407 protein-coding genes, 16 tRNA genes, 3 rRNA genes and 9 pseudogenes (2 of these 435 cut by a window edge) are annotated in these 459,693 nt (G+C 60.4%); 151 read left to right on the top strand and 284 right to left on the bottom strand.

Features of this window, described 5'->3' with window-relative positions; all coding sequences use genetic code 11:
• The 7 genes from ihfA to thrS all read right to left on the bottom strand — a co-directional run.
• Positions 1–154, bottom strand: partial view of an integration host factor subunit alpha gene (gene ihfA / locus J3P92_RS15910; protein WP_002553164.1) — the 5' portion only. 149 nt of this gene lie to the left of the window's left edge; 154 of the gene's 303 nt are visible here — the first part of the coding sequence; the start codon lies at positions 152–154; its stop codon lies beyond the left edge, outside the window.
• A gap of 3 nt (positions 155–157) precedes the next feature.
• Positions 158–2,536 (bottom strand): phenylalanine--tRNA ligase subunit beta, encoded by a 2,379-nt coding sequence (pheT, locus tag J3P92_RS15915; RefSeq protein WP_434648196.1) that lies wholly within the window; start codon positions 2,534–2,536, stop codon positions 158–160.
• A gap of 26 nt (positions 2,537–2,562) precedes the next feature.
• On the bottom strand, positions 2,563–3,579 hold the full coding sequence (gene pheS, locus J3P92_RS15920) for a phenylalanine--tRNA ligase subunit alpha (RefSeq protein ID WP_207964006.1): 1,017 nt from the start codon (positions 3,577–3,579) through the stop codon (positions 2,563–2,565).
• A gap of 109 nt (positions 3,580–3,688) precedes the next feature.
• A complete protein-coding gene (gene rplT, locus J3P92_RS15925) occupies positions 3,689–4,045 on the bottom strand; it encodes a 50S ribosomal protein L20 (protein WP_039592831.1) in 357 nt (118 codons plus the stop codon).
• 30 nt (positions 4,046–4,075) lie between these two features.
• Positions 4,076–4,270 carry a 50S ribosomal protein L35 gene (gene rpmI / locus J3P92_RS15930; RefSeq protein ID WP_002553160.1) on the bottom strand — a complete coding sequence of 65 codons (195 nt, stop codon included), beginning with the start codon at positions 4,268–4,270 and terminating at the stop codon, positions 4,076–4,078.
• 60 nt (positions 4,271–4,330) lie between these two features.
• A complete protein-coding gene (gene infC / locus J3P92_RS15935; protein WP_169432615.1) occupies positions 4,331–4,882 on the bottom strand; it encodes a translation initiation factor IF-3 in 552 nt (183 codons plus the stop codon).
• Positions 4,882–6,804, bottom strand: coding sequence for a threonine--tRNA ligase (gene thrS, locus J3P92_RS15940; protein ID WP_420765837.1), 1,923 nt, complete (start codon positions 6,802–6,804; stop codon positions 4,882–4,884). The genes infC and thrS overlap by 1 nt, the downstream gene beginning before the upstream one ends.
• Positions 6,805–7,177: 373 nt before the next feature.
• Here thrS and J3P92_RS15945 point away from each other — a divergent pair, with 373 nt between their 5' ends.
• Entirely contained in the window at positions 7,178–7,480 is a 303-nt protein-coding gene (locus J3P92_RS15945; protein WP_420765836.1) for a hypothetical protein, read from the top strand.
• Between the two features lie 289 nt (positions 7,481–7,769).
• Positions 7,770–7,982, top strand: coding sequence for a cold-shock protein (locus J3P92_RS15950; RefSeq protein ID WP_003179963.1), 213 nt, complete (start codon positions 7,770–7,772; stop codon positions 7,980–7,982).
• Positions 7,983–8,047: 65 nt separating this feature from the next.
• On the opposite strand, the gene J3P92_RS15955 is transcribed toward J3P92_RS15950, so the two are convergent.
• Positions 8,048–8,362: an I78 family peptidase inhibitor gene (locus tag J3P92_RS15955; protein ID WP_420765835.1), complete on the bottom strand. Its 315-nt coding sequence runs from the start codon at positions 8,360–8,362 to the stop codon at positions 8,048–8,050.
• A gap of 163 nt (positions 8,363–8,525) precedes the next feature.
• Positions 8,526–8,831: a hypothetical protein gene (locus J3P92_RS15960; RefSeq protein WP_420765834.1), complete on the bottom strand. Its 306-nt coding sequence runs from the start codon at positions 8,829–8,831 to the stop codon at positions 8,526–8,528.
• Positions 8,832–8,962: 131 nt separating this feature from the next.
• Here J3P92_RS15960 and J3P92_RS15965 point away from each other — a divergent pair, with 131 nt between their 5' ends.
• A complete protein-coding gene (locus J3P92_RS15965) occupies positions 8,963–9,160 on the top strand; it encodes a hypothetical protein (RefSeq protein WP_434648199.1) in 198 nt (65 codons plus the stop codon).
• A gap of 42 nt (positions 9,161–9,202) precedes the next feature.
• Here J3P92_RS15965 and J3P92_RS15970 read toward each other — a convergent pair whose 3' ends face one another.
• From J3P92_RS15970 to J3P92_RS16005, 8 genes are all read right to left on the bottom strand, one after another.
• On the bottom strand, positions 9,203–10,231 hold the full coding sequence (locus tag J3P92_RS15970; RefSeq protein ID WP_434559667.1) for a nucleoside hydrolase: 1,029 nt from the start codon (positions 10,229–10,231) through the stop codon (positions 9,203–9,205).
• Between the two features lie 29 nt (positions 10,232–10,260).
• Positions 10,261–10,665 carry a D-ribose pyranase gene (rbsD, locus tag J3P92_RS15975; protein WP_434606628.1) on the bottom strand — a complete coding sequence of 135 codons (405 nt, stop codon included), beginning with the start codon at positions 10,663–10,665 and terminating at the stop codon, positions 10,261–10,263.
• Positions 10,662–11,576, bottom strand: coding sequence for a ribokinase (gene rbsK, locus J3P92_RS15980; protein WP_434648202.1), 915 nt, complete (start codon positions 11,574–11,576; stop codon positions 10,662–10,664). The genes rbsD and rbsK overlap by 4 nt, the downstream gene beginning before the upstream one ends.
• Positions 11,577–11,599: 23 nt before the next feature.
• Positions 11,600–12,619: a LacI family DNA-binding transcriptional regulator gene (locus tag J3P92_RS15985; protein WP_434648205.1), complete on the bottom strand. Its 1,020-nt coding sequence runs from the start codon at positions 12,617–12,619 to the stop codon at positions 11,600–11,602.
• A 3-nt stretch (positions 12,620–12,622) separates the two neighbouring features.
• A complete protein-coding gene (locus J3P92_RS15990) occupies positions 12,623–13,600 on the bottom strand; it encodes an ABC transporter permease (protein ID WP_039592822.1) in 978 nt (325 codons plus the stop codon).
• Positions 13,597–15,150, bottom strand: a complete 1,554-nt coding sequence (locus J3P92_RS15995; RefSeq protein WP_434648207.1) for a sugar ABC transporter ATP-binding protein — start codon at positions 15,148–15,150, stop codon at positions 13,597–13,599. Before J3P92_RS15995 ends, J3P92_RS15990 begins: the two co-directional genes overlap by 4 nt.
• Before the next feature lie 55 nt (positions 15,151–15,205).
• The gene (locus J3P92_RS16000; RefSeq protein ID WP_420765827.1) at positions 15,206–16,165 is read right to left on the bottom strand and encodes a sugar ABC transporter substrate-binding protein; all 960 of its coding nucleotides are present in this window, start codon (positions 16,163–16,165) and stop codon (positions 15,206–15,208) included.
• Between the two features lie 134 nt (positions 16,166–16,299).
• Entirely contained in the window at positions 16,300–16,746 is a 447-nt protein-coding gene (locus J3P92_RS16005) for a hypothetical protein (RefSeq protein WP_434648209.1), read from the bottom strand.
• Between the two features lie 314 nt (positions 16,747–17,060).
• On the opposite strand from J3P92_RS16005, the gene J3P92_RS16010 reads away from it, so the two are divergent.
• The 3 genes from J3P92_RS16010 (at position 17,061) to J3P92_RS16020 (ending at position 19,299) form a co-directional block, all read left to right on the top strand.
• Complete coding sequence (locus J3P92_RS16010) at positions 17,061–18,149, top strand: asparaginase (RefSeq protein WP_434648212.1); 1,089 nt, start codon at positions 17,061–17,063, stop codon at positions 18,147–18,149.
• 155 nt (positions 18,150–18,304) lie between these two features.
• On the top strand, positions 18,305–18,604 hold the full coding sequence (locus tag J3P92_RS16015) for a DUF1654 domain-containing protein (protein ID WP_434606637.1): 300 nt from the start codon (positions 18,305–18,307) through the stop codon (positions 18,602–18,604).
• Positions 18,605–18,609: 5 nt separating this feature from the next.
• The gene (locus J3P92_RS16020; RefSeq protein ID WP_434606640.1) at positions 18,610–19,299 is read left to right on the top strand and encodes an endonuclease; all 690 of its coding nucleotides are present in this window, start codon (positions 18,610–18,612) and stop codon (positions 19,297–19,299) included.
• Between the two features lie 132 nt (positions 19,300–19,431).
• Here J3P92_RS16020 and J3P92_RS16025 read toward each other — a convergent pair whose 3' ends face one another.
• On the bottom strand, positions 19,432–19,794 hold the full coding sequence (locus J3P92_RS16025) for an SPOR domain-containing protein (protein WP_420765822.1): 363 nt from the start codon (positions 19,792–19,794) through the stop codon (positions 19,432–19,434).
• A gap of 247 nt (positions 19,795–20,041) precedes the next feature.
• On the opposite strand from J3P92_RS16025, the gene csrA reads away from it, so the two are divergent.
• Positions 20,042–20,236 (top strand): carbon storage regulator CsrA, encoded by a 195-nt coding sequence (gene csrA, locus J3P92_RS16030; RefSeq protein ID WP_003179932.1) that lies wholly within the window; start codon positions 20,042–20,044, stop codon positions 20,234–20,236.
• Positions 20,237–20,709: 473 nt separating this feature from the next.
• On the opposite strand, the gene cysS is transcribed toward csrA, so the two are convergent.
• Both cysS and J3P92_RS16040 read right to left on the bottom strand, forming a co-directional pair.
• On the bottom strand, positions 20,710–22,092 hold the full coding sequence (gene cysS / locus J3P92_RS16035; RefSeq protein WP_434648215.1) for a cysteine--tRNA ligase: 1,383 nt from the start codon (positions 22,090–22,092) through the stop codon (positions 20,710–20,712).
• A gap of 21 nt (positions 22,093–22,113) precedes the next feature.
• The gene (locus J3P92_RS16040; RefSeq protein ID WP_434648217.1) at positions 22,114–23,811 is read right to left on the bottom strand and encodes a glutamine--tRNA ligase/YqeY domain fusion protein; all 1,698 of its coding nucleotides are present in this window, start codon (positions 23,809–23,811) and stop codon (positions 22,114–22,116) included.
• Between the two features lie 248 nt (positions 23,812–24,059).
• Here J3P92_RS16040 and J3P92_RS16045 point away from each other — a divergent pair, with 248 nt between their 5' ends.
• Together J3P92_RS16045 and J3P92_RS16050 are read left to right on the top strand one after the other, a co-directional pair.
• Positions 24,060–24,563, top strand: coding sequence for a peptidylprolyl isomerase (locus J3P92_RS16045; RefSeq protein WP_420765819.1), 504 nt, complete (start codon positions 24,060–24,062; stop codon positions 24,561–24,563).
• Positions 24,560–25,327 (top strand): UDP-2,3-diacylglucosamine diphosphatase, encoded by a 768-nt coding sequence (locus J3P92_RS16050; protein ID WP_434648220.1) that lies wholly within the window; start codon positions 24,560–24,562, stop codon positions 25,325–25,327. Before J3P92_RS16045 ends, J3P92_RS16050 begins: the two co-directional genes overlap by 4 nt.
• 56 nt (positions 25,328–25,383) lie before the next feature.
• Here the strand turns inward: J3P92_RS16050 and J3P92_RS16055 are convergent, their stop codons facing one another.
• The 9 genes from J3P92_RS16055 to J3P92_RS16095 all read right to left on the bottom strand — a co-directional run bounded on the left by J3P92_RS16055 (position 25,384) and on the right by J3P92_RS16095 (position 37,974).
• Positions 25,384–26,220, bottom strand: a complete 837-nt coding sequence (locus J3P92_RS16055) for an IS3 family transposase (RefSeq protein ID WP_434611567.1) — start codon at positions 26,218–26,220, stop codon at positions 25,384–25,386.
• Positions 26,217–26,519, bottom strand: a complete 303-nt coding sequence (locus J3P92_RS16060; RefSeq protein ID WP_014717988.1) for a transposase — start codon at positions 26,517–26,519, stop codon at positions 26,217–26,219. Before J3P92_RS16060 ends, J3P92_RS16055 begins: the two co-directional genes overlap by 4 nt.
• Before the next feature lie 169 nt (positions 26,520–26,688).
• Positions 26,689–28,218, bottom strand: coding sequence for a DHA2 family efflux MFS transporter permease subunit (locus J3P92_RS16065; protein WP_420765817.1), 1,530 nt, complete (start codon positions 28,216–28,218; stop codon positions 26,689–26,691).
• 244 nt (positions 28,219–28,462) lie between these two features.
• A complete protein-coding gene (locus J3P92_RS16070; protein WP_434606653.1) occupies positions 28,463–29,659 on the bottom strand; it encodes an efflux RND transporter periplasmic adaptor subunit in 1,197 nt (398 codons plus the stop codon).
• A 15-nt stretch (positions 29,660–29,674) separates the two neighbouring features.
• On the bottom strand, positions 29,675–31,144 hold the full coding sequence (locus tag J3P92_RS16075) for an efflux transporter outer membrane subunit (protein WP_434559685.1): 1,470 nt from the start codon (positions 31,142–31,144) through the stop codon (positions 29,675–29,677).
• The gene (locus tag J3P92_RS16080; protein ID WP_434648223.1) at positions 31,141–31,614 is read right to left on the bottom strand and encodes a MarR family winged helix-turn-helix transcriptional regulator; all 474 of its coding nucleotides are present in this window, start codon (positions 31,612–31,614) and stop codon (positions 31,141–31,143) included. Before J3P92_RS16080 ends, J3P92_RS16075 begins: the two co-directional genes overlap by 4 nt.
• 239 nt (positions 31,615–31,853) lie before the next feature.
• A complete protein-coding gene (locus tag J3P92_RS16085; protein ID WP_434648226.1) occupies positions 31,854–35,540 on the bottom strand; it encodes a translocation/assembly module TamB domain-containing protein in 3,687 nt (1,228 codons plus the stop codon).
• Entirely contained in the window at positions 35,537–37,264 is a 1,728-nt protein-coding gene (locus J3P92_RS16090; protein ID WP_434648229.1) for an autotransporter assembly complex protein TamA, read from the bottom strand. The genes J3P92_RS16085 and J3P92_RS16090 overlap by 4 nt, the downstream gene beginning before the upstream one ends.
• Before the next feature lie 65 nt (positions 37,265–37,329).
• Positions 37,330–37,974, bottom strand: a complete 645-nt coding sequence (locus J3P92_RS16095; protein WP_420765811.1) for a GNAT family N-acetyltransferase — start codon at positions 37,972–37,974, stop codon at positions 37,330–37,332.
• Positions 37,975–38,149: 175 nt separating this feature from the next.
• Here J3P92_RS16095 and xthA point away from each other — a divergent pair, with 175 nt between their 5' ends.
• The 6 genes from xthA to J3P92_RS16125 all read left to right on the top strand — a co-directional run bounded on the left by xthA (position 38,150) and on the right by J3P92_RS16125 (position 44,160).
• Positions 38,150–38,962: an exodeoxyribonuclease III gene (gene xthA, locus J3P92_RS16100; RefSeq protein WP_434559689.1), complete on the top strand. Its 813-nt coding sequence runs from the start codon at positions 38,150–38,152 to the stop codon at positions 38,960–38,962.
• Between the two features lie 224 nt (positions 38,963–39,186).
• Positions 39,187–40,521 (top strand): substrate-binding domain-containing protein, encoded by a 1,335-nt coding sequence (locus tag J3P92_RS16105; RefSeq protein WP_420765809.1) that lies wholly within the window; start codon positions 39,187–39,189, stop codon positions 40,519–40,521.
• Between the two features lie 383 nt (positions 40,522–40,904).
• Positions 40,905–41,834 carry an alpha/beta fold hydrolase gene (locus tag J3P92_RS16110; protein ID WP_420765808.1) on the top strand — a complete coding sequence of 310 codons (930 nt, stop codon included), beginning with the start codon at positions 40,905–40,907 and terminating at the stop codon, positions 41,832–41,834.
• A gap of 137 nt (positions 41,835–41,971) precedes the next feature.
• The gene (gene hglS, locus J3P92_RS16115; protein WP_434648232.1) at positions 41,972–43,366 is read left to right on the top strand and encodes a 2-oxoadipate dioxygenase/decarboxylase HglS; all 1,395 of its coding nucleotides are present in this window, start codon (positions 41,972–41,974) and stop codon (positions 43,364–43,366) included.
• A gap of 10 nt (positions 43,367–43,376) precedes the next feature.
• Positions 43,377–43,547, top strand: a complete 171-nt coding sequence (locus J3P92_RS16120) for a hypothetical protein (RefSeq protein WP_434648235.1) — start codon at positions 43,377–43,379, stop codon at positions 43,545–43,547.
• 94 nt (positions 43,548–43,641) lie between these two features.
• Complete coding sequence (locus J3P92_RS16125; RefSeq protein WP_434648237.1) at positions 43,642–44,160, top strand: Hcp family type VI secretion system effector; 519 nt, start codon at positions 43,642–43,644, stop codon at positions 44,158–44,160.
• A 168-nt stretch (positions 44,161–44,328) separates the two neighbouring features.
• On the opposite strand, the gene J3P92_RS16130 is transcribed toward J3P92_RS16125, so the two are convergent.
• The 5 genes from J3P92_RS16130 to J3P92_RS16150 form a co-directional block, all read right to left on the bottom strand.
• Positions 44,329–44,502, bottom strand: a complete 174-nt coding sequence (locus J3P92_RS16130) for a hypothetical protein (protein ID WP_420765804.1) — start codon at positions 44,500–44,502, stop codon at positions 44,329–44,331.
• Between the two features lie 30 nt (positions 44,503–44,532).
• Positions 44,533–44,775: a hypothetical protein gene (locus tag J3P92_RS16135; RefSeq protein ID WP_420765803.1), complete on the bottom strand. Its 243-nt coding sequence runs from the start codon at positions 44,773–44,775 to the stop codon at positions 44,533–44,535.
• A 62-nt stretch (positions 44,776–44,837) separates the two neighbouring features.
• Positions 44,838–45,908: a lipocalin-like domain-containing protein gene (locus tag J3P92_RS16140; protein WP_434648239.1), complete on the bottom strand. Its 1,071-nt coding sequence runs from the start codon at positions 45,906–45,908 to the stop codon at positions 44,838–44,840.
• Positions 45,898–48,366, bottom strand: coding sequence for an FtsX-like permease family protein (locus J3P92_RS16145; RefSeq protein WP_434651143.1), 2,469 nt, complete (start codon positions 48,364–48,366; stop codon positions 45,898–45,900). Before J3P92_RS16145 ends, J3P92_RS16140 begins: the two co-directional genes overlap by 11 nt.
• Entirely contained in the window at positions 48,366–49,034 is a 669-nt protein-coding gene (locus J3P92_RS16150; protein WP_434648241.1) for an ABC transporter ATP-binding protein, read from the bottom strand. Before J3P92_RS16150 ends, J3P92_RS16145 begins: the two co-directional genes overlap by 1 nt.
• A 248-nt stretch (positions 49,035–49,282) precedes the next feature.
• On the opposite strand from J3P92_RS16150, the gene J3P92_RS16155 reads away from it, so the two are divergent.
• Positions 49,283–51,202, top strand: a complete 1,920-nt coding sequence (locus J3P92_RS16155; protein ID WP_434648243.1) for an acyltransferase family protein — start codon at positions 49,283–49,285, stop codon at positions 51,200–51,202.
• 8 nt (positions 51,203–51,210) lie between these two features.
• On the opposite strand, the gene J3P92_RS16160 is transcribed toward J3P92_RS16155, so the two are convergent.
• On the bottom strand, positions 51,211–52,908 hold the full coding sequence (locus tag J3P92_RS16160) for a sulfatase-like hydrolase/transferase (protein ID WP_434648246.1): 1,698 nt from the start codon (positions 52,906–52,908) through the stop codon (positions 51,211–51,213).
• 376 nt (positions 52,909–53,284) lie between these two features.
• Between J3P92_RS16160 and J3P92_RS16165 the strand changes: the two genes are divergently transcribed.
• The 16 genes from J3P92_RS16165 to J3P92_RS16240 all read left to right on the top strand — a co-directional run bounded on the left by J3P92_RS16165 (position 53,285) and on the right by J3P92_RS16240 (position 71,364).
• Positions 53,285–54,643 (top strand): UDP-glucose dehydrogenase family protein, encoded by a 1,359-nt coding sequence (locus tag J3P92_RS16165; protein ID WP_434559699.1) that lies wholly within the window; start codon positions 53,285–53,287, stop codon positions 54,641–54,643.
• Positions 54,640–55,698: an NAD-dependent epimerase gene (locus tag J3P92_RS16170; protein ID WP_434648248.1), complete on the top strand. Its 1,059-nt coding sequence runs from the start codon at positions 54,640–54,642 to the stop codon at positions 55,696–55,698. Before J3P92_RS16165 ends, J3P92_RS16170 begins: the two co-directional genes overlap by 4 nt.
• The gene (locus J3P92_RS16175) at positions 55,695–56,441 is read left to right on the top strand and encodes a sugar transferase (RefSeq protein WP_434559703.1); all 747 of its coding nucleotides are present in this window, start codon (positions 55,695–55,697) and stop codon (positions 56,439–56,441) included. The genes J3P92_RS16170 and J3P92_RS16175 overlap by 4 nt, the downstream gene beginning before the upstream one ends.
• A complete protein-coding gene (locus tag J3P92_RS16180) occupies positions 56,442–57,086 on the top strand; it encodes a CpsD/CapB family tyrosine-protein kinase (protein ID WP_420765795.1) in 645 nt (214 codons plus the stop codon).
• Between the two features lie 20 nt (positions 57,087–57,106).
• Entirely contained in the window at positions 57,107–58,129 is a 1,023-nt protein-coding gene (locus tag J3P92_RS16185) for a polysaccharide biosynthesis/export family protein (RefSeq protein ID WP_420765794.1), read from the top strand.
• 16 nt (positions 58,130–58,145) lie between these two features.
• The gene (locus tag J3P92_RS16190) at positions 58,146–59,738 is read left to right on the top strand and encodes a GumC family protein (RefSeq protein WP_420765793.1); all 1,593 of its coding nucleotides are present in this window, start codon (positions 58,146–58,148) and stop codon (positions 59,736–59,738) included.
• Positions 59,735–60,838, top strand: coding sequence for a glycosyltransferase family 4 protein (locus tag J3P92_RS16195; RefSeq protein ID WP_420765792.1), 1,104 nt, complete (start codon positions 59,735–59,737; stop codon positions 60,836–60,838). Before J3P92_RS16190 ends, J3P92_RS16195 begins: the two co-directional genes overlap by 4 nt.
• Positions 60,835–62,205 (top strand): O-antigen ligase family protein, encoded by a 1,371-nt coding sequence (locus J3P92_RS16200; protein WP_434606692.1) that lies wholly within the window; start codon positions 60,835–60,837, stop codon positions 62,203–62,205. The genes J3P92_RS16195 and J3P92_RS16200 overlap by 4 nt, the downstream gene beginning before the upstream one ends.
• Positions 62,202–63,161, top strand: a complete 960-nt coding sequence (locus J3P92_RS16205) for a glycosyltransferase (RefSeq protein ID WP_420765790.1) — start codon at positions 62,202–62,204, stop codon at positions 63,159–63,161. Before J3P92_RS16200 ends, J3P92_RS16205 begins: the two co-directional genes overlap by 4 nt.
• Positions 63,154–64,290: a glycosyltransferase family 2 protein gene (locus J3P92_RS16210; protein WP_434648251.1), complete on the top strand. Its 1,137-nt coding sequence runs from the start codon at positions 63,154–63,156 to the stop codon at positions 64,288–64,290. Before J3P92_RS16205 ends, J3P92_RS16210 begins: the two co-directional genes overlap by 8 nt.
• A gap of 12 nt (positions 64,291–64,302) precedes the next feature.
• Positions 64,303–65,307: a polysaccharide deacetylase family protein gene (locus J3P92_RS16215; RefSeq protein WP_420765788.1), complete on the top strand. Its 1,005-nt coding sequence runs from the start codon at positions 64,303–64,305 to the stop codon at positions 65,305–65,307.
• Positions 65,304–66,608, top strand: coding sequence for a lipopolysaccharide biosynthesis protein (locus J3P92_RS16220; RefSeq protein WP_434648253.1), 1,305 nt, complete (start codon positions 65,304–65,306; stop codon positions 66,606–66,608). Before J3P92_RS16215 ends, J3P92_RS16220 begins: the two co-directional genes overlap by 4 nt.
• Before the next feature lie 227 nt (positions 66,609–66,835).
• Positions 66,836–68,731, top strand: a complete 1,896-nt coding sequence (locus J3P92_RS16225; RefSeq protein WP_434648256.1) for a hypothetical protein — start codon at positions 66,836–66,838, stop codon at positions 68,729–68,731.
• A complete protein-coding gene (locus tag J3P92_RS16230) occupies positions 68,728–69,417 on the top strand; it encodes an N-acetyltransferase (RefSeq protein ID WP_434648259.1) in 690 nt (229 codons plus the stop codon). The genes J3P92_RS16225 and J3P92_RS16230 overlap by 4 nt, the downstream gene beginning before the upstream one ends.
• Before the next feature lie 5 nt (positions 69,418–69,422).
• Positions 69,423–70,598, top strand: a complete 1,176-nt coding sequence (locus tag J3P92_RS16235; protein WP_434606705.1) for a GNAT family N-acetyltransferase — start codon at positions 69,423–69,425, stop codon at positions 70,596–70,598.
• On the top strand, positions 70,570–71,364 hold the full coding sequence (locus tag J3P92_RS16240) for a ChbG/HpnK family deacetylase (protein WP_434606708.1): 795 nt from the start codon (positions 70,570–70,572) through the stop codon (positions 71,362–71,364). The genes J3P92_RS16235 and J3P92_RS16240 overlap by 29 nt, the downstream gene beginning before the upstream one ends.
• A 49-nt stretch (positions 71,365–71,413) precedes the next feature.
• On the opposite strand, the gene J3P92_RS16245 is transcribed toward J3P92_RS16240, so the two are convergent.
• Together J3P92_RS16245 and J3P92_RS16250 are read right to left on the bottom strand one after the other, a co-directional pair.
• A complete protein-coding gene (locus J3P92_RS16245) occupies positions 71,414–71,956 on the bottom strand; it encodes a hypothetical protein (RefSeq protein WP_434648262.1) in 543 nt (180 codons plus the stop codon).
• A gap of 94 nt (positions 71,957–72,050) precedes the next feature.
• Positions 72,051–72,278 carry a hypothetical protein gene (locus J3P92_RS16250; RefSeq protein ID WP_434648265.1) on the bottom strand — a complete coding sequence of 76 codons (228 nt, stop codon included), beginning with the start codon at positions 72,276–72,278 and terminating at the stop codon, positions 72,051–72,053.
• A 186-nt stretch (positions 72,279–72,464) separates the two neighbouring features.
• Here J3P92_RS16250 and J3P92_RS16255 point away from each other — a divergent pair, with 186 nt between their 5' ends.
• Positions 72,465–73,403, top strand: a complete 939-nt coding sequence (locus J3P92_RS16255; protein WP_434648268.1) for an alpha/beta hydrolase — start codon at positions 72,465–72,467, stop codon at positions 73,401–73,403.
• 90 nt (positions 73,404–73,493) lie between these two features.
• Here J3P92_RS16255 and J3P92_RS16260 read toward each other — a convergent pair whose 3' ends face one another.
• The 6 genes from J3P92_RS16260 to J3P92_RS16285 are packed head-to-tail and all read right to left on the bottom strand — an operon-like array spanning position 73,494 to position 79,439.
• Positions 73,494–75,236: an ABC transporter substrate-binding protein gene (locus J3P92_RS16260; RefSeq protein ID WP_420765776.1), complete on the bottom strand. Its 1,743-nt coding sequence runs from the start codon at positions 75,234–75,236 to the stop codon at positions 73,494–73,496.
• A gap of 42 nt (positions 75,237–75,278) precedes the next feature.
• The gene (locus J3P92_RS16265) at positions 75,279–75,551 is read right to left on the bottom strand and encodes a DUF2160 domain-containing protein (RefSeq protein WP_434648269.1); all 273 of its coding nucleotides are present in this window, start codon (positions 75,549–75,551) and stop codon (positions 75,279–75,281) included.
• A 10-nt stretch (positions 75,552–75,561) separates the two neighbouring features.
• Positions 75,562–76,362, bottom strand: coding sequence for a carbohydrate ABC transporter permease (locus tag J3P92_RS16270; RefSeq protein WP_420765775.1), 801 nt, complete (start codon positions 76,360–76,362; stop codon positions 75,562–75,564).
• Positions 76,363–76,372: 10 nt separating this feature from the next.
• Positions 76,373–77,239: a carbohydrate ABC transporter permease gene (locus J3P92_RS16275; protein WP_420765774.1), complete on the bottom strand. Its 867-nt coding sequence runs from the start codon at positions 77,237–77,239 to the stop codon at positions 76,373–76,375.
• On the bottom strand, positions 77,236–78,345 hold the full coding sequence (locus J3P92_RS16280) for an ABC transporter ATP-binding protein (RefSeq protein WP_434648271.1): 1,110 nt from the start codon (positions 78,343–78,345) through the stop codon (positions 77,236–77,238). Before J3P92_RS16280 ends, J3P92_RS16275 begins: the two co-directional genes overlap by 4 nt.
• Positions 78,345–79,439, bottom strand: coding sequence for an ABC transporter ATP-binding protein (locus J3P92_RS16285; protein ID WP_420765772.1), 1,095 nt, complete (start codon positions 79,437–79,439; stop codon positions 78,345–78,347). Before J3P92_RS16285 ends, J3P92_RS16280 begins: the two co-directional genes overlap by 1 nt.
• Positions 79,440–79,799: 360 nt before the next feature.
• Between J3P92_RS16285 and J3P92_RS16290 the strand changes: the two genes are divergently transcribed.
• Both J3P92_RS16290 and J3P92_RS16295 read left to right on the top strand, forming a co-directional pair.
• Positions 79,800–81,650 (top strand): sigma-54-dependent Fis family transcriptional regulator, encoded by a 1,851-nt coding sequence (locus J3P92_RS16290; protein WP_434648274.1) that lies wholly within the window; start codon positions 79,800–79,802, stop codon positions 81,648–81,650.
• A 40-nt stretch (positions 81,651–81,690) separates the two neighbouring features.
• Positions 81,691–81,822: pseudogene (locus J3P92_RS16295) on the top strand (metal ABC transporter ATP-binding protein); the annotation flags it as partial.
• Between the two features lie 16 nt (positions 81,823–81,838).
• Here the strand turns inward: J3P92_RS16295 and J3P92_RS16300 are convergent.
• Positions 81,839–82,327 (bottom strand): anti-virulence regulator CigR family protein, encoded by a 489-nt coding sequence (locus tag J3P92_RS16300; protein WP_434606717.1) that lies wholly within the window; start codon positions 82,325–82,327, stop codon positions 81,839–81,841.
• 129 nt (positions 82,328–82,456) lie between these two features.
• On the opposite strand from J3P92_RS16300, the gene J3P92_RS16305 reads away from it, so the two are divergent.
• On the top strand, positions 82,457–83,668 hold the full coding sequence (locus J3P92_RS16305) for an MFS transporter (RefSeq protein WP_434648277.1): 1,212 nt from the start codon (positions 82,457–82,459) through the stop codon (positions 83,666–83,668).
• Between the two features lie 232 nt (positions 83,669–83,900).
• Positions 83,901–84,107 (top strand): hypothetical protein, encoded by a 207-nt coding sequence (locus J3P92_RS16310; RefSeq protein ID WP_420765768.1) that lies wholly within the window; start codon positions 83,901–83,903, stop codon positions 84,105–84,107.
• Between the two features lie 48 nt (positions 84,108–84,155).
• On the opposite strand, the gene J3P92_RS16315 is transcribed toward J3P92_RS16310, so the two are convergent.
• Positions 84,156–84,464, bottom strand: coding sequence for an AzlD family protein (locus J3P92_RS16315; RefSeq protein ID WP_186707518.1), 309 nt, complete (start codon positions 84,462–84,464; stop codon positions 84,156–84,158).
• A complete protein-coding gene (locus J3P92_RS16320; protein ID WP_420765767.1) occupies positions 84,461–85,171 on the bottom strand; it encodes an AzlC family ABC transporter permease in 711 nt (236 codons plus the stop codon). The genes J3P92_RS16315 and J3P92_RS16320 overlap by 4 nt, the downstream gene beginning before the upstream one ends.
• A 305-nt stretch (positions 85,172–85,476) precedes the next feature.
• Here J3P92_RS16320 and J3P92_RS16325 point away from each other — a divergent pair, with 305 nt between their 5' ends.
• The gene (locus tag J3P92_RS16325; protein WP_420765766.1) at positions 85,477–85,905 is read left to right on the top strand and encodes a DUF2628 domain-containing protein; all 429 of its coding nucleotides are present in this window, start codon (positions 85,477–85,479) and stop codon (positions 85,903–85,905) included.
• Between the two features lie 83 nt (positions 85,906–85,988).
• Here the strand turns inward: J3P92_RS16325 and J3P92_RS16330 are convergent, their stop codons facing one another.
• The 4 genes and pseudogenes from J3P92_RS16330 to J3P92_RS16345 form a co-directional block, all read right to left on the bottom strand.
• Positions 85,989–86,567 carry a PACE efflux transporter gene (locus tag J3P92_RS16330; protein WP_434648279.1) on the bottom strand — a complete coding sequence of 193 codons (579 nt, stop codon included), beginning with the start codon at positions 86,565–86,567 and terminating at the stop codon, positions 85,989–85,991.
• 224 nt (positions 86,568–86,791) lie between these two features.
• Positions 86,792–86,981 (bottom strand): annotated as a pseudogene (locus tag J3P92_RS16335) (AAA family ATPase); the annotation flags it as partial.
• 103 nt (positions 86,982–87,084) lie between these two features.
• Positions 87,085–87,696 (bottom strand): hypothetical protein, encoded by a 612-nt coding sequence (locus J3P92_RS16340; RefSeq protein ID WP_434648282.1) that lies wholly within the window; start codon positions 87,694–87,696, stop codon positions 87,085–87,087.
• 391 nt (positions 87,697–88,087) lie between these two features.
• Positions 88,088–88,648 carry a TetR/AcrR family transcriptional regulator gene (locus J3P92_RS16345; protein WP_434559731.1) on the bottom strand — a complete coding sequence of 187 codons (561 nt, stop codon included), beginning with the start codon at positions 88,646–88,648 and terminating at the stop codon, positions 88,088–88,090.
• A 126-nt stretch (positions 88,649–88,774) separates the two neighbouring features.
• Between J3P92_RS16345 and J3P92_RS16350 the strand changes: the two genes are divergently transcribed.
• Positions 88,775–89,419, top strand: a complete 645-nt coding sequence (locus J3P92_RS16350; RefSeq protein ID WP_434648285.1) for a DJ-1/PfpI family protein — start codon at positions 88,775–88,777, stop codon at positions 89,417–89,419.
• Positions 89,420–89,443: 24 nt separating this feature from the next.
• Positions 89,444–89,968, top strand: a complete 525-nt coding sequence (locus tag J3P92_RS16355) for a DUF2867 domain-containing protein (protein ID WP_434648288.1) — start codon at positions 89,444–89,446, stop codon at positions 89,966–89,968.
• 1,013 nt (positions 89,969–90,981) lie between these two features.
• On the opposite strand, the pseudogene J3P92_RS16360 reads toward J3P92_RS16355, so the two are convergent.
• Positions 90,982–91,398: pseudogene (locus J3P92_RS16360) on the bottom strand (PACE efflux transporter); the annotation flags it as partial.
• Between the two features lie 107 nt (positions 91,399–91,505).
• Between J3P92_RS16360 and J3P92_RS16365 the strand changes: the two are divergent.
• The gene (locus J3P92_RS16365) at positions 91,506–92,390 is read left to right on the top strand and encodes a LysR substrate-binding domain-containing protein (protein ID WP_434648291.1); all 885 of its coding nucleotides are present in this window, start codon (positions 91,506–91,508) and stop codon (positions 92,388–92,390) included.
• Positions 92,391–92,514: 124 nt separating this feature from the next.
• On the opposite strand, the gene J3P92_RS16370 is transcribed toward J3P92_RS16365, so the two are convergent.
• Positions 92,515–92,718, bottom strand: coding sequence for a hypothetical protein (locus tag J3P92_RS16370; RefSeq protein WP_420765924.1), 204 nt, complete (start codon positions 92,716–92,718; stop codon positions 92,515–92,517).
• A gap of 100 nt (positions 92,719–92,818) precedes the next feature.
• Positions 92,819–93,049 (bottom strand): hypothetical protein, encoded by a 231-nt coding sequence (locus tag J3P92_RS16375; protein ID WP_420765760.1) that lies wholly within the window; start codon positions 93,047–93,049, stop codon positions 92,819–92,821.
• Positions 93,050–93,534: 485 nt separating this feature from the next.
• On the opposite strand from J3P92_RS16375, the pseudogene J3P92_RS16380 reads away from it, so the two are divergent.
• Positions 93,535–93,660, top strand: a pseudogene (locus J3P92_RS16380) (IS3 family transposase); the annotation flags it as partial.
• Between the two features lie 321 nt (positions 93,661–93,981).
• Here the strand turns inward: J3P92_RS16380 and J3P92_RS16385 are convergent.
• A complete protein-coding gene (locus tag J3P92_RS16385; protein ID WP_434648294.1) occupies positions 93,982–94,785 on the bottom strand; it encodes a hypothetical protein in 804 nt (267 codons plus the stop codon).
• Between the two features lie 342 nt (positions 94,786–95,127).
• Positions 95,128–96,039, bottom strand: a complete 912-nt coding sequence (locus tag J3P92_RS16390) for a LysR family transcriptional regulator (RefSeq protein ID WP_434648296.1) — start codon at positions 96,037–96,039, stop codon at positions 95,128–95,130.
• Between the two features lie 256 nt (positions 96,040–96,295).
• Between J3P92_RS16390 and J3P92_RS16395 the strand changes: the two genes are divergently transcribed.
• From J3P92_RS16395 to J3P92_RS16405, 3 genes are all read left to right on the top strand, one after another.
• Positions 96,296–96,706: a hypothetical protein gene (locus J3P92_RS16395; protein WP_434648299.1), complete on the top strand. Its 411-nt coding sequence runs from the start codon at positions 96,296–96,298 to the stop codon at positions 96,704–96,706.
• A 180-nt stretch (positions 96,707–96,886) separates the two neighbouring features.
• Positions 96,887–97,528, top strand: a complete 642-nt coding sequence (locus J3P92_RS16400) for a hydrolase (protein ID WP_434559751.1) — start codon at positions 96,887–96,889, stop codon at positions 97,526–97,528.
• 141 nt (positions 97,529–97,669) lie between these two features.
• Positions 97,670–98,227, top strand: coding sequence for a nuclear transport factor 2 family protein (locus J3P92_RS16405; protein ID WP_434648302.1), 558 nt, complete (start codon positions 97,670–97,672; stop codon positions 98,225–98,227).
• Between the two features lie 182 nt (positions 98,228–98,409).
• On the opposite strand, the gene J3P92_RS16410 is transcribed toward J3P92_RS16405, so the two are convergent.
• The gene (locus J3P92_RS16410; protein ID WP_434648305.1) at positions 98,410–99,054 is read right to left on the bottom strand and encodes a hypothetical protein; all 645 of its coding nucleotides are present in this window, start codon (positions 99,052–99,054) and stop codon (positions 98,410–98,412) included.
• Between the two features lie 365 nt (positions 99,055–99,419).
• Between J3P92_RS16410 and J3P92_RS16415 the strand changes: the two genes are divergently transcribed.
• Positions 99,420–99,629 (top strand): hypothetical protein, encoded by a 210-nt coding sequence (locus J3P92_RS16415; protein ID WP_434606744.1) that lies wholly within the window; start codon positions 99,420–99,422, stop codon positions 99,627–99,629.
• A gap of 437 nt (positions 99,630–100,066) precedes the next feature.
• On the opposite strand, the gene J3P92_RS16420 is transcribed toward J3P92_RS16415, so the two are convergent.
• Positions 100,067–100,471: a response regulator gene (locus tag J3P92_RS16420; protein ID WP_434606746.1), complete on the bottom strand. Its 405-nt coding sequence runs from the start codon at positions 100,469–100,471 to the stop codon at positions 100,067–100,069.
• A complete protein-coding gene (locus tag J3P92_RS16425; RefSeq protein WP_420765752.1) occupies positions 100,468–100,797 on the bottom strand; it encodes a hypothetical protein in 330 nt (109 codons plus the stop codon). Before J3P92_RS16425 ends, J3P92_RS16420 begins: the two co-directional genes overlap by 4 nt.
• Positions 100,798–101,689: 892 nt before the next feature.
• Here J3P92_RS16425 and J3P92_RS16430 point away from each other — a divergent pair.
• The 4 genes and pseudogenes from J3P92_RS16430 (at position 101,690) to J3P92_RS16445 (ending at position 105,772) form a co-directional block, all read left to right on the top strand.
• Complete coding sequence (locus J3P92_RS16430) at positions 101,690–102,505, top strand: alpha/beta fold hydrolase (RefSeq protein ID WP_420765751.1); 816 nt, start codon at positions 101,690–101,692, stop codon at positions 102,503–102,505.
• A complete protein-coding gene (locus tag J3P92_RS16435) occupies positions 102,495–103,661 on the top strand; it encodes an ATP-binding protein (protein ID WP_434606748.1) in 1,167 nt (388 codons plus the stop codon). The genes J3P92_RS16430 and J3P92_RS16435 overlap by 11 nt, the downstream gene beginning before the upstream one ends.
• Before the next feature lie 1,067 nt (positions 103,662–104,728).
• Positions 104,729–104,839 (top strand): annotated as a pseudogene (locus J3P92_RS16440) (hypothetical protein); the annotation flags it as partial.
• A gap of 228 nt (positions 104,840–105,067) precedes the next feature.
• On the top strand, positions 105,068–105,772 hold the full coding sequence (locus J3P92_RS16445) for a methyl-accepting chemotaxis protein (RefSeq protein ID WP_434628579.1): 705 nt from the start codon (positions 105,068–105,070) through the stop codon (positions 105,770–105,772).
• Positions 105,773–106,096: 324 nt separating this feature from the next.
• Here the strand turns inward: J3P92_RS16445 and J3P92_RS16450 are convergent, their stop codons facing one another.
• A complete protein-coding gene (locus tag J3P92_RS16450) occupies positions 106,097–106,531 on the bottom strand; it encodes a CHAD domain-containing protein (protein WP_434606750.1) in 435 nt (144 codons plus the stop codon).
• A 13-nt stretch (positions 106,532–106,544) separates the two neighbouring features.
• Positions 106,545–106,820 (bottom strand): CHAD domain-containing protein, encoded by a 276-nt coding sequence (locus tag J3P92_RS16455; protein WP_434606752.1) that lies wholly within the window; start codon positions 106,818–106,820, stop codon positions 106,545–106,547.
• Positions 106,821–107,162: 342 nt separating this feature from the next.
• On the opposite strand from J3P92_RS16455, the gene J3P92_RS16460 reads away from it, so the two are divergent.
• The 6 genes from J3P92_RS16460 (at position 107,163) to J3P92_RS16485 (ending at position 113,648) form a co-directional block, all read left to right on the top strand.
• Positions 107,163–108,383, top strand: coding sequence for a multidrug effflux MFS transporter (locus tag J3P92_RS16460; RefSeq protein ID WP_434606754.1), 1,221 nt, complete (start codon positions 107,163–107,165; stop codon positions 108,381–108,383).
• A 12-nt stretch (positions 108,384–108,395) separates the two neighbouring features.
• Positions 108,396–109,004, top strand: coding sequence for a TetR/AcrR family transcriptional regulator (locus J3P92_RS16465; RefSeq protein WP_434606757.1), 609 nt, complete (start codon positions 108,396–108,398; stop codon positions 109,002–109,004).
• 94 nt (positions 109,005–109,098) lie between these two features.
• Positions 109,099–110,343 carry a tyrosine--tRNA ligase gene (gene tyrS, locus J3P92_RS16470; protein WP_434611631.1) on the top strand — a complete coding sequence of 415 codons (1,245 nt, stop codon included), beginning with the start codon at positions 109,099–109,101 and terminating at the stop codon, positions 110,341–110,343.
• A gap of 361 nt (positions 110,344–110,704) precedes the next feature.
• The gene (locus J3P92_RS16475; protein WP_434606760.1) at positions 110,705–111,328 is read left to right on the top strand and encodes a hypothetical protein; all 624 of its coding nucleotides are present in this window, start codon (positions 110,705–110,707) and stop codon (positions 111,326–111,328) included.
• A gap of 1,256 nt (positions 111,329–112,584) precedes the next feature.
• Positions 112,585–112,800, top strand: coding sequence for a hypothetical protein (locus J3P92_RS16480; RefSeq protein WP_434606762.1), 216 nt, complete (start codon positions 112,585–112,587; stop codon positions 112,798–112,800).
• A gap of 470 nt (positions 112,801–113,270) precedes the next feature.
• A complete protein-coding gene (locus tag J3P92_RS16485) occupies positions 113,271–113,648 on the top strand; it encodes a hypothetical protein (protein WP_434606764.1) in 378 nt (125 codons plus the stop codon).
• A 31-nt stretch (positions 113,649–113,679) separates the two neighbouring features.
• On the opposite strand, the gene J3P92_RS16490 is transcribed toward J3P92_RS16485, so the two are convergent.
• From J3P92_RS16490 to J3P92_RS16680, 39 genes are all read right to left on the bottom strand, one after another.
• Positions 113,680–113,937: a hypothetical protein gene (locus J3P92_RS16490; RefSeq protein ID WP_434606767.1), complete on the bottom strand. Its 258-nt coding sequence runs from the start codon at positions 113,935–113,937 to the stop codon at positions 113,680–113,682.
• Positions 113,934–114,308, bottom strand: a complete 375-nt coding sequence (locus tag J3P92_RS16495) for a hypothetical protein (protein WP_434606769.1) — start codon at positions 114,306–114,308, stop codon at positions 113,934–113,936. Before J3P92_RS16495 ends, J3P92_RS16490 begins: the two co-directional genes overlap by 4 nt.
• Complete coding sequence (locus J3P92_RS16500) at positions 114,305–114,730, bottom strand: cell wall hydrolase (RefSeq protein WP_420765740.1); 426 nt, start codon at positions 114,728–114,730, stop codon at positions 114,305–114,307. The genes J3P92_RS16495 and J3P92_RS16500 overlap by 4 nt, the downstream gene beginning before the upstream one ends.
• A gap of 70 nt (positions 114,731–114,800) precedes the next feature.
• Positions 114,801–115,463 carry a hypothetical protein gene (locus J3P92_RS16505; RefSeq protein ID WP_434606771.1) on the bottom strand — a complete coding sequence of 221 codons (663 nt, stop codon included), beginning with the start codon at positions 115,461–115,463 and terminating at the stop codon, positions 114,801–114,803.
• Between the two features lie 314 nt (positions 115,464–115,777).
• Positions 115,778–118,861, bottom strand: a complete 3,084-nt coding sequence (locus J3P92_RS16510; RefSeq protein ID WP_434648307.1) for a host specificity protein J — start codon at positions 118,859–118,861, stop codon at positions 115,778–115,780.
• A 60-nt stretch (positions 118,862–118,921) separates the two neighbouring features.
• Complete coding sequence (locus tag J3P92_RS16515) at positions 118,922–119,497, bottom strand: tail assembly protein (protein ID WP_420765737.1); 576 nt, start codon at positions 119,495–119,497, stop codon at positions 118,922–118,924.
• 461 nt (positions 119,498–119,958) lie between these two features.
• Complete coding sequence (locus J3P92_RS16520; RefSeq protein WP_434606775.1) at positions 119,959–120,852, bottom strand: hypothetical protein; 894 nt, start codon at positions 120,850–120,852, stop codon at positions 119,959–119,961.
• Positions 120,853–121,094: 242 nt separating this feature from the next.
• Positions 121,095–121,880, bottom strand: coding sequence for a C40 family peptidase (locus J3P92_RS16525; RefSeq protein ID WP_434648309.1), 786 nt, complete (start codon positions 121,878–121,880; stop codon positions 121,095–121,097).
• Positions 121,881–121,883: 3 nt separating this feature from the next.
• Positions 121,884–122,567 carry a phage minor tail protein L gene (locus J3P92_RS16530; RefSeq protein WP_420765734.1) on the bottom strand — a complete coding sequence of 228 codons (684 nt, stop codon included), beginning with the start codon at positions 122,565–122,567 and terminating at the stop codon, positions 121,884–121,886.
• A gap of 40 nt (positions 122,568–122,607) precedes the next feature.
• Positions 122,608–122,982 carry a hypothetical protein gene (locus J3P92_RS16535; protein WP_434648311.1) on the bottom strand — a complete coding sequence of 125 codons (375 nt, stop codon included), beginning with the start codon at positions 122,980–122,982 and terminating at the stop codon, positions 122,608–122,610.
• A complete protein-coding gene (locus tag J3P92_RS16540; RefSeq protein ID WP_434648314.1) occupies positions 122,979–124,334 on the bottom strand; it encodes a hypothetical protein in 1,356 nt (451 codons plus the stop codon). The genes J3P92_RS16535 and J3P92_RS16540 overlap by 4 nt, the downstream gene beginning before the upstream one ends.
• Positions 124,331–124,663 carry a phage tail protein gene (locus J3P92_RS16545; RefSeq protein ID WP_420765731.1) on the bottom strand — a complete coding sequence of 111 codons (333 nt, stop codon included), beginning with the start codon at positions 124,661–124,663 and terminating at the stop codon, positions 124,331–124,333. The genes J3P92_RS16540 and J3P92_RS16545 overlap by 4 nt, the downstream gene beginning before the upstream one ends.
• A gap of 39 nt (positions 124,664–124,702) precedes the next feature.
• Complete coding sequence (locus J3P92_RS16550; RefSeq protein WP_434648316.1) at positions 124,703–127,669, bottom strand: phage tail tape measure protein; 2,967 nt, start codon at positions 127,667–127,669, stop codon at positions 124,703–124,705.
• 10 nt (positions 127,670–127,679) lie between these two features.
• Positions 127,680–127,928, bottom strand: coding sequence for a DUF1799 domain-containing protein (locus J3P92_RS16555; protein WP_434606783.1), 249 nt, complete (start codon positions 127,926–127,928; stop codon positions 127,680–127,682).
• Between the two features lie 62 nt (positions 127,929–127,990).
• A complete protein-coding gene (locus J3P92_RS16560) occupies positions 127,991–128,374 on the bottom strand; it encodes a phage tail assembly chaperone (protein ID WP_165887409.1) in 384 nt (127 codons plus the stop codon).
• A 3-nt stretch (positions 128,375–128,377) separates the two neighbouring features.
• The gene (locus J3P92_RS16565; RefSeq protein ID WP_434627692.1) at positions 128,378–129,031 is read right to left on the bottom strand and encodes a phage tail protein; all 654 of its coding nucleotides are present in this window, start codon (positions 129,029–129,031) and stop codon (positions 128,378–128,380) included.
• 394 nt (positions 129,032–129,425) lie between these two features.
• Positions 129,426–129,842 (bottom strand): phage tail terminator-like protein, encoded by a 417-nt coding sequence (locus tag J3P92_RS16570; RefSeq protein ID WP_434648321.1) that lies wholly within the window; start codon positions 129,840–129,842, stop codon positions 129,426–129,428.
• Positions 129,839–130,261, bottom strand: coding sequence for an HK97 gp10 family phage protein (locus J3P92_RS16575; RefSeq protein ID WP_434606792.1), 423 nt, complete (start codon positions 130,259–130,261; stop codon positions 129,839–129,841). The genes J3P92_RS16570 and J3P92_RS16575 overlap by 4 nt, the downstream gene beginning before the upstream one ends.
• Positions 130,258–130,623: a hypothetical protein gene (locus J3P92_RS16580; protein WP_434606794.1), complete on the bottom strand. Its 366-nt coding sequence runs from the start codon at positions 130,621–130,623 to the stop codon at positions 130,258–130,260. Before J3P92_RS16580 ends, J3P92_RS16575 begins: the two co-directional genes overlap by 4 nt.
• A 3-nt stretch (positions 130,624–130,626) precedes the next feature.
• Positions 130,627–131,130, bottom strand: a complete 504-nt coding sequence (locus J3P92_RS16585) for a DnaT-like ssDNA-binding protein (protein ID WP_030141970.1) — start codon at positions 131,128–131,130, stop codon at positions 130,627–130,629.
• Positions 131,131–131,134: 4 nt separating this feature from the next.
• Positions 131,135–131,443 carry a hypothetical protein gene (locus J3P92_RS16590; RefSeq protein ID WP_434648323.1) on the bottom strand — a complete coding sequence of 103 codons (309 nt, stop codon included), beginning with the start codon at positions 131,441–131,443 and terminating at the stop codon, positions 131,135–131,137.
• A 52-nt stretch (positions 131,444–131,495) separates the two neighbouring features.
• Complete coding sequence (locus tag J3P92_RS16595; protein ID WP_030141972.1) at positions 131,496–132,443, bottom strand: major capsid protein; 948 nt, start codon at positions 132,441–132,443, stop codon at positions 131,496–131,498.
• An 11-nt stretch (positions 132,444–132,454) separates the two neighbouring features.
• Positions 132,455–133,183 (bottom strand): hypothetical protein, encoded by a 729-nt coding sequence (locus J3P92_RS16600; RefSeq protein WP_434648326.1) that lies wholly within the window; start codon positions 133,181–133,183, stop codon positions 132,455–132,457.
• Between the two features lie 151 nt (positions 133,184–133,334).
• Positions 133,335–134,420 carry a minor capsid protein gene (locus tag J3P92_RS16605; RefSeq protein ID WP_434648329.1) on the bottom strand — a complete coding sequence of 362 codons (1,086 nt, stop codon included), beginning with the start codon at positions 134,418–134,420 and terminating at the stop codon, positions 133,335–133,337.
• Positions 134,395–135,813, bottom strand: coding sequence for a DUF4055 domain-containing protein (locus J3P92_RS16610; protein ID WP_420765720.1), 1,419 nt, complete (start codon positions 135,811–135,813; stop codon positions 134,395–134,397). Before J3P92_RS16610 ends, J3P92_RS16605 begins: the two co-directional genes overlap by 26 nt.
• Entirely contained in the window at positions 135,810–137,111 is a 1,302-nt protein-coding gene (locus tag J3P92_RS16615; protein WP_434606804.1) for a terminase large subunit domain-containing protein, read from the bottom strand. Before J3P92_RS16615 ends, J3P92_RS16610 begins: the two co-directional genes overlap by 4 nt.
• Positions 137,098–137,559, bottom strand: a complete 462-nt coding sequence (locus J3P92_RS16620; protein WP_434648332.1) for a DUF2280 domain-containing protein — start codon at positions 137,557–137,559, stop codon at positions 137,098–137,100. The genes J3P92_RS16615 and J3P92_RS16620 overlap by 14 nt, the downstream gene beginning before the upstream one ends.
• 32 nt (positions 137,560–137,591) lie before the next feature.
• Positions 137,592–138,215, bottom strand: a complete 624-nt coding sequence (locus J3P92_RS16625) for a putative metallopeptidase (RefSeq protein ID WP_434648334.1) — start codon at positions 138,213–138,215, stop codon at positions 137,592–137,594.
• A 301-nt stretch (positions 138,216–138,516) separates the two neighbouring features.
• Positions 138,517–138,849 (bottom strand): phage holin, lambda family, encoded by a 333-nt coding sequence (locus J3P92_RS16630; RefSeq protein WP_434651146.1) that lies wholly within the window; start codon positions 138,847–138,849, stop codon positions 138,517–138,519.
• Between the two features lie 1,958 nt (positions 138,850–140,807).
• Positions 140,808–141,353 carry a hypothetical protein gene (locus J3P92_RS16635; protein WP_434606810.1) on the bottom strand — a complete coding sequence of 182 codons (546 nt, stop codon included), beginning with the start codon at positions 141,351–141,353 and terminating at the stop codon, positions 140,808–140,810.
• Positions 141,350–141,925 (bottom strand): recombination protein NinG, encoded by a 576-nt coding sequence (locus tag J3P92_RS16640; RefSeq protein WP_434606813.1) that lies wholly within the window; start codon positions 141,923–141,925, stop codon positions 141,350–141,352. Before J3P92_RS16640 ends, J3P92_RS16635 begins: the two co-directional genes overlap by 4 nt.
• Positions 141,922–142,143, bottom strand: a complete 222-nt coding sequence (locus J3P92_RS16645; protein ID WP_434606815.1) for a hypothetical protein — start codon at positions 142,141–142,143, stop codon at positions 141,922–141,924. Before J3P92_RS16645 ends, J3P92_RS16640 begins: the two co-directional genes overlap by 4 nt.
• Positions 142,140–142,610, bottom strand: coding sequence for a hypothetical protein (locus J3P92_RS16650; RefSeq protein ID WP_434648336.1), 471 nt, complete (start codon positions 142,608–142,610; stop codon positions 142,140–142,142). Before J3P92_RS16650 ends, J3P92_RS16645 begins: the two co-directional genes overlap by 4 nt.
• Positions 142,607–143,407 carry a hypothetical protein gene (locus J3P92_RS16655; protein ID WP_434606819.1) on the bottom strand — a complete coding sequence of 267 codons (801 nt, stop codon included), beginning with the start codon at positions 143,405–143,407 and terminating at the stop codon, positions 142,607–142,609. The genes J3P92_RS16650 and J3P92_RS16655 overlap by 4 nt, the downstream gene beginning before the upstream one ends.
• Positions 143,394–144,299: a helix-turn-helix domain-containing protein gene (locus J3P92_RS16660; protein ID WP_434648339.1), complete on the bottom strand. Its 906-nt coding sequence runs from the start codon at positions 144,297–144,299 to the stop codon at positions 143,394–143,396. The genes J3P92_RS16655 and J3P92_RS16660 overlap by 14 nt, the downstream gene beginning before the upstream one ends.
• Positions 144,296–144,439: a hypothetical protein gene (locus J3P92_RS16665; RefSeq protein ID WP_434606823.1), complete on the bottom strand. Its 144-nt coding sequence runs from the start codon at positions 144,437–144,439 to the stop codon at positions 144,296–144,298. Before J3P92_RS16665 ends, J3P92_RS16660 begins: the two co-directional genes overlap by 4 nt.
• 107 nt (positions 144,440–144,546) lie before the next feature.
• Positions 144,547–144,747 (bottom strand): hypothetical protein, encoded by a 201-nt coding sequence (locus J3P92_RS16670; RefSeq protein WP_434606826.1) that lies wholly within the window; start codon positions 144,745–144,747, stop codon positions 144,547–144,549.
• Between the two features lie 19 nt (positions 144,748–144,766).
• Positions 144,767–144,973 (bottom strand): hypothetical protein, encoded by a 207-nt coding sequence (locus tag J3P92_RS16675; protein ID WP_030141993.1) that lies wholly within the window; start codon positions 144,971–144,973, stop codon positions 144,767–144,769.
• Positions 144,974–145,003: 30 nt separating this feature from the next.
• Positions 145,004–145,198, bottom strand: coding sequence for a Cro/CI family transcriptional regulator (locus tag J3P92_RS16680; RefSeq protein WP_434606829.1), 195 nt, complete (start codon positions 145,196–145,198; stop codon positions 145,004–145,006).
• Positions 145,199–145,307: 109 nt separating this feature from the next.
• Between J3P92_RS16680 and J3P92_RS16685 the strand changes: the two genes are divergently transcribed.
• From J3P92_RS16685 to J3P92_RS16720, 8 genes are all read left to right on the top strand, one after another.
• Positions 145,308–146,123, top strand: a complete 816-nt coding sequence (locus tag J3P92_RS16685; protein ID WP_434606832.1) for a LexA family transcriptional regulator — start codon at positions 145,308–145,310, stop codon at positions 146,121–146,123.
• A 750-nt stretch (positions 146,124–146,873) separates the two neighbouring features.
• A complete protein-coding gene (locus J3P92_RS16690; protein ID WP_434606835.1) occupies positions 146,874–147,299 on the top strand; it encodes a hypothetical protein in 426 nt (141 codons plus the stop codon).
• Positions 147,296–147,487 (top strand): hypothetical protein, encoded by a 192-nt coding sequence (locus tag J3P92_RS16695; protein WP_165887379.1) that lies wholly within the window; start codon positions 147,296–147,298, stop codon positions 147,485–147,487. The genes J3P92_RS16690 and J3P92_RS16695 overlap by 4 nt, the downstream gene beginning before the upstream one ends.
• Positions 147,484–147,681 (top strand): hypothetical protein, encoded by a 198-nt coding sequence (locus tag J3P92_RS16700; RefSeq protein WP_434606838.1) that lies wholly within the window; start codon positions 147,484–147,486, stop codon positions 147,679–147,681. The genes J3P92_RS16695 and J3P92_RS16700 overlap by 4 nt, the downstream gene beginning before the upstream one ends.
• A gap of 161 nt (positions 147,682–147,842) precedes the next feature.
• On the top strand, positions 147,843–148,577 hold the full coding sequence (locus J3P92_RS16705) for a hypothetical protein (protein WP_434648342.1): 735 nt from the start codon (positions 147,843–147,845) through the stop codon (positions 148,575–148,577).
• Entirely contained in the window at positions 148,574–149,137 is a 564-nt protein-coding gene (locus tag J3P92_RS16710) for a siphovirus Gp157 family protein (RefSeq protein WP_434606841.1), read from the top strand. The genes J3P92_RS16705 and J3P92_RS16710 overlap by 4 nt, the downstream gene beginning before the upstream one ends.
• A gap of 246 nt (positions 149,138–149,383) precedes the next feature.
• On the top strand, positions 149,384–149,845 hold the full coding sequence (locus tag J3P92_RS16715) for a hypothetical protein (protein ID WP_434606844.1): 462 nt from the start codon (positions 149,384–149,386) through the stop codon (positions 149,843–149,845).
• Between the two features lie 599 nt (positions 149,846–150,444).
• Positions 150,445–150,687, top strand: coding sequence for a hypothetical protein (locus tag J3P92_RS16720; RefSeq protein ID WP_434606847.1), 243 nt, complete (start codon positions 150,445–150,447; stop codon positions 150,685–150,687).
• 33 nt (positions 150,688–150,720) lie between these two features.
• On the opposite strand, the gene J3P92_RS16725 is transcribed toward J3P92_RS16720, so the two are convergent.
• The 5 genes from J3P92_RS16725 to J3P92_RS16745 form a co-directional block, all read right to left on the bottom strand.
• Positions 150,721–150,975 (bottom strand): DUF7660 family protein, encoded by a 255-nt coding sequence (locus tag J3P92_RS16725; RefSeq protein WP_434606850.1) that lies wholly within the window; start codon positions 150,973–150,975, stop codon positions 150,721–150,723.
• Positions 150,976–150,988: 13 nt separating this feature from the next.
• Positions 150,989–151,393 (bottom strand): hypothetical protein, encoded by a 405-nt coding sequence (locus tag J3P92_RS16730; protein ID WP_434606852.1) that lies wholly within the window; start codon positions 151,391–151,393, stop codon positions 150,989–150,991.
• A 92-nt stretch (positions 151,394–151,485) separates the two neighbouring features.
• The gene (locus J3P92_RS16735; protein WP_434648345.1) at positions 151,486–151,674 is read right to left on the bottom strand and encodes a hypothetical protein; all 189 of its coding nucleotides are present in this window, start codon (positions 151,672–151,674) and stop codon (positions 151,486–151,488) included.
• Positions 151,675–151,715: 41 nt separating this feature from the next.
• A complete protein-coding gene (locus J3P92_RS16740) occupies positions 151,716–151,937 on the bottom strand; it encodes a hypothetical protein (protein ID WP_434648347.1) in 222 nt (73 codons plus the stop codon).
• Positions 151,938–152,067: 130 nt separating this feature from the next.
• On the bottom strand, positions 152,068–152,802 hold the full coding sequence (locus tag J3P92_RS16745) for a DUF5677 domain-containing protein (RefSeq protein WP_434648349.1): 735 nt from the start codon (positions 152,800–152,802) through the stop codon (positions 152,068–152,070).
• Positions 152,803–153,502: 700 nt separating this feature from the next.
• Between J3P92_RS16745 and J3P92_RS16750 the strand changes: the two genes are divergently transcribed.
• The 3 genes from J3P92_RS16750 (at position 153,503) to J3P92_RS16760 (ending at position 156,196) form a co-directional block, all read left to right on the top strand.
• Positions 153,503–154,222 (top strand): lipase family protein, encoded by a 720-nt coding sequence (locus tag J3P92_RS16750; RefSeq protein WP_434648351.1) that lies wholly within the window; start codon positions 153,503–153,505, stop codon positions 154,220–154,222.
• 604 nt (positions 154,223–154,826) lie between these two features.
• Entirely contained in the window at positions 154,827–155,060 is a 234-nt protein-coding gene (locus tag J3P92_RS16755; protein ID WP_434606865.1) for a hypothetical protein, read from the top strand.
• Complete coding sequence (locus J3P92_RS16760) at positions 155,060–156,196, top strand: tyrosine-type recombinase/integrase (RefSeq protein ID WP_434606866.1); 1,137 nt, start codon at positions 155,060–155,062, stop codon at positions 156,194–156,196. Before J3P92_RS16755 ends, J3P92_RS16760 begins: the two co-directional genes overlap by 1 nt.
• A gap of 108 nt (positions 156,197–156,304) precedes the next feature.
• Here J3P92_RS16760 and J3P92_RS16765 read toward each other — a convergent pair.
• A tRNA-Val gene (locus tag J3P92_RS16765) sits at positions 156,305–156,381 on the bottom strand.
• Positions 156,382–156,564: 183 nt separating this feature from the next.
• Between J3P92_RS16765 and J3P92_RS16770 the strand changes: the two genes are divergently transcribed.
• A complete protein-coding gene (locus J3P92_RS16770) occupies positions 156,565–157,848 on the top strand; it encodes an NAD(P)/FAD-dependent oxidoreductase (protein ID WP_434648354.1) in 1,284 nt (427 codons plus the stop codon).
• 188 nt (positions 157,849–158,036) lie between these two features.
• Here the strand turns inward: J3P92_RS16770 and J3P92_RS16775 are convergent.
• The 19 genes from J3P92_RS16775 to leuC form a co-directional block, all read right to left on the bottom strand.
• Positions 158,037–158,113, bottom strand: a tRNA-Asp gene (locus J3P92_RS16775).
• 89 nt (positions 158,114–158,202) lie between these two features.
• Positions 158,203–158,279, bottom strand: a tRNA-Asp gene (locus J3P92_RS16780).
• Between the two features lie 58 nt (positions 158,280–158,337).
• Positions 158,338–158,413: transfer RNA gene (locus J3P92_RS16785), tRNA-Val, on the bottom strand.
• A gap of 169 nt (positions 158,414–158,582) precedes the next feature.
• The gene (locus J3P92_RS16790; RefSeq protein ID WP_434648356.1) at positions 158,583–159,356 is read right to left on the bottom strand and encodes an SDR family oxidoreductase; all 774 of its coding nucleotides are present in this window, start codon (positions 159,354–159,356) and stop codon (positions 158,583–158,585) included.
• Complete coding sequence (locus J3P92_RS16795) at positions 159,353–160,564, bottom strand: O-succinylhomoserine sulfhydrylase (protein WP_434648359.1); 1,212 nt, start codon at positions 160,562–160,564, stop codon at positions 159,353–159,355. Before J3P92_RS16795 ends, J3P92_RS16790 begins: the two co-directional genes overlap by 4 nt.
• A 57-nt stretch (positions 160,565–160,621) precedes the next feature.
• On the bottom strand, positions 160,622–162,127 hold the full coding sequence (gene purF, locus J3P92_RS16800; protein ID WP_305495814.1) for an amidophosphoribosyltransferase: 1,506 nt from the start codon (positions 162,125–162,127) through the stop codon (positions 160,622–160,624).
• Between the two features lie 41 nt (positions 162,128–162,168).
• The gene (locus J3P92_RS16805) at positions 162,169–162,729 is read right to left on the bottom strand and encodes a CvpA family protein (RefSeq protein WP_039593931.1); all 561 of its coding nucleotides are present in this window, start codon (positions 162,727–162,729) and stop codon (positions 162,169–162,171) included.
• Between the two features lie 89 nt (positions 162,730–162,818).
• Positions 162,819–163,508 (bottom strand): SPOR domain-containing protein, encoded by a 690-nt coding sequence (locus tag J3P92_RS16810; RefSeq protein WP_434648362.1) that lies wholly within the window; start codon positions 163,506–163,508, stop codon positions 162,819–162,821.
• Positions 163,492–164,799 (bottom strand): bifunctional tetrahydrofolate synthase/dihydrofolate synthase, encoded by a 1,308-nt coding sequence (gene folC / locus J3P92_RS16815; protein WP_434648365.1) that lies wholly within the window; start codon positions 164,797–164,799, stop codon positions 163,492–163,494. The genes J3P92_RS16810 and folC overlap by 17 nt, the downstream gene beginning before the upstream one ends.
• Positions 164,796–165,716: an acetyl-CoA carboxylase, carboxyltransferase subunit beta gene (gene accD, locus J3P92_RS16820; RefSeq protein WP_420765690.1), complete on the bottom strand. Its 921-nt coding sequence runs from the start codon at positions 165,714–165,716 to the stop codon at positions 164,796–164,798. The genes folC and accD overlap by 4 nt, the downstream gene beginning before the upstream one ends.
• 256 nt (positions 165,717–165,972) lie before the next feature.
• A complete protein-coding gene (locus J3P92_RS16825; protein ID WP_434648368.1) occupies positions 165,973–166,605 on the bottom strand; it encodes a phosphoribosylanthranilate isomerase in 633 nt (210 codons plus the stop codon).
• 63 nt (positions 166,606–166,668) lie between these two features.
• A complete protein-coding gene (gene truA / locus J3P92_RS16830) occupies positions 166,669–167,493 on the bottom strand; it encodes a tRNA pseudouridine(38-40) synthase TruA (RefSeq protein ID WP_434651148.1) in 825 nt (274 codons plus the stop codon).
• A gap of 280 nt (positions 167,494–167,773) precedes the next feature.
• Positions 167,774–170,347: a FimV/HubP family polar landmark protein gene (locus J3P92_RS16835; protein WP_434648369.1), complete on the bottom strand. Its 2,574-nt coding sequence runs from the start codon at positions 170,345–170,347 to the stop codon at positions 167,774–167,776.
• Positions 170,348–170,555: 208 nt separating this feature from the next.
• Complete coding sequence (locus J3P92_RS16840; RefSeq protein WP_434648372.1) at positions 170,556–171,566, bottom strand: aspartate-semialdehyde dehydrogenase; 1,011 nt, start codon at positions 171,564–171,566, stop codon at positions 170,556–170,558.
• A gap of 253 nt (positions 171,567–171,819) precedes the next feature.
• Complete coding sequence (gene asd, locus J3P92_RS16845) at positions 171,820–172,932, bottom strand: aspartate-semialdehyde dehydrogenase (protein ID WP_420765686.1); 1,113 nt, start codon at positions 172,930–172,932, stop codon at positions 171,820–171,822.
• Positions 172,933–172,986: 54 nt separating this feature from the next.
• Positions 172,987–174,069: a 3-isopropylmalate dehydrogenase gene (gene leuB / locus J3P92_RS16850; protein ID WP_434648373.1), complete on the bottom strand. Its 1,083-nt coding sequence runs from the start codon at positions 174,067–174,069 to the stop codon at positions 172,987–172,989.
• Between the two features lie 56 nt (positions 174,070–174,125).
• Positions 174,126–174,890: a class I SAM-dependent methyltransferase gene (locus J3P92_RS16855; protein ID WP_434648376.1), complete on the bottom strand. Its 765-nt coding sequence runs from the start codon at positions 174,888–174,890 to the stop codon at positions 174,126–174,128.
• Between the two features lie 147 nt (positions 174,891–175,037).
• Positions 175,038–175,682 carry a 3-isopropylmalate dehydratase small subunit gene (leuD, locus tag J3P92_RS16860; protein WP_030142033.1) on the bottom strand — a complete coding sequence of 215 codons (645 nt, stop codon included), beginning with the start codon at positions 175,680–175,682 and terminating at the stop codon, positions 175,038–175,040.
• A gap of 11 nt (positions 175,683–175,693) precedes the next feature.
• Positions 175,694–177,112, bottom strand: a complete 1,419-nt coding sequence (leuC, locus tag J3P92_RS16865) for a 3-isopropylmalate dehydratase large subunit (RefSeq protein WP_420765684.1) — start codon at positions 177,110–177,112, stop codon at positions 175,694–175,696.
• 157 nt (positions 177,113–177,269) lie between these two features.
• Between leuC and J3P92_RS16870 the strand changes: the two genes are divergently transcribed.
• Both J3P92_RS16870 and J3P92_RS16875 read left to right on the top strand, forming a co-directional pair.
• Complete coding sequence (locus tag J3P92_RS16870) at positions 177,270–178,160, top strand: LysR family transcriptional regulator (RefSeq protein WP_420765683.1); 891 nt, start codon at positions 177,270–177,272, stop codon at positions 178,158–178,160.
• A gap of 67 nt (positions 178,161–178,227) precedes the next feature.
• Positions 178,228–181,506, top strand: a complete 3,279-nt coding sequence (locus tag J3P92_RS16875; protein ID WP_434648378.1) for a PAS domain S-box protein — start codon at positions 178,228–178,230, stop codon at positions 181,504–181,506.
• 234 nt (positions 181,507–181,740) lie between these two features.
• Here J3P92_RS16875 and J3P92_RS16880 read toward each other — a convergent pair whose 3' ends face one another.
• From J3P92_RS16880 to uvrB, 11 genes are all read right to left on the bottom strand, one after another.
• Complete coding sequence (locus tag J3P92_RS16880; RefSeq protein WP_420765681.1) at positions 181,741–182,193, bottom strand: Hsp20 family protein; 453 nt, start codon at positions 182,191–182,193, stop codon at positions 181,741–181,743.
• A gap of 119 nt (positions 182,194–182,312) precedes the next feature.
• On the bottom strand, positions 182,313–183,272 hold the full coding sequence (locus J3P92_RS16885) for a tRNA dihydrouridine synthase (RefSeq protein ID WP_420765680.1): 960 nt from the start codon (positions 183,270–183,272) through the stop codon (positions 182,313–182,315).
• 244 nt (positions 183,273–183,516) lie between these two features.
• Complete coding sequence (locus J3P92_RS16890) at positions 183,517–183,966, bottom strand: acyl-CoA thioesterase (RefSeq protein ID WP_434606889.1); 450 nt, start codon at positions 183,964–183,966, stop codon at positions 183,517–183,519.
• A 45-nt stretch (positions 183,967–184,011) separates the two neighbouring features.
• Entirely contained in the window at positions 184,012–184,845 is an 834-nt protein-coding gene (locus tag J3P92_RS16895) for an alpha/beta fold hydrolase (RefSeq protein WP_434648381.1), read from the bottom strand.
• 27 nt (positions 184,846–184,872) lie between these two features.
• A complete protein-coding gene (locus J3P92_RS16900; RefSeq protein WP_039593946.1) occupies positions 184,873–185,412 on the bottom strand; it encodes a TetR/AcrR family transcriptional regulator in 540 nt (179 codons plus the stop codon).
• 179 nt (positions 185,413–185,591) lie between these two features.
• Positions 185,592–185,667: transfer RNA gene (locus J3P92_RS16905), tRNA-Glu, on the bottom strand.
• 75 nt (positions 185,668–185,742) lie between these two features.
• Positions 185,743–185,818: transfer RNA gene (locus J3P92_RS16910), tRNA-Ala, on the bottom strand.
• A gap of 53 nt (positions 185,819–185,871) precedes the next feature.
• Positions 185,872–185,947, bottom strand: a tRNA-Glu gene (locus J3P92_RS16915).
• A 79-nt stretch (positions 185,948–186,026) separates the two neighbouring features.
• Positions 186,027–186,102, bottom strand: a tRNA-Ala gene (locus tag J3P92_RS16920).
• Positions 186,103–186,248: 146 nt separating this feature from the next.
• Positions 186,249–187,730: a glutamate--tRNA ligase gene (gene gltX / locus J3P92_RS16925; RefSeq protein ID WP_039593947.1), complete on the bottom strand. Its 1,482-nt coding sequence runs from the start codon at positions 187,728–187,730 to the stop codon at positions 186,249–186,251.
• A 243-nt stretch (positions 187,731–187,973) separates the two neighbouring features.
• The gene (gene uvrB, locus J3P92_RS16930) at positions 187,974–189,989 is read right to left on the bottom strand and encodes an excinuclease ABC subunit UvrB (RefSeq protein ID WP_434648384.1); all 2,016 of its coding nucleotides are present in this window, start codon (positions 189,987–189,989) and stop codon (positions 187,974–187,976) included.
• A 332-nt stretch (positions 189,990–190,321) separates the two neighbouring features.
• Here uvrB and J3P92_RS16935 point away from each other — a divergent pair, with 332 nt between their 5' ends.
• From J3P92_RS16935 to J3P92_RS16950, 4 genes are all read left to right on the top strand, one after another.
• Positions 190,322–191,518: an amino acid aminotransferase gene (locus J3P92_RS16935; RefSeq protein ID WP_434648386.1), complete on the top strand. Its 1,197-nt coding sequence runs from the start codon at positions 190,322–190,324 to the stop codon at positions 191,516–191,518.
• Positions 191,519–191,739: 221 nt separating this feature from the next.
• Positions 191,740–191,815, top strand: a tRNA-Asn gene (locus J3P92_RS16940).
• A gap of 257 nt (positions 191,816–192,072) precedes the next feature.
• Complete coding sequence (locus J3P92_RS16945) at positions 192,073–192,267, top strand: hypothetical protein (protein WP_420765674.1); 195 nt, start codon at positions 192,073–192,075, stop codon at positions 192,265–192,267.
• An 89-nt stretch (positions 192,268–192,356) separates the two neighbouring features.
• Positions 192,357–192,539, top strand: a complete 183-nt coding sequence (locus tag J3P92_RS16950) for a hypothetical protein (protein WP_434606899.1) — start codon at positions 192,357–192,359, stop codon at positions 192,537–192,539.
• Here the strand turns inward: J3P92_RS16950 and J3P92_RS16955 are convergent.
• The 8 genes and pseudogenes from J3P92_RS16955 to J3P92_RS16990 form a co-directional block, all read right to left on the bottom strand.
• A complete protein-coding gene (locus J3P92_RS16955) occupies positions 192,536–193,597 on the bottom strand; it encodes an AI-2E family transporter (protein WP_420765672.1) in 1,062 nt (353 codons plus the stop codon). The genes J3P92_RS16950 and J3P92_RS16955 overlap by 4 nt on opposite strands.
• Positions 193,598–193,977: 380 nt before the next feature.
• Complete coding sequence (locus J3P92_RS16960; protein WP_371914218.1) at positions 193,978–194,799, bottom strand: methyl-accepting chemotaxis protein; 822 nt, start codon at positions 194,797–194,799, stop codon at positions 193,978–193,980.
• A gap of 84 nt (positions 194,800–194,883) precedes the next feature.
• Positions 194,884–195,774: pseudogene (locus J3P92_RS16965) on the bottom strand (cache domain-containing protein); the annotation flags it as partial.
• A gap of 82 nt (positions 195,775–195,856) precedes the next feature.
• Positions 195,857–197,173, bottom strand: coding sequence for a Na+/H+ antiporter family protein (locus tag J3P92_RS16970; RefSeq protein ID WP_420765919.1), 1,317 nt, complete (start codon positions 197,171–197,173; stop codon positions 195,857–195,859).
• A gap of 234 nt (positions 197,174–197,407) precedes the next feature.
• Positions 197,408–198,721: an ATP-binding protein gene (locus J3P92_RS16975; protein ID WP_420765671.1), complete on the bottom strand. Its 1,314-nt coding sequence runs from the start codon at positions 198,719–198,721 to the stop codon at positions 197,408–197,410.
• The gene (locus tag J3P92_RS16980; RefSeq protein WP_434559831.1) at positions 198,718–199,386 is read right to left on the bottom strand and encodes a response regulator transcription factor; all 669 of its coding nucleotides are present in this window, start codon (positions 199,384–199,386) and stop codon (positions 198,718–198,720) included. The genes J3P92_RS16975 and J3P92_RS16980 overlap by 4 nt, the downstream gene beginning before the upstream one ends.
• Entirely contained in the window at positions 199,386–199,697 is a 312-nt protein-coding gene (locus J3P92_RS16985) for a PepSY domain-containing protein (protein ID WP_420765669.1), read from the bottom strand. Before J3P92_RS16985 ends, J3P92_RS16980 begins: the two co-directional genes overlap by 1 nt.
• Positions 199,697–200,005, bottom strand: a complete 309-nt coding sequence (locus tag J3P92_RS16990; protein WP_434559833.1) for a PepSY domain-containing protein — start codon at positions 200,003–200,005, stop codon at positions 199,697–199,699. The genes J3P92_RS16985 and J3P92_RS16990 overlap by 1 nt, the downstream gene beginning before the upstream one ends.
• 225 nt (positions 200,006–200,230) lie before the next feature.
• Between J3P92_RS16990 and J3P92_RS16995 the strand changes: the two genes are divergently transcribed.
• From J3P92_RS16995 to codA, 5 genes are all read left to right on the top strand, one after another.
• A complete protein-coding gene (locus tag J3P92_RS16995) occupies positions 200,231–201,310 on the top strand; it encodes a patatin-like phospholipase family protein (protein WP_434648388.1) in 1,080 nt (359 codons plus the stop codon).
• A gap of 83 nt (positions 201,311–201,393) precedes the next feature.
• Positions 201,394–201,750 (top strand): 6-carboxytetrahydropterin synthase QueD, encoded by a 357-nt coding sequence (gene queD, locus J3P92_RS17000; RefSeq protein WP_025212792.1) that lies wholly within the window; start codon positions 201,394–201,396, stop codon positions 201,748–201,750.
• A 77-nt stretch (positions 201,751–201,827) separates the two neighbouring features.
• Positions 201,828–202,658, top strand: a complete 831-nt coding sequence (locus tag J3P92_RS17005) for an alpha/beta fold hydrolase (RefSeq protein ID WP_434648391.1) — start codon at positions 201,828–201,830, stop codon at positions 202,656–202,658.
• A 257-nt stretch (positions 202,659–202,915) separates the two neighbouring features.
• Positions 202,916–204,187: a cytosine permease gene (gene codB, locus J3P92_RS17010; RefSeq protein WP_420765665.1), complete on the top strand. Its 1,272-nt coding sequence runs from the start codon at positions 202,916–202,918 to the stop codon at positions 204,185–204,187.
• A gap of 12 nt (positions 204,188–204,199) precedes the next feature.
• Positions 204,200–205,447, top strand: coding sequence for a cytosine deaminase (gene codA, locus J3P92_RS17015; protein WP_434559839.1), 1,248 nt, complete (start codon positions 204,200–204,202; stop codon positions 205,445–205,447).
• Positions 205,448–205,590: 143 nt separating this feature from the next.
• Here codA and J3P92_RS17020 read toward each other — a convergent pair whose 3' ends face one another.
• Positions 205,591–206,610, bottom strand: a complete 1,020-nt coding sequence (locus J3P92_RS17020; protein WP_434648394.1) for a diaminopimelate epimerase — start codon at positions 206,608–206,610, stop codon at positions 205,591–205,593.
• 255 nt (positions 206,611–206,865) lie between these two features.
• Here J3P92_RS17020 and J3P92_RS17025 point away from each other — a divergent pair, with 255 nt between their 5' ends.
• Positions 206,866–207,522, top strand: coding sequence for a carboxymuconolactone decarboxylase family protein (locus J3P92_RS17025; RefSeq protein WP_434648397.1), 657 nt, complete (start codon positions 206,866–206,868; stop codon positions 207,520–207,522).
• Positions 207,523–207,651: 129 nt separating this feature from the next.
• Positions 207,652–208,803 (top strand): MFS transporter, encoded by a 1,152-nt coding sequence (locus J3P92_RS17030; protein WP_434648400.1) that lies wholly within the window; start codon positions 207,652–207,654, stop codon positions 208,801–208,803.
• 203 nt (positions 208,804–209,006) lie between these two features.
• Here J3P92_RS17030 and J3P92_RS17035 read toward each other — a convergent pair whose 3' ends face one another.
• From J3P92_RS17035 to J3P92_RS17080, 10 genes are all read right to left on the bottom strand, one after another.
• The gene (locus J3P92_RS17035; protein ID WP_434648402.1) at positions 209,007–210,182 is read right to left on the bottom strand and encodes a hypothetical protein; all 1,176 of its coding nucleotides are present in this window, start codon (positions 210,180–210,182) and stop codon (positions 209,007–209,009) included.
• A gap of 11 nt (positions 210,183–210,193) precedes the next feature.
• Positions 210,194–210,616, bottom strand: coding sequence for an HPF/RaiA family ribosome-associated protein (locus tag J3P92_RS17040; RefSeq protein WP_420767829.1), 423 nt, complete (start codon positions 210,614–210,616; stop codon positions 210,194–210,196).
• Positions 210,617–210,753: 137 nt separating this feature from the next.
• Positions 210,754–211,194, bottom strand: coding sequence for a carboxymuconolactone decarboxylase family protein (locus tag J3P92_RS17045; protein ID WP_434648405.1), 441 nt, complete (start codon positions 211,192–211,194; stop codon positions 210,754–210,756).
• A 123-nt stretch (positions 211,195–211,317) separates the two neighbouring features.
• On the bottom strand, positions 211,318–212,760 hold the full coding sequence (locus tag J3P92_RS17050) for a mechanosensitive ion channel domain-containing protein (protein WP_420767831.1): 1,443 nt from the start codon (positions 212,758–212,760) through the stop codon (positions 211,318–211,320).
• A gap of 93 nt (positions 212,761–212,853) precedes the next feature.
• On the bottom strand, positions 212,854–213,720 hold the full coding sequence (locus J3P92_RS17055) for a pirin family protein (protein WP_434648408.1): 867 nt from the start codon (positions 213,718–213,720) through the stop codon (positions 212,854–212,856).
• Between the two features lie 144 nt (positions 213,721–213,864).
• Positions 213,865–214,479: a response regulator gene (locus tag J3P92_RS17060; protein WP_420767833.1), complete on the bottom strand. Its 615-nt coding sequence runs from the start codon at positions 214,477–214,479 to the stop codon at positions 213,865–213,867.
• Positions 214,480–214,592: 113 nt separating this feature from the next.
• Positions 214,593–215,015, bottom strand: a complete 423-nt coding sequence (locus J3P92_RS17065) for a response regulator (RefSeq protein WP_420767834.1) — start codon at positions 215,013–215,015, stop codon at positions 214,593–214,595.
• A 154-nt stretch (positions 215,016–215,169) separates the two neighbouring features.
• Positions 215,170–218,442, bottom strand: coding sequence for a transporter substrate-binding domain-containing protein (locus J3P92_RS17070; RefSeq protein ID WP_434648410.1), 3,273 nt, complete (start codon positions 218,440–218,442; stop codon positions 215,170–215,172).
• 187 nt (positions 218,443–218,629) lie between these two features.
• Positions 218,630–219,964: a lysine N(6)-hydroxylase/L-ornithine N(5)-oxygenase family protein gene (locus J3P92_RS17075; protein WP_434648413.1), complete on the bottom strand. Its 1,335-nt coding sequence runs from the start codon at positions 219,962–219,964 to the stop codon at positions 218,630–218,632.
• A gap of 145 nt (positions 219,965–220,109) precedes the next feature.
• Entirely contained in the window at positions 220,110–220,592 is a 483-nt protein-coding gene (locus J3P92_RS17080) for a sigma-70 family RNA polymerase sigma factor (RefSeq protein ID WP_434648416.1), read from the bottom strand.
• A 435-nt stretch (positions 220,593–221,027) separates the two neighbouring features.
• Here J3P92_RS17080 and J3P92_RS17085 point away from each other — a divergent pair, with 435 nt between their 5' ends.
• The 3 genes from J3P92_RS17085 to J3P92_RS17095 are packed head-to-tail and all read left to right on the top strand — an operon-like array spanning position 221,028 to position 225,549.
• Positions 221,028–222,176 carry an efflux RND transporter periplasmic adaptor subunit gene (locus tag J3P92_RS17085; protein WP_434648419.1) on the top strand — a complete coding sequence of 383 codons (1,149 nt, stop codon included), beginning with the start codon at positions 221,028–221,030 and terminating at the stop codon, positions 222,174–222,176.
• A complete protein-coding gene (locus J3P92_RS17090) occupies positions 222,177–224,138 on the top strand; it encodes a MacB family efflux pump subunit (RefSeq protein WP_434648422.1) in 1,962 nt (653 codons plus the stop codon).
• Positions 224,139–224,148: 10 nt separating this feature from the next.
• Positions 224,149–225,549, top strand: a complete 1,401-nt coding sequence (locus tag J3P92_RS17095; RefSeq protein ID WP_434648425.1) for an efflux transporter outer membrane subunit — start codon at positions 224,149–224,151, stop codon at positions 225,547–225,549.
• Between the two features lie 194 nt (positions 225,550–225,743).
• Here the strand turns inward: J3P92_RS17095 and pvdP are convergent, their stop codons facing one another.
• Positions 225,744–227,360, bottom strand: coding sequence for a pyoverdine maturation tyrosinase PvdP (gene pvdP, locus J3P92_RS17100; RefSeq protein ID WP_434648427.1), 1,617 nt, complete (start codon positions 227,358–227,360; stop codon positions 225,744–225,746).
• 256 nt (positions 227,361–227,616) lie between these two features.
• On the opposite strand from pvdP, the gene pvdM reads away from it, so the two are divergent.
• The 5 genes from pvdM (at position 227,617) to J3P92_RS17125 (ending at position 237,265) form a co-directional block, all read left to right on the top strand.
• The gene (pvdM, locus tag J3P92_RS17105; protein ID WP_434648430.1) at positions 227,617–228,987 is read left to right on the top strand and encodes a pyoverdine-tailoring dipeptidase-like protein PvdM; all 1,371 of its coding nucleotides are present in this window, start codon (positions 227,617–227,619) and stop codon (positions 228,985–228,987) included.
• Positions 228,984–230,264, top strand: a complete 1,281-nt coding sequence (gene pvdN / locus J3P92_RS17110; RefSeq protein WP_434648433.1) for a pyoverdine-tailoring periplasmic protein PvdN — start codon at positions 228,984–228,986, stop codon at positions 230,262–230,264. Before pvdM ends, pvdN begins: the two co-directional genes overlap by 4 nt.
• A 20-nt stretch (positions 230,265–230,284) precedes the next feature.
• Positions 230,285–231,160, top strand: a complete 876-nt coding sequence (pvdO, locus tag J3P92_RS17115) for a dihydropyoverdine dehydrogenase (protein ID WP_434648435.1) — start codon at positions 230,285–230,287, stop codon at positions 231,158–231,160.
• A 276-nt stretch (positions 231,161–231,436) separates the two neighbouring features.
• Complete coding sequence (locus J3P92_RS17120; protein WP_434648438.1) at positions 231,437–233,095, top strand: cyclic peptide export ABC transporter; 1,659 nt, start codon at positions 231,437–231,439, stop codon at positions 233,093–233,095.
• A 39-nt stretch (positions 233,096–233,134) separates the two neighbouring features.
• Complete coding sequence (locus J3P92_RS17125; protein ID WP_434648440.1) at positions 233,135–237,265, top strand: amino acid adenylation domain-containing protein; 4,131 nt, start codon at positions 233,135–233,137, stop codon at positions 237,263–237,265.
• A 140-nt stretch (positions 237,266–237,405) separates the two neighbouring features.
• Here J3P92_RS17125 and J3P92_RS17130 read toward each other — a convergent pair whose 3' ends face one another.
• The 6 genes from J3P92_RS17130 to J3P92_RS17155 all read right to left on the bottom strand — a co-directional run bounded on the left by J3P92_RS17130 (position 237,406) and on the right by J3P92_RS17155 (position 271,105).
• Positions 237,406–237,777, bottom strand: coding sequence for a DUF6124 family protein (locus J3P92_RS17130; RefSeq protein WP_420767849.1), 372 nt, complete (start codon positions 237,775–237,777; stop codon positions 237,406–237,408).
• Between the two features lie 497 nt (positions 237,778–238,274).
• Positions 238,275–240,734 (bottom strand): TonB-dependent siderophore receptor, encoded by a 2,460-nt coding sequence (locus tag J3P92_RS17135; protein ID WP_434648443.1) that lies wholly within the window; start codon positions 240,732–240,734, stop codon positions 238,275–238,277.
• 355 nt (positions 240,735–241,089) lie between these two features.
• A complete protein-coding gene (locus J3P92_RS17140; protein ID WP_434648445.1) occupies positions 241,090–244,302 on the bottom strand; it encodes a non-ribosomal peptide synthetase in 3,213 nt (1,070 codons plus the stop codon).
• The gene (locus J3P92_RS17145; protein WP_434711740.1) at positions 244,299–257,780 is read right to left on the bottom strand and encodes a non-ribosomal peptide synthase/polyketide synthase; all 13,482 of its coding nucleotides are present in this window, start codon (positions 257,778–257,780) and stop codon (positions 244,299–244,301) included. The genes J3P92_RS17140 and J3P92_RS17145 overlap by 4 nt, the downstream gene beginning before the upstream one ends.
• Positions 257,780–270,106, bottom strand: coding sequence for a non-ribosomal peptide synthase/polyketide synthase (locus J3P92_RS17150; protein ID WP_434648448.1), 12,327 nt, complete (start codon positions 270,104–270,106; stop codon positions 257,780–257,782). Before J3P92_RS17150 ends, J3P92_RS17145 begins: the two co-directional genes overlap by 1 nt.
• 264 nt (positions 270,107–270,370) lie before the next feature.
• The gene (locus J3P92_RS17155) at positions 270,371–271,105 is read right to left on the bottom strand and encodes a thioesterase II family protein (protein ID WP_434648451.1); all 735 of its coding nucleotides are present in this window, start codon (positions 271,103–271,105) and stop codon (positions 270,371–270,373) included.
• A gap of 131 nt (positions 271,106–271,236) precedes the next feature.
• Here J3P92_RS17155 and tam point away from each other — a divergent pair, with 131 nt between their 5' ends.
• Together tam and J3P92_RS17165 are read left to right on the top strand one after the other, a co-directional pair.
• A complete protein-coding gene (tam, locus tag J3P92_RS17160; RefSeq protein WP_434648452.1) occupies positions 271,237–272,007 on the top strand; it encodes a trans-aconitate 2-methyltransferase in 771 nt (256 codons plus the stop codon).
• Between the two features lie 82 nt (positions 272,008–272,089).
• The gene (locus J3P92_RS17165) at positions 272,090–273,223 is read left to right on the top strand and encodes a cupin-like domain-containing protein (protein WP_434648455.1); all 1,134 of its coding nucleotides are present in this window, start codon (positions 272,090–272,092) and stop codon (positions 273,221–273,223) included.
• Between the two features lie 50 nt (positions 273,224–273,273).
• Here J3P92_RS17165 and J3P92_RS17170 read toward each other — a convergent pair whose 3' ends face one another.
• On the bottom strand, positions 273,274–274,446 hold the full coding sequence (locus tag J3P92_RS17170) for an MFS transporter (protein ID WP_434648458.1): 1,173 nt from the start codon (positions 274,444–274,446) through the stop codon (positions 273,274–273,276).
• Between the two features lie 157 nt (positions 274,447–274,603).
• On the opposite strand from J3P92_RS17170, the gene J3P92_RS17175 reads away from it, so the two are divergent.
• From J3P92_RS17175 to J3P92_RS17190, 4 genes are all read left to right on the top strand, one after another.
• Positions 274,604–275,404: an SDR family oxidoreductase gene (locus J3P92_RS17175; protein ID WP_434606968.1), complete on the top strand. Its 801-nt coding sequence runs from the start codon at positions 274,604–274,606 to the stop codon at positions 275,402–275,404.
• On the top strand, positions 275,397–277,220 hold the full coding sequence (locus J3P92_RS17180) for a glycoside hydrolase family 15 protein (RefSeq protein ID WP_434559894.1): 1,824 nt from the start codon (positions 275,397–275,399) through the stop codon (positions 277,218–277,220). Before J3P92_RS17175 ends, J3P92_RS17180 begins: the two co-directional genes overlap by 8 nt.
• A gap of 275 nt (positions 277,221–277,495) precedes the next feature.
• Positions 277,496–277,873: a hypothetical protein gene (locus J3P92_RS17185; RefSeq protein ID WP_434559896.1), complete on the top strand. Its 378-nt coding sequence runs from the start codon at positions 277,496–277,498 to the stop codon at positions 277,871–277,873.
• Positions 277,874–277,901: 28 nt separating this feature from the next.
• On the top strand, positions 277,902–278,804 hold the full coding sequence (locus J3P92_RS17190; RefSeq protein WP_434648460.1) for an alpha/beta fold hydrolase: 903 nt from the start codon (positions 277,902–277,904) through the stop codon (positions 278,802–278,804).
• Here J3P92_RS17190 and J3P92_RS17195 read toward each other — a convergent pair.
• Positions 278,773–279,759: a GlxA family transcriptional regulator gene (locus tag J3P92_RS17195; protein WP_434648463.1), complete on the bottom strand. Its 987-nt coding sequence runs from the start codon at positions 279,757–279,759 to the stop codon at positions 278,773–278,775. The two genes, J3P92_RS17190 and J3P92_RS17195, sit on opposite strands and share 32 nt — an antisense overlap.
• A 99-nt stretch (positions 279,760–279,858) precedes the next feature.
• Between J3P92_RS17195 and inhA the strand changes: the two genes are divergently transcribed.
• Positions 279,859–280,545 carry an isonitrile hydratase gene (gene inhA, locus J3P92_RS17200; protein ID WP_434606975.1) on the top strand — a complete coding sequence of 229 codons (687 nt, stop codon included), beginning with the start codon at positions 279,859–279,861 and terminating at the stop codon, positions 280,543–280,545.
• A 62-nt stretch (positions 280,546–280,607) separates the two neighbouring features.
• Here the strand turns inward: inhA and J3P92_RS17205 are convergent, their stop codons facing one another.
• Entirely contained in the window at positions 280,608–281,345 is a 738-nt protein-coding gene (locus J3P92_RS17205; RefSeq protein ID WP_420767864.1) for an SDR family oxidoreductase, read from the bottom strand.
• Between the two features lie 198 nt (positions 281,346–281,543).
• Between J3P92_RS17205 and J3P92_RS17210 the strand changes: the two genes are divergently transcribed.
• Complete coding sequence (locus tag J3P92_RS17210) at positions 281,544–282,491, top strand: AraC family transcriptional regulator N-terminal domain-containing protein (protein WP_434606980.1); 948 nt, start codon at positions 281,544–281,546, stop codon at positions 282,489–282,491.
• 302 nt (positions 282,492–282,793) lie between these two features.
• On the opposite strand, the gene J3P92_RS17215 is transcribed toward J3P92_RS17210, so the two are convergent.
• Positions 282,794–283,252: an SRPBCC family protein gene (locus J3P92_RS17215; protein ID WP_434559904.1), complete on the bottom strand. Its 459-nt coding sequence runs from the start codon at positions 283,250–283,252 to the stop codon at positions 282,794–282,796.
• 120 nt (positions 283,253–283,372) lie between these two features.
• Here J3P92_RS17215 and J3P92_RS17220 point away from each other — a divergent pair, with 120 nt between their 5' ends.
• Entirely contained in the window at positions 283,373–283,774 is a 402-nt protein-coding gene (locus J3P92_RS17220; RefSeq protein ID WP_434648466.1) for a lysozyme inhibitor LprI family protein, read from the top strand.
• A 96-nt stretch (positions 283,775–283,870) separates the two neighbouring features.
• On the opposite strand, the gene rrf is transcribed toward J3P92_RS17220, so the two are convergent.
• The 5 genes from rrf to J3P92_RS17245 form a co-directional block, all read right to left on the bottom strand.
• Positions 283,871–283,986: ribosomal RNA gene (gene rrf, locus J3P92_RS17225) — 5S ribosomal RNA — on the bottom strand.
• Positions 283,987–284,140: 154 nt separating this feature from the next.
• Positions 284,141–287,032, bottom strand: a 23S ribosomal RNA gene (locus J3P92_RS17230).
• A gap of 241 nt (positions 287,033–287,273) precedes the next feature.
• Positions 287,274–287,349, bottom strand: a tRNA-Ala gene (locus J3P92_RS17235).
• Positions 287,350–287,359: 10 nt separating this feature from the next.
• Positions 287,360–287,436 (bottom strand) — tRNA-Ile (locus J3P92_RS17240).
• Positions 287,437–287,559: 123 nt separating this feature from the next.
• Positions 287,560–289,098, bottom strand: a 16S ribosomal RNA gene (locus J3P92_RS17245).
• The 16S, 23S and 5S rRNA genes sit together here with 2 tRNA genes alongside, the layout of an rRNA operon.
• A 681-nt stretch (positions 289,099–289,779) precedes the next feature.
• On the opposite strand from J3P92_RS17245, the gene rhtA reads away from it, so the two are divergent.
• Complete coding sequence (gene rhtA / locus J3P92_RS17250) at positions 289,780–290,667, top strand: threonine/homoserine exporter RhtA (protein WP_420767268.1); 888 nt, start codon at positions 289,780–289,782, stop codon at positions 290,665–290,667.
• Between the two features lie 165 nt (positions 290,668–290,832).
• A complete protein-coding gene (locus tag J3P92_RS17255; RefSeq protein WP_420767267.1) occupies positions 290,833–291,114 on the top strand; it encodes a hypothetical protein in 282 nt (93 codons plus the stop codon).
• Positions 291,115–291,122: 8 nt separating this feature from the next.
• On the opposite strand, the gene J3P92_RS17260 is transcribed toward J3P92_RS17255, so the two are convergent.
• Complete coding sequence (locus tag J3P92_RS17260) at positions 291,123–291,692, bottom strand: TetR/AcrR family transcriptional regulator (RefSeq protein WP_420767266.1); 570 nt, start codon at positions 291,690–291,692, stop codon at positions 291,123–291,125.
• An 89-nt stretch (positions 291,693–291,781) separates the two neighbouring features.
• On the opposite strand from J3P92_RS17260, the gene J3P92_RS17265 reads away from it, so the two are divergent.
• Both J3P92_RS17265 and J3P92_RS17270 read left to right on the top strand, forming a co-directional pair.
• Positions 291,782–292,510, top strand: a complete 729-nt coding sequence (locus J3P92_RS17265; protein ID WP_420767265.1) for an SDR family oxidoreductase — start codon at positions 291,782–291,784, stop codon at positions 292,508–292,510.
• Positions 292,511–292,541: 31 nt separating this feature from the next.
• Positions 292,542–293,132 (top strand): 2-hydroxychromene-2-carboxylate isomerase, encoded by a 591-nt coding sequence (locus J3P92_RS17270; RefSeq protein WP_420767264.1) that lies wholly within the window; start codon positions 292,542–292,544, stop codon positions 293,130–293,132.
• Positions 293,133–293,142: 10 nt separating this feature from the next.
• Here J3P92_RS17270 and J3P92_RS17275 read toward each other — a convergent pair whose 3' ends face one another.
• The 4 genes from J3P92_RS17275 to J3P92_RS17290 form a co-directional block, all read right to left on the bottom strand.
• A complete protein-coding gene (locus J3P92_RS17275) occupies positions 293,143–294,951 on the bottom strand; it encodes an aminopeptidase P family protein (protein ID WP_420767263.1) in 1,809 nt (602 codons plus the stop codon).
• A gap of 50 nt (positions 294,952–295,001) precedes the next feature.
• Positions 295,002–296,168 (bottom strand): cysteine desulfurase family protein, encoded by a 1,167-nt coding sequence (locus J3P92_RS17280; protein WP_434648469.1) that lies wholly within the window; start codon positions 296,166–296,168, stop codon positions 295,002–295,004.
• A 155-nt stretch (positions 296,169–296,323) separates the two neighbouring features.
• Positions 296,324–296,944 (bottom strand): LysE family translocator, encoded by a 621-nt coding sequence (locus J3P92_RS17285; RefSeq protein WP_420767261.1) that lies wholly within the window; start codon positions 296,942–296,944, stop codon positions 296,324–296,326.
• A gap of 98 nt (positions 296,945–297,042) precedes the next feature.
• Positions 297,043–297,309, bottom strand: coding sequence for a hypothetical protein (locus J3P92_RS17290; protein WP_420767260.1), 267 nt, complete (start codon positions 297,307–297,309; stop codon positions 297,043–297,045).
• A 252-nt stretch (positions 297,310–297,561) separates the two neighbouring features.
• On the opposite strand from J3P92_RS17290, the pseudogene soxR reads away from it, so the two are divergent.
• From soxR to J3P92_RS17335, 9 genes and pseudogenes are all read left to right on the top strand, one after another.
• Positions 297,562–297,925: pseudogene (soxR, locus tag J3P92_RS17295) on the top strand (redox-sensitive transcriptional activator SoxR); the annotation flags it as partial.
• Between the two features lie 226 nt (positions 297,926–298,151).
• Complete coding sequence (locus J3P92_RS17300) at positions 298,152–299,366, top strand: PepSY-associated TM helix domain-containing protein (RefSeq protein WP_420767259.1); 1,215 nt, start codon at positions 298,152–298,154, stop codon at positions 299,364–299,366.
• A complete protein-coding gene (locus tag J3P92_RS17305; RefSeq protein WP_434606995.1) occupies positions 299,363–299,905 on the top strand; it encodes a thiamine pyrophosphate-binding protein in 543 nt (180 codons plus the stop codon). The genes J3P92_RS17300 and J3P92_RS17305 overlap by 4 nt, the downstream gene beginning before the upstream one ends.
• Positions 299,902–300,228 (top strand): hypothetical protein, encoded by a 327-nt coding sequence (locus tag J3P92_RS17310; protein ID WP_420767257.1) that lies wholly within the window; start codon positions 299,902–299,904, stop codon positions 300,226–300,228. Before J3P92_RS17305 ends, J3P92_RS17310 begins: the two co-directional genes overlap by 4 nt.
• On the top strand, positions 300,225–300,800 hold the full coding sequence (locus tag J3P92_RS17315; protein ID WP_434648471.1) for a DUF6162 family protein: 576 nt from the start codon (positions 300,225–300,227) through the stop codon (positions 300,798–300,800). Before J3P92_RS17310 ends, J3P92_RS17315 begins: the two co-directional genes overlap by 4 nt.
• A gap of 35 nt (positions 300,801–300,835) precedes the next feature.
• The gene (locus J3P92_RS17320) at positions 300,836–301,765 is read left to right on the top strand and encodes a metal ABC transporter substrate-binding protein (RefSeq protein WP_434648474.1); all 930 of its coding nucleotides are present in this window, start codon (positions 300,836–300,838) and stop codon (positions 301,763–301,765) included.
• Entirely contained in the window at positions 301,762–302,514 is a 753-nt protein-coding gene (locus J3P92_RS17325) for a metal ABC transporter ATP-binding protein (RefSeq protein WP_434648477.1), read from the top strand. Before J3P92_RS17320 ends, J3P92_RS17325 begins: the two co-directional genes overlap by 4 nt.
• Positions 302,514–303,413 carry a metal ABC transporter permease gene (locus J3P92_RS17330; RefSeq protein WP_420767253.1) on the top strand — a complete coding sequence of 300 codons (900 nt, stop codon included), beginning with the start codon at positions 302,514–302,516 and terminating at the stop codon, positions 303,411–303,413. Before J3P92_RS17325 ends, J3P92_RS17330 begins: the two co-directional genes overlap by 1 nt.
• Positions 303,414–304,307 carry a metal ABC transporter solute-binding protein, Zn/Mn family gene (locus J3P92_RS17335; RefSeq protein ID WP_434648480.1) on the top strand — a complete coding sequence of 298 codons (894 nt, stop codon included), beginning with the start codon at positions 303,414–303,416 and terminating at the stop codon, positions 304,305–304,307.
• 129 nt (positions 304,308–304,436) lie between these two features.
• Here J3P92_RS17335 and prpF read toward each other — a convergent pair whose 3' ends face one another.
• The 5 genes from prpF to J3P92_RS17360 all read right to left on the bottom strand — a co-directional run bounded on the left by prpF (position 304,437) and on the right by J3P92_RS17360 (position 311,239).
• Positions 304,437–305,627: a 2-methylaconitate cis-trans isomerase PrpF gene (prpF, locus tag J3P92_RS17340; RefSeq protein ID WP_434648483.1), complete on the bottom strand. Its 1,191-nt coding sequence runs from the start codon at positions 305,625–305,627 to the stop codon at positions 304,437–304,439.
• 53 nt (positions 305,628–305,680) lie between these two features.
• On the bottom strand, positions 305,681–308,272 hold the full coding sequence (acnD, locus tag J3P92_RS17345) for a Fe/S-dependent 2-methylisocitrate dehydratase AcnD (RefSeq protein ID WP_434559922.1): 2,592 nt from the start codon (positions 308,270–308,272) through the stop codon (positions 305,681–305,683).
• A 204-nt stretch (positions 308,273–308,476) separates the two neighbouring features.
• Positions 308,477–309,604, bottom strand: a complete 1,128-nt coding sequence (gene prpC / locus J3P92_RS17350) for a bifunctional 2-methylcitrate synthase/citrate synthase (RefSeq protein WP_434648485.1) — start codon at positions 309,602–309,604, stop codon at positions 308,477–308,479.
• Between the two features lie 40 nt (positions 309,605–309,644).
• Positions 309,645–310,529 (bottom strand): methylisocitrate lyase, encoded by an 885-nt coding sequence (gene prpB / locus J3P92_RS17355; protein ID WP_030137801.1) that lies wholly within the window; start codon positions 310,527–310,529, stop codon positions 309,645–309,647.
• Positions 310,526–311,239, bottom strand: a complete 714-nt coding sequence (locus tag J3P92_RS17360) for a GntR family transcriptional regulator (RefSeq protein WP_420767249.1) — start codon at positions 311,237–311,239, stop codon at positions 310,526–310,528. Before J3P92_RS17360 ends, prpB begins: the two co-directional genes overlap by 4 nt.
• A 277-nt stretch (positions 311,240–311,516) precedes the next feature.
• Between J3P92_RS17360 and J3P92_RS17365 the strand changes: the two genes are divergently transcribed.
• The 4 genes from J3P92_RS17365 (at position 311,517) to pabB (ending at position 316,198) form a co-directional block, all read left to right on the top strand.
• The gene (locus tag J3P92_RS17365) at positions 311,517–312,053 is read left to right on the top strand and encodes an ATP-dependent zinc protease family protein (RefSeq protein WP_420767248.1); all 537 of its coding nucleotides are present in this window, start codon (positions 311,517–311,519) and stop codon (positions 312,051–312,053) included.
• Between the two features lie 5 nt (positions 312,054–312,058).
• Positions 312,059–313,591 (top strand): inactive transglutaminase family protein, encoded by a 1,533-nt coding sequence (locus tag J3P92_RS17370; RefSeq protein ID WP_420767247.1) that lies wholly within the window; start codon positions 312,059–312,061, stop codon positions 313,589–313,591.
• A complete protein-coding gene (locus J3P92_RS17375) occupies positions 313,591–314,577 on the top strand; it encodes an alpha-L-glutamate ligase-like protein (protein ID WP_039593716.1) in 987 nt (328 codons plus the stop codon). The genes J3P92_RS17370 and J3P92_RS17375 overlap by 1 nt, the downstream gene beginning before the upstream one ends.
• Before the next feature lie 277 nt (positions 314,578–314,854).
• On the top strand, positions 314,855–316,198 hold the full coding sequence (gene pabB, locus J3P92_RS17380) for an aminodeoxychorismate synthase component I (RefSeq protein ID WP_434648489.1): 1,344 nt from the start codon (positions 314,855–314,857) through the stop codon (positions 316,196–316,198).
• Between the two features lie 103 nt (positions 316,199–316,301).
• Here pabB and thrH read toward each other — a convergent pair whose 3' ends face one another.
• Complete coding sequence (thrH, locus tag J3P92_RS17385; protein WP_434559930.1) at positions 316,302–316,919, bottom strand: bifunctional phosphoserine phosphatase/homoserine phosphotransferase ThrH; 618 nt, start codon at positions 316,917–316,919, stop codon at positions 316,302–316,304.
• A gap of 172 nt (positions 316,920–317,091) precedes the next feature.
• Here thrH and J3P92_RS17390 point away from each other — a divergent pair, with 172 nt between their 5' ends.
• The 3 genes from J3P92_RS17390 (at position 317,092) to J3P92_RS17400 (ending at position 320,604) form a co-directional block, all read left to right on the top strand.
• Positions 317,092–317,835 (top strand): phosphoadenylyl-sulfate reductase, encoded by a 744-nt coding sequence (locus J3P92_RS17390; protein WP_420767244.1) that lies wholly within the window; start codon positions 317,092–317,094, stop codon positions 317,833–317,835.
• A gap of 452 nt (positions 317,836–318,287) precedes the next feature.
• Positions 318,288–319,817, top strand: a complete 1,530-nt coding sequence (locus J3P92_RS17395; RefSeq protein ID WP_434648492.1) for an NCS1 family nucleobase:cation symporter-1 — start codon at positions 318,288–318,290, stop codon at positions 319,815–319,817.
• Positions 319,818–319,875: 58 nt separating this feature from the next.
• Positions 319,876–320,604: an aspartate/glutamate racemase family protein gene (locus tag J3P92_RS17400; protein WP_420767243.1), complete on the top strand. Its 729-nt coding sequence runs from the start codon at positions 319,876–319,878 to the stop codon at positions 320,602–320,604.
• A 124-nt stretch (positions 320,605–320,728) separates the two neighbouring features.
• Here the strand turns inward: J3P92_RS17400 and J3P92_RS17405 are convergent, their stop codons facing one another.
• Positions 320,729–321,652 (bottom strand): LysR family transcriptional regulator, encoded by a 924-nt coding sequence (locus J3P92_RS17405; RefSeq protein ID WP_434559934.1) that lies wholly within the window; start codon positions 321,650–321,652, stop codon positions 320,729–320,731.
• Positions 321,653–321,777: 125 nt separating this feature from the next.
• On the opposite strand from J3P92_RS17405, the gene J3P92_RS17410 reads away from it, so the two are divergent.
• Positions 321,778–322,524 carry a 3-oxoacyl-ACP reductase family protein gene (locus J3P92_RS17410; protein WP_434648494.1) on the top strand — a complete coding sequence of 249 codons (747 nt, stop codon included), beginning with the start codon at positions 321,778–321,780 and terminating at the stop codon, positions 322,522–322,524.
• A gap of 40 nt (positions 322,525–322,564) precedes the next feature.
• Here J3P92_RS17410 and J3P92_RS17415 read toward each other — a convergent pair whose 3' ends face one another.
• The 6 genes from J3P92_RS17415 to J3P92_RS17440 form a co-directional block, all read right to left on the bottom strand.
• Positions 322,565–323,260, bottom strand: a complete 696-nt coding sequence (locus J3P92_RS17415; RefSeq protein ID WP_420767240.1) for an HAD-IA family hydrolase — start codon at positions 323,258–323,260, stop codon at positions 322,565–322,567.
• 199 nt (positions 323,261–323,459) lie between these two features.
• Entirely contained in the window at positions 323,460–323,831 is a 372-nt protein-coding gene (locus J3P92_RS17420; RefSeq protein ID WP_434559936.1) for a hypothetical protein, read from the bottom strand.
• 85 nt (positions 323,832–323,916) lie between these two features.
• Positions 323,917–324,120, bottom strand: coding sequence for a hypothetical protein (locus tag J3P92_RS17425; protein WP_420767238.1), 204 nt, complete (start codon positions 324,118–324,120; stop codon positions 323,917–323,919).
• A gap of 42 nt (positions 324,121–324,162) precedes the next feature.
• Positions 324,163–324,336: a hypothetical protein gene (locus J3P92_RS17430; RefSeq protein ID WP_420767237.1), complete on the bottom strand. Its 174-nt coding sequence runs from the start codon at positions 324,334–324,336 to the stop codon at positions 324,163–324,165.
• Positions 324,337–324,455: 119 nt separating this feature from the next.
• Complete coding sequence (locus J3P92_RS17435) at positions 324,456–324,872, bottom strand: glycine zipper domain-containing protein (RefSeq protein ID WP_420767236.1); 417 nt, start codon at positions 324,870–324,872, stop codon at positions 324,456–324,458.
• Between the two features lie 655 nt (positions 324,873–325,527).
• Entirely contained in the window at positions 325,528–327,717 is a 2,190-nt protein-coding gene (locus J3P92_RS17440) for a response regulator (protein WP_434648497.1), read from the bottom strand.
• A 239-nt stretch (positions 327,718–327,956) separates the two neighbouring features.
• Here J3P92_RS17440 and J3P92_RS17445 point away from each other — a divergent pair, with 239 nt between their 5' ends.
• The 6 genes from J3P92_RS17445 to J3P92_RS17470 are packed head-to-tail and all read left to right on the top strand — an operon-like array spanning position 327,957 to position 342,069.
• Positions 327,957–328,181, top strand: a complete 225-nt coding sequence (locus J3P92_RS17445; RefSeq protein ID WP_434559942.1) for a hypothetical protein — start codon at positions 327,957–327,959, stop codon at positions 328,179–328,181.
• Positions 328,182–328,227: 46 nt separating this feature from the next.
• On the top strand, positions 328,228–335,826 hold the full coding sequence (locus J3P92_RS17450; RefSeq protein ID WP_434648500.1) for an Ig-like domain-containing protein: 7,599 nt from the start codon (positions 328,228–328,230) through the stop codon (positions 335,824–335,826).
• Between the two features lie 39 nt (positions 335,827–335,865).
• Positions 335,866–337,764, top strand: coding sequence for a TolC family protein (locus J3P92_RS17455; RefSeq protein WP_434648502.1), 1,899 nt, complete (start codon positions 335,866–335,868; stop codon positions 337,762–337,764).
• Complete coding sequence (locus J3P92_RS17460) at positions 337,761–338,522, top strand: efflux RND transporter periplasmic adaptor subunit (protein ID WP_434559948.1); 762 nt, start codon at positions 337,761–337,763, stop codon at positions 338,520–338,522. Before J3P92_RS17455 ends, J3P92_RS17460 begins: the two co-directional genes overlap by 4 nt.
• A complete protein-coding gene (locus tag J3P92_RS17465; protein WP_434648504.1) occupies positions 338,519–339,898 on the top strand; it encodes an efflux RND transporter periplasmic adaptor subunit in 1,380 nt (459 codons plus the stop codon). The genes J3P92_RS17460 and J3P92_RS17465 overlap by 4 nt, the downstream gene beginning before the upstream one ends.
• Entirely contained in the window at positions 339,895–342,069 is a 2,175-nt protein-coding gene (locus J3P92_RS17470) for an HlyD family efflux transporter periplasmic adaptor subunit (RefSeq protein WP_434648507.1), read from the top strand. Before J3P92_RS17465 ends, J3P92_RS17470 begins: the two co-directional genes overlap by 4 nt.
• Before the next feature lie 143 nt (positions 342,070–342,212).
• Here J3P92_RS17470 and J3P92_RS17475 read toward each other — a convergent pair whose 3' ends face one another.
• From J3P92_RS17475 to J3P92_RS17485, 3 genes and pseudogenes are all read right to left on the bottom strand, one after another.
• Positions 342,213–343,385, bottom strand: coding sequence for a zinc-dependent alcohol dehydrogenase (locus J3P92_RS17475; protein WP_434559954.1), 1,173 nt, complete (start codon positions 343,383–343,385; stop codon positions 342,213–342,215).
• Between the two features lie 254 nt (positions 343,386–343,639).
• Positions 343,640–344,215: pseudogene (locus J3P92_RS17480) on the bottom strand (GNAT family N-acetyltransferase).
• A gap of 44 nt (positions 344,216–344,259) precedes the next feature.
• A complete protein-coding gene (locus J3P92_RS17485) occupies positions 344,260–344,841 on the bottom strand; it encodes a hypothetical protein (RefSeq protein WP_434648510.1) in 582 nt (193 codons plus the stop codon).
• Positions 344,842–344,969: 128 nt separating this feature from the next.
• On the opposite strand from J3P92_RS17485, the gene J3P92_RS17490 reads away from it, so the two are divergent.
• The gene (locus tag J3P92_RS17490) at positions 344,970–345,947 is read left to right on the top strand and encodes a DMT family transporter (protein ID WP_434607056.1); all 978 of its coding nucleotides are present in this window, start codon (positions 344,970–344,972) and stop codon (positions 345,945–345,947) included.
• Here J3P92_RS17490 and J3P92_RS17495 read toward each other — a convergent pair.
• The 3 genes from J3P92_RS17495 to J3P92_RS17505 all read right to left on the bottom strand — a co-directional run bounded on the left by J3P92_RS17495 (position 345,922) and on the right by J3P92_RS17505 (position 347,886).
• The gene (locus J3P92_RS17495; protein WP_434648512.1) at positions 345,922–346,413 is read right to left on the bottom strand and encodes a nuclear transport factor 2 family protein; all 492 of its coding nucleotides are present in this window, start codon (positions 346,411–346,413) and stop codon (positions 345,922–345,924) included. The genes J3P92_RS17490 and J3P92_RS17495 overlap by 26 nt on opposite strands.
• A gap of 126 nt (positions 346,414–346,539) precedes the next feature.
• Positions 346,540–347,562 carry a UV damage endonuclease UvsE gene (locus J3P92_RS17500; RefSeq protein ID WP_434648515.1) on the bottom strand — a complete coding sequence of 341 codons (1,023 nt, stop codon included), beginning with the start codon at positions 347,560–347,562 and terminating at the stop codon, positions 346,540–346,542.
• A 234-nt stretch (positions 347,563–347,796) separates the two neighbouring features.
• Positions 347,797–347,886, bottom strand: a tRNA-Ser gene (locus J3P92_RS17505).
• Between the two features lie 306 nt (positions 347,887–348,192).
• Between J3P92_RS17505 and J3P92_RS17510 the strand changes: the two genes are divergently transcribed.
• From J3P92_RS17510 to J3P92_RS17520, 3 genes are all read left to right on the top strand, one after another.
• Entirely contained in the window at positions 348,193–348,882 is a 690-nt protein-coding gene (locus J3P92_RS17510) for a crotonase/enoyl-CoA hydratase family protein (protein ID WP_434648517.1), read from the top strand.
• A 186-nt stretch (positions 348,883–349,068) separates the two neighbouring features.
• Positions 349,069–349,791 carry a 1-acylglycerol-3-phosphate O-acyltransferase gene (locus J3P92_RS17515; protein WP_420767225.1) on the top strand — a complete coding sequence of 241 codons (723 nt, stop codon included), beginning with the start codon at positions 349,069–349,071 and terminating at the stop codon, positions 349,789–349,791.
• A 132-nt stretch (positions 349,792–349,923) separates the two neighbouring features.
• Positions 349,924–350,895, top strand: a complete 972-nt coding sequence (locus J3P92_RS17520; RefSeq protein ID WP_420767224.1) for a magnesium and cobalt transport protein CorA — start codon at positions 349,924–349,926, stop codon at positions 350,893–350,895.
• Between the two features lie 95 nt (positions 350,896–350,990).
• Here the strand turns inward: J3P92_RS17520 and J3P92_RS17525 are convergent, their stop codons facing one another.
• The 3 genes from J3P92_RS17525 to J3P92_RS17535 all read right to left on the bottom strand — a co-directional run bounded on the left by J3P92_RS17525 (position 350,991) and on the right by J3P92_RS17535 (position 355,188).
• A complete protein-coding gene (locus tag J3P92_RS17525; RefSeq protein WP_434648520.1) occupies positions 350,991–351,725 on the bottom strand; it encodes an amidotransferase in 735 nt (244 codons plus the stop codon).
• A gap of 86 nt (positions 351,726–351,811) precedes the next feature.
• Complete coding sequence (locus J3P92_RS17530; RefSeq protein ID WP_434648522.1) at positions 351,812–353,956, bottom strand: 3-hydroxyacyl-CoA dehydrogenase NAD-binding domain-containing protein; 2,145 nt, start codon at positions 353,954–353,956, stop codon at positions 351,812–351,814.
• 26 nt (positions 353,957–353,982) lie between these two features.
• Positions 353,983–355,188: an acetyl-CoA C-acetyltransferase gene (locus J3P92_RS17535; protein ID WP_434648525.1), complete on the bottom strand. Its 1,206-nt coding sequence runs from the start codon at positions 355,186–355,188 to the stop codon at positions 353,983–353,985.
• Positions 355,189–355,798: 610 nt separating this feature from the next.
• Between J3P92_RS17535 and J3P92_RS17540 the strand changes: the two genes are divergently transcribed.
• Positions 355,799–356,611, top strand: coding sequence for a c-type cytochrome (locus J3P92_RS17540; RefSeq protein ID WP_434607069.1), 813 nt, complete (start codon positions 355,799–355,801; stop codon positions 356,609–356,611).
• A 161-nt stretch (positions 356,612–356,772) separates the two neighbouring features.
• Here J3P92_RS17540 and J3P92_RS17545 read toward each other — a convergent pair whose 3' ends face one another.
• The 11 genes from J3P92_RS17545 to J3P92_RS17595 form a co-directional block, all read right to left on the bottom strand.
• Positions 356,773–357,114: a ribonuclease E inhibitor RraB gene (locus J3P92_RS17545; protein WP_420767219.1), complete on the bottom strand. Its 342-nt coding sequence runs from the start codon at positions 357,112–357,114 to the stop codon at positions 356,773–356,775.
• A gap of 202 nt (positions 357,115–357,316) precedes the next feature.
• A complete protein-coding gene (locus J3P92_RS17550; RefSeq protein ID WP_420767218.1) occupies positions 357,317–357,553 on the bottom strand; it encodes a hypothetical protein in 237 nt (78 codons plus the stop codon).
• A gap of 138 nt (positions 357,554–357,691) precedes the next feature.
• Positions 357,692–358,300, bottom strand: a complete 609-nt coding sequence (locus J3P92_RS17555) for an START domain-containing protein (protein WP_420767217.1) — start codon at positions 358,298–358,300, stop codon at positions 357,692–357,694.
• A gap of 54 nt (positions 358,301–358,354) precedes the next feature.
• Positions 358,355–358,609 carry a YkgJ family cysteine cluster protein gene (locus tag J3P92_RS17560; RefSeq protein ID WP_420767216.1) on the bottom strand — a complete coding sequence of 85 codons (255 nt, stop codon included), beginning with the start codon at positions 358,607–358,609 and terminating at the stop codon, positions 358,355–358,357.
• A 148-nt stretch (positions 358,610–358,757) separates the two neighbouring features.
• The gene (locus tag J3P92_RS17565; protein ID WP_434648528.1) at positions 358,758–359,240 is read right to left on the bottom strand and encodes a translation initiation factor 2; all 483 of its coding nucleotides are present in this window, start codon (positions 359,238–359,240) and stop codon (positions 358,758–358,760) included.
• Between the two features lie 85 nt (positions 359,241–359,325).
• A complete protein-coding gene (locus tag J3P92_RS17570) occupies positions 359,326–360,768 on the bottom strand; it encodes a PLP-dependent aminotransferase family protein (protein ID WP_420767214.1) in 1,443 nt (480 codons plus the stop codon).
• 194 nt (positions 360,769–360,962) lie between these two features.
• Positions 360,963–361,772: an OmpA family protein gene (locus tag J3P92_RS17575; RefSeq protein WP_434607074.1), complete on the bottom strand. Its 810-nt coding sequence runs from the start codon at positions 361,770–361,772 to the stop codon at positions 360,963–360,965.
• On the bottom strand, positions 361,769–362,128 hold the full coding sequence (locus J3P92_RS17580) for a DUF4398 domain-containing protein (protein WP_420767212.1): 360 nt from the start codon (positions 362,126–362,128) through the stop codon (positions 361,769–361,771). The genes J3P92_RS17575 and J3P92_RS17580 overlap by 4 nt, the downstream gene beginning before the upstream one ends.
• A gap of 9 nt (positions 362,129–362,137) precedes the next feature.
• Positions 362,138–362,962, bottom strand: coding sequence for a substrate-binding periplasmic protein (locus tag J3P92_RS17585; RefSeq protein ID WP_434648531.1), 825 nt, complete (start codon positions 362,960–362,962; stop codon positions 362,138–362,140).
• Between the two features lie 75 nt (positions 362,963–363,037).
• Positions 363,038–363,967 (bottom strand): electron transfer flavoprotein subunit alpha/FixB family protein, encoded by a 930-nt coding sequence (locus tag J3P92_RS17590; protein WP_420767210.1) that lies wholly within the window; start codon positions 363,965–363,967, stop codon positions 363,038–363,040.
• A gap of 1 nt (position 363,968) precedes the next feature.
• Positions 363,969–364,718, bottom strand: coding sequence for an electron transfer flavoprotein subunit beta/FixA family protein (locus J3P92_RS17595; RefSeq protein ID WP_007908338.1), 750 nt, complete (start codon positions 364,716–364,718; stop codon positions 363,969–363,971).
• 546 nt (positions 364,719–365,264) lie between these two features.
• Here J3P92_RS17595 and J3P92_RS17600 point away from each other — a divergent pair.
• On the top strand, positions 365,265–366,929 hold the full coding sequence (locus tag J3P92_RS17600) for an electron transfer flavoprotein-ubiquinone oxidoreductase (RefSeq protein WP_434648533.1): 1,665 nt from the start codon (positions 365,265–365,267) through the stop codon (positions 366,927–366,929).
• 183 nt (positions 366,930–367,112) lie between these two features.
• Here the strand turns inward: J3P92_RS17600 and J3P92_RS17605 are convergent, their stop codons facing one another.
• Positions 367,113–368,003 (bottom strand): AraC family transcriptional regulator, encoded by an 891-nt coding sequence (locus J3P92_RS17605; RefSeq protein WP_420767269.1) that lies wholly within the window; start codon positions 368,001–368,003, stop codon positions 367,113–367,115.
• A gap of 178 nt (positions 368,004–368,181) precedes the next feature.
• Here J3P92_RS17605 and J3P92_RS17610 point away from each other — a divergent pair, with 178 nt between their 5' ends.
• A complete protein-coding gene (locus tag J3P92_RS17610) occupies positions 368,182–369,234 on the top strand; it encodes an NAD(P)-dependent alcohol dehydrogenase (RefSeq protein ID WP_434559984.1) in 1,053 nt (350 codons plus the stop codon).
• Positions 369,235–369,240: 6 nt separating this feature from the next.
• Here the strand turns inward: J3P92_RS17610 and J3P92_RS17615 are convergent, their stop codons facing one another.
• The 5 genes from J3P92_RS17615 to J3P92_RS17635 form a co-directional block, all read right to left on the bottom strand.
• Positions 369,241–370,044, bottom strand: a complete 804-nt coding sequence (locus J3P92_RS17615; RefSeq protein ID WP_420767207.1) for an IclR family transcriptional regulator — start codon at positions 370,042–370,044, stop codon at positions 369,241–369,243.
• A gap of 57 nt (positions 370,045–370,101) precedes the next feature.
• The gene (locus tag J3P92_RS17620; protein WP_420767206.1) at positions 370,102–371,412 is read right to left on the bottom strand and encodes an MFS transporter; all 1,311 of its coding nucleotides are present in this window, start codon (positions 371,410–371,412) and stop codon (positions 370,102–370,104) included.
• Positions 371,413–371,525: 113 nt separating this feature from the next.
• Positions 371,526–372,674 (bottom strand): galactonate dehydratase, encoded by a 1,149-nt coding sequence (gene dgoD, locus J3P92_RS17625; RefSeq protein WP_420767205.1) that lies wholly within the window; start codon positions 372,672–372,674, stop codon positions 371,526–371,528.
• 49 nt (positions 372,675–372,723) lie between these two features.
• Positions 372,724–373,344 (bottom strand): 2-dehydro-3-deoxy-6-phosphogalactonate aldolase, encoded by a 621-nt coding sequence (locus tag J3P92_RS17630; RefSeq protein WP_434607083.1) that lies wholly within the window; start codon positions 373,342–373,344, stop codon positions 372,724–372,726.
• Between the two features lie 19 nt (positions 373,345–373,363).
• A complete protein-coding gene (locus J3P92_RS17635) occupies positions 373,364–374,347 on the bottom strand; it encodes a 2-dehydro-3-deoxygalactonokinase (protein ID WP_420767203.1) in 984 nt (327 codons plus the stop codon).
• A gap of 186 nt (positions 374,348–374,533) precedes the next feature.
• Between J3P92_RS17635 and J3P92_RS17640 the strand changes: the two genes are divergently transcribed.
• Positions 374,534–375,166 (top strand): glutathione S-transferase family protein, encoded by a 633-nt coding sequence (locus J3P92_RS17640; protein ID WP_434648536.1) that lies wholly within the window; start codon positions 374,534–374,536, stop codon positions 375,164–375,166.
• Between the two features lie 3 nt (positions 375,167–375,169).
• Here the strand turns inward: J3P92_RS17640 and J3P92_RS17645 are convergent, their stop codons facing one another.
• On the bottom strand, positions 375,170–375,652 hold the full coding sequence (locus J3P92_RS17645) for a GNAT family N-acetyltransferase (protein ID WP_030137727.1): 483 nt from the start codon (positions 375,650–375,652) through the stop codon (positions 375,170–375,172).
• A gap of 167 nt (positions 375,653–375,819) precedes the next feature.
• Between J3P92_RS17645 and J3P92_RS17650 the strand changes: the two genes are divergently transcribed.
• Both J3P92_RS17650 and J3P92_RS17655 read left to right on the top strand, forming a co-directional pair.
• The gene (locus J3P92_RS17650; RefSeq protein ID WP_434559994.1) at positions 375,820–376,167 is read left to right on the top strand and encodes a hypothetical protein; all 348 of its coding nucleotides are present in this window, start codon (positions 375,820–375,822) and stop codon (positions 376,165–376,167) included.
• A gap of 32 nt (positions 376,168–376,199) precedes the next feature.
• Positions 376,200–376,580, top strand: coding sequence for a Rho termination factor N-terminal domain-containing protein (locus tag J3P92_RS17655; protein WP_434559996.1), 381 nt, complete (start codon positions 376,200–376,202; stop codon positions 376,578–376,580).
• A 205-nt stretch (positions 376,581–376,785) separates the two neighbouring features.
• On the opposite strand, the gene araH is transcribed toward J3P92_RS17655, so the two are convergent.
• From araH to J3P92_RS17770, 23 genes are all read right to left on the bottom strand, one after another.
• On the bottom strand, positions 376,786–377,754 hold the full coding sequence (gene araH, locus J3P92_RS17660; RefSeq protein WP_420767199.1) for an L-arabinose ABC transporter permease AraH: 969 nt from the start codon (positions 377,752–377,754) through the stop codon (positions 376,786–376,788).
• 10 nt (positions 377,755–377,764) lie between these two features.
• Positions 377,765–379,309 carry an L-arabinose ABC transporter ATP-binding protein AraG gene (araG, locus tag J3P92_RS17665; protein ID WP_434648538.1) on the bottom strand — a complete coding sequence of 515 codons (1,545 nt, stop codon included), beginning with the start codon at positions 379,307–379,309 and terminating at the stop codon, positions 377,765–377,767.
• 75 nt (positions 379,310–379,384) lie between these two features.
• On the bottom strand, positions 379,385–380,389 hold the full coding sequence (locus J3P92_RS17670) for a substrate-binding domain-containing protein (protein ID WP_420767197.1): 1,005 nt from the start codon (positions 380,387–380,389) through the stop codon (positions 379,385–379,387).
• A 175-nt stretch (positions 380,390–380,564) separates the two neighbouring features.
• Entirely contained in the window at positions 380,565–381,383 is an 819-nt protein-coding gene (locus J3P92_RS17675; protein ID WP_434648541.1) for an SDR family oxidoreductase, read from the bottom strand.
• Positions 381,384–381,620: 237 nt separating this feature from the next.
• Positions 381,621–382,496 (bottom strand): SMP-30/gluconolactonase/LRE family protein, encoded by an 876-nt coding sequence (locus J3P92_RS17680; RefSeq protein ID WP_434648543.1) that lies wholly within the window; start codon positions 382,494–382,496, stop codon positions 381,621–381,623.
• Entirely contained in the window at positions 382,497–383,240 is a 744-nt protein-coding gene (locus tag J3P92_RS17685; RefSeq protein WP_434560002.1) for a FadR/GntR family transcriptional regulator, read from the bottom strand.
• A gap of 114 nt (positions 383,241–383,354) precedes the next feature.
• Positions 383,355–383,915 (bottom strand): DUF1285 domain-containing protein, encoded by a 561-nt coding sequence (locus tag J3P92_RS17690; protein ID WP_420767193.1) that lies wholly within the window; start codon positions 383,913–383,915, stop codon positions 383,355–383,357.
• Between the two features lie 15 nt (positions 383,916–383,930).
• Complete coding sequence (locus J3P92_RS17695) at positions 383,931–384,536, bottom strand: DUF4823 domain-containing protein (protein ID WP_039593661.1); 606 nt, start codon at positions 384,534–384,536, stop codon at positions 383,931–383,933.
• 211 nt (positions 384,537–384,747) lie between these two features.
• A complete protein-coding gene (locus J3P92_RS17700; protein ID WP_420767192.1) occupies positions 384,748–385,716 on the bottom strand; it encodes a GTP 3',8-cyclase MoaA in 969 nt (322 codons plus the stop codon).
• A 138-nt stretch (positions 385,717–385,854) separates the two neighbouring features.
• A complete protein-coding gene (locus J3P92_RS17705) occupies positions 385,855–386,493 on the bottom strand; it encodes a TetR/AcrR family transcriptional regulator (protein WP_039593659.1) in 639 nt (212 codons plus the stop codon).
• Between the two features lie 383 nt (positions 386,494–386,876).
• Positions 386,877–387,671, bottom strand: coding sequence for a TatD family hydrolase (locus J3P92_RS17710; RefSeq protein WP_434607096.1), 795 nt, complete (start codon positions 387,669–387,671; stop codon positions 386,877–386,879).
• A gap of 10 nt (positions 387,672–387,681) precedes the next feature.
• The gene (locus tag J3P92_RS17715) at positions 387,682–388,038 is read right to left on the bottom strand and encodes a PilZ domain-containing protein (RefSeq protein WP_186611513.1); all 357 of its coding nucleotides are present in this window, start codon (positions 388,036–388,038) and stop codon (positions 387,682–387,684) included.
• Between the two features lie 40 nt (positions 388,039–388,078).
• The gene (locus J3P92_RS17720) at positions 388,079–389,065 is read right to left on the bottom strand and encodes a DNA polymerase III subunit delta' (RefSeq protein ID WP_434560006.1); all 987 of its coding nucleotides are present in this window, start codon (positions 389,063–389,065) and stop codon (positions 388,079–388,081) included.
• On the bottom strand, positions 389,058–389,690 hold the full coding sequence (gene tmk / locus J3P92_RS17725; RefSeq protein WP_434607102.1) for a dTMP kinase: 633 nt from the start codon (positions 389,688–389,690) through the stop codon (positions 389,058–389,060). Before tmk ends, J3P92_RS17720 begins: the two co-directional genes overlap by 8 nt.
• A 20-nt stretch (positions 389,691–389,710) precedes the next feature.
• A complete protein-coding gene (gene mltG / locus J3P92_RS17730) occupies positions 389,711–390,871 on the bottom strand; it encodes an endolytic transglycosylase MltG (protein ID WP_434560010.1) in 1,161 nt (386 codons plus the stop codon).
• A gap of 3 nt (positions 390,872–390,874) precedes the next feature.
• On the bottom strand, positions 390,875–391,690 hold the full coding sequence (gene pabC, locus J3P92_RS17735) for an aminodeoxychorismate lyase (RefSeq protein ID WP_434648546.1): 816 nt from the start codon (positions 391,688–391,690) through the stop codon (positions 390,875–390,877).
• On the bottom strand, positions 391,690–392,934 hold the full coding sequence (gene fabF / locus J3P92_RS17740; protein WP_109754384.1) for a beta-ketoacyl-ACP synthase II: 1,245 nt from the start codon (positions 392,932–392,934) through the stop codon (positions 391,690–391,692). Before fabF ends, pabC begins: the two co-directional genes overlap by 1 nt.
• A gap of 108 nt (positions 392,935–393,042) precedes the next feature.
• A complete protein-coding gene (gene acpP / locus J3P92_RS17745) occupies positions 393,043–393,279 on the bottom strand; it encodes an acyl carrier protein (RefSeq protein WP_003175607.1) in 237 nt (78 codons plus the stop codon).
• A 190-nt stretch (positions 393,280–393,469) separates the two neighbouring features.
• Entirely contained in the window at positions 393,470–394,213 is a 744-nt protein-coding gene (gene fabG, locus J3P92_RS17750) for a 3-oxoacyl-ACP reductase FabG (RefSeq protein ID WP_420767185.1), read from the bottom strand.
• Positions 394,214–394,228: 15 nt separating this feature from the next.
• The gene (gene fabD / locus J3P92_RS17755) at positions 394,229–395,167 is read right to left on the bottom strand and encodes an ACP S-malonyltransferase (RefSeq protein ID WP_434607108.1); all 939 of its coding nucleotides are present in this window, start codon (positions 395,165–395,167) and stop codon (positions 394,229–394,231) included.
• 123 nt (positions 395,168–395,290) lie between these two features.
• Positions 395,291–396,301: a phosphate acyltransferase PlsX gene (plsX, locus tag J3P92_RS17760; RefSeq protein WP_420767183.1), complete on the bottom strand. Its 1,011-nt coding sequence runs from the start codon at positions 396,299–396,301 to the stop codon at positions 395,291–395,293.
• Between the two features lie 4 nt (positions 396,302–396,305).
• Positions 396,306–396,488: a 50S ribosomal protein L32 gene (gene rpmF / locus J3P92_RS17765; RefSeq protein ID WP_003179396.1), complete on the bottom strand. Its 183-nt coding sequence runs from the start codon at positions 396,486–396,488 to the stop codon at positions 396,306–396,308.
• A gap of 13 nt (positions 396,489–396,501) precedes the next feature.
• Positions 396,502–397,029 (bottom strand): YceD family protein, encoded by a 528-nt coding sequence (locus J3P92_RS17770; RefSeq protein ID WP_003204262.1) that lies wholly within the window; start codon positions 397,027–397,029, stop codon positions 396,502–396,504.
• 105 nt (positions 397,030–397,134) lie between these two features.
• Here J3P92_RS17770 and J3P92_RS17775 point away from each other — a divergent pair, with 105 nt between their 5' ends.
• On the top strand, positions 397,135–397,713 hold the full coding sequence (locus J3P92_RS17775) for a Maf family protein (protein ID WP_420767182.1): 579 nt from the start codon (positions 397,135–397,137) through the stop codon (positions 397,711–397,713).
• 42 nt (positions 397,714–397,755) lie between these two features.
• Here the strand turns inward: J3P92_RS17775 and J3P92_RS17780 are convergent, their stop codons facing one another.
• Genes J3P92_RS17780 through rluC form a run of 3 tightly spaced genes read right to left on the bottom strand, consistent with a single transcriptional unit; the run spans position 397,756 to position 400,374 of the window.
• Positions 397,756–398,745 carry a S49 family peptidase gene (locus J3P92_RS17780; RefSeq protein ID WP_434560018.1) on the bottom strand — a complete coding sequence of 330 codons (990 nt, stop codon included), beginning with the start codon at positions 398,743–398,745 and terminating at the stop codon, positions 397,756–397,758.
• Positions 398,746–398,765: 20 nt separating this feature from the next.
• The gene (locus J3P92_RS17785) at positions 398,766–399,428 is read right to left on the bottom strand and encodes an HAD-IA family hydrolase (RefSeq protein WP_420767180.1); all 663 of its coding nucleotides are present in this window, start codon (positions 399,426–399,428) and stop codon (positions 398,766–398,768) included.
• The gene (gene rluC, locus J3P92_RS17790; RefSeq protein WP_434607114.1) at positions 399,418–400,374 is read right to left on the bottom strand and encodes a 23S rRNA pseudouridine(955/2504/2580) synthase RluC; all 957 of its coding nucleotides are present in this window, start codon (positions 400,372–400,374) and stop codon (positions 399,418–399,420) included. Before rluC ends, J3P92_RS17785 begins: the two co-directional genes overlap by 11 nt.
• Before the next feature lie 699 nt (positions 400,375–401,073).
• Between rluC and rne the strand changes: the two genes are divergently transcribed.
• Positions 401,074–404,265 (top strand): ribonuclease E, encoded by a 3,192-nt coding sequence (rne, locus tag J3P92_RS17795; protein WP_434648549.1) that lies wholly within the window; start codon positions 401,074–401,076, stop codon positions 404,263–404,265.
• A gap of 1,732 nt (positions 404,266–405,997) precedes the next feature.
• Here the strand turns inward: rne and J3P92_RS17800 are convergent.
• The 12 genes from J3P92_RS17800 to J3P92_RS17855 all read right to left on the bottom strand — a co-directional run bounded on the left by J3P92_RS17800 (position 405,998) and on the right by J3P92_RS17855 (position 417,492).
• A complete protein-coding gene (locus tag J3P92_RS17800) occupies positions 405,998–406,588 on the bottom strand; it encodes a nucleotidyltransferase family protein (protein ID WP_434648552.1) in 591 nt (196 codons plus the stop codon).
• 20 nt (positions 406,589–406,608) lie between these two features.
• Positions 406,609–407,580: an XdhC family protein gene (locus J3P92_RS17805; protein ID WP_434648553.1), complete on the bottom strand. Its 972-nt coding sequence runs from the start codon at positions 407,578–407,580 to the stop codon at positions 406,609–406,611.
• Positions 407,580–409,895, bottom strand: a complete 2,316-nt coding sequence (locus tag J3P92_RS17810) for a molybdopterin cofactor-binding domain-containing protein (RefSeq protein WP_434648556.1) — start codon at positions 409,893–409,895, stop codon at positions 407,580–407,582. The genes J3P92_RS17805 and J3P92_RS17810 overlap by 1 nt, the downstream gene beginning before the upstream one ends.
• Positions 409,892–410,362 carry a (2Fe-2S)-binding protein gene (locus tag J3P92_RS17815; protein WP_420766995.1) on the bottom strand — a complete coding sequence of 157 codons (471 nt, stop codon included), beginning with the start codon at positions 410,360–410,362 and terminating at the stop codon, positions 409,892–409,894. Before J3P92_RS17815 ends, J3P92_RS17810 begins: the two co-directional genes overlap by 4 nt.
• Before the next feature lie 267 nt (positions 410,363–410,629).
• On the bottom strand, positions 410,630–411,649 hold the full coding sequence (murB, locus tag J3P92_RS17820; protein ID WP_434560030.1) for a UDP-N-acetylmuramate dehydrogenase: 1,020 nt from the start codon (positions 411,647–411,649) through the stop codon (positions 410,630–410,632).
• Positions 411,646–412,110 (bottom strand): low molecular weight protein-tyrosine-phosphatase, encoded by a 465-nt coding sequence (locus tag J3P92_RS17825; RefSeq protein ID WP_434648558.1) that lies wholly within the window; start codon positions 412,108–412,110, stop codon positions 411,646–411,648. The genes murB and J3P92_RS17825 overlap by 4 nt, the downstream gene beginning before the upstream one ends.
• Entirely contained in the window at positions 412,110–412,874 is a 765-nt protein-coding gene (gene kdsB / locus J3P92_RS17830) for a 3-deoxy-manno-octulosonate cytidylyltransferase (protein WP_420766893.1), read from the bottom strand. The genes J3P92_RS17825 and kdsB overlap by 1 nt, the downstream gene beginning before the upstream one ends.
• Positions 412,871–413,056 (bottom strand): Trm112 family protein, encoded by a 186-nt coding sequence (locus J3P92_RS17835; RefSeq protein WP_003179363.1) that lies wholly within the window; start codon positions 413,054–413,056, stop codon positions 412,871–412,873. The genes kdsB and J3P92_RS17835 overlap by 4 nt, the downstream gene beginning before the upstream one ends.
• A 22-nt stretch (positions 413,057–413,078) precedes the next feature.
• Positions 413,079–414,089: a tetraacyldisaccharide 4'-kinase gene (gene lpxK, locus J3P92_RS17840; protein WP_434607131.1), complete on the bottom strand. Its 1,011-nt coding sequence runs from the start codon at positions 414,087–414,089 to the stop codon at positions 413,079–413,081.
• Positions 414,089–414,517, bottom strand: coding sequence for an ExbD/TolR family protein (locus tag J3P92_RS17845; protein WP_434648561.1), 429 nt, complete (start codon positions 414,515–414,517; stop codon positions 414,089–414,091). The genes lpxK and J3P92_RS17845 overlap by 1 nt, the downstream gene beginning before the upstream one ends.
• The gene (locus J3P92_RS17850) at positions 414,514–415,149 is read right to left on the bottom strand and encodes a MotA/TolQ/ExbB proton channel family protein (protein WP_420766996.1); all 636 of its coding nucleotides are present in this window, start codon (positions 415,147–415,149) and stop codon (positions 414,514–414,516) included. Before J3P92_RS17850 ends, J3P92_RS17845 begins: the two co-directional genes overlap by 4 nt.
• A gap of 96 nt (positions 415,150–415,245) precedes the next feature.
• Positions 415,246–417,492, bottom strand: coding sequence for a DNA internalization-related competence protein ComEC/Rec2 (locus J3P92_RS17855; protein WP_434711742.1), 2,247 nt, complete (start codon positions 417,490–417,492; stop codon positions 415,246–415,248).
• Between the two features lie 145 nt (positions 417,493–417,637).
• Between J3P92_RS17855 and J3P92_RS17860 the strand changes: the two genes are divergently transcribed.
• Positions 417,638–418,153 (top strand): DUF2062 domain-containing protein, encoded by a 516-nt coding sequence (locus J3P92_RS17860; RefSeq protein WP_420766897.1) that lies wholly within the window; start codon positions 417,638–417,640, stop codon positions 418,151–418,153.
• A gap of 57 nt (positions 418,154–418,210) precedes the next feature.
• Here the strand turns inward: J3P92_RS17860 and J3P92_RS17865 are convergent, their stop codons facing one another.
• From J3P92_RS17865 to J3P92_RS17875, 3 genes are all read right to left on the bottom strand, one after another.
• Positions 418,211–418,990, bottom strand: a complete 780-nt coding sequence (locus J3P92_RS17865; RefSeq protein ID WP_420766898.1) for an ABC transporter permease — start codon at positions 418,988–418,990, stop codon at positions 418,211–418,213.
• Complete coding sequence (locus J3P92_RS17870; RefSeq protein WP_420766899.1) at positions 418,987–419,919, bottom strand: ABC transporter ATP-binding protein; 933 nt, start codon at positions 419,917–419,919, stop codon at positions 418,987–418,989. The genes J3P92_RS17865 and J3P92_RS17870 overlap by 4 nt, the downstream gene beginning before the upstream one ends.
• Positions 419,920–420,054: 135 nt before the next feature.
• Positions 420,055–420,678, bottom strand: a complete 624-nt coding sequence (locus J3P92_RS17875) for a glutathione S-transferase family protein (RefSeq protein WP_434648563.1) — start codon at positions 420,676–420,678, stop codon at positions 420,055–420,057.
• Between the two features lie 303 nt (positions 420,679–420,981).
• Between J3P92_RS17875 and J3P92_RS17880 the strand changes: the two genes are divergently transcribed.
• Both J3P92_RS17880 and J3P92_RS17885 read left to right on the top strand, forming a co-directional pair.
• On the top strand, positions 420,982–423,429 hold the full coding sequence (locus J3P92_RS17880; protein WP_434648566.1) for an acyl-CoA dehydrogenase: 2,448 nt from the start codon (positions 420,982–420,984) through the stop codon (positions 423,427–423,429).
• A gap of 77 nt (positions 423,430–423,506) precedes the next feature.
• A complete protein-coding gene (locus J3P92_RS17885) occupies positions 423,507–423,914 on the top strand; it encodes a PA2817 family protein (RefSeq protein ID WP_420766902.1) in 408 nt (135 codons plus the stop codon).
• 179 nt (positions 423,915–424,093) lie between these two features.
• Here the strand turns inward: J3P92_RS17885 and J3P92_RS17890 are convergent.
• The 4 genes from J3P92_RS17890 to J3P92_RS17905 form a co-directional block, all read right to left on the bottom strand.
• Positions 424,094–424,169, bottom strand: a tRNA-Gly gene (locus J3P92_RS17890).
• A gap of 3 nt (positions 424,170–424,172) precedes the next feature.
• Positions 424,173–424,248 (bottom strand) — tRNA-Glu (locus tag J3P92_RS17895).
• 105 nt (positions 424,249–424,353) lie between these two features.
• Positions 424,354–424,429, bottom strand: a tRNA-Gly gene (locus J3P92_RS17900).
• A gap of 2 nt (positions 424,430–424,431) precedes the next feature.
• A tRNA-Glu gene (locus J3P92_RS17905) sits at positions 424,432–424,507 on the bottom strand.
• A 371-nt stretch (positions 424,508–424,878) separates the two neighbouring features.
• On the opposite strand from J3P92_RS17905, the gene J3P92_RS17910 reads away from it, so the two are divergent.
• Entirely contained in the window at positions 424,879–425,637 is a 759-nt protein-coding gene (locus J3P92_RS17910; protein ID WP_434560042.1) for a hypothetical protein, read from the top strand.
• A 164-nt stretch (positions 425,638–425,801) separates the two neighbouring features.
• Here the strand turns inward: J3P92_RS17910 and J3P92_RS17915 are convergent, their stop codons facing one another.
• The 4 genes and pseudogenes from J3P92_RS17915 to J3P92_RS17930 form a co-directional block, all read right to left on the bottom strand.
• A complete protein-coding gene (locus J3P92_RS17915; protein WP_434651150.1) occupies positions 425,802–426,710 on the bottom strand; it encodes a methyl-accepting chemotaxis protein in 909 nt (302 codons plus the stop codon).
• Positions 426,711–427,769 (bottom strand): annotated as a pseudogene (locus J3P92_RS17920) (HAMP domain-containing protein); the annotation flags it as partial. It abuts the gene before it with no gap.
• A gap of 110 nt (positions 427,770–427,879) precedes the next feature.
• Positions 427,880–429,277 carry a PLP-dependent aminotransferase family protein gene (locus tag J3P92_RS17925; protein ID WP_434648569.1) on the bottom strand — a complete coding sequence of 466 codons (1,398 nt, stop codon included), beginning with the start codon at positions 429,275–429,277 and terminating at the stop codon, positions 427,880–427,882.
• A 208-nt stretch (positions 429,278–429,485) separates the two neighbouring features.
• A complete protein-coding gene (locus J3P92_RS17930) occupies positions 429,486–430,247 on the bottom strand; it encodes an SDR family oxidoreductase (protein ID WP_420766905.1) in 762 nt (253 codons plus the stop codon).
• Positions 430,248–430,473: 226 nt separating this feature from the next.
• On the opposite strand from J3P92_RS17930, the gene J3P92_RS17935 reads away from it, so the two are divergent.
• Positions 430,474–431,478 (top strand): NADP-dependent oxidoreductase, encoded by a 1,005-nt coding sequence (locus tag J3P92_RS17935; protein WP_420766906.1) that lies wholly within the window; start codon positions 430,474–430,476, stop codon positions 431,476–431,478.
• 76 nt (positions 431,479–431,554) lie between these two features.
• Here J3P92_RS17935 and pyrF read toward each other — a convergent pair whose 3' ends face one another.
• Positions 431,555–432,253 carry an orotidine-5'-phosphate decarboxylase gene (gene pyrF / locus J3P92_RS17940; RefSeq protein WP_420766907.1) on the bottom strand — a complete coding sequence of 233 codons (699 nt, stop codon included), beginning with the start codon at positions 432,251–432,253 and terminating at the stop codon, positions 431,555–431,557.
• Positions 432,254–432,527: 274 nt separating this feature from the next.
• Between pyrF and J3P92_RS17945 the strand changes: the two genes are divergently transcribed.
• Together J3P92_RS17945 and J3P92_RS17950 are read left to right on the top strand one after the other, a co-directional pair.
• A complete protein-coding gene (locus J3P92_RS17945) occupies positions 432,528–433,286 on the top strand; it encodes a response regulator (protein ID WP_434648572.1) in 759 nt (252 codons plus the stop codon).
• Positions 433,286–434,326, top strand: coding sequence for a sensor histidine kinase (locus J3P92_RS17950; protein ID WP_434560046.1), 1,041 nt, complete (start codon positions 433,286–433,288; stop codon positions 434,324–434,326). Before J3P92_RS17945 ends, J3P92_RS17950 begins: the two co-directional genes overlap by 1 nt.
• 9 nt (positions 434,327–434,335) lie before the next feature.
• Here the strand turns inward: J3P92_RS17950 and J3P92_RS17955 are convergent, their stop codons facing one another.
• The 8 genes from J3P92_RS17955 to J3P92_RS17990 all read right to left on the bottom strand — a co-directional run bounded on the left by J3P92_RS17955 (position 434,336) and on the right by J3P92_RS17990 (position 440,517).
• On the bottom strand, positions 434,336–435,373 hold the full coding sequence (locus J3P92_RS17955; protein ID WP_420766910.1) for an AI-2E family transporter: 1,038 nt from the start codon (positions 435,371–435,373) through the stop codon (positions 434,336–434,338).
• Between the two features lie 61 nt (positions 435,374–435,434).
• On the bottom strand, positions 435,435–436,253 hold the full coding sequence (locus J3P92_RS17960) for a DUF4892 domain-containing protein (RefSeq protein WP_434648574.1): 819 nt from the start codon (positions 436,251–436,253) through the stop codon (positions 435,435–435,437).
• A 129-nt stretch (positions 436,254–436,382) separates the two neighbouring features.
• Positions 436,383–437,234, bottom strand: coding sequence for an alpha/beta hydrolase (locus J3P92_RS17965; protein WP_434607149.1), 852 nt, complete (start codon positions 437,232–437,234; stop codon positions 436,383–436,385).
• On the bottom strand, positions 437,231–438,025 hold the full coding sequence (locus J3P92_RS17970; RefSeq protein ID WP_434560052.1) for an alpha/beta fold hydrolase: 795 nt from the start codon (positions 438,023–438,025) through the stop codon (positions 437,231–437,233). The genes J3P92_RS17965 and J3P92_RS17970 overlap by 4 nt, the downstream gene beginning before the upstream one ends.
• Before the next feature lie 151 nt (positions 438,026–438,176).
• Positions 438,177–438,620 (bottom strand): hotdog fold thioesterase, encoded by a 444-nt coding sequence (locus tag J3P92_RS17975; RefSeq protein WP_420766914.1) that lies wholly within the window; start codon positions 438,618–438,620, stop codon positions 438,177–438,179.
• Positions 438,621–438,666: 46 nt separating this feature from the next.
• Positions 438,667–439,119, bottom strand: a complete 453-nt coding sequence (locus J3P92_RS17980; RefSeq protein WP_434648576.1) for a SixA phosphatase family protein — start codon at positions 439,117–439,119, stop codon at positions 438,667–438,669.
• Positions 439,116–439,463, bottom strand: coding sequence for a DUF4389 domain-containing protein (locus tag J3P92_RS17985; protein ID WP_434648577.1), 348 nt, complete (start codon positions 439,461–439,463; stop codon positions 439,116–439,118). The genes J3P92_RS17980 and J3P92_RS17985 overlap by 4 nt, the downstream gene beginning before the upstream one ends.
• Before the next feature lie 28 nt (positions 439,464–439,491).
• Positions 439,492–440,517 carry an NAD(P)H-dependent glycerol-3-phosphate dehydrogenase gene (locus J3P92_RS17990; RefSeq protein WP_434648579.1) on the bottom strand — a complete coding sequence of 342 codons (1,026 nt, stop codon included), beginning with the start codon at positions 440,515–440,517 and terminating at the stop codon, positions 439,492–439,494.
• Between the two features lie 164 nt (positions 440,518–440,681).
• Here J3P92_RS17990 and J3P92_RS17995 point away from each other — a divergent pair, with 164 nt between their 5' ends.
• The 5 genes from J3P92_RS17995 to fabB all read left to right on the top strand — a co-directional run bounded on the left by J3P92_RS17995 (position 440,682) and on the right by fabB (position 447,670).
• Positions 440,682–442,841, top strand: coding sequence for a TonB-dependent receptor plug domain-containing protein (locus tag J3P92_RS17995; protein WP_434648581.1), 2,160 nt, complete (start codon positions 440,682–440,684; stop codon positions 442,839–442,841).
• Positions 442,842–443,774 (top strand): ABC transporter substrate-binding protein, encoded by a 933-nt coding sequence (locus tag J3P92_RS18000; protein ID WP_420766919.1) that lies wholly within the window; start codon positions 442,842–442,844, stop codon positions 443,772–443,774.
• Positions 443,771–445,672: an ATP-binding protein gene (locus J3P92_RS18005; RefSeq protein WP_434607156.1), complete on the top strand. Its 1,902-nt coding sequence runs from the start codon at positions 443,771–443,773 to the stop codon at positions 445,670–445,672. The genes J3P92_RS18000 and J3P92_RS18005 overlap by 4 nt, the downstream gene beginning before the upstream one ends.
• 250 nt (positions 445,673–445,922) lie before the next feature.
• Positions 445,923–446,438, top strand: a complete 516-nt coding sequence (fabA, locus tag J3P92_RS18010) for a 3-hydroxyacyl-[acyl-carrier-protein] dehydratase FabA (RefSeq protein WP_030138344.1) — start codon at positions 445,923–445,925, stop codon at positions 446,436–446,438.
• A gap of 11 nt (positions 446,439–446,449) precedes the next feature.
• Positions 446,450–447,670: a beta-ketoacyl-ACP synthase I gene (fabB, locus tag J3P92_RS18015; protein WP_420766921.1), complete on the top strand. Its 1,221-nt coding sequence runs from the start codon at positions 446,450–446,452 to the stop codon at positions 447,668–447,670.
• 192 nt (positions 447,671–447,862) lie between these two features.
• Here the strand turns inward: fabB and J3P92_RS18020 are convergent, their stop codons facing one another.
• The gene (locus J3P92_RS18020) at positions 447,863–448,327 is read right to left on the bottom strand and encodes a DUF3859 domain-containing protein (RefSeq protein ID WP_420766922.1); all 465 of its coding nucleotides are present in this window, start codon (positions 448,325–448,327) and stop codon (positions 447,863–447,865) included.
• Between the two features lie 146 nt (positions 448,328–448,473).
• Positions 448,474–449,490 (bottom strand): amidohydrolase family protein, encoded by a 1,017-nt coding sequence (locus J3P92_RS18025; protein WP_434648583.1) that lies wholly within the window; start codon positions 449,488–449,490, stop codon positions 448,474–448,476.
• Positions 449,491–449,610: 120 nt separating this feature from the next.
• Between J3P92_RS18025 and J3P92_RS18030 the strand changes: the two genes are divergently transcribed.
• On the top strand, positions 449,611–450,471 hold the full coding sequence (locus J3P92_RS18030) for a pirin family protein (RefSeq protein ID WP_434648585.1): 861 nt from the start codon (positions 449,611–449,613) through the stop codon (positions 450,469–450,471).
• A gap of 153 nt (positions 450,472–450,624) precedes the next feature.
• Here J3P92_RS18030 and J3P92_RS18035 read toward each other — a convergent pair whose 3' ends face one another.
• From J3P92_RS18035 to J3P92_RS18050, 4 genes are all read right to left on the bottom strand, one after another.
• Positions 450,625–451,353, bottom strand: a complete 729-nt coding sequence (locus J3P92_RS18035) for a dienelactone hydrolase family protein (RefSeq protein ID WP_434607162.1) — start codon at positions 451,351–451,353, stop codon at positions 450,625–450,627.
• 68 nt (positions 451,354–451,421) lie between these two features.
• Positions 451,422–453,326, bottom strand: coding sequence for a molecular chaperone HtpG (gene htpG, locus J3P92_RS18040; protein WP_434648587.1), 1,905 nt, complete (start codon positions 453,324–453,326; stop codon positions 451,422–451,424).
• Between the two features lie 87 nt (positions 453,327–453,413).
• Positions 453,414–453,875 carry a PaaI family thioesterase gene (locus tag J3P92_RS18045; protein WP_434648589.1) on the bottom strand — a complete coding sequence of 154 codons (462 nt, stop codon included), beginning with the start codon at positions 453,873–453,875 and terminating at the stop codon, positions 453,414–453,416.
• A complete protein-coding gene (locus J3P92_RS18050; protein WP_434648591.1) occupies positions 453,872–454,348 on the bottom strand; it encodes a PaaI family thioesterase in 477 nt (158 codons plus the stop codon). Before J3P92_RS18050 ends, J3P92_RS18045 begins: the two co-directional genes overlap by 4 nt.
• Before the next feature lie 147 nt (positions 454,349–454,495).
• Here J3P92_RS18050 and J3P92_RS18055 point away from each other — a divergent pair, with 147 nt between their 5' ends.
• A complete protein-coding gene (locus J3P92_RS18055; protein ID WP_420766929.1) occupies positions 454,496–454,747 on the top strand; it encodes a hypothetical protein in 252 nt (83 codons plus the stop codon).
• A gap of 73 nt (positions 454,748–454,820) precedes the next feature.
• Here J3P92_RS18055 and J3P92_RS18060 read toward each other — a convergent pair whose 3' ends face one another.
• The 5 genes from J3P92_RS18060 to lpdA form a co-directional block, all read right to left on the bottom strand.
• Positions 454,821–455,558, bottom strand: a complete 738-nt coding sequence (locus J3P92_RS18060; protein WP_420766930.1) for a DUF599 domain-containing protein — start codon at positions 455,556–455,558, stop codon at positions 454,821–454,823.
• Positions 455,559–455,694: 136 nt separating this feature from the next.
• Positions 455,695–457,008 carry a branched-chain amino acid transport system II carrier protein gene (gene brnQ, locus J3P92_RS18065; RefSeq protein WP_420766931.1) on the bottom strand — a complete coding sequence of 438 codons (1,314 nt, stop codon included), beginning with the start codon at positions 457,006–457,008 and terminating at the stop codon, positions 455,695–455,697.
• A 331-nt stretch (positions 457,009–457,339) separates the two neighbouring features.
• A complete protein-coding gene (gene sucD, locus J3P92_RS18070) occupies positions 457,340–458,224 on the bottom strand; it encodes a succinate--CoA ligase subunit alpha (RefSeq protein ID WP_039594137.1) in 885 nt (294 codons plus the stop codon).
• On the bottom strand, positions 458,224–459,390 hold the full coding sequence (gene sucC / locus J3P92_RS18075; RefSeq protein ID WP_003179235.1) for an ADP-forming succinate--CoA ligase subunit beta: 1,167 nt from the start codon (positions 459,388–459,390) through the stop codon (positions 458,224–458,226). The genes sucD and sucC overlap by 1 nt, the downstream gene beginning before the upstream one ends.
• A 197-nt stretch (positions 459,391–459,587) precedes the next feature.
• Positions 459,588–459,693: the end of a dihydrolipoyl dehydrogenase gene (gene lpdA / locus J3P92_RS18080; protein ID WP_434560075.1), read on the bottom strand. The gene runs 1,331 nt beyond the window's last position; the window shows 106 of its 1,437 coding nt (coding positions 1,332–1,437); its start codon lies off the right edge, out of view; it ends in the stop codon at positions 459,588–459,590.

Raw genomic sequence — 459,693 nt, forward strand, 5'->3', positions numbered from 1 at the left:
TGCCGAATCCGGACAATTTGACCTGCTCGTTGTCTTCGAGAGCGTGCCTGATTTCCTCGAAAAACAGCTCGACCAATTCTTTGGCCTCCCGTTTATTCAGGCCCAACTCCTCATACAGACGTTCCGCCATCTCAGCTTTCGTCAGAGCCCCCATACGTCACTTCCTTAACGTGGCGTTCAACCTGTGTTCGAGCGAGGTGAGGATATTCTGCGTTGCGGTATTCACCTCATCGTCATTAAGAGTGCGCGATGGATGCTGCCAGGTCAAGCCGACTGCAAGGCTTTTTCTATGCGGATCAATGCCTTTACCTTGATACACGTCAAATAGCCTGAGGTCCGTCAGCCATTCGCCTGCATTTTCACGGATTACTGCCAGTACGGCACTGGATGCAACGCCGACATCGGCTATCAAGGCAAGGTCGCGACGCACTTCAGGAAAGCGCGATAACTCCTGGAATTTCGGCATTTTTCCTTGGGCGACTTCAGCCAGGACCAGCTCGAAAACGAAGACTGGGCGATCAAGACCCAGCGTCTTCGACAACTCAGGGTGGATCGCGCCGACATAACCGACTTCACGACCGTCTCGCTCGATGCGCGCGGTCTGACCCGGGTGCAGCGCCGGATGCTTGCCAGGCACGAAGGTGAACGCGCCGAGCGCACCGGCAAAGCCCAGCACCGCTTCCACGTCGGCCTTGACGTCGAAGAAATCCACGCCATCACGACCTTGGGCCCAGCCTTCCGGCAGGCGGCTGCCGCAAACGACACCGGCCAGCATTGGCTCTTGCTTCAGGCCGTCCAACTGACCGACAAAACGCAGGCCGCTTTCGAACAGGCGTACGCGGTCCTGCTGGCGATTCAGGTTGTGCTGGAGCGACTTGATCAGGCCCGGCCACAGGGACGAGCGCATGGCGGCCATGTCATTGGAGATCGGGTTGGCCAACAGCAGTGGCTCAACACCTGGGCTGAACAATTCGAACTGACGCGGATCGATGAAACTGTAGGTGATCGCTTCCTGATACCCACGAGCCACCAGCAGGCGACGCAGCTCCGGCAGGTCACTGCGGGCCTCTGCCTTGGCTTGCGGGGCCAGGCGAGCCTGGGGATAGCGGACCGGCAGGCGATTGTAGCCGTACAAGCGGGCCAGCTCTTCGATCAGGTCGACTTCCAGGCAGATATCGAAGCGATGGCTCGGCACTTCGACCTGCCACTGCCCTTCCCCCTCGGCCCGGACGGTCAGGCCCAAGGCGTTGAGCAGACGCTCGACTTCGGCCGGGTCCATTTCCATGCCGAGCATCTGGGTGATGCGCTGGGCACGCAGCGTCACCGGCGCGATCTTCGGCAGGTGCTGTTCGCTGACGGTTTCGATGATCGGGCCGGCTTCGCCACCGGTGATTTCCAGCAGCAGGCCAGTGGCGCGCTCCATGGCTTCACGGGCCAGTTGCCAATCCACGCCACGCTCATAGCGGTGCGAGGCGTCGGTGTGCAGGCCGTAGGAACGAGCCTTGCCGGCGACGGCGATCTGGTCGAAGAAGGCGCTTTCAAGGAATACATCACGGGTGGTGGCAGAGACGCCACTGTGCTCGCCGCCCATCACGCCTGCAATCGCCAGGGCGCGGGTATGGTCGGCAATCACCAGCGTATCGCTGCGCAAGGCCACTTCCTGGCCATCGAGCAGCACCAGCTTTTCACCTTCTTCAGCCATGCGCACGCGGATGCCACCGTTGATTTCGGCGAGATCGAATGCGTGCAGCGGCTGACCCAGCTCAAGCATTACATAGTTGGTAATGTCGACAGCCGCGTCGATGCTGCGCACGTCGGAACGTCGCAGGCGCTCGACCATCCACAGCGGGGTCGGCTTGGACAGATCGACATTGCGGATCACGCGGCCCAGGTAACGCGGGCATGCGCTCGGCGCCAAGACTTCGATCGGACGGACTTCGTCATGCACGGCCGGGACACTCGCAACCACCGGGCGAGTGACCGGGGTGGCGTACAACGCGCCGACTTCACGGGCCAGGCCAGCCACTGACAGGCAGTCGCCACGGTTCGGCGTCAGGTCGACTTCGATGCTCGCATCGTCCAGGCCCAGGTATTCACGAAAATCCTTGCCGACCGGCGCATCCGCCGGCAACTCCATCAGGCCGTCGTTGCCTTCGCCAACCTGCAATTCGGCTTGGGAGCACAACATGCCGTTGGACTCGACACCGCGCAGCTTGGCTTTCTTGATCTTGAAGTCACCCGGCAGTTCTGCGCCGATCATGGCAAACGGGATCTTCAGGCCGGGACGCACGTTTGGTGCACCGCACACGACCTGGAACGTTTCCCCGCCACTGCTGACCTGGCAAACCCGCAGCTTGTCCGCGTCAGGGTGTTGTTCGGTGCTCAGCACCTCCCCCACCACCACGCCACTGAATGCGCCGGCGGCCGGCGTCACGCTATCGACCTCAAGACCGGCCATCGACAGGCGAGCAACCAGCTCGTCCTGGCTTACCTGCGGGCTAACCCAGCCGCGCAGCCATTGTTCACTGAATTTCATCCTGCTCTCCTAAAGGTTCGTTACGACTAGCGAAATTGCGCGAGGAACCGCAAGTCGTTGTCGAAGAACAGACGCAAGTCGTTCACGCCGTAACGCAGCATGGCCAAGCGTTCCACGCCCATGCCGAAGGCAAAGCCCGAGAATTCTTCCGGATCGATCCCGGACATGCGCAGCACGTTCGGGTGAACCATGCCGCAACCCATGACTTCCAGCCAGCCCGTCTGCTTGCAGACGCGGCAGCCCTTGCCGCTGCACATCACGCATTCCATGTCGACTTCGGCCGATGGCTCAGTGAACGGGAAATACGAAGGGCGGAAGCGCACGGCCAGTTCTTTTTCGAAGAACACCCGCAGGAACTCTTCGATAGTCCCTTTCAGGTCAGCGAAATTGATGTCGCGATCCACCAGCAGGCCTTCGACCTGATGAAACATCGGCGAATGGGTGATATCGGAGTCGCTACGGTACACACGGCCTGGGCAGACGATGCGGATCGGCGGCTGCTGCGATTCCATGGTGCGGACCTGTACCGGAGAGGTATGGGTGCGCAACAACATGTTCGCATTGAAATAGAAGGTGTCATGCATCGACCGGGCCGGGTGGTGGCCTGGGATGTTGAGCGCCTCGAAGTTGTGGTAGTCGTCTTCGACCTCAGGACCCTCGGCAATGCCATAGCCGATGCGGGTGAAGAACTGCTCGATGCGTTCCAGCGTCCGGGTCACCGGATGCAGGCCACCGGAAGTCTGGCCACGGCCAGGCAGGGTCACGTCGATGGATTCGGCCGCGAGCTTGGCCGCCAGGTCCGCCTCCTCGAACAGCGCCTTGCGCGCATTGAGGACTTCTGTGACACGTTCCTTGGCGACGTTGATCAGCGCACCAACCTGCGGACGCTCTTCGGCCGGCAGGTTCCCCAGGGTCTTCATCACCTGAGTCAACTCGCCTTTCTTGCCAAGGTAGTGAACCCGGATTTGCTCCAGGGCATTGATATCTTCAGCGCTTTGCACAGCCTCTAGTGCTTGAGCGACCAGCGCGTCCAGGTTTTCCATGTACAGACTCCAGATACAAAATAGGGGAAGAGCTTTAAGGCTCTTCCCCTATTTATGACGTTTGGCACCCGGGCCCACAGAGGTGAGCCCCGGTGACTGCCGGGGGTACTTAAGCCAAGGTGGCTTTAGCTTTCTCGACAATCGCAGCAAACGCCGCTTTTTCGTTCACTGCCAGATCAGCCAGAACCTTACGGTCGATCTCGATGGACGCTTTTTTCAGGCCGGCGATGAAACGGCTGTAGGACAGACCGTAGGTACGAGCACCAGCGTTGATACGAGCGATCCACAGAGCGCGGAACTGACGTTTTTTCTGACGACGGTCACGGTAGGCGTATTGGCCTGCCTTGATTACGGCTTGCTTGGCAACACGGAATACGCGGGAACGCGCACCGTAGTAGCCTTTAGCAAGTTTCATAATTTTCTTGTGACGCTTACGGGCAATGACGCCACGCTTTACACGAGCCATGAGTTACTTCCTCTATTCTTGATCCAAAAATTAACGAAGGCGCAGCATGCGCTCGACTTTTGCCACGTCAGACGGATGCAGCAAGCTGCTACCGCGCAGTTGACGCTTACGCTTGGTCGACATTTTGGTCAGGATGTGGCTCTTGAAAGCGTGCTTGTGCTTGATGCCGTTAGCAGTTTTCAGAAACCGCTTAGCAGCACCACTTTTAGTTTTCATCTTTGGCATGTTCGGATACTCCGCATTCAGTTGATAAACATAATCGCAAGGCCTGCCGTGCCCTGGTGATTACTTCTTCTTTTTCGGGGCGATGACCATGATCAGCTGGCGTCCTTCCATCTTAGGATGCTGTTCGACCGAACCGTACTCGAGCAGGTCTTGTTCAACCCGCTTGAGGAGTTCCATCCCCAGCTCCTGGTGGGCCATCTCACGGCCGCGGAATCGCAAGGATACCTTGGCCCTGTCCCCGTCACTCAGGAAACGTACCAGGTTGCGCAGTTTTACCTGGTAATCCCCTTCCTCCGTCCCTGGACGAAACTTGATTTCTTTTACCTGAATCTGCTTCTGGTTTTTCTTCGCCGCGGCAATCTGCTTCTTCTTTTCGAAGATCGACTTGCCGTAGTCCATCACCCGGCAAACGGGTGGGACTGCGTCCGCGGAAATTTCCACCAGATCAAGCTTGGCTTCTTCAGCAATACGAAGCGCTTCATCAATCGAGACGATGCCAATCTGCTCGCCATCAGCGCCAATTAACCGAACCTCGCGTGCCGAGATATTCTCGTTGATCGGGGCTTTCGGTGCAGCTCGTTTATCTTGTCTCATTTCACGCTTAATAATAATTACTCCGAATCTGGGCGACCACGCCGGGAAACCGCTTGCGCGAGAAACTCGGCGAATTCGGCGACGGGCATCGAGCCCAGGTCAGCACCTTCACGAGTACGCACAGCGACAGTCTGCATCTCGACCTCCCGATCTCCAATAACCAAGAGAAAGGGAACCTTGAGCAAAGTATGCTCGCGGATTTTAAAGCCGATCTTTTCATTTCTCAAGTCGGACTTGGCACGAAATCCGCTTTGATTGAGAGTTTTTTCGACTTCGGCGGCAAAATCTGCCTGTTTATCAGTGATATTCATGATCACTGCCTGGGTCGGCGCCAGCCATGCGGGGAACGCACCCTCGTAATGCTCGATCAGGATCCCGACGAAACGCTCGAAGGAACCGAGGATCGCGCGGTGAAGCATGACCGGGTGCTTGCGGCTGTTGTCTTCGGACACATATTCAGCGCCCAGACGGATCGGCAGGTTGAAATCGAGCTGCAAGGTACCACATTGCCAGACGCGGCCAAGGCAATCTTTCAACGAGAATTCAATCTTCGGACCGTAGAACGCGCCCTCGCCCGGCTGCAGCTCGTACGCAAGCCCCGCGCTGTCGAGGGCGGCGGCCAGGGCGGCCTCGGCGCGATCCCACAGTTCGTCGGAACCGACGCGTTTTTCCGGACGAGTGGACAGCTTCATTTCAACTTCGGTGAAGCCGAAGTCCCGGTAGACGTCCATGGTCAGCTTGATGAACGCGGCGGATTCAGCCTGCATCTGCTCTTCAGTGCAGAAAATGTGCGCGTCGTCCTGAGTGAATGCCCGCACGCGCATGATGCCGTGCAGCGCACCCGATGGCTCGTTACGGTGGCAAGCACCGAACTCGGCCAGGCGCATCGGCAGCTCGCGATAGCTCTTCAGGCCCTGGTTGAATACCTGCACGTGGCACGGGCAGTTCATTGGCTTGATGGCGTAGTCGCGGTTTTCCGACTGGGTGGTGAACATGTTGTCGGCGTAGTTGGCCCAATGCCCGGATTTCTCCCAGAGGCTGCGGTCGACCACTTGCGGCGTCTTGATTTCGAGGTAGCCGTTCTCACGCTGGACCTGGCGCATGTACTGTTCTAGCACCTGGTACAAAGTCCAGCCGTTCGGGTGCCAGAACACCATGCCCGGGGATTCTTCCTGGGTATGGAACAGGCCCAGGCGCTTGCCGATCTTGCGGTGATCGCGCTTCTCAGCCTCTTCGATACGCTGAATGTAGGCCGCCAGCTGCTTCTTGTCCGCCCAGGCCGTGCCGTAGACGCGCTGCAACTGTTCGTTCTTCGCGTCGCCACGCCAGTAGGCACCGGACAGCTTGGTCAGCTTGAAGGATTTCAGGAAACGCGTGTTCGGCACGTGCGGGCCGCGGCACATGTCGACGTATTCTTCGTGGTAGTACAGGCCCATGGCCTGCTCGTCCGGCATGTCTTCCACCAGACGCAGCTTGTAGTCCTCGCCACGGGCCTTGAAGACTTCGATGACTTCGGCGCGCGGGGTGACTTTCTTGATGACGTCGTAATCTTTCTCGATCAGCTGCTGCATGCGCTGCTCGATCGCGGCCATGTCGTCCGGGGTAAAAGGACGCTCGAAGGCGATGTCGTAATAGAAGCCTTCGTCGATGACCGGCCCGATGACCATCTTCGCGCTCGGGTACAGCTGCTTGACCGCATGACCGACCAGGTGCGCGCAGGAGTGACGAATGATCTCCAGCCCCTCTTCATCCTTGGGCGTGATGATTTGCAGCGTGGCATCGCTGTCGATGACATCGCTGGCGTCGACCAGTTTACCGTTGACCTTGCCGGCCAGGGTGGCCTTGGCCAGGCCCGCGCCAATGGATGCGGCGACCTCGGCTACGGAAACCGGGTGGTCAAATGAACGTTGACTGCCGTCGGGAAGAGTAATAGTTGGCATGGCGCCTCCTCTCCTAGTGGTGACCCCTACCAAAGGTCACGTGGGTTGGGATGAGCCAGTACAAGATCCAGTCCAGGCCATTCAATGACGAACGCCTGCCTTACAGCGGCAGGAGCCTTGCGGCCAACCGGGAAAACCGAACCAGAGTGACTGGGATTCAAATCAGGGTTAATCGAACATTTGCCGCCGCCGGGACCTGTCGTCATCCGGAGCCTGAAAATACCCGAGCCCGGCATGCTAACACAGATGAACGGTCATCGCCGCGCTCGCGTTGAAGCGAACGTAAAAGCGGGGCTTTTATGCCAAAGTGCTGAACTGAAGCGCCCGCAACCCCTCAGATACCAAGACATCGACCCGAAAGGAGCATCTCAGCATGCGTCTGAATACGTTATTCGCAGTAGTCGCCCCCCTCGCCCTGCTGCTCCCGATTGCCGCCCATGCCGACTGGCCAAAGGGCGAGCGCGAAAAATACATGGCCCAGTGCACCCAGGCGGCAACGCCACAGATCGGCGCGGCAGCGGCCAAGTCACACTGCGCCTGTGGCGCCGACGCCATCAAATCCTATCCAGCCAGTGATATCCAGGCTCTGATGGACAACAAGGCCACCCCTGAACTGCAACAGAAAGCCCTCGGCCAGATCGCCAAATGCAAGGCGAATCCGCCTGCGAAAAAATGACGGTTTGGGCGTCAGGAAGGCGCCCGACAGGGATAAAAAGGCTTGAATAAGCGCTTTTTCCTACGATTTTTGCAGGTTTTTCAGCTTTTTTTATCGTCTTTACGTTCGGCTGAAAGCCTTTGAAACCGGGGCTTACAGCCCGTTCAGACGGTAAAGAAAACACGACTGATTGGCAAACAGCTCGTCCGGGGGGCTCCCAAATCGAACATTTCGACTATGATACCCGGGTGTGCCCAGTTGGCCTGAGCAGCACAGTACACTGAAAATATATGTTTCTTGGAGATACACCATGTCTAATCGCCAAACCGGCACCGTTAAATGGTTCAACGATGAAAAAGGCTTCGGCTTCATCACTCCTCAAGGTGGCGGTGACGACCTGTTCGTACACTTCAAAGCTATCGAAAGCGACGGTTTCAAAAGCCTGAAAGAAGGCCAGACTGTTTCCTTCGTGGCTGAGAAAGGCCAAAAGGGTATGCAAGCTGCACAAGTTCGCCCAGAGTAATTTCCCGGCGCGCTAAAAAAACCCCGTCCATGTGACGGGGTTTTTTATGGTCAGCTTAAAACCAATCAGCCGCAATTGACCCGGTTGACCACCAGGTTGGCATCGGTATTGAGGTTCAAGCGATCGGAGCGGTACTCAAGCGTGACCATGTCGTTGGGCTTGAGAATACGGGCGTTTTGCGCGCCGGAACGGCTCCGCGCCTGCTCCAGCAACTGGGGCGAGGCCTGCTTGCCAATCGCGAACTCAGCAGCCTTCGCCTCGCAGCGACTATGCCCGGTTTCGGCCGTCACGGGATCAGGGGTCGATTCAGAGGTGCTGCTGCAACCGCTCAAGAGCGCAGCGGCCAGCAAAGTACTCAGTGACGCGAGCTTCCAAGGCATGAAGCCTCCTTTTTCAGTGAAATAGCAGAGAGCGTGCGACAACCCAAACGAAACTTGGTTTCAACGCCAAGGCCATCATGGTGCCCTCATCTGGAAAAACGGCAGTTTGCCTGAGCCCTGCCCAGCTGTTCACCGCTCAATCGTGACTGAATATGAATGGCGCTCAGTAGATGTCGATGTAATCGAAGGGCGGGTTCGGCCAGTTGTCTTTCAATGCATTGTAGATTTGCATCACCCAGACCTCATCGCTCGCCGCAACGTTTCCGACATACCCCGAACCCTTCGCCCAGGTTTCAAGCCGAAACAACAAACCTGCGATGTCGGCACCCCCTACGACACCCGAGGAAAGATAGGCAATGCCAGCCTTGGTCACACGCAACTGGGTATGTTCGTCATCACTGGCGGACGCGAGCAAATCACGCACGGCCTCGAGGGTGAACGCCTCAGGATCCTTCAAATCGATCTGCACGTAGGAGCCCCCGGGGAAAATAAAAAACCGAGTGTCGCACAGTGCTCGCCTGATGCCTAAGTCGCACTGCCAAACCCACTCCAAAAATGCTTAACTCAGCCTACAGATTTCCCAACCTGCGAGCCCCCGACATGAGCACCGTCAGCATCGAAGCCACCATCAATGCAAAATGGGCGCAGGGCCACAGCTCGTACAGCCCAGGCAGCCCGGAAGAACTGGCGATCCTCAGCATCGAGTTGCTGGTGAAAGAACTCGGGACGCAGGCTGCGCAGAACTTCGTCAAGCAAGCGTTCGAGCGCTATCCGAGCATCATCGAGACAACTGTATAAGGTTCCCGCAGGCAAACGCCTGCGGGGTTGCCTTGGGATGCGTTACTTGAGCCGCGCCAATCGCTCGGTCAGCAGATCGAAGAACCCCTGGGCATCGCCATCCTTCACCCAAAAAGCGTTTTTTGGCGCTTTCAGACCGTCGTACCAATCGACGACGGTCTGGCCGAAAGTCGGGCCTTCACGGCTGTCCACCACAAGGTTGACCGCACGCCCGCTAAACAGCTGCGGCTTGAGAAGGTAGGCGACCACGGTTGCATCGTGCACCGGCCCGCCCGTCATGCCGTAGTGCTCCATGTCGCCCTTGACGTATTCGTTGAGAATATCGCCGACCAACTTGCTCGCGTTGTTGTTCAGCGCAGCGATCTGCTTCAGGCGTGTCTCGCTGGTAAGGATCTTGTGAGTCACGTCCAAGGGCAGGTAGGTCAGCTTCACACCGCTTTTGGCGACGATCTCCGCCGCCTGAGGATCGGCATATAAATTAAATTCGGCCACCGGCGTGATATTGCCGCCGTTGAAGTGCGCGCCACCCATGATCACCACCTCCTTGATCCCCTGAACGATCCCGGGCTCCTGGACCAGCGCCAAGGCCAGGTTCGTCTGCGGGCCGAGCATGGCAATGGTGATGCTGTGGGGCTTGGCCGCCTTAAGCGTGTCGATTAGGTAATTGACGGCATTGCCCTCGGCCAAGCCTTTCTTCGGCTCGTGCACCGTGACACCCGACAAACCCTCCTTGCCGTGGATGTTTTCCGCGTAGATGGGCGTGCGCATCAACGGTTTCGGCGCGCCGGCATAGACCGGCACCTCTTCGCGACCCGCCCACTCACGGGCCAGGCGCGCATTGCGGGAAGTCTTGTCCAGGCGCACGTTCCCCGCCACGGTGGTCAACGCGCGAACGTGCAACTCCTCGGGGGATGCCAGCGCGAACAACAGCGCAACCACATCATCGGCGCCCGGATCGGTGTCGATGATCAAGTCGATCTTCTCTGCCGCCTGGGCGCTTGTAGCCGTGATGAATGACAAAAGCAGCAGACTCCGCAACAGTTGATGCATTTTTTGAGCATAGCGGTGCATGGCGCACTCCTTGTGCAGGTTGTGAATATCTAGAACGTGACGCCCGCGATCAGCACCACGTTGCAGTACGGTGAGCATTCTCCGGTGCGAATGACCGCCCTCGCCTCGCGAGTAAGCACCTTGAACTGCTCATGGCTGACCAACGCCCGCGCGCCTAAGGCGCCTTCGGCGTGCAGCGCCTCCAACGTCGCCAGGGCTGACGGTTGCTTGTCGATAATTTCCTGCGCCAATACATGGCTTTCGACCTGCATCTCGCTGAGCAGCACGTTCAAGGTACTGACAAAATCGGGGACGCCATGGGTCAACGCAAGGTCGATCAGTTCGACGTGTGGCGGCACCGGCAGCCCGGCATCACCAATCACCACCTTGTCGCCATGCCCAAGGGAAGCGACCAGGCGTGACAGGGCGATGTTCAACAAAGGAGTCTTTTTCATGATTCGAACGCCTGAACTTCCGACAATGCAGGAATAGAGGGCTGCGCGCCCGCGCGAGTGACCGACAGCGCAGCGGCGACCTGCCCGAAACGAATGGCCTCGACTTCGTCCTGACTGTTCGCCAGGGCCGCCGCGAAACCGCCGACGAACGTATCGCCTGCCGCGGTTGTGTCAACCGCCTTGACCCGCGGCGCGGGGAAGTGTTCGAAGCTCGCTCCGTTGGCGAACAGCAACCCTTGGGCACCCAGCGTTACGATGACTTTGCCGGCACCCGCCGCGAGCAACTGCGTCGCGGCGGCTTCGGCGGTCTCCAGGGAATCCACGGCCAGGCCACTGAGGACCATCGCTTCGCTTTCGTTGGGGATCAGGTAGTCGACGTAGGCGTACCAGTCGCCCGGCAGGGCATGGGAGGCCGGCGCCGGATTGAGAATGACGATCTTGCCAAGCTCATGGCCGCGCTTGAGCGCATGCCCTACGGTGGCGTCCGGCACTTCCAGTTGGCAGATAATGACATCGGCGCCTTGCAGCACCGCATCAAAACTATCGAGGACGCCGGGCGTCAGCTCACCATTGGCGCCGGCAACGATGACGATCGCGTTCTGGCTGTTGTCATCGACCACGATCAGCGCAACGCCACTGGAGCCCTCCACCACGCTGACCGCCTGGCAATCGATGCCCTCGGCGAGCAGCGCGCCACGCAACTGCTGTCCATAGGCGTCATTGCCGACGCAACCGACCATGGACACTTGCGCACCCAGGCGCGCGGCGGCCACCGCCTGGTTGGCGCCCTTGCCCCCCGGGATGGTGGAAAACGACTCGCCAATCAGGGTTTCCCCGCCACGAGGCAGACGCGGCGCACGCGTCACCAGGTCCATGTTCAGGCTGCCTATCACCACTACTTTTGCTGGCATACATCATTACTCATCAATTCGGTTCAGCGGTATTGGGCGAATGTACCGGGCACCGGTGCAGTCGATTCTCGCAAGACAATGCTGGGCGTCACGATCCGCTGGTCAGTGGCAAGCCCCGGCGTTGCGATGCGCCGCAGCAACACCTCGGCCGCCATCTCGCCCAGGTCCAGGATCGACTGCCCCACAGTGGTCAGCGCCGGGTAGACATAACGGCTCATCTGAATATCGTCGAAACCGATGATCGACAGCTCACTGGGCACGCGCACATTGCGTTCGGCGGCGGCGCGCAATGCACCGATGCCGATCATGTCGTTGGCCGCGAAAATCGCGCTGGGCGGCCGTTGCCCAAGCAATTGGGCCGCCGCACGGTAACCGCCGATGCTGGTGAAATCGCTCTCGAGCATGCGCTCGACGGGCAGCTCGATCCCCGCTTCATTCAGCGCACGGCAATAACCCGCCAGGCGCATCTGTGCCACGCTGGTGTCCGCCGGCCCGCCAATGAAGGCAATGTCGCGATGGCCCAGGTCCAGCAGATGCCGGGTGGCCAGGTACGCGCCATATTCATGGTCGATACGGACCAGGTCCGCATCGACGCCATCGAGGCCACGGTCAACGATCACCATGGGCGTACGCACGTTGGTCAGGCCCTCGGCCAGGCCGACATCGCCCCCGGCCGACGCCACGATCAATCCGTCGATACGTTTTTCCAGCAGCACCCGCAGATAACTGCGCTGCTTGTCCGGGTTGTCGTCGGAATTGCATAGGATCACGCAGTAGCCATTGCGCTCGCAGTAATCCTCGATTCCCCGAGCCAGCTCGGCAAAGTACGGGTTGAGGCTGTTGGGCACCAGCAGGCCAATGGTGGCCGTGGTCTTGGCCTTGAGCGAGCGCGCCACGGCGCTGGGCACATAGTCCAACCGTTCGATGGCGGCCTCGACCTTGCGCCGCACCTCGTCACTGACCGGCCGCGTCTTGTTCACCACATGGGACACGGTCGTGTAGGAAATCCCGGCAAGCGCCGCCACATCCTTGATCGTCGCCATGGTTCAAGCCCGCCGACTGGCGCGCTGGCTGCGGTACGTATCGAGCACCACTGCAATCACGATCACCGCGCCGGTGATGATGCGTTTGGTCGGCTCGGTCGCGCCGATCTGGGCCAGGCCTGCCGCCAGCACCGAAATGATCAGCACGCCGAAAAAGGTGCTGATGACCGAGCCGCGCCCGCCCATCAGGCTGGTGCCGCCGATGACCACGGCGGCGATGACTTGCAGCTCGAGCCCCGAGCCTGCGTTGGGGTCCGCCGCTTCCAGGCGAGAAATCTGGAACAGCGCCGCAACACCGGCCAGCAAGCCCATCAGGCTGAACACCAGGATCTTGTAGGGCTTGGGGTTGATGCCGGCCAAGCGCACGGCTTCTTCATTGGTGCCGATGCCAATCAGGTAGCGCCCGAACACCGTGCGGGTCAACACCGCTTGGGCAACGAAGATCACCAGTAAGGCGATGATGAACGAAGGCGAAATACCGAAGGCAATCGGATTGGACAGCCAGGCGAAGGAGTCGCCGATATAGGCGGTCCGCGAGCCGGTCATCTGGTACGCCAGGCCCCTGGCCATTTCCAGCACACCCAGCGAAACGATGAACGACGGGATACGCCATGCCACGGTAATCGAACCGGTGACCGTGCCCGCCAATGCCGCCACGGCCATGCCAAGCAAGGCCGATGGCCAGACGCTCCAGCCCCAGCCCAGCACCGCCACGCTGACTGTCGAAGCCGCCAACGCCAGCACCGAGCCCACCGATAAATCGATGCCGCCGATGATCAGGATAAAGGTCATGCCGACCGCCAGCACCATGAGATCGGGGATCTGATTGGCGAGGGTGCTGAAGGTGTCGTAGGAAAGAAAGTGGCTGCTCAGGACCGAGAACAGCGCGACCATGGCGAGCAAGGCGCCAGCCAGGCCCAGGTAAGTGCCCAGACCATAAAAGTTGCCATTGGATTTGCCGACGGCAGGTGCGGTTTTCATGAGAGATCCCTAGGCGCCGCTTCGTTGAGCAGCGCATCACGTTTCTGGTAGCCGGCGAACGCGGCGGCAAGCAAGTCATCCTGGGTCCAGCTGTCGCGCTCGAATGTGTCGATCAGGCGCCCGGCGGAAAGCACACCGATCCGGTCACAAATCAACATCAGTTCCCGCAGGTCACTGGAGACCACGACCAGCGCCTTGCCCTGGCGAGTCAGTTCACCCAACAACGCATAAATATCGAACTTGGCGCCGACGTCGATGCCACGGGTCGGCTCGTCGAACAGCAGTACTGAGCAATCGCGTTCGAGCCAACGGCCGATCACCACTTTCTGTTGGTTGCCGCCAGACAATTCGGACACCAGCTGCGTCGAGCTGGAACTGCGGATGCGCATGGCGTCGATCTGCCGCTGCGCCAAGGCCTGCTCCGCGCTGCCATTGACCAGGCCGGCACTGGATATCTCCGGCATGTTGCCCAGCGCGATGTTGGCGGCGATGGATTGGCTCAACAGCAAGCCCTCGCCCTTGCGATCCTCGGTGATCAAGGCAATGCCGTGGGCCACCGCATCGGCCGGGGAACGGATGCTGACCACATTGGCTGGCGAGCCCAGTGCCACCGTACCGCTGTCGGCTACATCCGCGCCGAAGATCAACCGCAACAGCTCTGTGCGCCCTGCCCCGATCAGCCCGGAAATACCGAAGATTTCACCGCTGCGAACTTCGAACGACACATCGCGGACCTTGTCGGAACGGGTCAGGCCCTTCACGGTCAGCGCGGGGGCGCCGATCTGGCGCGGGCCCAGGTCGATATGCTCGCCCAGCTCCCGACCGACCATCAGCGTCACCAACTGCTCACTGTTGTAGTTGGCCATCGGCTCGACGCAGACCAGGTTGCCGTCGCGCAGCACCGCAATGCGCTGGGCCACCCGCGCCAGTTCCTCAAGGCGATGGGAGATATAAATGATCGAGACGCCGCGGGCCTGCAAGCGGGTGATCTGCTCGAAGAGCATTTCGACTTCGCGGGCCGTTAGCATCGCGGTCGGCTCATCGAGAATCAGCACATGGCAATCGCCGATCAGGTTGCGGGCGATCTCGACCATCTGCTGATGACCGATGCCCAGTTCACCGACCAGCGTGTCGGGATCGATTGCATCGAGCCCCACCTGGGCCATGGCGTCGATCGCCGCTTTGCGTAATTGCTTGCGACTGATCCAGCCGCCGTGGCTGGGCAGGTTGTCGAGGAACAGGTTCTCGGCCACGGAAAGAGTCGGCAGCAGGTTGAGTTCCTGCATCACCATGCGCACGCCCAGCTCTTCCGCCTGGGTCCGGCTGCCGGGACGGTAATCCTGCCCGTGGAACTGCATCTGCCCCGTCGTCGGCGTGACCAGCCCACCGATGATCTTGGACAAGGTACTTTTGCCGGCGCCATTTTCACCGGTCAACGCCAGCACTTCACCGCGCATCAACGTCAGGTTGATATCGCTCAGTACCGGCTGGGCATAGGTCTTGCCGATACCGCTGACGCACAGGACAGCGTTCGGGTCGCGAACGGACATAACAAACTCTCCAATGCGCCCGCCCGGACGGGCGAGCGCCGTTGTGTCGCCAGGATTACTGCTTGGTCACCAGCTCGACCGGAGTTTCGATAACGCCGTTGGCGCCGCTGTCGACTTTTTCGCCCTTGAGCATTTTCAATGCGGTCTCGATGCCGAACACAGCCTGCTTGGCAGCGAACTGGTCGGCTGTGGCCAGGACACGGCCGTCCTTGAGCATCGGCTTGATGGCGTTGATATTGTCGTAGCCGACCACTTGCACCTTGCCCGCCTTGCCAGCCGCGCGCACGGCCGAGACCGCACCTACCGCCATGCTGTCGTTGCCGGCCAGCAGCGCCTTGATGTTCGGGTATTCGCTGAGCATCGACGAGGCAACCTGGTTGCCCTTGTTGATCTCCCAATCGCCCGATTGCAGGGAAACGACCTTGATCTGCGCGGCCTCCATCGCATCCTTGAAGCCTGCGGTGCGCGCCTGGGCGTTGGTGGTGGTCGACACGCCTTCGATGATACCCACCTCGTCACCAGCCTTGAGCTCCTTGGCCAGGTATTCACCCACCAGGCGAGCGCCCTTGCGGTTGTCAGGGCCTACGAAAGGCACGGTGATGTTCTTGCTCTTGACCACCGCTGGATCGAGTTGATTGTCGATATTGATCACGGTGATGCCGGCATCGACGGCTTTCTTGATCACCGGCACCATGGCCTTGGAATCGGCAGGCGCGATGATCAGCGCGTCGACCTTGGACACGATCATCTGCTCGACGATGCGGATCTGGTTGGCGGTGTCGGTTTCATCCTTGATCCCGTTGGAGATCAGGTCGAAGTCGGCGGAGTGTTCTTTCTGATAAGCCTTGGCGCCATCCTCCATCGTCAGGAAGAATTCGTTGGCCAGGGATTTCATGACCAGGGCAACCTTGGGTTTTTCGGGAGTCTGGGCGAGCGCCGAGGAGAAAGGCAGCGCAGCGGATGCGGTCGCGAGCATGGCAACGGCGAGCAGGCGACCAGCGAATGGCAGCTTCATGGGTTCACTCCGATTTTATGATTATTGTGAGCAAAAATCGTCATACGACGACTGCGCAAACGTTTGCGTGGAATGAACTATGGTAAAGCATCGGCGTTTTGTCAACGCTCCGGTTTTATCCGGAACATTGTGGATCAAGCCGTGGTGTTGACCAACGTCCCAGAACTGGAATCCTTCGCCAATTCCTTGATCAAGCTGCCCGTGACTTCCTGCAGCGCACCGGTGGTATCGGCGATCTGTCCCTGGATGGCCATGACCGCGGCAGTCTTGGCTTCAGGCGTGGAATAAGGACGCGCCTGCGCAGCGGCGAGCTGCTGCTGTTGCTCACGCAGTTGCTGCTGTAGCTCTTGCATGCGCTTGAGCAGGACTTTCATGGCGATGCTTTGGGTGCTGTCGCTTTTTTCGGTCTTGCTCTCGGCGTCGGTATGCAGGTTCGCGCGCACCTTACCGGGCGCTTGCGTTTCGCCAAGGGCTCGGTCGGCAGCATCGGCGGTTGCCTCGCTCAAGGCATTCAACGTCGCTGCGGATTTACCGCCGATGGTGACGGCGGCGGCATTTGGAAAGCCGATTGAAAAGCTCATGTCTCGCTCCATGAATGAATTCCTACAAGGTAGATCGTCCATTGGCGCGTTTTCTTTAGCCTCACAACCCAACCTTCCTTCAGACCGTTCTGCTCCGGTTAACCGAACAGCAAACAGCTTGATGTTCGGAAATCCGGCCATGCATCCACCGAAGGGGCATCTTCTCAAATACACATCGTTTTGATTTTCAAGGCGTTAGAAGGTAGACCCACGCTTGCGCAGCAGTGGTACGGATCGTGCTCTGAGAGGAGTGCTCTCGGCATTCAGGTCTGCCGGAGCATCTAGATGAATCCTCATGACTAGAGAGAAAAATAATGACATCTGCCTTAAAGACTCTTGTTCCGGGCGCTTTGGCCCTCTTGCTGCTCCTGCCCAGCGCCCTTCAGGCGAAAGAAAACCCGGTTGAGCAAAAGCTCTCCAACGTCGTCATCCTCGCCACGGGCGGCACCATCGCCGGCGCCGGCGCGAGCTCCGCCAACAGCGCCACCTACCAGGCAGCCAAGGTTGGTATCGAACAACTGATCGCCGGCGTACCGGAGCTCAGCCGGTTGGCCAACGTGCGCGGCGAACAGGTGATGCAGATCGCATCGGAGAGCATCACCAACGAAAACCTTTTGCAACTGGGACGCCGTGTCGCCGAGCTGGCCGACAGCGAGGATGTCGACGGCATCGTCATCACCCACGGCACCGACACGCTGGAGGAGACCGCTTATTTCCTGAATCTTGTCGAGAAAACCGACAAACCGATCATTGTCGTCGGCTCGATGCGGCCCGGCACCGCAATGTCTGCCGATGGCATGCTCAATCTCTACAACGCCGTGGCGGTCGCCAGCAGCAAGGAAGCGCGCGGTAAGGGCGTACTGGTGACCATGAACGATGAAATCCAGTCGGGCCGTGATGTGAGCAAGATGATCAACATCAAGACCGAAGCATTCAAAAGCCCGTGGGGCCCGTTGGGCATGGTAGTGGAAGGCAAATCCTACTGGTTCCGCCTGCCGGCCAAGCGCCACACCTCCGGTTCGGAGTTCGACATCAAGACCATCAAGAGCCCGCCGGACGTGGAAATTGCCTACTCCTACGGCAACGTCAGCGACACCGCGTACAAGGCCCTGGCCCAATCCGGCGCCAAGGCGATCATCCACGCCGGCACCGGCAACGGTTCGGTGTCTTCGCGAGTCGTTCCGTCGTTGCAGGCCTTGCGCAAGGAAGGCGTGCAGATCATTCGTTCGTCACACGCCAACGCAGGTGGTTTCGTACTGCGAAACGCCGAACAGCCTGACGACAAATACGACTGGGTCGTAGCCCACGACTTGAATCCTCAAAAGGCCCGTATCCTGGCAATGGTTGCCCTGACCAAGACCCAAGACAGCAAGGAGTTGCAGCGAATTTTCTGGGAATATTGATTTCCCCCGCCCGACCGAGCCCGGTCGGGCACCGCTTTTTTCATCGTCCGCCCCACGGGCCCATTACCAGGTCCGGTAAAAAATCACCTTCGTCCTACATCAAAATGAAAAAAGCGCTGTCAGACGATTTTCTTGAAATTTAAGCAGTTGCGTAAATGCCTACGGTTAAATACTGTATGCACGTACAGCTTAATAAGGATAATCCTGTGGCCATGCCCTCCGCTGCAACTACCCCCTTAGACTCCTATGCACGACTCGGTCTACGGGTCTCGAAGATCATCAACGCGCCCACCGCACAAAATGCCAAGGCCGCTCTGATCTTTCGCCTGCCCGATGAGCCGGTGGAGGAATGGGAACGCCTGCTGGCAGAAATCGACGAGAACGACAACGTCACCCTCGCCTATCGCGACGATGGCGGCGTGCAGGTTTTCTGGGTTGTGCCGAAGGAAGATTGAGCTTGATGAATTTCCGCTGTCTGGTTTTATTGCTCGTCTTCGTTGCCATGGGCGCACAGGCTGGAGCGCCCCGTACCTTCAACGAAGCCAAGAAAGTCGCCTGGAAGCTCTATGCCCCCCAATCCACCGAGTTCTACTGCGGCTGCAAATACACCGGCAACCGCGTGAACCTCGCCGCCTGCGGTTATGTACCCCGCAAAAATGCCAGTCGCGCCGCCCGCATCGAGTGGGAACATATCGTTCCGGCCTGGCATATCGGCCATCAGCGTCAATGCTGGCAACAAGGTGGGCGCAAGAACTGCACTCGCTACGACCCGGTCTACCAACGGGCCGAGGCCGACCTTCACAACCTGGTGCCCAGCATTGGCGAGGTCAATGGCGATCGCAGCAACTTCAGCTTCGGCTGGTTGCCGGTGCAGAAGGGCCAATACGGCTCGTGCCTGACCCAGGTGGACTTCAAGGCCAAAAAAGTCATGCCCCGCCCTTCCATCCGCGGGATGATCGCCAGGACCTATTTCTACATGAGCAAACAATATGGCCTGCGGCTCTCCAAACAGGACCGGCGCCTGTACGAAGCCTGGGACAAGACCTACCCGGTGCAAGCGTGGGAGCGCCAGCGCAACCAGAGCGTGGCATGCGTGATGGGGCGTGGAAACGAATTCGTCGGACCGGTGGACTTGAAGGCCTGCGGCTGACCTGGCCTATACGAACGGCACAGCTCAACTGTGGGAGCGAGCTCGCGACGGCGGTGGACCCGCAACATTGACGCTGACTGGCAACGGCTCTATCGCGAGCAAGCTCGCTCCCACAGGTTTGGTTTTGTCTGATTATCGTGCTGGCGGAAAGTCCACGACCAAGGTCTCAATGTTGCGCTTCTTGGCTCGTACCAGCGCGGCATTGATCTGCTCCTGTTTCGCCTGAGCTTCAGCCTCGGAACCCAACGGCCCGACCAGGACCCGATCCTTGCCATTTTCCCTGACGACACTGGACATGAAGCTGTGCTCGATCAGCCAGCCCGTCAGGTCGCTGACCGCCTGGGGCGTCTGGCCTCGCACCTCGACAGCCCACTGCGGCGCCGCGACTGCCGGCGTGGAGGTCGCCGCCGGCTTCGGCTTGGGTGCTTCGACGTCGCGCCCTTCCCCACATCCCGCCAGCGCCAGTACCGCAATTACCCAAGCCAATTTACGCACAACGATTCCCCCGCAAGACATGAAGCGAGGATTTTAGCATCCAGTTTCGCCGGAAACGCCCTAAACAGTGCGCAAAACACGAGAATCCTCTCCAACGTCTCTGTATAGTCGCACCCTGGGAATTAATGCAGCATCTGCACGTCAGAAAGAGGCACCCACATTGTGACACTTAGCACTAATCTATAAGCAGTACCGACATCTGCACTGTCTGAATCAGGTGCCCTATAAAGCAATCAAGGAGAACACCATGCTGATACTCACCCGCAAAGTCGGTGAAAGCATAAACATTGGTGACGACATCACGATCACCATTCTGGGCGTTAGCGGCCAACAGGTCCGGATCGGCATCAACGCCCCGAAAAACGTTGCGGTGCATCGCGAAGAAATTTATCAGCGCATCCAGGCCGGCCTCACTGCCCCTGACAAACCGCAAACGCCCTGAGCCCTGCCGCAGTCCGCAGCCAGCCCGTTTGCATCGCCGCAATGGCTGGCTAAAGATGCATGCCGACCGAGCCGCACCCTGTCCAATCCCGCCTTGTAAATCCAATCAACCCGGAACCGATACTACTGGCATGCCCCACACCATGGCTGTCAGACGTTTCGTTTTAATGGCGATGAAGCAGGCGCTAGCGCCGGTCAGCCCAAGCGCACGCCACGGGTCATGCCGAAGGTCAGCACCGCCCGGAACTCGAAGGCAAACGCCACCAGATGGGTGGCCGCGACAGATCAACGGAAAGCATGGGAAGGCTCCCGTCAGGGATGTCGAGCGATCGGTCAGAATCAATTGAGATGCAAAAAACTGTGGGAGCGAGCTTGCTCGCGATGGGATGTATCAGTCGACAAAATTTTCGTCTGACACTTCGCCATCGCGAGCTTGCTCGCTCCCACAGTGGGTATTGCGCGTTCTAAGAGATGTTAGTCCGCCAAACGCCAGGTCGTCCCGCCCTTCCCGTCTTCCAGCACCACGCCCATGGCAGTGAGCTGGTCGCGGATGCGGTCGGATTCGGCCCAGTCCTTGTTGGCCCGCGCCGCGAGCCGTGCTTGAATCAGCGCGTCGACCTTGGCAGCGTCGACGCGGCCTTCGGCACCGGCCTGCAGGAAGTCATCGGCTTCGAGCTGCAACACACCCAGAACACTGGCCAGTTCCTTCAAGCGCGCCGCCAAGCCGGCCGCCGCATCGAGATCGCTGTCGCGCAGGCGGTTGATCTCACGCACCATCTCGAACAGCACCGCGCACGCTTCCGGCGTGCCGAAGTCATCGTTCATCACTTCGGTAAACCGTGCCACGAACGCTTCACCACCGGCGGGTGGCACGCTCGGCAGGCCTTTCAACGCATGGTAGAAACGCTCCAGGGCGCCCTTGGCATCCTTGAGGTTATCTTCCGAATAGTTGATGGCGCTGCGGTAGTGGCTCGACACCAGCAGGTAACGCACGACTTCCGGATGGTACTTATCGAGCACGTCGCGGATGGTGAAGAAGTTGTTCAAGGATTTGGACATCTTCTCGCCATTGATGCGAATCATGCCGCAATGCATCCAGGCATTGGCGTAGGTCTTGCCGGTGGCCGCTTCACTCTGGGCGATTTCGTTTTCGTGGTGCGGAAATTCCAGGTCGCTGCCGCCGCCATGAATGTCGAAAGTCTCGCCCAGGCAGCAGGTGGACATCACCGAGCATTCGATGTGCCAGCCCGGACGCCCGGCGCCCCATGGCGACTCCCAGCTCGGCTCGCCCGGCTTGGCGCCTTTCCACAGCACGAAGTCCAGGGGGTCTTCCTTCGACTCGTCGACTTCGATGCGTGCGCCGATGCGCAAATCTTCGATCTTCTTGCGCGACAGTTTGCCGTAGCCCATGAACTTGGCGACGCGGTAGTACACGTCGCCATTTCCCGGTGCGTAGGCATAGCCCTTGTCGATCAAGGTCTGGATCATCGCCAGCATGCCCGGGATGTGATCGGTGGCACGGGGCTCCAGGTCCGGCTTCTGGATATTGAGGCGCGCCTCGTCCTCGTGCATGGCCTTGATCATGCGCTCAGTCAGCGCATCGAACGCTTCACCATTTTCGTTGGCGCGATTGATGATCTTGTCGTCGATGTCGGTGATGTTGCGCACGTAGGTCAGGTCGTAGCCGCTGAAACGCAACCAGCGGGTCACCAGGTCAAAGGCGACCATGCTGCGGCCATGACCCAGGTGGCAATAGTCGTACACGGTCATGCCGCAGACGTACATGCGCACCTTGTTGCCATCCAGCGGCTTGAAGACTTCTTTGCTCTTGGTGAGCGTGTTGTAGATCGTAAGCACAGGGTTTCCCTTAAGACTTGATCACTGACCCCAGGAGTCGCGCAAGGTCACGGTACGGTTGAACACCGGAGCACCGGGTTTCGAGTCCTTGATATCCGCGCAGAAGTAACCTTCGCGCTCGAACTGGAAACGGTCTTCCGGCTGTGCGTTGCCCAGCGAAGGCTCGGCACGACAACCAGTGAGTACTTGCAAGGAGCCAGGGTTGATGTTGTCCAGGAAGCTGGCGCTGTCTTCGGCCTTCTCCGGGTTCGGCGAACGGAACAGGCGATCGTACAGGCGCACTTCGCACTCGACGCTCGCGGCGGCCGGCACCCAGTGGATCACGCCCTTGACCTTGCGACCTTCCGGGTTCTTGCCCAGGGTGTCGGGATCATAGGAGCAACGCAGCTCGACGATATTGCCGTCGGCGTCCTTGATGGCCTCGTCGGCGCGGATCACGTAGCTGCCACGCAGGCGCACTTCGCCGGCAGGCTCCAGGCGCTTGTAGCCTTTGGGCGGCTCTTCCATGAAGTCTTCACGGTCGATGTAGATTTCCCGGCCGAACGGCAAGACGCGTACGCCCATGTCTTCCTTCGGGTGGCACGGCAGTTCGAGGTTCTCGACCTGGCCTTCCGGGTAATTGGTGATGACGACTTTCAGCGGACGCAACACGCACATGGCGCGCGGCGCGCTGTGGTCGAGGTCGTCACGGATGCTGAATTCCAGCATGCCGAAGTCCACCACGCCGTCGGAACGGTTGGTGCCGATCATCTCGCAGAAATTGCGGATCGACTTCGGCGTGTAGCCACGACGGCGGAAGCCCGACAACGTCGACATGCGTGGGTCATCCCAACCGTTGACGTGCTTTTCGTCCACCAGTTGCTTGAGCTTGCGCTTGCTGGTGATGGTGTAGTTCAGGTTCAGGCGGCTGAATTCGTACTGGCGCGGGTTGGCCGGCACCGGCAGGTGCTCCAGGAACCATTCGTACAGCGGACGGTGGCTTTCGAATTCCAGCGTGCAGATCGAGTGCGTGATGCCTTCGATGGCGTCCGACTGGCCGTGGGTGAAGTCATAGTTCGGATAGATGCACCATTTGTCGCCCGTCTGGTGGTGATGGGCATGACGGATGCGGTACATGATCGGGTCGCGCAGGTTCATGTTCGGCGAGGCCATGTCGATCTTGGCGCGCAGCACGCGGGCGCCGTCCGGGAACTCACCGGCGCGCATGCGGGCGAACAAGTCCAGGTTCTCTTCCACTCTGCGGTCGCGGAACGGGCTGTTCTTACCCGGTTCGGTCAGGCTGCCACGGTATTCCTTGGCCTGCTCCGGGGTCAGGTCGCACACGTAGGCGTTGCCGGACTTGATCAGCTCGACCGCCCAGTCATGCAACTGGTCGAAATATTGCGAGGCATAGCGCACTTCGCCCGCCCATTCGAAACCCAGCCACTTGACGTCGCTCTTGATCGCGTCGATGTATTCCTGGTCTTCCTTGGCCGGGTTGGTGTCATCGAAACGCAAGTGCGTGACGCCACCGAACTCCTCGGCGAGGCCGAAGTTCACGCAGATGGATTTGGCGTGACCGATGTGCAGGTAGCCGTTGGGCTCCGGCGGGAAGCGGGTGACGATCTGCGTATGCTTACCCGAATCCAGGTCCGCCTGGATGATCGGGCGCAGGAAGTTGACCGGCACGGCCGGGCCGGTCTTGGAATTCGAGGTAGGGTCGACAGTGGGCTTGCTCATAGGATCCTTGAACATACAAGTGCGCGGCCGGGTGCGGCCTGATAAATCAAAGCCCGTATCATAGCCGATGCTGTCAAGCACCTGACAGGCCGAGCCGGCAAACGATTGAATTTAATCGATGACCCGATGAAAAACAGCCTCGAAATTCGTGCATGGCACGCTAAACTGCCCAACCTGGCGATTGCGGCCAGACCGGTTGCGGGCGCCCGCGCCCCCCAAACCCACGAATTCCTTGAAGAGTAGTAATCATGACCCAAGTCAAACTGACCACCAACCATGGCGACATCGTCCTGGAACTGAACGCCGAAAAGGCACCGATCACCGTTGCCAACTTCGTTGAATACGTCAAGGCCGGCCACTACGAAAACACCGTTTTCCACCGTGTCATCGGCAACTTCATGATCCAGGGCGGTGGTTTCGAACCGGGCATGAAGGAAAAGAAAGACAAGCGCCCAAGCATCCAGAACGAAGCCGACAACGGTCTTTCCAACGACAAATACACCGTCGCCATGGCCCGCACCATGGAGCCGCATTCGGCCTCCGCGCAGTTCTTCATCAACGTGGCCGACAACAGTTTCCTGAACCACAGCGGCAAGAACGTCCAGGGCTGGGGCTATGCGGTATTCGGTAAAGTCACCGCCGGCACCGATGTGGTCGACAAGATCAAAGGCGTGTCCACCACCTCCAAGGCCGGCCATCAGGACGTCCCGGCAGAAGACGTGATCATCGAGAAAGCCGAGATCATTGAGTGATATTGCTGATTTCAGACTTGCATCTGGAAGAGGAGCGCCCGGACATCACCCGGGCGTTTCTGGATCTGCTCGCCACACGCGCCCGTGCGGCGCAAGCGTTGTACATCCTGGGCGACTTTTTCGAAGCCTGGATCGGCGACGATGCCATGACGCCGTTCCAGCGTTCCATCTGCCAGGCCCTGCGCGAATTGAGCGACAGCGGCACGGCCATTTTCCTCATGCACGGCAATCGCGACTTCATGCTCGGGCAGGCGTTCTGCAAAGCGGCTGGCTGCACCTTGCTCAAGGATCCGAGCGTCGTGCAGTTCAACGGTGAACCTGTATTGCTGATGCACGGCGACAGCCTCTGCACGCGGGATATCGGCTACATGAAGCTGCGCCGTTGGCTGCGCAACCCGGTCACGCTGTTCATCCTGCGCCACCTGCCACTGGGCAGCCGCCAGAAACTGGCGCGCAAACTGCGCAGCGAAAGCCGCACGCAGACGCGGATGAAAGCCAACGACATCGTCGACGTCACGCCCGAAGAGATTCCGCTGATCATGCAGCAGTACGGCGTGAAGACCCTGGTCCACGGCCACACCCACCGCCCCGCCATCCATAAGCTGCAACTGGGCGAACACGCAGCGAGACGCATCGTGCTGGGGGATTGGGACAAGCAAGGGTGGGCGTTGCAGGTAGATGAACAAGGGTTTGCGTTGGCGCCGTTCGGGTTTGCCCCGCCGCCACAACTGCCGGCACCCGACGCAATCCCCGATCCAATATAAATTCCCTGTGGGAGCGAGCTTGAACTGGTCAAGTAATCTTGGACACCGATTAAGGTTCACGCCGCCAACCTTTCCTTCGCGACCGGCGACCGGTAGTCGTTGTAGCTGTGAGGCCTGCTGATGTTGTAGCGCGAGACATAGCGCTGCACGTCTGCCCGGGCCTCATGTTCCAGTTTGTAGCCCGTTTCAGGAACCCACTCTGATTTCAAACTACCAAAGAAACGCTCCATGGGGGCGTTGTCCCAGCACTCGCCTTTACGGCTCATACTTTGCCTAAACCCGTGTTTCACAAGCTCGTTTCGGAATTTATGACTGGTGTACTGACAACCTTGGTCTGAATGAAACAACACATCCTGGGGGTGGCCGCGTAGCTCAACCGCCATGCGTAGCGCTTCGCAGGTCAGGTTGGCATCAGAAATCATCGAGAACGACCAACCCACGATCCTCCGAGCGTACAGATCCAGAACGGCGGCGAAGTACATCCACCGCTTGCCGACCTTGATGTAAGTCACGTCGCCACACCACACCTGGTTAACCGCCGTTACATCAAATTTTCGCTTGAGCACGTGCGGCGCCACCAATGCCTCAACGCCCGGCGACTTGTACTTATGGCGCCTGCGCTGACGACTAGCGATGCCAGCTTCGCGCATCAAACTGCGAGCCATATAACGTCCGATACGATGCCCTTTGGCTTTTAGCTCCTTGGACAAAGTACGTGCGCCGGCCGACTCTCTGGACGCCCTGTGGTGCCTGACCAGCGCGGCTTTGAGCTTGTCCCGTTCAGGATTTGCTCTGCCTTGGCGCTGGCGCCAGGCGTAGAAACTACTGCGGTTGATCCCAAACGCCCGGCAACACCTTTTAACGCCGTATTGCTCGTCCAGCTCATCGATCAGCGTGAATGATCTTTGGCGTCCAAAAGCAGGAGAGCACTGGCCTTTTTTAGGATTTCAATGTCCAGGTCTTTCTCCCTGAGTAGGGCTTTGAGCCTCTGGATTTCTCGCTGATCAGCGGTAATCGCCTTGGCCCCTACCGGGGTCGAACCCAGGCGTTCTTTTTGCACTTGATCGACCCAGCGGCGCAGAGCAGTGGGGCCGATATCTAGGCTGGCACAGACCTCGGTAACCGGCTGGCCTTCATCCAGCACCATGCTGGCAGCCTTGAGCTTGAACTCACTCGAATAAGATTTACGCATATCCAAACACCTCAGATTTGGGCGCTATCATAGCGCCCGATTGAAGTGTCCAAAATCATTAGGCCAGTTCAGCTTGCTCGCGATAGCGGTGTATCAGCCAACGAAAATGTTGGGTATGAGTCCGCAATCGCGAGCAAGCTCGCTCCCACATTGAAACTGCATTACCCAGTCAATGCCCTGCCGAAGCAGGCCCCGCCTTCGCCGTGAACGGCGGTTTCGCCAGCCACACCAGCAGGATCAACCCCATGAATGCCCAGCCCAGCAACGTGAAGTAATCCACGGTGGAGAGCATGTACGCCTGGCTGGTGAGGATCTGGTCGAGCTGGGCATAGACCGGCGTGCTCGCCCCGCCGAGCTGGTTGATCGTCTCGCGCGTGGCCGGCTCGAAGGTGCTGATGCTTTCGCTCAGGTACGCGTGGTGTTGGTCGGCCCGACGGATCCAGATCCATGTGGTCAAGGATGCGGCGAAGCTGCCGCCCAGGGTCCGCAGAAACGTCGCCAGCCCCGCGCCATCGGCGATCTGGTGAGGCGGCAGGTCGGACATGAGGATGCTCAAGGTCGGCATGAAAAACAGCGCTACGCCGATGCCCATGAACAACTGCACCAGGGCGATGTGCTGGAAATCCACTTCGTTGGTGAACCCGGCGCGCATGAAGCAACTCAGGCCAATCGCCAGGAAGGCCAGCCCGGCCAACAGGCGCAGGTCGAACTTGTGGGCGTATTTGCCGACGAAGGGCGACATCAACACCGGCAGGATACCGATCGGCGCTACAGCCAGGCCGGCCCATGTGGCCGTATAGCCCATCTGGGTCTGCAGCCATTGCGGCAGGATCAGGTTGATGCCGAAGAAACCGGCGTAACCGCCCACCAGCACAATGGTGCCGATGCGAAAGTTGCGATAGGCGAACAGCCGCAGGTTGACCACCGGGTGGCCGTCAGTCATTTCCCAGATCACGAACACCGCGAGGGCGATCACCGAAATCAGTGCGCCAATGATGATGAAGTTCGACTCGAACCAATCCAGGTCATTGCCCTTGTCGAGAATCACCTGCAACGCGCCGACACCAATGATCAACGTGATCAAGCCGACATAGTCCATCGGCTGGCGGCTGGTGACCACCGGCCGCGCCTTGAGCTGCTGGCGCACGACCATCACCGCGAAGATGCCGATGGGCACGTTGATGAAGAAAATCCAAGGCCAGCTATAGCTGTCGGTGATCCAGCCGCCGAGGATCGGCCCGGCGATCGGCGCCACCACCGTGACCATCGCCAGCAACGCCAGGGCCATGCCACGCCTGGCCGGTGGGTACACGGCGATCAGCAAGGTCTGGGTCATCGGATACAACGGCCCGGCCACCAGCCCTTGAAGCACACGAAAGCCGATCAGCTCGGGCATCGATGTCGAGATTCCGCACAGGAACGAGGCCAGGACGAACAACATCGTTGCCCACAGAAACAGCTTCACCTCGCCAAACCGCCGGCTCAACCAGCCGGTCAATGGCAGCGCGATGGCGTTGCTCACCGCGAACGAAGTGATCACCCAAGTGCCCTGCTCCGAGCTCACGCCCAGGTTGCCGGAAATGGTCGGCAAGGCGACGTTGGCGATGGTGGTGTCGAGCACCTGCATGAACGTCGCCAGCGACAACCCGATGGTGCTGAGCAACAGGCTGGGCGGCGTGAAGGACGCGTTATTGCTCATTGCGAGAATCCTATGAAGCGGTGGTGGTGAAATCGAAGCAAAAACCCGCCAGGACCGTGATGCTGTCACTGTCACTTAAGGCCTTTGACAGACACGTGGCGAGGGAGCTTGCTCCCGCTGGGCCGCGGAGCGGCCCCAAAACCTGTCGAGCACGCAACATCAGACACACCGCTCCCACCGGTTTACGACTGCTTCGCAGCCGAGCGGGAGCAAGCTCCCTCGCCACAGGGTTGGCGGCGCTGCTTCAGCGCTGCGCGGTCTTGCCCGCCGCCGCGCTGTTTTCATGAATCAGGCGCGTGATCATCGCGTCGGCGTCGGCGAGCTGGCGGTCGTAGACCTGGGTGCTGAACGTGGCTTTTTGCGGTGGCTGCTGGGCCAGAACCGGCCCGCTCTGGTCATGCAGGTTGACGTCGACCTGGGTCGACAGCCCCACCCGCAGCGGATGCTTGGCCAACTCTTGGGCATTGATATGAATGCGCACCGGCACCCGCTGGACGATCTTGATCCAGTTGCCGGTGGCGTTCTGTGCCGGCAGCAAGGCGAATGCGCTGCCGGTCCCGGCGCCCAGGCTGTCGACCGTGCCGCTGTACTTCACATCGCTGCCATACAGATCGGTCTCGATGTCCACCGGTTGGCCGATGCGCATGTCGCGCAGTTGGGTTTCCTTGAAGTTGGCGTCGATCCACAACTGGTCCAGCGGGATCACGGCCATCAACGCGGTGCCCGGTTGCACCCGTTGGCCGAGCTGAACGGTGCGTTTGGCGACGTAACCGGTCACTGGCGCGATCAAGGTGCTGCGAGCATTGGTCAAGTACGCCTGGCGCAGTTGCGCGGCGGCCGCTTGCACGTCGGGATGGGACGACACCACGGTGTCATCCACCAAGGCGCTGGTGGTCTTGAGCTGCTGCCGGGCATTGGCCAGGGCGTTCTGCGCCGAGGTCAGGTCATCCCGGGCATGGGACAGTTCTTCCTGGGAAATCGCCCCGCCCGCCGCCAGGTTCTTGCGTCGGTTGTAGTTCTCCTGGGCCTTCTGCACTTCGGCTTCTTGCGCATGGACTTGCGCCTTCATGCCATCGACATTGCTGTACAAGCCGCGCACCTGGCGCACGGTACGGGCCAGGTTGGCCTGGGCACTTTGCAGCGCAACTTCGGCATCGTTCGGGTCGAACTGCACCAGCACCTGGCCTTCGCGCACCAGGTCGCCGTCATCGGCGCCGATGCTTATCACGGTCCCGGTGACCTGCGGGGTGATTTCCACGACGTTGCCGTTGACGTAGGCATCGTCGGTGCTTTCGCTCCAGCGCCCATACAGTTCGTGCCAGGCCCAGACGCCCAGGCCACCGAGAATGACGATCACGGCCAGGGCGAGCAGCATGACCTTGCGTTTGCGTGGGTTGCCGGTGTCCTGTGACGTTTGTTGCGTTGTTTCGGCAGTTGCCATGACAAATACCTCGAATCAGTGAGCCGGCGCGGTGGCGGCCGGTGCGGCCGAAGCCACGGTTTGGGTGTCGAAGCCGCCGCCCAGGGCCTGCATCAGTTGGATCGACAAATCAATCTGCTCGGCATTGAGCGTTGCCAGTTGGCGCTGGGCCTGGAGTAACTGCTGCTCGATGCTCAACACGTCCAGGTAATTGCCGATGCCCGAGCCGTAGCGCTGGACCACGGTGTCATAGGAGTTCTGTGCGATATCCACGGCGTGCTGCTGGGCGCCGATCTGCCGGCCGATGTCACGCAACTGATTGATGGTGTCGCTGACATCGCCAAGTGCCGCGACCAGGCTCTTGTTGTATTGCGCCACCGCCAGGTCGTAGTCGGCGTCCCGGGCGTCCAGGTCCGCCCGCAAACGTCCACCGTCGAAAATCGGCAGCGACACCGTCGGCGCCACGTTGAAGAAGCGACTCGCTGAACCAAACATCGCGTCACCCAGCAACGATTGCACCCCGGCCGCCGCGCTCAGGTTGAGGTTGGGGTAGAAGTTCGTCTTGCCGGCCTCAATGTTCTTGCTAGCCGCCTCCACCCGCCACCGCGCGGCGACCAGGTCCGGACGACGGCCCAGCAACTCGGCCGGCAGGTTCGACGGCAAGGCGACCGCGCTGGCCTGCAACACGTGGGGCCGGGCGATTTCGTTGCCACGATCCGGCCCTTTGCCCAGCAGCACCGCCAAGGCGATCTTGGCGCTTTGCAAACGCTTCTCCGCGTCGATCAATGTGGCATCGGCGCTGGCCTCCAGGCTTTCGGTCTGTTGGAACTGATATTCGCTGTCGATTCCGGCGCTGAGTCGGCGCTTGCCCAGGTCGAGCATTTGACGCGTGCGCTTGAGATCTTCGTTGGCCAGGTCATAAATGATATGGGCCTGGCCCAAGTCGCTGTAGGCCCGGGCCACGTCAGCGGCCAGGGTCAGCTGTGCGGCCTGGCGGTCAATCTCGGCGGCGCGGGCCTGGCCGAGGGCAGCTTCCCAGGCAGCGCGCTGGCCACCCCACAAATCGAAGTCGTAGTTGAAATCCACGCTCAGCGAACGCAAGGTGCTGTAGGCGCCGCCCTGCCCTTGCGGGTCCTGGTCGCGAGCCAGGCGCGAACGGCTCACGCTGCCGCTGGCGTCCAGGGACGGCAGACGCGCGGCATTGGCGGCGTAAGCAGCGGCGCTGGCCTGGTGAACACGGGCGCTGGCGATCTGCATGTCAGGGCTGTCACGCAGCGCTTCGCGGATCAGGCTATCGAGTTGCGGATCGCCGAGGCTCTTCCACCAATCGCTTTTGGGCCACGAGGCCGGCGACAACGTGACGCCAGTCAGCGATTGTCCTGCCTGGAGGCTTTTGGCCTCGAGGCTGACACCTTCGGTATTCAGGCCACTGTAGCTGGCACAACCGGCCAGGCTCATGGCCAATAGCACCAGGCTCAGGCCGGTACGCAAGGTTTGACGCTTCATTTTTCCCCCAATCGCAGGACGGTGAAGGGATCACCGGCGGCGAGCAGTATTTTCTTGAGGATGTTCTCGAGGGTTTGCAGCTCCTCGCGGCTGATGGCACCGGCCAGTTGATTCATGGCGTCGGCCCCGATGAATGGCAGGCGGTCAGCCAGCGCTTGGCCGGCCTCGGTCAACACCAGGCGGACCTGCCGTCGGTCCTGGGCCGAGCGTTGGCGAACCAGAAAGCCCTTCTGCTCCAGGCGGTCGAGCATTCGTGTCATCGAGCCGCTGTCCAGCGACAGGTAACGACACAGCTCCACCGGCGTGTCGATGCCGTGCTGGGCCATGATGATCAACACTTTGAACTGCGCGGCAGTGATGCCGACGGGCTCCATGTGCGTGTCGATGATCCGATCCTTGAGCATCGCGGCACGGCCGAGCAGCATGCCGAGATGGCAATTGTGGAATTCGTCTGGGGTGAAATGCTTCATCTGACCACCTTTTGCTGCCTAGGCAGTGAATGTATGACGAGATGTTACTGCCTAGGCAGCAAATGTCAAACAAATAGTTAGTTAGCTACGCATGAACACGCAAGGTGCAGGAAGGTGACCCAATGTGGGAGCGAGCTTGCTCGCGATAGCGGTGTATCAGTCAACGAACATGCTGAATCTGACGGCGCTATCGCGAGCAAGCTCGCTCCCACAAGGGGATTCTGTTTTTTGGGAAGGAATCAGAAATCGCGCTTGTAAAAGATATCCAGCGAACTGGCGACGCCGCTCGCGGCTTCGAGGTAGACCTTTTTGCTCAGCTTGTAGCGCAACGCGATGGTATTGGCCGGTTCGAACACACCCACGCCATAGCGCAGGCTGAGTTTTTCCGACAGGTTGCCGCTGGCGACCACGCTGGTGTCGTTGCCACTGCCTTGGGTGTCGAGCTGGAAATCTTCGATCCCCAAATTGTTGGCCAGGCTGGTGGTCACTCCGGAGCTGCCCATCAAGCCCAGGCCCAGCGCTGCCTGGGCGAGCATGTTGTTGTCCTCCCCCGTGGTGCTCAACGGCCGGCCCAGCACCAGGTAGGACAACGCCTGCTCCTGGCTCATGGCCGGCTCCGAGAAAATCTGCGTGGCTGGCTGTTCGGCGCTGCCGCTCAGGCGGATGCCGGCGATCACATCGTCGGTCTGGCGGATCGCCTCGATGTCCAGGTACGGCTGGTCAATCGGCCCGGCGAACAACAATCGCGCCCGACGCACCGTCAGCCGTTGCCCATAGGCTCGGTATTTGCCGTCGTTGAGCCACAGCTCGCCGCGTGTGTCCATGTTGTCGCCGATGTGGACCTGCCCTTGCACATTGGCCGTCAGGCCGAAACCTGAGAAGGCGAGTTTTTCCTGGCCGACGATCACGTCGATGTCCATCGCCATGGCCATCGGCACCTCGCCCTCTTCAGTCTGGTGGCCGACGATCACCGTGTCATCCGAAACCTTGACCGTAGACGGCGGCAGCTCGCGTATGGTGATCTCGCCCTTGGGCACCAGGACCTTGCCCGCAATCGAAAGCCGCTCCCCTTGCATCGTGATGTTCAGGTCTGGCGCGACATCCAGCACCGCGTAAGGCTCGACGGCGACCGGCAGTTGCGAGCCCTTGAGCGCCAGGTCCAGGGTCAGGGCCTCGCCCCAGCTGATGTTCCCCGTCAGTCGGCCTTGCCCGCTCTTGCCACTTTTCCAATCACCATCGAGCCGTACGGTTTCGCCAGCGATCATCGCTCGCATTTGCAGGGCTTCGAGGCTGACCGGCAGCTCCGGGCCGGACACTTCGCCGTCACTGAGCACGAGGTTGCCGTTGACCTGGGGCGCGAGCAAGCCACCGGACAGCGTGCCGCTGCCGTTCAAACGACCGGTCAGGGTTTCCACCATCGGCACGAACGGCCGGGCTACCGACAGGTCCAGACCGCTCAGCCGGAAGGTGCCGCTCAACGGTTTGCTGGCCGGCAACGGATTGATTCGCGCCTGAAGCGTCAGTTCACCCAGCCTCTCGCCGACGAAATTGACGTCCGTATCGATGCGCGTGGGCGTCAGGCGGCTGTTGAGCGTCAGGGTCTGATAGGGGAAATCCAACCATTGCCCCTTGCCCTGCTCTTTGTCTCGAATTTGTAACGTACCGCCGCTGGCATCCACCAACACTCGACCGCTTGGGCCGCTGGCCGGCAAGTCCAGTTGCAGGTCGGCATTGAGCCGGCCCTGCCAGCCGAAGTCCTTGGGCATCCACTGGGCCAGGCTTTCGATGGGGAATTGCTTGAGGTGATAGCGCAGCTTCGGCTCCGGCATCAGGCGCTGATCCTCGCCGCAGAGGCTGGCCGGGCCGGATCGCCAACAGTGAGCACCGAAGTTCAGCGTGCCGTTGGCCAGGCGCTCCAATTTGGCCGGCGCCTGCAAGCGCCAGGTTTGCCCGCCGACTTGTACATCGCCCTTGGCAAGGCGTCCACGCCAGTTGCCTTGGTCGAGCGAACCATCAAGAGCCAAGTTGGTTTCCAACTGGGGCCCTTGCAGGTCGAGATTGAGCCTCTGTTGCTTGATGTCGCCCTGTCCGCTGACCGTCAACACGCCCAGCGATGTTTCGCCGGCCCGGATGCCGCTTGCCTTCAGGTCGACCTTGCCCCGCTGCGCACTGTCGAGCGCCGCGTCCAGGTTCAGGCTTTGCAGGCGGTTGTCCTGAAAAGCCAACTGGGTGCCTTGCACACCGAGCTTGCCTTGGGGCGCCTTGAGCGTTCCGGCCAGGTCGACGCGTCCGGAGACTTGGCCACGTAATTGCGGCCAGAGTTGGGCCAGCCGTGACAGCTTGATGTCGATCTGACCGCTGAGCTTCTGTTGCAGGCTTGCGGTGCCGTTGATGCGATTGTCGCCCAGACGAATGTCCAGGGCGCCGAGGTTCCATTGCTCGCCTGCACCGTTGGCCTTGGCCTGGAACAGCGCCGGTTGGCCGCGCAGCTTGCCCTTGAGGTCCAGGTCCGCGTCGAGTTCGAGGCGGTCGTTTTTCATCGCACCTTTACTGCGCAACGGCCCGGCCAGCGTGCCGGGAAGCTCGCCAAGCCAATACGCCGGGTTGATGGCCGACAATTGCAGCGCCGTATCCCAAGCGATGCCGTCGGCAAATTGCAGGCTCAAGTGCCCCTCGGCCTTGCCCTCCCCGGCGGCGACCTTGAGCTGCGGCAGGTGGATTTGCGTCAGGTCGCCGCTGAACGGGCTGTCGAGGCTGAACGCCCCGGCCGGACCGTCCAACGCTGCCTGGAAGTTGCCGAGGTATTGGCCATCGGTGTACGAGACCTCGCCATTGAAACTGCGCAGCGTGACTTGCGGTTCTTCGATCAGCGGATAGAGGCGATGCCAGGGGAAATCCAGCCAAGCCACTTCCGCTTCGGCGCTCAGGCCCTCGCGCCAATCCAACCGTCCGGTGAGCTTGAGGCTTTGCTGGTCGCCGGCCTCAAGATCAAGGCCGGCGATCTGCGCACCGTTGGCGTCCACCTTGCCCTGCAACAGCAACGCCACCGGTTTTTTTTCGGCGCGAAGGCTCGCCTTGCCATGCAACTGGTAACCCTTTTTCAGGTCGCCTTCGCCGGTCAATTCCACCTGGTCGAGCAGCAGCGTGTCCGGTAAATCGGCGCTGGCCTTGAAGCCATCGGCAGTGATGCGCACCTTGGCCGGCAGGTTGTCCGCCAGGGGTTGCAGCTCGCCGGTCAGGCGGCCTTGCAGATAGCCGCTGCTGTCGGCGGCCAGATTGAGGGTCTTGAGCAACTCGCCATCGACTTTCAGATCCAGCGCCCAAGGCGTCGCACCCGGTGCCGGCAAAGTCAGCTGGCCCGCGGCACTCAGCGGCCAATCACCATGCGGCTGCAACAGGCCGGAGAGTTTCAGGCTCAGTTCGTCGCGTTGCAGTTGCACCGAGTCGATCTGCAAACCCTCGGCGGTCCAGTGCGCCGCCAGTTGCAGGCCCTTGAGTTGCTCGCTGCCGTTGAACGACAGGCTGCCCACCTGGACGTCGCCCAGTTCGATCGCCAGGGGCAAGTCCAGGTCCGGCAGGCTGATCGGACCGCTGCTCGGCTCGTCGGCAGAGGCCGGCAGTTGCACCGCAACGTTGTCGGCCTTGAGCTGATCGATGCACAGGGTCATGCGCAGCAGGCACGACAGCGACCAGGCGAAGATCGGCTGATGAAGCTCCACCCGGCTGGCGTCCTGCTGCCACAGCACCCGGTCGGCGCTCCATTGGCCGCCCAACCGCCCCTGGAAATTCTCCACGGTCAGGCCCGGCACCAGGCCGAGTGCCCAGCGGCTTCCGAACGCCGTGCCCAACACGATGCTCGACATGAGCACGAGCGTCGCCAGCAACCCGCCGAGGGCCAGCAACGTTATCTTCAAACCGCGATTCACAACTCTGGCCCCATGGAAAAGTGCAATCGAATGCCGCCGTCGTCGTCCAGCGCGTGGGCCAGGTCGAGGCGGATCGGGCCGACCGGCGACACCCAGCGCACGCCGACGCCGACGCCGGTCTTCAGGCTCGGCAGCTCGAGACTGTTGAAAGAGTTGCCCTGATCAACAAAGGTTGCGACCCGCCATTTTTCCGCGACTGAATACTGATACTCGAGGCTGCCGGCCACCATGTAGCGGCCGCCGATACGGTCGCCCTCGGAGTTCTCCGGCGACAAGCTCTGGTAGTCGTAGCCGCGCACGCTCTGGTCGCCGCCGGCAAAGAACCGTAGGGACGGCGGAATCGATTTGTAGCCATTGGTGGCGCTGCCGCCAATCTGGGCGCGCGCCAGCAGGCGATGCTTGTCGAACACGGTGGTCAGGCCCTTGACCATGGCGGTGCCGTACAAAAGGTTATTGTCCGACCCCAACCCCTCCTTGGCGACCTTGGTGTCAAATTGCAGCCGATAGCCATTGTGCGGGTCGATACGGTTATCGCTGCGCAGGTACGAATAGCTCACACCCGGCATCAGCAACGTGCTCAGGCCCGAATCGTCACCGAGACGGTACTCCTCGCGCTGCCATTTGAGCGACACCACCCGCTGCCAGCCGCTGGGCAACTTGCTGTGCCATTCCGGCCCGACGGTCAGCAGTTTGCTGAGGGTGTCGGTGCCGGCCAGTTCTTCATATTGATAGCCGCCGGCGTAGCGCAGCTTGTCGGTCAGCGGCGGGTCCAGCGGCACGTCATACCAGAGGCCGACGTTCTGCCGGGGCGCCGAGACTTCCGCTTCCCAGCCGTAGCTGTGCCCCTGCGGGTTGACCCAGTGACGCGTCCAGTTGGCCTTGGCCCGTGGCCCGACGTCAGTGGAGAAACCCAGGCCCAGGCCCATGGTGCGCGGCTTGCGAGTATCGAGTTTGACCGCCACCGGGATCACGTTGCCGGTGGCCGCGGTGGGTGCTGCATCGACGCGAACACCTTCAAAATAGCCGCTCGATTGCAAAGCCTGGTTGAGTTCGGCAATGAGCTCGGAGTCGTAGGGCGCGCCCGCCTTGAACGGCACCATGCGTTGCAGCAGGTCTTCGTCGAAGGGCGTGTCGCCTTCGAAACTGACCGGCCCCAGGGCGTAGCGCTGGCCGCTGTCGTAGATCAACTCGATATCGGCAATACCGGCCTGCGGATCCACGCGCAACGTCTGGCTGACGAAGCGTCCGCTGAAAAAACCATAGCGCGAGGCCTGGTTCTGGATCGTCCGCTTGGCGTCTTCATATCGACCGTGATTGAGCACAGCGCCTGGCTTGAGGCCCGCGCCGCCGGGCACGCGAAACCCCTCGAGCGATGACGCTGGGCCGTCGATGCGGATCGTGACATGACGCAAGTGCACCGGCTCGCCGGGGTCGATGGTCAGGATCAGGCGCGGCGCCTTGCCCGCCTTGACCTCGCTGTCGATCTGCGGCTGGTAGTAGCCCAGCGCCTGGGCCGCTTTGCGCGCCTGCTCTTCGGCGCCGCGACTGAAGCGCAGCAACGCTTCTTCATCACGGTCGCCCACACCACCGATGTAGCCTTCTATGTTGGCCTTGAGTTCATCATTGGACGGTTTGACCCGCACATCCAATTCACTTTGTGCCAGCGCCACGCAGCTGAGAGACAGCAAGAGCGCGCCACCGGTCATTCGTCCTGGGAAGTTCATGGCGCGGATGCTATCACGAGGTTGGGAGCCTGATAGAGCCAGACGACTCCCAAAAGTTCGTCTGATTAAGCCGTCGCGCTCCGCAGAACCTGCGGGTTCGCATGAAAGAACACATGCTCGCGGATCGGTCCTACGGCGACTTCGCCAATTTCCTCGTAACCCTGGCGTTTATAAAATTCGAGGTAACGGGAATTACCCGTGTCCAGCACCACGCCTTGGGAATGCTCGTCCACGGCGCACCAGTTATGCACTGCTTCGAGTAACTGCTCACCGTAGTGTTTGCCCTGGAATTGCGGATGAACCCCCAACAACGGCAATACGTGCACCGCCTCCGACGGCAGGCAGGCCAGCACCGCGGCGTGGTACTCCAAGTACCGCCGGGTACAGCGAAATCCGGTGCTCAAGACCATGCGCAGGCGCCAGGCCCAGCTTTCGGTAATGCCCAGGCGGCGCTGCGGTGGGGCAATCAGCGCGATGCCGATCAAGCGATCGTCCACCAACAGACCGATCGCCGGCAGATCCTGGAAGAAATGCTGTTTGACCAGCTCTCGCACGGTCGCCCGCACCCGCTGCTCGTAACCGGGACGCTCGGACTCGAACAGGTAGCTGAAGGTCGGCTCGTGGCGATAAGCCTGATACAGCAATGAACGCGCTTCGCGGGAATAACCGCTGTCGAGCATGTGGATATCAGCAGTGGCGGTTTCAGGCATGGCGTTGCGTCTCCTGGGCGGGCTCGGTGAGGCCCTGCTCTTATTGACTACGAACCCGGCAGGGTTGCGATCGTTCCTACATGCCAAGGACATTAGCAGTGCATTTGTCCTACTGCCACGCTGGCTCCGCTCCCACATGTCAGCTAGCATCGCAGTTTTGCCAGGACAGCCGACCATGAAGATCGTCTCCTTCAACATCAACGGCCTGCGAGCCCGTCCCCATCAGTTGGCGGCACTGATCGACAAGCACCAGCCGGACGTGATCGGGTTGCAGGAAACCAAGGTCCACGATGAACAGTTCCCACTGGCCGAGGTGCAAGCCCTCGGTTATCACGTGCACTACCACGGGCAAAAAGGCCATTACGGTGTCGCCCTGCTCTCTCGCCAGCCTCCGCTGAGCTTGCACAAAGGCTTCGAGACCGACGACGAAGACGCCCAGCGGCGCTTCATCTGGGGCACGTTTGCCGATGCCAACGGTGTGCCGGTGACCATCATGAACGGCTATTTCCCACAAGGTGAAAGCCGCGATCACCCCACCAAATTCCCGGCCAAGGAGCGCTTCTACAGCGACTTGCAACAACTGCTGGAAGCCCGCTTCAGCAACGACCAACCGGTCGTGGTGATGGGCGACGTGAACATTTCCCCCGAGGATTGCGACATCGGCATCGGCCCGGACAACATGAAGCGCTGGTTGAAGACCGGCAAATGCAGCTTCCTGCCGGAAGAGCGCGAATGGATGGCTCGCCTGAAGAACTGGGGCCTGGTGGACAGCTTCCGCCACTTGAATCCGGACGTCACCGACCGCTTCAGTTGGTTTGACTATCGCAGCCGTGGTTTCGAAGACGAACCCAAGCGCGGCCTACGCATCGACCTGATCCTGGCGTCCCAGGGCTTGCTGCCACGGGTCAAGGACGCCGGCGTGGACTATGAACTGCGGGGCATGGAAAAGCCGTCGGACCATGCGCCGATCTGGTTGGAATTGAACTGAATCCCAGCCTTCGGATTCCCTCCAAAGGCTGCCCTGTGGAAGCGAGCTTGCTCGCGATAGCGGTTTATCTGCCACATCAATACTGACTGTGCTGCCGTCATCGCGAGCAGGCTCGCTGCCACAGTTGCTGCGCCGGTTATTGGCCGGCGTCGCACCGCTGTCATCTTTCAGTAACCCGACTGACTTAATCTTCCGGCATTTCCCAAGGTCAGAAGGTGGCCGGCATGCGGCTGTGCGTTGTGTTTTTCCTGGGCCTCTGGCTGCCGTGCGTGGCATGGGCCGGCCGTTTGCCCATTCCTGAACACGGCCCCGCCCTGCGCCTGCAGGGCTCCAACACCATTGGCGCGGCGTTGGGGCCGGCCCTGGTCCGAGGCCTGATGGAAGACCAGGGATTGCTCAAGGTCAGCACTGAAATTACCGGCCGCGACAACGAGCAACGCATCGTCGGACAAACCGCCGAAGGCCAGCGAGTCTCAGTCGAGATCGCCGCCCACGGCTCCAGCACCGGATTCACCGCCCTCAAGCAAGCCAACGCCGACCTGGCCGCCTCTTCCCGGCCGGTCAAGGACAGCGAACTGCACGACCTGGCGGCCCTTGGAGACCTGAAAAGTCCTACCGCCGAGCAAGTCATCGCCATCGACGGCCTGGCGATCATTCTTCATCCACAAAACCCGTTGCGACAGCTCGACACCCGGCAACTGGCGCGCATTTTCAGTGGCGAGGCGAAAACCTGGGAAGCCGTGGGCAGTGTCGGCGGGGCAATCCACCTGTATGCGCGGGACGAGCAGTCCGGGACCTACGATACCTTCAAGGAACTGGTACTCAACCGACAAGGGAAAAAGCTGGATCCTACAGCTCGGCGCTTCGAATCCAGTGAGCAGTTGTCGGACGCTGTCAGCCAGGACCCGCAGGGTATCGGTTTTATCGGCTTGCCCTACGTAAGGCAGGCCAAGCCCCTGGCAATTGTCGACGGCGATTCCCAGCCGATGTTGCCGCTGAACAACCTGATTGCCACCGAGGACTATCCCCTGTCCCGACGTTTGTTCTTTTACCTACCCCCTCTGCAAAGCAATCCCTGGGCCGAGGCTCTGGTCGATTTCACCCAAAGCGAACAGGGCCAGGCCATCGTTGCAGCGAACGGGTTCATTGCCCAGACCGTACAAGCGATGTCCGTCACCCCCAACGCGCTGATGCCAGAGGGTTATCAGGCCCTGAGCCGCCATGCCCAGCGCTTGACGGTGAATTTTCGTTTCGAAGAAGGCAGTGCCAGCCTGGACAACAAGGCCCAACAAGACCTGGGCCGCGTACTCGATTACATCAAGCAGCACGGCAAGGCCGACCGGCGCGTGACCCTGGTAGGTTTCGGCGATCTCAAGGACGACCCGGCGCGAGCCGACCTGCTGTCCAGGCTTCGGGCCATGGCGGTGCGGCGCGAACTGGTCAAATACGGCGTGACCCTGCGCGAGGTACGCGGGTTCGGCGCGTTGATGCCGGTGGCGGCCAACAGCGAAGACGAAGGAAGGGTCCGGAATCGGCGGGTGGAGGTTTGGGTATATTAAACGCCACAATCAAAAAGCGAACTCGGTTTTGTGGCGAGGGAGCTTGCTCCCGTTCGGCTGCGCAGCAGTCGTTGAACGGCCGACGTGGTGTTCCTGATCACCACGCCAGCCCCTTTTGGGGCCGCTGCGCAGCCCAGCGGGAGCAAGCTCCCTTGCCGCAAAAGCCAGTGCGCTACCGCCGGCCGACTCGACCACTGACGCTTTCAACGTTCCCCATGAATCTTGGCTATACATGAAAAAGGAGATTCGCTGGCCGACATCGCGTGTTTCACAGCAAACCCGCCCCGTCGTCGCGGTATCCCCAGGTTTGAGCTTCACTTACGTAATGACGCCGCCGACTCAGGAGGCGGGTCGAATCCACCATGACCCATGGAGGTAAAGACATGCTGGTGTTGTGGGTGGTCCTCGCCGTGTTCATCGTCTGGAGCTGGCTGACGTATCCAGGCATCGGACATGTGTTGTACGACCTGGGTATGGCCTTGGAAGCGCGCCTTTATCGGCTGCACAAAATCACCGTGCCCATCAGCGAAATGACCGTGTCGACCTGGCAAGGCGGGCCTTACGAAGCCTCCGGCAGCATCCTGATGTTGCATGGCTATAGCGCCGACAAGAACCTGTGGCTGCGCTTCGCCCGGCACTTCGTCAACCAGTACCGGGTAGTCATACCCGACTTGGCCGGCCATGGCGAAACCGGCTTCAAGGCCGGCGGCGGCTACGACATCCCGACCCAGGCCCGGCGAGTCATCGAACTGCTCGATGCCTGCGGCCTGGACAAGGTCCACGTGATCGGCAACTCCATGGGCGGCCACCTTGCTGCGTGGCTGGCGGCGACTTCGCCTGAACGAGTGCTGACCCTCGCGCTGATCGACCCGGCCGGCGTCACTGCTCCCGAGCCCAGCGACATGGAGCGTCACCTGGCCGCCGGCCACAACCCGTTTCTGGTCCATTCCCGGGATGATTTTGCGCCCTTCTATGCCATGACCATGGCATCCCCGCCGTGGCTGCCCAGCGTTGTACTCGCGGCGTTGGCCCAGCGTTACGAGCAGCGCCGGGAGGAATTGGCGGAGATTTTCGTCGACTTGCGCGCCAGCCCGGCGATGGAGCCTCGCCTGGACGATATCCGCGCACCGTCATTACTGCTATGGGGACGCAAGGACCGGCTGATCGACGTCAGCAGTGTGCCGGTGTGGAGCAAGGGCATCGCCGACCTGCGAGTGGAAATCTGGGAAGGCGTAGGGCACATGCCCATGGTTGAAAAACCCGGCAAGACCGCGGCGCTGTATCGGGACTTTCTTGAGGGATTAGGGCAGTGAGGAAGATGCAGGGCTGAAATGAGCCACCCATCAGTCCTTGGCAGAATGAAGTCCTGAAGATTCTTCGTTTGCCGGCACTGGCGAAGGCTGCGATCTTTCGTCCAACTTTCCCACAGCCCTCGCCAGGAATCCTTACGATGAGCTTCGTCAGCCCCGACTTGATCCGTCAACGCTTCTCCAAGGCGATGTCCGACATGTACCGCGACGAGGTCCCGTTGTATGGGGCATTGATGAACCTCGTGGAGCAAACCAACGCCCAGGCACTGGCCAACGACCCATCACTGGCCGAGCACCTGAGCAGCACCGGCGAACTTCAACGCCTGGACATGGAACGCCATGGCGCGATCCGCGTCGGCACCGCCCCGGAACTGGCGATGCTGGGCCGGCTGTTCGCGGTCATGGGCATGCAGCCGGTAGGTTACTACGACCTGACGCCGGCTGGGGTGCCAGTGCACTCAACGGCCTTCCGCGCCGTTCATGAAAAGTCGCTGCAAATAAGCCCGTTCCGAGTATTTACGTCGCTGTTGCGCCTGGAATTGATCGAAAACAGCGAGCTGCGGACCTTTGCCGAGTCGGTGCTGGCCAGACGGAAAATCTTCACCCCGGGCGCCCTTGAACTGATCGATCTGGCCGAACGCCAGGGCGGCCTGACGCAACCCCAGGCTGACGATTTTGTCCTGCAAGCGCTGGAGACTTTTCGCTGGCACCACAGCGCCACCGTTACCGCCGATCAATACCGACAACTCAGCGCCCAGCATCGCCTGATCGCCGATGTCGTGGCGTTCAAGGGGCCGCACATCAACCACCTCACACCGCGGACGCTGGACATCGACGTCGTCCAGGCCCAGATGCCGCTGCATGGCATCACGCCCAAAGCGGTGGTCGAGGGGCCACCGCGTCGTCGGTGCCCGATCCTGCTGCGCCAGACCAGCTTCAAGGCGCTCGATGAACCCGTCGCGTTCACTGACCAACCCCAATCCCAGGGCAGCCACAGCGCCCGTTTCGGGGAAATCGAACAACGTGGCGCGGCTCTTACGCCAAAAGGACGGGCGCTCTACGACCAACTGTTGAATGCTGCGCGGGATGCCTTGGGCGAATTTCCCAATGAAGCCAATGCCGAACGCTACAACGCGCTGATGGCCGAACACTTTGCTCAGTTTCCCGATGATCACCAATCATTGCGCCGACAGGCGCTGGCTTACTTCCGCTATTTCGTGACGCCGGCGGGGCTTGCCGCCAAAGGCGCGATGGAACCGAATGTCTCGCTGGAACGCCTGTTGGAACAGGGCTATCTGCGCGCCGAACCGCTGGTCTACGAAGATTTCCTGCCGGTCAGCGCCGCCGGGATATTCCAGTCGAACCTTGGCGACGCCGCCCAGAGTCACTACGCAGGGCAATCCAATCGACAAGCGTTCGAAACTGCACTGGGACGGCCGGCCATCGATGAGTTGGGGTTGTACGCCGAGACACAAAAGCGCTCCCTCGAGGAATGCCTGTTGGCGTTGGGCGCTCAGCAAGCGAGCCACGAATAAAGAGCAGGAAATGGCACAACAGCTCATCGGCCATGCCCTGTCGTTGCTGTTCGTTGCCCGAGGCAGGCGCCCTGCGCTGCGTGGGCAATGGAACGTGGAGCGCGGTGCAACCTTCTGCGTGAATTTCGCGACTTTTCCGCTATACCCAATCGCAGAAAACCTACAACTGATTGATTTTTAAACATTTTCTAAAGATGGCATAGCTCTTGATAACGGTCAGCCGCCTCGGGACGATTCCCGCCCCGGCACCCGTTATCCAGGAAGGAGAGCATCCATTGGCTACCCCCGCTTACATGTCCATCGAAGGCACCAAACAAGGTCTGATCACCGCCGGAGCGTTCACCGCCGACTCGGTGGGCAATACTTATCAGGAAGGTCATGAAGACCAGATCATGGTGCAGGGTTTCCAGCACCAGGTGACTATCCCCCGCGACCCTCAGTCCGGGCAGCCAACCGGCCAGCGCATACACAAGCCCTTGGTCATCACGAAGGTGTTCGACAAGGCCTCGCCGCTGCTCCAGGCAGCCCTGACCAGCGGCGAACGGCTGACGAAAGTCGAAATCCAGTGGTATCGCACCTCGGCCGCGGGCACCCAGGAACACTACTACACCACCACTCTGGAAGACGCGATCATCGTTGATATGAACGACTACATGCTTAATTGCCAGGACCCTGGCAACAGCCACTTCACCCATCTGGAGGACGTCCACTTCACCTACCGCAAGATCACCTGGACCCACGAGGTGAGCGGCACTTCGGGCCCCGATGACTGGCGCACCCCCGTCACAAGCTAAGCCTCACGGGTGTTCGCCCAGTGCGACGGCCTCGGCATTCCATGCACTGGTAAAGAGCCTGGCACTGGGCGAACGCAAACAATGATAGTGGAGCTTGCGAGGGATGTGCGTGAGCCAGGCTTAAATTATTCTTCATGAGGATGGCAAGGCAGCCTGCTCCCGGCGGCGTTATTTGCGCCTTGCTGTTTTCTGCGCGTCGGTTTCCTGCGCATCGGGGTTGCCCTGCTGCTGTTCGCGCTTGGCCGGGTCGTTGGGCCGCAAAGCGTCGTTGTCACGCTCCACTTCACCGGGCAAGGCCGGGGCATCGGGGTTCTGCTGGGTTTGATCATGGCTGGACTTCATCACGAACTCCTTGGGTTGGCTTGAAAGGTATCAAGCGTCGGGGTCTGCCATTTCCTCGGCAACGTTGGCATCTGGCGAGCGTTGGTGGAGCTCCTCGGCCTTGGTTTTCAAATCTTGCCACCGGTCCAGGTCAATCTCTCCCAGGCCGAACAGGTCGTCGGCGAGCCGCATCAGCTCGGTGAAATGAGCATCAGGCGACTCCTGCCAATAGGCCTTGTCGTCGAATAGCCGCTGCCAGTTGGCCAGCGACGGTTGTTTGATGTCATCGCTCATGACGGACTCCCGCGAGGCATTCATAGGTATGAGGGGCGATGAACGCAGGGAGTTCCGACGAATCAATACCCCGTCATCTCCAGATAACCGGTGCCACCATGGCTGCCGCTCAGTTGCACCGGCCCCTCCCAATACGGGATGCGAAGGCTCATCCAGGCATTAGGGTTCAGGGCTCGCGTGGTGATATCGAATTGCTTGCCGGGAATCCTGATTGACCAGCTCACAGGCATGGGCCTTCCCGCAACCTCGGCGGTGTCCAGCGGCGTGAGGCTGATTTGGCTGGCGGCCAGTGTCGTCGCCTGGCCTTGGGCGTCAATCCAGGTGCCGGTGAGGTACGGCTCACCGTCCTTGTGGCGCATGCGGTAGAGCATCACGTGCTCGCCTTTGTCAAGGTGCAAGGAAAACCAGTCCCACCCGGTCTGGTTTTCCGTCAAGGGCTGGCTGCTCCATTCCCGGTCGAGCCAGGCCGGGCCACTGACCTGATAGCGCTGGCCATCGATTTCCAAGTGACCACCGGCTCGAAAAAACGGTTGGCTGTAATAGTACGAGGCCTGGCCTTGCTCGGATTTCTGACTGAAGCCTTGGTTGCCCTGCAGCACCAGTGGACGGTTCGACGTCAGCCGCAGGTCGTAGCTGAAGCGCGGCCCGCGCGCCTGCAACTGCATGTCTGCGAGCGGGTCCGGGCCAGCGGCTTGAGTACCGAATCGCCAGTCGTCGATACAGGCCTCGAAGGGCGTGGTACGCACCCCGGCCTGCCCCACTCCACCCCGGGCGTAGCGCTCGGCGGCGTGATGGACGGTGGCGGACGTGACGGCGGCATGGCCGAGCCAGATCGTCTGGTTGCGCCAACCGCTGGCCGGAGGCGCGGCATCCAGGGCGCTGCGGAACAGCGTCCACTGCACACCGAAATCCCGCCCCTCGACGTCCTTGAGATTGGCGGTGACGTACCACCACTCGATGCGAAAGCCTTCATGCGCACCATGATCGGCTGGAAAGCTGAACACGCGCCCAGGTACCACCGGCGTAAAGGCGACAGCCTCGGTACCCAGGCCGGCAAAGCCCTTGTCCGGAGGCGTTGTGTTGTCACAACCGCCGAGCAGCGCCAGCAACACCAGGCCGATTTTAATCCTCATGGGCGAAAGTCCTCAGCAGGTCCGCCGGCCGCGTGCGGTACAACGCATAGAGCGGCCAGGCCGATGCCAGCAGCGTGGCGAACATCGCCAGGCCCAACAACTGCGCCAGCTGCATCGGAAAGATGCGCAATGGCAGGCGCCAACCAAAGGCCTGGACATTGATGACCGCGTCCAGGCACCAGGCCAGGGCAATGCCCAGCGGCAGGGCCAGCAGCAGCGTCAGCAACGCCAGCAGCCAGGTTTGTCCGAGGTTGAGCAGCATCAATTGCCGCCGCGTGATTCCCAATGCCCATAACGGCGCCAACTGACTGAGGCGACTCTGGCTCTGGGTCAGCAGGCTGATGAACAGCGCAACGCCAGCCACCGCCAGGGTCAAGCTGTTAAGCGCCGCCGTGGCGGCAAAGGTGCGTTCGAACACTTGGGTAGACCAGCCCTTGAGTCGAGCCTGATCGACAATGCGGTTGTCATCCAGGTTGAAGCGGTCTTGCAACGCCGCCAGCATCGGGGGAATCGCCGACGGCTCGATACGCAGATTGAAGCGATTGGGTGCGAGCTGCGGCCAATGCGCCCGTAAATGTTCAGCGTTGATGAGCACATGGCCCTTGGGGTTGCCGTAGTCGGCATAAATCCCGACAACCCTTGGGGTCCAGGGCCCTTGCGGGGTCGGCAAGCTCAAGCGGTCGCCGATCCGCACCTTCAGGCGCCGAGCCAGTTGTTCGCTGAGCATCAGCGTGTCGGCTGTTGCCAGTTGCTGCCAGGCTTGGTCACCGGCGGACTCCAGCAACGGCCAGTGCTGGCGATAGGACGAGTGATCGATGATGCCGTAGATGTCCGTCGGCCAACCTTGCAACGGCATCGACACCTGCCAGTTGGGCAACACGGCGGTGATCGTGGGTTGCTGGTTGAGCCAGTCGTGCAGTTCGGCCGCCTGGGCCGGCGTTTGCGGGTTGATGTACAGCTCGGCGGTCAGTCGCTGCTCGAGCCAGTCACTGAACGTCTGGCGAAACCCCGACGTCATGCTGCCAGCGCCGATGTTCGCCGCCAACGCCAGTAGCAGCGCCATCAGTGCCAGGCTCAGCGTCGGCAGTTGTTGACGGCAATCGGCGAGGAACCATTGGCCGAGCACCGAGCGGCTGCGGCGCAGCAGTCGGTTCAATACGGCGTTGAGCAACACCGGCAAGGCCAACGCCGCGCCCAGCAACAATGCGGCCATCAGGACAAAACCGCTCGCCAGGCTGTCGCCCCAGGCAAGCGCCAACGCGGCGACCAGCGCCGCCAACAGCGCCACCCCACCTTGGCGCCGCAACCAACGCGCATGGGCCTGGTGCCAGGCCTGGGGATTGGCCAGGGCCAACAACGGTAGGCGAGCGGCGCGCAACAGGCTCTGGGCGCCGGCCAGTACAGCGCCGAGCAGGCCCAGGCCGATACCGCCCAACCACCACCAGGGACTGAGGTTCAGTTGTCCGGGGACTTCGGCGCCGTACAAACCTCGCAGGCTCGCCGCTACATCAGGCAACAACAGGCTGGCCAGCCAATAACCACTGAGCACGCCGGCGATCCCGCCCAGCAGGGCCAGTGCGCCCAGTTCCAGCGCCAGGCTGGTGATCAGCACCCGCGCGCTGACGCCGCAAGCCCGCAGGGTCCGCAGCAGGCCGCGGCGTTGCTCCAAGGCCAGGCCAATGGCGGCATGGACGATGAACAGGCCCACCACGAAGGACAAAAACCCCAGTGCGTCGAGATTCAAGTGGAAGCTTTCGGTCAGGCGCGACAGGTTGTTTTCGTCCTCGGCGCGCTTGAATTGCAACAGCCCGTTGAAGGCCTCGGGCAAGGCGGCGGTGTAGGTGCTGGGCAGTACCAATCGTGAAAGCTGGTCCGGCATCTGAAGTAGCGCTTGAGCAAAACCGATGTCCATCAGCAGCACGCCCGGGGCCATGTCCGGCTGCACGTGCAAGGGTGGCAGGGCCTGGCCGTCAACGGTGCGGGGGCGGTCGCCTTCCTTCAACCCCAGGGCCTGCAATGTCTGCGGTGCAATCCAGGTGTGGCCGGCACCTGTGAAAAATTCCACCACCTCGGCAATCTCCCGCGCCTGCCCCGCCACAGCCGAACCCGGCGGCAGCGACACCGGGTCGATCCCCATCAGTTGCAGGCGTTGGTCTTCGTGCCCCTGGAGCGTCACTCGCGCCTGCAACACCGGCGACACCGGCCAGCCCTGGCGACGCAGGTCGATGAACCATTGCTGCGCGAACGTGCCACCGCCGGGGGCGCTCAAGCTGGCCTGGGGTTCGCCGCCGATCAACTGACTGGCCCGGGCGTAGCTGTCGCGGGCCTGACTGTTCAACGCCTGCACACCAGTCAGCAGGCTGGTGGCGAGCCAAAGCCCGGTCAATACACTGAAAAACTGCACCGGGTGCCGGCGCCAATGGCTGAGCAGCGCCTTGAGGGTCTGGCGAACGATCATCACCCCTGGGTCGCCTCTGCCAGGCGCCCGCCCTGCAATACCACCCGATGGGACAGGCGCGCCGCCACCCGCTGGCTATGGGTGACCATCAACAGGCTGGTCGGGCTGCCGTCGAGCAATTCCAGCAACAGCTTCAGCACTTCGTCGCTGGTGGCTTCGTCCAGATTGCCAGTGGGTTCGTCGGCCAACAGTAACGGCGGACGTGACGCCAGGGCCCTGCCCAGGGCGACCCGTTGTTGCTGCCCGCCGGAAAGCTGCTCGGGATAACGCCGCAGCAGTTGCGACAGCCCGAGCCGCTGCACCAGATGCGTTTGCCAGGCCGCGTCGAAACGCCCACACAGGCGCGCCTGGAACGCCAGGTTGTCTTCCACCGGCAAGCTGCTGATCAGGTTGAACTGCTGGAACACCAGGCCGATTTCCGTGCGCCGCCAGTTCGCCAACTCATGTTCACTCATGCCGTCGAGCCGATACCCGCCGCTGCGAATACAGCCGCGATCGACTTTGTCCAGGCCGGCAACCAGGTGCAACAAGGTGCTCTTGCCACTGCCCGATTCGCCCATCAGCGCCAAGCTGCTGCCGGGGGGCAAGGTCAGGTCGATGCCTTGCAACACCGGCAAAAGACCTTGGGGGGTTGGGTAGCTTTTGAATACTTCTCGAACTTCAAGCATTGAAAGGCTCATTGGGTAAAACCATTGGCTCTCAGGATAGCGGAATCGAGGGCCACGGCCATTGGCCGACGTCATCGGCAGTTTCCGTTACCACTGGTCGCCACCCCTGCCTGACGCGCCGGATAATCTTGCGCTTCGTCAACTTTCTGCTATTGATCAATAACTAACGCGCGCCGTTAAAGGCTGTCGGCGCAATCGTCATTAACATGACGCATCAAGGATTCCTCCTTTCACGGACGATCGCCGCCATGCCTCACACCCAATATCGCCCCGATATCGATGGTCTTCGCGCTGTTGCGGTGATCGCCGTGTTTATCCATCACCTCAACGCCAGCCTCTTACCAGGCGGCTTCGTCGGGGTGGACATTTTTTTCGTCATCTCGGGGTTCCTCATCACGTCCCAGGTGTTCAGCGAGATCCAACAGAACACCTTCTCCATGAAGCGTTTTTATCAGCGGCGCATCAACCGCATCGTACCGGCGCTGACGACGGTGGTGGTGGCGAGCGTGATTGCCGGGATCTTCGTCCTGTCTCCGGTCGACCTGACCCGACTGAACATCAGCGCGCTGTCCTCCCTGCTCGGTGTTTCGAATATCTATATCTGGATGAAGTACGGAAATTATTTCGCGGCGGACGCCAGCGAAGCCCCACTTCTGCATACCTGGTCACTGGGCATCGAAGAACAGTTCTACCTGCTCTGGCCGCTGCTGATGCTGATGCTGTGTCGATGGGCACCCCGCTACTTGCTGCCGCTGGTGTGCATCGGCGTTGTCGTGACGGTTGGCGTTTCGCAGTACGCCACGACCCTCGTTCCCTCTGCCTCCTACTATCTGCTGCCCACACGTTTTTTCGAACTGCTGCTGGGGGCGACGTTGGCGATTTATCTCGCGCAGCCACGTACGTTCAGTGACGGGGTGGGCCGGATCTGGGCGCTGGCGGGAGCCGGATCGATTGCCTATTCATTGTTTGCACTGAGTCCGGAAACAACCTTTCCCGGCCTCAATGCGCTTATACCTTGCCTGGGGGCGGCGCTGTTGATCCTCGCTGGCAGCGGCGGAACACGCTCGCGCTGGCTGACCAACCGGCCGATGGTATTTGTTGGTCTGATTTCCTACTCGCTTTACCTCTGGCATTGGCCCTTGATTGCGTACCTGAGATATCTGGATATCAACATCACGCTCCCGCTGGGGCTGGGCCTGATGGCAGTGGCGACGCTACTGGCCTGGTGTTCCTGGCATTTTGTCGAAGTCCCCTTTCGACGAACCGGGGCGCTGTTGCCGTTCACCCGCGCATTTGGCCGTCGGTTCATGGTTCCAGCGTTGGGGCTGGCCGTGCTGGCTGTACTGAGCGTGCAATGGCAGGGGTTCCCACAGCGTTTCGTACCGCAGGTGTCAATCCTTGAAGCGATGAGCCTGACCGAACCGAACAAACTGCGTGAGCGCTGCCACATGCCCAATGCGCGCTACAACGCCGCGCCCGATCCGGCGTGCCACCTCGGGGCACGCAAGGCGCAGATCGACGGCGTGATGGTCGGAGACTCTTTCGCCAACCATTTCACCGGCATGGTCGATGTCCTGGCCGAACCCAACGGCATCGCCTTGATGGATTACACCCTCGACAAGTGCCCACCCATCTTCGGCCACGCCGCCGAGATGTCGGCGGGTTACGGGGCACGCTGCGTGGCGCGCAATGAGCAGGTGTTGCAGTTGATCGAGCGGAACCGGTATCCCTACGTGGTGCTCGCCGGCGCCTGGCCCCGGGACCCGGCAGCAGGAGCCGTCATCGAGGCAAGCATCCGGCAAGTGGCGGACCGGACCGGCCAAGTCATCGTCGTTCTCAGCAATCAGCCAATCGACAACGCCGCGACGTGCCCGGTGCGCCGCTTGATGTTCGCTCCTCTTCGGCAGTGTTCAACGCGGCTGGACGCCGCGGCGCCCTATTGGACGCAGATACGCGCCAGGCTGCCCCAGGTGCGCTTCATCGATCCCAACCAGGTGATTTGCCCGGTCGGCCTGTGCAGCCCGATCATCGACGGACAACTGCTCTACCGGGATGACGCGCACTTGAACGATGTCGGCTCGCGTTTCATTGGCCGCGCGCTCCGCGACCTGGGCTTCACGCTGCTGTACGACCCAGCGCCAACCACGCCGATCGCTACCACCCGATAGGCGCTCGCTCAATGCCCCGCCGCCATCTCGGTCTGGGCCGGTTTCGGTATGACGATGTTGCCCAGATCGATGTGCTTCCAGGCTGGCTTGGCCCCCAGCCGCGCGTTGAAGCGGTAGTTGAACGTGAAGTCGTCCTCGGTGGGTTGGCTCAGGGGTTTTCCATAGCGCGCCACGACCGCCGCCGGGTCGTAGCCCATCAACTCAAGCAGCGTCGCAAAGATGTTGTAGTGGCTGGAACGATCCTTGTTTTGCGCCCAGGCGCCGCGCCAGTCCAAGGTGCGCAGCTGGCTGCCCTGGATAACCACCAAAGGCACCAGCCCCTCCTCCTCCACCGGGTCGCCGCCGCAATGCGTATTGAGCCCGGGATTGCCACGCTCGTGCAGATCCTGGCCATGATCGGAGGTATAGATCAGCACCGCATTCTGAAGGTTGCCTTGACGCAACAGGCGCCGGAAGAACTCGCCGACGTTCCATAGGAGCGTGTTCTGGTACGCATTGCGATACAGCAACCAGTCATATTGCTGGCCGTTGAAGCCGTCGCGCTGGCCGGTGTCGGCCACGTCCTGGAACCGCCCCCGGGGCAAGGCCGGACGGTGTTTCATGAATTCGTCGGGGTATTTGTCGTGGACCGGAAAATGCGCCCCCACTTTATTCACCACCACCAGTTCGGCCCGGTCATTGCCCAAGAGCTCGATCAACTGCGCCGCGGCTGCCATGTCGCGGTCCAGCACACGGACCTGGTCGAATTGGATGAATTGGTCGATGTCTTGCTTTTCCTGTTCGGTCATCAGGTTCTGCAAGTTGCCGCCGGTGCGCTGGGCATCGATATAGACGGTATGCAAGCCCGCGACATGGGCGTACTGCCAGATTGACGGCTGCGTGCTGTTGATACGCACGTAATCAGCCCGCGTACCGCCATAACGCAGGGTGATATTGGTGTCGGCGCTGCAATTGGCGATGGAAGCGGCATAACCGTAATTGAAGATGTCCACCCCAGGCGGCGGGGTCTTGAGGCCGCTGTTCACACCGAACGGGGTGTTGATATCGAGATAGTTGCCACCGATGCTTTCGTCGATGATCAACACGATATCGTGCTCGATCGCAGGAGAACGGCGAGCCAAGCTGACCGGCTCGCGGACGCCGACGGTGTCGTGCAGCGCCTCGTAGGCAAACAGGTTCAGATAGGCCAGCGGCGTATACATCACAGGTAGACCACGGGCGCCCTCGCCCGCCCTTGCGAACAGCACACCACTGAGCAGCAATACCCCGAGCAACGGCGCGGCGACCGGTACATAACCGGGCAATGGTAAACGCCGCCGAGGCTTCAGCCCGATGCCCAACAGCAGCAACAGGCCGCCCGCCATCGCGCTGAGAATCACCTCTCGATACTGATAAGCCGCCTCCTGGATAAAGCCGCCCGAATACACCAGCGACACGAACTGGCTGTAGGTCAGGTAACTGTCGGTGACCCGGGTATACACCTCGAAGAACACCGCCGAGGCAAACAGTGTCAAGGCAAACAGATGCCGCACCAACGTCTGGCGGATGTAGGCGCTCATCCACAACGCAAGCACCAGCACAAGGAACATCGCACCGAACAGCACCGTTGCAAAACCAAGACCCAGCGCAGCGAGACGCTCCAGGTAATAGTCATGCCCCCTGAAAAGGTACAGCAACAGCAGCAGTTCCTTGAGGTATCGGGTCATGTTTTTCTCGGCGGTGGCGCGGCGGATGGAAGGTTCGTTTTCTGCACACTAGCAGCGGGATTTCAAAGCGCAAGAAAGAGACTGATCGGTCGCAGCGTCAAAAAAAAGTTACCTCAAAAGTGACACCTTTGACGCATCAAAAACATAAAAATCTATGGATATATACCGTTCATCGGTTACTTAAACGTCTCCAGAGCCCTTTAAAAATGGCGCTTTTCCAAGTCAGTCAATGACTTGATATCAAAAAGCCCTAATCCGTCGAGATTTGCCAACACTGACAACTGTCATTTTGCTGACATGTTTTTTTGAAGCTGCGCTATACCCTCTAAACAGTTTCATCCGAGTTACATCAACCGGTTTGAGAGGCGCGCCTAGAATGGACGTGAGCGTATTTGGCACGGGGTATGTGGGGCTGATTCAGGCAGCGGCATTGGCCGACGTCGGGCACCGCGTCCTGTGCGTCGATATCGACCCGAACAAGATCCGTCAACTGCAACAAGCCGTACCGCCCATCAGTGAGCCTGGGCTGTCCGTATTGCTGGAAGACAACATCAAGGCCGGCCGGCTTTTGTTCAGTTGCCAGGCCAGCGATGCGGTCAACCATGGCGAGTTGATTTTTATTGCCGTCGGCACGCCAGCCGACGAAGACGGCTCGGCGGACCTGAGCCATGTGCTGGCGGTGACCCGCCAGATCGCCGACTTCATGGACAGTGACCGCACCCTGATCATCAAGTCGACCGTACCGGTCGGAACAGCCGATAAAGTCGCCGAGTGCGCCCGCCAGGCGCTGGCTCGTCGGGGCCTTAAACAGTTGAATGTGCGTGTGGTATCCAACCCGGAGTTCCTCAAGGAAGGCAGCGCTCTCGCCGATTGCATGCGCCCGGACCGCATCATCATCGGCGCCAGCGATCAACTGGCGCGGGATCAGATGGGCGAGCTCTACGCGCCGTTCTGCCGCAACCACGAAAAACTGATGTTCATGGACAACCGCAGCGCGGAGCTGACCAAGTACGCCGCCAACGCCATGCTCGCCACCCGCATCAGTTTCATGAACGAACTGGCCAACCTCACCGAACGCCTGGGCGCCGACATCGAAGCCGTGCGCAAAGGCATCGGCTCGGACCCACGCATCGGCTATCACTTCATCTATCCGGGCTGCGGCTTCGGCGGCTCGTGCTTCCCCAAGGACCTGCGCGCCCTGCTGCACACGGCCGAACAGAGCGGCATGCCGCTGCGCCTGCTGCGCAGCGTCACCGATGTGAACGACAGCCAGCGGCACATCCTTTTCGAGAAGCTGGCGCAGCAATTTCCGGACGGCTTGGCCGGCAAGTCGATTGCCATCTGGGGCCTGGCCTTCAAGCCCAACACCGACGACATGCGCGAAGCCCCGAGCCGCTACCTGATGGAAGCCCTCTGGCGCGAAGGCGCGCGCGTGCAGGCCTACGACCCGGAAGCCATGTCCGAATGCCGGCGCCTGTACGGTTATCGCAAAGACCTGAACCTGTGCGCCACCCGCGATGACACGCTTGAGGACACCGATGCCCTGGTGATTTGCACTGAGTGGAAGAATTTTCGCGTGGTGGATTTCGACCTGCTGGCGAGCAAGCTGCGCGCCCGGGTCATCATCGATGGCCGCAACCTCTACAACCCCGAGCACCTGGCTGCCGCCGGGCTGCTGTACCGTGGCATCGGCTTGCGCCACACCGTGCCCAGCGCCCCGGGGCCACAAGCGTGAACGTCCTGGTGACCGGCGCCGCCGGATTCATCGGAGCCCACTGCGTCTTGCGGTTGATGCGCGATGGCCATCACGTGTACGGGCTGGACAACTTCAACGATTACTACGACCCGCAGCTCAAGCACGACCGCGTGGCGTGGGTGCGTGACCAGGTCGGCGCATTTCCCTTGGCGCGTATCGACCTGACCGACGCCTCGGCGATCGACGGACTGTTCCAGAGCCATCGCCCGGAGGTGGTGATCCACCTCGCCGCCCAGGCCGGCGTGCGATATTCGCTGGACAATCCCCGCGCCTATGTCGACAGCAACCTCGCCGGGTTTCTGAACATTCTCGAAAGTTGCCGCCGTCATCCGGTCAAGCACCTGATCTACGCCTCTTCCAGTTCGGTGTACGGCGCCAACCAGCGCACGCCCTATTCGGTACGGGACGGCGTTGATCATCCGCTGTCGTTGTATGCGGCAACAAAGAAGGCCAACGAATCGATGGCCCACAGCTACAGCCATCTGTTCGGCATCCCGTGCACCGGCCTGCGCTTTTTTACCGTGTACGGCCCGTGGGGTCGGCCAGACATGTCGCCGATCCAGTTCGCCACGGCCATCGCGCAAAACCAAGTGTTGCGGCTGTTCAACCATGGTGAGCACGAACGCGACTTCACCTACATCGACGACATCGTCGAGAGCATCGCCCGGTTGATCGAACGTGCGCCGCAGCCAACGCCCCACTGGGATCGCGAGCAACCGGACCCGGCCACCAGCCTGGCGCCATGGCGCATCTACAACATCGGCGGACAGTACCCGGTGGCGTTGCGAACCTACGTGGCGCTGCTGGAAAAACATCTGGGCCGCACCGCCCGGATCGAGCTGCTGCCCCTGCAACCGGGGGACGTGCTCAACACCTGCGCCGATGCCAGCGACCTGGCCCGGGCCACCGGTTTCCAACCGTGCATTGCACTGGATGACGGCCTGGGTCGCTTCGTCGACTGGTTCCTCGATTACTACGCGCAACCCATCGATCACACGCCGCTTGCGGCCGTACCTCAGCGGAGGAGTCTATGACCCGACATGAACAAGACATTCCGATCAGCACCTCCGGACGCGACAAACGTGTCGACCCCGAGCATCGCCGACGCCTGGATGCCGCCATCCACCGCCAGGGCCGTGGCTGGCTCACCGGTCGGGACGGTGGTCGGCCCTGGACGGTTTCGCGGACCAATCGGGTCGTGGCTTGCCTCGGCGCGCTGGCGATCCTGGTACTGCTCACCCCGTTGCTGCTGGGTCTGGCATTGCTGATCAAGTTTTCCAGCCCTGGCCCGGTTTTTTTCGTGCAGAAACGCACCGGTTATCGCGGGCGCGTGTTCGGCATGTACAAGTTTCGCACCATGGTCGTCGATGCCGAGGCCCTGAAAGAGTCGCTGCGCCACCTCAACAAGCACGGCGCCGACGCCATCGACTTCAAGATCGACAACGACCCGCGCATTACCCCGATCGGCAGGTTCCTGCGACGCAGCAGCCTCGATGAACTGCCGAACCTGATCAATGTAGTGACCGGCGACATGCGCCTGGTAGGCCCGCGGCCCACCTCGTTCAACGCCTATCGCTACAAGGACAACCATTTGGTGCGCCTGAGCATCTACCCCGGCCTGACCGGCCTGTGGCAGATCTCCGGGCGCAGCAATATCGACTTCGACCAGCGCGTGGAACTGGACCTCAGCTACATCGCCGAGCAGAGCCTGCTGTTGGATCTGAAGATCCTGATGATTACCCCCTTCAAAGTGTTCAGCGGCCACGGAGCGAGTTAAATGGACGGTTCGACGAATATCCTGACCATAGCCAGCCCGAGCGAGACCAACCTGACCTCGACCGTGCTCGACCCGGATCTGCGGATCCTTCTCATGACAGCGGCCAACACCGGCACCGGCACGAGCACCAGCGCCATGGCGCTGTCCGCCCAGCTGGCGCAGATGAGCAATGGCCGGGTGTTGCTGGTGGACGCCAGCCAGTCGCCGCGCAACCTCAGCCAGCAGCTCTCGCTGCAAAAAGAGCGCGGCTTCAGCGACCTGTTGTTCAACAGCCTGTCCCCACCGTTGTTGCAGGACTGCGTAGTACAGGTGTCGAGCCTGCCCTTCGACGTGCTGCCCCACGGCCGCCTCGGCCACAACGCCGAACGCCTGAGCCCCGAGCGATTGCGCCCGCTGTTCCGGCAACTGGCGGCGCAGTACCGCTTCGTGGTGATCGACGCCGACGCGGTGTATTCGGCCACCGACACGCTGGTGATCAGCACCCAGGTGGACGGCGTGGTGCTGGTGGTGCGCGGCGAAGACACCCGCTGGGAAGTGGCCCAGGCCACCCGACAAAGGTTGGCCCAGGCCGGCGCGAAAGTGGTCGGCAGCGTGTTCAACCGCCGCAAGTACTACATGCCCAAATGGCTCTACAACAACCTGTAAGCCTGCAAAAGGATGACGAGATGAACGCTAGAATGCTTGTCCTGCTGTTGCTGCCGCTTGCCGGTTGCTCCAGCAACACCGATACCCGCTCGATGCCGGTGCAGATCCTCACCGCGGCGCCGGCCAATGCCCAGGCCACCGACATGCCCAAGGTCGAGCAGACCTTGCGGCCCCAGGATGTGCTGGACGTGATATTCCACATCGGCACCACCTCTTCCCAGGCTTATCGCGTGCAGCCTGGCGACCAGGTTGCCCTGAACTTCACCGCCGCCAGCCAGCTCAACGGCACGCAACAGGTGATGCCCGACGGCAGTATCGAACTGCCGGGCGCCAACACCTCGGTGAAAGTCGGCGGCCTGACCACCGACGAGGCGCGCCTGGCGGTGCAGCGCGCCTATGACCAGAAGATGTTGTTCCAGCCCAATCGCAACCAATTGACCGTACTGGTGACGAGCCCGCTCTCCGGCGAGACGAAGCTGCGCAACACCCTGACTCACCCTGGCACGGGCATGAGCCGGGAAATCACCGTGGGCAGGGATGGCTACGCCAGCTTCCCGGAAATTGGCGCCGTGCCTTTGCAAGGCATGACCGTCAGCCAGCTGGAGACTTTCCTCAACGAGCGCTACGCCCAACTGCCCGGCCACATGACGGTGGACGTGCTGCTCAAGTCCACCGCCGGCAACGAAATCTATGTCCTCGGCGAAGTGGCCCAGCCCGGCTCCTACCCGATCCGCCGGCCAATCTCGGTACTCGAGGCCCTGACACTGGCCAGGGGCACGAACGTCAAGGCCCGGCTCGACTCCGTGGTGATCATGCGCCGCAACGGCAATCAGGTCGAAGCCCGCCACTACGACGTGGAGAAAGCCTTGAGCGGCGACGCGTCGCAGATCGCCTATCTGCAACCGGAAGACATGCTGTTCGTGCCCAAGACCAAGCTTGCAAGTGCCGGTGAACTGGCCAGGCAATTGGCCGATGTGGTGCTGTTCCAGGGCACGGGGTTGAGCTTCGGCTACCGCGTCGACAACAAAGGCAGCGACAACTGAGACTCAGGTGACCGACATGAACCCCAAGGAAAATTATCTGCACGAGTTTTTCAGGATCTTCTTCGCCAACAAGCAGTGGGTGAAGCGCGTCTTCCTGGTTTTCGCCGTGATCGCTCTGGTGTTGCCGTTGATGCTCAAGCAGAGTTTCGACATCACCGCCCAAGTGATCGTCCAGTCGAAAAAACTCTCCCAAGGCGACGCCACTACCTCGTTGAACCAGGAAAACGCGACTTTCATTCCGCCGTCCCTGGCGGACATGGAAACCGAGAGCAACATCCTGCGCTCACCGGCGTTGATTCGCGAAACCATCAAGACCCTGCGCGACCAGGGTGAATACACCCCGAGCCCAGGGGCCCTCAATAAATGGGTGAGCGAACCGCTCAAGCGCTACATCACCCAGCCACTGCGTGAATACGTCATCAATCCGCTGCGCGACGGCCTCGGGCTGGAAGTCGATCCGGTACGCGACACGATGCTCGATACCCTCACCGACGAGGCCATCGCGAACCTGAAAATCGAGACCCTGCCCGGCTCGAACGTCATCTCCATCATCTACAGCTTCGGCGATCCCGCCCAGGGCACCCGGTTCGTCGCGCAGCTGCTGGAAAACTACCTCACCGGCCGCCAGGACCTGCAATCGATCGAATTGCCCCAGACCTTCTACGAGCAGAAAAAAGTCCAATACCAGACGCGCCTCGACGGTCTGGAAGGCACCCGGCTCGGCCTGCTCGAAGGCGTCGGTTCCTCCGATCCCAAGGAAGAAATCACGTTTCGCCTGAACGCCATCAATACCGAAGAACAGGCCCTGAACCTGTACCAGGATCGCCTGCTGCAAAGCCAACGCTGGCTCGATTACCTCAAGACCAGCCTGGCAGCGGCGAACAGCTCGCGGTTCAACGACTACACGTTCCCGTTCACCTTCACCACGACCGTGGACAACATCGCTTTCGAGGACCGGGAAATCAGGCAACTGGGTGAGCAGCTGACCAGCCAGGTCAGCCGCTACATGAACGACCTGGCGATCTTCCAGCCCAGCAGCGAACCAATGCTGCTGGCCCGCGAACAGATCATGCGCACACGCCAGCAGTTCCTCAAAGTGGTGAACAACCGCATCCAGGAACGCACCACCGACCTGGCCGTCGTCAGCTCGGTGATCAACCAGAAGGTCGAGCGCATCGCGGCCTTCAAGGAACGCATCCACCAGTTACAGGAAACCCAGAGCAAGCTGCGGCAGATGGACACCGAGATCAACGCACTCCACGCGGCGTTCTCCACCTATGCCCAACGGTTCGCCGAAGCCAGTTCCGCGCGCTCGCTGGACAATGACCTGTCCAACGCCCGTGTCCTGAGCCCCCCGTTCGAACCCACCGCCGCGGTATTCCCCAAGCCGATGCTGATTATCCCGTTCGGCTTGTTCTGCGGCCTGCTGCTGGCGATCGCTCTGGTCTACGTGCGTGAGTTCTTCGACCATCGCTTCAAGCATCCTGCGCAAATCAGCCAGCAACTGGACCTGCCGGTCTTGCTGGTGATCAATGAGCAGTCGCCCGAACAGGTCAATCCGCACCGCAACTGGAGCCTGCCAAGCCTTGTCCATTGGGTGAAAAATTGAACGCGCCGTTCGGCCCGTCCCACCGCAGCAGCCCCCTGTCGATCATTCATCTGCTCGACAGCGGCGGCTTCTATGGGGCCGAGCGGATGCTGCTCGATCATTGCCTGGCGACACCGGGGCAGCACCAAGTGCTGTTCCTGGCGGCGCCGCCGACCTTGATCACGCGGTTTCGCCAGGCCGGGGTGGATTGCCGACACTGCGCCAGCTTGGGCGAATTGTTGCAGCATCTGCGGCAACGTCGCGCGGACCGGCCGCTGATCAACACCCACAACTTCAAAGGCTTGCTGTTCGGCTGGGCCGCGGCCACGCTGTTGCGCCTGCCCCTGGTGATTACCCAGCACGGCTTCACGCCGCGCAGCACCAAGCAGCGTTTCTACACCTGGTTGAGCCTGCAACTGTGCCGCACCGCGCCGGTCAAGCGCGTGGTCTGCGTCGCCGAAAGCATCGCGGCATTGCACCGCAAGGCCAGCGTCAAGGCGGACAAGCTCGACGTCATTCCCAACGGTTTGCCGGCCGTCACGACACCGCTGCCCCATCGTGACGACAGGCAGCGCTGGCGGGTCGGGTACGTGGGTCGCTTGAGCAGCGAGAAAGGCCCTGACCTGTTCCTCGACGCGATGATCCCGCTCTGCCAGCGCCATGGTTCGCTGCATGCGGTCATGCTCGGCGACGGTCCGGAACGCCAGCCGCTGCTCAAGCGCATCGCCGACGCGGGGTTGCCGACGCGCATCGAGTTGCCCGGTTATCAAACCGACATGAATGATTGGTGGAGCCGCCTCGACGCTTTGGTGATCAGCTCACGCACCGAAGGCACGCCGATGATCCTGCTCGAAGCCATGCAAGCCGGGGTGCCGGTGGTGGCGTTTGGCGTCGGCGGCATTCCCGACATCCTGCAGGACCGCCACAACGGCCTGCTGGCCACGCCGGCCGACAGCGACGAATTGGCCCGCCAGATCGAAACGCTGTTCAGCGAACCGCCCCTGGCGCGGATCCTCGCCGACAACGCCCGGCGCACCCAACGCGACCGCTACGACCTGCGCACGCTGGCCGAACGCTGGTCGCAACTTTATATCCGCACGGCACGGGAGGCTCGACCATGATCGTCCCGCTCTCGATCATCAGTTTGCTGGGGCTGGTCTGCCTGGCATTGCTGGCCAGTCCTTATCCGTTCCTGGCGCCCGGCGCGGTGTTCGGCCTGGTCGGCGTCGCCGTGCTGTACCGCAAGCCCGGCTGGGGCCTGCTGGGCATCGCCGCGCTGGTGCCATTCGAAGGGCTGTTCAAGGAAAACGGATTGTCGGGCAGCAAGTTCTTTGGCCTGGCGCTGATTCTGATCCTGGCACTGCAACTGGCCCTGCACCAGATTCCGGCGACGCGCCTGCGCAGCAATATCTGGAAGCCGCTGGTCGGCTTCATGGCGCTGTATGGCCTGAGCCTGCTGCTGTCGGAAAACATGGACCTGTCCCAGACCCATCTGCGGGAACTGACGGTAGGGCTGATTCTGTTCGTGATCACCTTGTTGATCGGACGCGAGCTGAACCTGGACCTGTTTGCCCGCTTGATGACCGTGAGCGTGTCCACCACGTGCGTACTCGCGATGTTCTCGGCCAAATACCAGGACCAGGGCCGCGCGTCCGGACTGCTGGAAGACCCGAACTCCTTTGCGCTGCTGATCGCGTTCACCATACCGCTGGCCTTGTTGCTGGTACTGCGCAGCCCGAACCTGTTGCACCGGCTGTTCTGGGGCGGCGGTTTCATCCTGCTGCTGGGCGGCATGACCAAGACTGAATCGCGTTCCGGGCTGGTGGTGTTGCTGCTCAGCCTGATGATCGGCTTGTACCACTACCGCGCGCAGCTACCGCGGATTCGTCCACGGCACCTGGGCTTCGCCATGCTCGGGCTGGCCCTGATAATTCCCCTGGCGATCGCGGTGATGCCCGCCGGCTACGTGGCACGCATCCAATCGTTGAGCATCCTCAGCGCCGGCGCCAGCGCTCACAAGGATGAATCCCTGGGCCGCCGCGCCTCCTACATCCTGGTGGGCAGCCAGATGATCCGCGAGAACCCCATCCTCGGTTCAGGGCCCGGGACGTTTCCCCTGCACTACGCGCCGACCGGTTATGCCAAGGCCTTCTCGGCCAACCGCAAACTGGGCGACCTGTACCGTCGCGCTCACAACACCTACCTGGAAATATTCAGCGAGATCGGCGTACCGGGCGGGTTGATGTTTGTCGGCATGATCGGTCTTGGCCTCTACAACCTGGTGCGCGCGCGCCAACTCTGGCTCCAGCGTCGGGACTGGGCACAGGCCGACCTGCTCACACATTTGGGGATGAGTTTCCTGGCGCTGGCCTTGTTCCTGATGTTTCTCAGCGCGCCGAACCACAAGTTGCTGTGGATCATGCTCGCCTTGACCAGTGTGTTGCGCTACGACGCCGAACAATCCGCGCCACGGGAGGCCCGCCCATGAGCCGCGTCAGTATCGTCATCCCGATGTTCAACGAGGCCCGCCACATCGGCCGCACCCTGCTGGCCGCGCAGCAAGCTGCTCGCCAGGCGCAACTGGAATGCGAACTGATCGTGGTCGACAACGGCTCGGACGATCATGGGCCGCGCATCGCCAATGAACTGGGCGCCCGGGTGCTGATTGTGCCCGGCGTCCACATCGGCGCCTTGCGCAACCGTGGCGCGGCGGTTGCCAGCGGTGAGTGGCTGGCATTCATCGACGCCGACATGGAAATGCCCGCCGACTGGCTCAAATTGTTGGTCGAAATGGAGGGCCGTCAGGGCGATGTGTTGGGACTGGACCTGGACACGCCCCGACACGCGCCTTGGTTCGCCCAGGCCTGGCAACGCCGCAGCCAACGTCCGGGCGCCCGTCCGCTGCATCGAGTGCAGTGGCTGCCCAGCGCCAATCTGTTGATGCGCCGCCGTTGGTTCGAACAGGTCGGCGGCTTCGACGAGACCCTGCGTACCGGTGAAGACAAGGATTTTTCCCTGCGCTTGCGCCAAGCCGGTGCGCAGTTGTTGCTGGTGAACGAAAGCCTGGCCCTGCATTGGGGTTACGAAGGCAGCTGGCGCGAATGGATGAGCAAGGAGCTGTGGCGCCAGGGCAGCCATTGGCAGTTGCTGCGCAGCCATGGGCCGAGCCTGCGCTTGCTGCGCTTTCCCGCCTTGTCCGTTGGCGCCTGGGGCCTGGATCTGCTGGCGCTCACCGCCCTGCTCCAGGGCCAGGTGCGCCTGGGGTTGACGCTACTGTTCATCAGCACATTGCCGGCCTTGTTTCTCAGCCTGCGCCAGAGCCAGCGCGACCCGCGCCTGGCGTTGCAACTGTGGGCCTTGCACGGGGTGCGCCTGCACCTGACCGGTGCCGCGTTGCTGCTCAATCTTTTTCAATGGAACGTCAGGAGACCCGCCCGTGGCTGAATTCATCTATTGGTCTTGCCTGTTGCTGCCGGTGTACGCCTACCTCGGCTACCCCGTGCTGTTGACCTTGCTGACACCGTTGTTTCCGCTACGGCGCTATGGCAAGCCCCTGCCGATGGACGTCAGCATTGTCATCGCCGCCCACAACGAGGCACGGCACATCGAAGCGAAATTGCGCACGCTGTTGGCCCAGGATTATCCGGCACGCTCGCTGCAAATCATCCTGGCCAGCGACGGTTCCACCGACGAGACGGTGGCCTGTGCGCGCAAAATCGGCGACTCACGCATCACCGTGCTCGACCTGCCACGCCAGGGCAAGGCCGCCGCCCTCAATACCGGCGTGGCCCATAGCTACGGCGAGATCCTGGTGTTCACCGATGCCGACAACCAATGGGCCCACGACACCCTCGGCCACCTGCTGGCGCCGCTGGGCGATCCTGAAGTCGGCGCCTGTGCCGGGCACATGGTCATCCCCGTGCCCGGCAAGGGCCTGAGCCTCGGCGACAGTCTGTATCGGCACTACGAAGGGTGGCTGCGCCGGGTGGAAAGCCGCACCGGCTGCATGGTCTCGGCCGACGGCGCCTTGCTGGCCTTGCGCAGGGCTTTGTTCCAGCCGATTCCGGCCCAGGTCAACGATGATTTTTTCCTAAGCACCTGCGCGCCGGCAGCCGGCAAATCCATTGTTTATGCACCCAAAGCGCGGGTGACCGACCAGGGCGTGGACGAAGCCGACAAGCAGTTTCGTCGTCGTCAGCGCGTCACTGTCGGCGGATTGCAGAGCCTGGCCCAGCGCCGGGAACTGCTCAACCCGCTGCGCCATGGGCTCTACGCCATTGGCCTGATCAGCCACAAATTGATCCGCCGCCTGGCGCCGGTGCTGCTGTTGCCGTTGCTGCTGAGCAACGCCTGGCTGTGGAATGACCATCCGTTCTATCGCCTGACGCTGGTGGCGCAACTGCTCGGTTATGCCACAGCGCTGATCGGCTTGCTCGACGCAGGCCACCGCTTGCCTCGGCCATTTCGGTTGGCCGCGTTCGTGCTGGTAACACTGGCCGGCATGAGCATCGGGCTCTGGCAATTCCTGCGAGGCCAGCGCTACAGCCAATGGAATCCCGACCAAAACCGCTAAGGAGTGTGGCCGATGTCGATCAAACATGTTTTCAAGCGCACCGGCGGCTGGCTGTACCTGAACACGTCCATGGGTCGCCATCCATTGCGTGGCGCCGGCGTCATCCTGATGTTGCACCGGGTATTGAACAACGACCGCGCCGCCGAGCTGCCCCACCGCAATGAACTGTGCGTGGGGCCCGAAGCGTTCGAACACCTGTTGATCTGGTTGCAACGGCATTTTGAATGCGTGCCCTTGATGACCTTGCTGCTGGCCGACCCGGAAAGCGTTCCGGACCGTCCTCGGGTGGCCCTGACGTTCGATGATGGCTGGCGTGACAACGCCATGAACGCCTTTCCCCTGCTGCGTCAGTACCAGGTGCCGGCGAGTATTTTCCTGTCCACCGATTTCGTCGGCAGTCGCCAGCATTTCTGGTGGGAAAGCATCGGCGAAACCCTGTGGGGCAGCCACGGGCAAGTGGCGCGGCATTCGCTGATCGAGCACTTGCAGCACGTCGGCCGGCCGTTGCCGGTGCTGCTCGACGACATCGACGACGAGCGCCGCAGCCTGGCGCTGCTGCATTACCTGCAAAGCCTCAAGACGCTCGAACCAAGCACTTTGAGCGATCTCACCGAAGCCTGCCCGCAAGGCTCGCAACCCCAGGCGCTGGATTGGCCCCAGGTGCGCATGCTCGAAGATTCCGGGCTGATTCGTTTCGGCCCCCATGGCGCCAGCCACGCGATTCTGACCGGGCTGGACGATCAGCGCCTGCATGAAGAACTGACCCGCAGTTGGACCGCGCTGGAAAATGGCTGCGCCCAGCCGCTGCCGGTGTATTGCTACCCCAACGGTGACAATGATGTGCGCGTACGCGAGCAGGTGGCGGCCCACGGTTTTCCGTTCGCCCTGGGCACCGAGGCCGGGCTGTATCGCCACGACGGCGACCCGTTGAACCTGCCGCGTTTCGGCGTCAGCCAGCGCAACGCCCATCACCCTGAATTGCTCGCCTGGCGCATTCGCCGAGGAGCCCGTCCATGAGCCGTGCACACTATCTCAAGCATTTGGCGCTAAGCATGGGCACGCGCCTGGCGATGATCGGCCTGCGGCTGTTGCGCAATGTGTTGCTGGCACGAATCCTGGGGCCCAGCGAACGCGGACTGTTCGCGCTGCTCAGCACCCTGCCCGACCTGATCAGCGCCGCCACCAGTGGAGGCCTCAATTCCGCGGTGGGTTACCAGGCGGCGCAGCAGCGCTCCATGGGTCTGTTGCTTTGCCAGGTGTGGGTTTTCGGGTGTCTGCTGGCCGGGTTGCTGACACTGTTGGTGGTGGCGCTGGCGCGTGAGTTCGGCGCTGAGCTGGACATCACCGCGCAGCTGGGATTGCTGGCTTGGCTGCTGTTGCTGGCCGTCCCCCTGACGGTGCTCAAGAGCGGCCTGCTGACATTGCACAATGCTTCCGGCGGCGTAGGCGCGTTCAATGCGCTGCGACTGATGGAATCCCTGGCGCCGTTGCTGCTGTTTGTAGCGCTGTTCTGGATGTGGCAAGACACGGCGCTGGAGGCGGCGCTGATCAGTTGGCTGGCGGGCCTGAGCCTGGTGGTGCTGGCCGGCTGGATGTGGTTGCGGCGCGATCATGTGGTCACCCTGCGCTGGGATCGCACCGGCCAGAACGAACTGTTGCGTTATGGCGCCCGTAGTCATCCGGACCTGTTGTTCCAACAAGTGATGCTGCGCTCGGATTTTTTGTTCATTGGCGCATTGCTGGGCAGCACGGCGCTGGGTCACTACGCCATGGCCAGCGCCGCGGCCGAACTGCTGCTGATCGTGCCCGAAGCGGTCACCACGCCGCTGATGAAACGCCTGCTCCAGCAAGACACCGACATGCAGCGCCTGACCCCGCTGGCCTTGCGCCTGACTGCTACGGTGATGCTTGGTGCCTGCCTGGGCATGGCGCTGATTGGCGAATGGCTGATCATCACCCTGTTCGGCACCGCCTATCAACCGGCGTACCCGGCGCTGTTGGCGTTGCTGCCGGGATTGTTCGGCCTGTGCTACGCCAGCATCTTGCGCCTGGACCTGCTGGGCAAGAACCGTCCCGGCACCGTTTCACTGCTGATGGGCGTGGGCGCGCTGCTGAATCTGGCCCTGAACCTGATCCTGATCCCGCGCTACGGCATCGTCGGCGCTGCCGCCGCTTCCTCGATCGCTTACCTGGGCGTGACCCTGGCGCTGCTGACGATGTACTGCCGTCTCAGCGGTGTGGCGCTGTGGCAGACACTGATCATCCTGCCCAGCGATTTGCTGCCGATGCGCCAGATGTTGTTGGGGAAATCCGCGTGAATATCGTCGCCCGCCAGACCGCCATCGCGAGCAAGCTCGCTCCCACAGGCGCCGGTTGCGTCCAGCCGAGTTCCCCTGTGGGAGCGAGCTTGCTCGCGATGGCGGTGGGTCAGCTTGCTGTGATGATGAAGCTAACCGCCTCTTCGCGAGAAGGCTGGCTCCCACAGAGGAAAATGGCCGCGGGTCTATGTCTTCTGGTATTGGCCACCTCGGCCCATGGCGCGTCCATGCACTGGACCAACATCCGCGACGGCAGCCTGTATCTGCAAACCGATCGCCCGGACCAAGTGACCGTCCGCTGGGTTCCGGCCTGGCAGGCCGAGGCCAATACCGAACACCTGTATCTGCTCAACGGCCAAGGCCGGTTAGTGGGTGAGCGCCTGGTCAAGGCTGCCCAAGTGCGCGGCGAGCAGCAATGGCCGCTGTTGCCCGGGGCGGCCAGCTATCGGTTGGAGATCCCCGGCTACAGTTTCCGGCGCTATACGGTCGAACACGATGCCCGCACCCGCGCGCTGTTCGCCCCGGCCAAAGTGCACTTCAGCTCGGAAACACACGATGGTGATGAGCTTTATTTCAAAGTCGCAGCCGGCGAACAGGCTGTGCTGGCCGGCAAATTCCACGGCGGCGTGCGTGCGCTGCAAGCCCGGCGCGTTGCCGATGGCAAGCAGGTGCAACTGAACCTCAAGCCCTACCGGGCCTATTGGCAATTCGACACAGTGGCCCTGCCGGTGGCGGACGCGGACCAGGTCTGGCGCCTGCATCTGCAAGGCAACGGCAAGGCAGCGTTCTGGCTGGACGGCACCGCCAACCTGTTCGCCCAGGACCCGGCGCAACTGCAGCCGCTGCGCCAGGATCCGGGGCGAACCCACCTGACGCTTCACGCCGATGTACTCGGCACGACTCCAAAGCTGGGGATGTCCCTGCCCTACGTACTGCCTCCGCCCTCCAGCTACGCCGTGCTCGATGCGCTGAACCCCCGGGCGGCCAGCTATTACAGCCTCGTCGATGTCACGGCGGCCAAGGCCGATCATGAGGACGCGTTTCGACGTCTGTACCAGGATCGCTTTGGCATCACCCAAGACATCACTCTGCTCGCTGGCAGCCAGCGCAGGGCCGATCTGCAAGCCGACCGGACCAGCGGCAACGGCCTGCAAGCCTGGCTCGAATCGACCCGCGCCCTGGGCGGCAAAGGCATCCACTATCTCAGCTTTGCCGATGAGCCGAACCTCAACTATCCCGACTTCGACAGTTTCCAGCAGGTGTTCCAAAGCCTGTCCGCCCAGGTCCGCGCCAACCCTGCCAACAGCCGCGCCGGCGTCCGCATCGCCATACCGGCCAGTTCGCGGTTCACCAACGGTCCATTGGCCGAGAACGCCGCAGACAAACGTGGCATCGACTGGGCACGACGGCTGCTGGAAACATCGAGCGCCCAGATCGACGCCCTGGCCTGGCATGAATGGATGATCCGCGACCTGCTGGCGACCCGCGTCTATCGCAACAGTGTTCGTCGGGCCGCCAACCTGGTGGGATTGGACAACCAGGACCGGCCGCGCAAAGCCTTGCTGCTGGACCAGACGAATATGTCCAGCGGATCAAGCCTCAGCCCTTACGACCAGGAAACCCATTACGCCGCCCTGTGGTGGACGTCGGTGGCCATCAACGCCTCGGCCGACGGCTGGCTGGACATGCTCAACTGGTTCATGTCCGCCGACGAACCGGAGTACCCCAAGGGCATGGTGCGGATACTGGACAACCAACGCTTCGAGCTCAAGCCGGTGGGGTTGGTCCAGCAATTCATCCAACAGCATTGGCTCGGCCAGGTGCTGCGCATGGACAACGATGCGTTTGAGGTCGATGCACTGGCCATGGCCAACGGCCTGGAGCGCAGCCTGCTTGGCGTGAACAAAAGCGTCCGGGCCCATCAAGTCAGCCTCGACGGCATGACCTGTCCGCAGCCCGGCGCTGCCCTGGTTTATTTCGGCCCGGACAACATCAGCCGCAACGTTCCATTCGAATGCAAAGCCGGCCAACTCGGTTTCCTTTTGCCAGGTGAAACCGTGTTCGCCCTGAGTTGGACGGCCTCTGTTTTTCCTCAACCCGCCACCCGTCAGGAGGCACCATGAAAGCTCTGCAAAAATTGCGCGATCGCATTCGGAAAAAAGGCTTGCGCTCGGTTATCAAACTGCTGGTACGCCGCTTCGTGTTCTTCCATTCGCGACTGGTATGGCTCGAACACGATGTAAGGATCCCGCTCAAACCGCATAACCTGCGGCCCTACCCACCGGTGCGCCGGGAGTTCATCACCGTCAGCAATGCCGATGCCTTCGCCACGCATTTCGGCGACCGTGTCGAAACCATGCGCGAGTTGGCAGCCGAAGGCTATACAGGGTTCATGTACCTGGATGACAAGGGCAATACCGTGGGGTTTGCCTGGGCGAGCACGCGAGACTATTTCGATCGCCACTTCTATCGCTGCTGGTTTCCGGTCAAGCCCGGTGAATACTTTCAGTTCGGTGGAGAGATGACCCGTGCCTACTGGGGTTCGCAGCTGTCGGCGGATGTCCAGGCGGACGTTTGGAAAGTCATGGCTGACCAGGGGTGCAACAAGATGGTCGATGTCTGCGACCTGGAAAACACCCCGGCGATCAAGATGCATATACGCATGGAGTTCGTGGAGCGTGGGCAGATCACCCATGTGTACTGCCTGTTTGGACGCTTTCGGTTTTTCCGCGATACGTTCTACACCGGCTCGGTACTGGACGCCTTCCGTAAACCGGCTCGGCCGGTTGCATCGACTGCGACGGCTTGATGCTCATGGCGATCCGGTTCCAATGGTATGGCTCTCTGAGCGCGGCGGATTTCCCTGTAACGGCTTTTGAACAGCTGCGCGCACAGGTGACCGACGCAACGCCGTTCAACACCTTGGCCTGGCTGCAAGCATCGGAGTTCGCGCTGTTGCCCGACCAGCAGTTGCATGTTCTGCTGGGCTGGCAGGACCAGGACCTGCTGCTGTGCCTGCCATTGATCAGCGGACAGGAGCGTGTCGGCGGCCTGCGGTTCCGGGTCTTGCATCACCTGGGTTACCCCTTGGCCGACCGTATCGCCTTACTGGCGCGCCTGGACGCCGACGGCATGGGCCAGGCGCTGACGCAGATCCGCCAGTATTTACCGCATGCGCTGCTGCAATTGAACGAAGTGGTCGAGCCGGTGGGCGAGCAAAGCGTGCTCAGTGCATGGATGGCGATGAGCTCCACCGGGGAGCGGCGGCTCAGTTGCCGGGTTCCGGTGCACTTGATCAGTGCCAGCGATCACCAGGAAATTTCCGGCGACCCACGCTACAAGTTGCGCCGGGCGCGCAAGCGAATCGCCGCGTGTGGTGCACAGATTCGCCGCATCACGCCGGACGCCATCGGCATGGGGCCGCTGCTGCGGACCCTTGCCGAGGTGGAGGCCGCCAGCTGGAAAGGCGAGGAAGGCGTCGGCATCTTCGCCGACCCCAGGCGTCGGCAATGGATGAACCATGCCTTCACCGCCCTCGCCGCCCAAGGCCTGGTGCGGGTGGTGACGCTGGAGCTGAACGGCGAATGCATCAGCTATCGCCTGGGCCTGTTGGATCAAGGGCGACTATATGACTACAACCTGGCGTTCCTGCCGCAGCACGCCGACCTGGGCAGCGGCCGCGTATTACTCGAGGAATGGATTCGCTGGGGGCTGGACGACAACTGGCGGTGGATCGACGCTTCACGGGTCAGCCTGGAAAATTCGAGCCATCAACTGCACGAACGTATGACCGGACAACTGGAACATTGGCGTTGGAGTTTTTATTCCTGGCAGCCCGATGGCCTGCTCATGGGATTCGCCTTGCGGCTATGGAAAAGCCTGAAGCCTTGGCTAGGCAAGCGCCGGGCCAGACCGACCGCGACGACGGCCTCGTCCTCTTCCAAGCGCCAGGAAAACACACATGCCTCGCCAAGTGATCATCAACGCTGACGATTTCGGACTCAGCCTCAGTGAAAACGAACTGATCCTGCGGGCGTTCGAAGCAGGCGTCATCAGCTCCGCCACCGCCATGGCCAACATGCCGGCCTTCGACCAGGCCTGTGAACTGTCCCGGCACCCGTTGCTTGAAGGACGCATCGGGTTGCATTTCAATCTCAGCTACGGACCGCCACTAAGCCAGGCAATCAGGGCGCGACGGAGGTTTTGCAATGCCAACGGCGAATTCGACCTCAACCTGTCACGCTACTGCCTGCACTTGGGAGCGGCCGATCTGGCAGCGGTGCAAGCAGAACTTCAGGCGCAATGGCAGCATTGCCTGGACCGCGGCCTGCGCCCCAGCCACCTGGACTCGCATCAACACGTGCATAACATCTGGCCCGTCGGAGAACTGGTGGCACGCTTCGCAGCGCGACAAGGCGTGCCTATGCGCCTAGCACGCAACCTCGGCCCCAACCTGAGCGTGCCCAAGCGCATCTTCAAGACGCTGCTCAACCATCGTCTGCGCCAGCTCTGCGGCGCAACCGCCGATTACGTCTGCACCCCGGCGGACCTGCACCACGCCGCACCGCCGGTCCATGGCTCGCTGGAAGTGATTGTCCATCCACTGGAACTGGACGGGGATTTTGGCGATGCCAGCCTGGCGCCTGGCAATTCATTGACCCAAGTGCTTCAGCGGCGCCTGGCGGGGGTGCCAAAGGTCGGGTATGGCGGGAATGGCCGCAGGTTGGCGCTGGTTGAATTTGGGGATGTGCACTGAAGGGGCACGTGGCGAGGGAGTTTGCTCCCTCGCCACGGAGGGGCGTGTGTCAGTGGTGCAGGCTTGCCCGCGCCAGCAAGGCGCGGCGATCGATGGCTTCGCGCAGTCGACGTTTTTGCTCCTCCCATACGTCGGCATCGACCCGGGCCGAACGCATCAATGCGAGCATCGCTTGCTTGGCGTTGACGTATTCAGCCCATGCATCCCGAGCCTTGAGCCGGAGTCGTTCTTCATCGCTCATGTCCATGCGCCGCAGGGCCAAGGCGCATTCGTCCTTGATCAAGGGGCCCAGGGTCGTCTGGATCTTGTGCGGTGCCTTGAAACCTGCCGTACCGGCGACGATTTCCCGCGCCCGGCCCAAGCCCCACTCCAACGCCTGGCACAGCGGCTCGCGCATGCTCCGGTCATGGAATTGCTCGACCCAAACGGCGCCGTTCGGACGATAGACACAGACGAAGACCTGCGTGACGGACTGGTGATTGATCCTCGCCTGGACCTCGACATGGGTGCCGTCGTCGAGGATTTCTTCATGGTTGCGGCCCGGCAGCCGACTGTTCACCCAAAGCCAATACTGTGCGCTTCTACGTCGCATCCCGTCGCCCTCCCCTAAGGAACAGGCAGTAAGGCACACGGGTGGAGTAATTTCCAGTTGCGCAAAGCGCCCTCCAGACGAATGACAGGCTCGCCTAGCAGTCGAGCTTTTTCTCCACTTGGGCCACCTCGTCCTGCAGTTTTTCGGCATCCTGCTCGTGGCTTTTGATCGACTTGGGCGTGATGGTCTTATCCACCTTGTCGGTCGCCGGATCGGGGTGGTGAACGTCGCGCTCCACCACTGGCACCGGGGCGCCGGTGGCATCCTTGGCGGGTGCATGATTGTCGGCTTGGGTTTGTCCTTTGGAATGTTCGTTCGTCATGGCGTCGTCCTCGGTAAGGATGGATATTGAGTTTCGAGTGGGACGAAACGGCGAGAGTTCGATCGGCTTGCACTCGCCCTCCCAAGGCAGAGCGAGGCACCCAGTGGCAAGTTGTCCGAAACTCCTGCGCGCCCCTGCGCGAATCTGCTAAAAGGCAACTTCTGTTACCCGTAGCGAATCGCATCGATGCCTTCTTTATTCTCTCGTCTCAAACAGCGCTGGCTGGCCTGGTCGTTCATGGTCGCGATAGTGGCCGGTTTGCCGGTGGGCTGTGCAGTGTTGCAACACAAGGAGCGCGAGCTGGTGTTTCGCATCGAGCCGGGGACGGCGAGCTGGTTCGGTGGCCTTCCCAGCGGTGTGCAGGAATTCGATCTCAAGCCCAAGCAGCTCAGGGCCGGGGAAAACATTCACGGCTGGTGGTGGCCGGCCGAACGCAAGGACGCGCCGGCCATCCTGTACCTGCACGGCGTGCGCTGGAACCTGACGGGCCAGTTGTTTCGCATCCAGCAGCTGAGGGCCTTGGGCTATTCGGTGCTGGCGATCGATTACCGTGGCTTCGGCAAAAGCCAGGGCGACCTGCCATCGGAATCCAGTGTCTACGAGGACGCGCGAATCGCCTGGGAGCGCCTCGAAACGCTGCAACCGGACCCGGCCTTGCGGCTGATCTACGGTCATTCACTGGGCGGTGCCGTCGCGGTTGATCTCGCTGCGGATCTGGCTCAGAAAGCCGCGAGCAGTGGCAGCGCCGTACCGGCCAGGGGCCTGGTGATCGAATCCACGTTTACGTCGTTGGGTGATGTCGCCACTGCGATGGCGGACACATCCTTGCCGGTGCGCTGGTTGCTGTCGCAGAAGTTCGATTCCATCGACAAGATCGGCCAGATCAACATGCCGCTGCTGATTGTCCACGGTGCCGCCGACCGCTACGTACCGCCGCGTTTCAGCGAGCAGTTGTTCAACGCCGCCCGTGAACCCAAGCGTTTGCTGTTGGTGCCAGGAGCCACGCACAACAACAGCATGAGCCTGGCGGGCCGCACGTATCGCCAAGCGCTGGATGCGTTGATGAAACCCCAGCCAACACCGGTGGCCAAACACGCTCAAGCAAGCGCCGCCAAGGCGGGTTGATGCGCAAATCCCACGGGGGATTGGTTTTGAGTTCAAACTCGCGAAAAAAAACGGCACCTTTCGGTGCCGTTTTTTCATTGCCGTGCAACGTTATTTACGCGCCGCTTCCCACGATTTCAGCAGCTCGGTGTAGCTCACGGTTTCACCTTTAGGCTTCTCGTTCGCCAGTTTCGGCTTCGGTGCGCCCGGCTGATCGAACCAGTATTGCGCGTCGCGCTCAGGGTTCATCTTAGGTGCGCAGGTGGCTTGAGCCTTGGAGCGTTCCAGACGCGTCATGATGGCGTCCTGGTCCTTGGCCAAGCCATCGAGGGCTTGTTGCGGAGTTTTCTCGCCGCTGGCCGCTTCGGCGATGTGGCTCCACCACAACTGCGCCAGGCGTGGGTAGTCCGGCACGTTGGTCCCGGTCGGCGACCATTGCACGCGGGCCGGGCTGCGGTAGAACTCCACCAGGCCACCGAGCTTCGGCGCCAGGTCGGTCATCGCTTGGGAGTTGATGTCCGATTCGCGAATCGGCGTCAGGCCAACGATCGTCTTTTTCAGCGACACGGTCTTGGAGGTTACGAACTGTGCGTAGAGCCAGGCCGCGAGGCGCTGTTTCTCAGGCGTGGACTTCATGAACGTCCAGGAACCCACGTCCTGATAGCCCAGCTTCATGCCCTCTTCCCAATACGGACCGCGTGGCGAAGGCGCCATGCGCCATTTCGGCGTGCCGTCGGCGTTCACCACCGGCAGACCCGGCTTGGTCATGTCGGCGGTGAAAGCGGTGTACCAGAAAATCTGCTGGGCGATGTTGCCCTGGGACGGCACCGGGCCGGATTCGGAGAAGGTCATGCCCGCCGCTTCCGGTGGCGCGTACTTCTTCATCCAGTCCACGTACTTGGTGGTGGCGAACACGGCCGCGGGGCCGTTGGTGTCCCCGCCACGGGTCACGCTGGAGCCCACTGGATGGCAGTCCTCGACGCGGATACCCCACTCGTCCACTGGCAAACCGTTGGGCAGGCCCTTGTCGCCGCCGCCGGCCATGGAGAACCAGGCATCGGTGAAGCGCCAGCCCAAGGACGGGTCTTTCTTGCCGTAGTCCATGTGGCCGTAGACGCGCTTGCCGTCGATCTCCTTGACGTCCTCGGAGAAGAACTTGGCGATGTCTTCATAAGCCGACCAGTTCACTGGCACACCCAGCTCGTAGCCGTACTTTTCCTTGAACTTGGCCTTCAGGTCCGCACGCTCGAACCAGTCGGCGCGGAACCAGTACAGGTTGGCGAACTGCTGGTCCGGCAGTTGATAGACCTTGCCGTCCGGCGCGGTGGTGAAGGAAATGCCGATGAAGTCCTTCAGGTCCAAGGTTGGCGAAGTGAAATTCTTGCCTTCGTTGGCCATCAGGTCGGTGATCGACTCGGTCTTGCCGTAGCGAAAGTGCGTACCGATCAGGTCCGAGTCGTTGACCCAGCCGTCATAGATATTCTTGTCCGACTGCATCTGGGTCTGCAGCTTCTCCACCACGTCGCCTTCCTGCAGCAGGTCGTGGGTCAGCTGGATCCCGGTGATTTCGTTGAAGGCCTTGGCCAGCACCTTGGATTCATACTCGTGGGTGGCGATGGTTTCCGACACCACGTTGATTTTCATCCCGCGAAACGGCTCGGCCGCCTTGATGAACCACTTCAACTCTTCGAGCTGCTGCTCGGCTGTCAGCGTCGACGGCTTGAATTCACTGCCGATCCATTTTTTAGCGGCGTCTTCATAGGCGTCGGCCCAGGCCGTAGCGCTCAGCCCGCTGAGTGCCAGCGCGGCTGCCAATGAAACGCTATGTCGCAGCTTATTGTTTTTATCGAACATAGAGACCTCCTGTTTGGGTTTAAGAGCCTGATCGTCGAGCGACTAGCCCCACCGCATCACTGCCAACAGCCACACCAAAGACAACGCGAACGCTATCCAGATGCTCCAGTCGGTGGCGCCGATCACCAGCAGATGCAGGTAGGCGCTACCGAGAAGACCGATAAACAACCGATCGCCACGGGTGGTGGCAATCGGCAGGAAACCACGCCGAGGGATACTCGGCGAACGCAGTTCCCATGTGGTCATGCCCATCAACAACAAGGCGATGACACCAAAAAACGCCGCCGTCGGGACGGTCCAGTTCATCCATTCCATCATCGACTCCTCAGACCCGGCCCAGGGCAAAGCCCTTGGCCACGTGGTTGCGAACGAACCAGATCACCAGCATGCCCGGCAGGATGGTCAACACCCCCGCCGCCGCCAGCACGCCCCAGTCGATACCCGACGCCGACACCGTGCGCGTCATGACCGCCGCGATCGGCTTGGCATTGACCGAGGTGAGCGTGCGCGCGAGCAACAGTTCGACCCAGGAAAACATGAAGCAGAAAAACGCCGTGACACCGATGCCGGAGCCGATCAACGGGATGAAGATCTTGACGAAGAACTTGGGGAAACTGTAGCCGTCAATGTAGGCAGTCTCGTCAATTTCTTTTGGCACCCCGGACATGAACCCTTCGAGGATCCACACCGCCAGCGGCACGTTGAACAAGCAGTGAGCCAGGGCCACGGCGATGTGGGTGTCGAACAGGCCGATGGACGAATACAGCTGGAAGAACGGCAACAGGAACACCGCCGGTGGCGCCATGCGGTTGGTCAGCAGCCAGAAGAACAGATGCTTGTCCCCCAGGAACCGATAGCGGGAAAACGCATAGGCCGCCGGCAACGCAACGCCCAGGGAAATCACCGTGTTCAGGCTCACGTAGTACAGCGAGTTGAGGTAACCGGTGTACCAGCTCGGATCGGTGAAGATCACCTTGTAGTTCTGGAAGGTGAAATCCTGCGGCCACAGGGACAGGCCGCCGAGGATCTCGGTGTTGCTCTTGAACGACATGTTCAGCAGCCAGTAGATGGGCACCAGCAGGAACAGGATGTAGATCAGCAGTGGAATCAGCTTTCTCTTGCTCATTTTGCGGGCCTCAACGGTTGGCGTCGGCGTGCGTCATGGCGGTATAGAACAGCCAGGACACCAACAGAATGATCAGGAAGTACACCAGGGAAAACGCCGCCGCCGGGCCCAGGTCGAATTGACCGATGGCCATCTGCGTCAGGGTCTGGCTGAGGAACGTGGTAGCGTTGCCCGGCCCGCCGCCGGTGAGGACGAACGGCTCGGTGTAGATCATGAAGCTGTCCATGAAGCGCAGCATCACGGCGATCAGCAGCACGCTTTTCATCTTCGGCAGCTGGATGTGCCGGAACACCGCCCAGTTGGACGCCCGGTCGATCCGTGCCGCCTGATAATAGACGTCGGGAATTGCCCGTAGCCCCGAATAGCACAGCAGCGCCACCAGCGACGTCCAATGCCAGACGTCCATCACCAACACGGTGACCCAGGCATCCATGGTGTTGGCCGCGTAGTTATAGTTGATGCCCAGCCCATTGAGCGTGGAGCCCAGCAAGCCGATGTCGGCGCGGCCGAAAATCTGCCAGATGGTGCCGACCACGTTCCACGGAATCAGCAGCGGAATCGCCAGGATGATCAGCACCAGGGACGACCACTTGCCTTTGGTCGGCATGGTCAGGGCAATGGCGATACCCAGGGGAATTTCAATCAGCAGCACGCACGCCGAGTAGATGAACTGGCGCAACAGCGAATCGTGCAGCCGTGGATCGAGCAGCACCTGCTTGTACCAGTCGGCGCCGACGAAATATCGGCTGGACTGGTCGAAGATGTCCTGCACCGAATAGTTGACCACGGTCATCATCGGGATCACGGCACTGAAGGCCACCAGCAGGAACACCGGCAACACCAGCCACCAGGCCTTGTTGTTCTGCACCTTGTTCATGGCTGCACCTCGCCCACCGGTTCAAGCAAATATTCATCGGCATAGACCATCAGCCATTGGCCCGGAAAACTGATGTACGCCGTGCCTTCCGGCACCGGCTTGTCTTCGGCCAGGCGCACTTTCAGCGGAGCGCCATCGAGGTTGAGGGTCAGGATCTTGTAGGTGCCCAGGTCTTCGACGTGGACCACGTCAGCGCGCATCGCGTCGTCGTAAGGGCCATCCCAGACGTGGACGAACTCCGGACGGATGCCGACCTTCAGGCTTTTGCCCTCGGCTTCGGCGACACGCCGTTGCAAGGTTTGCGACAGGGGCAAATGGGTCGACCCGAAGCCAACGCCACCGGGCTGCGCCGTGACCTCTATCAGGTTCATTCCCGGGCTGCCGATGAAGTAGCCGACGAAGGTGTGGCTCGGGCGCTCGAACAAGTCCCGGGGTGTGCCGAACTGCACGATCTGCCCGCCGTACATCACGGCGATTTTGTCGGCGAACGTCGAGGCCTCCAACTGGTCGTGGGTGACGTAGACCATGGTGATGTTGAACTGCTCGTGGATCTGCTTGAGCTTGCGCCGCAGTTTCCATTTCAGGTGCGGGTCGATCACCGTCAGCGGCTCGTCGAACAGAATCGCCGACACATCGTCGCGCACCAACCCCCGGCCCATGGAGACTTTCTGTTTCTCGTCGGCGGTGAGGTTGCGAGCCTTTTTATCCAGTAGATTCTGCAGGTCCAGGACCTCGGCGATTTCCTGCACCTTGGTGTGGATCCGCGCCTCGGCCATGCCCTGGTTGCGCAGCGGGAATGCCAGGTTGTCGAACACCGTCATGGTGTCGTAGACCACCGGGAACTGGAACACCTGGGCGATGTTGCGCCGCTCCGGGGACAGTTCGTTGACGACTTTGCTGTCGAACATTACTTGCCCTTCGGAAGGGCTGAGCAAGCCGGAAATGATGTTGAGCAAGGTGGACTTGCCGCAGCCCGAAGGCCCGAGCAGCGCATAGGCACCGCCCTGCTCCCAGATGTGGTTCATCTCGCGGATCGCGTAGTCCTCGGGGCTCGTCGGGGTGCTGGTGTAGCTGTGGGCGAGGTTCTGCAAACGAATTTCGGCCATCAGGCAACCCTCGCAATACGCTGACCCGGGGCTTGGACCAGCTTGCCCTCGGCGTCGAAAACAAACAATTTGTGGGTCGGAATGTAGATGCGGATCGGCGCGTCCACGTCGTATTCATGCACCCCCGGCAAATGCAGCACCAGCAGGAAATGTTCGTTGCGCACGTGCAGGAATGTCTCCGAGCCGCTGATCTCGGCCACCTCGACGGTCACCGCCAGTTCAAGGTCATCGTCGTTGCTTGGCACCAGGGAAATATGGCTGGGGCGCACGCCGAAACGGAACTCGCCCTCGCCCACCGGGCGCAGGTCGACGTTCAGCGGGAAATGCACGAAATTGGCGAAGCTGACCTCATTGCCGGCGATACGCCCCGGCATGAGGTTGATCGGTGGTTCGGAAAACAGTTCGGCGGCCAGCACGGTTTGTGGCTGGTGATAGACCGAAGAAGACTTGCCGCTCTGGATCACCCGGCCTTCGTGAAGAATGGTCGTGGTGCCGCCCAAGGCCAGCGCTTCGTTAGGCTCGGTGGTGGCGTAGACGGCGATGGTATGACGGGCCTCGAACAGCTCGCGCATTTCCTGGCGCAGCTCTTCGCGCAACTTGTAGTCCAGGTTCACCAGCGGCTCGTCGAACAGGATCAACTCGGCGTCCTTGACCAGGGCCCGCGCCATGGCCGTGCGCTGCTGCTGGCCTCCGGACAATTCCAGAGGATGGCGCTTGAGGAATTTCTCGATCCGCAGCATTTTCGCGGTTTCCAGGACCTTGCCCTGGATGATCTCCTCGGCCACGCCTGCCTGGCGCAACGGCGAGGCGATATTTTCGAAAACGGTCATGGTCGGGTAATTGATGAACTGCTGGTAGACCATCGACACGTTGCGCAACCGCACCGGGCGCTGGGTGACGTCAACGCCGTTCATCAGGATGCGGCCGCTGTCGGGCTTGTCCAGCCCGGCCATCAAGCGCATGAGGCTGGTCTTGCCGGACAGCGTGCGGCCCAGCAAAACGTTGAAGGATCCGGGTTCGAAATTCAGATTGGCATCGTCGATCCAGGTCTGGCCTTCGACGGTGCGACAGATGTGCTCAAGCTTTAATGACATGGCTCGGCCTTTTTATTATTTGGAGTCAAGCGACCCAAGTAAGAAAGCGAAAGCCGTGCCAGGAATCATAAGTCACTGATCAGGCTGGTATTTCCTTTGATCCACTGAAAAAAGACGTTCACTGATGAACACAAGTGAACAACCATGAATGAACAACTGAACAACCAGTCGGTTGACAATGAACAATTTTGAACAACACTCAATGAACGCTTTCGGCTAGCCTGCCATGCCCTTGTGGGAGCGAGCTTGCTCGCTCCCACAAGGACCGAACACCTATGTGGTATTTTGGCCCTGCCCCAGCACAAGGACTCTGTGCGAGACTTGCCACAACAATAAAAACAGCACCTGCGAGAGTGCCCCATGGCCGCACCTGCTCCTGCCTTGTCCCACGAGGCCATCATCCAGGCTTCCTGGTCCCGTTGCCGTGCCTTTGGCCTGAACCACCAGAGCGTGCCCGCGTTCGACCAACTGCCGGCCGAAGGTATTGCCCAGTTGTTGGAGAGCCAGCATTCACTGGTGCAGACCACTCACCAGGAAGTGCTGCCGTACTACGAGAACATCCTGAGCAACTCCAACTGCCTGATCATGCTGGCCGATAATCAAGGACAGGTCCTGACGTCCTGGGGCACCCAGCGCTTCATCGAACCGAAACTGGCCCATGGCTTCAGCGCCGGGGCGAGCTGGATGGAGCGCTGCACCGGGACCAACGCGATCGGCACAGCATTGGCCTGCGAGCAGGCCGTTCACATTGAACACGATGAACACTTCCTCAAGGCCAACCGGTTCATGACCGGCTCCGCCGCCCCGATCTTCGATGCCGAGCGCAAGGTCATCGCCGTGCTGGACGTCTCCAGCGACAGCTACCTGCCGCCCTCCCATACCCTGGGCATGGTCAAGATGATGAGCCAGACCGTGGAAAATCGGCTGATCCTCAACCTGTTTCGCGGTGAACATTTCCAGCTGACGTTCAACACCGGCCTGAACAACCTCGACAGCCAATGGGCCGGGCTGCTGATCTTCGATGAAAGCGGCCAAGTGCTCTCGGCCAACCGCCGCGCCGACAACCTGTTGGGCCTGAGCCTGTCGCGGGTGAGCATTGAAAGCCTGTTCAAGGTCTCGCTGATGGAATTGCTGAACCAGCCCGACGGCCTGCCGTTCGCCTTGCAGGCCTCCGGACGCAATCGGTTCCAGTGTGTGCTCAGGCGACCGAAACAGGTTTCGGTCAAGCCGCGCATCTTCGCCGAACCGGCGCCCTCGCCCACGCCAGCACCGGCCAATACCGGCATCAGCCTCAACTCGCTGCACTTCGGCGACAGCCGCGTGGAAAAAGCCGTGCGGCAGGCCGAGCGTTTGCTGGAAAAAGATATTCCGCTGCTGATCCACGGCGAAACCGGTGTCGGCAAGGAAGTGTTCGTCAAGGCTCTGCACCAGGCCAGCTCGCGCTGCCAACAGCCGTTCATTGCGGTCAACTGCGCGGCCATTCCAGCGGAGCTGGTGGAATCGGAACTGTTCGGGTATGAAAAAGGCGCCTTCACCGGCGCCAATCAAAAAGGCAGCATCGGCCTGATCCGCAAAGCGGATCGCGGCACGTTGTTCCTCGACGAGATCGGTGACATGCCCCTGCCGACCCAGGCCAGGCTGTTGCGGGTCCTGCAGGAACGTTGCGTGCAACCGGTGGGCAGCGCCGAGCTGTTCCCGGTGGACATTCGCATCATCTCCGCCACCAACCGTTCGTTGCGTGAACAGGTGCAACTGGGGCGTTTTCGTGAGGACCTGTACTACCGCATCGGCGGCCTGACCCTCGAACTGCCGCCCCTGCGCGAACGCAGCGACAAGCAGGCGCTGTTCAAACGCCTTTGGGAACATCACCGCGAACCGACCCAATGGGCCGGCCTGAGCCGTGAAGTGACGGATTTATTCGAGCGGCATCCTTGGCCCGGCAACCTGCGGCAAGTCAGCAGCGTGCTGCAAGTCGCCTTGGCGATGGCCGAGGAACAACCGATCCGCCCAGAGCACCTGCCCGACGATTTTTTTGTCGACCTGGACATGGAGCCGGTGGAAACGCCCGAACCACTTACGGTGGACCTCAACGATGCTGAAGACTTGAACCGCCAGTTGCAGGCCGTGGGCGGGAATATTTCGCATCTGGCGAGACGGCTGGGAGTCAGCCGCAATACCTTGTACAAACGCCTGCGGCAGCTGGAAAGCTGATACAAATCCTGTGGGAGCAAGCTCATTCCCGCAGGGGGAAATGCGCTACCCGAGAACACCTGGAAAAAATGTGGGAGCGAGCCTGCTCGCGAAGGCGTCGGGTCAGCCAACCTCAATGCTGAATGACACACCGCTTTCGCGAGCAGGCTCGCTCCCACAGGTTTCATTTCCTAACTGGAAGCACCGGCTCAGTCGAACGCACCGTTGAGCACTTCATAAATGATGCCAGTGGCAATCGCCACCAGGATCAGGTCCGAGCCGACCTGCTGCCATTCATAACCGTCATAGTGCGGCAAGCGTCCCAACAGCCGGCCATCGAGCTTCTTCGCAATGCCGGGGGGCAACGGCTTGCCTCGGGCCAGGTTTTTCTGAATGCCCGGCGGCAATGCCGGGCCGGGGCTCCAATAATCGCGATAACCGCCAATCACACCCAGGATGCCGCCACGATCGATGCTGGGGCCGTTATGCCAATCGCCACCACCTTGGTTGCCCTTGTTCCCAGGATTCCCTTGCCGCCCCTTGTTGCCTTGCCCGCCCTTGCCTCCTTGCCCTTGACCGGGACCTTGATCAAATTGAGCGTTTCCCTTGCCGTTTCCCGGGTCCGCGACAACAATGCCAGGGCTGGCCGCCAGGGCGAAACAGGTCACTGCGGCAATCAACGAGCGCGATTTGAACATGGCAGTTCTCTCGAAGAAGGGACATCCCCTGTAAAGATATAGAGACTGACGGTGATATTAGTTCCATATCACGCTGCGCGTCGCTTGCCTGGACCGGACAACCCCTGAACACCGCAATCAAGGAGCTTCATGCGCAAGGATTACCTGGCTTTTTTCGTCTCGATGTTCCTCTCGCGGTTGGCCGATCAGATCTTGCTGTTCATCGTCCCGCTGATTGTCTTCCAGACCACCAACAGCGTCTCCTGGGCGGGCCTGGCGTTCTTTGTCGAATCCTTGCCACGCTACCTGGCGTTCCCGATCTGCGGCGCGCTGTGCGACAAGTTTCCGCCGATTCGCATCCTGCACATCAGCCAGGTCTATCGCGCCGCAGCCTGCGGCGTCGCAGTCTTTCTCTATGGCGTCTTTGGCGGTGTCTATTGGATCGTGGCCCTGTCGGCCCTCTGTGGCGTGTTGACTACCCAAGGCATCATGGCCCGCGAAGTGGTCATGCCTTACATCTTCAAGCACTACACCTACACCAAGACGCTGTCCTATTCGCAAATCGCCGACCAGACCGGCTTGGTACTGGGCCCGCTGGTCGCAGCGCTGCTGCTTGAAGTGTGGGCGTGGCACTGGGTGCTGCTGGCGATCGCCGGACTGTTCCTGCTGGCAGACCTGGCCATGTTGTACTGGCAACGCACCAGCTCGGTCACCCTTGAGTCCTTCGAGCAACACCACGACCTCTGGTTGAACCCGTTGCGCATTGCCCTGGGTCACATCCGCAACTTGGCGGAACTGAAAAAAGTCATCAGCCTGGCGGTGGGCGTCAACCTGATCATCGGCGTCACCCTCGCCACGTCGGCGGCCATGGTCATCGGCCACTATGGCGCCGGAAAAGATGATTACGCCGGGCTGCAGGCGGCCGGTGCCGTGACCACCATCGTCATCCTGTTTCTCCTGGCCCGGGTCACCTTGCCTTTGAAACTTCTCGGCGCCCTCTCCTACACGCTGATTGCCCTCGGCGCTTTCATCACCGCGCTCAGCCCGAACATCTGGGGCTACGTCGTCGGTTTCCTGCTGATCGTCGGTTTCGACAAGATGTTCAACGTGTACATGCGCAGCATCCGTCAGCAGGTCATTCCCCCACAGGACTTTGGCAAGACCGTCGGCGTGATTACGCTGCTCAACAACCTGTCGCAACCGTTCGCGGGCTTGCTCGTCGCGGTGTTGGCGGCACCGGTGGGGACGCAGGAGGTGATTGTGCTGCTGGCGGTGGTTACCAGCCTGATCGGTGTCGGTGTGGTCGTGATGAACAGGCAATCAGCACAGGGGACAAGCGTCTACCGCACCGATTCAGATTAACCCCGCCGGAGCCTCGGCTTGTATTATCAGTGACTTATTCTTGAGGCATGGTTGCATCGTTGCCAGCGTCGATGCGCGTCTACCCACTATTCGTCACCTGTTAAATGTTGGAATCTACAGGCGGCCATGTCTGGCTCAGGGTTTGCACTGGCCTGTCTCAGCAGCCAAGAACGACATGATTCTGACGCGGCAGCACATTTATCAATGCTTGGTCAGCAAACGGAGATGTACCGTGTCAACTCTCAACGAAATCGCAGCGAACCACGCGAGAATGGCAAAGTTAAAGGAAGAGGAGTCGATGCGGTTGAGTGCGCTTCAGGGACAGGTGGTGGGAAGTTTTGAAATTCCGCCCATCGAGGCGCCACAGGAGATGTCGCTGCACTTCATGACGGGTATACAGGATCACTCGTTCGGGGAGGCGGCTGCGCTGAGTTTTTGACTGTTGACAGGGCGCCGTCGCCCGTTTGTAAGCGGGCGACTCGGCCGTTCAAAACTGTCTGGCTAAAGCCGCTGCAAGTATGCCGGCCGCAATTGCCGGCAGCGGTTTTTTCAGCGTCAGCATGACGATTGCGGTGGCCAGCAAAGCCAGGCGTGCGCCGTTGTCACCTTTAACCGCCAGCGGAGCCAGCACGGCCACCAACACCGAGCCGGACATGGCCGTGATGAACTGCTGCACCCGATAGTTGATCGGCACGAACGACATCACAAAAACACCGCCCCACCGAGTGGCCAAGGTTACTGCGGCCATGATCAAGATGACAAGCAAGGTGCCATAACCCGCCGTTTCAATGTTCATTGTTGTTTCTCCATCCACACTGCGCCCAGAACGCCCCCCGCCAGAGCACCCACCACGACATGGCTGTTAGCCGGCAAATACCAGTAGGCCAATAGCGATGAGCATGCCGCCACGGTCCAGATGATGAACATGCGCAGGTTCTTCTTCCCACCCACGACCATCGCCAACAAGAAACAGCCCATCACCATATCGAGCCCGAAACTGACCGGGTTCTCGATGACGCTGCCAAAATGAAGTCCCAGCCAACTTCCCAGGATCCAAGTGATCCAGAGTGCAATGCCGCCACCGAATAAAATCCCCAGTCCCGGCTTGCCCCGGTTGAACGCCTGCATCGCCATGGCCCAGTTGGCGTCCGAAACAACCAACATGACACCGTATCGTTTGGCAACGGGTAGCTCCCGTAACCACGGATAAAGCGTCGCGCCCATCAACAAATGCCGGGCGTTGATGGCGAAGACAGTGATCATCAGCGGAACGACCGGCACCTGCTGGCCCCACAGATCCAGCGCGGCAAATTGAGAAGCGCCGGCAAAAACCAGCGTGCTCATGAGCACGGCTGACGTGTCACTCAGGCCCGTTTGTGCAGCCGCCAGGCCGAAAGCAACACCGAACACGACGACAAAAAGAGAGATGGGGATCAGTTGCTTGAAACCGTCATAAACTTGCTTCAGCGTCAGCTCATACAGATGGGATTGATCGTTCGACAAAACATCGCCTCTTCTGGTTTTCCACGGTGTAAAACTGGGAGTATGAGGCTGATTCTGTATGCCGAGAACTTTTTAGCGGGCAATCCAGCAAATCAATAGAGTGAAGCCCGTCACAGACCAGGCGACCGCACAAGCGGCCAGTGCGGAATGTTCCACACCTCCAGCCTTAAAGCGGCAAAATGGGCGCCTCTGAAAGATTCACGTGCGTTTTCGACAAATAGACCAAAGCAGCCAATGTTCTAAACCAGAGCACAGGATTTCTTGGAAGAAAGAAAAATTAATTATGGAAAACAGGAACCTTGAAAATGAGCACGACTGAACAAGTACAAAGCACTGGTAAATACAGCACCAAGTGGCAGGAACGCTTCGACTTCTTTAACACCTACGGTGCGCCAAGCGACCCGCGCTACAAGGAAGCCTTCAAGGCGCTGCCTGGCTTCAAGAAAAAAATACTGATCAATGCAAACGTGATCGCATTTTTCTTCGGCCCTATCTACCTGTTCGTCCTGGGCCTCTGGAAGAAGAACCTGGCCCTGCTGGGTATTTTCCTGGCGATCAACATCGCCTTGAGCGTCATTTTCGCCATCATTGGGATGGAATTTCCGCGGCCGTTGAGCACGGGTCTGAGCATCGCCATGTCGATGATGTATGCGCTGATGACCAACTACGCGTACTACCTCAAGGAAGTGAAAGGCGAGCAAGGCTGGAACCCGTTCAAAGGCATGCGTCTCTGAATGCAGGCTTGGGTCTCAAGAGCCCGCGCCTCGTTATGAGTGTGCGGGCTCTTTGTTTCCGAGTCGTGGAAATTTGGGCAATTTTATTGCGCAGATAGCGCCTCCCAATTGTCTACCCCATGTCGCCTGGCGATACCAGGCCTTACATAGGGAACTCGACAATGGCAGATGACCTGAGCAACCGCGGGCCGCAGGACAGGAACCGCATCAACATTACCGAAGCTTGGGAGTTGAAGTACTGGGCGAATGAGTTCGGGGTGACTGAAGAAGTACTCAAGGCAGCGGTGAAGGCTGCTGGGCCGATGGTGGCCGATGTTCGCGAACAACTTAAAAAATGATGCATTGGCCCTACGGTGCTCCGTAGGGCATGCGTTGGCTACATATTGAGTCTGGTTAACACGAGTCACTTTAAACCACAGGCTGATGCCCAACCATGCGCCAATCACCGGCGTGAGGATCAGCGTCAAGCCGCCTTCAAATCCAAGGGAATGCAGCAACCGCCGCTGCCAGTTGCGATGGCGGCTGGGTTGGCGGCGCTCCCACTCCTCGAACAGGCCGTTGAAAAGCATGTTCCAAGCCAGCGCAACGGCGGAAATCACCAGGGACAGCAGGGTTGAATAGCCCATTCCTTGTTCGTAGGTCAGCGCCAGCGTCGGGGCCACGGACAGCACACCACCAGCTTCATAGAGGATGGCCTGGTTGCGGACGCGGTTGCGCGGGGGGAGTTGATTGATTACCGGCCTGAGGTTCGTTTGGCGGGCGCGCGATATACGGTGGTGTGCGAACCGGGGCGGGAGCGGCAGGTGGAGGTGAGGGCTTTTAGTGAGTGGTTATTGGGGTGGAGTATTGGTTGCACCTGATGTTTCTGCCAATCCACCCCAGGCCGATTACTCAGGGCAAGCTCATTGGCGATCCTGTAGCCACTGCGCCCCCACATCTTGCGCAAGCGCCCCCGAGTTTCTAACCGCCCGCTCAATCGTATCGATCCGCAGGTACACGGCGCCTGTCGTAGCGGCGAGATCATGGGCGATAGTGGTTTTGCCGGTGCCGGGAAGACCGCTGAAAACAATGAGCATTCCATGTCCTTTGACCAATGAGCTAACCCAGTGCAGGCAGCGGTTTTCCAAGAAGGGGCCTTGCGGACTACCTCTCCTACAGAAAACCGAGACCGAACGAAACTCAATCGGTGGCCTTATCAACGGCCAAAGCAACCAACGCAAACGGCAACAGGGCGATGACGAACACAGTCATCCCGACGGCCCCGTAGGCATCGTGGATCTTATCGCCCAGGCTTCGTTTCAAGGGAGCGGCGACGGTGTCCACGGACACGATCAGGGCATAACGATAGGTTTGGGATTGATCATACCGGTCAACATTGCATTGCGTGGTGCTCAAGCTGACATAACGATCACCCATCACTGGCGTACGGTCTTCGTGACTGGCAAGGAGCTGCTTCAACTGTGCGACCTGTACCTCAAATTCAGCCTCACATTCAGGCTGACTGACAAAAGCACGACTCGCCTTCGTAATGAGATCTGGGCGAATCTGATGATCGAGCAAGACCTCGTAGGTATCGCCTTGCTCATCGACGCGCTTGTAAATCTTGGAGCCCGTGAGCGACTCGCCTCCGGTAGCGGAAAGCGCCTTGAACTCATCGCTGGAAAGCGGCTGACCCAAGGTATAACCGTAAATCTGGGGCGCTTTAAACGGTTCCTTTACAGCTTGTGAGGCGCACCCGGCAGATGACGCAATAATCGAAAGACTCAGTGCGGTACAGAGCGTCCTGTTCATGTCTCTTCCTTGAGTTGCGTGGGTGATCCGGGTTCCGGCGTGAAAGATTATCGGAAATAGACAGCGACCGCCGCTATTGAAGGCTTTTTTCATACGCGCTGGCGTAGAAAGCAGAAACCGCAAGAACGATCAAATGTTCTCCCCATGCATTTGATAACGTCGCTCCAGCATTCATGGAGATCGTCATGCTGAGTATCGAGAGGGCCCGGAGGTACATCGGATTGGAGCTGGGATCCCAAAGACCAGGTAGCGGCCATTCGTGTAGTTGTACGGCATTAACGGTCCTCATTCCGAATAGACATCGGAACACATGGTTTGCCCATTCAAACGGCCCATTCATGGCCCTTTTACACGACGCTATCAGATCACGGACGTCCCTTGTTTATGCTTCTCACGACCTGGATCGCCACGGTGGGAGAGCCCCTTCGAAAAGTGAAAAAGCTCGATGCACGAAACGGTTGAAACGAGCGGCATCGCGCCGCAGCCCTGCCTGTTGCCCCCCGATCAGGCACAGGTGGGCCACCTGCCCCATCACTTCTGCTTCGCCTGGCCTATGGGCCAAGCGACGACACGTCCGTATCGCGAAGTCCAATCGTCGTGTGTCTACACGCTGCTGAAACTCGGCCACCAACGGATCGTGCAGCGACCAGGCTCGGATGGAGACTTCCCGCCCAGGTTGTTTCTCAGCGGCAATATTCAAATAGCGTTTCAAGATTTCGCCCGCGCTACGACCCTGGGCCGCAAAAGCGAGCATGCGCTCCGTGTAGTCTTCTTCCCAAGCGGCCAGCAAGGTGCGGACAAAATCATCGCGATTGCGGAAATGGTGATAGAACGATCCGCGGGTCACATTCAAACGGCGCGATAGACTCTCGGCTGACACGCCAATATGCCCTGTCTGATCGAGGGCCTCGAAACCTGCCGCGATCCAATGGTGACGCGTTAGTTTTTCCATTCATTATTTCACTCCCTATTTAGCACCATACAGACTGTGTATGGCGCGCAACCGATAGATACCCTGCGAACACCAGCAAAGATGGCCGTTGCGTTTTGCACGCCAGCACTTTTCATGGAGCTCGCCTTGAAGAAAATCGTCCTGGTTGCTTTCGACCAATTCACCGATATCGACCTATTCCTGATGTGGGACATCTTAGGCCGCAACACCGAGGACTGGCACGTCCGAATATTGGGTTCCAGCCCTGTCGTACGATCGGCGCATGGCCTGCCTGTTTCGGTGCACGGTCCGCTTTCCGAGGCCAATAATGCCGACGCGGTATTGTTCGCCAGCGGCAAGGAAGGAATACCCGCCGCACTGGCCTCCCCGGATTTCCTACCGTCGTTTGAACTTGACCCGAAACGCCAGCGAATCGGCTCCATCTGCGCCGGCGCTTTCATTCTCCAACGGCTTGGGCTGCTCAGCGGCCGAGCAACGACACACCCGGATGCACGATCGGGCTTGCAAGCCCTGGGACTTGAGCCCGTGGACCAGCCTCTTGTATGCCAGGGCAACGTCGCAACCGCTGGCGGATGCCTTTCGGCGCTCTATCTGGTGGGATGGTTGGTTGAGTCCTGGTTCGATGCCGACAAGCGCCGCGCGACGTTGCTCCCTGTCCTGCCCGCCGGGCAGCAGGCGCTGTATGATGCGCTGATCGGGCTCAGTATCCGACAAGGAGAAGTGGCCGCCTCCCAACAAGAAATGCGACAAGGCATGTCATCTAATTGGTAGTTAGCACTCAGGAAGAGATCTCCGATGCCCCGAGAATTTGAGCTCATTATGTCCGTGCCCGTCCCCTCGAGGTCCGGCGTCACCCACCTTTACAAGTCGACGAACCTGGCGGACGCTTTTGCGATTCGCCTCCCTGCGGGCACATCCAGCGATCCAGAGGTGCTAGCTCGATTCATCCTTTCCCACCAGCCATCCTGGATCGGATGGCTCATGAAAGTCCGAGACACTGTCGTTGCCTGTTTTAGGCTCAAGACAGCCAGGCATTTGGCAACACTTGCTCATCGTATTCAAATCTTCAAGGTCTACAGCACCGACCAGACTGAAATCGTGCTGGGAGAGGACGACAAGCACCTCGACTTCCGGATATCGATCCTGTGCTCTGGAGAGGTAGAGCAGGAAGGTAGTCGCCAACTGGTTTTCTCAACCGTGGTCCAGTGTCACAACCGTCTGGGCCGGGCCTATATCTTCGTGATTGCGCCATTTCATCGCTTGGTTGTTAAGGCGAGCCTGCGCCGCGCAGCGCGCATTGGTTGGCCTTTGGCTGCCTGAGCCGCGACACCACAAACCCCGTGGCGAGGGAGCTTGCTCCCGCTGAGTGGCGAAGCCGCCCCCAAAAAGGGACGGCGAAAGACTAGGAACAGACCAGGGTTTTGAGCTAAGAAATTGGCAAAGGGGATTCATACGGCGCGAATGCCAGGATCATGTATCGGTCTTCGTAAAGCTCGCCCTGTACGTAGACTAAAGCGGCATCCAACTGCGGCCGCTTTATGTCGCATTTTCTTTAGGCTTGCCGATCGGAAGCCCTGAACTTTTGGGGTGGTAGAGCGATATGAATATGGCGAAGTTGGCCGGATCGAGCCGCTGCCGGCTCGTGATATGGCTGATCACACCCCATGTAACTCGGAAGTGTCTGACCTTTGCTAACCATGCAGACGGTAAAAACTTTAATTATCCGGTCTTAGTGCAAAAGGATGGGCTGCGAGTGCCAACTCGATATCAGCCCGCAATTCAGGATGGATTTCGACTCGAATAACCACTATCCGACTTGATCGATCAGACGCTGTGTGTTGCGGGTCGCCAGGGTGGGCCTGATTAGCGCCCTTGAGGACATTTTCAGAAATCTCCTACATCGAAGTTTTACAGCAGCGGCAAAAAAAACCGTCCCCTTTTCCCTTCCTCGTCGGCGATTGGTGTGCCCTCTCGCTCATTGATATGGGGTTGGGCAGACCATGGCGCTGGCACTTCAATCAGAACGCGGTTCGTCCCCCTGCACATCCCCCAATCTCACCTCGCGTATACCGCCGTCTGCAATGAACCGAACCACGACACCCTCTCCCCGCGTCAAGGCAAGAACATGATCGATCAACTCGCCTTGGCTGTCCGCTTGGCGGATCGGTTTGTAGCCATGGGATTTATAAAGTGTCCAACGGTCGTTCTCGAACTCGATCCTGTACACATCCACTGCCGAGCACTCCGATTGTGCGTTTTTCGGTAGATGCGCGACAGTGCTGGGGTGTTCCGGCCATGTGCTGAGCGGACTGCGCCGTAGATCCCTGATCTGACTGCGCCGAAAGTGGCACATCGAACACTCGATCAAATATCAACTGAAAACCCAGCGAATAAAAAAAGAAAAACACAAATAATCCAAGATTCGTCACCAGCGCCAACCACAGGCCAATACCCAACCAGGCTCCAATTACCGGCGTCAGAATCAGGGTCAAGCCGCCCTCGAACCCAAGGGAATGAAGCAGTCGGCGCCGCCAGTTGCGATGGCGGTTGGGTTGACGACGCTCCCACCATTCGAACAGGCCGTTGAAAAGCATGTTCCAGCCCAGCGCAACGCCGGAAATCACCAAGGACAGCAGGGTTGAATAGCCCATTCCCTGCTCATAGATAAGCGCGAGGGATGGCGCGACGAAAAGCACACCACCGGCCTCGTAGAGCACGGCCTGAAGAATTTTGCGAGAGGCGCCTTGCATCGATTGTCTCCACGAATGGCGGAAGGGAACCACAGCCTGGCAAGTTGAGCGCCGGCCCACAATTGAGCTAAATTGAGCCTCGCTCAACCTGAGTAACTTCCCCGCCCATGTTCGCCAAACTGCCCCTTACCGCCTTGCGCGGCTTCGAATCCGCCGCACGGCTGGGCAGCTTCAAGGCGGCGGCCCAGGAACTGAACGTCAGCCCGGCGGCGATCTCCCATCAGGTCAAAAGCCTTGAAGCGTTTCTCGGCGTGCGACTGTTCGAGCGCTCCAGTCAAAATGTGCGCCTGAGCGCGGACGGCGAACGCCTCCAGCCCTACATGCACCGCGCGCTGCTCGATATCCAACATGGCCTGCAAACGCTATCGCCATCATGTACCGCACAATCGCTGGTGGTGAGCACAACGCCAGCGTTCGCCAGCCTGTGGCTGATACCTCGGCTCGGAGATTTTCATCGAAGACATCCTGAGATCGACCTCAGGCTGCACAGCAGCAACGACGTTATCGACCTGCGACGTGACGCCAGCATCGACCTGGCGATCCGTGCGCTCTTCACCTCGGATCCTCAACTGCTCGAGCAAACTCTACTGGAAGAATATTTCGGCGTGTATTGCCACCCCGACTGGCAACCACCCGCAGCGGGCTCGCCCGTCGAACTGATTGACGTCCCCTGGCTGAGCAGCACAAACGTCACGGTGGACTGGGCGGCATGGTGCGCCAAGTCCGGCACCCTGGGTTGGCTGCAAAACGCGCGCCTGCGCCGCTATGACGAGGAACAGCACGCTCTGCAGGCAGCGGTCGCCGGGCATGGGCTGGTGCTTGCCAGTAATGTGCTGGTTGCGGAAGCGGTTGCACGCGGGCAACTGGTTGGTTATCAGCCTGAGATTCGCTTGGCGGGTGCGCGATATACGGTGGTGTGCGTACCGGGGCGGGAGCGGCAGGTTGAGGTGAGGGCTTTCAGTGAGTGGGTGTTGGGGCAGGATGTTGATTGAGTCGGGACGCACGAAGAAAGGAGCTATTGGCGGGTAAAGCCTGAACCAATGGGCGGACGAGGTGTTTGAACGAGCGACTCACGCCTGACGATAAAACAAAATAGCCCGGCATCACATCAGGCCTTCAATGGAGCACTCTACGGCTTTCCCCGATTCTTATACGATCAAGGGCGCGGTTTAACGCATCCAGAGCCTTTAACAGCGCCTGTGCTTCAGCTTCCCGGCCATCTCCCCACAGGCGTTCAGCCATCTTGTTGAGCGCCTGGATAGATCGCTCGATTTCGGCAGCGCTTGCTGTCGTTTTGTTATCTGGCTGTTTCTTTGGCATGTTCATGGACGCTTCTTTCAGGGTGGTTCGAGGCCTTTAGCGTTGCGGCCTATACCACCTGCTAGCCGAAAGCGCGCATAAGCATCGAAGAGCGCGCCACTCAAGCCCAGATGGCCGTCTCTGTGTTGATCTCGGCGACAGAAGTAGCATTAAACTGCCGCTGACGGTGAAGGTCATCGCGCATTTTAGAATAATCGAACTTCTTGTTCTCCAACTCTTTGAGCACAAGACTTGAAATTTTGTAGGTGCCGCAGTCACCGCAGTCGACAAGCTCTCCACTTTGATCCGCTTCGGACCGCTTCGCTTCCATCGCGCACAGATAGCACTTCATGACTGATCTCCTGTTCAATGATGTTTAGGAGATCGTCTCGTAATGGCGGAAGTTTCAACTGGCTGACCTTCGCTCAGTGACTACGCCAAATCAATCGTCCACCCGTCAGATGATAAAAACCCGGCTCCGTGGCCGGGTTCCATGGAATCATCAGCATCCGCTTTAGCTTACTTCGCACCGCCGTTGCCACGATTCGTCTGGGCATCCTGGTCGGATCCGGGGTTCCCAGGCGGCGGATTCCAATCCTCTGGCCTCTCGCCAGTGCCCTGCTTTGGCTCAGACTCAGCCTGATCAAGACCAGATCCATGTCCTTTGCCTGTATCAGGTGCTTCCTCACTTGGCCCTGGGTATGGCGCTTCCGGACCGTTATTGTCAATCACCATAATCTCTCTCCTGTCTGCAGCGCAGTTCTGCGCATACAGTTGAGAGGGCTTGCTTGGACAGGAAGTGCTATGTCTGCGACGAGTGGATGATTGAGGTGTTTATGGGACAACGCGCCAATGGAGCGCGTGTTCCGCGGCTTGAAAACGGAATGGATACCGACCACGGGTTACAGAACGGCTCAAGAAGCCCAGCGCGATATCAGACATTTTCTGATGCGTAGGTACAACTAGATTTGACCGCAATCATCAGCCGATTCAGCCCCTTCTACGGTGAAGGCAGATTAATCATCCGCGAGCACGCGAAAACCATTTGGTGGGAAAAGCGGGACATGGGCCGAGTTTATCTTCTAGCCGGCTCCTGATCCAACCAAGCGAATCCATTTGATGGAAACTCACAGCGCAGCGAAAGTAAATCTGTCCCCTTTTTCCCCTAAACGGCTGTATAGGGTAAAGCTCTCCCTGCTTGAAAAAGCAGCCCTAAACTCACTGACACAGCCTCTAAAATCCTATTCTTCTCAGCCTCAGAAAATATGCAACTCATATGCACCCCTATTTTATTGCGTTAGAAAGATAGTTTTCTATGTGTGGCATTGCTTGTGCAGCTTCGTTTAACTGATAAATATTCAATGTCAGCCGCCCTCCCCCAGCACGGAAACGGAAAGAGGGAAATTCTAGTACGCAATAACTTCTATTATTTGAAAAATCAATGGTGCTTAGTTCGGAAGAATTCATTTCGCTCATCTGATCAATTTTTGTCTCGCTGGGTCGACTGACGCTTTTTGACCTTAAACCGTGGCATTCAAATATTCTTTGCGCTGTGCCACTCGTTGTCTTTTCCTCATACTCAAGGATATGCAAAGCGTCGCGATTCGATGCGCTAGGAGGGGGCTGATTTAAATGAATACTAAATCCTGGATAATTGTTAAGATTTACAATTACACTGTTTCTATACGCTTGCGGCTCGCTTTGGGCTGACTTCTTCAAGCAAGTCGCCAAGTCGCTGCACCCCCTATCATCTCCAAGCGCAAGTTGCACGGTAAAATAACTAGGTTTTTCTGGCCTTATACTCACCTTGAGGCCATCTGGATATGCTTTCTCTCCATCCCATACGATTGCTCCTTCTAAATATTGCAAGTAACACTTACCTTTATCTCGACCTAAAATAGCATGCAACTTTCCAAGGGCATCCTTTCTAATGCTTAGTCCGGATTTGAGCGGCCATTCGTCAAGTCCTGCCAGTTCGTCGTAACAATTTTTTTCTTTTTTAATGTCGGCCGAATGAACACTGCTCACGGAAAAGAAACTGGCAGCTATTAATATTTTTATCAAAAAAATTCTGACATAAGAGAGCATGACTAAAACCTCGATTATAATTTTTTAAATACTAACGCGCGGAAGCTTTATAAAAAACGATAGTCAATCGCCTTTATCCGATGCACTACAGGACTAAGCAAAGCATATTTCCCTGCAGGCCGCCTTCTCATTTCTATAAGCATTTTTCGTCAAAATTAAATCTCGTTATAACTTGAGTTATTTGCTTCGGACAAAAGGGGTCGGATTTATTTTCTAGCCGTGCAGCCGTTGATCCAAGCTAATCGATTAATAGCGACTCGTAATGCAGCGAAGCTAAAATAAATCTGTAGTCTTTTCTGTCGTCCCCTTTCTGCCTTTTTCTGTGTCCCCTTTTCTCCAAACCTAACTGTCAAGCAGATCCCGATCCCAGAATGGCTCACCGCCAAACGTATCGACAAGAAAGTCGATGAATGCCCGCGCTCGCGCGGTTTGATTACGCATTGACGGATGCACCGCATACATTGCGATTGGTGGTCGCATATATTGCGCGAGCACAATAGAAAGCGCTCCGCGCCGTACCGCGTCATGGGCGATGAAGGTTGGAAGTACCGCTACGCCAAGCCCTGCGATGGCCGCTTCGCGAATGGCATCGCCGTTGGCGAAGTCGAGCCGGCTGGTCACTGATGGCACGACGTTGCCGGTGAATTTCCAATAGTGAGCGTCCTCGACATTAGAATAAGTCACGCCCGGAAAGCGCGACAATTCAACGGGACTTTGCGGTATCCCGAGGCGCTCTAGAAGTGCCGGACTGGCGACGCACACGTGCCGGATGGTAACGAGCCGCCGAGCCACGAGAGATGAGTCTGGAAGCCGCGCGATGCGGATCGCGAGATCGAAGCCGTTGCGTATCAGATCGACCGTTCGATCATCGGTGTCGATGGAGACCGAGACTGCGGGATGGCGGTTCAGAAACTGGCCTATTGCCGGTGCCAGGCAGTGCGCTGTGAATGAGACCGGAGCGGCGATACGGATACGCCCCCTCAACGCCTTGCTTGCGCTCGAAGCGGCTTCCTCTGCCTCTTCAAGCCCCGCAAGCAACTCGACGGCGCGATCATGAAAATCACGGCCCGCTTCCGTGAGCTGGACACGGCGCGTCGTCCGGTCAAATAGCCGCGCCCCAAGCCTGTCCTCGAGGTCCCGAACTCGGCGACTCACCGCCGACTTGACGATGCCGAGGCGTTCCGCGCCCGCAGCAAACCCGCCGGCTGAGACGACAGCAACAAACGCCCGCATATCTTCGAATCGGTCAGCCATTGGCGGATTGTGCGGGCCGCAGCATCAGGAATCAACTAATAGCCCGTTTATTGAATACTTCCCGATTGTGCTCCAAACGAGAACAGTCAATCCTTGGATTGGTAGTTTTTCGAGAACTGGAACTGGCGTACTTTTGCCGCAGTTCGATTTCTGCCGTCGCAAGGCACGTCGGGCAATTCACGATTCAGGGGGCTTCGTTGTTTGCCCTCGGTCAGACCGTTGCGTCCACTGCTAGCGCCATATTCCTAGGACTCTCATGCCACATCCGAACGTCGCCGCGAACACCACTTCTCGACTCGCCCAAGCGGGCGCTTTGGCGTACATCATCTGGGCTCTGCTACACGTCAATGCCGCTTGGTCCATCTATCAGCTCGGCCAATCCATGGCTGAAGGCATGCCTCGGGGGCGCGTGCTGCAGGACGCCTGGAATCTCTTCTGGCTTTCAATTATCGCGCTCATCGTCGCAATCGTCTTGAACTGGCGTAACGACGTTCGCGGGTGGTGGATCAACCTCTTGGTCATCAGCGTGGTCGATCTCGGTTTCATCTTTTACATGCTCTTTCCCGGCTATGTTTCGATGTGGCCCGGCCTGTCGGGCCCACTGTTCTGGGTTCTGGGGCTCGCACTGTCGAGCCTGGGGCTATACCGCCCGATGCGCCCCGCATAAAGCCTCGCTTTACCTGATCGCTACACCCTGAGCCGCACGGATCCAAACCACGACCCGCCCCTTAAAAAAGCTAAAGCACTCCAAGGCATTCGACATATGTATGTCGAGTTTGGACCGGCTTCGCCTAAAGAAAACAGGCATGAGCTGATCTTCCATTTCACCCAACAAGGATAGCTATCCATGACAAGCGAAACGATGCGTAATCCACATACCGACCATCTCATCACGCCTCAGAACTCAGCACTTCTGATCATTGATTATCAGCCGATTCAGGTCTCCTCCATCCGCTCGATGCCGCGCGAGGAACTGGTCTTTAACATCACCAGCCTTGCAAAAGCGGCGGTGAGTTATGGCGTTCCAGTCGTTCATACGACGGTGAATGTCTCGTCCGGCCTCAACAAACCACCGATTGAGCAATTGCAGGACGTCCTCGGTCACCTTCCGATCTACGACCGCACCACCGTGAATGCTTGGGAAGATGTCGAATTCAAACAGGCTGTTAAAGCGCTCGGACGTCGCAAACTTATCGTGACCGCGCTGTGGACAGAGGTGTGCTTGGCGTTCCCTGCGCTTGATGCGCTTCTGGAAGGCTACGAAGTATATGTCCCCGTGGACGCAGTGGGCGGTACCTCGGTGGCGGCCCACGAGGCTGGGCTCCGTCGTATTGAGCAAGCCGGCGGCAAGATGACCAGCCGCGTCCAGTTGTACTGCGAGTTCCAGCGCGATTGGGCTCGTAAGGAAACCGTCCCGGGCTTCATGGAAGTTTTCCAAAGTTATGACGGGTTCAACCCGGAGAAACCCGTCGCAAAAGGCGCCAACTAAGACCGGCCTCACCTTCGGGTGGACAGTAGCGGCGGCTCGAGCAGCCGCCGCTACCCTGTGTCGAGGAAATCCAAGAGCCAGTCCTCCATCGCCCCGTCCCCCCAACGTACTGCAAACAATAGTTAAAAACGGAGAACGCACATGACCATGTCTGAGACCAATTTGTCACCTGACGCTTCGACTGCTAACGCTGTGGCGGCACCGTCCACTAGCGAAGCGAAGGCTGCTGCTGCGCTATCGGTAGTCATGGAATTTCTGGCCAATACCGCGCCCGATAAGGTTGAAGCCGCTGCAGCGAAGCTGGCAGCTCCGGACGCAACTTACGTTTCTCTCAACTTCGACAATCCAGAATTAAAAAAAATCATGCCCTGGACCGGAACTAACAAGGGCCCGAAAGCCTTTAGTTCCTTATTCATGCAGGTATCGGATTATTGGAAGATTGAAGACTTCACCATCAGCACTAAAATGGCATCCGGTGAGGATGTTGCAGTTTTCGGCAAGTTCACCTACCGATCCGTGGCAGTGGGACACGTATTCACATCACCGTTTTCCATCCATGCCAAGGTACGTGACGGCAAGATGATTTATTTCCAGTTTATGGAAGATACCTATGCATCGGCGAGTTCGTTCAGACAGTCGGGTTCGTGGATGGTAAAGATATCAGCGGATTCAGCCCCTTTTACGGTGAAGGCAGATTAATCATCCGCGAGCACGCGAAAACCATTTGGTGGGAAAAGAGGGACATGGGCCGAGTTCACCTTCTAGCCGGCTCCTGATCCAACCAAGCGAATCCATTTGACGGAACTCACAGCGCAGCGAAAGTAAATCTGTCCCCTTTTTCGTCTTTTTTCCTAGGGGGATTCGGCAGCCGGCTGAGCTCGTCAGTTTTTGCAAACCACCTGCGGAGGCGCTGCAGGCTCCAACTTTCGGGGAATCACAATTGAGGTTCCAGGCAAAGTGGTAACTTCGAGAACCGCTAACACGCAGAGAAGCGCTTGCTCGCCATCTTTGTTTGACCTGGTGCCCACCCCAACCAAAGCCTCGTAATCCTTCCCTGGCTCCAGCTTATAAACGAGTGCCTGGCCACCGCAGGACCAGTAAGTGCTGCCATTGCCACCTATGGTCGCGCCCAGGGTCGCAAGTTGAAATGGAAGGTCAGTCCTGACGCGATACTCGGCTACGACCTCTTTGTATGCCCCTTCGCCCATCCGAATGGCAGGGATGTACTGGGCAAGAGTAGGCGAAACTCGTTTCGGCATGCCAATGCTTGCCGAATTAAGAGGGTACTGCGGATAGTTGATGTTCGCCGTCCCGTCACGCCCGAAACGTCCGGCTTGAGCCATCTTGTGCCGGGTAGCAGGAGCACAACTGCCAACGATGCTATCGCCGTACACATCGGAGTTGGTGATGACACGAATACGCGCAATTGCCTCGGATTGAGCAGGCTCTTCGTATGGAACTGAAGGAATTCCAGAACAACCCGCAAGTCCAACACCAAAAAGCATTACGAGAGTGACAACTCGCATGACCATATCCCTATGTATTCGAAGTTCGCTGATTGGAAAGAAAACAAACCCAGCCGCAACAGACAACGAAAAAGGGCCCACCTTTCGGTGAGCCCTTCTAGACCGCCCAGCAGAGCGGATTTTGTTTGGTAGGCGCGATTGGACTCGAACCAACGACCCCCACCATGTCAAGGTGACCGTACTTCCATACCAACCTATTGATTTAAAAAGAAAAACCTTTGTCTAATGCACAGCCAAAAACGGCTATAGACCCCTTTAAAATCAATAAGTTAGCGTTGTATATTCCTACAGTATTTTCCTCCCATGGTCCAACTGGCCCCCATTCCCACGCGCTGCTAAACTGACCCATGAGCCAGGAGCTGCCGATGCCAAATCACGACCTAATCCCTTCGCTGCTACACAAAATAAATGAAAATCAGCTTGCCCTGGAGGCAGCCATTCTTGAACTGTCCAACTGGGTGGAGGCGCGCGGCTCAGTTGAAGTTGCCGACAACGTACGGGGAGCTCTGGACACGATCGAAATGAACGAGGAGTTCATCAAAATGGCGCTCGCGGTTCTAATGACGCCTGAATGATCGCTTTCGGCCGATTTTGTTGGAATAGTCGGTCTGCCCAAACTGCTGCTTAGGGGAAAAAAGCCTTTTTTCGCTGCTGCGTGAAATCCGAGTCCTGGAGCATCTGCCAAAAATAAAAAATCAATCTCGGAAGCGTACTTTCCTGATGCGCAAACCATAGGCGACTTTTTCAACACAATCGGCCAATCGAGGCCGTTCCGCACGAAGATTGTCCTCTGTCACATTGCGCTCGCTAGCGGCTACCAGATATCGCCTGCACGCCTTCAGACCTATGAGCAGAATTCCTGGCTCAAGGCAATACGCTTTCAGCCATAAGCAGCTGAGGAACAGCATTGATTCAACGAAGATATGCGCCAGAGCTGGTTTTTTTGTCAAGCGTTTGCTCTGCGGCCAGCTTCATGAAACAGGCAGCATTGAGGAAAAGCAGAAGTATTGGACTATCGAGGCTCAGCGCAACTAGCTCTCATAGATTTTCCCTGTGTCAATGCCAGCGCAACAGCAATTCTTTCCTTCAGTTCTTCTTGCGAAAACGGCTTTTGCAATACGGGCCGCAAGGCAAACTCGCCCTGGAGTGCGGCGCGACCGTATCCCGAACTAAAGAGGAAGGGAATTTCGCGGTCGCGTAAAATCTCGGCGACAGGGAAGACTAACTGGCCGGCCAGGTTTACATCCAGCATCGCCAAATCCACCTCAATCGAGCGAGCGACGTCGCACGCCTTCCCGAGTTGGGCAACGGACGCAACGACCACGCATCCGAAGTCCTCCAACATATCCTCGATCAACATGGCGACTGCGCCCTCGTCCTCGACAACGAGCACCCTGATTCCATTTAAAGCGTTCACAGGTAGTTCGCTCCGATAGGGAATGAGATGCGGCTAACCATCCCTGCAGCAAGAAACGGGAGCTCAATCCTTTTGTCCTGACGACGCTCTATACAGCGCGTCATCAAACGCAACCCCAATCCATGCCGCGTTAATTCAAAAACTTCACCCAGAATTACACCGTCACAGCTGACGCCGTGCAGGCATACCGTACCGTTGTTGAAGGAATCTTTCGAATCGGTGTCTTTACACACCAGCTCCTCCGTCACGGCATGAAGCGCGGAGGCGTCCTGCAAATAATCGATCACTTCTTGTATTTTGCCATGCCTATCTTCGAATGCGCGCATATTAACCATAGCCACCAGCCGCGTGTCGTCTGGACCTATAAATTTACTGCCAACATGCCTAGATTCAACGCAGTTTAGAGCACCGTTGCCACCGGGTCTTCGTCAGCCGGGAGCGGCGCCCCTTCCGGCAAGAGCAGCTATACGAGCCGCGGTCACGATCTCCATTACGCCTGAGTCCGAGCACACTGCGCCACAGCCGAGGCACCTCCGTGATGTATCTGAGGATCCAGCCGTCGCTGTCGCACGAATAGACGGCGCGAGTAAACGTATCGAGCGTGTGCTCATCAAGATTAGCATGTCGTACTCCTGAGCGCTTCGGGAAACTCTTGGAAACCGAAAGCGCATGACATCAGCTCTTCAAGCAAGTTATCAACGTTGACGCCTAGTCACACATGGTGTGCTCCGGATCCCCAGCCTGCGAGCTGCTGGTCTCATTCTAGATTTTAGTAGGAGACTGGTCGCAGGGAAACAATAGGAGTGAGTCGTGTTGACTATTCATTCCTGGTATCGGTTTCATACGCTGGTTTCCGGGGCGCCCCTACAAGCTAAACATCCTTGGTCTGGGCCACTCCCGCGAGCGAATCTGACGCTATCGGGCTACGGTGCGAGCGTCCTGCTGGTACAACCGCCCAAACAGGTTATCTGCCAGCGCCTTTGATCGTGTTGGAGGAACAAGCTATCGGTGCGGTAGAAAATTACCCAGGTCGCTGGGGTACGTACAGCCGCCGCGATAATCTACACCCGACCCCGTGGCCAAACCCGTACCACAAAGGCCAGCGTCTATATCAATAGCCCTTCGCGGACGAGTGCTCGATGAACTTAATAAATGACCTATCGAGCCTGCCTATATACACTCCGAGGGACTTGGTCATTACCTTGTCTGGAAATGCACATGGATCTTAAACATCGCAACAACCTGAACGTGATGGGCGAAGGTCCAGCCACGCTGATTTTTTCCCATGGTTTCGGCTGCGACCAAACCATGTGGCGTTATCTCATAGGCCATTTCGTGGACCATTTCAGGATCGTCGTGTACGACCTCGTCGGCGCCGGCCGGTCAGACATCAGCGCGTATGACCGGACAAAGTACAACTCGCTGGACGGATACGCCTTAGACCTTAACGAAATCATTGACCAGTTCGCCATCGGGCCAGTGATTCTGGTAGGCCATTCAGTAAGCGCGATGATTGACGTCTTAGCTGACCGGCAAGTACCCGGTCGCATCGCTGCTCATATCATGGTGGGCCCATCTCCATGCTATATCGACTCCGACAATTATGTGGGTGGGTTCACGCTCGAAGACATCCAATCACTCCTCGACACTCTAGATGACAACTACCTCGGCTGGTCTAGCAATATGGCACCGGTCATCATGGGTGCGCCTGGGCAGCCCGAGTTGGGCGCTGAGCTAACTAATAGCTTCTGCCGTACCGACCCTGAGATCGCCAAGCACTTCGCAAGAGTGACCTTCATGTCGGACAACAGAGGAGACGTTGCTGGCTTGGCTACGCCGACCCTGATCCTTCAGTCTACCGACGACCTGATCGCTCCCGTTGTCGTCGGCGATTATTTACGCGACAGCATGCCCAACAGCACGCTCGTCCTAGTGGATAATGTGGGTCATTGCCCTCACATGAGCGCGCCGGGCGCCTGCGCTGATGCCATGGGTAGCTTTGTACAGCCTTGGAAAGGGTTAAATGCACGGTAAGCCTCCACTGCTCGACCCGCTAAGACTCTATGAAGAGGCGCCATGCGGGCTGGTAGTGACGACAGAGGACGGGGCCATACTGCGCTCCAACCTTACGTTCAGGCACTGTATCGGTTTCAGCGCACAAGAGCTTCGGAACAAGCGCTTTCAAGATCTGCTCACAATGGGCGGGCGCATCTTTCATCAGACGCACTGGGCGCCACTGATGAAGTTGCAAGGCTCTGTCGCCGAGGTGAAACTCGACCTGCTGCATCGTGATCGGAGCAAAGTCACGATGCTCGTGAACGGGATCAGGCGCGACGGGACCAACGGTGTAGAGCACGAACTTGCGCTCTTCACATTATATGATCGAGACAAGTACGAAAGGGAGTTAATTAAAGCCCGGAAGCTCGCCGAAGAGCTACTGCAGCAGAAAACGGCTGCCGAAACGGAGCTCCGTCTGGCTCAAGCGGAACTGAGCAGGGCTTTCGAGAAAGCCCAGCAACGTGCATCATTTGCCGAGCAAATGGTCGCAATAGTAAGCCACGACCTGAAAAATCCACTGACAGCAATCAAAATGGGCACAGACGCGCTCGCACGCGGCGAGAGCCTCCCTAAGAAAATCAAGATACTCGGCTACATAACGCAGTCAGCTAACCGTGCAGAACGCTTAATCGCGGACCTGTTGGATTTGGCCCTGGCCCGGGTCGGACAAGGAATCATCGTCTCTCCTCGTGCCGTGGATTTTCATGATCTTATCCGCCGATGTGTCGAGGAACTGCGCGTTGCGTTTCCCAACGCCAAACTTGTTCACCACGCAAATGGGACAGGCTCTGCGCAGCTTGACGCGGACCGAGTACACCAACTCCTCGGTAACCTTATTGGGAACAGCGTGACCTATGGTGACCTGGAGCGGCCGATCACGATTACTTCAACTGTGGATGATGACACTGCCCATGTATCGGTCAAAAACTATGGTGTTCCAATTGCGCCATCACTGATGACCCGATTATTCGAGCCGATGATCCGAGGCGCGGACCCCGAAGATGGCGTACGCAGCGTCGGTCTTGGGTTGTTTATAGTCCGGGAAATCGCCAAGGCACATGGCGGCCGGGTATCGATCAGCTCCGATGAGAAGGACGGCACTTCATTCACTGTCGCCTTTCCGCTCAATTAAGCTGCACCCTCCCGCAACTTGACCGCGCCTCCTAGCCCCGCTCGGTTTATCTCCGCGCTGTCCTGCTGTACTGCAGCTTAGCTGTCCACGTTCAAGGACGATAGGACAATGGTGCCATGGCATTGGCTGCTTTCCCGAAAGTAATACAGGAACAGACTTGTCTGGTTGGAAGGGATTGTATCGTTAAGTTCAAGGACGCAGCCCTGCCCCTACAGAGTCGCTCATTGATCGCGGAGGCGACAGGCAGCTCCCGGCCAAAAGCTGTCATTCATCTGATCTCCAAACCAACGGAAATCATAGGGAGGACGATAACCGAGAATTTACAAGGCACCAGCGGTCAGACTCCCCTCAAGAACCGCTCTGGCACGCCGATGACGCAGATGTTAGTTTGCGCGGCTCCGGCCACGAACCGGAACCGCAGACAGGGATGTTTGGACGTCTTTTACGCCTAACCAGGCGTACTTCATTCCTGTCATGAGTATCATCCGATGCTGCAAAAATCCCTGAGAACTCAAATCCTCGCGCTGCTGAGCGGCAGCCTGTTGGCGATGTTGCTGATTGCTTTAGCATGCTTTCATTTCCTGTCCAACGGCGTGCAAAACTACGCCAACTTGATCGAAGGTCCGCTACACACTTCGCAATTGATCGACGAGGCCAACCTGCAATTCAAGGTGCAGGTTCAGGAATGGAAAAACGTATTACTACGGGGCAAGCAGCCGGCAGACCTGGATAAATATTGGAAGCAATTCGAAGACCGTCAGCGCGACGTACAGGGGATTCTTGGTGAACTGGCTAACCAGAAAGGACTGGATGGCCAACTCAAGACCCGCATCGAACGCCTGCGTGACGAACACCGTCAGTTGGGCAGCGCTTACCAGAAAGGTCGCGATGCCTATATCGCCGCGGGTGCAGACCCCGCTGCAGGCGACGCCGCCGTCAAAGGCGTTGACCGTACCACCAGCGATCAGATGAGCGAACTTGTTGGCGAACTGCGCAAGCAGGGCACCGAGCAATCTACACTGATCAGCGCCGCTGCAAATCGCACGGTGATGCTCGGGATTATCGTGATGCTCGCCTCGGGTCTGTTGATCGGCCTGTTGAGCCTTTGGCTGATCAACCACAACTTGGTTGACCCCATCCGCAAGCTGATCGACTACGTGGCGCAACTGAGCCAAGGGAAATTTGCCGAACGCGTGGCCAGCAGCCGTGAAGACGAGTTGGGCAAACTAGCCATAGCCGCCAACACTTTGCGCGACTTTCTCGCCGAAACCTTCAACCGCTTGCAGCGCAGCGCCAAGGATCTGGACGGCGCAAGTGGCGAGTTAAACGCCATCGCCGGTCTCATGGCCAGCGGCACTAACGAGCAGTTCAACCGTACCGATCAGGTGGCTACGGCGATGAACGAAATGTCCGCCACCGCCCAGGAAGTGGCTCGTCACGCAGCCGATGCCGCACGCGCCGCCAATGATGCCGACCAATCCGCGCAGCAGGGCGAAAAAGTCATGCGGGGCACCATTCACACCATCACCCAAATGCGTGGCGAGATCGCCAACACAGCCACGGTCATCCGTCGCCTGGAAACCGATAGTGGCCGCATAGGCAAGGTGCTGGAAGTGATTCGCGGCATCGCCGAGCAGACTAATTTGCTGGCGCTTAACGCGGCGATCGAAGCGGCCCGTGCCGGTGAAGCCGGACGCGGTTTTGCGGTCGTGGCCGACGAAGTGCGAAACCTAGCCCAGCGTACGGCGGCGTCGATCATCGAAATCAACCAAATCATCCAAACGGTGCAAACCGGCGCGGTGGACGCGGCTCAGGCCATTGAAAGTGGCCAGTCGCGCAGTGAAGAAAGTGTCGCGCAAGTGAATGAGGCCGGAGCGATGCTGGAGCGCATCACCCATGCTGTTGAAGCCATTCGCGACATGAACCGCCAAATTGCCACCGCTGCCGAAGAGCAAACCTCGGTGGCGGAAGACATCTCGCGCAACCTCACTGAAATCACCACGATTGCCAGTACCAACCTGAACAACATGCAGCGCACCGAAGCGGCAAGCCGGAACCTTCACGAGTTATCAGGGCAGTTGAATGAAGTGACGGCACGTCTGAGTGCTTAGCCGGACCGTTAGTGATTAGATCGGCTTCAGAGCTGCCATGTTGGAAGACCGAGCCCCGTATTTAGTCAGAGCCTTATACGGGGCAGATGCTCTGACCAAAGATTCTCAGCATCTGTGTAGCCTTCCGGCGGTGATACTTAATCTACTAAACGTATGCTTTTTTTGGGTGCCACTTGGGGCAGTTTTTTTGCCAGGTAATTGTGGCAGCAACTGCGCCAGGTCCAATAATTGGGTCTCCGCTTTTTCAAGCGCTGTAACTGCGTAGTGCTGCCAAACCTTTTCAAGTGGCCGCAGGTCAGATTCCGTCAAGACTTTCTGGTACCATTAAAAATGGTCATGCCAGGCACCCAAAGCCAACTGCAGGGCCTTCAGAGAACTCGCCGCTTTACGCGAGAGCGGTGACAGTTTGGGAAACGCTTCTGTGAGATAGCGAGTCCTCTTTACCAGAATGCGCAACTCGCGGCGATCAAGTCCAGGGTCGTCCAGCGCAGCATGCAAACGGTCAATCTGCTTTTTAAGCGATTTTTCAATTTGGGGCTGTAGGTGTTTTAAGCCGCCTTTAACTTCAACTGAGCGGAAGGCGAAAGGCCATTCATCCAATTGAGTATATAGATTCTTGAGGGCTGGGCTCCCCAATATATTGGAGTAGCCTGTTGCCAAGCGTGCTTTTCTGAGCTGAGCCTGATCAAGAAAGCTTCTTTCCTCCAATTCTTCAATCATTACCTCAAGATCGCGAGCGGGTGTGGTAAGCCTCCCCACGTCCGCTGCAGCATTATTCAGTCGCCGCGACTTCGCTCAGAGAGCGCATCGGCCGGAGCAAGCTTCGGATTCGCCTCACGGCTATCCTAAGGTCGTGCAACGCCTCGCTATCAGTCCCTGCTTCCAATCGAGCACGCGAGTAGTACAGCGCAATCTGTAGAGACAATATTTCAGCGACAAACCTGTCTACGAATGACATTCGGTCATCTCTTTGAAACGGTATGGTCACGACCATAGCAGAAGTGTGGACCGTCAATTTCTGACTGAACTCCGAAGAAATTACGCGCATCCACCAGGGGAAAGCCACCAATCACAAGGTGATGTGGGAATAGCTTCTTTGGGTCGTTTCCTGCCCCTCAAGAGGCAGCAGTCGACCAAAAGCGGACGTTCGTAAGCGGTCGCTCACGGCCAGGTGCGGTCGTTCAGAATAGAGAATAAATTTGCTCAGTTTGGCTTTGCGTAGCTCTGCGCCAGGGAATTTCTCTAGCGGCACGCCCAGTCTGCCCGCCGTATGCCAGTCGCCTGCCACTTACGTCTGAAGCTCATCAACAAAGTTGACCCGCGCCTAGACAATACCTAGAATGTCACACTCCTACCGACCGGTAGGCAGCAAATTCGGAGAGGTTGAGAGATGGACGCCCTGCAGCAAGAACGAGTCCCCGTGAAGTTGGCTATCGGGTTAGGCGTGATCGGAGCCTTGGGCCCTTCCGCAGTCGACATGTACCTTTCAAGCCTTCCTGAAATCGCCCGAGATTACGACACCAGCTTCGCAAGCGTTCAACTCACCTTGACGTTTTTCCTGCTAGCCATGGGTGCAGGGCAGCTATTGTTCGGGCCGCTCGTGGACGCATATGGGCGCCGCCAACCGCTCTTGATTGGTTTGGTGGTGTTTATCTTGTGTTCCTTGGGCTCAGCGTGGGCGCCGACCCTGTCAGCATTGATCGGTTTCCGCTTCGTGCAAGGCTTGGGAAGCGCAATGACGCTTGTCGTGATCATGAGTACTGTCCGGGATGTTAGCCGAGGAGCGACGGCCACTAAGCTGTTCGCTCTGTTAATGACCATTGAAGGCCTGGCCCCAATTCTGGCACCGGCATTGGGTGGGTTTATTGACTCATACTTTGGCTGGAGGGCAGTGATGCTCACGCTCGCAATCTTAGGCGTTGCAGTGCTGATCAGCAGCTGGCTGAATCTCCCGGAGACATTGGCAGTTAACAACCGTGAGCCTCTGCGCCTGGGTGCTGCGTGCCGTACTTACCTAACGATCGGCAGCGACCGTCGCTTTTTGCTACCAACGCTGGCAGTCGCTGCGGTGTTTTTTTTCCTTTTCGCCTACATTGGTGGGGCAACGTTGGTGTACCAAAAGTTTTACGGATTAACGCCGCAAGCCTTCGGCATCATGTTTGGTGTAACAGGGTTTGCCATTCTGGGTGGCGCGATGATCGCCGGTAGACTCATCACAACATTGGGCCTCAACCGCCTGACGTGGATCGGCGTGGGCTGCATAGTACTAGGCGCGTTCGCTACATTAGTGGCCACAACAACGCAGGTCGGGCTACCCGGGATTGCGGCAGGTATGGCAGTAGCGTTGTTCGGGTTGGGCATTGCAGAGTCGACATTGATGTCGCTCGTCATGGCCTCTCAAGAGCGTGCATTGGGTTCAACGGCTGCGCTGCTGGGGGCCTTCCAACTGTCTGTTTCCTCGAGCGCTACGCCAATTTCAGCAATAGTGCTGGATCACGGGGTCATCGCCTGGACAGCGCTACTGACTCTCAGCGCGCTGCTGGTTTGCTTGCTGACGTGGGTGAGCCTTCCTAAGAACGGCGACGCAACATTCAGCCTAGCTAGCCATTGAAGGAAGCAACTGATGACTACGAGAAACCTAACTCCGGCGGCTGAGCGAATCGTTCAGCTTGCCTTGCTGCACTTTGCAGATCGCGGTTACGACGCGGCGTCACTGAACGATATTGCCGGGAGCGCCGGCATCAAGAAGGCCTCGCTGTACGCACACTTCACAGGCAAGGATGAGCTGTACACCGCTGTGCTCAATCTCGCGCTGCAAAGCGAACGAGACTATGTCGAGGCCCAGTTCTCAGCAGAGCAAGCCGGCCGAATGCCCGGTGAGCGTTACGTCATTAACCTTCAACTCAGATACGCCGAAAGCAGCGCATTGCGCTTTTTGTTGCGGGCGGCTTTTTACCCTCCTGCACCAATTGAGCGGGACGTGAAATCAGGTTTCGAACATTACCTTGTGGCCGTTCGAGAGCGTTTTCAGGCCTCCCTTGAACTGACGTCTCCGGCGATCACGTCTCAGTATGCCGATTTGCTTGCCGAGGCCTACCTGGCGTTGATCGACAGTCTTCACGTCGAGCTTATTTATGGGAACGATGCGGCCTATTCACGCCGTCTCGATGCGTTACGGCAACTGATCAGCCTCACTGGCATACCGTTGGTTCAGGGCGTTGCGCCTGCGTAGGCTTAAGTTGAACGGCGCTGCGCCTGGTGGCGTGCGTGTTTGGCTTTATGACTTTTTCACGCGCAGTGCTTAATGGGCATTGCGCTTGTTTCGGATACACATGATGACTCCTAATACTGATCTCATCGCGACACTCTCCAGCCGGGGATTCATCCATCAGTCCACCGACCTCGAAGGACTTCGCGCGCACTTGGCCACCGGCTCGCGCACAGTTTATCTGGGCTTCGATGCTACGGCAGACAGCCTGCACGTTGGCCATCTCCAGGGTCTGATGCTCATGCGCTGGCTGCAAAAGGCAGGGCACCGCCCGATCCTGCTGATTGGTGGTGCCACCACACGTATCGGCGACCCAAGCTTTCGGGATGAAAGCCGGCCCGTGCTCACGAACGAGCAAATCGATGAAAATATTGCCGGCATCACCCGTACATTTGGGCGCTACCTCACCTTGGGAGAGTCAGCAGGTGAGGTCGTGGACAACGCCGAATGGCTGGATAAAATCGGCTATTTGAAGTTCTTGAATGACGTCGGACGCTACTTTTCGATCAACCGTTTGTTGACCTTTGACGCCGTGCGTCAGCGACTGGATCGCGAAAATTCGCTGTCCTTTCTAGAGTTCGGTTACACACTGCTCCAAGCGCATGACTTCACTGAACTGGCCAAGCGTTACGACTGCACCGTACAGTTGGGCGGCGCTGATCAGTGGGCCAATATCATCAACGGTGTAGAGCTAAGCCGCCGTCGTGACGGGCGTGAGCTTTTCGGATTGACCATGCCGCTGCTCGCGACAGCCGACGGCAAGAAAATGGGTAAATCGTTGAACGGTGCCGTTTGGCTTGATGGCAATCGTCTGTCGCCTTTTGACTTCTGGCAGTTCTGGCGCAACTGCGACGACCGCGATGTCCGCCGTTTTCTTGCCCTCTTTACGGAATTGCCGCTCGACGAGGTAGATCGCCTTTCCAGCGTCGAAGGCGCCGCGCTCAACGCAGCAAAGATTGTTCTGGCAAACCACGTTACCGGGCTTGCCCACGGCGTAGAGGCTGCTGCACAAGCCAATGCCGCCGCTCAGTCCCTATTCGCAGGTGGCAAGCAGGCAACTGACCTGCCTGTATTCACTATTGAGCGGTCGAAGCTGAGTCAAGGCCTTACTATAGCCACAGCGCTAGCGCAGTGTGGTTTGGCGCCTTCGCTGAGCGCCGTAAGGCGTTTGGCTAAAGGCGGAGGTCTGAGGCTGGAAGGAAAAGCACTCCAGTCTGGCGATGAGGTTTTGGACGCCACCCAATCGCGGTGGCATGTCAGTCTCGGTAAGAAACGGCACGTTTATCTAGAAGTAACGGACTAATTACGTTGCGATAGGCGACGGTCTACAACGACGCCTTTTTTGAAGCGTTTGGTAGATGATCGTTGCGTTGATAAACGCACACCGAGCGTCCGCTCTTGGCCGAAAGCTGCCGTCGACGCAGCTCGTCGCCTAGCCCTCGTAAGTATTGCCTTGCCTTGGATGCTGTGCACATACAGAACCAGGCAAGCGACCTCCCACGAATTTTGAACAAGCCAAAGCGCTGAGAATCAAGCAATGGCGCGATACGCTCGGCGATCACGACTTCTGGTCACAGAACCCCGAGGCGTATCGGTCCAGCCTGCTTTTTGCAAGCGCAAGGCTGGCCGAGGAGCGGTTGATTGATCGAGACGAACAGTTTGGCATGGATGAACTAGCGAACTCCGCATACTGGCTCGCAGTTGAAGAGCTGCAATCGACGACGGTCCTGTATCACGGCGCGTCTCAATACGACGTCGTCGCGCGAGACGGCTCCTCGAACCTTGGCACGATTCATCAATCAACCTTTTCGGAAAAAAGCGAGGGCGGCTGCATCCGCCCCTACGACGGAAATGTGTATCGCCAAGCTGGAGAGTTGAAGCTGATTTACAGCGCGGCGCCAACCACGGGCGTGATTGAGAGGTTTTTCCTTACCTTGGATCATGGTCGCCAGTTTGACTTGGTTGAGACAGCCAGAATGATCTTAGGAGTTGTCTATACGCCCGTTGAAGATCCAGACGTCTACCGGTGGCTTGTCGATGCCCTGCAAACCGCGCGCGAAAATCGAAATTTAGTGCTAATGGAACAGCTTAGGCCGTTTGCGGAACTGGCAAGGTTCGTCCTGTGTTCATCGTGCTTGGATCGGTTTGGCGAGCGCGACGATTGCCTATCTTGCAACGGCTTAGGGTTCGTCGAAAGACTGAAATGCCCAGGTAAACTTCCCTTGGAGCGTCGAGGTCCACTGGAAATAACCAGCGAACCCGGGGTGCAAGATGTGCGGCGGAGTTGAGGCAGCGGACAAAAACAGAGCGTATGAACGGGTCAGGGTGTATTTCCCGAACCCCAAGGCAGCAATTCCCGTGGTACTGCAGGACGGGACGGATCTTGGCTGGGTGCGATGGGGGCGCCGTCGAGAGGAGAAAGGCACAGGCCCATCAGGTGGGTGGGCAAAACTAGAGACGGTGGAACGAGGGGGATGGGAAAAGTATCACCCGCAGCGAGCGCTGGGACTTGTGCAGCGATACATGGAGAAAGATGCGGATCGCGTGTCGCACTGGTTCGATATGAACGAGGGCTTTGGGCTTGAATGCCTAATATTAGGTGAAGGCGATGCTCGGCGCGTGTACATAGTCACCACTTCCCCTCCTCCGGAATATGCATTCATACACGACCGCTGGCCGATGATCGGGCGGATTCCCGGCGGCACCGGCTGACCCCAGAGAGGCACGGCGCCACCATATTACTAACTGTTTTTCTGGCTTATCCTCTGGACCCTACGAACCCGAGGCTGCGCCATGGATAGACTAAGTAGGGCTGAAATAGAGGATGCCTTGGGACGCTTGCTACCAGGTAGCATGGTCAAATGTGTTTTATGGGGTGACGGTACTGCCTCTCTTACGGTAACAGGTGAAACCGGAGAATCATTTGCAGTGGTGGGTCTGGTGAGAAGTGACTATCGAGGGGAAGCCGGATTGAAAAACCTCGCTACGCATATCTTTGGGGACATTCAGCTAGCCCGACAGGGCTTGAAAACCCACAGAGCACAACCACTGGGAAATATTGGCAATCAATTGAGCATCACCACCCCACCGCAATACAAAGCCCGCCACTAGGCGGGTTTCTGTTTTTGGTTGCTAACACTCGTTCGATTCATCCTTGATGGACCGGGCGTACAACGCTAGAACTTTCTCAACAAGCCTGCGCCATTCTGCGTTATCGATTATCCCCTTCTGCCTATATTCGTTCAGCAATTCGGAGGAGAAGATGGTACTGTTTTTCAGCATCGGGACGGCTATCCGGCCGCCTGAGGAGCTCTCTCCATGCACTCAACGCCTGCTCCTTATCCAGCTCAGCCATCGTCCTTACCTCCCAAACATCATCACGTTGTTGAGCCTAGCATCACGGCAACGTTCCAATTTATGGGATAGGCTATGGGAATTCGGCCTTAGCTCCGGTAGGGCAGCAAGCTGTAGGCTACCGTCCGTCGGTAACCAAAGCGTGGATCCCATTACCGGTCCATCGAGGGGGACCTAAAAGGAGATAACCTTGAAGACTGAACAGCGTTTGCAACAAAAAGTCCTGCGATATGCGGAGGCGGAAATCCACAGCATTTTGATCGGTCACGGATCCGCGCTGTTCCACTATCACCAGTTGATCATGATGCTCAACGGTTACGTTCACTGCGACATCATCAGTCAGCGCGAGGCAGATGCAATCACGGCTGATGCCAAAATGGCACTGGATAATTCTCTACGTCATTGATCATATTGCGTGAGCTCTTTCAAATATGCCTGGCAAGCAGCAAGCTTCATTATTGCTCCGTCTCCATCGTCGGTAATGGAGATAATTCGTTGAGCATGCGCTCGGTCAAGTTGGGCTCTTGTTCCTCCATGAATCCTGCCGACGGCGCCGCGGCATGTCGACATTCATGACCGGCACCCCGTCGTGATCCCGCAGAAACCGCCCGTGGTGGCTTGACTCAGCTACGCCGCAGGAGGGCGCGGAGCAGATTGTGCTGCACAAGGGCGAACCGGCCGAAGCCTTCGAGTGGCTCAAGGTTAGCCACGTTATCGGCAACGCGCGCAACCAAGGGGGCCGAGCTAGCTCGCCCTGTCGCCGGTTTACCCATCTGACACTCGTCGCCATAACACCCAATCGATCAACCTTGGCTCTAGCAGCGACTACGCTACAAAAGGCCTGATGGCCTGCAGCCTATTTCAAGGAAGATCAAAATGAGAATCGCCACTTTTTTTTTAACTTCTTGCCTAACGTTCCCTTCAGCTGCAGGTATGCAGCTGGATTACAAATGGTCGTATGATGATGATTCAGAGTACTCCATCATTTCCTCTATTGAGACCGGGCCTACCGTCCAGGCAGTTATTCGCCGCGTAGGCTCTTACTTTACCTCCTACACCATGATCGAGATCGACTGCACTACTAGGTACGTACGCCAAATGGGATACCACAGCAGCGTTGTAGGTGCTCAAGCTGCTAAGTACGACCTTCACAGCCGCTTTATCGAGGGAATGCTTGCCCACAAAGTACACGCGGTGCTGTGCAGAAGCTCACCTATGACGGAGGAACACTTAACAAACCTACCTGCCGAATAGGTCCCACCTAGTCGTCAGTGATATTAACCCGTTACCGACACGCTAAAACTGCTGCGACAAGCTCCCGCTCATAGCCCATGCGCTGCCGGCGCTCAGCCAGCAGCGCCCGGACTTTCACCTCGAGCGAGTCGGACTTCTTAAGCCCATCAGCTGCCCAGAGCGGTGCCGCCACCTCCTCGGTCTTGCATGGCACCTGCACGGGAATCTCCACCCGGACCGTTCGAATCTCAGGCTCACGACCGGCGCATCCCGCCAGCGCCAGCACACCAATCAGCAGCATCGCCTTCATAAGCCAAGCTCCCGATCGATGATGGATTCAGCCGCGGTGCACTGGGCGCCGCCGGTTCGCTCCTGCAGGAGGCGATTGGCTACCGCGTAGTCTGGCTGGGCCTCTTCCCTGGCCTTATCCTGCGCCAATGCGGCATTCCGCTCCCGCAACTCAGCCGCCAGAACAAGCTCACCCAGCTTCCGGCCTTGCTCGCCGGCCAACGATTCTAGGTTGTCACGGGCCAGAGTGGCCCGGGATAGGTCTTTGTTGGATGCGTCCAGCAGTGGCCTATAGTGGGCAGCAGCCAGCCACCCACCGAACCCCGCTCCTACGGAGAACAGCAGCAACGCCAGCGCGCCCAGGACCAACAACTTCAGCGTGGCGGGACTCATGGCACATCCTTGAAAAAGATGTGGTGCCGGAGGCGGAAAGTCTGGGTGGCGTCCTTGGCCCAGATCGGAGGATTCGGCAACGTGGTCGCGTAATAGTGGGTCGCGCCATTGGTGATATCAGGCTCCGCGCCGGAGATCACCAGATCCGCCGCCCGCTGTGCCTGGGCGAACTGCTTCGGCGGGATTGGCTTGGCTCCGCTCAAATAGGGATAGTTCGGGTCGTTCTTGTTCCAGCAACTGAACTGGTAGGGTTTAAGGCAAACCCCTGCATAGCCCTCTCCCCACCAGGAGCGGTCCTTGCGATCATTCACGCGATTGCGGATTACGCAGCCCACGGCAACCTGGCCGGCCAGCCCCTCCCCGCGGGCTTCGGCCCACAGCGTGCGCGCGAGGATGTCGCGATCCTTTTCTGTTGTAGTCATTTACATTTCTCCAGGCAAAAAAAATCCCGCTCTGGGCGGGCTTGGAATTGGGTTGGGCGAGATGAACGAGTTAGAAGCCGGTAACGTCTGCGACCATAATCACGGGCATTGGCCCAATCGGTGAATTGGCAGGCGGGCTGGTTGTCGGCGGCCCTTGATTCGCTAGAAGCCCCGACGTGACAGTTCCACCTGACACCCTGACCGACCGAATCATCACCATGAACGCGAGATTTTGTCCTACCTGATTCTGGCGATATCGCGTGTCATAGTTGCTGATTCCACAGGCGTAGGTACGGCCAATCGCGACCGGCAGTGAGAACGACTGCGTGTCCGAACTGGTTTCATACACTGCGGAAATCCTGAGGATTTTGTTGTTCGAGTCGAAGGTGAGGTTTCCCGCCGAGTCAAAAAGCTGCAAGCCACAACGTGACGGGACAACAGGAGCATCGCCAAAGCAGTAGCAAACGACGCTATTGGTAGTATTCGACCAGAACTCGTAATCAGCAGTGCTGGCAGTAAGAACAACGCTCCTAACTGCAATGGACGATGAAGCCGCCGTCTCACCGAAGAGGACAAACTTGGTTGCCTTGGGCAGGCTTAAAGCAGCCCTATAAATGGTCGAGCCACGTGTCCAACCAGAGATAGTGAATTTGCCCAAAAACGAAACCGTCAGGACATCTGAATCGATCTGAAGGGTGTTGGTGTCCCTGAATACCTGAAGCCCTATTGGCATCTACCTAACTCCATAGAAAACCTGGCACCCGACCCTAGGGGCATTCGCAGTGGTGCCCTGCCCCCGGAAGTCGGAAAAGCTCCACGAAATGGTGGTCCCATTGATGGTGATGAACGGCACGCAAACAACCGTGGTATCGCCCCCACCTACCCCTTTTGCAGAGAAAAACCATGGGCTTCCCCCTGCAAATCCAGGCACAAAAACAGAACCATTTACCGTTCCGGTGAAAAACGATCCTAGGTATCGCCCCGTGATCGTGTCGGTTGTGAAGGACACCGAGCCGTCAGCGTTGTAAACCTCTAATCCCGCTGGCATCACCAGATCCCCAGACGCACTCGAAGCTGCCCTGCCTGATCGAAGACCTGAACAACTTGGTTATTGATCGTGAGCTTGCCTCCACCCGAGACCGCTCCATTGAACTCAATTCCCCCCGTCTTGCTGAGCCTCCAACCCGACACCCCAGGGACATAGTTGGTTGATTGGATGGTATCGCCGATCTTCGCATTGGTGATCGATCCGTCCTGGATAAACGCCGCCTTGATGTAAGCGGTGTTGTTCTGCACCACGAACGGATAAAAGACCTCCGAAGCGTTGGGATCGACTATCGCAAAGCGGCTGGCTGCGATGAGGACTTGGCTGGTGATGATCCCTTCGTCGTTTTCTACTCCAACCCCGATCCCGGCAAGGTAGGGTTTCCCATCAACAGTAAGCTGGGTCTTGATGCTGTACATCGCGGCAAGCTCGCTCTTGAGAGCCTCAATCTCTACCTGGGCGCCGCCGGAATCGATTTTCTCAAGCAAGTGCTTACTGAGCTGGGTTTCCGTGATCTTATCGTTCAGGTAGTCCAGGATTGGCCCGGCATCAGCCGACGACTGTCCAAAGACTGGGCCGAAGAAAGCGCCCATATTTCCAATTCGATCAACCAGGCGTGCCCAGAAGAAATAGGTTTTTCCGGGAGCGAGTCCCATGATGGTCAAGTCAGTCTGTGGGTAGGTGTAGTCACCGAATTTGGTGGCATCCACGATCTGGTTGGTTTCGCTATACCAAATCTCCGTCCGTTGCAGATCCGCAGTGTTTACGCCCTGAGGAATCTCCCACTTCAGTTTGATACCGAACACGATCGACTCGGCAATGAACGAGGAGACTTCTGGTGGCGGCGTAGTCTTTCCGTTCAGCACCGTCTCCGCAGAGGTTGCGAAAACAGAGCCGATATCGAGCGCGTTGATCGCTCGCACCTTCGCCGTGTACCTGCCGGCGTAGATCCCACTGACGTCAATCGATGTCGTCCCGGTACGGCCTGCAAAGATCCAATCACCTTCGTCCTTGCGCCAATACACCTCGTAAGCGATTGCCGCTTCTGGCCTCCCCCAAGTAATTGTCATGACGCTGATCGCGCTACCCTGATCGACGAAATGGTCGTTAGTGAGTGTCACGTTCGTTGGCGGCTTCTGAACGCTCGGGGGAACGACGCTGATTGGCGGACGCTCGATACGGCTGCCGTTGTCGATTGCACCGTATTTGCTCGAGTTGTGCCGTACAGCATTGATGGTGAACTTGATTTCCGTGTCCGAAAAATCTTCCGCTACGGACATCACGCGAAACTGTTGCACCGCCAAGGCAGGTGAGTCGATTGCCCACATGGAGTGAAGCGGCGGCAACGCCTCGAGGCTTTCCGACAGCACGACTTGCTGTACCTCAGCCGGAAAACCCGTGGTATCAAAAGTGATGTTGCCGTTGTCCCACGTGATGCCGGAGCTGTCCCAAGTCAGGGGATAGCCAACGGACTTGATGGCTCGAGAGACAGCCTTGCCGTTGGGCATAATCAGGGTGATGGTGTCGCCCGGAAAGGCGGTTACATCCGCGTCGAGCACGAGAGTGTCGAGCGTTGAAGAACGTAGCCGGCCACCGATTCGGCGTCCAGCCCTGTCGTTATCCGCGATGCGGATAATCTGACCAGGCCGCGCCAAGGTGCCATCCAAGCCAACGGAGAAGCTGACGCTCTCCGTCTCCAGGCGGTTAGTAAGCAATGCCCATTTACCAACGCGCTGCGCCTGAGCCTGAGACGTGCATCCGGTAGCTGTGATTTCGGTTTGCTGGATGCCGTAACGAGCGATTCCGGGCTGGTCGTCTACGTACTCAACCTTCTGCCGATAAAAATCCGAAGGATCGTTCCAGCTCACCAGGGCAACGGTATAGCGCGTCTTCTTGGCAGATCCGGTGTAGTTGAATTTCCCGTCGATGACGTTGGCATTCGAGTAGGTATAAACAGGATCCTCTGGTATATCGGCCACGGCCATGACGGAACCAGCAGCCCAGTACGCCATCCCACGGAACGCTGTCGCCAGATCCTGGAGCACGCGCAGCGCATCAGCGCGAACCGAAAGGTACAGATTGCAGGTGAAACGCGGCTCGGTGCCGCCCTTCCCGTCGGGGACTGGCTGATCGCAATACTGACCGATCCGATACAGCTCCCATTTATCCACCTGCCCCGCGTTCAGCAGATGGCCGAGCCCATAGCGGAAATGCAGCAGTAAGTCGTAAAAAATCCAGGCAGGATTATCTGTCCAGGCGCTTTTAAAGGTGCCATCCCAGACTCCCGTGTAGGTGCGCGTCTCTGGGTCATAGTTGCTTGGAACCTTGATGATGCGGCCATACAAATCGAACGAGCGAGTCGGAATCGATTGAAACTGCGACGCATCGAATTGCAGGCCGACGATGGCCGAACCTGGGTATCTCAGCTTCGCGTCGATGATCTCTGTAATTGCCTCAACGTTGGTGGTGTCTGATATCGCGGAGCTGGTGGCATTGGCCGTCAGACGGATCACGCGCACGGTCCAGCCGGTGGTCGCGCTAGGAAGATCGACGCGGTGTGATCGTTCGTATTTTGTCGACGTCTTTCCGCTGAAAGCCGCGTCTAGCACGGACACAAAGGGACCGCCGTCGGTGGACAGCTCAATCCTGTATCGGACCGTGTATCCGTTGGTGTCGCCATTTGTGGTGTTTGTCCGTGCAAGACGTGGAGTGGAAAGTCTGATCCGGACTGCCGAGAGTTGAAGATTGGTTACCGCGCGCACCCAAGGCTGGTCGGAGCGGAGCTCAACACCGACGGCAATTTCGCTCTCCACCGCGGGGAAGCCCGAGATGTGTAGTTGACCTTGACTGCCGGTTCGCACCTCTTGGCTGACGCCGCTGAAGTTCAGCGTTCCATCCGGGTTTGCCAGCGGTGTTTCATCAAGAAAAATGGACTGCATGCCGTTCGCCAAGCCTCGAATCTCACCTTCACTCACCAGGTCGAGAATTCGCGCGAAAGCGGTGCTTTGCAGGTTGTCCGGAGCCTCAACGGAAGGACGCGGCTTCGACTCACCACCCTTGCGTCCGGCTATGGCTAGCTGGGTCATGACTTTCCTTTGGGCGAAAAAAAGCCCGCTCAATGGCGGGCCTCGTGATGGATGCTTCGGTTACATCTGGTCTTCGGAGTAAATACCCGCGCTGATCACGGCGCTGCCGACGATCATGCGGCCATACAGCAGCGGGACAGGGTTGCCTTGGACGCTGGTATTAACCGGGCCGTTGAAGCTATAACTGGGTCGGTTGTTTGGGCTGTCTTGGGTGCCCAGACCTTTTGCCTGGGGACTGAGCATTTGCATCACCCCACCGGCAACCATGGCAATGCCGACCGGCAGAAGCGGGCTGTAGACGAGGCCAACCACGATAAGTACGGCACCGATTATGGTTTGTAGTGCCCCGGCACGCTTTGAACCCTCAATAACTGGAACGATTCGGATGACATCCCTCCCCGTAGGCTTTCCGAGGTCGTCCTCTCCAATGTTCCTATTGCCATTAAAAATGGCAAAACGAAGGCCCTTATCCTTGCTCTCAAGCATAAATTTTTCGAAACCAGCAAACTGCTTGAAATAACCGATGATGTCGCGCCAGCCTGCTCCGGTCGTAATACGGTGCTCGCGCTTGCCAGTGATTTCAGCTAACTGCTTGGACACAATCACCGTTTGCATCTTCTCAAGCAACTGCGACATTTTTCCTCCGAACGAAAAAAACAGCCCAAGGCGGCTTTTATTATTGCGTGGTGAGTGATACATCCATGCTCATCATTTAGTCTTTGAATATCCTGAACTGCCGCTCCTTATGGTGGAGTCAAGTTCATTCAGGCCGCTTCCGCAGGACGATGCCGAGACAATATATGGTCACCTAGAGCCACACGGAATTACGCGGTCTCGCCTGAGCCGGTTTCTGCAGCTCGGCGTCCGTTGATGTTCACAGGAGTCTTACAGCCAGTGCTAACGCAGCCCTCACCGTGCGTCACTACCAACACAGATTTACCACCAAAGGGCGTCCTGTAATGCGAAAAAGCTTAGACGGCGGCACCGGATCGGCTTCGGTTGATCGGAGTCTGCCTGCTAGCGCAGGCAGACAAGACGACCTAACGGAGCATTAAGGCTAATTTCATTTCTCCTTCATAGAAAGACACGCCCTAGCACTATGGCACGAGCGGAGAAACAATCTCATCGGTGATTACTAGAGGGTCGTAATAGGAATTCGGACTGAACGTGAAATAAGCTGCACGCTTAGTATTTTTATTTAAGAGATTGTCACCTTTGTTAGGCCAAGAAGGATAGAGGGCCTCAGGGTCAGGTTTTCCGAAAATTTTGGTCAGATATTTTTCTCCAGAAACATAACTAGCCTTAGTTCCGGGAATGATGACCGCACTGTAGAAAACGCCATTAAAGAAACAGAGGGTTGCCTTATTTACCGGTTCCGCGCTGAATAAGCCAGTAAGGCCCTCTCCTTCGTAGCATACGTCTAGACCGTTCGCCTTAACTTTTTTCAGCGGCGATGGAACGTCAGAATATTTGCGGCCCAACTCGTACCCTAGCAGCTTTACCGAAGGAGTTCGATCTACGGGGATATCAAGATCGCCGACAATGAATTTGTATTGACGAGTCCCAACTCCCTGCAACTCCACTTCTATAAACAATTTTTTTGCGATCGAAACTGACCCGGCGAACGCCACTACCTGTGATGGGATCAGTTGTTTGCCATCTGTCGTCGCGAAAAGCTCCTCGGTGATTTTTCCCTCGTCAAATTTGACATTCACGTTACAAAAGGAGTTGTCGGCGGCGGGGCACCCCTCAGTTCGACCACTATTCAAGTTAAACACTACACCCGGCTTTCCATCTTTATCATCTAAAACCATTAAAGTAACGCTAGGTCCGTCGCCAGCCAGAGGGGATGATGTTTGGCTGAAGACTATAGTGCTTGTGCCGCGCATTTCGTCTTTGATTTCTGACTTCATCCATTCCGCATGGGCAAGAGATGCAATCATCGACCCCAACCCCAAAATAACCGACAGCAACGTTGCGCCTCTGTTCATCAATACCACTCCTGTGAAAGATGGCACCAAGATATCACCGGTTGGCCGGTGTACGAATCCCAGCACCGCAACGAATCGCGATGTAGTAACGCGATGCTTCGCTCACATGATTGGAAGATGAAGCGAAATGCCAAGCTATTTGACAGCTCACGAAAAATTTGCAATCAACCCGGGCAGGTGGGTCGATGACCTTTAACCATGTCCTGCCATGGCCCACCATAAACGATGACCTCGTTAGGATTTCAGGGCTGTTTTAGCAAAGGTTTTGCGTCCCGGTGACGCCAGTAACCAACGGTGACTTCAGACCAGTACCCGCCGTACACATCCCGCTTGCTGTCGCGGTTGTAGAGGTGATGAAGAATCGATCCGGGCGCCGGGTAGTGCTCTGGCTCACTCCTCAGCACACCGTCGGCCAGGTATATCCCCGCATGGTTGGGCACCGGTGAACGGATCTGCATCAGCACGATGTCGCCGTGCTGTGGTGCGGATACCTTTTCGAAGCCAGCCGCGGGCAAATTTTCGAGGTAGAGATTGCCGCCCTTATCCCACCAACCGTCTTCCCGCTCATAGCTGCCAAGATCGATACCCATCTCACGACGGTAAAAATCCAGGATGATGCTGAGACAATCATGCACACCGTGGACAAACTTGCGGCCAATCAGAGGTGCCTGATACCCAACCGGCGCGAAGCTCATCAAATTCCCAGCTCGCACTACACCGTCATCGCCTTTTCGCACTTCGAGAATGTGCCAGGGCAAGCCCGACGCTTCGCAGCAGACGCGATCAGCCTCACTCGGTGTGGCAGGATAATCGGGATGGCTGTGTACCACCGCGAAAATGTCGCCCCTGTCTTCAGCGGCTGCGTAATCCTCAGGCGCCAAGCGGAAATGCTCGTTCGGCGTCGAGGCGATGTTGCGGCATGGAACGTAGATCTCTTTCCGACCTACCCTCACCAACAGCCCACACGCCTCGCGCGGATACTCGTCGATGGCGTGTGCCTCGATTGCCGCTCTGTTTGCTTTGTTCATAGATCATGTCCGGAGCAGCCCCGCAGCGGGGAAAGAGCCATATGGGAGGGGGTTATTTTCGCCGAAACGTAGCTTGCAGCTAGTCAAGCGACCGCCGCACTTATCCTTGGCTGCGTCAGTGACGATGACATCGTTCTCGTCGGCAACGGGTGACCCGTTGTAGCCGCAATACGGACCTCGGTAGCCGCCACAGGAAAGCCACCAGCACACGTTGGCTACGATCTGTCTCCGAGGTAGTTGGACTCCAGCGAAATCCAGGGCCGTCGCCAGTTCGAACTGGACAACTTCGTTGTCCTCGGCAGCCTTGCGCTCGACATACCAAATATCTGGTGGAAGTTCTTCCTCTGGGTCCGCTTCGGGCTGCCCATCGAGATACTTGCCCAGGGTTCGATGGCGAATCAGTTTCGCGCCGACGAGATCTTCGAAATACAAAACCAGCGCAGTGATAAAGCCGTCAACGTTGCCCACGGAAAGAGTCGGCGTCGGTTGCGTCCCCTGCCCCGTCATCTCGAAGCCTTCAGCTTTAATCGGCCAAGGCGAATACTCTTTGCCCTGCCAAAATATTGAGGATTGCTGTGGGTAACCATGGAAGCGGTACAGCTCGGCGCCCAGCATCGTTGCATCGAGCTCAAAAAGCTCCACCCAAGCGCCAGGCTCCAGCGTCTGGATATCAGCCGTAATCGGCATGGAGTGTCCTCAGAAAAAATTAAAATCAGGCGAGTGGAGATCAGATGGGCCGTTTTGGGCGCTTTGCTTCGTCTGGAAAATTAGGGTGCCCTTCCTTCCAGGCTCTGAGCGCGATTCGATAGTCCCGCCATTGCCGATCTGTCCCAGGCAAGGCGGCAGGGTCAGAGTCTTCAAGCATCACGAGCTGTTCGGCCACGACGACCATCTCAGAGGATGCCCAATCCGCTTCCCTTTTCATCTGGATCTCCAGCAACGTTCTATCGGAGATTACCCACTCGCCTTTCTCCGATGCGGTGTAAAGCAGGGTCTTCTCATCATCGGGACGCTGACCATTCATTTGAATCCAACCATTAGGGCAGTCCCCACCCACCTGTTGAAAATTGCTGCCAATCTCAGCGTAAACGCACAAGGTCATGCATGGACTCTCCAGACTTTTAAGCGACAAGTTGCGGACGTCAGTCCTGTGGCTGTTTGTCCAAAGGGGTCGCCACTGGCGTTGGATGTGTAGCTAACTCGGCTCGCCCCCGTCTGAACGACCAAGGTGTTCAAGTCCAGTTGTGAGCCCTTGGTGCCGTAGCCGCCAGAGCTGTAGAACCAACCAGCATCGCCCCACTTGCCTCCGATCAGGATCTCCGCCTGTACAATCACCTCGTGCCCAGGGAACGGGTTGGCTACCGTGTAACGGCTGTTGATCGTCACCGTTGCGGGAGCTGCTTCTGTTCCGCCGTTCGGGTAGGCATAGGCAAATCCCACAGTCGCGTCAGTGATGGTCAATCTCCAATCGCTCCAGGCAGCTACATACCTGGATCGCACGTATTGCTCACCTGTGTTGTACACGGTGTACGTCTGAGTGGTGATGCTGCTTCCGAGCTGCACGCTGATAAGTGATCCTGCGGCTGCGACAGGGTAATTCAGGGCCAACGTCGCGTTAGCGTTCGCCTGCTGCATGTAGAAGCCTGTGGCCTGAATATTGTTAAGGTTCGTCCCGGTAGGAAGGTTGATCGCTGAGTTGATCCCAAGTGCAGCTTGAGCGGCTGCGAGCGTAGTCGCCCCGGTACCGCCCTGGGCAATCGAAAGCGCCGTGGTTAGTCCTGATAACGAGGTGATATCGCTATTGGCCCCTTTCGCGGCCTTATTCCCGAGCGAGGCTACTGCATCGCTGATTTGCCGTTGCAGCTTTCCTATGGCCGCAAGGATAGTGTCTGTTGCAGCCACCACAGCCGGGTTTGTCGTGAGGAGTCCGGTGAGCACGCTCGCAACGGTTCTGGCATTGGTCCAATATTTATTGACGCTACCCTCCGGGACTGCATCAGTCGAGCCGGGCGATGCGGAGAGGAGAATGTATTGGGTGCCGCTCCAGCGGTACTGATCATTGGAGTCAGCGGCGACATAGATTTTCCCCGTTTCGCCTGTAGCTGGAAAAGCGGACTCGTTTTCGAACTCCAGTACATCATCGACGTAACTGGGCAACTGACTGGCAGGGACGGTGCCGCTGTCATCCAAAGTGGCAATCCCATTGGGTTGTCCTTTTTCGGCAGCGACTGCGTCAGCCTTCGCCTGGGCTGCGTCAGCTCTGGCTCTGGCGTCCGTTGCTGCTTCCCCAGCGAGCGAGGCTGTCTCACCCGCTTTATCAGCGGCCAGCTGTGCAGCAGTTGTCCGAACATCGAGTTCTGCAAAATTGGAATTGATGGTCTCCCCACCCGAGCGGAGACTCTGACCTGTCCCGTCGTTAGCGCCTCCACCGATGTTGATCGGGACAATGCTCATGGGTGAAATGCCTGTTCAAAAGTTGCGGCCAACCGGTAAACACCACCGCCTGCATGCCGAGGTTGATACTCGCTGCACCGGACCAGCAATGATTCCCCGAAAGGCTCCGTCCAGCTAAAAGCCATAGCGCCTTTATGCGCATCCAGGAATGCCTTGATCTCAGCGATCCGTAACTTTGGTCCAGTGAATGTCAGCGGCCAAGACTGGGTTTTATTGTTCATCCCGTCCTCAGCGACCTGCTCGTATCCGTCGCCAAATTTTGCTGACTTGCGGCGAAAACTCACCGTACCGGAAGGCTCTTTATCCGGAGCCCAGGTGAAAGTTTCCATGCTGTATGTTCCTAAAACACAACCCCGTCGAAGCGGGGATTACCGTTTGTTGATGGCTTGCCAGATTTGGCCGCCAGGCCTCAAGTCGCGAGCAATTTGCTCTTGAGCGCCCTGCTTGGCCGCCCGGGCGTAAGCTTGGGCAACGGCCTGACTGGTGGTCTCATCAGCGCCTCCAGCACCCTGCCCATCCGGCACGGCGATGTTTTGCTGAATTACCACTTGGTTGGTGCTGGAACTCTGGCCGCGACCTACCGCCATTACGGCGAGCTTGCCACCTGCTGTCCTAGTCAGCGGCATGATTGCCTCCGGCCCGGCTTCACCCATGATTCCGGTCTCTCCGCCAGCCATACCGAAGGCGGTCGGCTTGCTGACTACCGAATTGGTGAAAGCCCCACCGTCGGCAAACATCTGCACGCCGCCAGCCCACGCACCGCCCTTGGCCTGAATGCTCCCCGGAGTGAAGCCCGACAAATCGCCGGAGTAACCAGCCTGCGTCGAGCCGGCAGAAGCAGGGCTGCCGAAATAGGAGCCAACAGCGGATGCAGCGATGCCAAACAACGAACTGAGCGCAGAGGACGTAGCCGCTCTGGCAGCCATACGAGCCATGTCAGCCAATACCGATTTTGCGAAGTCCGAGAACGACAGCTTCCCAGTCATGGCGAAGCTGACCAAAGCATCTTCCATGGAGCTAAAAGCATTGGTGAATAGGCTTTTGGTTTGTCCAGCCACATCACGCGCGCTGTCCAGATAGTTGCTGAACGCAGACGTTGCCCCGTTTCTCCAGTTTCCCTGAGCTTCAGACAACTGCTCGTAGTTGCTGAGCACGGTTTCGCTCATCTCCCGTTCGCTTCGATTGATCGCGTCCAGCTTGGCTCTGTATTCCTCAGCGCTCATGTTTCGCGCCTGGTCGGCCTTATCTCGAGCCAGATCTAAGCGTTGCTGATTCGCACGATCAGCGATGCCGTTCAGCTCGCTATTGATCGCATTCTGGCGGTCGCCAAGCCCGACTCCGTCTGCGGCACGGCTTCCAGCACGGCGCAGGGCGGCGTTCTGCTGATCCAACGCGTCGGTATAGGATTTGATGGCCTGGGCCTGCTTCGCAAGCCTCCCCTGCTCATTCGTCGCGATCACCTCAAGCTCGCTGTCAGCCTCCTTTTGCGCCTTGATCATGCTGGCTTTGGCATCGGCAATTTTTTGGTCCAACTGAATGCGCTGGGCGGCTGTAGTGCTGGCTTGGCTCTTCGATGCCTCGAGAGCTGCGATCTCCGCCTGGTAAGCTGCGGTTACCTCATCCCGCTCATTGCCGATAAGGGCTTTACGCTTGAGCAGATAGTCTTCCTGTGTGAGCAGGCCGGCTTTCTGCGCTGCTTCCAGCTCCCTCTGAGCGCTCTTGTATTCGCTGAGGATCAGCGTTAGCTGATTTTTCGAGTCGTTGAAGTCGGTGAGGTTGATGGACGACGTCGCGGTTTTCGGGTCTTTGTTCCGGTCCCGAATATTCTGGATTGTCTTCGCTACGACGGCTTCCTGAACCAGCGGGTCGTCGGGGTTTGCCCTGCGCAGCGCCTCGACCTCCCGCTTGTACTCCTTGATAAGGTCGTTGCGCTTCTCCTCGCTGGAAAGGCTGGAGTCACTGATAGCCTTCACGCGGATTCTCGCGTCGATGCCTTCACGCTGTCTCTGTGCGCTCAACCCCTGAGCTTTGGCGATGGCGTCCTGGGTGTTCTTCTGCTGGATGAGAAACTCCAGTTCCAGCTTTGAATTGGTCAGCTTGGCCTGGGCATCGGTGTCGTCCGGCATGCCATTTAGGGCACTCTGGGCCGCTGCCACACGTTGCTGCGCCTCGGTGATCTGGCTAGCCAGGGTCTGATCACGTCCGATGTTTTTTATGGCATCAGCCGTGGCCGAGATTTCTCCCTTTAGGCTTTTCCATCCACGCTCCCAGATTGAGAGGTTTTCCGTGACCTCACTGCTACGACTCTTGATGGTATCGACATAGGTGTCGGTCAGCAGTTTGGCCGCGCCGATAGTGTCGCCCTGCTCTTTCAGCGCGACGATTTGCGCATACGTCGTTGCCGTCAGGAAGTTGTATTGATCGTTGAGCTCTTTCGCGGCTGCGACTGGGTCTTTTCCGATCTTCACGAACTCGGCGATCGTTTCCTCCACGGCCCGGCCAGTGGCCTTTTCCATTTCCAGCGCCGCGGTCGCAACCCCTTCAAAACTGCTGCTCGCAATCTTGCCGCTGCTAGCAAGCTTTGCCAGTACCTCCGACGCTGCGCCAGTTGTGCCGACGGTTGCGGCCACCTGTTGCGCCATGTTGGACAGAGTGTCAGCCGAAGTGCCCGCAGCGTTTCCGGTAAGGATGATCGATTTCTGAAACTCGACCGCCTCTTCACTGCCTGAAACGAAGGCGTATCCGAGGGTAGCAACAGCCGCAGCGGCAACCGTGAAGGGATTAACAAGGCCGAGGATGTATCCGCCTAGGGCTCGCGCGGCGGGACCAATGCCGCCGAACATATCCTTGAGTTGGCCGCCTTGCTGGAGCAGGACAGTCATCGGAGACTGACCGCCCTGGAGCGACACGACGATATCAGTGAATTGAGCAGGGACTCCACGCAACGCAGCAGCCGTCTGCTTAGCCGTGTTACCGGTGCGAGTGAGCGAGTCGTCGAAGCCCCCGAGGCTCGCCCGAGACTGCTCAATCTTGGCCTGATACTCGCTAAAGGTGGCTGCATCGAGCGCGCCGAGCTTCTTCTGCTTCGCTAGCCTGCTTTCAAGCTCGTCCAGCCGTCCTAGGGCCTTCACCGTCGGATCAATCTCGCCGAGGAGCTCGCTCAGCTCATCCTTCTGCTTCTTGATCGATTCCGATGCCTTGTCCGCGCCCTTGGCAACACCCTCAGCGGCTTTTTCTGCGCGGACACCCGCAGCGGTGAGCCTGTCGAGATCGGAGCTCGCTTGCGCAGCATCAGTCGAATCAACCTTGATGCCGAGTTCAGCAATAGAAGTCATTCAGGCTCCGTTATTTCGATTCGCTCATCACGAGCAAGGCTTCTGCTTCCATGACACGGATGTCGTGGAAGGCTTCTGATAATTCGCGCCGCGTTATGCCCAACATGCTTGCCACTGGCGGGAGTGCGCTGTAGTCCAAGCCAGAGGCTCCGCCCATTCCCGTTCGCCACTGAGTCGACATTGCCTCGAACAGCAGGAAAGCCCGCCAGTTGTCCGGCCAGACCTCGTATTCATTCTCGGGAATGTCGTCTAACGTCATGCCGAAGGCTGCTAGGGCTGCCTCGGATGGCCCTGGTTCGTACATGACGCGAGCGGCGCCGGTTAGTTTCCCAGGCGGGCCGACTGATAGGCGTTTTGGTAGGCAGAAAGCACCGCCTGCGGCGCGCCAACGCAGGTGGTGACAAGCGCTGTCAGCGACTCATCCGACAGCTTCTCGTCAAAGGCCCAATTGGCAATGATGTCCTTGAGCTGGCCGACCTGGATGTCTATTTCTGCCACCGTGGCCTCATGCCAAGAGAGACCGTCCTCTTGGACCTTCTTCGCATGATCCTCACGGACGGCGTTCCACTTGTCGAAGTGAGCAGCCAGGGCCAGGCGATCCAGATACTTAAATTCGAACTCAACGCTGACCGGATCAGCGCCCACGCGCGGGATGGCGACCTTCGTTTTGAACGTCGGGTTTTGAGCAATCTTGATCTTTGCCATGACTTACACCGCCGCAGCGTATCGGGTTGGGCGAGCGGCCAGAGACAGCGTTACAGTCCGGGTCATGATGCTGTTCCGGGACAACGTCGGAGTAGACGTGATCGACACGTATGCGTGGTAGTAGATGACGGAGCCATTGGGCAAAGTCAGCCTCACAACGCGGGGCTCGCGATCTTCATCAGCCGCCTCACAAACCGCAACGTAAGGAAGCGATGGGTCATCAGCAACGGTGATAGCCATGCTGATCGGAGACTTCGTTGTCGGCAGTTGACGGTCGTCCGACTCTTCAAGGAAGCCGAAGGTGGTGAACTGCTGTTCGCCGCCAGAGCTGTTGCTGTCGGTGACTTGGCTGATTTGAGCCCAACCACTCGCAGCACGCACAGATCCTGCGCCCGCTCCAGCGGTATAGACCGTGGTGTTGGTGGTGTTGATGCCTTCCAGTTCGAACGAGCCTGCATCAGAACCGGCGACACGAACAACCTTGTCGTTCAGGCGAGTCCAACCCGAAGTAACCACCAGAATGTCGCCATTCGACAGGCCGTGCGCAGCGGCATTTGCCACCGCAGGGTTAGCGTTACTGATGGCAGTCACTGGAGTCGGTGGGCTGAATGTGGCAGCAATTTCAAGGATGGAGCCGTTGGGGAGAATGGCGCTCATGTATTTCCCTCTGTTTAGAAATGACAAAACCCGCTCAATGGCGGGTTCAGGGTTTGCCCAACGGGCGAATTTTGGATGGACTGCTACTCAGGAATTCGACAGCTCTCGTATTCCTCAAGGGGCAGTCCTGATGCGGAGCCAACGACAACACCGGTCAGCCCACAATGAGGACAACAGGCGTGTTTCTCGTTGTGCCACTTCGTGATTTGGTCCGGTTTCGACCATTGGCCGCAGGCGCTGCAAATGCATTTTTCGCTAGCGTTGATCTCCTCACGGTTGTTCCAACCATGATCGTCGGCTGACTCATCCAGCCACTGTAGGCGCGCCTTCGTTGCATCATCCATGGAGGAGTCCCGATTACGTCTATTCAGAGATGATTCTAGCGCGACGTCGCTCAGTAGGTGTCGGACCGATATTGGAACGAAGCAGATACCGTGAAACTGTTGCCGTCTGGAATCCCTGGGCCGGGCGCAACCGGCGTCATCACTGACACGACTAATCCGGCACGAGCAACTCGCAGATTCAAGGGGAACAAAGCCGCCAACTTATCCACGATGCTGCTTGCCTCGGTCCGGTACTTCCCGGACGGCGTCACAATATTCACCTGAAACACGCCGGTATAGAGGCGGTGATCGCCGCTTAGCGTGTTGCTGGCCGTGACTGACGGCAGCGTGAAGGCTCGGAGATACGTCTCGGCGGCGCCTGGCGTATATGCCTCGTTCTCCACCACGACCTTCATTGGCTTGGCTCTAGCCTTGGCCCAGGCAAGCAGGCGCGACTCCAACGCTGCAGCGATGATGTTGTGGCTCATACTTTATGGTTCCTGATGGCCTCCAGGACAATTTGCTGGAAACGCGCCTGAGTGATTCGCACCATTCCCCCCGGAGCTTGGTCGGAATGGCCGTACTCTAGCGGTATCGCATAAGGCAAATTGTTCACGATGAACGCGGTGGTTCCTGCCCGGAAGAAAATCGATCCTTCTGCGATGCGTGCCGTAGCTGTCGCTCCGGTCGGATCAAGCGCTCCTAGCGTCCCTTCCGATGGCGCATCGATGGACATCTGCCAATTACCACGGAATCGCCCGGTATCTACCGGAGACATTCGAATCAGCGAGTTACCGATTTCAATGATGATCTCGCGAAGGCTAGCGTCCACCGCCTCTTGGGCCTGTTTGGCAAACTCGGCCAGTTGGAGCGAAAAGCTGCCTCGCCGGCCTGCGTAAGTGTTCATGAACGGACCTGCAATTCGTATATCAGCGGCGTGCCGGCTGGGTTGACCTCCTTAACGTTGATCACCGTCCAGGTATTCCCCTGGATCTCGGCTGTGATCATTGGCTTCGGCTTCCAATCCAAGCCCACCGCCGCAATCTTCAGCTTCTTGTCGCCACGCACTATCAGGGTGTCGGCTTGAAACTCGAAGCCGGTGAAATCGAGCAGGATGCCCTGGGATACTTGCTCGAGGACGACCTCCGCGCCTTCCGGATTGTCAGGATCGTATTCGCCAGGCTGAACATCGCGCAGCGTAACTGCTTGGCCGTACTGTGTGATCAGCCGTAAGGCCGTTGCTGCCATCCGGTCGTAAAACTCGCTCATCGGCTAAGCCCTTACGGCGAACAACCCACGTTTGAGAAGGTAGTCCGCAAATTGCGTGCGGCTTGGCCTATCCGGAGCAGCCGGAAGCAGCCTGCCGCTGGTATTAGAAATCGTCGCGTACTCAGTCTCGACGGCGCCTTCGACCCGCTCCCGAATAACCGCGCCCTTGCGCGTCTCGATAGGATCGATGTCGTCGCGATGAATCTCCGCTGCGAGAGCCATTTGGCCGTAAGGAATGCGCGCCGGAAGGTAGTCGTTCGGCTTGATCTCACAATCCAGTTGAATACCCCGGCGCGGCCACGCCAGGGCCTGATCGCTAGACATCTTCTGCCCTTTCCAGGCCATGCCATTCATCGCCAAGGCGGCCCGGCGAAGCAGTGCTTCTTGCGCGGGGGTATCCGCAGGGATGGCGACGCCGAATTTCGCGGCGTAACGGACTAAATCCTCAGCGCTCGAATAGCTTTCGGCATCAGGCTTACCAGTGCCGTCCTCGATGATGAGTGTCATGGAATCAGCTCGCAGGAATGAGTTTTACGATTTCAGCCTTCGGCGCCTTCGGATCGAACTCAATGCCCTGGGCAGTGAGCCAATTCCTCAGATCCGCCACTCCCATTTTGGCCGGCTCTGTTTCCACTGCGCCACCGGCTTCGACAACATCCACTTGAACCTTGGCGGTCCTGTAGGCATCGACGACGACCGGCCAATCGCCGATCACTGTGACCTTCGTTACGCCCGACTCCGGCTTCTCGAAATAAACGGGGTTGCGATAACGCTTGTCCAGATCGAAGTCCCTGGTTTGTGCCGAATAAGTAAGTTCCATGTCGCTCTCCAAAAGCGGCCCGTTACAGGCCGCTGGCTAAAGGTGAACGCCTTTAAGGCGCGGACAGGTCGATCAAGACGCCTGCGGTAACCTTGTCGCTGGTGGCGTACTTGGTCCAGTTAGCTCCGGTTCCGATAGCAGCCAGGTTAGGGTTCACACCACCGGTAGAGTCATTCCAGCTGTAACCCAGAAGGTCCAGGTTGAATGTCCCTTCGGCGCGGAAGCCCATCGCCAAGTTTTCCTGGGTGTTGATCGGGTACGAACGGAAGCCCGGAGCTTGAGACTCGGTGATTTTGATCGCGCCGGCTTGCAGGCCGAAGATGGTTTCCGCTGGGATCGTGTCCGAGACCAGAACGGGCTTGCCCATGGTTCCAGGTTGGCCGCCGTAGATGACCACACCCGCCTCTTCGTAGACCTTTTCGGTAATGGCCTGATCGACCATGTCGAAGTAGGTCGCCGAGTCCATGGTCCACAACGCAATACGACCGAAGCGATCGCCAAACTTGCGCATGCCTTTGGTCAGCGCCTTCTTGCCATCGGTGGCGAAGCTGGCAGTGGCAACCATGTTCGGATTTGCACCGATAGCAGCCTTCAGGGCTGCCATCGCGTACTGGATGTATCCTTCGAGAACCGCATCGGCGTAGTCAATCCCCACCAGTTCGGAAAACTCCTCCGGGGAACGCGCTCGGCGCTTAAACGCCTCTTCAGTGGTTTCGTAAGGACCGTACTTGAACGGCACCTTCACACCGACCATCTCACCAGAGCCGATCTTCTGGCCGGCCACCGTTGCAGTCGAATTGACGTCACGGTGTGCGATGGAGCCGCCGAGCTTGTAGAAAGCACGCTTGCGCAAGTCACCTTCGATCAGCTCGTTATCCAGCACCAGAGCGCCATTGGAAGACGCGTTGAACACATCGATCACATCCTGGATGCGCTCCAGGTAGGCGGTCTGAGCAAGATCGTTGTAAACGATCATGTCCGTGTTGACGGTAGTCGGCATGGGTTACTCCATTATTTAGGCAATTTCAGGTAGGCGTCCTGGCCGTGCTTCGTGATGAACTCACGCTTGGCCGAAGGCGTCATTTCGGAGCGTTTCAGCGCGGCATTACCGCTACCCCCGCCCGGGGCATTGGTTCCTGAAGCCCTAGGCCACAGATGAGGTGCGCTTTCGCGCAAGGATTCCGCCCATTCGAGCGGCGTCAGAGGGGTCTTGCCGTCTTTGCCAAGGATGACCTGGCCTTCCTTATCGATCGCAACTGCTTCGCCCTCTTCATTGAGCGTGAACTGCCCTTTGGCACGCAGAATCAGATCCTCCGCTGCCTCAGGAAGCGCTCCAGCCTTGATGGCCGCAGAACGGATGGAGTCGCCCAAGACCTTGTCCCGGAACTTGCTCGCGAAGGATTCGGCTTTGTCAGCACGTTCCTTTTCCGCCTTTAGTTGCTTTTCGAAGTCGCCACGCAAGCGCTCCGTGCGCCTGGAAAAGACTTCGTCAATCTTGCCTTCGGTGAGGAGTTTCGTTTCTTCATCCTCGCCGGCTTTGGTTAACAGCCCCTTCACCGCGTTGATGTCCAGGCCTTCGAACTGAGTTTCGAACTGGCTGAGTTTTTTGGTGGTTTCCTTCAGCTTGCCCAGTAACTCGGTGTTCTTGGTTTTCAACCCGGTCACAGAGGCTTCCACGGCAGTCGCGATAGCGGCCTTGATTGCCGGATTTTCCAGGTCGATTTCGTTTTCTTCTGCCACGTTGAGGCACCCCTTGGGTTCGTATAGCCCGCTTCGCAGGCGTAAAAAAACCCGCTAGAGCGGGTCGTGTTGATTATTTTTGGGCAGTGAGATCCGACTGCCGTCACTTGGCGAGATGAAGGCAGGCGAACAAGGACGTCGCCTCCTTACCTCAAAGACCTGCCATTTCAAACGCCAGCGGCTCCACCTCTTTCATGCGGGCCAGCGTCATAGGCGCGAAGTTGCGATCTAGCTGCAACTCCGCAAAACGCTTGATGGTCAGACCGCCCTCACGAAAGAGCTTGCCTCGCGCCGGTCCTAACGCCACGTCCTGAAACGAAGCAGGCTGCTGCTGGAGCCAATGGTAATAGTCGAGGCTTGCATTGACCTGCCCTGCTCCGTCCGCACCCACAGCGGCCCGTGTAGCGCTCTTACCGAAGGTTTCACTGAGCTTGGTCAGCAGAATGAATGTGGTTCGGCAGTTCGGGTGGAACGGCGGACGCGGCCCAGAATCGACCGGGAAGCGCCGCTTATCCATGGATCGGCATTGCTGACTTGTCTTGCTGTCCAGCGTGGCAACCATTTCGACTTCCGTCACGACGTCCATATTGGCCCGTGCCACCTCCATGCGCGCCTGCGACGAGACGTGCTGGATCGCTGTGCGTACCACTGTGCTCGCGTTTCGATTGGTGATCGCCAAAATGCCGTCTTTGTAGCCCGTCGCCTTGGTGCCGCGAATGTTGCGGATGATCTGGAAGTTCGTAAGCCCTTCGAAGAAGCCCTGGCGTATCGCGCCAGTGACGCGCTCTCGCTCAGCCGCAGTCCAACCCTTGATGAAGGCTTTCAACAGCTTTCCGCCACCCGTGCCGCGCACGCTGAGAGGGTTTGTCAGCACTGCTGTACGAATCGCAGCCGCTGTCGAAGCAACCACGTCTAAAGCCACGCCGACCGGTGCCGATCTGGCAAGGCTTGTCACCTCGAACTCGGCTTCGTAATTGGCGATATCCACCAAGTCGAGGTTCAGCTGATTGCTGAAGCGATCGAATATGCCCAGCAACAGGCTATCGACCTCCTTGAGCAGGGCTTCCAGACGCCTGACGTTGTACTCGGACAGGTCACTACGCGTGAGCCGGTCGCGGATCGATCGGTCAATCTCCTGGAGGAACGGAGCAAACTTGCCGACTTCCCCTGCCTTTAGCTTTTCGAGAAAGACTGCGTGACGGACCGTGGCATCAAGGATCGCTTGGTTTGCCGCCATTTATTTGTTCCTCGTCATCCAGGCCAAGGCCATCGGCCTGCTCCAGCAGCTCCCCGTCAATCTGCTGATCGGTGCGCTCAGGTGCGATAAGGCCCAATTTGCGGAGATAGGCTCGTAGGTCGGATTTGGCGAAGCCGCCGTTCTGCCATAGACCAACCAGCGCGGTGATCATCTGAGGATCAGCCGTCAGCTCGACGAACTCTTGGTTGATCTGATAGCTGACCTTCGCATCACTTACCCCCATGTACTGGCAACACCACATAATCGCCTGGGTATAGGCTTCGCTGACGTTTGCCACGCAACCGGCTAGGACCGACGTCGATGCAGACTGGTCGCCCCGGGATTCAGTCGCTGTTTTGGCTGTGAGCGACGCCACAACCATGCGAGCACCGAGCTCGATCATCATTTGGTTCTTGTCGGCCATCGCCTCTTTCACCAGCGTGTTCGGCTGTGGCTGCGCATAGCCGAAGGCACCACCAACTGGCAGCATCATCGGAGCGCGGGAACCGACATAGACGCCGCTCGTCTCCATCCAATCGCGCCACTGCTCATCCAGGCCGGAAATCCAGGGCTGAGCTTGTCCACACCAGAAGACGCTGTCCTCGTAGTCAGCGCTGTTCCGATAGTGGCCGAGGTTGATCATGGCGATGTCGTACAGGGGCGACTCGTCAATGCTAGGGTCGTTGTTCTGCGCACCAACAAAGGTGAACGGGATTTCCTTCAGGCGTCCGTTACCGCCCGCAGGCTTGAACTCCTCAATCACAACCAGCGGCCCGCCTCCCTTTGGCCCGGATCTTCGCCATACACGACAGACGAAACCGTCCGCCTCAAGGACCAGTTCTCGATATTGCTCGATCACTTTGAAGCCGAAACCATCTTCGATTTCGGGCCACTCCCGCAGCACAACCAAGGTGAGCACACTGCGACCGTTCACCATGCCGGTACGCCAGTTGATGATGTCCTCGGCGCAGTACGAGAGAATGACCGCCCGACCGCCGATACCATCATCGGGGTGGTAATCGACGTACAGACCATGCCGGCCAGCCTCAAGCACCTTTTCTAGCGTGCCTTGGGAGTGCTGATAGATGCTGACGCCGGAGCCGTTGGCATTGTCCTGAAGGTACTCAAGCTTCTGCGCAACGGTCAGTGTCGGGTCTTTGTGGAACGCCAAACCGAGTAGCCCGTTGCGCGTGTGCCCGGTCGCGTTCTTGAACACGGCTCTCTCGCGATAAGCCTTGTTTCGGTCAACGTTCTCCGGCGACTTGTCGTGAGCGTTGATATACGGCAAACGATCCACTACTCGGTGCTGGCCGGCACAGACGTCGCGTACGGTCGCCCAGCGGTCCAATGCCTCCAGATAATCCGCACGTTTGAAGGAGACGTCGTTGCTCATCGGGCGTATCCCATTTTCATTGAAGTGACCGGTTTAACGATCGGGTATTCGCGGTGAATGAAGTAACCGCCGCCGTCGTTGGCGTGGTCGTTTCCTTGTGTTTTGTCAGGCTCACCATTGGCTGCCCAAACCTGTTGTTCCAGTCCGTCGGCATAGGTCGGGCATTTGACCGGATTAACCAAGTACCTCCGCTCGCCTTGGGCGTTGCAGAACATGGCGTTCATAGCGTTGATCCGGTCTTTCACTGGTGGATTAGCTGCGGGAGCAATGACCGTGAAGCCGGCCTGCTTGAGCATGGCGATATCCGTCATGCTGGCATTGACCGACTTGCGAGAATCTCCGGAGGCGTCCGGGTAGATTCGGATCTCGCAGGTCTTCCTGAAGTCGTTACCGTTGTGCTCCCAGTACCGCTCCTTGATGCGGCGGATCATGTCCGGCGTGTCGTAGCCATCTATCAGCTCATCGACTGCTCTGGGCAGGCCCTGGTCGCGTTTGACGTGGGTAACCGCCGCCATCTTGCCGACGTTGAAGTCCATACCGATGAACAGAGGCTCTCCAGGCTGTACGGTGTCGAAGCATTGGTTCAGCTTCCGGTCGTAAGCGTGGTACACCGAGCCGGATGTCAGGTTTACGAACTGGCCGTTCAGGTAGGCCCTGATCAGTTGCTCGGGATACGACTCCATCAGCGACGGGATGTAGTCGTCTGGCAGATTCAACTCATTGTCGAATGTGCTCGCCTGGACCAAGCCGTACATGCCGCTCAGCGCCGGCTTCTCGCGAAGCTGCTTTACGAACTGCTGATAGACGAATTTGAAGCCCTCTGGCGTCGTCGTGACGTCTACCCCGTTCTTCAGCCCAGGAACGCTATACCGCATCCGCGCGATGATCTTTCGCCAAGCTTGCTGCGCCTTAACTGACGACAGCACATCCAGCTCATCCACTAGCGCATGGCCGATCTTGAAGCCCACGATGGTTTGAGGCTTCTCCATCGACCGGCAAATCACGGTGCCCCGGTACTGCCGACCGCTGTAGATGTGAACCTCATGGTTCGCCTGGTTGATCTTGGTTTTAAGTCCCCAGTCATAGGCCACCTCATCCATGGTCGGATAGAAGATGTCTCGGATCTGGGGATACGTCGGTGCGAAGTAGCCAGCGTTTACGCTCGGCCATTCCATGAAGTGCTTGCTCAGTGCAGAGCAACCCACCCAGGTCTTGCCGGAACCGAATCCAGCAACGAAAGCGCGAAACTTGTTGGGCAACGTGAGGAACTGAGCCTGGGGAACGTTAAGGCTCGGCATTCGGCTTCCTCGCATTCACCACGTCCACCTGGATACGAGTGGGAACCGCCGGCTCGTCGTCCGGCTCCTCCTTACGCGAGCGGTTGACGTACATATCGCCCGTCTCCTTCGCAGCCTGCTCCAGGATCTGCATCGCGAGGCTGATGTTCTTCATGCTCTCGGCCTTCTCCACGAAGCGATTCAAGGCGCGAAGGCGAAACGCTCGGTTGGCGATGGGGATCTCTGCCGTTTCTTCTCTGAAGCGCTTGCGAGTGTCCTCAAACACCGTCCGCCACTTCAGCGCTAAGTCGCGCCCTGCGTATTTCGTGGGATCGTAGAACTCGCATTGCTGCCGGCTTACCTCGAGTCCGAAGGTGTCCTTGACTGCTTGCGCCACTTGGCTTGGCGTATCGAAACAGGCAAGGGACTGCACAATGAAGCGCTTTACCTCATCTTTCAGGGCTGCCATAGGTGTTTATTCCGTCAAAGTCTGGTCAAGTGTCAGGCCGACTTGAGGAGACAGGTTCCGCAGGCCCTCGCTATGTTCAGTTTCCCCACCTCAGCAGGGTTGTTTGCAGCATCCACCAGAGCTTGAACGTCAGGCGTAGCGCCGTAGCGGCGGACCACACCTACGAACTCTTCCACGTCGTGGCCTCGAAGCTTGATCTTCGGCTTCCCGTCTTGAGTGAATGCTGGTTGACCGTATTTGTCGGTCGCGTGAGCTAGGTGATACAGCTCGTGTTCAATGAGTGCGCAGAACTCTAGATCGCTGCATTGGGCGCAGTAATCGGCGGCCAAGGTGATGATGAAGCTCGGCACATCGCCGAACCAATCACGCATCTGCTGCTCCATCCGGGCCTTCTGCCAGCCACCGGCACGGAACGCCACTAGCTCGGCCTGGCCCAGGACTGTGCGGCCCTGCTTGTTGAGGCTCGACGACGCCCACATAACCCGGACGTCTGCATCCAATAGGTGGGCATGGTCTGAAGTGTAAATGCTACCGGTGTTGGCAAGGATCTCTGCCTGGAGCCATTCCCACACTTCTGGCGCAGGGACCAGGCGCATTCCTAGGCCGGGAAGATCGGACAGGTCGAGTAAAGCTGCTGGCGGCATTGGTCGATTCATTTCTTCCCATCCCGCCCGTTCAACTAAGATCAGCTGTGTTCAAAAAGGAAATGAACAGGTGACCCAATGCATTGATGAAACAGCTGTATTGAAGGCAGCATCTGCATGGGCGGAGCGAACCGGGAGAAACACCGAGAAGGTATGCTCTACCGCTCAGGACGTCATGCGAAGGCTCAGGTCTAAACTCAATGCCTCCTTATATCAGGGCGCTCTCAAGCAGCTTCATGATCAATACACCAGTTGGTAGTGGTTTTGACCCATGTCGCGACACAATTTGCTGATGCGCTAAACGTGTAGCGCGCTACTCGGCCTTGCGGCCAGGAAGCTTGAAATCAGTCACCCGGTCAGCAATGGAGCGGATCTTCTCCACCCCAAGGAAACCAACCCAGCCACCGACGAATGTCGCCATGCTCTGGGGCAGCGAGAAAAATTCAAGCCCGCTGATGATCGTCAGGGCCAGGCAGCCACAGATGGCGCCCTCTACGATCATCTGGCGCCTTGTGCCACCACCGTACGTGATTCGCAGGACGGCCATAGCGCAGGACAACGCAGCCGCATAGAGGATTGGCGAATGCTGGCTCAACCACGCAAGCGCTATCGCCCCAATGTCTGGTTTGTCTGGCATCTTCGGTATCTCAGCTTCCTCCCTTTCGGGGGGATATATACGAAACTCGGCGAAGGCCGAGCTGATCAGGGACTAGTGATTATGCGGAAAGGCGGCCGCACTGAATTTTTTTTGGTTTGCGCAATCTATTTCTGAGCGCGTCGGCCCCTAAGCGGTCGAGCGGTAAAAACCCTAATAGGTCAGAAACTTAAGCATGGCTAGCGACTGCCGAATAGGAGCCAGCTGAGGTGCAAACTCTTAACACTTACGAGATCCACTATGTGTTCGGCGGCGTAAAAAGGGTCACGCTTCACACTGCAGGCCAGATGAGTGATGGCGATGCCTGGACACTCGCAGCGATAGCATGTGGCGTATCTTTCAGCGTGATGTTGCACGCTCAACTCTTGTCAGCTGTTAGAACAGTAGCACGGAGCCATGGAGTCTCAAATGTCCGCTGGAATCTTTCCCCTCGGTACGCAAAACCCAACACATTAGCTGCGCAGGGCATGGCGAGGACAGGTGATCTTTCTTCAGCCGTCATTGGCCAGTAATCGCTCGCGAGAATGAAATATTGCCAAGCACACCGCACGCCACCACAGTATCATTCTGATATTAAGGGTCTAGATCATGCCTTGGGAACGTTCAGATAAAAAGCGCTACTCGGGAAAGATCGAGGGCATCTTCGCCTCGATCACCGAGGCGTGGGATGTCGAAGACTTTATTGATCAATATCTTGTTCTGCGTGGATTCCAAGTCAACGACATGAACAGGGAACGCATTGCGCTACGGTTGGAAGCGGCTCCAGGGCGACCACCCTATCGCGCAGTGCAGTTGGTAGCGTGGCTAGACGAGAATTACACGGCTGGTGCCCCGACCTCTAGTGAACGTTCCGAAGCTGATGCGAGAACGTCTCTTGATCAGCCGGCCAGTACAACTCCCGCGGCGGTTTCAGACCGCTGTCTATTTCAGCCGCGTAGCGTAACTGACCTCGATACAAGTTCTGCAGGCGCCAAGCTTAACCATAGGGAACTACCGAGTACCAGGTTCCCCGCACCGATCAACCAAGTGGCTGGGCCTATGGCGAGCTCGACTGAGTCCAGGGTTACTCCAAAAATATACAAGCCGTTTGGAGACGGCCAGCGGGATACAGGTACGAACGAGTCCCCGTAATTTGCGCATTGCCGAAGCAAAAGTGATGGGGACTCTGTGTAAGTCAGCCCCAACGGTACTCCCATCAGGGCAATGGGTGTGGTGGAGCCGGAAACGAAAAGGCCTCTGCGGATGCAGAGATCCTCGATAGTGCTCGACCTGCTTTACAGAGGAGGTTCAGTAAACTATTCAAATAGCTTTTTGACGAAATCGATTTCTTCTTCAGTCAAATTCGCAGTATCTGGTTTCTGCGAGAGTATTGGGCATCTAACTGACATTGCAGCATGCCAAGCCCTTTGCCAGAGGACCCACTCACGCTCAGTTGCTGCATCTAGATAGCCATGCTTGGATCTAGCGAGCTCATGGGGCTTACGTACAGCTTCAAACTCTTCTCTCATTTTCTCCCGCTAACCGGCTGTGTTTCGGACGAACCATAGTATCGGCGTCGGGCTGCTTTTCTTTAATGCGTCTCCGCCGCGGCTTGGGGAACCGCCTGACAAATGTTGGGCCAACCATCGGTTTAGGCCATCAAAGTCCTGACCAGCGTGACAAGTCAGTGAATCTGAAAATTTGGGTAATCTTGGCGCATAAGAATGGCGCTTGGCCGGTTTCAAGATTCGTGCGCGTCCAGCGCGATCTCAGTCAGCGCAAGTTGGCGAAAGGCGAGTCGAACCCCTTCCGCTTCTAGCAGCTCCGGTTTCAAATCGGGTTGCCCACCGCTAGGCGCCACCTGCCAGAAACGAAAAAGCCCAACACTGTGGCTGGGCTCTTCCTATTACTCCTATCAGTACGCAGGACCGGCAGGATGGGTAAATAATGGCTCATTGGCTCAAATCAAGTCAAGCGGCTTTTGTTTCAATAAGTCCCTCTGCATCCAACAGCGTTTGGGCAGCAACTAAAGCCTCATCAACTTCGCGCTCCAGCGCCTTACGTATATCCCTCCGCCACCGCTCCTGCGTCTTGATCGGATGAGGCTCTTCGGACCAATTATCCATCTCGTACCACGCTGCTGGCAGCACGGTTGTCGAACGTTTGCCACTGACTCCAGCTGGCTTGGGTAACGCCCAAGTAACGATCGCACAATGTCTAAATCGCTCAGGTGCTGGTGAGCGCACAGTCTTTGTCAGCTCAGCGATGGCGGTGTGTTTGCGCTCGGTGTGAGTCGAGAACTTCGCCACTAACACACGCCAATGCGCGGAAGAAAGAGATCCATGCAGCCGCCCGAATACCCAACAGTCCGTGAGAAACGCAGCGTCCCTCCCCACCATCTCGCCGACATGCTTGCCGTTTTGCACCTTAGGTTCAAAGTCGCATCCCCCTGCTGAGCTGATGGTTTCGGCGGCCAGCGCCCGGACGACTGCGGAAATAACGTTGCGATAGGTCATGCTGCGGCCCTCTTCAGTTCTCTGGCCTTTGCTCGATACTCGGCCTTGATGGTCTTCAACTCTTCGATGGTGTACTTGCGGGGCTGATGAGGCCCTTCTAACCAAGCCACCTTTTCTTCGCCAATCCGTTTCACCAGCTCGATTCGATAGTTCACGATGTTGCCGGACTGGTGGTTGTTGCACGGCGCACACTGACGCCAGACGTTCAGCGGCTCAAAGCGAAGCTCGGGGCTGCCTCCAACTGTGCGGTAATGACCTGCATGCCATTGCCCGTTGTGGTGCCGGCCACAGCTCACACAGGGAAGGCCTGCATCGCGCAGTCGAACCCAGGCATTGAACGCAACCTGCGCTTCCTTCATGTGCTGAGAGCGTGACTTGATTCGCTCCTTGGCGGCTTTGATTGCTCGGCGCTCTAGCTGGGCCAGTGACTTGCGTTCTTGCTCCCGTTTGACCTGGACCAAAGCGACTGCACATGCCGGGCTGCATACCACCTGGCCTAAACGTCTTGGCGGAAAGCTGACGCCGCATGCAGGGTTCTTGCACTTCTTCGGCTTGGGCTGCTTTGCAATCATGCAGCCACCTCGAATTGGTCCATCGGCGCCTCCATCCGCATCAGGTATGTCTGCGCCCGGCGATGAGCCATATTCCTGAGGAGCCCGGCGCGCTCCAATCGGCGATCTGCCAAGCTCGCTCCGTTGTATCGATAGCAGGCAAGATTGAAACGAGCCCTTTCCGACCAGAATCGGTGGTTGGCAGCTGGGCACCGGCTGATTTCCTCGAAAGTCGTCATGCCGCCTCCTCGCTCAGCAAATCGGAGAACACCACGCCTTGGCGCGTGAAATACGTGGCGATGCGATCCGTGTAGGCGATGCCCTGGGCACGGTTGAACAGGCTGGTCACTGGAAAGCCGTCAGGACCGAACAACTTGTGGTCGCCCATCATTGCGAGCTTTTCCTCGTAAGGCAGGTGACGCACAACCCGGTACCACGCCGCTTGAAAGCCGGCGTCTTCGTTGAGCAGGATTTGCACGCCAAAATGCAGCTTGCAGTAACGACGAGCGTCTGCCGCATCGCCGATCTCGGTCATTTCTGCAATCCGCTTGTACATCGCGAACCAAAGGGCGTTCTGGTCCAACGTCCGGTCCTTTCCTGGGCGGAGGGACACGACCACATACTTCTTCTCACGGTACATAGTGGTCAGGCTGGTGATTGCCTCGGTGAGTTTGGATTGGCAATTTACGCTGATTCTGTCGGTCATTGAGCCGCCCTCCTCGCTTCCAACTCCTGGACTTGCTGCATCAACAATGCCCGGCGATCCGCCAACTCACTTGCTGCCTCAATCCGCATTTCATCCTGCTTCTCGGCGTTTGCCGCCCGCATTTTCAACATCGACTTCTTCACCATTCCTAGCTTTTCGCGCAGCTTCGGCGCCGGTCGGGCTACTGCTCCAGTGATCAACCCGGCCAAGGCGCGTCCGTCCTCGGTAATCGGTTCAACGCTCAGGTCAGCGAGATACCTCTGTCCCCGTTCCTGCGGTATGCGCTGCATCTGCATCGCCTTGGTGATTGCCTGGATTCGACGGCTCGCGTCAAATCCCACAGAGACATGCCAGTTAACCGGCTTGGCCTCTTCACGGGCCTGGCTTACCAAACGCTCGTAAGCGCTGATGAACGCCATCCGGGCACCGATCTTGTCCCCGGCGTCGAGGACAGGCTTCGCAGCGGCCAGGGCGAGCTGGATCTCATCGGTAAGCACCACGGTCTCAAACTCATCACTGGTGGCTATCGCGATGGCCCAGGCTTCGTCCTTGCCAGGACGACCGTCGGCAGCCTGGACGCGCTGGAGAATGGCGGCCAAGGTCAGCTTTCCGCTCAGCTCACGTCGGCAGGATTTCAGAGCACTGGCGACCACCGGGACGGGGTATTCCGAAAGATCGTCAGCCATCATTTCAGCCGCGTCTGCGGTCAGGGCCTGACCAAGCACTTCGGCAGTGGCGGTGATTGCCAGGGCCAGCTGCGCGATCTGGTCGGAGGTCATGCGCTCACATGAACTCATTGGCTTTCCTCCTTTCGCGATCCATGATCCGGCGGGCAGCGTCCTGGCCGGCGGCGAGGTTGGCCTGCTTGCGCTCGATCTGCTGAGCCGTGGTCAGGTTCATCCGGCGGTTGGTCATCCACTGGGTGTGATAGGCCTCTGCCTTGGTGAGCAGGTCACCGATGCCGTGGCAGCCGTTGATCAGCCGCGAGTCGTCGATGGTCAGGAAGTACGCGGCGACGTGATGAGCGACATCGGCCCCAAGGCGGTCAACCAGCTTGCCGACCTGCCCTGCGACTTTGGCGTTCCACACCGGCCATGCGTCGTACCGCTTGCGGTAGGCCATGGCGTAGTTCGCCCAAGCCTTGAAGGTTTTGCAGGACTGGTCTTTTGGCCCTGGCATGTCGGCGGGAATCTCGCACCGCGGTTGCTGGGGAGTGAACGGAACGATTTGGCCCTTCGCGACCTTGGCCGCAGCCTGGGTCGCAATTGGTTCAATGACCGGTTCATTGACTGGTTCAAAAGAGTGACTGGTTCTGGGTGCAGCTCCTGCACTACCCCCTGGTGCAGCAAATTCACTAGGGGGTGCATCTGCTGCACTACCCTGGTGAATTTCTTGCACTACCCCTGGTGCAGGAGGTTCACCACCTATGGTGAGGTAGTAGACGTTTGAAGAGTTTCCCTTTGGGCCACCCTTTCTGACTTCCTTGCGCAGCAAACCACAAGCACAGAGCGCGGCTATGTGGTTCATGACAGAGCGCTTGCTGATCTCGCACTGATCAGCAATATGCTGGTACGAAGGCCAGCACTCCCCCAGGTCACTGGCGTTGTCGGCCAGTTTGATAAGCACCAGTTTGCGCAACGGATTGCCAACACGAATCTTCATCGCGGCAACCATAAGTCCCATGCTCACGCTGCACCTCGCAATGCCCGGCGTTGGGTAACCGGACGCAAGCCACTGTTCAGGTTTCTACGCGACACCTTTTCGTCACCGCCAATATGTGTCGCGACATTGGCCGGGGTATTGATCGAGTGATTTGGATAGCGCATCATTTGCTCTGCTTCTTGTTGTACCGCTGTTAAAAACCACCCTGTCCGGTGGTTTTTTTACGTCTGGAGGAAAGTGAGTCCCTCTTCAGGCCCTAAGTGAGGGCCTCAAACTATCCAGTTGAGGGCCTCTTCAGTCCCACCAGAGTCAAAATCGGTGCTTTACGCCTTCCAACGAAGGCCGTTGCGCCTGAGGCGATTGCCTCAAGCAGGATCTCGTTCACCGCCTCTTCGAACGTCCACCCTCTTGCTTCCATGAGTCGATGAACCTTGGCTCGGATCTCTGGCGGCACGTTCTCTTCAGTAAATTGCATCGTGCCCTCCTGAGGGCCTCTAGCCCGCGATATCCTTCAGATCCTCCGGCATCAGTGCTTCGATGGCGCCGTTTACGGCGGCCCACTCAAGCATCTCGAATAGGTAGGTTGCGTACTCGCGGCGGCTCTTGTCGGCGGCACGTTGCAGTTGCCGATCCAAGAGCGGATAGAGACGAATCTTGCGAGCGATGTCTCTGCGTTGGTTGAGGGGGTCTTTAAATCCCATCGGTGCAAAACTCCTTAGTTGTGGGGAGGATTAGGCTGCTGATTTCTGTGAAGGAAATGGGCGCCGCTCAATAGCGGAATAAGTGCCGTCGTCATGACACGCTACGGTGACGTGCCTACCAGCACGGATGGCCTTACTAAGCCCACCCTGCGTGAGGCCAAGAAGCTCGGCAGCCTTGGTGTGCCCGTGTTTTTCAGCGAATTCAGCAAGGGTCAAATGACGCATGGATGCGCCCTCAAGTTGGGTATACGGGGATAGTATGACCGCCGGTATTGTTTTCGGTCAATACCGGCGATATTGGTCGCTTGAATACCGCAGGTAATATGATTTGGGAATGACTAAAGACTCTCGAAGACTCCCTCTTGCCGAGTGGCAATTGGAAGATAGTGACCGCCTGAAGGAGATCTTTCAGCGCAAGCGCTCGTCCCTGAAACTGACTCAGGAAAAGATCGCAGCCGAACTAGGCGATGGCGTAACACAAGGAGCAGTCAGTCATTTCATGAACCGCCGTACCGCCCTGAGCCTTAAGGCGGCGGTGGTTTTCGCCAGGATGCTCCAGGTACCTGTTTCTGAATTCAGCCCCGAGCTAGCAAAACAGCTCGAGTCAATGACGTCGGATCCGACGACGGTGAACAATAGCCGTCTCAGTACAGACACGCCGCCGAATGTGAAGTCTCCACCTAGTAGCAATTCCCCTCTTCCCGCTGAGGGTGATATTGGAAACGATCACTATGCCTTCATCCCGCAATACGATGCGAAAGCTGCGGCCGGTTTGGGAAGCGAGAACCCGCACGTAGAAATCAGATCCACTCTTGCCTTCAAGCGAAAATGGCTAAAAGCTAAGCGCCTGAAGCCCGAGCAATTGATCGTGATTTACGCTGACGGTCAAAGCATGTGGCCGACGATTAATCACCGAGATGTGTTGTTGGTAGACCTGTCCATAGTCGAACCAATCCACGGCCAGGTTTTTGTCTTGGCGCACGGCGAAAAGGCAATCGTGAAACGTCTTGTGAAATCGCCTGGTGGCGACTGGATCATCCGAAGTGACAATCAGAACAAGGTTGACCACCCTGATCGGGTGTTCACCGGCAGTGATGCGTACGAACATCGAATCATCGGCAAGGTCATCTGGCGAGGCGGAGATCTTTAGTCCGACCGGCAACCAGTGGTAGTGACGCCGATAGCTCAATAACGAATATCGAAATTGATGCATCGGAAACAAGCCCGCCTCGGCGGGCTTTTTCGTGTCTGGCAGCTCCCCTACCCAAACAGTTTCTCGCTCGCAATCCTCCTGGTGGCCCGAATCATTCGAGTCGAATTTCCGGACGCCCATAAAACACACGGTAATCACGCTGGAGCGAGCCGACCCTTCTACAGACATCCCACCCTTCGACTGCGCTTCAGTAGGGAGCCAAGTGGAAATCAAAAAAACATTACCGGAGGTATTGACTACCAACATTACCGGCGGTAATTTTACTTCGGCGAGACGTGAACGACTCGCCAGGGCCTGAAGAGACCCGCCGCTCTTTAATAACGCGCGCCATAAACGATTACCCAGCCAACGCTGGGAGGTCAGCCCCGGCCACACCTGTGGGGCGAGAGGAAGTCAGGTGAACAAAATCGCGCCGCGACTACTGGCGACCGGCGATCCGATAGCCCCGAACGGCTACCAACGCGCAGAACTGCGACGGCGGACGAGGTGCTGACCGAACTGGCGAATGACCCGGTAGGAGGCGCGAGCGATACAGCTTTTTCACTGATGCACCTGGACCTCCGGGTGCATTGGGAAAACAACTGAAAAGTCATCCGGCGCGCCCTCTACAGCGCGCTCCTAGCTACTCCTCGCGCTGCCTACCCGCAGCCAGGTTTCAGTTCAACACCTCGCCAGACGGAGGCCTCTATGACCGCTGCATTGAAAATCAGCCAACCATTAAAAATCGTCCAGTCGCCTTCGATGATTAGCGAGGACACCTGGGAAAATGCACGAGCCGAGTGGCTGTACAACGCCGTCGAAAGTCTGCTGGCTGGAGTGGACGTTAAAGTCCATCGCCGTATGCGCCGGCCTCGGACGGTAACCAGGGCTCAGCTCGCTCTGGCTATCGATGAGCACGTGAACAACCGGCTCGCAGACTGCGAGGTGCATTCTCCGGCGCTGGGTTGGTTGATGCTCTCTCTGGACAATGGCAGACCCGACAAGAACGCGATCGCTGAGCTCCTTGGCCCGAGCGACCACCCGTTGGGCAAGCGCGGCGAGATCGCTCAAACGCTACTTGAGCCCCTGGCTGATGACGCATTGATTGCTCAAGCAGAGGACAACGAACTGTGAGTCCTCACATCGCAATCGACCAAGCCCTAGCAGCGCTCGAAGAGTCTGAAAGCAAAGATTTAGACGACACGCTCGCCGAGGGCCTGATTGTCCGCCACTTCACGTCAGGCGGGATCACACCCGAAGAATTCCATCACTACAGCGCACGCCTGCTGAAGATCAGTCGGAAGCGCAAGGAGGCGCAATGAGCACCGCACCGGTAAAAACACTGATCGATGAACAGTTGGATGACATCCAGCGCAGGATAGCCATCATCGGCTATGGCATGCCGTTCAATGAGGTGATCGGACGGAGTCGTGACGAGCGCGTCGCAGATCTCCCACGGCGCCTCACAGCAACCATGCAGGGCCGGCGAATCGCTGTAAGGGTTCGGCCAAAATGACCAGCCATCAGCGCGCCCGGCGCCTTCTCATCTGGCGTGGATCCTTCTCAACCATCGCCTTCTGCTTCTTCTTGATGTTGCTCAGCGCTCTGGCTGATCGCGTCACCCAATAACTTCAGCTCTGTACGCAGCGCCCCTCGTCGGTGGCGCGGAGAATAGTTATGTCCAATACCCGCATCTGGGATCAGGTCAACGTAACCGATCCCAGCGCAACGAAGAATTTCACTGGCATGGGCGGTTTTAAAGGCACCGCCATTAAACCCACCTACCTGATGCGCAAGGCCACGGAAGTATTCGGCCCGTGCGGCGAGGGTTGGGGTTGGACAGTCCTTGAGGATCGCTTCGACGAAGGCGGCCCTCTTCAGGCTCCCACCAAGGAATGGCCGGACGCTCCACGCATTAACGCCAAGCTGCACACGTTGAAAATTCAGCTCTGGTACGTGGGCAAAGATGGTCAGAAATGCACCGTCGAGCATTACGGCCACACCCCTTTCGTCCATCTCCAACAGGGGAAGATCGTCACTGATTGGGAGGCCGCGAAAAAGTCGCTGACCGATGCTATCGGCAAGTGCCTCCAACCCCTCGGGTTAGCAGCCGACATCCACATGGGCCTCTTTGAGGACGCCGCCTATGTCGATGCGGTGCGCGATGAGGTAGCGATGATCAAAGCTGAAGACAAGGTCGCGGAAGAGGAACGCCAGAAGCAAGAACGGCTGGATTACATCAGGTCGGTTGTCGAGACGATGCAAGGTGCCCAGTCGCTGCAAGAGCTCAAAAAGATCCATGACCACGCAGTTCGACGCCTGACCGCGCGTAAAGACGATACGGCGGTCCGGCGCATCGCCAAAGAACTGAAAGACCTTTCTGCGAAATTCGAAGAGGAGTCAGCTGCATGACCCAGCTATACGCACTCTCCGGCAAGCTCGCCGAGATCCAAGCGATGGCCGACGTCGATGATGAGGGACTTAAAGAAGCCCTACAGCACGCCCTGGAAGAGATCCAAGGCGAGTTCGAAGTGAAGGCCGACAATGTCGCCATGCTGCGCCGGAACATTGAAAGTGATGTGGCCGCGATTGAAAACGAGATTGAGCGTCTCACCGAGCTCAAGCGCATCAAGAACAACAGCGTGGCCGAGATCACCGACTACCTTCGCCGGAACATGGAAGCGGCCAATCTCAAAACCATTAAGCGTCCCCTCTTCACAATTACCCTGGCCCTCGGCAAAGAGAAGGTGATCGTGGACAACGAAGACGCCGTGCCGGATGAGCTCATTGCCGTGAAAACCAGCATTGCGCCCGATAAGAACGCTATCGCTGCCAAGCTCAAAGAAATCCGCGATCACAACGACGCCGTCCGGAAGCGGATCGAAGCTGGTGAAGACGTCGAGCATGAACTTCTGCCCGAACCGTCCTGGGCGCACCTGGAACGTGGAGATAGCTCCATCCGAATTAAGTGAGGCAAAGATGATTAGCAATCACCTCAGCCTGATCGAGCTGCAGCGGCGGAATACAGAATCGATCGATGATCAGATCATCAAATATCTCCAGGAGGGCGGACGAGTCGTTCAATTGGAGGCACCGCCTTTCAATCCGATACGACCGCCCCGCTCCACCCGTATAGACCTAGAAACAATCCTGAAGCGGAAACGAAAATCGCAGCCTCACGCCAAGCGGAGGACGAGACGCAAAGCGGTGGACACGCCATGAGCAAACGTAAAGCGAATAACAACATCGCCCGCGCCGAACGAAAATGCCGGGCATTGCTCAGGACCAACCATGTCGCAGTGGTAAACATTGACCCGAGCGGCACGCAGGTCATGATGAACTGGAAAAGTCGCCGCCAGATCCGAACGCTTGAAATCGCAAACGCAATCTTCGATTTCGCCTACCACTGGACAATCTATATCGCCGGCATGTGCCGAGACGACCGCGGAGCCGAGTACATCAAGTCAGTGGAGATATCGCCGGAAGGCGTCTACAGGGTGGAAAGTCTTACGGATGCTATCGAGCATTACTATCTGGAGCTCCGCAACAGCTGCAATCCGAACCATCTGGTGGCGTCTGGCTGGATTGCGATACCCGACGATGTGTGTCTGGGAGAGGGGCAAGCCGCGAAGCTATTCTCTGCCGTCGGCGCCTGGAATCAGGTCAGATTAGCCGCTTGATACCTATTTGGGCTCGCCATGACAGATCATCTATTCACCCCGCTGTACTGCCAGCTTGTTTAAGGTGATAGGCCAGCCGATCAATTTCCCAGAAGGCTTCAGTGGCGGCATTTTGTGGGCAAATACGGCGCTGTACCTGTGCACCAGCGGAATGCAACCCTGAGCGCTAACGAAAGCGAAAGAGTCTCGCATGCGCTCTACGTCAAATTTACTACCTAGGTAATCCTTCAACAAACGGCGACTAATTATGTAATGTCCACACTCAAGGCAAGTGACATCATCCCAATCACCAATCACCGTATAGGCCCTTGCGATACGCGTCGCCCCAACAAATCCAGCAACTGCACTTCATTCCACTTCCACCTCCCGTTTCCCAATTGGATTCTAGGCAAACGGGTTGGGTTCCTCCTAGGATGAGGTCGCTGGCGAGCCGTTTGTCGTGCCAGCTGGCAGATGGGCAGCCTATCGGAAGCGCGACCCCGTCAGGCACCAAATGTTAAGGATTTCTGAAACCCTGCTTCGTCGAATTGGTCGATGGCATCAGAGGGCGACGACGCCCCAGCCCGGCGAAGGGCAAACTTGCGTGTGCGGAGTACCAAATGTTTAACGAACCTTTCAACCTACCAGCCGGGGCGATGCGCGCTGCTGAGAAGATACTAAAAGACATCGAGACCGCTGGATCGATGATCCTGGCCGTCAAAAGCGGCGCAAAAGCTCACGGATTTGTGATCGGCCTAACCTGCGCGGGATCCATCACCGAGGATCAAGCCGACCTAATTCTGGACCGGTTCGACCACGCGACGGAGAGAAGGCTTAGAGATTTGGCACTTAACGCTAAATAGGAGCTTTTTTCCAACGGCCCTCAAACGCACGGGTCATTCATAGATCTTTCCGCAGTACAGAAAAACCGCAAACTGACGCCAAGGGTTAGACGGATCAAGCCCCTCCCTGATTCCGAAGTCGCTGGTTTCCGCCCACGCAACGGCAGATTCCAAAAAACCATCTATTGTATCGTTTTCCCAATCAGTGCTATCTGCTGTGGCTGCCGCTCTGTCTGCCATCAGAGCATGGGCAAATCTAAGAAAAGATTGGTCGTCGTTGACTTCTTCTAGGAGGTCGTAGGGGTCCATCGTCGCTTCATCCTTAAGGGGTGATCGGCTTATCTATCCGCTCACCAGATTCCATATCCTCGAGCTTAAAGTCCCACCAGTCTTCACTTGGCATCGACTTGAGACCGTACTCCCGCCCGGCTTTTAGGTAAACGTCCCGAAAAATTGGCCTCGTCGCTCGTGTTCCTGTCCACTTCTTCACTTCCAGACGGTGTTTTCCCGGCGACAAGCGATATTCGGTACGCTGCGTGTACAACGCATACAAGGTGTCTGCACCATCTACGCTGGCAATAGTGAGCGTCTTCTCTATCGACCGAATACCTGCGGTTTGGGAATTTGGTAACCCCTCTGCTGCTTTCTCAGTGTAGGACTTACACCCAGACGCCATAGCGATAATCATAGCGAAACCGAGGATGCTGAAGCCGCGCTTGAACTGCATAAACCGTCCCGTATTCCATTCTTGAATCGGCTATTCAACCCCACCCATTGTAAAAATGCCATCATAGCGCCATCTTCACGCAGCGCCCTGGATCAGTCGGGATCAAACCCCTTGGGTAAGAGAATCATAGATTCGGTGTAGGTCGCCAGATTAATGATCTCGCGGAGGAAGACTACTACCGCCAGTTTCTGAGCATCGTCAGGCAATCCGATCCATTTTAGCATCGCCCTTGCATCCTCCTCGATTGCCGCGAGCGCATCTACATCGTTTTGCAGTCTCATGTCGGCCTCCGGCCAGTGTGAGTTCGGATAAGTAATAGCTCTTATCTCCGAATCGCGCCAATCGCGCCAATCGCGCCAATCGCAGCGAAGGCTACAACGTGGAATCCAGAAGTGCGCAGTGAAATGGCCTGAGTGTTCGTATCGGACCTGAAGCGGGTCAAAACGCCCACGGCATCGACAACCAACAGGAAGTTCACCAGTGGCTGCTGATGAATCTGATCGCGGCGGACTTCCAGACGCAGGTCAATGCTGCGTTGTGTCACGACACCTTATTTTGGTAGCGAAAAGGTGTCGCGCATTATTCAGGCTACCGGGAGGAAGTCGCTCACCGATGATCCGCCAGAGCCTGACGACGAAGTCGACGTGCCGGCGATCTAATTGCCGAAGGGTGAATCATTGGACAATGAAATTCTCATCGAGAGCTTTACGAGCGATGTCTAGGCAGCTCTGCACAAGGCCTAGGGTAAACTCCAGATTATGATCGGTTGGACCCGTGAGCAAGCCAACTTGTTCGTCTGTCATCTGAAAGGACGAATCCATCGACCTGAATGTAGCGTGACTTGCTGCAACTGATAGGCCTCGGTAGAGGGTGTCGTAGATAGGCATAAGTCCGGCAACGCGTGCCGCGTCATGCGTTGAAAAACCTGGCGCGTTACCTTCCCCTCGAAGAACTACCTCTGTTAAATCAGCTATGTTTTGTTTGGTCAAACCCTTGTCAGATAGGGAGTCGATCATCGCCTTGGCTTGCTTTTTCTCATCGATGTCACATTGACGAGACATTCTGGGAAACACGGATGGATCTTTGATCAAGGCCATACCATGAAACAAGGCTTCCGCCGCGGAACGCGTGATGGTTTGAGCATCAACGACGAGCCCTCGCTCGCACAAAATTATTGCGGCCTGACAACTCCTGATTGTCCGGTGCAGAAAAACCAATGCAGCCAACATGTGCGGCTCTTTCCAATCGACACCTGCCTCCATCATCGAACGCTGTGCAGCGCCAGATGCAGACTCGGCGGCAGCAAAGGAACTGTTAAAGTTCGACTTTAGGCTCTCTCGAACCAAGTCCATCGAGGGAGACAGGAACCCTTTGAGATTCAGGGCTTCATCCAGTTCGGCTTGATCCACTTGTTTAACACCCTCAAAAATAGAATTCGTTCTGAGGCCTAAGCTCAATCGCTGCCGGGCCGAACACAAATACCCCAACCCAAACCAAACTGCCACCACGATCACGGAGGGCGGCGGAACTGCTACAAGCAATTCAAGGGACGCGAAGGCACTCCTCATCAAGTGTACTCAGAGCCGGAATGTTGCACGCCCTGGGAATGTTGGCTAAGAAGTATCGAGTCTTCTCAATGTCAAATACTCTGTTGTAGATAACCGCAATCAGGCTTCGAGAAATTCGAAACACCCCACAATCCGGGCAATCGATTTCCAGGTAATCGCCGCTCGTAGGGTTTTGATTCGCCGCTGAACCGTGCACCGAGCATTTCATAGCCGCTCCTCAATCCGGCCTCATGCCGGGCAATCAACCAATAGCCCACAAACTCGAATCACGCCAACGAAAAGCATGCCGACTGGGTTTAACTTTCACCCAATCTCCGCCAGCATTGAGGGGCCCAACGCTCATCGATCGGTGGTGGCGATAATCCGTAGCGTTTTAGCAATGCCAAAACGGTCCTATTAGCCACGTGGAGGGACCCCATAAATAAATATCATCTTACGCTGGATCTGGAATTTTTTACAAAATGCCTGGGCTTTTCCCGTTAGGCACGAAAAGCGCAGCTATGATCCCATCAATTACTCGAGCACTGAAAGGCGGTACCGGATGCGAACTGTAGCCCTCCTAACGGCAATGCTCATACTCCTAGCCTCACTCTCTGGCTGTAAAAATTTCGGCACTAGAGACAAAAATACTCCAAAGTTGCTAAATCCTACATATTCTGGACTCCCACCCCCACAGCAACAATTTCGAAGCAAGGAACTGGCTAAAGTTAATGATTATTTACTGACTGCTCTAATCGCATCCGATCTAGCCTACAGCGACGAAAGCCTGGAGGGCTGGACCAGAACAGTATTACCTAGACCCAGCATAGGATCTAAAGAAACCTCAACAGTTTACATATCCAGATCAGATGACAAGAACAAAACCATAGACATAGCAATTAGAGGCACTGCAAATATAGATGACGCGTATGTAGACATCCAGACTTCCAAAAAACTTGACGACAACACAGGAACTTCATTTCATAGCGGTTTCAAGCTCATAGCTGGATTTGTATATAAATCTGTGAAAGAACAATACGGAGAAAAAATCGACCAAGGCTACATGATCAGACTTTACGGACACTCACTTGGCGGTGCTGTAGCCTCGATAGTTTCAATGTATCTTCATGAAGCTGGGGCGACAATAGAATTCGTAGGTACCTTTGGTGCACCTCGATTCACTAACAACGAGGGCGCAAGAAGGTATCAGATCTTAAATATTGTTACCTACCGAGTTGTTAGGTGCGATATGCCATCCCATTCATGCCCCCACCAAACATAGTTGGATGGTCAAATGACAACTACGAAGCAAACGGCAACGTAATACTGCTAATGCAGCTCCCATACTTTGACTACTCAGAGCGGGTAGATATAGAGCGCGACTTCTCGCACCAATTACGCTTAGAGTTAATCAACGCAACCTCTAGAAAAGAAATGATCAATGGACACCGAATGAAAAGCTACGGCCGACTGCTAATAAAGCTGCTAACCTCCAAACAAATCCCAATGTTTTATACACTTTCAAAACAGTCATCGCTCTGCAGCGAAGACATTGAAAATGAACAGCCCGCGCCCTAGAACCAATCTATAAACCCAAGCCACCCGATCAGGTATATAGACAGCATAAACTGTTACTCCGACAATGAATGCTATATAGCTTCAGTCTTTGCGCCAGCTATTACGCTCAGAATTAACTAAACACTCATCTCATATCTAACTTATTTATTCGAACCTGCTGCCGCAGCCAGGTTGCACCTGAGTGATTTAGCGGCGGACAATTCATAACCGAGCGGCTCCGTATCAAAAATTTGATAGCACTCAGCTTGCACAGACAACACGCAACCCATTACAACCTTCCGCCGCTGTGTGCGGCATGGAGCATCATCATGGCAAAAATAATTGCCCAAATGACAGTAAAGCTCCCTCGCCTCATGGAGGTGAGCGAGTACAGAAAACTACGGTACGCAGGCGGCAAACCCAGCGTGCAGCAACTCAAAAGGTGGATTGAGGAAGGGGAAGTGATCGGAGAGATAAAGGGCGGGATGTATTTTGTTGATCTACAAGCAGCAGTCATGGGAGCAAGCGACCCTCTGCTGGCACAGATGACGGAGATCGGTTGATGGCTGCTCGGCCACGCATATTGAAAAACAGAAAGTTGCCGCCGAACCTCTACCCCAACGGAAAATATTGGCGGTACCGCAATCCCATCACCGGCCTGGTAACAAGCATCAACCGCCCTCTGGAGGAAGCAATAAAACTAGCGCGGGCGGCAAATCTGAAGCTGTCGGCGCTGGTTGTAGACGACGGCGCGCTACTCACAGTATTGACTGGCGAGCGCCTGCCCACGATCAACATCCTGTTGCAGCGTTTCCAAGACGAGTGGCTTAAGGACAAAGGCTACGCAACTCGCACACTGGAGGAAATCAAGTTCAAGCTTCAGCGGTACCAGCGAGACCTAGGCGAGCGTCTGATTGGGCAAATGGACGTGCTTGCCATGGCTGAATACCTGGACCAGTTCAGCAACAATGCCTACACGAAGCACCGCGGCTTGTGGGTTCAGATATTTGCTTTCGCCGTGGCTAAAGGCCTGGCAGAGCGAAATGTCGCAGAGCTGACCTTGGTGAAAAAGGAGGCGGAGAAGAAGCGTCAGCGTCACACCCTCGAAGGACTGAATTCAATCATCAACGCCGCGACGACGCCCCCCTGGCTAAAACGCGCAATCCGCCTAGCGCTAACAAGCCTCCAGCGGCGCGAGGACATCGTGACGTGGCAGAAATCAGCCGCCAACATGGATGAAAACACGCTGACCGTTTCTCCCGGAAAAACTCAGGGCTACAGCAATCCGGTTCACCTCAAAATCAAGATGGGGGCCGCCCTACGCGAGGTTGTAGGAGAGTGCCTACGCTCACCCGTAGCTTCCCCCTACCTGATCCATTACAAGCCCAAGGCGAGGCGCAGAGAGCAGATCAATGCGAAGGATCACTGGACCTCGGTGACGCCGGACTATCTGACCAAGGAATTCAGCAAGGCTAGGGACGAGGCGCACGCCTACGACTATATGCCAGCCGGAGAGCGCCCCACTTTTCATGAGATTCGCGCGCTAGGTGCATGGCTCTATGAGCAGCAGAATTTCCCCCAGGATTACATCCAGGCGCTGCTTGGTCATGCAGACGAAAAGATGACGAAGCACTACCAGAAGGGACACTGCGAGCAGACGATTGACTACGTCGAGGTGGGTGCCGAATTGGCGTTGTGAGGTGGGGTTTTGCAAAAGTTTTGAAAAAGTTTTGAAAATCGCAGCCAACAAAAAAGGGCCCACCTTTCGGTGAGCCCTTCTAGACCGCCCAGCAGAGCGGATTTTGTTTGGTAGGCGCGATTGGACTCGAACCAACGACCCCCACCATGTCAAGGTGGTGCTCTAACCAACTGAGCTACGTGCCTGCTGTGAGGCGGCATTCTACGGAATTCCAAAGGGGTGTCAACACCTTTTTTTCACCTAAGCCTATGAATATGCAAAATATTTAATTGCGCCGAAGCGACAAGGATTTTGTGGTGGCTGGCGGCGGATTTTTATCTCGGGTAGGATCGCTGCATTCGTAAAAAATATAAAACAGAGGTTCCAGAATGGCGAACACATCCTACCCAGCGTCCTATTACGCCGCATCGGCCAATGCGACGCCGTCGCGCCCTGCCCTGCAGGATGATGTCGAAACCGATGTCTGCGTGATCGGTGCGGGTTACACGGGGTTGTCTTCCGCGCTGTTTCTGCTGGAGCACGGTTTTAAAGTGACGATCGTCGAGGCGGCGAAGGTCGGCTTCGGCGCTTCGGGTCGCAACGGTGGGCAGATCGTCAACAGCTACAGCCGCGACATCGATGTGATCGAACGCAGCGTCGGTCCACAGCAAGCGCAGTTGCTCGGCAACATGGCGTTCGAGGGTGGGCGGATCATCCGTGAGCGGGTGGCTAAGTATCAGATTCAGTGCGATCTGAAGGACGGCGGTGTATTCGCGGCCCTCACCGCTAAACAGATGGGTCATCTGGAGTCGCAGAAGCGTTTATGGGAGCGTTTCGGTCATACACAGCTGGAGTTGCTGGGTCAGCGGCGTATTCGCGAGGTGGTGGCTTGCGAGGAGTATGTCGGCGGCATGTTGGATATGAGCGGAGGGCATATCCACCCGCTCAATCTGGCGCTGGGCGAAGCGGCGGCGGTGGAGTCACTGGGTGGTGTGATCTACGAGCAGTCGCCGGCGGTGCGCATCGAGCGCGGTGCCAGTCCGGTCGTGCATACGCCGCAGGGCAAGGTCAGGGCCAAATTCATTATCGTGGCGGGCAATGCTTACCTGGGCAATCTGGTGCCGGAGTTGGCGGCCAAGTCGATGCCTTGTGGTACGCAGGTGATCGCCACTGAGCCGCTGGGGGACGAGTTGGCCCATCGCCTGCTGCCTCAGGATTACTGCGTCGAAGATTGCAACTACCTGCTCGACTACTACCGGCTGACGGGTGACAAGCGCCTGATTTTCGGTGGTGGCGTGGTGTATGGCGCAAGGGATCCGGCCAACATTGAAGCGATCATTCGGCCGAAGATGCTCAAAGCGTTCCCGCAGCTCAAGGATGTGAAGATCGATTACGCCTGGACCGGAAATTTCCTACTGACTCTGTCGCGTCTTCCGCAAGTAGGGCGGCTGGGGGATAACATTTATTATTCCCAAGGCTGCAGTGGTCATGGCGTGACGTATACGCATTTGGCGGGCAAGGTACTGGCAGAGGCATTGCGAGGGCAAGCAGAGCGTTTTGACGCGTTTGCGGACCTGCCGCACCACCCCTTCCCCGGCGGTCAATTGCTGCGCACGCCATTTGCGGCGATGGGGGCTTGGTATTACGGGTTGCGGGATCGGTTGGGGTTCTGAAGCGGCCGACACAGGGCTGCTTTGCAGCCCAGCGGGAGCAAGCTCCCTCGCCACGGCTGTAGGCCCAATACTGTTCAGCCAGACACAAAAAACCCCGGTCTTTCGACCAGGGTCTTTGCTATCGATTGGAAGAAGCTCTTCAGCTTTCTTCTTAGCTTCAAGGCGTTCAGTGGGCCTCGAAGCAGATATGGCGCAGCGGACGGGACTCGAACCCGCGACCCCCGGCGTGACAGGCCGGTATTCTAACCGACTGAACTACCGCTGCGTATCGCTGTGGACTTGCGTCCATTAAACTCGTCTGATCCAAACCCGCGGGCTTGGATCTCGAACCAGGCGAACCTGCTTCGGAAAATATGGCGCAGCGGACGGGACTCGAACCCGCGACCCCCGGCGTGACAGGCCGGTATTCTAACCGACTGAACTACCGCTGCGCGTCGGTGGATGCTTTTGACAGCTTCCATCTTGCTTTCGCAAGACTCTCAAGAAACATGGTGGGTGATGACGGGATCGAACCGCCGACATTCTGCTTGTAAGGCAGACGCTCTCCCGGCTGAGCTAATCACCCTTTGCTGCGTTGAGGCCGCGAAATTTACGCAGGTACCGAAGCTAAGTCAATAGCAGGGTTGGATTTTTTTCAGAAACAGTTTCAAGCGACAAGCGCCAAGCTACAAGTAAAAAGCACCGGACCCGCACCACGCTGCTTGCAGCTTGAACTTGCCGCTTGCAGCTGCTCCTTACTCATAAATCATTTTCTTGGTCATGCCGCCATCCACCACGAACTCCTGCCCCGTGACAAAACCGGCGTTGCGCGAAAGCAGCCATGCCACCATCGCCGCCACGTCCTCCACCGTACCCACCCTGCCCGCCGGATGCTGGGCGTGATCGGCATCGGTGAGCGGCTGCGCTCGACGTTGCGATGGGTCTCGCGCGTCGATCCAACCAGGGCTGACGGCGTTGACCCGAATCTCCGGCCCTAGACTGATCGCCAGGGCATGAGTCAGGGCCAGCAAGCCTCCTTTGCTGGCCGCATAGGCCTCGGTGTCCGGTTCCGACTGCGCGGCGCGGGTCGAGGCCAGGTTGACGATGGCCCCGTTGTGGGCACGCAGGTAAGGCGCGCAGTGCTTGGCCAGCAGCATCGGCCCACCCAGGTTCACCGCCAAGACCCGGTTCCAATGCGCCAGGTCCAGGCTTTCCAGGGTGATGTTGTGCGGGTCGGCGATGGCGGCGTTGCACACCAGCGCGTCGAGCCGCCCGAACTGGCCGAGCACTTCAGCGATAGCGGTGGCAACCTGGGCCTCGTCCGACACATCCATGGCGATGAACCAGGCATTGTCACCCAAGGTTTTCGCCACCTTGGAACCGCGCTCGCGGTCCAGGTCGGTGAGAACCACCTGCCAACCTTCACAGATCAGCCAGGCGGCAATCCCAAGGCCGATACCCCGCGCGGCGCCCGTCACCAGGGCTACCCGGCCATGAGTACCGCTCGGCGGCGTAGCCAGCTCGATCACAAGGCCGCCAACCCGCGGGCCAGGTCGGCTTGCAGGTCCGCCACGTCTTCCAGGCCGACCGCCACGCGGATCAGGCTGTCACGGATACCCGCCGATTCACGCTCCTGGGGCGACAGGCGACCGTGGGAGGTGGTGCTCGGGTGGGTAATGGTGGTTTTGCTGTCACCGAGGTTGGCAGTGATGGAGATCAACCGGGTCGCGTCAATGAAACGCCAGGCGCCCTCCTTGCCGCCCTTGACCTCGAAGCTCACCACCGCGCCGAAACCGCGCTGCTGACGCAAGGCCAGTTCGTGTTGCGGATGGCTCTTGAGGCCGGCGTAATGCACTTTCTCGATACCGTCCTGCTGCTCCAGCCACTCGGCCAGGGCCTGGGCATTGGCGCAATGAGCCTTCATCCGTAGGCCGAGGGTTTCCAGGCCTTTGAGGAAGATCCAGGCATTGAACGGGCTGAGGGTCGGCCCAGCGGTGCGCAAGAAGCCCACGACCTCTTTCATTTGCTCGCCACGACCAGCAACGACACCGCCCATGCAACGACCTTGGCCGTCGATGAACTTGGTGGCCGAATGCACCACCACGTCCGCGCCCAGCTTGAGCGGCTGTTGCAGCGCCGGTGTGCAGAAGCAGTTGTCGACCACCAGCATGGCGCCCTTGGCATGGGCGATTTCCGCCAGCGCGGTGATGTCCACCAGTTCGGCCAGCGGATTGGACGGCGACTCGACGAAAAGCAGCTTGGTATTGGCCTTGATCGCGGCATCCCAACCGGACAGGTCCGCCAGGGGCACGTAATCGACTTCCACGCCGAAACGCTTGAAGTATTTTTCGAACAGGCTGATGGTCGAGCCGAAGACGCTGCGCGACACCAGTACATGGTCGCCAGCGCTGCACAGGCTCATCACCACCGCCATGATCGCGGCCATGCCGGTGGCGGTCGCCACGGCCTGCTCGGCGCCTTCCAGGGCGGCGATACGCTCCTCGAAAGCCCGCACGGTCGGGTTGGTGTAACGCGAGTAGACGTTGCCCGGCACTTCCCCGGCAAAGCGCGCCGCGGCATCGGCGGCCGTGCGGAACACGTAGCTGGAGGTGAAGAACATCGGATCGCCATGTTCGGCTTCCGGTGTACGGTGCTGGCCCGCGCGAACCGCCAGGGTATCGAACGCTACGCCTTCAAGGTCGCTGTCCAGCCGACCGGCATCCCAATCCTGACTCATGCTGCCACTCCTGTAATCGGTTAAACGCAAACCGGCCCCTCGGGGCCGGTTCGTGACTCAGTTGTTGTACAGATCGATGATCGCGCTGACCGCCTGCGTCTTGGCCTTGGACGCGTCGTTACGCGCGTTCTCGATCCGATTCAGGTAGGCCTCGTCGATGTCGCCGGTGACGTACTTGCCGTCGAATACCGCACAATCGAACTGCTCGATCTTGATCTTGCCGCCACCCACCGCTTCGATGAGGTCCGGCAAGTCCTGGTAGATCAGCCAGTCGGCGCCGATCAGGTCGGCCACTTCCTGGGTCGTGCGGTTATGAGCGATCAGCTCATGGGCACTCGGCATATCGATGCCGTAGACGTTCGGGTAGCGCACGGCCGGGGCCGCCGAGCAGAAGTAGACATTCTTGGCGCCGGCTTCGCGGGCCATCTGGATGATCTGCTTGCAGGTGGTACCACGCACGATGGAATCGTCCACCAGCATCACGTTCTTGCCGCGGAATTCCAGTTCAATGGCGTTGAGCTTCTGGCGTACGGATTTTTTCCGTGCAGCCTGGCCCGGCATGATGAAGGTGCGGCCAATGTAGCGGTTCTTCACGAAGCCTTCGCGGAACTTCACGCCCAAATGGTTCGCCAGCTCCAGGGCCGCGGTGCGGCTGGTGTCCGGGATCGGGATGACCACGTCGATGTCATGGTCCGGACGCTCGCGCAGGATCTTGTCGGCGAGCTTCTCGCCCATGCGCAGGCGCGCCTTGTAGACCGAGATACCGTCAATGATCGAGTCGGGACGGGCCAGGTAGACGTGCTCGAAGATACACGGCGTCAGGCTCGGGTTGGTCGCGCACTGGCGGGTGAACAACTTGCCGTCTTCAGTGATGTAGACCGCTTCGCCCGGGGCCAGGTCGCGAATCAGGGTGAAACCAAGCACGTCCAGGGACACGCTCTCGGAGGCGATCATGTACTCGACGCCTTCGTCGGTATGACGCTGGCCGAACACGATCGGACGAATACCGTGTGGGTCGCGGAAACCGACAATGCCGTAGCCGGTGATCATCGCCACCACCGAGTAGCCACCCACGCAACGGTTGTGCACGTCGGTCACGGCGGCGAACACGTCTTCTTCGGTCGGCTGCAGCTTGCCGCGCTGGGCCAGCTCGTGAGCGAAGACGTTGAGCATCACTTCCGAGTCGGAACTGGTGTTGACGTGGCGCAAGTCAGATTCGTAGATCTCCTTGGCCAGTTGCTCGACATTGGTCAGGTTGCCGTTGTGCGCCAACGTGATGCCGTACGGCGAGTTGACATAGAACGGCTGGGCTTCGGCCGAAGTCGAGCTACCCGCTGTCGGGTAACGCACATGGCCGATACCCATATGCCCGACGAGGCGCTGCATGTGACGCTGATGGAACACGTCGCGCACCAGGCCATTGTCCTTGCGCAGGAATAACCGGCCGTCATGGCTGGTCACGATACCGGCAGCGTCCTGGCCGCGGTGCTGGAGCACGGTTAGCGCGTCATACAGCGCCTGATTGACGTTCGACTTACCGACGATACCGACGATGCCACACATGCGACGCAACCCCTACTTAATGGATCTGAACTGAATAACACTCACTGCGGCGTTTTGGCCATCGGCAAGAGCTGTTCCTTGAACGGTATTTCAGCGGGTACGCTGATACCGCTGGCAAGCCACTGACTGCTCCAACCCAGGATCAGGTTCTTGGACCAGTCTGCGACCAATAGAAATTGTGGCACGAGCCGGGACTCCTGCCACCACGTATCCTGCTGTACCGGCCCCAGGCTCAACAGCCCGACGGCCACGACCACCAGCAAGGCGCCACGCGCCGCGCCGAAAGCCATGCCCAGGAACCGGTCCGTCCCGGAAAGCCCGGTGACGCGAATCAGTTCGCCGATCAGATAATTGATCATTGCGCCCACCAGCAAGGTGGCGATAAACAAGATGGCACAGCCTGCGATCACGCGGGCCGAGGGTGTTTCGATGTATCCGGCAAGGTACTGGGACAGCGAGCCACCAAACATCCAGGCCACGACTCCCGCGATGATCCAGGTCAGCAGCGAGAGCGCTTCCTTGACGAAGCCGCGACTCAGACTGATCAATGCGGAGATGGCGACGATCGCAACGATCGCCCAGTCAACCCAGGTAAATGGCACGGTGCAGCCTACAGACGGATAAGGCGGCGCATTTTAGCAGAGCGCAGGGCTGTCGGTAAGCTGCGTGATTCAAATCGGCTAAATGGCTGTCAACCGCGCTCTGGCTGGAAGCGAACCACAAAACCCTTGAGGTTCTGCTGGCGATTGAGCAAGTCGCGCAGACGGTCGGCCTCGGCACGCTCGATCAACGGACCGACAAAAACCCGATTCTTGCCATCGGCGGAACGGATATAGGCGTTGTAGCCCTGGCTGCGCAGGCTTTTCTGCAGTTTTTCCGCGCTTTCGCGACTGGTCAGGCTGGCCAGTTGCACCGACCAGCTCACCGACAGGCCGTTGGCATCGACGCGGCTCTGGGTGGTGTCTGGCTTGGGGGCAGCGGTAATCGGCTGGCTTGGCGCCGGTTTGATCGCCGGCGTCGCCGGGATGGGCGTTGGCGCTACAGCAGGCTTGGCGGGTGCCGCCGGGGCAGGCGCGACAGCGGCAGATGCGGGCGCTGTGGGCGTGGACCCGACCGGCGCGGTAGGCGCGGCGGATTGTTCAGCCAATTCCGCGTCGCTCGGCACCGGCTCCTGGGGCAGTGCCTGCGGCTCGGGCACTGGCACGGGCTCGACTTGCACGGGTGGCACCGCAGGCGCTTGGGGCGCGGCCGGCGCATCAACCGTGACCTGGCGCTGCTCGTCCTGCCGGGAAAACAGCATCGGCAGGAAGATCACCGCCAGGGCCACCAACACCAGGGCCCCGACCATGCGCTGCTTGTAAGCCTTATCCAGCAATGCCATCTGCAGCTTCCTCCGTGGAGCGCCGGGCCAACCATTGAAGGGCCTCGGCAACGCAATAAAATGATCCGAACAACAGAATCTCGTCGTCTGCCGTCGCCAGGGCGCACTGCCCTTCCAGCGCGTCGGCCACGCTGCCATAAGCTTCCACCGAAGCGCCACGATGCTGCAACACCGCCTGCAACTCGCTGGCCGGACGCGAACGCGGCGAATCCAGTGGCGTCACGGCCCAGTGCTGGACACTAGCATCCAACGCATCGACAACGCCATCCAGGTCCTTGTCCGACAGCAGGCCAAACACCGCCAGCCGCTTGCCCGCCACGGGTCGACGCGCCAGGCGTTCAGCCAGGTACTGCGCCGCGTGGGGGTTGTGACCGACATCCAAGAGCACGTTGAGGCGCTTGCCTTGCCAATCGATCGAGCGGCGATCAAGACGACCGACAACGCGAGTCGCCTGCAGTGCCTGGATAATCCGTCCGGTGTCCCACGGCAGCCCGAGCAGCAGGTAGGCCTGCAGTGCCAGCGCGGCATTCTCCATTGGCAAGTCCAGCTGCGGCAGGTCACGCAGCTCCACCTGGTTGCCCCGAGCATCGCTGCCACGCCATTGCCAGTGCCGCTCCGTCATGGCCAGGTCGAAGTCCCGCCCGCGTAGGAAGAACGGGCAGCCCAGCTCGCGCACTTTATCCAGCAACGGTTGCGGCGGATCGAGGTCGCCGCAGAGTGCCGGCGCGCCCTGGCGAAAAATGCCGGCCTTCTCGAAAGCCACGGACTCGCGGGTATCGCCCAGGTAATCGGCGTGATCCACGCCAATACTGGTGACCAGCGCGATGTCCGCGTCCACGAGATTGACGGTATCCAGGCGACCACCCAGGCCGACTTCCAGCACGACCGCATCCAGGCCGGCACGGGCGAACAGCCAGAACGCCGCGAGCGTGCCCATCTCGAAATAGGTCAGGGAAGTCTCGCCCCGCCCGGCTTCCACCGCCGCGAAGGCTTCACACAGATCGGCGTCGGAAGCTTCGACACCGTTGACCTGCACCCGCTCGTTGTAGCGCAGCAGGTGCGGCGAACTGTAGACGCCGACACTTAATCCCTGGGCCCGCAGCAGCGAGGCCAGAAAGGCGCAGGTCGACCCCTTGCCGTTGGTGCCGGTAACCGTGATGACCCGAGGCGCCGGCTTGGCCAGTCCCATGCGGGACGCTACCGCTTGCGAGCGCTCCAGCCCCATGTCGATGGCCGATGGATGCAACTGCTCGAGGTAGGCAAGCCAGTCGCCCAGGGTGCGTTCGGTCATAGACCAGCAGGCGCCGGCGGAACCACGATCGGCTCGATTGGCGTGGCGACGAAGGTCGGCGTCGGCAGGCCCATCAGTTGCGCCAGCAGATTACCCAGGCGCGGACGCAGCTCCTGGCGGTGGATGATCATGTCGATCGCGCCATGTTCCAGCAGGAATTCGCTGCGCTGGAAACCTTCCGGCAGCTTTTCACGCACAGTCTGCTCGATCACACGCGGACCGGCGAAGCCGATCAGGGCTTTCGGCTCGCCGACGATGACGTCGCCCAGCATCGCCAGACTGGCGGAAACACCGCCGTAGACCGGATCGGTCAGCACCGAGATGAACGGAATGCCTTCTTCACGCAAGCGCGCCAGTACCGCGGAGGTCTTGGCCATTTGCATCAGCGAGATCAGGGCCTCCTGCATCCGCGCGCCACCGGAGGCGGCGAAGCAGATCATCGGGCACCGGTTTTCCAGGGCGTAGTTGGCGGCGCGAACGAAGCGCTCGCCGACGATGGCGCCCATGGAACCGCCCATGAACGAGAATTCAAAGGCCGACACCACCACCGGCATGCCCAACAGGGTGCCGCTCATGGAAACCAGGGCGTCTTTTTCACCGGTCTGCTTCTGGGCAGCGGTCAGGCGATCCTTGTATTTCTTGCCGTCGCGGAATTTAAGGCGGTCCACGGGCTCCAGGTCGGCACCCAGCTCAACACGGCCTTCGGCGTCCAGGAAGATATCGATACGGGCACGCGCGCCGATGCGCATGTGGTGGTTGCACTTGGGGCAAACGTCCAGGGTCTTTTCCAGCTCGGGACGGTACAGCACCGCTTCGCAGGATGGACATTTGTGCCACAGACCTTCAGGCACCGAGCTTTTCTTCACCTCGGAACGCATGATCGAAGGGATCAGTTTGTCTACCAACCAGTTGCTCATGCTTCTTTCTCCAGTACCGGCGGCCCGAACGCTCTGGTTCGCGGCCCCGCGTATGCCCTTGAGCTCAAATTCATTGTGCGGCGAGGAACGAGGATCGTCGCGGTCAGTGCGAAACATGACCTGCGCCCAGCCCAACCATCCCCCGCCATCCCGGCAACCGCTGCACTGCGATTGCCACTACGCTATCGGCCCACCCGTAGGCGGCGCCTGCCTGCTTTGAACAGTGCAGGTATGGACGGCGGCAGTCTGCCAGCCGTCACATTGACGACTGGCCGCTGCGCACAGCCGCCATGAATGCCCGGATCTTCGCCGGGTCCTTGATGCCCCTGGCCTGCTCCACCCCGCCACTGACGTCCACCGCGTAGGGTCGAACCTGGGCGATGGCGTCAGCCACGTTGTCCGCCGTCAGGCCACCGGCGAGGATGATCGGCTTGTCCAGGCCCTGCGGCACCAACGTCCAGTCGAACGCTTCACCGGTCCCTCCCGGAACGCCCTCCACGTAGGTGTCCAGCAAGATACCGCTGGCCCCGGAAAAGGCTTTGCAACTGGCGGCGATGTCGTCGCCGGCCTTGACCCGCAACGCCTTGATGTACGGTCGATGCCAACCCTCGCAATCGGCGGGTGTCTCGTCGCCATGGAACTGCAGGAAGGCCAGCGGCACCGCATCGAGGATTTCGCCCAGCTCGCAACGACTCGCATTGACGAACAGGCCGACCGGCGTGACGAAGGGTGGCAGCGCCTGAATGATCGCTCGTGCCTGCTGCACCGTCACCGCCCGCGGGCTCTTGGCGTAGAACACGAGCCCGATGGCGTCCGCACCGGCGTCGACCGCCGCCAAGGCGTCTTCGACTCGGGTGATTCCGCATATCTTGCTGCGAACGACCGACATGGTGGATAAAACCTCAGGCAAATCCGTGGAAGTCCCGGATGGTAACAAATGCAGCGGAGGGCGTCAGCCGTCGAGTTCCGAGAACCCCGTGAGGAAATGTGGCCCGATGTAACGCTCAGGCAACTCGAATTCGTCGTGATATTCAACCTGGACCAGGTACAGGCCAAACGGGTGCGCGGTCACGCCTCCCGAGCGGCGAATGCGGCTTTCGAGCACTTCCTTGACCCATTCCACCGGCCGTTCACCCGCGCCGATGGTCATCAGCACACCGGCGACGTTGCGCACCATGTGGTGCAGAAAGGCGCTGGCGCGGATATCAAGCACGATCATCTTGCCGTGACGGGTTACGCGCAGGTGATGCAGTTCCTTGATCGGCGACTTGGCCTGGCACTGCCCCGCGCGAAAAGCGCTGAAATCATGGACGCCGACCAGGTATTTCGCGGCCTCGGCCATACGCTCGACATCCAGCGGACGGTGGTTCCAGGTGATTTCTTCATTCAGGTGCGCTGGGCGGATCTGATCGTTGTAGATCACGTAGCGATAGCGCCGGGCGATGGCCTTGAAGCGCGCATGAAAATGCGCGGGCATCGCCTTTGCCCAACTGACGCTGACATCGTGCGGCAGGTTGATATTGGCCCCCATCACCCAAGCCTTCATCGAGCGCTCGACTTGGGTGTCAAAATGCACCACCTGGCCGCAGGCATGCACGCCGGCGTCGGTACGTCCGGCGCAATGCAGCGACACGGGGGAATCGGCGACTTTGGACAGCGCGTCTTCAAGGGTTTCCTGCACCGTTAATACGCCGGAGGCCTGACGCTGCCAGCCGCGATAGCGCGAGCCTTTGTATTCAACGCCCAAGGCGATTCGGAAAAAGCCGTCGGCCGCCATTTCGGCGGCCGGGTTGTCTATGTTTGCCAAGGAATTACAGCCTGCTGAGGTACGCAAAGGCGGGCATTATAAAGCGGGTGCGGTGGGATGCCAGTGTAACCGGCGGTCCTGCGGTGAATGGCCTGGCGCCATCGCGAGCAGGCTCGCTCCCACAGGGGTTTCCAGCGACCACAACACCTGTGGGAGCGAGCCTGCTCGCGATGCCGCCAGCCCAGACGCTACAAAACCTGCAAATAAAAACGGCAGCCTCACCGGCTGCCGTTTTTGTTTAACCGCTGACTCACGCCAGGCGCGACAACATCTCCTTCGCTTCGCTTTTCTGCGTGGCATCGCCTTCACTGAGCACTTCACCGAGGATATCCCGGGCGCCGTCATTGTCGCCCATGTCAATGTAGGCCTGGGCCAGATCGAGCTTGGTTGCCACTTCGTCGGTGCCGCTGAGGAAATCGAAGTCCGGCTCGTCGTCGGCAGTCGCCAAGGCGTCTTCAGCAGTGAAGGTTGGCTGGCCTATGCTGTCGGACAGGCGATCCAGCTCGGCGTTGACATCGTCCAGCTCGGACTCGAAGGCATCCTTAGGCTGATCGTGGGCGTCCATCTCGTCGGCCAGGGACAGATCGAAATCCGCCGGCAGCTCAAGATCGTCGGCCGGCGTGTCATCCAACGCGGGCGTTTCGGCCGCTGGAATGTCCAACCCCTTGAGATCGTCGTCCAGGTCCAGCAGGAAGTCTTCATCCGCCAAGGCGGGTGCCGGAGCATCCGCGCCCAGGTCCAGATCGAACTCCGACAGATCGTCGAGGCTTTCGTTGGCCTCGGTCTGTTGCTTGAGCACCGATTCAAAACTCAGGTCATCGTCTTGCGGAAACGCATCCAGTTCGGCAAGCGGCTCGGGGGCTGGCGCGACCGGAGCGGTGTCCATGTCCTCCAGGCTGAGATCAAAAGCGCTGTCGAGCTCGTCGTCGGTCGGCGATTTGTCTTCCAACAGCTCCTTGACGTACTGGGCATCCAACTCAGCGGCTACGGCTGCCGCAGCCAGGCCTGCACCGGCGGCGACCGCCATGGCCGGGAAACGGCTCTTGAGCTGTTCGACCTGGGCGTAATTGTCGCCATTGGCGACCAACTGCCGCTCCTGGGCGACAAAGGCGTCGCGGTCGCCCTGCTGGCCGTAGACTTCCATCAGCTTCAAGCGCAGGTCGCTGCGCTGGGGCTCGGCCTTGATGCCTTGTTCAAGCAGGTCGGCGGCCTGATTCAAGCGACCACGATCGATGTGCGACTGAGCCTGGGGCAGCACGTCGTCCGAACGCTCCGCGGCCGGTGCTACCAGCGGTGCGGCTATGGGGGGCGTGACGACCACGGGCGCAACCACCGAGGCAGGCCAAGGGGCTGGCGCGGGGGCTGGCTTGGGTTCGAGCTTTACGCTGGGTGGTGGTACTTCAATGCCCTCGAAGCTGCTCGGGGGCAGATCGAGCTCCGGGGAGAAGTCGGCCTCCTCCTCGAGGGCGCGGGCCATGCGCAAATGTTTCTCGGCTTCCTGCTGGGCCTTGCGGCGGCGAGCGAGCAGCAGGAGCAGCAGCAAGAGGAGCAACGCACCGCCGCCAATCAGGCCCAGCAGGATCGGATTGGTCAGCAGGTCGTCGTATTTTTTCTCGTCGGCTGCGGCCGGCGCCGGTTCAACCGGCGGGGTCGCTTCTGGGGTGGCCTGGGGTGCCGGGGCGGCGGACGGTGCTTGTGCCGCTGGCGCGGGGGTCAGTTCCGCCGACATCGCCGGGGTGGCTTCGCCAGTGGGCGGGACCGCGACGCCTTCGGCCTGCATTTTCGCCAGTTGATTGTTCTTCAGCTCGATCAGGCGCTGCAGTTTGTCCAGCTGGCTCTGAAGATCGGCCATGCGGCTCTTCAGTTCTTCATTGTCGCGACGAGCCGAATCGAGGCTTTCCTGAGTCACGGCAAGTTGGTTACTCAGGGCCTGGGCATCACCGGCTGCGCCTTTGCCTTTGGCACCCGCTTTCGCCGACTCGGCGGAAACCAGGCTCAGGTTATCGCGAGCCGCGCCCTGGGCCGGTGCGTTATCGCCACCGCCACGCCGGGTGGCGTCCACCTGCTGGCGTCCGTTACCCGCCCCGCTCCGACGCCCCTGGCGCCAGGCGGCGTTTTGAGCGGCCACTTCGGCAATGGCCTGGGGCTGCGGCAATGCCGTGCTTTGCACCGGATCGGGCAGGCGCAACACCTGGCCGGTCTTGAGCAGGTTGATGTTGCCGTCGATGAATGCGTTCGGGTTCAACGCCTGGATCGCCAGCATCGTTTGCTGCACCGAACCACCGTTGCGCACCTTGGCGGCGATTTCCCATAGGGTATCGCGCGGCGTCGTGGTGTATTGGGACGGCTTGGTAGCCCCGGTGACCGGCGAAGACACCACCTGGGACGGCTTCGCCCGAGCGGCGTCGGCGGCCTGCGGCGAGAACTTAGACGGATCGAGCAGTACGCTGTAGTCGCGCAGCAAGCGGCCGTTGGGCCACATCACCTGCACGAGGAACTTGACCATCGGTTCGGTCAGCGGCCGGCTGGAAGTCACCCGCAGGACACTCTTGCCGTTGGCGTTGATCACCGGTGTGAAGCTCAATTCATTGAGAAAGGCTTGGCGGTCAATGCCCGCCTTGGCGAATTCTTCAGGTGGGGCCAGGCTCGGCACCACCTCGGCGGCGGTCAGTTGCTGGACATCGAGCAGTTCGATCTCGGCCACCAGAGGCTGGTTCGGCGGCGACTTGAGGGTCAATTCCCCCAGCCCGAGCGCTTGCGCCATACCGGAGGACAGCGCCGAGGCGGCCGCTATTGCTAACACCAGTTTGCGAACTTGAACCATAGCCTCTTCCTTTGTTTGAACATTCCTCGGCCAGCGAGAAGGTGTTGATGCCGCTGCCGTAAGGCATTGCGCGCAGCCCCAAGCGACGGTGCGCGCGATCGTTTCACTCATGCCCGAGGCAGTCCCCGGGAGGGAGGTTCGCCTTCAGCACTCTGGCCAAGCATAGCGCCCAGCTAGAACCATTCGACAAATTGTTGCCAAGTATCTTTTACAGCAGGTCTTTTATCAACAACTCAGCCACCTGCACCGCGTTGAGCGCCGCGCCCTTGCGCACGTTATCCGACGTCAGCCACATATTCAGCTCCGACGGATCATCGATGCCGCCGCGCACGCGGCCGATATAGACCACATCCTGCCCCACCGCATCACCCACCGGCGTCGGATAATCACCCGCCTCCACCAGCTCGATGCCGGGGGCCGCTTCCAGGGCGGCGTTGACCTTCGCCAGGTCGACGGGACCGGCAGACTCCACGGTCACGCTAAAGCTATCGCCAAAAAACACCGGGGCTTGAATGCAAGTCGCGGAAATCTTTAACAAAGGTTGCTCCAGCACTTGGCGCAGCTCACTCACCAGTCGCTTTTCCAGTGGGGTATGGCCCTGCGCATCGGGACTACCCACTTGGGCCAACAGGTTGAACGCCATCTGCCGGTCGAAGAACGTCGGTTCGAGCGGACGGGCGTTGAGCAATTCCGCCGTCTGGCGCGCCAGTTCAGTGACCGCAACGCGGCCTTGGGCCGATACGGCGAGGCTGGCAGTCAGGCTCACGCGCTGGATATCCAGGCATTGGCGCAACGGTGCCAAGGCAACGGCCAGGACCGTCGCCGAGGGGCTGGGGCTGCTGACCTGCACGGGCCTGGACAGGTTCGCCAGCAGGTGCGGGTTGGCCTCCGGTACGATCTGCGGCGCCTGTTCGGCCTGCAGCGCACCGGACAGGTCGATCAGCGCGCAGCCGGCCGCCGTGGCGCGCGGAGCGAAGCTCAGAGTGACCGCCGGCCCCGCCGCGAAAAACGCCAGTTGGACTTTGCTGAAATCGAACTCATCGACCTCGCGCACCCGCACGTTTTTACTCCGGAACATCACCGAGCTGCCCGCTGACTCGCTGCTGGCCAACAGGTGCAGGTTGCCGATCGGGAAGTCGCGCTCTTCAAGAATCTGGACGAGGGTTTCGCCGACAGTACCGGTGGCGCCGATCACGGCAATATCAAAGGACTGGCTCATGGGTCTACCTCAGGTAAAACGTGGGGAGCGGCACTTTACCGGGTGGTGGGTGGGCAGGCAATTGGCGGGAAGTTTGTGGTGACTGTGGCGGCCCCTTCGCGAGCAGGCTCGCTCCCACATTGGATCTTCAGTGAACACAAAACCTGTGGAAGCGAGCCTGCTCGTGAAGGGGCCGGTCCAGACACCCAAAAACTGCCCCAATAAAAAACCCGCACCTCTTACAAGGCGCGGGTTCTTTCACAGCGACAATCGATCAACGCTCGAGCAAAATCCGCAGCATGCGGCGCAGCGGTTCGGCCGCGCCCCACAACAGTTGGTCGCCAACGGTGAAGGCACCGACGAACTGCGAGCCCATGTTCAGTTTGCGCAAGCGGCCCACTGGCACGTTCAGGGTGCCGTTGACCTTGGTCGGGCTCAGCTCCTGCATGCTGGTTTCACGGTTGTTCGGCACCAGCTTGACCCACGGGTTGTGCTGGCTGATCAAGCCTTCGATGTCGGCGATCGGCACGTCTTTGTTCAGCTTGATGGTCAGCGCCTGGCTGTGGCAACGCATGGCGCCGATGCGCACGCAGATGCCGTCCACCGGGATCGGGCTCTTGAAGCGGCCCAGGATCTTGTTGGTCTCGGCCTGGGCCTTCCATTCTTCACGGCTCTGGCCGTTCGGCAGTTCCTTGTCGATCCAAGGGATCAGGCTGCCGGCCAGCGGCACGCCGAAATTCTCGGTCGGGTAGGCATCGCTGCGCATCGCTTCGGCGACCTTGCGGTCGATGTCCAGGATGGCACTGGCCGGGTTCGCCAGCTCGTCAGCCACGGCGCCGTGAGTCACGCCCATTTGCTTGATCAGCTCGCGCATGTGCTGGGCGCCGCCACCGGAGGCTGCCTGATAGGTCATGGCGCTCATCCACTCCACCAGGCCCGCTTCGAACAGGCCGCCCAGCCCCATCAACATCAGGCTGACGGTGCAGTTGCCGCCGATGTAGTTCTTGGTGCCCGCATCCAGCTGCTGGTCGATGACCTTGCGGTTGACCGGGTCGAGGATGATCACCGCGTCGTCCTGCATGCGCAGGCTGGAAGCGGCATCGATCCAGTAACCCTGCCAGCCGGCTTCACGCAGTTTCGGGAAGACTTCGCTGGTGTAGTCGCCGCCCTGGCAGGTCAAAATCACGTCGAGGGTCTTGAGCTCGTCGATGCTGTAGGCATCCTTGAGCGCACCGGTGTCCTTGCCCACGGACGGGCCCTGGCCACCCACGTTGGAAGTGGTGAAGAACACCGGCTCAATGAGATCGAAATCCTGCTCTTCCAGCATTCGCTGCATGAGCACGGAACCGACCATGCCGCGCCAACCGATCAGACCTACACGTTTCATCGCAACTACACCTATACAAAAGTGGGCCACCGTCGAGGCGGTGGGCCCGAAAGATTACAGATTCCGCAGCGCGGCGACTACTGCATCGCCCATTTGCTGCGTACCGACTTTGGTACAGCCTTGCGACCAGATATCACCGGTGCGCAAGCCTTGGTCCAGGACCACGCTGACGGCTTTTTCGATCGCGTCGGCGGCATCGTTCAAGTTGAAGCTGTAGCGCAGCATCATCGACACCGACAGGATGGTCGCCAACGGGTTGGCAATGCCCTGCCCGGCGATGTCCGGCGCCGAACCGTGGCACGGCTCGTACATGCCCTTGTTGTTGGCGTCCAGGGAAGCCGACGGCAGCATGCCGATGGAACCGGTGAGCATTGACGCTTCGTCGGACAGGATGTCGCCGAACATGTTGTCGGTGACGATCACGTCGAACTGCTTCGGCGCACGCACTAGTTGCATCGCCGCGTTGTCGACGTACATGTGGCTCAGTTCGATGTCCGGGTAATCCTTGGCCACCTGCTCGACCACTTCGCGCCACAGTTGGCTGGAAGCCAGCACGTTGGCCTTGTCCACCGAGCACAGTTTCTTGCCCCGCACGCGAGCCATGTCGAAGCCGACCCGGGCGATACGGCGGATTTCGCTTTCGCTGTATGGCAGGGTGTCGTAGGCCTGGCGCTCGCCATTCTCCAGCTCACGGGTGCCGCGCGGGGCGCCGAAGTAGATACCGCCGGTCAGTTCGCGGACGATGAGGATGTCCAGGCCCGAGACGATTTCCGGCTTCAGGCTCGACGCGTCGGCCAGTTGCGGATAAAGGATCGCCGGACGCAGATTGCCAAACAGACCCAGTTGCGCACGAATCTTCAGAAGGCCGCGCTCCGGGCGGATGTCGCGTTCGATCTTGTCCCATTTCGGGCCGCCCACGGCGCCCAGCAGCACGGCATCGGCGGCACGGGCACGGTCCAGGGTTTCATCGGCCAGGGGTACGCCGTGCTTGTCGATGGCCGCGCCACCGATGACGTCGTGGCTGAGTTCGAAGCCCAGGCCGTACTTGTCGTTCGCCAACTTCAGGACCTTGACCGCCTCGGCCATGATTTCCGGGCCGATGCCGTCACCTGGGAGAATCAGAATCTGTTTGCTCATGCTTTCCTCGTTTGTTCGGTTTTCGGCACAACCCCTGGGGCCGACCGGTAAAAATCCTATCGCTCGGCCCACAGCACCAGCACATCTGTACTGAACGAACCATCGGCCTCAATCTGAAAATATTCACGCACTTCGTCGCCCATCGAACGCTGCAGCTCAAGAATCGCCGCACGCATCACCTCGGGGGTGCGCATGCGCTCGACCCAGGACTGGTACTCCAGGCGCAGGCGCTGGCGCGACGTGCTGCGAGTGTGCAGCCCCGCTTCGCTGACCTGGCGCAACCATTCGGCGGCCGAATAGTCGCGCACATGGCTGGTGTCGCGCAGCACTTCGATGCTTTGCAGGTAGGTGTCCAGTAACGGCGTGCCAGGCGACAGGATATCGATGAACGCTACCACCCCGCCCGGCTTGAGCACCCGGCGCACTTCCCGCAATGCCAGGCCGAGGTCGCTCCAATGATGCGCCGAATAGCGGCTGAACACGAAGTCGAACTCAGCGTCGGCGAACGGCAACCGCTCGGCGGCGCCACGGACCGTGCTGATATTGCCCAGGCCACGCTCGGCAGCCGCCGCCGTCACCACGTCGAGCATCTGCTGGGACAGATCGTAGGCCACCACCTCACCGGCCAGCGGCGCCACGTGGAAACTCACATGGCCGGCGCCGCAACCCAGGTCCAGCACACGGGCATCGCCACGACCGGTCAGCTCGGCCTGTAGCAGGGCGAACTCGGCGCCCTGGGCGTGCACGGCACTGCTCAGGTAGGCCGAGGCCTGTTCACCGAATTGCTTTTGGACGACTTGGCTGTGGGCGGTGCTGGTCATGGGGACTTCCTTTTTGGGTATAGCCTTGTGGTGTCAGTGCCGCCGTCTTCGCGAGCAGGCTCGCTCCCACAGGGATTTTGGGTGTTCACAAACACCTGTGGGAGCGAGCTTGCTCGCGATGAGGCCGGTACTGCCTACATCAATCCATCAAGCATCGCGAAACAACCAAGGCTGGCTCGCCCGATGCTTGGCCTCGAACGCGGCAATTGCCTCGCCGTCCTGCAAGGTCAGGCCGATGTCATCCAGGCCATTGAGCAGGCAATGCTTGCGAAACGCATCGATCTCGAAACCCAGCACCTTGCCGTCGGGGCGGGTCACCGTCTGCGCGGCCAGGTCGATCTGCAATTGATAACCAGGATTGGCCTCGACCTGCTGGAACAGCTCGTCCACTTCGGCATCGCTGAGGATGATCGGCAGCAGGCCGTTCTTGAAGCTGTTGTTGAAGAAAATGTCGGCGTAACTCGGCGCGATGATGCTGCGGAAACCGTACTCTTCCAGGGCCCACGGCGCGTGCTCGCGGCTCGAGCCGCAGCCGAAGTTCTCACGGGCCAGCAACACGCTGGCGCCTTGGTAGCGCTCGGCGTTGAGCACGAAGTCCTTGTTCAGCGGACGCTTGGAGTTGTCCTGGTAAGGCTGGCCGACATCCAGGTAGCGCCATTCGTCGAACAGGTTCGGGCCGAAGCCGGTGCGCTTGATGGATTTCAAGAATTGCTTGGGGATGATCTGGTCGGTGTCGACATTGGCACGATCCAAAGGCGCGACAAGACCGGTGTGCTGGGTAAAAGCTTTCATGCTGCGCTCCTTCAGATCAATTCGCGGACGTCGACGAAACGGCCGTTGACAGCTGCCGCAGCGGCCATCGCCGGGCTAACCAGGTGCGTACGACCACCGGCACCCTGACGGCCTTCGAAATTTCGGTTGGACGTCGAGGCGCAATGTTCGCCCGACTCCAGGCGGTCCGGGTTCATTGCCAGGCACATCGAGCAACCCGGCTCACGCCATTCGAAACCGGCTTCGAGGAAAATCTTGTCCAGCCCTTCCGCTTCGGCCTGGGCCTTCACCAGGCCCGAGCCCGGCACCACGATGGCCTGTTTGATGGTCGAGGCGACCTTGCGGCCCTTGGCGATGACCGCCGCGGCGCGCAGGTCCTCAATCCGCGAGTTGGTGCAGGAGCCGATGAAAACACGGTCGAGCTGAATGTCGGTGATCGCCTGGTTGGCGCTCAAGCCCATGTACTTCAAGGCACGGACAATGGAGTCGCGCTTGACCAGGTCCGTTTCCTTGGCCGGATCCGGCACGTTCTGGTCCACTGCCAGGACCATTTCCGGCGAAGTGCCCCAGCTGACTTGCGGCTTGATCTGCGTCGCATCGAGCTCGACCACGGTGTCGAATTTGGCGTCCGGGTCAGAGACCAGGTCTTTCCAGGCTTCGACCGCCATGTCCCACTCCGCGCCTTTTGGCGAGAACGGACGGCCCTTGACGTATTCGACGGTTTTTTCATCGGCGGCCACCAACCCGACGCGCGCGCCGGCTTCGATGGACATGTTGCAGATGGTCATGCGGCCCTCGACGGACAAGTCGCGGATCGCGCTGCCGGCGAACTCGATGGCATGGCCGTTACCGCCAGCGGTACCGATCTTGCCGATCACGGCCAGGACGATGTCCTTGGCGGTCACGCCGAACGGCAACTTGCCCTCGACGCGCACCAGCATGTTTTTCATTTTCTTGGCGACCAGGCACTGGGTGGCCAGCACGTGCTCGACCTCGGAAGTGCCGATGCCGTGGGCCAAGGCGCCGAATGCGCCGTGGGTCGAGGTATGGGAGTCACCGCAGACCACGGTCATGCCAGGCAAGGTCGCGCCTTGCTCCGGGCCGATGACGTGGACGATGCCCTGGCGCACGTCGTTCATCTTGAATTCAACGATGCCGTATTCATCACAGTTGTCGTCGAGGGTCTGGACTTGAAGACGCGAGACCTGGTCGGCAATGGCTTCGATGCCGCCCTTGCGCTCCGGGGTGGTCGGTACGTTGTGGTCCGGGGTGGCGATGTTGGCATCGATGCGCCAAGGCTTGCGCCCAGCCAGGCGCAGGCCTTCGAAGGCTTGCGGCGAAGTCACTTCATGGATGATGTGACGATCGATGTAGATCAGCGCCGAGCCATCGTCGCGCTGCTTGACCAAATGCGAATCCCAGAGCTTGTCGTAGAGCGTTTTGCCGGCCATCACACGGTTTCCTCATCAGCTTGTTTCTATGCCCTGGGTCTTGAGTGAGTAAATGACCCCTTGGCTTGTGAGGCTGATGTTATGAGGCTACATTAAATAACTCAAATTCATATTTTTCATGCTTTGCATAACCAACAGGAATTCGACCGGTACGGCCATGGACTTAGCCAACCTCAACGCCTTTATTGCCATCGCCGAGACCGGCAGTTTCTCCGGAGCCGGCGAGCGCCTGCACCTCACCCAGCCCGCTATCAGCAAGCGTATTGCCGGGCTGGAACAACAGCTCAATGTGCGCCTCTTCGACCGGCTGGGCCGTGAAATTGGCCTGACCGAAGCCGGCCGGGCGCTGCTGCCCCGGGCCTATCAGATTCTCAACGTGCTCGACGACACCCGCCGCGCGCTGACCAATCTGACCGGCGAAGTGACCGGGCGGCTGACCCTCGCCACCAGTCACCACATCGGCTTGCATCGCCTGCCCTCCTTATTAAGGGAATTCACCCGACGCTACCCACAGGTGGCATTGGATATTCAGTTCCTTGATTCGGAAGTGGCCTACGAGGAAATCCTTCACGGTCGCGCGGAACTCGCCGTCATCACCCTCGCCCCCGAGCCCCACGCACTGGTAAGGGCCAAGCCGGTGTGGGACGACCCGCTGGATTTCGTCGTAGCGCCGGAACACGCGCTGCTGGAAAACGGCGCAGTGAGCCTGGCGGACATCGCCTTGCATCCGGCGGTGTTCCCTGGCGGCAATACCTTCACCCATCACATCGTCCAGCGACTGTTCGAAGCCCAAGGCCTGACACCGAACATCGCCATGAGCACGAATTATCTGGAAACCATAAAGATGATGGTCTCCATCGGCCTGGCCTGGAGCGTCCTGCCGCGCACCATGCTCGACGAACAGGTGGCGCGCATTCCTTTGCCGGGCATACAGCTCAGTCGCCAGCTAGGCTATATCGTGCACACCGAACGGACGCTGTCGAATGCAGCACGGGCTTTCATGGCTCTACTGGACGCACAAATCGATCTGCCAGGGACAAGGGCATAAGTTGTGCTACTCCTATAGGGCCACTACGCCTGTGCATCACACCCACCCGCCCAAGGCCCGCTAGAGAATGCCCAAACCCGCCGACCATCTTCCGCCCCTGCCGCGTATCCAGGCGCTCGACCCGAAGCGGTCCGAGCAAAGCTGGGACAGCGCGCCACAGCTGCTGGCCGCCCTGAACGGAGCGCGGCTGGGGGCCTGGTCGTGGGACATCGATACCGGGCAGATCAGTTGGTCCCGAGGCACCCAGGCACTGTTCGGCTTCGATCCGCGCCAACCGTTACCCGCCGACGTGGACTACCTCGATCTGTTGCTGCCCGAGGACCGGGCCCGGGCCATGCGCGCGTTTCACGCGGCGGTGGCCGGCGCACCGCTCGAGCAGGCCATGCACCACCGAATCGTCTGGCCCGACGGCAGCCTGCATTGGCTGGAAATCAGCGGCAGCGTATTGCCCGACAAACATGGCCGTCCACGCATGATCGGGGTCATTCGCGAGATCACCCACCAGCGCGAACGGGAACAGGCGCTGCGCAGCTCGGAAAAACGCTTCGCCACGCTTTTTCATCTTTGCCCGAACATGGTCTTGCTGACCCGCCAGGAGGACGGCCTGATCAGCGAAGCCAACCAGTATTTCGAAAGCCTGTTCGGCTGGCCGGTTCACGATGTGATTGGCCGCACCACTCTGGAACTGGGCCTGTGGGTCGACCCCAGGCAGCGGGCGAAGCTGGTGGAGGCGACCAAGGCCAAAGGCGAACTGGTGAGCATGGAAGTGGAGTTCCGGGCCAGTAACGGCCAGGTCCACAACGGCATCCTCAGCGCGCAGAAAGTCGAACTCGAAGGCCAACCGTACCTGCTGAGCACGTTCCTCGATACCACCGAGCGCAAACTCGCCGAACAGGCCCTCAAGGACAGCCAGGAACGCCTGGACCTGGCCCTCGACTCGGCGCAACTGGGCACTTGGGACTGGCACATTCCCAGCGGCATGCTCTACGGTTCGGCCCGGGCCGCGCAGCTCCATGGCCTGGAGCCCAAAGCCTTTCATGAATCGTTCGACGCGTTTTTCGAGGGCGTACCCACCGAAGAACGCAACAACATGCGCAACGCCTACCGCAGCCTGCGCGAAGGCCCGGCGGGCAACTATCAATTGACCTATCGCGTGCAGCTGCCGGACGGCAGCTCACGCTATCTTGAGAGCCGCGCCCGCCTCTACCGCGACGACGACGGCAGCCCCTTGCGCATGGCCGGCACTTTGCTCGACATCACCGATCAGGTGGAGCGCGAACAGAGCCTGGCGGCATCGGAAGAAAAATTCGCCACACTGTTCCAGGTCAGCCCCGACCCGATCTGCGTGACCCACCAGGACGATGGCAGATTCCTGGAAATCAACTCCAGCTTCACCCAGACCTTCGGCTGGGCGGCCAGCGACGTCATCGGCCGCAGCGCCGACGAGATTGGTCTTTGGGATGCGTCCGGCAGCAGCCTGCAACGCATCGAACGGGTGATCCGCGAGCAATCGCTGAGCAATGTTGCCATCGTCGTCCACCACAAGAACGGCCAGCCGCTGACCTGCGTGATTTCCAGCCGGCAAATCCACGTCGGCAACCAGCCCTGCATCGTCACCACCCTGCGGGACATCACCCAGCAGCAGCGTTCCGAGGCGGCGCTCAAGGCCAGCGAGGAAAAATTCGCCAAGGCTTTCCACTCCAGCCCTGACGCCATCACCATCACTGAATGCGAAAGCGGCCGCTACCTTGAGGTCAACGACGGTTTCTGCCGCCTCACCGGCTATCGCGCCGACGAAGTGGTCGGCCACACAGTGTACGAAGTCGGCATCTGGGCCGAGGAAAAACAACGCACGGCGCTGCTGGCAGAGCTACAGCTCAAGGGCCGGGTCGTGCATCAGGAAATGCTCGGGCGCAACAAGCGTGGGGAAATCCTCACGGTGGAAGTGTCGGTGGAACCCATCACGCTCAACGAGACCGCCTGTCTGCTGCTGACAGCCCGGGACGTCAGCCTGCTGCGCAACGCCGAAGCGCAGATCCGCCACCTGGCTTATCACGACCCACTCACCAACCTGCCCAACCGGGCGTTGTTGATGGACCGCTTGAGCCAGCAGATCGCCTTGCTCAAGCGCCACAGCCTTCGCGGTGCCCTGCTGTTCCTCGACCTGGACCACTTCAAGCACATCAATGACTCCCTCGGCCATCCGGTGGGCGATACCGTGCTGAAGATCATCACCGCACGCCTCGAAGCCAGCGTGCGCCTCGAAGACACCGTGGCGCGGCTGGGTGGCGACGAGTTCGTGGTACTGCTCAGCGGCCTCGAAGGCACACGGGCCGCGGTCAGCGAACAGGTACAGAACCTGGCCGACACCCTGCGTGACCTGCTCTCGGAGCCGATGTTCCTGGACGGCCAACGGCTTCAAGTTACCCCCAGCATTGGCATGGCGCTGATTCCGGACCACGGCTCCACCCCGACCGACCTGCTCAAGCGCGCCGACATTGCCCTCTACCGCGCCAAGGACTCGGGGCGCAACACGTCGCAGATGTTCCACGCCACCATGCAAAAAGCCGCGAGCGAGCGACTGCGCATGGAAACCGACTTGCGCCAGGCCCTGGCTCGCAACGAGTTCAGTTTGCATTTCCAGCCCCAGATCGATGCCCGGGACAACCGCATCATCGGCGCCGAAGCCCTGGTCCGTTGGAATCATCCGGACCTGGGTGCGCAGTCGCCCAACGAGTTCATCAAGGTACTGGAAGACAGCGGCTTGATCCTGGAGGTCGGGACCTGGATCCTTGATGAAGCCTGCAACGGCTTCAAGCACTTGATCGCCAAGGGCAAGGTCGATCCGCAGCGCTTCAAATTGTGCGTCAACATCAGCCCACGGCAGTTTCGCCAGAGTGATTTCGTCGAACGCATCGAAAGCAGCCTCTCCCGTCACGGCCTGCCCTATTGCGTGCTCAAACTGGAAATCACCGAAGGCATCGTAATCCAGAACCTGGACGACACCATCGGCAAGATGCGTCGCCTCAAGAAACTGGGCGTGAGCTTCGCCATGGATGATTTCGGCACGGGATACTCGTCGCTGACGTACCTCAAACGCCTACCGGTCGACACGTTGAAAATCGATCAATCCTTCGTGCGGGACGCCACCAGCGACCCCAACGACGCCGAAATCATCCGCGCCATCGTGGCCATGGCCCGTAGCCTGAACCTGGAAATGATCGCCGAAGGGGTGGAAACGCTGGAACAATTGCAGTTCCTGCAGGGGCTCGATTGTCATTTGTACCAGGGTTACCTGCACAGCCGGCCGTTGCCGCTGGAGGCGTTTGAGCGGTTGTTGCCCTAATTCTGAACCGCAATACAAGACGGGCTTTTGTGGCGAGGGGATTTATCCCCGCTGGGTTGCGAAGCAGCCCCAAAAAAGAACAGACGACGCTGTTTAGCCTGACACGCCGAGGCGACGGCTTTTAGGGCTGCTTCGCAGCCCAGCGGGGATAAATCCCCTCGCCACGATTAATCTTCCACCGATCTCAAAAACGAAGAAGGGCGCCATTCGGCGCCCTTCTTCAATTGCGATGGATCAATTCTCCAGCGCGGGTTTTTGCTGCGCACCGTTGATCGGGATGCGCTTGGCTTTCGCCTCTTCCGGTACCACGCGCAACAGGTCGATGCTCAACAGACCGTTGCTCAGGCCGGCGGCCTTGATCTCGATATGATCCGCCAACCGGAAGGACAGCTTGAACGCCCGCTGGGCGATGCCTTGGTGCAGGTAGGTCACGCTGTCGTTGCTGGCCTCGCGCTTGCCGCCGCTGATGGTCAGCACACCTTTTTCCACTTGCAGGTCCAGGTCTTCTTCCCGGAACCCGGCAGCGGCGACTACGATGCGGTATTCGTCATCGCCGTGTTTTTCCACGTTGTAAGGTGGATAACTGCTGCCCGGTTCGTTGCGCAGTGCGGTTTCGAACAGGTCGTTGAAACGGTCGAAGCCCACCGAGGAACGGAACAGAGGGGCCAGCGAAAATGCAGTACTCATGATTCAAATCTCCTGAAAGTTCAGCAAGGTTTTTTGTCTCCGCGACCCGAATTCGGCATCGCGTACCCCCTATCTAGGGTCCGCCAAAAACTTTTCAAGAGCTTTTCCTGAGATTTTTTTCAGGCCGCTTCGGTGCGCTGCACACCCAATAAATGGCCCACCGCATCCAGTTCCGTTTCCCGCCGTAGCGCGCCGAACAACTCCACGGCTTCGGGGTAATTGCGGGTCAGCATGGCCAGCCATTGCTTCAAGCGACCCGGCGCCTGGCGAGGGGTCAATTGCTCCACTACCTGTACCCAGAAATCCTGGAGCATCGGTTGCAGGTCGGCCCAAGACATCTCGATAACCTCTTCACCCGCCCGGGCGGCGGCGATCTGCCGCGCCAGGTCGGGACGGGAGACCAGTCCACGGCCGAGCATTATGTCTTCGACACCGCTGATTTCCCGGCACCGACGCCAGTCATCGACGCACCAGATATCGCCGTTGGCGAACACCGGCACCTTGACCACTTCCTGGACGCGGGGAATCCACTCCCAGTGGGCCGGTGGCTTATAGCCGTCGACCTTGGTCCGCGCATGCACGACGATGTGCGCCGCGCCGCCCTCGGCCAGCGCCGTGGCGCAGACCAGCGCGCCGTCCGGGCTGTCGAAACCCAGGCGCATCTTCGCCGTAACCGGAATGTGCTTGGGCACCGCACGACGGACATGTTCCACGATTTCGTTGAGCAGCTCTGGCTCCTTGAGCAACACCGCCCCGCCCCGTGACTTGTTCACTGTCTTGGCCGGGCACCCGAAATTCAAATCGATCACCTCGGAGCCCAGCTCGCAGGCCAGCGCCGCGTTTTCCGCCAGGCATACCGGGTCGGAACCGAGCAACTGCACACGCAGGGGCACACCCGCCGCTGTTTGGGCACCGGTCAACAGTTCAGGGGCAAGCTTATGGAAATAGGCCGGCGTGAGCAGACGGTCGTTGACGCGAATGAACTCGGTGACGCACCAATCGATGCCGCCAACACGGGTCAGGACGTCCCGCAGGATGTTGTCGACCAACCCCTCCATGGGCGCCAAGGCAATTTGCATGGGAAACACACTCAACGAAAAAACGTGCAGCAGTTTAGCGGATTTCCTTCACAAAATCGGAATCCACCACGAATCACTGTGGGAGCGAGCCTGCTCGCGATGGCGGTGTATCAGCTTGGGAAGATGCTGGATGTGCCGCCGCCATCGCGAGCAGGCTCGCTCCCACACCGACTCCAAGGCGCCCACAAAACCGGAATCCACCACCAAACCCTGTGGGAGCGAGCCTGCTCGCGATGGCGGTGGGTCAGTCTATAAAGAGGTCAGATGAATTCAGCGCCACGCCATAACCTTCGATGAACTCCGGCGGCATGCGCTTGGGCCGGCCGGTAGACAGTTCGATGCAAACGAAAGTGGTCTGGGCCCGCAGCAATGTGGTGTTATCACTGGGACGGACCAGCTGGAAATGCCGGGTCATTTTCAGGCGCTGGTCCCAGTCGACGATCCAGGTCGCCAACTGCAATTCGTCGCCCTCGTAGGCGGCCGCCAGATAATCGATTTCATGCCGCACCACCGCCATGGCCCGATCCAGTCGCCGGTATTCCACCAGATCCAGGCCCAGGCGCTGGGAATGCCGCCACGCGCAACGCTCCAGCCAGGTGACGTACACCGCGTTGTTGGCGTGGCCTAGCCCATCGATATCTTCTGGATTGACCTGAAGATCAATAATGAACGGCGTTGCCCGATCCCAGCCCATGCCCCTCTCCCGGTCGAATTTGGATCGGGGCAGTGTAACGGAAGCTCAAGCCGATTGCCGCGCTTGCAAGCTGCGCCCCGCCAGCAGTGATAACACGCCATCAATGACACGGGGATCGGCCAGGACTCGCTGGTGTCCACCCTCGGACAACCGCAGCAAGCGACTGTCGAACCAGGCTTCATGGATCAGTTGCGATTCCCTGACCGAAACCGACGTATCGTCCTCGGCATGGACAATCAACCCTGGAATATCCAGCTGGTATTGCGCAACATCCATCTTCGAAGCCTGCATGCCCACATCCTGCTCCACCTGGCGAATGAACGCCGAGCGGGCCCTGGCGGGCATTCCCGTCATCCGGGCGAACCCACGCAGCACGCCGAGGATCCGCGCAGGCGCGGCGATGCTGACCAGCGTCTCGGTCCGCAAGCCCAACTGGACCGCCAGCATGGCACTGGCGCCACCCATGGAGTGACCGATCACCGCTTGCAGCGGTGGCAACTCAGCTGCGGCTTCGAGCATCGCCCGGGCAAACAACAGGACGTTGGCTTCGTGGCCCGGCGAGCGACCATGGGCCGGTCCGTCCAGCGCCACCACGGTATAACCGGCATCCACCAGCGCGGTTATCAAGGCCGCGAACTGCGTCGGCCGTCCTTCCCAGCCATGCATCAGCAGGACCGCCGGGCCTTTGCCCCAGCGCAAGGCAGACAGGCCGAAGCGCAAGGTGATGCGCTCGGACGAGGCAAGCAATGGCAACTCCCAGGCCCTCGGTGGCAGGTTGCGTGGACTCATGAAGACCCTGCGCATTTTCTTCGCCACCAGGCGCGGTGCTATCCAACCAAGGGTGCCATTGACGCCACGAATCCAGCTCAACCTGTCCATGCTCATCTCCAGGGCTTGCGCCTTAGCTCAGCGCACCGCCGACTTGGCGGCGCGCAGCAAACGATCCGATAACTCACCCGGGCCCAATGCCCGTGCCAGCGCCAGGCCGCCGACCATCAAGGCAATGTCAGCCAGGGCTTTGTCCGCGTCTTCGGGGCTGGCGGCCAATTGCGCGACCATCAGCTCGATATGCTCATTGAGCACCTCACGAAATGCATCCGGCAGCCGCCCGAGCTCGCCGACCGATGCCGGAATCGGACACGCCTGCTCGGTTGAATCGCGGTGCTTGCGCGACAAGTAGAAGGCCGCGACCAAGGCGCGCCGTTCTTCACCCGTCAGCTCGGCATCCATGTCAGCGATCAAGCCACGGCGGCGGTTCAGCAACTGCTTGAACGCCTCCAGCATCAAGGCGTCCTTGCTTTCGAAATGAGCGTAGAAACCACCCACCGTCAGCCCGGCCGCCCCCATCACCTCGCCCACGCTCGGCTCGGCCGGCCCGCGCTGGATCAGCGCATCGCTGGCGGCCTTGAGAATGCGTTCGCGGGTCTGTGCTTTTTTATCGCTCATCGTTGCCTCCGAATATTACGATTGAAATATTATTCTCATAATAAATTTTCGCAAGCGAAATGTTGACCGCCGGTCAGAAGTATTTTCAGGAGAATAGGAAATTGGCTGAACGCCAGGCAAACAAAAGGGCCATTCAAGAATTGAATGACCCTTATAAAATCCCGCAGAGCGGGTAATCGTGGCGTCCCCTAGGGGACTCGAACCCCTGTTACCGCCGTGAAAGGGCGGTGTCCTAGGCCACTAGACGAAGGGGACACAAACCTTCTTACTTGATCAGCGCTGAGAACTGATCTATTCAAGGCCGGAGTGGCCAGACCTTGAACCTGAGATTGGTGGAGCTAGACGGGATCGAACCGTCGACCTCTTGCATGCCATGCAAGCGCTCTCCCAGCTGAGCTATAGCCCCGGATTTTTCGCCTCGCGGCGGAGCGACATCTTGCAACATCGCTTCTGTAAAACTGGCGTCCCCTAGGGGACTCGAACCCCTGTTACCGCCGTGAAAGGGCGGTGTCCTAGGCCACTAGACGAAGGGGACGCAAACCCTTCTATACAACTGATCAACGCTGAGAGTTGATCGCTTCAAGACCGGTGTGGCCAGGCCTTGAAGTGTAAATTGGTGGAGCTAGACGGGATCGAACCGTCGACCTCTTGCATGCCATGCAAGCGCTCTCCCAGCTGAGCTATAGCCCCTCATCGCTGAGGACGGGGCGAATCTTAAGGGCGTATCGGAGGGCTGTCAAATTTATTTTCAAAGAATTTGAAAATTTTTTGCCGGGATAACAATCACTTACCGACAAACCCCGGAAAACCGGGGCACGCCCTCCTCCATCAGCCGCTTAAGCGATCGCGCCCAGCAGCTTTTCCCACTCCTTGTTCTCCTTCTTGGACACGCCACCGAGCAGATCGATGGCCTGGCGCAGGCGGAAACGGGTCAGGTCCGGCCCGAGGATTTCCATGGCATCGAGCACCGACACCGAGCTCGCCTGGCCAGTAATGGCGGCAAACATCAGCGGCATCGCGTCGCGCAGTTTCAACTCCAGGGATTCGACCACTGCCTGAATCGTCGCGGTGATGCTGTCCTTTTCCCACTGGCGCAGGCTTTCGAGCTTCCAGAGGATCAATTGCATCAACTGCCGCACCTGGTCGCCCGAAAGCTTCTTGGATTCGAACAGCTTCGCATCGGGGGTCACGCCACCGGCAAAGAAGAACCCGGCCAATGGCGCGATCTGGCTGAACGTCTCGACCCTGCCCTGCACGTGCGGGGCAATCTTCATCATGTATTCAGGGTTGAACGCCCACTTCTGCACGCGCGCGGCGAACTCTTCCACGGGCAGGTCGCGCAGCCATTGGCCGTTGAGCCAGGACAATTTCTCGACGTCGAAGATCGGCCCGCCCAGGGAAACACGCGAAAGGTCGAAGTGTTCGACCATTTCCTGCAGCGAGAACTTCTCGCGCTCGTCGGGCATCGACCAGCCCATGCGCCCCAGGTAGTTGAGCATCGCCTCGGGCATGAAGCCCATGCGCTCGTAGAAGGTCACCGAGGTCGGGTTCTTGCGCTTGGACAGCTTGCTCTTGTCCGGATTGCGTAGCAGCGGCATGTAGCACAACTGCGGTTGCTCCCAGCCGAAGTACTCGTAAAGCAGGATCAGTTTCGGCGCCGACGGCAGCCACTCCTCACCGCGCAGGACGTGGGTGATGCCCATCAGGTGGTCGTCGACCACGTTGGCCAGGAAGTACGTCGGCAGGCCGTCGGTCTTCATCAGCACTTGCATGTCCATGCGGTCCCATGGGATCTCGACATCGCCACGCAGCATGTCCGGCACCACGCAGACGCCCTCGGTCGGCACCTTCATGCGGATCACATGGGGCTCGCCAGCGGCCAGGCGACGGGCGACTTCTTCCTTGGACAGCAGCAGCGCGCGACCGTCATAGCGCGGGGTTTCGCCACGGGCGATCTGCTCGGCGCGCATCTGGTCGAGCTCTTCGGCGGTGCAGAAACAAGGGAATGCGTGCCCCATGTCCACCAGTTGCTGACAGTACTGCTTGTAGATCTCGCCGCGCTCGCTCTGGCGATACGGGCCATGCGGGCCGCCAACATCCGGGCCTTCGCTCCAGTCGATGCCGAGCCAGCGAAGGGCGTCGAAAATCTGCTGTTCCGACTCGCGGGTCGAGCGCAACTGATCGGTGTCCTCGATCCGCAGGATGAACTCACCACCGTGCTGCTTGGCAAAGCAATAGTTGAACAAGGCGATGTAAGCGGTGCCGACATGGGGATCGCCAGTGGGCGAAGGCGCGATGCGGGTACGGACGGTGGTCATGGCATGTCTCGGAAAGAAGATAAAAGCGAAGATCAAACAGGGGGTGAATGGTAACAGGCGATGGTGGGCAGGCTCCAGTGAGAGGCCGATTTGAGTAAAGCCTGCCAGACCGAGTCGCCCTCATCGCGAGCAGGCTCGCTCCCACAGGAAACCGAGTTGTCTGGACTGGATGCGGTCCACTGTGGGAGCGAGCCTGCTCCGGGCGGCGTTCCGACGATGAGGCCTTCGAAGCCACTGCAAGAGTCAGACAGTCAGCAACCGCTCGCGCAACTTGCCTATCTCATCGCGCAACTGCGCCGCGGCCTCGAACTCCAGGTCACGGGCCAGTTGGTACATCTTCTCTTCCAATTGCCGGATACGCTTGGTGATTTCGCTCGGCGAGCGCAGTTCGGCTTCGTAGCGGGCGCTTTCCTCGGCGGCTTTGGCCATGCCCTTGCGTTTCTTGCTGCGCGAGCCAGGCACCGTGGCGCCTTCCATGATATCGGCGACGTCCTTGTACACGCCTTTAGGCGTAATGCCATTGGCCAGGTTGAAGGCGATCTGCTTGTCGCGGCGGCGCTCGGTCTCGCCGATAGCCCGCTCCATGGACCCGGTGATGCGATCGGCATACAAAATCGCGCGGCCGTTGAGGTTTCGCGCCGCGCGACCGATGGTCTGGATCAACGAGCGCTCGGAGCGCAGGAAACCTTCCTTGTCAGCGTCGAGGATCGCCACCAGCGACACCTCCGGCATGTCCAGGCCCTCGCGCAGCAGGTTGATGCCCACCAACACGTCGAAAGTGCCCAGGCGCAGGTCGCGGATGATCTCGACCCGCTCCACCGTGTCGATGTCCGAGTGCAGGTAACGCACCCGCACGCCATGGTCGGCCAGGTAATCGGTGAGGTCTTCGGCCATGCGTTTGGTGAGCGTGGTGACCAGCACCCGCTCTTCCAAGGCCACGCGTTTCGTGATTTCCGACAGCAAATCATCGACCTGGGTCAGTGCCGGGCGCACCTCGACCTGCGGGTCCACCAGCCCCGTCGGCCGCACTACTTGCTCGACCACGCGACCGGCATGCTCGGCCTCGTAATTGCCAGGAGTGGCCGAGACGAAAATCGTCTGCGGGCTGACGCTTTCCCATTCGTCGAAACGCATCGGCCGGTTATCCAGTGCCGAGGGCAGGCGGAAACCATATTCCACCAGGGTTTCCTTGCGCGAACGGTCGCCTTTGTACATGGCGCCAACTTGCGGCACGCTGACGTGGGACTCGTCGATCACCAGCAGGGCGTCAGGCGGCAGGTAGTCGTACAAAGTGGGCGGCGGCGCGCCCGCCGGACGGCCCGAGAGGTAGCGCGAGTAGTTCTCGATGCCGTTGCAGTAACCCAATTCCAGGATCATTTCCAGGTCGAAGCGGGTCCGCTGCTCCAGGCGTTGGGCCTCCACCAGCTTGTTGTTCGAACGCAGGTATTCCAGGCGTTCTTGCAGCTCGGCCTTGATCCCCTCGATGGCGCCCAGCAAGGTTTCCCGTGGCGTTACGTAGTGGCTCTTGGGATAGAAGGTGAAGCGCGGCATCTTGCGGATCACTTCGCCGGTCAGCGGATCGAAGGCCGAGATGCTCTCCACTTCGTCGTCGAACAGCTCGATGCGGATCGCTTCCAGGTCCGACTCTGCCGGGTAGATGTCGATCACATCACCCCGCACCCGGAACGTCGCCCGGGCAAAATCCATGTCGTTGCGGGTGTACTGCAAATCCGCCAGGCGCCGGAGCAAGGCGCGCTGGTCGAGCTTATCGCCCCGATCCACGTGCAGCACCATCTTCAAGTACGTTTCCGGGCTGCCCAAGCCATAGATGCACGACACCGTGGTGACGATGATCGCGTCCTTGCGCTCGAGCAACGCCTTGGTCGCCGACAGCCGCATCTGCTCGATGTGGTCGTTGATCGAGGCGTCCTTTTCGATGAAGGTGTCCGACGACGGCACATACGCTTCGGGCTGGTAGTAGTCGTAGTAGGAAACGAAGTATTCCACCGCGTTGTTCGGAAAAAATGCCTTGAACTCGCCGTACAACTGCGCCGCCAGCGTCTTGTTCGGCGCCAGCACCAGCGTCGGGCGCTGCACCTGGGCGATCACGTTGGCGATGCTGAAAGTCTTGCCCGAGCCGGTCACACCCAGCAACGTCTGGTGCGCCAGCCCGGCCTCGATGCCTTCGACCATCAGGCGGATGGCTTCCGGCTGATCGCCGGCGGGCTGGAAGCGGGTGACTAGCTGGAATTCAGACATAACATAACCCCTGGGTTCACTCCTGTCGGCCAGCCGACGGGAACGAGGAAGACCGAATTGACTGACGTCGGCCGATGAAAAAGCTGGAATTCACACAATGTGGAGGTGAATGCCTTCGCTTTCAAGACGAGCGTCCTACACGCCTTGCAGACTTTGACGCGGCGAAGGGACTAACGGTCGAAAAAAAACGAAAATACTTACGGTAAAGACCGATTAGCCTGTCGCCCTGCCCGGTGATGGCCTCTATACTAGCTCCCCGTTTGTGCACCGCTCTAGTGCATCCGGCTGGAGCGCGACACGTCCCCTCACTCTCCATTCAGAGCCGCGCACTAATGAGCCTGTTTTCCGCTGTCGAATTGGCACCACGCGACCCCATCCTGGGCCTCAACGAAGCTTTCAACGCCGACACCCGTACCAACAAGGTCAACCTGGGCGTAGGTGTTTACTGCAACGAGGAAGGGCGCATTCCATTGCTGCGCGCCGTGGTTGAAGCCGAGACAATTCGCGTGGCTCAGCACGTGTCCCGTGGCTACCTGCCGATCGACGGCATCGCCGCCTATGACCAGGCGGTCCAGACCCTGCTGTTCGGCAAGGACTCCCCGCTGATCGCTTCGGGCCGCGTCATCACCACCCAGGCCGTGGGCGGCACTGGCGCACTGAAGATCGGCGCCGACTTCCTCAAGCAACTGCTGCCAGACGCGGTCGTGGCCATTAGCGACCCAAGCTGGGAAAACCACCGCGCCCTGTTCGAAACCGCCGGTTTCCCAGTACAGAACTATCGCTACTACGACGCCGCCACCCACGACGTGAACCGCAGCGGCCTGCTGGAAGACCTCAACGCCCTGCCCGACCGCTCGATCGTTGTGCTGCACGCCTGCTGCCACAACCCGACCGGCGTGGACCTGAGCCCCGAAGACTGGAAAAACGTGCTGGCCGTGGTCAAGGCCAAGAACCACGTGCCGTTCCTGGACATGGCCTACCAGGGCTTTGGCAAGGGTATTGATGAAGACGCCGCGGCGGTGCGCCTGTTCGCCGAGTCGGGCCTGACCTTCTTCGCCTCCAGTTCGTTCTCCAAGTCGTTCTCGCTGTATGGCGAGCGCGTCGGCGCCTTGTCGATCGTCAGCGAGTCGAAGGAAGAAAGTGCCCGCGTCCTGTCCCAGGTCAAGCGCGTGATCCGCACCAACTACTCCAACCCGCCAACCCACGGCGCCAGCATCGTCGCCGCCGTGCTCAACAGCCCTGAGTTGCGGGCCCAGTGGGAAGAAGAACTGGCCGAGATGCGCCTGCGCATCCGCGGCATGCGCGACCAGATGGTGGACATACTGGCCAAGGCCGCGCCGCACCACGACTTCAGCTTCGTCGCACGCCAGAGCGGGATGTTCTCCTACTCCGGCCTGACCGTTGAACAAGTGACGCGCCTGCGCAACGAGTTCGGCATCTATGCCCTGGACACCGGCCGCATCTGCGTGGCCGCGCTGAACCAGAACAACATCGATGCGGTAACCAAGGCCATCGTCCAGGTGATCTGACACCCCGGCGCTGGATGAAAAGCGGGAAGCCATCGAGCTTCCCGTTTTTTTTGGGTGTCCCCTGTGGCCAGGGATTTATCCCCTCGCCACAGTGGTCAGCGTCCGGCCGGTAATGTGTGGAGCAGTAACATTTGCTACCTGAACACCTCAACCAGGAAAATCCCGCCCAATCATCAACCCAAGCTTGACTTCTCTTTTCCAATCAGTAACATACGCGTCATTCCGCGATAGCTCAGTTGGTAGAGCAAGTGACTGTTAATCACTGGGTCCCTGGTTCGAGTCCAGGTCGTGGAGCCAGACAGCAAAAATCAAAGCCCTTGAATCGAAAGATTCAGGGGCTTTTTTATGGGCGCCTTTCGGCGGTCAGAGCCCGCTGATGGCCGTAGAGCGCCTGTCTGAGGTCGCTACCAGAACAATAATTTGGCGCCAATGCGGCATCATGGTCTGAATCCTGCTTTGTTTTTCCCAATCCCAAGCTGTCACCTGAGCGTCATGGCCGTGCCGCAAACTGTCCCGGTCCGCCATTGCAGCTTCATAACAACAAGGACGAAGCCATGCCAACACAAAACCCTCACCGCATCGTGGGACTGTGCACCTCGAGCAAGGTGTACAACGCACTGACCGAGCTCAAGCACCTGGAAGGCCACCGCAGCGCCAAGTTCCTCTCGCTGCTCGCGGAGAGCCTGGTCCGCAAGGGCCTGCTCAACGAGCAGGAAGTGGTGCACATGCTGGACCTGGTGGTCGATTGAGCGGCATCGATTCCTACTATTGAAGCCGTTGATTTTTCCCCATCCTTCATGAGACGTAAGGTAGCCCCATCGATTGATGGAGGTTTCCCATGCCCAAGGTTCAAATCATGTCTGTCATTGGCAGCGCCGTCCCCGCCCCGCTCAGGGAACGAGGCCTGCTGGCTTGCTGGTATCTGGTGCAGGACGGCGTGACCATCAGCGGTCCGCTGACTTCACTGCCCGCTGCCCAGGCCATGTCGCAACGCATCGGTCCCTATCTGCTGCGCGCCTAAGGCAATTGCACCCGAGGCGTATTTTCGACGAACAACGCCCAGCACGAAAGGAACAGCGCCGCGATCAACGGGCCGATGACGAAGCCGTTCAGGCCAAACACCGCCAGCCCGCCCAGTGTCGAGACCAGGACCATGTAGTCGGGCATCTTGGTGTCCTTGCCCACCAGGATCGGCCGCAGGAAGTTATCCACCAGGCCGATCACGAATACACCGAACAGGGTCAGCACGACGCCCTGCCAGATCGCCCCCGACAGCAGGAAATACACCGCCACCGGCGCCCAGACGATGCCCGCTCCCACGGCTGGCAGCAGCGACAGGAACGCCATCAGCACCGCCCAGGGCAGCACTGTCGGAATGCCAAGCACCCAAAAGATCAAGCCGCCCAGTGCGCCCTGGGTAATCGCTACCAACAGGTTGCCTTTCACCGTCGCCCGCACCACCCGGTTGAATTTCAACTGCAGGCGGCGCTTCTGGTGCTCCGCCAATGGCACGGCAAAGCGAACCTTGCGCACCAGTTCCGGACCGTCGCGCAGGAAAAAGAACAGAAGGTAGAGCATCACGAAAAAGCTCACCAGGAATTGGAACGTCCCCTGGCCGAAACTGAACGCCTGGGTGGCGAAGAATTCGCTGCCCTGCATCGCGCTCTTGACGATCTTGTCCCGCAACCCGCTCAGGTTGCCCAGGCCAAAACGGTCCAGCAGGTGCTGGAAGTACGGGGGCAATGCTTCCTTGAAGCGGGCCAGGTAATCGGCAACGTCCAGCTCGCCACTTTCCAGGCTCTTGTAGAGTGCCGCGCCTTCCTGGACCAGCAAGGTGCTGATGACGATGACCGGCAAGACAGCGATCAGCATGCAACTGGTCAGGGTCAGCAGCGTCGTGAGGTTGCGCGGCCAGTTGAGTTTCAATTGCAGCCGCCGCTGCAGCGGCGCGAAGACGATGCCCAGGATGACGGCCCAGAACACCGCTCCGTAGAACGGCAGCAGGATCCAGACGAAGGCGATGCTGACCAGGATCAGCAGCAACATCTGCGATTTGTTTTGGAGGTTCTTGCGGTTCATTTGCTTTCCATGTCCTTGGCAGATACACATTAGTCCGCCAGGACTCGCCGGAGTGCCGTCGCGTCTGCTGCGCGCCATGAACACAAATCAATACCGCCTGGCCGGACGTGGCCTACCCCGCCGCTTTTCGACCCGAGATTGCGGTGGATGTGCCGTTCGGCGTGTTGATACAGGGTGCGCGAGCCATAGCCCAGGCACTGATCCGGCAATGCAGGCGGCGAAGAACAACTGTGGGAGCGCGCTTGCTCGCTCCCACAGGATGACCGACAGAAACTGCCGAAGGCTGCGATCCTCCGCTTCCGATAGGGCCTGGCAAGCCAGGCGGCACATCTGGATCGAAAGCGAAAGATCGCAGCCTTCGGCAGCTCCTGCTGCCCGAATCAGATCCGGAACTGCCCCACCAGCTTGCCCAGGCGCTGGCCCAGGTCGGCCAGGCTGCGGGAGGTCTGGGCGCCGAGTTGGGTTTCGTCGGCAACGCTGTCCACGGCCACGGCGATCTGGTGAACGCTGCGGTTGATTTCTTCGGCTACCGCGGTCTGTTCTTCGGCGGCACTGGCGATCTGGGCGTTCATCGAGTTGATGGTGCCGATCAGCTGCGCCATGGTGTCCAGTGAAGCGCCGGCCTCATTGGCCCGTTCCGACGTGCCGTCGCCGGCCTCACTGGAACGGCGCATCGCTTCCACCGCCGCATGGGTGCCGGACTGCAACCGGTCGATCATCCCTTGAATTTCCTGGGTGCTTTGCTGGGTCCGGCTGGCCAGGGCACGGACTTCATCGGCGACCACCGCGAAACCGCGTCCCGCTTCGCCGGCCCGCGCGGCCTCGATGGCGGCGTTAAGGGCCAGCAGGTTTGTCTGCTCGGCGATCGAACGAATCACTCCCAGGACACTGACGATCGAGGCCACGTCCTGTTGCAGACTGTCCAAGGACACGCCGCTGCTGCGGATATCGTTCACCAACGCATGGATCTGCTGGATACTGCCGGCCACCACGCGCTTGGCCGACTGGCCTTCTTCGTCGGTCTGCTGGGCCGCGACGGCGGCGCCCTGGGCACTGCGGGCGACTTCCTGGGCGGCGGAGGACATCTCGTTGATCGCGGTGGCGACCTGGTCGGTTTCGTGGCGCTGGCGTTCCATGGCCTGCTCTGAACGCTGGGCTTGCTCGGAGACTTGCGTCACCAGCCCGGTCAGCTGCGAGGTCATGTCGGTGATCTGCCGCACCAGGCCGTGGATCTTGTCGACGAAACGGTTGAACGAACCGGCCAGTTGGCCCAGTTCATCCTGGCTGGTAATCGCCAGGCGTCGGGTCAGGTCGCCCTCTCCCGCCGCGATGTCGTCGAGGTTGTCCTTCATCAGGTGCAACGGACGCAGGATGGTGTTGGCGAGCACCAGGCCCACCACCGCGATCACCAGCAACACCACGGCGGCAATCCCGACGATGCTGAGGATCACGCCTTGCAGCCGATCGTGGACCTTGGCTTCCACCAACGCCACCTGACCTTCGATGCCATCCAGATTCACCGAGCTGCCCACCGCCAGGTCCCACTTGGACAAGTATTCGGTGTAGCCGAGCTTCGGCACCAGGTCTTTGCTGCCCGGCAGCGGCGAGCTGTATTCGAGGTAATGCGTGCCGTCCTTGGCGACTTTCACCAGGTCACGGTTGACGTAGACACCGTTCGGATCGCGGTTGTCCTTGAAACTCTTGCCCACACCATCAGGGCTGTTGGCCTTGAACAGACGAATGGTCTCGGAGTCGTAGCCGAAGAAATAGCCGTCCTTGCCGTAGCTGATATTGGACAGCAACTTGATCGCCTGGGCACGCGCCTCGTTATCGCCGGGCGCGGCGGCATCGTAGAGCGGCTTGATGGCCGTCAGCCCGACCGCGACATAATTCTGTAGGGTGGCCTTGGCCTCGCTGAGCAGGCGCTCGCGGGTTTGCTGGACTTCTTTGCTGGCCTGTTCCTTCAAGATGAACGCAGTGGTCAGGCTGATGATCACGGCGGACAGCAATACCGGCAGTATTGCCAGGGACAGGACTTTAGCCTTCAAGCTCAGGCGCATGCTGTTCACTCTTGTAGGTTTTATGGTGTGGTTAGCTGGGTTAACGGCAGCCCACGGCAAAACTGTAGGACAAGGTGAACAGTCAGTTGGCAGGGTCGCTGAATTCAAGGGCCCCATCGCGAGCAAGCTCGCTTCCACAGGAAAATGCGATCCAATGTGGGAGCGAGCCTGCTCGCGATGAACGCAACGCGGTCTTGGCCTACAACACCATCGCCGCCACCCAACCAAACACCAGCAACGGCAGGTTGTAATGGATGAAGGTCGGAACCACGGTGTCCCAGATGTGGTGATGCTGGCCGTCGATGTTCAGGCCGGAGGTCGGGCCCAGCGTCGAGTCCGAGGCAGGCGAGCCGGCATCGCCCAAGGCGCCGGCGGTGCCGACGATGCAGACGATCGCCAGCGGGCTGAAACCCAGTTGCAGGCACAGCGGCACAAAGATAGTCGCCAGGATCGGCACCGTGGAGAACGACGAGCCGATGCCCATGGTCACCAACAATCCCACCAGCAACATCAGCAATGCGCCGACGCCCTTGTTGTGGCCGATCCAGGCCGCCGAGGTTTCAACCAGGCTCTGGACTTCACCGGTGGCTTTCATCACCTCGGCGAACCCCGACGCGGCGATCATGATGAAGCCGATCATCGCCATCATCTTCATGCCTTCGGTGAACAGGTCATCGGTCTCGCGCCAACGCACCACACCCGAGACAGAAAAGATCAGGAAGCCGGCCAGGGCGCCGATGATCATCGAGTCGAGCAGCAGCTGGATGGCAAAGGCCGCCGCGATCGCCAACCCCGCCACCAACAGGCTGAGCGGGTTATAGCGCACCGCCACCTGCTCGGCGCGAGCGATTTTCTTCAGGTCATAGACGCGTTTCTTGCGATAGGTGATAAACGACAGCGCCAGGCCAAACACCATGCCCAGCGCCGGGATGCCCATGGCGTGGGTGATGTTGATGCCGCTGACGTCCACGCCACTTCTCGCGACGTTGGCCAACAGGATTTCGTTAAGGAAAATATTGCCGAAGCCCACCGGCAGGAACATATAGGGCGTGATCAGGCCGAAGGTCATGACGCAGGCGATCAACCGGCGGTCCATCTGCAACTTGGTCAGTACATATAAAAGTGGCGGCACCAGCAGCGGGATGAAGGCGATGTGGATCGGCAGGATATTCTGTGAAGCGACCGCGACGGTACCCAGCAGGCCGATCAGCACCCACTTGACGCCCGTGCCGCCGGCGGCGTCCTGGCGGTCGACCATGGCCAGGGCTTTGTCGGCCAAGGCGTGAGCCATGCCGGACTTGGCGATCGCCACGGCGAAAGCACCCAGCAATGCGTAGGACAACGCCACCGTAGCGCCGCCGCCCAGGCCTGCATTGAACGCCTTGAGCGTCGCCTCGATCCCCAGGCCGCCCGTCAGGCCGCCCACCAATGCGCCGACGATCAGCGCGATCACCACATGCACGCGGGACAGGCTGAGCACCAGCATGACGCCAACCGCCGCAATTACTGCATTTATCATCGTTACCTCAAAGCACAGCGATGGAAAGCCACCGGACAAAAAGGTCGCGACTTTGCAGGAAGCGGCGGCAAGCTGCAAGGGTCATGCGGCGGGTTTCGCATTCACTGCCGATCCAGTGTGGGAGCGAGCTTGCTCGCGATGGCGGTGGGTCAGTTGATATTCATTTGGCTGAACTGACGCTATCGCGAGCAAGCTCGCTCCCCCAGGGCTCAGCGGCACCATTAGCGTGTTTCAGCGCTTGGGCAAGTCGATCACGACCTTCAAGCCGCCCCACTCGCTGTCACCCAGCGCCAGCGTCCCGCCCCAGGTGTCGACGATGTCGCGCACGATGCCCAGCCCCAGGCCGTGGCCGTCGGTTTGCTCATCCAACCGCGTGCCTCGGCTGAATACCTGGTCGCGGCGCTCCGCGGGGATGCCCGGCCCATCGTCTTCCACCACCAGGCTGAAGCCCTCGACCGTCTCGCTCACGCTCAGGCGCACTTCGGCGTCGGCCCATTTGCACGCGTTGTCCAGCAGGTTGCCCAGCAGTTCCAGCAGGTCTTCACGATCCCAAGGCAGGTGCAAGCCGGGCGGCCCGACGTAGGCCAGATGCAGATGCTCGCCATGGATCATGTTCAGCGTCGCCAGCAATCCCGGCAGTTCGGCGTCGCAGTCCAGGTGCGCCCCGGGCAACGCATCACCGGACAACCGGGCGCGATTGAGTTCGCGGTTCAAGCGCTGGCGAACCTGCTCCAGTTGTTCGAGCAGCAACTTGCGCAGTTCCGGATAAGGGTCGAGCTTTTCGTTCGACGCCAGGCTTTGCAGCACCGCCAGCGGGGTCTTCAAGGCATGGCCCAGGTTGCCCAGGGCGTTGCGTGAGCGCTTGAGGCTGTCTTCGGTGTGGGCCAGCAGATGGTTGATCTGCGCCACCAGTGGCTCCAGCTCCCTGGGCACTTGCTCATCGAGCTGCGAGCGCTGCCCGCGTTGCAACTGGGCAATCTGCTCCCGAGCCTTTTCCAACGGACGCAACGCGCGATGTACCGTGAGGCGCTGGAGTAACAGGATCAGCAGCAACCCGGCCAGGCCGAGCCCCAAGCCGACCTGCTGCATCCTCAGGAAGCTGTCGCGCACGGGCGTGTAGTCCTGGGCCACGCTGATGGAAATTGCCTGGCCCAAGCGCCGATAGTCGGTGCGCAGTACCAGCAGCCTCTGGCCTTCGGGGCCCAGTTGCAGATTGCTGTGCAGGCCCGGATGGTCGAGCCGGGGCAGTTCCTGGTCCCACAGGGAGCGGGAGCGCCAATGCTCGTTGGCGAAATCGATGCGGAAATAGTGCCCGGAAAACGGCCGCAGATACGCCGGTGACAAGCGCCGCTCGTCCAACTGCAAACCTTGCGGGCCACGGACCAAAGCTACCAACAGGTTCTCGCTGTCGTTACGCAGCCCCGCTTCCAGATAACGCTGCAAGCCTAGTTCGAACAGCCACAGGCTGGTCTGCGCCAGGACGAGGCCGACCACGACCATCACACCGATCAGCCCAAGGCTCAGGCGCCGTTGGATGGATCTCACTGCGTCTGCCCGCCGAACAGGTATCCCTGGCCGCGACGGGTTTCGATCACGCTGCGCCCCAGCTTGCGCCGCAAGTGGTTGACATGGACTTCCAGCACATTGGAATCGCGCTCGGTTTCTCCGTCATACAGGTGCTCGGCGAGATGACTCTTGGAGAGGATTTGCTCGGGGTGCAACATGAAATAGCGCAACAAGCGGAACTCGGCGGCGGTCAGCTGGATCTCCGCTCCGTCACGAATCACGCACTGGCGCCCTTCATCCAGGTGCAACCCGGCCGCCTGGAGCGTCGGTTGATTGGCCTGGCCGTGGGAACGACGCAGCAGCGCCTGGATGCGCAAGTGCAGTTCTTCGGGGTGAAAGGGCTTGGTCAGGTAATCATCGGCCCCGGCCTTGAGCCCTTCGATGCGCTCGGCCCAGGAGCCGCGGGCGGTGAGGATCAACACCGGCGTGGCCAGGCCACCGGCTCGCCATTGCGTCAGCACCTCAAGCCCAGGAACGCCCGGCAGGCCCAGGTCCAGAATGATCAGGTCGTAGGGCTCGCTGCTGCCCTGGTAGATCGCATCACGACCATCGGCCAGCCAATCCACCGCATAACCCTGCCGCGCAAGCCCGGCCATCAGCTCATCGGCCAGGGGAACGTGGTCTTCCACCAGGAGCAGGCGCATCAGTCTTCCTTATCTTTGAGTAAACGGCCGGTAGCGGCCTCCAGGTCCAGTTCGCGCACTACGCCGTCGGTATCCAGCAGCTCGACCTCATAAATATAGACGCCGTGCTTTTCCTCCAGCTCGGCCTCCAGCAACTTGGCGCCAGGATGGCGGTCCAGCGCTTGTTGGAGCAATTGCTCCAGCGGCAGGATCACGCCCTGTTGGCGCAGTTGCAGGGCCTCGTCCTGGTCCAGGTCCCGGGCCATGGCGAGTGAACAGAACGCCAGCAGCGCCAGCGCCCAGCGGCTGCGGGCGCGTAAACTAAGCTTCATTACGTATCCTGATGATTCTTGAGCACCTTGCCGCTGACGGCGTCGAGTTCCAGTTCCCATTCGATGCCATCCGCATCGCGCAGGTCCACCTTGTAACGGTACTTGCCGTATTCATCTTCCAGCTCTGAATCAATCACGGTGCCGTCAGGGTGTTCGGCCAGGGCCGCTTCGTTGAGCTTGTCAAAAGGCAGGATGGTACCAGCGTCCACCAGCTTTTTGATCTCATGGCGATGGAGATCTCGTGCTTGAGCCAGGCCAGCGCCAAAGGCCATGAGCGTCACGAGAATAAAGGCAGTCAGGCGGTTCACGGATTATCTCCTTCTTATAATCTTCACCGGGAAACTTTATCGGGATGAACTTAACTGAAACTGAATTGCCATCATTGGACACACATCAATTGAGAGCGAGCTTGCTGGCAACAGCGGTTTTTGCGTTGCCATCGATGCAACTGGGCTGACGCTATCGTGAGCAAGCTCGTTCCTACGGGGTTTTGTGTCGTTATAATTCATCGCTTGCCAGTATCAGAGACCGGTATGACCGCCATCCATATCAAATTCCCAGCCCTCACCGTCAAGGCCGGCTCCCGCGCCTTCAAGCGTATCCGCGAGGCGGGCCTCAAGGCCGCCGATGTTGGCATCCTGCCGGGTGCCGCCGGTGGCCCGAAAGCCTTGGGCATCCAGGGATTGGACCTGGCCCTGTTCGGCGAATGGCTCCCCGCCGCGCCGCGAGAGCGGTCGCTGATCGGCGCTTCGGTTGGCTCCTGGCGCTTTGCCAGCGCCTGTCTGCCGAACGCCGCCGAGGGTATCCGGCGCCTGGGCACTTTGTATAACGAACAGAGCTTCGCCAAAGGCGTGACCATGGCCGGCGTCAGCCAAAGCTCCCAGCGCATGCTCGACGACCTGCTGGAAGGCCGGGACCTGACGATCCTCGACAACCCGCTCTACCGGCTCAATATCATGGTGGTCAAGAGCCACGGCTTGCTGGCACTGGACCACCGTGGCCGGCTGGGCCTGGGCTTGTCGTCGGTGATTGCCGACAACTTGCGGGGCCGCGCACGCTTGTCGCGGCATTTTGAGCGGCTGATCGTACACGATCCTCGGTTGGCGCCTCCGCTGAATCCGCTGACAGACTTCCCGTCGCGCTTCGTGCCGCTGGCCGCCGATAACCTGCGCCAGGCGTTGCTGGCGTCGGGCTCGATCCCGATGGTAATGGAAGGCGTGCGCGACCTCCCCGGCGCCGGCGCCGGCACCTACCGCGACGGCGGTCTGTTGGACTATCACCTAGACCTGCCCTACAGCGGCGAGGACATAGTCCTCTATCCACACTTCACCGATCGGGTCATTCCCGGCTGGTTCGACAAGGGCCTGCCATGGCGCAGGGGCAACGCCGAACGCCTCCAGAACGTGCTGTTGCTCGCGCCATCGCGCGAATACCTGGCTCGCCTGCCCTACGGCAAACTGCCGGATCGCAACGACTTCAAGCGCTTCATGGGCGATGACCCGAGCCGCCGTAAATACTGGCGCACGGCGATGGACGAAAGCCGCCGGCTCGGCGATGAGTTCCTTGAACTGACGGCCAACGGTGGATGGGGCGAGCGTTTGCTGACCCTTTAGTCAGCATGCTCGCGCATCACACGGATCAACCTGATAAACTCCGCCGCCTGCCTCGCGACCGCTACCTTAAAGAGCCTGAACCTGTGGAAATCTTCAAAGAATTCACCTTCGAATCCGCCCACCGCCTGCCCCACGTACCCGAAGGCCACAAGTGCGGCCGTCTTCACGGTCACTCGTTCAAGGTGGCTATCCACCTCAGCGGTGACATCGACCCGCACACGGGATGGATTCGCGACTTCTCGGAAATCAAGGCGATCTTCAAGCCGCTCTACGAGCGCCTGGACCACAACTACCTCAACGACATTCCTGGCCTGGAAAACCCGACCAGCGAAGTCCTGGCCAAGTGGATCTGGAATGAGTTGAAGCCGCTGCTGCCGGAACTCAGCGCCATTCGCATCCACGAGACCTGCACCAGCGGCTGCATCTATCACGGAGAGTAACCAAACCTGCTGTGGCGAGGGAGCTGCAGCTTTTGTGTCTATGCTCTCTGGCTTAAACATGCCAAGAGGATACGATCATGACCCATTGGCCGCTGGATCAGGTCTACCAGTTCAACGGACACCCCGTCCGCTACGCCATCCACGGCGACGGCCCGCCGCTGGTGTTTGTCCACGGCACGCCCTTTTCTTCCCATGTGTGGCACCGCATCGCCCCGCTCTTCTTCGCCACGCACAAAGTGCATTACTTCGACCTGCTGGGTTATGGCCAATCTGCGCAACCGGACGCCGACGTGTCCCTGGGCGTGCAGAACACACTGCTTGCCCAATTGCTGGAACACTGGAACCTGGAGCGTCCAGACGTAGTGGCCCATGACTTTGGCGGCGCCACCGCGCTGCGTACACATCTGCTCGATGGCAAGGATTACCGAAGCCTGACCCTGATCGACCCGGTGGCCCTGTCGCCCTGGGGTTCGCCTTTCGTCCAGCATGTGCGCCAGCATGAAGCGGCGTTCAGCGGCCTGCCCGATTACATCCAGCGCGCTATCGTGCCGACCTATGTCCGCGGCGCGATGAAACGAGACATCTGCGACGCAGAACTGGCGCCCTACGTGAAGCCGTGGCTTGGCGATCCGGGCCAGGCGGCCTTCTACCGGCAGATTGCGCAGATGGACGAGCGCTACACCCGTGAGGTCGAAGGGCTGTACCCCAGCGTACGCTGCCCGACCCAGATATTGTGGGGTGAAGATGACCAGTGGATCCCCATCGAGCGTGGCCGCGCGCTGCACAAGATGATTCCGGGGGCGCTGTTTCAGGCCGTGCCGAACGCTGGACATCTGGTTCAGGAGGATGCGCCGGAAGCCATCGTCGCGGCGGTGTTGCGGTTCTTAGGGCCGCTTTCCCCTACCTGAAATCTTTACGGTGTGGGAGCGAGCTTGCTCGCGATAGCGATTCGTCAGTTGATGGGAATGTGGCTGACCTGACGCTATCGCGAGCAAGCTCGCTCCCACACGGCCCCTCCGTGTTCCAACGTGAACCATCCCTGCACCACTTTTGTTCCTCGAAACCCACCCAACCCAACGGGATTGTCTATAAATAACCGGCGATCGCTCGCTTGGCACGGCCGCTGCACGCTTGCGCTTTTTCTCTCTCCGCAAGGACCCGCCACATGACCCAGAACGATCCCGGTAATGACTACCCCTTGAGTGAAGTCCCGATGAGCGCACGCAAGGGCCTGGCTTCGACGGCCATGGTGCTGCTGGGCTTTACGTTTTTCACCGCCACCATGTTTGCCGGTGGCAAGCTGGGCGTGGCGTTCGGTTTCGCGGACATGCTCGGCGTCATCGTCATCGGCAATCTGTTGCTGGGCCTTTATGCCGCGGGCCTGGGTTACATCGCGTTCAAGAGCGGGCTCAATTCAGTGTTGATGGGCCGCCTCTGTTTTGGCGAAGTAGGCAGCAAGCTCAGCGATCTGATCCTGGGCTTTACCCAGATCGGTTGGTACGCCTGGGGCACGGCCACCGCTGCGGTGGTGCTGGGCAAGTACTTCGAGTTGGGCCAGGGCACGGTGCTGGGGCTGATGGTGCTGTTCGGCCTGGGATTCTGCGCCACGGCTTATATCGGCTATCGCGGGCTGGAGATCCTGTCGTACATCGCCGTACCGGCCATGCTGTTGTTGCTGATGCTCTCGATGTGGGTCGCGACGCAGAAGGTCGGCGGCCTCGATGGCCTGCTGGCGGTTGTGCCAACGGGTAATCTGGATTGGTCTACGGCAATCACCCTGGTTTTCGGCACGTTCGTCAGCGGCGCCACGCAGGCGACCAACTGGACACGTTTTTCCCGCTCGGCGAAGGTCGCGGTGCTGGCGAGCCTGATCGGCTTTTTCCTGGGCAATGGCCTGATGGTGTTGATCGGCGCATACGGTGCCATCGTCTACCAGCAGCCCGACGTCGTCGAAGTCCTGTTGTTGCAGGGCTTCGCCATGGCCGCGATGGCAATGCTGCTGCTCAATATCTGGAGCACCCAGGACAACACCATCTACAACTTCGCCGTGGCCGGTTGCAACCTGCTGCGCACTCGCCGACGCAGGGCGGTCACGCTGGTCGGCGCCGCGATCGGCACCCTGTTGGCGTTGCTGGGCATGTACGATTTGCTGGTGCCTTACCTGATCCTGCTCGGCACCGTGATTCCACCGATTGGCGGGGTCATCATGGCCGACTTCTTCTTCCGCTGGCGTGGGCGCTATCCTCGCTTGGCGCAGGCGCAACTGCCTGCGTTCAATTGGCCTGGGCTGGGTGCCTATGCCGTCGGCACCGTTGCGGCGTTCAATTCGCCATGGATCGCACCGCTGGTAGGAATCGCCACCGGCGCGCTAACGTATGTGCTATTGATCGGCGTAACAGGCACTCGCACCGCTGACGCGCCCCTACAAGACCTCTAAAGGATTCGCCTGATGCACATCATCAACGCCCGCCTGCGCAACCGCGAAGGCTTGCATGAATTGCACCTGGAAAACGGCCTGATCGCCAGCATCGCCCGCCAGACCGAAGCCCCCAGCCTGGGCCCCGAAGACATTGATGCCGGAGGCAACCTGGTGGTGCCGCCTTTCGTCGAGCCGCACATACACCTGGACGCCACACTGACCGCCGGTGAACCGCGCTGGAACATGAGCGGCACGCTGTTCGAGGGCATCGAATGCTGGGGCGAACGCAAGGCCACCATCACCCAAGAAGACACCAAGACCCGCGCCAAGAAGACTCTCCAGGCCCTGGCCGCCCATGGCATCCAACACGTGCGCACCCACGTCGACGTGACCGATCCGGCGCTCACGGCGCTCAAGGCAATGCTCGAAGTGCGCGAGGAAAGCCGCCATCTGGTCGACATGCAAATCGTCGCGTTCCCCCAGGAGGGCATCGAGTCCTACCGCAACGGCCGCGAGCTGATGGAAGAAGCGATCCGCATGGGCGCCGACGTGGTGGGGGGCATTCCGCATTTCGAATACACCCGCGACCAGGGTGTCAGTTCGGTGAAGTTCCTGATGGACCTGGCCGAGCGCACCGGCTGCCTGGTGGACGTGCATTGTGATGAAACCGACGACCCACACTCGCGCTTCCTCGAAGTGCTCGCCGAAGAAGCGCGCAGTCGCGACATGGGCGCGCGGGTGACCGCCAGCCATACCACGGCGATGGGCTCCTACGATAACGCCTACTGCGCCAAGCTGTTCCGCCTGCTCGGCCACTCTGGAATCAGCTTCGTATCGTGCCCGACCGAAAGCATCCATTTGCAAGGACGCTTCGACAACTTCCCCAAGCGTCGCGGCGTCACCCGGGTCAATGAACTGCTCGAAGCCGGAATGAATGTGTGTTTCGGCCAGGATTCGATCGTCGATCCATGGTACCCGCTGGGCAATGGCAACATCTTGCGCGTGCTCGAAGCCGGGCTACACATCTGCCATATGCTCGGCTATCGCAACCTGCAAAGCGCCCTGGACCTGGTCACCGACAACAGTGCCAAGGCCATGGCCCTGGGCGAGCGCTACGGGCTGGAGCCTGGGCGTCCGGCGAACCTGCTGGTCCTTTCGGCCGACAGCGATTACGAAGTGATCCGCAGCCAGGGCCTGCCGCTTTACTCGATTCGCAAAGGCGAAGTGCTGATGAAGCGGCAGATGCCGGTGGTAGAGTTCGGGCCGCAGTTGACCTGAAATCCCCTATACCTGTGGAAGCGAGCCTGCTCGCGATAGGGGTCTGTCAGTTGATATCTATGTGACTGAGCTGACGCCATCGCGAGCAGGCTCGCTCCCACAGGGGATTGGTGTGATACCTGAAATCTGCGCCCGCTGGAGATCTACTGTGGGAGCGAGCTTGCTCGCGAAGACGTCATCGGCCGCGCCGCGCCAAACAACCTGACCCGCACCAGCTCGCCTGCCTCTTCCTCCAGCAGGATCGGCGCCGTGCCGCCGGGCATCACCACCCTCACCACCCCCGCCCTCACCCACCCCAACCGCCAGGCGGCACTGGCCACGGCGCTGGCGCTGGTGCCTGATGACGCGGTAGGGCCTTCGCCCCGCTCGAACACCCGCGCCGCGACTTGCCCTTCGCCCGCGCGCCACGCCCGTTGCAGATTGATCCCCGCCGGACAAGGATCGCCCGCCCCGCCGGGGGTGGCATAGGCAATGGCGGTCAGGCTCTGCGACAGCAACGGCGCGCGCATCTGTGAAAGACTCGGCAATGCCTCCACGTCATCGACCAACGTCACGCAGTGGGGGTTGCCGATACGCACGAACTGGCTATTGCCCCACGCCGGATCCAACGCATGAAGCGCAGGCACCCGGCTTGTTTCGCACCGGCCGGACGTCACTTTTTCCACCCCTTGGGCAGCGACGGCACGGGGTCCGAACAGCGGTTTGCCCAGATCCAGCCAGAACCCTTGCACGCCTTCGAACTCGGCGGCGCGAACCGTCGTTTGCAGCGGTGAGACACCTTCGGGTTTGTCGTGATGGACCCTTAGCAAAAAGTCCATGTCCTCCGGCAGCAGACCTCGCTCTTGCAGGGCCAGGGAAAAAATCGTCAAGCCATTGCCACTGCGCTCGGCCAGCGTTCCATCGGTATTAACGATCAACACATCGAATGACGGCTCGTCCTGGAACGGGCCAATCAGCAGGCCATCACTGCGATGGGCCTTGGCATCCGGCGGCGCTTCGCCCGGCGCCCATGCGCAAAAAGCCTGCACCGCGGCACAACTCCAGGCTTGGCGCGTTCGCGCTGCCTGGACGGCAGACGGCGGAAGATCGATCCCCTCGGCACGGATTTGCTGCGGGGAAACGACTCCATAAACATTGCCGCGTGCGTCGTAGAACTGTGCCATGCGTCGGTCCGGAATAAGCCTGGGGAAGTCGCTACTCTAGGCCAATCCACCGCCCGAGCACACACGGATACAGTATCAATAACCCTGTCATCGGTTCTGCACATCCTCCAGCGTCAATCGGATCTGCCGATGGAAATGCTGCAACGCCGGTTTGGTACACGCAAAACACCGGGGCGTCACCTGTAAGGTCCGACAGGTGCGACTTGGCTGGCTAGCTCGTAACGTAGGCAAGTCACGCCCGGACAAGGACTCATCATGAAAAACAAGCGCACCTCAACGCCCATGGCAGAGCTCTACAGCGAAGGCCGAAAACACTTCATCGAACTGGTACCCGACGGCGGCGCGCGACTCGACGCGTTGTTCCACACTGCTCCGGCGCTTGGCGAACTCGCCGTCGGTGTGGTGTACGGTCATTTGCAGAGTCGTCCCGGCCTCGACCCGCGCCTGCGTGAAGGCGCAACGCTGGCCGCCATCGTGGCGGCCGGAATGGTCGGTCCTCCCCTTAGCGTACATTTGAAAACCGGGCTCGCATCAGGGTTGGCGCCGGGAGAGATGATTGAACTGGTGGTACAGGCCTCGGCGTTCGCGGGTTTTCCGCGAGCCGTCTCCGCGGCCGATCAGCTCAATCGGTTGTTTGCAGAAGCGGGCCTCGCCTCGCCACCGCCACCCACGCCCCGGGAGGTGACGCTGGACTTTTGCGAGCGGGTGCGCAAGGGCCGTCCGCCCATCCCGGTCCAACCTCAGATCAAGCGGTTGCTGCGCAAAGCCCTACGCTTGTCGGTTCATGGAACGTCGGCCCGGAATGTGGTCGTCGAATGCTTCGATGCAGAATCCGACTTCCCCACCGCCCTGGTATATTTCGAGGTGGAGGCTGACCATGTGATCAGCCTCAGGTTGTATCACGCGCGATGACTCGCGCGGGTTCCGACAGGACACGTCCAGTGCCTTGGCACGTTGGGGTCGCGGTGCGGTCAGTGGATATGCAAGCATAGGCGCCTCCCTGCCCGCTTGACCGCACCGCACGAACGCCAAGGACGATTCATGACCGCTATCACCCCTCCACCTACCTTTGTTCCAGGGCGCCTGGAGCAGATGTCCACCCGTGTCGCCTACCTCATCGCCGGAATCGGCATCGCCGCGTGGGCACCGCTGGTGCCTTATGCCAAGGTGCGGGCGAACCTCGATGAAGGCACCCTCGGGTTGCTGCTGCTATGCCTTGGAGTCGGATCGATCCTGGCGATGCCGATTTCCGGCGCGCTGGCGACACGGTTCGGTTGCCGTCGAGTACTCAGTGGCGGCACGCTTCTGGTCTGCCTGGCGCTGCCATTGCTGGCGACCATGAGTTCCTTGCCGTGGCTGGTGGCGGCGTTGTTCCTGTTTGGCGCCGGGCTCGGCACCGTGGACTCGACGGTGAACCTGCAAGCGGTCATCGTCGAGCGCGCCAGCGGCAAGACCATGATGTCGGGTTTCCACGGCATGTTCAGCCTCGGCGGGATCATTGGCGCCGCTGGTGTGAGCGCCCTGCTCGGCCTGGGACTTTCGCCGCTGGCGGCGACGCTTGTCGTCAATGGCGTGCTGTTGGTGGCGCTGTTCAAGGCAGCGCCGCACCTGCTGCCCTATGGCAGTGAAAGTGCTGGGCCGGCGTTTGCCATTCCCCACGGCGTGGTGCTGTTTATCGGCATCCTGTGCTTTATCGTGTTCCTGGCCGAAGGCGCGGTGCTGGATTGGAGCGCCGTGTTCCTGACCGCCGAACGCGCAGTGGATAGCGCCTATGCCGGGCTGGGTTACGCCGCGTTTGCCTTGACCATGACCATTGGCCGGCTGACGGGCGATTCGGTGGTGCATCGACTGGGGGCCAAGCGGGTGATCATTTACGGCGCAACGATGGCCGCCGCGGGATTTCTGATGGCGACCGTCGCGCCCATGTGGCAAGCCGCGCTGCTGGGTTATGCATTGGTCGGTGCCGGGTGTTCCAACATCGTGCCGGTGCTGTACACCGCCGTTGGTAAACAGACGCTGATGCCCGAAGCCATCGCCGTGCCGGCCATTACCACCATCGGTTATGCCGGCATTCTCGCAGGGCCGGCACTGATCGGCTTCGTCGCCCATGGCAGCAGCCTGGGCATCGCGTTCGGCTTGATTGCGCTATCGCTGGTGGCGGTGGCGTTTAGCGGTAAGGTGTTGAAAGTCTGAAGCCTTGAGACGTCCCCGTGGCGAGGGAGCTTGCTCCCGCTCGGCTGCGAAGCAGTCGTAAACCGGTGAATGCGCTGTGCCAGAGGCTTCGCATTCGAACGAGCCTGCTCGCGATGGCGTCGGGTCAGTCGACATCGAGGGATGACTGACAATCTGCCATCGCGACCAAGCTCTCACAGGGCTCGGCTTACATCACGTATCGGTCAGAACCGGCACACCGCGGCTGCCCCGGTGTCGGTCGGCATGACATGCTCGGGCGGCACCACGACCACTTCACCGCCTTGACGCGTCACCGCGAGGATCAGTTCGTCCAGCACATCTGGAGCCTGTTCATCGCCCGTCTCGTCGATGATCAACCGGCCTTTGTCCGGGTCCAGCTGGCCGGGCACCTGGCGCTCCGCCTCCACCAGCAACATCGCGACACGGCCCTCCCAAGCGGCCTTGGCGATGTCGGCCAGCTTGTCCAGGGCGCGTCCCTGGCCGACCGCGACGCCATAGCGATTCAGGCTATCGACCACTTGGTCGGCGTGACTGTGGGCCATGAGCTTGGCGCATTGGACCCGCAACTCTTCGACGCTCAACCGCGAAGGATCGCCCTCGATACCCTGCGTCAGCAGGTGCTGGTTATGACTGACGGCACGGAACACTGCCTGGTTTTCCGGCAAGGCCACCAGGATCATCGGCAGGCCCGAAGGCTGCGAGTGATGTTGCAGGATGGCTTTGTCCACCGCGCGGAAAAACCGTTCGCGATCCAGGTTGATTTCGTCCTGCTTACCGCCACCGGCGGACTCATGCATCATCGCATCGCCACGCTCGCCGCTGCGGCTGAAACCATTGGGGAAGCCCTGCTGGTCACCCGACGTCAGCTCATCGCCCAACGCCTCGTTCTGGTTGCGCGGGACCGGATCGGCCAGCTCGATTTTCTCCAACTGCTCGCTGGAACCTTCATACAACCAGATCTCGTTGCGGGTCAGGCACAACGCCTGGTAACGCTCGGTGGACTGCACCAGGCGCAACAACGGCTTGAGATAAGGATGGCTGTTGGCGAACGCGCATTCCGGCAAGCGCTGGCTCACCGAAACGACTTTGAAATAGTCACGGGCACCGAACACCGCGATGCCGTCGCGGTTGGAATTCCAGAAACCCTGGTCCTCCACCAAGGCCAGGAACGGAGCCAGCAACGGCGCGCAGTCCATGTCAGGGTGCTGTTGTTCAAGTTGGGTTTGCAGGTCACGCACCAGGTTCTTGTAGCGGATCGGGTCCTGGCTACGCTCGGGGAATGTGCGATGGGTGGGCATGTACAACGAAAGGCTCGGCTGTTCGTCGAACGCCAGGAGCTCGGCCAGCACCTGCCGGCTGAAGGGTTGATGAGCGGTCATGATCGTCTCCTTTATTCTTTACCACGAGCCTCTTGGTTTTCGAGGAAGTCCTCCTCCAGCATGGCGTCCACCATCTCCGGCGGCGCCTCATCGACGGGTGCGGTTACGCGGCCCATCGATTCGACGGCGGGGTTGAGCTTGCCGATCTGATGATCGAGCGCGTGCAGCATTTTCTCGGCAGCGCCCTCCACGGCCAGCTCCAGGCTCTCGGCCTTGTGACTGACCGACAACGATGAGTGGCCCTGTACGCGTGCCTCGATCTGGCAACGCTTGTCGGCGGCACCGCCCTTCTGGGCATTTTCATCACTGACGTGAATCTCGACGCGGGCCAGCTGATCTTCGAAACGCTGCAACGCGTCCACCACCGTACTGCCAACCCATTCCTGCAAACGGGCACTGCCTTCAATATGGTTGCTGTTGACTTGAACTTGCATGATCGACTCCTTTGCAAAAGACGGCTGACGCCGCCTGTTGTAGGTAGAAGAAGATCAAACGGGCGAAGTTCCCGGCGCGGGATGACTGGAGCCTGAGAGGCTGTTGATTACCCTTTGTGGGAGCATTACCTCGCCTTTCAGACCTCCGGCATTTTTCGGAAGCCCACCGCCAAGCGGTTCCAACCGTTGATGGCGTTGATCGCCACGGTCAGGTCAACCATTTCCTTGGGCGTAAAGTGCTCGTTCAGCAGCTCGTAGTCGGCGTCGGGCGCATGGGTCTCGCTCAGGCGCGTCAGGGCTTCGGTCCAAGCCAGCGCGGCGCGTTCACGGCCGGTGAAAAACGGCGCCTCGCGCCAGGCGGTCACGGCATACAGGCGCCGCTCGGTCTCGCCGTCCTTGCGCGCATCGGCGGTGTGCATATCGATGCAGAACGCGCAGCCATTGATTTGCGAAGCGCGCAGCTTCACCAGCTCAATCAGGGACTTTTCAAGGCCCAATCTGGAGACCGCGTTCTCCAGGGCCAGCATGGCTTTGTAGGCATCAGGGGAAGCGGCATAAAAATCGATACGCGGTTGCATGGGGGAACTCCTGAACAATTGGGTGTGGCGCTACGTTAGCCCTGCACTGGCGCAGGACAAATAGCCAATTGTGGGGAAGTTCGAGTGACCAATGAAGCGTCGTTGCCTGCCGGTGGAGATAGGTCAGGCCCGGCTGCGCAACCATTGCAGAAAGCGCTTCTTGGCGACCGGCTTGGGTATGTCACGGGTCAGGTTCTGAGCCAGGTGGATGCGTACGTCCAACAGGTTTTTCATGGCGTCGCCGATGTCGCGACGGGCCTCGAGACAGGGTTTGAGGTAACTGTTCTCGATGCGATACAGGGTGCAGAACGTCTTCGCGGTGAAACTCGCCAACGCCGCTTGCTCGGCGACGACCCCGGCTTCGCCGATGACTTCACCCGGCCCCATGCGCCCGCCCTCGATGGGCTGGCCATTACGCATGAGGCTCGCGCTGACCACGCCGGACTCAATGATGAACAGGTGGTCGCTGACCTCTCCGGCTGCCAGGATCACGTCGCCGGCGCGGAACGTCTGCAGGGTCATGTTCTGGCTGAACGTGTCTTTCTCGTCCGGGCGCAGCGTGGAAAAGATGCTGGAGCTTTCCAGCAATGCCCGAGGACGCGACACCGCCACGGCCGCCGCGCTTTCGCCAGTAGACAGCAGGCTCACGCCCGATGCATGCAGATGCCGGAACGCCAGATCGAACAGTTGGTTGCGGACTTCGCGTTTTTGCCCCATCGAGGCCACAAAACCGCTGATCTCGTATTCCGCTCCGGCGCTGCCGGCGCTCTTGAGCGTGACGCTGGGCGCCGGGCTGGCGAGCAGCGCCCGGCAGCCGATCATTGCCCGCTCCAGCGCTTCGATCACTTTTTGTGGGCGCGCATGCGGGCTGATCTGGAGGCTGATGGACAAGCCATGCATGTCGCTGGGACGGCTGAAGTTGACGATCTTGGCTTTCGCCGCCAAGGAGTTGGGAATCACCGCCATGCTGCCCTGGGAGGTCTGCAATCGCGTGGCCCGCCAGTCGATGTCGGTGACCCGGCCCTCGGTGCCGTCGATGGAAATCCAGTCATCGACTTGATAGGGCTTGGTGGTGTTGAGCACGATGCCGGAAAACACATCGCTGAGGGTGCTCTGCAAGGCCAGGCCGACGATGATCGCCATTGCGCCGGACGTCGCGAGCACGCCCTTGACCGGCAGATCCAACACATAAGCCAGCGCCGCGATGACAGCGACCAGGAAAATCACCGCCCCCAGTAGATCCTGCAACAGCCGTCCCGTATGGCCGACCCGTTGCATCATGACCGCGCCGATCATCACCGTCAGGGTTCGCGCGGCGAACAACCACCACGCAATCTGCAGGCCGGTCGCCGCCAGGTGCCGAGGTACGTCGTCGACCCACTGTGCGGTCTGCATGGGGTTGAGGCCTTCGTTGAACAGCAGCATGCTGAACAACATGAAAATCGCCAGCCGCACGCCGATTTTCCAGTAGGTCCGTTCGGCACTGACCAGCCGCCACGCCAGCAAATCGAGCACGAGCAATGCCAGGGCACACAGCAGCGGATGGTCGGTGATCGGGGCGAGCATCGGGACAGCTCCAGGAAGGCGATTGGCGAAGATTGGCACAGATTCAAGCGGCTGTAGAGATCACCCCCACAATGGATTCGCGTTGCTGCTTGACTAGCCATCCATCCGGCCGAAGCGCCCGGAATGGAAATCCTCGAAGGCCCGGTGGATTTCCTGCTCACTGTTCATCACGAACGGACCATGGCCGACGATGGGCTCATCGGTCGGCTCGCCACTGAGCAACAGCAGTACCGCGTCGTTGTTGGCTTGCACGCTCAACTGGTCGCCTACCCGATCAAACAGTGCCAGTTGCCCGGCTTCGACCCGTTCGCGGCCGTTGGCCTGGATCGAACCTCGGAGCACGACCAACGCGCTGCTGTGGCCGTCATGCAGGTCCAGGGTCAGCTCTTTTCCGGCGTTCAGGCGGATATCCCAGAGGTCGATGGGTGTAAAGGTTTTCGCCGGGCCTTGGTGCCCCTCGAAGCGCCCGGCGATTACCCGCACGCTGCCGGCCGCGTCTTCTAGCGTGATGTTCGGAATGTCCTGCTTGAGAAGGGTCTGGTAGCCGGCCGGCGCCATCTTGTCCTTGGCTGGCAGGTTGACCCATAACTGGACCATCTCCATGAAGCCACCCTGCCGGGCGAACGCTTCGGAGTGAAATTCCTCATGGATGATTCCTGAGGCAGCGGTCATCCACTGCACGTCGCCGGGGCCGATCTTGCCGCCACTGCCGGTAGAGTCGCGGTGCTCCAGTTCGCCCTGGTAGACGATGGTCACGGTTTCGAAACCCCGATGAGGATGCTGGCCGACGCCACGGCGCTCGGTGGTGGGCGTGAATTCGCTGGGGCCGGCGTGGTCCAGCAGCAGGAACGGGCTGATGTGCTTGCCCAGGTTGTCGTAGGAAAACAGCGTACGGACCGGGAAGCCGTCGCCAACCCAATGCGGCCTTGGACTGGTATAGAGGCCTATGATTTTTTTCAAGCTGCGTCTCCAAATCAAAGGTTGAGATTCGATGGACACAGCTTAAAACCCATACCAATAACGCACCAGACTGCAAAAACCGGCCTTAGCGTTCTACCTATGGAACGACGATCGACACTGCGAGGGCGAACTCGGTTCTGACGCTCAAAGCTGATTGCGCTTGGCAAATTCCGACAGGCCCACCAGGGAACTCAAGCCGAGCTTTTCCAGCAAACGGGTCTTGTAGGTGCTGACTGTCTTCGGGCTGAGGAACAAAGTCTCGGCGATGTCCTTGCCACGCATGCCCATCGCCAGCATCCGCAGGATGGATAGCTCCCGGGTGGAAAGACTCTCGAGTGCTTTCTGCTCGGAACGTTGTTGAAAGTCCAGCCTGACGGACATCTGCGGAAAATAGGAATAGCCGGACTTCAAGGCGTGGATGGCCTTTATCAGCTCCTTCAGGTCACTTTTCTTGGTCACGAACCCCCTGGCCCCGGCAGAAATGCAGCGGTTGCAGAAATGCTGGGCATCCTGGGAGGTGAACACCAGCACAGCGCAACCGGGAAATTGGCCGGTGATCCAGACAAGCAGGTCCAAGCCATCGAAACCATTCATGACCAGGTCCAGGATCACCACGTCCGGGATATCCTGCTTGATACATGCCCGCGCATCGGCCACGCCGCTGACATCAGTGACCTGGCTGAATCCCTCGTTCTGGCATACAAGCCGCAGCGCCCCCCGGATGACGGGGTGATCGTCCACAATCAATACGTTTTTCAAGGCAACTCCCCGGGGACAATGCAAACGGCGCCGACGCCATGACCGCATCGACGGTGACACAAATGGCTGACCCAGCCACCTGTAAGATCTGACAGTGCGGACCAGCGGTGCCGTCAGGTTCCGTGACGCTGTCCGACGGTGCGAGCCCAGGACGGAACCGGCTCGTTGGCCGCTGGATCGACGCTTTTCATCAGGCGCTGCACGGAAATCGCATCGGGCAGTCGGGCGTTGCTTACCTGGAGAAAAGGCTGGCGAGTCGCCGGGGTACCCTGCTGGGCGTTGTAGATCAAAGCATGACGAACCAGAGGGTTGTCGAGGAAGAATCCGGGCAGGTCCAAGGCGTCATCCGCCACGCTGGCATTGACGATGACCAGGTCGAACGGCTCACAGCCGCAGTCCACCAACGTCAGGAGTTCATGCACGTCGCTCACCGGAGCGATGCGGAAATAGCCTTGGTGATTAAACAGGCGTTCTAGTTGCAGTCGATGATAATGCTCAGGATCGGCAATCATGATGCGTAGAGCTTTATTTGGCATGGCAGGCATTCCAATGGCAACGCGGCAGGTACGAACCGGCTCGGGAACGTTAAGTCGCGTCAGGCTAGAGGAAGGTCTTTAAGCACGCTGTAGGACAAATCTCAAAAACAGGAAGAAAAATCGCCTGTCGACCTGCGGCAGTGTGCGTTTTCTATCAATGCCGGTCGCGCGTAGGGTCGATGGCGCCGGCGTTGCCTTGCGCAACGGGCTTGCTTGTCATGTAAGCCTGGAGCCGCCCAGTCAGGTGCTCCATCGCCTCGTGCAACTCATCCGCCGCAGCAGCGAGCGATGACGTTTCGCCCGCGCGGCAGGCGTTTTCCAGTATTTCGCAAGCGGCAATCAAGCGCTGTGCCTGGATCAACCTGGCCCCGCCCTTGATCCGATGCGCCAGATCGGACAGCCCGGACACGTCATGGCGCGAAAATAATGTCTGCAACCGCGCCTTGTCCTGTCCATTGCTGTCGATCAGTTCCAGCAACAGGCCCTGGGTGGAAACCCAGTCGCCGCCGGTCAGTTGTTCCAGGCTGGTCAGGTCGAAGTCTGCGTCAGCAACACGCGGTTCCACCGCACCGTTGGGCACGACCGATGCCAGACGCGCGTTCAATTGGTTCAAGCCGATGGGTTTGAACAGACAGTCGTCCATTCCCGCCGCAAGGCAACGGGCCTTTTCCTCGGGCTGGGCATTGGCCGTGAAGCCGAGAATCGTGGTCGGCGCCAGGCCTCGGTCCCGCTCGTCGTCGCGAATGGCGCGGGCCAATTCATAACCGCTCATCCGCGGCATGTTGCAATCGGTGATGACGGCGTCGAACTGCCCGGCGCGCCACGCCCGCAACCCCTCGGCACCGTCCTCGGCCTCCCGCAGCCGGTGGCCCAGGTAGTTTATTTGCTGGACCAGCAACAACCGGTTGGCCGGGTAATCATCGACCACCAGGATGTTCAACGGCCGTGCGGGCATCACCGGCTCGGTCTGCACCACCGGCGCTTCGCCCACCGTTTCAGGCAATGGCAACTCCAGGCGGATCTCGACCTGCGTACCCTGTCCCGGCACGCTATCGAGCAGCAATGTGCCGCCCATCATGCCGCATAAGGTTCGGCTGATGACCAGCCCCAACCCCGAACCGCTGCGCGCCGCCTGGGTGCTGTCGCCGACTTGAGCGAAGGGGCTGAACAAGCGTTGCTGGTCGTGGACTGAAATTCCGCGGCCGGTGTCTTCGACCCGCAGACGGATGGCCAGGCGCTGCCCTCCCTTTCCCGGTTCGGCTCGCAGCACCAGGCGCACGTGGCCCTGCTCGGTGAACTTGATGGCATTGCTCAGCAAGTTCGAGAGCACCTGCTTGAAGCGCATCGGGTCGATCAATACGTCCTGATTGCTCGCCGCGTCCACATCCAGTCGCAGGTTCAATTGTTTTTGCCGGGCCAGGCCCTCGAACATCCTCGCCACGGCCTCGACCATCGTGCGCAGGTTGGCGCGCTCAGGTGTCAGCGACAGCCGCCCCGACTCAATGCGGGCGATGTCGAGAATGTCGCCGATCAAATCCAACAAGCCTTGGGCGGCGCTCGACGCGACTTCAAGGGCGGCCCGGTCCATGACGCCTTGCTCGGCTTTTTTCAGCGCCATTTCCAGCATGCCGATCACGGCGTTCATCGGCGTGCGGATTTCGTGGCTCATGGTCGCCAGGAACGTGGTCTTGGCCCGGTTGGCATCATCGGCGCTGGCCTTGGCCACGCGCAATTGCTCGAGCAGGCGCCGCAGGTAGACAACCCAGCCCAATGCCAGCAGCAACAGCAAGGCGGCGATGGCGAAACCCTGGACAATCGCGGTGCGATGGCGCAGCCAGTAGCTGTCATCGATTACCACTTCACTGCGCCAACGATTGGTCAGCTCATCCATTTCCTCGGGGGAAATACTCAGCAGCGCCTTGTCCAGGATCGAATAGAGCTGCGCTGCGTCATGACTGGTCGCCAGCGCGACGCGGGCGGGCACCGTGCCGACGGTGCTGGTGACTTGCAGCTTCTCGCGGTACTGGCGAGAGATCATGTAGCGAGCGCTGATCAGCGAACTGATCGCGCCGTCCGCCGCGCCTGTGGCGACCATGGACATGGCCTCGGCCAGGTTCTGCGCCGGCACCAACTGCACCGTGGGAAACTGCTCCAGCAGGTATTCGCGCAGCATGTTCCCGCGCACCAGCGCCAGCCGTTTGCCGGCCATCCGATCCATCGTCAGCGAGTCATTCGCCTTGACCGGCACCACCAGCACGAAGGGGTTCGTCAGGTACGGACGGGTAAAGCGCAACTCGTCTTCGAGTTCCGCGCTGGGAATCGCGGTTGCCAGAACGTCGGCCTTGCCGCTGGTGATCCTGCCGACCAGGTCATCCACCGAATCGCCATGCTGGATGTCGAATTTCAGGCCGGTGCGCAAGCTGATCCTGGCCAGCACATCGGCCCCGATGCCGCGGACTTGGCCGTGCTCATCGAAAAACGTCAACGGCAGGAAATTTTCGCTGACAGCCACCTTGATTCGCGGATGGGCATCGAGCCAGCGCTGTTCATTCACACTGAAATGCAACGCCTGCTGGCCCGGCACGCTTGCCCCGCCGGCATTCCAACGCCGCAGGATGCCCATGCGTTCGCCGATGGGGATGGCCTGTAACGCGGCATTGACGATGCGCAACAGCTGCTTGTTGCCACGACTGACCGCGAAGGCGAACGGTTGCACTTCCATGCGGGAGAGATCCACCAGCTGGACATTGTTAAGGTAGTTCTTGCTGATCAGGTAGTGGGCACTGATCGAATCCCCCAGGTAGACGTCGGCCTGGCCGAACGCCACGGCGCCGATGGCGCTCAAGGTCGAGGGAAACAACTGCAAAGTGGCGTCGGGATAAAAAGCCTCGACCTTGTCCGGGGGCAAGTAGTGATACAGCATCGCCACCCGTTTGCCCGCCAGGTCCGCGGGCAGTTCCTCGCCGGCATCGACCCTGGCCACCAGCGTAGGAATGTCATCGGCATAGGCCTGGGACATCGCCAGCCCCGGATCGCTGGCCTCGAAGCCATTGGCGGTGCCGAGCATATCGATTTCCCCGCTGCGCAGGGCCTGGAGCGATGCATCCCGCGAGGCGTACCGCTGCACCCGCACCTCGACGTGCAACAACTGCCCCATCAACCGGGCGTAGTCAGCGGTCAAGCCTTCGTAATCGTTGCCATTGCCGGTGATGCTGAACGGCGGATAATCCGGTGCCGAGGTGCCCAGCAGCAACGTGCCCTTGCGCCGCAGCCAGGCCCAGTCGGCTTCGTCCAGGCTCACCGAATAATCGCTCACAGTGGATCGTCCGAGCACCTGCAGCGACTCGGGTTTAGCGCCCACCTGTGGCGCCATACAGGATAGACCCAGCCATATCGCCGCCAGGCCCGTGCGCAGCAACAGCATCATTCGATCAGGTTTCGCTTGGCGAAATCGGCCCGGAACGCTACTTCAGCGACCGGCTGATCGGTTCGGACTGCCAATGCGAGGGAACAGCGAACCGTTTACGTTCCTCCCGGGGCTACCGAGAGGGACGTAAGATGAGTGTAGGAAGTTTCTCAAGAATTTCCTGAGGAATGTGCAAGCTCGGTGAGACTTAAGCCGTGGCCAGCTTCAGGTCACGTACCGAATGCCCCTGGCCACGATGCCTTGCGTGCTCATAGAGCGAGCCGGCGATCTCATCGGCGCGCACCGGCAGGATCGAAAGCAATGTGTCGCTCAGGCCATGGCTGGCCTGGCAGAAGCCCTGCATATAGATCGCGGCCTTGCAGCGCTCATCGGTGATCAGCTTGTAGTTGCGATCCACCTCGAAATCCCCCAGGTATCGCGCCAGCGGCTCTAGCAAGGTGCGATGCATCTGGCGTTCGTAGCCGGTGGCGAGCACCACCGCGTCATAGCAGCGTACCGTCAGCTCGCCGGTGGCGTTGTTGCGCACCGCCAGCTCCACGCCCGCGTCGGTGGCCGTGGCTTTCTCAATGGTGGTGAGGGTGCGGAACGCATGACGGGCGATGCCAGAGACTTTCTGGCGGTAAAAAATCCCGTAGATGCGTTCGATCAAATCGATGTCCACCACCGAATAGTTGGTGTTGTGGTACTCGTTGACCAGGCGCTCGCGCTCGCTGTGGGGTTGCTGGAACACCAGGTCGGTGAACTCCGGCGAGAACACTTCGTTGACGAACGGGCTGTCATCCGCCGGCTTGAGGGCCGAGCCCCGCAGAATCATGTCGACCTGCACCGACGGGAAGCTGTCGTTGAGGTCGATGAAAGCCTCCGCCGCGCTCTGTCCGCCGCCGATGATGGCGACCTTCATCGGCTGACCGCTCACGCAGGCCTGGTTCGCCATGCGCGCCAGGTACTGCGAATGATGAAATACCCGGGCGTCGTTCTTGAACGACTTGAACGCATCGGGGATGCGCGGCGTGCCACCGGCACTGACCACCAAAGAGCGCGTGGCGCGGACCAGCTCTTCGCCCTGGGCACCGCGGGAAATTACCCGCAGTGCTTCGACCTGCTGGTCACGCAGCACCGGCTCGATGCGCAGCACTTCTTCGCCATAGCGGCTCTGCTCGGTGAAGTGCCCGGCCACCCAGCGCAGGTAGTCGTTGAACTCCATGCGGCACGGATAGAAGGTGCCGAGGTTGATGAAATCCACCAGGCGGCCGTGGTGCTTGAGGTAGTTGACGAACGAGTACGGGCTGGTGGGATTGCGCAGGGTCACCAGGTCCTTGAGGAAGGAAATCTGCAGTTCGCTCTGGGTCACCAGGGTGTTGCCGTGCCAACGATAATCGGCCTGTTTGTCGAGGAACAGCACGTCCAGTTCACCCTGGACCGGCCCTCGTTCCTGTAGCGCGATGGCCAGCGCCAGGTTCGAAGGGCCGAAGCCAATGCCGATCAAGTCGTGAACGATGGGCGATGCAATTGCCTGTGTCATGTCCAGTGTCCTCTGGAAAAGTCCCTCAACAGGGCGCGGAAAGCCTGGGGAACCGGCCGGCATTTCAAGCGCCGGCGAGTCGTCTGTTGAGTGGAACGAGGACAATGAAAAAAAATTTACCGCCGTGCGACCGGCGAGGGACGAATCAGTTCGCGTCCCACTGCCGCACACGAACGCGGCAATGCTTCATGGCGTTGACGATGTGTTTCTCCACCAACGCCCTGGAAATGCCCAGGCGCTCGGCGATTTGCGGGTGGGACAGGCCTTCGAGCTTGCGCAGCAGAAAGCTCTCGCGGCACATCGGTGGCAGCTCGGCCAGGGCGCGTTGCAGCATGTCCAGGCGCTGGCCATGGTCGAGGCTGGTGTGGGGCGATGGCGTGAAGAAGCGTTCTTCACTGTCCAGGACATCGAGGGACTCGACCTGGCGCAAGGTGTTGCGCCGATGCCCGTCGATCACCAGGTTCAACGCGGTGCGATAAAGGAACGCACGGGGTTGCTCGATGGGCGTATCGCTGGCGCGCTCCAGCACCCGCACATAAGCGTCATGCACCACGTCTTCGGCCGCCTGGCGGTTGCCTAGCCTGGCGTTCAGGAAACACACCAGTTCGCGATAGTAGTTTTCCAACATGACTCCCGTGCGCAATGACTGCGACAGCTATCCCTGTGCCACCCCGGCATGCCTGAAACGGACATGGCACGATGGTGGCAGATTCAATTGCGTAATTTATAGTAATTCTCATATAGATTTAAAGCTTTGGTTTGTATCGGGGCTCAATCGTTCAGGTCATCGGGCATCGGAACCTGCATTTGTGGCGAGGGAGCTTGCTCCCGCTGGCCTGAGCAGCAGGCCCAGGGCAGGCGACACATTTCAGGGGGAGAACTCAGGTTTTTGGCCGCTTCGCGGCCCAGCGGGAGCAAGCTCCCTCGCCACGGGGTGGGTGTCGTTCAAGCGCTACCAGGTGTTCCCCTCGTTAAATTCCCGCCCACAACGCTCGTTTACCAGAACAGCCACCCGTCCCGGCCTTCCGTGCGATGGGCCCGATATCACCGGCCGGAACCCTGCATGAAACGTCCCCGCCCTACCCGACGCGCCTGGCTTCTCACCTTCGCCCTGCTTCCGGCCGTGGCTTTCGCTGCGTGGCAAGTGGTTGTGCCGGACCGCGCGCCGCTCGACACCGTCCCGGTCACCCGTGGCGACATCGAAAACAGCGTAACGGCCCTGGGCACCTTGCAGCCCCGGCGCTACGTGGACGTCGGCGCCCAGGCGTCCGGGCAGATTCAGAAGATCCACGTCGAAGCCGGCGACGAAGTGGCTGAAGGCCAGCTACTGGTGGAAATCGACCCCTCCACGCAAAAAGCCAGGCTCGACGCCGGGCGATTTTCCATCGAGAACCTCAAGGCCCAGCTTCAGGAACAGCGCGCCCAGCACGACCTGGCGCAGCAGAAATTCCGTCGCCAGCAACAGCTCAAGGCCGGCGGCGCCACCCGCGAAGAAGATGTGCAGACCGCCCAGGCCGAGGTGCGCGCGACCCAGGCGCGCATCGACATGTTTCAGGCCCAGATCCGCCAGGCCCAGGCCAGCCTGCGCAGCGACGAGGCGGAACTGGGCTATACGCGCATTTATGCGCCCATGGGCGGCACCGTGGTCGCGGTCGGCGCCCGGGAAGGTCAGACCCTCAACGCCCAGCAGCAGACGCCGTTGATCCTGCGCATCGCCCGGTTGTCGCCGATGACGGTCTGGGCCGAAGTCTCGGAAGCCGACATCGGCCACGTCAAGCCGGGCATGACCGCGTATTTCACCACCCTGGCCGGCGGCAGTCGCCGCTGGAGCAGCACCGTTCGCCAGATCCTTCCCGTGCCGCCGCGCCCATTGGAAGCCAGCCAGGGCGGCAGCCCCACTGGCGGCCGCAGCGGCAGCGAGCGGGTGGTGCTCTATACCGTGCTACTCGACGTGGACAACGCCGACCGCGCCTTGATGGCCGACATGACCGCACAAGTGTTTTTTGTCGCCGCCCAGGCCAAGGACGTGCTGACCGTGCCCATCGCCGCCTTGCAAGAGGCCGACCAGGTACGCGTGCTCGCCGACAATGGTGATGTCCAGCCGCGCACCGTCCGTACGGGCGTCAGCGATCGCCTGCGCACCCAGGTCCTCGACGGCTTGAGCGAAGGCGAGCGCGTGCTGATCGGCCCATCCAGCGCAAGCGGAGGCTGAGTGGACACGCCCCTGATCGAACTGCGGGACATTCGCAAGGCCTATGGCGGCGGCGACAGCCCCCGGGTGGAAGTGCTGCGCGGCATCGACCTGTCCATTCATGCCGGTGAGTTCCTGGCGATTGTCGGGGCGTCCGGCTCCGGCAAATCGACCTTGATGAACATCCTCGGCTGCCTCGACCGTCCTACCAGTGGCGAGTACCGCTTCGCCGGCGAAGACGTCGCCGGCCTGGGCAGCGACGAACTGGCCTGGCTGCGGCGCGAAGCATTTGGCTTCGTGTTCCAGGGCTACCATTTGATTGCTTCCGGCACCGCCCAGGAAAACGTCGAGATGCCCGCAATCTATGCCGGCACCTCCGCCGCCGAGCGCCACGCCCGGGCCAGCGCCCTGCTCGACCGCCTCGGCCTGGCCAGCCGCACCGGCAACCGCCCCCATCAACTCTCCGGCGGGCAGCAGCAACGAGTGTCGATTGCCCGGGCCTTGATGAACGGCGGCCACATCATCCTCGCCGACGAGCCCACCGGCGCCCTCGACAGCCAGAGCGGGATTGAGGTGATGGCGTTGCTCGACGAACTGGCGAGCCAGGGGCACGTGGTGATCCTGATCACCCACGACCGTGAAGTGGCGGCCCGGGCCAAGCGCATCATCGAGATCCGCGACGGTTTGATCATCAGCGACACCGCTACGGCCGCACCGCAGGCCAATCCGAACGCCTTGCACGCCGTGGACCTGCGCCAACGCCTGAGTGCCGGCAGCGAACACAACGGCGCCTGGAAAGGCGAGCTGGTGGACGCGGTGCAGGCCGCGTGGCGGGTGATGTGGATCAATCGCTTTCGCACCGCCCTGACCCTACTCGGCATCGTCATCGGCGTGGCCTCGGTGGTGGTCATGCTGGCCGTGGGCGAAGGCAGCAAGCGCCAGGTCATGGCCCAGATGGGCGCCTTCGGCTCGAACATCATCTACCTCAACGGCACGGCCCCCAACCCGCGCGCCGCCAAGGGCATCATCAGCGAACAGGACATTGCCGCCCTCGCTGCCCTGCCCGAAGTGCAACGCATCATGCCGGTCAACGGCAAGAACGCCAGCGTGCGGTTCGGCAACCTCGACCACACCAGCTACGTGGGCGGCAACGACACCCACTTCCCGATCATCTTCAATTGGCCAGTGGCCGAGGGCGCCTACTTTAGCGACGCCGATGAACGAGGCGCCGCGGCAGTGGCGGTGATCGGCCACAAGGTCCGGCAAAAACTGCTCAAGGACGTCGCCGACCCCATCGGCCGTTACATCCTGATCGAGAACGTGCCGTTCCAGGTGGTCGGCGTACTCGCGGAAAAAGGCGCCAGCTCCGGGGATTCGGATGCCGACAATCGCATCGCCATCCCTTATTCCGCCGCCAGCGTTCGGCTGTTCGGCACCCGTCATCCCGAATACGTGGTGATCGCCGCCCGGGATGCGGGCAAGGTCAAGGAGGCCGAGCAGGCGGTCTCCCGTACCCTGTCGCGCCTGCACGACGGCAAGCGGGATTTCGAGCTGACCAACAACGCCGCGATGATCCAGGCCGAAGCTCGCACCCAAGGCACGCTGTCTTTGATGCTTGGGGCCATTGCGGCGATTTCGCTGTTGGTGGGTGGCATTGGCGTGATGAACATCATGCTCATGACCGTGCGCGAACGGACCCGGGAGATCGGCATCCGCATGGCCACCGGCGCCCGCCAGCGGGACATCCTGCGCCAGTTTCTCACCGAAGCGGTGATGCTCTCGGTGGTCGGCGGGCTGGCCGGTATCGGCCTGGCCCTGCTGGTGGGCGGCGGCCTGCTGCTGGGCAAGATCGCCGTGGCCTTCGAATGGCTGGCGGTGTTCGGCGCCTTCGGCTGCGCCCTGGTCACCGGCGTCGTCTTCGGTTTCATGCCCGCCCGCAAGGCCGCCCGCCTCGACCCGGTCGCGGCCCTCACCAGTGAATGAACCCCTCCTTATGAAAGCGCACCTGACTCTCCTGGCCGCCAGCCTGATGCTGGTGGCCTGCGCCACGCCGGTGTCGGCACCGGACAGCGGCATCCAACCGCCCGCAGCCTGGCAGAGCCTCGATACGCCCGGTGTCCGAGCGGATAACCAACAATGGTGGACGCAGTTCGGCAGCCCGTCATTGAACCGCTTGATCGAACAGGCGCGTCGGGACAGCCACGACCTGGCCGCCGCGATGGCTCGGGTTCGCCAGGCCCAGGCCAGCGCGGTGATCGCCGGCGCGCCGTTGCTGCCGGAAATCACCGCCGGGCTCAACGGCAATCGCCAGGAATTGCTGCGGGGCCAGGGCTATAGCCAGCTAGACGTGGATCGGGACAACCGCACCATCAATTACTACGACGCCAACCTCAGCGCCACTTATGAGCTGGATTTCTGGGGCGGTAAACGGGCGGCCCGGGACAGTGCGCTGAGCACGTTGTCGGCCAGCCAATCCGACCGCGCGACCGTGGAGCTGACCCTGCTCAGCGGCGTCGCCAACAGCTACACCCAGGCGTTGTCCCTGCGCGAGCAACAGCGCATCGCCGAGTTGAACCTGGGCAACGCCCGCAATGTGCTGGACCTGGTGCAGACTCGCTACGACGCGGGCAGCGCCACGGCCCTGGAACTGTCTCAACAAAAGAGCCTGGTGGCGGCCCAGGAACGCCGCCTGCCGCAAGTGCAGCAACAGGCCCGCGAGGCATTGATCACCCTCGCGGCATTGTTGGGCGAACCGGTGCAATCGCTGCAACTCGACGATGAACCATTCGACGCATTGCGCTGGCCCGCCATCGATGCCGGCGTGCCCAGCGATCTGCTGCTGCGCCGCCCCGACATCGCCGCCGCCGAAGCGCGCCTTGCCGCCGCCCAGGCCGACATCACTGTCGCCCGCGCCGCCATGCTGCCCTCCGCCACCCTCGGCCTGAGCCTGGCCACCGGCGCCGACATCGCCGACCAGTTGCTGCGCAACAACGTCTACAACCTCGGCGCCGGGCTGGCCGCGCCAATCTTCAACAATGGTCGCCTGAAGGCTGAGCGAGCCCGGGCTACCGCGCGCCAGGAAGAACTGCTGGAGGCCTACCGCGCCGCCATCATCAACGGCTTCGCCGACGTCGAAAAAGCCCTGAACGGCATCCACGGCCTGGACCGCCAACGGCAATGGCAAAGCGAAGAACTGCACCAGGCCCAGACTGCCTTCGACATTGCCCAACGCCGCTACCAGGCCGGCGCTGAAGATTTACTCACGGTACTGGAAACCCAACGTACCCTCTTCGCCGCCCAGGACATGAACGTGCAACTGCGGTTGGCGCGGGTGCAGGCGAGCGTGGCGTTGTACAAGGCGTTGGGTGGGGGTTGGCGGGTGAAGCAGATCTGAAGAGGAGCACCATCGTGGCGAGGGAGCTTGCTCCCGCTGGGCTGCGCAGCAGCCCCAGAACCAGCCGCCTCAAAACACCTGACCCACAGAGGCGCTCGTCATTGGGGCGCTTCGCAGCCCAGCGGGAGCAAGCTCCCTCGCCACATAAGCAGTCATTGCACACGGCCCCAGGTTCGGTCGGTTCGAGCCTGGGCTCACACCACCTTGGCCTTGAGATTGCGCGCATACCAAGGCCTGCGCGGCACGCGGCGAAACAGTTGAGCCAGCTTGTCGTCATCACTGCCAAACGTAATACGCAACGCAAACTTCATGGTTTCCGGATCCATCTCCACCGAACGCCCAACCTGCAAACCCGGCGTGGTGCTGCAACCATGGGTGTCCGGGCCGAGCCAGGGGTCGGCGATTTCGACCCAGCGGCCCGGGGCGAACCAGGGCACGCCGTTGACTTCGAGCCGGCTCACTTCACCCGGATGAAAACGTTCGTGGGCGCGAAACCAGTCTTCGAGGCGATCGTCGATCCAGCCGTGAAAGGCCCAGAACACCGGGTTTACATGGGAGGAAAACGGATCGCCTAAAAAGTCGTTTTCCGGTTCGAACCAGCGTTGGGCGAAGTCGGCCTGATCACGGGCGAATGGCACCGGATGGCCGTTTGACGGATCTCGCGGCACCGAGGCCCAGCGCATATGCAGCCAGTCATGCAGCCCCAATTCCACTTCCGAACCGAACTGGCCCAGGGTCAGTTTGGATAAATAGCGCGGGTCGCGGTAACGGGATTCCCAGACCTGGAAATTGCTGTGATAGGTCTCGGCGGTCTTGATGTCGCTGACCCATTGGGCGTATTGCTCGTCACCACGGGCGAGCCACGTTGGTGGCAGTGCCGTCCCGTCGACGTTGTCGAAATACCGGGCAAAGCCCAGGCGATCACGCTCCAACTCGGGTTGCGGCAATGGAAAACGTAGCCATGACGGCAACGGCTGGAAAGAACGCGCCGTGCCGAGCATATGCCGGTGCATGAAGAAGAAATCCACGCCCGAGCCGTTGCGATCTTTGCGCGGCCCGCGAGCATCACGTTCGTTGTCCCGCGGCCCGGGTTGCCAGCCGATGCCACGCAGGGCGTCGCGCTTGTCTTCGTCGAGGGTGTGCCATTTGTCTCGCGTGGCATGCCAGAGTTGATGGAACAGCCGGTGCTCGGGCGACACCAGCCAGTCCAGCAACTTCGGGCTCAGCGGCGTACGTTCCCGGGCTTCGGGGAACCGCTGTTTCACGGCGACGAACTGATTGTCGAGCTCCGGCAACGCCAACGGGCGATCCAACCGCAACACCCGGCCGCTGAGGGAGGCCGTGCCGGCGTTGCCGAAACCGGCCCAGACTTCGTCCAGGGTCATGATGAATTCGTAGTCTGGCGTGCCATGCCCGGCACCGATCAATCGCCAGCTCAATTGCTTCGGGTCGCTGCCGGCCAGGTCGCCCAGCAGCCGATAACGCGGCTCATCTCCACCGCGCAGCCGTTCGGCGGTGTCGAGGTAACCCACCAGGCCACGGCCCTTGTGGGCGATGTCGAGAAACATCTCCAGATTGTCGCCCGGCAAGCCGTCGAGGCCGGCATCGCGCCCGCTGAAACGGATCGTCCAGATTCCCCGCAACGTGTTCGCCCGCCGCTGTCCGGCGACGTCCGCCACATCGAAGGAAGCTTCGCCGGGTGTGATGGTCGGGTCCGGCCGGGTCAGTTCGCGATGCCCGTAGTACACCGCAGGCACGGCGGCACCGGTCAGCGCCAGGCCTGCCATGAACCATCGTCGAGAAATCGTCATTGCCTTACCTGTATTCGCCCTGGTGGGCTTTATCCAAGCTAGAACGATGGGCGGCCTGACAAATTTATAGAGGCTGTAAGGGCCTCATCGCGAGCAAGCTCGCTCCCACAGGGGATCGCATTCCAAATGTGCGAGCGAGCTTGCTCGCGATGGCGGCGCTGAGAACATCTAAATTTCCTGCCCGATCACTCGTTCCCCCCAGATAGCAAAGGCCCCCGCGCCTGTCCTTCCAAGGCGAACCAGACTGAGATCGGCAATGACAACACCACGTTCGAAAAAGGCTCTTTTCACCGGCGTGCCCCTGGCCCTGGCGCTGGTCGTCGGGGCTGGCGTCGCGGCCTGGGACCATTGGTGGCGGGACAACCCCGGCTACTCGGTCAAGGTGATGAAAGAAGCGCGCGAGCTGCACGAACGCCTGCTGTCCTTCGACAGCCACATCACCGTGCCGCTGGATTTCGGCACCGCCGGCAACGAAGCGGACAAGGACGGCGAGGGCCAGTTCGACCTGGTGAAAGCCAATCGCGGCCGCCTCTCCGGCGCCGCGCTGACGATCTTCGGCTGGCCCGAACTGTGGAACGGGCCCAACGCGCCACACAAGCCCACCGCCGGGTTCGTCGAGGAAGCGCGCAACCAGCAAGAGGTGCGCTACAAGATCATCACCGGCATGGTCCGGGACTTCCCCAACCAGGTCGCCATCGCCTACACCCCGGACGATTTCCGGCGCCTGCATGGCGAAGGCAAGTTTGCGATTTTCATCAGCATGCTCAACGCGTATCCCCTGGGCCACGATCTGAACCTGCTGGACCTGTGGACGGCGCGGGGCATGCGTATGTTCGGCTTCAGCTACATCGGCAACAACGACTGGGCCGACTCCTCGCGCCCGCTGCCGTTCTTCAACGACTCGCCCGACGCCCTCGGCGGCCTGTCGGACATCGGCAAGCAAGCGGTGACACGCCTGAACGACCTGGGTGTGATCATCGATGTGTCGCAGATGTCGACCCAGGCTTTGGAGCAAGTCGCGCAACTGAGCCGCACGCCGTTGGTGGCGTCCCACTCCGCGCCACGGGCGATGGTGGACATCCCGCGTAACCTCAGCGACAAGGAAATGCAGCTGATCAAGGCCAGCGGCGGCGTCGTGCAGATCGTTGGTTTTTCCCAGTACCTGCGCCCGCTGACGCAAAAAACCCAGGACAAACTCAATGCCCTGCGCGAGCGCTTCGACCTGCCGCCACTGCCCAACCTGGCGATGGCCTTGATGCCCGGCGACCCGATCATCGCCGCATGGCCGGAACAGAAGTTCGGCGAATACGCCGGCCAGCTCTACGGCATTCTCGACGAGGAACCCAAGGCCAGCCTCAAGGACCTGGGCGATGCCATCGACTATGCCGTGCGCAAGATCGGCATCGACCACGTCGGCATCAGTTCGGACTTCAACGAAGGTGGCGGCGTGAAAGGCTGGCAGAACGTCAGCGACATCCGCAACGTCACCGCCGAACTGCTGACCCGCGGTTACTCCGAAGCCGACATCGCCAAGCTGTGGGGCGGCAATTTCCTGCGGGTCTGGGATCAGGTGCAAAAAGCCGCCCGCCCTGCCATCGCCTCGGCGCAGAAGGCCCCTCAGCCATGATCGAGCGCCGCGCCTTCCTCAAGCACGCCGGGATTGTCGCCGCCGGCCTGCCATTGGCCGCATACCTGCCTTCGAGTGCCGCGGCCGACTCACCGCCGCCGCTGTCCCGGGACAAATGGGCGCAGCTGCGCTCGCTGTTCAACCAGGACCCGAACTACCTGCACTTCTCCAATTTCCTGATCACCACCCACCCGCGCCCGGTGCGCGAGGCCATCGAGCGGCACCGCGCCGCCCTGGATAAAAACCCCGGGCTGTTGATGGACTGGGACTTGGGCGTCACCGAAGCGCGCGAAGAAAACGTGCGGACCTGGGCCGGTCGCTACCTGCAAGCGAACCCGAAGCAGATCGCCCTCACCGGCAGCACCACCGAAGGCCTGGCGATGATCTATGGCGGGGTCCATGTCCGGCCCAACCAGGAAATCCTCACCACCGCCCACGAACACTACGCCACCCACACCATTCTCGATCTGCGCAAGCAACGGGACGGAACACGGGTGCGCAAGATCAAGCTGTTCGAGAACGCCCATGGCGTCAGCGAGGCGCAAATCCTCACGGCCATCGACCACAACATCCGTCCCGAAACCCGCGTGCTGGGCATGACCTGGGTGCACTCAGGCAGCGGCGTCAAGCTGCCCATCGGCAAGATCGGCGCCCTGGTGGACAAGCACAACCAGGGCCGCAGCGATGAACAGCGCATCGTGTACGTGGTGGACGGCGTGCACGGTTTCGGCGTCGAGGATTTGAGTTTCCCGGCGATGAATTGCGACTTTTTCATCGCCGGCACCCACAAGTGGATGTTCGGCCCACGGGGCACCGGCGTGGTGTGCAGCCGCAGCGAAGAGGTCAGGTACGTCACGCCGATCATCCCGACCTTCTCCGAAGCCACGGCGTTTTCCACCACCATGACCCCGGGCGGCTACCACGCCTTCGAGCATCGCTGGGCGGCGGACGAAGCGTTCAAGCTGCACCTGCAACTGGGCAAGGCCGAGGTGCAGGCGCGTATCCGCGCGCTCAACACTTACCTGAAAAAACACCTGCTCGCGTTGCCGCAGATCGAGCTGGTGACGCCGCTGAGCCCAGAACTGTCCGCTGGCTTCACTTTCTTCCGGGTCAAGGATCGCAGGAGCGACGAGATCGCCGCCTACCTGATGCAAAACCGTGTGGTCGCCGATGCCGTGCACCGCGATGCCGGACCGGTGATCCGCACCGCGCCGGGGCTGCTCAACACCGAAGCCGAGATTGATCGCTTCCTGGCGCTGTTGGGCAAAACACTCTGATGACTGATCGAGAGCAATCGATGAACCGCTTTTTATTGAAGACACTCCCGGCGTTGGCCCTCGCCGCCCTGCTGCCCTCCGATGCCCAGGCCTCGCAACCGGGCCAGGTGTTTCGCGACTGCAAGGACTGCCCGGAAATGGTCGTGCTGCCCACCGGCACCTTCCAGATGGGCACCCCGGAAGACGAAGTGGGCCGCGAGCCCGACGAAGGCCCGCTGCACCCGGTGACGTTCGCCAAGCCCGTTGCGATCAGCCGTTTCCAGGTGCTCAAGGGTGAATGGTTCGCCTACCTGCGCGATACCGGCTACGTGATGCCCGACGGCGACAAGCGCCCCGGCCGCGCGTGCCAGGCCGGCGTGCCGGACTACCAGGGCAGCGACCCGCGCAAGCAATACACCGACCGGCACCCGGCGGTGTGCATGAACTTCCAAGAGGCTACTGCCTACGTGGCGTGGCTTTCGAAGAAGACCGGCAAGCCGTACCGACTCGTCAGTGAATCCCTGCGCGAATACGCCGCACGTGGTGGCAGCACCGGCCCGTTCCCCTTCCCGTTCGATGAAGGCAAGGACTACAGCATCGCCCAGCACGCCAATACCTATGGCGCCGCCGACGGCTTCAACTTCACAGCGCCGGCCGGCAGCTTCGCGCCCAACGCCTTTGGCGTGTACGACATGCACGGTAACGTCTACGAATGGACCGCCGATTGTTTCAACGAAAACTACACCGATGCGCCGAGCGACGGCAGCGCCGCGCTGATGGGCAACTGCAAGGTGCGACGCATCCGCGGCAACGACTGGGGCGAAGCGCCGGTTTTTTCCCGTTCGGGCAATCGCAATGCGGTGTTTTCCGATGCCCGCGGTGACTGGCTGGGGTTTCGGGTCGCCCGGGATATGTAGCTCAACCGGACCATCTGAAGATCCGCTTTTTGTGGCGAGGGAGCTTGCTCCCGCTGGGCTGCGAAGCGGCCCCTAGATTTTGCGGTCGCTGCGCAACCGAGCGGGAGCAAGCTCCCTCGCCACAATAATGTGTGTCAGGAGACTCTGGTTAAATCCCCTTCCCCTCCAATCGTTCCATAGGTGGGCGCGCCCCAACCGGCGTGCCGCTGTCCTCCAGCCCTTGCGGTGAAAGCCCGCGATGGCCTTTGCCTTTTTTTCATCTAGCAGGGAAACCTCATGAGCCAACCAAAACGCGGGGTGATCGCTGAGCTGTTCATTCTGCTCAAACCCTTCCGGCTGATTGTCGCAGGCTCCATTCTCCTGGGCATGCTGGGTGGCTTGAGCATCACGGCCCTGCTGGCAACCATCAACGGGGCCTTGAACGCCGATACGGGGCCCACCCCCCAAGTGTTGGCGACCTTCGCCGGCCTGTGCGTGGCAGCGCTGCTGACCTCGATCCTGTCGGACATCGGCACCAACCACGTCGGCCAGAACATCATCGCCAGCCTGCGCAAATCTCTCGGCCAGAAAGTCCTGCTGGCGCCCATCGAGCAGATCGAGCGGTTCCGCAGTCATCGGCTGATCCCGATCCTGACCCACGACGTCAACATGGTCAGCAACTTCGCGTTTTCCTTCGCACCGCTGGCGGTTGCCTTTACCGTCACCCTCGGTTGCCTGGGCTACCTGGCCTACCTGTCGTTGCCGATGTTTGCGCTGCTGTTGGTGGCGCTGGTAATCGGCACGGTCATCCAGTACGTGGCGCGCGCTCGTGGCATTCGTGGTTTCGAAGCCGCCCGCGAGGCCGAAGACGCCCTGCAAAAGCATTACAGCGCCATCGCCGCGGGCGCCAAGGAACTGCGCATCCACCGCCCGCGCCGCCAGCGCATGTTCAGCCAGCGCATCGAAGCCACCGCCGAGCAGATCTGCGACACCAACATCCGCGCGGTCAATACCTTCGTGGTCGCCAAGACCTTCGGCTCGATGCTTTTTTTCGTGGTCATCGGCCTGGTCCTGGCGCTGCAATCGCTGTGGCTGGGCACCGACAAAGCGGTGCTCAGCGGTTTCGTGCTGGTGTTGCTGTACATGAAGGGGCCGTTGGAATACCTGGTGATGACGTTGCCGGTGATCAGCCGCGCCAACATCGCCTTCAAGCGCATTGCCGAATTGGCCGAGCAGTTTTCCTCGCCGGAACCGCACCTGCTGCTCAACGACAAAAGCGCCCCCAAGCCGACAATTCAGCGGCTCGAATTGCGTGACGTGCATTACGCCTTCCCCGCGGTCGACGGCACCCAGCCCTTCGCCCTTGGACCGGTCAACCTGACCATCGCCCAGGGCGACATTGTGTTTATCGTCGGTGAGAACGGCGGCGGCAAGACCACGCTGATCAAATTGCTGCTGGGCCTTTATGCGCCCCAGGGCGGCGAAATTCTCCTGGATGGCGAGCCGGTATCGGCGGCGCGACGTGACGATTATCGCCAGCTTTTCACCACCATCTTCGCCGACTATTACTTGTTCGATGAACTGGTGCAGGGCGATCAAAACGTACCCGGGGATGCCAACCGCTACCTGGATCGCCTGGAGATCGCCCATAAAGTCAGCATTCGCGACGGCGCTTTCAGCACCACCGATCTTTCCACCGGGCAGCGCAAGCGCCTGGCCCTGCTCAATGCCTGGCTGGAAGAACGTCCCGTGCTGGTCTTCGACGAATGGGCCGCCGACCAGGACCCGGTGTTCCGGCGCGTGTTCTACACCGAACTGCTGCCGGAGCTGAAGGCCCTGGGCAAAACCATCATCGTCATTTCCCACGACGATCGTTACTTCGACATCGCCGATCAACTGGTGCGAATGCAGGCCGGCCGGGTGGTGAGTGAAAAGGTCCCGGCAGCCTTCGCCTGAGCCTGCCCGACGCCAATGCTGTTTTACCGCGAGAACACCATGAACGAACTGCTAGATGATGATCTGTTGGCGCTGTTGCTCGATGAGGTCGCCGATGACAGGCACGCCCTGGCCAGCCGCGGCAGGCTGGATCGCGCGCCCCTGTCTTTCGCCCAGCAACGCTTGTGGCTGGAGCAGCAGCGGGACCCGACCCGTTCGGCCTACAACCTGCCACGGGCCTTGCGCCTGAGCGGCGAACTGAACGCCGATGCCTTGGAAGACGCCCTGAACCGCGTCATTGACCGACACGACATCCTGCGCACCGCGTTCATTGAAATCGACGGCGCCGCCACTCAGGTAATCGAGCGCAGCGCCTGCCTGACCCTGCATCGCGAAGACCTTGCCGGGCTCGACCAGCCGGCACTTTCGCAGCGCATCGAGCAACACGCCCGGCAACCGTTCGATCTCACCCAGGCGCCGCTGATACGGGCCACGTTGCTGAGATTGAGCCGTACCGAACATGTGCTGCTGCTCAACATGCATCACATCGTTTCCGATGCGTGGTCCAATACCATCCTCATGCAGGACATGACCCAGGCGTACCGCCGGGCGGTGCTGGGTGATTCGTCTGCGCTGCCACCGTTACCGATGCAATACGCCGATTACGCGATCCACCAGCGCGGCGACTATCTGCAAAGCGCTGCCCGCCTGCGCAGTGGCGAATACTGGAGCGAGTACCTGGGCCGCGACTTGCCCACCCTGGAGTTGCCCCAGGACTTTCCACGCAACACAAGCCAACAACACAGGGCCGGTCGCGTGCACGTATCGCTGGCGCCGTCGTTGGCGCGAGCGCTGGACGCTTTTTGCCAACGCCAGGGGCTCACGCCGTTCGTGGTGGCGCTGGGTGCGTGGCAATTGCTGCTGGCCCGCTACAGCCGCCAGGACGATTTTGCCGTCGGTGTCCCCAACGCCAATCGCAACAGCCATGAAAGCCAGGCGTTGGTGGGATTTTTCGTCAGCAGCCAGGTGTACCGGGCGCGGATCGACTCGAGCCGCAGCGCATTGGATTACCTACGAGCGCTGCGCGGCCAATCCCTCGCCGCGCTGGAGCATGCCGATTACCCGCTCGAACTGATCCAGGATCAATTGGGCGCCAACCCGTTGTTCAAGGTCCTGTTCAACTGGCGCACCGGGTCACAGACGGCATCGCTGCCAAGCCTGGATCTACTGACGCTGGAGTTCCTCGACACCGGTGAAGGCCAGGCCAAGTTCGATGTGTCACTGGATGTCGACTATTCACAGCAGCAGATACTCGCGACGTTCGAGTACAGCCGTGACCTGTACCGCGCGGACACCATCGAGCGCATGGCCGAGCATTGGCAGAACCTGTTGCGGGGGCTGATCGAGACGCCCGAACGCGCCCTCGGCGAATTGCAATTATTGAGCGCCGAAGAACGGCGGCTGACCCTGGACGACTGGAACCGCCAACCCACCCGGCTGCATAGCGAAGAATGCCTGCATCGCATGATCGAAACCCATGCCGCCAACACAGGTGAGGCGATAGCGCTAACGTTCGACGGGCAGCACATGAGCTATGCCGAGCTTAACCGCCACGCTAACCGATTGGCCCATCGATTGATCGAGCAAGGCGTCGGCCCCGATGTGCTGGTGGGCATCGCCGTCGAGCGGACACCGCAAATGATCATCGGCCTGCTGGCGATTCTCAAGGCCGGTGGCGCCTACGTGCCGCTGGACCCGGCCTACCCGGCCGACCGACTGACCTACATGATCCAGGACAGCGGCGTCAGGCAGATCCTGACTCAGGCCCATCTGCTTGAATCGCTGGCGTTGCCGGCCGACATCGACTGCCTGCTGTTGGATACGAGCGATGCCGACAACGCCTGGCCTGAGCACAATCCCGATGTGCCAATGGATCCGGACAACCTGGCGTACGTGATCTACACCTCCGGTTCGACCGGCAAGCCCAAAGGCGCGCTGCTCGCGCACCACAACGTCAACCGCCTGTTCCAGGCCACTGAACAGTGGTTCGGTTTCGACCACCGGGACGTATGGTGCCTGTTTCATTCCTATGCCTTCGATTTTTCCGTGTGGGAGATTTTTGGCGCGCTGCTGCACGGGGGGCGGCTGGTCATCGTGTCCCACGCCGTGAGCCGGTCGCCTGAGGATTTTTACGCCCTGCTCTGCCAGGAAAAAGTCACGGTGCTCAACCAGACGCCTTCGGCGTTCAAGTCGTTGCTGCGAGTTGCATGTGAGCCTGGACAGCCCCTCAGCCACCGGTTGCGGCAGGTGATTTTCGGCGGCGAAGCAGTTGATGTGCACAGTCTGCGCCCTTGGTTCGAACGTTTCGGCGATCAGGCGCCACAATTGATCAACATGTATGGCATCACCGAAACCACCGTTCATGTCACCTGGCGACCACTGTCGATGGCGGACTTGCACGGCGAGGCCGCGAGCCCCATCGGCGAGCCCATCGTCGACCTGTCCTGGTATCTGCTCGATGCGCACCTGAACCCGGTGCCGAGGGGGTGCAGCGGTGAGCTGTATATTGGGCGCGCCGGACTGGCCCGTGGTTATCACCAGCGTGCCGACCTCACCGCCAGCCGTTTCATTCCCGACCCGTTCGACCCCTCGCCAGGTGGACGCCTGTACCGCACCGGGGACCTGGCCCGCTACCTCAGCGACGGCAGCATTGAATACATCGGGCGCCTGGATCATCAGGTCAAGGTCCGCGGCTTCCGCATTGAACTGGGCGAGATCCAGGCGCGCCTGCAAGTACTGCCGGGCGTGCGCGAGGGCGTGGTGCTGACCCACGACGGCCCGGGCGGCCTGCAATTGATCGCTTACGTCATCCCGACACAACCGGTCACGGTCGAACTGCGGGATAACCTGCTGATCGCGCTCAAGGCGCATCTGCCGGATTACATGGTGCCCAGCCATCTGTTGTTCATCGATCACCTGCCGCTCAACGCCAACGGCAAGCTCGACCGCAAGGCCTTGCCCGAACCCGACCTCACGCTTCGGCATTCGAACCACGTGGCGCCCCGCACGCAGTTGGAGCAGGCGTTGGCGCAACTCTGGCAGCAGTCCCTCAAAGCCGAGCGCGTGGGTATCAGCGACAGTTTCTTTGAACTGGGCGGGCATTCGATCCTGGCGATCGAGCTGATCGCCAAGCTCAAGGCGAACCTGAACATCACCGTGCGTCTGCAAGAGTTGCTGGCCAACCCGACCATCGCCGAGTTGGCCCTGTTCATCTCACAGAAACACCGTGAACAGACGCAATGCCTCGTTGCCCTGAATAACGCGCCCGCCAGCGCACCGCAGCTGTTTTGCCTGCACCCCAGCGGCGGCATCGTGTTCTGCTACCAACCGCTGGCGCGCAGACTGCAAAACCGGGCGCGCACTGTCGGCATCATGCACCGCGGCTTCAGCGAACCCCATGCAGGCCCCGAGGCCTGGCAGGAGATGATTGCCGACTACGGCAAGGAAATCGTCAGGGCCCAACCTGAAGGTCCGTATTACTTGATGGGCTGGTCCCTCGGCGGCGCGATCGCGTTCGACATCGCGGCGATGCTGGAAAGCCAGGGGCACACGGTTGATTTCCTCGGGTTGGTGGACAGCACGATTCCAGAACACCTGTATCCCTCAGGGCTACCGCGCCATCGGCATCTGGCGGGTAATGAAAAAGACGATGCGGCCTCCCAGGATCTACTTGAAGCAATTGAATACTTCGACTTGCTGTTCCCTTCGCTGACGGAGCGCACGGCGGCTTATCGACGGGAGCGACCGGACAGTTCGGTCAAGGCGTTCCATGAGTGGGCAGCCGGACAGATCGAGCCTGAGCGAGGCGACCTGTTGTCGATCGTGCAGAGCGTCAAGGAAGAGGTCATGAATGCCCAGGCGTTCTCGGTGCATGATCGGTTGCTGGAGGCATTTGCCGGATTCACTTTCAAGCCTGTGAGGGTTCGACCGAGCTGCTGGTGGACACAGGCGGAGAAAACCTCGCAAGAGCTGGCCTTTTGCGAGGCGCTGGTTCGAGAGCACAGCCTGACGGGGGCGTTGCGGTGTTCGGTGCAGTCTCCGCTGGGTCATCGCAGCATGATTTTTGATGACGGGTTGCTTGGGGAGCTGGTCGAGGTTTTTCTGGCCAGTACGGTTGAGAAGCTTTCTTGAGCAAAAAATGAACCTGTGGCGAGGGAGCGTGCTCCCGCTCGGCTGCGCAGCAGACGCCGCTTTTCAGTTCAGGAACTCTGGGGCCGCTTCGCGGCCCAGCGAGAGCAAGCTCTCTCGCCACGGGGGCTGCGGTGCTGCGGCTAGCGTGGAGGCTGGGGCAGCTCGATGTCATCCAGTGCCCGATTGGCCAGTAGCGTTCCTAGCTCGATCAATTGCTGGAGCCCCAACGCCACATGCCGCCGCGAGCCTTCCAGGTCGAAGGCCAGGTCGTTGGCCATGGCATTAGCGCAAGCCAGGGTCTCGCTGAGGGTGGTCAGTATGGATTCGGTGTTGAGCCCCTTGACCACGGTAAAGATCTGGCCGTCCTGGGTGTCGGGCTTGACGGCGGCATCTGGAGACAAATGCATATCCAATGCCCGGTCGGCTGCCTCCCGTTGCTCTGCTGAGTCAAAGCAGGTGTATGCGGATAGGTTTTCAGCTTTCTTGGGGGGATTGGGGGTGATTTTGACCATGACGTGTAACTCCATTCAGAAGTGGAGTTCACCATTTCTGCGACCAAGCAGAGGGTGGCGAACTGTACGCAGGTTGGTCGACCAGGGAATGGAACCCGGCAGGGCCGAAGCCCTCCCACGCACAGTCAGCCATAAGGCAGACAGCCGCTCGCGCGGCTGAAAGTGCGCCATTCTAACCCCGGGCGACCAAACCCGGTCGCTGATTTTGCAGCGACGGACAAAGCCTATCCCCATCGCTTCCGAACCACCAACCGACACGACTCGTCAGAAATGTCCGGCTCGCCACATTTTTTGTAGGACACAGGTTCCTGTGGCGAGGGAGCTTGCTCCCGCTCGGCTGCGCAGCAGACGCCGCTTTTCAGTTCAGGAACTCTGGGGTCGCTTCGCGGCCCAGCGGGAGCAAGCTCCCTCGCCACGGGGGTTTGCGTTTCCAGCGAAATTAACCCCATAAAAAAACCGACCCGCGTAAGTGGGTCGGTTTTTTTCTTTGCAGGCAATCAGAACTGCGGCGTGTACTTCACCGTGAACATCAGATTACGCGGATCGCCGAAGTTGTTGTTGCCATTGAGTTGGTTGTAAGCCGGCGTTATGTAGGTTTTGTCGAACAGGTTGTTGGCATTGACCGCAAGATCGATCTCAGACGTCAACTTGTAGCCGACACGGGCGTTCCATACGGTATAACCCGGTACGTCATGGTTCAGATCGTAGACCTGCGTATGGCTTTGGGTGGTGAAGCCCAGGCCGGCGCTCGCACGGTTCCAGTCGCCGGTGAACTGGTAGTTGCCCCACACGCGCAGCATGTGTTTCGGCGTCCAGGTACTGAAGATACTGCCTTCGTTGATCGGATCTTCCAGGTACTTCGTCGTGTTATAGGTGTAGCCCGCGAACAACTGCAAGTTGTCTACCACTTCACCGCTGATTTCTGCCTCGATGCCTTGGCTGCGCACTTTCCCGGAGGCAGAAGAGCAGTTCACCCCAGTGCAGCTAGGGATGTTGACGGCGCGGTTTTCGTGGTCGTAGCGGAACACAGCCAAGGAGGTATTGACCCGTCCATCCATCAACTCGCCCTTGAGGCCGACTTCGTAGTTTTTGCCAACAATGGGCTTGAGTACCGAACCACTGGGATCGACGTTGGTCTGCGGTTGGAACACGTCGGTATAGCTGGCGTAAACCGCCCACTCACGGCTCAGGTCATAGACGACACCGGCATAGGGCGTGACCACGCCGGTTTCGGTTGAGTAGCTTGGCGTGTTGCGTGTAATTCCGGCTGCGAGTTCATTTTTCGACTTGTAGCTGAAGTCGTACCAGCTGACCCGGGAACCCAGGATCAGTGTCAGGTCATCCACCGGCTTGACGCGCCAGGTGCCGTATATGCCTTTCTGGCGCACGTCGTACTTGCTGAGGACGCCCATGCCACCCGCAGCGATCAAACTGTCGTAGCTGATGTCCGGGCGGTCATTGTCAAGGTCGAAGATCGAGTCGCTGGTGCTGTTGAAGGTACGGGCATATTTATCATCCGTCTCCAATTGGGAGAAGTTGCCACCCAGCATGACCTCCTGTTCCATCGACAAGGCTTCGAACTTGCCGGTCAGGTTCATGTCGAGACCGGCCTTGGTGGACTGGAAGTCGGTCAGGAAGTCGGCATATTGCACGCCACTGCCATCGGGCAAGAGACCACCGCCTCGTTGGACGCGCTGGTTCTTCGCCTGGTTGTCCTCAGTCATGTACACGCCCCCCACCTTGAAGGCCCAATCCTCATTGAAGCGATGCTCCAGATCGGCGTAATAGGTGGTGACATCGATTTCCGACCGGTTCCAGCGCGCGCCGGTGTAGGTGGAGCGCGATACGTCCGGCATCGAGCCATCGGCGTAGCGCGGCAAACCACGGATGTTGCCGCGCGATTCGCCATTGGATTGGCTGACCGCCAAGCCCAGGGTGGTGTCTTCGCTCAGGTCGATGTCCAACGAGCCGTACAGCGAGTGGGTATTGGTCCACGCGTGGTCGATGAATGAGTTGCTCTGGTCTTCGTCGGCAACGATACGGCCGCGGATGTTGCCAGCGTCGTTCAGCGGACCGCCAGCGTCCAGCTGCAAGCCGTAGTGGTCCCAGGAACCGGCCTTGCCCGTCAGGGTCACGGTCGGTGTGTTCTGGCCACGCTTGCGCACCAGGTTGACAGCGCCGCCGGGGCTGCCGGTGCCTTGCAGCAAGCCGGACGCACCACGAAGGATCTCCAGGCGGTCGTAGAAAATCAGGTCTTGGGTCGCCCAGTTGCCCAGCGAGTAGGTATTACGCGGGATCGGCACACCGTCGTACTGCCAATCGTCGATCTGGAAACCGCGCGACGACAGGATCATGCCCTGCCCCACGCCCTGGAGGCCAACGATGCCGGTGGTCTGGTTGACAGCGTCCTTGAGGTTGACCAGGTTCTGGTCATCCATCTGCTTGCGCGTCATCACGGTGATCGACTGGGGAATTTCCTTGAGGGTGTGGGTGCCCTTGCCGATCGTTACGGCGTTGCTGGTGTACGAGTTGCTGCCTTCGGTCGTTGCAGCCAACTGTTCGGCGTTGATGGTCGTTGCGCCCAGTTCCAGGCCCGCGGGGGAGCCCTTCACCAATATCAGGGTGTTGCCCTCGAGGCTGTAGCGCACGCCGGTGCCCTTGAGCAATTCGGTGATGGCCGCCTGCGGGCTCATCTTGCCGCTGACGCGGTTGCTTTTCAGGCCGGCCAACTCGTCGACGTTGTAGATCATTTGTTGGTTGGTTTGCTGGCCGAACGCTTGCAGCGCCTGCGGCAGCGGTTGCGCTGGGATGTTGACACTGACGTCTTCGGCCATCACCTGGGTGCTCAACGGCAACACACAGACCAGACCCAAGCCCGTCAACACCCGCCGCGAACGCAGGCCGCGGGACATGACAAGTGCCTTGAACAGCGGTTTCAACTCATGAATTGCCGACATCGTGCTCTCTTATTGATAGAAGTGAAAAGTCCATGGGGCCGAAGGGCCTGCCGTTCGCCAGCGCGGATTACCTGCTGACCGACCCCTCCCCGGGCACGGTCATCCGGCTGTACGACAGCGACATGTTTTCTGGACACAACCGGCGCCTGGGCTGCCTTGCCCGAGCCGATTCGCCCGCATTCCTTAGTAAGACGAAGCACCTGGGAAAAACCGGAATGAGTTTATTTATCATTTGCACGAAAGTTACAAAAAAGGCCGACGCGTGCTGGCGTCGGCCTTTTGTTGGTTGAGCATCGTTCCCAGGCTTTCGCGTGGGAACGCCGCCAGGGACCCTCTGCACTGCGTTTCTCTCAGATCAACGACCCTGCGCCGCTTTGGCCGCCTGCTGTTGCCGAGCCTGTTCGGTCAGTCGAGCCTTTTCTTCGGGACTCATCGCCTCCAAGCGCAGGCGGGCCTGGGCGATTTTCTCCAGTTGTCCCGGGCTGTTCTCCTCCGCCCGCAAGGCCGTCGCCAGCGACGCCACGGTCGGATGATCGAAGACCAGTCCCGGATGGATGTCGCACTGCAACAGCTTGCGAATGCCGGCCACCAACTTGATCACCAGCAGCGAGTGACCGCCGGCCGCGAAGAAGTCGCGATCGATGCCCAACCGTTCGAGCCCAAGCAATTGGGCCATGCGCGCAGCGAGCAATTGTTCGAGTCCATCACGGGGTGCGACGCCCTCTTCATCGCTCGTCGCGACGGCCAAATGCTGCAACGCCTGGCGATCGATCTTACCGTTGGCCAGCCGTGGAAAGCGTTCGATCAGGTGCCAATGCTGCGGCACCATCACGCCGGGCAAGCGTGCGCTCAGCTCGGCGCGCACGGTGTCCAGCACGTCCGTAGGCAAGCCTTGCGCTGCCACGATAAATGCCAGCAAACCTTGCTCGGCCGAGGTGGCTGGCACCACCAGCGCCTCGGTTACTTGTGGCAGGCGCAGCAGCTGGGCTTCGATTTCCGCCAGTTCGATACGGAAGCCCCGCACCTTGACCTGCTGATCGCGCCGCCCCTGCAGTTGAATGCCGCCGTCCGGGCGATAACGCGCCAGGTCACCCGTGCGGTAGAGGCGCTGCGCCGGATCGAACGGGCTCTGGATGAACGTCTGTCCATCGGCCCCGGCGTTCAAATAACCCCGGCACAGTTGCGCCCCGCCCAAGTACAACTCACCCGGCACGCCCACCGGTGCCAGGCGTAAATCAGCATCCAGGATATAAACCTGATTGTTGCCCAGCACCTGGGTCAGCGCCGAACAATCCTCAGCGGCACCCTCCAGCGACACCGGATGGATCATCACCCCGACCGTGGCTTCCGTCGGCCCGTAGTGGTTGAACACCCGGCAATCGCTACGCAACCGAGCGATGCGCTCGATCAATGTCGGCGCAATCGGCTCACCGCCGAGCACCAGGGTACGCGGCAATGTCGCCTGCTCGCTGTCGAGCAATGCCGCGAGGTGCGATGGCACGATTTTCAGGCAATCGATCTGTTGCCGCCGCATGAACGTGGCAAACAACGCGCCGTCCTGCATCTGCTCGTCACTGGCAACGTGCAGCGTCGCGCCATTGAACAGCGCGCCAAACAGCGCCGTGTTGCCCAGGTCCGCCGCCACGGTGGAGCTGAAGGCGACATGTGTGCACTGATCCAGCGCCAACGCCTGGCTGGCCTGGGCGGTGTAGTTGAGCAATTGCCGATGCTCGATCACCACGCCTTTGGGCACACCGGTGGAGCCGGACGTAAACAACACATAGGCGATGTCGTTGCCCTTGGTCGCCCGCGCCGGCAAGGGCTCGCTCGACGGACTCAGCCCGGCCAACGTCAGCACGTTACATGGCGGGGCCTGCCACGCCGGCAGGTGCGCCGCATCGGTGACCACCACTGCGGCGCCCGCCTGCTCCAGCATCAACGCCTGACGGGCCTGGGGCCATTGGATATCCAGCGGCAGATAGGCCGCACCGATGCGCCATGCCGCCAGCATCGCGATCACCAGATCCGCCGAGCGCGGCAAGGCCAGGGCGACGATCGAGCCCTTACTCAGGCCTTGCTCTTGGAGGCCGAGGGCCACGCGTTCGACCTGCTCATTCAACTGGCCGTAGCTCAAGGACTGGTGGGCGTCGGTCAGCGCGATGGCCTCCGGCGTCCGTAGCGCCAGGTCCGCGATGCGTTGCGGCAGATAGCGGTTATCGCTCAATACTTGCATCGGCGGGTTGATCGCGCGCAAGCGCTGTTCCTCGCTGTGGCCCAGCAGGTTGAGCTGCGCCAGCGGCGTTTGCGCATCCGCCAGGATAGAGGCCAGCAGCACGTCGTATTGTTCCAACACGGTGCTGGCGGTGGCTTTCGAATAACGAGCGTCGGCGTATTGCAGGTCGATCGCGGCAAGCTGCTGGGCATCCTCCAATCGAACCTGCAGCAGTAGCTCAAGCGGATCGGTCCGGACAGGCAAAGACTCCTTCCACTTCAAACCGGCGTCGCTGTAGACGAAACTTGCTCGACCGATCGCGAAACCATAGGCCGGATACGCCGCGTAAGGTGCCAGTTCGGGCACCCAATACTCCTGCCAGGTGCGATGCGCCTCAAGGCCCGCCGCCAACTGCATCAGCCACTCACTGAACGGCGCGTTGGGGGGCAACGGCACGCAAAGCGGCAGGGTCTTCTCGAACACGCCAATGGCGCTGGCGAAGTAGTCATAATCGCTGCGGCTGTCGTGACGCACGCCCACCAGTGCCTGATCGGAACCGCTCAGGCGTCCCAGCAGCACCCACCATGCGCCCTGTAATAACGTCTCCAACGGTTGCCCGAGCTCATCGGCCAAGCGCTGCAAAGCATCGCGCCGGACCGGTTCCAGCTCCAATGAAACACGGGCACTGGCGGTCCCGCTGCCGGCGCGGCGTGCCGCCAGCCATGGCGTGTCGATCTGCGCCTGCAAACCTTGCAGATGTTGCTGCCAATAGGCTCGCGCGGTGGCGGCATCTTCATCCAGGACCACTTCGCTGCGCCATTCCAGGTACTGGGCGAACTCTCCCGGCGCTTCGTCTTCCGAGCACTGGCCCGCATACGCTTGCCCTACCTGTCCAAGCAGCAGGTTCATCGATGGCGCATCGGCACTGTAGCGGGCGATGCCCAGCAGCAGTTGCCATTGCCGTGGCGCCAAACGATAAATCACCGCCTGGACGCCAGCCGATTCGCCGACCACGAACGCCCGGCCGAGGGTTTCGTTGACCTGTGCCTGGACCTCTGCAACGGGCTGTTCGCTTGCGTTTATCGTCAGCGGGAAGCGCCCGGCCTGGGCAACCTGACGCAAGCCGTGGAAACCTGCGACCTTGACCAACCGCGCCAGCAGCATCGGCTGCTGCGTCGCCAGCCTGTCGAAAGCGCCCTGCAATCGCTGCGGGTCAAGGTTGCCGTCGATAGCCACGCTTACCCAACGCAAGGCCTCGCCAGTGGTCACCGTGCCCGACAATTGCTCAAGGACCCGTTGCTGCTCGGGCGCCAGGGCGAAACCCGCGTCCTGCACGTCCATCATCACCTCGTTCATGCTCCGGTTTCCTCGGTACTGAATACGCCCCGGGCGGATTGCCCGACGGTCGCGGGCCGTTGCAGGCTGGCGTGGTCGTACATATCACCCATGGCGACCACGATCTTGCGTGGCCCTTCGAACGGGTCGCGGGCATGGGCCACCAGCATGTTGTCCAGCAGGATCACATCGCCTTTGCGCCAGTCGAAACGCACCGCGCACGCTTCGTACAACTCACCGATACGCGCCATCACCTCGTCTTCGATCGGTGTGCCGTCGCCGTAGTAGACATGCCGGGGCATGCGGTCCAGGCCGTACATCGACAACAGGTCCTGGCGCACGTCCGGCTCCAGCCAATGGATGTGATGCAACTGCACTTGGTTGAAGAAAGATTTTTCCCCGGTGATCGGGTGCGTGATGATTGCCGGCCCTGGCGTACGGGTTTGCAATTCATCGTTATCGAGCCAACGCCACTGGATGCCGCCGGCCCGGCAACGGGCCTCCACTTCGCGGCGATCCTCGGTCTTGAAGAAGTGCTGCCACGACACGTCGAGTTTGTCGGTGAAGGTGCGTACGTAGAGCAGCCCCTTGTCCTCGAATTTTTCGCGCAGGTCCGCCGGCAGTTTTTCGTACATCAGGCGGCAGTCCACCACCGGGGTCGCGCCGCCCACGGGCGCCGCTTGCTCGCAATAGAACATCTGCTTGCGCGGCCAGCGATCCTGGTGGGAGCTCTCGTTGTGGAACAGGATCATCTTGCGTTCCGGGTATGGCGTGGAACGGTAGGTGTTCTTGCCGCCTTCCTTTTTCGGCAAATCGCCGTACTGGCCGTACAACCCCGGTTGAATCGCTTCGGCGAACGCTTCGAAACCCTGGATGCCGTCCAGCTCGAAACCACGGAAGAGGATGCCAGCGTGTTCGGCCAGCTTCTGCTCGATAAATGGCCGGTTTTGCCGGACCCACTCGATAACGTCGAGGTGCGGGTCGCCGGGCTCCAGCATCAATGGGAACCGCTGTGGCGCCGCCACCAGGGATTCACGCACCAGCGCCGGACGCGGCCGCGCGGCCGGTGTCGCCGATCGCTTGAGGAACTTGCCCAGTTTGTCGGCCTTGGGCCCCGGGACGTTGGCAGGCGTGGCGGCTGTCGCCACGTTGTCGACTGGCATGCTGATAGCTCCCAATTGAATATCCTGATCAGCGACGATCTGTTCCAACAGGGTCGTCCAGGCCCCGATCAGGTACTGGACGCGCCCATGTCCGAACAAGCGTGTGGCGAACTGCCAATTACCGCGCAATTGCCCTTCTTCTTCGTCAACGAACAATGCCATGTCGAATTTAGAATGGTTCTGCAGCGCTGGCAGGAACTCCACGCTCAAGCCCGCCATGGAGCGCGTGCGCACCGGCACGTTGTTCATCACGAACAGCACCTGGAGCAACGGGTTCATGCCTTTGTGACGAGGCACGCCCGAGGCATCGACGATCTGGTCGAACGGCAAGTCCTGATGCTCCAGCGCGCCGAGCAAGTCGTCCTGGGTCTGGGCCAGGAACCGCGTGAACGTCATGCCCGCATCGAAGCGCGAGCGCAGCGGCAATACGTTGACGAAGAAGCCGATCAAGCGCTCCAGCTCCGGTTGCTCGCGCCCCGCCACGTCAGCGCCCACCACTAGATCCTGCGCGGCGCAGAGGCGATGCAACAACACTTGGAACGAGGCCAGCAGCGTGCTGTACAGCGTGACGCCGGCTTCGCTCGATAGCCGCCGCAATGCCGCGCTGAGGTCGGCAGACAGTTCGAACTGCAACGCATCGCCCTCATACGACGAGGTCTGCCCGCGAGGGTTGTCCAGCGGCAGGTCGAGACGCCCGTTGTAGCCATCGAGCCGTTGCTTCCAATAGTCGGCCTGGCGCGCCAGTACGCCTTGCTCTTCCAACGCCTGTTGCCAGAGGGCGAAGTCATGGTATTGGACCTCCAGCGGCGCCAGCGGCATCGGTTCATGGCGCGAAGCGGCTTCGTAGATCTGCACCAGTTCGTTGATCAACAGCCCCATCGACCAGCCATCGGAAATGATGTGGTGCATGGCGTACAACAACACGTGTTCGGTGGGGTTCAGGCGCAGGATTCGCCCACGCAGCAGCGGCGCCTGCTCCAAGTCGATCGGCGTGCGAGCATTGTCCAGCGTCGCCTGGGCCACCTGTTCCAGCTGGGCACCGGGCGATAGATCGCAGAGATCGACCAGCGGGAAATCCAACCGGACTTCGTCGGCAATCAGCGCCAGCGGATCGCCTTCGTCGTCCTGGACGTACGCGGTGCGCAGTACGGCGTGACGGCGCGTCACTTCGGCAAAACTGCTCATCAGGCGTTCGACCGATAACTCGCCGCACAAGCGCAGGGCCATGGGCATGCCATACGCCGAAGTGCCACCGGACAGCTGCTCGGCGATCCACAACCGCCGTTGCACCAGCGACAGCGGAGCCGATTGCCTTGGCCCGTGGGCCTTGAGCCGGACCTTGCTGGAGTCGCCGGCGCGCACGCTTGCATCACCGGTCCCGCTCATCAGCGCCGCCAATGCGCTGAGGCGTGGATGATCGAACAGATCACGCAAGCTCAGCGGATAGCCCGTGAGTTTGCGCAGCCGAGAGATGGCCTGGGTCGCCAGCAATGAGTGACCGCCGCGCTCGAAGAAATGATCGTTGCGACCGACTTGTTCCACTTCCAGGACTTCACGCCAGACGTCGGCGATCTGTTGCTCCAGTTCGCTTGCGGGTGGCGCGTAACCGTTTTGCGTCGCCCCGGTTTCCACACCCGGCAACGCCTTGCGGTCAAGCTTGCCGTTGGGGGTCAGCGGCAGGTGATCGAGGAACAGCCAGTGCGCCGGGATCATGTAGTCGGGCAGATGCTCCTTGAGGCGGGCTTTGAGTGGATCGCGCAGGGTGTCGGCATCCAGCGAGGCCACCACGTAGGCGACGAGTTGCTGCCCGCCCGGCCCTTCCTGGGCCAGCACGGCGACTTCGTTGACCTCGGGCTGCTGCAACAGTCGCGCCTCGATTTCCCCCAGCTCGATACGGAAACCACGGATCTTCACCTGATGGTCGATGCGGCCCTGGTATTCGAGCACGCCGTCGTCGCGATAACGGCACAGGTCGCCGGTGCGGTACAGGCGTTCGCCGGTGGTGGAGAACGGGTTGGGCACGTATTTTTCGGCGGTCATCGCCGCGCGGCCAAGGTAACCCCGGGTGATGCCCGCGCCGCTCAGGTACAGCTCAGCGGACACGCCCTGGGGGACCGGTTGCAGGTTGGCGTCCAGCAGGTAGCTGGCGGTGTGCTTGAGTGGGCGACCGATATTGGCCGTGCCGCCCTGGGTGCGGCGGGTCCAGGTTGAATAGGTGGTGTCTTCGGAGGGGCCATAAAGGTCATAGACATGCTCAATCCCACAGGTTAGGGGTGTTGGGTAGAGGGCATCCACCAGGCTCTGCTTCAGCGGCTCACCGGCCAGGTTGATGATGCGCACGCTCTGCGGGATATCCCCACTGCGCTGCAACGCCGCGATGGCCGAGGGCACGGTGTTGATCAGGCGCACCTGGTCGCGGGCCGGCAGGTGCGGCAGTTCCAGGGCATTGCGAGCGATGATCAGCGAACCGCCGTTGGCCAGGGTCACGAACAGCTCCCACACCGACAGGTCGAAACACACCGAGGTCGAGGCCAGCACGCCTTGGATGTCGTCGCGGCTGTAGACGGTTTTCGACCAGTCGATCAGCGCCAGAACGTTGCGGTGGGCGATGGCCACGCCTTTGGGTTTACCGGTGGAACCGGAGGTGTAGATGACGTAGGCGAGGTTGTCTGGTGTGACCGCTGTGTCCGGTGTTTTTAAGGGATATGAGGTCAATTCAACCCGATCCAGCATCAGCACTTCGGTTCCAGCCGGAACGGTCAACGTCAAAGCCACAGCCTGCTCGGTCAACAGCACCTTCGCCCGACTGTCGTCGAGCATGTAGGCCACGCGCTCGGCCGGGTAATCCGGGTCAAGCGGCACATACGCGCCGCCAGCCTTGAGCACCGCCAGCAAGGCGATCAGCAGTTGCTCGGAGCGCGGCATCGCCACGCCCACGCGCACTTCCGGGCCGACGCCCAGCTCGATCAGTTTATGGGCCAGACGATTGGCACGGCCGTCGAGTTCGCTGTAGCTCAGGCGAATATCATTGAACGTCACCGCCAAGGCATCCGGCGAGGCTTCGGCTTGGCGAGCAATCAGTTGGTGAACGCAAACGTCTTGCTCGAAAGGCGCATCCACCGGATTCCAGTCATGGATCAGGCGCTGGTGTTCATCGAATTCCAGCATCGACAGTTCACCCAAGCACAGCTCGCCATTAGCCGTCATCTGTCCGAGCAACTGAGCCAGATGCGCCGCCAACCGCTCCACGGTAACCGCCGAGAAGCTCGCCTGCTGATAACTCATGTGCACCGACAACTGCCGCTCCAGCCCCACCAACAGCGTCAACGGATAGTTGGTCTGTTCCTGGGTGATCGGCGAACCAAAGCGCAAACCGTCCGGTGCGCCCTGCTCCAGGGCCTCGGCGATCGGGTAGTTCTCGAACACCAACAAACTGTCGAACAACGCGTCGCCGCCCTGCCCGGCCCAGCGCTGGATGTCCAGCAACGCGGTGTGCTCGAACTCGCGCAAGGCGAGGTTCTGCGCTTGCACCGCTTGCAGCCAGCTGTCCAAAGACTGCTCGGCCCGAGGGCTGGCGATCACCGGCAAGGTGTTGATGAACAAACCGATCTGCTGCTCGATGCCAGGCAGGTCCGCTGGGCGACCGGCCACCGTCGCACCGAAGGCAACCGTTTCCCGACCGGTGTAGCGCTGCAACAGCAGCAACCACGCCGCCTGCACCAGCGTGTTCACCGTGACTTTCGAGGCACGCGCGAAGGCTTCCAGGCGACGGGTCAGGGCTTCGTCCAGCACCTGCACATGATCGCCATAACCAACACCAGCGTCCGTGGGTTTGGCCACCGCGTCAGCCAGCCGCGTCGGCGCCTCCAGGCGTTGCAGCAAAGGTTTCCAGAACGCTTCGCTGACCGCCGCGTCCTGGCGTTGCAGCCAGGCGATGTAGTCCCGATAACGACCGCCCGATACGGCAACGGACTGCCCGCTGTAGCGTTGCAGCACTTCGCCGAGCAACTGCGAGTTGCTCCAGCCGTCCATGAGGATGTGATGGCAGGTGTAGATCAGGTGATAACGATCGTCCGCCACGCGCACGACCACCAACCGCAACAACGGCGCCGCGTCCAGGGCAAACCCTTGTTGGCGCTGGGCCGTTGCGAGGTTTTCCAGACAGTGAGCCAGGTCAGCATTTGCGCGCCCGTCCTCAAGCTGCAACACAACGTCGACGCGCTTGTACACCACCTGCAATGCATGCTTGAAATCGCCGTCCCAGACAAACCCGCTGCGCAGCACGTCATGGGTATCCGTGGCCGCCTGCCAGGCCAGGCGGAAGCGTTCGACGTCCAGCCCTTGGACCTCCACGCGCATCTGGTTGATGTAGTGGCCGGCCTGTTGCTCGTACAGCGTGTGAAACAGCATGCCCTGCTGCATCGGCGACAGCGGATAAAGGTCCTCCACCTCTCGCGCCACCAGCGGCAACGCGTCCAATTGCTCCTGGTTCAGCCCGGCGAGGGGGAAGTCCGAGGGCGTGAAGCCGTGGCGTTCGGTCTGGCAACAGTGGTCGATCAGCGCCCGCAATTCCCGAGCGTAATCCTCTGCCAGCGCCTGGATCGTCGCTTCGTCGAACATCTGCGTGCTGAAGCTCCAATCGATGCTCAACTCACCGGCATAGACGCTGCCATTGAGAGTCAACCAGTTATCCAGCGGTGCCAACGGACTTTGCGCCGCGCCCGCCGATTCGCTGGCCGGGACAAACAGCCCATTGGCCGCTTCGTTGAAGCCGCTGTCGAACTGCCCCAAGTAATTGAAGGTGATGCGCGGCACCGGCAGTGCCGCGAGGGCACGACGCGTCGGTTCATCGCCCAGGTAACGCAGCACGCCGAAGCCAAGCCCTTTGTCGGGGATCGCCCGCAGTTGCTCCTTGATCGCCTTGATCGAGCCTTCGGCGGTCGCCGTCGGGGTCAGATGCACCGGGAACAGGCTGGTGAGCCAACCCACGCTGCGGCTCAGGTCCACATCATCGAAGAGGGCCTCGCGGCCATGGCCTTCCAACTGGATCAAGGTCGACGCCTGGGAAGTCCAGCGGCCGATCACCCGGGCCAGCGCCGTCAATAGCAGGTCGTTGACCTGGGTGCGATAGGCCGCGGGGGCTTGCTGCAACAATCGTTGTGTCAGTGCTTTGTCCAGCCGCGTCTGGACTTGCGTCCCATGACACCGACTCAAATCACCTTGCGGGTGGTCGCAAGGCAGGTCGGGGCGAGCGCCGTCCAGTTGCGCCTGCCAGTAAGCGACTTGGCCTTGCAACGCCGCACTGCTGGCATGGGCCTGCAACCGTTGCGCCCAAGTCTGTGCAGACGTGGTCTTGGCCGGTAACGTCGGCATCTGGCCGGCCTGCAATTGGTCGTATGCCTGTTGCAAATCTTCCAGCAGCACCCGCCAGGATACGCCGTCCACCACCAGGTGATGAATCACCAACAACAACCGCTGGCTGCCATCGGCCAGGGTCGCCAGGACACCGCGCAGCAGCGCGCCACTGCCCAGTTCAAGACTGCGCTGGGCGTGTTCGGCCAGGCGTTCGAGGGCCGGCGCGTCGGGAACCTCGGCGGCCCACAACAGCGGCGAGCGTTGCCACAACGCACGTTGATCGGCCAGGGTGTTATGGCGAGCGATCCAGGCGCCATCCTCATGGGAGAAGGCCAAGCGCAACGCATCGTGATGTTCGACCACGGCCTGCAACGCCTGCTCCAGATGCCCGGCGTGCACCGGCCGCACGCCTTTGAGCAGTACCGACTGGTTCCAGTGATGGGGCTCGGCCATGGCCTGCTCGAAAAACAACTGCTGGAACGGCAGCAGCAGCGCCTCGCCTGTCACCGGGCCCTGGTCGATGACCGGCCCGCCGTCTCCCGTTGTCGCCACGCCGGCCAAACCCTGGATGGTCTGGTGCAGGAACAGGTCCTTGGGGCTGAAATGAAGGCCGGCCTGCCGGGCCCGGCTCACCACCTGAATGGAGATGATCGAATCGCCGCCCAGCTCGAAGAAATTGTCGGTTACACCCACGCGCTCGCGTCCAAGCACGCTTTGCCAGATATCGACCAGCGTCTGCTGCTGCGCCGTCATGGCTGCGATGTAGGCCTGGGGATGGGCGCTCGGCTCGGCCTTGGGCAGTGCCTTGCGCTCGAGCTTGCCGTTGGGGCTGACCGGCATTTTTTCCAGCCACACCCAGTGTTGCGGCACCATGTAGTCGGGCAAGGATTGGCTCAGATGTTCCCTGAGGCGTGCTTGCAGCGCCTGGCGAACGGCGCCATCGGCGGCGAGCAGCTCGGCGCGCGCCGGCACCAGATAAGCCACCAGCAGCGTGCCGTCCTGGGCCAGGACCACGGTTTCGCGCACGGCATCGTGTTCGGCCAGGCGCGCTTCGATTTCACCCAACTCGATGCGCAGGCCACGGATCTTCACTTGATGGTCGATCCGCCCGGCGTATTCGATCACGCCGTCGGGGCGATAGCGGGCCAGATCGCCGGTCCGATACAAGCGCTGACCATGGCCGAACGGCCCGGTGACGAAGCGCTCGGCGGTCAACGCCGCGCGTCGGTGGTAACCCCGCGCCAGCCCTTCGCCCGCCAGATACAACTCGCCGATCACCCCCACCGGAACCGGCGACAATTCATCGTCGAGGATATAGGTGCCGAGGTTGGCGATCGGTTGGCCGATGGGCACGCTGTCGCGGCCCTCCTCGACACAGGTCCAGTGAGTGACGTCGATGGCCGCCTCGGTCGGGCCGTAGAGGTTGTATAGGTTGGCGTTCGGCAATTTAGCGAACACCTGCTGCTGGGCATCCACCGGCAGCGCTTCGCCGCTGCAGACGATCCGCTTCAAACCGGTGCATTCGGCCACGCGCGGGTCCTGCATAAACGCCTGGAGCATTGACGGCACGAAGTGCAGCGTGGTGATGCCCCGGGCCGTGATCAAGTCGATCAACTGCGCCGGGTCACGGTGGGCGCCCGGCGCGGCCACCACCAGCGTCGAACCGGTCAGCAGCGGCCAGAAGAACTCCCACACCGACACGTCGAAACTGAACGGTGTCTTTTGCAGCACGCTGTCCGAGGCATCGAGGCCATACGCCTGTTGCATCCAGCACAGCCGGTTGGCCAGGGCGCGATGGCGATTGCCCGCACCCTTGGGCTTGCCGGTGGAGCCGGAGGTGTAGATCACGTAAGCCAGGTTTTCGCCGTGGACCTCGACGCCTGGATTGCCGACGCGGCTGGCATACAAGCCGTCATCGGGCAGGTCCAGCACCAGGCTGCGCAGCCCTACCGGAATCGGTAAGGAATCGATTAAATGTCGCTGAGTCAGCAGTAAGCCGATGCCGCTGTCGTCGAACATGTAGGCCAGGCGATCGCGCGGATATTCGGGGTCCAAGGGCACGTAGGCGCCGCCGGCCTTGAGGATCGCCAACAGCCCCAGCACCATCTCCACGGAACGCTCCACGGCGATGCCCACCAGCACGTCGGGGCCGACGCCCTGGTCGATCAACCGATGGGCCAAACGGTTGGCCCGGGCGTTGAGTTCACGGTAGCTCAGGCGCTGCTCGCCGAAGACCAGCGCAGGCGCGTCCGGGGTCCGGCGCACTTGCTCCTCGATCAGGCTTTGCACGCTGCGGTCGAGCGGGTAATGCTGCGCCGTCGCGTTCCAGTCGCTGAGCATGTGCCGGCGCTCGTCCTCATCCAACAGCGCCCACTGCACCACCGGGCGATGCAGGTCTTGCACCAGCTCGTGCAACAGGTTGAGCCAATGCCGGGCCATGCGCTCGATGGTCGCCGGCTCGAACAGATCCGTCGCATAGGTCAGGGCCGCGTGCAAGCCCTGCGGGCCCTCGACCGTGTCCAGGCTCAGGTCGAACTGCGCGGTACGCTGCGTCCAGCCCAGGGGCTCGACGCAAAGGTCCGGCAAGGCATTGGCGAACGCCGAATCGGTTTCGTTGCGGTGGTTGAACATCGCCTGGAACAACGGGCTGTGGCTGAGGTTGCGCTGCGGCTGCAAAACATCCACCAGTTGCTCGAAAGGCAGGTCCTGGTGCATCTGCGCGGCCAGGGCCGTCTGCTTGAGCTGCTGCAACAGAGCGGCGCCGGTCAGCCCATTGTGAAACTCGCTGCGCAGGACCTGAGTGTTGACGAAGAAACCGATCAGTCGCTCGGTTTCCAGTCGTTGACGGTTGGCGATCGGCACGCCGACGCGGATGTCGGCCTGGCCGCTGTAGCGGTGCAGCAGCGCCTGGAAAGAGCCGAGCAACAGCACGAACAGCGTGACGTTTTCCCGTCGGGCCAGGGCCTTGAGGTTCGCGCTCAAGGCAGCGTCCAGCCTGATCGGCAGGCGTGCGCCGCGCAGGCTTTGCTGCGCCGGGCGCGGACGGTCGGTGGGCAGTTCCAGCAGCGGTTGCTCACCGCCCAGTTGCCCGGACCAATAGGCCAATTGGCGATCCCGCTCACCGGCCGCCATCCATTGCCGCTGCCAGACGGCGTAGTCGGCGTATTGCACCGCCAATGGCGGCAGATGCGCTTGCTGGCCTTGGACGAACGCCGAATACAGGCTCATCAGGTCATCGACCATCACCTGCAAGGACCAGCCATCGGAGACGATGTGATGCAGCGTCAGCACCAGGATGTGATCCTGCTCATCCACCTCCAGCAGTGCCACGCGCAGCAATGAATCAGCCAACAGATCGAAGGGGCGCTGTGTCTGCTGTTCGACAAAGGCCTGGATCTCATCCTCTTCCAGGCGCTGCTCGACGAAGTCGACCTCACCCTGTTCGCGAATGACTTGGCAGGTGCGGCCATCCTCTTCGGCGAATACGGTGCGCAAACTTTCGTGACGCGCCACCAGCGCGGCGAAACTCTCGCGCAGCGCATCCTTGTCCAGCGTGCCGCGCATCTGCAGGGCCGTGGGGATGTTGTAGGCGGCGCTGTCCGGGTCCATTTTCCACAGGAACCATTGGCGTTCCTGGGCAAACGACAGCGGCAGTGGCGCATCGCGAGGCACCGGCACCATTGCCGGAGCCTGTTCGCCTGGCGTGGCCTCGAAGGCTGCGACAAACGCCTGCAAGGTGCTGTGTTCGAACAGGCTGCGCAGCGGCACCTCGATGCCCAGCACCCGACGGATTCGCGAGACCACTTGGGTCACTAGCAGCGAATGCCCGCCCAATTCGAAGAAGTTGTCCTCCAGGCCCGCGCGCTCAAGCTTGAGCACGTCCTGCCAGATCGCCGCGACTTGTTGCTCGACCTCACTGCGAGGCGCCACGTAGGCCTGTTGCAGATCGCTGGCGTCGGGCGCCGGCAAGGCCTTGCGATCGATCTTGCCATTGGGTGTCAGTGGCAATCGGGCCAGGAACAACAGGTGCGCCGGGACCATGTAGTCCGGCAACTGCGCCTTGAGGGCTGCCTTGAGCGCGACGCGCAACGGCGCATCGGGCTCCGGCACCGCGCCGCTGGCAGGCACGACGTAGCCCACCAGTTGCGCACCGGTCGGGCCCTCGTGGGCGACCACCACGGTTTCGCGCACGCTGTCCTGGGCCAGCAGCGCGGCTTCGATTTCCCCGAGTTCGATGCGCAGGCCGCGGATCTTCACCTGATGGTCGATGCGGCCGAGGTATTCGACCACGCCTTCGGGGCGATAGCGGGTCAGGTCGCCGGTGCGGTACAGCCGTTCGCCGGCGGTGGAAAACGGGTCCGGTACGAAGCGTTCGGCGGTCAGCCCCGGGCGCTGGAAATAACCACGGGCAAGGCCGGCGCCGCCGATCAGCAGCTCACCCGGCGCGCCGGGCGGATTGAGGGTCAGGTCGCCGCCGACGATGTACAGCGCGGTATTGTCCAGCGGCTGGCCAAGGAACGGCCGGTCGCGCTCGGGGCTCAATGGATGCGCGGCCGACCAGATGGTGGTTTCGGTAGGGCCATAGAGGTTCCAGAGCTTTGGCGAAAGCGCCAGCAGTCGCTGCGCCAGTTCCTGGGGCAAGGCTTCGCCGCCGCACAGGAATGTCCGGCCGGCGAGCACCGATGCCCGCTCATGGTCGAGCAGCATGCGCCAGCTCGACGGCGTGGCTTGCAGCACGCTGATGTCGTGATGCTCGACCAGCGCCAGCACCGCTTGCGGATCCTGATGCACGTTCTGCCCGGTCAGGACGATGCTGGCCCCGCCGCAGAGCGGCCCGTAGATTTCCAGGCCGAAAATATCGAAGGAGAAGGTCGTCAGCGACAACATGCGATCGCTGGCCGCGAGCCCCGGCTGGGCGATCATGCTGGTGATGAAATTGCTCAGCGCACCATGGCGCACCATCACGCCCTTGGGCTTGCCGGTGGAGCCGGAGGTGTAGATGACGTAGGCCAGGTGCTCGCCGGTCGGCGATACGGCCGGGCAGGTTTTCGGAGCCTCTTGCAGCGCGGCGTCCCGCTGATCGAGCAGCAGGGTCCGGAGCGTCGACGGGATCGGCAATCGCGCCTGCAAACGGGCCTGGGTCAGCAGCAACCCGATGCCGCTGTCTTCGATCATGTAGGCCAGGCGATCCTCGGGATACGCCGGGTCCAGCGGTACGTAGGCGCCGCCGGCCTTGAGGATCGCCAGCAGGCCGACAATCATCTCAATGCTGCGTTCCACCGCGATGCCCACCAGCTCGCCGGGGGACACACCCAGATCAATCAAGCGGTGGGCCAGTTGATTGGCGCGGGCGTCCAATTGCCGATAGCTCAGGGATTGTCCGTCCACGGTCAGTGCCAGTGCGTCGGGGTTCTGCTGCGCCTGTTCAGCGATGCGTTGGTGGACGCACACGCCTCCGGCGCCGTGGTCGGCGACGCGCAGCCATTGCTGTTGCGTGAATCGCTGTTGCGCCGGGTCGAGCAGCGGCAGTTCGCCGACCCGCTGGCGGGGTGCATCGACAATGCCTTGCAGCAGGTTTTGCCAATGCGCGGCCAGGCGCTCGATGGTCTGCGGTTCGAAGAGGTCGGTGGCGTAGGTCAGCTCCGCGGCGATGCCCTGCTCGGTTTCGTAGGTACCGAGGGTCAAGTCGAACTGGGCGGTGCGCCCTTCCCACGTCAGGTCCTCGACGCGCAGTTGCGGCAGGTGCGTCTGCCGGCGACCCGTAGCATCGGCGTTCTGGTGGTTGAACATCACCTGGAAGATCGGGCTGTGGCTGAGGCTGCGCTCTGGTTGCAGGGCTTCGATCAGTTGCTCGAATGGCAGGTCCTGATGGGCCTGGGCCGCCATGGCCGCTTGCTTGACCTGGGCGAGCAAGCCATCGAATGGCTGCTGCCCATCGACGTGGGCGTTAAGCACCTGGGTATTGACGAAAAAGCCGATCAGCCCTTCGGTCTCGACCCGGTTGCGGTTCGCCGTCGGCACGCCGACGCGGATCTGCGGCTGGCCGCTGTAGCGGTGCAGCAACGCCTGGAACGAGGCGAGCAAGACCATGAACAGGCTGGCGCCTTCTCGCTGGGCCAGTTGTTTCAGCGAGGCAGCCAGCTCCGGCGCCAGTGTCAAATCCAGCCGCGCGCCACGAAGGCTTTGCACCGGGGGACGCGGATGATCGAACGGCAGCTCCAGCACCGGTTGCTCGTCGCCCAGGGTCTGCACCCAATAGGCCAACTGGCGCTCACGCTCGCCGGCTTCCAGCCAATGGCGCTGCCAGATGGCGTAGTCGGCGTATTGCACCGGCAGCCCCGGCAATACAAGCGGCTGGCCGTCTGTGTCGGCGGCGTAACAGCGCACCAGTTCGTCTACCAACACGCGCATCGACCAGCCATCGGCAATGATGTGATGCTGGATCAGCACCAGCACGTGGTCGTCCTCGGCGACTTTCAACAGCGAAACCCGCAGCAACGGCCCCTGGCGCAAATCGAACGGACGCGCGGTTTCGCCTTCGACGTATGCCTTGATGCGCGCGTCCTCGCTGATCGGTGAACCAGCAGGCAGCGCCTCGACAGCGATGCTCAGGGGCATCTGCCGGTGGATAACCTGAACGGCTTGCTCGCCGTGCTCGCTGAACGTGGTGCGCAAGCTTTCGTGGCGCTCGACCAAAGCGTTGAAGCTGCGTTCCAGCGCCGGCACGTCCAATCGTCCTTTGAGACGCAGGGCGCTGGGGATGTGGTAGGCCGAACTGTGCGGCTCCATTTGCCAGAGGAACCACTGACGCTCCTGGGCGTAGGACAGCGGGATATGCTCGAACCCGGAACGCACCTCGGGGATCGGCAGGTTGGCCGGCGAGACGCCCTCTTCCAGCATCTTCTCAAGGTACAGCCTGCGTTTGTCCAGTGGCAGAGTGATAAAGCGCTTGGCAACCCTCAAAGCAACACTCTTGTCCATCAGACTTCCTCCATTTCATCAAGCAGGGCGTCCAGCTTGTTCAGTTTCTCTTCATTGATTGGCCCGTCCGTGCTGTCGAGTCGGGCGACGAAATCCTGCAGGACGGGGTGCTGGAACAGCAGTTGCGGGGTCAGGCTCAACCCCAGTTCGAGGGCCATGCGCGAGACGGCGGTGACCGCCAGCAGCGAGTGGCCGCCCAGCTCGAAGAAGTGATCGTTCAGGCCCACGCGCTCGACGGTGAGCACCTGGGCCCAGATCGCCGCGACTTGCTGTTCTAGTTCGCTGATCGGTGCTTGGTATGCGTTTTGCGATCGCCCGGCCTCGATGCCCGGCAACGCCTTGCGGTCAAGCTTGCCGTTGGGGGTCAGCGGCAGGTGATCGAGGAACAGCCAGTGCGCCGGGATCATGTAGTCGGGCAGATGCTCCTTGAGGCGGGCTTTGAGTGGATCGCGCAGGGTGTCGGCATCCGCCGAAGCCACCACATAGGCCACCAACTGCTGCCCGCCCGGCCCTTCCTGGGCCAGCACCGCCACCTCCTTGACCTCGGGCTGTTGCAGCAGTCGCGCCTCGATTTCCCCCAGCTCGATACGGAAACCACGGATCTTCACCTGATGGTCGATGCGGCCCTGGTACTCGAGCACGCCGTCGTCGCGATAACGGCACAGGTCGCCGGTGCGGTACAGGCGTTCGCCGGTGGTGGAGAACGGGTTGGGCACGTATTTTTCGGCGGTCATCGCCGCGCGGCCAAGGTAACCCCGGGTGATGCCCGCGCCGCTCAGGTACAGCTCAGCGGACACGCCCTGGGGGACCGGTTGCAGGTTGGCGTCCAGCAGGTAGCTGGCGGTGTGCTTGAGTGGGCGACCGATATTGGCCGTGCCGCCCTGGGTGCGGCGGGTCCAGGTTGAATAGGTGGTGTCTTCGGAGGGGCCATAAAGGTCATAGACATGCTCAATCCCACAGGTTAGGGGTGTTGGGTAGAGGGCATCCACCAGGCTCTGCTTCAGCGGCTCACCGGCCAGGTTGATGATGCGCACGCTCTGCGGGATATCCCCACTGCGCTGCAACGCCGCGATGGCCGAGGGTACGGTGTTGATCAGGCGCACCTGGTCGCGGGCCGGCAGGTGCGGCAGTTCCAGGGCATTGCGAGCGATGATCAGCGAACCGCCGTTGGCCAGGGTCACGAACAGCTCCCACACCGACAGGTCGAAACACACCGAGGTCGAGGCCAGCACGCCTTGGATGTCGTCGCGGCTGTAGACGGTTTTCGACCAGTCGATCAGCGCCAGAACGTTGCGGTGGGCGATGGCCACGCCTTTAGGTTTGCCGGTGGAACCGGAGGTGTAGATGACGTAGGCGAGGTTGTCTGGTGTGACCGCTGTGTCCGGTGTTTTTAAGGGATATGAGGTCAATTCAACCCGATCCAGCATCAGCACTTCGGTTCCAGCCGGAACGGTCAACGTCAAAGCCACAGCCTGCTCGGTCAACAGCACCTTCGCCCGACTGTCGTCGAGCATGTAGGCCACGCGCTCGGCCGGGTAATCCGGGTCAAGCGGCACATACGCGCCGCCAGCCTTGAGCACCGCCAGCAAGGCGATCAGCAGTTGCTCGGAGCGCGGCATCGCCACGCCCACGCGCACTTCCGGGCCGACGCCCAGCTCGATCAGTTTATGGGCCAGACGATTGGCACGGCCGTCGAGTTCGCTGTAGCTCAGGCGAATATCATTGAACGTCACCGCCAAGGCATCCGGCGAGGCTTCGGCTTGGCGAGCAATCAGTTGGTGAACGCAAACGTCTTGCTCGAAAGGCGCATCCACCGGATTCCAGTCATGGATCAGGCGCTGGTGTTCATCGAATTCCAGCATCGACAGTTCACCCAAGCACAGCTCGCCATTAGCCGTCATCTGTCCGAGCAACTGAGCCAAATGCCCCGCCAACCGCTCCACGGTAACCGCCGAGAAACTCGCCCGCTGATAACTCATATGCACCGACAACTGCCGCTCCAGCCCCACCAACAGCGTCAACGGATAGTTGGTCTGCTCCTGAGTGATCGGCGAACCAAAGCGCAAACCGTCCGGTGCGCCCTGCTCCAGGGCCTCGGCGATCGGGTAGTTCTCGAACACCAACAAACTGTCGAACAACGCGTCGCCGCCCTGCCCGGCCCAGCGCTGGATGTCCAGCAACGCGGTGTGCTCGAACTCGCGCAAGGCGAGGTTCTGCGCTTGCACCGCTTGCAGCCAACTGTCCAAAGACTGCTCGGCCCGAGGGCTGGCGATCACCGGCAAGGTGTTGATGAACAAACCGATCTGCTGCTCGATGCCAGGCAGGTCCGCCGGACGACCGGCCACCGTCGCACCGAGGGCAACCGTTTCCCGACCGGTGTAGCGCTGCAACAGCAGCAACCAGGCGGCCTGCACCAGCGTGTTGACCGTGACCTTCGAAGATCTGGCAAAGGTTTCCAGGCGACGGGTCAGCACTTCGTCCAGCACCTGCACATGATCGCCATAACCAACACCAGCGTCCGTGGGTTTGGCCACCGCGTCGGCCAGCCGCGTTGGCACTTCCAGGCGTTTCAGCAAAGGTTTCCAGAACGCTTCGCTGACCGCCGCGTCCTGGCGTTGCAGCCAGGCGATGTAGTCCCGATAACGACCGCCCGATACGGCGACGGATTGCCCGCTGTAGCGTTGCAGCACTTCGCCGAGCAACTGCGAGTTGCTCCAGCCGTCCATGAGGATGTGATGGTGGCTGTAGATCAGGTGATAACGCTGCTCGTCGAGACGCACGATCATCAGCCGCATCAGGGCAGGCGCACTCAAGTGAAGTTGCTGGCGTTCGGCATCGGCCAGGGCCCGCAGGGTCTGGTCAGGCGATAACTCACCGCGCAGATCCTGCACGTTGTAAGGCAGTTGCAGGTACTTGCTGACCACTTGCACCGGCGCCGGCAAATCACCCTGCCAGACAAACCGCGTGCGCAGGATGTCATGGGCATCCACCGCCGCTTGCCAGGCCTGGCGGAAGCGTTCCGGATCAAGCCCTTCGACGTCCAGGCGCAGTTGGTTGATGTAGTCGCCGCTCGCGTCGCCATACACACCATGGAAGAGCATGCCTTGTTGCATCGGTGACAACGGATACAGGTCGACGATCTGCGCTGGAGGTAGCGCCAGTCCGTCCAGTTGCTGCTGGTTCAGGCTCGCCAGCGGGAAGTCCGACGGCGTCACGCCGCTGTGCTCGCCCCGGCAGCAATGCTCGATCAGCCGCTGCAGTTCCATCCCATAATCGTCGGCCAGCGCCTGGATGGTGGACTCGTTGAACTGCTCGCGGCTGAAGGTCCAGCCCAGGTCCAGTTCGCCGCCGAACACCTGGCCGTTCAAGGCCAGCGCATTGGACAGCGGTGCTTCGGCGTCCAGCTCATCGCCGGCGGCTTCGTCGGCCGGCACGAACAAAGCGCCGTCGGCTTCGTTGAAGCTGGCGTCGAACTGGCCCAGGTAGTTGAAGGTCAGGCTGGGCGTCGGCAGCCCGGCCAGGATCGCCCGCGTCGCGTCATCCGCCAGATGGGCCAGGGCGCCGAAACCGAGGCCCTTGTCGGGCATCGCCCGCAGTTGCTCCTTGATCTGCTTGAGGCAATCGCCCAAGTCCGCCCGAGGCGTGAGCCGCGCCGGGTACAGGCTGGTGAACCAGCCGACGGTGCGAGTCAGATCGACGTCGTCGAACAAGGCTTCGCGGCCATGGCCTTCAAGCTGGATCAGCGCACTGTCGCTGCCGGTCCAGCGCACCATCACCCGCGCCAGCGCGGTGAGCAGTAGGTCGTTGACCTGGGTGCGATAAGCCTTGGGCGCGTCTTGCAGCAGTTGCCGGGTCAGCGTGGCGTCGAGTCGTGTGCGCACCGTCACGGCCAGGCGGTTCTGCTGGCCGCCTGCCGGGTTATCCATCGGCAACGAGGCATCGACGTCTTCGAGCTGGGCTTGCCAGAACGCCAGTTCCTGCGCCAGCCGGTTGCTGCCGGCATGCGCTTGCAGGCGCTCGGCCCAGGCCTGCGCGGAGGTGGTCTTCAGCGGCAGTCGCAGCGCCGCACCGCTGGACAACTGACGATAGGCGCTTTGCAGGTCCTCGAACAGGATTCGCCACGACACGCCGTCGATCACCAAGTGGTGCACCGCCAGCAACAACCGCTGGGTACCATCGCCCAGCGTCGCCAGGACTGCCCGCAGCAACGGCCCATCTTGCAGGTCCAGGCTGCGTTGGGCCTCATTGGCGATGCCTTGCAAGGCCTGCGCATCAGGTGCGTCCACAGTCCAGAGCAGGTCTTGGCATTGAATGTCGGCGAGACGGTAAACCGCCCTCCAGCCTTCGGCCTGCTCGGTGAAGCTCAAGCGCAGGCCATCATGATGCTCCAACAACGCGTTCAAAGCCTGGTTCAAAACCGATGCATCCAGGCGTTCGGTCGCCTTGAGCATCACCGCCTGGTTCCAGTGATGACGCTGCGGTATCGCCTGTTCGAAGAACACCCGCTGCACCGGCAACAGCGCCAGTTCACCGGTCACCGGACCCTGATCGATGACTTGGGCGCCTTCACCCTGGCGAACCACGGTGGCGAGTGTTTCCAGGGTCTGGTGCTGGAACAGGTCCTTGGGCGTGAAGTGCATACCGGCCTGGCGGGCGCGGCTGACCAACTGGATCGAGACGATGGAATCGCCGCCCAGTTCGAAGAAATTATCCCGCAGGCCCACGCGTTCAAGCTTGAGCACGTCCCGCCAGATCGCCGCCAGTTGCTGTTCCAGCGCAGTGCGCGGCGCCAGGTAGGCGTGTTGCGATTGGCTGGCGTCGGGCTTGGGCAGGTTCTTGCGGTCGAGCTTGCCGTTGGGGGTCAGCGGCAGGCATTCGAGCAGCAGCAGATAGGCCGGAATCATGTGCGCCGGCAACGTCGCCTTGAGCTGCTCACGCAAGTGCTCGGCGAAGTCTTCACGGGCAGGTTCTGCCGCCACCACATAGGCGACCAGACGCTTGCCGCTGCCGGCGGTGCCTTCCTGGGCCACGACCACCGCTTCGCGCACGCCATCGAGGGCTTGCAGACTGGCTTCGATTTCACCGAGTTCGATGCGGAAACCACGGATCTTCACTTGGTTGTCGATGCGGTCCAGGTAATCGAAAGTGCCGTCGGCGCGCTGGCGCACCAGGTCTCCGGTGCGATACAGCAAGCCGCCGGCGCTGAACGGGTCGGCGACAAAACGCTCGGCGGTCAGCCCCGGTCGGTTCAGGTAACCGCGAGCCAATCCCGTGCCGCCCAGATACAGCTCACCGGCCATGCCTTGGGGCACCAGGTTAAGGTTGGCATCGAGCACGTAGGCACTGCGGTCGCCGATGCGGCTGCCGATGGGCGCGTAGGCAGCGCCACAACACGCCTCGCGACCGGCCTTCCAGATCAGCGGCGTGACCACCGTTTCGGTCGGACCGTAACCGTTGATGATGTACTCAGGACGCAAGGCGCGCTTGACCCGCTCGAAACTGGCGTTGGGCACCGCGTCGCCGCCGAAGCAATAGATGCGCACCTTCGGCGGGTTGCCTTCACGCTCGGCGTGCTCGGCCAGTTGTTGCAGGTACACCGGCGGGAACGCCACCACCGTCACACCGTGCTCGTGCATGGCGTTGTAGGTTTGCTCCGGGGTCCACAGGCTGTCGTCGCGAATCAGCAGCGACGCACCGTGGGTCAGGCTGGTGAGCCAGCGCTCGTGGGCGCCGTCGAACGCGAACGACATGAAATGGAATTCGCAATCGCTGTCGCGCATTTCATAACGCTCGCCAATGGCCTGACAGTGCATCGCCAGCGGACCGTGGGCCACGCTGACACCCTTGGGGTTGCCAGTGGAACCGGAGGTGTAGATCACGTAGGCCAGGTTGTGCGGGTCGGGTTGGACGTTGGGCGCGCTGGTCGGCAGTTCGCGCAGATCGATACGGTCCAGTTCCAGCAACGGCAACGACTCATCCACGGGCAACTGGGCCGATACCGAGGAATCGCTGACCAGCAGCGCCAACCCGGCGTCCTTCATCAAATAAGCCAGGCGTTCGCGGGGATAGCTGACGTCCAACGGCACGTAGGCAGCGCCGGCCTTGAGCACCGCCAACAGCGTGACGATCACCTCTTCGCTGCGCGGCAGGGCCACGCCGACTCGGATTTCCGGGCCGACGCCGCGGCTGATCAAGGCGTGGGACAGTTGGTTCGCGCGCCGATCGATCTCGCCGTAGCTGACGTGTCGGTCGTTGAAAATCACCGCCGTGCGTTGCGGGCGCTCGGCGGCCAGCGCGGCGATGCGCTGGTGCACGGGGATGTTTACCGGGTACGGCTGCGGGTGGTTGTCGGCCTGTTGGCGCGCGTGTTCGGCGCCGCTGGCCAGGGCGATTTCACCCAGATTGCGTCCGGCGTCCTGGCTGAATTGCTCAAGCAGATGCAGCAGATGAGTGCCGATGTGATCAATCATCTCGTCGGCGAACTGCCGACGCTCGTAACTGAAGTGCAGCGCCAATTGTTCGCCGAGGGTAACCGCCACGCTCAGGGCGTAATGCGTCTGCTCACGGTTGGCAACGTCGCCGAATGTGACATCGCTGTCAGTGCCTTGCTGCAAAGCCTGGGCAATCGGATAGTTTTCGAATACCAAGAGGTTGTCGAACAGCGCCTCGCCGCCCTGCCCGGCCCAACGCTGGATGTCCGCCAGCGGCGTGTGCTCGAACTCCCGCAGGCTCAGGTTCTGGTCCTGCACCGTTTGCAGCCACTGGCCGACCGTCTGGTCCGGACGCGGGCTGCCGATGACCGGCAGGGTGTTGATGAACAGGCCGACCTGCTGCTCGATCCCCGGCAGATCCGCCGGGCGACCGGCAACCGTCGCGCCAAACGTCACGGTCGGGTGCCCGGTATAGCGTTGCAGCAACAGCAGCCAAGCCGCTTGCACCAGCGTGTTGAGGGTGATTTTCTGCTGACGGGCAAACGACTCCAGTGCCTGGGTGCGCCGCATGTCGAGGGTCAGGAAATGATCGCCGTGACCGCTCTCGCCGCTGCCCGAGGCCGCGCGGGCGAGTCGGGTCGGCTCTTGCAACGGGGCCAGCTGTGCGCTCCAGAAATCCTGGCTGAGCTGGCCGTCCTGGCGTTGCAGCCAAGCGATGTAGTCGCGATAACGCCCAACAGTGCTGGCCGGGGCGCGGCCGTTGTAGCGCTGCATCACCTCGCCGAGCAACTGCGAGTTGCTCCAGCCATCCATCAGGATGTGGTGATGGGTGTAGATCAAATGCCATTGCGCCGCTCCGGTCTGCACCAGCACCAGGCGCAACAGCGGCGCCTGGCTCAAGTCAAAACCTTGGGCACGCTCAGCCTCGGCCAACGCGGCGAGGGCGTGGGCCGGGTCGGCATGCTCGCGCCAGTCCAGTACCGTGAACGGCAACTGCACCTGCTTGTGAACGATCTGCAGCGGTTGCGGCCATTCACCTTCCCAGACGAAGCCGCTGCGCAAAATATCCTGCGCCGCGACAGTGGCCTGCCACGCCGCACGGAAGCGCTCGGCATCCAGGCCTTGCACGTCCACCCGCAATTGATTGACGTATTCGCCAGCCGCCTGCTCGTACAACGTGTGGAACAACAAGCCCTGCTGCATCGGCGACAGCGGATAGACATCATCCAACTGACCGGCCGCCACTGGCAGATGATCGAGTTGCGATTGGGTGATCCGCGCCAGCGGAAAGTCCGACGGCGTGGCTTGCGGTTCCGCCAGGTTGACGCAATGGTCGATCAGCGCCTTGAGCTCGACGGCGTATTGATCGGCCAGTTGCTGCACGGTCGTGCTGTCGAACATGTCACGGCTGAAGCCCCAGCTCATCGCCAGCTCGCCGCCATGCACCTGCCCTTCCACCGTCAGCCAGTTGGCCAGCGGTGCCGTCGGGTCCTGGGCGACGCCACTGCCTTCGCCGGACGGCAGGAACAGCGCCGCCTCATCGAACTGGCGGTCGAACTGGCCGAGGTAGTTAAAAGTGATGCGCGCAGGCGCCAGATCCGTCCATCGGGCCTGCACCGACGGCGCTGCCAGATGACGCAGCACGCCATAGCCCAGGCCCTTGTCCGGGACGCTGCGCAGTTGCTCCTTGATGGTCTTGATCGAGCCGCCGATGTCCTCGGTGGCGGTCAGCTTGACCGGGAACAGGCTGGTCAGCCAACCCACCGTGCGGGTCAGGTCGATGTCATCGAAAAGGTCTTCGCGGCCATGACCTTCGAGCTCGATCAATGTGCTTGGCTGCCCGCTCCAACGGCTGATGGTGCGAGTCAGCGCGGTGAGTAGCAGGTCGTTGACCTGGGTGCGATAGGCAGCGGGCGCCTGTTGCAGCAGTTGCCGGGTCAGTTCGGCCTCCAGGCGCCATTGGATTTTCTCGCCGTGGATGTTTTGCAAGCTGCCCTGCGGGCGTTCGCATGGCAGGTCCCACGCGGCCTCGTGCTGGTTTTTCCAATAGGCCGACTGGTCATCGAAGCGCGATGCTTCGGCCCTCAGACGCGCCGTCCAACTCTGGAAGGCGCTGGTCTTGGCCGGCAACGTAACGCCGCCACCCGCCGACAGTTGCTCGTAGGCCTGCTGCAAATCTTCCAGCAGCACGCGCCATGACACGCCGTCCACCACCAAGTGATGGATGACCAGCGCCAGGCGCTGGCTGCCGTCGGCCAGGTTCACCAGCATGGCGCGCACCAGTGGCCCGTCTTGCAGGTCCAGGCTGCGCTGCGCCTCGTCGCACAGCGCATTCAGGTGCTCGATGGATCGGGCATCGCGTTGCCACAGGTCGGCGCTTTGCAAAAGCGCGGCATGGCTCTGCCGCCAACCGTCGGAGTCTTCGACGAAGCGCAGGCGCAAGGCGTCGTGGTGGTTGATGACGCAAGTCAGCGCCGCGTCGAGCCATTGTGCATTCAGCGGTTCGCGTGGGGTCAGCAACAGCGATTGGTTCCAGTGCTCGCGGGCCTGCATCGCCTGGGCGAAAAACTGCTGCTGGATCGGCCCGAGCATGGCATCGCCAGTGACCGGACCTTGGTCCAGGGCGCTGTGGTTGTCGTGGCGGGCGACCAGCGCCAGGCTGCGCACGGTCTGGTACTGGAACAGGTCGCGGGGATGAATATGCACACCGACCTGTCGTGCGCGGCTCACCACTTGGATGGAAATGATCGAATCGCCGCCCAGTTCGAAGAAGTTGTCTTCGAGACCGACGCGCTCAACGCCAAGCACGCTCTGCCAGATTTCAGCCAAGACGGTTTGCAGTGCATCTTGCGGGGCGATGAATGTTTGCCGGGGCGCGGCGTCGGGTTGTGGCAAGGCCTTGCGATCGAGCTTACCGTTGGCGGTCACGGGCAGGCCGGCCAATGGCATCAGGTAGGTCGGCACCATGTATTCCGGCAGGCCGGCGAGCAGCCAGGCCTTGAGGTCCTGTTGCCACTGCTCGCGCGGGTCGCCGTTTTCCAGCACCAGGTAGCCCACCAGATGCTTGCCGTCCTGCACCAGTACCACGGCCTCGCACACCAGTGGATGTTGCACGAGACGGGCTTCGATTTCCCCCAGTTCGATGCGCAGGCCGCGCAGCTTGACCTGATGATCGAGACGGCCGAGGTACTCGATCACACCGTCGGCGCGCTGGCGCACGCGGTCGCCGGTGCGGTACAGGCGCGCGCCGTCATGGAACGGGCACGGCACGAAACGCTCGGCGGTCAGCGTCGGACGCTGGTAATAACTGCGCGCCAGCCCCGCCCCGCCCAGGTACAACTCGCCCGCCACGCCCCACGGAACCGGCGACAGATCGGCGTCGAGCACATGGGTACGCAGGTTGGCGATGGGCTGGCCGATCGGTACGCAATCGGCGCCCTCATCTACGCAAGTCCAATGGGTCACGTCGATGGCCGCTTCGGTCGGGCCGTACAGGTTGTAGAGCGCTGCGACCGGTAGTTTGGCGAAGACCTGCCGCTGCGCATCCAGCGGCAAGGCTTCACCACTGCAGACGATACGCTTCAAGCTTTCGCAGGATTCCACGCCAGGTTCATGGATGAAGGCCTGCAGCATCGACGGCACGAAGTGCAGCGTGCTGATGCGATGACGGTTGATGCTATCGATCAGTTGCCGCGGATCACGATGGGCACCGGGCGCGGCAATCACCAAGCGTGCTCCGGTCATCAGCGGCCAGAAGAACTCCCACACCGACACGTCGAAACTGAACGGGGTTTTCTGCAACACCGCGTCGCTGCCATCCAGGCGATACGCCTGTTGCATCCAGCACAAGCGATTGACCAGTGCCGCGTGGCTGTTGCCCGCGCCCTTGGGTTTGCCGGTGGAACCAGAGGTGTAGATCACGTAAGCCAAGTTCAGCGGGTCGACCGCGACGTCGGGTCGACTGTCGCTGTAACCGTCGAGCCAACCGTCCGGTTGGTCGAGCGCGATGACCTCGATCCCCTCGGTCGGCAGCTCCGCCGACAGCGCGCGCTGGGTCAGCAGCAAGCCGATGCCGCTGTCCTCGATCATGTAGGCCAGGCGATCCTGCGGATATTCCGGATCCAGCGGCACGTAGGCGCCGCCGGCCTTGTGGATCGCCAGCAGGCCAAGCACCATCTCAACCGAACGCTCGATGCAGATGCCCACCAAGCTGTCCGCTCGTACACCGCGTCCGCGCAGCAGATGGGCCAGACGGTTGGTGCGGGCATCGAGCTGGGCATAGGTCAGGCTCTGGTCGCCAAACATCAGCGCCTGAGCGTGCGGAGTGCGCGCCACCTGGGCTTCGACCAACTGATGCATGCACAGTTCGGTCGGGTAGCGTTGGGCCGTGGCGTTCCAGTCATAAACCAGAGTGGCGCGCTCGTCGGCATCAAGCAGCGCCAGCTCCCCGACACGCCGGGACGGATCGGCAATCATCGCCGCGAGCAATCGCAGCCAATGCCGCGCCATGCGCGCGACGGTCGGCGCCTCGAACAGGTCCTCGGAATAAGTCAGCGCGGCGCGCAACGTGCCTGCTTTTTCGTAAGTGTCCAGGGTCAAGTCGAATTGGGTGGTGCGGGTCTGCCACTCGATCATGTCCAGTTCCAGCCCGGACGCCGTTCGGATCGTGGTGACATCCGCCACTTGGGGCTGATGGTTGTACATCACCTGGAACAGCGGCGTATGGCTGAGGCTGCGCTCCAATTTCAATGCCTCGACCAGGCGCTCGAAAGGCAGGTCCTGGTGGGCCTGGGCACCGAGCGCGGTCTCCTTGACCCGGCGCAGCAACTCGTCGACCCGGGTCTGGCCATCCAATTCGGTGCGCAGCACCTGGGTGTTGACGAAGAAACCGATCAGGCCTTCGATTTCATCGCGGTTGCGGTTGGCAATCGGCACGCCCACGCGGATGTCGGACTGGCCGCTGTAGCGATGCAACAGCACGTTGAACGCGCCGAGCAGCAGCATGAACAGCGTGACGCCCTGCTGCTGGGCCGTGCTGCGCAGTTGCTCCGCCAACCCCGGCTCGATGGCGAATTCATAACGGCTGCCGCGATAGCTTGGCATGGCCGGGCGCGAATGGTCGGTGGGCAATTCCAGCACCGGATGCTCATCACCCAACTGGGCCTGCCAGTACGCCAGTTGTCGGCCCTGCTCACCGGCCTCCAGCCAACGGCGCTGCCACAGCGCGTAGTCGCTGTACTGGATCGGCAAATCGGCCAGTTGCGGCGGCACGCCGGCTTCGTGGGCGTCGTAGCAGCGGATGAACTCTTCGATCAGCACGTTCATCGACCAGCCATCGGAGACGATGTGGTGCAGGGTCAACAGCAGTACGTGCTCCTGCGCATCGAGCTTGAGCAACTCGACCCGCAGCAAGGGGCCGCTGGACAGGTCGAAGGGCCGCATCGATTGTGCTTGCGCAGCCTGGCGCACCGCTTGCTCGCGATTGCCTGCCGGCAAGCCGCTGAGGTCCTGATGCTCGATCAGCAGCGGCGCATCGGTCGCCACTTGCAAGAGGCTGTCGTCGGCCTGGCGCCGGAACACCGTGCGCAGGGTTTCATGACGCGCCACCAAACTGGCAAAAGCCTGCTCCAGCGACGACAGGCTCAACGCGCCCTTGAGCCGCACCGCCCCGGGCAGGTTGTAGGCGCCGCTTTCGGGATCCAACTGCCAGAGAAACCACATGCGCTGCTGGGCATAGGACAGGGCCTGGCGATCCTCGGCTTCGACGCCTTGGGGAATGGGAAAGCTGCTGAAATCCACGCCCTCCTTGTCCAGCGCCGCCAGGAACATCTGGCGCTTGTCCAAAGGCAACCCGATAAACCGGCGAGCAAGTTTCAAGGCGTTTTCAGCATTCATTTCTGGGTATCCGGGATCAGTGGGCACAAGGCACAAAGGCATGTCGTCCCTATGAAACGAATGCAAACCGGAAAAATTAGCGATTGGGAACAAGTGTCAGGAAGGAAGAAAACCGTGGCGAGGGAGCTTGCTCCCGCTCGGCTGCGCAGCAGTCGTAAACCGGCTGATGCGGTCTGCCTGGGTTAATGCGCCATTCTTTTTGAGGCGGCCCGGCCGCCCAGCGGGAGCAAGCTCCCTAGGTCACGAAAGCGGGTCTTTAACGGGTTATGCGCTGATCGCCAACCCATGCCGCCGATGATGCACGCTCAACTGATCCTTGATCAGCCGCAGCACCTTTGCCTCGTGCTCGTGGATGAAGAAATGCCCGCCGGCCAGCATGTCCACCGAAAAGCTGCCCGTGGTTTCCTGGCGCCAGCCCATCAGTTGCGCCGTGGTGGCCTTGTCGGCGGTGCCGCCGAGCACGTGCACCGGGCATTTGAGCAACGGTCGCTGCCGCGGCTGAAAACGTCCGCACAGCAAAAAATCGGCCCGCAGGATCGGCAGGGTCAGGGCCATCAGTTCTTCATTGGCCAGGATCTCCTCGCTCGTGCCGTTGAGGGTGCGCAGTTGCTCGATCAACTCAGCGTCGGTCTTTGCCGTGGCAAAATCGCGATCGTAGTCGGCTCGCATCGTCGGCGCGGCGGTGCCGGATGCAAACAGCGCCACCGGTTCCGGGCTGCCGAGTTCACGCAGGGCATGGGCGATTTCACAGGCCAACAGCGCACCCAGGCTGTGACCGAACAAGGCGTACGGCGCCTGGAGCGTCGGGTAAAGCTCCCGCGCCAGTTGCATCGCCAACGGGCCCATCTCGGTGTGCAGCGGCTCGTCGAAGCGCGCCCCGCGTCCCGGCAACTCCACTGGTTGCACGTGCAGCCATTGCGGCAATTTGCGCCGCCACAGGCTGTACACCATTGCGCTGGCGCCGGAATAAGGCAGGCACAGCAGGGTCAGTTGGGTCACTGCGGTTTTCTCCGATCGTTCGAGTCAAAAGGATAACGAGGCCGGGCCGTAGAAAATTAGTCGCCGGCCTCTCCCCTGGATGCGTCTTATACTGCAAACCCCATGGTTCTGGTCTGCCCAAGGAGAACACGATGAGCTGGTCCGCCCAACAATATGTCGCTTTCGAACAGGAACGCACCCGCCCGTCCCGCGATCTGCTGGCGGCGATCCCGCCGGTACAGGCGCGCCAGGTGATCGATCTGGGCTGCGGCCCCGGAAACTCCACCGAACTGTTGGTGGACCACTTCCCCGGCGCGACGGTGCGTGGCCTGGACAGTTCCGCCGACATGGTCGAAGCCGCCCGCAAGCGCTTGCCCGGCGTGACATTCGACACGGCAGACATCGGCCACTGGAATGAAAGCGGCCCCTTCGAGGTGATCTTCGCCAACGCTGTGCTGCAATGGCTGCCGGACCACGCCACCCTACTGCCGTCACTGGTGGACAAGCTCGCGCCAGGTGGCAGCCTGGCGATCCAGATGCCCGACACGCTGCATCAGCCGTCCCACCGCTTGATGCGGGAGATTGCGGCCAACGGCCCCTGGGCCAGCCAACTGGCCGGGGCCGCTGATTCTCGGACCGAGGTGGAGGACGCCAGCACCTATTATTCGATCCTCAAGCCCCATTGCAGCCGGGTCGATGTGTGGCGCACCACCTATCATCATCCACTGGCCGGTGGCGCTTCGGGCATCGTGGAATGGTTCAAGGGCAGCGGCTTGCGCCCGTTTCTCGAACCGTTGGACGAGACGCAACGCGAGCAATACCTGACGCAATACCTCAAGGCTGTCGAACAGGCCTACCCGACCCTGGACGATGGTTCGGTCCTGCTACCGTTTCCACGGGTCTTCATCGTCGCGACACGCTAGGGCGGCGATTGGCGGCACAGGCTAAATTTTCGGTCACGGCCCTCGTTACCTGCTAGACCGAAAACCCGCAAGAGTGACCGCCGTGGACCTGCAAACCATCCTGGGCAAGCTGTTCGCCAATGCCGGCGCCGTTGGTATCGAAGGCGTCTTCCAGTTCGTGTTCGGCCCGCACCAGGCGTACTGGTCCGAGGTCAAGGCCACCAGCCGCACCCAGGCCGGGCGCCACGCCAGCCCCGACGTCACCATCGAAGTGGCGGAAAAGGACTTCCTCGGGATCATGGCCGGCCTGGCCAATGTCGAGGAACTGTTCGCCAGCGGCCGCCTGAAAATCGGCGGCAACATGGGCCTGGCGACGTTGCTGCCACAGATCATCGACCATGCGCGCCATGGCAGCCGCCCGGTGGAAAAGGTCGACATGAACAAGCGCTACCCCACCCCGCCGCGCTTCAGCGAAAAGCTCACCGCCAGCTTGCCAACTCAACATAGCGTGGAACGTCGGCCGTGCAGCGGGTTGTCAGTCCAGGAATTCAAGGCGCGCTATCTGCCCCATGGCATCCCGGTGGTCATCAGCGATGCGCTGCAGGACTGGCCCTTGTTCAAGCTCAGCCGGGAAGAAACCCTGGTGCATTTTGCCGAGCTGCAAGGCATCACCCGCCACGGCGACTACATCAAGAAAACCTTCTCAACGGAGCGGGATTTTCGCTCCACCTCCATGGCCGATTTCATCGCCTCCCTCGACAACCCGGTGACCACGGCCGCCAACGGCGAGCCGCCGGCGTACATGGGCAACAACATTCTGCCGGCGCAGTTGATGGAGTTGATCAAATACCCGCCCTACTTCGACGCTTCGCTGTTCATCCCGCCACGTATCTGGATCGGTCCCAAGGGCACCCTCACCCCACTGCACCGCGACGACACCGATAACCTGTTCGCCCAGGTCTGGGGCCAGAAAACCTTCACCCTCGCCGCGCCCCACCACCGCGAAGCCCTGGGCACCTGGTCGACCGCGCCCCAAGGCGGGCTGGACGGCTGCGACTTCAATCCCGACGCGCCGGACTATGCACGTTTCCCCAGCGCCCGGGACGTGACGTTCCTGCGGGCCACACTGGAGGCCGGTGACCTGCTGTTCTTGCCGGAAGGCTGGTTTCATCAAGTGGAATCGGTGTCCACATCGCTGTCAGTAAATTTCTGGGTGAATTCGGGACGGGGTTGGTAGCGGTCGAACTTGCACTCGTGGCGAGGGAATGTGTACGGCAAACCTGTCGCTTACCTCTGCTGGCGATAACTTTGCACCGCCGCCCCCAGCACCACCGCCCCGGCCGCAATCGCCAGCCAGAACCCACTGCGCGCGCCGAACGTATCCACCAGCCACCCCGAACCGGCCGCGCCGATCGCCACGCCGATGCTCAGGCCAGTCACCAGCCAGGTCAGGCCTTCGGTCAGCCGGGCTGGCGGCACGATGCGCTCCACCAAGGCCATGGCGACGATCAGCGTCGGCGCGAAAAATAAACCGGCAACGAACACCGCCAGGGACAATCCGAGGATATTGCTCGCCAACAACAGCGGCAGCGTGGTGACCGCGGTCGCCACGCCGCCATACAGGAACAACCGCGGCAGAGGCAGCTTGGAGCGCAGCGCGCCGAACGCCAGCCCGGCCAGGCACGAGCCGATGGCGTAGACCGACAGCACGATGCTCGCCGCCGCCGGTTGCCCCTGCTGCTGGGCGAACGCGACACTGACCACGTCCACCACGCCTACGATGACGCCCATGGCGACCATCAGTAGGAGCAACAAAAGCACGTCGACTGAACCAATGATCGAGCCCTGATGATGGGGCTGATGCGGATGAACCGGCGGCTCGGTCCCGCGTTGCAGCACAAACGCGGTCACGCCGATCGCCAGCAGCAGCACCGAGGCCAGGGGCCCCGCTTCCGGGAACGCCACCACGCACAACCCCACCGACAGCGGCGGCCCAACAATAAAACAGACCTCGTCGAGCACCGACTCCAGCGCATAAGCGGTGCGCAGTTGCGGCTGGCCGCGATACACCTCGGTCCAGCGCGCTCGGACCATCGCCGACATACTGGGCATGCAACCGGCCAGGGCAGCGAACAGGAACAGCGTCCAATGGGGCGCCTGCAATCGCGTACACAGCAGTAGCATCAACAGCGCCCCGCCCCCCAGCAACGCCGCCGCCGGCAAGACCCGTCCCTGGCCGAAACGGTCCACCAGCCGCGACACCTGAGGCGCGCAGAACGCGGTCGCCAAGGCAAACGTCGCCGCCACCGCGCCGGCCAGACCATAGCCGCCCTTGAGCTGCGAAAGCATGGTGATCACGCCGATGCCGGTCATGGATATCGGCATGCGCGCGATCATCCCCGCCAGCACGAAGCCGCGGCTGCCAGGGGCAGTGAATAATTCACGATAGGGGTTTGCCATGGGACACGGTCTCAACAAGGGCCTGCAACTTGCCATAAACGACCGGGACGGGCAAAGCGTAAAACTGTGGGTGAAATGTGAAGACTGTTTCCTGCAAATGAACTCTCGGCACCTGGCGCCAGTCAGCAAGTAAGGCCCTCAGTTCAAGGTGCTACCCATGCAGATTTCCCTCGCCCGACAAGTTGCCCTGGTCACTGGCGCCAGCTCTGGCATCGGCGCCGGCTCCGCCCGGGCATTGGCGGCGGCCGGTGCCGCCGTGGTGCTCAACTACCATTCCAGTGCAGGCCCGGCCGAAGACCTGGCCCGCGAGATCAACGACAGCGGCGGCCGCGCCATCGCCCTCGGCGCCGATGTATCGAAGGAGCAGGATGTCGAACGCTTGTTCGCCCAGACCCTCGACGCCTTCGGCACGCTGGACATCCTGGTCGCCAACTCCGGCCTGCAAAAGGACGCCGCCGCCGTGGACCTGACCCTGGACGACTGGAACACCGTCATCAACGTCAATCTCACCGGCCAATTCCTCTGCGCCCGCGCCGCCCTGCGAATCTTCAACCGCCAGGGCATTCGCCAGGGCGTGTCCCGGGCCGCCGGCAAGATTATCCACATGAGCTCGGTGCACCAGCGCATCCCCTGGGCCGGTCATGTCAACTATGCGGCATCCAAGGGCGGCATCGACCAGCTCATGCAGACCCTGGCCCAGGAAACCAGCCACCAGCGCATCCGCATCAACAGCATCGCCCCTGGCGCCATCCGCACGGCCATCAATCGGGAGGCCATGGCAGGCGACAATGAGGACAAAATCCTCGAGCTCATCCCCTACGGTCGGGTCGGCGATGTGGAGGATGTCGCCAATGCGGTGGTCTGGCTGGCATCGGACTTGTCCGATTATGTCGTGGGCACCACGCTGTTCATCGACGGTGGAATGAGCCTCTATCCGGGGTTCCGCGGCAATGGTTGATCATGACGAGCCGCAAAGCCCCATCGAGAACCACGGCATCATTGGCGACATGCGCACCGCCGCGCTGGTCAACGATCGAGGCAGCGTGGATTTTTTCTGCTGGCCGGAATTCGACAGCCCGTCGATCTTCTGCTCGCTGTTGGACACTCCCGAGGCCGGCATCTTTCAACTCGCGCCGATCTTGCCGGACGCCCGTCGCCAGCAGATTTACCTGCCCGACACCAACGTCCTGCAGACCCGCTGGCTGAGCGACGGCGTGGTGGTGGAAATCACCGATTTGCTGCCCATCGGCGACAGCGAGGATGACCTGCCGGTGCTGATGCGTCGGGTGCGCATGACCGTCGGCAGCGCGACGTTTCGCATGCGTTGCGCGGTGCGCCATGATTATTCCCGCGCCGCGACCACGGCGCGCCAGGAGGGCGATCACGTCATTTTCGAGGCACCGCAACAACCGAGCCTGCGCCTGTGCGCCGACCAGCCCCTGACGCTGGACGGCCAGGCGGCAGTGACGGAGTTCACCCTGGAGCAAGGCCAGACCGCTGAGTTCCTGCTGGGCAGCATCGACGACCCTCGGCTGGTGGACGATACCAGTGCCCTTTGCCTGGAACGAACCCTGGCGTTCTGGCGCGGCTGGATCAGCCAATCGAACTACCGCGGCCGCTGGCGGGAAATGGTCAACCGTTCCGCCCTGGCGCTGAAACTCCTGACATCGCGCAAACAGGGCGCCATCCTCGCCGCCGCCACCTTCGGCCTGCCGGAATCACGTGGCGGCGAGCGCAACTGGGATTATCGCTACACCTGGATCCGCGACGCCTCGTTCACCGTCTATGCGTTCATGCGCCTGGGCTTTGTCGACGAAGCCAACGCTTACATGCGCTGGCTGCGTGGCCGAGTCAGCGATTGTCGCGACCAACCGACCAAACTCAACATCCTCTATGGCCTGGACGGTCGGCTTGAATTGCCCGAAACCGAACTGACGCACCTGAGCGGCTACGGCAACGCGCAGCCGGTGCGTATCGGCAACCTGGCCTACCAGCAGGTGCAGCTGGACATCTTCGGCGAGCTGATGGACGCGGTGTACCTGGTCAACAAATACGGCGAAGCCATCTCCCACCAGGGCTGGAAACACACCGTCGATGTGGTGGATCAGGTATGCACGATCTGGCGGGACGCGGATGTCGGCATCTGGGAAATGCGCGGCGACAAGCAACATTTCCTGCACTCGCGCTTGATGTGCTGGGTGGCCGTGGACCGCGCCATCCGCCTGGCGAGCAAACGCTCCCTGCCCGCCCCGTTCGCCCGTTGGGATGAGACCCGCCAGGCCATCTACGAAGACATCTGGACGAACTTCTGGAGCGACGAACATCAGCACTTCGTCCAGTGCCTGGGCAGCACCGCCCTGGACGGCTCGATGCTGCTGATGCCGCTGGTGCGCTTCGTCAGCGCCCGCGACCCGCGCTGGTTGTCGACGCTGGACGCCATCGAAAAAGACCTGGTGCGAGACGGCATGGTCTATCGCTACCGCACCGACGACAACCCCATTGATGGCCTCAGCGGCACCGAAGGTTCGTTCGTGGCCTGCTCATTCTGGTACGTCGAATGCCTGGCCCGCGCCGGCCGGGTGGAAAAAGCCCAACTGGAATTCGAACAGCTGCTGCGCTACGCCAATCCGCTGGGCCTGTATGCCGAGGAGTTCGACAGCCACGGTTATCATCTCGGCAACCTGCCCCAGGCCTTGAGCCATTTGGCGCTGATCAGCGCGGCGAGCTTTTTGGATCGCAAGTTGAGCGGGGAGAAAAATCATTGGCAGCCGTGAGCTGCGGTTATGACCAATGACGATTCCGTGGCGAGGGAGCTTGCTCCCGCTCGGCTGCGTAGCACACGCCGCTTTTCAGTTCGGAAATTTGGGGTCGCTTCGCCCGAAGCGTCGGACCGTCCCAGCGGGAGCAAGCTCCCTCGCCACGTTGGATTCCAACAAAGCTGAACGCATTTCGCTGGCTGCAGGTTGCCAGTCCTCCAACCCTCTCCTAAGATCGATGCACTCACGGGTGCAGCGGAGCTGCCCGATAAAACCCGATTCAAGGACCTGACATGACGCACATCAAACGCTCCATTACCACCGAGCCCCGAACAGGGCTGACCCGGGGAGAACTCTGGGACGACCACGACAAAGGCTTGATCAAATGCTGGGAAATCGGCCGCGACCGGGCGGCGAGGTTTCCGGAACTGGCTCAACGCTGCCGGGACGGTGAACTGCCGGTGCTGGGCTGGAAAGGCGGGGTCAGCCGCAGTCTGAAGAAAACCGCCAAATTCGGTTGTCTCAAGTACCTGGCCCAATGGCAGGGCCTGCGCGGGGAGGACCTGGACATCGACCTGGCCCAGGAACGAACCCTGACCTGCTCCAGCACGAACATGATCGTGACGTTCACACCGGAGCGGGCCAAATACGTGAACCAGGAGCCCGCCTGACAACAATCGAGCGATGCCGGAGGCAGATATGACAACTGCGCCCAAGGTCAATTTCGCGGTGACGCCACTGCTGCGCATCGCCTATGAAGAACATGGACCCGCCAGCGGCGAGCCAATCATCCTGCTCCACGGTTTCCCCTACGACCCGCGCGCCTTCGACGAGGTGGCCCCGGTCCTGGCCCAACGCGGCTATCGGGTCATCGTGCCCTACCTGCGCGGCTATGGCCCGACCCGGTTCAACAATCCCGCCATCGCCCGCTCCGGCCAACAGGCGGCACTGGCCCAGGACCTGCTGGACCTGATGGACGCGCTCGACATTCCCCGAGCCGCGCTGTGCGGTTATGACTGGGGTGGCCGCGCCGCGTGCATCGTCGCTGCCTTGTGGCCCGAGCGCGCCCGTTGCCTGGTAACGGGCGATGGCTACAATCTGCAGGACATTCCCCATTCAACCCAGCCGCTGAGCCCCGAAGATGAATACCGTCTGTGGTACCAGTATTACTTCCACACCGCCCGGGGCGTCGAAGGCCTGACGCAGAATCGGCGTGAATTGTGCCGATTGCTCTGGCGCCTCTGGTCGCCAACCTGGAAACGCGGCGCCGAGCTGTACCCTCTTAGCGCACCGTCATTCGACAATCCGGACTTCGTCGAAGTGACGATCCACTCCTATCGCCATCGTTTCATGTACGCGTCGGGGGATCCGACGCTCGAGTGGATGGAGGAAAAACTGACAGAGCAACCTGTCATCAGCGTGCCAAGTATTTCCCTGTGCGGCGGCGATGACGGTGTGGGGCCTGCGACGGAGGACGATGAAGATACAGGCCACTTCAGCGGGTTCTATGAACGCCGCGTACTGCCCGGCGTCGGCCACAACATTCCTCAGGAAGCACCCGAGGCCACGGTCAAGGCCTTGCTTGATCTGCTTGGGCACTGAACCGCTCCCGATAAGCCTGGGGTGTCACGCCCACGGCTCGCAAAAAGCTGCGGCGCAGGGTTTCTTCGCTGCCGAAGCCACATTGCAGGGCGACGCGCTTGACCGGCACCGCACTGTCGGCAAGCAGACGGCGAGCGGTCTCCACGCGGATCAGTTCCACGGCGCGGGCCGGGGTCTGGCCGGTCTCGGCGCGGTAATGGCGGACAAAACTTCGCTCACTCATGCCCGCCTCGGCAGCCAGGCTCGACAGGCCCAGGTCCCGCGTCAGGTTCTCGGCGATCCAGGCGTGCAATTTGTCGAAGCGACCGCCCTGCTTTTGTAGCGCCAGGGTGGCGCTGAACTGCGATTGCCCGCCGGGGCGCTTGAGGAAAACCACCAGATGCCGAGCCACCTCCAAGGCCATCGCCCGGCCCAAGTCCTCTTCGACCAACGCCAATGCCAGGTCAATCCCGGCTGTGACCCCGGCCGACGTCCAGACAGGACCATCCTTGATGAAAATCGGATTGGGTTCGACCCGCAGTTGCGGATGTTGCTGGGCCAACTGTTCACAGCGGGTCCAGTGAGTCGCCACCCGTCGTCCGTCCAGCCAGCCACTGGCCGCCAACAGGAACGCTCCGGTACACACTGACGCGACCCGTCGCGAGCGCATCCCTTGATGTTTGACCCAGGCCACCAGGGCTGGATCCTCGGCGGCTTCGTACACGCCCCAACCGCCCGCGATCAACAAGGTGTCGCTGACGTCGTTGGGGAGCGGCTCGGCCATCAGCGCCAACCCCGCCGACGACATCACTGCCCCGCCACCGGCAGCGACCACGGTCGGCGCGTACGGCGCCGGCAGACCCTGCCCACGGACAAGATCGTTGGCCGATGCAAATACTTGCAGCGGGCCGGTGACATCGAGCACCTGCACATTGGCGAAGGCCAGCACATGAATGGATTTCGGTGTATTTGGCATATTGGCGTGATTCGTGGGCTTATTGGCGAATAAGCCAGATCCTACGAGCCTACAGTAAAACCGTCTACCCCTCGGCCATCATCCAAAGGAGCAAGCCACATGACGTTGCAGATCGGTTTTCTGTTGTTCCCTCAGGTCCAGCAACTGGACCTCACCGGCCCATACGATGTACTGGCCTCGTTGCCGGATGTAAAAGTGCACCTGATCTGGAAAGACCTGGCGCCCGTCAATTCCAGCACCGGGCTGGTCTTGCTGCCGACCACCACATTTGAGGACTGCCCGAGGCTCGACGTGATCTGCGTCCCCGGCGGCAGTGGCGTCGGTCCACTGATGGAAGACGAGCAGACCCTGTCCTTCATCAAACGCCAGGCGGCCCATGCCAAATATGTCACCTCGGTGTGCACAGGTTCGCTGGTGCTTGGTGCGGCCGGATTGTTGCGTGGCAAGCGCGCCACCACCCACTGGGCCTTCCACAGTTTGTTGCAGCCCCTGGGCGCGACGCCGGTCAAGGACCGCGTAGTACGAGACGGTAACCTGCTCACCGGGGGCGGCATCACGGCAGGCATCGATTTTGCCCTGACCTTGGCGGCGGAGCTGTTCGATCGAGACACCGCGGAACTGGTCCAGCTGCAACTCGAATACGCTCCCGCACCGCCGTTCGCCTCAGGGTGTCCGGACACGGCGCCGACGAAAGTATTGGAAGAAGCCAACCGGCGTTCGGCAGAGTCTTTGCGGGTACGTTCGCAGATCACTCACCGGGCTGCGGCGCGGTTGGAAAAGGTGTAGCGGGAGGTTGAGCCAGGTAAGCGAGCGTTACCTGGCTGGAGCCGATGCTGGATCGATTCGCCTCAGTAAGGGCTTGCCGTCGGCCGCACCACCAGTTCGCTGACATCGACGTCCGCCGGTTGTTCGATGGCGTAGGCAATCGCCCGGGCGATGGCCTCGGCGGGTATGGCGATCCGACGGAACTCACGCATCTCGGCGCGTCCGCCTTCATCGGAAATGCTTTCGGCCAACTCCGACTCGGTGACGCCGGGGGAAATCACGGTCACGCGAACATCCCCACCGACTTCCTGACGCAAGCCTTCGGAAATCGCCCGCACGGCATACTTCGTGGCGCAGTACACCGCGGCAGTCGGGCTGACTGCGTAGGCACCGATGGAAGCAATGTTGATGAATTGGCCGCTGCGCTGACGCTGCATCAGTGGCAGGCCGGCAGCGATACCGTGGAGCACCCCGCGGATGTTGACGTCGATCATGCGATCCCACTCATCGACTTTCAATGCCTCAAGTTTGGAGAGGGGCATGACCCCGGCGTTATTGACGATCACATCGAGTCGGCCGAATTTTTCGACGGCGAAATCGATCAGGCTCTGCACGTCATCGCGACGGCTCACATCCACGGCTTTGCAAGCAGCCCGTTGGCCGGCGGCCTCAAGCTCCTGCACGAGTGCCTGCAAACGCTCCTCGCGCCGGGCGCCCAATACGACGCAAGCCCCCCGGGCAGCCAGCAAGCGTGCCGCCGCCTCACCAATCCCGCTGCTGGCGCCAGTAATGACCACGACTTTGTTTTGAATATCGGACATGATGAATCCCTCGTCTGGATGTGTTGGCTCCCGGTGGAGCGTTTTGACAGGTCCAGATTAGGGATTCGTTCTGCGCTTCGGTTAGCCGGATTCTCCTGCGCATTTGCACGATCCTGTAACGATAGCGCCTCTGGTCGTCGCAGTTGCAATCGGCTTTACTAGCGCGATCCATTCAATTGGCCAGGGAGATTGATCGGCATGTCGGTATCCACGTCCATCACCATCACGCCTGATAACCGCATAGACGTGCGTCGCGCCGAACTGGCGAACCTGATGAAGCGCTTCGCACCGGAATTTGGTGTCCACGCCACGGCTATTGAAGCGTTGCACCTGATCCGCTGCGACCAACCCACAGAAGCCCTGCACGTCGTGCACAAGCCGGGGCTCTGTGTGATTGTGCAGGGTCGCAAAGAAGTCACGCTGGCCCACGAGCGCTATGTCTACGACCCTCTCAATTACCTGGTGGTCTCGGTGACGCTGCCGCTGGCCGGCCAAGTGATCGTGGCCAGTCCAGAGCAACCGTACCTGTGCATTCGCCTGGACATTGAGCCGGCCCAGATCTGTCGGCTGATTGCCGATGCCAACCCCATCGGTTTGCCGGCTGAAAGAACTGACCGCGGATTATTCCTGGACCGAATTGACGAACCCCTGCTCGACGCTATGCTGCGTTTGCTGCGGCTGCTCGACAGTCCGGACGACATCGCGACACTTGCGCCCTTGGCCCAGCAGGAGATTTTCTATCGACTGTTGCGCGGTGCCCAAGGCCGGCGCCTGCATGAAATCGCAATTCCTGACACCCAGACCCACCGCATCAGCCGAGCCATCGAGTGGCTCAATAGCCATTATGCCGAGCCATTGAGCATCGAGAGTCTGGCGCAAATGATCAATCTCAGCCCTTCGGCGCTGCATCATCGCTTCAAAGCCGTGACCGCCATGAGCCCGCTGCAATATCAGAAACAGCTGCGCCTGCAGGAAGCCCGACGATTGTTGTTGGCCGAGAACTGCGACGTTTCGTCAATTGGCTACAAGATGGGCTATGAAAGCCCTTCTCAATTCAGTCGGGAATACAGCCGCCTATTCGGCGCCTCGCCGAGCAAGGACATCGCTCGTCTGCGGGCGATGGCATTACAGGCCAGCAGCGCCTGATCCGGCATGCAAAACCCGACGCCAGGCCTTATGGAATATCTTTCTCGCAGACGAAAAAAAACCCGCCTAAGCGGGTTTTTCCAAGACCATTACGACTCCCTGTCGATAGCTATCCTTGCAAGGTCGATCATCCCTGATCCTGAGCACTCCCTGTGCTTCAGTGGATGAGCAAAGATTACGCGTCGGATCCAAAGTGAAATAGAGGATATAACTACCAAGCCGTGTAAGACATTCGCTATACCCTCCCTTCCGAAAACCCTTAGTCAATCGGGCATCGGATCGATAAAGGCTCCGAAGCCATATCATGCCTTGCTCAGGAATTCCTCGATGTTGGCCATTTGCTCATCCCAACCCCGACTATCCATTCGAAAGGCCTTGAGTCGACGCGCTTCAGGAATACCGTTGAATCCCGACTCCACCACTTTCAACAACGTCCCCCCCTTAAAGTCTTCGAGTTCGAACTCCACCTGAGTCTCGGACTCTTGGGAGTAATCCGTCTGTGGCTCGATAGCGTAGGGATGCCAGCGAAACGAAAACACCCGCTCGGGCTCGACACGCTCCACCATCACATCCCAAACGAGGTGTTCGTAGCCCGGATAAGTAATCTGCCCTTGGGTGCGCTCTCCGGCGACAAATCGTTTCCCGTCGAGATTCACACCAAACCATTGGCCGAAGGTCTCAGCATCGGCCAGTGCGCGCCAAACCTGCGAACGGGGCGCCTTCAGTAAGATCTTTCTTTCAATACGGTCAGGTAAATGCATGGGTCACCTCCTTGTTCAACACTAGGCTTGTAAGACCACGAGGCCAACCGGAAAGTTGTGTCAGCGCATTGTTTGGGTACACTCCCTCCGGCAGTTTTACCCGTCAAGGAGAGATTGATAATGTCCAAACGCTTGCTGCTGCCCCTTATTCCGCTGCTGTTCGTCAGCCCCGTCCAAGCTGATGATTGCGCAAACGCCACGAACCAGGGCGAGTTGAACCAGTGCGCAGCCCAGGAAAACAGGGCCGCCGATAAAGAGTTGAACCGCTTGTACCAAAAAATCACAGCGCGCCTGAAGGATAACGCTGCGGCCAAACAATTGTTGGTCAAGGCACAGCGCGCCTGGATTGACTTCCGTGACGCTGAATGTAGCTTTTCGGCGTCCGGTGTCGAAGGCGGAAGCGTCCATCCCATGATCCACAATGAGTGCATCACGACGCTGACCAAGGCGCGGATTGACGCGTTCAACACCTATCTCAGCTGCAAAGAAGGGGACCTGAGCTGTCCGGTGCCTGAAGCTTGATTGAGGACAATGAGGGATGACAAGCCATCCGGTTTTTATCCGAGCGCAAAAACAAAACCCCTACCTGCATTAGCAGATAGGGGTTTCGGAATTTAATCTTGACGATGACCTACTCTCACATGGGGAAACCCCACACTACCATCGGCGATGCATCGTTTCACTTCTGAGTTCGGGATGGGATCAGGTGGTTCCAATGCTCTATGGTCGTCAAGAAATTCGGTAGCCAGCGCGTGCCTTGCGGTCACGTTCCAGCGAATGGGTATGTGATAGCGTGTTGCTTGTGAGTATCTCGAACTTTCGGTTCGTTTCGTCTTCACAACACCGTAATCTGGCCTCTTTCGAGTCTACAAATTGCTTGGGTGTTATATGGTCAAGCCTCACGGGCAATTAGTACAGGTTAGCTCAACGCCTCACAGCGCTTACACACCCTGCCTATCAACGTCGTAGTCTTCGACGGCCCTTCAGGGAGCTCAAGGCTCCAGTGAGATCTCATCTTGAGGCAAGTTTCCCGCTTAGATGCTTTCAGCGGTTATCTTTTCCGAACATAGCTACCCGGCAATGCCACTGGCGTGACAACCGGAACACCAGAGGTTCGTCCACTCCGGTCCTCTCGTACTAGGAGCAGCCCCTCTCAAATCTCAAACGTCCACGGCAGATAGGGACCGAACTGTCTCACGACGTTCTAAACCCAGCTCGCGTACCACTTTAAATGGCGAACAGCCATACCCTTGGGACCGGCTTCAGCCCCAGGATGTGATGAGCCGACATCGAGGTGCCAAACACCGCCGTCGATATGAACTCTTGGGCGGTATCAGCCTGTTATCCCCGGAGTACCTTTTATCCGTTGAGCGATGGCCCTTCCATACAGAACCACCGGATCACTAAGACCTACTTTCGTACCTGCTCGACGTGTCTGTCTCGCAGTCAAGCGCGCTTTTGCCTTTATACTCTACGACCGATTTCCGACCGGTCTGAGCGCACCTTCGTACTCCTCCGTTACTCTTTAGGAGGAGACCGCCCCAGTCAAACTACCCACCATACACTGTCCTCGATCCGGATAACGGACCTGAGTTAGAACCTCAAAGTTGCCAGGGTGGTATTTCAAGGATGGCTCCACGCAGACTGGCGTCCACGCTTCAAAGCCTCCCACCTATCCTACACAAGCAAATTCAAAGTCCAGTGCAAAGCTATAGTAAAGGTTCACGGGGTCTTTCCGTCTAGCCGCGGATACACTGCATCTTCACAGCGATTTCAATTTCACTGAGTCTCGGGTGGAGACAGCGCCGCCATCGTTACGCCATTCGTGCAGGTCGGAACTTACCCGACAAGGAATTTCGCTACCTTAGGACCGTTATAGTTACGGCCGCCGTTTACCGGGGCTTCGATCAAGAGCTTCGCGTTAGCTAACCCCATCAATTAACCTTCCGGCACCGGGCAGGCGTCACACCCTATACGTCCACTTTCGTGTTTGCAGAGTGCTGTGTTTTTAATAAACAGTCGCAGCGGCCTGGTATCTTCGACCGGCGTGGGCTTACGCAGCAAGTGCTTCACCCTCACCGGCGCACCTTCTCCCGAAGTTACGGTGCCATTTTGCCTAGTTCCTTCACCCGAGTTCTCTCAAGCGCCTTGGTATTCTCTACCCAACCACCTGTGTCGGTTTGGGGTACGGTTCCTGGTTACCTGAAGCTTAGAAGCTTTTCTTGGAAGCATGGCATCAACCACTTCGTCACCCAAAGGGTAACTCGTCATCAGCTCTCGGCCTTGAGATCCCGGATTTACCTAAGATCTCAGCCTACCACCTTAAACTTGGACAACCAACGCCAAGCTGGCCTAGCCTTCTCCGTCCCTCCATCGCAATAACCAGAAGTACAGGAATATTAACCTGTTTTCCATCGACTACGCTTTTCAGCCTCGCCTTAGGGACCGACTAACCCTGCGTCGATTAACGTTGCGCAGGAAACCTTGGTCTTTCGGCGTGGGTGTTTTTCACACCCATTGTCGTTACTCATGTCAGCATTCGCACTTCTGATACCTCCAGCAAGCTTCTCAACTCACCTTCACAGGCTTACAGAACGCTCCTCTACCGCATCACTTACGTGATACCCGTAGCTTCGGTGTATGGTTTGAGCCCCGTTACATCTTCCGCGCAGGCCGACTCGACTAGTGAGCTATTACGCTTTCTTTAAAGGGTGGCTGCTTCTAAGCCAACCTCCTAGCTGTCTAAGCCTTCCCACATCGTTTCCCACTTAACCATAACTTTGGGACCTTAGCTGACGGTCTGGGTTGTTTCCCTTTTCACGACGGACGTTAGCACCCGCCGTGTGTCTCCCATGCTCGGCACTTGTAGGTATTCGGAGTTTGCATCGGTTTGGTAAGTCGGGATGACCCCCTAGCCGAAACAGTGCTCTACCCCCTACAGTGATACATGAGGCGCTACCTAAATAGCTTTCGAGGAGAACCAGCTATCTCCGAGCTTGATTAGCCTTTCACTCCGATCCACAGGTCATCCGCTAACTTTTCAACGGTAGTCGGTTCGGTCCTCCAGTCAGTGTTACCTAACCTTCAACCTGCCCATGGATAGATCGCCCGGTTTCGGGTCTATTCCCAGCGACTAGACGCCCTATTAAGACTCGCTTTCGCTACGCCTCCCCTATTCGGTTAAGCTCGCCACTGAAAATAAGTCGCTGACCCATTATACAAAAGGTACGCAGTCACCCAACAAAGTGGGCTCCCACTGCTTGTACGCATACGGTTTCAGGATCTATTTCACTCCCCTCTCCGGGGTTCTTTTCGCCTTTCCCTCACGGTACTAGTTCACTATCGGTCAGTCAGTAGTATTTAGCCTTGGAGGATGGTCCCCCCATATTCAGACAAAGTTTCTCGTGCTCCGTCCTACTCGCTTTCACTTCTAAGATCCTTTCGCGTACAGGGCTATCACCCACTATGGCCGCACTTTCCAGAGCGTTCCGCTAAAATCAAAGAAGCTTAAGGGCTAGTCCCCGTTCGCTCGCCACTACTAAGGGAATCTCGGTTGATTTCTTTTCCTCAGGGTACTTAGATGTTTCAGTTCCCCTGGTTCGCCTCTTGCACCTATGTATTCAGTACAAGATAACCATCTTATGATGGCTGGGTTCCCCCATTCAGACATCTCCGGATCACAGTCTGTTTGCCGACTCCCCGAAGCTTTTCGCAGGCTACCACGTCTTTCATCGCCTCTGACTGCCAAGGCATCCACCGTATGCGCTTCTTCACTTGACCATATAACCCCAAGCAATCTGGTTATACTGTGAAGACGACATTCGCCGAAAATTCGATCTGACTCTAAGAGCCACTCACAAATTTTACCTTAGCCTGATCCGTTACCAGTGAAAGTAACGTTCAGTCTATCTTTCTATCACATACCCAAATTTTTAAAGAACGATCTAATCAAAAGACTAGAAATCAACATTCATCATCCAGCGGATGAAATGCTCATTTCTAAGCTTTCAGAAGCAGTTTATGGTGGAGCCAAGCGGGATCGAACCGCTGACCTCCTGCGTGCAAGGCAGGCGCTCTCCCAGCTGAGCTATGGCCCCATAACAAAATTGGTGGGTCTGGGCAGATTCGAACTGCCGACCTCACCCTTATCAGGGGTGCGCTCTAACCAACTGAGCTACAGACCCAATTTCGAGCTTGTAACTGTTAGCTGTGAGCTATCAGCTTGGAGCTTAAAGCTGCTTCTATCGTCTTCTTCAATGAATCAAGCAATTCGTGTGGGAGCTCATGGAGCCGCTGCTGTCGTCGATTAAGGAGGTGATCCAGCCGCAGGTTCCCCTACGGCTACCTTGTTACGACTTCACCCCAGTCATGAATCACACCGTGGTAACCGTCCCCCCGAAGGTTAGACTAGCTACTTCTGGTGCAACCCACTCCCATGGTGTGACGGGCGGTGTGTACAAGGCCCGGGAACGTATTCACCGCGACATTCTGATTCGCGATTACTAGCGATTCCGACTTCACGCAGTCGAGTTGCAGACTGCGATCCGGACTACGATCGGTTTTGTGGGATTAGCTCCACCTCGCGGCTTGGCAACCCTCTGTACCGACCATTGTAGCACGTGTGTAGCCCAGGCCGTAAGGGCCATGATGACTTGACGTCATCCCCACCTTCCTCCGGTTTGTCACCGGCAGTCTCCTTAGAGTGCCCACCATAACGTGCTGGTAACTAAGGACAAGGGTTGCGCTCGTTACGGGACTTAACCCAACATCTCACGACACGAGCTGACGACAGCCATGCAGCACCTGTCTCAATGCTCCCGAAGGCACCAATCCATCTCTGGAAAGTTCATTGGATGTCAAGGCCTGGTAAGGTTCTTCGCGTTGCTTCGAATTAAACCACATGCTCCACCGCTTGTGCGGGCCCCCGTCAATTCATTTGAGTTTTAACCTTGCGGCCGTACTCCCCAGGCGGTCAACTTAATGCGTTAGCTGCGCCACTAAGAGCTCAAGGCTCCCAACGGCTAGTTGACATCGTTTACGGCGTGGACTACCAGGGTATCTAATCCTGTTTGCTCCCCACGCTTTCGCACCTCAGTGTCAGTATCAGTCCAGGTGGTCGCCTTCGCCACTGGTGTTCCTTCCTATATCTACGCATTTCACCGCTACACAGGAAATTCCACCACCCTCTACCATACTCTAGCTCGACAGTTTTGAATGCAGTTCCCAGGTTGAGCCCGGGGATTTCACATCCAACTTAACGAACCACCTACGCGCGCTTTACGCCCAGTAATTCCGATTAACGCTTGCACCCTCTGTATTACCGCGGCTGCTGGCACAGAGTTAGCCGGTGCTTATTCTGTCGGTAACGTCAAAACACTAACGTATTAGGTTAATGCCCTTCCTCCCAACTTAAAGTGCTTTACAATCCGAAGACCTTCTTCACACACGCGGCATGGCTGGATCAGGCTTTCGCCCATTGTCCAATATTCCCCACTGCTGCCTCCCGTAGGAGTCTGGACCGTGTCTCAGTTCCAGTGTGACTGATCATCCTCTCAGACCAGTTACGGATCGTCGCCTTGGTGAGCCATTACCTCACCAACTAGCTAATCCGACCTAGGCTCATCTGATAGCGCAAGGCCCGAAGGTCCCCTGCTTTCTCCCGTAGGACGTATGCGGTATTAGCGTCCGTTTCCGAGCGTTATCCCCCACTACCAGGCAGATTCCTAGGCATTACTCACCCGTCCGCCGCTCGCCACCAGGTACAAGTACCCGTGCTGCCGCTCGACTTGCATGTGTTAGGCCTGCCGCCAGCGTTCAATCTGAGCCATGATCAAACTCTTCAGTTCAAACATCTTTGGGTTTTGAGAAAACCCTAAACTTGGCTCAGCAATCGTTGGTTACATCTTTGATTTCTCGCGGAGTAACTTGTGATGCTGATAATCTGTTGACTAGCAGTCTGACTCCACAAGCACCCACACGAATTGCTTGATTCAGTTGTTAAAGAGCGGTGGGTTGAGCCTTTCGCCTCAACCGAGGCGCGCATTCTACAGCGCCCCGTGTATCTGTCAAGCGGTTATTTTAAGAAGTTTTCAAAGTTTCGCTTGGAAATCCTTAACAACTTCAACCACTTGCGCTTTCGATCTCTCGTTAGCGGGAGGCGAATTCTACAGCGTTACTCGCTGCTGTCAACACCTCTTTTTTACCGCTTTCGACCGAGAAGATCGAACCGTCGATAGCGCCCAACAAACCGGCCTACCCACTCCTTCCGTGCTTCGATGAACTGAAGCGAAGCACTTACCGAAACTTGGTTAACTCATTGAAACTCAAGGAGTTTTCCGTTTCGACTGCGCCGGAAGTGGGGCGAATTATAGACATCCAGAATTTGCCGTCAACCGTTATTTTTTCCTTTCTTTATCTTTCCGGCTGAACGGGTCCAAACCCGCCTGATTATAGACTGCGCCGCTTGAAATGCGCACTATATTGCTCAAACCCGTTTCTCTTGCCCTTTTATTGGATGACACCCCGTAATGACTCCAGCCAATCGCAACCTGGTTTCTTCTTTATTCCCGGTTGCCTTGCTAATAATCGCGATGGCCTCGATCCAGTCTGGCGCGGCTCTTGCCAAAAGCATGTTCCCGGTAGTGGGCGCGCAAGGAACCACGACCCTGCGCCTTATCTTCGCCAGCATCATCATGTTGTTATTGCTACGCCCTTGGCGCGCCAAGCTCACCGCTCAATCCCTGCGCACGGTGATGGTCTACGGGATGGCGCTCGGCGGCATGAACTTCCTCTTCTATATGTCTCTTCGTAGCGTTCCGCTGGGCATTGCCGTGGCACTGGAATTCACCGGCCCGCTGGCGGTTGCAATCTACGCCTCGCGTCGGGCGATCGATTTCCTTTGGATCGCCTTGGCAGTGATCGGATTGCTGCTATTGATACCTACCGGGGCAGCTGACACCGGCATCGACTTGGTAGGTGCCGGTTACGCCCTGGGCGCAGGCGTGTGTTGGGCGCTATACATTCTGTTTGGCCAGAAGGCCGGCGCGGACAATGGCGTTCAGACCGCAGCATTGGGAGTCATGATAGCGGCTCTGTTTGTCGCCCCTATTGGTATTGTGCACGCCGGTGCCGCGCTGCTGACGCCGAGTCTGATTCCGGTCGCCATCGGGGTCGCCATCCTGTCCACAGCCCTGCCTTATACCCTGGAGATGATTTCCCTGACCCGGATTCCAGCCCGCACGTTCGGGACGCTAATGAGCGTCGAGCCCGCGATCGGCGCCTTGTCAGGATTTATCTTCCTTCAGGAATACCTGTCGCTGGCGCAGTGGGCCGCCATCACCTGCATCGTCCTTGCATCAGTCGGCGCGACACTGACGATGGGCGATACCGCAAAGCCCGCCATCGCAGCAGATTGAGCAGTTTTTATATAGCTCTGGTATTTACCGCACATTTAGGCCATGTTTAGCCCCGTAACCTAATGCCAGGCATGGATTTTTTTATACAGGACGTCATGAACGCTTCAAGCGAAAGCGAACACAGCCGTACGTAGACACAAGATCCACGACGGCATAAGGACGGGAATGAAACGAATCTTGATCTTGATCGCCGTGCTGGCAGTTGCGGGCTGCGCGGCGACATCGAAAACCGAAATGAAACGCGGTAAAAAGGGCCTTCACATCAATTGCTCCGGTCTGACTTCATCCTGGGACCAATGCGCCGCCACGGCGGCCAATTCATGCGCCCCCAAGAACTACAAGGTGATCGCCAAATCCGGTGATGCCGTCGAGGAACCGGGTGACTATCCCTTCGGGCTCAACCCCGCCGGGTATACCAGCCGCAGCATGATCGTCATCTGCAAATAATCAGCGGATCAGTCAAAGGGTCGCTCGGCGATTCGACGACTGATTTCCTCACGGCTGGATTTGAGGACATCGCGCTGAATCTCAGGCGACGCCAACATGCGTGCCACCACCAATGCCCCGACACATTGTGACAGGACCGCCCATGCCAGGCTGTCACTTCCCATTATCCGCGCCCAGCCTTCATGCAACCGGCAGATCCAAGTCTGTGCCGCCTCCCGTACCTGAATATCCGAGCGCGCGATCTCTGCCCCCAACACGGGCAAGGCACACCCCACCTCCGGTTGCTCCACATGGCTCATGCTCAAGTACTGCTTGAGACAACGCTCCAGTTTCGTTGAGTCCATGATCCCATCGCCACTCAAGCGGTCCAGGCTGTGGGCCAGCTCTCGTTCGACAATCGCCCTGAAAAGCTCATCCTTGGATGAGAAATGGCTATAGAACGCGCCGCCGCTCAACCCGATCGCCTTCATCAGGCCATCAACGCCCACCGTTGCAAATCCGGATTTCTTAGCGGAGATAGCGCTGCTGGCGAGCAGTTTTTCGCGAGTTTCCATCTTGTGGTTGGCTGAATAACGCATCGTCCTGCCTCTGAATGCACACCTTGACGTTGGCCGGATCTTAACATAACGTCCGTTTAGTTAACGATCGTTTAGCAATGGGACGGACTATGAATAACAAGAAGGTCGTACTGGTTGTGGGTGCTGGCGATGCCACCGGCGGGGCAATAGCCAGGCGTTTCGCCCGGGAGGGTTTCGTTGCCTGCGTCACGCGTCGAAGTGCCGACAAGCTTGAGCCGTTAGTTAACAGCATTCGGGACGAGGGAGGTGATGCTCACGGTTTCGCCTGCGATGCGCGCAACGAAGATGAAGTCATCGGGCTGATCGAGCAAATTGAAGTACAGATCGGACCGATCGAAGCTTTCATATTCAACATTGGCGCTAATGTGCCCTGCAGCATTCTGGAGGAGACGGCGCGCAAGTATTTCAAGATCTGGGAAATGGCTTGCTTCTCCGGCTTTCTCAATGCTCGGGAAGTGGCCAAGCGCATGGTCAAGCGCCAGCGCGGGACAATCCTGTTTACCGGAGCCACGGCCGGATTGCGCGGAGCGTCAGGGTTCGCCGCGTTTGCCGGGGCCAAGCATGGTGTGCGAGCTTTGGCGCAAAGCATGGCGCGCGAACTGGGCCCGATGAACGTCCATGTCGCTCACGTAATAGTGGACGGCGCCATCGACACGGCCTTCATTCGCGACAACTTCCCGGAAAAATATGCCACCAAGGACGAAGACGGCATTCTCGATCCGGAACACATTGCTGAAAATTACTGGTACTTGCATACCCAGCCCCGCGATGCCTGGACATTCGAGCTGGATCTGCGCCCCTGGAGCGAACGCTGGTAAGCCTCCCCCTCATAACAAAAAAGAGCAGCCCATGAGCAAATCCGTAGAGTTTTTCTTCGATCTCGGCAGCCCCACCACCTACTTGGCCTACACGCAGTTACCTGCGCTTTGCGCACAAGCGGACAGTGAGCTGATCTACCGCCCGATGTTGCTGGGGGGTGTCTTCAAGGCAACCGGCAACGCATCGCCTGTTACCGTACCGGCCAAAGGGCCTTATCTGTTCAAGGATCTGAATCGCTTTGCTACCCGTTATGGCGTTGAGTTCAAGCTCAACCCCTATTTCCCAATCAACACGTTGCTGTTGATGCGCGCCGTAACCGGGATGCAATTGCGCCACCCAGACCGATTCGAGACCTTTATCGATTGCCTGTTCCGCGCCCTTTGGATTGACGCCCGAAATCTCAACGATCCAGCGACAGTTGCGGCGGTTCTGGAAGACGGCGGTTTTGATCCTGGGTATGTACTGGCCTTGACCTCTGATCAACAGGTCAAGGACCAGCTCAAAAACTCCACCGAAGAAGCGATCCGCAGAGGCGTGTTTGGCGCGCCGAGCATGTTTGTAGGCAACGAGCTGTTCTTCGGCCAGGATCGGCTGGACTTCGTCCGTGAAGCCCTAGCCTGACCTTTTTGCATCAGATCGCCGCTGTCCGGGTGTTCAGCCATTGCAGCGCATCGCCTTGCAGCAATGGGCTTAACCGACGCTGAACTTCGGCGTGGTAGGCGTTGAACCAGTCCCTTTCATCCTGGGTCAGCAACGCTGGCTCAAGGCAACGGGTATCGATCGGGCACAGCGTCAGGGTTTCGAAGGACAGGAACTCACCGAACTCGCTACTGCCTGCCTCGCGGTTGAGGACCAGGTTCTCGATGCGCACACCCCAGCGACCCGGGCGATAAGTGCCCGGTTCGATGGACGTGATCATACCCGGCTGCATCGCGGTTTGTGGCGCGGCAGCGGCTTGATAGGCAATGACTTGTGGCCCCTCGTGCACGTTCAGGAAATAACCGACGCCATGGCCAGTGCCATGGCCGTAATCCACCTGCTCGGCCCAGATTGGCGCGCGGGCGATGGCATCGAGCAAAGGCGATAGAATGCCCCGGGGAAATTTGGCCCGCGATAACGCGATCACACCTTTGAGGACTCGGGTGCAATCACGCTTCTGCTCCGGCGTTGGCGTTCCGACCGGTACCATGCGTGTGATGTCCGTGGTACCGCCGAGATACTGGCCACCCGAATCGATCAACAACAGGCCATCGCCTTCGATAACGGCGTGCGCTTCTTCCGTGGCGTGGTAGTGGGGCATTGCGCCATTGGCATTGAAGGCAGCGATGGTATTGAAGCTCAGGGAGACGAAATCCGGCCGGCGTTTGCGTGCCGCGGTCAGATGTTCATCGATAGTCAGCTCGGTGATGCGCTCGCGGCCCCAGGCGCTTTCCAGCCAGGCGAAGAATTCGCAGAGCGCCGCACCGTCCTGTTCCATTGCCTGGCGGATATGCTCGGCATCCGCCGAGGTTTTGCGGGATTTGGCCAGGGTCGTGGGGTTGAGACCTTCGACCAGCTTGACGCCACTGTCCAGGTTATCCAGCAAGCCGACCGTGACCCGCGCCGGATCGATCTGCAGGCTCGCACCGCTTGGCACTTCACGCAGCGCGGCCGCGGCTTCGCTGTAATCGCGCAGCGTCACGCCATCCTGTTCAAGAGTGGCACGCAATGGCGCACCGACTTTGTCCAAGGCTACGAACAACGTCGCCTGTTGTTGGCCAATCAACGCGAAGGAGACAAACACCGGGTTGAACGACACATCCGCGCCACGCAAATTGAACAGCCAGGCAATGTCATCCAGGGTCGCAATGAAATGCCAATCGGCACCGCGTTCCTTGAGGGATTCGCGCAGTTTGGCAAGCTTCTCTACACGACTCACCGTGGCTTGGGGTGGCAGGTGGGCGTAGACGGGCTGATCCGGAAGGGCTGGACGATCGGTCCAGATCTTATGCAGCAGGTCGACGTCGGTACGCAACCGCGCGCCGCGCGATTCAAGCTTACTGCTCAGCGTGCGGGCCGACGCAACGGCCATGACTGCACCGTCGACCGCCACAACACCACCCTCGGGTGTTTGTTCACCCAGCCAGTCCAATGGGCCGGGCTGACCTGGCATGAGCTTGACCAACTCGATCCCACTGCCCTCCAGTTCCTTCGTGGCCTGTTCCCAGTATCGACTGTCGGCCCAGACCCCGGCGAATTCCCCCGTCACGATCAAGGTGCCGACCGATCCATGGAAGCCGGACAACCACTGACGCCCTTGCCAATAGCCTGGCAGATATTCGGACAGATGCGGATCGGCCGACGGGACCAGCAGCGCATGAACGCCCTCCTCGCTCATCAACTGGCGAATTCGGGCCAGGCGCTGAGGCACCTCTCCTGGGGTCAAAGGCTCGGTACTCATTATTACTCCTGCTAATCGATTTTATTGTTCGTTGCAAAAGGTCGGTCGGTTCAAGGGGTCGTCGCCCAAAACGCCGGCGCAGCAGCGCAGGCTTCCTTGATAACCCGCACCGCCTCATCAATATCCTGTTCGCTAGTGAAACGCCCCAGGCTCAAGCGGATAGTCCGCCCGGCCGCACGTGCATCATGCCCCAGGGCCAGCAGGACATGGGATGGGCTGTTCTGCGCTGAATTGCAGGCCGAAGTAGCCGAAAATGCAATCGACGCACCCAATGTCGCCGAGTTGAATTCACCTTCATTGAACGTCAGGCTCAACGTGTGGGGAATACGGCAGCTCGCACTGCCATTGATACATACACCGGGTAATGCCAATAGCGGCTCGAGCAAACGATTGCGCAACCGGGCGATCTGGGCAAGCTCCTGGTCGAACGACTGCGCCGCCAGCTCGAACGCAGCGCCCATGGCTGCAATCTGATGGGTCGCCAGGGTGCCGGAGCGCAAACCACCTTCGTGGCCTCCGCCATGAATCTGTGCCGATACCCGAGGCCGCGCACGGTCGCCAACGTATAGCGCGCCGATACCCTTGGGTCCGTAGATCTTATGCGCGGAAAAGGACATCAGGTCCACCGGCCACCGGGCCAGGTCGATGCCCACCTTTCCCACCCCTTGGGCGGCGTCCATGTGAAACAGCGCGCCGTGCTCGCGAACGATCTCACCGATGGCAACGGCGTCGTTGACGGTCCCCAACTCATTGTTCACCAGCATCAGCGACACGAGGAACGTGTCTTCGCGCAGGGCCTCGCGAACCGCGCGCGCAGTGATCAGGCCATCGGCGTCTGGCGCCAGCCAAGTCACCTCGACGCCACTTTGCTCTAGTTGCCTGACCGTATCGAGAACCGCCTTGTGTTCGATCAGGCTGGTAATGACATGCCCACCGCCGGCACCGCGCGCCTGCGCCACGCCCTTCAAGGCAAGGTTATTGGATTCGGTGGCACCGGAGGTCCAGATGATTTGATCGGCTCGAGCGCCAACCAACCGGGCCACCTGCTGGCGTGCCTGCTCCACGGTTTGTCGTGCCTCCTGGCCGAACGCATGGGAGCTGGAGGCTGGGTTGCCAAAGTTACCGTCGAAGCCCAGGCATTGGATCATGACCTGGATAACCCGCTCATCCACCGGCGTGGTGGCGGCGTAATCGAAATACAAAGGACGCTTATTCATAAGGAAACTCGCAGAGCCGGTTCCAAGACCAGGGTGCCCTCGTTGGATTCGAGACAAGCATTACCTGATCAAGACCTTTAAAGAAGTCGGACTTCATTTATAAGTGCGTAGGAACGCTCCTGGAACAGCGAGCTTAGCAGGCATCGCGCCGAAGCTCAGCCCTCACTCATGCTTTCGAGCAATAACGGATACAGCGACGCGACCAACAGCAGCGCCATGCCCCAGTTGAACAGGCGCAACCATCGACGATCACGCAACAGGTTTCGCAACAGGCTGCCACAAACGACCCAAAGGCTGACGCTTGGCAGATTGATCAAGGCAAACACCGCCGCGATCACTACCACATTGAAAAAGTAGCCTTGCAGCGGTGTATAGGTGCTGATTGCACCGATGGCCATGATCCAGGCCTTGGGGTTGACCCATTGGAACGCCGCCGCGCCCCAGTAACCGATCGGCTTGTTGTTGCCCGTTGAGCTGTCCGAGACCGGGCCGGAATGGGCGATTTTCCATGCCAGGTACATGAGATACGCCGCGCCTATGTAGCGCAGCACGGTGTACAGCAATGGATAAGTCTGGAACACCGCGCCCAGGCCAAGGCCCACCGCCAGCACCAGGGAAAAAAAGCCGCAGGTGATGCCCAGCATGTGAGGGATCGTACGGCTGAAACCGAAATTGACACCCGAGGCCAGCAACATGGTGTTGTTGGGGCCTGGTGTGATCGAGGTCACCAGGGCAAACAGGGCGAAGCCCAGCAGCAGGTCAAGCGAGAGCGTCATGGCAGGTCAATCCGTTGGGGCAGTCAAATGATGACCCTACCCCACGTCCCGGCACGCGCCCATGGACAGTTAGGCAAAACTTCGAGCGGTACAGTCTTTCAGCTTGGTCGGCCAGGCAGTTGAACGGTCCGTTCGGCATTCATTTCGCCACGCTCGTCGAAACCGGTATTTTTCTGCGACGGTCCCAGCAATTCGGCTTTCTTCGCGTGATACTCCTCAAAAGAAAGGCCTCGGCGATTCAGCGCTTCGAGGGCCAGCTCACGAGTTTCCTCAGCTGTGTAAGGACGCAGCTCCGGAGACGACGAGGCGCAACCGCTCAATACGGTGACGGCCAACAGTAGCAAGACAGCAAGGATACGGTTCATGGCGGGCGTCCAATGTTCTGTAGTGGGGCGATGAACAAAGGCTACCCGCCAGCATGGAACGGCAAAAATCAACGGTTTCGATAGTGGGTATCGCCCTCTCGTATCTCTCGTTGCGCTTGGCTGACCCAGGGGCAATGCAGAGCGCCGTCCAGGCTGCGCTCGATAATGCGCAGTACCTGAAATGAGCCGAACGTCACCGCTTTGGCCCGATGCTTGTGAACCAGCCACCAGAAATACCCCTCGCCATCTGAAATGACGATTCCTATTAACCTCCACAAGGAGCTCACCCTTGGCCAAGTCGCCGCTCGCAGCAGCGTAGCGGTCACGGCGCTGCACTTCTATGAGTCCAAGGGGCTGATCAAAAGCACCCGCAACCAGGGCAATCAACGTCGCTACCCTCGGGAAGTGCTACGGCGGGTGGCGCTGATCAAAAGTCGCTCAGCGCCTGGGCATTCCCTTGACGGAGATTGGCGAGGCGCTGAAGAATCTGCCGGAGGATCGCGCTCCGACAGCAGCCGACTGGCAGACCTTGTCGGCGCCGTGGAGCCGGAATCTGGATGAGCGCATCAATCAACTGATCGCTCTGCGCGACCGACTGAACGGCTGCATCGGTTGTGTGTGATCGTCCGGGAGCTTGATGGCTCGCCACCCAAACACCAAACCACGCTTATCGCTAACGCGAAACATTTTCTTTCAACTTACTCTTCAGGATTTGAGTGTCTCGTTCGTCTTAATTAGATGCAGCAGGCCGCGTCGGCAAAAGCCACGGTCTGCTTTTCCAGGGTTCAGGCCGTTGCGAAGCCCGCGACACGGAACCTTCCATCGAATCAAGACGTTCAATCATGTCGAAGAAGTCCCGCTCCAAACTCTGGTTTCTCGTTCATAGCTGGTTGGCGTTGCCCATCTGGTTTTTTGTCCTGATCGTCTGCGTCACCGGCACTCTGGCGGTGGTCAGCCAGGAGATCGTCTGGCTGGTCAACCCAGAGATGCGCGCCAGCAAGCCCAGCGATGACGCCCCGTTGCTCAGCTATGACCAGGTCATGGCCGCCATCAAGCAAGCCCAGCCGTTGACACAAGTGCAAAGTATCGTGCGTCCGGATGAGTCGCATTTTGCCCTTGAAGCCAAAGTCACCTACCCCGACGGCCGCCCGGACACCGTCTACGTCAATCCCTACAGCGGCGTCATCCAGGGATCGGCCCCGGCGTTCAATTTCAGGGCTTTTACCCGCGCCCTGCATGGATGGTGGCTGGTGCCGTTCACCAACGGCTACAGCTGGGGCTGGTACCTGGTGTCTCTCCTCGGCCTGCCGATGCTGGCATCACTGGTTACCGGGCTTGTCGTCTACAAACGCTTCTGGAAAGGTTTCTTGCGCCCGACCTTGCGCATCCGCCACGGCGCGCGGATTTTCTGGGGCGATTTCCATCGGCTCAGCGGTATCTGGTCGATCTGGTTCATCGCGGTCATTTCCGTGACCGGCACCTGGTTCCTGATCGAAGCCACACTGGCCGACAACGGCATCTCCATCTCCAGCGCGCCGGTCGTCCCGGTCGTGGCTCGTGAAAGCGTTCCACTGTCAGCCGATGGTATTGCTCCACCGCGATTGAACCTGGACCGAGCCATCGAGATCGCCCGGCAGCAAATCCCGGGGTTGGACGCGAGTTTTGTCAGCCTACCCGGCAATGCCTACAGCCACGTCGAAATCGGCGGGCGCGGCTGGTATCCATTGATGTTCCAGACCGCGACCATCAATCCCTACAGCGGCGAGGTGGACGCCACGCGATTGTTGGCGGACCGCACGCCCCTGGAGTTCGTCACCGAATCCATGCGGCCATTGCACACCGGGGACTTCGGCGGCCTCTGGATCAAGCTCATCTGGTTTTTCTTCGGTCTGATCCTGAGCATGATGGTCCTCAGTGGGTTGCTGATCTGGACCAAACGCACCGCCCTGGCCACTGCCAACGCCGTCAAGCGCAGCCAGAAACCTGCCCGGCCCGCCCGGATCGCCCCCCCATTGCAACCCTCCCTCCACCGTGACTCGCCGGAGGGCAGCCTGTGAATCCGTCCACCACAACCCTGCCACCCTCTCGCCTGGGCCGGTTCTGGCATAAATGGCGTTTCCATCTCAATGTGCTGTTGCTGCTGATTCCCCTGGGCTTCATGCCCAAGTATTTCTCGGAAGCTGCGTTGTTCCGTGGCGACGGCGGGCTCGGAGAGCGGGAAGTCGGTGAGATCCAGGTCGGGCCGTGGAGCTTGCGCCTGGCGGAATTTCGCAACGAAGCCCCTCGTACCCAGGGTCCCGCCGGCCCCATGAAGCACTTCAATGCCGCGCTGTGCCAACGCTGCATCAGCCAGGTGAAAGCCACCTATCTGCGCATTGGCAAGCCCCGCAGCCTGCGGGCCGCCGGGGTGATTTTCTTTGGCTCGCCCTATCGCATGGGCGCGTTGTTGCCAGTCCCGCCGAAGACCCAGCCCGATGCCGAACTGTGGATAACCCTCGAGGGTTGGGACGGTTCGATGCACCAGGCCTCGATTCCACTGAACCAGGCCTCCCCGGCCACCGTTGCCTGGCTGAAAACCCAAGGAGCCCGACCATGACCCTCCGCGCCTTCCTCAACAGCATGGCATTGCTCCTTTGCGCAAGCTTGAGCACCAGCGCACTGGCCCATAACCCAATGTGCGAGTGCAAGGCCATCGACGCCGAGCAGATCCAATGCACCGGCGGTTTTTCCGACGGCAGCGGTGCACCCGGAGTGACGCTGGACGTGATTGGCTATGACGAAACCATCCTCGTACCCGGCAAGCTCGGCGCCGACTCAACGCTGACCTTCAAGAAACCGGACGCCGAGTTCTACGTACTCTTCGACGCCGGCCCCGGGCACGTCGTGGAAATCGACCAAGCCGACATCGAGGCCCCATGAGCACACCTACCCTCCACGTCGTTCGCCCCGCTGGCGCGGGCCACGAAACCCTTTATGTCTTGCTGCTGTGCCTGATCATCGTATTGGGAGCCGGGTCGGTGGTGGCCTGGCATGGCGAAACCCAGGACGTCACTCCCGTGCAAAGCAACCAGTTGGATGCCCGTCGCGACCTCAGCGCCGCCGAGCAAGGCATCTATGCCGACCTGCGGGTCACGCTGGACGAGATCCGCATTCTGCGCGAAAGCGAGCTAGCCCTTCCCGGCCCGCAAGCGTTGGCGGACGAAGGTTTTGCCCCGTTCGCCCAAGATGCCAGTTCTGTCACCCGCGGCGGCCACGCCTGGCAACTGCTGGGTGAAAAAGCCTACTTTGGCGCGAGTGCTACCCCGTCAATCGCAGGCTCCTTTCTGATGCGCATCAGCGAAACATCCGACGCGCCCCCGGACATCTGGCTCAACCGCAGCAATCCTGCGACCGCCCCTGCCGTGTTGGAAGACGCTGCTTTGTCCGCATCCGGCTGGCAACAGATCGTCGCGCAATTCGATGCCGGCGTGACCCGCCAGCACCGGCATTGACCCCTCGCCCTCATCCAAGAGAAGACCGCTTGCCCATGTCTATCGCCTCTCCACGCCGCCCGTTCCTGTGCCTGCTGCTGCTTGGCCTGCTGGCCTGCCTGCTCGCCCCGATGGCCAGCGCCGAAACGTCCAAGCGCCTGCGCATCGGCATCACCTTGCACCCTTACTACAGTTACGTGGCGAACATCGTCGGTGACAAGGCCGAAGTGGTGCCGTTGATCCCGGCCGGATTCAATCCCCACGCCTATGAACCCAGGGCCGAAGACATCAAGCGCATCAGCGGTCTGGATGTGATCGTGCTCAACGGCGTCGGCCATGACGATTTTGCCGACCGCATGATCGCCGCCAGCGAAACACCAGACGTGAAGGTCATCGAAGCCAACGAAAACGTGCCCTTGCTGGCCGCCACCGGCACTGCCGCCAGGGGCGCGGGCAAAGTCGTCAACCCGCATACGTTCCTGTCCATCAGCGCGTCCATTGCCCAGGTCAACAACATCGCCCGAGAGCTGGGCAAGCTCGACCCCGATAACGCCAAGACCTACACGCAAAACGCTCGCGCCTACGGCAAGCGCCTGCGGCAGATGCGTGCCGACGCCCTGGCCAAGCTGACCCAGGCGCCGAACGCCGAGTTGCGGGTCGCGACTGTACATGCCGCCTACGATTACCTGCTGCGCGAGTTCGGCCTGGAAGTGACCGCCGTGGTCGAGCCGGCCCACGGTATCGAGCCGAGCCCCAGCCAGTTGAAAAAGACCATCGATCAGTTGCGCGAACTGGATGTGAAAGTGATCTTTTCGGAGATGGATTTTCCCTCCACCTACGTCGACACCATCCAACGTGAATCAGGCGTAAAGCTGTACCCGCTTTCGCACATTTCCTACGGTGAATACAGCGCCGGGAAATACGAAAAGGAGATGACCGGCAACCTCGACACCGTGGTCCGGGCGATCCAGGAGTCCGGCGCATGACCGTGCAGCAAACCCTTATCCAGCCAAAGGCCGGCCCGCTGATCGAGTTCATCGACATCAGCCTCGAGCTGGGGCGCACCACGATTCTCGACAACGTGGGCTTGCAGATACAACCTGGCAGCATCCATGCCCTGGTCGGCCCCAACGGCGGCGGCAAGAGTTCCCTGATCAAGACCCTGCTCGGACAAATGCCGCACAAGGGGCGCCTGAGCTTGCAGTGGCCAGGTGAGCCCGGCGTCATCGGCTATGTGCCCCAGGCCCTTGAGTTCGATCGTGGCCTGCCCATGACGGTGGACGATTTCATGGCCGCGATGTGTCAACGGCGCCCGGCCTTTCTCGGCTTGAGCAAGCAGTACACCGGTGCCATCGGCCAGGCCCTGGAGCGGGTCGGCATGCAGGATAAGCGCAAGCGCCGGATGGGCGCGCTGTCCGGCGGTGAGCGCCAGCGGGTATTGCTCGCCCAGGGCTTGATCCCTTCACCGCAACTGCTGGTCCTGGACGAACCGATGTCAGCCCTCGACGAGGCCGGCATCCAGGTGTTCGAGCGGTTGCTGCAGGACTGGCGCCAGGCCGGGATCACCGTGCTGTGGATCGAGCATGACCTGGAAGCCGTCGGGCGGCTGGCCGACCGGGTCACGGGCCTCAATCGCCGGGTACTGTTCGACGGCCCGCCACGCCAGACCCTGACCCCGGAGCGACTGCTCACGCTGTTTTCCACCCATCCACGCACTAACGGGAGCGCGGCCTGATGAGTTACGAAGCCTTTCGCTTGATGGTCCAGGGCTGGGCCTCGTCCGGCTATCTGCCCGAAGCGCTGGCCTATGGGTTTGTGGTCAACGCATTGTTGGCCGGGTTGTTGATCGGCCCGGTGCTTGGCGGCCTCGGTACGCTGGTGGTGGTCAAGCGCTTCGCGTTTTTTTCCGAAGCCGTGGGCCATGCGGCGCTGACTGGCGTGGCCGTCGGCATCCTGCTCGGCGAACCCTACACCGGGCCGTACGGAAGCCTGTTCGGCTATTGCCTGCTGTTCGGCATCCTGCTCAATTACCTGCGCAACCGAACCGGCCTGTCACCGGACACCCTGATCGGCGTCTTCCTTTCGGTGTCCCTGGCCCTGGGTGCAAGCCTGCTGTTGATCCTGGCGGGCAAGATCAACGTACACATCTTGGAGAACGTGCTGTTCGGTTCCGTGCTGACGGTCAACGGCAACGACCTGCTGGTGCTGGCGGTGGTCGGTTCACTGGTGATGGCGCTGGCGTTGCCACTGTACAACCGCATCATGCTCGCCAGCTTCAATCCGCAACTGGCGGCGGTGCGCGGGGTGGCGGTCAAGGCCCTGGACTACCTGTTCGTGATCTTGGTGACATTGATTACCGTGGCGGCGGTGAAAGTCATTGGCGCCATTCTGGTGGGGGCGCTGCTGGTAATCCCGGCGGCTGCCGCGCGCCTGCTCAGCCAATCGTTGAAAGGCTTCTTCTGGTGTTCGGTACTGATCGCCACCGTCAGCACGTTGTGCGGGATTCTCGCGCCGATCGTCTTCGACCTGCCGATCCCGTCCGGTGCCGCGATCATTCTGGTGGCCGGCATCGCCTTCGCCCTGAGCGCCATCGCCCGTGGCGTCGTCCCCAGCCTCAAAGGGAATCTTGGATAAATGGTTTTTTCATTGCGACAACTGACCCTGGCCGTCGCGTTGTGCGGCGTGGCCGTCACTTCATCATTCGCCGCCGAAAAGGTCCGTCTGCTGGCGTCGTTGCCGGTCACCTACGGGTTGGGCGAGGCCTTGCTCAAGGGCACCGAGGTCAGCCTGGAGCGGGCCGCGCCCGCCAATCTGCCTGGCACCCGCCAGAATGCCTATTTCAGCGGCCGCGGCGCGCCGACCCTGGGCAAACTGGCCAGCGACGCCGATGCCGTGATCGGCCTGCGCTCGTTATGGCCGGACGATCCGCTGTACCCCATGGCCCGACGCAGCAACATCCGCATCGTCGAAGTCGACGCGGCCCGCCCGGTGGACGGCGCCCTGCCCGGTATCGCCGTGCAACCGGGGATGGCTGACGGTTTGGCGAGCCAGCCATGGATGGCCAGCCCCAACCTGGGGCGGATGGCCGACGTGATCGCCGCCGACCTGGTGCGCCTGGCCCCAAACGACAAAGCGAAAATCGACGCCAACCTGGCGGCCCTCAAGCAACGCCTGCTCAAGCTCAGCGCCGACAGCGAAAAACGTCTCGCCAGTGCCGATAACCTGAGCGTAGTCAGCCTGAGCGAGCATTTTGGTTACTTGATCAGCGGGTTGAATCTGGATGGCATCAGTACTGACGCCCGGCCCGACGCCGAGTGGACGCCCGAGGCCTTGAAGCAATTGACCACAACGTTGAAAGACAATGACGTGGCGCTGGTGCTGCATCATCGCCAGCCGTCGGAAGCTGTGAAAGCGGCCATTACCGAGGGCGGCAGTCAGTTGCTGGTACTGAGCACCGATGGCGCCGACCCGGTGGCGGAGCTGGAAACTAATGTGGGGGTGGTCGTCACGGCACTGATGGGAGGCTAACCACAGCCACGGTGGGAGCGAGCCTGCTCGCGAGAAGCGGTGTGTCAACCAACATAGATGCTGGATGTGCCGGCCTCATCGCGAGCAGGCTCGCTCCCACAGGTCTTGGGTTATGTCTGAAGGAACCCGTTAAAAAACATCCCCGGGCACCCGCACGAACCCTTCCATCAATACCCGCGCGCTGCGGCTCATGATGGCTTTTTTCACAGTCCATTCGCCGTCGACCTGGCTGGCCTCGGCGCCGACACGCAAGGTGCCGGACGGGTGGCCGAAACGCACGGCGTTGCGCTCGATACCGCCGGCGGCCAGATTCACCAGGGTGCCGGAAATCGCGGCGGCGGTGCCGATGGCGACGGCGGCGGTGCCCATCATGGCGTGGTGCAGCTTGCCCATGGACAACGCCCGCACTAGCAAATCGACGTCGCCCGCCGCCACGGCTTTCCCGCTGGACGAAAGGTAATCCGCTGGCGGCGCGACAAACGCGACTTTGGGGGTGTGCTGGCGCTGAGCCGCTTCGTCCAGATGCTTGATCAACCCCATGCGCAAGGCACCGTGGGCGCGGATGGTTTCGAACATCGCCAGCGCCTTCGGATCGCCGTTGATGGAGCCCTGCAATTCAGTACCGGTGTACCCGATATCCCGGGCATTGATGAAAATCGTCGGGATGCCTGCGTTGATCAGCGTCGCCTTCAAGGTACCAACACCGGGCACTTCCAAGTCGTCCACCAAGTTCCCGGTTGGGAACATCGAGCCGCCACCGCCCTCCTCCTCGGCAGCCGGGTCCATGAACTCCAGCTGTACTTCAGCCGCCGGAAAGGTCACGCCATCGAGTTCGAAGTCGCCGGTTTCCTGCACCGCGCCGTCGGTGATCGGCACATGGGCGATGATGGTCTTGCCGATGTTGGCCTGCCAGATCCGCACCACGGCCACACCGTTTTGCGGAATCCGGGCCGGCTCCACCAAGCCACTGCTGATGGCAAACGACCCCACCGCCGCCGACAGGTTGCCGCAGTTGCCGCTCCAGTCCACGAAAGGCTTGTCGATGGACACCTGGCCGAACAGATAGTCGACATCGTGGTCGGCCCGGGTGCTCTTGGACAGGATTACCGTCTTGCTGGTACTGGACGTCGCGCCGCCCATGCCATCGATCTGTTTTTCGTACGGGTCGGGGCTGCCGATTACCCGCAGCAACAGGGCATCCCGGACCGGGCCAGGGACTCGGGCGGCTTCGGGCAGGTCTGGCAGGCTGAAGAACACGCCTTTGCTGGTGCCGCCACGCATGTAAGTCGCGGGAATCTTGATTTGAGGCGAGTGAGCCATGTGCTCCAACTCCTTAAAAACGGGCGGCCGGAAAAACCGGCCACCCAGGCGATTTAAACGGCCACCGCCGACTCGAGGAAGTCCTGGGCAAAGCGCTGCAACACGCCCCCGGCTTCGTAGATCGACACTTCCTCGGCGGTATCGAGGCGGCAGGTCACCGGCACTTCGACGCGCTCGCCGTTCTTGCGGGTGATGACCAACGTCAACGTCGCGCGCGGGGTGCGCTCGCCGATCACGTCGTATATTTCGCTGCCGTCGATGCCCAGGGTCTTGCGATCTGTACCGGGCTTGAACTCCAGCGGCAACACGCCCATGCCCACCAGATTGGTGCGATGGATGCGCTCGAAGCCTTCGGCAACGATCGCCTCGACACCGGCCAGACGCACCCCCTTGGCCGCCCAGTCCCGCGACGATCCCTGGCCGTAGTCGGCGCCAGCGACGATGATCAACGGCTGCTTGCGTTCCATGTAGGTCTCGATGGCTTCCCACATGCGCATGACCTTGCCTTCCGGCTCGACCCGGGCCAGGGAGCCCTGCTTGACCTTGCCGTTTTCAACGACCATTTCGTTGAACAGTTTCGGGTTGGCGAAGGTCGCGCGCTGCGCGGTCAGGTGGTCGCCGCGGTGGGTCGCGTAAGAGTTGAAGTCCTCTTCCGGCAGGCCCATTTTTGCCAGGTACTCACCGGCGGCGCTGTCCAACATGATGGCGTTGGATGGCGACAGGTGATCGGTGGTGATGTTGTCCGGCAGCACCGCCAGCGGGCGCATGCCCTGCAGCGGCCGCGCACCGGCCAATGCACCTTCCCAATAAGGCGGGCGACGGATGTAGGTGCTTTGCGGGCGCCAGTCGTACAGCGGCGTGACTTTCGGGCCGGTGTCTTCCTGGATGGCGAACATCGGGATGTAGACCTGGCGGAACTGCTCCGGCTTCACCGCCGCCTTGACCACGGCTTCGATTTCTTCGTCGCTTGGCCAGATGTCCTTGAGGCGGATTTCGCGACCGTCCACCACGCCCAGCACATCCTTCTCGATGTCGAAGCGAATGGTCCCGGCGATGGCATAAGCAACCACCAGCGGCGGCGAGGCCAAAAACGCCTGCTTGGCGTACGGGTGGATACGCCCGTCGAAGTTGCGGTTGCCCGACAGCACGGCGGTGGCGTATAGGTCGCGGTCGATGATTTCCTGTTGGATCACCGGGTCCAACGCGCCGGACATGCCGTTGCACGTGGTGCAGGCAAACGCCACCACACCGAAGCCCAGCTTCTCGAGCTCGGGCGTAAGGCCGGCTTCATCCAGGTACAGCGCCACGGTTTTAGAGCCCGGTGCCAGGGATGACTTGACCCACGGCTTGCGGGCCAGGCCCAGGCGGTTGGCGTTGCGCGCCAGCAGGCCTGCGGCGATCACGTTGCGCGGGTTGCTGGTGTTGGTGCAACTGGTGATCGCGGCGATGATCACCGCGCCGTCGGGCATTTGCCCAGGCACGTCGTCCCACTGGCCGGAGATGCCTTTGGCGGCCAGATCCGACACCGCGACACGGGCGTGGGGGTTGCTCGGGCCGGCCATGTTGCGCACGACCGAAGAAAGATCGAACGTCAGGCCACGCTCGTATTGCGCGCCCTTGAGGCTGTCTGCCCACAGGCCAATGGTCTTGGCGTAGTGCTCGACCAGCTGCACTTGCTGGTCTTCGCGCCCAGTGAGCTTCAGGTAGTCGATCGTCTGCTGATCGATATGGAACATTGCCGCCGTGGCGCCGTACTCAGGGGCCATGTTGGAGATGGTCGCCCGGTCGCCCAAGGTCAGCGCGCTGGCGCCTTCGCCGTAAAACTCCAGCCATGCGCCCACGACTTTTTGTTTACGCAGGAATTCAGTCAGCGCCAGCACCATGTCGGTGGCGGTGATGCCCGGTTGCAGCTTGCCGGTCAGCTCGACGCCGACAATTTCCGGCAAGCGCATCCACGAGGCGCGGCCAAGCATGACGCTTTCCGCTTCCAAGCCACCAACGCCGATGGCAATCACGCCCAGTGCATCGACGTGGGGCGTGTGGCTGTCGGTGCCGACGCACGTGTCCGGGAAGGCCACGCCGTCCCGCTGCTGGATCACCGGCGACATTTTCTCCAGGTTGATCTGGTGCATGATCCCGTTGCCCGGCGGAATCACATCGACGTTCTTGAAAGCTTTCTTGGTCCAGTTGATGAAGTGAAAGCGGTCTTCGTTGCGGCGGTCTTCGATGGCGCGGTTCTTGGCGAAGGCCTGGGGATCGAAACCGGCGCTCTCGACCGCCAGGGAGTGGTCGACGATCAGTTGGGTCGGCACCACCGGGTTGACTTGCGCCGGGTCGCCGCCCTGCTGGGCAATGGCGTCGCGCAAACCGGCCAAGTCCACCAGGGCGGTCTGGCCGAGAATGTCATGGCACACCACCCGCGCCGGAAACCATGGGAAGTCCAGGTCGCGCTTGCGCTCGATCAGTTGCAGCAGCGATTCACGCAGCGTGGCCGGGTCGCAGCGGCGCACGAGGTTCTCCGCCAATACGCGAGAGGTGTACGGCAAGCCATCGTAGGCGCCGGGGCGGATGGCCTCCACGGCCGCGCGAACATCGAAATAATCCAGCGAAGTGCCAGGCAGCGGTTTGCGAAATTCTGTGTTCATCGTCAGGACTCGGGTCACGGTGGTTTCAGAAGGGTTGGCGCAGCTACTGAAGTGAACATGTTCCCTTGTGGGAGCGAGCCTGCTCGCGATTGCGGTGTGTCAGCCAACATTGATGCTGCTGACCCGACGCTATCGCGAGCAGGCTCGCTCCCACAGGGTTGTGGGTTTATCCAGTTCCCCAGTTCCTGCGGCTAGCCCTCCAGCTCAGCGTTGTTCGATTGGCACGAACCTGCGCTGTTCGACGCCGGTGTATTCGGCGCTCGGTCGGATGATGCGGTTGTTGGCGCGTTGTTCGAACACGTGGGCGGCCCAGCCGGTCAGGCGCGAGCAGACGAAGATCGGCGTGAACAGCTTGGTCGGGATGCCCATGAAGTGGTACGCCGAGGCATGGTAGAAATCGGCGTTGGGAAACAGTTTCTTCTGCTCCCACATGGTCTTGTCGATGGCTTCGGAAACCGGGAACAGCACCGTGTCGCCCACCTCATCGGCAAGTTTTTTCGACCAACCCTTGATGACCTCGTTGCGCGGGTCGTTGTCCTTATAGATCGCGTGGCCGAAGCCCATGATCTTGTCCTTGCGCGCCAGCATGCCGAGGGTGCCTTCGATGGCATCCTGGGGTGAGCTGAAGCGCTCGATCATTTCCATCGCCGCCTCGTTGGCGCCGCCATGCAACGGGCCGCGCAACGAGCCGATGGCGGCCGTGATGCAAGAGAACAGGTCCGACAGCGTGGAGGCGCAGACGCGGGCGGTGAAGGTCGAGGCGTTGAATTCGTGCTCGGCGTAGAGAATCAGCGACACGTTCATCACCTTGACGTGCAGCTCGCTCGGCTTCTTACCGTGCAATAGATGCAGGAAGTGGCCGCCAATGGACACTTCGTCAGTTACGCATTCGATGCGCTGACCTTCGTGGCTGAAGCGATACCAGTAGCACATGATCGCCGGGAACGCCGCGAGCAGGCGGTCGGTCTTGTCGTGCTGTTGGGAGAAATCCTGCTCGGGCTCAAGGTTGCCGAGAAACGAGCAACCGGTGCGCATCACGTCCATCGGGTGGGCGTCGGCGGGAATGCGCTCCAGCACTTCTTTCAAGGCTTGGGGCAAGTCACGCAATTGGCGCAATTTACCGGTGTAGGCGTCCAGCTGTGCCTGGGTCGGCAGCTCGCCGTACAGCAGCAGGTAGGCCACTTCTTCAAATTGCGCATCCGCCGCCAGGTCGCGGACGTCGTAGCCGCGATAGGTCAGCCCGGCGCCCGACTGGCCTACGGTGGACAGGGCGGTTTGCCCAGCTACCTGGCCACGGAGCCCGGCGCCACTGAGTACTTTTGCTTCGGCCATGTTCTGTCTCCATTTTCTTGAATTTGTAGGGAGTCGCGCCTTACTTCTTCGCCGCGAACAGCGCATCGAGCTTCTGCTCGAAGGTGTGGTAGTCGATGCGATCGTAAAGCTCCATGCGGGTCTGCATGGTGTCGATGACATTCTGTTGCGTGCCGTCGCGACGGATGGCGGTGTAGACGTTTTCGGCCGCCTTGTTCATGGCCCGGAAGGCCGACAGCGGGTAGAGCACCAGGGACACGTCGGCCCCGGCGAGTTGTTCGGTGGTGTAGAGCGGGGTCGCGCCGAATTCGGTGATGTTGGCCAGGATCGGCGCTTTCACGCGGCTGGCGAACAGCTTGTACATTTCAAGTTCGGTGATGGCTTCGGGGAAAATCATGTCGGCGCCGGCCTCGATGCATGCGGCGGCGCGGTCCAGGGCCGATTCCAAGCCTTCCACCGCCAGGGCGTCGGTACGGGCCATGATCACGAAGCTGTCATCGGTGCGGGCATCGACGGCGGCCTTGATGCGGTCGACCATTTCCTGCTGCGAGACGATTTCCTTGTTCGGGCGATGGCCGCAGCGCTTGGCGCCGACCTGGTCCTCGATATGAATCGCCGCCGCGCCAAACTTGATCATCGACTTGACCGTGCGCGCCACGTTGAACGCCGAGGAACCGAAACCGGTGTCCACGTCCACCAGCAACGGCAAGTCGCAAACATCGGTGATGCGGCGCACGTCGGTCAGCACGTCATCCAGGCCGGTGATGCCTAGGTCCGGCACGCCGAGAGAGCCGGCTGCCACGCCGCCACCCGATAGGTAGATCGCCTTGAAACCGGCGCGCTTGGCCAGCAGCGCGTGGTTGGCGTTGATCGTGCCGACCACTTGCAGCGGATGCTCGCTGGCGACCGCATCGCGGAATCGCTGGCCTGGAGTGCTGTTGCTCATGACTCACCTCGTTCAGTGGCGGCGCTGTCCTGGAAATGACGCGCAATGTTGCGTTTGGACGCGCCGATGTGCCGGCGCATCAATAATTCAGCCAGTTCGCCGTCACGGTCGGCGATGGCATCGAGAATCCGATGGTGCTCGGCAAAAGCCTGGCGCGGACGGTTGGGCGTGGTGGAGAACTGGATGCGGTACATGCGCACCAGTTGGTACAACTCGCCGCAGAGCATCTGCGTCAGGGTGCGATTGCCGCTGCCCTGGATAATCCGATAGTGGAAGTCGAAGTCGCCTTCCTGCTGGTAATAGCCGACACCGGCCTGGAACGCCGCATCGCGCTCGTGGGTTTCCAGGACCCGGCGCAGTTCGTCGATTTCCTCCAGGGTCATGCGCTGCGCCGCGAGGCGACAGGCCATGCCCTCCAGGGACTCGCGAATTTCATAGAGCTCCAGCAGCTCGGCATGGCTCAGCGAGACCACTCGTGCCCCGACATGGGGGATGCGCACCAGCAGGCGCTGGCCTTCGAGGCGATGGATCGCCTCGCGCAGCGGCCCACGGCTGATGCCGTAGGTACGGGCCAGTTCGGGCTCGGAGATCTTGCTGCCCGGGGCGATCTCGCCCTTGACGATGGCAGCCTGGATGCGTCGAAAAACGTTCTCGGACAAGGTCTCGACATCGTCTTGGACGAGGACCGGCGTTTCGAGCTGATCGAGCATATTGTCGACACCTTTAAAATCAATACGGCAAAAACTAAACGTATAACCCTCAAACGTCAAAGAAAAAAACCATATTGTCGACAATCGTCTAATAGCGCGTGCTGACATAACTTGCCGCTTCGAAGTATCGTAGCCCCCGGCCAGCGGTGGCGTCAGAAAACCACCGTGCTAGAATGCCGCCGCATTTGCCACTCTTCTATATAGAGAAGGCACCTAGGGAGCTTGTGCAGTGATGCCAGGGCCTGAACCGAAAACGGAACGCTGCGCACCAGGATTTATGACACTCAAGCCCTTATCCGCTGCCTTTTGCTTCATGTGCCTGCCGGGGCTCGCCGCGGCGGGGGAAAAAACCGTGTACGGCCTCAACGAATATGCGGCGCTGCAGGGCATTGACCTGGAGGTTGCCGCCAAGCTGGACACCGGTGCCAAGACGGCCTCGCTCAGTGCCCGCGACATCAAGCGCTTCAAGCGCAACGGCGAATCCTGGGTGCGCTTTTACCTGGCGATCGACGCCGCCCATTCGCACCCCATCGAACGCCCGCTGGCCCGGGTCAGCAAGATCAAGCGCCGCGCCGGTGACTACGACCCCGAAGAAGGCAAGAAGTACACGGCCCGGCCGGTCATCGAACTGGACATCTGCATGGGCTCGGCCCTGCGCAGCATCGAAGTGAACCTGACCGACCGCAGCGCCTTTCAATACCCGTTGCTGATCGGCTCCGAGGCGCTTAAACGCTTCGACGCGCTGGTCGACCCCAGTCTCAAATACGCAGCCGGCAAACCCGCCTGCGCCAATGCCGCTCACACCGCAGAGTAATTCCAATGCGCTCCCTTACCCTCCATTTGAAAATGCTGATCGCCATCCTGGTGGTGCTGGGCCTGTCGGTAACGGCCTATCAGATTTTCGTGCTCGGCATCCCGGTGACCGAAGACGCCACCGATGACCTCTGGAATATCGATGCCAAGGTCGAATTCGTGCCCAACGCCAAGGATCCGGTGAAGATCCAGATGTTCGTGCCCCCCTTGAGCCGCGACTATGTGAGCCTCAACGAGAGCTTCATTTCCAATAATTACGGCGTGGCGGTGAACCGGGTCGACGGCAACCGCAAGGTGACGTGGTCGGCCCGTCGCGCCAAGGGCAACCAGACCCTCTATTACCGCTTGGTGCTGACCAAGCGCTACAGCGCCGAGAAAACCAAGGTCAAGGGCCCGACCTTCCGCGACAGCATTGCCGTCGAAGGGCCGGAAAAACTCGCCGCCGAAGCACTGCTCGCGCCGATCCGCCAGCATTCGGCCGACGTCGAGACCTTCATCAGCGAAGCGATCAAGCGGGTCAACAACCTCAATGACGACAACGTCAAGCTGTTGCTGGCCGGTGATCCTTCGTCGGCCAACAAGGCACGCATCGTTGAATTGGTGCTGTCCATTGCCCACGTGCCGGTGGAAAAGGTCCACACCATCCGGCTGGTGGCTGACCAACCGCAGACACCCGAGCTGTGGCTGCGCAGTTTCAACGGCACCGATTGGCTGTATTTCAACCCGGATACCGGCGAGCAAGGCCTGCCCACCGACCGTTTGCTGTGGTGGACCGGCGATGAGAACCTGATCACCGTCGATGGCGGCAAGAAAGCGACCGTCACCTTCAGCATGAACAACAGCGAAATGAACGCCATTCGCCTGGCCAAGCTGACGGATGAGAACACCGACGCCAACTTCCTCGAATATTCCCTGTACGGCCTGCCGCTGCAGACCCAGCAAACCTTCATGATCATGGTGATGATCCCGATTGGCGTGCTGGTGATCCTGGTGCTGCGCAACCTGATCGGCCTGCAAACCCTGGGGACCTTCACCCCGGTGCTGATCGCCCTCGCCTTCCGCGAAACCCAACTGGGTTTCGGCATCATACTGTTCACGGTGATCACCACGCTGGGCCTGTCGCTGCGTTCGTACCTGGAGCACCTCAAGCTGCAAATGCTGCCGAGGCTCTCCGTGGTGCTGACGTTCGTGGTGGTGCTGATCGCCGCCATCAGCCTGTTCAGCCATAAGTTGGGCCTGGAACGCGGCTTGTCAGTGGCGCTGTTCCCGATGGTGATCCTGACCATGACCATCGAACGCCTGTCCATCACTTGGGAAGAACGCGGCGCCGGCCACGCAATGAAAGTCGCCATCGGCACCTTGTTCGCCGCGTCGCTGGCGCACCTGATCATGAGTGTTCCTGAGCTGGTGTACTTCGTGTTCACCTTCCCGGCGATCCTGCTGATCCTGGTGGGCTTCATGCTGGCCATGGGTCGCTATCGCGGCTACCGCCTGACCGAGCTGGTTCGGTTCAAGGCCTTCGTCAAGGCTGACTCCTGATGTTCGGCCTCTGGAAGACCTGGAAAGCCCTGGAAGCCCGGGGCATCATGGGCATCAACCGGCGTAACGCCGACTACGTGCTCAAGTACAACAAGCGCAGCCTGTACCCCATCGTCGATGACAAGATCATCACCAAGGAACGGGCTATCGCCGCCGGCATTCATGTGCCGGAGCTGTACGGGGTGATCTCCACCGAGAAGGAAATCGACAAGCTCGACGAGATCATCGGCGGGCGCACCGACTTCGTGATCAAGCCGGCCCAGGGCGCCGGCGGCGATGGCATCATCGTCATCGCCGATCGCTTCGAAGGCCGCTACCGCACCGTGTCCGGCAAGATCATCAGCCACGAGGAAATCGAGCACCACGTCTCGAGCATCCTCACCGGCCTGTATTCCTTGGGCGGGCACCGTGACCGGGCGCTGATCGAGTACCGCGTGACGCCGGACCAGATCTTCAAGAGCATCAGCTACGAAGGCGTGCCGGACATCCGCATCATCGTGTTGATGGGCTACCCGGTGATGGCCATGCTGCGCTTGCCGACCCGTCAGTCCGGCGGCAAGGCCAACCTGCACCAGGGCGCCATCGGCGTCGGCGTCGACCTCGCCACCGGCCTCACCCTGCGCGGCACCTGGCTGAACAACATCATCACCAAGCACCCCGACACCACCAACGCGGTGGATGGCGTACAGTTGCCCTACTGGGACGGCTTCATGAAACTGGCCGCCGGTTGCTATGAACTGTGCGGGCTAGGCTACATCGGCGTAGACATGGTGCTGGACCAGGAAAAAGGACCGTTGATCCTCGAACTGAACGCCCGCCCCGGGCTGAACATCCAGATTGCCAACGACTGCGGGCTGACCCTGCGCACCCATGCCGTGGAAGCACGCCTGGAAGAGCTCAAGGCCCGAGGCGTGATCGAAACCGTGGAAGAGCGCGTGGCGTTTGCCCAGGAATTGTTTGGGCACATTCCGCCGGTTGAGGGGTGAAGCTGAGGATGAAAACCGAAGCTGAAGGTTGAACCCTGTGGCGAGGGAGCTTGCTCCCGCTGGGTTGCGCAGCAACCCCAAAGCCCAGCACCTCGGTGTATCAGAATGATCGCGCTCAACTGCCCAGGGGGCCGCTTCGCTGCCCAGCGGGAGCAAGCTCCCTCGCCACGGGTCTCATTGAAGCTTCAGACCTGTTCAATACCGACATCCCTCTAGGAGCAATTCCTACAGGGGATTACAATCGCCACCCCGCCTGAACGGCCGACCCACCCCGCCCATGCCAACCTGCTTCGTACACCCGCTGCCCTACCGCGCCAACCCCGCCGATTATTTCGCGGCGATCCGCCATGCCCCGGGAAGCGTGCTGCTCGACAGCGGCCGGCCGAGCGCCGAGCGGGGGCGTTATGACCTGCTCAGTGCCTGGCCGCTGGAACAACTGGCGGTGGTGCCGGATGAAAGCGGTGGCCATTTCCTACAGCGTCTTCGGATGCATCTAACGCAGCTGGGCCACGCAGAGCTACCTGGCACGGTGCAATTGCCCTTCGCTGGCGGCCTGATTGGCTACTTGAGCTACGACTTCGGCCGACACCTCGAAGCACTGCCGTCCCATGCACACGATGACCTGCAACTGCCCGACGCACGTTTCGGCCTGTACGACTGGGCATTGATTACCGATCACCAGGCCGCTACCAGCCAACTGGTTTTCCATCCCCATTGCGGCGAAAGTGAACGCCGACGTTTGATTGAACTGTTCAGCCAGCCGCTCGCGGCGCCTGCCAAGGCGTTCAGTCTTGAGGGCCCAATGGCGCCCGACCTCAGCGCTGAAGCCTATAAGCAGGCATTCGAACGTATCCAGGCGTATATCCAGGCCGGCGATTGTTATCAGGTCAACTTTGCCCAGCGCTTTCGCGCCCGGTGCCAGGGCGATGCGTGGGCCGCTTACCAGGCGCTGCGGGCGGCCTGCCCGACGCCTTTTTCCGGTTTCCAGAGCCTGCCGGAGGGCGGCGCGGTACTGAGCCTGTCGCCGGAGCGTTTCGTCAAGGTCAGCGAAGGCCACGTCGAAACCCGCCCGATCAAGGGCACCCGACCCCGCGGCACAACGCCCGAGGAAGACACGGCCCACGCCGCCGAACTGCTGGCCAGCCCCAAGGACCGAGCGGAAAACCTGATGATTGTCGACCTGCTGCGCAATGACCTGGGCCGCACGTGCCGCATCGGCTCGGTGCGAGTGCCGGAGCTGTTCAGCCTGGAAAGTTATCCGAACGTGCATCACCTGGTCAGCAGCGTGACCGGCGAACTGGCGGATGACAAGGACGCCTTGGACCTGATCGCTGGTAGCTTTCCCGGCGGCTCGATCACCGGCGCGCCGAAAATCCGCGCCATGCAGATCATCGACGAACTCGAACCGACCCGACGCGGGTTGTATTGCGGCTCGCTGCTGTATCTGGATGTGCGCGGGGAAATGGACAGCTCGATCGCCATCCGCAGTTTGTTGGTCAAGGATGGACAGGTGTGTTGCTGGGGCGGTGGTGGGATTGTCGCGGATTCAGATTGGCAGGCGGAATATCAGGAGTCGATGACCAAGGTGAAGGTCCTGCTGGAAACCTTGCAGAACCTGTGAACCCTGTGGGAGCGAGCCTGCTCGCGAAGGCGGTGGTTCAGCCAGCATTGATGTTGACTGACAAACCGCTTCGCGAGCAGGCTCGCTCCCACATTGAGAAGTGTTACAGGCCGAGGGGGCGGTTCGAAGCCTTGATGAATTCCTGCTTCAACTCGGCAAACGTATGCACCGCCGGGAATTGCGGAAACTCGCGGATGACGTTTTCAGGCGCATGGAACAGAATCCCAGCGTCGGCTTCGCCCAGCATAGTGGTGTCATTGTAGGAATCTCCCGCCGCGATCACCCGATAGTAAAGGCTCTTGAAGGCAAGGACCGACTGACGCTTGGGATCTTTCTGACGCAGCTGATAGCCAGTCACTCGCCCGCCGTCGTCGGTGATCAAACGATGGCAGAGCAGCGTCGGGAAACCCAGCTGACGCATCAGCGGTTGGGAAAACTCGTAAAAGGTGTCGGAAAGAATCACCACCTGGAACCGCTCCCGCAGCCAGTCGACGAATTCGATGGCGCCGTCCAGCGGCTGGAGGGTGGCGATGACTTCCTGGATATCGGAGAGCTTGAGACCATGCTCGTCAAGGATGCGCAACCGTTGCTTCATCAGCACGTCGTAGTCGGGAATGTCCCGAGTGGTTGCCCTGAGGGATTCAATCCCGGTTTTTTCAGCGAAGGCGATCCAGATCTCCGGGACCAGCACACCTTCCAGGTCGAGACAGGCAATTTCCACAAGACACTCCCATTTTTTGATGTTTATCGGTTGAGCGAACAAAAGGCTTGCCGACTCTAGCCATTCGACGAAGCCCGCGCAACGCACAGGAGCGCGCCAGCCCCCGTTGCTTTTGTTACCATCAGCCCCATATAGAGCGCCCAGCGCCACCGACCTGTAGGAAACCGCCCTGATGAGCCCATCGTTTGACGTCGTGGAACTCGCCACGACCTATGCCAACAAGTCCCCCCAAGACATCCTCAAGCTGGCCTTCGCCGAATTCGGCGATGACCTGTGGATATCCTTCAGCGGCGCCGAAGACGTGGTGCTGGTGGACATGGCCTGGAAACTGAACAAGAACGTCAAGGTGTTCAGCCTCGACACCGGCCGCCTGCACCCGGAAACCTATCGTTTCATCGACCAGGTCCGCGACCACTACAAGATCGACATCGAATTGATCTCGCCCGACCATACGAAACTGGACCCTTTCGTTAAGCAAAAAGGCCTGTTCAGTTTCTATAAGGACGGCCATGGCGAATGCTGCGGCATCCGCAAGATCGAGCCGTTGCGGCGTAAACTGACCGACGTGCGCGCCTGGGCCACCGGCCAGCGTCGCGATCAGAGCCCTGGCACCCGCAGCCAGGTGGCGGTGTTGGAAATCGACACGGCATTCTCTACGCCCGAGCGCACGCTGTATAAGTTCAACCCGCTGTCGCAGATGACCAGCGAGGAAGTCTGGGGTTATATCCGCATGCTCGAGCTGCCTTATAACAGCCTGCACGAACGCGGTTTTATCAGCATCGGCTGCGAGCCATGCACCCGCCCCGTCCTGCCGAACCAACATGAGCGCGAGGGCCGCTGGTGGTGGGAGGAAGCCACGCAGAAAGAATGCGGGCTGCACGCCGGAAATATCATCGCCAAATCCAAGACTGTTTAGCCCTTCCTCATTTCCTGTACACAAAAATGTCACTTCAGGTGCCATTTTTGTGTGCATGCCCCGCTTGAATGCCCCTAAAAGTTACACCGACTCTAAAACCCTACCTGCTGCCTCCCCCCGCTTGACGCTAGCGTTGAAAATAAATACCTGTTCGAACGGTCAAATTTTACCTTCGATATTTCAGGCGGTTACTTGCAGTCCATAACAAACCGAAATCAACGACCCATTCGTTAGATCCTGAAGTGGCATATATCTGGCTTAAGACGACCAGTGTTTTGTATACAAAGAGAAAACAAAATACACACACTTTTCGATCCGCAAGCCTGAAGCGCCCTATCCCGTACAGGCTGCAGATGCCCCGTAACCAATGATGCTCGCCGCCGCGACGAAGATCTGCCGAGCCTCGCGCTCATGCACAGTCACCGTGGCCCGAGACTCTGGAGCCTGCCGGAATGCGTACAAGTCTTTCTAATAACATCGCGCTGGATCTGCCCTCCCCAACCACTGCGCTCGAAGAACGAGCAGCAGCTCCTCTCGCCTTGAGCCCCAGATTGCATAACAAGGATTTAGCGCCAACCAAGGTCGAAGGCCGGCGCTGGGGTCGCTACAGCATCTTTGCCCTGTGGACCAACGACGTACACAACATCGCCAACTATTCATTCGCCATCGGCCTTTATGCCCTGGGCCTGGGCGGCTGGCAGATCCTGCTGTCCCTGGGGATCGGCGCGGCACTGGTGTATGGCTTCATGAACCTGTCCGGCTACATGGGGCAGAAAACTGGAGTACCTTTTCCCGTCATCAGCCGGATCAGTTTCGGTATCCACGGCGCGCAGATTCCTGCGCTGATCAGGGCCGTTATCGCCATCGCCTGGTTTGGTATTCAGACGTACCTGGCTTCAGTGGTATTTCGCGTGTTGTTGACCGCGGTCCACCCTGGCTTCGCCGAGTACGACCAGAACTCCATCCTCGGGCTGTCGAGCCTGGGTTGGGTGTGCTTCGTGGCCATCTGGTTCGTGCAACTGGTGATCCTGGCCTACGGCATGGAGATGGTCCGGCGCTACGAAGGCTTCGCCGGGCCGGTAATTCTGGTGACGGTCGCGGCACTTGCCGGTTGGATGTATCTGCAGGCCGACGCAACCATTGCCTGGTCGATCCGCGAGCCCCTGACCGGAGGCGAGATGTGGCGCAACATATTGGCGGGCGGAGCGCTGTGGCTGGCGATCTATGGCACGCTCATTTTGAATTTCTGCGATTTCGCCCGCTCGTCGCCGTGCCGCCGAACCATCGTCGTAGGAAACTTCTGGGGCTTGCCGGTGAACATTCTGGTGTTTGCCGCCATTACCATCCTGTTGTGCGGTGCGCAGTTCCAGATCAACGGCCAGATCATCGAAAGCCCGACCCAGGTCATCGCCTCGATTCCCAATACGTTCTTCCTGGTGCTTGGCTGCCTGGCCTTTTTGATCGTCACCGTGGCGGTGAACATCATGGCCAACTTCGTCGCCCCGGCGTTCGTGCTCAGCAACCTGGCGCCCAAGTACCTGACCTTCCGCCGCGCGGGGTTGATCAGCGCCGCCATTGCCGTGCTGATCCTGCCGTGGAATCTCTATAACAGCCCGCTGGTGATCGTGTATTTCCTGTCCGGCCTCGGCGCCCTGCTCGGGCCGCTGTATGGCGTGATCATGGTCGACTACTGGCTGCTGCGAAAAAGCCGCATCAACGTGCCGCAACTGTACAGCGAGGACCCAAATGGTGCGTATTTCTACAGCAACGGGGTCAACCTGCGGGCGGTGGCGGCGTTCATTCCAGCGGCACTGATCGCGATTGTCCTGGCGCTGGTGCCCGGCTTTGACAGCATTTCACCATTTTCCTGGCTGATTGGCGCTTCGATTGCAGGGTTGTTGTACCTGATCATCGCCAAGCGCGAGCCGCACTACGAGGACGTAAGCGGCGAATCCATCGCTGTGGATAACGTCAGCCATTAATCCATGGAAATGGCTCGTCAGGTACGGGCCTCCTGTTTTCGTTCAAAAGGAATAGCTCATGCGAATTCTAGTGGTCAACGTCAACACCACCGATTCCATCACCCAGGCCATTGCCCGACAAGCCCAGGCCGTCGCCGCGCCGGGTACCGAGATCATTGGGCTCACGCCGCATTTCGGTGCCGATTCCATCGAAGGCAACTTCGAGAGCTACCTGGCGGCCATCGCCGTCATGGACCGGGTGATGTCCTATGACCAACCCTTCGATGCGGTAATCCAGGCCGGCTACGGCGAGCATGGTCGCGAGGGCTTGCAGGAGTTGCTCGACGTGCCGGTGGTGGATATCACCGACGCTGGCGCCAGCACCGCCATGTTCCTGGGCCATGCTTACTCGGTCGTCACGACGCTCGACCGCACAGTGCCGCTGATCGAAGATCGTCTCAAACTCTCCGGCCTGTTCGATCGCTGCGCCTCGGTGCGGGCCAGCGGCCTTGCGGTATTGGAGCTTGAAGAGGACCCGCAACGGGCGGTGGAAGCGATCGTGCAGCAGGCCGAACTGGCGGTCAGGCAGGACAAGGCGGAAGTGATCTGCCTGGGCTGCGGCGGCATGGCCGGGCTCGATGAGCAGATCCGCCAGCGCACCGGCGTGCCAGTGGTGGACGGAGTGACCGCGGCCGTGACGATTGCCGAATCGCTGGTGCGGCTGGGGTTGTCCACCTCTAAGGTGCGCACCTACGCGACACCTCGGCCGAAGAACATCATCGGCTGGCCGGGGCGGTTTGGGCGGTGAGTGTGCGGCACTAGCCCGTGGCGCGCTCCCACATGGATTCCAGCGGCCACACAAATTGTGTTATTGCGAAATCCTGTGGGAGCGAGCTTGCTCGCGACTGGAGCCAACTCGGCCAACGTCCAAATCAGACCGCGCTGAACCGCCGAGCCAACCCCTGTTCGCCAAACTGCTCGATGATGAAGTCCACGAACGCCCGAGTCTTGCCTGGCAACAGTTTATGCTCAGCGTAATAGATGGAAATGTTGCCATCATCGACGTACCAGTCCGGCAGGACCCGTTGCACGGCGCCGCTGTCGAGGAAGGGAAGAGCTACTGGCATGCTGACCAGACCGATGCCCAACCCCTGAGCCGCGGCGGCGCAATCGGCCTCTGAATCACTCATTGTCATGCCGGGTTTAAGCATGAGCGGGCTATGTTGTTGGTCGCGGCTGGTCAATTGCCATGAACGGACACGCCCGGTTTGGGGCGAGCGAATAAGAATGCCTCGATGGTGCGCCAGATCCCCGGGCTCGATGATCTCTGGATATTTCTGCAAATAATCGCCTGACGCAACCAGCACCCGGTGGGCCACGGCCAATTTTCGAGCAACGACGCCCTGAGGCAACTCAAAACCGCCGCCGATAGCCGCGTCGAAGCCCTGGCCGATCAAGTCCACCTGCCGGTTATCGAAATGCCAATCCGGGCTGATCGCCGGGTACCTGCGCAGCAATTCCCCCAACAACGGCACGACATACAACCGCCCGAACGCCGTGCCCATGCTCACTTTCAGCGTTCCCGCCGGTTGTCCGCCGGCGCTGGCCAGGTTGGCGACGGCATTCTGGATGGTGTTGAAACTGCTGCCAACTTCTCCTAGAAACAACTGGCCGGCTTCGGTCAGCCTCAAGCTGCGGGTGCTGCGCTGGAACAGGCGCACCCCCATCCGCGCCTCCAACTTGGCGACGCTTTTACCCACCGCTGCCGGGGTCACGCCCAAACGTCGTGCCGCCTCGGCAAAGCTGCCGACTTCGGCGCTGCGAACAAAACATTCGATACTGCTGAAACTCTCCATGGCGCCCATTACCAACTTTGGGTTTACACAGACTATATCAACGAAGGTCTACCCAGCCGATAGCCTAGTCTTGATACTCGCCCCATCACCGCGGCACCTCGCCCCGGCATCTTCTGGAGAACATCATGAATACCCAAGCACTGAACGGCAAAGTCGCATTGGTCCAAGGCGGTTCCCGTGGCATCGGCGCCGCCATCGTCAAGCGCCTGGCTGCGGAAGGCGCGGCAATCGCCTTTACCTACGTCAGCTCTGGCGCAAAATCCGAAGAACTGCAGAACAGCATCACCGCAGCGGGCGGCAAGGCCCTGGCCATCAAGGCTGACAGCGCCGACGCCGACGCCGTGCGCAACGCCGTCGCCGCCACCGTCGAGGCTTTTGGCCGCCTGGATATCCTCGTCAACAATGCCGGCGTGCTGGCAATGGCGCCGCTGGATGAGTTCAAGCTGGAAGATTTCGACCAGACCCTGGCCGTCAACGTGCGCAGTGTGTTCGTCGCCACCCAGGCCGCCGCGCGGCACATGGGCGAAGGTGGCCGGGTCATCAACATCGGCAGCACCAACGCCGATCGCATGCCCTTCGCTGGAGGCGCCACGTACGCCATGAGTAAATCCGCGCTGGTAGGCCTGACCAAAGGCCTGGCCCGTGACCTAGGCCCAAGGGGCATCACCGTCAACAACGTGCAGCCCGGCCCGGTGGACACTGACATGAACCCGGCCGACAGCGACTTCGCCTCCAGCCTGATAGACCTCATGGCGGTTGGCCGTTACGGCACGTCGGAAGAAATCGCCAGCTTCGTTGCCTACCTCGCGGGCCCGGAAGCTGCCTATATCACCGGGGCCAGCCTGACCATCGACGGCGGTTTCGGCGCCTGATCCGAGGCAACCCGCAGGGCTGCACAGCAGCCCTTTCGCATCAAGCCCATTCCAGTTCCGGCAAACCGCACAGGCTTGGCTGGAACAGTTTGAGTGATCGGATGATCGCATCGGCGTGGGCGTACTTTTCGTCGGCCATGGCCGAATCCGGAATAGCGATGGCGGTCATGCCCGCCGCTTTCGCCGCCGTGACGCCGAACGGGGAATCCTCGAAGACCAGGCAATCGCGAGGATCGACGCCCAGGCGTCGGGCCGCGGTGAGGAAGATATCCGGAGCGGGCTTGGCCGCACCCACTTCCGGATCATCTGCGGTCACGATGCAGTCGAACAACGCGAACCAGTCCCGATGCAGGGTGGTTTTCAGCTCGAACGATGGGCGAGCCGAACTCGTCCCTACCGCAATCGGGATGTGGTGAGCCTTCAAATGCCGCACCAGCTCCTCAGCGCCAGGCATCCCCATGGCATGAGGAAAACGCTCGCGCATCAAGGGTTCGCGAATGGTCAGGAATTCTTGGGGGGTGATTGGCAACTCCAGCGCCTGGACAACGTAGTTGGCCAAGTCCGTGGCGCCACGCCCGATGATGTTCTGCTTGACGCTCCAGTCGAACGTGCGCCCGTAGCGCTCGGCAATGATGGACGTGACTTCGGTATAGATGCCTTCGGTGTCCAGCAGCAAGCCATCCATGTCGAAAATCACGGCCTTGATCGGGCCAAACTTTTTCAGCGGTGCATTCATCGCATCTGATCCGTTATCAACTCAGCATTTCAGGGATGGCTCAGGTGCGCCCGGCGCAACGTATTCGCCTTAAAGGATTCAGCAGAATAACGAGGCGCGCTCGATACAGGCAATGGGAAATTTTTTTAGGACGGTGACGGGGGATTGGCAACTGCAACCCCCCGTCACGAACAGTTGGGATGATCGACGGGAACGTGCGTCAGCTGCCGGAACCACCTGAGCCGGAGCCCGACCCGCCGCCGCTTGAGCTACCGCCGCTACCGCTGCTGCTGCCGGTCCCACTGCTTGAGCCGGAACCGCCGCCCATCGTGCTGCCGCCGCTGGTGGAACCGCTACCGGTTCCCGGGCTGGTGCTGCTGCCGCTGGCATCACCACCGTTGCCTCCACCCACGGAGCCGGGTGGCAGGGCGTTGCCGGTGGTGTCGGTGGTGGATCCCGCATCCATCTGCGTCGAAGGCGGCATGCCTCCCTTGTCCACGGGCGCGTTGTCCGACGATTGGGCGAAAGCCGCCAGTGAACTGGCGCAGAGGACTCCGGCGAATGCCAGAGCCGTCAGGTTTGACTTCATCATGGTCAATCTCCTTTTCAGATGATTACTTCATGTCAGGCAACCCTGGCGCGCCGATGGTGCCGCGAAATCGACGGGCGGATGACGATCAGCTGGGCGTGCCCGAAGCGTCGTCACCGGCAATGTCCGGATCGTCCGGCGTCGCCTCGACATCCTGATCATCGCTTGGCACCTGCTCGACTCCAGTGTCGTCGTCATCAGGGGGTCGCTGGTCGCGGCTTAGCGGGTCGGTGGGTGAACGCAGCGGATATTCCGGCGTCTCGTCGTCGGGTACGGGCGTATCAGCAGTCATGGCAACCTCCTGGTATTTGCAATAAGCGCAAGCAAGACGGACTTATTTGTAGGACTCATCCTCAGCCTGAGCATCTTCATCGTCGATCAAGGGAACCTGAGCATCATCCATCAGGGAACCAGGGTCTTCGTTACCCGGATCGTTGACGCCCGGATCGTTGATGAAGGGAACACCCGACGGGCCCTTTTCTTCCTTGCCTTCAGTTTCCGGCGTCATGGCACACCTCCAATCACACGTGAATGTATGAATTCGAGGCGATAGAAAGCTAATCGTTCCGGGTAAATGCCCATAAGAAAAAACCGGCGCTGGGCCGGTATTTTCAATGCGTGGATCGCTCAGCGATGCTTTTTCTTGTGCTTGTGCTTGTGCTTCTTGCCGCCCGAGTGTCCATCATTATCGTTGGACAGGTTGCTGCCCAGCGCACCGCCTGCCGCCCCACCAATGCCCGCGCCGATGGTGGATCCGGTCGATCCGCCCAAGCGGTTGCCAACGATCGAGCCACCCGCCGAACCCAGCCCACCACCGATGGCTGCTTCCGTACGGCTGCCCTTGCGCGCGCCCACCGCACTACCGGCCGCACCGCCGACACCCGCGCCAATCGCGGCGCCAGTGCTGCCGCCCATCTGTTGGCCAACCACATTACCCAACACACCGCCCAGACCACCGCCAACCGCAGCAGTACCGTCGCCAGCGGCCATCGCGCCCTGAGCGAGCACAAGCCCAAGCGCCAAGGTGGACAAAGTCAAACGCATGATAAAAACCTCAAGAATGCCGCATCGGGGGAAAAGGCCGGCGCGCGCGGGCGCGAGTGTACGCCAAACCGCGACAGCCATGGCGGTTGGACCACAAGCAAGGGGGTAGTTTTATGACAGGCAAAAAAAAGCCCGCTGGGGAAACGGGCAGGTACTGCTTTCTAACGGATGAGCTGAGACTACGCGACCGACTGTGAAAGAAACGTGAAAGCAAATCTCTGTAGGAAAAAAATGAAAAATTTCAGGAAACGTCCCGTTTTTACGAAACGAACGGGCGAAAAAAAGCCCCATTCGATGACGGGGCTGCGCTGACGATTATTTCCTGACGGGTATTCGGGGCAGGAATTTGGCTTTTTCCCCTCGCTGTACCTTGGATACTCTCGTCTTGATGGACTTGATCGGCTCGTCGCCGAAATCCGATCGATAGGCCGACTGACCACACTGTAGACCTTCGTTGACCGGATACGCGGCGCCATTTTCCTCGCTGTACTGTGCTCCCATCGCATTTCCCCTTCGACGAAGCCGATACCGGCAACAACGATTGCCTATAAATATCGACCTTCACGTCAGTGAGACTAGCGGGTCATCAACAGACTGCCTGTCCGCAACCCGCCCTGACCGACGAACGGAACCCACTGTTTCAAAAAGGAAACACTCACTCCGCGCCCAGTATGGTGCGGCTCAGAACCCTGGAAACCTGATCAGCCGAATAAGGTTTGGACAGAAACTCGAAACCTTCATGCCCGCTTCGAGCCAGCTCCTCGCTGTAACCAGACGTCAACACCACCGGCAGCTCCGGGCGACGCTTGTGCAATTCCCTCGCCAGGGCGATTCCGCTGATGCCGGGCATGACGACATCGGAGAATACGGCGTCGAACCTCGTCGCATCCTGGCCAATCATCTCCAACGCCTGCTCGGCATTGGTCGCCCAGGCCGTTTCGTATCCCAGGTCTTGCAGGATCTGGTTGGCGAAACGCCCCACTTCCAAGTTGTCCTCCACGATCAATACCCGACGCCGGCCCTTCTCCAGCACCATAGGCGTGGTTTCCTCGCGTTTGGGCGCCTGGACTCCTTCTGGTTCGACTTCCGGGAGATACAGCGTGAAGACGGTGCCCTTACCGACGACGGTGGAAACATCGACGTTGCCTCCCGACTGCTTGGCGAAACCAAATACCTGGGACAACCCCAGCCCCGTGCCCTTGCCCACTTCCTTGGTGGTGAAGAACGGTTCGAAAATATGCTCGAGTATTTGCGGGTCGATTCCCGTCCCGGTGTCCTCCAGGGCGATGGCGGCGAAGGCCTGCCCTGCCCCGGCATGGCCTCGGATCGGCGGCATGCTGCGCCCACAATCGAGCCTCAACCACAACGTTCCCTGGCCGTTCATGGCATCCCGGGCGTTCAAGGCCATGTTGATCAGCGCCGTCTCGAACTGGCTCAGATCCGCGCGAATGTAGCAAGGCTGTTCACACAATTGGACCTTGACGTGGATGCGCGCCCCCGTGACCGTTTCCAGCATGTCCCCCAGGCTCTGGACTTGCTTGCCCACGTCGATGATTTCCGGCTTCAACGGCTGTCGCCGTGCAAACGCGAGTAACTGGCTGGTCAGCTTCGAAGCCCGCTCCACCGTTTCGGAAACCGCGACCATGTAGCGCTGCCGGCGCTCGTCGGACAGGTTGGGCATGCGCAGGAAGTCGACCGAGGACCGGATGATGGTCAGCAGGTTGTTGAAGTCATGGGCCACGCCACCGGTGAGCTGGCCGATGGCTTCGAGCTTTTGCGACTGGCGAAGCGCCGCTTCGGTCTGTTGCAGCCGCGTCGTGCGCTCCTCGACCCGTTGTTCCAGGGTCGCGTTCAGTTCGGCCAGTGCCGCCAGGCCTTCACGCACCGCAGCGTCCGCACGGGCGCGTTCGATGTGGGCCCAGCAGCGCTCGGTGACCTCCATCAGCAACGTCAGGTCGTTCGACGTCCAGGTTCTCGGTGTTTTGTCATGGATCGCCATCAGCGCCGTCAAGCGACCATCCTTGATCAGCGGGACGCAAATGGTGGCCGCGATGCCTATCGACTGGAACGCAGCCGCTTCCTCAGGCGCCAGCTCCGTCAGGTTGTCGTTGATCACCAATGGTTTGCCGGCCCGCAGATTGGTGACCGCCAACCGGCCGAAATCCAGCAGACGGTAATGCCCGATGATGCTGGGCGAACCAGCCCTCGCCCAATCGCCACGAATCGTGAAGCCATCCTCGTCCTCATCCATATCGGCATAGGCGCAGTTGGACAGGTTGAGGTGCGCCGCGAGGATGCGCGCGGTGGTCGCCATGATCGCCTGCGGATCCGTGGCATTGGCCACGGCACTGCCAATGGCATCGAGCACCGCCAGGCGTTGGGTCATGAGCACCGTGGAAGTCGTCTCGGTGACCGTGTCCAGCATACCCACGACCTTGCCGAACTGATCCCGGATGGGGCTGTAGCAGAACGTGAAAAAAGCTTTCTCGGGGCCACCGCCACGTTCGATGACCAACGGAAAATTCTCGATATAGGTCGCTTGTCCCTCGAAGGCCGCGCCCACGATCGGCCCGATATCGCTCCAGGCTTCCTGCCAAACCTGATCGAACGGACGGCCCAATGCTTCGGGTTTGCTACCGAGGATGGGCAAGAACGCATCGTTGTACAGCATGACCAGCTCGGGGCCCCAAACGATTGCTTGGGGAAAATGGGACGCAAAGCTCAGCGCCACGGTGGTCTTGAGCACATCTGGCCATTTTTCGAAGGGTCCGAGGGAGGTGTCGTTCCAATCGTGACGGCGCACCCTTTCAGCCATTTCTCCATAGCTCTGGAGCCAATCTGTCATTGCGTTCGATCCTTCTGGCACGCCAATACCCAGCGAGGGGAAAAGCTTGTGACCCCAGGCAGGGCCGTATTATCCCGCGCGGGGTAGGAAAGTGCGATTGGATTGTGGGATGTGTCGGGCTGCAATTACCCAACAAATGACGATTCTCGACCGAAAGGCTACAGCAACGTCCTACAAACCAACGAAAGTGGCGGGCTTCGCCTCCTCTGGCGACCAGTACGCATCGTCGGATCAAGGCGATGCAGCGACTCGAAAAGATGTGGATCATGGGGCTAAAGATCGGCTTGCAGGCGCCGATAAAACAGGCGCACTTGGTATTTGCCATACCCGCCCGAGACATGGAGACGAAGGCGCAAGCGGACGAGACTGCGATAACGCAGGTGTCCGACGAAACAGGCGAAGGACATATAGATAAGAAAAAAAATCAGGGGCGAAACGGTGAAGAACACCAAACCCAGAAGTGATGTATCTCCAGTATCACGCAACAGGTTTTTCGCCCTTGAACAACGAATGCTATTCGACGGCGCGGCGGCGGTCATCGCCGATACTGCGGTCGTGGCACGTAGCGGCGCCGAAGATGCTTCCGTCGCGATTAGCGGCATCAGCGTCAGCGACACCGATAGCGCAACACAACACGTCACCTTGAATGCCAGCCATGGCACGCTGAACCTGGCCAGTACCAATGGCCTCACCGGCTTGACCGGCAATGGCGGCGCCAGCATCAGTTTCAGCGGCTCGCTGGCAGACATCAACGCCGCCTTGAACGGCATGTCGTTCCGGGGCGACAGCAACTTCAATGGTGCTGCCTCGTTTACGTTGACCAGCGACGACGGCAGCAATACCACCAGCAAAACCATCGACATCAACCTGACCCCGGTCAATGACGCACCGACGATTTCCGGCAGTGGCCCGGCGTTGCAGGTGGACGAAGGCGGGACGGCGAATTTCTCGCCGGCCACCAGCTCCCCCGACGGCAAGGGCTTCACCCAAAGCAACCTGGGCATGACCGACGTCGATAACGTGCAGCAACAGGTCATCATCAAGCTCACCTCCCTGGCGAGCAATGGCACCTTGTTGCTCAACGGTAAGGAGCTAGGGGTAGGGTCGAGTTTTTCCATCGACCAGATCGCCAACCTCAGCTATCGCCACAATGGCGACCAGGTCATCAATCCCGCGGGCCTCACCGACAGTTTCACCATTACCATCGATGACGGCGCCGGCGGCGTCGTTCATGACCACAACGTGCAGGTTCACGTCAATCCGGTGAACCAGGCGCCGACATCGAGCGGCACCATCACGATCATCGAGGGCGAGCAAAGCGTCAACCTGACCGACAACGGCAACCTGGTCAGCCCAATCGGCACGCCCCGTGGCACGATCCAGATCGGCGATCCCGATCAATCCCCGGGTGTTGATTTCACCTATACGCTTAACTCCCTGCCGACCCACGGTACGTTGCGCTATGACGGCGTGGTGATCACCGACAGCAGCTTCGTCATCCTGGACCTCTCCAAGCTCACCTACAGCCACGACGGCAGCGAAGCCAGCGGGGCCGGCGCCACCGATAGCTTCTTGCTCAATGTCACCGATGACGGCGGCGGCACCGGTGTGCCCAAGACGTCGACGTTGACCGTCGATCTCACCATCCTGCCCAACAACGACGATCCGGTCCTGGATCACAGCATCGACCAGAACCTGAATCCTGGGGAAACGATCCGCGTCGTCACCAACGCCATGCTGCAGGTCACCGACAACGACTCCTTCGATTCCAGCCTCAGGTATACGCTCACCGCCGTGCCCGACAGAAACGTCGGTTATTTCACGCTCAACGGTGGGTTGCTGGTGGTGGGATCGAGCTTTACCCAGGCCGACATCAACGCAGGCAACGTGGTCTATCACGTTCGGGCCTATACCGGCACGGCGCGAACCGACAGCATGAGCTTTACCGTCAAGGACGGCGGCGTACGCCTGTATCCAAGCGCGCGCGATGGCGGTATCTACGACACCGACGCGGCCAACAGCTCGTTGACGGTCAAGACGTTCAACGTCCACGTGCCGGCCGAGCCATCGACGTTGCCGGGGGCACTGCCGGCCGACCCCGCGCCTAACCAGGCGCCCGTCAGCGGCGGCGACAAAACCGCGACGATCGACGAAGCCGCCAGCTACACGCTGACGACCGCCGACCTCAACGCCACGGATGACTTCACCCCCGCCGACGGTTTGACGTACCGGGTGCTGGTCACGCCGGGCAGCGGCACATTGCTGCTCGACGGTGTGGCGATCGGTGCGTTCGGCACCTTCACCCAGGCCGACGTGGACGCTGGACGCGTTACGTTCCAGCACAGCGGCGACGAACACTTTGTCGACAACTTCCAATTCTCGGTTTCCGACGGGACGCTGACCACCGCGACCGAAAATTTCAGCCTCAGTATCGTGCCGAAAAACGACACACCGACCGCCACCAATGACGATCGGGTATTCACGGCCGAAGGCGGCACCGTCACCATTACCAACGGCAACATCGTGGTCGCCGATACCGACAGACAAGCCGATGCCAGCGGCGGCACCCAATACGCCACGAGCAACGACGTCATCCTGCAGATCAGTGCGCTGCCACAATTCGGTCACCTGACGCTTGGCGGCGTGACCGTGACGTTGAATCAGACCGTGACCTCGGCGCAATTGGCCGCGGGCGACCTGAAGTACGTCCATGACGGCAGCGAAAACTTTACTGACAGTTTTTCCGTGGTGCCCGTTGACGACCAGGGCGTGGCCGTCGGAGCGGGTACCAACCAATCCAGCACCGGCTCGGCTTTGGTGGTGCCGATCACCATATCACCGGTCAACGATGCGCCCGCGTTCAATTCCAAATCCCAACTGGTCGCCGGTGAAGCGGGCGCCATCCACGAAGGGGAATCGGCAGTGATCGGGGGTGCATCGGGTTATGCCAATGCCGATGGATCCGGGACGATAAATGGCTCGGTGGGCGGCGCGCACCTTGTGTACGGCGATGACGATAACTCCAGCCTACAGCGCCAATACCGGCTCACCGCTATTCCGGAGCATGGCAGGTTGATGCTCAACGGCGGCGTCCTCGGGCTCGGCTCGGTCTTCACCCAAGCCGACCTGGACGCCAATCGCGTCACTTATCAACATGACGGCAGTGAAACCAGCAACGACTCATTTTCCTACATCGTCAGTGACGGTGATTTCAGCGCCAACGACAGTGGCTCATTCGCCCAGGGCGTCACCGCCACGGCATCGACCTACAACATCGAAATTCTGCCGACCAACGACAAGCCAACGGTGTCTGCCCCCAACAACCCGGTCAATATCGACAGCACCGTCGCTGGCAACAATCCGGTGGGCGGCTTCACGGTGGGCGATCTCGATGACTTGAGCGGCGTCGGCACGCAGGATTCGGTGCAAGTCATCGTGCGGCTGACCCAGACCGACGGCACCGCTTTCACGGCGGGCGAGTATGCGGGCGTCACCCTCTCCGTCGGCCTGGGCGGCGGCGCTACCCGAGACGCCGATAAAGACGGCAATGGCGATTACCTGGTCCTTCGCGGCACCCGGGCCGAAGTCAACGCGGCGCTGGCGACCCTGACCGCCAGCGTCAACGACCCCAGCAACGAGGACCATCAATACCGTATCCAGGTCGTGGTCGATGATCGGCTGCGTGACGCCGGCGGCAACCTGACGACGGGGGCCAATGGCGGCAGCGAAAACCAGGCGGCCACCCCCGGCGGCAACGGGCAGCCGATCTCCGCCGTTGAATTCGATGGATACACCGACAGCGTCACCGGCACCGACCTCAACCTGGCACAGGCCAGCGTGTTGGTCCGCGTGTCGACAATCAACAGCCTGCCCAGCGTGGGTATCCCGGCGTCCCAACTGATCAACGAAGATCGCTCGACCGCCGTCACCGGCATCTCGGTGGTCGATACCGAGTCCACGGCCCTCGACGTTCCGGTCTCCGTGACGGTCAGCGTGCCATCGGGCCAAGGCATACTGGGGATTGGCGGCGCGGGTACGCAGACCACCATCACCCTACCGTCAGGACGGACGGTGAACATCAGTGGCGACAACAGCAACAGCGTGACCCTGATCGGTCGGGCGGACGATATCCAGTCGCTGCTCAACGCCGCCGGCACTGGCTTGACTTACACCAGCGCAGCCCACGCCAACCACGACTACAACGGTGCCGCTGCTGGCGACGTTACGCTCAGCGTGCAATTGAACGAAGGCACCGCCGCCATCGGTGGTGACGTGGGCAGTGGCAGCGTTGCGTCGCCCGCCCAGACCAGCGAACTGGCAATCACCCTGCAAGCGACCAACGACGCCCCTACCGTAACGGCAGGCAGCGGTAGCCTGGCGATAGGCCAAAGCGGCGCAGCGGTGGCCGTGCCGGGGTTCTCGGTCTCGGATCGAGACTACAACGACGGTGGGGGCATCAGCGCACCGCCAGGCGAGAGCGCTTCGCCGGAACAGGACTTCACTCAGGTCACCGTGCGCCTGACCGATGCCAATGGCGTGCCGCTGAGCCAAGCGAGCTACACCGACATCATTCTCGGCTCCACCAGCTCGCCCACGGAAGATCACACCAGCTTCGAAATCGATGACACCTACTCCGGCACCGACAGTGCACTGGTCATCCGCGGCAGCCTGGCCAACGTCAATGCTTACCTCGCGGGTTTGCAGGTTACCCTCAGCGGCACCCTTGCCAACACCGACACCAGCTACAGGGTGCAGGTGATTGCCGACGACCGCATTCGCGACGTTGCCACCGGCGTGCTGGATGCCAGTGGTCTGGCCAACGGCGGCTTGAATCCGTCCGGTGCTTCGACCGCCGTGGTCCCCGCCACCGTTATCGATCCCTACGCGGCGTTGCCTGGCTCGCTCACGCTCAATATGGGCAGCAACACGCGGACGCTGTTTGTTTCCAGCCTCAACGACCCGACCCAGGTTACCGCCAGCGACGTCACCGTCAGGGAAGGCTCGGCGACCCTCAACCTGACCGGCAGCGTGGGTGGGTTCACCATCAGTGACCCGGACGCCAACGGTGCCAATACGTTCTCGGCCACCGTACACGTCAGCCAGGGGGTGATTTCCGGCGTGGGCGGCAGTGGTGGTTCGATCAGCGGTGTGGGCAGCGATACGGTGACGATCAGCGGGGCCACCCAAGCCGAAGTCAACGCTCGCCTCCAGGCCCTGACGATTACTTACCCGACGGCCACGGGCGCGCCGGCAGGCAGCGACTACACGGGCAACTTCACGGTGACGGTTTCCGTCAACGATGGCGGCAGCACCGGGCAGCGTCCTGGAGCGTTGACCGGCGACACCGACGATGCCAACCAGAACCCGGGCAATTTCGACTACGCCGACGGCACCACCGCCGCGCTGATCACCACCCGCACGATCAATGTAACCGTGCTGCCGGTCAACGATGCGCCTTTGGCCTCGGGCCTCGACAGCTCGCAAACCGTGACCAAGGGCGGCAACCCCGTTCGTCTGGATGGCGACGGCAATGTGGCCGTCAGCGACCTCGAACTGGATGTGAGTGCTGACAAATGGCAGGGCGCGACGCTGACCATCAACCGTCAGGGCGGCGGCAATGCCGATGATGTCTTTGGCCTTTTCGACAGCGATGCGGGGGACGATGCGGTCGGTGTTCAGGTCAACGGCAGCGACCTGCTCGTCGACGGGGTGGTCGTGGGCAGCATCAGCAATGCCTCGGGCACGCTGCAAGTCACCTTCAACGCCGATGCCGACGGTTCAGTGGTCGGCAAAGTGATGGGCGCCGTCACCTACAGCAACACCAACGCCTCGACATCGGCCAGCGCCGACGTAGCCGTCGACTTCGTGCTCAACGACCAGAACCCGAACACCACCGACAGCGGCACTGCCGGCAGCGGCCAGGACCAAGGCGCCGAAGGGCGGAAAATCGCGACGCAAACCATCACCATCCACCTCAACACCGCGCCGGTGGCCGTGGACGATGGCCTGCAAACCGTCCAGCAAGGCGATCCGGCCAGCGGCAATGTCCTGCCCAATGACAGCGACCCGGACGGCAACCCTTTGAGTGTCACCGGGTTCACCGTCGCGGGGGTCGTCGGCACGTTCAATCCTGGCGATACCGCCACCATTGCCGGCGTCGGCACCCTGACCCTCAATGCCAACGGCAGCTACTTGTTTACACCAGCGCCATCCTTCCACGGCGATGTGCCGGTGGTGACCTACAGCATCACCGATGGCACGGGCGGCGCCGACACCGCCGACCTCACCATCCGGGTCAACGCGCCACCGGTTGCGGTGGACGATGGTCTGCAAACCGTCCAGCAAGGCGATCCGGCCAGCGGCAATGTCCTGCCCAATGACAGCGACCCGGACGGCAACTCCCTGAGTGTCGGCGGGTTCACCGTGGCGGGGGTAGTCGGCAGTTTCAATCCTGGCGATACCGCAACCATTGCCGGTGTCGGCACCCTGACGCTCAACGCCGACGGCAGCTACCTCTTCACGCCGATCCCCACCTACCACGGCGATGTACCGGTGGTGACCTACAGCATCACCGACGGCGTGGGCGGTACCGACAGCGCCGACCTGACGATTCGGGTCAACGCGCCGCCAGTAGCGGTAGACGATGGGCTGCAAACCGTCCAGCAGGGCACGCCGGCCAGCGGCAACGTCCTGCCCAACGACAGTGATCCGGAAGGTCATCCGCTGAGCGTCGCCGGGTTTACCGTCGCGGGGGTTGCGGGCACTTTCAATCCTGGCGATACCGCAACCATTACCGGAGTCGGCACCCTGACGCTCAACGCCGACGGCAGTTACCTCTTCACGCCGGTTGCGACCTTCCACGGCGATGTGCCGGTGGTGACCTACAGCATCACCGACGGCGCGGGCGGTACCGACAATGCCGACCTGACCATCCGGGTCAATTCCACGCCTGTCGCCAACGATGACGGGGTGTTGCTCACAGACCGCGACACGCCCATCCAATCCATACCGGTGTTGGCCAACGACACCGATCCGAGCGGCCATCCGCTCACCGTCACCCACGCCCAGAGCGCTGACGGCAGCGTTACGATCAACCCAGACGGAACCCTGGATTTCACCCCGGCACCCGGCGTCACGGGCGATGTCACGATCACCTACGTGATCAGCGATGGCGTGGGTGGCAGCGACACCGCCCAAGTGCGCATCCATATCAATGAGCCGCCCGTGACCGTCAACGACGGCGTTCATAGCGCGCCCCAAGGAGACCCGATCAGGGGCAGCGTGCTCGGCAACGACAGCGACCCCGAGAACGATGCGATTCATGTGGTCGATTTCACCGTAAATGGCGTGACCGGCACCTTCGCGGCCGGCGACAGCGTGGCAATCCCAGGCGTCGGCACGATTAGGCTCGACCTCGATGGCCGCTTCGTATTTACACCGAACGCCAATTATCTCGGCGCGGTGCCGACCATCGATTACCGGATCACCGACGACCATGGCGGCTTCGCAACGGCGCAATTGAGGCTGCGCATGGACTCCTCGACATTGCCGCTGCCGCCCACGTCCGATGTCTCGACGGATCGGAACGCGCCCACCGGCGACGTTCTGCGTCATGAATACCCGGATTGGCAGCTTGATTCGTTGAGCGTACGGCGCGACATGGTGCCGGGCTTGTTCGTCACGCTTCCGGTGATGGATTCGCAAATCCAGGCCGATGAACGACTCGACCCGCTGCGCTCCGGCTATGCCGAAGCCTACAGCGGCGAAATACGTTCGGAGTCGATCGGGATCGGCCTCGGTTTCGTTCCTAATCTGCACGTCACGCTGGCGGTACAGGATTCGCAAAAAACCGTCGATTACCAGGAAGGTTCGCTCAAATTCAAGGACAGCCTGTATTTCACCGGTGGCCATAGCTTGTTCGGCGATTTCGATGCCTTGCAGCCTGTGGCTGAAGAGCCTTCAGCAAGAGAAGTCAAGCCCAGCCCGCCGTCTGATCAGCCCAAGGCGGCCGTTTCCTTCAGTGACCAAATCAGCCAGGCCGCCAAACAGCGCCAGCCTCATTCGTCCACTCAAGTCGAACGGCTACCGGCGCCCCAGCGCAAAGGTTGACCCAACGTCCTCTACTTTCCTTATAAAAACGGTAATCACATGTCTTTGATGGAAAAAAATCGTTCAGTACTGGGCGCAGGCTGGGTCGCGGCCATGGTTATCGGCCTGGCAGGCTGCTCCGTTGCGCCGAAACCGTTGCAACAAGATGAAATTCACCAACGAGTGGCCGGGGACCAGCTCCAGCTTTACGCCGACCAGGAACCGATCAAGGGGCCATTGACCTTCGCCGACGCGCTGGCACGCTCGCTCAAATACAACCTCGACTATCGCCTGAAGTTGATGGAATCGGCTCTGGCGGCGGGCCTGCATGACGTTTCACGTTACGACATGCTTCCCAAGATGCTGGTCTCGGCTGGCTACACGTCGCGCAACAACGAGTCGGGTGGTACGAGCGTCGGCATTGAAACCAACACGGTTTCGTTGATCCCCTCCTCCTCCGTCGAGCGTAACCGGACACTGGCCAACGCTGAGTTTTCCTGGAACCTGCTGGACTTTGGCGTCAGCTACTACCGCGCCAAGCAGAGTGCCGACCAATACCTGATCGCCGAGGAGCGACGCCGACGCGTGATGCAAACGGTTCTGCAGGACTTGCGCACCTCCTACTGGCGCGCCCTGGGCGCCCAGCGTCTTGAAAGCCAGGCCGACGAGCTGCTGAACCGTGTACGCCTGGCGCTGGGCAAATCACGGGAGGCCGAGGTACAGGGTCTGCTACCGCCGGCACAGGCGTTGGCTTACCAAAGCGCCCTGCTGGACGCGACCACTTTGCTCAACGCTCGCCGCCAGGATCTGGAATTCGCCAAACGCGAATTGGCCGCGCTGATGAGCATTCCACCGGGCACCCAATTCACGCTGGCTGAAGAAAGCGAGCCCTCGCTGCCTGGCGTCCCGGTCGACATGGCCAAACTTGAGGAAATCGCCTTACAGGCGCGTCCTGAGCTGCGTGAGGAAGACTATCGCAAGCGCATTTCGGCGGACGAAGCGCGACGCCAATTGCTGGCACTGCTGCCCAGCCTTGGAATCAACATCAACGATCAGTACGACTCCAACAAATATCTCTATAACAGCAACTGGGTCGACAGCGGCGTACAGGTCAGCGCCAACCTGTTCAAGCTGGCGGCCATCCCGGCCACGCAAAAAGCCAGCGCCTCCCAGGAAAAAACCGACAACGCACGCCGCCTTGCGCTCTCGATGGCCGTGCTGACACAAGTGCGCATCTCGGTGGAGCGCTACAAGCTCGCCTTGGTCGATTACGACCTGGCCGACCAGTCGAGCCAGGTCGATCAACGCATGGCCAAGTTCGCCCGCGCTTCGGTGTCGTCCCGCACCGATTCCGAGCTTGAAGTCATTCGCACCGAAACCCGCGCCCTGCTCGCACAGTTCCAGCGATACTCGGCCTACGCCACGGCGCAGACCGCTTTCGGGCGCATCTACAACTCCCTGGGCCTGGACGTGCTACCCGAAGACGTGCGCGACGCCAGCGACTTGCAGCAACTCTCGCAACAACTGCAGGAAAGCCTGAGCCGTTCAGAACGCCAGGCGTTCACGACGGCGATCGGAGAGTTGCCTTCGCAGCAACCGCTGGCGGTACGCCTGGAATACTCAGGCGATGCTCGGGCAGCCAATGACATGCTCGAAGTGGCTCGCCAAGCATTGAAACGCAACCAGTTCGTGCTTGCCGAAAACAGCCAGCCCGGGCCTACGCTGATCATGCAACTGCGTATCGCCAACGTTCAGGACGGTATCCGTCGCGGTGAATGGAGCGTAAGCCTGCGCCGTGCCGACGGAAGCGTGGCAGGCACCAGTCACTACCAGAGCACGTTGCGCGCCCAGCCGGACAGAGATTCCTTGAACGCATTCTGCGAAGCCGCCACGGTCGCTGAAGTGCCGAATTTGCGCGCGTGGTTGAAATCGGGCCCAACACAGGTGGCCTCGAAATGAAGATCCGATCACGTTGTGCTTCTCTTTCTGTGATCGGCGGTTCGTTGCTCGGTCTGGTCGTGTCAGCGCAACCGGCATGGGCACAAAGCGAAACCGATGCCGGCGTACGCGTGCTGCTGGTGGCCGACCAGGAAACCACCCTGGCGAGCCAGCTGGTGGGGCGGGTACGCGCGGTCAACGCGTCGCTGGGATCGACGTTCAGCAAGGGTGACGTGCTCGTCAGTTTCGACTGCGACGAACAGGTCGCTCGCCTGAAGATGGCCCAGGCCGACCTGAGCTCCGCCCGTGAAACCCATGACGCCAAGCTGCGCTTGCAAGGGTTGCAGTCCGCCGGCGAGGTGGAAGTTTCGCTGGCCGCCAGTGCCGCAGAGAAAGCCGCTGCCCAGGTGGCCCAGTACCGGGCCCAGCAACAACAATGCAACGTGCTCGCACCGTTCGACGGGCGCGTGGTCAAGGTCCAGGTCAAAGCCTTTCAGGGCGTCAACCTGGGCCAACCACTGCTCGACATCATCAGCAAAGGGCCATTGAAGGTACGTGTGAATGTACCTTCCAAATGGTTGGTCTGGCTCAAGCCCGACCTGCCCTTCCAGGTTGATTTGGGTGAGACCGGCAAACGTTATCCCGCCAAAGTCAGCGCCATCAACGGCCAGGTCGACGCCGTCAGCCAGACCATCGAGCTTGAAGGGGTGATCGAAGGCCGGCCCGTCGATCTGCTCGCCGGCATGAGTGGCACTGCGCTGTTCGAAGCGCCGCAATGAACGCCCAAGCCAATACAGCGCCCAACCCGGTCGCGGTGCTGCTGCATCTTGAGCAGCGCGCACAAGAAGCGCGCAGTACCGCCGAGCTGGGTTTTGTGATGGTCAACGAAACGTGGCAACTTTTGCGTTATCGCCAAGGCTATGTATTTGTCAGCGATGTGCTGGGCAAGCCCTCGCTGAGCAACGTTTCCAGCTTGGCGGTGCTGCCTGAAGAGACACCGTTTACCGTCTGGCTCAAGAGGCTGGCCCAGCATCTCTGGACGCAGCCCGCGTTATCGGCCGAATCGACACCAGCCACCGTCTTGCATCTGTTGCGAGCCCGGGACCTTCCCGAAAGCTTCGCCGAGGGCTGGACCGAATGGATGCCGATGCATCTGCTGTGCGTACCGCTACCGCCTCGCGATCATTCACGTCGTGGCATGTTGCTGCTTGCCTGCGATACCGAGCCGGACGAACACACCCAGGCCCTGCTCGCCAGACTGGGGCAAACCTATGCCTACTGCCTCGCGGCGCTGACCAACAAACGCCCCACGCTCGGCGCCCGCTGGCAAGTCTGGCGACAGCGCCCGTGGCGTTTATTGGCGTTGGGGACGGCCATGGCCCTGGCGTGCCTGGTGCCGGTCCGACTGAGCGCCCTGGCACCGGCCGAAATCGAAGCCCATAACGCGATGGCCATCGCCTCCCCGCAAGATGGCGTGGTGCACGAGTTCCTGGTGCAGCCCAACCAGATGGTGCAAAAGGATCAACCGCTGTTCAGCCTCGACGACACGACCCTGCGCAATCGCCGCGCCGTTGCCCGGCAAGCGCTGGAAGTCGCCCGGTCCGAAGCGCTGCTCGCTGCGCAAAAAGCCTTCGAAAGCGCACAGAGCAAGGGCGAGCTGGCCGCGCTCAATGGGCAAGTGCAGGAGAAACAGGCCGAGGTCGCTTGGCTCGACGAAATGCTTGAGCGCAATGTGGTCCGAGCGCCACGCGACGGCATCGCGATATTTGGCGACACCAATGATTGGATCGGCAAGCCGGTGGTCACTGGCGAGCGCATCATCCAGCTGGCCGACCCGCAAGATGCGGGGGTGCTGGTCTGGCTCCCGGTGGCCAATGCCATCAACCTCGATACCGGTTCTGAAATTCGTCTGTTCCTGCACGTTGCGCCGCTATCGCCCTTGACCGCCAGCCTGATCCAGACCAGCTACCAGGCCACGCTTTCGCCAGACAACATTCCCTCGTATCGCATTCGGGGGCAGTTCCAGGGTGATGCCAGCCAGTTGGCGCGGATCGGCCTCAAGGGCACCGCCAAGCTGTATGGCGAATCGGTACCGCTGATCTATTACGTCATGCGCCGTCCGTTGGCCGCCCTGCGTGAATGGAGCGGGCTGTGAGCGAACTGGACCTGGCGACTCTGCTGTCGGGCTCATCGGCCGGATCGACATTGCAAGACCCAGACGTACATCTTCCCGAACACCTGCCCGCGGTGCGCGAAGACTTGCGCCTGATTCCCGCGGCCACGCAACGTGATGGCTCCCCAGCCTGGATGATCCAGGACCCGGTCGGTAACCGGTTCTTCAACATCGGCTGGCTGGAGTTCGAGATCCTGTCACGTTGGTCCCTGGGTAGCCCGACCCGCTTGCTCGAGGCGCTCGCGGCCGAAACGCCCCTGAACGTCAGCCGAGCGGAACTGGCGGCCTTGTTGGCGTTTCTGAGCCGCCATCAGTTATTGCATGTCAGCGACGTCACCGGTACCCGACGCCTGGAAGAGATGGCCCGGCAAGGCAAGCACACCGGTTGGCAATGGTTGCTTCACAATTACCTGTTCATGCGCGTGCCGCTCTGGCGTCCGCAACGCCTGTTAGAAAAAACCCTGCCCTGGGTCGCGCCACTGTTCAGCCGGACCTTTCTGGTGTGCATCGCCCTCGCCATCGTGCTGGGCCTGTTCTTCGTCGAACAGCAATGGGATGTGTTCGTTGCCAGCTTCCAGCAAAGCCTGTCACCGCAAGGCCTGGTCGGTTATCTGGTAGCCCTGGCGATTACCAAGTGCCTTCACGAGCTCGGCCATGCCTATACGGCTACGCGCTACGGCGTGCGCATCGCGCACATGGGCGTGGCGTTCCTGGTGCTATGGCCGGTGCTCTACACCGATACCAGCGAATCCTGGAAGCTCGCCGACCGCCGTCAACGCTTTCACATCGCCGGTGCCGGCATTCTCGTGGAGCTGTTGGTTGCCGGAATTTCGACGCTAGGTTGGGCCTTGTGCGAAAACCCAATGCTCAAGAGCGGGCTGTTCTTCCTGGCGACCACCAGTTGGATGATTTCATTGGCCCTCAACGCCAGCCCCTTCATGCGCTTTGATGGGTATTTTTTGCTGTCGGACTGGCTCGACCTGCCCAACCTCCACGAGCGCTCGGGTGCCTTGGCGCAAGCCTGGATGCGCCGTCGCCTGTTGTCCTGGGACGAACCCGATCCGGAAGTCGTAGCGCCGCGCCTGCGTGGTTTTCTCATTGCCTTTGCCATCGTCACCCGTATCTATCGCCTGGTAGTGTTTCTCGGCATCGCCGTCGCCGTGTATTACCTGTTTTTCAAGGCGCTGGGTATCTTGTTGTTCCTAGTCGAAATTGCATGGTTCGTCGTCATGCCTATCCAGCGTGAACTCAAGGTCTGGTGGGATCGTCGCAAGGAGATCCCCACGCGGCGAGGTCGTCTGCTTTTGCTCGGGCCAGGCGCGCTGATGCTATTGGCCGCCTTGCCGTGGAGCACCCAGGTGCAGGCGCCCGCCTGGCTGCATGCAGAGGTTCAATACACGCTCTATAGTCCCTTGCCGTCCCGGCTGGTGGAAATGCCTCTCGCCGGGCAACCGATCGAAGCCGGTTCAACCTTGGTCGTTCTGGATTCCCCGGTCATACGCGACAAGGCCGAACGGTCTCACAAAGCGACCCTCGCGTTGCGCGCGCAACTCGCCGGACTCCCCGGAACTGCCGATGGGGCCGAAAAATATGCCTCGATTGCCAGCCAGCTCAACCGTCAGCAAGCCGAGTCCGCCGCCCAGGCGGCCGAGTTGCAACGCCTGACATTGCGCGCCCCGATGGCCGGAGTGCTCATCGACATCGACCCCGCCGTGCAGCCCGGCGTCTGGGTCAAGCCCAATCAGCCGCTGGGCGTCTTGGTCAGCCCCGATAGCTGGACGGTGGAAGCATTCGTTCGCCAGCAAGACCTCTCGCGCGTGGCCGTTGGCGCTCGCGCGCGCTTCTATGCACAGGGAGGCAGCGGCACGACGCTTGAGGGAGAAGTGATCGGCATTGACGATTCACGCACCCAGAACGTCCCGCATCTGATGCTGAGCACGACCTACGGCGGTCCCATCGCCGTCTCCGCAAAACAGGACCGGAACCTGCAGATCCGTGATGCCCTTTACCGGGTGAGAATACGTTTGGACGCCCCTCCCGCCCAGATGATGATGCGCCTGGGCAACGTGTCCATCGAGGGGGCCCGCATCAGCCCGGTTGCAGAGCTGTTCACCGATGCGTTGTCGATTCTGATCAGGGAAAGCGGGTTCTGACGGGGGCTTTCGCCTGCTCCCCCGTGGTGAGGAGACTTGCTCCCGCTGGGCCGCTCCGACGCCTCGGGAGCAGCGGCCCCTTTTTTGTGAGCGCTTCGCACTCAAGCGGGAGCGAGCTCCCTCGCCACGGGTGCATCGTCGGCTCAAGGCTTGAGCACCACCTTCACACAGCCGTCTTTTTTGTCCCGGAAGGTGTTGTACATTTGCGGGCCGTCTTGAAGGCTCACGGTATGAGTGATGACGAAGCTTGGATCGATCTGCCCCTCCTGGATGCGCCGGAGCAGGTCGTCGGTCCAGCGGTTCACGTGGGTCTGCCCCATCTTGAAAGTCAGGCCCTTGTTCATGGCCGCGCCGAACGGGATCTTGTCGATCAAGCCGCCATACACACCGGGGATGGACAACGTGCCGGCGGGGCGGCACACATACATCATCTCCCGCAGCACGTGGGGGCGGTCTGACTCCAGCATCACCGCTTGCTTGACCCGATCGTAGATGGAATCGAACGAACGGGTCGCGTGGGATTCCATGCCTACCGCGTCGATGCATTTCTCTGGGCCCTTGCCGCCCGTCAGCTCGGCCAAGCGGTCCAGCACACTTTCGTCATCGAAGTTGATGGTGATGGCGCCCCCGGCCTTGGCCATGGCCAGGCGCTCGGGCACGTTGTCGATGCACACCACCTGCTTGGCTCCCAGGATCACCGCGCTGCGCACCGTGAACTGTCCTACCGGACCGGCGCCCCAGATGGCCACGGTGTCGGTGGGCTGGATATCGCATTGCACGGCCGCCTGCCAACCGGTGGGGAATATATCCCCTAGAAACAGCACTTGCTCATCGGTCAGGCCGTCCGGAATCACCACCGGGGTAAAGTCCGCATAAGGCACCCGCACGTACTCGGCCTGGCCGCCAGGATAGCCGCCAGTCAGATGGGTATAACCGAACAGCCCGGCAGTGGTGTGGCCGAAGGCCTTGTCGGCCAGGTCCTTGTTGCGGTTGCTGCGCTCGCAGACCGAGAAGTTACCCCGACGGCATTGATCGCATTCACCACAGCAAATCGTAAAGGGCACCACCACGCGATCGCCAATTTTCAGTTTCTTGTTGGCCGAACCCACTTCGACTACTTCACCCATGAACTCATGGCCCATGATGTCGCCATGCTTCATGCCGGGCATGAAGCCATCGTACAAGTGCAGGTCCGAGCCGCAGATGGCGCACGAGGTGACCTTGATAATGGCGTCACGTGGGTCTTCTATGGTGGGGTCGGGCAGATGATCATCACAGCGGATATCTTTTTTTCCATGCCAGCGTAACGCTTTCATCTTGGTACACCTCCTGAACAGGTCGGTGCGCCAGCCATGAACATTCTCGTTATGCGCACCTACTGATGTTTTCGGTCGGAGGAAAACGCGACAAGTTCAAAGCATGTCTGCACACATCGGTAAAACGCGATAGACGGTTGCGCCGTCGCTCGGGTTATCAAGCGGCTCTTCCCTCCGCTCACCCCAGACTCATTGCCCCCGAAAAACTTGCCTCCACCGGCCCGATAAGAAAAACCGCGCCCAAAAATCCGGGTTCATTCAGGTACGACTGGGTATCCTTGACACAGCTTTTCCCCAAACCACTCCTCACGCGTCATCTCCCAAACCTCCTTGAGCGACGCCCCAAAGACAAAGTCGCCCTGCTGCGTCCCGACCATCCGCATGCCTTCACGCTCCGAAATCCTGCGAGAAGCCAGGTTACCCACCGCCTTCGGCACTTGCATGACCGGACGCTCCAGCGTTTCGAACCAATAGATGTTGATCGCCGCGCAAGCCTCGCGCATGTAGCCTTTTCCCTGCCATTGCGGCGCCAACCAGAAACCGCGGTTGTTGCCGGGCTGGTCGTACAGGCTGATGCTGCCGATACGCTGAGTGGGATCTTCGGCCAAGCGAATCATTCAGTGCCACTCGCGTCCGGCGGCAACAGCGGGGAGCGCCTGATCGCGCACGTAGGTCAGCGCGCCGTCATCCGGGTAGGGCCAGGGCACACGACTGTCGAGGTAGCGGACCACTTCCCAATGCGGAAATAGCCGTTGAATTGCCGGTGCGTCCGACAGCGCCAGGGGGGTAAGGATAAGGCGGCGGGTTTGGAGCGTGGGAATGGGGCTCATGATGAAAACTCCTTTTTCAGATGTTATGGCGTGCCCGCCCCCCGCTACAGGTTATCCGTAACCCTGCACAATTTGCTGTCCTTCAAGAATGAAGGGGGCAGTTGCGCCGTCGCCGCGGGCAGTTGCTTGAGCCTCACTTCACATTCAAAACGGCCCGCGGCGTCCAGTTGGTAATCCTCCCCTGCCTTAGGGACAAAGCTGAACATGTTGTAGCATCGATCGCCGATGTAATGAAAAGCGATGGGCTGCCCGGCCGGTATCAACAGCTCAGTCATGACCGTGGAAGATGAATGCTTGTCGTCGTCTGGCATGCCCAGGCTTTCGCCGTTGCGATTGGCATAGCCATCCCGGAACGCCACCATGACCCCGGCGCCTGGCTGGCGGAAGTCCACGCAGTCAGACTTGGGTACGGCCCTGACCATGCCGTCGCTGATCACCCGCAAACGCGCGGTCTCGCCACCGTCAGGCGTTGAGTAAGGGGTGGAGAAAGAACGGACATCCGACAGCGCTCCGCAACCGCTGAGCAGGGCCAGGAGGCTGATGCTCCAGGCCTGTCGCAGCACGCGGGACGTCTTGCGCGAGCAAATGTTGAGTCGGGGGTTGAGGGGGTGCGGTGATTCGCTCACGATGATGCTCCATTGCAGGTCTGTTATCCAGGGCCAACGACGGTCGAGAGGGACGCGATGTCAGCGCGAGATTTTATAAGGGGTTCGCAGACACTCTGCAATGGCCGATGTATCGGGGCGCACGCCTGATGATCCAGGCTCAATCAAACCTCATCGCGGGCTTGGCCCTCGCAATCATCGCGACGCTGAGCTGGGCCTTGAACTTCATTGCGCCTTACGTCACCGGTGCCTACACGATCTACGACTTGTTGGTCGTACGGTTCCTGGTTGCCGGTGCCCTGGGCCTGGGTGTCGTGCTGCTCTACCGGGCCCAGCTTCGGCACCTGCGGTGTGATCAGATGCTTGTGGCCGCAAGCCTGGGCGTGATCGGCTACCTCGGCTATAGCGCGTGCATCGCCGCCGGCATCATCTTCGGCGGGCCGGTGCTGACACCGGCCTTCATTGGTATGGTGCCCGTGTTGCTGGCGCTGCTGGGCAACGCCACGGCCAAGACCCTCCCGTGGCGCAAACTGGCGATCCCCTTGGTTTTCTTGACGGTTGGGCTGCTGGTGTCGAATCTCGGGGCTCTCCATCATCCCGCTGCGGGCGCAGGATCGTGGCTGATGGGATTAATGTTCTCAATCGCAGCCGTGCTCTTATGGCTCGCATTCAGCGGGTTGAACCAACGCGCCTTGCTAGCGCTGCCACCCCACGCATCCGGTGCGTGGACTGGCCTCATGATGGTCGGTGCCGGACTGGGCACCTTGTGCTTGTTACCGGCGGTACAAGCGTTCGACCTGCTCAAACTGCCGAGCCTGGGGTTCAGCGTTTCCGTTGCGGGCCGTTTATATCTCTGGGGTTTCGTGATTGCGCTGATGTCGTCCTTAGTCGGTGCCTGGGCTTGGAACGCCGCGTCCCAGCGTTTGCCCATGGTGCTTTCCGGGCAATTGATCGCCTTGGAATCGGTGTTCGCCACGCTGCTTGGCCTATGGTTTCACCACCGACTTCCGACGCTTCTAGAGGCATCAGGACTTGCGGCTGTACTGGTTGGGGTGGTCATGGCGGTGCGGATCATCCTGACGACGCGGGACCATGTAAGCGTTATTGCGGCGTCACCCGACGCATGAGCTCATCCAATGCGTAAGTATCCAATAACGCCGTCACCTGTGTGATTTGCCCATCCTTGAGCGTCATGTGCCACAGGTAAGTGTTGTTATAGGGCTTGTGATCAAGTGCCGTGGCTGTCCCGTTCCAAAGAACAACCACGACGTCGTTCTCGGCAATGATGCTTTGCACCGTTGGCACAATCGGCGTAGCCAGCCGAGCAGTGATCGGGCGCACGGCTTGGGCCAACTCAGCCTTGCTGGTGTAGACGCCTGACACCGGGCTTGTGCCGGCCACGGTCCATTTGGCATCCGGCGCCAGCAGGTCGAAGACCGTGCCCTTGCCCTCCTGCCAATTCGCGAAAGCCTGGCGAACCAGATCCGTATTGGTACGTTGAACATTGTCCGAAGCCCAGCCGTTGCCCGCTGAGAATATAAAAGAAAGTGCAAGCACTTGGGCTTGCCAAGCCAAACTCATCCACCGGGTCATGATGTTCTCCCACAGCCATTAAATTTCAATAGAACCTTAACGGCATACGGGGAGAGGTCTTTGCTCGATACTGCAGTGGGGTTGCCTGATGCTGTTTGGCGCTGAGCTATCACGTGGATACCGCCATCAACGCCGTACAACGTCCTCGTAGAAACCCTGCGCTGCCAGATTCTTGTCCTTCGCCTCCAACATAATGTCGAACCGGTCCAGAAACCTGAGGGCGTACTGGTTCGTCCAGCGATTCCACATCTGCGCGCTGTGGCCGTACAGGTCACGCTTGGACACGACCCTCAACAAGGCATCCATCTCAAGCTTACCGTCGGCATCGAAACCCAACGCCTGAAGCCGCTCCGGGGGTTGGGAGTAATGCATGGTGGGCCGCACGCCGCGCCAACTGTCGATGACGCGATCGACTCGTGGGGAATCCGGCGCGATGTAATCGTTCTCGTTGATCCAACAGTGATGGATATCCAGCACGATGGGTGCGAGGTCGGCAAGTTCCAGACAATCATCCAGGCCGTAGGTCTTTTCCTCGTTTTCGAAGGTAATGCAATTGCGCGCCGCCTCCGACAACCGTGGCCAGACCGAACGTATCCCCTCGCCCCCCAGCCGCCCGGCAATGTGCACGTTGCATTTGAAATCCTGGAAATGCCGACCAAAGCCCATCATCCGGATCATGTCGGCGTGGTACTCGAACTCGGCGAGGCTGTTCTCCACCACCGGTGGTTTATCCGAACCGAGCACGCAGTATTGCCCAGGGTGAAAGGACAGGCGGATATCCGCTGAACGCGCCAGATCCCCGATCGCGCCAAAGCGCTCTTCCAGTTGGGCTTGGATGGCAGGGTCCTGATAGAACGCGCTCACCTTCGGATGACTGTAGAACGGCAATAGATCGCTACTCAGCCGAAGCATGCGCAGGGTCGGGGGAAGCTCGGCGACGTAGGCGATAAGGCGTAACTGCGCGTCGAGATTGTGCGTGATGATTTCCAACAGCTTGTCGCGGGCGACCTGTGGGGAGACGCTGTCCATCCAGCGCAACGTTGTGGTGCGCGGATTGAAGGGGGCTTCGATTGTCTTTAGCGCGGCCGCCGAGAGGCCGCGATCAGGGTGCCGGTATTGGCAGGCGAAGCCAATGCGGGGGTGGGTCATGGGGAGTCCTGGCCTTTGAGTCTATTGGCGGTAGACATCCTGGCGGCCGAGTCGTCGTTTTTGATTGGTCGTTGAAACAGCTTTCCTCGGAAAGTGTTCGAGATCAGGCAGTACCGGCCAGAACAGAAACGTGGGCTGGTCCCATATTGTTCCCATACCGCCCTTTTCCAGACGCCAAAAACCACAAACCCCCGACTTTCTCTAGGAAAATCAGGGGTTTGTGTTTGTAGAATGTGGCGGTGAAGGAGAGATTCGAACTCTCGATACAGTTTCCTGTATACACACTTTCCAGGCGTGCTCCTTAAGCCACTCGGACACTTCACCGTGTCTCGGCAAACTGTTCAGTCTGTCGAGGCGCGCTAATGTAGTCGAAAGCCTTGGCGATGGCAAAGGTTTTTTTCAGAATTTTCATGTGCTTAAGGCAGGCCAGCATTTCAAACGGGTCGGGGCATGGCAAACCGGCCAAACTTCGGCTTTGTCCGCAGGCCCGCTTATAGAAGCAAGCGCGGCCCATCGGGCGGGCGAGGCCGTTTGAAAGGGGCGGGGCTGACCGGTGAGTCAGTCACGGCGCTTTACCTGGCCTGCGACGGTGGGTAACGTCTGCTGACTTCTCTTACAAGGAATAGCGTCATGAGCGACCTGATTGCCTACCATCTCGAAGACGGTATCGCGACCCTGACCTTGAACAACGGAAAGGTCAATGCCATTTCGCCTGATGTGATTGCCGCGTTCAACGCTGCGTTGGACCAGGCAGTGGCCGATCGCGCGGTGGTGATCATTACCGGGCAGCCGGGGATTCTGTCGGGCGGGTACGATTTGAAAGTAATGACCGCAGGTCCCAAGGAAGCGGTGAGCCTGGTGGCGTCCGGTTCGACCCTGGCTCGCCGCCTGTTGTCGCACCCCTTCCCTGTCGTTGTCGCTTGCCCGGGGCATGCGGTCGCCAAGGGAGCGTTCCTGTTGTTGTCGGCGGATTACCGCATTGGTGTCGAAGGGCCGTTCACGATCGGCCTGAACGAGGTGCAGATCGGCATGACCATGCACCATGCCGGTATCGAGCTGGCCCGGGATCGGTTGCGCAAGTCGGCATTCCACCGCTCGGTCATCAATGGCGAGATGTTCAATCCCCAGAGCGCCGTGGATGCAGGCTTCCTCGATAAGGTGGTGTCGGCGGACGAATTGCAAGCTACGGCGTTGGAAGCGGCGCGTCAGTTGAAAAAGATTAATATGACCGCCCACAAAAACACCAAGCTTAAGGTTCGCAAGTCGCTGCTGGATGCGTTGGATAGCGCGATATTGCTGGACCAGGAATACATGGGCTGAACTCTGGCTTAAGTGAGGTTCCGACACGTGCGGCTTAAAACCCGGAGACCGCTCTAAGCCGCTTCTTACGCGCCATTTCGAAACATCAGCTTAAACATCGCCCATCTCCTACCTATATACGGGCAATTGCTGAAAACAGTGCACATCCGTACACTGCGCCACCTTTTGTCCCTGTGGGGCCTGTTGATGTTGTTTGCACTGCGTATGTCTTTGATGGGCCTGCACTTTATCCTGGCGGGTGTGTTGGGAGTGATTCTGGGTGTGTGTCGCCCGTTCAACCCTGACAACAGCCGTCTGTGCGCCAGGCTGTATGCGGTACCCGCGATGTGGATCCTGCGCCTGCGGGTCAAGGCCGAAGTCGACACACTGGCGAATAAAGCCCAGAGCAGCGTGATCATCGCCAATCATCAATCCAACTATGATCTGTTTGTCTTCGGCAATGTGGTACCGCGTCGTACCGTGTGCATCGGCAAGAAGAGCCTGAAATGGGTACCGCTGTTCGGTCAATTGTTCTGGCTGGCGGGCAACGTGTTGATTGATCGGGGCAATGCAATCAAGGCCCGCAAGTCGATGCTGACCACCACCCACACCCTCCAGCATGAAGACACCTCGATCTGGGTGTTTCCGGAAGGCACACGCAACTTGGGCGCTGAATTGCTGCCGTTCAAGAAAGGCGCGTTCCAGATGGCGATTGCTGCCGGAGTGCCGATCATCCCAGTCTGTGTGAGCACTTATATCAAGCATATGCAGCTCAATCGCTGGCGCAGTGGTGACATTCTCATACGCTCCCTGCCGGCAATTCCCACGGCGGGCCTGAGCATGGACGACATGCCTCGCCTTATCGCTCAATGTCGTGAGCAGATGCGCGAGTGCATCGAGACGATGGACCGGCAGTTGCAGCCCATGTGAACAAGAAACCCGCCCCTACGGCGGGTTTTCTTTTACGCGAACTTCGCGAATTTCGCTGACTCTCAATCAGCGTGGCGCGCTAAGCTGGACGCTGCCCCCACTGCCAATTTCCAAGAAGAAGCGAACCACATCATGGGTAGAGTTGTTGCTGCTGCGGTTTACAGCGCCGGTAAGAAAGTCACCAATATCACCCTCGATGAAGGCAGCGCCTGGGCGGCGAAGCCCGGACACTTCGTGTGGATCGGCCTCGAAGAGCCCAGCACCCAGGAACTGACCAACCTGCAGCGCCAGTTCAACCTGCATGAGCTGGCGATTGAAGACGCGATGGAGAAGCACAGCCGGCCCAAGCTGGAAACGTTCGGCGATGCGCTGTTCATCGTCACGTATTCGCCGGTGCGCAAGGACGGCAAGCTGCAGTTCATCGAAACCCATATCTTCGCCGGCAAGGGCTACATCATTACCGCCCGCAACGGTCACTCGGCGTCCTACGCCCATGTCCGACAACGCTGTGAGGCACGTCCTATCCTGCTGGAGCACGGGGAGGATTTCGTTCTTTACGCAATCCTCGATTTCGTCATTGAAAATTACCTGCCGGTGGGCGAAGCCATTCATGCCGAGATCGATGAACTGGAGCGCAACGTGCTATGCAGCGCCCTGAATGAGCGGGACATCCAGAACCTGCATAGTTTGCGCCGCGACGTGCTGCGCCTGCGTCGCTATGCGGCGCCGATGGTGGAAATCAGCGAAGAACTGCAGCGCCTGGATTTCCCCTTCATCGACAAGAACATGAGCCCCTATTTCCGCGACGTGCAGATCCACGTCACACGGCAGATGGAAGACTTGGCGACCCTGGCGGACATCGCTAGCCAGACGATTGAAATCGGCGTGCTGCTCGAAGCCTCGCGCCAGAGCGTGGTGCAACGCAAGTTCGCCGCCTGGGCGGCAATCCTGGCGTTTCCGACGGCGGTGGCCGGCATCTACGGGATGAACTTCGAAAACATGCCGGAGCTGACCTGGCACTATGGATATTTCCTGGTGCTCGGGTTCATCGGGGTTGGATGTACCGCGTTGTGGGCAAGTTTCAAGCGGTCGGGGTGGTTGTAGGATTTTTCGACGGGATTTGCGTAGCCTTCTTCGCGAGCAGCTTCCCACCGTTGATCAGCAGTGAACCGCTGATCAACGGTGGCATGCCCGAGTAGTCAGCCCTGGGCGGCATCGGCTTGGGGTTTATGGGCGACGAAACGCATCATCCACTCCGCTACCGTCGTACCGTGATGTTCCTGTTCCAGGCTCGCCACGCCCTGGCTGTAGATCTTCTCACCGAGGTGTTGCTGGCGAATCTCCAACAAGGCCCGGGAATAGTCGTGGATGAATTCTGGATGGCCCTGGAAGCACAGCACTTGATCATTGATGTGATAAGCCGCGTACGGGCAGAAATCGCTCGAGGCGATGACGGTGGCATTTACCGGGAGCTCGGTGACTTGATCCTGATGGCTGATCAACAAGGTCAGCTCCTCCATCACCGGGCTCATCCAGGGGGCCTTGGCCGCGAGTTTGTAGCGATGGGTACCCACCCCCCAACCCTGGCTGGCGCGCTCGGTCTTGCCGCCCAACAGCAGTGCCAGCAATTGATGGCCGAAGCAGACGCCTAGCAGCTTGTCGCCACGCTGGTAGCGGTCCAGGAGATAAGTCTTGAGCGTCTGTATCCACGGATCGGTCCCGAAGGAATCCGCCTTGCTGCCGGTCACCAGATAAGCGTCGAATTGTTCATCGTCGCCTGGATACTGCCCTTCCACCACGTTGTACACGAGAAATTCGGCCGCAATGGGCTGCTGCGAAAACAGGCGCTGGAACATCTGCCCGTAACCCTGATACTGGTCGACCAGTTCTGGACGCAGGATATCGGTTTCCAGAATGCAGATGCGTAGCGACATAAAAAATACCTGACACGATGATGGGAATATTGCACACCCCAGAGCCTGCCCTGAAACACCGTCCCAAGGCAAGCCCCCGCGCATAGTCAGAACAGTGCTTGAGCGGCGGCCTTTTCCAGCAACAGTGCCGGGGGTGAAAAACGTTCGCCGTATTGCTCGGCCAAGTACTGGCTGCGGGCGATAAACGCCGGCAAACCGTACTGGTTGATAAACTGCAACGCCCCGCCCGTCCAGACCGCGAATCCGATGCCGAAGACCGAGCCAATATTGGCGTCCGCCGTCGAGGTGACAACGCCTTCCTCGACGCAGCGAACGGTTTCCAGGGCCTGGATGAACAGCAGACGATCACGGATATCCTGGGCTGGAATCTGCCCCGCGGGTTTGTCGAAACGCGCCTTGAGCCCCGGCCAGAGATATTTCTGCCCTTGGGTTGGGTACTCATAGAAACCGGCTCCGGCCGCTTTACCTGGCCGTTTGTATTCTTCGAGCAGCAGATCGATCACAGCGAATGCGGGGTGTTCGGTCGGAGTTTTCCCCTCCGCTCGCAAGTCTTTGGCAGTCTGCGTGCGGATATGCCTCATCAGGCTGAGTGAAACTTCGTCGGAGACAGCCAGCGGCCCGACTGGCATCCCGGCCTTGCGTGCCTCGGTTTCGATCATCGGCGCGCTCACGCCTTCGCCGAGCATCGCGATGCCTTCGTGGGTAAAGGTGCCGAACACCCGCGAAGTGAAAAACCCACGACTGTCGTTGACGACAATCGGCGTCTTGTCGATTTGCCGGACGAAATCGAAGCCACGGGCAAGCGTTTCGTCAGAGGTGCGGGCACCCTTGATGATCTCGACCAAGGGCATTTTTTCCACTGGACTGAAGAAATGCAGCCCGATGAATTTGCCCTCGTCCGGCACCGCCATCGCGAGGCCGGTGATGGGCAAGGTCGAAGTATTGGACGCAATCACCGCGTCCGGCCCGGCCACCGCTTGGGCTGCGGCCGTCACGCTGGCTTTAAGGACGCGGTCTTCGAATACGGCCTCGATGACCAGGTCGCAGCCGGCCAGGTCCGCATCGCTGTCGGTCGGCTGGATCCTCGCCAGGATGGCGTCGCGCCGTTGCGCGGTGAGTTGGCCACGGACGACTTTCTTGTCCAGCAGCAACGCCGCGCGGGACTTACCCTTTTGCGCTGCGTCCAGATCAATGTCCTTGAGTACCACGTCGATGCCGGCCGCAGCACTGACATAGGCGATACCCGCGCCCATCATCCCGGCGCCGAGCACAGCGACTTTTTTCGTCAGAAAAGGCACAAAACCCTGCGGGCGAGAACCTCCAGCCTTGATCTCGTTGAGTTGGAACCAGAACGTACCGATCAGGTTTTTCGCCACCTGGCCGGTCGTCAGCTCGGTGAAGTATCGGGTTTCGATCAACTGCGCCGCATCGAAGCCTACCTGCGCGCCTTCCACCGCCGCACAGAGGATTTTTTCCGGTGCGGGCAGGCAGCCCTGGGTCTTGCTGCGCAGAATCGAAGGCGCGATCGCCAGCATCTGGGCGACCGCCGGGGCGGACGGCGTGCCCCCAGGGATCCGATAGCCATTCATGTCCCACGGCTGGGCCACGCTCGGGTTAGCGAGAATCCAGGCCCGGGCCTTGTCCAGCAGCTCGTCGCGATCCGTCGCCAGCTCATCGATCAAACCAGCCAGCAGCGCTTGTTGCGGACGAACCCTGGTGCCTTCGAGCAAATACGGCAATGCCTTCTCCAAGCCCAGCAAGCGCACCATCCGCACCACACCGCCGCCGCCCGGCAACAGGCCAAGGGTGACTTCCGGCAGGCCGATCAACACCGAGGGATGGTCCAGCGCCACCCGATGATGGCAGGCCAGGCAGATTTCCCAGCCGCCGCCCAGGGCCGCACCGTTGATAGCGGCGACCACCGGTTTGCCGAGGGTCTCCAATGCGCGCAGCTGCGCCTTGATCTCGGACACCGTTTCGTAAAAGGCCTGGGCCTGGGATTTGTCGACCTGGACCAACTCGTTCAGGTCGCCGCCTGCAAAAAACGTCTTTTTGGCCGAAGTGATGATCACGCCGGCGATCGAGTCTTTTTCGGCGGTCAGGCGAGCAACGCAGGCGCCCATGGCCTCGCGGTATATCGCGTTCATGGTGTTGGCCGCCTGCCCCGGCATGTCCAGGGTCAGCACGACGATCCGGTCCGGGCCGGTTTCGAAACGAATGGCATGGGTCATGAAAAGTGTTCCTTCAAAATCGGGGCTCAGAGGCGTTCGATAAGGGTGGCGATGCCCATGCCGCCGCCGACACACAGTGTCGCGAGGCCATAGCGCAGGTGACGCGCCTCCAACTCATCGAGCAGCGTGCCAAGGATTGCGCAACCGGTGGCGCCCAACGGATGGCCCATGGCGATCGAGCCGCCGTTGACGTTGACCTTGGCGGGATCGATGGCCATGTCCTTGATAAACTTGAGCACTACCGAGGCAAAGGCTTCGTTGACTTCGAACAGGTCGATGTCCTCGACCCGCAGGCCAGCTTTGGCCAATACCTTGCGAGTGGCAGGGGCCGGACCGGTGAGCATGATGGTCGGCTCGCTGCTGGTGACGGCAGTGGCAACAATCCGCGCCCGGGGTTGCAAGCCCAGCTCGCGACCTTTGGCCGGGGAGCCAATGAGCATCAGCGCGGCGCCATCGACGATGCCCGAGCTATTGCCCGGCGTGTGCACATGATTGATCCGCTCCACATGGCTATAGACGCGCAATGCCGTGGCGTCGAAGCCCATCTGGCCCATCGCTTCGAAGCTTGGCCGCAGTTTGCCCAGGCCTTCGAGCGTCGAGTCGGCGCGGATGAATTCGTCATGATCGAGCAGCACGATGCCATTCTGGTCCCGTACTGCCACCAGGGATTTATCGAACGAGCCGTTCTCCCGTGCTCGCGCGGCTTTTTGCTGGGATTGCAACGCAAAGGCATCGATGTCCTCGCGACTGAAACCTTCGAGGGTGGCAATCAGGTCGGCGCCGATGCCCTGGGGAACGAAATGGCCGTGCAGATTGGACTGCGGGTCCAGCGCCCATGCGCCGCCATCGCTGCCCATAGGCACACGGGACATGGACTCGACGCCCCCCGCCACTACGAGGTCTTCGAAACCGGAACGAATCTTCATCGCGGCCAGGTTCACCGCTTCCAAACCCGAAGCGCAAAAGCGGTTGAGCTGAACGCCGGGCACGCTGACATCCCAGTCAGCCACCAAGGCGGCGGTCTTCGCGATGTCGGCACCTTGATCGCCGATCGGCGTCACGCAGCCGAGCACAATGTCGTCCACCTGGCTGGTGTCCAGGCTCATGCGCTGGCGCAACGCCGTCAACAGGCCACCGACCAGGTTCACCGGCTTGACGGTGTGCAGGGCGCCGTCAGCTTTTCCCTTACCGCGAGGCGTGCGTAATGCGTCAAAAATCATAGCTTCGGTCATGACATCCTCAAACCGCGATCGGCTTTTACAAACACCTCTAACCTTAAGCCCAGCGGCGGCGGATTCAATGACCTCAGTGCTCAACGACATTGACAGGCACGCTCAGACGAACGGTAGCGAGCTATCGGATTAACCGTTTCAGGTAAGCAAGCTGTCTAGCAAAAGGGCCCGCAAGCAGCTGGCAATAGGCCTCATGCTGTTTTGATAACCTGGACCCATAAACTGATACTAATTGGGTCTAAGCGAAGCCGGCTGCGGCCCCTAATGTAAACCTTGTACAAGTAAGTCGTCGGGTTTTGCCGAGGCGCTTGTCAGACAGGAAGTGCAACGCCAGCCGTCACGGAGTAATGCAGGCTGGCCTCAGGAAATAACAAAAAGGCGGGTCAGCCATGTTCAAACATACGAAAGTTCGTCAAGCCGGACTCATTCTCTTCGCCACGACGCTGCTGTTGATCTTGCCGAACATCACTAAAGTGATCGGCTGACCCAGACGCGCGATGTCCGCTTTATTACAGTCGTTTCGCTAAATAAATGTGAGAGGGTTGATTGTTCCGGCAACGGTGGCTGTGCCAACCTTTGCGCCTCCCTCTCGACATGGACGGCGATTCACTTGAAAGCACTTATTGTCCTCGGGGCACTGCTGATCAGCGGCCCTCTGTACGCGGCGCAGCTCACGCTGGAGCTGGGCGCGGGTACCCGCACCTGGCAGACTGAAGAGCTACTCAAGCATCCCGACGTTCAAACGGTTCAGATCAACGAAGACGTTTCCTACAAGAAACCCATGAGCTATCGCGCCGTGCCGTTGACCTCGCTATTGACCGGGGTGCAACCGAACGATCATCTGCAAGCCGTAGCCCTGGACGGTTTCGCAGCTGAACTGCCAGCGGCGCCATTACTCAATGCACACGGCGCCCGCGCGTGGCTGGCGATCGAGGACCCGACCAAACCCTGGCCGGCGTTGGGGGAAGGCAAGCAAAGCGCCGGTCCTTTCTATCTGATCTGGACCGATCCTCAAGCGGGCCATATCAGCCCCGAGCAATGGCCGTATGCGCTGGCAAGCATCAAGCGCCTGTCACCAGTGGCCGACCGCTTCCCCGCCCTGCTGCCCTCGCCCAGCCTGGCCAAAAACGATCCGGTCAACAAAGGCTTCGAGTTGTTTCAGAAAAACTGTTTGGCTTGCCATCGACTCAACGGCGCGGGTGATGCGCAGTTCGGACCGGACCTGAACATTCCCTTCAACCCTACGGAATACTTTTCGAAAGATTTCCTCAAACGTTACATCCGTGACCCTCAAAGCTTGCGCCACTGGCCACAGGGTAAAATGCCGGGATTCTCCGCAGCGGTGTTGCCGGATTCTGAGCTTGACCTGTTGGTGGGGTATTTGAAGCACATGGCAGGACGCAAGCAGCCGTTGAAGCCGTAGGCGCGTTCCTTCGCCGCAAAGCCCGTTACCACTGGGCGTTGTGGCGGATCGCAGACCGATTGTGGGAGCAAGCTTGCTCGCGATGACGACAGAAAATCGATCAGCACCCAACATGAAAACGGCCGACACAAAGGTCAGCCGTTGCTGGATGCATAAAACATTCAGGCCTGCAGGCGACGGATCTCCTGCTTGACGCCCCACCCTTCGATAACGCCACCCAAGGGCTCGACCACGGCCTCGAAGTTCAACTCGAAATCGCCGATGTCATCATAAGTGGCGTACATCACCCGGCTCAGTTCGAGCGACCAGGCTCCATCGTCCCGCGCGCTGATCTGCGCATTCAGCGATTCCCCCCTGAATTGGCCTGCCGCCCTGCGCGCCCGTTCCTCGTCGGGGAAAATGGCATAGAACTCGATGGGATGAAATTGGGAGAAATCGAAACCGCCTTCTTTCATGCGGCGCAGCACACTGGTGCTGATGTCTTCTTGATAGGCTGTGCTCATGAAACGTCCTCCTCAGACCGATGGATAGACTTTCCGTCTTCCCGTGCGTGCAACCGCTGGTTACAAGCAGTACGGCATCAACTGGCCGTCGGGACACAAGCATGTAGCTGACAAGACCGGACCTTGGCGATCCTTTCGCTGATCTCGGTTGCAGAGTAGCTTCAAGTCATCGCCACTGCCAAGCGGGACCGAACAATGAATTTCATGAAATCGGTTTAATGCTGATGATTTCAATGCTGTTTTGGGTCTTGAGGCTTTTGAGCGTAGGGTCTTGCGTGCGACCTTCCAGATCGTTGAGATCAAGCTTGGCGGGCACGGGGAGCAGTCTCTGGCGGATCAATTGGGCGGCCTGTTCCATTGTGGGCTCCTGGTCGTAATCGAACTGCTCGGCGACGGCTTCGCCGTGATCATCAACGAAAGTGATTTCCCACTTCTGCATCGGTGTCTCCTCGATCAATACATGGCCGGGCTTACGTCTATCTCGACATTGATGGCGAAACAATCGTTCCGCTGAGTTCGCTGACGGCACCAATGAAAAAACCGCCTCGTGGGCGGTTTCTTCATCGCGGCCTACCGATTATTTTTCGGCACGCTCTTTCAGCGCTTTCAGCGTATTGAACGGCGCGTCCACCACGAACTTGTTAGCCAGCCAGGACGGTACATCACCCCCCGGCTCGGTGTGGACTTGGTAAGTCACTTCGATCTGGTTCGCCGCCTTGGGGGTGAACTTCCAGAAGCCTTCGACCTGCGTCACGCGCACAAAGCCTTTCTCTTCCGGCAGATAGGTAGGCACGCCCTTGAGTTTGCGAGTGAGGCTGCCATCAGCTCCTTCAACGGTAGTGACTTCCAGCACGGAGTCGCGGGCCGTGACCGGCCACGGCGTATTGAATTGGGTGTAGGTCCAGCTCTTGTCGCCCTCGTGCTTGAGCAACTTCTGGCTCTTGCATTCATGGATCCATCCACACGCATCCGCAACGTCTTCCTGCAGGGCCCGCAGTTTGGCCATGGTGGTTTTCATGACGGTCACGCCGCGATAGGCCTTGTACTTCGAGCCAGCGACCTCACTCAGCGACACCTGGATACCTTCCTTTTCCTTGGCGACTTGCCAGTCTTCTGCCTGGGCGGTAGCTGTTGCCAACAGGACGGTCAATCCACACAACACAGCCATACGATGCAGCGAACCCATAATTGTTTTCCTTATCGTCCAAGTTCGTTCATGTCGTTTCCGATCGTTGTCCCACTACGCCGCCGTGACCTGCTCCCACCAGCCAATCAATCGAATGGCTTCTTCGCTGCTATTGCCGCAGACCTCAAGGTCCGCCTCAAACGCCGAACACACCGCCGGGCGTTCAGGCTGGCCGAAGATCAGGCAGAGATTACCGGCCGACAACTGCACGCAACGTTCTCCCGCCGGCTTGCCTTGGGGCATGCCAGGGATGGGAGAACTGATGGAAGGGGCGATGCAACAGGCGCCACAGCCTTCACGGCACTTCATGACGACAGGATCCTCACGACAAGTAATGATTGGTAACAGGACACAGGGTAACGGCTAAAACAGCCGTTTGAAATCGCCGTCCGGGGGTTTTTTTCGTAGTGGGTGGAGTGACCCGGCAGTCAGCGACGAACAGCAGCATTGCATGGCCTTATTGCTTGAATTCGAATTCCAGTGCCGCGCCTTCCACTTCGTTGCGCTCCTGATTGCGCAAGGGCAGCTGCATCTCGTTGCTCAGCAGACGGCCGTTGAGCTGGAATGGGCCCGGCTTTTCCCCAAACATGGACGGCAACAGTGGCTCACGCTTGGGCAGGGGCACCTTGCCGGGTGGCTGCAACTGATCGACCATATCGTGTGGCAGGCTCAGGTCCAGCCTGGCCGGTGGTAAAGGGGTCTTGGCGACTTCGCGGGCCGATTTGCTCTTGGAGGCAATGGGGGCGCGCTTTTTCTTTGCGGCGGCCGTTTTGGCAGGCGTCTTTTTGACAGTCTTCTTTATCTCGGCGGTTTTCTTCGCGGTGGGCTTGGCGGCGCTGGCGGCCGGTTTCTCTTGGGCCGAAGCTGCCATGGCACTCCCCATGTCGAGGACACTCAACAGGCCGATCAAAACCCACGCAGCAGGAACAATGGTTTTCATAGACACGACGACACCTACGGCAGAGATGTCCATGCTCGCCCGATATTGAGGCGCTGACAAGCACATCGGGCCAAGCCGCTGATTTCTATAAAAACCCGCTGGCGGTCTCCTGGCACAACTGGGTCGCCAGCAACCCCAGGGTCATCAACGCACGCTCTGCCTCGCGATTCCAGGGTATGCCGCAATTCAGGCGGATGCAGTGGTTGAATTGCTCGGTATTACTGAAAATCAGCCCGGGGGCGATGCTGATGCCCTGTTGCAGCGCGCGGACGTGCAGTTCCTGGGTGTTGACCCGCCCCGGCAGGCTGACCCAAAGAATGAACCCACCGGTGGGACGACTCATCTGCGTGCCTTCCGGAAAGTGCTGTTGCACCGCCAATTGAAAAGCGCTGAGGTTCTTGCGGTACTCCTGGCGAATGTAGCGCAAGTGTCGGTCATAGCCGCCATTCTCCAGGTAAGCCGCGATCCCCATCTGAGTGACGCTGCACGCCGAATGGGTGCTGAACGTCTGGAGTCGCTGGATCTCCTGCTGGAACTTGCCGGCGATCATCCAGCCAATCCGAACGCCGGGCGAAAGGGTCTTGGAGAAACTCGAACAGTAGATCACCCGATCCAAGCGATCGTAGGCCTTCAATGCCTTGGTCCGGCCCTGTTCGAACATCAGTTCGCCATAGATGTCGTCCTCGACGATCTGGATATCGAAATCCGATGCCAGGCGCAGCAGTTGTTTTTGCCGCTCTTCGGGCATTGTGCCACCCAGGGGATTGCTCAGGCGCGTGGTCAGGACCAGCGCCTTGATCGACCATTGGTTGGCCGCCAATTGCAAGGCTTCAAGGCTCATGCCAGTGACCGGGTCGCTGGGGATCTCGATGACCTTCAGGCCCAGCAGATCCGCCAGTTGCAGCAGCCCGTAGTAAGTGGGCGACTCGGCGGCGATCAAATCCCCGGGACGCGTCAGCACGCGCAAGGACATCTGCAGGGCGTCGACGCAGCCATGGGTGATGACGACCTCGGAAGGATCCACCACCACGCCGGCGTCACGCATGCGGATCGCGACTTGGCGGCGCAACGGCTCGAAGCCGGGACTGAACATGTAGCTGAACGCCCGCGGGCTGTGGAAACGCGTGACCTTGGCTAACTGCTGATGCAACGCCCGCACGGGCAGATAATCAACGCTCGGCACCGCCGCGCCCAGCGGAAACACCCCTTCGCGGCGCGACTCGACCAACACCTGTTGGATAATGCTGCTACGCGTCACCAATCCGGGGCGCTCGACCCGGGCAATGTCCGGCGTCGGCGCGGTCAACGCCGGCGTCTGGTGCACGTAATAGCCCGATTGCGGCCGCGCGCGAATCAGCCCCTGGTCTTCAAGGTTCGCATAGGCCTGGAGGACGGTGGCATGGCTGACGTTGAGCTGCGAACTCATCTTGCGCACCGAAGGCACGCGTTCACCCGGCTGATACACCCCACGCCGGATGTCTTCCGCCAACTGTTGCGCAATACGTTGATAGAGCAGGAGGTTGGTCATGACGCAGTACTCGATTTCGCAGGCGTTTTATTCTTGTCGGAAATTCTACCGGCACAGTTTAGAAGTGTACTGGGACAGTTGCCAGATTACTCGACAGTACAGTGGGTTGACAGCCCCAACTGTACTCATCCCAAACATCAGGCGAAAAAAAACCCGGCGCCTCGAAGGGGCCGGGTTTTCCAGTGACGCCGTCCTCAACGGGCGGCGCCGAGCTGGCCCTTGTCATCGGAGAATACGATTTCAACGCGACGGTTCTGCGCCCGGCCACGCTCGGTTGCGTTGACGTCCACCGGGTATTGATCGCCGTAGCCTTCGACCTGGATGCGCTTTTCGTCAATGCCAAGGTCCACCAGCACGTCCGCCACGGCCTGAGCGCGGTCGCGGGACAGCTTGAGGTTTTCCTGCTTGCCGCCGGTGCTGTCCGTGTAGCCCTCGATGCGCACCACGCGCTTGGGATTGAGTTGCAGGAACTGCACGATCTTGAGCACCACGCGATTGGCCGAGTTTTTCAACTCGGCTTCGCCGGTATCGAACAGCACATCCCCGAGGGTCATCACCAGGCCGCGATCGGTCTGGGTGGTCGCCATCGCCATGATCTGCTCTTCAAGCCACTTGCCCTGCTGCTGGACACTCAGCAGCTTGGATTCGCGCAGGGCCAGCTGCAGGCGCTGGCGCTCCAGCTCGAGCTTCGTCGCGCGCTCTTCGTTGAGCACCTGGTTGCTGTGCTCACGGGCAATCTGACTGTAGCGCTGACTCAAGTAGGCGTAATGCTGCACGTCCTCACCGCTACCCCAGTAGCTGGACAAGCGATCGGCGCGGGCCAGGGATTCGCCGGCCCGGATCACGTCCCGGGGCGCCGCACGCAGCACGTTGGCATCTTCCTTGACCTTCTGGAAGTCATCGCTGGCCTTTTCCAGCGCCACCTCGCTGCGCTGTCCGGCGCAACCGTACAGACTGGCCAGCCCCGCGAGGACCAGGCCGCCCAATACTTGGGAGTGCTTCATTGGGCATCCTCCCTCAGCTGTTTGCGCAAGCGCTTGATGCGAGTGTCGAGCACGTTCAATTGCTCCTGGCTCTTGAGCGTCAGCACCTTCGCTTCGGCCAGGCGTGCATCCAACTCGGCCTGTTCAGCGCGCATGCGCGCCTTTTTATAGGATTCATCGGCCATGTTGGATTTGGCGCGCGTGAATTTTTCTTCAGCCAGTTTCAATTCGGGTACTTCGTCGGTGGTGGCACCCACCGCACGCGCTTGCTCAATGGCCTGTTCAGTCAGGCGGATCTGTTCATTCGGCGCTGGATCGGCTGCGCAACCCGCCAGAGCCAGAACGGCCAGGGCAGCGAAAAGAGGTCGAATAGTCACTAATATTCCCTACTGTTTGGGGGCGCTGACGGGGGACTTCAACTGTGCTCTCCAACGCTCCAGATTGCGCTGCAACACAGCCTCCGCCAGGCCAGACGCGGCCAATTCTGTCATCTTTTGCGCCAGCTGTCCGCGTAACCATGGGTCATTGCAGGCGGAGTTATGGGAAAGCGCGAGGAACAAGCCCGGCTTGTCCACCGCTTGCGGCGCGGCTTGCAAGTCATTCGCCATCCCTAGCGTCTGCGCCATCGCCAGGCCCGAGTAGCGCCCCGCCAGTACATATTCCACTTCACCCAGGAGCAGTTTCTGAAAGGCCTGGGTCAGGTTGGGCGTACGGGTCACGGTTAGATTCTGCTCAGCGAAAAGGCCAAATCCTTGTGTCATGCGAGCCTTTTCCGACAAGGCGCCGTTATGCCCGTGAAGATCCTCCGGTCGCTCGACCACCAGCGTCGAATCCTTGCGTGTCCAGACCAGGTAATCGTTCTCCAGCAGTGGCGGGTGCACGTAATCCAAGGCTTGCAACCCAGTCGTGGTCAGCGGGGCATCGGTGAGCAGGTCCATGCGTCCGCTGCGCACTTCGTCCAACGCCTGGGCGCGTTTGCCGGCGTAGAGCAATTCGATCTTGATCCCCAGCGCCTGCGCCACCTGCGCCAGCAGGTCGGCCCCGGCACCGATCAAATGCTTGGGATCCTGGGGATCTTGCCAAAGATAAGGCGGCGCATCGGGGCTGCCAGTAGCGATCAGGCGCTCGCATTTGCCAGCGGCGGCAGACAGCCCTGGCGCGCACGCCAACACCCAGAACAACGACGAGCAAGCCAAACGGCGAAGATCCATGGCACTAAGCGCTCCGGAAACAGAAATAAAAAACCCGGCCAAAAGGCCGGGCTCTTTATAAGTGAAGATGCCGGATTAGACCAGCTTCTCCAGCTCAGGGATGGCTTCGAACAGGTCCGCCACCAGGCCGTAGTCGGCCACTTGGAAGATTGGCGCTTCTTCGTCCTTGTTGATCGCAACGATCACCTTGGAGTCCTTCATGCCGGCCAAGTGTTGGATCGCGCCGGAGATACCGACGGCGATGTACAGCTGTGGTGCAACGATCTTGCCGGTCTGGCCGACCTGCATGTCGTTGGGAACGAAACCGGCGTCGACCGCTGCGCGGGATGCGCCAACGGCAGCGCCCAGCTTGTCAGCCAAGGCGTACAAGTGCTTGAAGTTGTCACCGTTCTGCATGCCGCGGCCGCCGGAAACGACGATCTTGGCGGCGGTCAGCTCAGGACGATCGGACTTGGCCAGCTCTTCGTTGACGAAGCTGGAAATGCCCTTGTCGTGGGCAGCGCCCACGGCTTCAACGGCAGCCGAACCACCTTCGGCGGCAACCGGGTCGAAACCGGTGGCGCGAACGGTGATGACCTTGATCGCAGCGGTCGATTGCACGGTGGCGATGGCGTTGCCAGCGTAGATCGGACGCTTGAAGGTGTCGGCGCTTTCTACCGAAATGATTTCGGAGATCTGGTCGACGTCCAATGCAGCAGCTACGCGAGGCAGGATGTTCTTGCCGTTCGATGTCGCGGCCGCCAGGATGTGGCTGTAGCCACTGCCCAGCTCAGCTACCAATGGAGCAACGTTTTCCGGCAGTTGGTGCGCATAGGCAGCATTATCGGCGTTCAGGACTTTGCTCACGCCAGCGATCTTGGCGGCGGCTTCGGCAACGGCGCCAGCGCCCTGCCCGGCCACCAGGACGTGGACATCGCCACCGATTTTGGCGGCGGCAGCAACGGTGTTCAGCGTGGCCGGAGCCAGCGCCTTGTTATCGTGTTCGGCGATTACCAAGATAGTCATATCAGATTACCTTCGCTTCGTTTTTCAGTTTCTCGACCAGTTCAGCCACCGACTTGACCTTGATGCCGGCGCTGCGTGCAGCCGGCGCTTCGACTTTCAGGGTCTTGTTCGTGGAGGCGGTGGAAACGCCCAAAGCGTCAGGAGTCAGCACTTCAAGCGGCTTCTTCTTGGCTTTCATGATGTTTGGCAGGGACGCGTAACGCGGCTCGTTCAAACGCAGGTCGGTGGTGACGATGGCCGGCAGTTTCAGGGAAACTGTCTGCGCGCCGCCGTCGATTTCGCGAGTCACGGCAACGCTGTCGCCCGACACTTCGACTTTCGACGCGAAGGTGCCCTGGCCGTAGCCGCTCAACGCAGCGAGCATCTGGCCGGTCTGGTTGTTGTCGCTGTCGATGGCCTGCTTGCCGAGGATCACCAGCTGTGGCTGTTCCTTGTCAACTACGGCTTTCAACAGCTTGGCAACGGCCAGGGAAGTCAGGTCTTCGGCGGATTCGACGAGGATGGCGCGATCGGCACCCAGCGCGAGCGCGGTGCGCAGTTGTTCCTGGGCGGTGGTCGGGCCGATGGAAACGACGACGATCTCAGTCGCCACGCCTTTTTCTTTCAGGCGTACGGCTTCTTCTACGGCGATTTCGCAGAAAGGGTTCATCGACATCTTGACGTTGGCGAGGTCGACGCCGGAGTTGTCCGCCTTGACGCGAACCTTGACGTTATAGTCGACCACTCGTTTGACAGCTACAAGAACCTTCATGGATTCCTCGTTACTCTCCGGTGAAAAGAAAGTCGCCTGGGCGAACCTGGCGGTTGATGATCATGGGCGCAAGGGCACCTCTAAAAACGCCGGCATGAACCACACATGACCTTTGCTCACGGGAGTGAAGACCATTCGTCAGTGATGACCGATGAGTCATTCATTATCGCGGCGTGTAAACTGCGCGTCCGAACCGCGCAACTCGTCACTTTGTGCTGCCTTCGCCCTGTCTTTAGAGGTGCTCTTGGAACCAACAGTCAGCCTACGGCGAGCGCAAAACCGCCCGTATCTTGACCGGAACGTCTATTCCGGTCAATACGGCAAAATGGTCAGTCATAAGCCGTACGTCAGTGATTTATCTGGGCTGCGGCAATTTCAAACAAACGTTTGTATTGGACCCTGAGAGTGGTGTAGATATAATGCGCCGCTTAAGAGAGAAGCGCGGGTCATCCATTGTCGCTTTCGTCGCTTCGCGAAGGAAACAACGGATGCAACGCCAAACCTCCAATTAGAAAAAACTGTTGAGCCTTGAGTAGGAGATAGCCTGTGGAACGCGAATACATGGAATTCGACGTGGTCATCGTCGGTGCCGGCCCCGCTGGCCTGTCTGCCGCTTGCCGACTGAAACAGAAGGCCGCCGAAGCCGGTAAGGAAATCAGCGTCTGCGTGGTCGAAAAAGGCTCCGAAGTCGGCGCGCACATCCTCTCCGGCGCAGTGTTCGAACCGCGCGCCCTGAACGAACTGTTTCCGGATTGGAAAGAGCTCGGCGCTCCGTTGAACACGCCGGTCAAGCGCGATGACATTTATGTCCTGAGAAACGCCGAGACCGCGAGCAAAATCCCTGACTTCTTTGTGCCCAAGACCATGCACAACGAAGGCAACTATATTATTTCCCTTGGCAATCTTTGCCGTTGGCTGGCCCAGCAGGCCGAGAACCTGGGCGTGGAAATCTACCCGGGCTTCGCCGCCCAGGAAGCGTTGTTCGACGAAAACGGCGTCGTCCGCGGGATCATCACCGGCGACCTTGGTGTCGACCGCGAAGGCAATCCGAAAGAAGGCCTCTACACCCCTGGAATGGAGTTGCGCGGCAAGTACACCCTGTTCGCCGAAGGCTGCCGTGGCCACATTGGCAAGCAATTGATCAAGCGCTTCAACCTGGACAGCGAAGCCGACACCCAGCACTACGGCATCGGCCTGAAGGAAATCTGGGAAATCGACCCGGCCAAGCATCAACCAGGCTTGGTGGTGCACACCGCCGGCTGGCCGCTGGACATTATGGGCACCGAAAATACCGGCGGCTCTTTCCTTTATCACCTGGAAAACAACCAAGTGGTCGTCGGCTTGATCGTCGACCTGTCCTACAGCAACACCTTCCTGTCACCATTCGACGAGTTCCAGCGCCTCAAGCATCACCCTGTGCTCAAGCAGTATCTGGAAGGCGGCAAGCGCGTCAGTTACGGCGCTCGCGCCATCGCCAAGGGCGGCCTGAACTCGCTGCCCAAGATGGTCTTCAAGGGCGGCGCGCTGATCGGTTGCGACCTCGGCACCCTGAACTTCGCCAAGATCAAGGGCAGTCACACCGCGATGAAATCCGGCATGCTCGCTGCCGAAGCCGTGGCTGATCGCCTGTTCGCCGAGTCCGAAGGCGGCGATGAACTGACGGCCTATGTCGACAGTTTCAAGAACAGCTGGCTGTATGAAGAGCTGTTCGCCAGCCGCAACTTCGGCGCGGCGATCCACAAGTACGGTGCGATCATCGGCGGCGGTTTCAACTGGCTCGACCAGAACATTTTCGGCGGCAAGATTCCATTCACGCTGCGCGACACCAAGCCAGATTATGCTTGCCTGAAACCTGCGGCCGAATGCAAGAAGATCGACTACCCGAAGCCGGACGGCAAGATCAGCTTCGACAAGCTCAGCTCGGTGTTCATCTCCGGTACCAACCATGAAGAAGAGCAGCCTTGCCACCTGAAGCTGACCGACCCGAGCATCCCGATCAGCAAGAACCTGCCGCTGTACGACGAACCGGCCCAGCGCTACTGCCCGGCCGGCGTTTATGAAGTGGTCACCAAGGAGGATGGCGAGAAGCGCTTCCAGATCAACGCCCAGAACTGCGTTCACTGCAAGACCTGCGACATCAAGGACCCTGCACAGAACATCACCTGGGTCACGCCGGAAGGCGCCGGCGGACCGACTTACCCGAACATGTAAGCCGGAACGCTGAACATCGAGGCTCCCGCAATGGGGGCCTTTTTGTTGCCCGCGATTCCGGGAAGCACACCGAACCAAAGTGGGAGCGAGCCTGCTCGCGAAGTGGTGTCTCAGTCGACATGTGTGTTGAATGATAAACCGCTTTCGCGAGCAGGCTCGCTTCCACAGGGTTCCCTGCACAATTCAGGCGGCGCGTTCGTCCCCTGGGTTGCGCTCGAAGTAACGCTTGTACTCCCGGCTGAATTGCGACGGGCTCTGATACCCCACCTGGTGCGCGACCTGGGCCACGCTCATGCCCTCGCAGAGCAGCAGCCGCTGGGCCTTGAGTAGGCGCAATCGCTTGAGGTACTGCACCGGCGATAGCAACGTGCTGCGCTTGAAATGCTCGTGAAAGGTCGAAGCACTCATGTTCGCGCGACTGGCCAGGATCTCGACGTTCAACGGCTCGGTGAAGTGCGCATGCAAATGGCCCAGGGCAGCGGCAATCCGGGCGAACTGGCCCTGTTGCTCCACCAACGCCCGCAGCACATCGGCCTGGGGTCCGCGCAACGCGACGAACAGCAGCTCCCGCAGCCGCGCCTGGCCCATGACCTGGCATTCCAACGGGTCGTGCAAGCAGCGCAACAAGCGCTCGACACACCCACGCATGGCGTCATCGAGCACTGCGCAAGTCATGGACTCCGGCGTCTGAGGCGGCAGATTCCGCCCCGGCATCAACCCCATGGCCAGCACCAGGTCGCCCAGCATCGCCCGATCGATCGCAACGGAAACTCCATACAGCGGAGCATTGGGCATGGCGTAGGTTTCGCATTCGAACGGCACCGGCAGGGCCTGGATCAGATAATGCCCCGCGCCATATTCCATTGTGCGGGGCCCCAGGTACGCCAGTTTGCTGCCCTGGGCAATGATCACCAGGCTCGGTTCGTAGAGCTGCGGGCCACGAGCGACGTCCTGGCTGGCGCGAAGCGCGTGCACCCCTGGCAGTCGCGTAGGAACAAAACCGTCGTGGGTCGCCAAAGGTTCTATCAGCGAAACCAGCGTGGCGTTGGCATCGAGATGACGGGTCAGCAGCATGAGCGAAAACTTCACGAAGAAAGGGATGAAAACATCATCGCAGGTCTGGCGCCACATGGAATCGAATCCTGGCCAACGCCGTAGGATTAGGCATGACAGGCGTAGGAATCGCCATCGCCACCGGCCGCCCTGCCTCCCAGAATGAACCCCTCACCGTTCAATGATAGCGAGGTCCATCATGTACACAGCCATCGGCTATGCCGCCCAATCGGCCACCACGCCCCTCGCCCCCATGAAGTTCGAGCGCCGCAGCCCGCGCGCGGACGATGTGGCGATCGAAATTCTCTACTGCGGCGTCTGCCACTCCGACATCCATCAGGCCCGGAACGAATGGGGCATCGCCGTCTATCCGCTGATGCCCGGCCACGAAATCATCGGCAAAGTCACCGCCGTGGGGGCGAATGTCACCCATCACAAGGTCGGCGACCTGGTAGGCGTAGGCTGCATGGTCGACTCCTGCCGCGAATGCGAAGCTTGCCGTGCCGATCTGGAACAATACTGCCTGGAAGGCATGACCCAGACCTACGCCAGCCCGGACCACGTGAGCGGCGGCCACACCATGGGTGGCTATTCCGACAGCATCGTGGTCAGCCAGCATTTTGTACTGCGCGTCCCCCAGACACTCGACCCGGCCAGCGCCGCGCCGCTGCTCTGCGCAGGCATCACCACCTACTCTCCCCTCAAGCATTATGGCGTGAAGGCCGGAGACAAGGTCGGCGTGCTGGGGATGGGTGGCCTGGGCCACATGGGCATCAAGTTCGCCAAGGCCATGGGCGCGGAAGTGACGTTGTTCACTCGCTCGGCGAGCAAGGCAGAAGAAGCCCGTCGCCAAGGCGCGGACCATGTGATCGTGTCCACCGACGCCGAACAGATGGCGGCCGCCGCCGGACGTTTCAACTTCCTGCTGGACACCATTCCGGTGCAGCACGACCTCAATCCCTACCTCGATACGCTGCATTTCAACGGCGTGCACATCATCGTCGGCCTGGTCGAGCCGGTCGACCCACCCGTACACGCGGCAAAGCTGATCCTGGGTCGCCGAGTGTTGGCCGGCTCGCTGATTGGCGGCATCGCCGAAACCCAGGAAATGCTGGATTTCTGCGCAAAACACAACATCAGCTGCGACATTGAAATGCTCGACATCCGCCAGATCAACGAGGCCTACAGCCGCATGATCGCCGGGGATGTGAAGTACCGCTTCGTTATCGACATGGCGACGCTCAAGGCCTGACGCTCGTCAAACCTTGGCACCCAGTTCCGCCGACAGCCGGGCTGTGACCCCTTTGACCAGGGGAATCAGCTCGGCCATCTTTTCCAAAGGCATGTACGGCACCGTGCTGGCGATGCTGATACCGGCGACGATGCGCTTGCCGGCGTCACGGATCGGCGCCGCCACACAGCGGATCGACGGTTCGTTGTCCTCCAGGTCGAAGGCATAGCCCCCCGCCACATACTCCACCATCCGTTGCTGGAACTGTTCCCAGGATTGCTCCTGGTGCTGGGGCCAGAATTGATTCTTCCCACCCGCCGGCAGGCTGATTTCGTACAGCCGCTTCCATTGTTCCTGGGCATCATCGAGCATCAGCGCCTTGCCGATCCCTGTCCGCGCCAACGGCATGCGATGGCCCACGCGCGAACGCATTTCCGGCCCGTTACGCCCCGGATTTTTCAGCAGATACAAGACTTCGTCGCCCTCGCGAATCGCCAGGTGAACGGTGTCCCCGGTGAGCGCCGACAACTCGTCCAGGTACGGCCCCGCCAGGCTCACCAGTGGCAACTCTTCCCGAGCCTGGAAACCCAGCTCGATCAACTTCGGCCCCAGCAGGTAACCCACTTGCGGCACCACGCGCAGGTAACGTTCGTCCACCAGGCAACTGGCCAGGCGGTGGGTGGTGCTGCGGGTGGTGCCGATCAGCCGGGCGATTTCCTTCAAGTCGCGAGCACCGCTGGCGACCGCCTGGACCACGCCCAGGCCGCGCAGCAAGGTCTGCGTGCCAGTAGGAGCGGCATCCTTGATGATTTTTGGATCGTCTTGCTGCATATCCGGCCTTCAACAGTGCGGGGAACGGGCGGCATTATGGTCGCCCGCCCCGTCGGACTACAACTCGATGCGCTCGACCTTCCCGACCAGCAGGATGTAGGACAGCGCCCCGGCCAATGCCAATACGGCGATATAGGTAATGGCCGGGGCAAACGAATCACCGCTGGCAAGGAAGCCGATGACAATCGGCGTGGCGATGGCCGCCAGATTACCGATGAGATTGAACACCCCGCCGGTCAAACCGAGCAACCGCGCCGGTGCCAAGGTGGAAACCAGTGACCACGTGATCGACGCCAGGCCATTGCCGAAGAACGCCAGGGCCAGGAAGGCGATCACCAGGGGCGTCGACTCCACGAAGTTGGCGCCGATGATCGAGGTGGAAATCAGCAGCCCGCCAATGATCGGCAGCTTGCGCGCAAAACCCACCGTGGCGCCCCGGCGGATCAGCCAGTCCGAGAAGAAGCCGGAACACAGCACGCCGACGAATGCCGCAAGGAACGGCAACGACGCCAGCAAGCCGGACTTGATGAAGTCCATGCCGCGATACTTCACCAGGTAGGTCGGGAACCACGTCAGGAAAAACCACAGCGTGGAGTTGAGGCAGAACTGTCCCAGGTAGATACCCCATAACTTGCGTTGGGTCAGGACGATGCCCAGGTCGCTCCAGCTGAATTTGGCCTTGGCCTTGGCGGTATCGGCCTGGATGTCCACCAGCCCCCCACCCTCACGGATCAACTCGATTTCCGCGGCATTGGCGCCCTTGAAATCCCGAGGCTCGCGATATACCGCATACCAGATCACCGCCCAGAGAATGCCCACCGCGCCCGTGGCGACAAACACCATGTGCCAACCAAACGCGTGTTGCAGCCACGCCAGCACCGGTGTCAAAAATGCGAGCCCAACGAACTGCCCGGAGGTATAGAAACCAATGGCCGTGGCCCGCTCGCGCTCGGGAAACCAGGTGGTGACCACGCGGCTGTTGATCGGATAAGCCGGCGCTTCCAGGGCACCGACGGCCATGCGCAGCACGAACAGCGCGATGAAACTGGCGGCAAAACCGAGCATCACCGTGGCCGCCGACCACAGCAACAATGCCACGCTATACAGGATGCGCGGCGGCACCCGGTCCACCAGCCAGCCGCCGGGGATCTGCATGGCGGCGTAGGTCCAGCCGAACGCCGAGAAAATCAGCCCGACGTGGATCGGGTCGATGCCCAGGTCGCTGGTCAATGCGGGGGCCGCGATCGAGAGATTGCTGCGGTCCAGGTAGTTGATCACCACCGTGATGAACAGCAACACCATGATGAAAAAACGCTTGCGGCTGGGCGTCACCGACGACGCCTGCGCGCTCAGGGTGTGCGCTTGCATGTGAGGTGCCTCTTTTTATGTTTATTGAGGAAACGGGCGCATCGAAGAAGATCTCCCTGCTTGCGAAGATCAAATTGTGGGAGCGAGCTTGCTCCCACAGGGTCAGGCGTGACTCACCATTCGGCAAAACTGCCATCGGCATGGCGCCAGATCGGGTTGCGCCAGCGATGGCCAATGGCCGCGCGCTCGATGACGTATTCCTCATTGATCTCGATACCCAGGCCAGGACCGTTCGGAATTTTCACGAATCCTTGGTCATAGTCGAACACTCGCGGGTCCTTGATGTAGTCCAGCAAGTCATTGCTTTCGTTGTAATGGATGCCCAGGCTCTGCTCCTGGATAAACGCGTTGTAGCAAGCCGCGTCCAGTTGCAGGCACGCCGCCAGGGCGATCGGACCCAACGGGCAATGCAGTGCCAGCGCCACATCGTAGGCCTCGGCCATGTTGGCGATCTTGCGGGTTTCGGTGATGCCGCCGGCGTGGGACGCATCCGGCTGGATGATGTCCACATAGCCTTCGCTGAGCACCCGCTTGAAATCCCATCGCGAGAACAACCGCTCGCCCAGGGCAATCGGGGTGCTGGTCAGCGGCGCCAGTTCCTTGAGGGCTTCGTAGTTTTCGCTGAGCACCGGTTCTTCAATGAACATCAGCTTGAAGGGGTCGAGCTCCTTCATCAGAACCTTGGCCATTGGCTTGTGCACACGGCCGTGGAAATCCACGCCAATGCCGACGTTCGGCCCGACCGCGTCGCGCACCGCTGCCACGTTGGCCAGGGCCAGGTCGACTTTTTCGAAGGTATCGAGGAACTGCAGTTCTTCGGTGCCGTTCATCTTCACCGCCGTGAAGCCGCGTCCCACCGCCTCTTTCGCCGCTCGGGCGGTGTCCGCCGGCCGGTCGCCGCCGATCCATGAATAGACACGGATCTTGTCCCGCACCTGGCCGCCCAACAGATCGCTGACCGACACACCCAGGGCCTTGCCCTTGATGTCCCACAACGCTTGGTCGATACCGGCCAGGGCGCTCATGTGGACGGCCCCGCCGCGGTAGAAGCCACCGCGATAGAGCACGGTCCAGATGTCTTCGATGTTGCGTGGGTCTTTGCCGATCAGGTAGTCGGACAATTCTTCAACCGCAGCCGCCACTGTGTGGGCACGGCCTTCGACCACGGGTTCGCCCCAACCGGTCACGCCCTCATCGGTCTCGACCTTGAGGAAGCACCAGCGCGGCGGAACGATAAACGTGGTCAGCTTGGTGATTTTCATCTTGTTGTCTCTCTTGTCAGATGCAGCGCTCGGAGCGCTGGAAAAGTCTTCAGTTCAAGGCATTCCATGCGGCCACATAGGCCTTGGCGCGCACCGCCACTTGATCCGCTGTCAGGCCCGGCTTGAACAACCCGGAACCCAGGCCGAAACCCTTGACGCCGGCTTCGACGAACACCGCCATGTTGTCCGGCGTAATCCCGCCCACCGGCACCAGCACGGTCCCGGCCGGTAAAACCGCGAGCCAGGCCTTGACCACCGCCGGGCCCATTTGCTCGGCGGGGAACATCTTCAGCACATGAGCGCCCTCGGCCAGCGCGGCGAAAGCTTCGGTCGGCGTGGCGACGCCGGGCGACAGGTACAGCCCCGCCGCTTTTGCCGCCCGCAAGACCTTCGGGTCACTGTGAGGCATGACGATCACCTGGCCACCGGCCGCCTTGACCTGCTCCACCTGCTCCGGGGTCAGCACGGTACCCGCGCCGATCAGGCAATCGGCGGGCAAGGTACTGCGCAGGATGCGGATACTTTCGTACGGTTCGGGGGAATTGAGCGGCACTTCGATGACTCGAAATCCCTCGCTATACAGGACTTCGCCGATAGATGCCGCCTCCTCGGGGCGCAGGCCGCGAAGAATCGCGATCAGCCCGTTGTGCGCCAATGCTTGTTTGAGCATGTCAGGTCTCCAGTCAGGTTTAACGCGACGCGGTGGGTCCGAGCAGCCCGGCCGCCAAGGCCAGTTGCCACAAACCGCGTTCGGTGGCCTGTTCGGCCAGGATCACGCGGGCGAAACCGCAGGCGTCGAGGGCCCGCTGGTAACGGGCGCAGAGTTGAGAATTACCAATCAGCACGACCGTCGGCAGGTGAACGCTGTTGCGCCGTTGACGTTGCACGGCGGCCAGGGCCGTCAACTCATGGCCGATCAGCACACCCGACAGGTAATCGGCCTGGGCGCTCGCGCCGAGCTCGCCGGTCAGGCCCAGGCTGCGGGCGCTGAACACGGTGGACAGCGGGCCAATCTGCCCATCCGACGACAGCGCCACCTGCACGCCGCGATCGAAAGCCACGCCATCGAACGCCGCGCCGCGCTGCTGGGTGCGGCCGAGAATGCTGTGGTCGCTGAGCACGGCGAAGATCTCGCCGGTCATGAAGGTGTCGAAATGGACGATGCAGCCTTCGGCCGCCTCCACCCATTTCGAATGGCTGCCCGGCAAGCCGATCAGCACCGCTTCGTTGGGCAAGCCAGGCAACGCACCGAGCACCTGGGTTTCTTCGCCGCGCATCACATTGGGCAGTCGGGAGCGTTGGATTACCCCTGGCACGATGTGAACATCAACACCGCGAAGGCTCCGGATAATTTGTAGGGAATGTCCGAGATTGGCGACGTTTGCCGGCGTGTCGCAGTAAGGCGCTTCCCGCCAACCTTGGGCGCTGCCCACCATGCCGCAGGCAATGACGGGCAAGCCTGGCTGCGCATCGAGCCAATCGCCGCAGGCTTCATCGAAGGCCAGCTCAAAACCGTCGATGCAGACCTGGCCCGCTATCGTCCGCGGCCCGGACGGCAACTGCATGATCCCCGACGACAGCGAACGCTGTTCGAGCACCTCGCCTCCCGCGGCTAGTTTGTAAGCCCGTAATGAGGTCGTTCCCCAATCGAGCGCGATCAATTGCGCCTGCATCCGCTTCACCTGTTTTGTTTATTGGGCAGTGAGTGACGCGGACTATAAACCCGGACGCAGGAAAATCTCAATATATAAATATCTCTCCCACATATTGGGATATCAATTCTATCGTGAAGGCATCGCCATCCACCCAAGACCCTGCTACGTTTCTGACCGGACGCCAAACAACTCAGGGAAAAAGTGATGGGACAATTGCTGAAGATCCTCGGCCGCACTTCCTCGATTAACGTCAGAAAGGTCTTGTGGACTTGCCAGGAACTGGAAATCTCCTACGAGCGCGAAGACTGGGGCATCGGCTTCGCGTCGACCCATGACCCGGCGTTCCTGGCATTGAATCCCAACGCCCAGGTGCCGGTGATTGTCGACGAGAGCGGCGTGCTCTGGGAGTCGAACACCATTTGCCGCTATCTGGTGGGCAAGCACGGGCGCAGCGACCTGCTGCCTGTCGAGCCTGCCGCACGGGCGCGTGTAGAGCAGTGGATGGATTGGCAAGCCACCGAGCTCAATCCGTCGTGGGGCGATGCGTTTTATGGACTGGTGCGCAAGCACCCGGATTTCCAGGACCCACAACTCATCGCCGCCGGCGTCAAAGGCTGGAATAAGAAGATGGGCTTGCTGGAACAACAGCTGGACCACACCGGCGCCTACGTAGCCGGTGCAGACTTTTCCCTTGCAGACGTACTCATTGGCCTATCCGTACACCGCTGGCGGCAGACGCCCATGGAACGTCCGGACTATCCAGCCGTAGCCGCTTATTGCACGCGACTCCAACAGCGACCCGGGTTTACCCAGTGGGCGTCCGACGCGTACTCATGAACGTCAGTTGCCGTTAGCGAAGTCCCGGAGCACCTTGCCATCCATCCGGTAGCGCACCCACTCTTCCTGCGGTTGCGCGCCGAGGGATTTGTAGAAGTCGATGGCCGGGGTGTTCCAGTCCAGCACGCTCCACTCGAAGCGACCACAATCGTTGTCGCAGGCGATCTTCGCCAGATGTCGCAATAAGGTTTTGCCCGCCCCGCCACCGCGCTGTTCAGGCGTGATGTACAAGTCCTCCAAGTACAGGCAATTACTGCCCAACCAAGTGGAATAGCTGAAGAAAAACACCGCAAAACCGATCGGCACGCCATCGCGCAGGCAGATCAAGCCGTGGGCGGTGGCGCCTTCGCTGAACAGGCTGCGCTCGATGTCGGCCACGCTGGCGATGACTTCGTGGCGAGCTTTTTCGTAATCGGCCAGCTCAGTAATGAAAGCAAGGATTTGCGGCGCATCGCTGGGCTGCGCGGGACGGATTTCGATGGACATGAACAGGCCTTGTCGCCAATTGAAAGCATCATACTAAGCCGCTCTGCGGCGCTCGTCACATCTTCTAAAGACACCCCCAATAGCGCCGTTCGTCGCCCCTGCGGCACCAACCCCACTCCAGCGCGGCCAAAAATCTGGCAAGCATTTCAAAAAATGGAGGCGACACCATGATCTATTCAAGGCTGACTGCACTCACATTCGCCACGCTGCTGTCTTCGGCGGCTTTCGCGGCCACGACCAGTGGCACCGGACCGACCGACCCGGTTCAGGCACCCAACTCGCCGGCCACCCAAGGTTTGCCCAAACTGAACACCGATGGCACGGGCGGCACCTTGAACAATGGCCAGCCGCCTGCCACAGGCACCGATCCGCGGGTCCAAGGCAACGACACGGGCCGCCAAGGCGGGATGAACACACCTGACTCCACTGCGCCCGACAATGCCGATACTGGCGTGGGTTCGAAAACCACAACCGGAGGTTCAGGCTCTGAAGGTGGTGGGGCCTCCAGTCAATAACTTCTACCCAGCCATTGAGGAGGACCGTTCCCATGCCTCGTGGAAGCAAAGACAAGTACACCGATGAGCAGAAGCGCAAGGCCGAGCACATCGAAGACAGCTATGAGCAAAAAGGTGTGTCGGAAGGCGAGGCCGAGGCTCGGGCCTGGGCCACGGTGAACAAGCAATCGGGAGGCGGCGAACGCTCTGGTGGATCCGGCAAGAAGAAACCCGCCGAAGCCAAGCAATCCGACCGCAAGGAGTCGGCCCGGCGCGCCGCCAAGAGCCGCGAAGGCCAGCCGCGCACCAGCAAAGCCTCCCATGAGGCCCAGACCGTGGACAGCTTGATGAAAGAAGCCCGGGCAAAAAATATTCCCGGACGCTCGAAAATGCGCAAGCAGGAACTGGTCGAGGCGTTGCGCAAGGCGGGGTAGAGCGAAAACTGTGGAAGCGGGCCTGCTCGCGAATGCGGTGGGTCAGCTAAGGAAGTGTCGGATGTACCGACGCATTCGCGAGCAGGCTCGCTCCCACCGGTTTTTCGCCTGGCTCAGGACTTCGGAACAGTGCAGAGCCAGTGTGGGAGCGAGCCTGCTCCGGGCGGCGATCCGACGATGGCGGCAGGTCAGCCTCCAATAATCTTCAACGCTGTTTCAACCTGTCAATCACCACCGCCAACAGCAGGATCGAGCCGCGGATGACGTACTGGTAGAACGTATCGATGTTCTTCAGGTTCATCGCGTTCTCGATGATCGCCAGGATCAGCACGCCGGCGATGACATGGCGAATCATGCCGATGCCGCCGCTCAACGAAACGCCACCCAGAACACAAGCAGAGATCACGGTCAGTTCGAAACCCTGGCCGATCATCGGCTGGCCCGAGGTCATGCGCGACGCCAGGATGACGCCTGCCAGCGCACCAATCACACCGTGCACGGCGAAGATGATGATCTTGGTGCGATCAACGTTAACGCCTGCCAGCAATGCCGCTTCCTGGTTGCCGCCGATGGCCATGGTGTTGCGCCCATAAGTGGTGTAGTTCAGCAGCCAGCCGAAGAACAGAAAGCAGGCAATGGTGATCAGGATCGGCACCGGCACACCGAACATCTGGCCGTTACCAAAGACGAAAAACGATTCTTCCGACACCCCCACCGCCTTGCCGTTGGCAAAGATGTAGGCCAGGCCGCGTACGATCTGCATGGTCGCCAGCGTGGTAATCAGCGCATTGACCCGCAGTTTCGCGATGACGATGCCGTTGATCAGGCCGACAATCAGCCCCATCACCAACGCCGCGCTCACGCCGAGAAATACGCTATTGGTGTCACGCATCACGACGGCCGCGACGACGCCGGCGCAGGCAATCACCGAACCCACCGACAGGTCGAAATGCCCGGACGCCAGGCAATACAGCATGGTGCATGCCGCGATGCCGGTGGTGGAAATCGCCAGGCCCAGGCCGCGCATGTTCAGCGGCGACAGGAAGTTGTCGATCATCAGGGTGCAGAGCACGAAGATGCCGATGGCCGCCAGCAGCATGACCCAGTCGTCGAGGAAGCGGCGCAGGTCCAGGGGTTTGCGCGCCGTTGGCAGTGCATTGTTTTGGATGGTCATGATTTACCTCTCAGTTCGCCGCGTCGGCAACGCGTTGGCGCGGCAGCGCCAGTTGCAGCAGGTTGGATTCGTCGGCCTGGTCACGCGGCAACTCGCCGCGCATGGCCCCTTCGCACAGCACCAGGATCCGGTCGGAAATGCCCATCACTTCCATCAAGTCACTGGACACCACAATCACCGCGATGCCATCGGCCGCCAGGTTGTGGATAATCTGGTAGATCTCGGCCTTGGCGCCGATGTCGATGCCTCGCGTCGGCTCGTCAAGCAGCAGGACTTTCATCGGCATGGAAAGCCAGCGTCCCAGGATTGCTTTCTGCTGGTTACCGCCGGACAAGTACATGATTTTCTGGCTCGCCGCCGGGGTCTTCACTTTGAGCGACTTGATCTGCTTGTCGGCATTGCCCCGCTCCCACTCGCCACGCAACAGGCAGCCGAGCGCGGAATGAGCCGGACGGGCGCTGATGTTGATGTTCTCGGCCACGCTGCCCAACGGAATGATGCCCTCCTTCTTGCGATCTTCCGGACAGAGCAGCACACCAGCGGCGATGGCATCCCGGGGGGAACGCAGTTTCAATTCCTTGCCGTGCAGGACCAGGCTGCCCTCGCTCTGACGTTCCAGGCCACTGAGCAAACGCAGCAGCTCGGTACGACCGGCGCCGACCAGCCCGAACAAGCCCAGGATCTCGCCCTTGTGTACATGGAAACTCACCGGTTCGCGCAAGCCCGGCCCGAGCAGGCCTTTCACCTGCAACGCCACATCGCCGCGCTCCCGGGGGCGGTAGTCATAAATGTCTTGGATATCGCGACCGACCATGCACGTGACCAACTGATCGTGGGTCAGCTCGCTCATGTTCTCGAAGGTGCGGACATAACGACCGTCCTTGAAGACCGTCACCGCGTCACAGATGCGGAACACCTCCTCCATGCGGTGGCTGACGTACAGCACTACTTTGCCCTCGTCCCGAAGGCGGGCAATGATCGTCATCAAACGGTCGATTTCCCGGGCCGACAGGCTGCTGGTCGGTTCGTCGAAGGCAATGACGTGGGCGCCACGGGACAAGGCCTTGGCGATTTCCACCAACTGGCGCTGGCCAAGGGACAGACGACCGACTTTTTCCTGCGGGTCGATTTCGTCCGCCAGCCCTTTGAGCAATGTCAACGCCTGCTGACGCAGTACGCCGCGATTGACGAGGCCGAAACGCGCCGGCAAATGACCGAGGAACAAGTTCTCCGCGACGGTCATTTCCGGCACCAGGTGTAATTCCTGGTGAATCACCGCCACACCGCTGGCGATGCTGTCGGCGGTGCCTTTGAAGGCCATCGTCTGCTCGCCGATCTGCAAGTCGCCGCTGCTCGGGATGTAGGCGCCCCCGAGGATTTTCAGCAACGTGGACTTGCCCGCGCCGTTCTCGCCCATCAAGGCATGCACCTGCCCCGGATGAGCAACGAAACTGATATTGGCCAGCGCCTGCACGCCAGGAAAGGACTTGCCGATCCCGTTGAATCGCAAGCTGCCGCCGATGTTGTGTTGCCATGTCGCTGTTTGCGCTTGCATAACCACCTCGAACTCACAGAGATCAAGCGACCCTGCCACTCATGTGGCCAGGGCCGCTTTTGAATCAACCGGCCGTCAGTTCCACAGGCCGATCTTTTCCAGCTCTTGCTTGAAGTTCTCCCGGGTGATCAGCGTCACCTCGTCCATGGCGGTGTACTTCGGCGGTTCCTTGCCGGTGGTGATCCACTCGTACATCATTTCGGCGGTCTTGTAGCCTTCGATGTGCGGGCTTGGCAACATCGAACCGAAGAAGCCGCTGTCCGGTTTCTTCAACTCGCCGATGGCGTCGGTGCCGTTGATGCCGATGCCGATCACGTTGGCCGCCTTGAAGCCGGCTGCTTCGGTGGCGCGCACGCCGCCCAGCACGGTGTTGTCGTTCATACCGCCGATGATCAGGTTTTTCGCAGCGCTTGGCAGCTTCACCAGCGCCGAGTTGGTGGAGTCCATGCTGCCGGGGACGTCGAGGGTCTTGAGCGCCGCAAACAGAATGTGGTCTTCCGGCATCCCGGCTTTCTTCAAGGCATCGACCGAACCGTCGGTGCGCTTCTTGCCGGTGTCCAGTTCGTTGAAGGTGTTGATCACCGCGTAGGTGTCTTTCCAGTCCCAGTTACGCTTTTTCGCCTCGGCGGCCATCGCGGCGCCCTGCTTCTGGCCCACCTCGAAGGCCGCCATGCCCAGGTATGGCACGTCCTCCATGAACTTGCCTTTGGCGTCGACGAAACGGTCGTCGACGGCGATCACCTTGAGATCGTTAAGCTTGGCCTTGGCCATGATGGCTGGGCCGAGAGACACGTCCGGCGGGCAGATCACGAAGCCCTTGGCACCGTTGGCGGCAAGGCTGTCGATGGCCGAAAGGGTTTTTTCGCCATCGGGCACGGCGATTTTGATCAACTCGAAGCCTTTGTCCTTGCTCGCCTTCTCGGCGAAAGCCCACTCGGTCTGGAACCAGGGCTCCTCCGCCTGCTTGACCAGAAAACCGATTTTTACCGGATCCGCTGCCAGCAGGCTGCTGCTAAGGCTGACCGCGGTCACCGCCAGGGCGGCACGACACAGGGAACGGATCCCACGACGATATTTCATAGCTGACTCCTTGTTTTTTTTATTGAAAGCCAAACGTCCAGGGATCTGCTCCACATGGGTGGAATTGCGCAGGCTGGCCGGTCAAATCGTGTTACTGCACAAGCATAGGTGTAAATAGTCATATCGTATGATGATTGGATTACAGGCGAAGTTTCCCTCCGCAATCCAAGAATGCTCAGTCGTGGTACATGACCGAACGCCCACCATCGATGGTGATGCATGAGGCATTGATGAACGGTGCTTCGTCACTGGCCAGGAATACGGCCGTCATTGCCACTTCAATCGGCTGCCCGATGCGCCGTGGCGGGTGCAGGTCCAGCGCGCGCTGGCGTTCGGCCTGGGGATCGGCAAAGCCGTTCCAGTAGTCGACGTTCAGTTGAGTCTCGATGTAGCCCGGCGCAATGGCGTTCACCCGCACGCCCTTGGGTGCGTACTCGATGCCCAGGGCACGGGTCAGGCCCAGCAGGCCATGTTTGGCTACGGGGTATGGGAAACAACCGGGAATAATGTGGGACGAATGGGTCGACGCGATGTTGATGATGCTGCCCACGCCCTGTTCGATCATCTGCGGCAACACCGCCTTGCAACCGTACCAAGCACCATCCAGGTCGATGGCGAAGCAACGGCGCCAGTCCTCTTCGGTCATTTCCAGCGGATCGCGGAACACGTTGACGCCTGCGCAGTTCACCAGCACGTCGATGCGACCATGCAACTCGACCGCCCGGCGGGCCATGACGTGCAAATCCTGTTGGTTCGAGACATCAACCTTCAGCGCTTGGACATCCGCACCCTGTCGACGCCAATGGGCGGCGACGGTTTCGACCTTTTCCCCCTGGATGTCGCTGATGACCAGCCGGGCCTGTTGCGAAGCGAACGCGGCGACAATGGCTTCGCCGATGCCCTGGGCAGCGCCGGTCAACAGCACGACCTTGTCTTTCAGGCGTTCGCCCTTCACGGGCTCAGGCACCGGCGGCAAGCAAAGCGCTTCAGCCATGGACGGGGCCTCCAGTGCAAACACACGACAAAAACCGGACACCCAACGATGGCCGGTTCAAAAGCTGTGGGCTCAACACTGATTCGCGAACACCGCCGAGGCGTTCCGGGAAAAAACGATGCATCACTTCACCTGTTTTGTTTTTTTAAGTGTGAGTGCGTATTGCTGATGGAGCCGACTATAAACCCGACCGCCGAATAATCTCAATATATATATTTACATCCCATATTTTGGGATTTACCCCGCGAACCGCGTACAAGCCACGCCCGGCACATCGACGCGCATCGATAGCACCGCCCCGTCCAATGGGTGATTGAGGGGACTTTGCGCACTGGTGATATACAAAGTCCGTAGGTCTTCACCACCGAATACACAACTGGTAGGGCGACTGACCGGCAATTCGATCACCTGATCGACGTGACCCTCCGGATGCAACCGCAGCAGGCAACTGCCGTCCCAACGGGCGTTCCAGATATAGCCCCGCGCATCCATCGCCGAACCATCCGGCCCGCCACGGGAATGGGGTCCGAACCAGACTTCGGCGGGCGCGAGTTTTCCATCGGGATAAATAAAGTGCCGATAAAGGGTCCCGTCCAGGCTCTCGCCGAAATAGACGGTCGTGCCATCAGGGCTCCACAACAATGTGTTGGGGATGCCCAAGCCACGCAACAGCGGCATCACGCGGCCATCGCCGCCGACACGAAACAGCCCACCGGAGCGCTGCTCGATGGGCAAGTCTTCGCCATCTTCCCCGATGTTGTTCTGCATGGTGCCCAGCCAGAGCTGGCCCAACGCATCGCAGCGGGCTTCGTTGGCGCGATTGCCCGGCTGGGGATCGGCCATGCACAGCAACTTCAGGCGCGGTTCCAGGCCTGGGGAGTCCAGGTCCAACCGGTAAACGCCACTGCTCAACGTCACCAAGGCATTGCCGCTCTGGGTCGGGATGAATGCAGAGACGTGCTCAGGCATCTGCCAGATCTGCACGTTCTTGCCAATCAGCCGCAACGCCTGCTTGCCGGCAATATCGACCCAATACAGCGCCTGGGTCGGCTCGTCCCAAAAAGGCCCCTCGCCCAGCTTCGCCCGATGCTCCGTCACAGCCGTCCACTTCATTTAAAACCTCCTGTTCCCGAGTTTCCCGGCGTTGTCTGTTCGACCGGCCATGACATTGGGGTAAAAACGCTTGATGGCCAGGTCTGCGTTATCGATCAGCGTCATGCAGGCCCAGACGCCTCGCGTCGCGTCCCGAGCGGCGATGGCTTCGGCGATGTCCTTGTGGATCGGCAGCGTGCGGCGCAGTTCGTCCGGGTCGGCGGCCGACACCTCGAACGAAACCGCCAACAACGCTCCGAGGGCTGGGACCATTTGTTCGATGAATTGATTGTGGCTGGCCGCGAGGATGCATTCGTGGAAGAACTGGTCGGCGCGGTTGTAATCCGCACCGCTGTCCACCGCCCGCTCAAGCGCATGATAGGCCAGGCGGATCGCCTGCACCTGGTCGGCCGTCGCCCGTTCACAGGCCCAGCGCACGGCCATCGGTTCGATGGTGCGGCGCAGGTCCAGCAGATCGTCGACAAAATTCTCCGGCAAGCCGCTGCGCGACAGCCAGCCCACCACTTGTGGATCAAAGAGGTTCCAGCGGCGCACCGGCAACACCCGCGTGCCGACCTTCGGCCCGACTTCCAGCATGCCTTTGGCCACCAAGGTTTTGATGGCTTCGCGAATCACCGTGCGGCTGACGCCCAGTTGCTCGCCCAGATCCGCCTCGACCTTGATGGTTTGCCCAGGCTTGACCTGGCCGGCGGCGATCCAGCCCCCCAGCCAATCGACGGTCGACGCGTGAAAACTGCTGGACATGAGCACCCCGTGGGCATTTCTTGTTAGGTGCCCACGCTAATCATCATACGATTGGGTGTCAATTTGAATTTTTGGGGCCTTGTGAGAGCGAGCAAGCTCGTTCCTACAGAAAAATCAGGGCTCCAGGCCGATGGGGAAAAACTCGCCACCACTCCAGACGCCCAACCAGCGCTGCCCATCTATCTCACGGCTGACCGCAAGCTCCACCAATTGATAGAACACATTGCGATGAATCAGCGCTTCAAGATTGCTGCGCACATGAATGTAAGGCGCCGGTTCCTGGGTCTGGGGATCGATCATCACCCGCATCGGATGTTCCGGGCCGGCTTCGGTGACTTCCTCGACATTGGTGGTAAAGCGCAACAACTGCCCTTCCCCCTCTCCTTCGACCTCCAGGGTCACGGCCACGAACGGCGCATCATCGACCTTGATGCCGACTTTTTCCACAGGGGTAATCAGAAAGTAATCATCGCCGTCGCGGCGAATGATGGTGGAGAACAGCTTGACCATCGGCTTGCGTCCGATGGGGGTGCCCAGGTAGTACCAAGTGCCATCGCGGGCGATGCGCATGTCGATGTCGCCGCAGAAGTCAGGGTTCCACAAGTGGACCGGCGGCAGGCCTTTGGTCTTGGGGATCTGCCCCAGCAGGTCATTGGCTTTTTGCGGTCCGCTCATGGTGCCCCCTTCTGTTTATTCGTTGCTCATCCCCAACAAGCTGCGGGCGTACTCACGCAACGGCGCGGCGATGAGGTCTTGTGGCTGCTTGTCGTGCAACGTCAGCAAACCGCCACGACTCTTGATGCGTGCAGTATCAATCAAATACTGGGTGCTGGTCTCGATCAACATGATTTGAATCACACTGGTGTCGACACCCAGGCGATCCACCGCCTCTTCATCCAGCCATTCGTCGGTGTTGCCGATGCGGTTGTCCGCCTTGGCAAATCGGGTGTAGAGCAAATAGTGGGCACCGGCGGCACGCGCTTCACCCATCGCCTGATCGAGGCCTTCCGGGACCCGGGCGCGACGAACCATCGGGAAATATTCGATGAATCCATTGAAGGCTTCTTCAGCCACGACGTTGGGTCGCGGATAGGCGCTACCTGGCGGAGCAAAAGCGCCCTGAGCGATGTAGATGAAGGAATCCGGCTGGATGCGCAGGTTGTTTACACGGCGGCTGTCGCTATGGTCCAGCAGGCCGGCATCGCTCATGTGATAACGAACGCCCTCCCCCATATCGCTGACATTCATGCAGCCACCAAGCGTCAAAACGGTCAGCAGCAAAAACAGGCTACGCATCCTATCCTCCAAAAACCGGTGACGGAAAACCGGCGAATGGCCGTGGGATGCAGCTTTTGCGCCAGCTTGCAGGGTATGCGACTTGGAATACCTGTGGCGAGGGAGCTTGCTCCCGCAGGGCCGGTCCAACGCTTCGGCGTAGCGGCCCCTTTGCACGTTGCGACTGCTTCGCAGCCGAGCGGGAGCAAGCTCCCTCGCCACGAGAAGCCAGTCAGCCGCCAATGATTTTCATGATGGTCGCGCCACCCGAGAACGCTACTTCCTGCTTGTCTCCCAACGCCTTGACCAGCAAGCGCTGGAGCGCCGGCAACGCCTGGTGTCGGGGCTTGTCCAGCAGATCGCCGACGTAATGACGGTTGCTCGACGACAGGCAGCCGTGCAGCCAGCCAGTGGAAGACAACCGCAGTCGCGAACAGGTTCGGCAGAACGGCACGCTTTCGTTGGCGATCACGCCAAAGTGCCCGAGCCCGGGAATTTCATAGCGCACAGCCGTGGCATCGACGGGAGCGTCGGCTTGCAGATATTCGTATTGGTCGCCAATCAGGCCCAGCAGTTGCTGAAGGCTGACGAATTGCTGAAGGAACGCATTGGAATCCTTGGCCAGGTGCCCCATGCGCATCAACTCGATGAAGCGCAACTCATAGCCACGTTCCAGGCAGTATTCAAGCAACGGCATCACCTGATCGAGGTTCTGCCCGCGCAGCGGCACCATGTTGACCTTGATCTTCAGGCCCGCCGCCCGGGCCTGCTCCATGCCATCGAGCACAGTCGCCAGGTCTCCTCCGCGGGCTATGCTGCGAAACGCAGCGGCGTCCAGGGTGTCGAGGGAAACGTTGATCCGGCGGATACCGGCATTCATTAGCAGGGGCAGCTTCCTGGCCAGCAACTGGCCGTTGGTGGTCAGGCTGATGTCCTCAAGGCCCATCTGCCCCACCGCTGTCATGAAGCTCTCAAGCTTGGGGCTGACCAGCGGCTCGCCACCCGTGATGCGCAACCGCTCGATTCCGGCCGCTTCGATCAGATACGCCACGCCTCGCGCCATGGCCTCGGCCGACAGTTCATCCTGCGCAGCCACCAGCCGCTTGCCGTCAGGCACGCAGTAGGTACAGGCGTAATTGCAGGCTGAAGTCAGGCTGATCCGCAAATTGCGAAAACGCCTGCCTTGACGGTCAACGATCATGGATCACTCCGGCGAAAGAAGAATCGAGCCCGTGAAAATTGACCTAGAAATCAAGTTTTCGCAAGACCCAAGCCCGAGTATATTCCTGGGGCACTGCGCCATGTAAGCGGACATGGCGCAATTAAGCAGCTGAATGCCTCAACTGCTCGGCGTATCCGTGTCGCGCTTGCGCTTGTTTCCCATGCGCACACCGATATCCATCAGGAATTGGAAGAAGCCTTCCTGGTCTTCCAGCACATTGCTCCAGAACGGCGAGTGGTACAGCGCCACCGCGCCGTGCACCAGCGCCCAGGCAGCGCAGTAGTGGAAATACGGCGGGACGTCTTCAAGCTTGCCTTCGCTGATCCGGCCCTTGATCAGCAAGGTCAGGCGATCGAAATTCGAGGCGCGGATCTTGTGCAGCTCCTCGACCATTTCCGGCACCTGGTTGCCCTTGACCACCTTTTCTTCCAGGCGATCGAACAAGCGGTAACGCTGCGGGTCGCGCATGCGGAACTCGAAGTACGCTCGGGACAGCGCTTCCTTGTCCTTGTCGACATCGGCCGAATGCAACAGCTCGTTCAAATCCCGCTCGTAATCGAGCATCAGCCGCAGGTAGATCTCTGCCTTGGACTTGAAGTGTTTGTAAATCGTGCCTTTGCCGATACCCACGGCATCCGCAATCATCTCGACGGTGACGCTGTCTTCACCCTGATCGAGGAACAACTTGAGCGCGGTGTCGAGAATTTCCTGCTCGCGGCGACGAAACTCACGGACCTTACGAGGTTCTTTGTGCATAAGAAAAAGGTCTGAAGGGTCAAAATTCGAAGCCGGGTATTATGCCTAACTTACGCAAAAATGCACGGATCATCCGCGCACGGCCACAGTTCTTCACAAAACGGTGCGACCCCAGCTCCTCAGTTGGTAAGCGCGGACCCGCCTGGGCAGGCTTTGCCGGCAATGAGAACTTATCCGAAGCGAACGTATTCCAAATTTGTTTAAAAACGACCTCGGTCAAACTGGACTCATCGCCAGACTGATCAATACTTGAACTGTCGGCACGACATCTCCCCCAAGTGACGCGCCGATAAAGGTACCAACGGACCGCGTGCCTTTGTTTTACTCCTAATGGTCTTAACCCGGATTCACCCCCCAGAACCCGGGTTTTTTTTGCCTCGATTTCAGGCTCTTGCCGTACGGACCCGAGCCAACGGGAACAGCCGCTTGAAATTTTCGGTGGTTTGCTCCGCGAACCGGTCGTACGGTTCCCCCCGCAGCATCGCCAGGTATTCGGCAACCTCCCGGACATACTGCGGAAGGTTGGGCTTGCCACGATAAGGGATGGGCGCCAGATAAGGCGAGTCGGTTTCCACCAACAAACGATCGGCTGGCACTTTGCTTGCGACGTCGCGCAGGGCGTCGGCATTACGGAACGTGACGATGCCGGACAAGGAAATGTAATAACCCATGTCCAGGGCAGCCTTGGCCATATCCCAATCCTCGGTGAAGCAATGAAGCACACCGGCGTGGGGCAGCGCCGCGTCCCGCAGCAATGCCAAGGTATCGGCCCGCGCGCCACGGGTATGGATGATCACCGGCTTACCGGTCTGCCTGGCGGCCTCCAAGTGCAACCGGAACGACGCCTGCTGGACTTCGGCGGCCTCCGGCTCGTAGTGATAGTCGAGCCCGGTCTCGCCGATAGCCACGACTCGCGGATGATCGAGTTCGTGCAACAGCCAATCCAGGGCCGGCGTGGCATCGGGCTGCACATCCAGTGGGTGGATGCCCACCGAACAATCGACGTCTTCGTATCGTTCAGCCAGGCGCTTGACGTCGGCGGCGTTGTCGGCGCTGACACCGATGCAGAGGAAATGCCCCACCCCTCGCTGGCGCGCCGCATCCAACGCGGCGTCGAGGGATCCGCCATGGGCGGCGAGGTCAAGGCGATCGAGGTGGCAATGAGAGTCTACGAGCATAAGGGCCAGGCTACATCGTATGGGTGGGACGGTCGGACTTGAGCGTTCCGGCCAGGTGGGTTTCGATCTGGTTGCGAGCCGAGTTGTCGCCTTCGTTGAACTGCACGCCAACGCCGGCGGCCCGGTTGCCCTGGGCGCCTTTGGGAGTCATCCAGATCACCTTGCCGGCGACCGGGATTTTTTCCGGTTCGTCCATCAGGCTCAACAGCATGAACACCTCGTCGCCCAGGCGATAATTCTTGTTGGTGGGAATGAACAGGCCGCCGTTTTTGATAAACGGCATGTAGGCCGCGTAGAGCACCGACTTGTCCTTGATGGTCAGGGACAGGATGCCGTTGCGTGGTCCGGGACTGACAGGTTCGTTCATGCTGGTCTCCGCTGCGATTGAGCTGAGTCTAGTGCCTCTGTCAGGTACGACCAGGCAAACTCGCCCATTGCACCAACAGCGCCTCCAACAGCAATACGCGATTGAGGTTGGCCTTGCTCAACACCTTCTGACGTTGGGCAAGAATCCAGTCCTGGATGTTCAAGATTTTGTCCTGGCTGCTTTTTTGCGCCAGGTATTGGATGACTTTACGCATGTCGGTCAATCCGAGGCCGGCTTCGTCCTCGGTAAGCTGATAACGCAGGATCAGGCTCGACCAATCGCAGAACCAGTCAAACAACAGCAACAGGGGAATGGCGTTCCAGCCTTCGGCCAGTTGCGTTGGAGATTGTTGCTGCTTGAGCAGCTTCTTCACGCCGTCCACCACCAACGCCCGCTGCTCGCGCACGCCTTGGGCCTGCAGGCTGACGGCCGCCAGCGGCGAACCGGCGGCCAGGGTCAGCAGTTCGCCACGTTCCTCATCGGTGCTGTCAGGCATGGCCTGGGCGAGCCATTGCAAACTCATCGCCTGGCTGGGCAGCGGGCAGGCCTGCTGCACGCAGCGGCTCTTGATGGTCGGCAGCAAACGGCTCGGCTGATGACTGACCAGCAACAGGACGGTATCGCCGGAAGGCTCTTCGAGGCTCTTGAGCAAAGCGTTGGCGGCGTTGATGTTCATTGACTCAACCGGCTCGACCAGCACGACTTTGCGCCCGCCCATTTGCGAGGTCTGGACCACGAAGCTGACCAAGTCACGGACCTGGTCGACCTTGATCGCTTTGTCCGCTTCTTCAGGTTCCAGCACGTAATTGTCCGGATGACTGCCAGCCTTGAGCAGCAGGCACGATTTGCATTCCCCGCAGGCATTCGTGGCCGTCGGGGCCTGGCACAAAAGGCTCGCCATCAGGCGCTCGGCCAACGCCCGCTTGCCGATACCGGCCGGGCCATGCAACAGGTACGCGTGGGCATGCTGCGTGCGGCCGGCCAGTTGCTGCCAGAGACCGTCCTGCCAGGGATAGGCTTCAGCCACGGGCACGCTCCAGCAACCCGGGCAACACCGCATCCAGCGATTGCTGGACCTGGGTCAACGGCTGCGCGGCATCGATCAACAGGTAACGCGTCGGATCGGCCTTGGCGCGCTCGATGAAGGCGTCGCGCACGGCATTGAAGAACGTTGCCCCTTCAAGCTCGAAGCGATCCAGCCTGCCACGAGCGCTGGCCCGCGCCAGGCCGATTTCCACCGGCAGGTCGAAAACCAGGGTCAGGTCCGGCCGCAGGTCGCCCTGGACGAACGTTTCCAGCGCAGCGATACGCTCGACGGACAAGCCTCGGCCACCGCCCTGGTAGGCGTAAGTCGAATCGGTGAAGCGGTCACAAAGCACCACGGCTCCTCGGGCCAGCGCCGGTCGAATCACTTCGGCCAGGTGCTGCGCCCTGGCAGCGAACACCAACAACAACTCAGCATCAGGGTTCATGACTTCTTCAAGGGGCGCCAGCAACACCTCGCGAATCCGCTCGGCCAGCGGCGTACCGCCCGGCTCGCGGGTCAAGACCACCTCGATGCCGGCGGCCTGGAGGCGTCCGGCGAGGTATTCGCGGTTGGTACTCTTGCCGGCGCCTTCCGGGCCTTCCAGCGTGATAAACAAACCAGTCACGGGGCGATCCTTAGTCAAAGTCATTGCGGGTTCGGTGGCTCACTGGCATCCGGTTCGGGGGCCGGATCCTGAGGCGGCACCTGGGGCCCGTCTTGCGGCGCGGTATCAGGTGACGCGGCGGGAATCGGCGCCGAATCTTCAGGTGTGGCCGGGGCCGGGCTGGAGCGGTAGTCGGCGCGACGTTTGAGCTGGTATTCACGCACCGCATTGTTGTGCGACTCCAGATCATCGGAAAACACATGGCTGCCGTCGCCTCGCGCAACAAAGTAAAGGCTGTTGCCGTCGGCCGGGTTCAATGCTGCGTGAATCGCCTCGCGCCCGACCATCGCGATAGGCGTAGGCGGCAGGCCCGGCACCAGGTAGGTGTTGTAAGGATTGGGTTCTTTCAGATGGGAACGGGTGAGCTTGCCGGTGTAGCGCTCCCCCAGGCCGTAGATCACAGTGGGATCGGTCTGCAGCAGCATGCCCAGGCGCAGGCGCCGCACGAACACCCCGGCAATCTGACCCCGTTCCTGGGGCACACCGGTTTCCTTTTCTATCAGCGAAGCCATGATCAATGCTTGATAGGGTTGGGTGTAGGGCACGTCGGCGGCCCGTTGCGCCCATTCCTTGGCAAGCACATCGTCGAGCCGCTCGTAGGCTTTCTTCAGCAGGTCGGCATCCGATGTACCGCGCACGAATCGGTAGGTGTCCGGGAAGAACCGACCCTCCGGAAATACGCCGGAATGGCCAAGGCGATCCATGACCTGGCTATCACTGAGGCCGGCGAGCGTCTGCTCGAGCTTTTCATCCTTGGCCAACGCCGCGCGCACCTGGCGAAAGTTCCAGCCCTCCACCAGCGTCACGCTGTACTGCACCACTTCACCGCGCTTCCAGACGCCGATCAGGCCTTCCATCGTCATGCCCGGCACCATCCGGTATTCACCAGTGTGCAACGGCTGGCCGGCAAGATTGAAACGCCAATAGACGCGCAGCCAGAACGCATCCTTGATCAGGCCATCGGCTTCGAGACGATTGAGGGTTCCGGTCGGCGTGGTCCCATTGGGCACATCCAGCAACTCTTCCTGGGTGATGTTCAACGGCTGCTGCAGCGCCGAATGAATTTTCCAGGCCGAAGCGCCCAACAACAGCCCTGCCAGAACCAGTCCGGTCTCCAGCAACAACAAGAATTTACGTCTCACGAATCAAGCATCCAATAGCGCACGGGCAAGGGCCTGCAGTTTACGGGTGAGCGGGCCAACGGGCCAGCGCGCCGAACCGCATCCGCGTACCGGCCACACGCCATAAACGCTGTTGCAGACCATGACTTCATCGGCCTGGTGCAGCTGTTCGAGGCTGATGTCGGTGATTTGCGTGGCGATGCCTTGGGACTTGGCTTGAAACAATAATTCGGCGCGCATCACACCGGCCACGCCACAACGGCTCAGGTCCGCTGTGAACAGAACGCCATCGCGCACCAGGAACAGGTTGCTGAAGACGCCTTCGATCACCCGTCCGGACGTATCAAGCATCAATCCCTCGGCATGCTCGATGTCGCGCCACTCGGCGCGGGCCAGCACTTGCTCCAGGCGATTGAGGTGCTTGAGGCCGGCGAGCAAGGGCTGTTCGGACAAACGCACGGTGCAGGGGAACATTTGGATGCCTTGTTCGGCATGGGTGGTGGGATAAGCAGCCGGCGGGCTTCCTTGCAGAATACGCCTGGCCGGACTCGACGGATCGGCCGCATAACCACGCAGGCTGTTGCCCCGGGTCACGATGAGTTTCAGCACGCCATTACCCAGGCGCTGGGCATAGGCGCTCAGCTCAGCACCCAGCACGCTCAAGTCGACGTTGAACGCCAGACGCTGGCAACCGGCCTCCAGACGCTGCAGGTGGCGCTCCAGCAGTACAGGTGCGCCATTGCGCACGGCGATGGTCTCGAACAGCCCATCGCCATAAGCCAGGCCGCGATCTTTCAGCGACAGGACGTCTGCCGGCTGACCGTCGACCCAGCTTTCCATCAACCGGCGAACCGGCGGAACACCAGCGATCCGTTGGTTCCGCCAAAGCCGAAGGAGTTGGACAACACCACATCGATGTCCATGCTGCGGGCCGTATGCGGCACGAAGTCAAGGTCGCAACCTTCGTCCGGCTCATCGAGGTTGATGGTCGGCGGCGCGGTCTGGCTATTGATCGCCAGTACGCTGAAGATGGCTTCCACCGCCCCCGCCGCACCCAACAAGTGACCGGTCATGGACTTGGTGGAACTGACGGCCAGCTTGTAGGCGTGCTCGCCAAACACCGTCTTGATCGCCTGGGCTTCAGCCAGGTCACCCGCCGGGGTCGAAGTGCCGTGGGCGTTGATGTACTGGACCTGCTCGCCATTGATCTTCGCATCACGCAAGGCATTGGCAATGCAGCGGGCAGCACCAGCGCCATCGGCCGGTGGCGACGTCATGTGGTACGCATCGCCGCTGGTACCAAAGCCGATCAGCTCGGCATAAATGGTCGCACCGCGAGCCTTGGCGTGCTCCAATTCTTCGAGCACCAGCGCACCGGCGCCATCGGACAGCACGAAGCCGTCGCGGCCCTTGTCCCAAGGCCGGCTGGCCCGTGCAGGCTCATCGTTGCGGGTCGACAGCGCGCGGGAGGCGCCGAAACCGCCCATGCCCAGACCGCAGGCCGCCATTTCGGCGCCGCCGGCGATCATCACGTCGGCTTCGTCGTACATGATGTTGCGCGCGGCCATGCCGATGCAGTGGGTGCCGGTGGTGCACGCCGTGGCGATGGCATAGTTAGGCCCCTGTGCACCGAGGTGGATGGACAGGAAACCGGAAATCATATTGATGATCGAGCCCGGCACGAAGAACGGAGAAATCCGTCGCGGCCCCGAATCATGCAGCGTGCGGCTGGTTTCTTCGATATTGGTCAAGCCACCAATACCTGAACCCATTGCCACGCCGATGCGCTCGCGGTTGGCGTCGGTGACTTCCAGGCCGGCGTTACGCACTGCCTGAAAACCGGCAGCCAAGCCGTATTGAATGAACAGGTCAAGCTTGCGAGCTTCCTTGACCGACAGGTATTCCTCGACATTGAAGCCCTTTACCGAGCCGCCAAAACGGGTGGAATAGGCAGAAAGGTCGGTGTGTTCGATCAGACCAATGCCACTACGGCCAGCCAGAATGCCCTGCCAGCTGCTCGGCACATCCGTGCCCAGTGGCGACAACATACCCATACCGGTGACTACGACGCGTCTACGCGACACAGCACTCTCCTTTTTCAAATGACGACTTTGCATCAGGCCTAAAGAAAAAACCGCACGCCGTGATGGCAGTGCGGTTTTTCCATGACAGCTAGCGACGACTGAATACGATTACGCCTGGTGGCTGGTAACGTAGTCGATAGCAGCTTGTACAGTAGTGATCTTTTCAGCTTCTTCGTCAGGAATCTCGGTCTCGAATTCCTCTTCCAGAGCCATCACCAGCTCAACGGTGTCAAGGGAGTCGGCACCCAGGTCTTCAACGAAGGAAGCGGTGTTCACAACTTCTTCTTCTTTAACGCCCAGTTGCTCGGCAACGATTTTCTTGACGCGCTCTTCGATGGTGCTCATACCTTGTTTTCACTCCTAATGGACAAATTCAGGCAGCTGGCCGGTGGGTAAGTGTATAGAAAGACTTTTCGGTTTTTCAACCGAAAGCTTCACTCCTCGAACCTGGGGCCCGCCGCCTATAAATAGATTGCAGCTTTATAACGGATTTTAGACAGCTCGTATGACATTTTTTTGAAGCAATCCGTCACATTTAACTCATGTACATCCCGCCGTTCACCGGGATTGTAGCCCCAGTCACGTATGCCGCACCGTCCGAAGCAAGAAAAGCGACCACGGACGCGATTTCTTGAGCTTGCCCCAGACGACCCAGCGGAATCTGTGTCAACAAGGCTTCACGCTGCGCTTCCGGCAGTTCACGGGTCATGTCGGTGTCGATGAAACCCGGTGCAACCGAGTTTACCGTAATCGAGCGCGAACCGACTTCTCGTGCCAGCGCACGGCTGAAACCTTCCAGACCGGCCTTCGCTGCAGCATAGTTTACTTGGCCTGCGTTGCCCATGGCACCCACAACCGAGCCGATACTGATAATTCTGCCCCAACGAGCCTTGGTCATGCCACGCAGGACGCCCTTGGACAGCCGGTACAGGCTGTTCAAGTTAGTATCGACCACGTCGAACCACTCGTCATCTTTCATGCGCATCATCAAGTTATCGCGGGTGATACCGGCATTGTTGACCAGGATCGCCGGCGCGCCGAACTGCTCCTGAATGCTGGACAATACCGCCGCAACAGACTCATCGCTGGTCACGTTGAGCTCAAGACCGGTGCCCTGGATGCCGTTTTCCTTCAAGGTGGCGGCGATACGCTCGGCGCCCGAAGCGGACGTCGCGGTGCCGACAACGATGGCGCCTTGGCGACCCAGTTCCAGGGCGATGGCCTGGCCGATGCCGCGGCTTGCACCGGTCACCAGTGCAACTTTACCTTGCAGACTCATGCAAGCTTCTCCTGTTCAGGCTTGCGCTGCGCGAGCGGCAGCGAAAGCGTCTGGGGTGTTGAGGTTGGAAGTGGACACGCCTTCGGCGCAGCGCTTGTTCAGGCCTGCCAGCACTTTGCCAGGACCGCACTCGACCAGTTCGGTCGCACCCTTGGCTGCCAGCGTCTGGACCGATTCAACCCAACGAACCGGCTTGTAGAGCTGCTCCAGCAGGTCGCGCTTGAGGGTCTCCAGGTCTGCTGCGACGTTGGCGCTGACGTTCTGCACCACGGGAATCTGCGGAGCCTGCCAGTCGATGGCGGCGATGGACTCGGCAAAACGCTCGGCGGCTGGACGCATCAGCTCGCAATGCGACGGCACACTGACCGGCAACGGCATGGCGCGCTTGGCACCACGCGCCTTGCAACCCTCGATGGCGCGCTCGACGGCGGCCTTGGCCCCCGCGATGACCACTTGGCCCGGGGAGTTGAAGTTGACCGCACTGACCACATCACCCTGAGCCGCTTCGGCACAAGCTGCCAACACGTCGGCGTCTTCCAGGCCGAGGATCGCGGCCATGCCGCCCTGCCCGGCCGGAACGGCTTCCTGCATCAATTGGCCACGACGTTCCACCAGCTTCACCGCGTCGCCGAGACTCAGGCTACCCGCAGCCACCAGGGCGCTGTATTCGCCCAGGCTGTGACCGGCGACAAACGCCGGGCGGGCGCCGCCCTCGGCCAACCATAGGCGCCACAGCGCAACGGAGGCCGTCAGGATTGCCGGCTGGGTTTTATCGGTTTGATTGAGTTGCTCTTCCGGCCCTTGCTGGGTCAGTGCCCACAAGTCGTAGCCGAGTGCATCGGATGCTTCTTTGAATGTTTCGAGGATCAGCGGGTATTGCGCGCCCAGCTCGGCCAGCATGCCGAGGGACTGCGAGCCCTGTCCTGGAAAGACGAATGCGAGGGAAGCAGACATGAAAACAAAGCCCTTAATGATCTTGTCGTCAAAAATTGACGCCCCTGGGGGCGCTAGGAAACTGACAGTTGGATGACGGCTTGAACCGACCGGTCACATTTAAGCATTGTCGGACGAAAACGCCTAAGTTAACAAATCCTCGAGGCGCCCATGAAGGCGTTCCGGCAGGTTTTCCTGGATCTCGATCACCGCCCGGTTGATGGCGCTTTGGAACCCCTGCACCCCGGCCGAACCATGGCTCTTGATCACGATACCTTGCAGCCCCAGGAAACTTGCACCGTTGTGCCGCGCCGGCGCCAGGTCCGCCTGCAACCGACGCATCAACGGCAGCGCGAGCGCACCCACCACCCGCGAGGCCAAACTCTGCTTGAACAACGCCTCGATGCGTTGCCCGATCATGGTGGCCAATCCCTCGCTGGACTTGAGCAGGATATTGCCAACGAAGCCGTCACACACCACCACATCGGCCTCGCCGCGATACAAGCCATCGCCTTCGACGAATCCGATGTAATTGATGCCCGGTGCATTTTGTAACAAAGTCGCCGCCAGCTTGACCTGCTGGTTGCCCTTGATCTCTTCGGTGCCAATGTTCAGCAGCGCCACGCGAGGACGCGCAATGCCAAGGGTCTGCGCCGCAACCGAACCCATCACGGCGAATTGCAGCAGGTGCTCGGCGCTGCAATCGACGTTCGCGCCCAGATCAAGCAATTGGCAGAACCCGCGCTGGGTCGGGATCGCCGCCACCATTGCCGGACGATCGATGCCCGGCAACGTTTTGAGCACGTAGCGCGACAGCGCCATCAGCGCCCCGGTATTGCCTGCACTGACGCACGCCTGAACCTTGCCATCGCGCAACAACTCCAAGGCCACCCGCATCGACGCGTCAGGCTTGCCGCGCAGGGCCTGGGCTGGCTTTTCGTCCATGGCGATGACTTCGGACGCGGGCATGATCGACAGGCGCGCGCGATCCGCAGCCGATTGGCCGCCGAGCAGTTCTTCTAGAAGGGAGGGTTGACCGACAAGGGTCAGGTGCAGCGAGGGCGTGGCACGCAGGCAAGCAAGGCTGGCCTGGACAATGCTGCGGGGACCGAAGTCCCCGCCCATTGCGTCAATCGCGATGACTTGAGCGGACAAGTGATTACTCGTCAGCGCCCTTGTCGATCACTTTACGGCCACGGTATACGCCTTCTGGCGATACGTGGTGACGCAGGTGAACTTCACCAGTGGTTTTTTCTACAGACAGGGTGCTAGCCTCGAGAGCGTCGTGCGAACGGCGCATGTCACGGGCAGAGCGGGATTTTTTGTTCTGCTGAACAGCCATAATTGATTAACTCCTAAACGTTTGGGTCACGCTTTAACTGCGCCAATACACTGAACGGGTTGGACCGCGTTACCTCGTCCTCGCTCGGTTCGGGCTCATCTGCTCCCGCCGGCTGCTGGCATTCTTCCGGATGATGAGCAGGCACAATGGGCAAGGCGAGCAAAAGCTCCTCCTCGATCAGTGACTGCAGATCCAAAGGATCTTCGCCCAGTTCCAGCACGTCATAACCTTTCGGCAACGACTGGGTATTCGCACCCTCCTTCACCACCGCGTAACTGCATTCGCTGTGGATCGGCAGGGTGACCAGCTCAAGACAACGCTGGCAAACCATTTTGACTTCAGTGTCGATAAAGCTGTGGATTACCACAGATTTACGTTCATCTCGTTCAAAAACGAATTTGGCCTGGACCGTACCGACATCGTCGGAAAGCGGGTCGCAGAGTCTCTTCAAATCGGCCAGCAGCAGTTCACCTTGGAGGGTGGTGCCACGATCAGCCAATTTGCGCGGGTCAACGTGAGGTGGAATCGGGTCATTCAACATAGGCGCAGCATTATAGGGATGCACCGGGCCATGTCAAAGGAAATTCAGCCCTGTCCGTCACTTGCGTGCCTGGCTAGAATCCTTCCCTGCCCATCGGAGATAGCCATGCTGCCCTTATTACTCGCTTCAAGCTCGGTTTACCGCCGGGAACTGCTGGCCCGCCTGGGGCTGCCATTCGTCTGCAGTTCGCCGGACATCGACGAAAACCGTCACGCCGACGAACCTGCGGCCCAACTGGTAAAGCGCCTGGCCCGGGAGAAAGCCCTGGCACTCGCCGATAGCCACCCAGGCCACCTGATCATCGGCTCGGATCAGGTCGCCGTGCTCGGCGACCGCATTCTGGGCAAGCCTCACACATTCGAAAATGCCCGCGAGCAACTGATGGCCGCCAGCGGCGCCAGAGTGACATTCCTGACCGGCCTGGCCCTGCTTAACAGCCAGACCGGCAGATGCCAGGTCGACTGCGTACCCTTCACCGTGAATATGCGGGCATTGGATCAAGCTCGCGTAGAGCGCTATCTGCGCGCCGAGCAGCCGTACGACTGCGCCGGCAGCTTCAAGGCCGAGGGCCTGGGCGTAAGCCTGTTCCAGAGCACCGAAGGCCCGGACGCCACAAGCCTGATCGGCCTACCGCTGATTCGCCTTGTGGATATGTTGCTGGCTGAGGGCGTGCAGGTTCCCTGAAACCCTAGACAACCCATTTGTTGCGAGGGGCCCCGCCAGAGCCTAGCGCAACGCCGGCCCCTGGAAGCCCATCCACATCGCCAAGTGCTCAGCGATGCTCGCCCCCAACTTCTTGGAGAAGCGATCGAACGGCGATTCTTCGATAGTGAAATCCACCAGGTCTTTCTGACCGATTACATCCCGAGCCACGGAGCTGGCACTGCCCAGGCCATCGATCAAGCCCAGCGGCAGAGCCTGCTCGCCAGACCAGACCAGCCCGGAAAAAAGCTCCGGATGCTCCTTGTCTTTCAAACGCTCGCCCCGACCCTTCTTGACGCTGGCGATGAATTGCTTGTGAGTGGTGTCCAGCACGCCTTGCCAGAATGCGGTTTCCTCCGGCTTTTGCGGCTGGAACGGATCAAGAAACGATTTATGCTCGCCTGAGGTGTAGACCCGCCGCTCCACGCCCAGCTTCTCCATGGTGCCGACAAACCCGTAGCCGGCCGCCGTTACACCAATGGAGCCTACCAGGCTGGCCTTGTCGGCGTAGATCTGGTCCGCCGCACTGGCGATGTAGTAGGCCCCGGACGCACCGAGATCGGCGATCACCGCGTAGACCTTGATGTCTGGATGCAATCCGCGCAACCGAACGATTTCGTCATAGACGTAACCCGACTGAACCGGGCTACCGCCCGGGCTGTTGATGCGCAACACCACACCCTTGACCTTTGGATCCTCGAACGCCGCCCGCAGGCTGCCGACAATATTGTCCGCGCTTGCAGGTTCCTTGTCGGCGATCATGCCTTCGATGTCGATCAGCGCCGTATAAGCCGAGCCGCTCACGGCCCCCTTCTCTATGCTCATCAGCGGCGTAAACAGCATTAGCGCGACAAAGAGATAGATGAACGTCAGCAGCTTGAAGAAAATCCCCCAGCGACGGGACCGGCGCTGCTCCTGGACGCTGGCCAGCAACGTCTTCTCCAGCAGCTTCCAGCTCTTATCGTCACCGCTCTCGGCGCTCGCCTTGGCCGGTGCCTTCCATTCATCCGTCATGCATGCATCTCCATCAGAACTTAATCGGCACGCTGGCTCAACCAAGCGTGCAATTGCGCAAAATGGTCGATCGCCAGGCACGGCTCGAAGGCCTTGAGCGCCTCGATCGTCTGCGCGCCATAGCTGACAGCCACCGACCCCATGCCTGCGTTACGGGCCATTTGCAGGTCGAACGATGAGTCGCCGACCATCAGCGCCTGGCCAGCGGACACATTGCAATGAGCCAGGATCTGTTCAAGCATCAGAGGATGTGGCTTGCTCGCCGTTTCATCCGCGGCACGAGTGATATCGAAATAATCTTCCCAACCATGCGCCTTCAATACCCGATCCAGCCCACGCCTGGCCTTGCCGGTCGCAACCGCCAGCCGATACCCCTCCTCCCGCAAGGCCCCGAGGGTTTGCACCACGCCGTCAAACAGCGGCGAAGGCTCGGCTTCCAGGGCAATGTAGTGATCGGCGTAGTGCTGGCGAAAAACGATCAGCTCTTGATCATCGATTTCCGGGTACAGGCTGCGAATCGCCTCCGGCAAGCCGAGACCGATGATGCCTTTTACCGCGAAATCATCCCGCCGGGGAAACCCCGTGCGATCCGACGCAACGTGCATCGCATCCACGATCCGACCGATGGAGTTCGCCAGAGTGCCATCCCAATCGAATATGAGCAGCTTGTAGTCAGGATGCACTCAACCGCTCCACGGTCTTGGCCCACATGTCATCCACGGGAGCCTGCAGCTTCAGCTCGCCGCCGTCAGGCAACGGCACCGTCAACATATAGGCATGGAGAAACAGGCGCTTGCCGCCCAAGTCACGGATTTCCTTGGTGAAATCGTCATCGCCGTATTTGCTGTCGCCGGCGATGCAGTGCCCGGCATGCAGGGTGTGCACGCGGATCTGGTGGGTACGCCCGGTGACCGGCTTGGCCTCGACCATGGTGGCAAAGTCGCCGAAGCGTCGAAGCACCTTGAATACGGTCAGCGCTTCCTTGCCTTCCTCGTTGACCTCCACCATGCGCTCGCCTGAACGCAGGTTACTCTTGAGCAACGGGGCGCGGACCTGCTTGACAGAGGTCTCCCAGCGGCCACGCACCAACGCCATGTAGCGCTTGTCGACGCCATCGCCGCGCAATTGCTCGTGCAGGTGGCGCAGCATGCTGCGCTTCTTTGCGATCATCAGCAGGCCGGAGGTGTCGCGGTCGAGACGATGGACCAACTCCAATTCCTTGGCGTCCGGACGCAACTGACGAAAGGCTTCGATCACACCGAAATTAAGGCCGCTGCCGCCATGGACCGCAATACCCGCAGGCTTGTTGACCACGATCAGGGTCTTGTCTTCGAAGACGATGGCAGCCTCCAGGCGTTGCAACAGGCCCTGGGCCAAAGGCACCGGCTCGTCACGTTCCGGCACGCGAACCGGTGGTACACGCACGACATCACCGGCCTGCAGCTTGTATTCGGGCTTGATCCGACCTTTGTTCACCCGCACTTCGCCTTTGCGCAAAATGCGATAGATCAAGGTCTTGGGCACACCTTTGAGCCGGGCAAGGAGAAAATTATCGATTCGTTGGCCGGCATATTCCGGCGAGACCTCGAGCAGTTGAACGCCAGGGGTCGAAGGGGCAGTAGTCGTCATGGCGGCGATCATAACAATTTTTTATGGAATTGAAGCACTTAATCATTGCTGCTATAGTCGCGAACGCCGCCAAAAGTGGCTGGACAGCGGACTAACGGTCAAAAACCGGCCCTGACCAACGCAATTCACGAGGACGAGAGGCCGTCCTACGGGGTTCTTGCTACGTAACGGCAGAGTTTGCAGGTGCAACGAGCGCAGGTGACATGAGGCCTGAAATACGCCGCAAAGCAGAGTTCTGACTCGCCTTGCGCGCCACATTCACGGCCAGTTCACAAAGTGCAGTCACCCGGGAACGACCCCGAGCGAGAGCTTCGGAAACAACGCCTAAATTAGCCATGATGCGTGACTTCCCCTTTCGGAGCTCACGGTAAATGCCAACCCGCTGCGGATTCTGCGCGCGGCAGCACCCGAACTATCAGGGATACGTGTAGGGTGGAGATGTACAACCGTCGGACTGTGTAGCACTAGGCTTATATTTAGACGCTTCATCTCGTCCACAGGCGCCGGTTGATTCCTCCTCCTGACTGAGTGCTTGAGTACCAGCAAGCAGGACGCGTCCGTCGCGACTTCGCCATCATTGGGTCGAACTCGCTGGACACTGGAATGGCCCCGCCATTTCCAGGACGCACCTGACACCGACCGTGAGAAGTCGTGTGTGCCGAACGCCGTTTCCGGCAGCCCGGAAACCGACGGTACTACATGAAAAGAATGCTGATTAACGCAACTCAACCCGAAGAGTTGCGTGTTGCACTGGTAGACGGCCAGCGCCTCTACGACCTGGATATCGAATCCGGTGCACGCGAGCAAAAGAAGGCCAATATCTATAAAGGCCGGATTACTCGCATCGAACCAAGCCTTGAGGCTGCCTTTGTCGATTTCGGCTCCGAGCGCCATGGCTTCCTGCCCCTCAAAGAAATCTCCCGCGAATACTTCAAGAAAGCCCCTGAAGGCCGCGTCAACATCAAGGACGTGCTGAGCGAAGGCCAGGAAGTCATCGTCCAGGTTGAAAAAGAAGAGCGTGGCAACAAGGGCGCCGCCCTGACCACCTTCATCAGCCTCGCTGGCCGTTACCTGGTCCTGATGCCGAACAACCCACGCGCCGGCGGCATCTCCCGCCGCATCGAGGGCGAAGAGCGCAACGAACTGCGTGAAGCCCTCAACGGCCTGGTAGCCCCCGCCGACATGGGTCTGATCGTGCGCACTGCCGGCCTGGGCCGCAGCAGCGAAGAAATGCAGTGGGACCTCGACTACCTGCTGCAACTGTGGACCGCCATCAAAGAAGCATCGCTGGATCGCTCCGCGCCGTTCCTGATCTACCAGGAAAGCAACGTGATCATCCGCGCCATCCGCGATTACCTGCGCCAGGACATCGGCGAAGTATTGATCGACAGCGTCGAAGCCCAGGACGAAGCCCTGACCTTCATTCGCCAGGTGATGCCGCAGTACGCCAGCAAAATCAAGCTCTACGAAGACAGCGTTCCGCTGTTCAACCGCTTCCAGATCGAAAGCCAGATCGAGACCGCCTTCCAGCGCGTCGTCGAGCTGCCGTCCGGCGGTTCCATCGTCATCGATCCGACCGAAGCCCTGGTGTCCATCGACATCAACTCGGCGCGCGCCACCAAAGGCAGCGACATCGAAGAGACAGCCCTGCAGACCAACCTTGAAGCCGCCGAGGAAATCGCCCGTCAGTTGCGCCTGCGCGACATCGGCGGCCTGATCGTCATCGACTTCATCGACATGACCCCGGCCAAGAACCAGCGCGCCGTGGAAGAAAAAGTCCGTGAATGCCTGGAAGCCGATCGCGCCCGCGTACAGGTCGGCCGTATCTCGCGCTTCGGCCTGCTGGAAATGTCCCGTCAGCGCCTGCGTCCATCCCTGGGCGAAAGCAGCGGCATCGTTTGCCCACGCTGCAGCGGCACCGGCATCATTCGTGACGTCGAATCGCTGTCCCTGGCGATCCTGCGCCTGATCGAAGAAGAAGCCCTGAAGGACCGCACCGCCGAAGTTCGCGCCCAGGTGCCGATCCCGGTCGCTGCGTTCCTGCTCAACGAAAAACGCAACTCGATCACCAAGATCGAACTGCGCACCCGCGCCCGCATCGTGATCCTGCCGAACGATCATCTCGAGACGCCGCACTTCGAAGTGCAGCGCCTGCGTGATGACAGCCCGGAAGCCCACACCAACCAGTCCAGCTATGAAATCGCCGCTGCCGCTGCCGAAGTGGAAGACATCCAGCCGGCCGCCGCCACTCGCACCCTGGTTCGCCAGGAGGCAGCGGTCAAGACCGCTCCGGCCCGCGCCAACGCTCCGGTTCCGACCGAAGTGACCGCTCCGGTTGCCGCCCCGGCCGCCGCCCCGGAACCGAGCCTGTTCAAAGGCCTGGTGAAGTCGCTGGTCAGCCTGTTCGCCACCAAGGAAGAGCCGGCTGCCCCAACCGTCGTCGCCAAGCCCGCCGCTTCCGAGCGTCCGGCCCGCAACGAAGAACGCCGCAACGGTCGCCAGCAGACCCGCAACCGCAACGGTCGTCGCGACGAAGAGCGCAAGCCGCGCGAAGAACGTGCCCCGCGTGAAGAGCGTGCGCCACGTGAGCCGCGTGAAGAGCGCCAACCTCGCGAAGCCCGTGAGGAAGCGCCGGCCGTAGCCCGCGAAGAGCGCGCACCGCGTCCGCCGCGTGAAGAACGCCAACCGCGTGCGCCGCGTGAAGACCGCAAGCCTCGCGGCGAGCGTGAAGAACGCGTTCGCGAACTGCGAGAGCCATTGGATGCGACCCCGGCCGTTGCCGCCGCCGTCGCTGAAGAGCGTCCGGCTCGCCAGCCTCGTGAAGAGCGCGCACCGCGTCCTCCACGCGAGGAACGCCAGCCACGCGCCGAGCAGGCAGCCGCCGCTGCCAGCGAAGAAGAAGTGCTGAACACCGAAGAGCAGTTGCAGGAAGACGGCCAGGACACCGCCGAAGGCGATCGTCCACGCCGCCGCTCCCGTGGCCAGCGTCGTCGCAGCAACCGTCGTGAGCGTCAGCGCGACGCCAATGGCAACGTGATCGAAGGTTCGGAAGAATCCGAATCCACCGAGAACGCCGAAACGCCAAGCGCTGCTGACCTGGCCGCTGGCCTGGCGGTCACTGCGGCAGTTGCCAGCAGCGCGATCAGCGCCCCGGCCGAAGCCCAGGCAAACGAGCAGGCTGAACGTGCCACCGCTGCGGTGGAAAACGCGCCGGTTGAAGCGCCTGTGGTCGAATCCTCTGCCCCGGTGGAAGCTACCGCTTCACCTGAAGTGGAACTCGCACCGGCATCCGAAGCCCAGCCTGAAGTTGAAGTCGCCGCCGAGCCTGCGCCGATCGTCGAAGCACCCGTTGTTGCTGCCGAGCCGGTTGTCGAAGCACCGATCGAGGAAAAGGCGCCAGAGCCTGCCCGCGAAGAGCAGACTGCGTTCAACTGGACCGCGGAGCCAGCCGCAACGGCCGCCGTTGTCGAGCCTGAGCCGACGCCAGAGCCCGTGAAAGCGGCCGAGCCAGAAGTGGTCGAACCTGCTCCAGTGGTCGAAGCGCCCGTGGTTGTCGAAGCACCGGCCCCGGTTGAAGAGCCTGCCCCTGTCAGCGCCTTGACTCCGAACGGTCGCGCTCCAAACGATCCGCGCGAAGTGCGTCGCCGCAAGCGTGAAGCCGAGCGTCTGCAGAAGGAAGCCGAACAAGCTGCCGCTGCCGCCGCCCAAGCCCCTGCTGCCGAGCCCGCTCCGGCCGTGGAAGAAGTCGCCGAGGCAGCTCCTGCCCCGGTCGCCGAAACCCCGGTTGAACCGGCTCCGACGTTTGACGAACCTCAGCACACCGCTGAAGAAGTCGCACCGCGTCACACTGAAGCGCTGGAAAAAGAGCACGAGCCTAAACCTCACGCTTAATCCCACCGCCCAGTAAAAAAGCCCCGCCTGGTGATGCCAGGCGGGGCTTTTTCATGCACGCAGATATACAAACACATCCTTGCTCGCGATGGCGCCGGCTCAGCTTGCAACCAGGGTGAATGCCAGACCGCTATCGCGAGCAAGCTCGCTCCCACAGGGGATTCGGGCCGGCTTCAGGACTTATATCCACTGAAGATCCAATGTGGGAGCGAGCCTGCTCGCGATGGCGCCGGCTCAGCTTGCAACCAGGGTGAATGCGAGACCGCTATCGCGAGCAGGCTCGCTCCCACAGGGGATTCGGGCCGGCTTCAGGATTTATATCCACTGAAGATCCAATGCGGGAGCGAGCCTGCTCGCGATGGCGCCGGCTCAGCTTGCAACCATGGTGAATGCCAGACCGCTATCGCGAGCAGGCTCGCTCCCACAGGGGATTCGGGCCGGCCTCAGGATTCATATCCACTGAAGATCCAATGTGGGAGCGAGCTTGCTCGCGATGGCGCCGGCTCAGCTTGCAACCATCGTGAATGCTAGACCGCTATCGTGAGCAGGCTCGCTCCCACAGGGGATTCGGGCCGGCTTCAGGATTTATATCCACTGAAGATCCAATGTGGGAGCGAGCCTGCTCGCGATGGCGGCGGCTCAGCTTGCAACCATGGTGAATGCTAGACCGCTATCGCGAGCAGGCTCGCTCCCACAGGGGATTCGAGCCAGGCACAGGATTTATATCCACTGAAGATCCAATGCGGGAGCGAGCCTGCTCGCGATGGCGCCAGCTCAGCTTGCAACCATGGTGAATGCCAGACCGCTATCGCGAGCAGGCTCGCTCCCACAGGGGATTCGGGCCGGCCTCAGGATTTATATCCACTGAAGATCCAATGTGGGAGCGAGCCTGCTCGCGATGGCGCCGGCTCAGCTTGCACCCGTGGGGAATGCTAGACCGCTATCGCGAGCAAGCTCGCTCCCACAGGGGATTCGGGCCGGCTTTAGGATTTATATCCACTGAAGATCCAATGTGGGAGCGAGCCTGCTCGCGATGGCGCCGGCTCAGCTTGCACCCGTGGGGAATGCTAGACCGCTATCGCGAGCAAGCTCGCTCCCACAGGGGATTCGGGCCGGCTTTAGGATTTATATCCACTGAAGATCCAATGTGGGAGCGAGCTTGCTCGCGATGGCGCCGGCTCAGCTTGCAACCATGGTGAATGCCAGACCGCTATCGCGAGCAGGCTCGCTCCCCACAGGGGATTCGGGCCGGCTTCAGGATTTATACCCACTGAAGATCTAATGTGGGAGCGAGCCTGCTCGCGATGGCGCCGGCTCAGCTTGCACCCATGGTGGATGCCAGACCGCTATCGCGAGCAGGCTCGCTCCCACAGGGGATTCGGGCCGGCTTTAGGATTTATATCCACTGAGGATCCAATGTGGGAGCGAGCTTGCTCGCGATGGCGCCGGCTCAGCTTGCAACCATGGTGAATGCCAGACCGCTATCGCGAGCAGGCTCGCTCCCACAGGGGATTCGGGCCAGCTTCAGGATTTATATCCATTGAAGATCCAGTGTGGGAGCGAGCCTGCTCGCGATGGCGCCGGCTCAGCCTGCAACCATGGTGAATGCCAGACCGCTATCGCGAGCAGGCTCGCTCCCACAGGGGATTCGGGCCAGGCGCAGGATTTATATCCACTAAAGCTCCCACACGGGATGTGCAGCCGATACCGGTCATGGTCCATCATCGACGGTTTATTTGAAGGCCAGCGCCTCTGGCACATCGACATCCCAGGTTACGCCAGGGTCGTCCACCGGAACCTCAAGCACTTGCGCTCCGATAAACAGCGCCTTGGCACCAAAATCCCCGGTCAGTGCCATCAGTTTCGGCCCGAACCCACGACCAAATCCCACCGGGTGTCCGTACTCACCGGTGAGGACCGGCACGCTGATGCCCTCCTCGCTAATTACCGCGGCCACTTGCTCGATGCTCGACGACAGGATGAAAGGCATATCGCCCAGCATAATCAGCCAGCCATCGGCATCCGGGCAGGCCTGGACACCCGCGGCAATGCTATCCCCCAGGCCGGGGGAGTTCAGTTCCACGATATCGCAGCCATAGGCCTGGGCCATGCGAATGGCTTGCGGCCGGTCGTTGTTCACCACCAGAACGCGCCGTTCCAAGGATGCCGGCAGGTTGACCAACACATGCTCGATTACCGATCTGACGGCGCCGTCACGCCCCGTGCAGTCGGCCAGCAACTTATCCTTGTCCGCGCCGGCTACCTGACGAAAGCGACTGCCCGATCCCGCCGCCAGGATGATCACGCCAATCGACTTTTCCATACGCCCTCCTCGTCCACGGCCTACAACGTTTTTTTCTGCCGCAGTTCCACGCCATTTTTGATGGCCACGATTTCAGCCAACAGCGACAAAGCGATCTCCGCCGGCGTGTGGCTGCCAATGTGCAGGCCGATTGGTCCATGCAAGCGTCCGATCGCCTCTGCGGACAAGCCTAGCTGAGCCAGGTTATCTCGGCGCTTCTGGCTGTTGACCCGCGAGCCCAGGGCGCCGACGTAAAAGGCCTTGGAATCCAGGGCGGTGAGCAGTGCCATGTCGTCCAGGCGCGGATCATGGGTCAGGGCCACGATCGCCGTGCGTTCGTCGGTCTGGATGTCCAGTACCGCTTCGTCGGGCATGCCGGTAACGAAGCGGCCATGCTGTTCTTCCCAACCGTAGACAAACTCCTTGCGCGGATCGCAGATCAGCACCTCGAAATCCAGCAATCGGGCCATTTCCGCCACGTAACGGGACAGTTGCCCAGCGCCGATCAGCAGCAAGCGCCAACGTGGGCCATAAATGGCTCGCAGCAGCTGCCCGTCGAACACCAGGGCGTCGGTTTTGCTCGCCGGCGCCAGAGTCACATTGCCACTGGCGATCGTCAGCTCCCGGGCGACGATTTCATGGGCCTCGCATCGCTCAAGCAATTCGGCGACCCAGGCAGGATCGCCGACCCGCTCTTCGGTCAGGCGCAACGTACCGCCACACGGCAGGCCGAAGCGCGCCGCCTCCTCGCGTGTGACGCCGTAGGTGATGAGTTGCACCGGCGGACCGTCCTCGGGAATACGGCCGTCGTGCAGCCGGGCGATCAGGTCATCCTCGACACAACCGCCCGATACCGAACCGATCACCACGCCGTCCTCGCGCAGGGCCAACATGGCCCCCGGAGGTCTGGGCGCGGTGCCCCAGGTCTGAACCACGGTGAACAACACTACCCGCTGCCCAGCGCGGCGCCATTCCAGGACGCTGCGCAATACGTTCAGGTCAACGCTGTCCATCAGGCTTTGGCCTGTTGCCAGCCTTGCAGCTGATAACGCACGGGCAGATTGCGGATACGCTTGCCAGTGGCAGCGAAGATCGCGTTGCACAAGGCCGGCGCAATGGGCGGCACGCCCGGTTCGCCAACACCGCCCAACGGCACCTCGCCCGGCGGAGTGATCAGATGCACCGCCACTTCCTTGGGCGCCAGGGACATTCGCGCCACTTCGTACATATGGAAATTGTCCTGCTGCACCTTGCCATCCTTGAAGCTGATCTCGCCGACCATCGCATTGCCCAGCCCCATGACGCAGGCGCCTTCGAACTGCGAGCGGATGCGCTCAGGGTTGATCTGCGGGCCGCAGTCCACGGCGATGTCCGCCTTGTGCACGATCACCGTGCCGTCGTCCTTGACCTCGACTTCGATCGCCGCTGCCACATAAGTGACGAAGCTGTAGTGCACCGCCAATCCCAATCCCCGCCCCTTGGGTAGCTCACGTCCCCAACCGGCGGCCTTCGCGGCGGTTTCCAGCACGGTACGGATCCGCGCCGTGTCGATGGGATAACGCTCGGGGGATTCGCCGTAGTTCCAACCGTCATTCAGGGAATTCGGATCGATCTTGCGGTCCGGGCCCAGCAACTTGAGGTGGTATTTCAGCGGATCCTGGCCGGCCTTGTGGGCCAGTTCGTCGATGAAACTCTGGATCGCGAAGCCATGGGGAATGTTCGAGACCGAGCGATACCAGCCAACCCGGGTATGGGCCACCGCCTCGGGGTTTTCCAGGCGCATGTTGGGAATGGCGTAGGCCATGTTCGTCACGCCCATGCCCACTTCGAATGGTGCTTCATGGGTCATGCCGGGCGCGAACAGCGCGGTGATGGTCGGGGCCACGGTGCGGTGCAGCCAAGCGGAGGGCATGCCGTTCTTGTCCAGGCCGGCCTTCAGGTATTCAGCCGATACCGTATGGAAATACGAGTGATGGATATCGTCCTCGCGGGTCCATTGCACCCGTACGGCCTGGCCGGGAAATTCCTTGGCGAGGACAGCCGCTTCGACGACGAAGTCGGGTTTCGACTTGCGTCCGAAACCGCCGCCCAGCAGCGTGATGTTCACCGTGACCTTTTCGAAAGGAATGCCCAGGCGCTCGGCCACGCGTTCACGGGTCACCTGCGGTGCCTGGCTGGGTGCCCAGGCCTCGCATTGACCGTCCTTGAACCGGGCGACGGCCACCATCGGTTCCATGGGCGACTGGGACAGGTGCGGCAGGTAATACGACGCGTCAAGAGTTGAATCAGCCTGGGTCAGCGCACCGTCGAGATCGCCGGTGCTGCGCAGGACTTTTCCGGGCTTGAGGGCGGCCGCTTCCAATTCCCCGCGGTAGGCAATGGAGTCATAACCAGCGTTCGGGCCATCGTCCCACTGGATCTTCAGTGCATCGCGGCCCTTGATCGCCGCCCAAGTGTTCTTCGCCACCACGGCGACGCCGCCCAGGGGTTGGAACTCGGAAGGCAACGGGCGCCCTTCGATCTGCAGCACTTTCACCACACCAGGTACTTTCAGCGCTGCGCTGCTATCCACGGACTTGACCTTGCCGCCATAGACCGGCGGACGGGCCACGACGGCGTAGAGCATTCCGTCGAAATGCACATCGGCGCCAAAGACCGCACGACCGTTGACGATGTCTGCGCCATCGATGGCGCGGCTCGCTTGCTTGCCGATGTAGCGGAACTCCGAGGGCTGCTTGAGGCGTAGGCTGTCGCGAGCCGGTACCGGCAAGGCACTGGCGGCGGCAGCCAGCTCGCCATAACCCAACTCGCGCCCTGAAGGTTCATGCACCACTTTGTGCAGCTGTGCACGGCATTCTTGCGCCGGCACCTTCCACTGCGCAGCGGCGGCGAGTTCGAGCATGGTCCGGGCCGCGGCACCGCAACGACGCATCGGCTCGTACCAGTGACGCATGCTGCGTGAACCGTCGGTGTCCTGGTTGCCGAAACGCGCCTCGTCCGCCGGCGCCTGCTGGACCTTGACGAGTGCCCAGTCGGCATCCAGTTCGTCGGCCACTACCATGCTCAGGCTGGTACGCACGCCCTGGCCCATTTCCGAACGGTTGCAGATCACTGTCACGCTGCCGTCGGCGGCGATACTGACGTACACCTTCGGATCATCGACCGCGCCATGGGGCATTCCCTCGGCGCCGAACTTCTTCTCTTCGGCAAAGGCATCCGGCAGGCCCCAAGTGGCGGCCAGGACCAGCACGCCGGTGGCGCTGGCGCCCTTGAGAAATCCACGACGGCTGAGGTTGCTCAGCGCGAAATCAGCGGGCAAGCGGCTCATGCCTTGGCCTCCTTCAAGTGAGTGGAAGCCTGGCGGATCGCGGTCTTGATCCGGTTATACGTACCGCAGCGGCAGATGTTGCCAGCCATGGCTTCTTCGATCTGCTCGTCGCTGGGGTTGGGGTTGGTCTTGAGCAATGCGGTGGCGGACATGATTTGCCCGCCCTGGCAATAGCCGCATTGGGCGACGGCGGTATCCAGCCAGGCCTTCTGCACGACCTGCCCGACCGGATCGACGTGAAGCGCGTCGATGGTGCTGATGTTCTGGCCTTTCACTGAGCCGATCGGCGTGATGCAACTGCGCGCCGGGGCGCCGTCGATGTGGATGGTGCAGGCGCCGCACAGGCCCATGCCGCAGCCGAACTTGGTGCCGTTATAGCCGGCCACGTCTCGGATCGCCCATAGCAGAGGCATGTCCTCGGTCACATCCAGTGAGTGATCTTTTCCATTGAGTTTCAGGGTAATCATGGGCACGCCCGCATCGTTATCGAGTTATGAGGGTCGAGCCATCTGCCGTTGGGTTATCGGTTCGGTATCGCAGATTGGCTCAGGCTAATCGGGCTCTTCGTTGCGCATACGCAAGCAAGCGTCTGCACCGGGCCTTGGGACGCGAATGCTCGCATCATCAGCCAGTTAAATTAACCCAGGAACACGCAAAACGCCCTGCACAATCCTGCACAAATCACATTGTGCGGGCGATGCAGGGCGTTTTTCCTGACGCGATTGCGAGGGCTATCAATACCGATTAGGTTCCATTTCCAGCTCGACCTGGAAACGCTCGGCGATGTCTTTCTGAATCCGTCGAGCCAGATCCAGCAGCTCCAGCCCCGTGGCATTGCCATAGTTGACCAACACCAGCGCCTGCAACTTATGCACTCCGGCGTCGCCTTCGCGGAACCCTTTCCAACCGGCCCGCTCGATCAGCCAGCCGGCGGCGATTTTCATCTGCCCGCCAGCCTGTGGATAAGCCACCAGGTCGGGGTATTGCGCCTTGAGATGCGCCACGTGAGCGGCCGGCACCAATGGATTCTTGAAAAAACTCCCGGCGTTGCCGAGTACGGCGGGGTCTGGGAGTTTCTCGCTGCGGATGCTGCAGATCGCCCGGCTGACATCGGCAGGCGTCGCCTGGTCGATGCCTTGTTCGGTCAAGCGCTGGCGCACCGGGCCGTATTCCAGGTGCAAATGCGCGATACGGCTGAGGGCAAAGCGCACCCGCAGGATCAACCAGCGGTCCGGCTGCTGCTTGAACAGGCTGTCGCGGTAGGCGAAGGCGCATTCGTCGACGGTGAAATCGCGCAGCTCGCCGGTGTAGCGATCCAACGCGGTGAGGCCGGCGAAAACATCCTTTATTTCCACACCGTAGGCACCGATGTTCTGCATCGGCGCAGCCCCCACCGTACCGGGAATCAGGCTGAGATTTTCCAGGCCCGACCAACCTTGCGCCAGCGTGTGCTGGACAAACGGATGCCACGGCTCCCCGGCCTCGGCCTCGATCACCACCCGCTCGCCGTCATCGACGAGCAAGCGAATCCCCCGGCTGGCCATGCGTAACACGAGCGCGTTGATGTCGCCGGTCAGCAACAGGTTGCTGCCGCCGCCAATGACCAGCAGCGGCACGTCGTGGCCGGCGGCATAGGCCAAGGCTTCCCGAACATCCGTATCGCTGTGGGCTTCGGCGAACAGCCGGGCGCCGACATCCACACCGAAGCTGTTGTACGGCTTGAGGCTGACGCCCGTCTGGACTTGCAAGGTCATAACCGCCCCTTCAATTCGATCACCAGACGATCCGTGGCGCGCTCGATCAGATCCAGCACCTGCTCGAAACCTTGCTCACCGTCGTAGTAAGGGTCAGGCACCTCATCGAGTTCGGCTTCGTAGCGACGCAGGAAAAGGTCCAGCTCTGCTCGGGCATCGGCCGGTTGCAACACCTTGAGGTTGCGCAGGTTGCTGCTGTCCATCGCCAGGATCAGGTCATAGGTGGCGAAATCGGCGCGGGTCACCTGCCGGGCTCGCTGGGCCGATAAATCGTAGCCGCGACGCAGGGCCGCGGCCATGCTGCGTTTGTCCGGCGCTTTACCGACATGCCAGTCGCCGGTGCCGGCGGAAGCGACTTCCACCTGCTCTTGCAGCCCGGCTTCGCGCAATTTGTGGCGCAAAATACCTTCGGCTGTGGGCGACCGGCAGATATTGCCAAGACAGACGAACAGAACCCGCATCAAGCCTCCAGCAGGCGACGAACGCGCTCAAGGTCTTCGGGGGTATCCACCCCGGTCGGAGGCGCGATCAAGGCATCGGCGACGTGGATCCGCACGCCATGCCACAATGCGCGCAGTTGCTCCAGGGCCTCAGTATTTTCCAGCCAGCACGGCCCCCAGGCGACGAAGTCCTGGAGGAAACCGGCGCGGTAGGCATAGATGCCGATATGGCGGCGGTACGGCACACCGTCGGGCAGCACGTCGCGGCTCTGCGCGAAGGCCTCCCGGGCCCAGGGCAAGGTGGCGCGACTGAAAGTGAGCGCGAGGCCGTTGAGGTCGCTGACCACCTTGACCACATTGGGGTTGAACAGCGTCGGCACGTCCTCGATCGGCTCGGCCAGGGTGGCCATGCGCGCCTCGGGATGGGCCGCCAGGTTCGCGGCCACCTGGTCGATGACACTTGGCGGTATCAATGGCTCGTCGCCCTGCACGTTGACGACGATGGCATCGGGCGCCAGCCCGAGCTTCGCGGCCACTTCCGCCAGGCGATCAGTACCAGAGTTGTGGTCCTCGCGCGTCATCACCACCTCGGCGCCAAAGCCCTCGCACGCCTCAACGATGCGCGCATCGTCCGTCGCGACCACTACGCGTTGGGCGCTGCTCTTGCTGGCCTGTTCCCAGACATGCTGGATCATCGGCTTGCCGGCGATCAACAACAACGGCTTGCCAGGCAGGCGCGTCGAGGCGAAGCGCGACGGAATGACGACGGTAAAGGCTGTGGTCATTTATCCAGGCGCTCATCGGTGGTCAGGGTGCGGGCTTCGCTCTCGAGCATCACCGGGATGCCGTCGCGAATCGGATAGGCCAGGCCGGCGCCCTTGCTGATCAGCTCGGTCTTGTCGGCGCTGAGCTTGAGCGGGCCTTTGCAGACCGGGCAAGCCAGGATATCGAGCAGTTTGGTGTCCATGAAAAATCCCCTGGAAAAACGTTTAAGGCAAGAGCCGATCCGGCAACAGGCGCATCAGCTGCGTATCGAACCAGGCCGCGAAGGCCGGCGAAGGTGCTGCGTCCACCGCCAGGTACCACCAGTCGGGCGCGGCGAAGGCACGGCACTTGACCGCGTCCTTTTCCGTCATGACCACCGGCAGGGACGGCGTAAAATTCAACGCCTGGGCACTGTATTCGGCATGATCGGCAAACCCGTGCGGTATTGGCCGCCAGTGTAGCGTTTCAAGGGTCGTGAAGAAACGCTGCGGATTGCCGATGCCGGCCACGGCGTGCAGGGCCTGGCCGGGTGGAAAATGATCGAGGGAGCGCCGTTCGCCGCTGGCCAGGTTGACCAGCAGGGTGGGTTGGAGCTGGAAGGCGAAGCCGTCCTCGCGATCAGCGCTGGCGCCGTTGAACAGTACGGCGTCGACCGATTGCAGGCGCTCGACCGGCTCGCGCAGCGGACCGGCAGGCAGGCAACGCCGGTTGCCCAGGCCCCGGGCATTGTCGATCAATACCAGTTCAAGGTCCCGCGCCAGGCGATAATGCTGCATGCCATCGTCGGACAGGATCAGATCCAGCGGCTCGCTTTCCAACAAAGCCCGGACAGCGCGGCTGCGATCGGGATCGATCATCAATGGCACGCCGGTGCGCTGGACGATCAGCAGCGGCTCGTCGCCCGCGATGTCGGCGCCCTGGTCCGCCGCGACCCGCCAGGGCAATTGCGGCGGCTTGGCGCCGTAGCCCCGGCTGACTACGCCGACCCGCAGGCCACTGCGCCGGCAATGTTCGATCATCCACAGAATCAGCGGCGTCTTGCCAGTGCCGCCAACGGTGATATTACCAACCACGATCAGCGGCACGGGCGGCTGGTAAACCTCACCCTCGCCTGCCAGGAAACGCTCGCGTTTGCCGACCACGACGCGTCGGTACAGCCATTCAAGTGGCCGCAGTAGCGCGAGGGCGGGGTGCCCTTCATACCAGGCGGCAAGCAATCGATCGGACATGGCCATCAGGGTGCGGGCGCCGCCTCGACGGTGGTCATGCGCAGATGGCTGAAGCCGAGCTTGCCGGCGGCGTCCATGGCGGTGATGACCGATTGATGAGGCGTCTTTCCGTCGGCGCTGATGGAGAGCGGCAGGCTGGTATCGCCGCCGGACTCCCTCTGCAGGGCCTCGATCAGGCTCGCCAGGTCACTTTTGGGCAACAGATTGTTGTTGACCGAGAACGTCCCTTCGGCGCTGATGGTGACCTCCAGGTTCTTCAGTTGCTGGTCTTCGGCCGGCGAGCCACTGACGGCCTGCGGCAATTCGACCTTGAGCTGGGTCTCCCGGGTAAACGTGGTGGTCACGACGAAAAACAGCAGCAGGATGAATACCACGTCGATCAGCGACGCGAGATTGATCTCGATGGTTTCCCGTGGTTTGCGGCGGAATTTCACTTCTTGCCCCCGGCCAGGTCCACATCCCGGTCGCCCTGCACCACCTCGACCAACTTGATAGCTTCCTGCTCCATGCCCACCACCAACTCATCGACGCGACGTTGCAGGAAACGATGGAAAAATACCGAGGGGATTCCCACCATCAAACCGGCTGCGGTGGTGATCAACGCCTTGGAAATGCCACCGGCCAGCACCGATGCATTGGTTGTCATGCCGGTCCCGGTAAATGCACTGAAAATATCGATCATGCCCAGCACCGTGCCCAGCAATCCCAGCAACGGGGCCATGGCGGCAATGGTTCCCAAGGCATTGAGGTAGCGCTCCAGCTCATGGATGACCCGGGCAGCCGCCTCTTCGATGCACTCCTTCATGATCTCGCGGCCATGCTTGGAGTTCGCCAGGCCCGCCGCAAGGATTTCGCCCAGCGGCGAACTGGCACGCAACTCCTTGAGCTTGTCCTTGTTCAGCTGCTTGTCCTTGATCCAGACCCAGACCTGCCCGAGCAGATGCTCCGGGGTCACGCGGCTGACCCGCAGGGTCCACAGGCGTTCGGCAACGATTCCCAATGCCGCGATGGAACTCAGAATGATCGGCAACATCATCCAGCCGCCGGATTTGACCAATTCCCACACAGTGACTGCCCCCTCGAAAAAGTGCGCCACTTTATCATACAGACGCGCGGTGCAGACCCGTGCCGCCGACAACACGACCATGACTGACGAGCTGGGTCAATGTTCTGTCCAAGCCCCCGCGGCCAGCCGGTCACGCCAGTAACGCCGAACACCTGCCTGGGTGCGCGCCGGCGCGAAGGCGCCCAGTTGCAGACGAATGGCGCCCTGCTCGGCGCTGTCGAAAATCGACAGGCCCAACCTCCTGTATCGCTCGATCACCCAGGGGTGCGGATGGCCGAACGCGTTGCTCCGCCCCCTGGATATCAACACCGAATGAGGTTTGAGCCGCGCCAGCAGCGCCATCGACGATGAGCTGCGGCTGCCATGGTGCGGTGCCGCCAGCCATTGGATCGGTTCCGCCAAGGGACCTTCGAGCAAGGCGCGCTCGGCGTGGGTATCGATGTCGCCGGTCAACAGCAGTCGCTCCTCGCCCGCCATGACCACTAAGACACAGGATTTCTGATTGCTTTCGACAGCTGAATCCCAGCGCCAGAGCTCGAACCTGACCCCGTCCCATGCCCAGCTCTCGCCGCTATCGCATGAACCTGCCTGCAAATCCCCGGGCAGCGCTTGCGGATCACCGCTGATGACCCGAGTCGTTGGCAATCGGTTGCGCACGGCCTGGGCTCCGCCGGCGTGATCGGCATCGGCGTGGCTAAGCAACAGAAGGTCGATTTTTTCCACACCAAGCTTGTGCAAGGTCGGCACGACCACGCGCTCGCCTGAATCCGCCTCGCCAAAGCGCGGCCCTGCGTCGTAGAACAAGGTATGCCGATGGGTGCGCACCAGGATCGCCAACCCCTGGCCGACGTCCAATTGCCAGACTTCCGCTTGGCCCGGAGGCACTTCGTCCCTGGGAGGAAAAACCATCAGCAACAACATCGGCCATCCGAGGAGGCGTAGGGGCACGCCCTCGGGCAGCAACAACAGCAGAGCACCGGTCGCCGCAATGCACCACACCCACAGCGGTATGGCGAGAGGCACCCAGGCCGGCACCTGCCCGGCAGCCAAGCCGAGCCCATTGAACAGCAGATCGAGCAGCCCGCCGGCGATCCAGAGCAGGCTTTCACCGACGAAGGGGATCGGCAGCAACGCCGTGCCAAGCAGTGCCGAGGGCAACACCAACAGGCTGATCCAGGGTACCGCCAGCAGGTTGATCAAAGGACCGCTGAGGCTGACCGGCAGTCCCAGGATCAATAACAGCGGGCACAGCCCCAGGGCAATGAACCACTGGGCGCGGGTCCACGTCTGCCACCAGCGCCACGGCCCCAGGCGACCGCCAACAGTGAACATCAATATCGCCACCGCAGCGAACGACAACCAGAAGCCTGGCCGCAGGCTGGCCAGCGGATCCAGCACCAGCACCCCGACGAACGCCGCCATCCAGGCCCACCAGGGTTGAGCCTGGCGGAAACGCAAGCGCCACAACAGCACCAGGCCAATCATTGCGCAGGCCCGTCGCACCGGCACATCGAACCCGGCGAGCAGGCCGTACCCCAGAGCCGCGGCAAATGCCAGGGCGCACGCCCAGGGCAACCACGGCAAACGCGCCGGCCAGACGCCATAACGCGCCGCCCCCGCCACCAGCAGATAGACCAGGCCGGCAAGCAGGCCAATATGCTGCCCGGAAATCACCAGCAGATGGACGGTGCCGGTGTCTTGCAGCACCCGCCATTCTTCGCGGCTCAACCCGGCGCCGTCGCCGAGGATCAACGCCAGCAGCGCACCGGAACGGCCCTGGGCATCGACCTTTGCCAGTGCCTGGCGCACCCCATCGCGCCAGGCGCCCTTGGCCGGTTGTAGCAGCGAACCATCCTTGACGGTGCCGGTCGCACCGATCCCCCTGCTCAACAGCCAGGCCTCATAGTCGAAGCCATGGGGATTGAGCAACCCCGCGGGTCGCTTGAGTTTCACCGCCAGGCGCCACGTCTCTCCACTACTGACCAGCGGCCCGCCATACCAGGCCAGGCGCATCGACGCCGGCAAACGCGTACGCCGGGAATGCGCATCGGCGAGCTCGAAACGCACGACGCCATCACCCTGTTGCGGCAAACCGACGACCCGCCCCTCGACCCAGCGAGTCTCACCCTCCAGCGCGACGGACAACCGATCGTCCAATGCGAGCTGTGCGCAAAAACAGGCCCAGGCCAGCCCGATGAAGAACAAGCCTGCCCAGTACGTACGGGTCGGCAACACCAACAACGCCGCCACAGTCATGGCTGCAATCAACCAGGACGGCGGCAAGGCCGGTAGAAAAATCGGGGCCAGCAGCCCCAGTGCAAGCGCGACCATTGACGTGCGCATAAGCCCATCCTTGAGAGTTCCCTCTCCAGGCTTAGACGCTCAATGGCACCCTGCGCGTTATCAATTGTCACAAAGTCTGAATCTGTCAGTCGTAGAATCCGGACATACTTGCGGCCTGACTGCTGTGATCCGACCGAGAAGCCTTATGCCCCGGCGCCTATTCAAACGTTACATGCCTGACCCAGCGAGCATTCGGGAACACAAATCCTTACGCTTTCTCGGTACGCTGCTGCACGACCCCAACCTTTGGCACCTCAATCGCCATTCGGTCGCCCGGGCGATGGCCGTCGGCCTGTTCGCCGCTTTCTTGCCCATTCCCCTGCAAATGCTGCTGGCCGCGGCGCTGGCCATCACGGTTCGCGGCAACATTCCGATTGCCGTGAGCCTGGTCTGGCTGACCAACCCCATCACCATGCCGGCGGTGTTCTTCTGCACTTATCAAACCGGCGCCTGGCTGATGGATGTGCCAGCCCGGACGTTGCCGGACGAATTGACCTGGGAGTGGATCACCCACCAGCTGGCGACGTTGTGGCAGCCGTTTCTGTTGGGTTCGGTGGTGACTGGGTTGGTGCTTGGGGCGCTGGCATACTTCGTGACGATGGCGTACTGGCGCTGGTGGGTTACCAGACAATGGAGGCGGCGCAAGCGGAGTCGGATGTGATGATTTTGGGGTATGTGTATTCACGCACCCCAAAAAAACGAAGAACCCAAGACAATCTCAGGTACGCATTCCCCGCCCACTCACCAGCAACCGCGCGCACCCCACGTAAAGCACCACGGTCGCCACCAGCATGAAGGTGATCGCGATACTGATGCGAATGTCCGACACCCCAAGGATCCCGTAGCGAAACGCGTTGACCATATGCAACACCGGGTTGGCCAGCGATACGGTCTGCCAGAACGGGGGCAGCAAGGAGATCGAATAGAACACCCCACCCAGGTAGGTCAGCGGCGTGAGTACGAAGGTCGGGATGATGGAGATGTCGTCGAAGTTGCGCGCAAACACGGCATTGATGAAACCCAGCAGCGAAAAGATCGTAGCCGTCAGCACCACTACCAGGATCGTCACGCCCAGGTGATGCACCTGCAGGTCGGTGAAGAACAGCGACAGCAGGGTCACGATCAGGCCCACCGCCAATCCTCGCAACACACCGCCCAAGGCAAACCCGATCAGGATCGTATGGGGCGAAACCGGTGAGACCATCAATTCTTCGATCGAACGCTGGAATTTGCTGCCGAAGAAACTCGACACAACGTTGCCGTAGGAGTTGGTGATCACCGACATCATGATCAGCCCCGGCACGATGTAGTCCATGTACGTAAAGCCGCCCATGTCGCCGATCTGCCGGCCGATCAGGTTACCGAAGATCACAAAGTACAAAACCATCGTGATGGCCGGGGGCAGCAAAGTCTGCGGCCAGATCCGCATGAAGCGTCGGACTTCGCGATAAACGATCGTATTGAGGGCGATCAGGTTGGGGCGCAGTTCCGAACTCATACCGCCACCTTCGCCAGGTTTTTTTCCACCAGGGACACGAACAACTCCTCAAGGCGATTGGTCTTGTTGCGCAGGCTCAGCACTTCGATGTTTTGCAGGGCCAGCTGGGTGAACAGCCCGGTAATGCCGACGGATTTGTCGACCTGGACTTCCAGGGTGTGGCCGTCCAGCAGCCGGGCCGGATAGCCTACGAGCTGAGGGGTGACGCTCAAGTCATGCTTGAGATCCAGCAAAAAGGTTTCCACGTGCAATTGGCTCAGCAACTGCCGCATGCTGGTGTTCTCGACGATAGTGCCGTGGTCGATGATGCCGATATTGCGGCACAGCTGCTCGGCTTCTTCCAGATAATGCGTCGTGAGGATAATGGTGATGCCTTTCTGGTTCAGCTCGGTCAGGAAGGTCCACATCGAACGGCGCAGCTCGATGTCCACCCCCGCGGTCGGTTCATCGAGGATCAGCAGGCGCGGTTCATGCACCAGCGCGCGCGCAATCATCAAACGTCGCTTCATGCCACCGGACAACGAACGGGACGGCACGTCGCGCTTGTCCCACAAGCCCAGTTGGGTCAGGTACTGTTCGGCGCGCTCGTTGGCAATCTTCGGCGGGATGCCGTAGTAGCCGGCCTGGGTCACGACGATGTCGAAGGTCTTTTCGAACTGGTTGAAATTGAATTCCTGAGGCACCACGCCGATGCAGCGCTTGAGCGCGGCGGGCGCGCGGTCCAGATCGTGGCCGAAGACATTGACCGTGCCGCCGGTCTTGTTCACCAGAGTGGAAAGAATGCCGATGGTCGTGGATTTGCCTGCCCCGTTCGGGCCAAGCAAGGCGAAGAAATCACCTTCGGCGACGTCCAGATCGATACCACTCAGGGCCTGGAAACCGTTGCCGTAGGTTTTGGTTAACTGCCGTATGGACAGAGCGGAACTCATATCGGATTACGCACCAAGAAGGGGGAAGAAGAACACTAGATAAGGGCGCACGGCGAGCAATGCAACCATGGCGCACGAAGGCAATGGTGCGTGGCGTCGCCGCACAAGTACAGTGAAGTGTGTCGATAGTAACTATTAAGTCAACGCGGTCATGACAGCTTTCTGATAGGCCGGACGCTGCCTGAGCCGTGCATACCAGGCTTGGAGGTTCGGCAGCGCGGCGCGCTCGATGGGCATCTCGAACCAGGCATAAATGAAACTGCCGAGGGGAATGTCGCCCATGCCGATTTCCTCACCGCCAAGGTAAGGCTGTTCGGCCAGGGCCTGGTCGACCATCGCCAGCAGGTCGTCGCACTCCTTGATCGCCGCCTTGATGGCAACCCAGTCCTGCTGCTCGGGCGGGGTGCGCAGGACGCCCCAGAATATCGTGCGAAACGGGGCCGCGAAGCTGGACGTGGTCCAGTCCATCCACTTCTCTGCCTTGGCCCGGGCCTGGACATCGTCGGGGTACCAAGCCGAACCCGATGCATGACGAGCGGCCAGGTAGCGAACGATGGTATTCGACTCCCAGAGCACGAAGCCTTCGTCTTCCAGCATCGGAACCCGACCGTTGGGGTTCTTGGCGCGGTACTGCGGCGTGTCCACCACACCGAAGGCCCCGCCGGCATCGATGGCCTCGTAGGCCAGTCCCAGTTCCTCGGCACACCACAACGCCTTTCGAACATTCGATGAGTTCTTCCGGCCCCAAATCTTCAGCATCTCGGCTTCCTCAAAGGATAAATGCCGCAGCAGCATACGCCGGATGAGGAACGGCTCAAATCATTACCCGCCACGGAGCCGACGCGCGCTGTCGACCCAGCCGGGGCCGACACGGCATTTGCGCCAAACAATGGCGCTTTCTCACGCTGGCAACGAACGATTTCCCACGGTTGTTGCCAACCAGACTGGCGCGATACGTCGAGGGTTTCCCACGAAATCAATCACATCGCGCCGACTGCCGGTTTTGCAGGGGCCGTCTAAGCTCTGAAGGTCGGTTTTGCCTTGGTTCACGGAGGATCACTTATGCTGTTGTTGTGGATACTGGTTCTGGTCGTCGGGGTAGCCTGGCTGGCGCATCGTCGCACCGCCCCGCTACCGGCGCTAGGCATCGTCGCCGTCTACCTGCTGGTGATGGGCATCGCCAGCCATGCACCCGGCTGGCTGATGCTCGTTCTCTGGCTGGTGCTCGCCGCCATCGCGGCACCGCTGCTGCTACCGGACCTGCGCCGCAAATACTTCAGCGCGCCGATGTTCGACTGGTTCCAGAAAACCCTGCCGCCCATGTCCCAGACCGAGCGCGACGCCATCGACGCTGGCACGGTATGGTGGGATGGCGAGCTTTTCAGTGGGCGGCCAGACTGGGACACGCTGCTGGCTTACCCCAAGGTTCGTCTGACCGACGAGGAGCAGGCGTTCCTCGACGGCCCTACCGAAGCGCTTTGTGCGATGGTCAGCGACTGGCAGATCGGCCAGGCGATGGACCTGCCGCCCGAAGCGTGGGCACACATCAAGGAGCATGGTTTTTTCGCCCTGATCATTCCCAAGGAATACGGTGGCAAGGGGTTCTCCGCCTATGCCCACTCCCAGGTGGCAATGAAGCTCGCCACCCGCAGCGGCGACCTGGCTTCCACCGTCATGGTCCCCAATTCCCTCGGCCCCGCGGAACTGTTGCTGCATTACGGCACCGACGAACAACGCAACCATTACCTGCCGCGACTGGCCCGTGGCGACGACATCCCCTGCTTCGCGCTGACCGGCCCACTGGCCGGGTCCGACGCCGGGGCGATGCCCGACACCGGGATCATCTGCAAAGGCGAGTGGCAAGGCGAGGAAACCCTTGGCCTGCGCCTGAACTGGGAAAAGCGCTACATCACCCTAGGCCCGGTCGCCACTCTCCTCGGCCTGGCCTTCAAGGCCTATGACCCGGACCACTTGCTGGGCGACGAAGAAGACCTGGGAATCAGCCTGGCGCTGATCCCCACCGACACGCCCGGCGTTCAGATCGGCCGTCGCCATCTGCCCCTCGGCGCCGCCTTCATGAACGGGCCGAACTGGGGCAAGGATGTCTTCATCCCGCTGGACTTTCTGATCGGCGGCCAGGCCATGCTCGGCAAGGGCTGGATGATGCTGATGAACTGCCTGTCGGTCGGGCGCTCGATTTCATTGCCCGCGGTCGGTACCGGCGCGGCGAAGTTCACCAGCCTGGTCACCGGCCAGTACACCCAGGTGCGTGAACAATTCAACGTGCCGTTGTCGGCCTTCGAAGGCATCCAGGAAGCCATGGCGCGCATCGGTGGCAACGCCTGGCTGATGGACGCCGCGCGCATGCTGACGGCCAACGCGGTGGACCTCGGCGAAAAACCTTCGGTGCTGTCGGCGATCCTCAAGTACCACCTGACCGAACGTGGCCGCGAATGCATCAGCCACGCCATGGACGTTCACGGCGGCAAAGGCATCATCATGGGTCCTAACAACTACCTGGGACGCAGTTGGCAAGGCGCGCCGATTTTCATCACGGTCGAAGGCGCGAATATCCTGTCGCGCAACCTGATGATCTTCGGCCAGGGTGCCATCCGCTGCCATCCGTTCGTGCTCAAGGAAATGGCCCTGGCCACCCGCGAGGACAAAGACCAGGCATTGCTCGAATTCGACGCACTGCTGCTCAAGCACATCGGTTTTGCGGTCAGCAATGCCGCCAGTACCTTGGTGCTGAATCTCGGCCTGGGGCATTTCGATAACGTGCCAGGCAACGCCTTGAGCCAAGGCTGTTTCCGCGCCCTCAACCGGCAAGCGGCGGCATTTGCCTTGCTGGCGGACCTGAGCATGATGTTGCTGGGTGGTGAGCTCAAGCGCCGCGAGCGCTTGTCTGCCCGATTGGGTGATGTGTTGAGCAACCTTTACCTGGCCTCGGCTGCACTCAAGCGCTACCACGATCTCGATTCGCCGGACCATATGGCGCCACTGTTCCAGTGGGCCATGGAAGAAAGCCTGGGTCAGTCGGAGCGGGCGTTGGACGAGCTGCTGGCCAACTTCCCAAGCCGGCTGCTGGGCTGCCTGTTGCGTGTGGTGGTGTTTCCTTTCGGCCGGCGTCATAAAGGTCCGAGCGACCGGCTCGATGCCGAGGTGGCAGCGGTTATCGGTCGCGCCAAGGGCGATCCGACTTTGGAGGAGTTGCTTCAAGGCTGCTATCGCCCACAGTCACAAGATGATCCTGTCGGTGCGCTGCAATACGCCGCCGACCTGCTGGCCACCGCCCATCCGCTGCACAAGAAATTGCACGTGGCATTGAAGCAGGGTCAGCTCGACCCGGCACCTGGAGAGCCCCTTATCGATGCAGCGCTCGAAGCGGGCGTGCTGAATGCAACTGAAGCGCAGACCCTGCGAGCCGCTGAAACGGCACGCCGCAAGGTCATCGACGTGGACGACTTCGACCCGCAAGCGCTGACGCTCACTGAGGACAAAGTCCGTTGATCCGGACGACCAGCATGTAAAAGCGGGCGCAGGCGCTTTATACTCCTGCGCCCGTTTTGCTCTTGAGGACTTATCTCGTGTCCAACGTCGTTGCCGATCACCTCGTCTTGCTTGACCACTTGCGCAGCATCCTGGTCGCCGTGGGTGAGGCCGAACAGGTGCCCGAAGAAAGCCATGCGCTGTTTCTGGAACGCTTTGATGATTTGCGCGCGCAGTTGCCGGTCGATCCGATCGAAAGCCAATACCTGGGCCAGGACCTCTTGTGCCAAGTGATCGTCCGATATCCGCAGATTGCCCACTTGGTGCCTCGCGACCTGCTGTGGTACTTCGGCGGCGATTGCCTTCACTACATGCCCGACGAAGAAATCAACCTGTACCAGGCCTTGGAGGAACGTCGGTTCGAAGCTGAGCAGAACGACGAGCCCTTCGATTGGAACCAGGAAAAACAACTGCTGGCGATGTCGGACCAGGACAGCAAACACTGATCGCAGCCAGTAAAAGAAGGCCCGCACGGCTTACACCTTGCGGGCTTTTTCTTTGCTGTGGAGCAGCGCAACCCAGCCCGATCGCTGAATCATCGCGGCTCGCGACCGCCTGGAGGGCTAGGAGACTTTTTTAGGCGCATAAAAAAACGCCGCTCGAATGAGCGGCGTTTTCTTGAATTTGGAGCGGGAAACGAGACTCGAACTCGCGACCCCGACCTTGGCAAGGTCGTGCTCTACCAACTGAGCTATTCCCGCAAATGGCGTCCCCTAGGGGACTCGAACCCCTGTTACCGCCGTGAAAGGGCGGTGTCCTAGGCCACTAGACGAAGGGGACACACTAACTGGAACACATGGTGTGTATTCCAGTGCCCAAATCCGCATCCGAAGATGTCGGCTCTGGCTTCACTCAGCCCTGCCCGAAAGCAACGCTGTTTAAAATTGGAGCGGGAAACGAGACTCGAACTCGCGACCCCGACCTTGGCAAGGTCGTGCTCTACCAACTGAGCTATTCCCGCATTGGCGTCCCCTAGGGGACTCGAACCCCTGTTACCGCCGTGAAAGGGCGGTGTCCTAGGCCACTAGACGAAGGGGACACACGTACAACATTCACTGCTTATCGCGTTTGGCTAGGTGCTTTACGCTGTAAGTGGCGCGCATTCTATGGATGGATTGGAGGGTCGTCAACCCCCAGATATAAATTTATTTAAATCAATGACTTCCCCCGCTTTGAAGCGGCTTCGCGAATTTTGTCCGCCCGGTCTCTGACGCCTATATTCTGTCACCCGCCAAGGCGCTATAGTCGCACCAGGCAAATAGTGGCAATGTGCATCTACTCCGCTGTAAGCCCTATAAACAGCACGACGCCCGTCTAATCGCGTCGCTCGGGCCTATGCGCTTAAAAGCCAAGCCACTACACTCATGACATGCGTTCCCCATTAAAGAGGTCTTACCGGTGACACCACTCATGATCACCCTGCTCGTCGTAGCCGGGATCGCACTGTTGATCGCCATTGGCTACATGAACCATGTGGTGGAAAACAACAAGCTGGAAAAGGCCCGCACCAAGGTCGAGCTCAACGACCGCCTGCGTCGTTGTGGCGAGCTCACCGAAACCTTCCCCGGCCAGTTGATGACCCCTGCCCTGAAGCTGTTGATCACGCGTCTTGAGCTGAACGTCTGCCAGCGCCTGCTGAATCTCGACAAGTCCAACGCTCAGGTCAAGGCACGCCTGGACGAACTGACTGCACTGGCCGCCCAGGGTGAATCGATTCCGGTCAACAACCCGCCGGCGCCGATCCAGACCGAAGCGAAGGCCAAGGATGTTCGGTTCCTGCTCGAGGCCTTGCACGGCCAGATCACCCGCGCGGCCCAGGACGGTTTCCTGCCCCCCAACGAGGCCAAGCGCTGGGTTCGCGAGGTCCGGCACATTCTGGTGCTGCTGCACATCGAATTCTTCAACAACCTCGGCCAGCAGGCTCTGCAGCAGGAACAGCCCGGGCAGGCTCGCCTGGCGTTCGAGCGTGGTGTCCAGTATTTGCGCAAGCAGCAGGAACCGCAGGTCTATGCCGAACAGCTGGCTTATCTGGAAAAGCTTCTGGCTCGGGCCAATGCCCAGGTCCTGGCGAGCACTCAGCCTGTGGAGGGTGAGGTGAACCAGTTGACCGAGGGGTTGAAGGAAGACGAAGCGAACGACGAGTGGAAGAAAAAGAAGGTCTACGACTGAGGTTGGGGTGCGGAGCGGGATGGGGTGAGAAGGTTGGAACGTGCTGGCCTCTTCGCGGACAAGCCCGCTCCTACAGGATTTGCGGCGACATGAACCTTGTGTTCACCGGACATCCCACGTGGGGGCCAGCTTGCTGGCGATAGTGGCAGCAACAGCTCCCCAACTCACAACTTGAAATGCCCCACCATTCCTTTCAACTCAACGCCCAACTGCGCCAGTTCAACGCTGGAGGCAGCATTACCCTGCATGGCCACGGATGATTGATCGGCGCTGGCGCGGATGCTGGTGACGCTGCGGTTGATTTCTTCGGCCACGGAGCTTTGTTGTTCGGCGGCCGCTGCGATCTGCTGGTTCATTTGCTGGATCAACGACACCGCCGCCGCGATGCTGCCTAGCGCGCTTTCGGTCTGCAATGCATCGCTGACCGCCATTTTTACCAGCTCGCCACTGCTCTGGATTTGCTGTACGGACGCTTGAGCAGCAGAGCGTAGCGCGCTGACCAGGCGCTCGATTTCCTCGGTGGACTGTTGCGTGCGCCTGGCCAGGGCCCGCACTTCATCGGCCACCACCGCGAACCCCCTGCCCTGTTCGCCAGCCCGCGCCGCCTCGATAGCTGCGTTGAGCGCCAACAGATTGGTTTGCTCGGCGACACTCTTGATCACGCTCAGCACGGTGCCGATGTTTTGTATCTCGGCGCTCAGGCTTTCGATGCTGGTGCTCGCCATGGTCGCCGAGTCAGCCAGTTGCTCGATACGGACCATGCTCTGGCGCACGACCTGCTGGCCGCTTTCGACTTTATCATCAGCCGTCTGGGCCGCTTGCGCCGCCTCCTCCGCATTGCGGGCTACATCGTGAACCGTGGCAGTCATCTGGTTCATCGCCGTGGCCACTTGCTCGGTTTCTTCCTTCTGGCTGCTGACTTCCAGGTTGGTCTGCTCAGTGACGGACGACAGCGACTGGGCGGAGTTGGCCAGTTGGTCGATGCCAGCCTGCAAACCGCTGACGATACTGCTCAAGCCGGCACCCATCTGTTGCATCGCCAACATCAGCTGGCCAATCTCATCCCGGCGCATCACTTCGACCTTGGCGCTCAGGTCCCCGGCGGCGATCCGCTGGGCGACACGGATCACACTGCGCAGCGGGGCGACGATCAACCGGGTAATCACCCAGGCCGCGATCAATCCAACCAGCAGCGCCAAAGCCGACGAGCCGATGATCATCAACGAATTTTTCTTAAGTTCCGCCTGCATGGCACTGTCTTCGGCGCTGTAGGCCTGGTCGACCCGCGCCATCACCTGATCGGCCCGCTCATGCAATTGCTGGTAGACGATTTTTTCCTTAGCCAGCAGCGCGGTGTATTCCGCCAGTTGCTGATTGAACCCGCCGATGTGCCCGGCGACCTCGTTGAGTACGGTCTGGTAACCCGGGTCCTTGACCGCGCCCTTGAGCGCTTCCGCCAACTTCATGGCCTGCTCGGCCTGTTCGATATTGCCCTGCCCGGCAGCCTCATCACTGCCTTTACGGCTTTGGTCCAACCGAACGCGCGCTTCGTTCATCGACTGCAGCATAAGTCGCGACACTTCGCTGACCTGGTTGGCCTGCTCGATGAACTCTGCACCCTCCTTGCCCTCGGAATCCTTCAAGGTATAGGCGCCATCATCGGCGAGTCCGGCCTGCAATACATCCAGGTTGTTGGCGACACTGGACACCGACCAGCTGGCCATTTCCAGCGCCAGGTCCTTGCTCTGGCTCAGCCCGACGAACTCATCGAAGGCCTTGCGATACGCCGTCAGCGCCTGCTCCACCTCATTCATCACCGCCGCATTGCCGTCTGACCGTGCCCTGAGGTCGTTCGCCAGGGCCAACAAGCCATCGACCCCCTGTCGCAGGGCATCGGCGGACTTGGGGTCTGAACGCAAGGCAAATTCCTGCTCCAGCAGCCGGACCTTGAGCAACTGGCTGTTGAGGGATGACATCTGCTTCAAGCCGTCGAAGCGATGGCTGATGGTTTGCAGGGACCAGACGCCAATGGCCGCCACTACTGCGGTAAGCAGCAGCACCAGGACAAAGCCGATACCCAATTTCTTTGCCATACCCAGGTTGGCAAAACGTCCTTGCACGGCCGAAATCATTGTGCCCAGTCCTCTGCCGGTGTGTGTTGATTGCAGATTCGCAACGAGACGCCCCGCAACACAAGATGCTGGCGTCGGAATAATGGCAAAAAGCTACAGCCGCGTCGTTTTCAGGACATTTGAGGTCGATCCAGAGCCGTGGCCCGGAAGAAAGCCAAGGCCCTGGGATCCCGCGCATAGGCGACGTTGACCCGCAGCCAATCCGTCTCGGCACCCGATGGGCTGAACGCCGTGCGGGATGACAACTGAATGCCGCACCGCCTGGCCAGACGCTGTACCTCAGCATAGTCACACAGCGGCGGACGTGCCCAGATGAACAGGCCTCCCGCCGGTTTGCCGAATACTTTCCAGTCGGCATCCTCCAAAAGCTGCAACGCCACCGCCATGTCGGCATTGAGGCGCTGGCGCTGGCGCTGGACCAGCTTGCGATAGGCGCCATTGGCCAGGAGGCTGGCCAGCACGGACTCGGCGAATCGGGAACCGCCCCGGCAAGTGATCTCCTTGATCTCGCCCAGACGCGCGATGACGGAGGGCGCCGCCACCATGAACCCGACGCGTAAAGAGCTGCTCAAGGTCTTGGAGAAGCTGCCCAGGTAGACCACGTCGGTATCCAGCGCCGCCAATCGGGCCCGCGTTGGCCCCTGGAAATCGGCGTAGACATCATCTTCGATGACCAGCATCGCGTGCTCTTGCGCCAGTTGCAGCAGACGCTGGGCCACCGCCGGCGCCAGGCTGCTGCCGGTTGGGTTGTGGCAGGCGCTGTTGACGAAAATAGCGCTGGGTCGATGAACCGCCAGCAGGCGTTGAAGGGCGTCGACGTCCGGGCCCCGGGGTGTCTTGGGCAGCTCGATCATGTCTATCTTGTGCAGCCTGAGCAGGTCGAACAGCTTCGAGTAACCGGGGCTCTCCACCACCACGCAGCATCCCGGTCGCAGAAGCGTGCGCACAATCAGGTCGAGCCCGTGAGTAGCGCCCAGGGTGGTCAGGATGCGTTTTTCATCGGCATCGATATCGAACTGTTTCAATCTCCTGGACAGCTGCTCACGCAGGGCTGGCAGTCCCAGTGGCGTGCTGTAGTTGAACAACCCCGCCATGTCGGTGCGAGTCACCTGACGTATCGCATACCCCAGGTCATCACTTTCGCGCCAGCTTTCAGGCAGCCCGCCGCCGCCCAGCTTCAGCGCTTGATACATAACGCCTGCCGGGGCGTCATGATCGGCCAATACACCTTGCAGCCAGCCATGGGCCAAGGCTTCTTCCGTTGCGCAAGCGGCCGGAGCCACGACAAAACTCGAACCGTGGCGCGACGCCAGCAAGCCCTGGGCGACCAAACGCTGGCAGGCTTCATGGACGCTCGCCTGACTCAGCAGGTTCTCCCGTGCCAGCTGGCGGATCGATGGCAGGCGAGTCCCCGGCTCCACCGCGCCCTGTCGAATCCAGCAGGCCAACGCATCGACAATTTGCTGCACGACGGGCACCAGGGCCTGCCGGTCGATTCTCAACTCCATGAGTAACCAAGCTCCTAAGCGTTTGTTTTATTTCCACAAACAGTTAAGCACAGGGCGATGCTGGGCGATGTAAGAGAACACGCAAAAACGGCTGATTCTCATTTCTTGAAATACAATGGCAAACCCATCAGGGGAACCTTTGCCCTCCAAAGAAAAACCCGCAACCAGTGCGGGCTTTGTCCTGCAGCGAGAAAAGCGCTTGTCGGTATCAGATTGCCGTAGCCCCCCCATCCACCGCCAACGCCTGGCCCGTGGTGAATGCCGCGCCGTCGCAGCATAAATACAACACGGCGCTGGCGATTTCCTCGACCTTGCCGATTCTGCCCACCGGATGCATCGAGTTGGCGTATTCGCCTTTTCTCGGGTCCGCCTCATAGGCCCGACGAAACATGTCTGTATCGATCACCGCCGGGCACACCGCATTAACGCGGATTTTCTTCTTGGCATATTCAATCGCCGCAGACTTGGTCAAGCCGATCACCGCATGCTTGGACGCCGCGTAGATGCTCATCTTTGGCGCCGCCCCAAGCCCGGCCACCGAGGCCGTATTGACGATCGCGCCGCCGCCCTGGGCAAGCAGCAAGGGCAGTTGGTATTTCATGCACAACCAGACGCCTTTAACGTTGACGCCCATGATCGCGTCGAACTCATCCAGCGTCCCGTCAGCCAGTTTGCCCTTCTCGATTTCGATGCCCGCGTTATTGAATGCGTAATCGAGGCGACCGTAGGCGCCGATGACTTCATTCATGAGATTTTGCACGTCGCTGTCCAGTGTCACGTCGCAGCGCACGAACACAGCCTCGCCACCCGCATCGCGAATCAACTGCACCGTGCCTTCGCCACCCGCGACGTCCAGGTCGGCGACGACTACCTTCAGGTGCTGTGCTGCGAACGCCTGGGCCGTGGCGCGACCAATGCCCGCCGCGCCGCCCGTCACCACGGCAACCTGTCCGGAAAACGTCATGCTCATCGTCAATGCCTCGAAGAATTACCGTTGTCGCTGCAATATAGCCATCCATCGCTTCGGTGCGGCAGCACTATCCAACCGCCGGTTGGCGTCGCATGAACGCCAGTGATAACGATACCCGGCGGATTATCACTGGGTTGGATCGATGTGCATTCGCTGTATCGGCAAACCTTGCAGCGAAGGCTCCAAGCGTCTATCAACAAGGCTTCATTCATCTTGAGTGCCTGTCATGACCGCCCTGACCAACCGCCAGTTCCTGCTCGCCAAACGCCCGGTGGGCGCCGCTACCCGTGAGACGTTCACTTATCAACAAGTCCCGGTCGGCGAGCCGGCACCCGGCCAGATCCTGGTCAAGAACGAGTACCTGTCCCTGGACCCGGCCATGCGTGGCTGGATGAATGAGGGAAAATCGTACATCCCGCCGGTCGGCATTGGTGAGGTCATGCGCGCCTTGGGCGTAGGCCAGGTCGTCGCCTCGAATAACCCCGGATACGCGGTAGGCGACTACGTGAACGGTGCCTTGGGTGTGCAGGATTATTTCCTCGGCGAGCCGCGAGGCTTCTACAAAGTCGATCCGAAACTGGCGCCGCTGCCACGTTATCTGTCAGCGCTGGGCATGACGGGCATGACCGCCTATTTCGCTCTGTTGGATGTCGGCGCACCGAAGGCCGGCGAAACCGTGGTCCTGTCCGGTGCCGCCGGGGCGGTAGGCAGCATTGCCGGGCAAATTGCCAAGATCAAAGGCTGTCGGGTGGTCGGCATCGCTGGCGGCGCTGACAAATGCAAATTCCTGATCGATGAGCTGGGCTTCGACGGTGCCATCGATTACAAGAGTGAAGACGTTCACGCCGGCCTGAAGCGCGAATGCCCCAAAGGCGTGGATGTGTATTTCGATAACGTTGGCGGCGACATTCTCGATGCGGTGCTCAGCCGTTTGAACCTCAAGGCCCGCGTGGTGATCTGCGGCGCCATCAGCCAATACAACAACAAAGAAGCGGTCAAGGGCCCGGCCAATTACCTGTCGCTGTTGGTCAACCGCGCGCGGATGGAAGGGTTCGTGGTCATGGACTATGCCTCGCAGTTCGCCGCCGCCGGGCAGGAAATGGCCGGCTGGATGGCCAAGGGGCAGCTCAAGAGCAAGGAAGACATCGTCGAAGGGCTGGAGACATTCCCCGAGACGCTGACCAAATTGTTCAGTGGTGAGAATTTTGGGAAGTTGGTGTTGAAGGTCTGAGGCACATCACTGTGAGTGGCCGACGCAAAACAACTGTGGGGGCAAGCTCGCTCCCACAGGGGCCCGCGTAGTTGGGTCAGGCCAGCTCCGCCACTACCGCCGCCAGCGCCTTGGCCGGATCGGCTGCCTGGCTGATCGGCCGGCCGATCACCAGGTAGTCGGAGCCAGCGTCCAGTGCCTGGCGCGGGGTCAGGATGCGGCGCTGGTCGTCCTGGGCACTGCCCGCCGGGCGAATGCCCGGGGTCACCAGTTGCAGCGAGGGGTGGGCCGTTTTCAGGGCGTTGGCCTCTAAGGCCGAGCAAACCAGGCCGTCCATTCCCGCCTTTTGTGCCAGCGCCGCCAGGCGCAGCACTTGCTCCTGGGGCTCGATGTCCAGGCCGATGCCCGCCAGGTCTTCACGCTCCATGCTGGTCAGCACGGTCACGCCGATCAGCAACGGCTTGGGGCCGTTGCGCTGGTCCAGCACTTCACGACAGGCAGCCATCATGCGCAGGCCACCGGAGCAATGCACATTGACCATCCACACGCCCATTTCCGCAGCGGCCTTGACGGCCATGGCGGTGGTATTGGGGATATCGTGGAACTTGAGGTCCAGGAACACTTCGAAACCCTTGTCCCGCAGGGTTCCGACGATTTCCGACGCGCAGCTGGTGAACAGCTCCTTGCCGACCTTGACCCGGCAGAGCTTGGGGTCCAACTGGTCGGCCAGCTTCAGGGCGGCGTCACGGGTAGGAAAATCCAGGGCGACGATGATAGGCGTCTGGCAGGCGGACATGGATGAGCTCTCAGGCAAGTCGAAATCGGCGCGCATTGTAGCGGAACCAGCGCCCTAGCGGGACCCGATGATCGGCAAATCATTGATCGGCCCTACCGTCATGTGTGTCAACGCCGATACATTCATGACATGCGCATAACACGACGGGACGCTACCCTCAGCCGCCGAACGCCGCTCTTTCAACGCTTCACGGCCCACCGCCGCGAAGCTTATGCTTCCCCCCCCCCCGCCGCCTTCTTTCGGTTGGCAGCCCCAATGGCAGATGATGCATCTCATGCAGTACACCCCTGAAGCAAATTCTGGCGATCAGAAAGTGTCCGACGACGACAGGCGCTGGAGCACCCGCGCGCTGATCGTCGATGACGACGTACCGATCCGCGAGCTGCTGATCGACTACCTGGGCCGCTTCGGCATTCGCGCCAGTGGCGTAACCGATGGCGCGGCCATGCGCCAGGCGATGCAGGCCGAACACTTCGACGTGATCGTGCTGGACCTGATGCTGCCGGGCGAAGACGGCTTGCAACTGTGCCGCTGGCTGCGCGCCGAGTCGAATATTCCAATCCTGATGCTGACGGCCCGCTGCGAACCCACCGACCGCATCATCGGCCTGGAGTTGGGCGCGGATGATTACATGGCCAAACCTTTTGAACCCCGGGAGCTGGTGGCGCGAATCCAGACCATCCTGCGCCGGGTGCGCGACGATCGCAGCGAGCAGCGCGCCAACATTCGCTTCGATAGCTGGCGGCTCAACAGCGTGCTGCGCCAACTGGTTTCCGCCAACGGGCTGGTAGTGCCCCTCTCCAACGCAGAATTCCGCCTGTTGTGGGTGTTCATCGAGCGACCACGCCGAGTGCTCAGCCGTGAACAATTGCTGGACGCCGCGCGCGGTCGCTCGATCGAGGCCTTCGACCGCAGTATCGATCTGCTGGTCTCGCGCTTGCGCCAGAAACTGGGGGACGATCCGAAGGCTCCGCAGTTGATCAAGACCGTGCGCGGTGAAGGCTACCTGTTCGATGCGCGGGATATCGGTTGATGCGCCTGCGCTTCGATTCCCTGTTTGGCCGCCTGTTCGGCGTGCTGCTGGTGGCGATCGTGCTGGCGCACCTGCTGGCCTTCGCCTGGTTTTTTCATTACGACAAGCCACCTCCCGGGCCGCCCCCGGAATTTTCCCATCAAACCGCAGGTCCCTCGCACTCCGGCCCGCCACCCGGCCCACGCCCCCGGTTTGGCGGGCCTGTGGTGCCCCTGACGTTTCAATTTGTGTTCCTGATCGTTGCGGCCTGGTACGGCGCCAAGCTGTTGACTCGGCCCATCCAGCGACTGAGCGACGCCGCCCAACGGCTGAGCGAGGACCTCCATAGCCCGCCATTGGAGGAGAACGGTCCGCGGGAGGCCCGCCAAGCCGCCCATACGTTCAACCTGATGCAACAACGGATCCGCGAGCAGGTGCAGCAACGCTCGCGCATGCTTGGCGCGGTATCCCATGATCTGCGCACCCCACTTGCGCGACTCAAGCTGCGCCTGGAGCAGATCAACGACCCCCGGCTGCAGGATCAGATGCGTCAAGACCTGGACGATATGATCGGCATGCTCGACGCGACCCTGACCTATCTCCACGAACAACGCACCAGCGAAGCGTTGCAATGGATGGACGTGCAGGCGCTGGTTGAATCATTAAGCGAAAACGCCCAGGACCACGGCGCCAATGTGCATGCCAGCGGTACCTGCGCGCCCTTGCGGGTGCAACCGATGGCACTGCGTTCATGCATCAACAACCTCATCGACAATGCCGTGCGCTACGCTGGCGACGCATCGATCGTGCTGGACGATCAGCAGCACCAATTGCTGATCCGGGTGATTGACCACGGCCCTGGCATTGCGGCGGACAAGCGCGAAGCGGTATTCGAGCCATTCTTTCGCCTGGAGGGTTCGCGCAACCGCAACTCGGGAGGCGTCGGCCTGGGCATGACCATTGCCCGGGAGGCTGCCGAACGCCTGGGCGGGCACTTGAGCCTGGAAGAAACACCCGGCGGCGGGTTGACGGCGGTGATTCGCGTGCCCCGTGTGGCCTGAACCGCTGCGTTACCGCGCCTGGCTCTTGCTCCAATCCGTCAGCAAGCTGTACGCCACCGCCAGCAGGGTCGGGCCGATGAACAACCCGATGAAACCGAACGCGATCAAGCCACCGAACACCCCGAGCAACACGATCACCAACGGCAGGTTTCCACCACGACTGATCAGGTAGGGCTTGAGCACGTTGTCCACGCCACTGATGATGAACGTGCCCCAGATACCCAGGAACACCGCCATCCCATACTCGCCCTTCCACGCCAGCCAGGCCGTGGCGGGTATCCAGACCAGCGGCGGCCCCATGGGAATCAGGCTGAGCAGGAAGGTGACGATACCCAGTACCAGCGCACCCGGCACCCCGGCGATCAAAAAGCCGATCAGCGCCAGTACCGCCTGAGCCGCGGCGGTACCGATCACCCCGTTGACCACTCGCTGCACCGTGCCGGCCACCAATTCGACATAGTACCCGGCACGATCACCGATCAGCCGCTCCAGCAGCCCCTGGACAAACGCCGCCAATCGCGGGCCGTCCCGGTAGAAAAAGAACACGAACACGATGCTCAGGGTCAGTTCGAGGATTCCGCCGCCGATCTGTGCGCTACGGGCCAGCAACCAGTTGCCGACACGTCCCAGGTAGGGCTTGATGGACACCATCATCGCCGCGCCCTGCTGGTCGATGCTGTTCCAGAGCGTTACCAGGCGCCCGCCCACCAGCGGTACGCCGGCGAGCCAGTCGGGTGCTTCGGGCAGGCCATCGACCTGCACATCCCTGACAAAGGCCGTGGCATCGCGCACATGATCGGCGAGATTGAAGCCCAGCCACACCAGCGGCACCGCCACCAGCAACATCCAGCCGACCGTCAGCAAGGCCGCCGCCAAGGATTCGCGACCGTTGACCCAACGGGTCAGCAGGCGCATCAGTGGCCAACTGGCAAAAGCGAGCACAGCCCCCCAGAACAGCGCCGACCAGAACGGAGCCATCACCCAGAGGCTGGCCCCGAACAACACCAGGAGCAGTATTTGCACCAACAGCCGATCGTTATTGAGCATGTAAGGTCTCGAGAAATGAACAAGGCCGGGCTAGGACGACACGCGCGTTTGCCACGTCAGCTTATCGCAACAGCTCCAGGTGCAAGCCCGCCGTGTTACCGCCGGCCGCTTCCATTCTTGCCGCCCGGACGCCCTGCTCGACCAGCGCCTGGCGCCACGCCTCGGCGTGTGGGCCGGCGACGCTGACCCGAAGGCCGGTGTCCAGGTTCAAGGCCCGAGACAACAGGCGTAGCCAGGCTTCCTCCGGTTCGCCGGCAAGACGCGGCAAGTCCAGCACGCCGGTGTCCTTGAGCTGGCGCAACAACGTGGCAGAAGTCGGCAGCACATCCCCCAGGGGCGCGCTCGCTTCGAACTGCTCGACATGCAGGTAGGCCTTGCGGTTGCCACGGGTGATGGCATACAGCGCGATCAGCGTGTTGTCCGCCGGCGGCGCCAGGCGCAGCAACAGGTAGGCCTGGCCATTGTCGGCGCCATAGAGCTTGGCATTGCCGAACACTTCGTTGGCCCACAGGCTGCTTTCGCCACAATCGCGGGCCTGGCACCAGAACAGCAGCTCCGCGCCCTGTTTCTGCAAGGCTTCGCGGGCGGCGGTGAACGCTTGTGTGGCGGTATGTTCCGGCGGCAGTTCGTAGGTCACCGAGGTGGCGTTGCCACGGGCATCGACCTGCCCGTCGAAACGCAGTTGGCCGCTGATCTTGCGAATCGACCCCATGGGGTAGATACGCTCAAGGTCGCTGGCTTGCCGATAATCGACGATTTGCGCGTCCGGCATGCGCGGCACGCGTTCCAGATCCTGGCTGCCGGGTACATCGGCAGCCAGGGATAGCGGGCTGAAACCGGCCAGTGCCAGCAGGACGAATGAACGAATGGATAGTTTCATTGGATCGGCTTGGCCTGGGTCCGCGCGACGCAGAGGCGTTCATCAATGCACAGCAAGGCAAGTGAATGGATATCTGTCATGGTTGGCTCCCTTTCAACCCGCCCAGCCTCGACACTTGCCCGGCGCAAGTCAAGAAACGCTGAAGAACCGATTGAAACAGTCTGCTACAAGAGCGGCACCGACCTCGTCGTTCAGGTGCAGATGATGGCCGCCAGGTAACTGTTCATGACTGAAGGGTAGACGCTCCAGCAATTCGGGGTGCTGGGCAAGCATGCCGTCGGCCGCGACCACCAAGTGCGCGGGGCAAGCGACCCGCGCGACGAAGGCCATGGCCTGTTCGTCGGTCAGGCGCAGCGGCGAGGGCAAGGTCAGGCGATTGTCGGTGCGCCAGGTGAACCCTCCCGGCACCGGCATCAAGCCGCGCTGGGCCAGTAGCTCGGCGGCTTCGCGACTGACTGCCACCAGTCCCTTCATACGCGCTTCGATGGCCCGGTCGAGGGTTTTGTAGACGGGTTTGCGTTTTTGCTGCAAATCCAGTTGCGCTTGCAGGGCCATGCCCATGCGCTCGGCCGCATTGTCGCCTTTCGCTGTAGGAGGAATCACCCCATCGATCAAGGCCAGATGACTGATCCGCTCCGGCAAGGCACCGGCCAGGACCAGCGAGACAATGGCCCCCATGGAATGCCCCAGCAGCCCGAAACGCTTCAAGCCCAGTTGCTCGGCGACTTGCAGCACATCGTGGGCATAATCCCACAGGGCATAGCCGGCGCCGGGCGGACGGTGCCCGGAATGTCCGTGACCGGCCATGTCCAAGGCAATCACCCGTACGCCCTGGAGCATAGGCGCCAGCCGGGCGAAGCTGTTAGCGTTGTCCAGCCAGCCATGCAGGGCAATCACCGGCCGGCCATCTTCCGGCCCGAACAAATGGGCCGCCAACTCGATGTGGGGCAGGCTCAGGCGAATTTCTTCGACGACGCTCATGGGCTACGACCCTGCCAGCGCTGCAGCAGGCCCTTGAGCAAGTTGGCCGTGTCCTGGGGATATTCGAGTGGAAACATGTGACCACCCGGCATGGTCAAGGATTCGCCCAAGGGCATGCGGCTCACGGATCGGGCGTGATGACGCATCACCACCCGACTCTGTCGGCCCCGCACTACCGCCAACGGGATGTCGAGCTTTCGAGCCCTCCCGGGGCTGGTGTGCGGCACGCCTCGGTAGATGCTGATTTCCGTGGCCGGGTCGAAGCGCAGCCGCAACCGATCACCAACCGGTTGCAAGCCATGTTGCAGGTACGCTTCGAAGCACTCCGGGTCGAAACCGCGAAACAACGTCTTGCCGGCAAAATATTCTCGCGCCGACGCCAGGTCGTTGAATTCTTCCCGCCGCCCCAGGGTTCGCCCGGCCGGCGTCAAGCGATCGATGAAGCCCAGGCGCTTGGCGGCAAGAATCAGCCAGCGGTCGGCGCGGGTCAGGACCGGGGAATCGAGCATGACCACACCACGATACAACTGCGGGCAGCGCAACGCCGCATGCAAATGCAGTACGCCGCCCAGAGAATGCCCGACGCCCCACACCGGCTGCGATTGCCGCTCAAGGTGGTGAATCAGTTCGTCCACCAGATTGTTCCAATTGTCGTCGACTGGGAATCGCGGGTCATGGCCGTGCAGTTCGAGGTGGGAAACCTCGTACTGCGGCGCCAGCGCGGCAAACAACTTACCGTAGGTGGCGGAGGGGAAACCATTGGCGTGGGCGAAAAACACCTGTTGCGACATATTGGCCGATCCATTGCGAGAACTGCGACCGATTTTGCGCAGAACCTGATGGTGCGGCAATGACCGGAACTGACAGGAATGATGACAGCAACATTGAGCCTCGAGCTGCAAGCTACAAGTAAAAGCGGGACTGCTTAGCTTGTAACGTCTCTTAGCGCGCCGGCGGCTGTTCACCCAATGGAACTACCGCCATGGTCAGGCGCGATACGCAGTTGACCTTGCCGTCATCATTGACCAGGCGGATGTCCCAGACCTGGGTGGTGCGGCCCAGGTGAACCATCCGGGCCGTCGCGGTTACTCGCCCGCTGCGCACGCCACGCAAGTGGTTGGCGTTGATTTCCAGGCCGACGCAGTAGAACTTGCTCGTGTCGACGCACAGATAGGCCGCCATGGAGCCGACTGTCTCGGCCAGCACCACGGACGCGCCGCCGTGCAACAGGCCGAACGGTTGATGGGTACGATGATCGACCACCATGCTCGCGGTCAGGGATTCGTCGTCGAAAGATTCGAAACGGATGTCCAGCACTTCGCTGATGGTGTTCTTACCGGCCGCGTTCAGTTGTTCAATGTTGGGGGTGGTGCGCCACAGACTCATCGCTGCCCTTCCTTTGTGTTTTTGTTTTGTCTTGGGACGGTTGTTCTCAGGGGTGCCTGAGGCTCTTGAGTTTCATCGAACCGGCCAGCGGCAGGTCGCCCTCCAGCTCGGCCAGGCCTGCCGTCGATACTTGTTCCGGTTGCTGCAAATGACCGTGCTGCAAAAGCCCCAGCAAGCTGCCCACCAGTGGGTTATGGCTGACCAGCAGCACGTTGTCTTGATCATCCAGGTGTTTCAATACCTCGGCCGGACGGGTTTCCGGCGTGAGCCAATCAACCGTGACCAACTCCGGCTCGAACCCCAGCGCCTCGCGAACCAATTGCGCGGTCTGTTGGGCACGTACATAGGGGCTGGCAAAAATGGCCCGCAAGGGCTCGCCCATCAACCGACCGGCGCTGAGCAAGACTTCCTCGCGGCCATGGATGGTCAGCACCCGTTCAAGGTCGGGACGAACACCGTGGGGCTCGGCCTCGCCATGACGCAACACCCACAATTTCATAGCTTCGGCTCCTCGTCCCGGGCGGGATGCGGTGCCGGTGCAACGGTGTGGGGCGTTTCACCTTCCGGTGTGCGTGGGGTTGGCCAGTCGGCGAATGGCCAAGGCTTCTGGTCGCTATGGAAAGTGCCGAAGCGACCGATCTGCGCCAGGAACTGGCTCAGGCTGTCGCCAAAATTCATCAGGCTGGCACTCGGTGCGCCGTAGATCAGCCGGTAGACCAACTGCACCAGCACCACGGCGCCGAGGATCAATTGCGCCACCTGCCAGACCAGCAGGTAAATCACCATCCACAGCACTCGCGGCAGGATGGATTCGTATTGCGGCTGCCCTTTCGGATCGTTCATGGTTCGCTCCTGCTTGCGGTCAACGGAATCAGTTGAAACCGCTGGTGGAAATAAAATCGACGTCGGTCTTGGGTTCGCCACGCATCAACAGTTCGATCACCTGCTCCAGCGTGCGCCCTTCGAACAGGATCGCATGCAGACCGGCGACCAGCGGCATGTACACGCCGGCTTCCTGGGACTTGGCCTTGAGCACCTTGAGGGTGTTGACCCCTTCGGCCACTTCGCCCAGGCGCGAGACGGCCTCGTCCAGGCTCAGGCCTTGGCCGAGTGCGAAACCGACCTGATAGTTGCGGCTCTTGGGCGAGGAACAGGTGACGATCAGATCGCCCACGCCGGCCAGGCCGAGGAAGGTCATCGGGTTGGCGCCCTGGCTCACGGCGAAACGGGTCATTTCCGCCAGCGCCCGAGTGATCAGCATGCTCTTGGTGTTCTCGCCCATGCCCAGGGCGACCGCCATGCCGGCGATGATCGCATAGACGTTCTTCAGCGCACCGCCCAGCTCCACGCCGAAACGATCCGCGCTGGCATAGACCCGGAAGGTGCGGCCATGCAGCGCGGCCTGGACCTGCTGGCACAGCTCTTCATCTTCGCTGGCGACGACGGTGGCGGTCAGGGCGTGTTCGGCAATCTCCCGCGCCAGGTTAGGCCCGGATATCACGCCGATTCGCGCCTTGGGGGCGATGTCCGCAAGAATCTCGCTCATCAGCTTGAACGTTTGCGCCTCGATGCCTTTGGTCAGGCTCACCAGCAATTTGCCGCTCAAGCGCTCGGCGTGCGGTGCCAGCACCGAACGCAGGGCGCTAGAGGGCAAGGCGACAAAAAACAGATCGCTATTTTGGAGCGTGGCCTGCAAATCGGTCACCGGCTCGACTTCAGGGCGGACCTTGATGCCTTTGAGATAACGCGGATTTTCCCGGTTGACCCGGATGGCCTCGGCCTGCTCCGGGTCACGCATCCACTGGCGCACCGCGTGGCCATTCTCCGCCAGCAGGTTAGCCACGGCGGTGCCGAAACTCCCGCCTCCCAGGACCGCAATCGGGCGCTGTTCAGTCATATGCAATCCGCTCTTCCATACCAAGTGGCAATGCCGGGCATTATACGGAGCAGCCAGAGCGCGACCAGCCCCGTCCGCAATTACCCATCGCTGTAGGAAGCTGACCACCAATTCCTAGGAAAATGCTGTCAACGTGAATGGAAAAGTCGTTCGGCTCGGTTAACATGCCCGCCATCCTTCTTCTATCCAAAGGCTGTGCCGTGTTCGTTGGCCCCACCCGTCCAGGCTCATCACTGCTATTGGCGCTGATCATCAGCCCGCCAGCGGTGGCCGACGACTTATTCGTGGACAACCAGCCCCTCCCCCAGGTATTGACCGCCACGCGCTTGAAGCAGTCGCCGGCGGCGGTACCGGGCAGCATGACCGTGCTGGACCGTGAATTGATCAAGGCCAGCGGCGCTCGGGACATCAGCGAATTGTTGCGCCTGGTGCCAGGCATGATGGTCGGCAACATCAGCGGCAACCAGCCCACCGCCAACTACCACGGCACCAGTGCCAGTGAAGCGCGGCGCATGCAAGTGCTGATCGATGGTCGCTCGGTGTACCGGGCCGGCCTGGCGACGGTGGACTGGAGCGATATACCGGTCGCCATGGAAGACATCGAGCGGATCGAAGTCTTTCGCGGCCCCAACACCGTCAGCTATGGCGCCAATGCACTGATGGCCGTCGTCAACATCATCACCCGCGCCCCGGCCGACAGCCACGGCACCCGTTTCAAGGTTACCCGAGGCCAGAACGGCATCAGCGATTGGTACGCCAGCCAGGGCACAGGTTGGGAAGAAGGTGACATGCGATTGTCGCTGTCCGGCCAGCAAGACGACGGTTTTGACAGCAACCGCAACGGGGCCGACTACCGCGACAGCCGTCGCCTGAACCGCTTCAACCTGTCCGTCAGCCAAACCCTGGATGAATACCAGAGCATTGACTGGCAGTTGAATGCCAAGGAAGGGACCAACCAGCGGCCCTACACCTACCGTCCGGTGTTTGCCGGGATTACCGAAGCTGGGGATAACTCCGACGTCAGCGCCAAGGATTACGCCGCTTCGCTGCGTTGGAACCTGGACCTGAATCCTAACCACAGCCTTTATATCCAGGGTTCGATGCAGCATTGGGATCGCCAGCAGACTTGGCGCGCCTGCGATGCGGAGGTGTCGTTCAGCCCGCAATTGACCGATCTGTGGCAGCTCAACCCCAACTATGCCGAGAAGCTGGCGCGCAATATTCCCAGTTTCCTGAATACCGGGGTCCCCGCCGGCACGGCCCAGGAACAGGCACTGGCCAATCAAGTGCTCGACCAATGGCGAAACGGTGCTTCCCGGACACTGTGTGGCGATATCGACCAGAGCGCCCGGGAGTCGCGCTACGACCTTGAGGTTCAGGACACCCTCAGTCTTTCCGACAGCCTGCGGCTAGTCACCGGCGTGAATTATCGTTACGACCGGGCCGATTCGCAGACGTACTTCAACGGCACCCTGGACGACACCACCTACCGTTTGTTCGGCCAGCTCGAATGGCGGGCCAGCGAACACTGGTTGTTGCAGGGCGGCGCGATGTTCGAGGACGCACGCCTGACGGGCAGCTCGCTGACCCCTCGGATGGCAATCAACTACCTGATCACCCCGCGACACGGCCTCCGGGCGGTCTATTCCGAGGCGGTGCGCTCGCCGGACATGTTCGAGAACAACGTCAACTGGAGTTATCAAGTCACCAATCTACGGCCGGCCGCCTTTGGTCAGGACAGCGCCCGTTATTTCGTTCGAACGCGCGGCCCTGGCAACCTGGATCAGGAGCACATGCGCTCGCGTGAGCTTGGCTACAACGGTTATTTCATGGATTTGGGCCTGGCGGTGGACGTGAAGCTGTTCCACGACCAAATCACCGGAATGATCAGCGAACCATTGCGCAACAACCAGTACATCGCCAGCAACAGCAACGAATCGCAGTTCACCGGCGCCGAAACCCAATTCGATTGGCGGATGACAGCGGCCGACCGGCTGCGCCTGACCTACGCCTATGTCGATGCGCTGGCCAGCAACCCCCTCGACGAACAGCTGACCGCCCGCAACAGCGGTTCGGCCGGCTGGCTGCGCGATTGGGGCCGGGGCTGGAACAGCGCGGTTTTCTATTACGCCGCCGACGCCCTCAACGGTTACCGCTACGAACGGATCGACAGCCGCCTCGCCCGGCGCATTCCCCTGGGCAAAGCCAGCCTGGAAGTCGCGGGGACCCTGCAGCAACGCCTCGATGACCAGCCGACCACGTTCGTCGACAACCGCTACGATTCCCGCCATGTGGTGTATTTCAGCGCGGAGTTGTCCTTCTAGATGTCCCGGTGCCAACCCCGCACGACGCCCTTTCGTGGCCGCCTGTGGTGGTTACTGTGCCTGGCATTTGCCGGCCTGCTGGTCACGCTCGAGGCTCGGGCCGCCGAGGTCCTGTTGACAGGCGCCCAGGACAGCCCCGGCGTGCAGTCATTCACCCAGGCCTTGCAGGCCCGGCGTCCCCAGGACCGCGTGCGATTCACCCCATTGGCCAACCTGCCGGCGCCGGATCGGTTGCCGGATGACGTGCGCCTGATCCTGCTCGACCCGCCGAGCCTCGACTGGCGCCTGCAAACGCCTCGCGGGCCGGCCACTCTGGTGCTGCGGATCAGCCGTCAGCAAGCCCGGGAACGCCTGGGTGACGGGACGCCCGGACACCTGAGCCTGCTCTGGAGCGATCCACCGATGGGCCGGCAGTTGCGCCTGATTCGTCAGGTCCTGCCACAAGTACGGCGGGTCGGCGTGCTGTACGACAGGCACAGCGAGTTCCTGCTCAAGGACCTTCAGCAGGCAGCGTTGCCGCTGGGCCTGCAAATCGTCAGCGAACGCTGGGACGACATCAACGACAGCCGCCCTTTGCAAAACCTGCTGGGCCAAAGCGACGTCTTGCTGGGCCTCGACGACCCCGACCTTTATAACCCCAAGACCGTGAAGAACCTGTTGCTGAGCAGTTACGCCCGGCAACGCGCGCTGATCGGGCCAAGCGCCGCCTTCGTCAAGGCCGGCAGCCTGGCCAGCACCTACAGCGACCAGGAAGACTGGCTGGCGATTCTCGACGAATTGCTGGACCGCCCCGCCGCCACGTGGCCGCGCAGCCTGTATCCGCCCCGCTTCAAAGTCTTGAGCAATCAACAGGTCGCTCGCTCGTTGGGGATCGAACCGATTGACGTCGAATCCGTCGCTACGCAGCTGGCAGAAGGAGAACACCGTCCATGACCTTGCGTCGCCGCTGGGATATCAATACCCGTACCCAGCTCATCGCCCTGGGGCCGGCACTGCTGCTGACGGTGCTGTTGATCAGCTTCTTCACCTTCGTGCGAATCCAGGACCTACGCCAGGAACTCAACCACACCGGGCAGCTGATCGCCAACCAACTCGCTCCAGCCGCGGAGTATGGCGTCATATCCGGTAACAATGATGTGCTGGAAAGCCTGCTGACGGCCACGCTCGCCACGCCTCACGTGCGCTTTTTGGAAGTCCAGGACCGCACCGAGCGGGTTCTCGTGTACGTGGAACAACCGTCGCAAACCCGCAACCATTCCCAGCAGGTCGAAGTATTCCAGGCCCCCGTTCGCCTGCAGCGCATTGCCCTCAACAATGATTTCCTGCAAGGCAACAGTCCGCCCATCGAGGCGGCCGGCGAGGATTACCTGGGCCGCGTCATTGTCGGCATGTCCAGCGACGCCTTCAGCCAGCGGCAACAGGAGATCCTGCTCAAGGCAGCGGTCCTGGCCCTGTTTGCGCTGCTGTTCACGTTTCTGGTGGCGCGCCGCCTGGCAGCGAGCCTGTCGCAGCCGATTCGCGACATCGGCCATGCGGTCAAGGCCATCCAGCAGGGTGATTACAGCAGGCCCTTGCCTATTGTCGACGACGGGGAATTGGGCGCCCTGTCGCGGCACATCAACAACCTGGCCGCGGGCCTCGAACAAGCAAGCCGCGAACAGCACCAGGCCATGGCTCAATTGATCAAGACCCGGGAGGAAGCAGAAAAGGCCAACAGCGCCAAGTCGGAATTCCTGGCGATGATGAGCCACGAACTGCGCACGCCCATGAATGGCGTATTGGGCATGCTGCAATTGCTGGAAACCACCCATATGACCGATGAGCAGCATGAATACACCGCGCTGGCATCGGAATCCACCGAGCACCTGTTGAAGGTCATCAACGACATTCTCGACTTCTCGCGCATCGAGCGTTCGGCGCTGGAGCTGGAGCACATCCCGTTCAACCTGGCCGAGCTGGTGGGCAGTTGCGCGCAGTCGTTCCAGCACAGCGCCGCGCAGCGCAAGCTGGGCCTGGACCTGCTGGTCCCCGACGACATGAAGCCGCTGCAGGTACAAGGCGACCCGACGCGGATCCGGCAAATCCTGGTGAACCTGATCGGCAACGCGTTGAAATTCACCGACCAGGGCCGCGTTACGGTGCAGTGCCAGTGGCAGGCCCTTGATCACGAATTGCTGTGGTTCACCTGCACCGTGCGCGACAGCGGCATTGGCATCCCGGCCGAAAGCCTGGAGCGCATGTTCGACGCCTTCCAGCAGGCCGACAGTTCCATTTCAAGACGCTACGGCGGCACGGGCCTCGGCCTGCCGATCGCCCGCACCCTGGCCGAACGCATGGGCGGCACGCTGCGGGCCCAGAGCCAGGAAGGCCAGGGCTCGGTGTTTACCCTGGAAATCCCGCTGGCCCTGTCGCGCCTGGCGCCACCGACCCTGCCCCCGCGCCTGCCCGGCGGCGGTAGCAACGGAGAAGGCCGCAATGTCTTGTTGGTGGAAGACAATCCGGTTAACCAGACGGTGATCGAAGCGATGCTGCGCAGCCTCGGCTTCAAGGTCAGCGTCGCCACCGATGGCGCCCAGGCCGTACGTAGCGCCGAGAGCCTGATTTTCGAAGCGATCCTGATGGACTGCCGGTTGCCGGTCATCGACGGTTACGAAGCCACGCGGCAGATCCGCCAGTTGCCCGGCTGCACCGACGTGCCCATCATCGCCCTGACCGCCAATGCACTGCAGGGTGATCGCGAAGCGTGCCTGGCAGCGGGCATGAACGATTACCTGGCCAAACCCTTCAAACGAATCGACTTGCAGCAGATTCTGCAACGCTGGGTCGGGTAAATGCAGGGCTTAGGACTATCTGCGACTGGCGTGAAAGGCGAAAGTGCGGCAGTCTTAAGCACCCGGCCACGCCTCGATCGGGGAAGGAATAACTATTTCAGTGCACAGGTGTACATTGATTTTCCCGTGTGCTGTGACTTTCACTACAACGCAATAGTCTATGAGTAGGCTGCCGACTCGAGGCATGAACGCTTCGATCGGCCGGGAAGATTTGCCCCACCCTGCCGCATGGGACTATTGAGGAGCTCGCATGACCAAACAAAACGCCTTTACTCGGGAAGATCTGCTGCGCTGCAGTCGCGGTGAGCTGTTCGGCCCAGGTAACGCGCAACTGCCCGCCCCGAACATGCTGATGGTGGATCGCATCACCCATATCAGCGATGAGGGTGGCAAGTACGGCAAAGGTGAATTGGTCGCCGAGCTGGATATCACTCCGGACCTGTGGTTCTTCGCCTGCCATTTCGAAGGCGATCCGGTGATGCCCGGCTGCCTGGGCCTGGATGCCATGTGGCAACTGGTCGGCTTTTTCCTCGGCTGGCAAGGCCTGCCGGGTCGCGGCCGCGCCCTGGGTTCGGGCGAAGTGAAGTTCTTCGGTCAGGTACTGCCGACTGCGAAGAAGATCACCTATAACATCCATATCAAACGCGTCCTCAAGGGCAAGCTGAACATGGCCATCGCCGATGGTTCGGTGGCTGTCGACGGTCGCGAGATCTACACCGCCGAAGGCCTCCGGGTTGGCGTTTTCACTTCCACTGACAACTTCTAAGGGTTATCCGCATGCGCCGCGTCGTTATCACTGGTCTGGGCATCGTTTCGTGCCTGGGCAATGACAAAGAGACCGTCTCCGCTAACCTGCGTGCAAGTCGCCCTGGCATCCGGTTCAATCCGGAATATGCCGAAATGGGTCTGCGTAGCCAGGTTTCCGGCTCCATTGACCTGAACCTCGAAGAGCTGATCGATCGCAAGATCTACCGTTTCGTCGGCCACGCGGCGGCTTATGCCTACCTGGCCATGAAAGACGCCATCGCTGACTCCGGCCTGACCGAAGAGCAGGTCTCCAACGTACGGACCGGCCTCGTAGCAGGTTCCGGCGGCGCCTCCACCTTGAACCAGATGGAAGCGCTGGACATCCTGCGCGAAAAAGGCGTCAAGCGTGTCGGCCCGTACCGCGTCACGCGGACCATGAGCAGCACCGTTTCGGCCTGCCTGGCCACGCCGTTCAAGATCAAGGGCCTGAACTACTCCATCGCTTCCGCCTGCGCCACCAGTGCCCATTGCATCGGTACCGCCATGGAACAGATCCAGATGGGCAAGCAGGACATCGTGTTCGCCGGTGGCGGTGAAGAAGAACATTGGAGCCAGTCGTTCCTGTTCGACGCCATGGGCGCCCTGTCCAGCAAGCGCAACGACGCGCCGGAAAAAGCCTCCCGTGCCTACGACGCCGACCGTGACGGTTTCGTCATCGCCGGCGGTGGTGGCATGGTCGTGGTCGAGGAGCTGGAACACGCCCTCGCCCGTGGCGCGAAGATCTACGCGGAAATCGTCGGCTACGGCGCCACCTCCGACGGCTATGACATGGTCGCACCGAGCGGTGAAGGTGCCGTGCGCTGCATGCAGATGGCCATGTCCACCGTCGATGCACCGATCGACTACCTGAACACCCACGGCACCTCGACCCCGGTCGGCGACGTCGCGGAAATGAAGGGTGTGCGCGAAGTGTTCGGCGACAAGGCCCCGGCCATCAGCTCCACCAAGAGCCTGTCGGGTCACTCCCTGGGCGCCGCCGGCGTTCACGAAGCGATCTACTGCATGCTGATGATGGAAGGCAACTTCATGGCCGGTTCCGCCAACATCGACGAACTGGATCCGGAAGTGGCCGACCTGCCTATCCTGACCCAAACTCGCGAGAACGCCACCATCAACACCGTGATGAGCAACAGCTTCGGCTTCGGTGGCACCAACGCTACCCTGGTGATGAAGCGCTGGCAGGGCAAGTAATTCCCGCTGGTACGCCACACACAAAAACGCCCCGACTGGTTCGGGGCGTTTTTTTGTCTGACGGATATGCCTGAATTCCTTGTGGGAGCGAGCCTGCTCGCGAAAGCGGAGTATCAAGCAACAACGCTCTGACTGTCATACCGCCTTCGCGAGCAGGCTCGCTCCCACACTTTGATCTGTGCAAATGAAGTTTCAGCGCACGACAAACCGTTGCTGCGTCAACAGCCGATCCCCCTGGAACACCATGAACCGCCACTCCCCCGGCACCACTTCGTGGCTTTCGGTAAATTCATAGGCCATGACGTCCTGGGGCGCGCCGGGCACCAGTTTCTGGATGACTTCGAATTTGTCGTGGCGTACGCCATCGGGTGTGCGGATACCGGGGGTGAAGTACAACAGGGTCAACGGCTGGTCGTCAGCGACCTTGCCCGCCAACTGATAGCGCATGCCGAATTTGGTGCCCAGCTTGGCCGGAACACTTTCGGTCTGGCGGATCTGCTCATTGCTGCGACGCAAGACCCGCTCGCCCGATTGCAACTCGGCCTTCGGCCCTTCGAATACCCCATATTCCACCGGGCCTTCGACACGAACTTCCGCCTGGGCCAGGCCGCAGGTCAACAACAGCGCGAGCAGTGCGCTTGAACGGGTGAGGTGCATGGTGCGCTCCTTGATTGAGATGAGCGCGAGGGTATGACGCGGGGGTGACAGGCTGATGACAAAGCGGTGTTCACCAGGCCAGCTAAAGCCCGCATACAGGGTTGACCTGTGGCGAGGGAGCCTGCTCCCTCGCGACAAGAGCGGGCTCAGCGGGTGACTGAGCGCGGCAACACGGCCAGAAAGTTGTCTCGCGCCACCTTCCGCGCCACATCCTCAGGCAAGGCATCCAGGAACGGATCGAAGCTGTGCAACTCCTTACCCAATTTGTTGAATCGTCCTACCACGTCCGATCCCACCATGAACCGCTCCGGGAAGCGCTCCACCAGTTTCAACCATTCATCCCGGGGCTTGCCCGCCTCATCCAGTAGATACGGCGTGAGCATGCTCCAGGACAGGTCGATGAAAAGATTGGGATAAGACTCCAGCATCCGCGTCAGGGTCGGCAGCAGAAAATCCAGCCGGGTCTGGTGCCGGTGAATCTCCATGCTCGTGCCGGCATGGGCCCAGATGAACCGTGTGTGTGGATGGTTGCGTAGCGGTTCTTCGATTTCTGCCAAGTACAGCGGATTTCTCTCACGCTTGGACGTGATGTTGGAATGCAGCATCACGGGCAGATCATTCTCCGCCGCCAGGTGATAGATGCGGGTCATGGCTTCGTTGTTGGCGCGCGGCGTGTCGCCGGAGGTCAGCGCCGTCAGGTCGTCATGACGGGTGAACACTTCGCCGATGCCTTGCCACAGCCCCGGATAGAGATCGAGCATGCGTTGGATATGCGCATCGGAGTTCTTGTCATTGGGGTTGAAGCCCGACAGGAATGGATGGAAATGCTGGCGTTGCTCAGCGGGGAGCTTGGACACCGCGGCAGCGACAATCACATCGGTGGCGCTGTACCAATAGGCGTCCGCATCGTCACCGGCGTAGTAACGCGGTCGCTTGGGTTCGTCTTCGTGCCATTTCTTCGCCACGGGCACGCCGGAAATCATCACATGCTCGATGCGATTGTCCGCCATGGCCTTGAGGAGCTTGGCCATGCCGGCGGTTTCCTGGAAGAAATCGACGTAATGCAGGTGCGCATCACTGTAGGCATATTCGCGAGCCGAGGCGGTGCTGCACGTAACGGCCAGCAGGCAGGCGAACATCAAACGGATCGAGGGCACGGGCATTCTCCATAGGCCATGAGCAGCATAGACCCCAGCCGTCCCGCCTGGGTTCAAGCCGGCGCTGCCGTCCGTTGCAACCTCGGGTTATGCTCTGCCCATCCGTCGTTCAACCTGGAAGACACCATGACCGCTCCCCTCATCGTTCGTCCCCGCGCAGAAGACGTGGAAGGCCAGCCGATTCTTCGGCCCTTGCCGTCCGCTAAATGCCGCAGCGTCGGACCTTTCGTGTTTTTCGACCATATGCTGCAAACGTCCTACCCGGCCGGTCGAGGCATGAACATTCGCCAACATCCACACATCGGTCTGTCCACCCTCACCTACTTGTTCGAGGGCCAGATCCAGCATAAGGACAGCCTCGGTTCCGATCAGGTGGTAAACGCCGGGGATGTCAGTTGGATGACCGCCGGCAGCGCCATTGCCCATGTCGAGAGGACACCGAAAGCGTTGTTGGAGAGCGGCTTCGTGCTGCATGGGCTGCAAATCTGGCTGGCCTCGCCCAAGTCTCACGAGGAAGGTCCCGGGCACTACAGCCATCATCCGGCACAGAGCCTGCCGGTCAGTGAGAACCTGGGGGTGAACATCCGCATGATCGCCGGGTCAGGCTTTTGCCTGGAATCGCCGGTGCCAGTGCTGTCTCCTACGCTTTACGCCGAACTGAACCTGCAGACCGCAACGACGCTGCTGATTCCCACGGAACATGAAGAACGCGCACTGTACATCCTGGACGGCGAGGCGCAGTTGGACGGTGAGCCGCTTGAGCCCCATTCACTGGTGATATTGCCTGCCGGGGAAGAAATGACGCTGTCTGCCGACACCGAGTGCCATGCGGTGCTGTTCGGCGGTGCGCCCTTGGATGGGCCACGGCGGATGAATTGGAATTTCGTCTCCAGCGACCCGGCCCGCATAGACGAAGCCCGCCGACGCTGGGCGGCCGGGAACTGGCCAACCGTACCAGGGGAAAGCGAGCGGATCGAGTTGCCCTGATTCAAGGGTTGCCTGTCAGGCAGACATCGCGAGCAAGCTCGCGCCCTCACTGAATCGGTGCGGTTCACAAATGCCGAGAACAACTTGATCCAATGTGGGTGCGAGCTTGCTCGCGATGGCTTTGTACCAGACAAAAGAGATCCGGGCCCGACGTCAGCCCTTGAACACTTCATCCAGCAGGTTATGCATCGAGCGGAACGCCCGTCCGGCGACCTTGGCGTCGTACATCATCTTGCCAGGCACATTGGCCTGCGGGTCGGTGAACGAGTGCACCGCACCGCCGTAGCTCAGCAATTGCCAATCCACCCCAGCCGCGTTCATTTCATCTTCGAAGGCCGGCAGCTGTTCCTTTGGCACCAGCGGGTCGGAGGCGCCGTGCAGGACCAATACCGCGCCCTCGATGTTCTGGGCATCAACCGGGTTCGGCGTATCCAGGGTGCCGTGGAATGAGATCGTCGCTTTCAAGGGGGCGCCAGTGCGAGCCAACTCCAAGGCGCAGCATCCCCCAAAGCAAAAACCAAAAGCGGCCAGCTTCGCCGTGTCGACCTTCGCTTGGTCCTGGCTCTGCAGTTGCTCGAACGCTGCCTGCATGCGCTTGCGCAACAACGCCCGGTCGTTCTTGAGCGGCATCATCGCCGCTCCCGCCTCATCGGCATTGCTCGGGCGCACTGTTTGCCCGTAAAGGTCGGCAATCAGCACCACATATCCGTTTGCCGCCACAGACCTGGCGATTTCCTCGGCCCCCGCCCCAACACCCATCCAGTTCGGCGCCATCAGCAAACCCGGACGTGGGCCCTGTTGATTGACGTCGAAGGCCAGGCGCCCCTCATAACTTTGACCATCGACCTGATAGACCAGCGAACGAACCGTAACCTGACTCATGACGGACTCCTCTTTGACTGAACACCAGAAATGACAAAACCCGCCGAAGCGGGTTTTGTCTCACTTGATCAAGCTGACAGTTCAACCAACAGCTTGTTCAGGCGACGTACATACGCAGCCGGGTCTTTCAAGCTGTCGCCAGCCGCCAGGGCCGCCTGGTCGAAGAGAATGTGCGACAGGTCGCCGAAACGCTCTTCGTTCTGCTCGTTGTCGAGCTTCTCCACCAGCGGGTGGGCCGGGTTGAATTCAAAGATCGGCTTGGAGTCCGGGACTTTCTGTCCGCTGGCTTCGAGGATCTGGCGCATCTGCAAACCGAGGTCTTGCTCACCGATGGCCAGGATCGCCGGGGAATCGGTCAAGCGGTGGGAAACCCGCACTTCGCTGACGGCTTCGCCCAAGGCAGTCTTGATCCGCTCGACCAGGCCTTCCTTGCTCTTGGCGACTTCTTCGGCAGCTTTCTTGTCTTCTTCCGAATCCAGGTTGCCAAGGTCGAGATCGCCACGGGCCACGTCGACGAAGCTCTTGCCGTCGAACTCGTTGAGGTAGCTCATCAGCCACTCGTCGATGCGATCGGTCAGCAGCAGCACTTCGATGCCTTTCTTGCGGAAGACTTCCAGGTGCGGGCTGTTCTTGACCTGTGCATAAGTCTCGCCGGTCAGGTAGTAGATCTTGTCCTGTCCTTCCTTGGCGCGAGCCAGATAGTCGGCCAGGCCAACGATCTGTTCGCCATCCTCACCCTGGGTCGAGGCAAAGCGCAGCAGGCCAGCGATCTTCTCTTTGTTGGCGAAGTCTTCGGCCGGACCTTCTTTCATGACCTGGCCGAAGTTTTTCCAGAAGCTCTTGTACTGCTCGGGCTCGTTCTTCGCCAGTTTCTCCAGCATGTCCAGCACGCGCTTGGTCAGCGCCGACTTCATGGAGTCGATGATCGGATCTTTCTGCAGGATTTCCCGCGAAACGTTCAGCGACAGGTCATTGGAATCCACCACACCCTTGATGAAGCGCAGGTAAAGCGGCAGGAACGATTCGGCCTGGTCCATTACGAACACGCGCTGCACGTAAAGCTTCAGGCCACGTGGCGCTTCGCGCTGGTACAGGTCGAACGGCGCGCGGGCCGGCACGTACAGCAGCGAGTTGTATTCCAGCTTGCCTTCGACCTTGTTATGGCTCCAGCTCAGCGGATTTTCGAAATCGTGGGCGATGTGCTTGTAGAACTCCTGGTATTCCTCGTCCTTTACCTCGGTGCGCGGACGGGTCCACAAGGCACTGGCGCGGTTGACGGTTTCCCATTCCACTTCGGGCTTTTCTTCGCCTTCGGCAGCGGTGGCTTCCTTCGGCAGCTCGATCGGCAGCGCGATGTGGTCGGAGTACTTCTTGATGATGTTGCGCAGGCGCCAGCCATCGGCAAACTCGTCTTCGCCAGACTTGAGGTGCAGGACGATGCGGGTGCCGCGATCGGCCTTGTCGATGGTCGCGACCTCAAACTCGCCCTCGCCCTTGGAGGACCAGTGCACGCCTTCGCTCGGGGCGAGGCCGGCACGGCGGCTGAACACTTCAACGTGATCGGCAACGATGAACGCGGAATAGAATCCGACGCCGAACTGACCGATCAGGTGGGAATCCTTCTTCTGGTCGCCAGACAGGTTTTTCATGAAATCGGCGGTGCCGGACTTGGCGATGGTGCCCAAGTGCGTGATCACCTCGTCGCGGCTCATGCCGATGCCGTTGTCTTCGAGGGTGACGGTTTTCGCGTCCTTGTCGAAGCTCACACGGATTTTCAGCTCGGCGCCGCCCTCCAGCAGTTCTGGCTTGGACAGCGCTTCGAAACGTAATTTGTCGACAGCGTCGGAGGCGTTCGAAATCAGCTCGCGGAGGAAAATTTCCTTATTCGAATACAGCGAGTGAATCATCAGGTGCAGCAGTTGCTTCACCTCGGTCTGGAAGCCCAGGGTTTCCTTTTGAGTTTCCACGCTCATGGTCATCAAACTCCAAGTGGATGGTGGTGTCCGCCTCGCAGAGAATGGCGGCGGGATGTCCACAAGGTGGGGGCAACGTTGATGATTTCAAGGGCCGCTCGGCCTGGAGGGCGCCGGGATCTTGAAATGGGCACGGGCGGTGGCAATGGGTTCGGCTTCGGACTCTTGCCAGGCCGTGACCGCCACGTTGGCCACGCGCCGCCCTTGGCGCCAGACCTGGCACCGGGCAAAGGTGTCGCGGAACTGCCCGGCACGCAGGTAATCCAGGGAAAAATCGATGATCTTCGGCACACCGGTCGCACGGGTGGCAATCAGCAGATGAACGGCGGCCGAGAGCTCCATAAATCCGGCGATGACCCCGCCGTGGATAGCGGGCAGTAAAGGGTTACCGATGTTGTCTTTATTGGCCGGCAGGCGAAACAGCAGATCATCACCCTGGCGGGTGCATTCGACGCCGATGAGCCGCGCATAGGGAATCGAAGCCAGCAGCATCGCGACGTCACCCTGCTCGCAAGCCTGGCGCAGTTGCACCTCGGTAAGATCGGTCATGGTGTCAGCACGGCAGCCGTGGGGCCGCCTCCCTTGAGTCCCCGGGCGCTATCGCCCAGGCGCATGAAAGTACCCACGACGTGGGCAATGGGCTGCTCGGGATCATCCTGATAGGCAAATCCCCGGCTGAAAATCACATCCGGCGTCACCCGATAGCATTGGGCGAAGCCATAGATGGCCTTGTTGGGCCTGGCAGCGTGCATGTAGTCGATGCGCAGGTCCAATGTCGGGCAGACTTCGAATTGCGGCAGTACACATAAGGTCGACATGCCGCAGGCGGTGTCCATCAATGAAGTCAGCGCTCCGCCATGGACAATGCCCGTCAGGGGATTGCCGACAAGATGCGCGCTGTAGGGCAACTCCAGCGTCAACCCATCGCGACTGGCGCTGTGCAGTTTGATGCCTAGCACGTGGCAATGCCTGAGCGCCGATAAAAAACGGGTCGCGCGCTCAAAAACGGGATCTTCAGCCATTGACCGATAACTCCTTCAGGGACTTTCAGGTGCACCCGGCAAAGTTCCATCGGTGTGCAAAGTTATATATCTAACGAGCGAGAGGAACTTAACCCTGAGGGCACGGTTCAAAAGGCCAGTAGTTATATCCATAAGGAGAAACACCCCATGCGTAAGACTTTAGCTATTGCCTTGATGTTGGCCGCCTCTCTCGGTCTCGCTGCCTGCGATAAAAAATCCGAGGACAAGGCTCAAGATGCCCAACAACACGCTGAACAAGCTCAGCAAGACATGAACAAAGCACAGGATAAAGTGAACGACGCGGCGAAAGAAAACGCCGAAGCCGCCAAAGATCAGGCTGAATCGAACAATGCCGCGCAACAGGAACAAGCCCCTGCCGACGCGCCTAAAACCAACTGATACGGTTTTAGCAGTAAAAGAAAACCCGCCTGGTGCGGGTTTTCTTTTGCCTGCGATTCAACCAGTCACGCCGTCAGGCAGTTTCCTTGCCGGTTTCGGGCGCTGGTGCCTCGGTGGGCGTATAGACCATGACGTCCAGCACGTCCGAATGGAACTCGCGCTGATACAACACAAAGACCACGCCGGCGCTCATCAACATGAACAACCACGGGCTGACGAACCAGGCCAACATGGTCATGCCGAAATAATAGGAACGCAAACCGAAGTTGAACTGGTTGGCCGCCATGGAAATAACCCGCGCCGCCCTCGAAGCAAAGGCCTTGCGCTCAAGCTCGGACACGTGCCGCTCACCGATCATCGGCGCCGACCCCACCAGGACGGCGGCGAAATTGTATTGGCGCATGCACCAGCTGAACGTGAAGAACGCATAGACGAACACCAACGCCAGACACAGCAGCTTCACTTCCGCCATACCTTGGGAGGCCTGCTGCACCAGCGGCAGGTCAGCCAGCAACGAAACCGCTCGATCAGACGCTCCGAGCACCGTCAGGATACCCGCCAGGATAATCAACGTACTGGAGGCAAAAAACGACGCGTTGCGCTCCAGGTTGCCGATCACGCTGGCATCGGCGATGCGGTTGTCGCGCAGCAACATGCGTCGCATCCAGTCTTCACGGTACAAATGCATAACGCTGGCCAAGCATGCCGTGTCGCGAGCCTTCCAAGAGGCATACCGGGTATAACCGGCCCAGCAGATGACGAACCATACCGCGGCCAGGAGATGGATCAGGTTGGCTTGGATGAATGACATGCAATTCCCTGTGGCAGAAACAAAATCGGTGGCAATAGTATCAGCGAACCCTGTGGGAGACACCGCGGGCAAAAAAATGCCCCGTATCGACTGATACGGGGCATTTCTGTCTTATCGGTGAGCTGCAGCGAGACGCTTAAGCCAAGGCTTCGCTGCGCTTGCCCAGCAACCGATCGCACACCACAGCGACCGCCAGGGTCATGACCGAAGGCACCAGCCACGCCAGGCCTTGCTCGCTCAACGGCAGATGGGCCAGTTGCGCCGGCATCCAATCCGCCAGCCCTGCCCCCTTGAGCGCATCGATCAAGCCGAACAGGAACGACACCAGCATGACCGGGCCGACAATCCGACCTTGCTCGTGCCAGAAATCCTTGCAGAAGCTCAGGGCCACCAGCGCGATACAAGGTGGATAGATCGCAGTCAGGACCGGGATCGAGAAGGCAATCAGCTTGGTCAGGCCCAGGTTGGACACCAGCAGCGAAAATGCCGCGAGGATGATCACCAAGGTCTTGTAGGACAGCGGCAGTACACGGCTGAAGTACTCGGCGCAGGCGCAGGTCAGGCCGACGGCGGTCACCAGGCATGCCAGGGAAATCAACACCGCAAGGAAGCCGCTGCCCAAGCTGCCGAAGGTGTGCTGTACGTAGGCGTGCAACACAGCGGCGCCGTTGGTCGCGCCCGCCGCCACTTCGTGGCTACCGGAGCCCAGGCGGAACAGGCTGACATAAACCAGCGCCAGCCCCACACCGGCAATCAGCCCGGCGATGATGGCGTAACGGGTGATCAAGGCCGGCGACTCGACGCCCCGAGAACGGATGGCGTTGACGATAACAATCCCGAACACCAGAGCGCCAAGGGTATCCATGGTCAGGTAACCATTGATGAAGCCTTGGGAAAACGGAGCCGCCACGTACTCGGGTGTCGCCACGCCGATATCGCCTGCGGGCAGCGCAAACGCAGCGATGCCGAGCACGGCCAGGGCGATGATTTTCAGCGGCGCGAGAAAGCGCCCGACGGTATCGAGCAGGCGTCCTGGATAGAGCGAAATGAAGAACACCAGCAGGAAGTACACCGCGCTATAGAGAAACAGCGCCAACGGACTTTCGCCGGTCAGCGGCGCCAGGCCTACTTCAAACGATACGGTGGCGGTTCGGGGCGTGGCGAACAGCGGGCCGACCGCCAGGTAACAGACTGCCGCCAGCAAGCCACCGGCAATCTTGCCGATTGGGCTGCTCAACGCGTCCATCGCGCCACCGACTTTCGCCAGCGCAACGACGGTGATCACCGGCAACCCAACCGCAGTGATCAGGAAGCCCAACGCCGCCATCCAGACATGAGGCCCGGACTGCAAACCAACGATAGGCGGGAAGATGATATTGCCGGCCCCGACGAACAGGGCAAATGTCATGAAACCAAGCGCCAGGATGTCCTGACCTTTCAACACTTTCATTAAGGAAACCACACTACTGAATCGGAATTTAGAGAGGGATTTCCCTGAAGGGTGAGGGAAATGCTGCCGATCCGTATGGGATCGACCCGTTGAGCGCATCGCCGCCTTGTGGGCCGCGGTCGCAAAATTGGCCGCCAGACTAACGAATTTGGCGGAAAAACGCACTGTTACAGGGCGAACTATCCGATACACGACGTTTCTGTGTCGCGTTTACGTATCTATTTTTCCGGCTAACCGGGTTCGCACAAGGGCAAACGCGACCCAATGCCAGAAACGACAAAGGCCACCCGAAGGTGGCCTTTGTTGCTGAAACGAAAAAGTCAGCCGAAGCTTACTTCTTCATTTCCCAGCCAGTCAGCTCGGCCAGGGCCTTGCCGATGTCTGCCAGCGAACGCACGGTTTTCACGCCTGCGTCTTGCAGCGCAGCGAACTTCTCGTCTGCAGTGCCTTTGCCGCCAGAGATGATTGCGCCAGCATGGCCCATGCGCTTGCCCGGAGGAGCAGTCACACCCGCGATGTAGGAAACAACCGGCTTGGTCACGTTGGCCTTGATGTAGGCAGCGGCTTCTTCTTCAGCGGAACCGCCGATCTCACCGATCATGACGATCGCTTCGGTCTTCGGGTCTTCCTGGAACAGCTTCAGGATGTCGATGAAGTTGGAGCCTGGGATCGGGTCACCGCCGATGCCGACGCAAGTCGACTGACCGAAACCGGCGTCAGTGGTCTGCTTCACGGCTTCGTAAGTCAGGGTACCGGAACGGGAAACGATACCGACCTTGCCTGGCAAGTGAATGTGACCTGGCATGATGCCGATCTTGCATTCGCCTGGAGTGATCACGCCTGGGCAGTTAGGGCCGATCAGGGTGATACCCAGTTCGTCGCACTTGACCTTGGCTTCCAGCATGTCGATGGTCGGGATGCCTTCGGTGATGCAAACGATCAGCTTGATGCCGCCGAACGCTGCTTCAAGGATGGAGTCCTTGCAGAAAGGAGCTGGAACGTAGATCACGCTGGCGGTGGCGCCAGTGGCCGCTACGGCGTCTTTCACGGTGTTGAAGACAGGCAGGCCCAGGTGTTCGGTGCCGCCCTTGCCCGGAGTTACGCCGCCAACCATCTGGGTGCCGTACTCGATGGCTTGCTGGGTGTGGAAACTACCTTGCGAACCGGTAATGCCCTGGCAGATAACCTTGGTGTCTTTGTTGATCAGGACGCTCATTATTTGCCCTCCGCAGCTTTAACGACTTGTTGAGCAGCGTCGGTCAGGCTGGTAGCAGCGATGATGTTCAAACCGCTTTCTGCCAGTACTTTAGCGCCCAGCTCAGCGTTGTTGCCTTCGAGGCGAACAACAACCGGGATTTTCACGCCGACTTCTTTCACGGCGCCGATGATGCCTTCGGCAATCATGTCGCAACGAACGATGCCGCCGAAGATGTTGACCAGTACTGCAGCGACGTTGGTGTCGGACAGGATGATCTTGAACGCTTCGGTAACGCGTTCCTTGGTAGCACCGCCGCCCACGTCGAGGAAGTTGGCTGGCTTGCCGCCGTGCAGGTTGACGATGTCCATGGTACCCATGGCCAGGCCGGCACCGTTGACCATGCAGCCGATGTTGCCTTCCAGGGCTACGTAGTTCAGTTCGAACTTGGCAGCGTGCGCTTCGCGCGGATCGTCTTGCGACGGATCGTGGAAAGTCTTCAGCTTAGGCTGACGGTACATGGCGTTGGCGTCGATGTTGATCTTGGCATCGAGGCAGTGCAGATCGCCGTCGGCCTTGATCACCAGCGGGTTCACTTCCAGCAGTGCCAGGTCGTGGTCCTGGAACAGCTTGGCCAGGCCTACGAAGATCTTGGCGAACTGAGTGACCTGCTTACCTTCCAGGCCCAGCTGGAATGCCAGCTCGCGACCCTGGAACGGCTGTGCGCCAACCAGTGGATCGATGGTGGCCTTGAGGATTTTCTCAGGGGTGTCGTGAGCGATTTTCTCGATGTCCACGCCACCTTCGGTGGAAGCCATGAACACGATGCGGCGGCTCGAACGGTCAACGACAGCGCCCAGGTACAGCTCTTTAGCGATATCAGTGCACGATTCAACCAGGATCTTGGTGACTGGCTGACCGTTGGCGTCGGTCTGGTAGGTCACCAGACGCTTGCCCAGCCACTGCTGTGCGAAGGCTTTGGCGTCTTCTTTGCTGCGAACCAGCTTGACGCCGCCCGCTTTACCGCGACCACCGGCGTGAACCTGGGCTTTGACGACCCATTCGCTGCCGCCGATTTTGTCGCAAGCTTCTGCTGCCGCTTCCGGGGTGTCTACAGCGTAGCCGGTGGATACTGGCAGGCCGTACTCAGCGAACAGCTGCTTACCCTGATACTCGTGAAGATTCATGCTTATTACCGTCTTCGTTAGGTACTGCGCATTCGGTGCTGCACCGTTGTGGTGCCGCACCACCTGTGACTGCTGCTTGCGTAGCGTTCCGGTCAACCGGTGCTGCTACGCAAGACTGCGTCCAGCGGACATTCCGCGGTGAGTCTTGCGCGCAAGGCTCACGACGGGCCGATACCGCCGTGGTTTCTTATTATCTATTAACGCTTCTTGCGGTTGGCCACGTGGATGGCGCCGCCATTCACAGCCAGGGCCGCTTCGTGCAAGGCTTCGGACAGGGTCGGATGGGAGAAGACCATCATGCCC

Source organism: Pseudomonas sp. D3-27, from assembly GCF_051132165.1.
Lineage (GTDB): Bacteria > Pseudomonadota > Gammaproteobacteria > Pseudomonadales > Pseudomonadaceae > Aquipseudomonas.

Bases quoted from the DNA above. Each gene is read 5' to 3' on its own strand.
- pheT (WP_434648196.1), bottom strand. From the start codon at position 2,536: ATGAAATTCAGTGAACAATGGCTGCGCGGCTGGGTTAGCCCGCAGGTA.
- pheS (WP_207964006.1), bottom strand. From the start codon at position 3,579: ATGGAAAACCTGGACGCGCTGGTCGCTCAAGCACTAGAGGCTGTGCAA.
- rplT (WP_039592831.1), bottom strand. From the start codon at position 4,045: ATGGCTCGTGTAAAGCGTGGCGTCATTGCCCGTAAGCGTCACAAGAAA.
- rpmI (WP_002553160.1), bottom strand. From the start codon at position 4,270: ATGCCAAAGATGAAAACTAAAAGTGGTGCTGCTAAGCGGTTTCTGAAA.
- thrS (WP_420765837.1), bottom strand. From the start codon at position 6,804: ATGCCAACTATTACTCTTCCCGACGGCAGTCAACGTTCATTTGACCAC.
- J3P92_RS15945 (WP_420765836.1), top strand. From the start codon at position 7,178: ATGCGTCTGAATACGTTATTCGCAGTAGTCGCCCCCCTCGCCCTGCTG.
- J3P92_RS15950 (WP_003179963.1), top strand. From the start codon at position 7,770: ATGTCTAATCGCCAAACCGGCACCGTTAAATGGTTCAACGATGAAAAA.
- J3P92_RS15955 (WP_420765835.1), bottom strand. From the start codon at position 8,362: ATGCCTTGGAAGCTCGCGTCACTGAGTACTTTGCTGGCCGCTGCGCTC.
- J3P92_RS15965 (WP_434648199.1), top strand. From the start codon at position 8,963: ATGAGCACCGTCAGCATCGAAGCCACCATCAATGCAAAATGGGCGCAG.
- J3P92_RS15970 (WP_434559667.1), bottom strand. From the start codon at position 10,231: ATGCACCGCTATGCTCAAAAAATGCATCAACTGTTGCGGAGTCTGCTG.
- rbsD (WP_434606628.1), bottom strand. From the start codon at position 10,665: ATGAAAAAGACTCCTTTGTTGAACATCGCCCTGTCACGCCTGGTCGCT.
- rbsK (WP_434648202.1), bottom strand. From the start codon at position 11,576: ATGCCAGCAAAAGTAGTGGTGATAGGCAGCCTGAACATGGACCTGGTG.
- J3P92_RS15985 (WP_434648205.1), bottom strand. From the start codon at position 12,619: ATGGCGACGATCAAGGATGTGGCGGCGCTTGCCGGGATTTCCTACACG.
- J3P92_RS15990 (WP_039592822.1), bottom strand. From the start codon at position 13,600: ATGAAAACCGCACCTGCCGTCGGCAAATCCAATGGCAACTTTTATGGT.
- J3P92_RS15995 (WP_434648207.1), bottom strand. From the start codon at position 15,150: ATGTCCGTTCGCGACCCGAACGCTGTCCTGTGCGTCAGCGGTATCGGC.
- J3P92_RS16000 (WP_420765827.1), bottom strand. From the start codon at position 16,165: ATGAAGCTGCCATTCGCTGGTCGCCTGCTCGCCGTTGCCATGCTCGCG.
- J3P92_RS16005 (WP_434648209.1), bottom strand. From the start codon at position 16,746: ATGAGCTTTTCAATCGGCTTTCCAAATGCCGCCGCCGTCACCATCGGC.
- J3P92_RS16010 (WP_434648212.1), top strand. From the start codon at position 17,061: ATGACATCTGCCTTAAAGACTCTTGTTCCGGGCGCTTTGGCCCTCTTG.
- J3P92_RS16015 (WP_434606637.1), top strand. From the start codon at position 18,305: ATGCCTACGGTTAAATACTGTATGCACGTACAGCTTAATAAGGATAAT.
- J3P92_RS16020 (WP_434606640.1), top strand. From the start codon at position 18,610: ATGAATTTCCGCTGTCTGGTTTTATTGCTCGTCTTCGTTGCCATGGGC.
- csrA (WP_003179932.1), top strand. From the start codon at position 20,042: ATGCTGATACTCACCCGCAAAGTCGGTGAAAGCATAAACATTGGTGAC.
- J3P92_RS16040 (WP_434648217.1), bottom strand. From the start codon at position 23,811: ATGAGCAAGCCCACTGTCGACCCTACCTCGAATTCCAAGACCGGCCCG.
- J3P92_RS16045 (WP_420765819.1), top strand. From the start codon at position 24,060: ATGACCCAAGTCAAACTGACCACCAACCATGGCGACATCGTCCTGGAA.
- J3P92_RS16060 (WP_014717988.1), bottom strand. From the start codon at position 26,519: ATGCGTAAATCTTATTCGAGTGAGTTCAAGCTCAAGGCTGCCAGCATG.
- J3P92_RS16065 (WP_420765817.1), bottom strand. From the start codon at position 28,218: ATGAGCAATAACGCGTCCTTCACGCCGCCCAGCCTGTTGCTCAGCACC.
- J3P92_RS16070 (WP_434606653.1), bottom strand. From the start codon at position 29,659: ATGGCAACTGCCGAAACAACGCAACAAACGTCACAGGACACCGGCAAC.
- J3P92_RS16075 (WP_434559685.1), bottom strand. From the start codon at position 31,144: ATGAAGCGTCAAACCTTGCGTACCGGCCTGAGCCTGGTGCTATTGGCC.
- J3P92_RS16080 (WP_434648223.1), bottom strand. From the start codon at position 31,614: ATGAAGCATTTCACCCCAGACGAATTCCACAATTGCCATCTCGGCATG.
- J3P92_RS16090 (WP_434648229.1), bottom strand. From the start codon at position 37,264: ATGAACTTCCCAGGACGAATGACCGGTGGCGCGCTCTTGCTGTCTCTC.
- J3P92_RS16095 (WP_420765811.1), bottom strand. From the start codon at position 37,974: ATGCCTGAAACCGCCACTGCTGATATCCACATGCTCGACAGCGGTTAT.
- xthA (WP_434559689.1), top strand. From the start codon at position 38,150: ATGAAGATCGTCTCCTTCAACATCAACGGCCTGCGAGCCCGTCCCCAT.
- J3P92_RS16105 (WP_420765809.1), top strand. From the start codon at position 39,187: ATGCGGCTGTGCGTTGTGTTTTTCCTGGGCCTCTGGCTGCCGTGCGTG.
- J3P92_RS16110 (WP_420765808.1), top strand. From the start codon at position 40,905: ATGCTGGTGTTGTGGGTGGTCCTCGCCGTGTTCATCGTCTGGAGCTGG.
- hglS (WP_434648232.1), top strand. From the start codon at position 41,972: ATGAGCTTCGTCAGCCCCGACTTGATCCGTCAACGCTTCTCCAAGGCG.
- J3P92_RS16120 (WP_434648235.1), top strand. From the start codon at position 43,377: ATGGCACAACAGCTCATCGGCCATGCCCTGTCGTTGCTGTTCGTTGCC.
- J3P92_RS16130 (WP_420765804.1), bottom strand. From the start codon at position 44,502: ATGAAGTCCAGCCATGATCAAACCCAGCAGAACCCCGATGCCCCGGCC.
- J3P92_RS16135 (WP_420765803.1), bottom strand. From the start codon at position 44,775: ATGAGCGATGACATCAAACAACCGTCGCTGGCCAACTGGCAGCGGCTA.
- J3P92_RS16140 (WP_434648239.1), bottom strand. From the start codon at position 45,908: ATGAGGATTAAAATCGGCCTGGTGTTGCTGGCGCTGCTCGGCGGTTGT.
- J3P92_RS16145 (WP_434651143.1), bottom strand. From the start codon at position 48,366: ATGATCGTTCGCCAGACCCTCAAGGCGCTGCTCAGCCATTGGCGCCGG.
- J3P92_RS16150 (WP_434648241.1), bottom strand. From the start codon at position 49,034: ATGCTTGAAGTTCGAGAAGTATTCAAAAGCTACCCAACCCCCCAAGGT.
- J3P92_RS16155 (WP_434648243.1), top strand. From the start codon at position 49,283: ATGCCTCACACCCAATATCGCCCCGATATCGATGGTCTTCGCGCTGTT.
- J3P92_RS16160 (WP_434648246.1), bottom strand. From the start codon at position 52,908: ATGACCCGATACCTCAAGGAACTGCTGCTGTTGCTGTACCTTTTCAGG.
- J3P92_RS16165 (WP_434559699.1), top strand. From the start codon at position 53,285: ATGGACGTGAGCGTATTTGGCACGGGGTATGTGGGGCTGATTCAGGCA.
- J3P92_RS16175 (WP_434559703.1), top strand. From the start codon at position 55,695: ATGACCCGACATGAACAAGACATTCCGATCAGCACCTCCGGACGCGAC.
- J3P92_RS16180 (WP_420765795.1), top strand. From the start codon at position 56,442: ATGGACGGTTCGACGAATATCCTGACCATAGCCAGCCCGAGCGAGACC.
- J3P92_RS16185 (WP_420765794.1), top strand. From the start codon at position 57,107: ATGAACGCTAGAATGCTTGTCCTGCTGTTGCTGCCGCTTGCCGGTTGC.
- J3P92_RS16190 (WP_420765793.1), top strand. From the start codon at position 58,146: ATGAACCCCAAGGAAAATTATCTGCACGAGTTTTTCAGGATCTTCTTC.
- J3P92_RS16200 (WP_434606692.1), top strand. From the start codon at position 60,835: ATGATCGTCCCGCTCTCGATCATCAGTTTGCTGGGGCTGGTCTGCCTG.
- J3P92_RS16205 (WP_420765790.1), top strand. From the start codon at position 62,202: ATGAGCCGCGTCAGTATCGTCATCCCGATGTTCAACGAGGCCCGCCAC.
- J3P92_RS16215 (WP_420765788.1), top strand. From the start codon at position 64,303: ATGTCGATCAAACATGTTTTCAAGCGCACCGGCGGCTGGCTGTACCTG.
- J3P92_RS16220 (WP_434648253.1), top strand. From the start codon at position 65,304: ATGAGCCGTGCACACTATCTCAAGCATTTGGCGCTAAGCATGGGCACG.
- J3P92_RS16225 (WP_434648256.1), top strand. From the start codon at position 66,836: ATGCACTGGACCAACATCCGCGACGGCAGCCTGTATCTGCAAACCGAT.
- J3P92_RS16230 (WP_434648259.1), top strand. From the start codon at position 68,728: ATGAAAGCTCTGCAAAAATTGCGCGATCGCATTCGGAAAAAAGGCTTG.
- J3P92_RS16235 (WP_434606705.1), top strand. From the start codon at position 69,423: ATGGCGATCCGGTTCCAATGGTATGGCTCTCTGAGCGCGGCGGATTTC.
- J3P92_RS16240 (WP_434606708.1), top strand. From the start codon at position 70,570: ATGCCTCGCCAAGTGATCATCAACGCTGACGATTTCGGACTCAGCCTC.
- J3P92_RS16245 (WP_434648262.1), bottom strand. From the start codon at position 71,956: ATGCGACGTAGAAGCGCACAGTATTGGCTTTGGGTGAACAGTCGGCTG.
- J3P92_RS16250 (WP_434648265.1), bottom strand. From the start codon at position 72,278: ATGACGAACGAACATTCCAAAGGACAAACCCAAGCCGACAATCATGCA.
- J3P92_RS16255 (WP_434648268.1), top strand. From the start codon at position 72,465: ATGCCTTCTTTATTCTCTCGTCTCAAACAGCGCTGGCTGGCCTGGTCG.
- J3P92_RS16260 (WP_420765776.1), bottom strand. From the start codon at position 75,236: ATGTTCGATAAAAACAATAAGCTGCGACATAGCGTTTCATTGGCAGCC.
- J3P92_RS16265 (WP_434648269.1), bottom strand. From the start codon at position 75,551: ATGGAATGGATGAACTGGACCGTCCCGACGGCGGCGTTTTTTGGTGTC.
- J3P92_RS16270 (WP_420765775.1), bottom strand. From the start codon at position 76,362: ATGAGCAAGAGAAAGCTGATTCCACTGCTGATCTACATCCTGTTCCTG.
- J3P92_RS16275 (WP_420765774.1), bottom strand. From the start codon at position 77,239: ATGAACAAGGTGCAGAACAACAAGGCCTGGTGGCTGGTGTTGCCGGTG.
- J3P92_RS16280 (WP_434648271.1), bottom strand. From the start codon at position 78,345: ATGGCCGAAATTCGTTTGCAGAACCTCGCCCACAGCTACACCAGCACC.
- J3P92_RS16285 (WP_420765772.1), bottom strand. From the start codon at position 79,439: ATGTCATTAAAGCTTGAGCACATCTGTCGCACCGTCGAAGGCCAGACC.
- J3P92_RS16290 (WP_434648274.1), top strand. From the start codon at position 79,800: ATGGCCGCACCTGCTCCTGCCTTGTCCCACGAGGCCATCATCCAGGCT.
- J3P92_RS16300 (WP_434606717.1), bottom strand. From the start codon at position 82,327: ATGTTCAAATCGCGCTCGTTGATTGCCGCAGTGACCTGTTTCGCCCTG.
- J3P92_RS16305 (WP_434648277.1), top strand. From the start codon at position 82,457: ATGCGCAAGGATTACCTGGCTTTTTTCGTCTCGATGTTCCTCTCGCGG.
- J3P92_RS16315 (WP_186707518.1), bottom strand. From the start codon at position 84,464: ATGAACATTGAAACGGCGGGTTATGGCACCTTGCTTGTCATCTTGATC.
- J3P92_RS16325 (WP_420765766.1), top strand. From the start codon at position 85,477: ATGAGCACGACTGAACAAGTACAAAGCACTGGTAAATACAGCACCAAG.
- J3P92_RS16340 (WP_434648282.1), bottom strand. From the start codon at position 87,696: ATGAACAGGACGCTCTGTACCGCACTGAGTCTTTCGATTATTGCGTCA.
- J3P92_RS16345 (WP_434559731.1), bottom strand. From the start codon at position 88,648: ATGGAAAAACTAACGCGTCACCATTGGATCGCGGCAGGTTTCGAGGCC.
- J3P92_RS16355 (WP_434648288.1), top strand. From the start codon at position 89,444: ATGCCCCGAGAATTTGAGCTCATTATGTCCGTGCCCGTCCCCTCGAGG.
- J3P92_RS16365 (WP_434648291.1), top strand. From the start codon at position 91,506: ATGTTCGCCAAACTGCCCCTTACCGCCTTGCGCGGCTTCGAATCCGCC.
- J3P92_RS16370 (WP_420765924.1), bottom strand. From the start codon at position 92,718: ATGCCAAAGAAACAGCCAGATAACAAAACGACAGCAAGCGCTGCCGAA.
- J3P92_RS16375 (WP_420765760.1), bottom strand. From the start codon at position 93,049: ATGAAGTGCTATCTGTGCGCGATGGAAGCGAAGCGGTCCGAAGCGGAT.
- J3P92_RS16385 (WP_434648294.1), bottom strand. From the start codon at position 94,785: ATGCTCTCTTATGTCAGAATTTTTTTGATAAAAATATTAATAGCTGCC.
- J3P92_RS16390 (WP_434648296.1), bottom strand. From the start codon at position 96,039: ATGGCTGACCGATTCGAAGATATGCGGGCGTTTGTTGCTGTCGTCTCA.
- J3P92_RS16395 (WP_434648299.1), top strand. From the start codon at position 96,296: ATGCCACATCCGAACGTCGCCGCGAACACCACTTCTCGACTCGCCCAA.
- J3P92_RS16400 (WP_434559751.1), top strand. From the start codon at position 96,887: ATGACAAGCGAAACGATGCGTAATCCACATACCGACCATCTCATCACG.
- J3P92_RS16405 (WP_434648302.1), top strand. From the start codon at position 97,670: ATGACCATGTCTGAGACCAATTTGTCACCTGACGCTTCGACTGCTAAC.
- J3P92_RS16410 (WP_434648305.1), bottom strand. From the start codon at position 99,054: ATGCGAGTTGTCACTCTCGTAATGCTTTTTGGTGTTGGACTTGCGGGT.
- J3P92_RS16415 (WP_434606744.1), top strand. From the start codon at position 99,420: ATGCCAAATCACGACCTAATCCCTTCGCTGCTACACAAAATAAATGAA.
- J3P92_RS16425 (WP_420765752.1), bottom strand. From the start codon at position 100,797: ATGCGCGCATTCGAAGATAGGCATGGCAAAATACAAGAAGTGATCGAT.
- J3P92_RS16430 (WP_420765751.1), top strand. From the start codon at position 101,690: ATGGATCTTAAACATCGCAACAACCTGAACGTGATGGGCGAAGGTCCA.
- J3P92_RS16435 (WP_434606748.1), top strand. From the start codon at position 102,495: ATGCACGGTAAGCCTCCACTGCTCGACCCGCTAAGACTCTATGAAGAG.
- J3P92_RS16445 (WP_434628579.1), top strand. From the start codon at position 105,068: ATGTCCGCCACCGCCCAGGAAGTGGCTCGTCACGCAGCCGATGCCGCA.
- J3P92_RS16455 (WP_434606752.1), bottom strand. From the start codon at position 106,820: ATGCGCGTAATTTCTTCGGAGTTCAGTCAGAAATTGACGGTCCACACT.
- J3P92_RS16460 (WP_434606754.1), top strand. From the start codon at position 107,163: ATGGACGCCCTGCAGCAAGAACGAGTCCCCGTGAAGTTGGCTATCGGG.
- J3P92_RS16465 (WP_434606757.1), top strand. From the start codon at position 108,396: ATGACTACGAGAAACCTAACTCCGGCGGCTGAGCGAATCGTTCAGCTT.
- J3P92_RS16475 (WP_434606760.1), top strand. From the start codon at position 110,705: ATGGATGAACTAGCGAACTCCGCATACTGGCTCGCAGTTGAAGAGCTG.
- J3P92_RS16485 (WP_434606764.1), top strand. From the start codon at position 113,271: ATGAGAATCGCCACTTTTTTTTTAACTTCTTGCCTAACGTTCCCTTCA.
- J3P92_RS16490 (WP_434606767.1), bottom strand. From the start codon at position 113,937: ATGAAGGCGATGCTGCTGATTGGTGTGCTGGCGCTGGCGGGATGCGCC.
- J3P92_RS16495 (WP_434606769.1), bottom strand. From the start codon at position 114,308: ATGAGTCCCGCCACGCTGAAGTTGTTGGTCCTGGGCGCGCTGGCGTTG.
- J3P92_RS16500 (WP_420765740.1), bottom strand. From the start codon at position 114,730: ATGACTACAACAGAAAAGGATCGCGACATCCTCGCGCGCACGCTGTGG.
- J3P92_RS16505 (WP_434606771.1), bottom strand. From the start codon at position 115,463: ATGCCAATAGGGCTTCAGGTATTCAGGGACACCAACACCCTTCAGATC.
- J3P92_RS16510 (WP_434648307.1), bottom strand. From the start codon at position 118,861: ATGACCCAGCTAGCCATAGCCGGACGCAAGGGTGGTGAGTCGAAGCCG.
- J3P92_RS16515 (WP_420765737.1), bottom strand. From the start codon at position 119,497: ATGTCGCAGTTGCTTGAGAAGATGCAAACGGTGATTGTGTCCAAGCAG.
- J3P92_RS16520 (WP_434606775.1), bottom strand. From the start codon at position 120,852: ATGAACAGAGGCGCAACGTTGCTGTCGGTTATTTTGGGGTTGGGGTCG.
- J3P92_RS16525 (WP_434648309.1), bottom strand. From the start codon at position 121,880: ATGAACAAAGCAAACAGAGCGGCAATCGAGGCACACGCCATCGACGAG.
- J3P92_RS16530 (WP_420765734.1), bottom strand. From the start codon at position 122,567: ATGCCGATTACGGCTGATATCCAGACGCTGGAGCCTGGCGCTTGGGTG.
- J3P92_RS16535 (WP_434648311.1), bottom strand. From the start codon at position 122,982: ATGACCTTGTGCGTTTACGCTGAGATTGGCAGCAATTTTCAACAGGTG.
- J3P92_RS16540 (WP_434648314.1), bottom strand. From the start codon at position 124,334: ATGAGCATTGTCCCGATCAACATCGGTGGAGGCGCTAACGACGGGACA.
- J3P92_RS16545 (WP_420765731.1), bottom strand. From the start codon at position 124,663: ATGGAAACTTTCACCTGGGCTCCGGATAAAGAGCCTTCCGGTACGGTG.
- J3P92_RS16550 (WP_434648316.1), bottom strand. From the start codon at position 127,669: ATGACTTCTATTGCTGAACTCGGCATCAAGGTTGATTCGACTGATGCT.
- J3P92_RS16555 (WP_434606783.1), bottom strand. From the start codon at position 127,928: ATGACGTTAGACGACATTCCCGAGAATGAATACGAGGTCTGGCCGGAC.
- J3P92_RS16560 (WP_165887409.1), bottom strand. From the start codon at position 128,374: ATGGCAAAGATCAAGATTGCTCAAAACCCGACGTTCAAAACGAAGGTC.
- J3P92_RS16565 (WP_434627692.1), bottom strand. From the start codon at position 129,031: ATGAGCGCCATTCTCCCCAACGGCTCCATCCTTGAAATTGCTGCCACA.
- J3P92_RS16570 (WP_434648321.1), bottom strand. From the start codon at position 129,842: ATGAGCCACAACATCATCGCTGCAGCGTTGGAGTCGCGCCTGCTTGCC.
- J3P92_RS16575 (WP_434606792.1), bottom strand. From the start codon at position 130,261: ATGAACACTTACGCAGGCCGGCGAGGCAGCTTTTCGCTCCAACTGGCC.
- J3P92_RS16580 (WP_434606794.1), bottom strand. From the start codon at position 130,623: ATGAGCGAGTTTTACGACCGGATGGCAGCAACGGCCTTACGGCTGATC.
- J3P92_RS16585 (WP_030141970.1), bottom strand. From the start codon at position 131,130: ATGACACTCATCATCGAGGACGGCACTGGTAAGCCTGATGCCGAAAGC.
- J3P92_RS16590 (WP_434648323.1), bottom strand. From the start codon at position 131,443: ATGGAACTTACTTATTCGGCACAAACCAGGGACTTCGATCTGGACAAG.
- J3P92_RS16595 (WP_030141972.1), bottom strand. From the start codon at position 132,443: ATGCCGACTACCGTCAACACGGACATGATCGTTTACAACGATCTTGCT.
- J3P92_RS16605 (WP_434648329.1), bottom strand. From the start codon at position 134,420: ATGGCGGCAAACCAAGCGATCCTTGATGCCACGGTCCGTCACGCAGTC.
- J3P92_RS16610 (WP_420765720.1), bottom strand. From the start codon at position 135,813: ATGAGCAACGACGTCTCCTTCAAACGTGCGGATTATCTGGAGGCATTG.
- J3P92_RS16615 (WP_434606804.1), bottom strand. From the start codon at position 137,111: ATGCCGAGCCTTAACGTTCCCCAGGCTCAGTTCCTCACGTTGCCCAAC.
- J3P92_RS16620 (WP_434648332.1), bottom strand. From the start codon at position 137,559: ATGGCAGCCCTGAAAGATGAGGTAAAGCGCTTCATTGTGCAGTCCCTT.
- J3P92_RS16625 (WP_434648334.1), bottom strand. From the start codon at position 138,215: ATGAATCGACCAATGCCGCCAGCAGCTTTACTCGACCTGTCCGATCTT.
- J3P92_RS16635 (WP_434606810.1), bottom strand. From the start codon at position 141,353: ATGACCTATCGCAACGTTATTTCCGCAGTCGTCCGGGCGCTGGCCGCC.
- J3P92_RS16640 (WP_434606813.1), bottom strand. From the start codon at position 141,925: ATGATTGCAAAGCAGCCCAAGCCGAAGAAGTGCAAGAACCCTGCATGC.
- J3P92_RS16645 (WP_434606815.1), bottom strand. From the start codon at position 142,143: ATGACGACTTTCGAGGAAATCAGCCGGTGCCCAGCTGCCAACCACCGA.
- J3P92_RS16650 (WP_434648336.1), bottom strand. From the start codon at position 142,610: ATGACCGACAGAATCAGCGTAAATTGCCAATCCAAACTCACCGAGGCA.
- J3P92_RS16655 (WP_434606819.1), bottom strand. From the start codon at position 143,407: ATGAGTTCATGTGAGCGCATGACCTCCGACCAGATCGCGCAGCTGGCC.
- J3P92_RS16665 (WP_434606823.1), bottom strand. From the start codon at position 144,439: ATGATGCGCTATCCAAATCACTCGATCAATACCCCGGCCAATGTCGCG.
- J3P92_RS16670 (WP_434606826.1), bottom strand. From the start codon at position 144,747: ATGCAATTTACTGAAGAGAACGTGCCGCCAGAGATCCGAGCCAAGGTT.
- J3P92_RS16675 (WP_030141993.1), bottom strand. From the start codon at position 144,973: ATGGGATTTAAAGACCCCCTCAACCAACGCAGAGACATCGCTCGCAAG.
- J3P92_RS16680 (WP_434606829.1), bottom strand. From the start codon at position 145,198: ATGCGTCATTTGACCCTTGCTGAATTCGCTGAAAAACACGGGCACACC.
- J3P92_RS16685 (WP_434606832.1), top strand. From the start codon at position 145,308: ATGACTAAAGACTCTCGAAGACTCCCTCTTGCCGAGTGGCAATTGGAA.
- J3P92_RS16690 (WP_434606835.1), top strand. From the start codon at position 146,874: ATGACCGCTGCATTGAAAATCAGCCAACCATTAAAAATCGTCCAGTCG.
- J3P92_RS16700 (WP_434606838.1), top strand. From the start codon at position 147,484: ATGAGCACCGCACCGGTAAAAACACTGATCGATGAACAGTTGGATGAC.
- J3P92_RS16705 (WP_434648342.1), top strand. From the start codon at position 147,843: ATGTCCAATACCCGCATCTGGGATCAGGTCAACGTAACCGATCCCAGC.
- J3P92_RS16710 (WP_434606841.1), top strand. From the start codon at position 148,574: ATGACCCAGCTATACGCACTCTCCGGCAAGCTCGCCGAGATCCAAGCG.
- J3P92_RS16715 (WP_434606844.1), top strand. From the start codon at position 149,384: ATGAGCAAACGTAAAGCGAATAACAACATCGCCCGCGCCGAACGAAAA.
- J3P92_RS16720 (WP_434606847.1), top strand. From the start codon at position 150,445: ATGTTTAACGAACCTTTCAACCTACCAGCCGGGGCGATGCGCGCTGCT.
- J3P92_RS16725 (WP_434606850.1), bottom strand. From the start codon at position 150,975: ATGGACCCCTACGACCTCCTAGAAGAAGTCAACGACGACCAATCTTTT.
- J3P92_RS16730 (WP_434606852.1), bottom strand. From the start codon at position 151,393: ATGCAGTTCAAGCGCGGCTTCAGCATCCTCGGTTTCGCTATGATTATC.
- J3P92_RS16735 (WP_434648345.1), bottom strand. From the start codon at position 151,674: ATGAGACTGCAAAACGATGTAGATGCGCTCGCGGCAATCGAGGAGGAT.
- J3P92_RS16750 (WP_434648351.1), top strand. From the start codon at position 153,503: ATGCGAACTGTAGCCCTCCTAACGGCAATGCTCATACTCCTAGCCTCA.
- J3P92_RS16755 (WP_434606865.1), top strand. From the start codon at position 154,827: ATGGCAAAAATAATTGCCCAAATGACAGTAAAGCTCCCTCGCCTCATG.
- J3P92_RS16760 (WP_434606866.1), top strand. From the start codon at position 155,060: ATGGCTGCTCGGCCACGCATATTGAAAAACAGAAAGTTGCCGCCGAAC.
- J3P92_RS16770 (WP_434648354.1), top strand. From the start codon at position 156,565: ATGGCGAACACATCCTACCCAGCGTCCTATTACGCCGCATCGGCCAAT.
- J3P92_RS16795 (WP_434648359.1), bottom strand. From the start codon at position 160,564: ATGAGTCAGGATTGGGATGCCGGTCGGCTGGACAGCGACCTTGAAGGC.
- purF (WP_305495814.1), bottom strand. From the start codon at position 162,127: ATGTGTGGCATCGTCGGTATCGTCGGTAAGTCGAACGTCAATCAGGCG.
- J3P92_RS16810 (WP_434648362.1), bottom strand. From the start codon at position 163,508: ATGGCATTGCTGGATAAGGCTTACAAGCAGCGCATGGTCGGGGCCCTG.
- folC (WP_434648365.1), bottom strand. From the start codon at position 164,799: ATGACCGAACGCACCCTGGGCGACTGGCTTGCCTACCTCGAGCAGTTG.
- accD (WP_420765690.1), bottom strand. From the start codon at position 165,716: ATGAGCAACTGGTTGGTAGACAAACTGATCCCTTCGATCATGCGTTCC.
- J3P92_RS16825 (WP_434648368.1), bottom strand. From the start codon at position 166,605: ATGTCGGTCGTTCGCAGCAAGATATGCGGAATCACCCGAGTCGAAGAC.
- truA (WP_434651148.1), bottom strand. From the start codon at position 167,493: ATGGCGGCCGACGGCTTTTTCCGAATCGCCTTGGGCGTTGAATACAAA.
- J3P92_RS16835 (WP_434648369.1), bottom strand. From the start codon at position 170,347: ATGGTTCAAGTTCGCAAACTGGTGTTAGCAATAGCGGCCGCCTCGGCG.
- J3P92_RS16840 (WP_434648372.1), bottom strand. From the start codon at position 171,566: ATGAGCCAGTCCTTTGATATTGCCGTGATCGGCGCCACCGGTACTGTC.
- asd (WP_420765686.1), bottom strand. From the start codon at position 172,932: ATGAAACGTGTAGGTCTGATCGGTTGGCGCGGCATGGTCGGTTCCGTG.
- leuB (WP_434648373.1), bottom strand. From the start codon at position 174,069: ATGAGCAAACAGATTCTGATTCTCCCAGGTGACGGCATCGGCCCGGAA.
- J3P92_RS16855 (WP_434648376.1), bottom strand. From the start codon at position 174,890: ATGACCAGCACCGCCCACAGCCAAGTCGTCCAAAAGCAATTCGGTGAA.
- leuD (WP_030142033.1), bottom strand. From the start codon at position 175,682: ATGAAAGCTTTTACCCAGCACACCGGTCTTGTCGCGCCTTTGGATCGT.
- leuC (WP_420765684.1), bottom strand. From the start codon at position 177,112: ATGGCCGGCAAAACGCTCTACGACAAGCTCTGGGATTCGCATTTGGTC.
- J3P92_RS16870 (WP_420765683.1), top strand. From the start codon at position 177,270: ATGGACTTAGCCAACCTCAACGCCTTTATTGCCATCGCCGAGACCGGC.
- J3P92_RS16875 (WP_434648378.1), top strand. From the start codon at position 178,228: ATGCCCAAACCCGCCGACCATCTTCCGCCCCTGCCGCGTATCCAGGCG.
- J3P92_RS16880 (WP_420765681.1), bottom strand. From the start codon at position 182,193: ATGAGTACTGCATTTTCGCTGGCCCCTCTGTTCCGTTCCTCGGTGGGC.
- J3P92_RS16885 (WP_420765680.1), bottom strand. From the start codon at position 183,272: ATGCAAATTGCCTTGGCGCCCATGGAGGGGTTGGTCGACAACATCCTG.
- J3P92_RS16890 (WP_434606889.1), bottom strand. From the start codon at position 183,966: ATGGGCTGGGATCGGGCAACGCCGTTCATTATTGATCTTCAGGTCAAT.
- J3P92_RS16895 (WP_434648381.1), bottom strand. From the start codon at position 184,845: ATGGACAGGTTGAGCTGGATTCGTGGCGTCAATGGCACCCTTGGTTGG.
- J3P92_RS16900 (WP_039593946.1), bottom strand. From the start codon at position 185,412: ATGAGCGATAAAAAAGCACAGACCCGCGAACGCATTCTCAAGGCCGCC.
- gltX (WP_039593947.1), bottom strand. From the start codon at position 187,730: ATGACCACCGTCCGTACCCGCATCGCGCCTTCGCCCACTGGCGATCCC.
- uvrB (WP_434648384.1), bottom strand. From the start codon at position 189,989: ATGTCTGAATTCCAGCTAGTCACCCGCTTCCAGCCCGCCGGCGATCAG.
- J3P92_RS16935 (WP_434648386.1), top strand. From the start codon at position 190,322: ATGAGCCTGTTTTCCGCTGTCGAATTGGCACCACGCGACCCCATCCTG.
- J3P92_RS16945 (WP_420765674.1), top strand. From the start codon at position 192,073: ATGCCAACACAAAACCCTCACCGCATCGTGGGACTGTGCACCTCGAGC.
- J3P92_RS16950 (WP_434606899.1), top strand. From the start codon at position 192,357: ATGCCCAAGGTTCAAATCATGTCTGTCATTGGCAGCGCCGTCCCCGCC.
- J3P92_RS16955 (WP_420765672.1), bottom strand. From the start codon at position 193,597: ATGAACCGCAAGAACCTCCAAAACAAATCGCAGATGTTGCTGCTGATC.
- J3P92_RS16960 (WP_371914218.1), bottom strand. From the start codon at position 194,799: ATGACCTCGCAGCTGACCGGGCTGGTGACGCAAGTCTCCGAGCAAGCC.
- J3P92_RS16980 (WP_434559831.1), bottom strand. From the start codon at position 199,386: ATGCGCCTGCTCCTGGTGGAAGACCACGTTCCCCTGGCCGATGAGCTG.
- J3P92_RS16985 (WP_420765669.1), bottom strand. From the start codon at position 199,697: ATGAAGCTTAGTTTACGCGCCCGCAGCCGCTGGGCGCTGGCGCTGCTG.
- J3P92_RS16995 (WP_434648388.1), top strand. From the start codon at position 200,231: ATGACCGCCATCCATATCAAATTCCCAGCCCTCACCGTCAAGGCCGGC.
- J3P92_RS17005 (WP_434648391.1), top strand. From the start codon at position 201,828: ATGACCCATTGGCCGCTGGATCAGGTCTACCAGTTCAACGGACACCCC.
- codB (WP_420765665.1), top strand. From the start codon at position 202,916: ATGACCCAGAACGATCCCGGTAATGACTACCCCTTGAGTGAAGTCCCG.
- codA (WP_434559839.1), top strand. From the start codon at position 204,200: ATGCACATCATCAACGCCCGCCTGCGCAACCGCGAAGGCTTGCATGAA.
- J3P92_RS17020 (WP_434648394.1), bottom strand. From the start codon at position 206,610: ATGGCACAGTTCTACGACGCACGCGGCAATGTTTATGGAGTCGTTTCC.
- J3P92_RS17025 (WP_434648397.1), top strand. From the start codon at position 206,866: ATGAAAAACAAGCGCACCTCAACGCCCATGGCAGAGCTCTACAGCGAA.
- J3P92_RS17030 (WP_434648400.1), top strand. From the start codon at position 207,652: ATGACCGCTATCACCCCTCCACCTACCTTTGTTCCAGGGCGCCTGGAG.
- J3P92_RS17035 (WP_434648402.1), bottom strand. From the start codon at position 210,182: ATGACCGCTCATCAACCCTTCAGCCGGCAGGTGCTGGCCGAGCTCCTG.
- J3P92_RS17040 (WP_420767829.1), bottom strand. From the start codon at position 210,616: ATGCAAGTTCAAGTCAACAGCAACCATATTGAAGGCAGTGCCCGTTTG.
- J3P92_RS17045 (WP_434648405.1), bottom strand. From the start codon at position 211,194: ATGCAACCGCGTATCGATTTTTATGCCGCTTCCCCTGATGCCTACAAA.
- J3P92_RS17050 (WP_420767831.1), bottom strand. From the start codon at position 212,760: ATGCTCGCCCCGATCACCGACCATCCGCTGCTGTGTGCCCTGGCATTG.
- J3P92_RS17065 (WP_420767834.1), bottom strand. From the start codon at position 215,015: ATGCCAAATAAAGCTCTACGCATCATGATTGCCGATCCTGAGCATTAT.
- J3P92_RS17070 (WP_434648410.1), bottom strand. From the start codon at position 218,442: ATGATGCTGTTGCTGCGCACGGGCCTGGCGGCGATATGGCTGGGTCTA.
- J3P92_RS17075 (WP_434648413.1), bottom strand. From the start codon at position 219,964: ATGACACAGGCAATTGCATCGCCCATCGTTCACGACTTGATCGGCATT.
- J3P92_RS17080 (WP_434648416.1), bottom strand. From the start codon at position 220,592: ATGTTGGAAAACTACTATCGCGAACTGGTGTGTTTCCTGAACGCCAGG.
- J3P92_RS17085 (WP_434648419.1), top strand. From the start codon at position 221,028: ATGAAACGTCCCCGCCCTACCCGACGCGCCTGGCTTCTCACCTTCGCC.
- J3P92_RS17095 (WP_434648425.1), top strand. From the start codon at position 224,149: ATGAAAGCGCACCTGACTCTCCTGGCCGCCAGCCTGATGCTGGTGGCC.
- pvdP (WP_434648427.1), bottom strand. From the start codon at position 227,360: ATGACGATTTCTCGACGATGGTTCATGGCAGGCCTGGCGCTGACCGGT.
- pvdM (WP_434648430.1), top strand. From the start codon at position 227,617: ATGACAACACCACGTTCGAAAAAGGCTCTTTTCACCGGCGTGCCCCTG.
- pvdN (WP_434648433.1), top strand. From the start codon at position 228,984: ATGATCGAGCGCCGCGCCTTCCTCAAGCACGCCGGGATTGTCGCCGCC.
- pvdO (WP_434648435.1), top strand. From the start codon at position 230,285: ATGAACCGCTTTTTATTGAAGACACTCCCGGCGTTGGCCCTCGCCGCC.
- J3P92_RS17120 (WP_434648438.1), top strand. From the start codon at position 231,437: ATGAGCCAACCAAAACGCGGGGTGATCGCTGAGCTGTTCATTCTGCTC.
- J3P92_RS17125 (WP_434648440.1), top strand. From the start codon at position 233,135: ATGAACGAACTGCTAGATGATGATCTGTTGGCGCTGTTGCTCGATGAG.
- J3P92_RS17130 (WP_420767849.1), bottom strand. From the start codon at position 237,777: ATGGTCAAAATCACCCCCAATCCCCCCAAGAAAGCTGAAAACCTATCC.
- J3P92_RS17135 (WP_434648443.1), bottom strand. From the start codon at position 240,734: ATGTCGGCAATTCATGAGTTGAAACCGCTGTTCAAGGCACTTGTCATG.
- J3P92_RS17140 (WP_434648445.1), bottom strand. From the start codon at position 244,302: ATGAACGAGGTGATGATGGACGTGCAGGACGCGGGTTTCGCCCTGGCG.
- J3P92_RS17145 (WP_434711740.1), bottom strand. From the start codon at position 257,780: ATGGACAAGAGTGTTGCTTTGAGGGTTGCCAAGCGCTTTATCACTCTG.
- J3P92_RS17150 (WP_434648448.1), bottom strand. From the start codon at position 270,106: ATGAATGCTGAAAACGCCTTGAAACTTGCTCGCCGGTTTATCGGGTTG.
- tam (WP_434648452.1), top strand. From the start codon at position 271,237: ATGAGCTGGTCCGCCCAACAATATGTCGCTTTCGAACAGGAACGCACC.
- J3P92_RS17170 (WP_434648458.1), bottom strand. From the start codon at position 274,446: ATGGCAAACCCCTATCGTGAATTATTCACTGCCCCTGGCAGCCGCGGC.
- J3P92_RS17175 (WP_434606968.1), top strand. From the start codon at position 274,604: ATGCAGATTTCCCTCGCCCGACAAGTTGCCCTGGTCACTGGCGCCAGC.
- J3P92_RS17180 (WP_434559894.1), top strand. From the start codon at position 275,397: ATGGTTGATCATGACGAGCCGCAAAGCCCCATCGAGAACCACGGCATC.
- J3P92_RS17185 (WP_434559896.1), top strand. From the start codon at position 277,496: ATGACGCACATCAAACGCTCCATTACCACCGAGCCCCGAACAGGGCTG.
- J3P92_RS17190 (WP_434648460.1), top strand. From the start codon at position 277,902: ATGACAACTGCGCCCAAGGTCAATTTCGCGGTGACGCCACTGCTGCGC.
- J3P92_RS17195 (WP_434648463.1), bottom strand. From the start codon at position 279,759: ATGCCAAATACACCGAAATCCATTCATGTGCTGGCCTTCGCCAATGTG.
- inhA (WP_434606975.1), top strand. From the start codon at position 279,859: ATGACGTTGCAGATCGGTTTTCTGTTGTTCCCTCAGGTCCAGCAACTG.
- J3P92_RS17205 (WP_420767864.1), bottom strand. From the start codon at position 281,345: ATGTCCGATATTCAAAACAAAGTCGTGGTCATTACTGGCGCCAGCAGC.
- J3P92_RS17210 (WP_434606980.1), top strand. From the start codon at position 281,544: ATGTCGGTATCCACGTCCATCACCATCACGCCTGATAACCGCATAGAC.
- J3P92_RS17215 (WP_434559904.1), bottom strand. From the start codon at position 283,252: ATGCATTTACCTGACCGTATTGAAAGAAAGATCTTACTGAAGGCGCCC.
- J3P92_RS17220 (WP_434648466.1), top strand. From the start codon at position 283,373: ATGTCCAAACGCTTGCTGCTGCCCCTTATTCCGCTGCTGTTCGTCAGC.
- rhtA (WP_420767268.1), top strand. From the start codon at position 289,780: ATGACTCCAGCCAATCGCAACCTGGTTTCTTCTTTATTCCCGGTTGCC.
- J3P92_RS17255 (WP_420767267.1), top strand. From the start codon at position 290,833: ATGAAACGAATCTTGATCTTGATCGCCGTGCTGGCAGTTGCGGGCTGC.
- J3P92_RS17260 (WP_420767266.1), bottom strand. From the start codon at position 291,692: ATGCGTTATTCAGCCAACCACAAGATGGAAACTCGCGAAAAACTGCTC.
- J3P92_RS17265 (WP_420767265.1), top strand. From the start codon at position 291,782: ATGAATAACAAGAAGGTCGTACTGGTTGTGGGTGCTGGCGATGCCACC.
- J3P92_RS17270 (WP_420767264.1), top strand. From the start codon at position 292,542: ATGAGCAAATCCGTAGAGTTTTTCTTCGATCTCGGCAGCCCCACCACC.
- J3P92_RS17275 (WP_420767263.1), bottom strand. From the start codon at position 294,951: ATGAGTACCGAGCCTTTGACCCCAGGAGAGGTGCCTCAGCGCCTGGCC.
- J3P92_RS17280 (WP_434648469.1), bottom strand. From the start codon at position 296,168: ATGAATAAGCGTCCTTTGTATTTCGATTACGCCGCCACCACGCCGGTG.
- J3P92_RS17285 (WP_420767261.1), bottom strand. From the start codon at position 296,944: ATGACGCTCTCGCTTGACCTGCTGCTGGGCTTCGCCCTGTTTGCCCTG.
- J3P92_RS17290 (WP_420767260.1), bottom strand. From the start codon at position 297,309: ATGAACCGTATCCTTGCTGTCTTGCTACTGTTGGCCGTCACCGTATTG.
- J3P92_RS17300 (WP_420767259.1), top strand. From the start codon at position 298,152: ATGTCGAAGAAGTCCCGCTCCAAACTCTGGTTTCTCGTTCATAGCTGG.
- J3P92_RS17310 (WP_420767257.1), top strand. From the start codon at position 299,902: ATGACCCTCCGCGCCTTCCTCAACAGCATGGCATTGCTCCTTTGCGCA.
- J3P92_RS17315 (WP_434648471.1), top strand. From the start codon at position 300,225: ATGAGCACACCTACCCTCCACGTCGTTCGCCCCGCTGGCGCGGGCCAC.
- J3P92_RS17320 (WP_434648474.1), top strand. From the start codon at position 300,836: ATGTCTATCGCCTCTCCACGCCGCCCGTTCCTGTGCCTGCTGCTGCTT.
- J3P92_RS17325 (WP_434648477.1), top strand. From the start codon at position 301,762: ATGACCGTGCAGCAAACCCTTATCCAGCCAAAGGCCGGCCCGCTGATC.
- J3P92_RS17330 (WP_420767253.1), top strand. From the start codon at position 302,514: ATGAGTTACGAAGCCTTTCGCTTGATGGTCCAGGGCTGGGCCTCGTCC.
- J3P92_RS17335 (WP_434648480.1), top strand. From the start codon at position 303,414: ATGGTTTTTTCATTGCGACAACTGACCCTGGCCGTCGCGTTGTGCGGC.
- prpF (WP_434648483.1), bottom strand. From the start codon at position 305,627: ATGGCTCACTCGCCTCAAATCAAGATTCCCGCGACTTACATGCGTGGC.
- acnD (WP_434559922.1), bottom strand. From the start codon at position 308,272: ATGAACACAGAATTTCGCAAACCGCTGCCTGGCACTTCGCTGGATTAT.
- prpC (WP_434648485.1), bottom strand. From the start codon at position 309,604: ATGGCCGAAGCAAAAGTACTCAGTGGCGCCGGGCTCCGTGGCCAGGTA.
- prpB (WP_030137801.1), bottom strand. From the start codon at position 310,529: ATGAGCAACAGCACTCCAGGCCAGCGATTCCGCGATGCGGTCGCCAGC.
- J3P92_RS17360 (WP_420767249.1), bottom strand. From the start codon at position 311,239: ATGCTCGATCAGCTCGAAACGCCGGTCCTCGTCCAAGACGATGTCGAG.
- J3P92_RS17365 (WP_420767248.1), top strand. From the start codon at position 311,517: ATGACACTCAAGCCCTTATCCGCTGCCTTTTGCTTCATGTGCCTGCCG.
- J3P92_RS17370 (WP_420767247.1), top strand. From the start codon at position 312,059: ATGCGCTCCCTTACCCTCCATTTGAAAATGCTGATCGCCATCCTGGTG.
- J3P92_RS17375 (WP_039593716.1), top strand. From the start codon at position 313,591: ATGTTCGGCCTCTGGAAGACCTGGAAAGCCCTGGAAGCCCGGGGCATC.
- pabB (WP_434648489.1), top strand. From the start codon at position 314,855: ATGCCAACCTGCTTCGTACACCCGCTGCCCTACCGCGCCAACCCCGCC.
- J3P92_RS17390 (WP_420767244.1), top strand. From the start codon at position 317,092: ATGAGCCCATCGTTTGACGTCGTGGAACTCGCCACGACCTATGCCAAC.
- J3P92_RS17395 (WP_434648492.1), top strand. From the start codon at position 318,288: ATGCGTACAAGTCTTTCTAATAACATCGCGCTGGATCTGCCCTCCCCA.
- J3P92_RS17400 (WP_420767243.1), top strand. From the start codon at position 319,876: ATGCGAATTCTAGTGGTCAACGTCAACACCACCGATTCCATCACCCAG.
- J3P92_RS17405 (WP_434559934.1), bottom strand. From the start codon at position 321,652: ATGGAGAGTTTCAGCAGTATCGAATGTTTTGTTCGCAGCGCCGAAGTC.
- J3P92_RS17410 (WP_434648494.1), top strand. From the start codon at position 321,778: ATGAATACCCAAGCACTGAACGGCAAAGTCGCATTGGTCCAAGGCGGT.
- J3P92_RS17415 (WP_420767240.1), bottom strand. From the start codon at position 323,260: ATGAATGCACCGCTGAAAAAGTTTGGCCCGATCAAGGCCGTGATTTTC.
- J3P92_RS17420 (WP_434559936.1), bottom strand. From the start codon at position 323,831: ATGATGAAGTCAAACCTGACGGCTCTGGCATTCGCCGGAGTCCTCTGC.
- J3P92_RS17425 (WP_420767238.1), bottom strand. From the start codon at position 324,120: ATGACTGCTGATACGCCCGTACCCGACGACGAGACGCCGGAATATCCG.
- J3P92_RS17430 (WP_420767237.1), bottom strand. From the start codon at position 324,336: ATGACGCCGGAAACTGAAGGCAAGGAAGAAAAGGGCCCGTCGGGTGTT.
- J3P92_RS17435 (WP_420767236.1), bottom strand. From the start codon at position 324,872: ATGCGTTTGACTTTGTCCACCTTGGCGCTTGGGCTTGTGCTCGCTCAG.
- J3P92_RS17440 (WP_434648497.1), bottom strand. From the start codon at position 327,717: ATGACAGATTGGCTCCAGAGCTATGGAGAAATGGCTGAAAGGGTGCGC.
- J3P92_RS17445 (WP_434559942.1), top strand. From the start codon at position 327,957: ATGCAGCGACTCGAAAAGATGTGGATCATGGGGCTAAAGATCGGCTTG.
- J3P92_RS17450 (WP_434648500.1), top strand. From the start codon at position 328,228: ATGCTATTCGACGGCGCGGCGGCGGTCATCGCCGATACTGCGGTCGTG.
- J3P92_RS17455 (WP_434648502.1), top strand. From the start codon at position 335,866: ATGTCTTTGATGGAAAAAAATCGTTCAGTACTGGGCGCAGGCTGGGTC.
- J3P92_RS17460 (WP_434559948.1), top strand. From the start codon at position 337,761: ATGAAGATCCGATCACGTTGTGCTTCTCTTTCTGTGATCGGCGGTTCG.
- J3P92_RS17465 (WP_434648504.1), top strand. From the start codon at position 338,519: ATGAACGCCCAAGCCAATACAGCGCCCAACCCGGTCGCGGTGCTGCTG.
- J3P92_RS17475 (WP_434559954.1), bottom strand. From the start codon at position 343,385: ATGAAAGCGTTACGCTGGCATGGAAAAAAAGATATCCGCTGTGATGAT.
- J3P92_RS17490 (WP_434607056.1), top strand. From the start codon at position 344,970: ATGATCCAGGCTCAATCAAACCTCATCGCGGGCTTGGCCCTCGCAATC.
- J3P92_RS17495 (WP_434648512.1), bottom strand. From the start codon at position 346,413: ATGACCCGGTGGATGAGTTTGGCTTGGCAAGCCCAAGTGCTTGCACTT.
- J3P92_RS17500 (WP_434648515.1), bottom strand. From the start codon at position 347,562: ATGACCCACCCCCGCATTGGCTTCGCCTGCCAATACCGGCACCCTGAT.
- J3P92_RS17510 (WP_434648517.1), top strand. From the start codon at position 348,193: ATGAGCGACCTGATTGCCTACCATCTCGAAGACGGTATCGCGACCCTG.
- J3P92_RS17515 (WP_420767225.1), top strand. From the start codon at position 349,069: ATGTTGTTTGCACTGCGTATGTCTTTGATGGGCCTGCACTTTATCCTG.
- J3P92_RS17520 (WP_420767224.1), top strand. From the start codon at position 349,924: ATGGGTAGAGTTGTTGCTGCTGCGGTTTACAGCGCCGGTAAGAAAGTC.
- J3P92_RS17525 (WP_434648520.1), bottom strand. From the start codon at position 351,725: ATGTCGCTACGCATCTGCATTCTGGAAACCGATATCCTGCGTCCAGAA.
- J3P92_RS17530 (WP_434648522.1), bottom strand. From the start codon at position 353,956: ATGACCCATGCCATTCGTTTCGAAACCGGCCCGGACCGGATCGTCGTG.
- J3P92_RS17535 (WP_434648525.1), bottom strand. From the start codon at position 355,188: ATGACCGAAGCTATGATTTTTGACGCATTACGCACGCCTCGCGGTAAG.
- J3P92_RS17545 (WP_420767219.1), bottom strand. From the start codon at position 357,114: ATGAGCACAGCCTATCAAGAAGACATCAGCACCAGTGTGCTGCGCCGC.
- J3P92_RS17550 (WP_420767218.1), bottom strand. From the start codon at position 357,553: ATGCAGAAGTGGGAAATCACTTTCGTTGATGATCACGGCGAAGCCGTC.
- J3P92_RS17555 (WP_420767217.1), bottom strand. From the start codon at position 358,300: ATGGGTTCGCTGCATCGTATGGCTGTGTTGTGTGGATTGACCGTCCTG.
- J3P92_RS17560 (WP_420767216.1), bottom strand. From the start codon at position 358,609: ATGAAGTGCCGTGAAGGCTGTGGCGCCTGTTGCATCGCCCCTTCCATC.
- J3P92_RS17565 (WP_434648528.1), bottom strand. From the start codon at position 359,240: ATGAAAACCATTGTTCCTGCTGCGTGGGTTTTGATCGGCCTGTTGAGT.
- J3P92_RS17570 (WP_420767214.1), bottom strand. From the start codon at position 360,768: ATGACCAACCTCCTGCTCTATCAACGTATTGCGCAACAGTTGGCGGAA.
- J3P92_RS17575 (WP_434607074.1), bottom strand. From the start codon at position 361,772: ATGAAGCACTCCCAAGTATTGGGCGGCCTGGTCCTCGCGGGGCTGGCC.
- J3P92_RS17585 (WP_434648531.1), bottom strand. From the start codon at position 362,962: ATGGATCTTCGCCGTTTGGCTTGCTCGTCGTTGTTCTGGGTGTTGGCG.
- J3P92_RS17590 (WP_420767210.1), bottom strand. From the start codon at position 363,967: ATGACTATCTTGGTAATCGCCGAACACGATAACAAGGCGCTGGCTCCG.
- J3P92_RS17595 (WP_007908338.1), bottom strand. From the start codon at position 364,718: ATGAAGGTTCTTGTAGCTGTCAAACGAGTGGTCGACTATAACGTCAAG.
- J3P92_RS17605 (WP_420767269.1), bottom strand. From the start codon at position 368,003: ATGCTGCTGACCCGTCATCTCGATGCCAACGCCACGCTGGTTTCGCTG.
- J3P92_RS17610 (WP_434559984.1), top strand. From the start codon at position 368,182: ATGTACACAGCCATCGGCTATGCCGCCCAATCGGCCACCACGCCCCTC.
- J3P92_RS17615 (WP_420767207.1), bottom strand. From the start codon at position 370,044: ATGCAGCAAGACGATCCAAAAATCATCAAGGATGCCGCTCCTACTGGC.
- J3P92_RS17620 (WP_420767206.1), bottom strand. From the start codon at position 371,412: ATGCAAGCGCACACCCTGAGCGCGCAGGCGTCGTCGGTGACGCCCAGC.
- dgoD (WP_420767205.1), bottom strand. From the start codon at position 372,674: ATGAAAATCACCAAGCTGACCACGTTTATCGTTCCGCCGCGCTGGTGC.
- J3P92_RS17630 (WP_434607083.1), bottom strand. From the start codon at position 373,344: ATGCTCAAACAAGCATTGGCGCACAACGGGCTGATCGCGATTCTTCGC.
- J3P92_RS17635 (WP_420767203.1), bottom strand. From the start codon at position 374,347: ATGCAGGCGCAATTGATCGCGCTCGATTGGGGAACGACCTCATTACGG.
- J3P92_RS17640 (WP_434648536.1), top strand. From the start codon at position 374,534: ATGGGACAATTGCTGAAGATCCTCGGCCGCACTTCCTCGATTAACGTC.
- J3P92_RS17645 (WP_030137727.1), bottom strand. From the start codon at position 375,652: ATGTCCATCGAAATCCGTCCCGCGCAGCCCAGCGATGCGCCGCAAATC.
- J3P92_RS17650 (WP_434559994.1), top strand. From the start codon at position 375,820: ATGATCTATTCAAGGCTGACTGCACTCACATTCGCCACGCTGCTGTCT.
- J3P92_RS17655 (WP_434559996.1), top strand. From the start codon at position 376,200: ATGCCTCGTGGAAGCAAAGACAAGTACACCGATGAGCAGAAGCGCAAG.
- araH (WP_420767199.1), bottom strand. From the start codon at position 377,754: ATGACCATCCAAAACAATGCACTGCCAACGGCGCGCAAACCCCTGGAC.
- araG (WP_434648538.1), bottom strand. From the start codon at position 379,309: ATGCAAGCGCAAACAGCGACATGGCAACACAACATCGGCGGCAGCTTG.
- J3P92_RS17670 (WP_420767197.1), bottom strand. From the start codon at position 380,389: ATGAAATATCGTCGTGGGATCCGTTCCCTGTGTCGTGCCGCCCTGGCG.
- J3P92_RS17675 (WP_434648541.1), bottom strand. From the start codon at position 381,383: ATGGCTGAAGCGCTTTGCTTGCCGCCGGTGCCTGAGCCCGTGAAGGGC.
- J3P92_RS17680 (WP_434648543.1), bottom strand. From the start codon at position 382,496: ATGAAGTGGACGGCTGTGACGGAGCATCGGGCGAAGCTGGGCGAGGGG.
- J3P92_RS17685 (WP_434560002.1), bottom strand. From the start codon at position 383,240: ATGTCCAGCAGTTTTCACGCGTCGACCGTCGATTGGCTGGGGGGCTGG.
- J3P92_RS17690 (WP_420767193.1), bottom strand. From the start codon at position 383,915: ATGAGCGGACCGCAAAAAGCCAATGACCTGCTGGGGCAGATCCCCAAG.
- J3P92_RS17695 (WP_039593661.1), bottom strand. From the start codon at position 384,536: ATGCGTAGCCTGTTTTTGCTGCTGACCGTTTTGACGCTTGGTGGCTGC.
- J3P92_RS17700 (WP_420767192.1), bottom strand. From the start codon at position 385,716: ATGATCGTTGACCGTCAAGGCAGGCGTTTTCGCAATTTGCGGATCAGC.
- J3P92_RS17705 (WP_039593659.1), bottom strand. From the start codon at position 386,493: ATGCACAAAGAACCTCGTAAGGTCCGTGAGTTTCGTCGCCGCGAGCAG.
- J3P92_RS17710 (WP_434607096.1), bottom strand. From the start codon at position 387,671: ATGCTCGTAGACTCTCATTGCCACCTCGATCGCCTTGACCTCGCCGCC.
- J3P92_RS17715 (WP_186611513.1), bottom strand. From the start codon at position 388,038: ATGAACGAACCTGTCAGTCCCGGACCACGCAACGGCATCCTGTCCCTG.
- pabC (WP_434648546.1), bottom strand. From the start codon at position 391,690: ATGGAAAGCTGGGTCGACGGTCAGCCGGCAGACGTCCTGTCGCTGAAA.
- acpP (WP_003175607.1), bottom strand. From the start codon at position 393,279: ATGAGCACCATCGAAGAGCGCGTCAAGAAAATCGTTGCCGAGCAACTG.
- fabG (WP_420767185.1), bottom strand. From the start codon at position 394,213: ATGAGTCTGCAAGGTAAAGTTGCACTGGTGACCGGTGCAAGCCGCGGC.
- fabD (WP_434607108.1), bottom strand. From the start codon at position 395,167: ATGTCTGCTTCCCTCGCATTCGTCTTTCCAGGACAGGGCTCGCAGTCC.
- rpmF (WP_003179396.1), bottom strand. From the start codon at position 396,488: ATGGCTGTTCAGCAGAACAAAAAATCCCGCTCTGCCCGTGACATGCGC.
- J3P92_RS17770 (WP_003204262.1), bottom strand. From the start codon at position 397,029: ATGTTGAATGACCCGATTCCACCTCACGTTGACCCGCGCAAATTGGCT.
- J3P92_RS17775 (WP_420767182.1), top strand. From the start codon at position 397,135: ATGCTGCCCTTATTACTCGCTTCAAGCTCGGTTTACCGCCGGGAACTG.
- J3P92_RS17780 (WP_434560018.1), bottom strand. From the start codon at position 398,745: ATGACGGATGAATGGAAGGCACCGGCCAAGGCGAGCGCCGAGAGCGGT.
- rluC (WP_434607114.1), bottom strand. From the start codon at position 400,374: ATGACGACTACTGCCCCTTCGACCCCTGGCGTTCAACTGCTCGAGGTC.
- rne (WP_434648549.1), top strand. From the start codon at position 401,074: ATGAAAAGAATGCTGATTAACGCAACTCAACCCGAAGAGTTGCGTGTT.
- J3P92_RS17800 (WP_434648552.1), bottom strand. From the start codon at position 406,588: ATGGAAAAGTCGATTGGCGTGATCATCCTGGCGGCGGGATCGGGCAGT.
- J3P92_RS17805 (WP_434648553.1), bottom strand. From the start codon at position 407,580: ATGGACAGCGTTGACCTGAACGTATTGCGCAGCGTCCTGGAATGGCGC.
- J3P92_RS17810 (WP_434648556.1), bottom strand. From the start codon at position 409,895: ATGAGCCGCTTGCCCGCTGATTTCGCGCTGAGCAACCTCAGCCGTCGT.
- J3P92_RS17815 (WP_420766995.1), bottom strand. From the start codon at position 410,362: ATGATTACCCTGAAACTCAATGGAAAAGATCACTCACTGGATGTGACC.
- murB (WP_434560030.1), bottom strand. From the start codon at position 411,649: ATGACCTTGCAAGTCCAGACGGGCGTCAGCCTCAAGCCGTACAACAGC.
- J3P92_RS17825 (WP_434648558.1), bottom strand. From the start codon at position 412,110: ATGCGGGTTCTGTTCGTCTGTCTTGGCAATATCTGCCGGTCGCCCACA.
- kdsB (WP_420766893.1), bottom strand. From the start codon at position 412,874: ATGACCACAGCCTTTACCGTCGTCATTCCGTCGCGCTTCGCCTCGACG.
- J3P92_RS17835 (WP_003179363.1), bottom strand. From the start codon at position 413,056: ATGGACACCAAACTGCTCGATATCCTGGCTTGCCCGGTCTGCAAAGGC.
- lpxK (WP_434607131.1), bottom strand. From the start codon at position 414,089: ATGGCCATGTCCGATCGATTGCTTGCCGCCTGGTATGAAGGGCACCCC.
- J3P92_RS17855 (WP_434711742.1), bottom strand. From the start codon at position 417,492: ATGCGCACGTCAATGGTCGCGCTTGCACTGGGGCTGCTGGCCCCGATT.
- J3P92_RS17860 (WP_420766897.1), top strand. From the start codon at position 417,638: ATGCCCCGGCGCCTATTCAAACGTTACATGCCTGACCCAGCGAGCATT.
- J3P92_RS17865 (WP_420766898.1), bottom strand. From the start codon at position 418,990: ATGAGTTCGGAACTGCGCCCCAACCTGATCGCCCTCAATACGATCGTT.
- J3P92_RS17870 (WP_420766899.1), bottom strand. From the start codon at position 419,919: ATGAGTTCCGCTCTGTCCATACGGCAGTTAACCAAAACCTACGGCAAC.
- J3P92_RS17875 (WP_434648563.1), bottom strand. From the start codon at position 420,678: ATGCTGAAGATTTGGGGCCGGAAGAACTCATCGAATGTTCGAAAGGCG.
- J3P92_RS17880 (WP_434648566.1), top strand. From the start codon at position 420,982: ATGCTGTTGTTGTGGATACTGGTTCTGGTCGTCGGGGTAGCCTGGCTG.
- J3P92_RS17910 (WP_434560042.1), top strand. From the start codon at position 424,879: ATGATCACCCTGCTCGTCGTAGCCGGGATCGCACTGTTGATCGCCATT.
- J3P92_RS17915 (WP_434651150.1), bottom strand. From the start codon at position 426,710: ATGCGCCGGGATGAGATTGGCCAGCTGATGTTGGCGATGCAACAGATG.
- J3P92_RS17925 (WP_434648569.1), bottom strand. From the start codon at position 429,277: ATGGAGTTGAGAATCGACCGGCAGGCCCTGGTGCCCGTCGTGCAGCAA.
- J3P92_RS17930 (WP_420766905.1), bottom strand. From the start codon at position 430,247: ATGAGCATGACGTTTTCCGGACAGGTTGCCGTGGTGACGGGCGGCGCG.
- J3P92_RS17935 (WP_420766906.1), top strand. From the start codon at position 430,474: ATGACCGCCCTGACCAACCGCCAGTTCCTGCTCGCCAAACGCCCGGTG.
- pyrF (WP_420766907.1), bottom strand. From the start codon at position 432,253: ATGTCCGCCTGCCAGACGCCTATCATCGTCGCCCTGGATTTTCCTACC.
- J3P92_RS17945 (WP_434648572.1), top strand. From the start codon at position 432,528: ATGCAGTACACCCCTGAAGCAAATTCTGGCGATCAGAAAGTGTCCGAC.
- J3P92_RS17950 (WP_434560046.1), top strand. From the start codon at position 433,286: ATGCGCCTGCGCTTCGATTCCCTGTTTGGCCGCCTGTTCGGCGTGCTG.
- J3P92_RS17955 (WP_420766910.1), bottom strand. From the start codon at position 435,373: ATGCTCAATAACGATCGGCTGTTGGTGCAAATACTGCTCCTGGTGTTG.
- J3P92_RS17960 (WP_434648574.1), bottom strand. From the start codon at position 436,253: ATGAAACTATCCATTCGTTCATTCGTCCTGCTGGCACTGGCCGGTTTC.
- J3P92_RS17965 (WP_434607149.1), bottom strand. From the start codon at position 437,234: ATGAGCGTCGTCGAAGAAATTCGCCTGAGCCTGCCCCACATCGAGTTG.
- J3P92_RS17970 (WP_434560052.1), bottom strand. From the start codon at position 438,025: ATGTCGCAACAGGTGTTTTTCGCCCACGCCAATGGTTTCCCCTCCGCC.
- J3P92_RS17975 (WP_420766914.1), bottom strand. From the start codon at position 438,620: ATGAGTCTGTGGCGCACCACCCCCAACATTGAACAACTGAACGCGGCC.
- J3P92_RS17980 (WP_434648576.1), bottom strand. From the start codon at position 439,119: ATGAAATTGTGGGTGTTGCGTCATGGCGAGGCCGAGCCCCACGGTGTT.
- J3P92_RS17985 (WP_434648577.1), bottom strand. From the start codon at position 439,463: ATGAACGATCCGAAAGGGCAGCCGCAATACGAATCCATCCTGCCGCGA.
- J3P92_RS17990 (WP_434648579.1), bottom strand. From the start codon at position 440,517: ATGACTGAACAGCGCCCGATTGCGGTCCTGGGAGGCGGGAGTTTCGGC.
- J3P92_RS17995 (WP_434648581.1), top strand. From the start codon at position 440,682: ATGCCCGCCATCCTTCTTCTATCCAAAGGCTGTGCCGTGTTCGTTGGC.
- J3P92_RS18000 (WP_420766919.1), top strand. From the start codon at position 442,842: ATGTCCCGGTGCCAACCCCGCACGACGCCCTTTCGTGGCCGCCTGTGG.
- J3P92_RS18005 (WP_434607156.1), top strand. From the start codon at position 443,771: ATGACCTTGCGTCGCCGCTGGGATATCAATACCCGTACCCAGCTCATC.
- fabA (WP_030138344.1), top strand. From the start codon at position 445,923: ATGACCAAACAAAACGCCTTTACTCGGGAAGATCTGCTGCGCTGCAGT.
- fabB (WP_420766921.1), top strand. From the start codon at position 446,450: ATGCGCCGCGTCGTTATCACTGGTCTGGGCATCGTTTCGTGCCTGGGC.
- J3P92_RS18020 (WP_420766922.1), bottom strand. From the start codon at position 448,327: ATGCACCTCACCCGTTCAAGCGCACTGCTCGCGCTGTTGTTGACCTGC.
- J3P92_RS18025 (WP_434648583.1), bottom strand. From the start codon at position 449,490: ATGCCCGTGCCCTCGATCCGTTTGATGTTCGCCTGCCTGCTGGCCGTT.
- J3P92_RS18030 (WP_434648585.1), top strand. From the start codon at position 449,611: ATGACCGCTCCCCTCATCGTTCGTCCCCGCGCAGAAGACGTGGAAGGC.
- J3P92_RS18035 (WP_434607162.1), bottom strand. From the start codon at position 451,353: ATGAGTCAGGTTACGGTTCGTTCGCTGGTCTATCAGGTCGATGGTCAA.
- htpG (WP_434648587.1), bottom strand. From the start codon at position 453,326: ATGAGCGTGGAAACTCAAAAGGAAACCCTGGGCTTCCAGACCGAGGTG.
- J3P92_RS18045 (WP_434648589.1), bottom strand. From the start codon at position 453,875: ATGACCGATCTTACCGAGGTGCAACTGCGCCAGGCTTGCGAGCAGGGT.
- J3P92_RS18050 (WP_434648591.1), bottom strand. From the start codon at position 454,348: ATGGCTGAAGATCCCGTTTTTGAGCGCGCGACCCGTTTTTTATCGGCG.
- J3P92_RS18055 (WP_420766929.1), top strand. From the start codon at position 454,496: ATGCGTAAGACTTTAGCTATTGCCTTGATGTTGGCCGCCTCTCTCGGT.
- J3P92_RS18060 (WP_420766930.1), bottom strand. From the start codon at position 455,558: ATGTCATTCATCCAAGCCAACCTGATCCATCTCCTGGCCGCGGTATGG.
- brnQ (WP_420766931.1), bottom strand. From the start codon at position 457,008: ATGAAAGTGTTGAAAGGTCAGGACATCCTGGCGCTTGGTTTCATGACA.
- sucD (WP_039594137.1), bottom strand. From the start codon at position 458,224: ATGAGCGTCCTGATCAACAAAGACACCAAGGTTATCTGCCAGGGCATT.
- sucC (WP_003179235.1), bottom strand. From the start codon at position 459,390: ATGAATCTTCACGAGTATCAGGGTAAGCAGCTGTTCGCTGAGTACGGC.